The sequence below is a fragment of the Arthrobacter sp. TE12231 genome (assembly GCF_054062895.1).
In genome coordinates, this window is the sequence record NZ_JBSSFS010000001.1 from 399,656 (window position 1) to 848,395 (window position 448,740).

Genomic DNA, 448,740 nt, shown 5'->3' on the forward strand with positions numbered 1-448,740 from the left:
GTCTCGGCTGTGGACTGCGGGCGGGCCCGGGGCGCAGGGAGTTTGGCAGTCCAATCGCCTGCCAACCCTTTCGCCGCCGCCTTGCTGTTCCTCATACTGGAAAGGCAGATCCGCGATTCCGGCAGGCGAGGACGGTGGTGGCTGATGAGCAGCGGGGTGAGCGGTTCAAGCAGCGCGTTCCGGCGCCGGGTGGAGCGCGCGGCGGAACTTCGCGGCGTGCGGGCCTCGGGCAGCACTGCGCAGGAGAACGATGCGTTGAACGCCGCGGAGGAGGAACTCCGGCAGAAGCGGGCCAAGATTGACGACGCCGCCAAGGCCGAGTACCTGATCCGCGACGCCATGGCGCAGGGCAAGTTCGACAACCTCAAGTACGCCGGCAAACCCATCCCGGGCCTGGGGGAGGTGTACGACCCCGACTGGTGGGTTAAGGGCCTGATCCAGCGGGAGAATATCTCCGGCCTGGGCCCGAAGGCGATCCTGCTCCGCACCGAGGACGCCGAACTCGATGCCCGGCTCGATGCCCAGTTCGGCGAGAAGCAGGTGCGCGAGATGGTGGAGGACTTCAATGTGCGGGTCATCGATGCCCGGCGGCAGCTTCAGGGCGGCCCGCCGGTGATCACCAAGACGCGCGACGTCGACGTCGAACTGGACCGCTGGCGGGGGCGCCGGGCTGCCACGGCCGCCGCTGCTCCCACCGAGCCGGAACCGGCCCAGTCCTGGTGGCGGCGGCTCTGGAACGGCTGCGCTTAGGCGCTGTCCGGGGGATGCCCGGTGGAACCCCGCACCACCAGCTGCGTCGGAACGAGATGCAGGCGCTGCGGAAGATCCCGGGTTTCCCGCCGTTCAAGGATGTACCTGCCTGCCTGCAGGCCCACGGCGAAGTTGCCGTTGTCCACCGAGGTTAGGGACAGGTGGCGGATGCGGGCGAGGTACGTGTTGTCGTAGCCGACCAGCGAGAGGTCGCCCGGCACCGTGAGGCCCTGGTCGGCGGCGGCCGAGAGCGCGCCTATGCAGGCGAGGTCGTTGAACGCAAAAATCGCGGTGGGGCGCTGCGGTCCGGCCAGCAGGCGGCGCACGTCGGCCCACCTTGTTGTCGGTGTAGGCATCGACGAGCACGGGGGAGACCCCGTTATTCGGCGGGCGGCCGCCTTCGCTGCTGTTTCGTCGCGGCCCGTTGTCCCTTGGCGGCGAGGCGCCGACGGGTAGAGCCCCGGGTCGGTTTGGTCGCCCGGCGGCGGGCAGCATCGGGAGCAAGGCCCTCGGCCACGAGGGCGGCGAGCTTGGCCAAGGCGATCTCGCGGTTGCGGAGCTGGGAGCGCCGCTCGGAGGCAGTCACGGTGATCACCCCGGCGATGAGCCGCGGCCCGAGCCGCGTGACAAGCCTCAGCCGTTGGCCCTCCGAGAGCGCAGCCGAGGCGGCGATGTTCCACGAGAGTTCGACGCGGCTGTCCGAGGTATTGACGTGTTGGCCGCCCGGCCCGGACGACCGCGAGAATCTCCAGCCGAGTTCCGCCGAGGGAATCGTGAGCGCGGGCGATACCTCCAGATCCATGCACCTAGCGTTGCACGATCTGTGTGTAATCTGCCGCCGCCCCCGCGGGGGCTCAAGCGCAACTTTCCCAGGCGGGTGCCCGTCCGTGCGCTGACCTCGCGGAGAACGATGCCGTCATTCGATGTGGTCCGAGCATACGCCATATGGGCCATGCAATTTATGGTCGGCCTTCGAATCCGATCCGGACGCGATTCGCAGGGTTCAGGCACGGATGGAATACGTTAAGAGACATTCCGGCGAGGCGAAACGCCGGAGTAAGTGGAGCAATTGTGAAGCCGTCATGGGCCCATGGCGGTGCATTTTGTTAGTATCTCTAGGTGCTAGATGATGCGTGCGGCCGTCGTCCCGACGGGGCGGTCAGTGCCGCGCGTCGCGCACTGTACGGCCGGGCAGCTCGTTCAGATTTTCCACGGACTTTTGGCGACTGGCAGCCCCGCGCAGTGGTTTTCGACTGCGATGGGCTACTGATGGATACCGAATCCCTGTGGATTCAAACCCAGCGTCTTGTCAGCGAAAGCCATGGCGTCCTCTTCGACGCCGACTTGCAGCACCGTCTCGTTGGCCTCCCCGCCAGCCGAATAGGGCCGTTGATTGCCTCTCGTGCGGGACAGGACCCGGGATTACTTGTTGAACAATTACTCCAGGTCAATATGGCCATGGTGGCTCAATCTGCCGTGCCGATGCCGGGTGCGCGATCCTTCGTCGCGGCGGTCTCCTCGCGAGTCCCGGTGGCAGTGGCCAGTAATTCCGCCCGGCGCATCTTGGATCAGACGCTGCTTCGTGGCGCGTTCGACGGGGGGTTCAGCGTCACGATTTCCGCAGACGAAGTCGCCAATCCGAAACCGGAACCGGACGTGTATCTGGCCGCCGTGGACGCCCTGAACTTATGTCCGGAGGATTGCCTGGCTTTCGAAGACTCCGAGGCCGGGGCCTCCGCCGCGCGCTCCGCGGGGATGAAAGTCATCGCAATACCCGCTTCGCCGGACCAGAAACCAATGGCTGACCTGACGCGCGAATCTCTGGAAGCAACCGACCTTCTGAACTGGGTGGAGGGCTGGGCCTGAGAGAAGGTCCTGCCGGCTCTTCAAGATCCGGCCTGGTGCCGGCACCGCACCCGAGTCGCGAGACGCCGGCACTGCATGAGTGCAGATTCCCGTCTGCGATCCATTTCCGTCGTCCGAGGCGTCCAAAGGAACTAATGTGGAGATATCGGGGGGCTGCTTCGTGATTGGCGAATTGCGCCTTGGTACGTCTGCCTGAGGTGTTCGACGGTGGCATCATAATGCCGGCTCGCGTAGGCGGCGTACAGAATATCGATTACCAGCAGCTGGCCCCATTTGCTCGTTACGGATTCTCCGTAGAGTTCCCCGCCGCTGGGAACAGTGGCGGTGTATAAGAGAACATCCGCGTATTCGTGCAGCGGGGAACCCTCGGTGCCGGTGATGGCAATAGTCGCCGCCCCGCGTTTTTGGGCCAAGTGCATCGCGTCGATGATGGGGGTACTTTGGCCGGAGTCGCTGATTCCGATCAGCAAATCTCCGGGCTCGATGATGGCCGCCAACATGACCTGGATCGTCGTGTCCCGGTACAACATGCACTTCTTGCCGGCCCGGGTGAAGCGCATGACAGCTTCCTCAGCCGCGATGCTGGATGATCCCATGCAGCAGAAGATCACGGTGTTGGAGGCGTCGATGATGTCGACCGCGCGCTCGATGGACTTAATATCTTGTCGGTTCGCGGTCCGTCTGAGGGACTGTATGCTGCTTCGTTCGACCTTCCCGGCGATATCTTCTGTTGAGTCTCCGCGGTTGACGCCTTCGTAAACGACCTCCGAATTCGTTGACTGTGCGCCGCTTGCAGCTTTGGAGATGAAGGTAGCTTCGGCCAGGCCGAGCATCATGGATTTGTAACCATCGATGCCCAGTTCTTTCACGAACCTGGACACAGTCGATTCTCCGACGCCGGCAGCGAGGGCGAGTTCGGTGATGGTCATGGACTGGGCCTGCTCGGGGGACTTCAGCACTGCCTCGGCTACCAGACGAAGCGAGGGTGGCAGGTACGGCAACCGCCCCGATATTCGGTGCAGCAGTCCGCCTCCTGTAGAGGTCTCCGTCATTGTGCAATCTCCGGTCTAGGGCGATGTGGCCAGCGCGTTCAGCAGGTTTTCCACCGCGGCTTCGGTGGCTCGATCCACGCTTTCCCTAGTGTATCCACCGATGTGCGGGGTGGTGATGACCCTCGGATGCGAAATCAATTTGCTCGGTGCAGGCGGTTCCGCGCTAAATACGTCGGTGGCGAGAGTGTCCACCCGTCCGGAGTCCAGAGCTTGCAGCATTGCTGCGTCGTCTATGAGCGACGCCCTGGCAGTATTGATAACGATGGCGCCGTCCCGGAGCAGCCCTATCGCCTCGGCGCCAAGGACAGGGAGGCCTGCCGGCGGCATATGAAGCGATATGATCTGGCTTGCTGACAGGACAGTCTCCAATGGCGCCCAGGAGAAATCGGGAGACGGATTGAAGGATGCCAAGGGGTATTCATCGAACGCCAGCACTTTCATCCCCAGCCCCAAAGCCAGGGAGGCCACCCGGCGGCCTATCTGTCCGCACCCGATGACACCCAGAACCTGGCCGGAGATTTCGCGGCCCTGCCGGCGCTTCCAATCCCCTGATTTCAGTTGCGTGTCATGCCAAGGGATACTGCGGCAGCTGGCCAGCATGAGCGCGATCGTTAGTTCCGCGACTCCCTGGGAATTTGTTCCCGGCGCCGTGACGACACTTATGCCAAGACGAGCAGCTGCCTCCTGGTCGATGGAGTCAACGCCCACGCCGTTCCGGGAGATGGCCCGAAGGTTCGGAAGTTCTTCCAGCAACGCGCCGGAAAGGACTTCGGTCCCGGCTAGATAGCCGACACAGTCACTTAGGGAGGACCGGATTTGTTCCTCACTGGGTACGGCGCCGGGGGCCGGAAACACGAGATCGTATCCGGCGTCTTCCAGCAGCCTGAGGGCCGGGTGTCCCCCGCCCGAAAGTGAGCGGGGGGTCACTGCGATGCGGCCCTTACGGCCGGTGGTTGTCGTTCCAGTTGGCGGCATGGAGCTCAGGCCTGCCAACGGGGATTGTCAATGAACTCCGGCTTGCCGTCGCTTTCGACGCACAGCTTGCGGAATCCCTTGGTTTCGATGGTCCCGTAGTCGTGGCCGGCGTGTCCGGGGAAGGCGAAGAAAGTTACGAGCGGCTCGGTATCGGACACATTGATGCTGCGGTGGGCGTAGCGGCGCGGGACGTAGACCGCCTGGCCCGGGGTGAATTCGGCCGCCTGCCAGTCGCCTTCAGGGTTTTCCATAAGCATGTAACCGCGTCCGCTCAGGCAGTAGTAGATTTCGGCCGTGTCCAGGACTTCATGGAAGTGTCCCTTGGTCATGTGGTACTCATCGCCCACCTTTCCCGGATACGTGATGCTTGTTCCGTATGCCACGTCGCCGCTGGTGGATGGGACCCCCATGTCGAAGAACTCGTACACGAGCACGTCCTCCTTGGTGAGCTGAGCGGTGGCGGCCTCCTGGTCGGCGTACATCTCGGCCATGGCGGAGAGGCGGCGCTGCAGGGGGGCTTTGCTTTTTGACAGTCCGGTGACCACGTTGAAGTCGGTGACGACTGCTTCGACAGTCGTTGCGGGGGTGGTGTTCATGAGAGGTTCTCCTTCTGGGATACGGTGTGGGCAATATCGGAGAGGCGGTCAAAGTCCGCTCCCCGGGTGGGAATGTCGATGTTGAATACGTCGGCGATCACGCGGGTCCAGCCGTGGATGAAGTACACCCAGCCGTCCTCCACCCGGACCTGTTGCTCCGGTTGTTGCGCCCGGGCCTGGTCCAGGAAGACCAGATCGCCGCGGTAGTTGAAATCCCAGGCGATGGCTCCCTGGGGGAAGGTGACACTGTCGGTCAGCGGCGAACCAGGACGGTCTTTGCCCAGTCCGGTGGCGTTGATGATCACGGATCCGGGAGACGCGTTGGCAACGACGTCGTCGTTGGTCGATTCGTCCGTTGCCTGGACGTACGTGATCGGCAGCGTGCTGCTGATCCTGACGTGCATTTCCCGCATTTCCTCGAGCCGCAGACTCCGGCGGTTGGTGACAATGATTTTCTTGGGACCGGGGAGGCCAGCGGCGGCGCGCTGGTGCAGGTACAGGGTGAGTGCCAGGGAGGACCCGCCGGCGCCGAGCAATACCAGGTCTGCCGGCGAGTCTTTCCAGTAGTTTTCGGGAAGGATGGCTTCCAGAGACAGGCCGCTGGTGACGGCGTCCATGGCGTTGCCCCAGAGGTGCGGGGACCGTTTGCTGATGCTGCTGATCTCGTGCAAGAGCTGCGCATCGGGGCCAAAGTCGTCGAAGAGGTCGCGGGCAGCGCTGACAATGTCCAATTTGTGGGTCGTTACCAGTGCCCCGAGCGACATCGGGTCGGATTTCAGGAAACCGACGACGTCCCGGTAGGCCTCCCGTGGCGCGCCCAACGGCAGATCAATGCCTTTGAGGGTCGCATTCAGGCCGAGCTCTTTGGCCCAGGCAGGGAAGACTTTCATGATGGAGGATTTGTTCGTCGTGACACCGATGAAGTACATCGTCGGTTCGACGGCGGGCAGTAGCGTCACAGGGCGCTCCTAGAGTGTGGTGGTCGGTGGGGTGGTGGATTCGTGTTCTTCCCAGTCGCAGGCGCGGGCGACGGCCTTCTGCCAGCCGGCGTACAGGGCCGAGCGCTTTTCTTCTGACATGTCCGGAACAAAGGCCCGGTCGAGCGCAAACGTGTCCCGCAGTTCGTCCTGGCTGTTCCAGAATCCGCAGGCCAGGCCCGCGAGAAGCGCAGCACCTCGCGCGGTCGATTCCACCTGGCGTGGACGAAGGACCGGGACGTTCACCATGTCGGCCTGGAACTGCATGAGGAAGTTGTTGCGCACAGCCCCACCGTCGACCCGGATTTCCGAGACGGGGAGACCGGCGTCGGCTTCCATGCAATTAATCACGTCCTTGATCTGGAACGCGATGGATTCAAGGGTGGCCCGGATAATGTGGTTCCGGCTCGATCCCCTCGTCAGTCCGAGGATCGCCCCGCGGGCATACGGATCCCAGTAGGGTGCAGCCAGGCCGGTGAACGCGGGTACAACATACACCCCGCCGGAATCCTCGACCCGCATCGCAGCGTATTCGCTGTCGGCCGCGTCGTAGATGACCCGCAACTCATCCCGCAGCCATTGGATTGACGCCGCTGCCACGAAGATCAGTCCTTCGAGCGCATACTCGACCTTGCCGCCGATACCCCAGGCAATCGTGGTCAGCATGCCATTTGCCGAGCTGACGGGCTTGTCTCCGGTGTTCATGACCAGGCTGGCACCCGTGCCGTAGGTGGCCTTGACCATTCCGCGGTCGAAACACGCCTGGCCGAACAACGCTGCCTGTTGGTCGCCGATGGCCGCGGCGACCGGGATGTGGGCGCCGGCGAAGATTCCGTCGCAGGTGTATCCGTAGATCTCGCTGCTGGGACGCACTTCGGGAAGGATGAGCCGGGGTACGCCGATCTCGGTGAGCAGTTTGTCGTCCCAGTCCAGCGTGTTGATGTTGAACAGCATCGTCCGGGCAGCGTTGGAGTAGTCCGTGACGTGCGCTGCCCCGGCGGTCAGGTTCCAGATGAGCCAGCTATCGATGGTGCCGAAGCACAGTTCGCCGGCCTCTGCCCGGACTCGTGCACCAGGTACATGGTCCAGCATCCACGCAATCTTGGTACCGGAGAAGTAGGCGTCTATGACCAGGCCCGTTGTGGAGCGGACATGATCCTCCAGGCCCTTCTCCTTTAGACCGTCACACGCGCCTGCTGTTCGCCGGTCCTGCCAGACGATGGCGTTCATGATGGGTTTGCCGGTGCCCCGGTCCCAGATGACTGTTGTTTCGCGTTGGTTGGTCACGCCGATGGCACCGATGTCGTGCGGGTCGATGTTGGCCCCCAGTAGCGCGCGGCGGGCCACGGCGAGTTGGGTGTTCCAGATTTCCATGGGGTCGTGTTCCACCCACCCCGGCTTGGGGTATATCTGGGTGAATTCCTGGCTGGCTTCGCCTACGATCTCCACGTCTGAGTTGTAAATTATTGCCCGGATGCCGGTTGTCCCGGCATCCAGCGCCATGATGTACTTCGTCGTCATCGCCGATCCATTTCTGTGCGCGTTGCGGGTTGGTGCAACGCGTTAATTCGATTCGAAAAGGATCATGGCTTTCATCCCTTGGCCCGATCCTGCGTAGGCCATGGCCTTCTCGATGTCATCCAGTGTGAATGTCTGGCTGACCAGTGGCGAGAGGTCCAGGCGGCGCTCTCCGACGAGCCGAAGGGATTCGGCATAATCGGAGTTGCTTGACCCTGTCGTCCCCGTGAGTGTCAGGCCCTGGTAGTGGACCCTGTTGGTGTCCAGCGGCACGGTCTGTGCCTTACCGAGTCCTGCAAAGAAGTTCACGCGTCCGTGGGTGGCCAGCAGCTGGACCGCCTGCGCCTGCACTTCGGGTTTGGACACGCACGTCAGGGCAACGTCTATGCCACGGCCTCCGGTCTCTTCATCCACCACGGTGGCAAGGTCGCGTTCGGTGAGGTTGACCAGTACGTCTGCCCCGACGGATGCAGCGAAGTCCAGACGCGGCTGCCTGTTGTTTGAGACGATGATTTTCCGGGCACCGTAGAGTTTGCTCAGCATGACGTGGCAGGCGCCGATGGGTCCGGCGCCCATGATCAACACCGTGGTGCTGGGCCCCACGCCTAGCTTGCTGACAGCGTTGTAGCAGCACGAAAGTGGTTCCACTAGGGCCGCTTCTGCGTACGTCACGCTCCCGGGCAAGTGGAACACGTTGCCCCGGTTGATGGCGAAGCCGGGTATGCGCACGTATTCCTGGAAGCCGCCGTCCATGGTGATGCCGAAGGCTTCGTAGGAGGGACACATGTTATTCAAGCCCACGAGGCAGTTCGCGCATCGCCCGCAGCCGACGTTCGGCGTGACGCTGACCCGGTCACCCACGGCGTAGCCCACGACTTCACTGCCTGCCTCGGTGATTTCCCCGGCAAATTCGTGGCCGAGCACGCGTGGGGTGCCGTCCTGCAGTTTGAAGTGCCCGTTGGCGGCGATCCGCCGGTCAGTTCCGCAAATTGACGCTGCCTGGACTTTGATGACGATGTCGCTGGCTCCCGCAATTGGCGTCGGGATTTCGTCGACTGTGATCTTGCCCGGGGAATGGAGGCGTGCTGCTTTCACTGGGTCCGCACCTCCGCCTGCGCCTCGTCCGAAACAGCGAAGAGCATTTTGTTGTACCAGATTGCCCGGTCGGTGAGCTTCCTGAATGTTGCGGGCGCCGCCTCGAGGGGCAGGACATGGCTGATCAGTTCGTCCACGTGGAGATCGCGGCCCAGATGGGCGATGACCATGTCCCATTCGCTGCGGCCCTTGGGCACAACTTTGGCGTTCCACGTCCCGTAGAGCCGCAATTCCCGCCGCAGGAGCGAGGAGACGGCGGCCTTGGCCAGATGCAGGTCCCCGCTCAGGTCCCCGAGAAGGACCACCTGCCCCTGGACTGACGCTGCGTCGATCGCCTGGACCAGCGCGTTCGGATTTCCAGTCGCCTCGACGGCGATCTGCGGACCCCACCCGCCGGTGGCTGTCTTGGCAAGTTCGGCCGTGTCACCCGTTTTGGCATCGAGAGTCTCGAAGCCGAGGCCGGTCATGATCTCCAGCTTACGGTCGTCGATATCGGCCACCAGGACACGGGAACAGCCCAGAATCCGCAGCCACTGCGCGGCGAGGGCGCCGATGGGGCCGGCTCCAATCACCAGGGCCGTGGCATGGGTGGGGATCTGCACCTTCAGCATGGCGTGCAGGGCAACTCCGGCAGGTTCCACCATGGCCGCGTGGGTGAGGGGCATGTCGTTTGGAACGCGGAAGATGCTGCGCTCTGGCACCCACATCCTCTCGGACATGGCACCGTGCCTGCGGGAGCCGAAGTAGTCGTATCCGGTGCCCAGCGCATATTCGCCGATCTCGGACATCGGGTCATCGTGCCTGTGCAGCAGCGGAAAGACCGCCGCGCGGTCCCCCGGCGTAAGGCCGGGGCTGTGCGGGGCTTCCTCGACGATGGCCGAAAACTCATGTCCGAGCACCAGGGGGTAGTGATACGCCTTGCCGTGCCCGTAACGGAGCACATCGGATCCGCAGACTCCGACGGCGCCGACACGCACCAGCACGGGGTTGTCCCCGACCGGGTCTGGATCCGGGATGTCCGCGTATTCCAGATCGTTGAGTCCGTTAAGGATGGCAGCTTTCATGGTGTCTTAGACCTCCATGCCGTAGCGGTGGGCCTTATGCGTCGGGTAGAGCGCGATCTGCGGGATGGTGACGTCGGGGGTCCGCGTTGCCACGAACAGGGTGATTTCGGCGACGTTGTCCACCTCGATGCAGCTGGCGTGGATGCCTTCGTTGAGTTCCTTCTCGTCAAGCCAGCCGTCGATGTAGGCGGGGACGTCGCCGTCGTAGAGGCCCTTGTCGATGATTTCGGTCATCGGGGTCTTGACGTGGGACGGGTTGATGACGGTGACGCCGATCTTCTTGTCCTTGCCTTCGAGCAAGATGTTCTTGCTGAAGCCCATCAGGCCGTGCTTGGAGGCGCGGTACGGGCTGTGCCCGGGTCCCGACGCGACGCGCGCAGAGGACGAACCCATGTTGATGATGCGTCCGCCGTTTTCCTGCTTTTCCATGATCCTGAAGGCCTCCCGGCACATCAGGAACACGGCCGTCAGGTTCGGGGTCATCGTCTTGTTCCACTCGTCAAGGGTGACGTCCACTACCGGTGGGGCCAGGGAGTCGCGTCCGGCGCTGTTGACGATGAGGTCAACGCTGCCCCACGTGTTCTTGGCCCAGGCAAAGAGGTCGATGACGGACTGTTCGTCGGTGACGTCGGCGAGGATGGAGTGCACTTCTCCCCGGCCGTAGCCGCGGATGCTGGCGGTAACCTTTTCCAGTCGTTCTTCGTCGATGTCCACGAGCAGGACCTTGCTTTCGTTGGCGGCGAAGATCCGGGCAACGGCCTCGCCGATTCCGGATGCTGCTCCGCTGATGACGGCGACTTTGCCGGCCAAGGCAACTCCGGGCTGGGGGATGTATGTTTCGCTCATTTTGTTTTCTCCTCTTGGATGATGGAACTTGCAGAAAAGTGTTGGGGTAGGGCCGTGACCCGGCGGGACGCGGCGGCCGTTACGATGATGCCGCGTGGGATCGGATCGCGTCGGCGGCGAGTTCGGCAGCCTGCGCGGCGTTGGTGCGTATTTCTTCCCAGCGGCGGCCTGCGACGGCGTCGCGGGTCGCGATCCAGGAGCCGCCACACGCGACGACGGAAGGCTGTCCCAGCCAGGCTGTGACCGTCTCGGGCGTGATTCCTCCGGTCGGCATGAAGGACACGTCCGGGTACGGTGCGCTGAGCGCCCGGACCAGCCGGATGCCTCCTATGGCCTCGGCCGGGAAGAGTTTCAGCAGTCGCAGCCCAAGGGACCTGGCTGCCTCAATTTCCGTCGGCGATGTGACGCCGGGAATGATCGGCACGAAACGTTCCCGGGCGCGCCGGACGACGGCGGCGTTGAGGCCGGGAGAGACGATGAAGTGCGCGCCGGCGTCTGCGGCGGCGTCCACGTCCTCTTCGGACAGTACGGTGCCGGCTCCCACCAGAAGCCCGGGGACGTTCTCGACCATGCGGGCAATTGCTTCGGCGGCCGCATCCGTTCTGAAGGTGACTTCCGCGATGGGAAGACCGGCTTCGACCAGCGTCCGGCCGAGCGGGATAGCGTCGTCGGCATATTCGATCTCAATGACGGGAACAATGGCGAGCCGGCGAAGCGTATCTTCCAGATCCTCAGCGTTCATGACTGATGCTCTCTTCCTGCAGGACAGCGTCTGTCCTGGGTACGGTAACGCTGTAGGGTCGTCCGACGGTCGGGACCGTCCACTGAAGATCTCCCGCAGTGCGGGCAAATTCGGCGGCGGCATCGTCGGGGTTGATGGTGTTGAAGTCGAAGAGTCCGAAGTGGTGCCCCACCATGGCGGGTATGCGCGCTGCCAAACACAGCCCGATGGCTTCTTCAACCGTGAAGTTTCCGGGTACGCCGTTTGTCAGCCGGTGGCTGTCGCGGCCGTTGATGGGCAGCAATGCCAGATCCACTCCGTGCTGACGGAGCAGTTGGGACTGGCCTTCGTAGGGGACGCAGTCGCCTGAGTGGTAGATCCGGAATCCGGCGATGTCGATGACGTAGCCCAGGAACACCGAATCCCCGTGCTCGTCGGTTTCGAGTGTTTCGTGTGCGGCGGGAACTGCGGTGACCGTGATGTCCGGGGCCAGTTCGACCCGGTCACCGGCCGTGACCGGTGTGAATGAGCTGGCCGGGACGTGGCGGTCCAGGGCGATCTGGGCACGCGCCCTCGGGGCAATGAACCGGGGGCTGTTCCGCGTCTGGAGCGCCTGCACGGTAGCCGGGTCCAGGTGGTCGGTGTGGGCGTGGCTGTGAAGTACTGCGCTGACCCCTTGGATTTCTGAGGGGTCCACGGGCACTGGGTGGAGACGGGTGTGGGGGAATATGGTGCCGGCGTACTTGGTGGCGAGGCTGTCCGAGAGGTAGGGGTCCAGAAGTACCCTGCGTCCGACATGTTCGAGTGCAAATCCCGCCTGGCCCAGCCACCAGAATTTGATGTCCTCGGATGGTGTGGCTGCCTTGGTAAGGTAGCCCAGACCGGGCCCGTCTGCCAGGGTGCGAATGATGGGCTGGGAATTCATTGCCTCACCAGCCGCTCGGGGATGGTTTCGGGATCATGGTCTTCCGGGGGTGTCTGGGCTCCGGTCATGAGGGAGACGGCGTCGTTCATCGTGATCTCGGTCTTCTGCACGCAAGCGATCCGCCGGCCGAGCCTCTGAATGTGGATTCTGTCGGCTACTTCGAAGACGTGCGGCATGTCGTGGCTGATGAGGATGACTGGAATTCCCCGGTCTCTGATCTCGGCGATGAGGTTGAGGACTTTGGCTGATTCCTTCACGCCCAGCGCGGCTGTGGGTTCATCCATGATGATGACGCGGCTTCCGAACGCTGCTGCGCGAGCGACGGCGACGCCCTGGCGTTGACCGCCCGATAGTGTTTCCACGGCCTGGCCGATGTTCTGGATCGTCAACAGACCGAGGTCGCCGAGGATCTTCGCCGTTTCCTGGCGCATGGTCTTGCGGTCCAGCATCCGCAGTCCCCATCCAAGGGGTCCCGGCTTGCGGAGCTCCCGGCCCAGGAAGACATTGGCCGCTATGTCCCGGGCTGGGGCCAAAGCAAGGTGCTGGTAGACGGTTTCGATTCCTGCTGACCTGGCATCAAGCGGGGTGCGGAACCGTTCGGGTTTTCCTTTGACCCTGATTTCTCCTTCGTCGGGCACCACTGCGCCGGACAGGCATTTGATGAGGGATGATTTCCCGGCGCCGTTGTCTCCGATCACGGCGAGGACTTCTCCGGGGTACAGGGTCAGGTCCGCTCCGGCAAGTGCGGTGACGTGCCCGTAGCGTTTGACCAGGTTCCGGGCGGAGAGGATTGGCGTGATCTGCCGGGTCCGGGCTGGGTTGCTTGTCGTTGTCATCCTGCGACCTTTCGTGTCCACTGGTCCAGGCCGACGGCCACGATGACCAGGACGCCTGTGGTGAAGACCTGCCAGAGCACGTCCACGCCTGTGAGTGTCAGACCGTTGCTGAACACCCCGATGATCAGGGCGCCTAGCAGTGTGCCGGGCACGTGTCCGCGGCCGCCGAAGAGACTGGTGCCTCCGATGACGACGGCTGTGATGCTGGCAAGGTTTACGCCTTCTCCGGAGAACGGGCTGACGGAGCCGACGCGCCCGATGAGAAGCCATCCGGCAATGGCGCAGACGACGCCGGCGACGATGTAGACGCTTATGAGCACCGTGCTGGTGCGGATACCGCTCAGGCGTGCGCCTTCGGCGTTGTCTCCGACGGCGTAGATGTGTTCGCCCCAGGCGGTGCGCCGGAGGATGTAGCTGACGATGATGAAGGCTGCCAGGACGAGGACCGAGCCAAACGTTACCGGCGCCCCCAGAACACGAAACGTCTGGCCGGGCCACAGGAGCAGGTCAGGCAGTGCATTTGCCTTGACCGTCTGGCTGCCGGAGACATAGAGGTTAAGGGCGGTAAAGATGCTGAGGGTGCCGAGGGTCGCGATGAAGGGCGGTACCCGGAACCGGGTGACCAGGGCGCCGTTGAGGGATCCGCACACTGCACCGGTCAACAGAGCCAGGAGCAGCGCCAGCAGCGGGGGAGTGCCTGCTTCGGCGGCCAGCTTGCCGGCGATCACGGTGCTGAAGACCATGGCTGCCGCCACGGACAGGTCAATGCCTCCGGTCAGGATGATCAGGGTCTGTGCGATGCCGACCATGCCGATGATCTGGACCTGTTGCAGGATCAGGGAGATGTTCAGGGGCTCGATGAAGCGGGGTCCGACCGCGACGGTGAAGAAAATGCAGGCGAGGATGAGCACGGCAGTCGGCCCCAGCAATGGGTGGGCGTGCATGGCCCGCTGGATGCGGCCCAGGAGCGGGACTTGCGGCTGGTCGACGAGGCGTTCCCCGACCCGGCGCGGGGGTGCCGGCGCAGTTGGCGGTGGTGATACGGACTTCATGGTGTGTACCTTCGCTGTTCAAAGAGGTGGTGTCCTGGGGGGAATGGGGCTCATCCCCAGCAGTTCGCCAGACCCCAGGCCGTGTCCTTGGAGTCGACTCCGGCGGCGGGCTTGTCGCTGATGAGCGTCACGCCCGTGTTGGTGAAGTCCAGGCCCTGGCTGGTTGCAGGCCTGGTGCCATCCTTGATGTAGGCGCTGATGGCCTGAAGTGCGTCACCGGCCATCTTCAGGGGAAACTGCATTGACGTGGCTCCGATGGCTCCGGCTTTGACGTCCTTGACTCCGGGGCAGCCGCCGTCGATGGAGACCACTGTCACTTTGTTCTCGAGGCCCGCGGCCTTGATGGATTCGAACGCGCCAGCAGCGGCCGGCTCGTTGATGGTGTACACGAGGTTGATGCTCCGGTCACGCTGGAGGAGCTTCTCCATGGCGGTCCGGCCGCCAGCTTCGTTGGCGTTGGTGACTTCGTGGCCGACGATGCGGGAGTCTGACTCGTCGCCGATCTTGGACTTGTCGGCGACGTCGATGCCGAACCCCTGGAGGAATCCTTGGTCTCTTTGGACGTCGACGGCGACCTGGGCGGGGCTCAGATCCAGCATGGCGATGCGGGCCTGCTTGCCGCTGAACTGGGTGGCGGCCCACTTCCCGATGAGTACTCCGGCCTGGAAATTGTCCGTGGCGTAGGTTGCGTCGGCGGCCGAGGCCGGATTGGTGGGGGAATCCAGCACGGCGACAAAGACTCCGGCGTCGCGTGCCTTCTTGATGGCGGGAAGGATGGCTTCGGAGTCGGAAGGGGCGATCATGATGCCCTTCGCTCCCCGGGCGATCAGATTTTCTATCGCTTTGACCTGGGAGTCATTGTCACTCTGGCCCTGGCCGGACAGCGCCTGCAGCTCGAAGCCGAGTTCCGCTGCCTTCTGCTGGGCACCTTCGCGCATCTTGACGTAATACGGGTTGTCGTCGGTTTTGGTGATGAGCCCGACGAGAGGTTTGGAACTGCCTGAGGCTCCGGAACATCCTGAAGCTCCGATGGCGAGTCCGGCCGCGATCAGGATGGCCACCGCGGTTTTGATCTTCGGTGCACGCCTTTGTGTACGGGACAACATTCTTCAAGAGCCTTTCTCGCGTCCACGAGCGTCGCCGCTCTGAACTTTGGGGTGCTGTTGGTCACTACAGTAGCAGAAATTTTCAACCGTGCAATAACTTTTGGAAGAAAGTTCCAACCTCACGTAGGGTCGTTATCATGTGTGGAATTGTGGGATATGCGGGCAGGGTGGGATCGGCTGAGGCCGGGGTGACGAGCTTGGCGGTAAGTGTGGTCCTCGAGGGCCTTCGACGCCTGGAATACAGGGGGTACGACTCCGCAGGAGTCGCGGTCCTGGCCGGGGGGAGCGTTCATGTGCGCAAGAAGGCCGGAAAGCTGGCGAATCTCGCGGCACTCGTGGAAACCGAGCCCCTGCCGGCAGCAGCGGTAGGCATTGGGCACACCCGGTGGGCGACGCACGGGGCGCCGACCGATGTAAACGCCCACCCGCATCAGGCTGACGATGGCCGGCTCGCCGTCATACATAACGGGATCATCGAGAACGATTCACTTTTGCGGAGCCGGCTGGCAGCCCGGGGCCACGTGTTCCGTTCGGAGACCGATTCCGAGGTTGCGGCGGCCCTTCTGGCGGATAACTACCGCAGCCTGGATGGGGATCGGGCCGGCGACGGCCCTCTTGCCGCTGCGATGCGCCGGACATGCCAGGAGCTGGAGGGGTCCTTCACTATCCTTGCGGTGCATGCCGACCACCCAGGCCTCATCGTGGCTGCCCGCAGGGATTCCCCTCTCGTGGTGGGCCTTGGTGACGGTGAGAATTTCCTGGGATCGGACGTCTCTGGATTCATCGATTTCACGCGCCGCGCCGTCGAACTCGGACAGGACCAGGTTGTCACCCTCACGGCGGATGCGGTAGTCATCACCGACTTCAGCGGCCGACCCGCTGTGGGGAACGAATTCACCGTCGAATGGGAGGCCGCGGCAGCCACCAAAGATGGCCACTCTTCGTTCATGGCCAAGGAGATCCACGAGCAACCCGAAGCCGTCCGCCGCACCCTCAGTGGCCGGCTTGGCTCTGACGGAGCAGTTTCGCTGGGGGAGCTTGGAATCAGCGACAAAGCACTGGCGAGGATTCAAAAGATCGTCATCGTGGCCTGCGGCACGGCCTCCTACGGGGGCCAAATTGCCAAATACGCGCTCGAACGCTGGTGCCGCATACCCGTTGAAGTCGATCTAGCGCACGAGTTCCGCTACCGGAGCCCACTGGTTGACGACCGCACGCTCGTGATTGCCATCTCGCAATCCGGCGAAACGATGGACACCCTGATGGCCGTTCGATACGCGCGGGAACAGGGTGCGACGGTCCTCGCGATCTGCAACACCGTCGGCGCCACTATTCCCCGTGAAGCCGACGGGGTGCTCTACACGCACGCAGGACCCGAGGTGGCTGTAGCCTCGACAAAGGCGTTCCTGACCCAAGTGACAGCCACACTGCTGCTCGCTTTATATCTCGCCCAGATGCGGGGCTCCGGCGATCCGACGGAAATCTCAGCCGCAGCACGGGAACTGGCCGGCATACCAGGAAGGGTCCAGAGTGTGCTGGCGGGCGCAGGCCAAATCGAAGCTCTCGCCGCATCAATGGCCGACGTGACAGCAGTGCTCTTCATTGGTAGGCATGTCGGGCACCCGGTTGCCATGGAAGGGGCCCTAAAGCTCAAGGAGCTCGCCTACATCCACGCCGAAGGCTTCGCCGCCGGCGAGCTCAAGCATGGCCCGATTGCCCTCATCGAGCCGGGCCAGGCTGTCGTGGTCATCATGCCTTCGCCGGCCGCGAGCCCGGTCTTGCACGCGAAGATGATGTCCACAATCCAAGAAATCAAGGCGCGCGGGGGGCGGGTCATCGCCGTCGGGGAGGAGGGTGATGCCGCGACCACGGCGGATGCGTTGCTGACCGTGCCGGCGTCCAGCCCCCTGCTGGCGCCCCTGCTGACCGCCATCCCGCTGCAGCTCTTTGCAGCCAGCCTGGCCGGCGCCAAGGGGCTGGACATTGATCAGCCCCGAAATCTCGCGAAGTCCGTCACTGTGGAATGACACGCTCGGCCAAGGTGTAGAAATTCCTACCAAATATCTAGTTATGGTGGGAAATTCCTGCTACCTTGATGCTATTGCCAATGAGGGCAAGACCCATTGCGTCCCCAACTGGTCCCGGCCACCGAAATACTGCCGCCAGCCACTGCAATGGCATTCAGAGAGGCCCAACATGTTTCAACGGAGAAACCACAAACGGGGGAGCGCGGCCGTGGCCTTGCTTGCCTGTCTCATGCTGCTGACCACCGCCTGCGGGTCCGCGCAATCCAGTCAGACATCACAGACGAATTCCGCCGCTTCGGCAGCGTTTACAACCAAGGTCACCGCTGATGTCGCGGCAGTAACCGCGCCGCAGACCCCAACGACCAACCCCGTCCCGGCCAGCGCATCGCTCTCCACCGGGGCCAAGAAGATCGTGATCATCCCCTGTTCCATGGCCGTGGAAGGGTGCGCCCGACCGGCCCGTTCAACGCAGGAAGCCTCACGGCTCCTTGGCTGGGATGCGACCATTGACGACCCCGCAAGCGACAGCACCAAGATCTCTGCCGCTATTCAGCGGGCAGTTTCGCGGAAAGTCGATGCCATCGCACTGACGTCCATCGACGCCGCTGCAGTCCAAGGAGATATCAAGTCCGCGCGAGACGCAGGCATCGCAGTCACCTGCAACATGTGCGGTAACAAGGATGATCTGTACGAGTCATTGATTCCCGCCCTGGACGCTAACAACAAGGCGGGCTATCTGCTCGGTGAGTTCGCTTTCCTCGAAGCCCGTAAGCGCTTCAACTCGGCCCCCAAATTCATCGTCCTGACGGATCCGGAGTTCGACACCGTCAAGGCCCGGGTGAGTGGGCTTAAGCAGTTCATCGATGACTGCAAAGCCGCCGGAGCCGGCTGCGAGCAGGTCGCGGAAAGTTCCTTCCTGGCAGGTGAAATCAGCACCGTGGCCCCCGGACGGGTGGCCCAGCTCGCGCGCAGCAACCCCCGATACAACGTGCTGTTTGCAGGATTCGACGCGGCCATGCTGTTCTTCTCCCAGGGTCTGCAGCAGGCCGGACTGGCTGACTCCAAGAAGGCTTTCGGGATTTCCGTGGACGCGGACGTCGCCAACACAGAGATGATCCGCAAGGGCGGGTTCCAGGCGGCCTCCATCGGATTTGCCTTCGGCCGTGCCGGCTATGGCCAGGTGGACAATCTGAACAGGATCTTCAGCGGCCAGAAGCCCCAGGACCAGGGCGTCACTGGCAAACTCGTCACCGCCGAGAATGCCCCGGCCTCCGGCGGCTGGGATGGAGACTTCGACGCGGTGGGCCTTTACAAGGGACTGTGGAAGGTCAGCTGACATGACGACTTCCGATTCGCCCCGCACTGTGCTCACGGTGCGGGGGCTGTCCAAGACGTTCGTTGGGCAAAAGGCCCTCGACGCCGTGAACCTCGAGCTGCGCTCGGGTGAAGTGCACGCACTCCTCGGCCAGAACGGCTGCGGAAAGTCCACGCTCATCAAGTGCCTTGCCGGTTTCCATCACCCGGACGAAGGCGCCGAAATGACTCTGGACGGTGTGCCTGTCACCCTTCCGTTCGAACCCGCCCAGGCCGCGGCCATGGGTTTGGTGTTCGTTCACCAGGACCTGGGCCTTATTCCGAATCTTTCCATCACCGAGAATTTCGAAGCCTCAAGACGATACGGGACTGGGCTCTTCTCACGGATCCCGTGGTCCCGGATGCGAGAAAACACCACCGCAGAGCTGGCACTTCTCGGGCACCCGGATCTTGACCCCGACACGCCGGTCGGCCGTCTCCCGATCGCCCAACAGACCATTGTCGCCATAGCGCGAGCGCTGAGCTCGGCCGGCGAAGGGGCCAAGATCCTCGTCCTAGACGAACCTACGGCTGCTCTGCCCGACTCGGAAGCCGCGCTGCTGTTCAAAGCAGTCCGACGAGTCGTGGACAGGGGCGTGGCCGTCCTCTACGTCACCCACAAACTCGAAGAGTTGTCCGCATTTGCCGACAGGGCGACCATCCTGCGCGATGGCCGGAACGTGGAAACGGTCGACATAGCCGATACCGACCGGGACAGCCTCGTTCGGCTGATCGTTGGACGAGACGTGGAGGCCGTCACCCGCGCACATGGGCCACAGTTCACCGGACGAGAGCTCATGGACGTCCGCGGCATCTCCGGAAAACGGCTCCGGGACGTCTCGTTCACAATCGGGGCGGGAGAAATCATCGGGATCGCAGGAATGCTGGGATCAGGCCGGAGCGAACTCGCCCGGATTCTCTTTGGTGCGCAGGAACCCGTGAGCGGCACTATCAGTGTCCAGGGCAAAGAGTGTCGGTTCAGGACGCCCCGGGATGCGGTGGCGCGGAAGATTGCCCTAATCCCGGAGAACCGGCGTCGGGACGGCGGGGTGCTCGACATGAGCGTCGGTGAGAACCTCACGATGCCATCAATCGGCCGGTTCTGGCACGGCGTCAGGCTGTCCAAAGCCGCGGAACGGCAATGGATATCGCAACAGATCCGCGACTATGACGTCAGGCCGGCTTCGTCCGGCAGGCTGTTCCGGGTGCTCTCCGGGGGAAATCAGCAAAAAGTTGTCATCGCCAAATGGTTAGAGACCAATCCCGACATTGTCATCTTTGACGAACCTGTCCAAGGAGTGGACATTGGTGCGCGGGCGGAAATATTCGACCTCATTAGCAGTGCGGCGGAACGGGGGGCCGCAGTCCTGTTGATCTCCTCCGAGATCGAGCAGATGATTGCCCTCAGTCATCGGATCCTCACTCTCCGGCGCGGACGGATCGTCGCCGACGAATCAACCACAGGCCTGACCGCCGGCAAGGTCACACAGTCGATGTACTTCGACGGTGAAAGAACTAAGGAAACAACACAATGACTTCGACCCTAGACCCGACGTCCGCAACACCGCCGACCAGCGACCCCCGGAAAACCGGGAAGCGTTTGATGAACAGACGGCCCAACGAACCTCTGTCGTTGTTCTTTGCCCGGATAGCACTGCCGCTGCTCCTGGTGCTGTTGATTGTCGTTTTCTCCGTTGCGGCCCCCGAGACATTTGCGACTGTTGACAATCTCAAGACGGTGCTGAATCTTCAGGCGGTTCTGACGATTCTGGCAATTGGACTCCTCCTGCCGCTCATCGTCGGTGAACTTGATCTCTCCGTCGCCGCCAACCTGGGCCTTGGACTGATTCTCGTCACCGGCCTGACATCCCAGCAGGGCGTGCCGGCGGTCCCTGCCATCATCATCGCCGTTGCGGCTTGCACCGCCGTCGGCCTCATCAATGGACTGCTGGTCAGCAAGGCCGGGATCAATTCATTCATCGTGACCATTGGCATGAGTACAATCCTCACGGGGCTGATTGGCGCCTACACGCTCGGCAACGTCTTCTATGAGAACATCCCCAAGGAGCTCACAGAGCTGGGACAAGGCAACCTTCTTGGCATTCCGTTGCCCGTGCTCGCCGCGGCGGCCATTGGACTGATCCTCTGGTACATACTGTCGCAGACACCTGCAGGGCGGTTTCTTTACGCCATTGGGGGGTCACGGGACGCCGCACGGCTCTCGGGGATCGCGGTACCCCGGCTCACAATCGGCGCCTTCGCCGGCGCAGGCGCCCTGGCCGGCATCGCCGGCGTCATCCAGGCAGGAATCCTCGGGAGCGGCAGCCCTACAGTGGGGCCACCGATGTTGCTGCCGGCCTATGCCGCAGTCTTCCTCGGCGCCACCGCATTCCTCCCCGGAACGTTTAATGTCTGGGGGACCATTGTTGCCGTTATCACTCTCCAGGTGGGCACCACGGGACTGGCCCTCATTGGCGCGCCGTTCTGGATTGAACCGTTGTTCACCGGTACTGCCCTCATCGCCGCCGTCGCCGCCACCCGGCTTCTGCGCGGCGAGGCCACCTAAGCCGGGCATGAAAGCCCAAGAAACCACCACATCAACGAGAAGGCGAATCACATGAACATCAATCTTGCGGGCAAGAAAGCCCTGGTAACAGGGTCCAGCCAGGGGATAGGCCTGGCCATCGCCAAGGGTCTCGCTGCAGCGGGAGCCACCGTGACAATCACGGGTCGCAATCAGGAGCGGGTGGAGAAGGCTGCCCAGGCCGTAAACAACCTCAACCTGCCGGGACGACTCACACCGCTTGCGGTTGACCTCTGCACAGAGGAGGGAACTGCCAAACTCTTCAGTGCGCTCCCTGCCGTGGACATCCTGATCAACAATCTGGGCATCTTTGAGCCGAAGTCGTTCTTCGACATCGATGACGACGAATGGATCCGGTATTTCGAAGTCAACGTCCTCACCGGAATTCGGACGGCCCGCCAGTATCTCCCCGGAATGATGAAGGACGGCTGGGGTCGCGTTGTATTCATCTCGAGCGAATCAGCGTTGCAGATTCCGCCCGAGATGATGCACTACGGCGCAACAAAAACGATGCAGCTGGGCATTTCCCGTGGTCTGGCGGAACTGACTGCCGGGACCGGCGTCACCGTCAACTCTGTCCTGCCCGGACCGACATTCTCAGAAGGCGTCTCCGATTTTGTCGTGAAGATGGGGGGAGATTCCCAGCTCTCCGCCCAGGAGCAGACAGATGATTTCGTACGGGAACACAGGCCCACATCGTTGCTGCGACGCGCGGCCACGACAGACGAAGTCGCCAACCTGGTCGTTTATCTCAGCTCACCCCAGGCCTCGGCGACTGTGGGTGCCGCTGTGTCCGTTGATGGCGGCACCCGGCGCGCGATCTTCTAAGCCGCAGTGAACGCCCAACGCAACTGTGGAGGGCGACAGGTACAGAGGCGTGGAGAGGGAACCCATGGCACAGCGCCGGCCCTCTCCACGCCCGGTCCTGGCGTGACTTGCGGGCCGTATGATCTATGTTCCAAGAGGGCCATTTCACCAACTAATCGCGTGCAGGCAAGACCGTGAAGCGGGCATTGTGTTTGCTGGACGGGAAGGAATGGGACGCCCAGGATTTCGCGGCCAAACCTAAGGACTGGAGGATGCGCCACAGAAGCCACCTCGTATGCCTTGGCTGCGGCTCGCGCGCCTTCTTTCGAGACACCTCCAGGCACGGGAGCCGGGCATTTTTCGGCGCGAAACCTCACGGGTGGGCCTGTCCCGTCGTCTCGTATAGTTACGGCGTCTTCAGGTACCTGCAGTAACGAACCCGCATTGAGTCGGCCTGCCCATTGGTTCAATGCTTCGGTTGGAGGCTTAGACGGTCGACGCCGTGCATGGCGTCTGCGGCCCGCACCAGGGTCAGGTGGGAGAAGGCTTGGGGAAAGTTTCCCGCCATCCGATTGTCCTTCATTGAGTATTCTTCGCTGAGCAGGCCGAGGTCGTTGGAGAGTCCCACCAGCATGTCCATCAGGTTCCCGGCGTCGGTCCGGCGGCCCGAGCGAGCATACTGTTCCACCAGCCAGAAGGAACACGCGAGGAATGGATGCTCACCCGGTTCCAATCCGTCAACGCCCGTCTCAGTGCGGTAGCGCAGCAGCAGTCCCTCCGCGGTGAGCAGCTCCCTTTCGAGCTGGGCGACGGTGCTGAGCATGCGCTCATCGTCATAGGCCAGGAAGCCAACCTGCGGCAAGGCCAGCAGGGCGGCGTCGGTCTGCTGGCCGCCGTAGGTTTGCGTGAACGAGTTGAGGTCCCGGTTGAATCCGAGATCGACGACTTCCGCGGCCAAGTTCTCACGGAGTCTCTCCCACTGCTCCACAGGACCCGGCAGTCCGTGGTCCCGAACGGCCCTCACCCCGCTGTCAAAGGCAGCCCACATCATGACTCTGGAGTGGGTGAAATATTGGGCATCGCCACGCACTTCCCACAGGCCGAAGTCTTTATCCGCGAGGTGATTTTCCACGGATCCAAGCAGCGCCCGCTGAAGTGCCCAGGAGAAATGATCCTCTTTGCCCCCGGCGAGACGAAGTCTTTCAAGAGCCACCATCACTTCGCCGACCACATCGGCCTGGTACTGGGATACGGCAGCGTTACCGATTCGCACCGGTCTGGCATTCCGGTATCCGGGAAGGTGGGGCAGCTCCTTTTCCGTCAGATCCCGTTCGCCCCCCACACCGTACATTATTTGCAGGTCCTCGGGATCGCCGGCGAGGGCCCGCAAAAGCCAGTTACGCCACTTGAGGGCCTCGGTCTCATAGCCATGCGTCAACATGGCCTCCAACGTCAAGGACGCGTCGCGCAGCCAACAGTAGCGGTAGTCCCAATTGCGCGTACCCTCAAAATCTTCAGGCAGGGAAGTGGTGGGCGCCGCGACAATGCCGCCGGTCTCATAGTGGGTGAGCGCACGCAGCACCAGCAGTGACCGCTTCACTGCCCCGCCGTATTTGCCGTCATCGCGGCAATTGCCGGCCCAGGTGGTCCAGTAGTCCACTGCGAGTTCGAGGGCAGCATCGACATCGATGGCCGCCGGCACATCCTCGTGTGAGGGGAACCATGTCAGTTCGAAGTCCACGGTCTGCCCCTGTGCAACCGTAAACTCCCCGGCATGCCGGTGACCTTCGGCCATCGGAAGGTAGTCTCCCCGTAAGGCGAGCGCGTCCGGACCCGACATGGCCAGCAGTATCTCCGCACCCCGAACCGCCGCGCTATCAAGGACCCGGCTTACCCAGGGCAACACGGTGGCGTATTGGGGTCGGATTCTTATCTCCTGGCGCATGAGGACGGTCCCGCTCAGTCCTGTCACGCGACGGACAAGACGCGAACGTCGGTCACCAACGGGCATGAATTCCGTCACCAACACCCGTCCGGTGTCGGTCTGCCACGTTGTCTGGAGTACGAACGTCGAGTCCACATAGTGACGATCAATCACGACGGCCTCTGGCGGGCTCGGCGCCAACAGCCATCGGCCGTGTTCCTCGCTCCCGAGTAGGGCGGCAAACACCGACGGCGAGTCGAAACGAGGGAAACACAGCCAATCCACGCTGCCTTGCAGGGAAACAAGAGGTCCGGTGTGAAGATCGGATAGCAGCGCATAATCTTCTATCGGTGCGGCCATGCTTCACTCAATCACGACGGGACGGAATCCAGATAGGCCCTGTCGTTGCCCGCCTCTCGAATTCCACCGGGTTTGTTCCGTCTGTGCCGAGCATCGGGCCGTAGGGGCAGTAGGTCACGCAGTAGTTTGCTTCATTCCCGGGAGCATCTCAGGCGCGGGTGAGTCGAAGTCCTGGAGTGCAGTCGAAGAAGGCTGGCTGTACGACGCGCGCAAACGGAATGATGAGCCATTGGTTCCCGTAGAACTCCACATAGGAGTCAGAGGGGCAATGTGCGAAGGCTTCTTCGCGAGTCATGTCGTCGTTCCCTTCCATGGTGTTCGAGCGGGTAGGCTTTGCCCGGGCCGCATCATCCTGACGCCTTCAGCCCTGAGACTTCCTGACCGCCGAGCGTGATGTCGGTGTGGTGCTACTCATCATCATAGCAGGAATTTTCCACCTCGTTATCTTTTTGGGAAGAAATTTCCCGTTGAAGACCTGCCCGGCAGGAACCCGGGCAGGTCTTCAACGACTTGGTGCTTCCCGTGAGACCGTGCTTCCCGGAGTCAGCGTCCGCGGTTGTGCATCACGTGTTTGGTGCGGGAGTAGTCATCGAGGGCGTAGATCGAGAGATCACGCCTCGGGGTTCCTTGGATACTGCAGGCGATGACTCCCTGTGGCGGTATAAGCAGGGCTTGATCACGGCTGCGCGAGGCAACGACGCCGGCGCGGCCGCTTCCATCAACGAGGCATCACTTCTCGATGCCTCGGAGCGGATCAAAGCACGGCTTGCCGCGCAGAACGTTGGCTAGGCGCGCCCCGCGGAGGACGGCGGCGGGCCGCCCCGCCGTCGTCGGATTCGATCCGCACGGAATGGACGTGGGAGCCTTCGACTCCTGCAACGGGGACCGCAAGATCGATGAAGATCCCTGAGCACCGTGCCCGGTTGTGCCGTAGGGTAGCGGTCATGGAACTCCGCCTCGAGGTCGTCCAGATACCCGTCTCAGACGTGGACCGGGCCAAGGCCTTTTACACTGAGAAGCTCGGCTTCGTGCTGGATCACGACGTCGAACACATACCCGGAATGCGCGTCGTCCAGCTCACCCCGCCCGGCTCGGCAGCCTCCATTGTCATCGGAACCGGGATGACCAGCATGGTTCCCGGTAGCTTGGAAGGTCTCCAACTGGTCGTGACGGACATGGCTGCCACGCGGAGCGAGCTGCTCCAACGAGGCGCGCCCGTCAGTGAGGCCCAAGACATGGGCGGGTTTGCCTTCGCGTATTTCAGTGACCCCGACGGCAACCGCTGGGTGATTCAGGAAATCCCGCTGAAGGACACCCCCAGCCGTTAACAGGCCGGGCTTATCGAGTTTGCGAGTGCCAGAGTAACGACGGTGAGAAGTTCCGGGCCTGTGCGCTGGCAAAGTGCGCGGCAGCAACGAGCCGTGGCATCGCGGGCGTGACCGGCGTAGCCTGCGCTTAGGCGAATACAGCGCGCACCTGCGCGTCGGCACGAAGCGGGCGGTGCCCATGAAGAAGTTCGGAACAGAAGACAGCCACAGCCCTCCGGCGGCTCCGGCCGAACCGGGGCGCCTGTCACCGCACCGTGGCTCATTGCGCCTCGCCGCCACCTTGGCGTTTGCCGGTTTCGTGGTATCCGTGGTTGCCGGGCTGTTCCACGCCGATTCGGCCAGCGCGAACGACCACCCTGCGACGTTCGCGGAGTACGCCCGCAGCGGCATCTGGACGGCCGTCCATCTCGGCCAGTTCGTCGGCATGGCGCTTCTCATCTCGGGGCTGCTGGTCCTGCTGGTGGTCCTGAAAGCGCCGGACGGGGCCATGGCCTGGACGGCCCGGTTCGGCGCGGTGGCGGCGGTCGCGGCACTGGCACTGTATGCCGCGCTCCAAGCCGTCGACGGGGTCGCCCTCAAGCATGCCGTGGACGCGTGGGCTGCCGCGGCGGAACCGGAGAAGGCTGCCCGGTTCGCGACCGCCGAGGGCGTCCGGTGGCTGGAGTGGGGCGTGCGCAGCTACCAGAGCTTCATGCTGGGCGCGGTCCTGTTCCTGACCGGCGCCGTGGTTGTCAGAGCACGCCGCGTCTCGCGGCTGATCGGCTACCTCATGGCGCTCTCCGGCATCGCGTACCTCGCCCAGGGCTGGATCATCGGGGCCGAAGGCTTCTCCCCGGCCAACACCATTCCCACGCTGGCAGGCATTGTCCTGATGCTGGTGTGGACCGTGTGGTTGCTGCTCAGCGCGTGGTTTGGCAACGATGCGCCGTCGGGGGACATGTGACGCGGGTAACGGGCCACTCACGGCCGAAGTCGCCGGAAAGCTGCCCGTTCGCCGGAAAGTTCCGGCGAATTCGCAAGTTTCCGGCGAATTCGCGCGTGGGAGCCGGAAGCGCAGCCGACATCGGCTCCCTGGATCAGGGCTGCCGGTAGCGGATACCCCAGCTGAGGTCCCAGGTCTCGCCGGGGGCCAGCCAGCGCAACCCCTCGCCGCTGTTGAAGGCGTCGGCCGGAGCCGTCATCGGTTCCACGGCCACCGCAGTGACCGGGCCGTCTGCGCCCGGGAAGACGCCGGTGGTGAATGCCTGGATGTAGCCGAAGGACGCATCCATGAACAATTGCACCTGGCTGCCGTCGGGGGCCTCCAGATAGTGCAGCGAGCTGCCGTCGGGTTCCCTGCGGACGTTGCCCCACGCATCGTCGAGGGCGACGGCGCCCACTAATTGCCCCGCCCGGAAGTCGTGGCGGGTTCCGTGGACAGCCGTGGTGGCGCCGGTCGGATTTAGCCGGTGGTCGACTTCGATGTGGGTGTCGGCATTGATGACGAGCGTCAGGTCCTCGGTCGGCACGGCACCCAGCCGGAGGAAGGGATGTGCCCCGACGGCGACCGGGGCGGCCCCGCTGCCGGTGTTGGCTAGGCTGTGGGTGACAAGGAGTCCGTCCTCGGTGAGCTGGTAGCGGACCGACGTCGAAAGTTCAAAGGGGTAGCCCGGTTCAGCCGCGACGTCGGCGGTCAGGGTGATGCTGTCCGGCGTCCGGTGCGCGACCCTGTACGCGGCGGCGGATAGCAGGCCGTGCAGGGCGTTGCCGTTGCCCGGTTCCGTGATCTCCAGTTGCTGCGGGACGCCGTCGTAGGTCCACTTGCCGTCGGCCACCCGGTTGGGCCACGGCACCAGGACCCAGCCGGCGCACGACGGCGGAGCGGACTGGGCGGGATAGTCCTGCACAAGGGCGACGCCGTCGATTTCCAGGGCACGCAGGCTGGCGGCGATTTCCGTCACGACGGCTTTTTGGCTGCGGCCTCCCAGCGTGGCCTGCAGCTCGAAGTGCGCGCCCATCGGTGAACGTGTCTGGTGCGGCCCCGGCTGGTTCTGCACGCACTGGTGTTGCACTGCCTGATTCTGCACTGCCTGATTCTGCACGTTCAGCCTGTCTGTGACGTGGGTGAGGGCACGGTGCCGGCGGTTGTGCCGAGGCCGGCGGGATCTGCCAGGAACGGGGTGAAGGCCAGTTCCGCGGCTCCGATCATCATCAGATCAGAACCGAGGGCTGCGCGGTAGATTTTTGCCTGTCCGGCGGGGCCGTCCATTGCCTGGGACAGCAGCATTGCCTGCAGCGACCCCGGGGCGAGCGCGTGCAGGGTTCCCAGGAAGCCGTCAAGGACGATTGCGTCGGGGTTGAAAATGTTCACAGCGTTGCGCAGGGCTATGCCCAGATAGGTCAGCTGGCGTGCGACTTCGTCGCTGAGCCCGGCGCTGTTGCTGTTCCCGAGGGCTCTTTCGAGGTCGGCGGTGTCGCCGCTGCTCAAGCCGGCCAGTTCGAGGAGGCGGCCTTGGGAGACCTCGGTTTCCAGGCAGCCCGTGGCACCGCAGTGGCAGGTGGTGCCGCCCGAGCGGACAAAGGTGTGGCCGAGTTCCCCGGCATAGCCGGAGGCCCCCCGGAGCAGTTGCCCGTCCGCGATGATCCCGCCGCCGACGCCGCTGGCACCACCGTTGAGGTAGATCAGATTGCCCGGCCGGGTACCAACACCGGCACCAACAACGGCACCAACACCAGCGCCAGCGCCGAAAATCAGCTCGGCTTCCGCGCCCAGGGAAGCGTCGTTGGCGGCCTGGCAACGGTAGCCGGTGGCCTCGCTCAGCATCCGGGCGACCGGCTCATTGCGCCAGCCCAGGTGCGGCGCGTGCCGCACGACGCCGTCGTCGCGGTTAACCAGGCCGGGCACGGCCATGCCAATGCCGGTAATCCGGTAGGAGGCATCGAGCTCGGACCGCATCCCGGCGATGACGGCCGCTGCGATATTCACCGCCTCCCGGGCGCTCGGAATCCGTTCCGTTTCTAAGCGGATCTTCTTCTGGACCTTCCCTCCGAGGCTGACCAGGCCGATGGTCACGGCGTCGACTTCCGGATTGACGGCCAGCGCCGCAATCGACGGGCTGGGGTGGACCTCGGGACTCGGCCGGCCCACCTGCCCCTCGCCGGCGGGCGCCGTTTCATAGACCAGCCCCAGCGAGGTGAGCTGTCCGATCAGTGTCCCGACCGTGGAGCGGTTCAGCCCCGTGAGCCGGGTCAGCTGGGCGCGGCTGAGTACGCCGTGGTGATGGACGAGGGAGGTCAGCAGCGACAAATTGTTGCGGCGCGACGGATCCGGCTCGCCCGCCGGGGCCGAGGGATGGGTACGTGGAGGCATCATCGTGACACTATCAGCGGCCGAACACCGTGCGGTCCAGGAAGGCGTTGCGGAATTTTCCGGCCGGATCCAGCCGGCCGGCCAGCGCGGTGAAGTCGGCAAAGCGGGGATACAGCGGGGCGATGGCGGCGGCGTCGCCATCGAACAGTTTGCCCCAGTGGGGGCGGGCACCGAACGGGGCCAGCTCCGCTTCAAGAAGGGGCAGGATTGCCGTGATCGCGGGCTCGTCCTGACGCCAGGTGAAGTGCAGGCCGATCCCGTCTCGGCCGTGGTTGGGGCTGAGCCACAGCTGGTCGGCTGCGATCGTGCGGATTTCCCCGACCAGGAGCAGGGGAGTGACGATGCCCGAGAGGTTCCGCATCGCGCGGAGGGCGTCGGCGGCGTGCTCCCGCGGGATCAGGTACTCGCTTTGGAGCTCGTCGCCCTGGCTGGGGGTGAATTCCATCCGGAAGTGCGCGAGCCTGTCGGACCACGGCCCGGGTACGCCGAGTTGCTGCGTGCAGTTGCTGCCGGACACGCCGGGCAGCGGGTGCCGGGCCTGCGTGGCCGGCGTGCCGGCGAAGAATTCCTGCAATCCGGCGGGCAACGCCGTGTGGTCCGTGCGGTTCTTGAGCCAGGCCTGGCCCACCGTGGGCCCGCTCCAGTCGGTGAACAGGCTCACGCTGTAGGCCGCTGACGTCACGTCGTCGAAGCTCTCCAGGACTTGTTCCCAGTCAAGGCCCTCAAAGACACTCTGGGCAATCTCGAAGCTCGGTTCGATATCCAGGGTCAGGCGGCTGACGATGCCCAGTGCGCCCAGGCCCACCACCATGCCGTCAAAGTCCGGGTCGCCGCGCCGGGCCGTGACGACTGTGCCGTCGGCGGTGACCAGCTCAAGCTCCGCAACGGCGGTGGCGAGATTGCCGTTGCCGTCCCCGGAGCCATGCGTGGCGGTGGCGACGGCGCCCGCCACCGAGATGTGCGGCAGCGAGGCGAGGTTGTGAAGGGCAAAGCCTTGGCGATGGAGCTCCGCCGCGAGCGTCCCGTAGCGCGTGCCGCCGCTGACGGTGACGGTCATGTTCTGCGGATCGACGCTGATGCCGGCGTCGAGCCGGTCCAGCACCACCAGTGTCCCGGCCGTGTCCGCAATGTCGTTGAAGGAATGGCGGGACCCCAGCGCGCGGACCTTCCCGGTGCCGGCCACCAGATCCTGCAGTTCCGCCATGCTCGCCGGATGGGCGATCCGCGGTGCCTGGTAGCCGTAGTTCCCCGCCCAGTTGCGTTCGGTCACCATCTGATCAATCACGGTTGAATCCTTCACTCGGGGGCCTCGCTGCCCTGGTTCCTGTCTCGCCTGGCACTTATTTGCTGTTTTTCACAACATAACAGCCCCACGGGTAATCCGCCAGAGTGCGGCACAAGTACGGCGGCCATGCTTCGGTCAAGTGGTTGACATCACTAAAATCCATAATATGTTTGTCTCTAGAACAATTTCGTTTGAACCACCCCTTCTCAGTAACCGCACACACCTCTGGAGCATTCAATGGCGATTCAGCCCACCCGTGAAGACAAGTTTTCCTTCGGCCTCTGGACGGTCGGCTGGGAGGCCCAGGACCAGTTCGGCTCCGCCACCCGCCCGCCGCTGGACACGGTCGAAGCCGTCAACAGGCTCAGCGACCTCGGCGCCTACGGCATCACCTTCCACGACAACGACCTCTTTCCCTTCGGCTGCTCGGCCGCTGACCGCCAGCGCGAAATCGACCGGCTGACCGGCACGCTGAAGGCCACCGGGATGATCGTCCCGATGGTCACCACCAACCTCTTCAGCCACCCCGTCTTCAAGGACGGCGGGTTCACGAGCAACGACCGCGGCGTCCGGCGCTTCGCCCTGCGCAAGGTCCTGGACAACATTGACCTCGCTGCTGAGCTCGGTGCCGAAACCTTCGTCATGTGGGGCGGCCGCGAAGGCAGTGAATACGACGCCGCCAAGGACATCCGCGGCGCACTGGAACGCTACCGCGAAGCCGTGAACCTGCTCGGCGACTACGTCACGGACAAGGGCTACAACATCCGCTTCGCCATCGAACCCAAGCCGAATGAACCCCGCGGCGACATCCTCCTGCCCACGCTGGGCCACGCCCTGGCCTTTATCGAAACGCTCGAGCGCCCCGAACTCGTGGGCATCAACCCCGAAACCGGGCACGAGCAGATGGCCGGCCTGAACTTCACCCACGGCATCGCCCAGGCGCTCTACCAGGGCAAGCTCTTCCACATCGACCTCAACGGCCAGCGCAGCATCAAGTTCGACCAGGACCTGGTGTTCGGCCACGGCGACTTGCAGAACGCGTTCTCCCTGGTGGACCTGCTCGAAAACGGCGGCCCCGACGGCGGCCCCGCCTACGACGGCCCGCGCCACTTCGACTACAAGCCCAGCCGCACCGAGGACATCGACGGCGTGTGGGACTCCGCCGCCGCCAACATGCAGACTTACCTGCTGCTCAAGGAACGCGCCAAGGCCTTCCGCGCCGACCCCGAGGTCCAGGCCGCTCTGCAGGCCTCCCGCGTTGCCGAGATCAACGAACCCACGCTCAACCCGGGCGAAGGCTACGAGCAGCTCCGCGCGGACCGCGCTTCCTACGAGGACTTCGACGCCGACGCCTACTTCGGCGGCAAGGGCTTCGGCTTCGTCAAGCTGCAGCAGCTCTTCATCGAGCACCTGCTCGGCGCCCGCTAATACCGTGACGGCTGCTCCCATGACCCTTGTTGCCGGCGTCGACTCCTCCACCCAGAGCTGCAAGGTGGTGGTCCTGGACGCGGAAACCGGAAAGCTGGTCCGCGAGGGCCGGGCCGGCCACCCGGACGGAACGGAGGTCCACCCGGACCACTGGTGGCAGGCTTTGTCCGAAGCGTTCGACGACGCCGGCGGGCTGGCGGACGTCAGCGCGCTGTCGGTGGGGGGCCAGCAGCACGGCATGGTGCTGCTGGATCACGCCGGCAATGTGGTGCGGCCGGCGTTGCTGTGGAATGACACCCGTTCCGCCGCCGCCGCGGCCGCACTCACCGACGAAGTGGGGGCGGACGACTTTGCCCGCAGGACCGGCCTGGTCCCGGTGGCCTCCTTCACCATCACGAAGATCCGCTGGGTCCGGGACCACGAACCGGACCTGGCGGATCGGGTGGCGGCCGTTGCGCTGCCTCATGACTGGCTGACCTGGCGGCTCCGCGGCTACGGCCCGGCAGCATCCAGCCCGCTGGGCCCGGACCTGGACCAGCTCACGACGGACCGCTCGGATGCCAGCGGAACGGGCTATTGGAGCCCCTCTGCCGGCGACTACGATCTCGAGCTGTTCAAGCTGGCCTTCGGCCGGGATGCCGGGGAAGCTACCGGGAATGCCGGGCCGGGGGACTCCGGGACCGTGATTCTGCCCCGCGTTCTGGGTCCCGGCGAGGCTGCCGGGGAGATCCACCCCGGCTGCTTCGGATCCCCGGCTGAGCTGCCCGGCGCTGCTGGATCCGGCACATTAGCGTCCGGGCCCCGGATCCTGTTGGGTGCCGGTGCCGGGGACAACGCGGCCGCCGCACTGGGCCTGGGTGCCAAAGCCGGGGACGTGGTGGTGTCCGTGGGCACCAGCGGCACGGTGTTCTCCGTGGCGTCGCAGGCCGTTGCCGACCCCAGCGGCACGGTGGCAGGCTTCGCGGACGCCAGCGGCGAATACCTGCCCATCGCCGTCACACTGAATGCCGCGCGGGTGCTCAGCTCCGTGGCCGGCATCCTGGGTGTGGACTTCGATGAATTGTCGCGCCTTGCCCTTGAGGCCGAGCCCGGCGCTGGCGGCGTGGTGCTGGTGCCGTACTTCGAAGGCGAGCGCACGCCCAACCTGCCGCACGCCAAGGCCAGCTTCCATGGGCTCAGCATTGCCTCCAGCACCCGGAGCAACTTTGCCCGGGCCGCATTCGAAGGCATGCTCTGCGGGCTGTCCGGCGGCCTGGATTCCCTCCGCGCCCAGGGCAGCCCGGCAACCCGCCTGCTCCTGATCGGCGGTGCCGTGCAAAACCCCGCGGTGCAGGCTATCGCGGCCCAGGTCTTCGACCTGCCGGTGGTGGTCCCGAGCCCGGGGGAGTACGTGGCCCGGGGGGCGGCCGTGCAGGCAGCCTGGGCGCACGGCAACAACCGCCCGGCATGGCCCGTCGCGGTGGACGCTGCTCCGGCCCCGGACTTCCACCCGGAAATCCATCAGAACTACCTGAGGGCGAGCCGCCATATTGACCCCGGCGGCTGAGCCGCCGCGGCGGCTACGGCCGCGGCGCGTCCGGCGTCGGGATCCCGGCGGCGGGAGGGGCCGTCGACTCCCGGACCACCAAGTGGGTGGCGAGTTCGACCCGTCGCGAGTCGAGCTCCTCGTTGTTGGCCAGCCGCAGGACGGCGCGCAGTGCGGCGCGGCCCATCTCCTGCAGGGGCTGCGTCACGGTAGTCAGGGCGGGGATGGACTGCTCCGCCTGGTACGTGCCGTCGAAGCCCACCACGCTCAAGTCTTCGGGGATCCGCAGCCCGTGCCGCCGGGCTTCGGCCAGGACGCCGAGGCCAATGCTGTCACTCCCCGCGAAGATGGCGGTCGGGGGCTCTGGGAGGGCCATGAGCGCCTTGAGCGAGCGGATTCCGTGTTCGGGGCGGAATTTGTCCAGCATGACGTAATCGGGCCGGACCTGCACTCCTGCGGCCATGAGTGCCGCCATGTAGCCGTGCAGGCGGGCCTGGTTGCATTCCGCCGATTCCGGTCCGCCAACATAGGCGATCCGCCGGTGGCCGAGGCCGAGCAGGTGCTCCGTGGCTTCCTTGCCGCCCGCCCAGTTGGTGGCCCCCACGCTGACAACCTCCGACGGCGGTGGGTTCAGCGGATCGATCACCACCACCGGGATGTGCCGCCGGCGGAAGGCGCTCAGCTGGGCCGTACTGAAGCCGGACGTCACCACAATCAAACCGAGCCGGCCGTCATCCAGGATGCGCTGGGCCCGCCGCTCCGGGCTGAGCGTCATGGCGGCTGGGTGTCCGGTCACATCGATCAGTACCTGGACGTCCACCGAGGCGGCCTGCTCCAGTACTCCGTTGAGGACCTCGACGGAGTACGCGGAGTACAGCGAGTCGAAAACCACTTCCACGATCCCGGTCCGGCCCTCGGCATGTTTGCGCTGATGCGTGGACTGGTAGCCCAGCTGCTCAAGTGCCGCCAGAACCTTGGTGCGCGTGCTCTCTGCAACGTCCTCCCGCCCGTTGATGACCTTGGAGACCGTGGGGGAGGAGACGCCGGCCTCCCGGGCGACGGCGGCAAGCGTTGGTCTGCCGGAACCCTGGACTATTGACACGATGACTCCTGTACTTTCGAAATATTTCGACAGAAAGAAGTCTCGCCTTGTTTGTCTGGTGCGTCAAGCCTATCTGGTGCAGATGAACCAAGGTTTCCGAATCCGCCCTTGACTGTGATTGCAGTCACCATTAGTTTAGTTTCACAAGTCGCAGACTTTTACGAAACTTTTCGAAATTTAGCTTTACCCCATCAGCAGCGGCAGTGCAGCCTTCTTCGCGGAGGGTTGGGCTGCCGCCACTCACACCCGGGCCATCAGCGCAGACCCCGGAAGACGAATGGAATCCCAGATGAAAAATCGTACGTTTCGCAGTGCCGCGATGGCCGTCTCCGCCGCCGCAATCTCGATCAGTCTGGCCGCCTGCGGCTCCAGCGGCCCGGCAGGCACTGCCGCCGGAGCGGACTCGGCCACCATGTGGGGGCTGACAGGCGGCAACCAGCCAGTGCTGCAGAAGTCCGTCACGGACTGGAACTCCGCCCACCCGGATTCGTCCATCAAACTGGATTTCTTCGCGAACGACGCCTACAAGACAAAGGTGCGCACCGCCGTCGGCGCCGGTCAGGGCCCGACCTTCATCTACGGCTGGGGCGGCGGCGTGCTGAAATCCTACGTGGATGCCGGGCAGGTGGATGATCTCTCCGGGTTCCTCAAGGACAACCCCGACGTTCAGGACCGCTACCTTCCGGCGGTTCTCAAGAACGGCGTCATCGACGGCAAAACCTACGCCCTGCCGAACAACAACGTGCAGCCTGTGGTGCTGTACTTCAACAAGGACGTCTTCGCCAAGGTGGGTGCCGAGGCTCCCAAGACCTGGGACGAGCTCATGGCGCTGGTGCCGAAGTTCAAGGCCGCGGGTATTGCCCCGTTTTCGCTCGGCGGCCAGTCCCGATGGCCGGACCTGATGTGGCTCGAGTACCTCGTGGAACGCATCGGCGGCCCGGAGGTCTTCGCCAACATCGCTGCCAACAAGCCCAACGCGTGGTCCGACCCCGCGGTCACCGAGGCACTGACCAAAATCCAGCAGCTCGTCGACGCCGGCGGCTTCGTCAACGGGTTCTCATCCATCGCGGCGGACAGCAACGCCGACCAAGCACTGCTGTACACCGGCAAGTCGGCCATGATCCTGCAAGGCGGCTGGATCTACCAGAGCATGAAGAAGGACGCCGCCGACTTCGTCAAGAGCGGCAAGCTCGGCTACACCACTTTCCCGGCGGTCTCCGGCGGCAAGGGAGATCCGGCCAATGTCGTGGGCAACCCCTCGAACTTCTGGTCCGTCTCCTCGAAGGCCACCGACGGCCAGAAGAAAGCCGCCCTTGAGTACGTGAAGAGCGGGATGTTCTCGGACAGCAACATCCAGGGCCTCATCGACTCCGGAGCCGTGCCGGTGGTCAAGGGCATCGAAAGCAAGCTCGCCGCGTCCCCGGACAAGGACTTCCTGACCTACGTGTATGGCATGGCCAAGAACGCTCCGAGTTTCACCCTCTCCTGGGACCAGGCACTCAGCCCGGCCCAGGGGGACGCCATGCTGGCCAACCTCGACCAGATCTTCCTTAAGAAGATCACCCCGGAGCAGTTCACCGCCACGATGAACGCGACGATCGGAAAGTAATCCAGTGTCCACCACATCCGGTTCCTCCCGGCGGGCCCTCCAGCAGGGCCCGTCGGGGTGGCTGGCCGCACCGGCCCTTGCCTTCTTCCTGCTGTTCGCCATCATTCCGCTGATCGGCGTCCTGTTCCTGAGCTTCACCTCTTGGGACGGCCTGGGCGAGATCAAGCTGGACGGTCTGTCCAGCTGGACCACCGTCCTGACCGACCCCGTCACCGGGAACGCACTGCTGGTGACGGCGAAGATCATGTTCTTCTCGTTCATCGTCCAGGCGCCAATCAGTCTTCTGCTGGGCGTCTTCACCGCCGGGGGCCAGAAGTACCGCGCCGCCCTGGCCGTCCTCTACTTCGTGCCGCTGCTGCTGTCCTCGGCCGCGGTGGCCATCGCGTTCAAAGCCCTCCTGGACCCCAACTTCGGGCTGGGCGCCGGTCTCGGCCTGCCGTTCCTGGCCCAGGACTGGCTCGGCAACTCGGACCTGGTGCTGTTCGTCGTGGTCTTCGTGATCGCCTGGCAGTTTGTCCCGTTCCACACGCTCATCTACCAGGGCGGCGTGCGCCAGATCCCCGGGTCGCTGTACGAGGCCGCGCAAATCGACGGTGCCGGACGGATGCAGCAGTTCTTCAACATCACCCTGCCCCAGCTGAAGTACACCATCATCACGTCCTCCACGCTCATGGTGGTCGGGTCGCTTGCGTACTTTGACCTCGTCTTCGTCCTCACCGGCGGCGGCCCCGGCTACGCCACACGGCTGCTCCCGCTGCACATGTACCTCACCGGGTTCAAAGCCAATGACATGGGCGCTGCGAGTGCCCTCGGGGTCATCCTCGTGGTGATCGGCGTGGCACTCGCCCTGCTGCTGCAAAGACTGGGCGGAAAGAACCGCAATGCAAGCCAATTGGAAGGTGCCTGATGGCGTCCCTGACCCAGATTCCCGTCCCGTCCCCAACACCCGTCCGCCCCGCCGCCAGCCCCCGTCCGCGGACCAAGGCATCCGGACGGTCCCGCCCGAACGTCCTTGGCGGCCTCGGCGGCTGGCTCTGGCTGGCCATCATCATCGTCCCCGTTTACTACGTGGTGGTGACGAGCCTGAAGAACCAGGCAGGCTTCTTCACGTCCAACCCGATGATGCCGCCCGCCGAACCCACCCTGGACAACTACAAGCTGGTCCTGGAGAACGACTTCGCCAGATACTTTGCCAACAGTCTCATCGTCACAGTGGGCAGCGTCGTGCCGGCCCTCCTGGTCTCGTTCATGGCTGCGTACGCGATCGTCCGCGGCAAAAGCAGGTTCCTGGGCTGGACAAATAACCTCTTCCTGCTGGGCCTGGCCATCCCGTTGCACGCCACGATCATCCCCATCTACTGGATGATCACCCGTGCCCATCTGTACGACACCCTGCTGGCCCTGATCCTGCCGTCGGTCGCCTTCGCCATCCCGATCTCAGTGCTGATCCTGTCCAACTTCATGCGGGACGTCCCCAACGAGCTCTTCGAATCCATGCGGCTGGACGGCTGCTCGGACTGGGCCATGATGTGGCGCCTGGCGCTGCCGATGACCCGGCCCGCCGTGGTGACGGTCGGCATCTACAACGCGCTCGGGGTGTGGAACGGCTTCCTGTTCCCGCTGATCCTGACGCAGAGCCCGGACACCCGGGTGCTGCCGCTGTCGCTGTGGACGTTCCAGGGCGAGTTCAGCGTCAACATCCCGGCCGTGCTGGCCGCCGTCGTCCTCGCCACGCTGCCGCTGCTGGTGGTCTACGTCATGGCCCGGCGCCAGCTGCTCAGCGGCCTCACCGCGGGCTTCAGCAAATAGAGAGGACTTGTTGTGACTGAACTGAAACCCCTGCGTGTGGGGATGGTGGGCTACGCGTTCATGGGGGCCGCGCATTCCCAGGCCTGGCGGAGCGCGCCGCGGTTCTTCGACCTGCCCCTGCGCCCCGAACTGACCGCGATCGCGGGCCGGAACGGCTCCGGGGTGCGTGCCGCCGCGGACAAGATGGGTTGGGCGTCCGCCGAGACGGACTGGCGGGCGCTGATCGAACGGGACGACATCGACCTGATCGACATCTGCACCCCGGGCAACACCCATGCCGAGATCGCGATCGCCGCGCTCGAAGCCGGCAAGCATGTCCTGTGCGAGAAGCCGCTGGCGAACTCCGTCGCGGAAGCCGAACGGATGGCCAAGGCGGCCGACGCCGCGGCCGCCCGGGGCGTGTACTCGATGTGCGGCTTCAGCTACCGCCGCACCCCGGCCCTGGCCCTGGCCCGGCGGATGGTGCAGGAGGGCCGGCTGGGCCGGATCCGGCACGTCCGGGCGCAGTACCTGCAGGACTGGCTCTCCGACGCCGATGCTCCCCTGACCTGGCGGCTGGACAAGGCCAAGTCCGGCTCCGGCTCCCTCGGGGACATCGGAGCCCACAGCATCGACACCGCCCAGTGGATCACCGGACAAAGCATCACCGGGGTCTCGGCCCTGCTGCAGACCTTTGTCACCGAACGCCCCGTCGCCGGGGACCTCGTGGGCCTGGGCGGGCACGGCGCCACCGGTGCCGACACCGTCCGCGGGCCCGTGACCGTCGACGACGCCGCCATCTTCACCGCCCGCTTCGCCGGCGACGGCGACGGCACCGCCTCCAACAACGGAACCGGAACCGGGCCGATCGGCGTGTTCGAAGCCACCCGGTTCGCCCTCGGCCGGAAAAACGCGATGCGCATCGAACTCAACGGCACCCTGGGTTCCCTGGCCTTCGACTTCGAGGACATGAACGCCCTGACCTTCTACGACGCCGCCGACGGCCCGGACGCGGGCTTCCGCAAGATCCTCGTCACCGAACCCGAACACCCCTACACCGGGAACTGGTGGCCCACCGGCCACGGCCTGGGCTACGAACACCTCTTCACCCACCAGGTGGTCGACCTCATCCACGCCATCGCCGGCAACCGGCCCCCCGCACCGTCCTTCGCCGACGCCCTCCAAGTCCAAAAAGTCCTCGCCGCCGTCGAAGCCAGCGCCGGCGCCAACAGCCACTGGCACAACGTCTGAGCGGAAAGACCATGACACGACCCATCACTCTCTTCACCGGCCAGTGGGCCGACCTGCCCTTCGAAGAAGTGGCGCGGCTCGCTGGCGAGTGGGGCTTCGACGGCCTGGAGATCGCCTGCTGGGGCGACCACCTGGACCCGCAGCGCATCGTCGAGGACGACGCCTACCTCCAGAACCGGCTCGACATCCTGGACAAGCACCGCCTCACAGTCCATGCGATCGCCAACCACCTCACCGGTCAGGCCGTCTGCGACGACCCGATCGATGAACGCCACGAGGGCATTCTTCCCGCCCCGGTGTGGGGCGACGGCGACCCTGAAGGGGTCCGCACCCGCGCCGCCGAGGCCATGAAGACCACGGCTCGAGCGGCCGCCAGGCTTGGCGTGAAGACCGTCACCGGCTTCACCGGGTCCTCGATCTGGAAATGCGTCGCCATGTTCCCGCCGGCGTCGGCGGCCATGATTGAACGCGGGTACCAGGACTTCGCCGACCGCTGGAATCCAATCCTCGACGTCTTCGACGAGGAAGGGGTCCGCTTCGCCCTTGAGGTCCACCCGTCCGAAATCGCCTACGACTACTGGACCGCCAGGCGCACCCTCGAGGCCATCGGGCACCGGGAGAACTTCGGCCTGAATTTCGACCCCTCGCACTTCCTGTGGCAGGACCTGGACCCCGTGATGTTCCTTCAGGACTTCGCCGAGAAGATCTTCCACGTTCACGTCAAGGAATCTGTCCGGCAGCTCAACGGCCGCAACGGCCGGCTCGGTTCCCATCTTCCGTGGGCCGACCCGCGCCGCGGATGGGATTTCGTCACCGCCGGTCATGGCGACGTCAATTGGGAACCGATATTCCGGACCCTCAACGCCATCGGCTATCAGGGGCCCACCAGCATCGAGTGGGAGGACGCCGGCATGGACCGCCTGGTCGGTGCGCCGCAGGCCCTCGCACTGGTCAAGGATCTCGCCACGATCACACCGCCCGCGGCCGCGTTCGATGCGGCCTTCGCCGCCCGCTGAGCCGGCCACGACACACCAACAACAGAGGAACCCCATGACAAACGACCACAAAACCGCTCTCGTGGTGCGCGGCGGCTGGGACGGGCACCAGCCCGTTGCCGCGACGGAGGAATTCATCCCGTACCTGAAAGCTAACGGCTACGAGGTCCGGGTGGAGGAATCGCCCAAGATCTATGCCGACGCCGACTACATGGCCGGCGTCGACCTCATCCTGCAGTGCGTGACCATGTCCACCATCGAAAAGGACGAGTTCGAGGGCCTGCGTGCCGCCGTCGAAAACGGCACGGGTCTGGCCGGCTGGCACGGCGGCATCGCGGATTCCTACCGTGACACCTCGGACTACCTGCACCTGATCGGCGGCCAGTTTGCCTGCCACCCGGGCAAGCACCCGGATGAGCGGACCGGCGGCCAGCCCGACAACTACGTCCCGTATACGGTCAATATGCTCCCGGCGGCCGCGGACCATCCGATCACGGCAGGCGTCGGCGACTTCGACCTCGTCACCGAACAGTACTGGGTCCTCGCCGATGACTACATCGACGTCCTGGCCACCACCACCCAGAAAGTCCGGGAATGGGACCCGTGGCACCGGGAAGTCACGTCGCCGGCCATCTGGACGCGGCAATGGGGACAGGGCAGGATCTTCGTCTGCACCCCGGGACACCGCGTCGAAATCCTCCAGGACAGTAACGTCCGCACCATCATCGAAAGGGGCCTGCTGTGGGCAAGCCGTTAGACCCAAACCAGTCAATTGACCCAGACCAGTCAATTGACACAGACCAGCCAATAAACGTTGGAATCATCGGCTGCGGAGCCATCATCGCCCAGTATCTGGCGAACTTCCGCCGACTTGAGGACATCAATCTCGTCGCCGTCGCGGACCTGGACCCCGCGCGGGCGCAGGCCGTGGCCGACTCGTACGACGGCGTCCGGGCGCTCAGCGTCGATGCGCTCCTGGCGGACGACGACGTCGAACTTGTCCTGAACCTGACCATCCCCGCCGCCCACGCCGAGGTCGCCCTGCGCGCGATTGCCGCCGGCAAGTCCGTCTACGGTGAGAAGCCGCTCGCGGCAACGACGGCGGAGGCCCGGCAAGTGCTGGACGCCGCGCGGACAGCCGGCGTCGTGGTCGGCTGCGCCCCTGACACCGTGCTCGGCACCGGGATCCAGACCGCCCGGAAGGCGATCGACGACGGGCTCATCGGCAAGCCCATCTCCGCGACGGCCACCATGGTCACCCCCGGCCACGAGCGCTGGCACCCGAACCCGGACTTCTACTACCAGCCCGGCGGCGGACCGCTCCTGGACATGGGACCGTACTACGTCTCAGCCCTCGTGACTTTGCTGGGGCCGGTGGTCTCGGTGATCGGCGCAGCCAGCCACACCCGCGACGAGCGGACCATCGGCTCGGGCCCGCGCGAGGGCCAGACGGTGCCGGTAGCGATCGACACCCACGTCACCGGCGTCCTGGTCCACGCCTCGGGGGCCCTGTCCACACTGGTGATGAGCTTCGACGCCGTGAAGACCAAGAGCCCCAACATTGAGGTCCACGGCGAGCGCGGTTCCCTGGTGGTTCCGGATCCCAACCACTTCGACGGCGACGTGCAGCTCTTCGCCCTCGGTGCGGACCACTGGGAGACCCTGCCCGTCTCCGCCGGCTACACGGACTCGGGGCGGGGCTTCGGCATCGCAGACCTCATCCGCACCCCGGCCGGCCGGGAGCCCCGGGCGGGAGGTGCCTTGGCCTTCCACGCCCTGGAGGTGATGGAGTCCGTCCTGGCGTCCGCGCACACGGGTGCACCGGTCCGGATCGGCAGCACGGTCGCGCGCCCCGCACCGGTCGAGCTCGCCACCCTCGCCGCGACAGCCCTGGCGGCCGCCCCCTAGAGCCCGCCCAGCCGCTCTCTCCCCGCCGTGCCCGGCCGAAGTCGCCGGAAGCCTGCCCGTTCGCCGGAAAGTTCCGGCGAACTCGCAGGCTTCCGGCGACTTCGTGCGTTGGGGAGGAGGAGGCGTCAGTCCGTAGCGCCCCGGTCGGCGTCGAACCCGGCCAGGAGGCGCCGGGACGCTGTGTCCATGTGGGAGCGCATGGCTGCCGTCACGGCGGCCTCGTCCCGGGATTCCAGGGCGCCGAAGATTTCCCGGTGCTCGGCCAGTGCGGCCGCCGCGTGCCCTTCGTCCGTCAAGGCGCGGTCAACCCAGATGCGCAGCAGCGAACGGATGCTCTGCAGCAGTTCCTGCAGGACCTGATTTCCGGAGGCGACCGCGATTTCGCGGTGGAAGGCGGCGTCGGCCTCCACAAACGTCGCGAGGTCATCGAGGCTGACCTCCATCGTGGCCAGATTGCCGCGCATCCGCTCCAGGGCGTCGTCGGTAATCCGCTGCGCCGCCAACTGGCCGGCCTGGACTTCGAGTCCGCCGCGCAGTTCCACCAGTTCCCGCGTGCGGGGCGCGCCCAGCATGAGGCCCCAGCTCAGCGTGCGGGGCAGGAGCTCGGAAATGCCGTCGCGCAGGTAGGTTCCGGACCCCGGCCGGACTATGACGATCCCGAGGATCTCCAGGGCTGCGAGGGCTTCGCGGACCGCGGAGCGGCCGACCCCCAGCGAGGCGGCGAGCTGGCGCTCGGCCGGCAGGCGGGTCCCGACGGCGATTTCACCGCTCGTGAAGTAGCCCAAGAGGCGTTCCGCGACTTCGGAGACAACCGAACCTTGCTCCATGGAACCGAGCGCGGCACTGATTTTGGCCGTCGAAGCGGCGGAGTTAACGGACACCTTCAAAGCGTAACAACCCGGACCGGCCGAGCCACGCCCACGTCCGCCCGCGACATAAACATGTCAACCGGTTGACCAATTTGGGGTGGACGCCCTATGGTTTCTATCACACGCTTAGTTAGGGCCTGGCCAGTCCTCCGGAACTATGCGATGAGACCAATCCCCAAGCTTCCAGCGCAGGAGGCCACCGGGATCCCGACATCAAGGAGTCAATGTGGACACCACGCAATCAGTGGTCGAAAGATCTGCAATCAAGAAAGTGGCAGTGCGGCTGGTGCCGTTTGTCGCCTTCATGTTCTTCATCAACTATCTGGACCGCACGGCCATCTCCTTCGCCGGCCCCAATGGCATGAACACCGATCTCGCCCTCTCGGCGGCCCAGTTCGGCTTCGCCTCAGGCGTCTTCTTCATCGGCTACATCCTGCTGGAAGTCCCCAGCAACCTCGCCCTGCACAAGTTCGGCGCCCGCCGGTGGCTGGCCCGCATCATGGTCAGCTGGGGCATTGTCTCCCTGCTCTTCACCTGGGTAGCCAATGTTGAGCAGCTCTACATCCTGCGCTTCATCCTGGGTGTGGCCGAGGCCGGCTTCTTCCCCGGGGCCATCCTCTTCCTGAGCCTCTGGGTTCCATCGCGCCACCGCAGCAAGATCCTGGCCCTGTTCTACCTGGCCCAGCCGCTCACCACAGTCATCGGAGCGCCGCTCGCCGCACTCCTCATCCAGCAGCACGGCCTCTTCGGCCTTGAAGGCTGGCGCGTCATGTACTTCGGCGTCGCCATCCCCGCCATCCTGATCGGCATCGCCGCCTGGTTCTACCTCGCGGACTCCCCGGCCAAGGCCAAGTGGCTGACCGCGGACGAGAAGACCTGGCTGACCGGCGCACTGGAGAAGGAAAAGAACGAGACCGCCGCCGGCAACAAGCACGTCAGCGTCCGCACCGTCTTCGGCAACGGCCGGGTCTGGATGCTCGCCCTGATCTACTTCGGCTTCATCTACGGCCTGTACGCGCTCGGCTTCTTCCTGCCGACCATCATCGCCGGCTTCGAGGGCCTGTACGGGACCAAGTTCGACGTCTTCCAGAAGGGCCTGATCACGGCCATCCCGTACCTGCCGGCCGCCTTTGCCCTGTACTTCTGGTCCAAGGACGCCACCAAGCGCGGGGTCAAGACCTGGCACATCGCCGTCCCGGCCCTGGTCGGCGGCCTGAGCATCCCGCTGGCCCTCTTTGCGGGATCGCCGGCGGCGACGATTGCGATCATCACGATCACCGCGATGGCCATCTTCGCGGCGCTGCCGAACTTCTGGACTGTGCCCACCCAGTTCCTCACCGGGGCCGCGGCTGCAGCCGGGATCGCCCTGATCAACACCGTGGGCAACCTGGCCGGGTTCAGCGCCGGCTACATCACCGGCTGGCTCAAGGACTGGACCGGCAGCTACAACGTGCCCATGTTCGTGGTGGGCGGCTTCATGATCATGTCGGCCATCCTCATGGTGGTGCTGGCCCGCAAGGGCGCCGCCAACGGAACGGCCACAGAGATCGCCCCTCAAATCGGGGAGTCAGCGGCTGCGGAGTCCGCCGCAGCCCGGTAGCAGACACGCCCGATACCGGAAGACCCGTCACCGCTCCAGGCGACGGCTCCCCGCGGGACTCACACGCCCGCTCCGGGCGCGCTCCCAACAACCGGTGCCCGCCGCGTACCACACGGCCGCGGCGGGCACCCACCAAGCAGCTTTCCCTCTTCCAGGAGTACCCCCATGACCCGCCTGTTCAATGACCCCGCAGCCTTCGCTGACGAAATGATCGAAGGCTTCGTCGCCTCCCACAGCCGCTGGGTCAGGCGTGTCTCCGGCGGCGTCGTCCGCAACACCCAAAGCACTCCCGGCACCGTGGCCCTCGTAATCGGCGGAGGCTCCGGCCACTACCCCGCGTTTGCCGGGCTCGTGGGCCAGGGCCTGGCCCACGGTGCCGCCATGGGCAACCTGTTCGCGTCCCCGTCCGCCCAACAGATCTACACCGTGGCGAAGGCCGCGGACAACGGCGCCGGAGTGCTCCTGGGCTACGGCAACTACGCCGGCGACGTCCTGCACTTCAACCAGGCCCAGGCCCGGCTCCGCGCCGAAGGCCTCGACTGCCGCAGGATCGCCGTCACCGACGACGTCTCCTCCGCCCCGCCGGCCGAGCACGCCAAGCGCCGCGGCATTGCCGGCGACCTCACGGTCTTCAAGGTGGCCGCCGCCGCGGCCGAGGCCGGCTACACCATGGACGACGTCGTGGCCATCGCGGAGCGCGCCAATGACCGCACCCGTTCCTTCGGCGTCGCGTTTAGCGGCTGCACCCTCCCGGGCGCGGACCACCCGCTCTTCACGGTCCCCGAGGGCCGCATGGCGGTCGGCATGGGCATCCACGGCGAGCCCGGCATCGCCGAGACGGGCATCCCGACGGCGGATGAACTCGCAGAGCTCCTGGTCGCCAAACTCCTCACCGAAATCCCGGACGGCCTCGACGTGACAGGCGCCCGCGTGGTCCCCATCCTCAACGGCCTGGGCAGCGTCAAATACGAGGAACTGTTCGTCGTCTACCGCCGCGTCGCCCAACTCCTGGCCGAGGCCGGCCTGGAAGCGGTCGACCCGCAGGTCGGCGAACTCGTCACGAGCTTCGACATGGCCGGCACCTCCCTGACGCTCTTCTGGCTCGACGACGAACTCGAGACCCTCTGGAACGCGCCCGCCGACGCGCCGGCCTTCCGCCGCGGCGCCATCACCGCAGCAACCCTCGATCCTGCCGACTTCACGGACTTCACCGACCTTGCCGACGTCGAAGCGTCCATCCCGGCTGCCTCCGAGGCATCCCGTGCCGGGGCCGTCCGCGTCCTGGCCGCGCTGGGAGCCGCGAAGGACGTCGTGGACGCCAACGCCGAGGAACTGGGCCGGATCGATGCGATCGCCGGCGACGGGGACCACGGTATCGGCATGGAGCGCGGTGTCCGCGCCGCCGTCGACGCCGCGGCAGACGCCGTCGCCCGCGGGGCCGGCGCAGCCACCACCCTTCACCTCGCCGGAGACGCCTGGGCCGACAAAGCCGGCGGCACTTCGGGCGCCCTGTGGGGAATGGCCCTCCGGGCCGTCGGCGATGCGCTCGGCAACACCAACGCCCCCGACGCCGGCGCTGTCGCCACCGGAGTCTCGCGGGCCGCCGCCGCCATCATGGACTTCGGCAAGGCCGCGCCCGGCGACAAAACCCTCGTGGACGTCCTCGTCCCGTTCCGCGACGTCCTAAACGGCGGCGTGGAAGCCGGACTCGGCCTCGCGGAAGCCTGGGACGCGGCCGCGGCCACGGCCCAGCAAGCCGCCGAAGACACCGCCCAGCTGCTGCCCCTCATGGGCCGCGCCCGCCCCCACGCCGAAAAAAGCCTGGGCACCCCCGACGCGGGCGCCGTGTCCATGGCGCTGATCGTACGAGCCATTCACAACACTTTCGCGGAGTCGAAAGCTGCAGACATCAAAGTTATGGAGAAAGCATGAGCACCAAACTGCGCCTGGTCATCGGGTCCGACGATGCCGGATTCGAGTACAAAGAAGTCCTGAAGGCGGACCTGGCGGCCAACGGGCTCGTGGAGTCCGTCCGCGACGTCGGCGTCGACGCCACGAGCCACACCCCCTACCCGTCCGTGGCCATTGCCGCAGCGGAACTCGTCGCCTCCGGCGAAGCCGACCGCGCCCTGCTGGTCTGCGGGACGGGCCTCGGCGTGGCGATCGCCGCCAACAAGGTCCCGGGCGTCCGCGCCGTCACCGCGCACGACAGCTTCTCGGTGGAGCGGGCCATCCTGAGCAACAACGCCCAGGTGCTCACCTTCGGCCAGCGGGTCGTCGGCCTGGAACTCGCCCGCCGGCTGGCCCGGGAATGGCTCACCTACACGTTCGACGAAACCTCGGCCTCGGCCGAGAAAGTCACACTGATTAAGGACTACGAGGGTGTCACTTCCTGCTAACGCCGCCACGAACGGGACAAACGCAGGCGGAAAGGGCACAGGCGACGCCTTGGGCATCGCCGGAGCTGCCCGAGCTGCCCGGCCCAAGGCTGCCGTCATCGGCGTCAGCCTGAAAATGTACTTCGGCTACCGGCGCACGCTGGACTACTGCCGCGAGGTCGCCGCCGTCGCCCTGGCCCACCCCGCCGTGCAGAGCGGCGAGATCGAACTGTTCGTCCTGCCAGCCCTGCCCGCGCTGCCCGAGGCAGCCCGGATCCTCGGCCTGGCCGGGGCCGGCGCCGGCGCGCAGGACATCTTCTGGGAAGACGAGGGCGCCTACACCGGCGAGGTCTCCGGCCGGACTGTCGCCGAGCTCGGCGGACGCTACGCCGAGGTGGGCCACGCCGAACGGCGCCGGATCTTCGGCGAGGACGGCCGGACCATCGGTCTCAAGACCGCCGCCGCCTACCGCAACGGCCTCACCCCGGTGCTCTGCGTCGGTGAACTGCACCCCGGTTCCGTGGAGGAAGCCATCCGGCACTGCACCGCGGACGTCGACGCCGCCCTCAACCGGGCACGGTCCCTGGCCCCCGCCGGCCGGACCATCGTTGCCTACGAACCGCAATGGGCCATCGGCGCCCCCGAACCGGCTACCCCGGACTACATCAGCGCCGTCATCACCGGACTGGACGCGCACCTGCGCTCCTTGCCCGGCCAGGCCGACAGCCGGGTCATCTACGGCGGAAGCGCCGGCCCGGGCCTGATCAGCCAGCTGGACATGTCCGTTGCCGGGCTGTTCCTGGGCCGCTTCGCTCACGACCCGCAGGCGCTCAAGACCATCCTCGACGAAACCGCAGCCCGCCTCGGGCTCCTGCTGACGGCGGGAGGCCGGCCATGAGCTCCGGCACCGGGCAGAGTTCAAGAACCGGATTGGGTTCAAATAGTAGCCAGGGTTCAAGAATCGGGCTCAGCAGCTACGCCTTCTTCTGGCAGCTCTCGGACCGGGTCTCCGCTCCGCTGAACCTCCACGAGGCCCTGGCCGAGACCGCGGCGCTGGGCGTGGACCTCTTCCAGATCTGCGACTACGCACCGCTGGAGGCCATGACGGACGCGGACCTGGCGTCCGTCCGGGCCACGGCCGATGCCTTGGGGATCGCCCTGGAGCTCGGCACCAAGGGGATCCGGCCGGAGCATCTCCGGAAATTCCTGCGGATCGCCGGGATCCTGGGCGCGCCGCTGCTGCGGACCATGTTCAACGTCCCGGCCCACACCCCGGACGCGGACGAGGCCGTAGCCATCTTCACCGGGGTCCTGCCCGACTTCGAGGCCGCCGGGGTGCGGATCGCCGTGGAGACCTACGAACAGGTCCCTACCTCCCGTGTCCTGGACGTCATCGCCCGGGTGGACAGCCCCTACCTGGGGATCTGCAGCGACCCTGCCAACACCGTGGCGGCGCTGGAGTCCCCGCGCGAGGTGATCGACGCCGTCGCGCCGTATGTCCTGAACATGCACATCAAAGACTTTGCGTTCAGCCGCAAGGAGGGGTGGGTCGGGTTTACCTATTCCGGCGCTCCCCTCGGCGAAGGCCTCCTGGACTATGCCTACATGGCCCGGAAGCTGCAGCCCAAAGAAAGAAATATCAACCAGATCATCGAGCACTGGCTGCCGTGGCAGGCCTCCGAGGAGGAGACCATCCGCCTCGAAAAGCAGTGGACCCAGCAAAGCCTCGATTTCCTAAGGAGTAACTGAAATGTCAGCAGAACAATTGACCGTCGCCGTCATCGGAGCCGGAGGCAAAATGGGGCTGCGTGTTTCAGCCAACCTCCAGAAGAGCGCCCACACCGTCCACTACAGCGAAAACTCGCCGGCAGGCCAGGAGCGCGTCCGCGCCGAAGGCCGGGAAATCAGCACCACAGAGGACGCCATCAAGGACGCCGACGTCGTCATCCTCGCCGTCCCGGACACCGTGTTGGGCGTCGTGTCCCACGGCGTGGTCCCGCAGATGAAGTCCGGCTCCATCCTGCTCACCCTCGACCCGGCCGCCGCCTACGCGGGCCTGCTCGCCAAGCGCGACGACGTCGTCCAGGCCGTCGCCCACCCGTGCCACCCCTCCGTCTTCCTCGAACGCACCACCAAGGAAGAATGGGCCGACACCTTCGGCGGCCAGGGCGCCCCGCAGAACGTGGTCGCCGCAATCGACGAGGACGCCACCAAGGACGCCCGCGCCGCCGCCGAGGCCACCATCAAGGTCATCTACGCACCCGTGATCGACGTCCACTGGGTCACCGTCAAGCAGCTCGCCATCCTCGAACCCACCCTGGTCGAGACAGTGGCCTGCATGATCGGCACCCTGCTCAAGGAAGCCCTGCACGAGACCGTGCACACCGCCGGCGTACCCGAGGAAGCCGCCAAGGCCATGCTGTTCGGGCACGTCCAGATCGCCCTGACCAACGCACTGCGCGGCTCCAACCCGTTCTCCGAGGCCTGCGAAATCGCCATCCAGTACGGCAAGGACACCATCATCAAGGACGACTGGAAGAAGATCTTCGACGACTCCGAGCTCGACTACGTCATCGCCAAGATGCTCAAGCTCGAACCCGCCGTCCAGGGCTAGTCGGCCCGCAGCCGCCCTGGTCCGACCACAGCCGAATTCGCCGGAAAGCTGCCCGTTCGCCGGAAAGTTCCGGCGAACTCGCAGGCTTCCGGCGAATTCGCGCGCCGCGCCGGCGCCGGGGAGGTCAGATGGTGCGCGGCGCCCTGGCCAGGTTCTCGGTGAGCTCGGCGGCGTTCTGCCGGGCCACGTAGGCCGGGCGGTCCCGTTCCACGCGCCAGCTTTCGGCGAGCGGGCCGATGTTGACGGTGTCGAAGCCGAACTCGTCATAGAGCCTGGCCACGAGTTCGGCAGCGTCCGGGTAGTCGCTTGCCGTGGCCAGCGCCCGGCGGTCGGGCGTGCCGGCCGGGGTGCCGTCCGTGGTGATCTGGGAGAACAGGATGTGGTTGAAGGCCTTGGCGACCTTGGACTGCGGCAGATGCTCCTGCAGCAGGCCGGAGGTGGTGGCCTCGCCGGCATCCAGGGCGGGGAAGTGACCGTCGCGTTCCCAGTAGTAGTTATTGGTGTCGAGGACTATCTTGCCCGCCAGCGGTTCCACGGGCACGTCCGGGATCGCCTTTAGCGGCACGGTGACGATCGCGAAGTCGCCGGCCGCTGCCGCCTCGGCCGGGGTTGCGGCCCGGGCCTTTGGTCCCAGTTCCGCCGCAAGGTCCGCGAGGGTTTCGGGCCCGCGCGAGTTGCTGATCACGACGTCGTAGCCGAGCTCAACTGCTTTGCGGGCGAGCTGGCTGCCAATGTGTCCTGCACCGATGATTCCGATAGTTGTCATGTCCGGCCCAACACCAATGCGGGCGAAGATATTTCGCCGGATAACCGGCTAGGCGCCCGGTTCCTCGTCGATGTCCGGCCCTTCTGCCGCGTCCTGGGAATGGGCACGGTCGACAAAGGGTGAGGCTGTTGCGTCACCCTCGGCGGGGCTCTCGCTGTGGACGCGCTCCGTCGCTTGTGCATCTTTGGTCATGTCCGCTCCTCTGCTGCGAATCCTGTGGTGAACGGCCCGCTGCCGGCTACTTTTATCTAGCGCCCGGGCTTTCCGGGATGTCAAGATCCATCCCGGCCGGCATGTTCGGCAATGTTCGACGACGGCCCGTTCAGTTCCCTGTCCGGCCGCCGGCACGACTGGAATACCGTTTTGGTTCCTTGCGCGGGCGCAGGGCATAGTCCCGGGACCGCCTGCTGGACAGCGCCAGGAGCAGCAGGATGTCCAGGGCAAGGCCGGGAAGATTGGACTGCAGGGTGATGTCCGGACCGCCGTGGAAAACGTCGAACGCCTGCAGGCCAATGGCCGCCGTGCTAAGGGCCATGGCCACGGTCCGGGCCCAGTTCCGTCCGAGGAACACGAACCAGGCCAGCAGGACCTCGACCACGGCAAAGAGCAGGACCATCACCGTCGCGATGGTGACGGCCGCCTCGGCCTGGGCCTCCGTGACCCCCGGCCCGGCTCCGGGCTGCAGCAGCGAGCTCACGTGCGCGTCCCGGAAGAGCACCAGGGAGAGGGCCAGCAGGACGGCTGCGGCTGCGCGGGCCCCGACCAAGACAGCACCGACGATCGTGGGTGCCGGGCGCTTGTTCCGGCTGTCGGTGGCGGATCCGACGGATTCGGCCGGCGCCCCGCCAGTGTTCCGCAGATCAACGATCGGGAGATCGCCGTCGGTAATGATGGTGTCGCCTCCGCCGTTGCGGGCATGGTACCCGGTCGAAAAGTCGCGGATCACGCGGACCTCGGCACCAGGGTCGGCCCCGGTGATGGCTGCGACAACGTGGTCGCGTTCGACGTCGGTGTGCTCGTCGATCTTGTGGGTGATCTGCAGAGTAAACAGGGAGAGCCCGACGCTGCGGTCATACGTTCCGGCGGCCAGCCAGTCGACGGCCAGCCCGCCGGGGAGCAGCCAGCCGGGTGGGCACCGCCAGAAGCGGACGTGGTGGCGCTTGCCCGGCGTGCCGTCGACTTCCTCCTGATAGGCAAAATCCTGCTGGCGGCCGAACAGGAACAGGGGACTCACCGGGGCTTCGAGGTAGCTGCGGCGCAGGAGCGTGGAGGTGACGATGCGACGGCTGCTGGCCAGCGTCACGTCGTCGGCCAGGGTCCAGCCTGCTGTCTGCATCACCCGATGCACCTGCGGTTCCGATCCCAGCAAAGCCACATTCACGGGGTCGCCCAGCAGCCCGTCGCTGGTGCGCGCCCGGCCGATGAAGTAATCGGGAACATACAGGCGGGTCAGGATGCGGTGGAGCCGGGGGAGCACCAGATAGGCGAGCAGGCCCCAGAAGATGAAGAGGAACCAGACCTGCGCCCAGCCCCATTGGAAGCTCAGTTGCACCAGCAGGGAGGTCAGCCAGACGGCCGAGACGCCGCCCACCACGAAGAACATGGTGTCCAGCCGCGAGTACGGCACCGTGCCGGCAGGGGCTGTGACCTCAACCGCTTCCTTGGTCATGGCCGCCATATTACGCGCACCGGCGTGCAGGCGTCGTCTGCGGGCGCCGGTTTCCGGGCCGAGGCCGGCCGCCCCGCGGCAGCCGGCCTCGGCCCAGTCTCACAGCCGGATTGTCAGAAGCTCACCGTCTCGGTCAGGTAGCCGAAGTACTTCCCGCTGATCGGGTGGACGGGATCGCCGCCGAAGCCGTAGTCGTGGTGGCGCTTCGTGTACGACGCCGTGAGGTGCAGATACTGCTCCATGACGTCCTTGCCTGAGCCGGTGCACTCCTTCTGGCTGATGCACAGGGCCACAGACCCGGCCACAGCCGGGCTGGCAAAGCTGGTGCCATGGTTCACGGCGTAACCCCCCGGCGCAGTGGAGAGGATGCACACTCCGGGGGCGGCGACGGTGTGGGCCTTGTCATCGTTCGTGGTGGCGAAGTTGGAGAAGAACGCCGGCTGGTCATCTTTTTGCCCGTACTTGGCAAAGTCCACTGCGCCGCAGTCAGGAGCGGCCAAGCCGCCGGCCTTTCCGTCGAAGTCGCCCATGGCCGTGGCGGTCAGAACCTGGTCATAGGTGGCCGGCACGGTGTTGGCGAAGTCCTCCCCGGCGTTCCCGGCCGCGACGGCGTAGGTGACGCCGGCCCGGACCGAACGGCAGATGGCGTAATGCATCGGGTCCGTGCCCTTCCCGCAGTTGGGCGTGTCGGCGCCGCCGCCGGCGATGCTGATGTTGGCCACGGCGATGTCATTGCTCGGGTCGTCGTCCTTGTGCGTCGAGGTCACCCAGTCAATCGCGCAAATCAGGCTTTCCTCGGAGATCAGGCCGGCGTCGTCAACCACCCGGACGGACCACAGCGGGGTGCCCGGCGCGGTTCCCACGACGCCGAAACGGTTGTTCCGGGCGCCGATCACACCTGCGACAAACGTCCCGTGCCCCAAAACGTCAACGGGGGTCACATCCACGGGCGAGCCGGACTGGCAGTCAACGCCGCCTTTGACGTTCAGGTCCGGGTGGGTGGCATCGATGCCGCTGTCGATCACGGCGACGTTGACATTGATCCGGTCCGGCCCTTTGTCGAGGGCCTTCCGGACATCGGAGTCCGTCCCGGCGATCCGCTGCCGCCAAAACGGGGTCTGCTGGGTGCCCGCGGACGCCGGATCGCTCGGCTTGTGGAACGTTCGGCCCATCGTGACGAAGTCGACGCTTGGATCAGCCTGGACCCGTTGCGCCTGGGACGCCGTCATGGTGGCCGAGTAGCCGTTCACGGCGCTGCGATAGACCTTTGACGCCGTAAATCCGTAGGCGCTTTGCTGGGCGGTCGCCGCGGCTCCGGCGTCCACGACGCCGTCCTTGAGCACCACAATGTAGTTTTGCCCGGTCTCGGCTGCGGCCGAGGGGACTGCCGCCGCCAGACCGCCGGCGGTGACCAGCGCAAAGGCGGCAATAGCGGCGAGGGCGCGCCGGAACCTGAGTGTGTCCGGTCTGGAAAGGGGGCCCCGCCGGTGTTTGCGCGGGACCCGCGCCGCCGATGTTAGCTTCGATTTTGGTGCCTTGCGGCCGGCTTGGCTGAACATCGTGGCCTCCCATTAAGCGAGTTCGCTAATTCGAGTGCCCCCCGCCCAACATCTTAGGCCTCAGACCCTGCGAGACACAGGGACCTTTGGAAAAACTTGTGCCGCCGTCCGGCGCACTAGCAGCGGCCGCCTCAGACGAGGCTGTCTTCCTTCACAGGGGCCAGCCGATCTTCCGTCGTGCGGGCGGTGGCGTGGGCGGCCGTCGCGGCGTGCACAGCGTGGGCGGCACGGACATGGTGGCCGAACGGGTTGAACCGGCTGAAACCGAGTTCGGCAAAGGCGTAGGCGGTCTCGGCGTGCTCGGACCGGTCGACTCCGGCGAGTTCGTCCTCGTGGCTGACCCGGAATCCAAGCGTTTTGTGGATGGCGAGGCCGATTACCGCGGTCCCGAGTCCGGACACCGCCACTGTGATGAGGACCGCCACGACCTGCGCGATCACCTGGTGCAGGCCGCCGCCGTAGAACAGGCCGCCGCCCGCGCCGTTCACCGGGAGGGCGATGAAGCCCAGCGCGAGGGTGCCGATGAGGCCGCCGCCGAGGTGCACGCCGACGACGTCGAGCGAGTCATCGAAGCCGAACTTGACCTTCAGGTCCACGAACACCGCGCAGGCTGCACCGGCGACGAAGCCCAGGCCGAGCGCGGCGAGCGGGCTGATGTTGGCGCACGACGGCGTGATGGCCACCAGGCCGGCGACGGCGCCGGATGCGGAGCCCAGGGAAGTGGGGTGGCCATGCCGGATCTTTTCCGTGACCAACCAGCTGATCATGGCCGCGGCGGGGGCCGCCAGGGTGTTCACCCAGATCAGCCCGGCCTGCTGCACGGTGGTGGCAGCGCCGGCGTTGAAGCCGAACCAGCCGAACCAGAGGATGCCAGCGCCCAGCATGATGAAGGGGATGTTATGGGGGCGGTGGCCGGGGTCCTTGCCGAAGCCGTGCCGGTTGCCCAGGATCAGGACCAGCACCAGTGCCGCGGTTCCGGACGCGATTTCCACCACAGTGCCGCCGGCGAAGTCGATGACCTGGCCGAAGACGGCGCTGACGGCACCGCCGGCACTCATGAGGCCGCCGCCCCAGACCATGAAGGCCAGCGGGCAGTAGACGAGGGTGATCCAGATGGGAACGAAGAGCGCCCAGGAGGTGAACTTGGTGCGGTCCGCGATGGCGCCGCTGATGAGGGCCACGGTGATGATGGCGAAGGTGGCGCTGTATCCGGCCTTGATCAAGTCCGGCGAACCGATGATGTTGCTCAGGCCGAAGTTGGCGAACGGGTTGCCGAACACACCGAGGACGCCTTTGCCGGTGCTCATCGAGTAACCCCAGAGGACCCAGACGACGCCGACGATCCCGATGGAAATGAAGCTCATCATCATCATGTTGAGCGAGGCCTTGGCCCGGGTCATGCCGCCGTAGAAGAGGCCCAATGCCGGGGTCATCAGCAGAACGAGCGCTGCCGACACAATCATCCAGACGCTTCCAGCAGTGAGTTCCACCGGCGGGTCCCTCCTCGTAAGTCTGTCGTACCGGGACACGTTGCCGCCGGCCCCCCGATCCGGATTTAATCCTCGCGGAGGCATGTTTCGGGCAATGGGGCGAAAAGTTGCGGGCAGGTTACAGGAATGGCGGTGGCGTGAAGATCGCGTGACCGCCATGTTTCAGGAATGTAAACGCGGCCTCTTGCCCCGGCCGCTGCTGTCTGTTCCGCCAGCGCCGGCGGGGCGGAATGGCGGGGCTGTGGGGACACCCTGTGGCTGCGGGCTGTGAGATGCCGTCCGCGGCGGATTTTTGGCGGCGCCGGGCCTCAGCGGGAGGGCCTGGGAGACGCGCTGGGCGGCTTGGGCTTGGAGTCAGGCGGGGCAGGGAAAACGGCAGCCGGGTAGAGCCCGGCCGCGTCCATCATGTAGTTCGCCCACTGCGGACCGGCCAGCATGTAGCCGTCGATTGCCTTGTAGAACTTGCCGTTGATCGTGATGTTCCGGCCCGGCCGCTTCTGGCCTTCCAGCGTGTCGCCGAAGTAGGACGCGGTGGCGAGTCCGGTGGTGTAGCCGACAACCCAGGTTGAGCCGTTGGTGTTGGACGTGCCGGTTTTGGCCGCCACGGGGAACCGGCTCTGGACCTTGGGATTGATGTATACGCCGGAGCCGCGTTTCAGCACGTCCTGCAGCACGGCGTTGACACCCCGGGCGACCTCGGGCTTGATGGTGTTCCGGCAGTCGCTGGTCTGGGCCGGGAGCTTCTTTCCGGCGGCATCCCTCACCTCCAGGATGGCGATCGGCGCGCAGTATCTGCCGTCGTTGGCGAACGTGGCGAATCCGGTGATCAGGTTGAGGGGTGAAACGCCGATGGCGCCGAGCAGGTTGCCCAGTTGGTGCATGTTGATCGGAGCGTTGTCCAGGCCGCTGTGAAGTCCCGCCGCGTTGACCATCTTCTGGATTCCGCAGAAGTCCAACTGGGCGGCGGCGGCGAAGGTCGCTGTGTTGATGGAGTTGTATAGCCCGTAGTTGATGGGCATGGGGCGGTAGTAGCCGGGATCGTTGTTCTGGAGGTCGTCATCCGCGCCGAGCCCGGCGATCCTCTGCGGCGTGCTGTAGCCGCCGAGAACCCTGCCGCAGCTGTCCCTCCACCGGAAACCCACCGGGTATGACCTCCGGGACGCGTCGACGACCGCGGTGGGGGACTTGCCCTCATTGAGCCACTCGGCGAATGTGAACGGCTTCATCGTGGAACCCGGCTGGAAACCGCCGGCGCCGTTGAGGTCGTTGCCGTTGGCGTCCCTTGCATCGACGTTGAAGTTCAACTGGGTATCGAACTTTCCGTCCTCGGGAAGGAACACCGTATTTTGGGCCATGGCCAGGATCTTGCCGGTGCCGGGCTGGATGGAGACCAGCGAAGCGCCCCATTTGTCCGGATTGGCCCCGGCGGTCGCGTCCACTTGCGTCTGTGCGGCCGCCTGCAGCCGGCTGTCCAGTGTGGTCGTGATGGTCAGGCCGCCCCGGTAGAGCTTGGCCTGCCGGCTGGCGGCGTCCACGCCGTAGGCCGGATTGTTGAGGATCAGATGCGAAATATAGTCGCAGAAGTATGGGGCCATGTCCGCGGCCGCACAGCCCTGCTTCCCGGGGGTGACGGACAGTCCCACGCCGGTGGCGGCAGCGGCGTCGTGCTCCGCGGGGGTGATCTTTCCCAGGCGCAGCATGCTGTCGAGCACCTGGTTGCGCCGCCCGAGGGAGGCCTCCGGATGCGCAACGGGATCGTAGTAGCTGGGGCTGTTGACCAGCCCCGCGAGCAGCGCGGCCTGCGGCAGCGTCAGGTCCTTGGCCGAGGTGCTGTAAAAGTGCCGTGCCGCCGCTTCAATGCCGTAGGCGTCCCGGTTGAAGAAGACGATGTTGAGATAGCCCTCCAGGATCTGGTCCTTGGTGTATCTCTTCTCCAGCTCCACGGCGAGCTTCATTTCCCGCAGCTTGTCGCCCAGGTCCTTCTGTGCGCTCAGGAACATCGCATCGCCGTTGTCCTGGGACAACTTCGCTTCATTGAGCACGTTGGAGACGTACTGCTGGGTCAGGGTGGACGCACCCTGCCGGCCGTCGTTGCTGGTCAGGTTGTGTGCCAGCGCCCGCATGATCCCGCGGAGGTCCACCCCGGAGTGCTCGTAGAAGCGGTTGTCCTCGATGGAGACGATGGCGTCCCTGATGAACGGGGACATTTGATCGAGTGGGACCTTCACCCGGTTCTCCGTGTAGAACGTGGCGATGGGGCGCCCGTCCGAGGTCAGCACCTTGGTGGAGAGCGACGGCGTTTCAACCGCGAAGTCGGAAGGGAGGCTGTTGAAGAACGAGATCGAACCGCTGACGGAGGCTCCTGCTGCGGCAACGCCGGGAATCACCAGGCCGGCAGCCAGGACTCCGCAGAGTGCGCTCACTGCCAGGAAGCCGGCGAGCCAGCCCATGGTTGAGGCCAAACGGACGAGTAATCGGTTCTTCGGCGCCATTCTGGTCCAGCTATCAGGCTCAAGATTTTTGCCCAGAATACGCCGGATGGGGACCTTCAGCCAGAGCATAAGGGGGCGTACCTGAAGAGTTCGACGGCGCCTGCGCCCGCATGGTTGCCGGGCGGCGCCGGCAACGCCGCAGGGCAGCCGGGGAGCCGGAATGAAATGAATTGATTGAACGTTCAATAAATATGGACTTTGGTATCTTCACTTTTGGCGAGCTTTCCCGAAACACCCGCACCGGCACCGCGCTGTCCCCGCAGCAGCGGCTGAAGGAGATCATTGAACTCGCCAAGCTGGCCGATCAGGCGGGCCTCGCCTTCCTGGGGCTGGGGGAGCACCACCGGCGCGACTTCGCCCTTTCGGCCCCGGAAATCGTGCTGGCCGCGATTGCCCGGGAAACATCCAATCTCCGGCTGGGCACGGCCGTCACCGTGCTCTCGACCCAAGACCCGGTGCGGCTCTTTGAACAGTTCGCCACCCTGGACCTGATCTCGGACGGCCGGGCCGAGATCATTGCAGGCCGTGGCGCGTTCGTAGAGTCCTATCCGCTCTTCGGCCACAAGCTCGAGGACTACGACGCCCTGTTCGACGAGAAGCTGCGCCTGCTGCTGGAACTGCGGGACAACGCCCGGGACAACACCACAGTGCAGTGGTCCGGAACACTGACGCAGAGCATCCCGGGTATGGACATCGCCCCGCGCCCGATGCAGCAGAAACTGCCTGTCTGGGTAGGTGTCGGCGGCACGCCGGCGAGCTTTTCCCGGGCGGGACGCCTGGGGCTGCCCTTGTTCATCGCGCTGCTGTCCGGGCCGGCTCGCTTCCGCCACCTTGTTGAGCTGTACCGCGAGAGTGCTGCCGCCGCCGGGCACGACGCCGGCGCCCTGCCGGTGGGGGCCGGCGGCCACTTCTATACGGCTCCGACGTCACAGCAGGCGCGCGACACGTTCTACCCCTATTACCGGGCCTACTTCGAACAAAACATGCCACGCCCCGTGGACCACTTCCCCCGCTCCACTTTTGATGCGTGGACCGAGCCGGGCGGCGGACTGCTGGTCGGGAGTCCGCAGCAGGTCACCGAGAAGCTCCTGGAGATCCACCAGACGCTGGGAAACACCCGGTACTTGGCCCAGATCGGGCTGGGCGGACTGCCGTTTGCCGAGACGGCCCGGTCCATTGAGCTGCTCGCGACGGAGATCATGCCCGCCGTCAACCGGGAGGTCTCCGCCGGCCTTGTGGGCCACCGACCCGGCGAAACGCTGGCCTGAGGGCCGGCAGACGACGGCCGAACCCCGGCTTCGTCCGCTGCCGGCTCTGCTGATCTACAGCGTGTGGCCGGAATGGCCGCCGGTGCCGTTGCCGTTTCCGCTGTCAGGGTTTGCTGCGTCGCTCACGCGGTAGCGGACCAGCATCCCGGCGCTGATGTGATCGTTGACGTGGCAGTGGAACAGCCATGTGCCCGGGTTGTCGGGGACCATGTCGGCCGTCACCATGGTGGCCGGCAACAGGCTCACGACATCAGTGCGCATTCCCAGCGCCGTCGCGGTGTTGCCGTGCCAGTGCGGGGTGTGCAGGTCCACCTCCGTGCCCATACCCATCAGGTACCAGCGGACCCGATCCCCCTTAGCCATGGTCATGGCATCCAAGGGCAGGTTGCCGAAGACGTAGCCGTTGACGGAGTGCATCAGGTTGCTCTCGCCGAACTCTTCATTGTCCGGGTCCACTGACGCAGGGTCACCGGCGAAGCGGGCGATGTTGCGTTGCAGGTACGGGCTGGCGTTCTCGTCGCTGACCTTGAATTGGACAAAGAACTCGCGGTCCACATCGTTCGGCGTGCCGTCCGCGCGCGCGGCGCTGGCCTTCGTTATGACCATGGGGCCGACCAGGCCTGCGTAGTCATCGCCCACTTCATCCGTGTGCGAGTGGTACATCCACATCACAGAACTGCCGTCCATCGGGCCGGGGCCAGCACGGTCCGGGACCTTGTAGCTATATGTGTAGACAGTGCCCGGGGTGACTGCGTCGTCACCGTGATCTGCCGCGCTCGTTCCGTCGTTGTACGGGGCGCCCTCGCTGCCCTTGTCATAGAAGACGCCATGGGCATGGACAGCCGCGGGGCGGTCCAGATTGTTCTTGAATATCACCTTGATCGTGTCCCCGACGACCGCGCGGATGACAGGCCCCAGCATGCCCAAATGCTGGTCGGCCGCGATCCGGGGCTTGAGCGTCCTGAAGGAGGAGTCGGTGTACTCCCGGTACAAGGACTTGATGTAGGTGCTGCCGATCCGTTGCGGTCCCTGCTGAGTGAAGACGGCGGCAGCCGCGTCAAACGGCTCACCCGTGATCTGGTTGCTGCCGGTCGGCGCGTAGTTCCAGTCGACCTCATCCGCGCCGATGAAGTATGTGCGCGTTTGCGGAACATAGTGCCCCTTGGCCGGCGCCGTGGCGGTGGCCGACCCCGAGAGGATGAAGATCGGGGCCAAGGCCGCGACCAGCCCCATCACCATCAACAGCAAAATCCACCGCGGCCAGAACAACGGTCCCGTCCGGGCTTGCTGAGGCGTCATGGCGTGATTCCCCATGATGCTTTCTCACTTTCGCATCCGTGGCCGGCCGGGTGACACGGCCTTAACAAGCGGACAGTAGCAAGAGGGGGTTAGAAAATTCTTGGGTTTGCACCCCGGGACCTGGACGGTTAGGGCCGGAGTTGCTGACTGAGCGGGATTTCAAGGCAGCGGGCGGACGCGTTCCAGGTGCTTCGCGTGCCCAGATGCTGGTTCAGCCGCTGCATCCGGGCGGCAATATCGGCCGCCGACCCCCGGGCCAGGCGGGCCTGAAATCCGGCGATGACGGTGGGGTACAGCCGCAGCGTGCGGGGTTGGTTGTCCCCTGTGACGAGTACGAAGAGGAAGGACTGGTCATTGCGCTCGACGGGGTCCACGGCGTAATCGTCAACGAAATCCCCGGCGCTGTAGATGATCGGACGGTCCCGGTGGATCCCCACGCCCCGGAAGACATGCGGGGAGTGGCCGAACACGACGTCGGCGCCGGCATCGATGAGGTCGCGCGCGAGGTCCTGATGCCGCACCGGGGCGTCCGAGCCCCAATTGCCTCCCCAGTGGGCCGACACAATGAGGAGCTGGACGCGGGCCTTGGTCCGCTGGACCAGGTCCAGGAGCGCGGCTCCGCGCTCGCCGCCGTCGTCCAAGGGAACGAAGTAGACCCCGGGAACCGAGGGACCCGCCTCCCAATCGGGCTGGTTGTCCGTAAAGGCGATGAAGCCGACGGCGGTGCCGCCCACCCGCCGCACGGCCGGGCGCCGGGCTGCGTCCAGGTCCGGGCCGGCCCCGGCGTGCAGGATTCCGGCGCCGTCAAGCGCCGGGAGCATTTCCCGGAACGCGTCCGCGCCGAAATCCAAGACGTGGTTGTTGGCGAGGGAGACGACGTCGATCCCGGCGGCGAGCAGGCTGTCCACGTTTTTCAGGTCGGAGCGGAAGTGGAAGATTTTTCCGGGCTCCGGCTCGCCGCCGGACGCCAGGACGCATTCGAGGTTGGCGACGCGGACGTCGGCCTCCCGGAGGAGTTCCAGCGTGTCACCCCAGGGATAGGCAGGATTGGCCGTGGCCAGGTGGCGGTTGACCAGCCGGCCCAGCATGACGTCTCCCAGCAGCGCGATCTGCATGGCTATCCGGCCCGTCAGCTCATGCCCCGAGGGCTAGCTTTGGTAGCCCTCGACCTCGCTGGCCGGCCGCACCTCCGCCTCGTCCGGGTTCTCGCCGTAGTCCTTTTTTGCCCGCCGCTGGCGCAGCAGGTCCCAGCACTGGTCAAGCTGTTCCTCCAGCTGCTGCAGCCGGAGGACGTCCGGAGCCCCGGGCGGTGCTGCGTCTTCGCGGAGGCTGTGTTCTTCCTCCACCAGTGCCTTGATCCGTTCCAGGATGTCTTGGTTGTCCACAGTGTCCTCTTCTCGTCCGACGGCGGCAGGGCCCGGGACCTCCGCGGTCCCTGGCCAGATCCCTTTCCAGCCTACGGAGGCGGAGCGGCCGTGAACAGAGGCTCCCGCCGGCGCCGGCGCCGGCGCCGGCACCGCGCACCTGCGTCCGGTGCGCGCGCCAAGCCGGTGGCTTAGCCGAGGAGTTCGTCGGAGTAGCACCAACGCCAGTCCTCGTCCGGCTCAATGCTGCGCATCACGGGGTGGCCGGTGGCCTGGAAGTGCTTGTACGCATGGGTTCCCGGGGAGGAATCGCAGCAGGCCACGTTGCCGCAGTGCACGCACATCCGCAGGTGCACCGGCGTGGTGCCGTCCCGCTCGCATGCGGCGCAGGCGGGATCCGGCGGGACCACCGGGTCGGGGGCGGATTCCAGGTGGGAGCAGACCCCGCCGGGCCGGGCAATCCCTTCGCCGCCGCCTCCTCCGGTGCTGTCCGGTTCCTCCAGTGAGGCGTCCAGCATGGACTCCTCGACATCCAGGCGGTCAAGGACGTCGGCCAGGACCTCGTGGGCGTAGGCGCCGCCGCGCCGCAGTTCCAGGACCTTGGCGCGCTCGGCATCGAGCATCGCAAGCCGCAGCTGGGCGTAGCGCTGGCTGGGGGTGGCGGATTCCGCGGAGGGACGGCCCAGCCGCTCCCACGCGGCCAGTCCGCGCTCCTGCGTGCGCCGTTTCAGCATCGCGACGACTTCCGGGGGATCGGAGTCCGAGCGCAGTTCCTGCAGCCGCTGCACGCCCGCCGCCGTGGCCAGCTGCATGAGCGAGGCCTGGTTGAGCGCGTCTTCGCGCGGATCCGGTCCCTTCACGCGCAGGACCCGGACCAGGGCCGGGAGTGTGAAGCCCTGCAGGGTGAGGGTGCCCCCCACCACTACGAGGGCCATCAGGATCAGGACGGACCGGTGGTCCAGCTGTGCCGGCAGGACCAGGACGGCGGCAAGCGTCACCACGCCGCGCATGCCGGCCCAGGAGACGATCGCGGCAAATTGCCAGGGCGGCGCGGGATCATTGCGCCGGACGGCAGGAATGAGCCGGGGCAGGTACGTTGCGGGAAAAACCCAGATCGGGCGCAGGACCAGTACGGCCAGCAGCACCACGGCGCAGCCGAGCCAGATCCGGTTCGGCCCCAGCGAGTCATCCTGGACGCCTTCGATGATGGTCCGGACCTGCAGCCCGATCAGGAGGAACACGGAATTCTCCAGCAGGAACTGGACCGTGTGCCAGTTGCTGCGTTGGCTCAGCCGGGCCGCCCCGTTCGGCATGGACGGGGCCTTCGTCCCCATGATCAGCCCCGTGACGACGACGGCCAGGACGCCGGAGGCGTGGATCGCTTCGGCCGGAAGATAGGCCACAAGCGGCGCGACCAGGGACGTGGAGGTGTTGATGGCCACGTTGCGGATCCGTTTGCGGAGCGCGGTGAGCACGAAGGCCGCGGCAATGCCCACCACCAGGCCCCCGCCAGCTGCAAGGAGGAAGCCCCCGGCGATGGCCGCGGCCGAGACCGTTCCGGCGATGGCGGCGATGGCGGCGCGCAGGCAGACCAGCGCCGTGGCGTCGTTGACCAGGGATTCGCCCTCCAGGATGGTCACAATCCTGCGGGGCATGCCCACCTTGCGGGCAATGGCCGTCGCTGCCACGGCGTCCGGCGGTGCGACGACGGCGCCCAGGGCCATCGCCGCCGCCAGCGGGATCTCGGGAAACAGCCAGAAGACCACAAAACCGATGCAGACGGTGCCGAAGATGACGTAGCCCACCGAGAGCAGGCCGATGGCGCGGCGGTTGGACCCGAAGTCGAACAGCGAGGTCTGCAGGGCTGCCGCATAGAGCAGCGGCGGCAGCAGCCCGACCAGCACGAGCTCCGGATTCAGCTCGATCGTGGGGACGAACGGGAGGAAGGAGCACACGACGCCGGCCAGCACCAGCAGCAGCGGGACGGAGACGTTGATCTTGCGTCCCAGCGCGCTGCCGGCGCAGACAATGGCGACCAGGGCCAGCAGCCCGTAAGCGACTTCCATTGGCCCATTCTGTCAGCTTGCCGCCGCCTGCCGGAGGGTTCCCCCGCATTGCATGATCAGCTTGCTTATTACTTTGCCGGTTCCTAGAGTTGAAACCGCAAGCCCAATGATTCCCGTGCGGGCGCCGGTGCGGCCCAAGGCCGCCCGGACCCGCGCCCCGGTATGAGGAGGACACATGTCAGAGCACAACATTGCGGGCAAGAAGGTCGCGTTCCTGCTGACGGACGGGGTGGAGCAGGTGGAGCTGACCAGCCCGTGGAATGCCGTGAAGGAAGCCGGCGGAGTGCCCACCCTGGTCTCGCCCAAGACCGGAAAGCTGCAGGGCTATGACGGCACCGAGAAGGGCCAGACGTTTGCCGTGGACCTCGCCGCCGGGCAGGCCGATGCCGCCGACTTCGACGCCCTCGTGATCCCCGGCGGCGTGGTCAACGCGGATCACCTCCGCGTCGACAAGGACGCCCAGGCGTTCACCCGGGCGTTCTTCGAACAGCACAAGCCGGTGGCCTCCATCTGCCACGGCCCGCGGCTGCTGATCGATGCCGGCGTGGTCAGCGGCCGGAACGTGACCTCGTACCACACGCTGCAGACGGACCTGAAGAACGCCGGAGCGAACTGGAGCGACCAGGAAGTCGTGGTGGACCAGGGTCTCGTGACGAGCCGCAACCCGCACGACCTCCCGGCCTTCAACGCCAAACTCCTGGAAGAAATCGCCGAGGGCGAGCACGCCGGCCAAACGGCCTAGTGGACAACGGCTGGAACTGGGAGCTGTTCCGGCCCGCCATAGCGGCCGACGGCGGTGAGCACCGCCGTCGGCCGCTGTTCTTTTGTTGTCTGCCGGGAGCCTACCCAGCCCGCCGGTTTTGAGGCAGGATATGCCGTGTAACGTGCACCGCCGATTCGGCCGTCCCGGCCTGCGCCCCAGCAGCAAGGAGTCCCGCATGACCACGCTCAATCCCTACCTCGGCTTCCGCGACAACGCCAAGGACGCCATGACGTTCTACCAGTCGGTGTTCGGCGGGGAGCTGACGATGAGTACCTTCGCCGAGTACCACGCCAGCGAGGACCCGGCGGAGCAGGACAAAATCATGCACGGCCAGCTCCGGACCGACGGCGGCCTGGTGCTCATGGGGGCAGACACCCCCAACAGCATGGACTACACCCCGGGCAACAACTTCTCCGTGTCGCTGAGCGGATCCGACGAAGCCGAGCTCCGCGGCTACTTCGAGAAGCTGGCCGACGGGGGCACCATCGCCATGCCGCTGGAGAGGGCGCCCTGGGGTGACATCTTCGGCATGTGCAAGGACAAATTCGGGGTGGACTGGCTGGTGAACGTCGGTCCCGAGGTCGCCTGAGCCGGACCGGCACCCCGCGCCGGGGCCCAGGGAACGCACAGCCCCAAAAGACGGTGCCGGTTCACGGCGCAAGGCGCCTCCGCCCGGCCTGCAGTTAGAGCTATCCTGAAGGCGGCCAGGACAGTGCAGATTCGAGTCCATCCTCCTGGCCGAGAGAGGCATGCCATGACCGAGAAGCTGCACCTCAGCCCGGACGATGAATTCCCCGAGGACCTCAGCAAAGTCGAGGACAAGGACCTCCAGGTCCTCGACAGTCAGGTCCAGCGCCAGCTCGACTACGAGTACGTGGCGGAGGGAGAGCCGAATCCGGAGACTGAATTCCGTCATTATGACCTCGATGAGGAGTTCGAAGAGCGGGACAAACGGGAGACCTGAAGGGCCGGAACCGGCCGCGGCAGGTCCGGCCTTTCGCATGGCGTCCGCAATCTAGTCAGCATGCTTACTACACTGGAGTAACCATTCTGCAGAGAAACGAGCACCCATGACACCGGCAGCCGCCCCGCGTTCCCTCCCGTACCCCCTCGGGGTCACCCTGCGCCAAGACGGCGCCAACGTCGCCGTCTATTCCCGGACTGCGGACTCCGTGGAATTCTGCACCTTCGACGCCGACGGCCACGAGACCCGGACAACGCTTCCGGAGCGGACGGGGCACGTCTTCCACGGCGTCGTCCCCGGCGTCACCGTGGGTACCCGCTACGGCCTGCGGGTCGACGGCGCTTGGAACCCCGACGCGGGCCTGCGCCACAACGTCTACAAACTGCTGCTGGATCCGCACGCCACCGCAATTGAAGGCGGCTATGACTGGGGCCAAGCGGTTTTCGCCCATGACCTGAACAACCCGGCCGAGTTCGACTCCACAGACTCCGCCCCGGCTGTTCCGCGCTGCGTGGTGACAGACCCGTCCTTCGACTGGGACGAGGGCACCCCCGATGTCGCGCCGCGGATTCCGCTGGCCGACACGGTGGTCTATGAAGTCCATGTCAAGGGCTTCACCCGGCAGCACCCCGAGGTCCCGGAAGAAATCCGCGGCACTTATGCCGGCCTGGCGCACCCGGCCGCCATCAAGCACCTCACCGACCTCGGCGTCACCGCCGTCGAACTGCTGCCGGTGCACCAGTTTGTCCAGGACAGCCATCTGGAAGAAAAGGGCCTGCGGAACTACTGGGGCTACAACAGCATCGGCTTCTTCGCCCCGCACGGGGACTACAGCGCCGCCGGCGACGGCGGAGGGCAGGTCGCCGAGTTCAAGGCGATGGTCAAGGCCCTCCACGCCGCCGGCCTCGAGGTGATTCTGGACGTGGTCTACAACCACACCGCCGAGGGCAACCACATGGGCCCGATGCTGTCCTTCAAGGGCATCGACAACGAGGCCTATTACCGGCTGGTCGAGGGCGAGGAATCGGCCTACTTCGACACGACGGGCACCGGCAACAGCCTCAATGTGGGGCACCCGGCGGCGCTGGGCCTCATCATGGATTCGCTGCGCTATTGGGTGACGGAGATGCACGTGGACGGGTTCCGCTTCGACCTCGCCACTACGCTGACCCGCCAGGACGGCAGCGCCGAACTCCACAGCGCCTTCCTCACCCTGATCCAACAGGATCCGGTACTCGCCCCGGTGAAAATGATCGCCGAACCGTGGGACACCGCCGGCTACCAGGTGGGCGGTTTCCCTGCCGACTGGTCTGAATGGAACGGCAAGTTCCGCGATGACGCCCGTGAATTCTGGCATGGCGGCGACAACGTCCTGGGCGACTTCGCCCAGCGCTTCCTCGGCAGCCCCGACGTTTACGAGGGCAGCCGCCGGGCCCCGGTGTCCAGCGTCAACTTCATCACCGCCCACGACGGATTCACCCTGGCGGACCTGACGGCCTACGACGAGAAACACAACGAAGCCAACGGAGAAGACAATAACGACGGCGAGAGCGATAACCGTTCGGCCAACCACGGCGTCGAAGGACCCACCGACGACGCCGGGGTCAACGAACTGCGTGACCGGCAACGCCGGAACTTCCTCGCGACGCTGCTCCTGTCCACCGGCGTGCCGATGATTCTCGGCGGCGACGAGATGGGCCGGAGCCAGGGCGGCAACAACAACGCCTACTGCCAGGACGACGAGATCTCCTGGTTCGACTGGAACAAGGTCGACGACGGGCTGCTGCGGTTCACCACGGAGCTGATTGCCCTCCGCCGCGAGAACCCGGCGCTCCGCCCGGCCTGGTTCCGGCACGCGCCCGAGGCAGGCAGCGCCGACACCGTCCGGGTCCTCCGCGCCGACGCCGAGGGATTCACTGCTGAGGACTGGACAGCGGATCACCGCGCCATCGCCTTCGTGCTCGAGCACGACGGCGCCGATTCCTTCGCCGTGCTGCTCAACGCTGCCGAAAACGGCGTCGAATTCACCGTCCCGGCCGCTCCCGCACAGGAATGGGAACTCGTGCTGTCCACCGATCCGGAGCAGCAGGTCGAATCGCCCGTGAGCACGCTGATCGTCCGCGACCGGTCCGTCACCGTCCTGCGGTCACGCAGGGCATGACCGACCCGGTCCGCGTGGAAGTCCATGCGGCGGGCCATACCGGCCACGTTTTCGCGACGCGGGAAGCCGCGTCGCGGAGACGGGGCGGCCCGGCCGCGCCCGCCGTCGTGCTCCTCCACGGGATCGGCGCCTCACACCGCTACCTGCGCCGCCTGAATCGGCTTCTTGCCGGCTCTATGGACACCTATTCCATTGACCTGCCGGGGTTCGGCGCCACGCCCAGACCGGAACGTACGCTCTCCATTGCCGAGCACGCCCGCTACGTCCTGGGGGCCATGGAACAGCTGGGCGTGACCGAGTTTGTGCTGGTTGGGCACTCGATGGGAACACAGTTCGCCACCGAAGCAGCGCTCCAGGAGCCCGGGCGGGTCTCGCATTTGGTGCTGATGGGGCCGGTGGTGGATCCCGAGCGCCGCACCGTCGCGCAGCAGGCCCTGGCGCTGGGCCGGGACTGCCTGTTCTACGAAAGCCCCTCCTCCAACGCCCTCGTCTTCACCGATTACCTGCGGTGCGGGCCCTCCTGGTACTTCAAGACACTCCGGGTCATGATGGAGTACCCCATGGCTCAGAAAATCACCGGTGTCACCGCGCCGGTCCTCGTGGTGCGCGGAGCCAACGACCCCGTGGCGGACGCGGACTGGAGCCGCCGGCTGGCCGGACTCGCACGCCTTGGGCAGCTGCTGGAAGTCCAGGGCACGGGGCACGTGGTGCAGCACAACCGGGCGGTCGAAGTGCGGGACGCGATTCTGGCTTTCACGGGCATGCCCGCGGCGGCAGGGGAGACGCTGCCGGGCCCGGCGTGAACGGCCCGGGAACCCCGCCCCGGCGGTTAGACCTCAAAGTGCGTCCGGGTGGGTCCCTGGCCCAGTGACTCGACGACGCCGGCCGCGAGGGCGTGGAGCTTGATGTTCCGGGCGCTGGATGCCGACTTCAGGAGCTCGAACGCTTCGTCCTGGCTGCAGCGGTTCTGCGCCATGATGATGCCGACCGCGACGTCGATCCCGGTCCGTGTCTCCAGGGTGGCCTTGAGGTTGGCCGCGGTATCGCTGCTGTGAGCGAACCGCACCGCGAGGCGCAGTGCCATGGACGTCTGGTGGACGAAGTCGCGGGCCAGTTCCGTGGCGCGGTGATCGAACCGGCCCGGCCGGTGCGAATACAGGTTCAAGGCGGCGCGGGTCTCGCCTTCCAGCAGAAACGGCAGCGCCAGGATGGACCGGAAGCCGTGCCCGTGGACCGTCGCGGCGTAATGGGGCCAGCGGCCGTCCTGTTCAAGGTCTGAAATGTGGACGGTTTCCTGCTCCCGGGACGCCGTCATGCAGGGACCGTCGCCGTAGGCGTACTGGATTTCGTCCATGGCCTGCGCGGCGGGGCTGCTGCTGGCGACGGTTGCCGCTTTCCGGTGCCGCAGGAGCGTGATGCCGCAGAGGATCTCGTCCCCGGGCTCTGAGAGGCTGCGCGCGGACACACGGGCGAGTTCGCTGAGAAACTCCTCCACGTCCGAACTGCTGAGCACCAGTTCATGCAGGTGCTGGTTTATTGAATTTGCGGTTGACTCGCTGACCACTTCTCTGTTGTGCCGTTTCCCTCAGGTCAAGACAACCCGGCGGTGCTTCCCACCGCGGCAAGTGGCGGATACGGCAGCGGCCGGCCGGATCGAAGAACAATCCAACGGCTTGCTGCAAAACCGTACCGGGAGATTATATACATCCGGATACGCGGGGCTCCAGACGGCGCCCGCGGGGTCACAGACTGCTGAACCGTTTCGCTGGGGCACGTAGGCTTGCCTTAAGTGAATTGTCGTGAACGGATGCCGCATGCCAGAGCTCGACGTCAAGGAGTCGCACTCCCTTCCGCTGGCGATTTCCCGTGCCGCGGGCCAGCCCGTGGCTGCCGTGCTGGGAGAGCTGGGCTCGGATGAGACCGGGCTGACCGGCGCGGAGGCGGACAGGCGCCTCGCGGAGCTGGGGCCCAACGCGGTGCGGACCCACATGGCCAGCGGGTGGTCGGTGCTGTGCCGGCAGCTGGCCAGCCCCATCCTGATCCTGCTGCTCATCACCGCGGGGCTTTCGCTGTTCCTCGGGGACGCCACGAACGCGATCGTGATCGGCGTGATCCTGCTGGTTAGCGTCGGGCTCGGATTTAGTAACGAATTCCGGGCCGAACGCGCTGCGGAGGCCTTGCATTCGCGCGTCACGCACCGCGCCGTCGTCGTCCGCGACGGGACCGCCCGAGAGGTCGAGGTCACCGCCTTGGTGCCCGGCGACGTCGTCCATCTGGGGATCGGCGCGATCATTCCGGCTGACATGCGAGTGCTGACCGCGAAAGACCTGCTGTGCGATGAAAGCATCCTGACCGGCGAATCGCTGCCGGTCGGCAAGGACCCCGCCCCGGTCACCGGCGCAGTGGCGCTGGGTGACCTGACGTCGTGCCTGTTCATGGGGACCGTGATCCAGTCCGGCTCCTGCACCGGGGTGGTGGTCGCCACCGGGGGCCGGGCAGAGTTCGGCCGGATCGCACTGGGACTGGGCGAACGGCAGCCCCAGACCGAGTTCCAGCTGGGCCTCAAACGCTTTTCCTTCCTGCTGCTGCAGGTGGCCATCGGGCTGACCTCGCTGATCTTTGTCGCGAACCTGCTCCTGCACCGCCCGGTGATCGAATCGCTGCTGTTCTCGCTGGCGATCGCGGTCGGCATCACCCCGCAGCTGCTGCCGGCCGTGGTCAGCACCAGCCTGGCCACGGGTACCCGGCAACTGGCCCGGCGGAAGGTGCTGGTGAAGCGGCTGGTCTGCATCGAGGACCTCGGCGACATGGACATCCTGGTCACGGATAAGACCGGGACTCTGACAGAGGGCCGGATCAGCTTCACGGCCGCGCTGCCCGCCCGCCCGGACATCGCCCCCGCTGACCTGCTCACGCTGGGGCTGCTGGCGACCGAAGCCGACTACGCAGAATCCCAGACCTCCCCGGTGGGCCTGAACTCGCTGGACGCCGCCCTGTGGGCGTCACCGGAGGCCGCGGCGTTCCAGCCGGCCCGCTACAAGCGCCTGGACGTGATTGACTTCGACCACCTGAGGCGCCGGACCAGCGTGCTGGTCAGCGACGACGGCGGCCCCGCCCGCCTTATCACCAAAGGCTCGCCAGAGGACGTCCTCGCGTTATGCGCGGACACCCCGGCGGACGTACAGGCGTTGCTGAATGAGCAGTTCGACGCCGGATCCCGGGTGGTGGCCGTCGCGAGCCGCCCCGCGGACGGGCTGGAGGACCTGACCCCGGCCGATGAGAAGGACCTGGTCCTGGCCGGGTTCCTCATCTTCCTGGACCGGCCCAAAGCCAACGCCCGGGCTTCCCTCGACCAGCTCGAGGCGCTGGGCATAACGGTCAAGATCGCCACCGGTGACAACGCCAGGGTCGCCGAAAAGGTGTGCGATGAACTCGGCGTCCTCTCGGGCGGAACGCTCAGTGGTCCCGCGGTGGAGGCCATGACCGACGACGAGCTGGCCGCCGCCGCGCGCGAGGCGAGCATCTTCGCCCGGGTTTCGCCCGAACAGAAGGCCCGGATCATCCGGCTGCTGCGCAAGAGCGGCGGCGCCGTGGGGTTCATGGGCGACGGCGTCAACGACGCCCTGGCGCTGCACGCCGCGGACATCGGCATTTCCGTCGACAGCGCCACCGACGTCGCCAAGGATGCCGCCGACGTCGTGCTGCTCGACAAGGACCTGGGGGTCCTGGCCGAAGGCGTCATGGAAGGCCGGCGGATCTTCGCCAACACCATCAAGTACGTCCTGATGGGCACCTCCAGCAACTTCGGCAACATGTTCAGCGCGGCCACGGCCTCGGTGCTTCTGAGCTTCCTGCCCATGCTGCCCGGCCAGATCCTGCTGAACAACCTGCTCTACGACGCCGGCCAGCTGGCCATCCCAGGCGACCGGGTGGACAAGGAACAGCTGCTGGCCCCATCGCACTGGGACATCGGCTTCATCCGGCGCTTCATGTTCTTGTTCGGCCCCATCAGCTCCATCTTCGACTTCGCGACGTTCGCGCTGATGCTCTTCGTCTTCGACGCGGTTCCCGGCGAATTCCGCGCCGGATGGTTCATCGAATCCATCGTCACGCAGACGCTGATCATCTTCGTCATCCGGACCCGGCGCGTACCCTTCTTCCGGAGCCGGCCGTCGGTGGGCCTGGTGAGCGCGTCCCTGGGCGTGGTGGCCCTCGGGGTGTACCTCCCGTTCTCGCCGTTGGCCGGGGTACTGGGCTTCGATCCGCTGCCGACGCCGTTCTTCCTCGCCTTGCTTGGGATGGGCGCGGTGTACCTGGTGCTGGTTGAACTGGCCAAAGTCTGGTTCTACGCCCGGGCCGCGCAGCAGCCTCTCCCGCCCCGTCCCGTCCGGCTCCGCGGCCGGACCCACCGCATCGCCCGCCGGGCCGCACGCTTCAGCATCCCGGCGGCCCGCCCGCTGCTCGTCAACCGTGGCCCGGGCTGGCGCCGCCGGCGCAAAATCGGGCACAAAGGCCCTCACCGGGTGACAGCCCCGGGCGGATAGTTGGAGGGAGCGGCCACCTGGCCCATTTCCGGCTCGCCGGGCCCGCAGGGACACCAGTTTCAGCGGTCCAGGACTGATGGGGCCGATGGCCGACATTTCGACTGGAAAGCCATAACCCATGAGCATTTTTCAAGACAGGGTCGACGCCGGGAGGCAGCTCGGCCGGCGTCTGGCGGAACTGCGTGGCCAGGACATTGTGGTCCTGGGACTACCCCGCGGCGGCGTCCCCGTCGCCTTCGAGGTTGCCGCCGCATTGGACGCCCCCCTGGACGTGATCGTGGTGCGAAAGCTCGGACTTCCATACCAGCCGGAGCTCGCCATGGGCGCGATCGGTGAAGGCGGAGCCAAGGTCCTGGACGAGCAGGTCCTGGCCCATGCGAGGGTCAGCGCCCACGAACTCCAGGCAGTTGAAGACCGCGAGCGCGCCGTGCTGGAAAACCGGGTGGTCCTGTTCCGGAAGGGCCGGACCCGGCAGGACCTGACCGGACGCATCGCGGTGATCGTCGACGACGGGATCGCCACCGGCTCCACCGCCCGTGTGGCCTGCCGGATCGCCCGCAAACAGGGGGCAGCACGGGTGATCCTTGCCGTTCCGGTTGCCCCGGCGGATACCCTAGCCAGCCTCACCGAGCCCGATGAAGTGGTCTGCCTGGCAACGCCGCGCCAGTTCACCGCGGTCGGCTACCACTACCGGGACTTCTCTCCCACCGACGACGACGAGGTGGTGCGCCTGCTCGATCTTGCGGCCAAACGCCTGGAATCCGCGCCGCCGCCGTCCCGTGCTCCGTACTTCACCCACGCGGGCAGCGCCGCCGACGTCGAAGAGGAAGTGGAGATTCCGTCCCGCGGGGTGCGGCTTCAGGCCCAGCTCCACCTTCCGGTGCCGGCCCGGGCCGTGGTGCTGTTCGCCCATGGCAGCGGCAGCAGCCGCCACAGCCCCCGGAACCGTTACGTGGCCGGGGTCCTGCAGCAGGCCGGGCTCGGGACACTGCTGCTGGACCTGCTGACGCCCGCGGAAGAGCGCAACCGCGCCAACGTCTTTGACATCGAACTCCTGGCCCGCAGGCTCTCCTCGGCAACCGACTGGCTTGCCACCCGGGCGGACACGGCCTCCTGCGCCGTGGGTTACTTCGGTGCCAGCACGGGCGCCGGGGCCGCGCTGTGGGCGGCGTCGGAGCCCTCGGCACGGATCGCGGCTGTTGTGTCCCGCGGCGGCCGGCCCGACCTCGCCGGCCCGCGGCTCTCCGCCGTGACTGCGCCAACGCTCCTGATTGTGGGCAGCCTGGACCATGAGGTCCTGGAGCTCAACCGCAAGGCCAAGGCCATGATGCGGTGCCCCAACCAGCTCGCCGTCGTGCAGGGGGCGACGCACTTGTTTGAGGAACCGGGCACGCTGGCCGCGGCGGCCATCCTGGCCCGGGACTGGTTTGTCGACTACTTGCTGGCCCCGGACGGTACCGGACCGCGTGACGGCGCCGCGGGCGTTTGATGAACACGGGCGTTTGATGAACACAGACGTTTGATGAACACAGATGCCTGAAGAACACAGCCGCTTGGAGAATCAGGAGCCGCGCGCCTTGCCGTGACCCCCGCCGCGGGCCTTTGCCTGGCTCTTGGCCCGGCTTTCGGCCCTGGCACGGATGCCGAGGAGCATCCGCCGCTCCATGACGAACTGCACCGGCTCCAGCAACGGGCGGAGCACCAGTCCCGCGGCCAGGGGCGAATAGTCGTACCGGGTGCGGGACACGAGCCGGCTGGCATGGGGGCCCGCAGGACGCAGCACGAACGTCCACCCCGCCTCCAGCCAGGGCCCGTCGGGAGGAGGACCGCCCGGTGACACCCGCCCGGTCCGCAGATCGATGGTTCCGCCAAGGCCCAGCACTGCCCGGGACTGGAGAAGCCTGACCGGCAGGCCGCCGTCGCGGGAAAGCGGAACGATGTCACCGATCTCCAGATGCTGCAGTTCCGGCAGAATCCTGTCCGCGCTGTGGATGCCCAGGCCCGCGGCGTTCTCGAGCCAGTCGTAGGAGTACATGCCGCCGCGGCCGGCGCCCAACTGGACAAGCCACGGCCAGACGTCTGATACCGGGGCCGCGATGGTGACGGCCCGGGTGCTTTGCATGCGCGGCGCGGGCACAATCTCGTCCCCGGGCAGCGGCCCGGCGGCCTCCTGGGTGGTGGCTCCCCAGCGCAGGAGCCTCGGCCGGACGGCCAGGACGTACGCGGCACCCGCCGCCGCCGCCGCAAGCGCCGCGAGCGGTCCGCGGATCCGGGCCGGAAGGTGCGGGCCGCTCAGGCGAGGGACCTCAGCCGGCGCTGCGGCAGCACGGGCGGTCCTGCGGGGTGCCGGTGCGGGGCCGGCGCGGTTCATCCCGTGGTCCGGTCCCTCAGGTCGTCCGCGCTCTGGCCGACCACCAGCACCGGGCAATGGGCATGGGCCACGCAGGCCCCGCTCACCGAGCCCATGACCTGATGGAGGAAGCCGCCCTTCCCGCGCCTGCCCACCACGAGCAGCTGGGCGTTCTTGCTCTCGTCGATGAGGGCCTTGGCCGGCGCCCCGAACTTGACCGAGCGCGTGAGTCCTTCCGGGCGGGAGTCCCCGAAGGCCCGTTCCAGCGCCTGGTCCACGAGGCGTTTGGCGGTCTCTTCCAGCTGCGCGGTGGTGGGCGTGCTCTCCTCCGGCAGGTGGGACGCCAGGAAGAAGTCGGAGGTGCCCAGGCACGTGATGACCTCCAACGGGACGTTCAGACTCGTGGACATGCGCCCGGCGAGGCGGAGCGCCGTCGTCGAAAACTCGGATCCGTCCACGCCCACGACAATGCGCTGATCACCGTTCATGGCCCCCAGCCTGCCCCCTGCCTCCGGGACTGCCTAGGGCCGAAAGTCACGCGGGGCTGGGCAGAGCACCCGGCTCCCCTTAGGGTGGAACGGTGACTGCCGGCGCCGGACCTGGGGCCGGAGCCCGTGCCGGACCAAGACGGTCTGCAGATCCTGCCACCCGAGGAGTTCCTGATGAGAGTTGCTGTTACCGGAGGAAGCGGAAAGCTGGGACGGAGCGTCGTCCGGCGGCTGAGTGAGGACGGCCACGATGTGACCAACCTGGACCGGACGGGCGCGCGCAGCCCCGGGTTCACGGAGGTGGACCTGCGCAACTACGGCCAGGTGGTGGACGTGTTCCTGGGCCTGGAGGACCGCCACAACGGCTTTGACGCCGTGGTGCATCTGGCCGCGATTCCCGCCCCGGGGCATGCCCCCGATGCCGCCACGTTCGAGAACAACATGCAGTCCACCTACAACGTGTTCCAGGCCGCCCGCCGTGCCGGGATCAAGAAAATTGTCTACGCCTCCAGCGAGACGGTCCTGGGGCTGCCGTTCGACGTCGACCCTCCTTACATCCCGGTGGACGAGGACTACCCGGCCCGGCCGGAAAGCACCTACTCCCTGGTCAAGCACCTCGAGGAGCAGATGGCCATCCAGCTGACCCGCTGGGACCCGGAACTGAGCATCACGGGCCTGCGGTTCTCCAATGTGATGGACCCGGAGGACTACGAGGAGTTCCCCTCCTTTGACCACGACGCAACCCTGCGCAAATGGAACCTCTGGGGCTACATCGACGGCCGCGACGGCGCCCAGGCCGTGGCCCGCGCCCTGGCCCACGGCAAGCCCGGCTTCGAGGCCTTCATCATCGCCAACGAAGACACCGTGATGAGCCGTTCCAGCGCCAGCCTGGCCGCCGAGGTCTTCCCCGACGTCAAAGTGGTCAAGGAGCTTGGCGAGCACGAAACCATGCTCTCGATCGACAAAGCCAAACGCCTCCTCGGCTACGCGCCCGAGCACACCTGGCGGACCTACCACTCGAACCGGACCACCCCGACCGAAGACTGAAACACCCGCGGCTGACGAAACCGGGACCAATCCACCCACCACTGAGGAGTTCCATGCACTACCGCACCCTGGGCAACAGCGGCGCCGTTGTCTCCACCTATGCGCTGGGCACCATGACCTTTGGCGCCGAAGCCACCGAGGAGCAGTCCCGCGCCATCCTGGATGACTACTTCGCGGCGGGCGGCAACTTCATCGACACCGCGGACGTTTATAGCTCGGGGGTGTCGGAGGAAATCATCGGCCGCTGGCTGGCCGACCGGGCAGACGCCCGGGACAGGGCCGTCGTGGCCACGAAAGGCCGCTTCCCGATGGGCCAGGCCCCCAACGACGTCGGGACCTCCCGCCGCCACCTGGTCCGGGCGCTGGATGACTCGCTGCGCCGGCTGGGCGTGGAGCAGATCGACCTCTATCAGCTGCATGCGTGGGACCCGATCACTCCCCTGGAAGAGACACTCCGGTTCCTGCACGACGCCGTCACCAGCGGCAAGATCGCGTACTACGGATTCTCCAATTTCCTGGGCTGGCAGCTGACCAAGGCGGTCCACGTAGCGAAAGCCCAGGGCTGGAGTGCCCCCGTGACGCTGCAGCCGCAGTACAGCCTGTTGGTCCGCGAGATCGAATCGGAAATCGTTCCGGCCTCGCTCGACGCCGGGATCGGGCTGCTGCCGTGGTCGCCTTTAGGCGGCGGCTGGCTGTCCGGCAAATACAAGCGCGACCAGCCGCCCGCCGGGGCCACCCGCCTCGGCGAAAATCCGAAACGGGGGATGGAAGCGTGGGAGGCCCGCAACGCCGACCCGCGCACCTGGGACGTGATTGCCGAAGTCGAGGAAACCGCCGGCCGGCATGGCGTGAGCCCGTCCCAGGTGGCACTGGCCTGGCTGGCGGACCGGCCGGCCGTCACCTCGGTGATCCTGGGCGCCCGGACCGTCGAGCAGCTCGCGGACAACCTGGCGGCGGCGGACCTCCGGCTCACCGCGGGGGAAACTGAGCGGCTGACCGAGGTCAGCCGCCCGCGCGTCGGCGTCTATCCGTACGGGCCGATGGCCCAGGAGCAGCGCAGCCGGAAGCTCGAGGGCGGTCGCTAAAGAACAAACGCGGGGTCATTTCCCGCCCGTCCAGCAGTGGACAGGCGGGAAATGACCCCGCGTTGTGGTGTTCCGGTGAAATCCGGCTCAGTGAACGAGCTCGCGGGTCATGCCGAAGGGCACCTGGTCGGACAGAGCCGCCGTGTAGTGGCCCGGCCTGTGCCGCGTCAGCAGGATGCCGTGGGTTCCGGCGGTCATCGCGAGCCGCTGAAGGCCGAGGACGGCGTCGTTGAGGCGGTCATCGAGGACTTTGCGGCTGTCGACCTGGATCTCAATGGTCGGGGTAACTTGGGTCATAGCACAGTCTTTCTTGGAGTTCTTTTCTTGGCCCCAATTGAATGGACAATAACGTCATATTTATAGGGGCGTCAAGTCGCCGGACGGCCGCTTCCGGCCCTCAAAATGCGGTCCGGGCGAGTGTCGCGGCGTGGACCTGCGGATCCTTTTCAACCCGGGACCTTCGGCACTGGACAGATTCCGCGCGAGGCGAACGGGCCAGATGGCTGCCGGAGCGCCTGCCCGGGCCCCCGAGGGGACGGCCGTCAGGGCCCCGCCCGCGTACTCTGCGTATCGAATGCCGGACAACCGGGATAATCTTCTGCAGAGAATGTCCACAAACGGCGCAAAGGCGGCACGGCACCATGGCAGAAGCACAATCGGATAAGTCGCATGGCCGGTGGCGGACCTTCCACGAGAAGTTCGTCGTCGAGGAACGGTTCATGAGCGTGTCGGCGCGCCGGAATCTCTACCGCACGGCCGTCGGGCTGATGATCCTCGGCGTCGTCCTGTTCGTCGTGATCCTGACAGGTGTCCTGCAGCACGGCGGCATCTCGGCGGCCGACGAGCCCGTGCGGTCCTGGCTCGTGACCCTGCGCGGTGAACCCGCCACCACCATCATGATCATCCTGGCGATCGTGTTCGGCCCCATCGGCCTGCCGATCATCGTCCTGATCGTCACCGTGGCCTGGGGATTGGCCGCCACGCATGCATGGCGGCCCATGCTCCTGGCCGGCGCTATGCTGACTGGCGTGATCCTGGCGCAGGTCATTGGCCGGATCGTGGAGCGCCACCGCCCTCCCGTGGACCTGATGCTCTTCGGCGCCGACACCACCTTTTCCTTTCCGTCCGGCCATGTCCTGGGCGCGTGCGATTTTCTGCTGGTGACCACGTACCTGGTCTTTTCGCGCCGGAAGAACCCGCGGTCGGCCATCATCGCCTTCATCGTGGCGGGGATCGGGATCTTCTTCGCGGCGGTCAGCCGCCTCTACCTCGGCTACCACTGGATGACCGATGCCCTGGGCGCCTTCTCGATCTCGCTCGTGGTGCTGGGCGGGGTCATTGCGCTGGATACCTGGCGGACGGCCCGGATTCCGGGGGAGCGGATCACCGGAACGCTGTCCACCGCCGACGCCGGCACCGACTAAGCCCGGGCACGGACTAAGCCCGGGCACGGACTAAGCCCGGGCACGGACTAAGCCCGGGCACGGACTAAGCCCCGTCAGCGGCTGCGCGCCCGTTTGAGTTCGGCGCGCAGCCGCGCATTGGCGGCCTCGAGTTCCATCACCTTGGCCACCCCGGCCAGGTTCAGGCCTTCTTCCAGGAGTTCGCTGATCCGCCGCAGCACCGCGAGGTCAGCATCGCTGTACTGCCGTGTGCCGCCTGCGGTGCGGTCCGGGGTGAGCAGTCCCCGCCGCTCGTAGAGACGGATGTTCTGCTGTCCCGTGCCCACCAGGTGTGCCACCACGGAGATGGCGTAAAGACCTGCCTCCGACCCGCTCTCCGCCATGGTTTTCCTCCCTTTGCTGCGATTTCCCCCTTGCAGCAGTGTGTCACCGGTGCTATAAAAAATCTATACCCCTCACCATAGAAAAACGGTGACGGGTGATGGAGAAAATGGAGCCAATTCGCGCTGAAGGAGTGGGAAATGATGTTAATTCGGACGGACCCGTTCCGTGACTTTGACCGGTTCGCCCAGCAGGTCTTCGGAACGACGGCGCGCCCCGCCGCCATGCCCATGGACGCGTGGCAGGAGGACGGCGAATTCGTCGTCGCCTTTGACCTCCCGGGCGTCAACGTCGACTCGATCGGGCTCGATATTGAACGCAACGTCCTGACGGTCCGGGCGGAACGGCGGGACCCCGTGCAGCCCAATGTGGAACTGACGGTCTCCGAGCGCCCCCGCGGTGTTTTCAGCCGCCAACTGATCCTGGGCGAGACCCTGGACACCGAGAACGTCAAGGCCCATTACGCGGACGGTGTCCTGACCCTCCGCGTCCCCGTGAAGGAACAGGCCAAGCCGCGGAAGATTGAAATCACCCATTCGCAGGACAACCTGCAGGAGATCGGCAAGTAGTCCCGGGAGCCTGCGCCGGGCACCAGGCCCGGCGCAGGCTCCGGCTTCACACGGCGGAGCCCGATAATGCCCTCGAACAACCCCGACCCCCGCGGCTACTACGCACTCCTGCACGTGTCTCCGGACGCGAGCCGGGAGGAGATCGGCCGCGCCTTTCGGGCGCTGATGCGCCTGCACCATCCCGACGCCGGAAGCTCCGGGGCCGGTCGCGGTACCGGCGATTCCGGTGCCGGCGAGGTGAGCGCGATCCTGGACGCCTTCGCCGTGCTGCGGGACCCGAGGATGCGGGCGGACTACGACGCCGGCGGGCGCCGGGCGGCCGGCCCGGCCGGCACGTCGACGAGCGGGGCCGGACACGGCGGCCGTGACATCCCGGTGCGCATCATCCGGCGCCGGGAACCGCTTCTGCGGGTGTTCCCCGTCCGCTGGGAACCAGAGCACCGCCGGGAGCAGCCCCCACGCAGAGGTCACTGAGCAGGGGTTACTGGCCCTGGCCGCCGACCCCAATCACCAGCAACTCCCACGGAGGAGGAGAACGTCCATGAGCGCATGGCGCCGCTACGATTCACACCTGATGCCGGTGTTCCACGAACGCTTCGAGAAGCGCTGGGGCCAAGGCACGGCACCGTTCCTGGATCCGGAGGCGCACGAGGCCCCGCTGCCCCGGGCCCAATGGATCAACGTCGATACCGGCGCGGCGCTGGCCGTGGTTCCGGTCTGGACCGCTGAGGACAACCAGCACCGTTCCTTTGGCGTGTTCTACCTGCCGCCCGCGGGTGATATCTGGGTGCTGAGGCCCGGCTTCACCGAGTACCTGGAACCTTCGGCGGACGAGGCTGAGCAGCTCGTGGGCCTGCGGAACGACGCCTTCCGTAAGGCGGTGGCTCACGCCAAGGACTTCCTCTTCGGGCCGGAGACGTCGGTTTTCTGAGCCGCCAGGGGGCCGGGCTCAGTTGTTGGCGGCCGCGTAGACGTTGAGGCTGCAGGAGAACACGATCCACGAGACGTAGGGCAGCATGAGCAGGCCGGCCGCCCGGCTGGCGACGCCGAACAGGACGGTGGTTGCCGAAGCGGCCACGGCGTGCGCCACGATGACCAGAAGGGCAAACCAGAGGGCTGCCGTGCCGATCATCGGATACATGCCGAAGAACAGCGGCGCCCAGGCCACGTTCAGGAGCAGGAGGATGCCGTAGACCGTCATGGCGCCGTTGTGCTGCCCGGCGTCCGGCGCGGATTTCACCCCGGCGCCCCTTCCGGAGCGCTGCCGCCATACCAGCCATGCAGCCACGGCCATGGTCGTGTAAAGCATCATCCAGACCGATCCGAAGGCCCAGCCCGGCGGAGTCCACGGAGCCTTGTCCGCCGCCGCATACCAGCCGCCGGCGTTGCTGATGATGACCTGCGAGGCCAAGTAGGCCACCGCGTGTGAAACCGCGAGGAAACCGACGAGAACCGCTCCCTGCCGGCGCGGCCCGGGCCGTGCCGACGGCCGGCGGTCGACGGCGTGTTCAATTTTCACTTGCACGGATCAACACTGGCCAATGCCCCGGCGTCCGTCAAACCGGCGAGGTCGTGGCGCCCGCTCCGGGGTGAGGCCTAAGATCAGTCAACCACCACCGAAACTACATAGGGGTCCTGTCGATGAACGCTTCCGCCAAGGAGTTGGCCGCCCTTCTTCCGCCCGGCTTTACCTTGGGCGTGGCGACGTCCGCCTTCCAGATCGAGGGCGCGCTCGATGAGGACGGCCGCGGCCCGTCCGGGTGGGACGTCTTCGCCGCGAAGCCCGGAGCGATCGTGGAGGACCAGAGCCCCACGGTCTCCTGCGACCACTACCACCGGATGCCCGAGGACGTGGCCCTCATGAAGGACCTCGGGATCGATTCCTACCGGTTCTCGCTGTCCTGGCCGCGGATCCAGCCCGGCGGCAGCGGACCGGTGAACCCGGCCGGGCTGGGTTTCTATGACCGGCTGATCGACCTGTTGCTTGAGAACGGGATTTCCCCCATGGCCACCGTCTACCATTGGGACACCCCGCTGCCGCTGGAGGAAGCCGGCGGCTGGATGAACCGGGACACGGCGTACCGGCTGGGCGAGTTCGCCGCCATCGCCGCGGCTGCCTTCGGGGACCGCGTGGACCGCTGGGTGACGGTCAACGAGCCCGCGACCGTCACCACCAACGGCTACGCCCTGGGCATGCACGCGCCCGGCGAAGCTCTCATGCTGAAGGCGCTGCCCAGCGTGCATCACCAGCTGCTGGGCCACGGCCTGGCGCTCCAGGCGCTGCGTGCCGCCAACGTACGGGGCGAAATCGGCATGACCAACGTCTACTCGCCGATGGTCCCGGCCAGCGCCAACCCGCTGGACAAGCTCAGCGCCGGACTCATGGACGTGGCACAGAACCGGCTCTACGCGGATCCCGTGCTGCTTGGCAAGTACCCCGACGTCATCCGCGCAGCCACGTTCTTCTCCTCCTCCTTCAGCCCCTCCAGCGAGGACATGGAACTGATCTCCCAGCCCCTGGATTTCTACGGCCTGAACTACTACATGCCCACCCGCGTCGCGTCAGGTCCGGGAGAGGGGGCCGTGCCGCCGGGCATGGCGGAGGCGATGGGGGACGACCTCAGCGGGACGCCCGGGGCGCCGTTCCACATAGCGTCGTTCCCGGACACGGAGCACACGGCCTACGGCTGGCCGGTCAAGCCCGACTACATGGCCGTCGCCCTGGCCGAGATGGCCGAGCGCTACCCGGACCTGCCGCCGGTCTACATCACCGAGGGCGGGGCGAGCTTCGAGGACGTCGTGGTCCGGGACGCCGCGGCGGACCGGCGGATCATTCCGGATGAGCGCCGCTTACGGTATCTGGCCGACCATATCGGCACGGCTCTGGAAGCCACGCGCCCCGGCGGTGCCGCCGAGTCCGTGGACCTTCGCGGCTACTATGTCTGGTCCCTCATGGACAACTTCGAGTGGTCCGCCGGGTACAAGCAGCCATTCGGCCTGGTCCACGTCGATTTCGACACCCAGGTCCGCACGCCGAAGGCCTCGTACTACTGGCTGCAGGAGGTGATCGCGGCGCGCCGCGCGGCGTCCGCCGCGCACGTGCCCGGGGCCGCCGCCGTCGGACAGCAGGAGCCAGACGCCGACGCCGAACCGCCCCGCCCGGCGGGCTGAGGCCCTTACCCGGATCAACGTCAGCGCAGACCTAGCTCAGAGCAGGTCCAGGTCCTGCAGGCCCTTGGCGAGTCCGGCGCCATCGGGAGAGTAGATCCAGGGAACGGAGGATCCCGAGTGGTCGCCGGAATCGGAGTGGCCGCCGGCCAAGACGGCCTCGCTGGCCGAAAGCTGCCGGATCCCGATCGCGGCCACCCGGTCCGGGTGCTCCTGGGCGAAGCCGGAGTAGATTTCTTCATCGTGCTGGCCGTTGTCGCCGAACAGCAGCCAGCGCATGTTCGGGAACTCCTGGGCCAGGAGTTCAAGGTTCCGCCGCTTGTGTTCCTGGCCGCTGCGGAACCAGCGGTCGTGGGTCAGGCCCCAGTCCGTGAGCAGCAGGGCGCCCGAGGGATAGAGGTTCCGGGCGATGAAGCGGGCCAGGGTGGGCGCCGCGTTCCACGGCCCCGTGGACAGGTACAGCACCGGCGCCTCGGGGTGCTCGACCTTGAGCCGGTCCATCAGAACAGCCATGCCTGGCGTGGCCATCCGGGCGCGTTCGTTCAGGACGAAGGTATTCCACAGCGCCAGGAAAGGCCGTGGGAGCGCCGTGACCATGATCGTGTCGTCAATGTCCGAGACAATGCCCAGCCTGGTGTCGGCTGAGATCACGAAAATCCTGGCCTCGACCGGTTCCGTTCCCTCGGCCCGCAGCGTGGCCGTATGCCAGCCCGGGTTCAACGCCACGGGAACCACGGTGTCGACCAGGCCGCCGCGGTCCGCATGGACGCGGGTGGTGACGCCGCCGAGCCGGATCTCCACCTCGGTGAACTGGACGGGGACGCTTGTGAAGGCGCGCCAGCCGCGGAAGTTCTGGTTGCCGTTCTGGACAAGTCGCTCTGCCTTGCTGCCTGGCACGGGCTTGCTGGTGAGGACCACCCGGCCCAGGACCCGGACCCACTCGGTCGAGCCGTAGCCCTGATAGGCGACGGTCTGCGGGATGAACTTCCAGCGTCGGGCCGTCTTGAGGCGCAGCCCATTGACGGTGTCCGACACCCAGTGGGCGAGCCGAAAGGCCCTGGTGCCGGACACGGGCTGCTGATGCGCTGGTTGTGACGCCAATTCCATGCCCCCACTCTCCCACAGCGCCGGACTCCCGCCGTGCGTGTGACTAGCCCGAGGCCGCAGTGCCGCGACGGCGGTCCGGGAGCCGGACGCCCCGCGACGCACGGCCTACCAGGGAAGCGACTCGCCCAGCAGCCGGCGCAGTGCGGCGGCGTTGCGCACGGCGTTGCCGCCGCCGTCGTTGTTGAAATAGGCGAAGACGTCCTTGCCGTCCGCCCGCCATTCGCCAATGCGCGCAGCCCACCACTGCAGGTCCTCGTCCGGGTATGAACCGGCGTAGAGCGCGTCGCGGTCCGGGCCGTGCAGCCGGATGTAGACGAACGGGGCCGTCGCGCGCAGGACGCACGGGAGCCCGGCACCGCTCATGATGCAGTACGCCGCGCCGTGCCGCTCCAGCAGGGCATACACGCCGGGGTCGTCCCAGCTTGGGTGGCGGAACTCCACGCTGACGCGGATCCACTCGGGCAGCGCGGCGAGAAAATAGTCCAGCCGGGCGTCGTCCCGCCCGAAGTCCGGCGGCAGCTGGACGAGCAGGACGGCCCGCTTGTCGCCGAGCTCGTGCCAGCACCGGGTGATGCGCTCCACCCACGCCTCCGGGGCGTAGAGCTTCTTGCCGTGGGTCAGGCCGCGCGGAGCCTTGACGGACATGGCGAAGCCATCGGGCAGGCGGCGCCGCCAGCCGGCGAACGCGTCCTCCCTGGGCCAGCGGTAGAAGCTGGCGTTCAGTTCCACGGTGTCGAAGCGGGCCGCGTAGTGCGCCAGCCTGTCCCGGGCCGGCAGGCCCGGCGGGTAGAGGACCCCCTCCCAATGGTCATAGCTCCAGCCTGACGTCCCGATCCGCACAGTGCCCGTGCGGTCAGTATTCATGTGCTCTGCCATGCCGGTCCGTGCCCCTCCGCTTCCGTGCCCCGGCCCGCCTAGACCTCTCCGGCCCAGTCGCCGGCATGCGTGGCGAACGCCGCCTCCCAGCGCTGCCGCTCGGCGTCGGGCAGCGGCCCGCGCACCACGGCGGCTGCCGCCGCGTCCAGATTGGCCGGCTGCGAGGTTCCGACGATCGCCGTGGAGACGCCGGGGCTGAACGCCGAGAACCGCAGTGCCGTGCCCTGCCAGTCATCGGCCTCCGGCTTCAGGTCCATCTCACGAAGCCGGTGCCAGTACGTCTCGCCGTACACGCCGGTGGGGCGGTCCGTGTGCCGCCACGGCGCGTTGGCCAGGGGGCGTTTGGCAACCACTCCCAGTCCGCTCCGCGCCGCGCCGGGCAGCACCTCGCGGAGGGAACGTTGGTCTGCCAGGTTCACGGACGACTGTACGGCGCCGAAGACGCCGGCCGAGGCGGCCCAGGCGAGGGCCTCGTTCTCGCCGCTGTACCCCGGCACCCGGACCTTGCCCGCGTCCACGCAGGCAAGCAGCGCCTGCACGGCATCGCCCCGCTCCAGCACCTCGAGGGGGCAGGAATGCAGGAAGACGACGTCGATCGTGTCAGTGCCGAGCGTGGCCAGCGCCTCGTCGACGCCGCGGGTCACCGCGGTGGCGCTCCAGTCCGTTGCGCCCTCGACGCCGTAGCCCACCTTTGTAGACAGGACGACGTCGTTGCGGTGCGCCGGGAGCCAGGAGCCGATGCGTTCCTCGGACAACCCGTAGCCCCGGGCCGTGTCGATGAAGTTGATGCCCAGCTCCAGCGCCCGGTCCAGGAGCGCATGGGCCTGGCGTTCTGTCACGTCGTCGTAGCCGATGTGCCCGGCGCCGAAGCCCAGGGCGGAGACCTGCAGTGACGATGATCCGAAGTTCCGTTTCAGCATGGATGGATCCTAGCCCCGCGGGCCCGTCCTTCCGCAAACCGGGAAGGCCCTGCGCCGCGCGCCGTCAGCAGCGCATGCGGCGCCAGTGCGCACCGGTGCGCACCGCCGTCGTGCGCCGCCTGCGGACGCCGTCGTCGGGCGCCCTCATCGTGCCGCCTCCTCGAACCCGGAGAGCCGGTGTGGCACTGTAAGTGTCATGGCACGCATCGAGGATTACGCAATGGTCGGCGATCTGCACACCGCCGCCCTGATCAGTACAGAAGGTTCCATCGACTGGCTCTGCCTGCCGCGTTTCGACTCGCCTGCCTGTTTCAACGCGCTGCTCGACACGCCCGCGGCCGGACGGTGGCTGCTGGCGCCGGCAGGCGGCGGTGAATGCACCCGGCGCCGCTATCGCGCAGACACCCTGATCCTGGAGACCGAATGGGAGACGCCCGAGGGGGCGGTCAGGATCATTGACTTCATGCCGCCACGTGACGAGGTGGCGGACATCGTGCGGATCGTAGTGGGCGTCCGCGGCACCGTGCGGATGCGCGGCGAGCTGGCGCTGAGGTTCGACTACGGCCATATTGTGCCATGGGTCCGCCACGACGAGCACGGCATCCACGCCGTTGCAGGGCCTGACGCCGTCTACCTCGTGACTGAGGCGCCGCTGCGCGGCGAGCGGATGCACACGGTCAGCGACTTCACCGTCACGGCCGGGGAGCGCGTTCCCTTCGTGCTGACCTGGAGCCCCAGCCACCTCGCCCGGCCGCGCACCGTGGACCCGGAAGCGGTCCTGGTGTCCACTGAGGAGTTCTGGCACAGCTGGTCTGCCAAGTGCACGATCACCGGGCCGTACCGCGACGCGGTCCAGCGCTCGCTGATCACGCTCAAGGCCTTGACCTTTGCCCCCACCGGCGGCATCGTCGCCGCCGTCACGACGTCCCTGCCGGAGGAGATCGGCGGCACCCGGAACTGGGATTACCGCTTCTGCTGGCTCCGCGACGCCACCCTGACGCTGCAGGCGCTGCTGGCCGCAGGTTACACGCAGGAGGCCGGTGCATGGCGTGACTGGCTGCTCCGTGCCGTCGCCGGGGATCCCGCCGATCTGCAGATCATGTACGGACTCCACGGGGAGCGCCGCTTGCCGGAGACCGAACTTCCCTGGCTCAAGGGATACGAAAATTCCGCTCCCGTGCGCACCGGGAACGGCGCGGCAGGGCAGCTGCAGCTGGACGTCTGGGGCGAGGTGCTCGATTGCCTGTCCCTGACACGGAACTCCCTGCTGAAGCACACCGACGACGCCTGGGACGTCCAGGTGGCCCTCATGGAACACCTTGAGACGGCATGGCGCCAACCGGACAACGGGTTGTGGGAAATGCGCGGTCCGCAGCGCCACTTCACGCACTCCAAGGTCATGGCATGGGTGGCGGCGGACCGCATGGTCAAGGGCGTCCGGGACTTCGGCCTGACCGGCCCGGCCGACCGCTGGGAGGAGCTGCGTGACACTATCCACGCCGAGGTCATGGCCAACGGGTTCGACGCCGAACGCAACACGTTCGTGCAGTCCTACGGGCGGCCGGAACTGGACGCGAGCCTGCTGCTGCTGCCCCGGGTCGGCTTCCTTCCGCCGGATGATCCGCGCATCATCGGAACCATCGACGCCGTCCAGCGCGAGCTGACGCACGACGGCTTCCTGCGCCGCTACCTGCCAACGGAGAGCGGCGACGGGCTCCCCGGCGAGGAAGGGGTGTTCTTGGCGTGCTCCTTCTGGCTGGTGGAGGCCCTGATCGGGGCGGGCCGGCGCCATGAGGCCCGGGAACTGTTCGAACGCCTGCTGGCGCTGCGCAACGACGTCGGACTCCTCAGTGAGGAGTGGGGCGTCGAGGCCGGCCGGCAGCTGGGCAACACGCCGCAGGCCTTCAGCCACTTCGCCCTCATCATGAGTGCACTGGAGCTCCATGATGACGGTGTCCGCCGCAGCGACACCCCGCTGGACGCGGGCGGCGCCGCGCGCCACCCCGGACCAGCCGAACACGCCGGGCTGGCGGGACACCCGGCTCACGGCGGGACCCCGCGCCCTTGATCCGCCGCTGACACGCGCTTAATCGGCGTCGGTCAACCGCGCCCCTGAACTGTGCCCGACATTAATTGTGCCTCAAGGGAATTATGCCCACGGCGGGCGCCTGAGCATGCCAAGCGCCGGCCCGGCGGCGTTCCGGCGCCCGTCCGGGCGTGCAGCCGGCGAAGCCTTCGGGGCTTTCGCCCGGCCGTCAAGTAAGTATACTTACTAATATCCCGGCACGGGATATGGCGGGGGATACATGGAACGAGGAGTGTGCAATGGCGGGATATTTCGAGCTCGTGGACGCGCCCGAGGGCGGCTACCGCATTCGGATGTTGGACGGTGCGGGCGAACTGATGGCGGTCTCCATCACCTTTCCCAGCAAGAGGGCGGCGGTGGCCGGCGTCGCCCAGGCGCGGGAGATCGCCGGAACCGGCCTGATCCGGGACCGCAGTTCCGATGCCCCGGCCGCCCGGCACGGCTCGACGCCGCGGGTGATCCGGCGGGCCCTCGGCACGGCCGGGCGCTCAGCGCCCGCGACCGGCGGCTCGCTGGCGGCCGGGAAGAGGACGCGTGCCCGCCACTGATCGGCGCTGAACGGATGGGGCGCTGAACGGATGCGGCCACGCTGATCCGATTGTCGCGCAGCCCGGCTACCCGTCCCGTGGTCCGGGGAACTTCTTCCAGGCCTTAGCGAAGTCCGCCTCGGCCTGGGCGGCCAACTGGCCCTCGCGGGCGTGCAGCCGCCCGAAGGTGAACCCGGGTTCGCCGCTGCCCGCGGCACGCCGTCCGAGTTCACTCAGCAGGGTCTGTGCCACCACGCTGTCCTGGTGCAGGCCCAACGCGGTTTGAATGTGCCGCGCCGCCAGGGCCATCCGGGCAAGCCTTTTCGCGTCCCCTTTCCCGGCCACGGTAGCGGCGAACTCGGCGGCATAGCGCAGACGTTTGGCCGATTTGCGGACCTCGTGCAGACCTTCATCCCGGGACGCGGCTTCAGCGTGGGAAGGGATACCCGGTCCGCCGTCGGCCCGCGGAGCCAACCCGTCCACCGAGCGCCTGAGCCGTGCCTCATCCTTGGCCACGAGCTTCCGCACAGTCTTATGCGGAGGCCGGGAGGCCTTGGCGGTCAGCGGGACGGCGGTGACAAACTCCGCCAGCCGGCCGAGCAGGAGGGCATAGCGTTCGCCGTCGAGGGCCACGATCACATTTTCCATGCCCGCGGCGGCGGAGGCATCCAAAGTTTCGTCGATCCGTTCGGCCGCCGGGCCGATAACCAGCCCCGGGGGCTCTTCGGCGAGCAGTTCCCTGAGCCGGTCCTGAACCACCGTCGGGTCCCGGGCGGCGCCGAGCACCCCGGAGATCCACTGGAGCTCGGTGCGGATGTCATCAGCGGCGCCGGCGGCAAAGAGGGTTCGTCCCGTGGCCAGCAGCGAACGGAGCCGCCGGGCCGCGACGCGCATCTGGTGGATGGCTTCCGCCTGTCCGGCCCTGGCGCCGGGGCCGTGTCGGCGCAGCTCGCCCAGTTGTTGTCCCAGATAGGCCTGCAGAACATCCCCCGTGGTGGTCGCCATGCTTTACTGTACTGACTTCCCCGGTGCCCGGACAGAGCCCTTCGTACCGGTTACAGTAGGGCCATGGATCCGCGGGGGAATCGGGACGCCGGCCCTGCCGGAACGCGTCTGCTGGGCCGTCTGGCGGTGCCGCTCGTTGCCCTGGCGATGCTGCTCGCGGGCCTGGTCCTGCTGGCCCGGCCGGTGCCGCAGGAAGACTTCGGCTGGTTCGCCTATGCCCCGCTGGCCGCCCGGCCCGTCGTGCCGCAGGGGCTGGTCTTCATGGGCGCCGAGACCTGGACCGGCGTTGCCCTGATCGGCGCCGGCCTGCTGGTCCTGGCGTTCTGGTCCGGCTACCGTGCGGGGCGACAGGTCCGGGACGGGCGGATCGGCAACGGGCAGATCAGGGACCGCGACGACGACTCCCGTTAGGGCCGCGTCCGCCCGACCTCGTGAGGGGGCAGTTCGCGGCAGTCGGGGCGCGCAACACTGCCGTGACCGGCCCACTCGGCGGTAGGCTGGCCGGGCAACGGCGCACGCGCGCACCAGTCGAGGAGGACCCCCATGAGCCAGCACCACACCCCCGGACGGGTTGCCGTCGTCACCGGAGCAGGATCCGGCATCGGCCGGGCGGTGGCCCGGCTCATGCTGGCCGAGGGCTACCGGGTGGTCCTGGCAGGCCGGCGGGAAGAGCCACTGCTGGAGACAGCGGCCGGCCACCGCCAGGCGCTCGCGGTACCGTGCGATGTCACCGTCCCCGCCGACGTCGAACGGCTCTTCGCCGCGGCACTGGAGCAGTGGGAGCGGGTGGACGTGCTGTTCAACAACGCCGGCGTGTTCGGCCCCGCCGCCTCGGTGGACGAGATTACGGTGGCGGACTGGAACGCGACCGTAGCGGTAAACCTCACGGGATCCCTCCTCTGCGCCGCCGCCGCCGTCCGTGCCATGAAGGCCCAGTCGCCCCAGGGCGGCCGGATCATCAATAACGGCTCCATCGCGGCCCATTCGCCCCGCCCCAAGACCGTGGCCTACACGGTGACCAAGCACGCGATTACCGGGCTCACCAAGAGCATTGAGCTCGACGGGCGCGGGTTCGGCATCACCTGCGGACAAATCGATATAGGCAATGCGGCCACGGATCTCATGGACGAGATCGGCGTGGGCTCCGGGGCCGTGCAAGCCGACGGCAGCCGCAGGGCCGAACCCACATTTCCGGTGCAGGACGCCGCCCGGGCCGTGCTGCTCATGGCCGGGATGCCGGCGTCGGCCAATGTGGGGTCCCTCGTGGTCACGGCCGCCGGCATGCCGTTCATCGGCCGGGGCTAAGGGGCCGGATGCACAGCGGGACTCGTGTCGAGCCGTCGATACCTGTTGCTTCGCAGTGGGATCCTGTGACAGCCTCGAAGTGATCCCGTCGCCGGGGCGACGACGGGCGACAGAGAAGGAGCCCGGCATGGGACTCATCCATATCGACCTTTTCACCACACTCGACGGCGTCGCGCAGGCACCCGGCGGCCCGGACGAGGACGCCGACGGCGGTTTCGCGTTTGGCGGCTGGCAAGCGCCTCTCTTGGACGAGGTCGTGGGCGAGCAGGTCGAATCCGGGATGGCGGGGATGGACGCGCTGCTGCTGGGGCGCAGAACCTACGACATTTTCGCCGCGTACTGGCCGCACGCGGACGGGAGCATCGCGCGGCTGTTCAACCGCCTTCCGAAGTACGTGGCCTCGCGCCAGACGCCGACTCTCGAGTGGGCCGACTCCGCCCTGCTCGGTCCTGATGTCGTCGCCGCCGTCCGCGAACTGCGCGACCGGCACGCCAACATCCACGTCATCGGCAGTCTTGACTTCGTGCAGACCCTGTTCGCCGAGCGGCTCTTCGATCGGCTCACGCTCTGGGTGTATCCGATCCTCCTCGGCCGTGGAAAGAAGGTCTTCGCCGACGGGGTCGTTCCGACGAACCTCGCACTCATCGAGCCGGTCGTCGCCTCACCGAAGGGTGCGGTGCTGCAGCGCTACGCGCTCGCCGGTGGCACGCCTGGCGTCGGCGATATGGCGGCCCGCAACAAGGAAGGCTAGGGCGTGTTGTCCATGCCCTAGAGGGGCAGGAGCGCCGAGAGGTCCGCGCGCAGTCCCGAGGCGGCAACCTTGCCGGCCGCGACGGCATCCGCCCAGCTCAGCTGCCCGCTGACCATCGCCAGCCAGGTGGCGGCGTCGCACTCGATGACGTTCGGGGGAGTGCCGCGCGTGTGCCGCGGGCCCTCCACGCATTGTGTGACGCCGAACGGCGGGACGCGCACTTCCACGGAGTTGCCGGGTGCCCGGGCGGTGACCTCCTCCAGCGAGTAGCGCACCGCCGTCGCGATCGTGCTGCGCGGGACGGTGCCGGCGGCCCCGCTTCCCGGCACTGTGGCTCCCGGCAGTGTGGCTCCCGGCAGTGCCGGGGTGGCGTCCTGCCATGCGGCGAGCGCCGCGCGGCCCTCGTCCACGGCGATGCGTCGGCGCGATACGGCCACGTTCCTGCCTCCAGCCTGGCGATGTCACGGCCGCCGCTCGGCGGCCTCCCACCAGCCTATGCCACCGAAAGGGCCGGTCCGGAAGGGTCCGGAAGGTCCGTGATCGGCCGTGACCGGCCGTGACCGGCCGTGACCGGCCGTGACCGGCCGCCGGGCTGCCTCGGACCGGAGCGGACGTCCCAGTCCAGAAGTGTCAGTCCAGCAGTGTCAGTCCAGCAGCGTCAGTCCAGCAGTGTCAGTCCAGCAGTGCCGCGACGGCCCGGCCGAGCCGGATCTTGCCGACGGGGCGTCCGCCGCCCAGGACGGGGTCCACTACTTTGTCCAGCACGCTGGAAACTTCGGGGATTTCGACGGCGCCCGAGGCGGCCAGCAGGGTCAGCCCGACGAGGGTCGTGGCCCGGATGTTGCCGTCGAGCATCTTGATGGCGACGGAGACGCCCTGCCGGGTGGCCATGACCAGCACCCCTTCGGCGCCGATCTTGGCCAGGATGCCGAGTTCGTCCATGACGATCGTGTTGGTCTGTCCACGGCCCTGGACGGCCCAGGGGTAGTCCAGCATGGATGTGGCGATCGTGGCGGCGCGCGCGTTGGAGTTCTTGTCGCCCGGAGCCTTGGCCAGCTTCGAGTAGGCCCGGGCCAGACCGGTCAGGGAGACGGCGGCCACCGGCGCGCCGCAGCCGTCGATCCCGAGATGCGCAATGCGTTCGCCGCAGTACTCCTCGATCACGGAGCGGATGCGCTGCTGCAACGGGTGGTTGGGTTCGAGGTAGCTGTTCTTGTCCCACCCGTTCTCCGTGCACGCCCAGAGGAACGCCGCATGCTTGCCCGAGCAGTTGAAGGCAAGCCTGGACTTGCCGCGCTCGGTCTGGACGAGCCAGTTCCGGGCCGTCTCGTCCTGCGGCCAGTCGGCCGGGCACTGCAGCTGGTCCTCCTTGGCTCCGGCCGCCTTGAGCATGCCTTCCACCACATCCATGTGGTCAAGGGATCCGATGTGGCTGCCGCACGCAATGGCCACCTGGGCACCCCGCAGAGGCACGCCGGACTGCATCGAGGCCAAGGCCTGCAGCGGCTTGAGCGTGGACCGGGCAAAGATGGGGGCGGTGACATCGCCGAGCTCGATCACCACGGTTCCGTCCGCGGCCATCACTACAGCCGAACCGATGTGGCGGGACTCCACGAAGCCGCTGCGTTCGATGACTGCCAGTTCGACGGCGGAGTCGACTGTGAAAGTTGCATGCGGGTTCAAAGCCATGCAGCAAGTGTATGGTGCCGGGTGCGGATACCCCGGTTATTCCACGGTCACCATGACCGACTGCCAGCCGGAGGCGCCGTCCGGCACCGGATCCGCCCGCTTGTCCGTTTGCACCTGGCCGGTGCCGTCCGTGGCGCGGACCTTGATGTAGTGCGGGCCGGGCGTGGCATCCCAGTCCAAGGACCACTGCCGCCACGTGATGAGCGAGGCCTCATCCGAGAGCACAGCCTCGGTCCACGGACCGTTGTCGATCTGCACCTCGACCTTGGTGATGCCGCGGGTCTGGGCCCATGCGGTGCCCCCGAGCGCGACTTTTCCGGCCGGGACCTTGGCGAAGGACTTGGGCACTTCCACCCGGGCCATGGTCTTGATCGGGCCCCGTTCGGACCAGCCCCGCTGGGTCCAGTACGCCTTGTTGTCGGCGAACCGGGTCACTTCCAGGTCGACCACCCACTTGGTGGCCGAGACGAAGCCGTAGAGCCCGGGGACCACCATCCGGACCGGGTAGCCGTGTTCGAGCGGGAGGGGTTCGCCGTTCATGCCGATCGCCAGCATCGCGTCGCGGTCGTCCTGGAGGACCTCCAAAGGGGTAGAGGCGCTGAAGCCGTCAACCGACGTGGACAGCACCATGTCCGCGCCCTGCGTGGGCCGTGCCATCTTCAGGACGTCGCGGATGGGCATGCCCAGCCATTTGGCGTTGCCGGCGAGGTTGCCGCCGACCGGGTTGGACACGCAGGTCAAGGAAACATGGGATTCGATGAGCCGGGCGTCGAGGAGGTCCTGGAAGGTGAGCCTGACCTCCTGTTCCACGAGGCCGTGGATGCGCAGCTCCCAGTCCTGGGCGTTGATTTCCGGCACACTGAGGGCCGTGTCGATTCGGTAGAAATCCTTGTTCGGGGTCAGCCACGGAGTAACGCCGGGGGCTTTGGACTGCACACCGGCCGGGACCGCGGCGGCGGCCTTGGCAGGTGCAGGCAGTTGCAGCGACTCACGCGCCGCCGCCACGTTACTGCGGGCGGCGCTGAGCATCCGGCCGCCGGTGGCGGCAATGGCCGAGGCGGCCGCGGTGATGCCGGCGGCGGCGAAGAATCCGCGCCGGGTGGTCGCCGGGCGCTCGGGTTCCTTCGCTGCGCGGTCGGCCGCCTGGTCCGGCCATTCCTGCATCCGCCACAGCCGCGTGATCAGGAACCGGAGTACCACCAGCCCGGCCGCGGTGCCGATCAGGGACGGGACGGCGTCGACCGGTTTGACACTGGCCCGCGTCACCACGCTCCCGACGATCACGGCGCCCATCAGCAGCACTCCGGCCACGCCCAAGGCCCACTTCCGGTAGGCCACAATGCCGAGCACGCACGCCAGGAGCAGGATCGTGACACCCATGCCGACGAACAGCGCCGCCTTGTCGTTGGTGCCGAACGTTTCAACGGCAAAGTTCTTCATCCATAGCGGCGTAAAGTCGATGAACGTCGAGCCCAAGGCAATCAGGGGCGTTGCCCGCGTGGTGAAGAAGGCACCAATCAGTTCCGCGACGGACAGGACGACGGCGGCGGCGGCCACTCCGGCCACCGCGGCCAGGGCTGTGGCGCCGCGGGACCGCTTGCTGGGCTTCATGCTGGGCTTTGTCATATAGGCCATTCGTAGCCGCAGGGCCGCCGGATTTGTCTAGCGAGTGGACATGCTCCCCGGCGACCCGTCGAAAGGGACATGCTCCGCGGCCCCTCGGCAGCGAATGGACATGCTCCGTGGCCTCGTGCCGGGGACTGGACATGCTCCTTGGCCCGGGGGACATGTCCAGCCCTGGTATCCGGGAGAGGACATGGCGGCATTGTGTCCAGTGGCGGCGGCCGGGACCGGGCATGTCCGGGGGAGTCTCTGGGCAAGGGCGTAGGCCGAGGAGTGATGTCGTGCCTGACGGAAGGGCATGTACCGCGGCCACTCGGCAGCGAATGGACATGCTCCGCGGCCACTCGGCAGCGAATGGACATGCTCCGTGGCCGCGTCCCGGGGACTGGACATGCTCCTTGGCCCGGGGGACATGTCCAGCCCTGGTATCCGGGAGCGGACATGGTGGCATTGTGTCCAGTGGCTGCGGCCGGGACTGGGCATGTCCCACGGATTACGCGGTGCCGGGGCATGTCCGGGCATCTCCCGGGCGGAAGATTGAGCATGTCCAGCGGCCGACACAGCTTAGGAGCCTGCGGGGTGCACCACGTACCCTTGGAGACTGTGAAGGTACTTGTCATCGGCCCCGGCGGCCGCGAACACGCCATTGTCCGATCCTTGCTTGCAGACCCCAACGTGTCCGAGGTCCACGCGGCCCCGGGCAACGCCGGCATCAGCGCGCTCGTCCCCACCTACGCGATCGACGCGAACGATCCCGACGCCGTCGCCGCGCTCGCGGTCAAGCTCACCGTGGACCTGGTGGTGGTCGGTCCGGAGGCTCCGCTCGCCGCCGGAGTGTCCGACGCCGTCCGAGCCGCCGGCATCCCGGTCTTCGGGCCCAGCAAGGCCGCTGCCCAGCTGGAAGCGTCAAAAGCCTTCGCCAAGGAGGTCATGGCCGAGGCCGGCGTCCCCACGGCGATGGCCCGTGTGGCCTCCAACGCCGAGGAAGCCGCCGACGCCCTCGACACCTTCGGCGCCCCCTACGTCGTCAAGGATGACGGGCTCGCCGCCGGTAAGGGTGTTGTGGTCACCTCCAACCGCGACGAGGCCCTGGCGCACGCCCAGAGCTGCTTCGACGCCGGCGGCACCGTGGTCATCGAGGAGTTCCTGGACGGCCCCGAGGTCTCCGTGTTTGTCCTCTGCGATGGCCGGAACACCGTCGCCCTGTCCCCGGCACAGGATTTCAAGCGCATCTTCGACAACGACGAAGGCCCCAACACCGGCGGCATGGGAGCGTACACCCCTCTGGAATGGGCCCCCGACGGCCTGGTCCAGGAAGTCATCGACCGCGTCGCCCAGCCCACGGTCAACCAGATGGCCCACCGCGGCACGCCGTTCGTCGGCGTCCTGTTCGTCGGCCTGGCACTGACCTCGCGCGGCACGCGGGTCATCGAATTCAACGTCCGGTTCGGTGATCCCGAAACCCAGGCCGTCCTCGCCCGGCTCAAGACACCCCTCGGCGGGCTGCTCATGGCCGCCGCGAAGGGCGAACTGGACAAGGTGCAGCCGCTGCGCTGGTCCAAGGACACCGCCGTCGCCGTCGTCGTGGCCGCCGAGAACTACCCCGGCACCCCGCGGACGGGCGACCGCATCCGGGGCCTGAAGAAGGTTGACGCGCTGGACGGCGTCCACGTCATCCACGCCGGCACGAAGCTGGACGAGGAAGGCCGCGTGGTCTCCGCCGGCGGCCGCGTCCTGGCCGTCGTGGCGCTGGGCACCGACCTCGTGGAGGCCCGCGAGCGGGCGTACGACGGCGTCGAACTCGTCCAGCTGGATGGCAGCCAGTTCCGCACCGACATCGGCCGCAAGGCTGCCCGCGGTCAAATCCAGGTGACGACGCCGGGTGCCCCGGCCGCGTCGAAAGCGAAGGCATGACCGTGACGGATCCCGCAGCTTCGACCCCCGGCCCCGCACAGTCCGGCCCCGCACAGTCCGGCCCCGCACAGTCCGCCACCCCGCCCAAGGGCGGTCTGGACACCGCCACGCAGGACCTGCCGGGCTGGCAGCACGTCTACTCCGGCAAGGTCCGTGACCTCTATGTCCCCGCGGACGCGGCCATCACGGAGCGCGTCGGCCAGGACTGCGTCCTGGTGGTGGCCAGCGACCGCATCAGCGCCTACGACCACGTGCTGGCCAGCGAGATCCCGGACAAGGGACGCATCCTCACCCAGCTCAGCCTGTGGTGGTTCGAACAACTCGGCGTCGCGCACCATGTCCTCGCCTCCACGGTCGACGGCGGTGTTCCCGCCGCCGTCGAGGGCCGGGCGATGATCTGCAAAAAACTGGACATGTTCCCGGTCGAGTGCATCGCCCGCGGCTACCTCACCGGCTCCGGGCTCCTGGAGTACCGCGAGTCCGGCACCGTGTGCAGCATCCCGCTGCCCGCCGGCCTCGTGGACGGATCGCGGCTGGATGAAGCCCTCTTCACGCCGTCGGCGAAGGCCGAGGTAGGCGAGCACGACGAGAACATCACCTACGACGCCGTCGTTGGCCTCGTCGGTGCGGAGGTCGCGGCCAAGCTCCGCGAGCTCACCCTGGAGATCTACACCAAGGCCGAGGACATCGCGCGCGGCCGCGGCATCATCCTGGCCGACACCAAAGTGGAGTTCGGCGTCGACGCGGCGACCGGCGTGATCACCCTGGGCGACGAGGTGCTGACCCCGGATTCCTCACGTTTCTGGGATGCGGCCACGTACCGGCCCGGGCAGGCCCAGCCGTCCTACGACAAGCAGTACGTGCGCGACTGGCTGACCTCGCCGGCCTCCGGCTGGCACAAGGCCTCCGACACGCCCCCGCCGGCCCTTCCGGCCGACGTCGTGGCCCGCACGCGCAGCCGCTACGTGGAGGCCTACGAGAAGCTCACCGGCCGGACGTTCGCCTAATCCGGCGGTCCCGCCGCCACCGTTCGCCGGGCCCATCACGGGACCCGGCCGTACGGCCTGTGGGGCGGGGCTAGGCTTCGGCGGACGCTGCCTCCGCGCGCCGCTGGGCGAGCCGGATCTCGAGCACGGCATCCAGTGCCTGCTGGACCCGGTCCGAAGCTCCCGCCGCGCTGAATTCCTTCTGGGCTTCCTCGAGGTAAACCAGGGCCTCGGCGGATTCCCCGGCAGCCTTGAGGGCCTTGCCCAGCAGCAGGGACACTTCGCCGGCCGTGTGCCGGGCCAGCGACTCGCGCTCCGCGTGGATTTCGCGCAGCTTCTGGACGGCCGCCACGATGTCCCCGGTGAGGTAGAGCCAGCGGGCCCGGATAAAAGCGACTTCCAGCTGGTCGGTCTTGTTGCCGCCCACAATCGAGAGGGCCAGTTCGGCGCGTTCGATCGAGGACAGGGTTTCGGGTTCGACGATCCCCGAGGAGAGCCGGACCGCCGCCGAGGCCTTGTTGAACCGGGCCCACAAGTCGATGTCGTTCGCCGGGGAGAGCAGCCGGCCGGCACGCTCGTGGTATTTGATGCCCTCGGCGTAGTCGTGGCGCATGAATGCTACGTTGCCGATCACCCAGGCGACCTCGCCGGCGAGCTGGGACATGGAGTGGTCATCCATCTGGTCGTTCATGGCCTGGCAGTACTCCCAGGCCTCATCCAGCCGGCCGCTCTCGGCCAGGGCGCCGATGAGCGCCCGCAGCGCGCCGATAATCATCGTGGAGCCCTTGGGCAGCTGGGCGCAGAGGCGCACCGCTTCCTGCGCATGTTCGACGGCGGCCGTCAATTGGCCCTGCCCCTGCGAGGCGGCGGCGAGCATCTGTTGGGCGCGGACGCCGAGCCCGGCCGATTCCGCGGCCATCGGGTGCTCCAGGAGATTCCGGACGACGTCCTTGCACTCCTGCCAGAGGCCCTGCTTGATCAGGCACTCGGCCTGCATATAGGTCATGTTCCACCAGGCGCTGGTGTTCTTGGCTTCCAGGGCGATCTTGGCGGCGGCGGCGGCGTGGGTGGCGGCCACTGGGTAGTCGCGGAGGTCCCAGGCCTGCCGGGCGTACAGTCCCGCGAGCACATATTCGGCGTCGCTGACGGACACCGGCTGGCTCCAGGCTTCGAGCGCTTTGGGGGCAAGTTCGAGCCGGCGCGCAAGCTCTTCGATGACATCGGCAGTGGGCTCGCGGCGTCCGGTTTCCAGTAGCGAGATATAGCTGGGGGAGTACAGGTCACGGCCCAGTTCCGCTTGCGTCAGGCCCCGTTCGAGCCGTTCCGCGCGGAGCTTCTCCCCAAATCCGTTCCCCACGGACACCTCCTAATTCCGGACATTCTTTGTACTAAATGCTTGACAGTCTCTGTGGAAACCATTTTACAATGTGTGTCAACAAGGGTAGTGCTGACTTGGTTAAGGACCCCGACTCTTATTGAGGAACTCTATGTTGAAGAAGATTGCAGCCGGCGCCGTTCTGGCGGGCGCACTGGCATTCTCCGCCGCGGCTCCGGCCGTGCTGTCCGCTGCTTCACTTACCGATGTCTCACACGTTGCCGCGGTCGGCAACTGGCCGGATCCCATGCGCACGGCCCAGGCGGTCGGCAACTGGCCCGATCCCATGACCCACTCGCTCAACGTCGGCAACTGGCCCGACCCGATGTAACAGATTCGATGTGACAGATCCGGCGCAGCGCCTGCCGGCCCGCGTCACAAACATCCACCACGGCTATCCAGCGCAGCCCCGGGGACTGTTTCCCGGGGCTGTGCCGCGTCCGGCCCAAATCCCCGGCGGAAGGATTTTCCTATTTTCGCGGGGGACCAAAAGTGCGGGCAAAGAAAAAGAGGACCCCCCGCGTGGAGGGCCCTCTTTTATCTGTGGTCGGGATGACAGGATTTGAACCTGCGACCTCGTCGTCCCGAACGACGCGCGCTACCAAGCTGCGCCACATCCCGATCCGTTGCTTCAAAAGCAACTTCACAAGAGTATCCGATCATGGCCCCGGATGTGAAATCGGGCGTGAAACAGGGTGGAACACCGGTGCATGGGGACGGGTTCGTGGACGTGAAGACGGCGTACGACGCCGGGACCGGACGCCGGACGCCGCCGTGCGAACCGCGGGGGAGCGGATCAGACCAGGGAGTCTTTCCAGGCGCCGTGGAGCCGGGCGAAGGCGCCGCCGTCGCCGATCAGCTGCCCGGGCGTGCCGTCCTCGACGACGCGCCCGTCGTGCACCACCAGGACCCGGTCCGCGGTCTCCACGGTGGAGAGCCGGTGGGCGATGATGAGCGCGGTCCGTCCGGCGCCGTGCGCGCCGTCCGGGCCGGCTTCCCGCGGGCTGGTCTCCCGCGTGCCCTGCAGCAAGCCGGCGAGGCCCTGCTGGACCATGCGCTCCGACGGGATGTCCAGCGACGAGGTTGCCTCGTCCAGGATGAGGACGGCCGGGCGGGCCAGGAAGGCCCGGGCGAAGCTGATCAGCTGGCGCTGTCCGGCGGAGACGCGGCCGCCTCGCTTGTTGACGTCCGTGTCGTAGCCGTCCGGAAGTTCCGTGATGAAGGCGTGTGCCCCCACGGCCCGGGCGGCGTCCTCGATCTCCTCGCGGGACGCCTCGGGCCGGCCCAGGGCGATGTTGTCCGCGACGGAGCCGCTGAACAGGAAGGCCTCCTGGGTGACCATGACGACGTTGCGGCGCAGGTCTTCGGTGGTGAGCTGGCGCAGGTCCACGCCGTCGAGGGTGAGGGATCCGGCAGAGACGTCGTAGAAGCGGGCGATCAGCTTCGCCAGGGTGGACTTGCCGGCGCCGGTCTGCCCGACGAGCGCGACCGTCTGGCCGGCGGGGATGTGCAGGTCCAGCCTCGGGATGATCACCGGGCCGTCGCCGTAGCGGAATTCGACGCCGTTGAAGTCGATACTGCCGCGCGCGTAGGGCAGGGGCACGGGCGTCTGCGGCGGCCGGACGGTGGGGATTTCCTCAAGCAGGCCCGAGACCTTTTCCAGGGCCGCCTGGGCGCTTTGGAAGGAGTTGTAGAACATGGCCATCTGGTCCACCGGCTGGAAGAAGCGCTTGGTGGACAGGATCAGGGCCAGGAGCACGCCCACCGCCAGCTCGCCGCTGAGGACCCGGAACCCGCCCGTGAGTAGTACGACGGCGACGCAGACGTTGCCGATCAGCACCAGTCCGGGCTGGAAGATACCGTTGAGGTTGATGGAGCGGACGGTTGCGCGCCGGTAGTCCTCGGAGAGTTCGGCGTAGCGCGCGGCATTCTCGCGTTCCTTGCGGAATGCCTTCACCGCGCGGATGCCGGTCATGGTCTCCACGAAGTGCACGATCAGCCGGGCCGAGACCACCCGGGATTCGCGGAAGGCGATCTGGGAATGCTTCTGGTACCAGCGGGCCAGGAAGTACATGGGTACGCCCGCGGCCAGCACCAGCACACCGCTGCGCCAGTCCAGGGCGAACACCGTGATGGCCGTAAAGGCCATGAACAGCACTCCCGAGGCCAGCGAGCTCACGCCGGAATCCAGCAGTTCGCGCAGGGCCTCCAGATCCGAGGTCTGCCGGGCGATGATCCGGCCGGAGGTGTACTTCTCGTGGAATTCCAGGCTCAGCCGCTGCGTGTGGCGGAAGACCCGGACGCGAAGATCCAGCAGCATCGCCTGGCTGAGCCTGGCTGTCGACGTGACGTAGAGGGCGGTCAGGCCCGCCGTAGCCGCGGCAGCGGCCAGGTACGCGACGCCGGCAAACGCGAGGGGCAGGCTGTTGCCGGCCCGCAGGGCCGGGAGCGCGTGGTCGATTCCGAAGGCTATCAGCGCCGGCCCGGCCACGCGGGCTGCCTGGGACAGGACGACAGCGCCGATTGTCAGCCAGAAACGCGCCCGGACGGGGCGGATCAGGGAACCCAGCAGGGCCAGGGAGCGCCGCCGGACGGCCTTGCTCTCGGTCCTGGTGAGGTGCGCGTTGTCCTCGTTAGCGGTGCCGAATGTTGCGCTGCTCATCGGGAAATCTCCTCGGACCGGTCGTCGAAGGCGGACAGTTCTGAATCCAGGTCCCGCGGTTCCGTGTCCAGGCTGGCGATCACGTAGCGGTAGTGGCTGTTGGTGGCGAGCAGCTCCGTGTGGGTTCCGACGGCGGTGATCCGGCCGTCCTCGAGCAGAGCCACGCGGTCGGCCAGCGCCACCGTGGAGGGCCGGTGGGCCACGATCAGCGTGGTGGTGTCCGCGAGGACTTCGCGGAGCCTGGCCTCAACGAGGACCTCGGTGTTCACATCGAGTGCCGAGAGCGGGTCGTCCAGGACCAGCACGGCCGGTTTCGCTGCGATGGCACGGGCCAGGGCGATGCGCTGGCGCTGGCCGCCGGAGAGGCTCAGGCCTTCCTCGCCGATCAGGGTGTCCACCCCGTCCGGCAGCGAATAGGCGAAGTGGGCCTGGGCGACGTCGAGGGCTTCCTCCAGGGCCGCGTCGCGGCTGTCCGCCGGGCCGGCGTCGGGCGCTCCGAGCAGGACGTTGTCGCGGACGGAACTGGAGAACAACGTGGTGTCTTCGAACGCCACGGCAACGACGGTGCGCAGATCCTCCACGCTGAACTCGCGCAGATCCACGCCGTCGATCGTGATGGCGCCGCCGGTGACCTCGTAGAGGCGGGGGACCAGTTGGAGCAGGGCGCTCTTGCCGCTGCCTGTGATGCCGACCAAGGCCATGGTCTCCCCGGGCCGGAGGTCCAGGCTGATGTTCTTGAGGATCGGCTTGTCCGGGGCGTCCTCGAACGCGAATGAGGCATCGTGGAAGCTTAGGGCACCCTTCAGCTCAGCCGGCCGGCGCGGCTTGTCCGGGCTGGTGATCGTGTTCCGCGCGTCCATGACCTCGAAGTGCCGGTCCACCGCCGACTTCGCGGTGAGGGCCATGGCCAGCAGCATGCCGCAGAACTCGACCGGCGCTGCCACGACGGCGGCGGTGGCGAAGAAGGCCACGAGGGACCCGATGGAGAGCTGGTCCGTGGAGGCGAGCATGATGCCGACGACCAGCCCGGCGCCGAGGGCGAGCTCGGGCAGCAGCGTCACGACAAGGCTGAAGGTCGCCAGGTGTTTGGCCTTGGCAATCTCGGTCTGCCGGAGCTCCTGGGCCTGCTCGTTGAAGTTCTCCAGCGCCTCTTGGCTGCGGCCGAAGGCCTTCAGGACTCGGATGCCGTGCACGGATTCTTCGACCGTTGTGGCGAGGTCCCCGGCCTGGTCCTGGCTGCGGCGGGCCACCTTGCTGAACCGGGTGCGGAAACGGAATCCGTAGATCATGATCGGCACGGCGGCGGCCAGGAAGATCAGGGCCAGCTGCCAGCTCATTGAGAACATCACCGCGACGCCGATCACCACGGTGAGCGTGGTGACCACCAGCATGATGGCCCCGAAGGCCATCCAGCGGCGCAGGAAATTCAGGTCCGTCATGGCGCGGGAGAGCAGCTGCCCGGAGCCCCAGCGGTCGTGGAAGGACACCGTGAGGTCCTGCAGATGCCCGTACAGGGAGACCCGCATCCGGGTCTCCACGGTGGTGGCAGGGTTGATGACGAACTGGCGGCGCAGGGCTACGAGACCGGCCTCGGCGATGCCCAGGACCAGGATCACGAGCGAGGCGGTCCACACGGCTTCCGCGCTGCCGCCGGGCTTGAGGGATTCGTTGACCAGCACGCGCAGCACCTGGGGGATGGCCAGTGCCATCAGGCTCGCCAGCAGCGCCGAGAGCAGACCCATGACCAGCCGGGGCAGTATCGGCCTGACGTGCGGGTAGAGACGGCTGATGGAGGTGAAGAATGAAGTCTGCTTGGCCATGCCTGCTTCTTAAGACGCCCGTGCGTAGAGAGCACCGTTGAATGTAGTTTCCTGTAGCAACTACCCTAGGCCATCATGTGACCGCATTCACCCGGCACTGGGCGGGCCCGTGGTCTCGGACAGTCATTACGATCCGCAATGAAGTCAGGGTACCGCTCCCCGGACCCCACGGGACATGTCCAGTCCTGGCCCGGACCCCACGGGACATGTCCAGTCCTGGCCCGGGCCCCACGGGACATGTCCAGTCCTGGCCCGGGCCCCACGGGACATGTCCAGTCCTGGCCCGGGCCCCACGGGACATGTCCAGCCCTGGCTCCCTGGAGTGGACATGATGCCACCATGCTCATTGCTCGCGAGCAGGGGAGGGCATGTCCCACGGGAAGGAGAGCCACCGGAGGGCATGTCCCGCGGACGGCAGCGTCGGGGGAGGGCATGTCCATCCGTCGGGCCCGCGGGAGGTCAGGGTCAGGCGCGGGAGGTCAGCGTGAGCAGGACGGCTTCGGGGCGGCAGGCGATGCGGACCGGGGCGAACCGGGAGGTGCCGATGCCGCCGGAGACGTTGACCGGCGTCGCCCTGCCGTTGCTTTCCCACGTGTGCAGGCCGCGGGCCCGCCAGGTGGGAAGGTCGCAGTTGGTGACCAGCGCCCCGTAGCCCGGGATGCAGATCTGCCCGCCGTGGGTGTGGCCGGCCAGGATGAGGTCGGCGCCGTCGTCGGTGAAGTGGTCGAGGACGCGCTGGTAGGGCGCGTGGGCGACGGCGACGCGCAAGTGCGGATCGGAGTCCCGGCCCTTGGTACCGCGGGGCCAGCCGGCGTACCGTTCGAGGCGCAGGTGGGGATCGTCGACGCCGGAGAAGTCGAAGCGCATGCCCTGGAGCACCAGGGACTGGCAGCGGTTGGTCAGGTCCAACCAGCCGGACATGCCAAACTCGGACCGCAGCAGCGGCCAGTCGAGCTTCTGTGGGTCTTTGCTCTGGCCGGAGGGCCCGAATAGATATGAGGCGGGGTTCTTCAGGCGCGGGCCGAAGTAGTCGTTCGAGCCGGGAACGAACACGCCGGGGAAATCCAGGAGGGGACGTAGGGCCTCCACGAGGGGGGCCACGCCCTTGGGATGGCTGAGGTTGTCGCCGGTGTTCACCACGAGGTCCGGCCTCAGCTCGGCCAGGGAGGACAGCCACTGGGCCTTCCGGTGCTGGCCCGGCACGAAGTGGATGTCGGAGAGGTGCAGCACCCGGAACGGGCCGAAGCCGGCCGGCAGGATGGGGAGAGTTTCCTCCCGGAGCACGAACTGGTTCTTCTCCCAGATTCCGTAACCGGTGGCGGCCGCCCCTGCTGCGGTGCCGACTGCGGCGGTCACGGCAAAGCCGCGTCCGATGCTTCGAACGCGGCTTGCCAGATCATTCCCCCGGCTCATCGGCTACTTCTTACTGGACTTCGTCGGGGCCGGAGCCGGAGCTAGCGTCGGGGCCGTTGTCGGGTCGGCGGCGGGGGCCGTGGCCGGATCCGTGCTCTGGGTTGTCGGGATGGTCGCCCGCGGCGGCGCGACCGGGGCCGGCGCGTTCAGCAGGTTCGACGGCGGTGCCGGGAACGGATTGGTGCCGTAGGCCGGCGCCACCTGGGCCATGTAGTTCGAGAACTGCGGCCCGGCGATCATGTAGCCGTCGATGCCCCTGTAGAACTTGCCATTGATGGTGACGTTCTGGCCGGCCCGCTGCTGGTTGCCCAGGGGATCGCCAAACCACGTGGCCGTCGCCAGGCCGCTGGTGTAACCGGCCACCCAAGTGGAGCTGTTGGAGTCGTTGGTTCCCGTCTTGGCCGCGATCGGGAAGGTGGTCTTGGTCGAAATCCGGGGCACAATCAGCGCACCAGAACCGCGGTTGAGCACCTCCTGCATGGCATACGCGACGCCGTGGGCCACATCCGGATTGATCGCGTCCCGGCAGTTGGGCGTCTGGGCCGGCAGTTGGGCGCCGGTGGCGTCCGTCACCGAATCGATGGCGATCGGTTCGCAGTACTTGCCGTCGTTGGCGAACGTGGCGAACGCGCTGGCCATGGTCAGCGGCGCCGTCTGGGTGGAGCCGATGAGGTTGCCGAGGGTGGTCATCGGCACCTGCGGATTGGGGTTGTCCGTGCTCGGCAGGCCGCCGTGGATGCCGACGGCGTCGACGATCTTCTGGATCCCGCAGAGATCCACCTGGGCCGCCGTAGCGAAGGTGATCGTGTTGATGGAGTTGGCAAGCCCGTCGAGGACGGACATGTACTTGTAGTAGCCCTCTTCCGCGTTCTGCAGGTCATGGGTGCCGTTGGTCGCGTCATACCAGCCGACGGTCGGGGCGGGGCAGGTGTTCTTCCAGGGGAAATTCTGCGGATATCGGCGCACGGCGCCATTGAGCAGCGTGCTCATGGACTTGCCCTCATTGAGCCATTCCGCGAACGTGAAGGGCTTCATGGTGGAGCCGGGCTGGAAGCCGCCCAGACCGTTGAGGTCGTTGCCCTTGGCGTCCTGGCTGTCCACGTTGAAGTTCTGGGTCTGGTCGAATTTGCCGTCGGCCGGGAACCAGACGGTGTTCTGGGCCATGGAAATAATCTTGCCGGAGCCCGGCTGCACGGACACCAGCGAGGCGCCCCACTTGTCCGGGTTGGCGCCGGCCGAAGCATCAACCTGGGACTGGGCCACAGCCTGGGCGTGCGGGTCCAGCGTGGTCTTGATGGTCAGGCCGCCGCGGAAGATCTTCCGCTCGCGCTCGGCGGCGTCGGCCCCGTAGGCCGGGTTGTTCAGGAGCAGGTGCAACACGTAGTCGCAGAAGTACGGTGCGGTCTGTGAATAGGCGCAGCCCTGGCGGGGTTGGGTGACTTTGGTTTCCACCGGCGTCGCGACGGCGGCGTCATAGTCGGCCTGCTTGATTTTGCCCTGGGTCAGCATCGCCTTGAGCACGAGGTCGCGCCGGACCTTGGCGTTGTCCGGGTTCGCGATGGGGTCGTAGAAGGAGGGGCTGTTCACGACGCCGGCGAGCAGTGCCGCCTGCGGCAGGGTCAGGTCCTTGGCGGTGGTGCTGAAGAAGAACTTGGATGCGGCTTCGATGCCGTAGGCGTCCCGGTTGAAGAAGACGATGTTCAGGTAGCCCTCAAGGATCTGCTCCTTGGTGAACTTCTTCTCCAGCGCGATGGCCAGCTTCATTTCCCGGAGCTTGTCCCCGACGCCCTTGTTGACGCCGTTGAGGAGGACCTCGTCACCCTTGCCTTCGGCCTCCAGCGAGGAGTTGATGACGTTGTTCACGTACTGCTGCGTAATCGTGGACGCGCCCTGCTTCTGGCCGCGGGCGGTGCTGACGAGGGCGCGCAGGATGCCGGTGGTGTCCACGCCGCCGTGCTCGTAGAACCGGTTGTCCTCGATGGCGATTATCGCGTCCTTGATGTACGGGGACATCTGGTCCAGCGAGACGCGGGTGCGGTTCTCCGCGTAGAGATTGGCGATCACGCTGCCGTCGGAGGCCAGAATCGTCGTCGACTGGCTCGGCGGATCGACCTTCAGCTCTGCCGGAAGGGTGTCAAAGAACTGGATCGAACCGCTCGCCGCGCTGCCCGAAACGGCCGCCGCGGGGACCAGGAGCCCCGCCACCAGGACGCCACAAATGGCGCTCACGCCCAGGAAAAGAAGGATCTTTCCGAGGGTGGTGGCCGTGTCGAATAAAGGGTTCTTACCAGTCGCCATGTTTTCCACTTTACCGGCAACGACTAGGCTTTATGTCATGACCAAATGGGAGTACGCCACGATTCCGCTCATCATCCATGCCACAAAGCAGATCCTGGACCAGTGGGGCGAGGACGGCTGGGAGCTCGTCCAAGTTGTTCCGGGCCCTGACGGAAACGGCCTTGTTGCCTACCTGAAGCGGGAGAAGCAGTAGCCATGAGCACCCCCTCTGAAGCCACCCCGGCCACGCCGGCAAACCCGGAAAACGTCGCCGAAGGCACCGCTGCCTCGACGGCCGCCGCAGCGGGCCAGACCGGCGGCACGGGCGCGTCGTCCGCCGTCGAACAGCGCCTCGCGGAGCTGGGCCTGACCCTGCCCGACGTCGCGGCCCCCGTGGCGGCCTACGTTCCGGCCGTCATTTCCGGCAATCATGTCTACACCTCCGGGCAGTTGCCGTTCATCAACGGCAAACTCGAAGCCACCGGCAAGGTGTCCACGGGCTCGGAAGGCGCCTCCGACGAGTCCACGGTTTCCCCGGAAGCCGCGAAGGCATACGCCGCCGTCTGCGCCGTCAACGCCCTGGCGGCGGTCAAGAGTGTGATCGGGGACCTCGACCGCATTACGCGGATCGTCAAGGTGGTCGGATTTGTTTCCTCCGATCCTTCGTTCACCGGCCAGCCCGGTGTCATCAACGGCGCCTCGGAGCTGCTGGGCCAGGTCCTCGGCGATGCCGGCCAGCACGCCCGTTCCGCCGTCGGGGTGTCCGTCCTGCCGCTCGACTCTCCTGTTGAAGTCGAACTGATCGCCGAATTCGCTTAGAAGGCCGGTTAGTTCTTTGCCTCAGTTAGCACGTCGCCTGTTCGTTCTGCCCCCCGATCTTGAAGGAGCAGCACGCAGCTGGCTTGAACACGGTGAACGCACGCCCCGCGCCCCGCGCTTCGCCTCCTCGGTGATCCTCCTGCGGGACTCGCCCACGGGTCTGGAGACCTGGCTCGGGTACCGGACGGGGTCCTCCCCGCTCGGTGTCCTGGCCTTCCCCGGCGGATCGCTCGAAACGTCCGACGACGACGCCGTCGGCTGGCTTGGTCCCTCGCCCCAGCACTGGGCCGAGCAGATGGGGACCTCCGACGTCGGCTTAGCGCGCCGTCATGTGGTTGGCGCCATCCGTGAGCTGTTCGAGGAGACCGGCATCCTGCTGGCCGGCCCGGACCTGTCCACCACGGTGGAGTCGACCTCCAGCGCGGAATGGATGCGCGCCCGGGAAGCCGTGGCGGACCAGGAGAAATCCTTCACCGACGTGCTGGCCAAGCGCGGGCTCTCCCTGCGGACGGATCTACTCAAGCCCCTGGTCAACTGGCTCAGCCCCGATTTCGCCCACCGCCGGTTCAACACCCGCTACTTCGCTGCCACCCTGCCCGTGAACCAGCAGCCCTCCCTGCTCGCCAGCAAGGGCGTCTGGGGCCGCTGGGTCTGCGTCCGCAAAGTTGTCAGCGAACGGGACACCACGGTGCTCGGCGACGAGGTGGGGCAGGAGAACACCGTGGGCCGCACCCTGGGTGAACTCCTGGTTCCTGGCTCGGAGATCATGCTCGAGAAGATGGCCAAGGCCAACGGCTGCATCGCCTACCTCAGCTACAAGCGCAAGGCTCACGTCTACCAGCCCAAGCTCGTCGAGGAAGAAGGCCGGCTCATGCTCGAAGTCGAGGCCGCCAAGACGGTTGCCGGCGAACCCCAGCGGGAGCGTTAGGCCCACACCGCGTGGCCCCGCCTGGCTAGGGTTTGTGACTGCCTGAGGGGTGTGGCGGCCTGACGGGGCTGGCCCGTTGGGGGACATGCCCTCCGTTGGCGCTGGCCGTTGGACATGGTGGCAGTACGTCCATTCCTGGCTTCCGGGGCTGGGCATCTCCCGGCCATACGGCGGCTGCAAAAGGACATGCTCCTCTCTGCGCCGCGCCGTCCTAGGACATGCCCTCCGTTGGCGCTGGCCGTTGGACATGCTGGCAGTATGTCCATTCCTGGCTTCCGGTGCTGGGCATGTCCCGGCCATGGGTCTGTGAAGAATGGGCATGTCCCTCGGACAAGTGGGTACCAACGACAGAAGGCCGGTCCCGTTCATTCCGGGCCCGGCCTTCGTGGTTGCTGCTCAGGTTTCCTAGCGGGAACGCTGGCGCAGTCGCTGCATGTCGAGGATGACGACCGCGCGGGCTTCCAGGCGAAGCCAGCCGCGCTGGACGAATTCAGCGAGGGCCTTGTTGACCGTTTCGCGGGAGGCGCCGACCAGCTGGGCCAGCTCTTCCTGCGTCAGTTCGTGGGCGACCAGGACGCCGTCGGTAGCGGGGCGGCCGAAGCGGTCGGCCAGATCCAAGAGCGCCTTGGCCACGCGGCCCGGAACGTCGGAGAAGACGAGGTCGGAGAGGGAATCGTTGGTACGGCGCAGGCGGCGTGCCAAGGCCTGCAGCAGCTGGGCCGAAACCTCGGGACGGGTGCGCAGCAGCGCATTGAGGCTTTCGTTCTTGAGACCGGCCAGGCGGGTCTCGGAAACTGCCGTAGCCGTCGCCGTTCGCGGGCTGGGGTCAAAGAGCGCCATTTCGCCGAAGAGTTCGCCCGGGCCGAGGATGGCAAGCAGCGATTCGCGGCCGTCCGGCGACGTGCGGCCGAGCTTCACCTTGCCGGAGACGATGAAGTAGAGCTGGTCACCCTGATCGCCTTCCCGGAATACCGAGGCACCGCGTGAAAGGTCCACCTCGGTGAGTTCGTCCGTCAGCAGACGGAACGCCTCGTCGTCGAGCGTGGCGAAAAGGGGTGCGCGGCGCAATACCTCGATATCCATGAAATCTCCTGACTAGCTGTGTCGGCTGGGGCGCTTCAGCCATTCTTTCAGAATTTTGGCGCGTCTGTGACGTAGTTGGCACTGAAACGCCCGAAGGGCTCGAAAGCGGGGTCCCGGAAGTCCCCGCCGATCCCGGAAGACCCGGCAGACCGGCGGCCGATCGGCAAACGTTCAGCTTACACGGCTAGAATCGTGGCTGAACTGTCTGTGAGGAGCCCCGGTGTTTGGCTTGACCATTTTGGACCTGGTGTTGGTTGTGGCGCTTTTGTCCTACCTGATCCACGGCCTTCGCAACGGCTTCCTTGTGACGCTCGGAGGCATCGCGGGATTCGCTGCGGGCGCGGTCGCCGCATTCGTGTCCGTTCCCATCGTCAGCGGGCTCGTGGAAGACAGCGGCTGGCGTCTGACCGCCATCGTGGCCACGGCCATCCTGCTGATGATCGTGGGGAACGGGCTAGGCACCATGATCGGCCGGCGAATCCGCAGCGTTATGCCGTTCAGCCCCCTGCGTGCGGCGGACCGTCTCGTGGGCGGAGGCGTGAACGTCGTCGTGTCCGCCCTGGTGATGTCGATGCTGGCATTCAGCATCGGGGCCCTGGGCGTGCCCTTCGTGTCCCAGCAGATCGCCGAATCCAAAGTCATCGGCTTCATCGACGGCGTGACGCCCACCCCGGTCAAGGCGTCAATGGCCCAGTTGCGCTCCGCAGTGATCGGCGAGGGCATCCCCACCCTGCTGGACGGCATCGGCCAGGGCCAGCCGGTCGCCGTCCCGGACACGAGCACGGATACCCCGGCACTGAACAAAGCAGCCGCGTCGGTCCTCAAGATCGCCGGAACCGCCTACCAGTGCGGCCAGAACCAGACCGGCACCGGCTTTGTCGTCGCCCCCGGACGCGTGGTGACCAACGCCCACGTGGTCGCAGGCGTCGATCAGCCGGTGGTGGAAACGCCCGGCGGCGGCGCCCTGCCCGGGCGCGTTGTGTACTTTGACACCCAGCACGACCTCGCCGTCGTGGCGGTGGACGGCCTGCAGTCGGCACCCCTTCCCCTGACCTCTGACCTGCCGTCCGGCAGCGCCGCGGCCTTCGCCGGCTATCCACACGGCGGTCCGTTCCAGTCCAAGCCGGCCACGGTCCAGGACATCACCACCGTGCTGGTCCCCGACATCTACGGCAACAATGCCGCGCCCGAGAACGTGTACCGGCTCGCTGCCGACGTGCAGCCGGGTAACTCCGGAGGCCCGCTCCTGACCACGGACGGGCAAGTGGCAGGGGTGGTCTTTGCCAAGGCCACCGCCGAGTCCTCGCTCGGATTCGCTATCACCATGACCGACCTCGGCCCCGTCGCGGCCCAGGCGCCGGGTCTGGGCGGCGCCGTCTCGTCCGGACACTGCGTCAAGAAATAGCCCGACATTTACGCCACGAGCTGTTCCTTGCGGTTGCCGGCCACGAGCACTCGCGGGCGCTCCCGGGCGATCACGATCCCCGGGAGTAACCGTTCGACGTGGAAATCCTGCCCCGGCCGGACGAAGGCTTCCACCCGTCGACGTCGTCAGGGCTGCGCACATCCACAGGATTGAGGTCGAAGCAGGCCCGCCACAGTGGACATGCTCAGTCCTTGGCCGCGTGCAGTCCGGCGAGGTATTCCACCGCGAACCGGTAGCCCAGGATCCCGGCGCCGGCAATCACGGCCTTGCTGATGTCCGACAGATAGGAATGGTGACGGAACTGTTCGCGGGCGTGCACATTCGTGATGTGCACCTCGACCGTGGGCAGCGCGACGGCGGAAATGGCGTCCCGGATGGCGACGGACGTGTGCGTGTAGGCGCCGGCGTTGAGCACGATTCCCACCGCCTTCCCGCGTGCTGCGTGGATGGCGTCCACGAGGGCCCCTTCATGGTTGGACTGGAAGCATTCGACGTCCAGCCCGTGCGCCGCACCGGCATCTTTGGCGAGCTGTTCGACGTCGGCCAGGGTCGCCGTCCCGTACTTCTCGGGCTCGCGGGTGCCGAGCAGGTTCAAATTGGGTCCGTTGAGAACAAGGATGGTGCCGCGGCCGGCAGCCCTGGCGGGGGAGGCTTCAGTCATGTCAGCAAATCTATCGCGCCCCGGCCCGTGTGCGCTGTTCGTTACTGCAACACCCTTCGTTACTGCCGACTTTGCGCGCCGCGCCAAAATCCGCGGACAACATTAACGACGGCGGCGCATCCCACCGGGTGGGAGGCGCCGCCGTCGTCCATGCGCCGGTGTCGAAACACTCCGGCGCCCCGGCTGTTTCTGCCGGCTACTTCTTCAGCGAATGCGCGATCTGGGCCATGACGGTGTTGTCGGCGAGGGTGGTGGCGTCGCCGACCTCGCGGCCTTCCGCGACATCTTTGAGGAGCCGGCGCATGATCTTGCCGGAGCGCGTCTTGGGCAATTCCGGCACTACGAGGATGGTCTTGGGCTTGGCGATCGGTCCGATCTCCTTGCCGACGTGGTTCCGGAGTTCCTGAACGATCGCATCGCCGGTGTCCACGGCGTCCCCGCGCAGGATCACGAAGGCCACGACGGCCTGGCCGGTGGTCTCGTCCGCGGCGCCCACGACGGCGGCTTCGGCCACGGCCGGGTGGGACACAAGGGCGGATTCGATCTCCGCGGTGGACAGGCGGTGGCCGGAGACGTTCATGACGTCATCCACGCGGCCCAGGAGCCAGATGTCGCCGTCCTCGTCCTTCTTGGCACCGTCGCCGGCGAAGTACATGGTCTCGAAACGGGACCAGTACGTTTCCTTGAACCGTTCCGGGTCGCCCCAGATGCCGCGGAGCATGGCCGGCCAGGGTTCGCGGATGACGAGGTAGCCGCCGGAGCCGTTGGGCACGGATTCGCCGAGTTCGTCCACGACGTCCACCGCGATGCCGGGCAGCGGGACCTGGGCCGAGCCGGGCTTGGTGGCCGTGACGCCGGGCAGCGGGGCGATCATCTGCGCCCCGGTCTCGGTCTGCCACCAGGTGTCCACGATCGGTGCGGGGATCGCCTTCCGGCCGCTGTCGGCACCGATGACCTCGCGGTACCACATCCAGGCCTCGGGGTTAATGGGTTCGCCCACCGAGCCCAGGACCCGGACCGAGGAGAGGTCGGACTTGGCCGGGATCTCCTTGCCCCACTTCATGAAGGTCCGGATGGCGGTGGGGGCGGTGTAGAGGATGGAGACCTTGTATTTCTCCACGATCTCCCACCAGCGGCCCTGGTGCGGGGAGTCCGGCGTGCCTTCGTACATGACCTGGGTGGCGCCGTTGATGAGCGGGGCGTAGGCGACGTAGGAGTGCCCGGTGATCCAGCCGACGTCGGCGGTGCACCAGTAGACGTCCGTTTCCGGGTGGAGGTCGAAGACGGCCTTGTGCGTGTAGGCGCCCTGGGTGAGGTAGCCGCCGGTGGTGTGCAGGATGCCCTTGGGCTTGCCCGTGGTGCCGGAGGTGTAGAGGATGAAGAGCGGGTGTTCGGAGTCGTGCCCGACGGCGGTGTGTGTGGGGGACGCGGCGCCGACGGTGTCGGCCCACCAGTGGTCCCGGCCCTCGTGCCAGTCCACGTCCTGGCCGTTGCGTTTGACCACGACGACGTTCTGGACGGTGTGGCCGTCGTGGGCCAGGGCCTCATCGACGGCCGGCTTCAAGGCGCTGGGCTTGCCGCGGCGGTAGGTGCCGTCGGCCGTGACCACGAGCTTGGCCTCGGCGTCGTCGATCCGGGACCGCAGGGCCTCGGCGGAGAAGCCGCCGAAGACCACGGAGTGGATCGCGCCGATCCGGGCGCAGGCCAGCAGGGTGATGACGGCCTCGGGAATCATCGGCAGGTAGACGGCCACGCGGTCGCCCTTGGCCACGCCCAGTGACTCGAAGGCGTTCGCGGCCTTCTTCACTTCCTCGGTCAGCTGCGCGTAGGTGTAGGTGCGGGTGTCGCCGGGCTCGCCCTCGAAGTAGATGGCCACCCGGTCCCCGTTGCCGGCCTCGACGTGCCGGTCCAGGGCGTTATAGGCCGCATTGACCTCGCCGCCGACGAACCACTTCGCGAACGGCGGGTTGGACCAGTCCAGCGCCTGGGTGAAGTCCTTGGACCAGCTCAGCAGCTCGCGGGCCTGCTTCGCCCAGAAGGCGGGACGGTCGGCGTCGGCCTCGGCGTAGTCAGCGGCGGTAACCACGGCATTCGCCGCGAACTCGGCCGACGGCGCGAAACGGCGGTTCTCCTGGGACAGATTTTCGAAGGCATCGCCCTGGGGCGCCTGCGTGGCAGTGGTGCCGGGTGTCTGCTGGGACATGGTGAACCTCATCATTCATCGATCCGTGCTGAGCGGACGTTCGTGCCGCCTCCGCGCCGGGCCGCATGCGCGACGTCGGGCGGCGGCAGATCACGGCAGTGCCGCAAGAGCTGTTCTGCAATAAACACTAATACGCGGGTCCGACCAAACGTGCGCCCCGTCACAAAGAGCGCCGTGAGCGGTGTTTGTTAAGCGCCGAGTGGTCTCTTCGGCGATCGGACGTGCCCGTTCCCGCCTCCCCGGCGCAGGCGCCGGGGAACCGAAAATACAGAGAATTCTGCTGTGGGCGCCCTCGGCTTGTCAGCTAGTGATCGGCCATGCACTTGGCTAGGCTGAGATGAAGTTGTGACATCCGATGGAGGCGGCGGGACCCGTTAGCGGTCCTGTCCTTGCCTGCCGTTAGACGGCGCTGTCCAGGGCGCCGCCATGCTAAGGAGATACGGAATGAACGAGCAAGACAACGGGCAACTCCGGGCGCCCGCCCAGAACCAGGGCGGCGCGGCGCAGCCGGGGCCAGCCGGGTTCGGGGACGCGCCGCGCTTCACGGTGGACAAGAAGACCGCGAAGAAGAACGAAGCCATTCTAGGCCCCTTCACCATCCGGGATCTGACCGTGTTCGGCTCCACGCTGCTTCTCTTCATCGCCTCCCTCATTCCGATGTTTGCCTTCTCCTACAATCTGTGGAACCTGGGCAGCCTCTTCTTCCTGGGCCTGGGCATCGTGCTGCCGCTCATTGTCACCGTCTTGTTCGTGGCGCGCCGGCTCAGCCCGGGGACGAAAATCCGGGTCGGATCGCTGTCGATTGATCAGTTCGCGTCCGTCGTGGCGTCCTTTACGCTCGCTTTCTTTTTTCTCGCCGCGGCCGGGGCCTTCGTGCCGAGCATGCTGATAGCCCTCCTGGGAGCCGCGGGTCTCTTCGCGGCCACGGTCCTGGCCCGGTGGATCCCGTTCTTTGCCGGCGACTTCCTGGGCCGCGAGGAAGCGCCTGCCCACGTGGTGGCCCGTGAAGCCGTTGTGCCGGTGCAAAAGCCCCGTGCACCCAAGACGCCGAAGGCACCCAAACCGGCCAAGGCCGCCACAGGAACCGGCGAATCCAAGGCGGCCGCCTTCGGGGCGGCCGCAGGCCGGGACAATCGACCGGCCACCGCCAGCCAGACCGCCGTGCCGGCAGCACCTTCACCGGTTGTACTGTCGCCCGGGGTAGCTTCGGTGGGTGCAGCGTCCGTTGCAGCGACGAGCGCTGCGGCTTCCAGCGCGCCGGCAACCCAGATTTCCGGCGTTGTACCACCCGCTGGCGCGGGTGACACGGCTGGTGCTGCGCCGTCCGCTGCTTCCGCCACATCAGCGTCGGCTCCGTCAACGCCGTCGACGTCGGCTCCGTCAACGCCGTCGACGTCGGCTCCGTCCCCGGGGCCGGCTCCCTCCGCTGAGCCGGCGTCCGCCGCGGAACAAACCCAGGCCGCCGGCGTCGTGGCCGGTGCTGCTGCATCGACTCCTTCCGTTGCCCCGGCCGCTTCCACCGGCGCCGCCGCGGACCAGACCCAGGCCGCCAGCGTTCCGGCTGCCTCCGGAGGCAGCGCCCCCACCGCGGTCCACCCTCAGGTCCGGCCACAGGAACAGGTCCGGCCGCAGGAACCCATCGGAGCCACCGTCGATCCCGCCAGCCGCGCCGCCGAGGACGATGTCCACCCCGTGCACGAGGCCTTCTGGTTCGCCGTCGCACAGCCCCGCACCGCCGTCGACGAGCGCACCGGGGCCCCGGCGTTCGTCATCGAGCCCGGCGGCTGGGTCCTGGCCCTTGAAGACCGCGGCAACGAATTCCTGGTCCAGCACACGGACGGGCGCCTCGGCGTGCTGCGGGACCTCAGCAACATCGAACGCGGTTAGCCGTCCGTGACCACGGAATCCGGCAGAAGGGAATCCGGTACCAAGGAATCCGGCGGCAAGGCCCCCCGCAGCACCAAGCCCGGTGCGCCGCGGGCGTCGGAGTCCCTTCTGGCGCTCAAGCGCCGGGCTCGCCGGATCAACCGGGCCCTCGCGGAACAGTACCCCTATGCCCACGCGGAACTGGATTTTCGCAGCCCGTTTGAGCTCGTGGTGGCCACGGTGCTGTCCGCCCAGACCACGGATGTGCTGGTCAACCAGATCACGCCCCTTTTGTTCGCGCGCTACCCTAACGCGCGCCGGATGGCGGAGGCGGAGCCGGCCGAGCTCGAGGCCATCATCAAGCCCACCGGCTTCTTTCGCGCCAAGGCCAGGAACCTCCTGGCGCTGTGCAACCGGCTCGTGGATGAGTACGACGGCGAGGTGCCCGGCCGGCTGGAGGACCTGGTGACGCTGCCCGGCGTCGGGCGGAAAACCGCGAACGTGGTGCTGGGCAATGCCTTCGGCATTCCGGGCATCACCGTGGACACCCACTTCGGCCGCCTGGCCCGGCGCTTTGGCTGGACAGACTCCGATGATCCGGTCCGGATCGAGTCCGATGTCGCCGAACTGTTCGAGCCGAAGGACTGGACCATGCTCTCGCACCGCGTCGTCTTCCACGGCCGCCGCGTCTGTCACGCCCGCAAGCCGGCGTGCGGCGCCTGCGCGGTAGCGAACTGGTGCCCCAGCTACGGCGCCGGCGAGACCGACCCGGAGAAGGCCAGGAAGCTGTTGAAGTACGAGCTCGCCCCGGGGCAGGAGGCATTGCTGGCCCGGCTTCTGGCCGAGACGCACCGCGCTGCCGAAATCCGGATGGAATCGCAGAGGAAGCAGCCGTGACCGCGCGCCAGGACCTCGTCGACCTCGTTGCCGCCGTCGTGGCGGGCACGGCGCCCGCGCCGGATCCACGCTGGCGGGAACTCGCCGTCGAGCCCGGCGAACGGGTCCGCAAGGCCGCCGTGCTGATGCTCTTCGGGGCGCTGGACAACGTCCCGGCGGTGTCCGAGAAGCTGCTGGCTCCGGCCGATCTGGACGTTCTGCTGCTGCAGCGGGCGCAGACTCTGGATGACCATCCCGGACAAGTGGCCTTTCCGGGCGGGGGCATCGACCCGGGCGAGTCGGTGGTCGCCGCGGCCCTTCGAGAGGCCGAAGAGGAGACGGGGCTGAACCCAGCGGGTGTGGACGTCCTCGGGGCAATGCCCGAGCTGGCCCTGCCGCGGGGGAATTTCCTCGTCACCCCGGTCCTGGCCTGGTGGGCCGCCCAGTCGCCCGTCCGGGTGGTGGATTACGGCGAATCCGCGCAGGTGTTCCGGGTTCCGGTCCGGGATCTGCTGGATCCGGACAACCGGGTGATGGCCGCGGTCAGCCGGGCCGGCCAGACGTTCCAGAGCCCCGCGTTCACCGTCAACGGCGTGGTGGTGTGGGGGTTTACCGGGATGATTCTGAACCAGCTGTTCGAACAGCTGGGCTGGGCGGTTCCCTGGGACCGTGCACGGCTCTACGGGATCGATGTGTGAGCCACGCCCGGCGATGCGTGCGGCCGATTCTGCGCCGGCCTGTTCTACGCCGGCCTGTTCTACGCCGGCCTGCCGGCTGATCCGCTAGCTGGCCCCCACGCCGCTGCCCACCAGGGCAGCGGGTGCCACCGCCGCCGGCCGGCTGGCGGCTCGCCGCTGAGTGCCGGAACGATCCACAATCAGACCGGTCGCGGCGTTCTCACGCACAGCGGTAATGCCCGCCGCCGCGCTCTTAATGGAGCTGAACAGCGGCGAAACGGCGACGACCGTTCCATCCGGTGCCGTCAGCCGAAAAAAATACGCCTTGTCTCCAGCTTGTGCAATCTCAAACATGCCAGCCAAATCTGTGCCTCCCCAATTCCTTGCGTCATTGCAATAGCCAGCGGAAAGAACGGGAATCCGCCGGCCTTTTCGAGCCTAGCCGGGTGATGGAGCCCACACAATGCTACCGACGGGTACGTTACGGATGGTGTCCGAGGTCACTCATTTTGCGTTGTCGTACGAGTCCACGACCGCCACGCTGACCGGAAATTCCACCGGAATCCGGCCGAACAAGAGCTCTTTGGCGGCAGCCGCTGAGTCCTCGATCGCCCGGATGCAGTCTTCGACGGCGCCATCGGGGCAGTGCACCATCACTTCATCGTGCAGGAAGAAGACCAGTTCAGCCGCGGCGGTGCCGTCCGACCGCAGGTCGCGCAGCCGCCGTCGCAGTTCCGCCAGCCAGCAGGCCGCCCAGTCGGCGGCCGAGCCCTGCACCACGAAGTTCCGGGTGAAACGTCCGCGCGAGCGGGCGATCGAGTCCGCCCGGCGCTGTTCTTCCGCGGTAGTCGAGTGCTGGCTGCGCAGCCAGCGATCCGACGGCGGAGGGCTGCTGCGGCCCAGGCGGGAGGTGACGGTTCTCCCGGCTTCGCCGTCGCGGGCAGCTTGCTCGACGAAGCCCACGGCGCGGGGATAGGTGCGGGCAAGTTGGGGCATCAGGCGCCCGGACTCGCCCGTGGTTGCGCCGTAGATGGCCCCGAGGAGGGCTACCTTGGCTTTTGCCCGGTCGCCGCCGAAGCCTTGTGCCGCGATGCCGGCGTAGAGGTCCTTGTCCCGGGCGGCCTCGGCCATTTTGGAGTCCTGCGCGAGCGCGACGAGGACCCGCGGTTCCAGCTGCGAGGCGTCGGCAACGATCAGCTTGTGGCCGGGATCGGCGTGGACGGCGCCGCGAATCTGGCGCGGAATTTGCAGCGCCCCTCCGCCGCGCGACGCCCACCTCCCCGACACCACACCGCCCACCACGTACTCGGGCTGGAACCTGCCGTTCTTGACCCACGCGTCAAGCCACACCCAGCCGTTGGCCGCGTGGAGACGGGCCAGCTTCTTGTAGGCGAGCAGCGGCTCGATGGCGGGGTGGCTGGATTCCTTCAGCTCCCATTGGCGGGTGGTCTTCACCTCGATGCCGTTCCGGTGCAGGGCGCGCATGAGCTCCTGCGGTGAGTCCGGGTTCAGCGCGGGTGAGCGCAGCAGCTGCCTGAGTTCGGCGGTGAGCGCTTCGAGTTTGGCAGGGCGCTGGCCCGGAGCCGGGCGGGGTCCGAGGCAGTCCGCGAGGATCTGCTCGTGCAGTTCCTCACGCCAGGGCACGCCGGTGTGTTGCATTTCGGCGGCGATCATGGCGCCCGCGGATTCGGCCGCGAGCAGCAGCTGGAGCCGTTGGCGCCGGTTGGCGTCTGGGGCGTCGGCCGAGCCGCCGGTCGTGCCGGGGGCCGTTGCCGGCACGGCTCCCGCCTGGCGGAGCGCGTCCTGTTGGGCGGCATACTCGGCGCGGAGTTCCTCAAGGGACTGGCCGGGGCGCTGGTCCCGGGCCGGGGCATCGAAGAGTGCGCCCTGCTCCGGCGGCGGGGGAGGGGGCTGCAGGGCCCGCGGCGGCTGGTGCAGCTCGTCGTCCTGCGTGAGTTTCTCCGCCGCCCGGGCATAGCCGGTGTGGGCGGTGAACTCCGAGTGGGCCAGAATCGAACCGCACAAAGTCAGGTCGTAGCAGCGCTCGAGCTCCACGCCGGCCCGCAGCAGCGACGGATACCAGTCCTGCGTGCGGTGCCAGATCCAGCGCGGGCGCCGCTTTTCAAGCCCGCGGACGACGCCGGCGAGGTCACCGGCGCTCACCACCCGTGGCTGTGGATTGGACGGTGCGGGGAGGCCATCGGCCGTGAGTTCCTGGAGAGCCGCGCCGTCGGCGTGGGCGGCAAGCAGGAGGTACATAGGGTCAATTCTGCCCTGCTCCGGAGCGTGCTCGGTGCGCACTGCCTGGCGGGGCTGCAGAGGCCGGGCCCGGTTTGTCCACATAGCCGACGACGGCGGTTACGCTGCGCTTCCCGGACAGGCACAGTGGCAGCATGAACAGGCACCAGCCACCCGGCCCGGACTCGCCGCCCCCGCAGGACGGGGGGCCGTGGATTCCCGGGGAGTCCGCGGAGACTCTGCTCGTCACCGGCGCCGATGTTCTGCGCGGCGAGGTGGAGCGCATCGTCGCCGCTGCCGGGGGCCACCTGCGGACAGTCCGGGACGTGGCCGATGCCGCGCCCTTCTGGGACGCCGCGGGCGCCGTACTGGTTGGCAGCGACATCAGGGAGTTGCCACTTCGAAGGAGGGCGCCGGCGGTGCTCGTCGGAGTCAAGGATGACGGCGACGGACTGTGGCAACTGGCCGCCGCCATCGGGGCCGAACGCGTCGCCGTGCTGCCGGATGCCGCCGCCTGGCTGGCCGAATACCTGAGCCGGTCCCGCGCGCCGGAAGCCGGCGGACTCGTTGTAGGCGTGACGGGCGGCTGCGGCGGTGCAGGGGCCACGACCGCCGCCATCTGGGTCGCGCAGGCCGCCGCCGGGCTCGGGGCGCGCGTGGTGCTGATCGATGGCGACCCCTGGGGCGGCGGACTGGAACTGGCGTTGGCCGCCGAGGACGCTCCCGGGCTCCGCTGGCCGGACCTGGCCGGGGCGAGCGGCAGTATCGATCCCGCCCAGCTCGACGATGCGCTCCCGAAGGTCGGGGGATTCTCCTTCCTGTCGTGGCCGGGCACCCGGGACGGTGCAGCCGGCGTGGACGCGACCTCGGTGGCCGTGGTTCTCGACGCCGCCCGGCGGGGCAGCGAGCTGGTCGTGCTGGACATCGGCCGGGGACGGGAGGCTTTGCGATCCTTCGCCTGGGAATGCGACCGGATCGTGGTCGTGGCGCCGGCCCGGCTGCGGGCGGCCGTCGCCACGGCCCGGTTGGCGCAGGAGCTTCCACCGGTAGATACGACGCTAGTGGTCCGGGCCAGTCCGGGCGCTGCCTTGGATGCGCCACTGATTGCCGAGTCCGTGGGGCTTCCCCTCCACGGGGTCATGCCGGAAATCAAGGGTCTGGCGGCGGCCACGGAACTCGGCCGACTCCTCGAAGCCGGCCGTCAGCGCTCTGTCCGCCGTCTCACCGCAGGGCTCCTTGACCTGGACCGGGGTGACGTCTGATGAGCGCCCATTCGGCCGCGGACCCCGCCGAACCGGAACGGCTTACCCGGCGGGCGCCGGGCCGCCGCCGCTCGCAGGGATTTCTGGACCCGGCGTTGCTGGAATCCGTGCGCGAGTCAGTCATGACCGATTCCGCCCCGGTAACCCCCTCCCGGGTCGCAGCGGCCCTCCAGGCGAGCGGACGGCTGCTTGGCACGGCCGGCGCCCTTGCAGCTGTGGAAAGTATCAGCGCGGAGCTGAGCGGCTTGGGTCCCCTGCATCCGCTGACCCGGGATCCTGCTGTGACGGACATCTTCGTGAACGGACCGGACTCGGTCTGGCTGGACCGCGGCAACGGCCTGGAAAAGGCGCCCGTCCTTTTTTCCGGGGAACCGCAGGTCCGGGCGCTCGCGGCGAGGCTGGTGGCAGCCGGCGGCCGCCGCCTGGACGACGGTTCGCCGTGCGTCGATGTCAGGCTCGACGGCGGCTACCGGGTGCATGCGGTGTTGCCGCCGATTTCCCCGGCCGGGACCCTCTTGAGCGTGCGAATCCGCCGGACTTCGGTCTTTACGATGGCCGAGCTGGGTCGCAAGGGCATGTTCGGGAGCGGGGCATGCGGCGGGCTGGTCCAGTCCGTACTCGAACGCATGGTGGGGTGCAGGCTGAGCTTCCTCATTAGCGGCGCCACCGGCTCGGGGAAAACCACGCTGCTGGCGACGCTGCTGGGGTTGTGCGGCCCCGGAGAACGTCTCGTCCTCATTGAGGACGCCGCGGAACTTAATCCGGTGCACCCGCACGCCGTCACGCTGGAATCCCGGCACGGAAACCTGGAAGGCGGGGGTGCCGTGGACCTGGGCGAACTAGTTCGTCAGGCCCTGAGGATGCGGCCGGACCGGCTGGTGGTGGGTGAATGCCGCGGTGCGGAGGTCCGGGAGTTGCTGTCGGCCATGAATACCGGTCATACGGGAGGCGGCGGGACGATTCACGCGAACGCTGCGGCGGCCGTGCCTGCCCGGCTGGCGGCGCTCGGCGCGCTCGCCGGCATGGGCCAGGATGCCGTGCGCTTGCAGGTGGCGAGTGCCATCGACGCCGTCGTGCATGTCGAGCGGAGCGGGACCGGGCGCCAGGTCGCGAGCATCGGAATCATGGAAGCACAGGAATCCGGGCTGGCTGTCACCGCTGCACTGGAAGTACTGAGGGACCGGGCCCGGTTCGGCCCGGCCTGGCCGCGGCTGGCGGACCGGCTCGGCCTGGATCCAGCAGTAGCCGATGGAACCAACACCGGGGCCCGCCCGGCGCCCGAAGCACGCCCGCCGGGTTCAGGAGCCGAACACCCGCAGTCATGGACCCCGCGATGACGGCGCTCCTGATCATCGTCCTGATCTTGGCCCTGTGGCTGGCCTTTCCCTCCCCGCGTGTGGCAGGCCGCCGCACCCGCAATGCCCTGCACGGCGCCGGTCCGCGGAGTTTCCTGCCCCGCGAGCAGCCATCCAGCACTCGGAGCCCGGGCCGGTCAACAGGTGTGCGCAGTCGTGGCCGGAGGGCCGTCCCAGGTCTCGGCCGCGTGTTGGCTGAAGGGTCCGCGGGGGTGGGGGCCGTGCCTATGACAGTTGTGGTTCAGCAGCTGGCCGCGCTGCTGAAGGGCGGACGCACCCCCGCCCGGCTGTGGGATGAACTGTGGGTGCTGTACGGCGCGGAGGCTGCGGAGCAAGGGGCCGCGGTCAACAGAACTGTCGACGCTTCGGTCCGTGCTTGGGTCCGCGGCGCGGGCCGCGACGGTGCCCAAGTCACGTCCGGGCCGGTGCTTGACCCGGAGTCGCTCAGAGTCCTCGCGGCCGCACGTGCGGCCGCCCTGGGCGGGTCCTCCGTGGCCGTGGCGATCCGCCGCACGGTATCCGGCGGGCCGGCCGGCGGGGGTAGCGGCGCTGGAGCCGCCTTTGGCGGCGCCGTGAGCGTCCGTGCCGGGCGCGACGCCCGGGTGTGGGGCGAGCTCGCCGCATGCTTCGACACCGCGGAGGCCAGCGGTTGCCCGCTGGCAGACGTCCTGGCGCGCTTTGCCGCGCACCTTGAGGCGGAGGACGACGCCGAAGGTGCCCGGCAGACGGCTTTGGCGGGGCCCCGGGCAACCATCCGCTTGCTGACCTGGCTGCCGGTATCGGGTTTGGGGCTCGGCTTGCTGCTGGGAGTGGACCCGATGGCTACGCTCCTCGGAAATCCGTGGGGCCTCTTGGCGTTGGCCGCAGGCGTGGTCCTGACCGCCGCCGGCCGGGTGTGGTCTTCGAAGCTCGTGCGGGCCGCGGCGGGAGCGCACTCGTGACTCCACCGCCGCCGTGAGTCCCGGACTCGCCGGAGTTGTGGTGGCCGCCGGCCTTGCCGGTGCAGCCATTATGGTCCGCGGAGACTCCGGCCGCGTCCGCCGAAGACTCCACCGCCAAATCCTGGCCCCGGCGGACGGGTCCGGACTGCGTCGGGGGACCCCGGCCGGCCGCCAGCCCGGCTATCCGGGTCTGCGGGACACCGCCATGATGCTGGAACTCATCGGCGCCATGCTGGATGCGGGAGCCGGACTGGGCCGGTCCCTGGAACTCATCGCCGCCCTGGTGCCGCAGGAACTCGGGCGGCAGCTTCGGCCGGTGGTGTCAGCCCTTGCCATTGGCGCGGACTGGGACACGGCATGGCACAGTTCAGGTGGCCAGGCGTGCGAACTTCTTGCCCTGCGCGACACCCTCACGTTCGCCGCCCTCACGGGCGCCCCGTCCTCGGCCCTCCTCTATGCCCAAGCGGCCCGGCTTCGCCGCGAACGGAACCGGGCTGCCGAGCAGCGTGCCGCGGCGCTAGGCGTGAAGCTGGTCGTGCCTCTGGGCTTGTGCTCCCTGCCGGCATTTGTCTGCCTCGGCGTCGTGCCCGTGCTCCTGGGGCTGGTCCCGGCCTGATGCCGGCGGGCGGGCGGCGCCCCCGATGCCGCATCGCCGCTGGTCCAAGGTTTATTCAAGTTGCTGGGGGATACCTTGGGGGCAGGCACCGTCGGAGTATGAGCGGTCTCGTGCGTCGGCTACTCACAGCGCTTCTGTGGCGCCTCGAATCCTCAGGGTTTCTGGGATTTCGTATCGAGTGGAAGCCACGCAGGGGGGCAGATCAATGATTCGATTGCAGAGGGCGGGCGTGATTGCAGCGCTGAGCCTATTGGTGATGGCGGGTTCGGCGGTGGGGGCCGGTCCGGCGTCCGCCGCAACGCCGACTTGTCAGCCGGGGGCGCCTCAACCGACCAACCAATACCCGGGCACAACGGTGATTGCGACCAACTTCGAGTCGGGGAGCATCACGGCTTCGGGCTTCAACGCCCCCGTCACGGCCGGGACAGGCACGGCCGACGTCTCCTCGGCTGAACAACACTCGGGCCGCTGCTCAGCCCATGTTCACGTGACCACGGATGCTGGTTCCTTGGCCAATTTTTCCGCACCGCTTCCTGCGGGCACCAATGAGGTCTACGCCGACGGATGGTTCAACGTCACCAAGGAAGGCGTCGCGGGCAACAACGTCCCCATGTTCCGGTTCTTCAACGGAACCACCCGGTTCGTGGACGTCTACCGCTCCAACGGCGGCGCCGGCCCCCTGTGGCTGCGCGTAGCGGCGCCCGACGGCACGCTCGGCTACACCGCGATGAAAGTGAACGTCCCGCTCGGAACGTGGCACCACCTGGTCATGCACGTAATCCCCAACGGCGCCTCCTCCACCATCGAGGTGTGGTTTGACGGCCAGCTCCTCTATTCCAGCAAGCAGGTCGCCACGGCCTTCACCGCGGTCACCCAGATGCAGCTCGGCGCAGAGCACCGACGGCAGGCGGGCGACAGCTACATTGACGACGTCGTGATCAAAGCCGGCAAGGCCGGTGGCCAGCTTCCCGGAACCTTCAACCCCACCGCTCCCACGCGTGTCCTTGATACGCGGAACAGCTCACCGGTCCGGGCGAATTCCGCGGTGTCGTTCCAGGTCGCGGGGGTCAACGGGATCCCGGCGAAGGTTTCGGCGGTGGTGTTCAACCTGACGGTGACCCAGCCCCGGTCCGTCGGCTTCATCACGGCCTACGCCTCGGGCGCCGCCCGTCCGAACGCGTCCAACCTGAACTTCTCTGCCGGCCAGACGGTACCGAATCTGGTGACCGTCCCGGTCGGGGCCGACGGCAAGGTCGCCCTGTTCAACAGTTCCTCCGGGTCCTCCCAGCTGATCGCTGACGTGACGGGCTATTACGTCACCGGAACGCCGGCGACGGGCGGTTCCTTCAAGAGCCTCTCGCCGGCCCGGCTCCTGGACACCCGGAACTCCTCGGCAGTCGGCGCGAATTCCGCGGTGTCGTTCCAGGTCGCGGGAGCCAACGGAATCCCCGCCTCGGTCGCGGCCGTGGTGTTCAACCTGACGGTGACCCAGGCGAAGTCCCTGGGCTTCGTGACCGCGTACGCGTCCGGTGCGGCCCGGCCCAATGCGTCCAACCTGAACTTTTCCGCCGGTCAGACGGTCCCGAACCTGGTCACGGTCCCGGTCGGGTCCGACGGCAAGGTGACGCTGTTCAACAGTTCCTCGGGCACGTCCCAGCTGATCGCCGACGTCGCTGGCTACTACCTGCCCGGCACACCGACCGCGACCGGCGCCTTCAAGGCCGTCGGACCGACCCGGATCCTTGACACCCGCAATACCAAGCCGGTGGCCGCGGATTCCGCGGTGTCGGTTCAGGTCGCCGGCGCCAACGGGGTCCCCACCGGTGCCCTGGCAGCAGTGTTCAACCTCACCGTCACCTCGCCCAAGTCCTTCGGCTTCATCACCGCCTACCCGAACGGTTCAGCACGGCCCAACGCGTCCAACCTGAACTTCTCGACCGGACAGACGGTACCGAACCTGGTCTCGGTGGCGCTCGGCTCGGATGGAAAGGTGGCGCTGTTCAACCGGTCCTCCGGATCCTCCCAGCTCATCGCCGACCTCGCGGGGTACTTCCTCCCCTAGAAGCGCGTGATTGAGGTTCCAGCGCACCGAACTGAACCCGAGAAGCTGTAGTCGCAGTATGGACCGCAGCATCTCGGGTTCAGTTTTGCGCCCGGTCAGGAGTGGCCGTTAGTCGGGTCAGGCGGGTACCTCGTCGGGCCAAGGCATGAGCGGGGCGCTGTCGTGCCGTCCGTCCGGCGGCGTGGAACAGCCCGTGAGTTCTCCTCCACAGGCCGCCGCGGCGCCGGCTGCGGGCATGTTTTCCACTTAGCGGACTTCGTGGCTTACCGCGCCGTGCCCAAGCCGGGAGAGTCGAATCAGCCGGCGATCCTGCCGGTGTCCCGTGGAAGGAAAGCAGATGTCAGTCAATCAGGACACTCCCGCTGCGAAACGCATAGACAGCGGGGAAGATGGGGTTGCCGAGGTGTACGAAATCTATCCCGGCGCCAGCTTGGTTGTTCCCGTTCAGCCGAACGGACGCAGGAGGCCGCTCTCGGCGCAGGCAGGAATGGCAACAGCCGAATACGCCATCGCAACACTCGCCGCCGTAGGGTTTGCCGGCGTTCTCGTGTTCATCATGCGCAGTGATGAGGTCCGGGGGTTCCTCCTGAACCTCATCCGCACGGCGCTTACGCTGCCATGACGTGGGTCTGGCGCGCGGGCGGGAGCGGGCGGCGGGGGTCGCCGCGAACCCCGGACTGCCTCGGGGCGGTCACAGCGGAGTTCGCCGTGGCGCTGCCGTCGGTCGTCTTTCTGCTTGCCATGCTGCTCGCGGGTTCGGCAGCCGGGGTGATGCAACTTCGCGTCGAGGAAGCGGCCCGGGGTGGTGCCCGTGCGCTGGCCAGAGGAGCCGCAGCCGGCGAAGTCGGAGGGATTGTCCGCCAGCTTGCCGGCGAAACCGCAGCGTCGACCGTGGCCCTCGACGGCGAATGGCTCAGGGTCACGGTGTCCGGCCGTGTCCCCGGGGCTGTCGGTTCCCTCATTCCGTGGACCCTGAGCGCCAGTGCCTGGGCGCGTCCGGAAACCCCCGGCGCGGCACAACTGTCCCGGGTGGATGGGGCCTCCCGCTCGGGACGGGCACATGATGTCGCCGGTTAGTGCCGGGGCCAGCGGGCCATGGCGCCGGACTCCGTCCCCAGGCCATGACGTGTACCGCTGGCGGCCGCGGGAGCGGGGATCAGGGACGGTCCTGGCCTTGGGACTCGGGCTGGTCGTGATCATGGCGGCAGTCTTGCTGCTGCTTCTGGCTCAGTCAGCCGTCGCGGCGGCCAGGGCTGCGGCGGCTGCCGACCTCGCAGCCCTGGCGGCAGCGGACGCCGCCCGAGGAATCACATCCGGTGAGCCGTGCGCCGTCGCCCGGGAGGTCGCACGGAAGAACAATGCCATTGTGCTCGCCTGCTCGAAGGGCGCGGACACGTCAGTCCAGGTCAGCACCGAGATCAACGTCGGGCCGTTCCTCGGCGCTGCCAGAGGTCTGGCCAGGGCCGGTCCACCCCCGGCGCCCCGGAACGGGCCCTCACCGTGAGGGCTGCTTTGCCCGCGGCAGGACGCGCGGCGCTTCGAAACAACCGGGATTCACCCGCTGGCACGCCCTGCCAGGGCCGCGCCAAACGCGCTATCCGGCGCGGAGCGGTTGGGCGGAATCTTTTTCCGTACCGGCCGCTGTACCGGCCGCCGTACCGGCAGCGGCCGTGGCCGCACCCGCCGCGCCGGCGCCCGCAACGGCCGTGCCAGCAGCAGCCGTGCCAGCCGCCACCGTCCCAGTGCTGTCGGCGTTCATCAGCTCGCTGGCGTCTTTCAGCAGCACGTCAATCAGGGTGACGGCGGCGTCCTTGTCGAGAGGGTTGTTCTTGTTGCCGCACTTGGGTGACTGGACACAAGATGGGCAACCGGACTCGCATTCGCAGGCCTTGATGGCGTCCCGCGTGGCGGTCAGCCACACCCGGGCCTTGTCGTATCCGCGTTCGGCGAAGCCAGCCCCGCCGGGATGGCCGTCGTAGACGAAGATGGTAGGCACCCCGGTGTCGGCGTGGATGGCGGTGGACACCCCGCCGATGTCCCAGCGGTCGCTGGAGGCCACGAGCGGCAGGAGACCGATGGCTGCGTGCTCGGCGGCATGCAGTGCTCCGGGGAACTGCGCCTCGATCAGTCCCGCGCCGGTCAGCGAGCGGTTGTCCACAACGAACCAGACCGCCTTGGTAAACAGGTCTCTGGCCCCCAGTTCCAGTGGTTCTTCCCCGAGGATTTCATTTGAAATCAGTGCCTTGCGCTGGAAGGAGACCACCTGGGTCGTCACCTTGACCTCGCCGAAATGTACGGCCACGTCGCCCCACCGGGTGGTGCGTTCGGTTTCGAGGACCTCGATCTGGGTCACGTCGCGGGCGGTGGTGTAGTAGTCGGGGTTCGCCCGGCGCACCATCACGCAGTGATCGCCCTCATTGAGGTCCTCCACGACGTAGCTGTCGCCCTGGTGGACGTAGACGGCGCCGGTGTGGGCCTGGTAGTGGGTCTGGGGCGAATCCATGGTGCCGAGCAGGGACCCGGTGTCGGCATCCACGATGCTCACCGGACCCCCGCCGTCGGCGCGCAGGTTCACCATAGCCGCAGCACTCTGCGGGTGGGTCCAAAACCAGCCGGCCGGCCGTTTGCGCAGGTAGCCCTGCGCCACCAGGCGCTCCAGCAGCTTCTCCGAGGTGGCCCCGAAAAGGTCAAGTTCGGCGAACCCCAGCGGAAGTTCCGCGGCGGCGGCGCAGAGATGCGGGCCCAGCACATAGGGATTGGAGGGATCGAAGACCGTGGCTTCCACCGAGACGTCGAAAATCGCCTCGGGGTGGTTCACCAGATAGGTATCCAGCGGGTCGTCGCTGGCTACGAAGGCCGCGATCGCGTCCTGGCCGGCCCTGCCCGCCCGGCCGATCTGCTGGAACAAGGACGCGCGGGTGCCTGGCCATCCGGCCACCAGGACGGCGTCGAGACCGGAAATGTCGATGCCCAGCTCCAGCGCAGACGTGCTCGAGACGCCCAGCAGCTCACCCGAGCGCAACGACTTTTCCAGCGCCCGCCGCTCCTCCGGCAGGTAGCCCGAGCGGTAGGCGGCCACACGCTGCGGCAGGCTGGGGTCCACTTCATCGAGCAGGCGTTTGGCAATGGAGGAAATCGTCTCGGCTCCGCGCCTGGATTTGATGAAGGCAATGGTCCGGGTCCGGGAGGACACGAGATTGGCCAGCAGATCGGCGGTCTCGGCGACGGCGGTACGTCGCTCCTTGGCGCCGTTCTCGCCCCGCACTTCGGTCAGGGCAGGCTCCCAGAAAGCTACGGTCGTGGATCCGTGGGGCGAGCTGTCTTCGGAAACGGCACGGACCGGTGCGCCGATGAGCCTGCCGAAGGACGTTCCGGGCTCTGACGCCGTGGCCGACGCCGCGATGAACACGGGGCCCGGGTGTGAGCCGCCCGGGCTGTAGTAGGCACAGATCCGGCGCAGCCGGCGCATGAGGTTGGCGACATGGGAGCCGAACACTCCGCGGTAGCTGTGGGCCTCGTCCACGATCACATAGCGGAGGCGCCGGAAGAACCGGGCCCACCAGGCATGGTTCGGGAGGATGCCGAAGTGCAGCATGTCAGGATTGGCGAGGATGAAGTTCGCATGGTCCCGGATCCAGCGCCGGGACGCGGGATCGGTGTCGCCGTCGTAGGTTTCGGCCCGGACGGTGGGGAGTTTCAGCGCGCGGATCGCGGCCAGCTGGTCCGCTGCGAGGGCCTTGGTGGGGGACAGATAGAGGGTGACGGCGCCGTCGTCGTGGATCTTTCCGGGATCGGCCAGGACCCTGAGTTCGGAACGGTGGATGGCGTCCAAGGCCGGCAGCTGGTACGCCAGGGACTTGCCGGACGCCGTGCCGGTGGCAATGACCACGTGTTCTCCGGCGTGGGCCAACTCGGCGGCCTGCACCTGGTGGCGGTAGGGCTCGTGGATGCCCAGGGAACCGTAGGCTGTCACGAGATCCGGGTGGGCCCAGCCCGGCCACGGCGCATTGACGGCCTGGCGGGCGGGGATCGTTCGCACATGACGCAGCTGTTCCGGGTCCGGACCTCGGCCCAGCAGCGGAATCAGGGACTCATGCGGGTTCACTCACACATTCTTTCATCCGGCCTCAAATCGCCGGAGAAGGCAGCCCGGGTCGCGCAGCGCCCGGCACGCGCAGGGCCTCAGCCGACGGAGAGGTCAGCGCCTTCGTCCGAGGTCGACAGCATCAGAACGTGGCAGACCATGCGCCAGCCGAGGTGCGAATAGAGCTTCTGGCCGTCCAGAGACGCGAGCAGCAGCCCGGAGTCGACGTCGTGCTCGAAGGCCTGGGCCGCCAGGGCCTTCATGATGAAGCTGCCCAGTCCCCGCCGCTGGTACGCCGGCGCCGTCACGATCTTGTCGAAGATGGCGGTGTGTCCCACCACAAATACGCGCCCGCTCGCGGCGGTCTCTTCGCCTGCGCGGACCACAGCGTGGTGCACGCCGTCCGTCCGGGACGTCTCCAGCTTGAGGTCGTCGTCGGAAAGCCAGGGGTCCTCCGAGTCCTGAGTCTCCATGTCCACGATCATCATGGTCTGGGAAGCCGAGGTGACATGGAGGCCGTTTTCCTGGCCGAGGAACGTGTACCGGGCCACGTCATTGGTGAGGATCGTGAGGACTCGGGCCGGCACTTCAGCCGTCCTCGCCGCCAGCTCCGCAAACTCCGAATCGGACGGGTCGAAGGCAAAATATTCCCATTGACCGGTGGTGTCCGCGCGCAAGGCCGCAGGGAACCGTCCCTCCCTGCGCGTCTCATATCCGCGACAACCTGCCCATCCGGCAACCCAGATTTCAAGCAGATGAGTGGTGTCTTCAACCATGGCGTCAAGACTCATGTGATGAGCGTATTCCAGCCGTGCCACAAGCAACAGGGGCCGGGTCCGGGAAGTGTGCTCGCTTATGGAATTGTGACTGTCTCCCGGCCTCCCGTCCCAGCCAGTACCCTTAAAAGTGTGGCTTTGAACAGGATTGTGCTCTTTTACGGATTTACCCCCCTCGCTGACCCGGACGCCGTCCGGCTGTGGCAGCGCGCGCTATGCGAAAAACTCGGCCTCACCGGCCGCATCATCATCTCCAAGGACGGCATCAACGCCACGGTCGGCGGGGAGCTGAACGCCGTGAAGCAATACGTCAAGACCACGCGGGAGTACAAGGGATTCCACGGGATCGACGTGAAGTGGTCCGACGGAGGCGCGGCAGACTTCCCGCGCCTCAGCGTCAAGGTGCGGGATGAAATCGTCTCCTTCGGCGCCCCGGGCGAGCTGAAAGTCGACGCCGACGGCGTGGTGGGCGGCGGGACGCACCTCAAACCCGAGGAACTCCACGAACTCATTGAAGCCAAGAAGGAACAGGGCGACGAGGTCGTGTTCTTCGACGGACGCAACGGCTTCGAGGCCCAGATCGGAAAGTTCAAGGATGCGGTGGTCCCCGACGTCGCTACCACCCACGACTTCATCAAAGAACTCGACTCGGGCAAATACGATGCCCTCAAGGACAAGCCGGTTGTCACCTACTGCACGGGCGGCATCCGCTGCGAGGTGCTGTCGAGCCTCATGGTGAACCGCGGGTTCAAGGAGGTCTACCAGCTCGACGGCGGCATTGTCCGGTACGGAGAGACCTTCAAGGACCACGGCCTGTGGGAGGGATCCCTGTACGTGTTCGACAAGCGCATGCACCTGGAGTTCAGCGAGGACGCCAAGACAATCGGCCAGTGCGTCCGCTGCTCGGCGCCCACGAGCAAGTTCGAGAACTGCTCCAATCCGAGCTGCCGGACCCTCACGCTTTACTGTGCCGGGTGCGCAGCGAGCCCTGAAACCCTCCGATGCCCCGAGGGCTGCGCCGCCTGATCGGCTGAGGCTGAACTATCCCAGCCGGTCCGGGGCCCCGAAGCCCTCTGCAGGCGCGGCCCCGCCCACTAGGTGTTGCTCACGCAATAGGCGTTGCTCACGCAAGAGGCGCGGCCCCCATTGCGAGGGTTGTCTCAGATCCGGCTCACGCGGTAGGCGAAGTTTGCCGCGGCCCGCCCGGTCACCTGGACGGAGAGCACCGCGTCCACGGGCAGCGAGACGACGTTCACTCGTGATGTTCCGCAGCGCAGGCTCAGGTCTACCAGCGACTCATCCCCATTGCGGACGGTGAAAGACACCCGGGCCGTGCTGCGGCACGCCAGCGTCAGGGAATAGGTGCCGGCGGGCAGTTGCGTTGTTGTTTCTGTGTGCACCGCGCCGGCCGCCACGGAGCCGTAGCTGGTGTGAAACACCTGCCCCGCGGCGTCGGGAAGCGCGTCGTCGACCCACTGCTCCAGCTCTTCACCGGACACCGGCTCGTTGCGATGGGGATCCTGCGGCAGGGCGGCGTCGGTGGTCGGCGCGGCGGAAACAGTGGGCGAGCCATCGTCCCAATGGTCGGCGCTGTATTCGTACTCGCAGCCGGACAAGACCGCCCCGAGGAACACCGCAATTGACATCACCGCGGCGGCGGCCGGGGTGCGCCGTCGCGGCAGCCTGCGGGCCGGCACAGTTGGCATACCCTGAGATTAAGGTCGCCCCGATGCAAACACCAGAGGTCGAAGGTCCGCGGCGGGCGGTTTTCCCAGAAGGTGCCGAGCCGGCCGCCGTGACCGGGTTGCGGGCGGACCCTACTCGGACGCGGCCAGGTGGTAGGCGTAGATGATCGGGGCGTCCACGCTGGACGTGCTGAGCTTCACCTCGCCCGCGGCGGGCACCGTGATGCGGGCGGTTTCGCGGCTGCCGTTGCAGGCAGCTCCTGCCTCAGTCAGCGGCCGGCCGGCCAGGCTGACGGCGAAGAACGCCTTACCCCCGCCGTCGCAGGTCATGGTCAGGGTGTAGGTGCCGGCGGGCACACCGGACGCGGTCCGGACGATCGGATCGCGGTTCAGGATTTTGCCGGCGTCCTCCAGCACAGTCCCGGGGGCCGAGGGCAGAGCGGTCGCCTTCCAGGCCGGGACATCGACGCCCTGAATGGAACCGGGCGGGGTACATGCCGTTGCGGCCAGCACGACGGCGGCTGCGGCCGCGCCCGTAAGCGTCCGCCTTACCAGCAGGGTCGCCGGCGCGTGAGAGGAGGGAAAAACCATGCCTCCAACTTACCGCCTTGCAGCTTCACCCCCGGCCGCGCCGGCCGTCCAGCGGCGCCTCCCACGGGCTCTTGACGTTGACGTAACGTCAAAGTTTAGAGTCGTGGGGACGGCCCGGGACGGCCCGGCAGGCGACAAGCGCGGCACCGGCAGACGGCGCTCCGGGAGACGGCGAACCGGGATGACCGGCGCCGTCGGCAAGCTACTTCCGACGGGGCAGCCGGCCCTGCGCAAAGGAGGAGATATGGACTGGTCCGTCCAACAAATCGCGAAATTGGCGGGCACCAGCGGACGGACTCTGCGTCACTATGACGACATCGGCCTGCTCAAGCCCAGCCGTACCGGCAACAACGGCTACCGGTACTACGGCCCCGACTCGCTGGTCCGTCTGCAGCGGATCCTACTACTGCGTGACCTGGGGCTCGGGCTGCCGGCGATCGCGGACGTACTCGCCGGCCAGGCGGACGCGGAATACGCCCTGGGACGGCATCTGGAGTGGCTGCAGCAGGAACAGGACCGGCTGGGGCGGCAGATCGCTTCGGTCCGGCACACCATTGAGGCACTGCAAGCGGGAGGACAGATCATGGCAGAGGAAATGTTCGACGGCTTCGACCACACCCGGTACCGGGACGAAGTCCAGCAGCGGTGGGGCCAGGACGCCTATGCGACCTCAGATGCCTGGTGGCGCGGCATGCAGGCCGAGGAGAAGGCTGCCTGGCAGGAACAGTCCCGGCAGCTTGGCGCCGACTGGAGGGCCGCGGCAGAGTCGGGCGTCACGGCGGACAGCGTTCAGGCCCAAGACCTGGCCCGGCGCCACGTCGAATGGCTCAGGGGCATTCCCGGCACCCCGGCGGCGCCGCCCGCCGCAGGCGGTGGCAAGGGAGCAGGCGCTAGGGCAGCAGGCGGCACCGCAGTTGCCGTGCCGGACATCAAGGGGTACGTGACGGGACTCGGCGAGATGTACGTGGCGGATCCCCGGTTCGCCGCGAACTACGGCGGTGCCGAGGGCGCGGCCTTCGTCCGGGATGCCCTGCGGCTTTATGCGGAGACCCGGCTCTCGCCGGCCCCGCCCAGTCCCCGGGACTAAACTTGTGCGGTGACGTCCTCAGCCCAAAACCCCGCCCCGCAGGCTCCCGCAGCACCGCGTCCGGCCACGCCAACTCCCGCCATGGCAGTTCGTTCATCGCCGTTCACGGCCGGCAACACTCCGGAGGCGCCGCGGAGCGACCTCCCCGGCCTCCTCGAGGCCCTGGCCGGGGACCTGCGGGCCGTTGGCTACACCGTGGATGGCGTCGCCGGGCTGCTCGGTGAGGCTGCACACTCTGCCCTCAGCCGGGACCAGCTCATCCCCGCACTGATCGTCACCGGGCGCGCCTCCGGTGAGCCGTCGACGGCGGCGCTCGCCGCCGTCGTGCGTCTCTGTCTCCTGGCCGAGCCGCAGCGTGCGGAGACCCTCGACGCCGCGCTGCCCGGCATCCGCACGGAGGGGCTGACGGAACTCGGGCTCGTGGAGCGGTCCGACGAAGACCTGATCCGGGCGAAGGTGGATCTGAGGCCGTACGGCTGGGACCCCACTGTCGGGGACGATGGCGTGGCGAGCGGCGGGGCGGACCTCTGGGTGGCCAGCGACCTCGCGGCCCACCAGCGCGCAGGCGTCCTCCGTCACGACCACGTCCTGGGGATCGGGCAGGCCTCCACCACCCTGGTCCAGGTCACGGCCCGCCGGCATGTGGCCAGGGCCCTCGACCTCGGCACGGGCTGCGGCATCCAGACGTTCCATCTGCTCCACCACGCGGAGCACGTGACCGCCACGGACATTTCCGAACGCGCCCTCGCGTTCACCCGGTTCAATCTCTTGCTCAACGCCGCCGAACTGCACGTGGACCCGGCGGATCCTGAGGCCCGCGTGAGCCTGAGGCTCGGGTCCCTGCTGGAACCCGTCGCGGGGGAGGAGTTCGAGCTGGTGGTGTCCAACCCGCCGTTCGTCATTACGCCGCGCAGCCTGGGCGAGACCCCCGTGGACCAGTTCACCTATCGCGACGGCGGCCTGCCGGGAGACGAGATCGTTTCTTCGCTGGTCCGGGCCCTGCCCTCCGTTCTCGCGCCGGGTGGAACGGCCCAGCTCCTGGGCAATTGGGAGATCGAGGCGGGGGCGGCCTGGTCCGAACGGCCCCAAAGCTGGGCCGACCCGGCCGCCGACGTCTGGTTCATCCAGCGGGAGCAGGTGGGGCCGGAGCAGTATGCCGAGACCTGGCTGCAGGACGCCTCCGAAAACCGGGACCGCCAGCTCTACCAGGACTCGTATGCGGCGTACCTTGATGACTTTGCCTCGCGCAATGTGGCGGGAATCGGTTTCGGCATGATCTGGCTGCGCCGGCCGGCTGACGGCGCCGGGCGGGTGATTTCCCGTTTCGAGGAGATCACGTACCCCATCGAACAGCCCGTGGGGCCGCACCTGGGCGCGGCGGTCGAGCGTGCCGACTGGCTGGCCGCCCACGATCTGGCCGCCGCCCACCTGCTGGTCGCGGAGGACGTCACCGAGGAGCGGCACCAGCGCCCGGGGGCGGAACACCCCGGCGTCATCCTGCTGCGGCAGGGTGCCGGGCTGCGCCGCACCAACCTGCTGAGCACCGAGCTGGCCGGCTTTGTTTCAGCGTGCGACGGCGACCTGTCCGTCGGGCAGATCGTCGGCGCCCTCGAGGCCCTGCTGGGCGGCTATGAGGGGTTCGACGGCGCGCAGTTCCGCGCCGGCCTCCTGACCGAAGTCGGTAACCTGGTTCGCGACGGCTTCCTGCTGCCGGCCTGAGACGGCAGGCGCCGCCGCAACCGGGTCTGGCGCCCTCACGCCTGCCGTTCCAGCCCCGGCGGCCGTGACGGCAGGCGCTGCCGCGATACCGCGTGCGTCCTCCCGGCCGAACCTCGGCAGGACGTACGCGGTGAGGGCAAGAGTGACCAACACCGCGACGGCCCCGGTGAGCAGGAAGCTGACACGCACCGGCACCAGTGCGCCCAGCAGCCCGCCCAGGGCCAGGGCGGCGATCGAGACGGCGCGTGTCATCCCACCGACGATCGCCATGGCCTGGCCCCGGCCACGTTCGGGTATCCGGAGGATCGCGATCGCCCCGAAGCAGGCATTCAGGACGCCGCAGGCCATCCCCGTCCCCGTGTAGGCCACAAAGAGCATCTCCACGGTGGGGACCATCCCCGTGATGCCCAGGAACGCCGAGGCCAGGGCCATGGAGGCCAGCAGCGCGCGCAGTCGTAACGCCGGCGTGGTGATCCTGCCGGCCATCGCGGCCCCGCCCGCCATGCCGAGGCCGAACGCCGCGGCCAGGAGGCCATACTGCGTCTCGGTGGCGCCAAGTTCGCCGCGGGCCAGGAACACTTCAAGGACATTCGTGGCCTCGCCCACGACGATAAAGAACATCGCCCCCAGGACCAGGGCCCAGACCAAGCTGTCCCGGCGGATCAGGCGCAGCCCGTCGAGCAGTGCGGGCTTCGCCTGGCCGGCCCGTTCGGCCGCCGTGCCGCGGCGGGTTCTGATTAGCAGGGCGCCCAGCCCCATGGCGACATAGCAGCCGCTGGCCACGGCGAACACGAGTCCGGCGCCGCCCCAGCCGCTGAGCATGCCGCCCGCGGCCGGCCCGGCCATGCCGGCAATCATGACGGTCGCCTGCATGGTCCCCATCGCCCGCGGGGTGCGGTCCTCGCCGACGAGCCGGGGCAGCAGGGCCTGCCAGGTGGGGCCGGCCACGGCCTGGGCCGCGTCGAGCAGGAACGTCATGGCAAAAAGCACGGGCAGGTAGTTCTCCACATACTGCATGCCCAGGCCCATGCCGGCGACGGCGGCGGCACTGACCGCGGAGGCCGCCGTCGCCAGCGTGCGGGAGTCCCTGGTGTCGGCGAGCCGGCCGGCCCACGGGGCCAGCAGGACCAGCGGCAGCGCTGAGCAAAAGAGGTAGGCAGCCACGAGCCAGGGCCCGGCGACAGGGGTTCCCCCGGCAGCGGCCGCGTTCTGCAGGTGCAGCATGACGCTCACGACGACGGCGCCCATCCCCGCCGTCGCAACGAACCTGGCGGTGCTGGCGATCAGGAAATCGCGGTTGCGCCACAGGGGCTGCACCGCCGCTGAAGGGGCAGAGGATTTATGAAATATCTGTTTCATAAATAGGAAGCTAGTCCCGGCCGGGACTAGATGTCAAGCATTTCTTTCATATTTTGGAGCGGCTGGATACACTGGAGGGGTGAATGCAGAAACCCCGACGGCGGAGTCCACGGCTCCGCCGGCCGCCAAGCGCCGGCATCGTCCGGAAAAGCAAGTGGAAATCACCGACCCGAAGGCGATCCGGGCCCTCGCTCACGCCGCCCGGCTGGAGGTTATTTCCGAACTGTATTCCACCCAGGTGAGCCGGACGGCCACCGAACTCGCGGCGCAGACCGGCCTGACCCCCAGCGCCATGAGCTACCACCTGCGGGCGCTGCAGAAGTGGGGCATAGTGGTCCCCGCAGCCACGGCAGGGGACGCCCGGGAGCGGCGCTGGAAGGCTGCCGGCACCGATTTCACTATTCACTCGCTCGGCGGAGTGGCCAGCCCTGAGCTCGCCGTCCTTGATCTCGAGCTCGAAGCCTACCGCCGCCGGGTGCTTGCGTACGCCAAGACCCGCAATGAACGGCGCGAGCGCGGCGAGACCGGCGACGGCCCGTCGTCGGTGGTGCTGGCGAGTAACCTGCTGTACCTGACGCCGGAGCAGCGGTCCGAGTTGACGCGTCGCGTCTTCGACCTCCTGCGCGATTATGAACTCGAGGATCCGGACCATGTGCCCGACGGCGCCGAACGCATGGCCACCATGTGGTCCATGATTCCGGACGACCGCGGCCCGGCCGCCGCGAAACCCGAGGCCGGCAGCGCCTGAGCCGCCGCCCGGCGCGGCCTCCAGGACCACCGGGCGCCCTGCTCTTTTGCGGCCGAAACCCGCCTCCGCGGGGCCGTCATTTCCGGCCGGATGCGCGCGATTCTGCAAAATATGGTGAACTAGGCGGGTATGGGCGCATCTGCCCGAGCAACCTTTTTCTGTAGGAGCACCGTGCCAAGCAAGGCCAAAACCGGCAAGAAACTCGTGATCGTGGAGTCTCCCGCCAAGAGCAAGACCATCGCCAAGTACTTGGGCGAGGGCTTCATCGTTGAGGCCTCCATTGGTCACATCCGCGACCTTCCGCAGCCTTCCGAGCTCCCCGCGGAACTGAAGAAGACCCCGCTGGGCAAGTTCGCCGTCGACATTGAAAACGACTTTAAGCCGTACTACGTGGTGTCCGCGGACAAGAAGAAAAAGGTCGCCGAACTCAAGGCCCAGCTTAAAGACGCCGATGCGCTCTACCTCGCAACCGATGGGGACCGCGAGGGCGAGGCCATCGCGTGGCACCTGCTGGAAGTCCTGAAGCCAAAGGTGCCGGTCTACCGGATGACCTTCGGTGAAATCACGAAGGAAGCCATCCACCGCGCCATGGACAACCTGCGCGACGTGGACCAGGACCTGGTGGACGCACAGGAAACCCGGCGCGTCCTGGACCGCCTCTACGGCTACGAGATCTCACCGGTGCTGTGGCGCAAGGTGGCCCGCGGTCTGTCCGCCGGCCGGGTGCAGTCGGTCGTGACCCGCATGGTGGTGGACCGGGAGCGTGAGCGCATGGCGTTCAAGGCTGCCTCTTACTGGGACCTGACCGGCCAGTTCGGTGCCGACGCCGGAGCCTTCAAAGCGAAACTCGCTGCCGTGGACGGCTCCAAGGTGGCCAGCGGCCGCGACTTCAATGACAACGGCGAACTCACCTCCCGCAACGTCATCCACCTCAACGAGGAACTCGCCACCGCCTTGGCGGTCGGCCTGCAGACCGCTGATTTCCGCGTCCGTTCTGTCGACACCAAGCCTTATACCCGCCGCCCGGCGGCGCCGTTCACCACCTCGACGCTGCAGCAGGAGGCCGGCCGCAAGCTGCGATTCTCCTCCAAGAGCACCATGCAGGTGGCCCAGCGGCTCTACGAAAACGGCTACATCACCTATATGCGTACGGACTCGTCCGCACTGAGCGACGAGGCCGTCACCGCCGCCCGGCGCCAGGCAGCCGAGCTGTACGGCACGGAATACGTGCCCCAGTCCCCGAGGGTCTACACCAGCAAGGCCGCCAACGCCCAGGAGGCCCACGAGGCCATCCGCCCGGCGGGCGACTCTTTCCGCACCCCGGCCCAGGTCGCCAAGCAGCTCTCCGGCGACGAATTCCGGCTCTACGAGCTGATCTGGAAGCGCACCGTCGCCTCGCAGATGGCTGATGCCAAGGGCTCCACCGCCACCATCCGCCTGGGCGCCGTGACCGTGGGCGGAGCTGCCGCCGGTCGCGACGCGGAATTCTCCGCCTCCGGCACCGTCATCACCTTCCCCGGCTTCCTGGCCGCCTATGAAGAGGGCAAGGACGAAAGCCGCGGCGATGACGACTCCGAGGAAGCCCGCCGCCTGCCGAACGTGGCCAAGGACGACTCCCTGACCGCCTCGGACATCGTCGCCGTCGGCCACGAGACCTCGCCGCCCCCGCGCTACACGGAAGCATCGCTGACCGCTGAGCTGGAAAAGAAGGGCATCGGTCGTCCTTCCACCTACGCCTCCACCATCTCCACCATCCAGGACCGCGGCTACGTCCGGAAGCAGGGTTCCGCGCTGGTCCCGAGCTGGATCGCGTTCTCCGTGATCCGGCTGCTTGAACAGCACTTCCACGACTACGTGGACTACGAGTTCACGGCCGACATGGAAGCTGACCTGGACAAGATCGCCAACGGACAGGCGGCCGGACCCGCTTGGCTCAAGCACTTCTACTTCGGGGAAGACGCTGAGCCGGGCCTGCTGAGCATCGTCAACAACCTCGGCGAGATCGACGCCCGCGAAATCAACTCGATTCCGATCGCCGAGGGCATCACGCTGCGGGTCGGGAAATTCGGCCCGTACCTGGAAAGCTCCGTCCCGACGGTCGATCCCAAGACCGGCGAAGTGGTTGAAGCCGCCCGCGCCAACGTCCCCGAGGACCTGGCGCCGGACGAGCTCACCGCCGCCAAAGCCATTGAACTCATGGAGACCGCCGCCCCGGAAGAGCGCGTCCTCGGCACGGACCCGCACACCGGCCACACGGTGGTGGCCAAGAACGGCCGCTACGGCGCCTACGTCACCGAGATCATCCCGGAAATGACCGAGGAGCAGCTGGCCAGCCAGCCCGTGGAGTACTACAAGAACGGCAAGCCGAAGCCGCCGAAGAAGCCCGTCAAGGCCAAACCGCGTACGGGTTCCCTGTTCGCCTCGATGAGCGTGGAGACGGTCAGCCTGGACGAGGCCCTGCAGCTCATGAGCCTGCCCCGCGTGCTCGGCCAGGACGCCGAGGGCAACCCGATCACGGTGCAGAACGGCAGGTTCGGCCCGTACCTGAAGAAGGGCACGGACTCCCGCTCCATCGGCTCCGAGGAGGAAATCTTTACGATCACGCTGGAACAGGCGCTGGAGATCTACTCGCAGCCCAAGCAGCGCGGCGCCCGTGCCGCCGTGCCGCCGCTGGCCGAGTTCGGCCCGGACCCGGTCTCGGAGAAGAACATCGTGGTGAAGGAAGGCCGGTTCGGCCCGTACATCACCGACGGCATCACCAACATCACCGTGCCGCGCTCCACCTCGCTGGAGGAGCTCACCCGGGAACAGGCCGTCGAACTCCTCGCGGAGAAGCGCGCCAGGGGCCCGGTCAAGCGCACGACGACGGCCCGCAAGGCCCCGGCCCGGAAGACGCCGGCCAAGAAGTAGCAGAGCCACACCGGGTTCGCCGGAAAGCTGCGGAGTCGCCGGAATTTTCCGGCGACTCCGCAGCTTTCCGGCGATTCTGCGTTTGCGGAGCGGGCGCGGACGTGATCGAGTAGGACCATGACTGAACAGCCCGCACACCTGGACAACCAGCCGCTGAACGAGCTCGAAGAGCAGCTTGCCCGGGGGGAGCAGCCGGACGCCAACCCGGTGGACGTGATCCTGGCCTTCCTCAACAACGAGGTCTACGTGGTCAGCTCCGACGCCCTCGAGGGTCCCGACTCCCAGGTGGAGCCGCTGGTCCTCGCGAATTCCTCGGGTAAGCCGGTTCTGGCCGTCTTCTCGCACCCGAGCCGCGTCACCGAGCAGTATCTCGCGGCCGCTCCCAACGTGCTGGGCACACAGGGCGCCGCGATCATCGGCAACCTCGGCGACGAGCTCGGCATGGTGATCAACCCGGGGGCCGCCTACGGCTTTGAAATCGATCCGGAGGGAGTGGCCAACATCCGCCGCGACTTCAAGCCCTCCGACGAGTCCGCGGACGGTACTGCCGGGTCCGCGGACCGCCCGGCGCAGGATACGGACCTCGCCTGAGCCAGCGTCCCGGACGGCGGTATTCTTCGCGAATACCGCCGTCGCAGTTAGACCAGCCGCTTCAGTGGGGGCAATAATGGCAACATGCGTCTAGGCGTCCTCGATATCGGGTCCAATACCGTCCACCTCCTGCTGGTCGACGCACACCCCGGCGCCCGGCCGGTCCCTTTCGCTTCACACAAACGGCCGTTGTCCCTCGTGCAGTTCCTCGACGGCGACGGCAACATCAACGACGCCGGCCAGCATGAGCTTGTCGAATTCGTCCTTGAAGCGTGGGAATTCGCCGCCAAGCACAAAGCCGACGACCTCCTCGCGTTCTGCACCTCGGCCATCCGCGAGGCCACCAACGGAGCGGAGGTCCTGGCCCGCGTCAAGCATGAAACCACGGTCACCCTCCGGGAACTCACCGGCAGCGAAGAGGCGTCCATGACGTTCTTCGCCGTCCGCCGCTGGTACGGCTGGGGCGCCGGGCCCATCCTGAATTTGGACATCGGCGGCGGCTCCTTCGAGATGGCCCTCGGACAGGACGAACTCCCCGAGCTGGCGATGTCCGTGCCGCTCGGGGCCAGCCGGCTGACGCGCGATTGGCTCCCCGGAGACCCGCCCTCGGCCAAAAGCATCAAGGAGCTGCGCCGCTACATCCGCTCCACGCTCAAGCCCGCCGTGCGCAAATTCGAGAAACTGGGCAGGCCCAACCATGTGGCGGGCACGTCCAAGACCTTCCGGTCCCTCGCCAGGATCGCAGGGGCCGCCCCCAGCGCCGCCGGGCCGTACGTCAAGCGCGAGCTGCAGGCGCTGGACCTGGGGCTTTGGGCGCAGCGTGTCTCTGCCATGGAGATCGGGGACAGGTTCCACCTGCCCGGCGTTTCCGAGGCCCGGGCGCCGCAGGTCCTCGCCGGCGCGCTCGTCGCGGAGGCCGCCTTGGAAATGTTCGAGTTCGCCAGCATGGAGATCTGCCCGTGGGCGCTGCGCGAGGGACTCATCCTCCGCCGCCTGGACCAACTGGTGTTCGAGGGGCCGCTCGACCCCGCACCGCATGTGGCGCAGAGGCCGCCGGCGCAGCTCCAGTCCCCGGAGAAGGTTTCCTGACCCGGTCAGTGTCCGCTGCGAATCCTGCGGGTTCGATTGGAAGTGCCGATTGGAAGTGTCGATCTGCAGGGGTTCCGTTCGTGTAGTTGCTGAGAGGCCGGCACGCCGCCGGCGGATTCCACAAGGAGGCACCTGAAATGTCGCAGTACCTGCTCAGCATTTACCAGCCGGACGGCCCGGTCCCGGGACCTGAGGTCCTCGAACCGATCATGCGGGACCTGGCGGCCCTGAACCGTGAGATGCAGGCAGCCGGGGCCTGGGTGTTCGCCGCCGGACTGCACCCCGCGGAGTCCGCCACCGTCCTCCGGCCCCGTGACGGCGAGATTCTTATCACCGACGGGCCGTTCACCGAAGGCAAAGAGCACTTGGGCGGCTTCACCGTCATCGAAGCCCAGGACCTGGACGCGGCCCTCGGCTGGGCCCGGAAGCTGGCCGGCGTCACGACCCTTCCCGTTGAAGTCCGTCCCTTCCAGCACTAGCCCCCGGACGGGAACGCTGCCGTGAACGGTCATGGCCCCCGCGCCGGTGCCACCGAGGCGGACATTGCCCGGGTCTTCCGGAACGAATACGGCCGGGCAGTAGCCGTCCTGACGCGCACGTTCGGGAACATCGATATAGCCGAGGACGCCGTCCAGGATGCCTTCACGGCGGCGGTCCGGCACTGGCCCTCGGCAGGCGTCCCGCCCAGCCCGGCCGGCTGGATCATCACCACGGCACGGCGCCGGGCCATCGACCGGCTCCGGCGGGAGTCCTCGCGCGAGGACAAATACGCACAGGCCGCTTTCCTGTCTGCGGCGCCGGCGGGGAACGGATCAGCACCGGCCGCGGACGAGCAGCTCCTTGCGGACCAGGCAGGAATCGACGACGTGGACGACGACACTTTGCGGCTGATTTTCACCTGCTGCCATCCGGCCCTGGCCAGGCCCGCCCAGGTGGCGCTCACGCTGCGGCTTCTGGGCGGACTGACGACGCCGGAGATCGCCCGGGCCTTCCTCGTTCCGGAGAGCACCATGGCCCAGCGGCTGGTCCGGGCCAAGGCGAAAATCCGCGACGCCAAGATCCCCTACCGCGTCCCGCAGGGCGCCGACCTGCCAGAGCGGCTGCAATCGGTGCTCGCCGTCGTCTACCTCATCTTCAACGAAGGCTACAGCGCCGGCCCCGCGGACAGCCCCGGCCGTACGGAGCTCTGTTGGGAGGCCATCCGGCTTGGCAGGCTGTTGACGTCCCTCATGCCGGACGAACCGGAGGCGAGGGGACTGCTGGCACTGATGCTGCTCATCGAGTCCCGCCGCGCCGCGCGGTTTACTCCCGACGGCGGACTCGTGCTGCTGCCTGAACAGGACCGGCAGCGGTGGGACAGGGCGCTGGCCGCCGAGGGCCAGGAGCTGGTGCGTCAGTGCCTGCGCCGGAACCGGCCGGGGCCCTATCAGCTTCAGGCCGCGATCAACGCCGTCCACAGCGACGCCGCGACCGCCCGCGGCACCGACTGGGCACAGATCCTGCAGTTGTATGACTTGCTCCTGGCCGTCGCACCCGGACCGGTCGTGGCCCTCAACCGCGCCGTCGCCGTGGCGGAGCTGCACGGTCCCGCTGCCGGGTTGTCGGAGGTTGAGAGCCTGGGACTGGACAATTACTACCTCTTCCACGCCGTCCGCGCCGACTTCCTGGTGCGCCTGGACCGCGCTCCGGAGGCTGCCGGGGCCTACCGGCGGGCGCTGGAGCTTGCCGGGAGCGCGGCGGAACGCCGGTTTCTGGAAGAGAAGCTCCGGAGCTGCTGGCTCGCCGGGGCCAGAGACCGCGAGCGGCCGGACTCGCAGGTGCCTTGAAGCTCGCAGCTCGCTTAACGGAGTAGCGCCGGGCGCTTGGAGCAGGACTTGGGGGAAATCTGCTGCAAACACCCGGCGCACCGCCGGCTCCGGTGGAACCGGCTATCATCACTCGCACCTGTTGAGGCACGCTCCACGGTAGTGGCCGCAGATGGGCGCACGGCGGGAGTCACCTGTGAGTTCGCTGACAATCCGCCGTCGTTCCGCTGCGGTGGCGCGACGCCGCAGGAGTCAGCCGGAATGGGCGCCGGCTTAAACGGAAAAGGCACCGATGGTCCGCTGCGGGAAAATGGGAAAACCCGCTGCAGACCACCGGTGCCACGCAGGCATCCGCATGCCTGCTGCATCACTCGCACCCTCAATGAGGTAATGACAACGCTAGGCTCCGAAGTTGTGCGCTGACTGCGGCCAAGGTGTGAGCTGGCTGGGAATCGGGCCGGACTGCAATGATGGGAGCATGAGCAACCGAATCGCATTCCTGGGCTGTGGATCAATGAACGAGGCAATCATGGGCGGCCTGATCGACGGCGGCGTCGATCCCGCCGACATCGTCGCGACGGTGCGCCGGGCTGACCGCGCGGCCGGGCTCGCAGAGCGCCATCACGGGATCACGGCCATCGCCGGCGAAGAAGAGCCCGAAAACAACAAACAGGCGGCCACCGGCTCCGGCGTCGTGATCCTGGGCGTCAAGCCGGCGGGCATCGCGGACCTGGCACGGGAAATCAGCGGTTCCCTCTCTCCGGACACGATCGTCATCAGCGTCGCAGCCGCCGTTTCCCTGGCGCAGCTCGAAGCCGTGCTGCCGGCCGGCCAGCCCGTCATCCGCACGATGCCGAACACTCCGGCGAAGCTCGGCCGCGGCATGGTCTCCGTCACCCCCGGAAGCAGCTGCTCGGCCGGGCAGCTCCAGCACGCGAAAGACATCCTCGCAGCCGCCGGCACGGTGGTGGAGGTTCCCGAAGAGCAGGTGGACGCCGTCTCGGCGATCAGCGGCTCGGGGCCGGCCTACGCCTTCTACCTGGCGGAAGCCATGGCGGCGGCCGGCGTCGAACTGGGCCTGGACCCGGAACTGTCGCTGCTGCTCGCCCGCGGGACCGTCGCGGGGGCCGGCTTCATGCTGGCCGAGCCCGGGGCGGACCCCGCGTCGCTGCGCAAGGCGGTCACCAGCCCGAACGGCACCACGGAACGGGCCATCGCGACGTTTGATGAGCGCGGCCTGCCGGCCATCATCGCCGAGGGCGCCCGCGCGGCCGCCGCCCGCTCGGCGGAAATCACCCGCCAGCTCGGCTGAACTCAGGGGCGCGCGGCGAACCGTTCCAGCAGGTCCACGTGGCCCGAAACAATGAGCATGTCCCGTGAGGAAACCTTCGTCTCGGGCCGCGCATAGGTGAAGTCCTCGCCCGGAGACTTTACGCCCACAATCGTGACGCCGTACTTGGACCGGACCTTGGACTCGTCGAGCGTGAAGCCCACGGTTTCGCGCGGCGGGTACATCTTGACGATGGCGAAGTCGTCGTCGAACTCGATGAAGTCCAGCATGCGGCCCGAGACCAGGTGCGCGGCGCGGACGCCGGCGTCGGCTTCCGGGTAGATGACGTGGTTGGCGCCGATCCGGGTCAGGATCTTGCCGTGCGAGGGCGTGATCGCCTTGACCCAGAGGTGTTCGATCCCGAGGTCCACGAGGTTCACCGTGATCAGCACGGAGGATTCGATCGAGGTGCCCACGCCCACCACGGCGGAACTGAATTCCTGGGCTCCGAGCTGGCGGAGGGCGTCGATGTTGGTGGCGTCGGCTTCCACCACGTGCGTCAGGACGCCAGCCCACTTCTGGACCAGGGTGCGGTCGCGCTCGATGGCAAGCACCTCCCGGCCCTGCTTCACCAGCTGCTCTGCGGTGGATGCGCCAAAGCGGCCAAGCCCGATCACCAGCACGGGGGCATTGTGGGCGGGGCGGTTGACGGCGCCTGAGGAACTAGCCAATGATCGGTCTCTCTTCCGGGTAGTGGTACAGCTGGCTGCGCTGGCGCAGGGCCAGGGCGGCGGCGAGGGTGACCGTCCCGACGCGCCCGGCAAACATGAGCACAGTGAGGACGTAAACCCCCGACGGCGGTAATTCGGCACTGAGATTGGTGCTCAAGCCCACCGTGGCGAAGGCGGAAATGGTTTCAAACAGGACCCGGTCCAGGGAGGCGCCGCTGATGTGCAGGAGCAGCAGGGCCGAGACCGAGACGAGGGTGGCGCCGGCGACGATCACCGAGATGGCCACGCGCATGGTGCCCTCCGGGATGGTCCGGCCGTAGATCTTGACATCGGCGTCGCCGCGGGCCTCGGCGGCGATCGCCAGAAACATCACCGCAATGGTGGTGACCTTGATGCCGCCGGCCGTGGATGCCGAGCCGCCGCCGGCGAACATGAGGGCATCGGAGACCAGCATGGTGGTGGATTCCATGTTGTTCTGGTCCACAAGGTTGAAGCCGCCTGAACGCAGCATGACGGAGGCAAACAGCGAATGCGTGATCTTGTCGCCGAGGTCCATGCCCCCGATGGTGCGCAGGTTGTCCCATTCCAGGAGCCCCCAGAGGAGCGCCCCGGCGGCGAAGAGGATGAAGGACACCTGGATGGTCAGCTTGGTGTGCAGGTTCCATTTCTTCCACTGCAGCCCGTTCTGCTGCAGCACCATGACCACGGGGAAGCCCAGGCTGCCCAGGAACACACCGAGCATGAGCGGGATGAGGATCCAGAGATCGGTTTCGTAGGGGACGATTCCGTCCGAATGCGGGGTGAAGCCGGCGTTGTTGAACGACGAAATTGCGTAGAAGACGCCGTGCCAGAGGGCCTGTGGGAAACTCTCCCCGAGGATCAGGAAGCGGGGGACCAGGGCCAGCGCCAGTGCGCCCTCGATCACGACTGACGTCACGATCACGATCCGGAGCAGGGTGCCGACCTCGCCGAGCCGGCCGGCGTTGTTCATGGCCTCCTGGGCAATCAGCTTGCCGCGGACACCGAGTTTCTTGCTGACCATGAGCGCCAGCAGCGACGCGAGAGTCAGGGTGCCCAGGCCGCCCACGAAAATGCCGACCAGAATCACGAGCTGACCGAAGAAGGACCAATACGCGGCCGTGGAGACCACGGTCAGGCCTGTGACGCAGACGGCGGACACGGCCGTGAAGAGGGCCTCGTGCACGGGTGTGACCTGTCCGGTGGCGGAAGCGATAGGCAGCGAAAGCAGCGTGGTGAAAACCACGATGACGATGCCGAACACCGTGAGGGCCAGGCGGGCCGGCGAGCTGTTCGCGATGCTGTCAATGAAGTCGCGCAGGCGTGTGAAGATCCACAGGCCGTCCCGCTCCGGCATGCCTGGCTGCCAGCTGGCCGTGCGCGTAGACCTCGACTGGCTTTGCGTCATGTTTTTCCTTGGTTGAAACTGCTTCCCTCAGTAGTAAACCACTAAAGTCCGCGTCATGACCGGGGGAGCACGCCTGCGCACGCGGGAAGCAGGGGGACGCTCGGGTAGCCTGTGAGTGATGACATTCCTGCCCGGACTCTCTCAGGCCGCGCTGCCAACGACGGTGGTGTGGGCTCCTGCCATGACCGCCTACAACTTTGGCCACAGCCACCCGATGGCGCCCGAGCGCATGGAGCTCACAGCGAAGCTGGCCGGCAGCCTGGGACTGCTGGATCTGGAGCACGTAACAGTAGCTGCCCCGGAAGTCGCCGCCGACGAGGAACTGTGCGCGGTCCACACCCCCGAGTTCGTAGCCGCCGTGCGGCGCGTGAGCGAAGATCCGGACACCCCCGATGAAGCCAGGGGCCTCGGAACCGAGGACGACCCCGCCTTTGCCGGCATGCACGAGGCCAGCGCCCGGCTGGCCGGCGGCTCCCTGCTGGCGGCCGCCGCCGTCCTGGACGGCAGCGCGGTGCGGGCCGTGAACTTCGGCGGCGGAATGCACCACGCCTCCCGGGACCGCGCAAGCGGTTTTTGCATCTACAACGACGCCGCCCTCGCGATCCAGCGACTGCTTGACGGCGGCATCCGGCGCGTCGCCTACGTCGACGTCGACGCCCATCACGGCGACGGTACGCAGAGCATTTTCTGGGACGATCCGCGCGTCCTGACGATTTCGCTGCACGAGTCCGGGCTGACTCTCTTCCCGGGCACCGGGTTTGCCAATGAGATCGGCGGCCCGGGGTCGCAGGGCAGCGCCGCGAACGTGGCCCTCCCGGCGGGCACCGGCGACGCCGGCTGGCTGCGGGCCTTCCACGCCGTCGTGCCGCAACTCATCGGCGCGTTCGAACCGGAAGTCATCGTGAGCCAGCACGGGTGCGACTCGCACCGGCTTGACCCGCTCACCCATCTGAACATCAGCGTGGACGGCCAGCGTGAGGCCGCCACCGCGATCGGCAATCTCGCCGCGCGCTACTGCGACAACCGCTGGATTTCCACGGGCGGCGGCGGCTACAACGTCGTCAGCGTGGTGCCGCGCTCCTGGAGCCACCTCATCGCCATCGCCGCCGGCCGGCCTGTCCCCCTGCGCACCCCGGTTCCGGAGGACTGGCGCCGCTACGTCAGGGACAAGTACGGGGCCAAGTTCGGCGTCGAGCCCCCTGAACTGATGGGCGACGACGTCGACGTCTGGTGGCGGTCCTGGGAAGTGGGGTTCGACCCCAACGACGCGGTGGACCGCACCATCATGGCCACCCGCAAAGAAGTGTTTCCCCTGCATGGATTGGACCCCTGGTTCGACTAGCTCCGCGCCGCGGATCAGGCCAGGCGGCAGCCCGCCAATTTGTGGATGCCATCTGGCGTATATGTCGCTAGTGTGGAGGACATGGTGACAGACGACGTATTTGCCGTCATTGCTGAGGCAACCAGGCGTGACATTCTGGTGGCCCTCCGCAAGGGGGATAAGGCAGTGGGGGAATTGGTCCAGGAGCTTGATGCAAGCCAGCCCACCATTTCAAAACATCTCAAGGTCCTCCGGGAAGCGGACCTGGTGAGCATGCGCGCCCAGGGCCAGAAGCGCTACTACGCGCTCAACCCGAAGCCCCTTGCCGGCGTTGCCAACTGGCTGCAGACCTTCGACGTCGTCCCAGCAGCGGCCCCGGACACGGCACCGGCCCGCCACCCCGAATCCAGCCCCCAAACCAGCCCCGCAGCGCTGCCGGACAGCCTGGCAGCCGCGGCCGCCCCGCAGCCGTTACCTGCCGCAGCGCAGGCTGGCGCGCAGCCGGCTGCGGCACTGGCCGGCCGCCCTGCCGGCAGCCCGCTGAGCCCCGCCGTCGTTATCCCGGTGGGAACCGCCGGCGAGGATAAGATGCCCCAGCAGATCGGGCGGACCGTGGGCCGCGCCGCCACCAAGGCCGCGGACCTCCTCGCCAACCTGCCCAAGTTCGGCCGCAAGAAGTAGCCCTCCGGCCTCCCGTCTTGTGTTGGCGGTTCGCGCCAGTGCCCGGCGCCAACTCTGCCGCGAAATGCCATCTAGGCTGCGGACTTAGCCCCGGAGGATCCGCACGTGGTCCGGGGTGAGGTCCCCGATGCGGCTCACGCCCAGCAGGGCCATGGTGCGTTGCATGTCCTTCTCCAGGATCTGGAGGGCGCGGTCGACGCCGGCCCGGCCGCCTGCCATGAGTCCGTAGAGGTAGGCGCGGCCGATCAGCGTGAAGTCGGCGCCCAGGGCGAGCGCGGCGATGATGTCCGCGCCGCTCATGATGCCGGTGTCCAGGATGATCGCGGCGTCGCTTCGGTCCGCCTTCAGGGCGGCGGACACCTCGGGGAGCAGGTGGAAGGGGATCGGTGCCCGGTCCAGCTGGCGGCCGCCGTGGTTGGAGAGCACGATCCCGTCCGCGCCGTGGTCCACCACTTTGCGGGCGTCCTCTGCTGTCTGGATGCCCTTGACCACGAGTTTGCCCTTCCAGGTCTCGCGGAGCCAGTCGAGGTCGGCGAAGGTCAGGGTGGGGTCGAACATGGAGTTGATCAGGTCTGCGACGGTGCCCGTGTAGCGGGAGAGCGAGGCGAAGGTCAGGGGCTCGTGGGTGAGGAAGTTGAACCACCATGCGGGCCGGTAGGAGGCGTCCAGGACGGTCTTGAGCGTCAGTGCGGGCGGGATAGTCATGCCGTTGCGGACGTCCCGGAGGCGGGCGCCGGCGACGGCGGTGTCCACCGTGACCATGAGGGTGTCGTTGCCGGCCGTGGCGGCGCGCTGGATCAGTTCCAGGGACCGGTCCCGGTCCGTCCAGAGGTAGAGCTGGAACCAGTTGCGGCCGGCCGGTGCGGCGGTGGCGACGTCCTCGATGGACGCCGTGCCCATGGTGGAGAGGGTGTACGGGATGCCGGCGGCTTCGGCGGCCCGGGAGCCGGCGTATTCGCCTTCGGACTGCATCATCCGGGTGAATCCCGTGGGCGCGATGCCCACCGGCAGCCGGGACGGGCCGCCCAGGATCTCGGTGCTGAGGTCGATGCTGGAGACGTCGCGCAGGATGCCGGGACGGAATTCGATGTCCAGGAAGGCCTGGCGGGCGCGGCGGAGGGTGATTTCGGCTTCTGCGGCGCCGTCGGTGTAGTCGAACGGCGCCTGGGGTGTGCGGCGCTTGGCGATGTCGCGCAGGTCCCAGATGGTGCTCGCGCGGCGCAGCCGGGCGGCCCGGCTGAACTCCGGCTTCTTGAACTGCATCAGGGGCGCGAGGTCGGCGTACTTGGGCACGCGGCGCCTCAGCGCCGCCGGAACGGCCCCGGGGCCGGCCTGCCCGAATGCACGGGCGCCGGGCGCCTGGATGTCCGGCGCCGTCGCGCTCGGCGTTGTGGGGGCCTCTGGGTTCTCGGGCGGGAAGGTCTGCTTCATGGCTTCCTCCAAAGCGGTCGGATGCTCGTGTTGGGGTCCTTTCACACTCTAGGGGGTGGCCGGTGGTGACAAGGGACGCGGTTGGCGGCAGCGCCGGTAATGGGCACTGCCGCCAACTGCTCCTTCGCCAAGCCTCGGGCGGGCCGAAAGGCCTTAGCGCAGTTCGATGTCCAGGGTCTGGAAATCATCGGCCGAGTGGCGGCCTACCAGTAGCCGGAAGGTTCCGGGCTCAAACTGCCAGCCGCCGTCGTAGTGGCCGAACGCCTTGGCCGGGATCCGGACTTCAACGCTCTCCGTTCCGCCGGGCGCGAGGTGTGTTCCGGCGTAGCCGGCCAGCCAGCGGACCGGCCGCTCCACGGCGGAGTCGGCGCGGTCCAGATAGACCTGGACGATTTCCCGACCGATGCGCGTGCCCGTGTTCCGGACCGGCACGTGCACCACCACGTCCTGGTTGGCGGGAACGGATGCCGGAGCGTGCGGGCTGCCGACGTCGAACGTGGTGTACCCGAGGCCGAATCCGAACGGCAGGGCCGGCGCAGCTCCGCCGTTGGCCTGCTGCCGGAGCCACGCGCGGTAGCCGATGTGGATCCCCTCGGAATACACCACCTTGCCGTCGACGGGGCTGGTGGCGAGCACCGGAACGTCCGCCAAAGCCGCAGGCCAGGTGGTGGGCAGCCGGCCGCCGGGCTCCTCGGCGCCGAGCAGGATATCGGCGACTGCGGTGCCGAACTCCTGGCCGCCGAACCAGCCCAGCAGGACCGCATCAACCTTGTCCAGCCAGGGCATGAGTACCGGCGAACCGGAGTTGACCACAACTACCGTGCGCGGGTTGGCCGCGGCTACGGCTTCCACGAGCTGGTTCTGCCGGCCGGGCAGGTCAAGGTCCTTGCGGTCGAAACCCTCGGATTCGATCGCCGCGTTGGTTCCAACCACCACCACCGCGACGTCGGCGTCCCGTGCGGCGTCCACGGCAGCGTCGATCTCCGCCTGGGGATCCGTGACCACGGTTTCCTCGCCCAGCAGGATGGCCGTGAACGGGATGACCTGCTGCTTCGGCAGACTGTATTCGGCGTCGATCCGGACCCTCCGGCCGGCCGCGGCCTCAAGGGCGTGGACGGTCTTGGGCGGGTCGAACAAGGCGGCGCCAAGGACGTCGGTGTCGTCCTCGAGCTCACCGTTGAACACTTCATCCCCGTCGAGGGCGAGCCGGATCTGACCGACGGTCCCGACGCCGAGGTGGTGGATACCGGCCGTTTCCGCGGTCCAGTCGGCCTGCATCCGGATGGCTGCGGTGCCGTCGGGAATGCCCACGCCGAACCAGATCAGATGTGAGGCAAGGCGGTCTTCGCCCGAGATCTCTGTTCCGTCCGCTGTGAGGAACGTGACCCGGATTCCGGGCACACCTGATACCGGGTTGTGAAGCGAGGTGCGCGGGAACGCCTGAAGGCCTTCCGCCACCTTGGCGCCGCGGGCATAGGTGACGTCGACGCCGTCGGGCAGCGCCTTTCGCAGTCCCTCCAGCGGCGAGACGGTGTATTTGGGCATGACGGTGGCGCTGCCCCCGCCCTGCGTGCGCGCCTCCTCGGCGTTGTGGCCGATCACTGCCACGCTGCCCAGCTTCGCGGCGTCCAGCGGCAGGATTCCGCCCTCGTTACGGACCAGTACCGCGCCACGGACAGCCACTTCACGGGCGACGGCGGCGCCGTTCAACTGTGCAGGCAGGTCCGTCACGGCCGGCGTGAATCCCTCGAGGGAACCCACGCGGGCGGCAAGCCGCAAGATGCGGGTGACCTTTTCCAGGATGGCGTGCCGGCTGACCCGGCCGTCGTTCACGGCCGCCAGCAGCTTCGGGCCCCAGTGACCCACAGGTCCCGGCATTTCCAGGTCCTGGTGCGCATTGGCAGCCTCCACGGACCGGACCCCGGTCCAGTCAGACACGACGACGCCGTCGAAGCCCCATTCCGTGGCGAGCGGCGTCTCGAGGAGTTTGTTTTCGCTGGCCGTGGTGCCGTTGATGGAGTTGTACGAGCTCATCACGAGCCAGGCGCGGGCTTCGGTGATGGCGTCTTCGAAGGCGGCGAGGTAGAGCTCGCGGAGCGGGCGCTCGGCCACGACGGAATCCGATGTGAAACGCTCCGTCTCGGCCTCGTTGGCGAGGTAGTGCTTCGGGGTGGCGCCCACGCCCATGGACTGCACGCCGGAGACGTACCCGGCGGCCAGCGTCGCGGTGAGGCGGGGATCTTCGCTCATGCATTCGAAGTGCCGACCGCCCAGCGGCGAGCGGTGGAGGTTGATCGTGGGGCCGAGGACGGCGTGGACGCCCTTGCGCCGGGCCTCCTGCCCGAGTACCTGACCGTAGCGGCGGGCGGTTTCAACGCTCCACGTCGCGGACAGGGCGGAAGACGAGGGCAGCGAGACGGAGTCGTGGCGCTCATCGAGGTCCTCGCCGCGGACGCCGGCGGGGCCGTCGGACATCACGACGCGGCTGAGCCCGATTTCGGGGATGGCGTGCGTGGACCACACATCCGCTCCGGTCAGCAGCTGGATCTGCTGCTCCAGGCTCAGACCGGCAGCGAGCTCGCGGATCCGGGCCTCCGCATCCGGCGAATCCGGGGAGAGGGCCAGGACGGCAGGGGATAGCGAGGGGTTCATTTACTTGACTCCTTTGATGCGGGTGACGAGGATCGCCCCGATGATGCCGACGACGGCGCCGCCGAGGAACAGTGCGGGGTATCCGCCCAAGGCGATCACGGGGAAGGCGACGGCAGGCACCAGGGACTGGGGAAGCGCCTGGGCAATGTTGAACACGCCGAAGGTCTTGGCGTTTTCAGACTGGGTACCCGGCAGGAGGTCGGCGATGAGGGCGACGTCCACGGCGCCGAAGCAGCCCAGGCCCAGTCCGGCGATGGCCTGGCCCACCAGGACCTGGTCGGTGGTGCTGGACGTGGCGATGACGATAAGGCCGACCATGATGATGAGGGCCGAGGCGATCACCATGCCCTTTCGCTTGCCGATCCTGTCGCTGAGCCAACCGCCGGCCACGCTGGTGAGCACCGTGCCGGCGGAACTGATCAGCGTTGCCTGGAAGACCAGGGTGGTGACCTGGGTCGGGGCTACGTGGAGCTGGTCGGTGAAGAAGTACGGCAGATAGAGCAGGGCCGCGCAGTAGCCCACATAGACCATGAACTTGGTCAGCCAGGCCCAGCCCAGGCCAGGGTAGGTGCGGGGGTTGAAGTAGAACGAACCCAGGATCTCCTTGAGGTTCAGCGGAGCGGGCTTCTCGGTGAGGACGCGGTCCTTGAAAGTGAAAGCGAAGCCGATGGCCAGGGCGGTCCCCACGACGCCGGGAACAACGGCCATCTGCAGGGCATTGTCGAAGAGCTGCGCGAAGAACGCCGCGGCCACAAGCCCGACGGACAGGGTCATGCCGATGAGCCCGGACAGGCGGCCGCGTTCCGAGGGGGCGGCCTGGTCCGGAAGGGTGGCCACCAGCGCCGCGAGTGCCGCGTTGAAGCCTAGCTGGGCAAAGATCCACGCGACCAGGACCCCCGCGACAGTGGTGGCCGAACCCAAAAAGAAAAGCGCAACAAGCCCGGTCAGCGCCCCGCCGATGATCCACGGCTTGCGCATTCCGAAGCGGGACGTCGTGCGGTCACTCAGACGGCCGAAGAACGGATTGGCGAGAAGGGCGACGATGGCGCCGACGCCGGCGACAAGGCTCAGCGCACCGGCGCGCGTGTCCGGCGTGGTGATTTCGGAAACCTTGATGGCCAGAACAACGATGGCCGGCGCAAGCACCGCCATCCACAGACCGGCGCTCGCGATCGGCATCCCGATCACGTAGGCGCGGGAAGCCTTGCTGATTGACGGTTCCAGGCTGCTGGGAGCCTGATGGGCGGCCTGAGCCGCTGAATCCTGGTTGATGGTCCTGACGGCCACATTGCCTCCTGACGAAAAGTGGCCCTCCGTTGGGCCCTGGAAATGATCGTAACCATAAAAACCGAGTGCGACTAGGTTTTAAGACAAAAAGGTGAAATAAACTGTGTCAATGTCAATCTCGAAGCCGCGCGGGCCCTACGCCAAAGGAGCGGAACGCCGCGAGCAGATCGTTCGGACAGCGACCGATGTGTTCGCCACAGAAGGCTTTGAGGGCACTGCCCTGAAGCGCGTCGCCGAACTCGTCGGCGTGAAGGAGGCAACACTTTTCCACTACTTCACTGGCAAACAGGAACTCCTGACGGCCGTGCTGGCCGAACGGGACCGGCGCAGCCGGGAAGCCGGGGGGACGGGGGACGTGGGGCTGTCTTCCCTCGCCGTCGTTGCCGAGCGAAACCGCCGCGAACCGGGCCTCACTACTCTGTACGCCGTGGCGTCGGCGACCGCCAACGACCCCGGACATGATTCCCACGGCTATTTCCAGGACAGGTACGCGCAGCTGGTCGAGGAATTGCGGCAGGACATCGCGCACCGCCAGGGTGCGGGTTCGGTGCGGACGGACGTTGCGCCGGACATCCTGGCCAGGTTGGTGATCGCAGCGTTTGACGGCCTGCAGCTGCAGTGGCTCTACGACAAGGACGTGGACATGGCGGACGGCTTGACCCAGCTTGTCGACGTCCTGCTGGCCCCGCCGGCGGCCTGACCCCGTGCCCGCCCCGAGATGACACTTTGCGGCAGCATCGACCCGCCAGATAGCGCCGTGATCTGCCGTCTCGACGACGTGGGGCGGCCGGGGAGCTGGGGTGGCCCGCCGGCTGGGTGGCGGCGGTGCCGGCGAAATGTTACGCCCGGCGTTTGCCCCTTCCTCGGCTCCGGGGCTATGGTCGACGCTATGACTAACCGTTGGTATGCGTATTTTTCGTTGGCTCTGGAGGGGCCCGCGTCTAACTGACACGCATCCAACTTTCCTTCAGAGCCAACAGGGCAGAGATCATTCTCTGCCCTTCGCCATTTCTCCGGCGGGTTCTGATCAGGGCCCGCTCCGCACCCGGAACAGGACCCGAACATGAGCATCGAAGCAGCCGCCGACACCCAGCAATCCACCTCGAACCTGCGCGTCAGCGAGTTCACCCCGCTGCCCACCCCGCAGGACCTCAGGGCGGAACTGCCGCTGGAGGCCCGCATGGCCGAGGTGGTGGGACGAAGCCGCGACGAGGTCCGAGCCATCATGGACGGCGTCGATGACCGGCTGCTGGTGATCGTGGGTCCGTGCTCCATTCACGACCCCAAGGCCGGCCTCGAATACGCCCGCCGGCTGGTGAGCCAGGCAGAGAAGCACCGTGAAGACCTGCTGATCGTCATGCGCACTTACTTCGAAAAGCCGCGCACCACGGTCGGCTGGAAAGGCCTGATCAACGACCCCCGGCTGGACGGCAGCCACGACATCGCCGCAGGCCTGCGCGCGGCCCGGTCATTCCTGCGGCAGGTCACCGCGCTCGGACTGCCCACGGCCACCGAGTTCCTCGAGCCCATCAGCCCGCAGTACGTCGCGGACCTCGTCTCCTGGGGCGCAATCGGCGCCCGCACCACGGAGAGCCAGATCCACCGCCAGCTGGCCTCCGGGCTGTCCATGCCGATCGGGTTCAAGAACGGGACCGACGGCGACCTCCAGGTGGCGCTGGACGCCTGCAGCGCCGCCGCGGCCGCCCAGGCGTTCCTCGGGATCGACGACGACGGCAGGGCCGCGCTCGTGGCCACCGCCGGCAATCCGGACACCCACATCATTCTCCGCGGCGGACGCAAGGGACCCAACTACTCCGCCGCCGACGTTGAGGCCACTTCGGCCAAGCTGGCCGCGAAGCAATTGAACCCCCGGCTGATCGTCGACGCCAGCCACGCCAACAGCGGCAAGAACCACCACCGCCAGGCCGAGGTCGCCCTCGAAATCGGATCCCAGCTGGAAAGCGCCGGAGCCGCTGCCGGGGCCATCGCCGGCGTCATGCTGGAGAGCTTCCTGGTGGGCGGGGCACAGAACCTGGACGTCAACGCCTCGGCCAACGCCGCAGGCACAGCCGCAGAACCAGGCTCGGGGCGGGACGAACTGGTCTACGGCCAGAGCGTCACGGACGCCTGCATGGACTGGGACGTAACGGCGTCGGTGCTCGGCCAACTGGCGGCCTCGGCCCGCACGCGCCGGACCCGCGCCTGAGGCCGCAACCCGGACCAGGGAACGGGGTGCCGGCGCGGCCAGCATTTCGAGATTCCTGCGGAAAGTGCGTGGGTATTCCTGCGGAAGCCTTTCACATTGGCACCATGAGCAACTACAGTTGCTTTCACATGGTTGTTTGATGGCTCAGCATCGGCACACCGCCATGGCATCAGGTGGGGCTGCCGTTCGCTTGAGCAAAGGAATAAGGGAAATGTCTACGGAGGCCAACTTCTCCAAAGCCCGTTTTTTGACCGTGGCTGAGGTCGCGGAACTCATGCGGGTATCAAAGATGACTGTGTACCGTCTGGTGCATTCGGGGGAGATGCCGGCCGTTCGCTTCGGCCGCTCCTACCGCGTACCGGAGAACGCCGTCGAGCAGTACCTCAAGGGTGCTGTCGTCGACTCGAGCGACGGCCACGCCGGGACTGGTTAAACAGTCCGCAACATCTTTCTCAGCGTGAATTGACTGCTTTGGGGCCCGCATACGGCCCGCGGTCGTGGGGTGCCCCGGAGAGGCGGTACCCTGTTAAGGAACGTTTTACGTCATTGTAAGAACCTGTCAGTTGTTTCAGTCTGCTGCTTAGCCCGCGGACCCTTCCCAACAGGCAGGTACTGCATCTAGCCGGTAAGGAACTTTCGTGGGTTCAGTTATTAAGAAGCGTCGCAAGCGTATGGCCAAGAAGAAGCACCGCAAGCTGCTTCGCAAGACGCGCCACCAGCGTCGCAATAAGAAGTAGCAATACTTCGCACTGCATGAAATGCCCGTTGCCTTCCAGGTGGCGGGCATTTTCTTGCCCTTGTGCGGGCGGGCAGGGATTTTGCGCCGGAAACGGGCACGGGCTGCGGAACCGGGCGCAGGCTACCGGACCGGACGACGGCGGGCCGGATCCGCGCCGCGCGCGACCGGAACCGCGGCGGAAAGGTCCGGAGCTTAGCGGCCGGGGCCGCGGAAGCGGGAGAACCCCCGCCAGAGGCCGTAGATGGCCCCGCCCACCGTGGCGGCCTTGAACCCCAGAGTGGCAGCGCGCCGGCCGGAGCGGAAATCGTAGACCGGCCAGTTGTGCTCGCGGGCGTAACGGCGCAGCTTGGAGTCGGGATTGATGGCGACGGGGTGTCCCACCATGCTCAGGAGCGGGATGTCGTTGTGGGAATCGCTGTAGGCCCAGCAGTGGCCAAGGTCCAGGCCCTGGTCCTCGGCGATTTCGCGGACCGCCACCGCTTTGGCCGGGCCATGGAGGATTTCGCCCACGAGCTGTCCGGTGTAGGAGCCGTCCAGGATCTCGCCCACAGTGCCCAGCGCCCCGGTCAGGCCCAGCCGGCTGGCAATAACGTTCGCCACCTCGACCGGTGTCGCAGTGACGAGCCAAACCTTGCGCCCGACCCGGAGGTGCTGCTCGGCCAGGGCTTTGGCCCCCGGCCAGATCCGCGACTCGATCATCTCGTCATAGACCTCTTCGCCCAGGGCCTCGATATCCTTCGCCGTGATGCCGGCGGCGAGGGACAGGGCGGAATCCCGGACGGCATGGACATCGTCCATGTTTTCGCCGCGCAGGATGAACATGAACTGCTTCCAGGCGAAGCCGGCAGCCTGCCACAGGGTGAAAGCGCCGCGCTGGTGCAGTTTGCGTGCCACGTGGAAAAGGCTTGCGCCCTTCATGAGGGTGTTGTCGACGTCGAAGAACGCGGCCTCGCCGTGCTGCGGCGTTGCAGCGGGCTCGCTGGCCACAGCGACGTTTTTCTCCTCGGGCATGCCACGAGTCTAGTCAATGACCGGCCCCGGACCGCCCGCCGGGCGCGCGACGCGGCGGCAGGACTGCATGACGGCCCCCCAAGCGCCGCCGCCGGTGTTGTCCCCATGAGGGGAGTGCAGCGCGTCGACGCCGACGCGCCCGCCGGGCTACGGTGGATCCATGGCCACACCCGCGTCTTTCCCCGATGTAGTACTGATCACCAAAGCTAACTGTCACCTGTGCACGGAGGCGCGCGCCGCCGTCGGCCGCGTCACCGCTGCCCTCGGGATCGGTTGGACGGAGCAATCCGTGGACGACGACGCCGGGCTGCGCGACCGATTCGCCGAGGAGATCCCGGTGGTGCTGGTGGACGGCGTGCAGCGGGATTTCTGGAAGATCGACGAGGCCCGCCTGACACGGACCCTTCAGCGGGCCCTCGGACAACAGCCCTGACGCCTGGTGCTTTGTTGCGTGATGCGCGCGGGCTCTAGAGTGGGAAGCACAACGCGACGCAATGGAGCAGATAGTGACTTCGCTGGATTCATCTCCCGAGGCTGTTCCCGGGGGAGCCGGGACTGCCGCCAAACAGATTCCGCCCGCGGCCGTGGCGCGGCTGACCATTTATCTGCGCGCCCTGACCACTCTGCTGGCTGAAGGGGTGGACCGGGTCTCGTCCGAGTCCCTGGCCGAGGCCTCCGGGGTTAGTTCCTCGACGCTGCGCAAGGACCTTTCCTATGTTGGCTCCTACGGAACGCGGGGCGTGGGGTACGAGGTCCAGTACCTCAACCGGCACATCGCGGCCGCCCTCGGGCTGACGCATGACTGGAAGGTCGCAATCGTCGGTGCGGGCAACCTGGGCAAGGCCTTGGCCCGATACGGCGGATTCGAGTCGCGGGGCTTTGACATCGTGGCAATTTTCGACGCCGACCAGATGGTGGTGGGTAGCGAAGTCGGCTGGCTGCGCGTCAGCGACGCCGCGGACCTTGAGCCGGTATTGCAACGGACGGGCGCCAACATGGTGGTCCTTGCCCTGCCCGCCGCGGTGGCCCAGGATGTCTGCGACCGCGTGATTGCCGCCGGTGTGCGGAGCATCCTCAGCTTCGCCCCGGTGATGCTGCAGGTCCCGCCGGGAGTCAACCTCCGCAAGGTCGACATGGCAACTGAACTGCAGATCCTGGCCTATCACGCACAACGGGCGCAGGACCCGGAGGACGCCGACTAGGTTCGGCCAGGTCCTCCGGCTCCCGCGCCCGTTGGGCAGTTCCCTGTTGGGGAGTCCTTGGTTCAGCTACTTCCCGAAGGGCGCCCCGGGACGCCCGTAGGGGTTGGCAAAGGGTTGCCGCTTCTGGAAATAGGGCGACGCCGCGGGCAGGTACAGCAGCACGATGGCCGCAATGCCGAGCAGCGCGGCCAAGGTGGCGAGGCTGAACGGGAAGAGGTTTAGGATCGACAGCGCAGCAAACACCGTGCCCAAAATACGGGCCCAGTTCTTGCCCTTGCGGACATTGAACGCCACGAGGGCGTACAGCCCGGCGGTGATCACGGCGATCACCACGATGGTGCCGATCAGGACACCTTTGAGGGACTCGAAATCGACCTTCGTGCCGCTTGTTGCCATCTGCTGCTCGAACAGGTCCCGAACGGCGGGGCTGTCCAGGGTGCCCAAGGACAGCAGCATGGAAATCACCCACACCGCGCCTGCCGCGATGATCAGCCAGAACGAGGTGTTGACGAGCTGGGGAGCGGGGCCAGCAGCCTGAGGCTGCTCGGACGGGTACTGGGCGTAGGGGGCCTGGCCATACTGCGGGGCGTTCTGGCCATACTGCGGAGTCTGCGGGGCGTTTTGGCCGTAGGCCGGCGGGGTCTGCTGGCCGTACTGCGGTGCGTTCTGGCCGTACTGCGGAGCCTGCGGGGCGTTTTGGCCGTAGGCCGGGGGCGTCTGCTGGCCGTACTGCGGAGTCTGCGGGGCGTTTTGGCCGTAGGCCGGGGGCGTCTGCTGGCCGTACTGCGGAGTCTGCGGGGCGTTCTGACCGTTGGCCGGGGGCGTCTGCTGGCCGTACTGCGGAGTCTGCGGGGCGTTTTGGCCGTAGGCCGGGGGCGTCTGCTGGCCGTACTGCGGGGTCTGCGGCGCGTTCTGACCGTTGGCAGGGTTGGACTCCCCTCCCGGCTCGGAGCCGTTGGGAGGTGAAGGCTGGACTGGAGGGTTGCTCATGAAGCGGTCCTTTGCGAGTCGATCACGGAATCGGCCACCGGGACCAGCGATCCTGCCCTGCCCCCAGCATGGTTTAGCTCCACCGTACCGCGGGCCGGCCGCCGTGCGGATCATTCCGAAGGGGTATTCTCAACCCTCGTTCGACCCCCGGCTGTGCCGCGGCTGGACGGCAAGCGGGACGGGCGGTCGGGCCGCGCGCACGCCACTGCCATCAGAGGGAATCCCGGGGCGCGGCAGGCCTAGATTCGGCCCCGATGGGCGACAAACCAAGCCTGTGAATTTGGCAGCCACATGAGCACGGTTGCCGCCAGGCTGATGAAGAAGCCCGGCAGGCCTCCACCGCCCCGACCGGCAGCGAGACCGGCACTAACGATGGCCAGCACCAAGGAGATGCCAACAAGGACTGTCAGGGCGAAGCGGGCCCACTCCCGGCCCTCCTTCATCTTCATGGCCAGGATGATCTGGGCAGTCGCCAGCACGAGGGCCACCAACACCAGGACGAACACCAGGAGCCCGAGGGGCGGCGCAAAGGCGATGATGACAAAGGACCCGAACAAACCAATGATTCCGCCGAGGATGCCCAGAAGCCCGCCGATGAGCCAGATCCAATACGAGACCTTCAGCTCTGTGGGCATTGCGGTGACCTTGAACATGCCGGACAGGCCGCCCGCGGGCAATGCATCGCTAAAGCTTCTCGGGCGGTCCGCAGGCATCTCGAAGCGGAATCCGCCCGTAGGCGCCGGCTGCCCCTGGTAGCCCGGCGGCGGTGCCTGGTACCCGGGTGGAGGCGCCTCATAGCCCGGCGGCGGTGCCTGGTACCCGGGTGGAGGTGCCCCATAGCCCGGCGGCGGTGCCTGGTAGCCCGGCGGGGGCGCCTGATAACCCGGCGGCGGTGCCTGGTAGCCCGGCGGCTGCTCCGGGCCGGCCAGCGGGACACTGCCCGGCGGCGGGGGATGGGCGCCTGGCTGCTGCGGCGGTACATCACTCGGGTTGCTCATGGCTCTCACTGTAGACCGGCGATACCCTGTTATCTAGGGAATCCGAGGCCCACCGCGGCCCGCGAAGCAACTGCGGAAAAATGGCGGAAACAACGGCGCCCTGCTTCATCGCGAAGATGAAGCAGGGCGCCGGAACCGGCCACCCGGCGTCGGGCGGCCAGCGGGGAGAGTAGTGGCTATGCCGCGGGAGCGATGAAGGCCAGTTCCAGGTTGATGGCAACCTTGTCGCTGACCAGCACGCCGCCGGCTTCGAGGACCGCGTTCCAGGTCAGGCCGAAGTCCTTCCGGCTGATGGTGGTTTCGGCGGTGAGTCCGGCGCGGGTGTTGCCGAACGGATCGACGGCCACGCCGTTGAACTCGGTCTCGAGGGCCACCGGGCGGGTGATGCCCTTGATGGTGAGGTCGCCCTGGAGTTCGTAGGCGTCGCCCTTGGGGACGATGGTGTTGGAGACGAAGGAGATCTCCGGGAACTTCTCGACGTCGAAGAAGTCCTCGCCGCGGACGTGGCCGTCGCGGTTGGCATCGCCGGAGTCGAAGCTCGCGGTCTTGATCGAGGCGCTCACCTTGGAGTCGGTGACGTTCTCGGAGAGGTCCAGCGTGGCTGCGGCGTCGGTGAACTGGCCGCGGACCTTGCTGATGCCTGCGTGGCGGACGGTGAACCCGATCTCGCTGTGCGACGGGTCGAGGGTCCAGGTGCCGGTGGTGACGTTTGCGGGAAGTGCCATGGTGATGCTCCTTGAGTCGGGTGGGTCCTGCTGCGGTTCGTCTGATCGTTACTTGAAACCTCATTGGTTGAAATCTCAACTAACTGCTTCACCCAGTATAAACATGCATTTGCATCTTTTATTCCAACTCCAGGGAACATTTTTCAAAACTCGTCAGTTCTACCTTCCGTAGAAGATTTCAGATCGACCGTCATCTTTGAGAAACTGGTAGACATGCCCCAAGCCACTGTTCATTTGCTCCGCCACGGCGAGGTCCACAATCCCGATGGTGTCCTGTACGGCAGGCTGCCGGAATTCCACCTCTCCGAACTCGGCCGGGAGATGGCCCGCACGCTGGCCGAACACTTCAGCGAGCGGTCCGAGCAAGGGGCCCGGATCGTCCACCTGGCGGCGTCGCCGCTGGCCCGCGCGCAGGAGACGGCCCAGCCGATTGCCGCAGCCTTGGGTCTTGAGATCGCCACCGACGCCCGCATTATCGAAGCGGCCAACTACTTTGAGGGTCTCCACGTCTCTAAGGCGGAGCTGCTCCGGCCCAAGCACTGGACCAAGCTGTATAACCCGCTCCGGCCGTCGTGGGGTGAGCCCTACAAGGAGCAGGCTGCGCGGGTCATCGCGGCGGTCCAGGACGCACGGGTCCGGGCGATCGAGCTTGGCGGCGACGGGGCCGAAGCCATCCTGGTCAGCCACCAGCTGCCCATCTGGGCCACGCGGCTCAGCGCCGAGGGCCGCCCGCTGTGGCATGATCCGCGGAAGCGCGAGTGCACGCTGACCTCGCTGACGTCCCTGGTGTTCGACGACGCCGGCGTGCTCGTACGGGTTGACTACAGCGAGCCCGCTGCCGCCCTCTTGCCCGGTGCCGCCAGCACCCCGGGAGCCTGACCATGGCAGAGAACCGACGTGCCGGGGCTCCGCTGTCCCGCCGCAACGTCCTGACGGCCGGCGGGGCCGCCCTCGCCGCAGTATTCGGGCTGTCCGGCTGCGCCCAGGACGATGCCCTCGCCAAGCAGGCCAAGGCCGGGGACAACAAGAACTACGTGGCCGGCGACGGATCCGTGACCGAATTCGCCGTCGCGGACCGCAAGAGTCCCGTGGAGCTCAAGGGGACGCTGTTCGACGGCACCGCCGTCACCTCGGCAGACTTCACCGGCAAAGTCACCGTGCTGAACTTCTGGTTCGCCGCGTGCGCCCCCTGCCGGGTCGAAGCGCCCACCCTTGAGTCGCTGCACCAGGAATTCAAGAACCAGGGCGTGCAGTTCTTCGGCGTCAACCTGCGCGACGAGAAACCCACGGCCGACGCGTTCGACCAGACCTTCAAGCTGACGTACCCAAGCTTCAACGACAAAGACGGCGCCGTACTGCTTGCCGTCTCCGGTCTCGTGCCGCCCGGCGCTGTGCCCACCACCCTCGTGCTCGACAAGCAGGGCCGCGTCGCGTCCCGGGTGCTCGGCGAAATCCAGCAGGGCACCCTTAAATCCCTCATCGCCGCCGCCGTGGCCGAGTAGCGCGGTCCACACCGTGAACAGCCCCTTCGCCGAAGCCATCCTGAACGGATCGCTCCTGCTGGCCATTCCCGTTGCCCTCTTGGCGGGATTTGTCTCCTTCCTCTCTCCCTGCGTCCTTCCGCTCGTCCCCGGATACCTCGGCTACGTCACCGGGCTGACCGGCGTCGACCTGCAGAAGCAAAGGCGCGGCCGCATGCTGGCCGGGATCGGGCTCTTCGTCCTGGGCTTCTCCGTGATCTTCGTGCTGCTTGGCGGGGCGTTCGGGCAGCTGGGCAGCCTCATCACCGGCTCGCAGAACAGGTGGATCACCCAGTTGCTGGGTATCCTGGTGATCATCATGGGCGTGGTGTTCATGGGCGGCTTCGGCTGGCTGCAACGCGATGCCAAGATCCATGCCAAACCGCCGGCCGGCCTATGGGGTGCGCCCTTGCTCGGCATCACCTTCGGGCTGGGCTGGGCCCCGTGCATCGGTCCCACCTATTCCGCCGTCCAGCTGCTCAGCCTCTCCGGCGGCTCGTCCGCGGCGAAGGGGGCGTTCCTGGCCTTCGTGTATAGCCTTGGGCTGGGTATCCCGTTCCTGCTGATCGCGCTGGCTGTGCGCCGCGGCATTGGCGTGATGTCCTTCTTCCGCAAGCACCGGCTCGCCATCCAGCGCACCGGCGGCGGCATCCTGATCCTGCTCGGCGTCCTGATGGCCAGCGGCGTGTGGGGTACCTGGGTCTCCGGGTTGCAGTACTGGTTCCAAACCGATGTGAAATTGCCGATCTGATGAGCGAGCGCGTGAACGTAAAGAAGAAAAAGTCCCCCAAGTCCGAGGCCGTCATGCCCTCGCTGGGTCCGTTGGGCATGCTCCGCTGGGCGTGGACGCAGCTGACCAGCATGCGCACGGCCCTGTTCCTGCTCCTGCTGCTGGCCGTCGCCGCCGTGCCCGGCTCGCTGTTTCCGCAGCGGCCCGCCAACCCGTCAATTGTCACGCAGTACATCCAGGACCACCCTGACTACGGCAAGATCCTGGACTCGGTCCAGCTCTACGACGTCTACTCTTCGGCGTGGTTTTCCGCGATCTACCTCCTGCTGTTCATCTCGCTGATCGGCTGTGTGATCCCGCGTGCCATCGCGCACTACAAAGCGATGCGCTCCCAGCCTCCGCGCACCCCGGCACGGCTGTCCCGCCTCCCCGAATACGGCACCCTGGTGATTCCGGCCGACGCCGGGATCCCGGCGTCGGCGGCTATCTCCGACGCCGCGGAGCTGCTGAAAAAGCGCGGATACCGGGTGGATGTCCGGGACCGCGATGGCGAGCGGCCCTCCCTCGGGGCCGAGCGCGGCTTCCTGAAGGAAGTCGGCAACCTCGTCTTCCACACCGCGCTGATCGGGGTGCTGGTCTCGGTGGCGGCCGGCGGCCTCTTCGGCTACAGCGGGCAGCGGATCCTGGTGGAGGGCGACACCTTCGTCAACACCCTCGTCGGCTATGACCAGTTCACGCCCGGCACGAACTTCCAGAGCAGCCAGCTTCAGCCGTATTCCGTCCAGCTGGATAAGTTCGACATCACCTTCGACCGCGAATCCAAGGGCAAGTTCGGACAGCCCATCGATTTCACAGCCGAAGTGACCACGAAGGAAAACCCGGACGCGCCGGCCAAGAAGGAATTGCTCAAAGTCAACGACCCCCTGAGCCTCGGCGGCACCAGCGTGTACCTCACGGGCAACGGCTACGCCCCCGTGGTCACCGTCCGCGACGCCGCCGGGAACATCGCCATGCAGGGACCCGTGGTCGCCAAACTCCAGGGCGAGAACTACTACTCTTCCGTGGTCATCAAAGTCCCGGACGCCAAGCCGGAGCAGCTCGCGTTCGCCGGGTTCTTCCTGCCGACGGCCTTCATCACCGACAAGGGCGTATCCTTCAGCGGTGATCCGGAGCTCATCAACCCGCAGCTGACCCTGAACTCGTACTTCGGCGACCTCGGCCTGAACGCGGGGGCCCCGCAGAACGTGTTCGAACTCGACGTCAAGAAGCTGACGCCGCTCAATGCGCGGAACCTGCCCACCAAGGGCATCGTCCTGTCGCCCGGAAGCACCTACACGCTGCCGGACGGCAAGGGCTCCATCAGCTTCGACGGCGTGAAGCGCTACGTCGGCGTGGACATCCACCACAACCCCGGCCAGCTCTACGCCCTGATCTTCGCGCTTCTGGCCGTCGCCGGGCTGGTCACCTCGCTCTACGTGAACCGCCGCCGCGTCTGGGTCCGGACCGGCACCCACGAGGACGGCCGCACCATGGTGGAATACGGTCTCCTGGCCCGCGGCGAGGACCACCGCCTGGCCGGGGAAGCCGCGGCCATCCGCAAACTCCTGTCCAGCGAATGGCTGCTGGGCGAGGACGCCGCGCCCGGTTCCCAGCCCGCTCCCAGCAGGACGGCGGATAATGACCGGGCAGATACCGCCGAGAGCGGTGCCGGCGGCACGGACGCCTCCCCTGAACACCCCGCAGAAGACTTCATTCAGTCAACAGCCGGCTCCTCTGAGTCGAAGAAGGATCAGTAATGCTGTTCTCGATCAACGAAACCATGGGCCAGTACAGCGAGCTCTTCATGCTGCTGGCCGCCGGCACATACACAGTGGCCTTCATCGCCTTCGCCTGGGACCTGGCCAAGAGCAGCAAGATGCTGCGCGCGGTGGACCTCAAGGCGGCGGAACTCTCCGGCCAGACGGCCGAGGCCGCGCGCGTCCCCGTCGGCGTCGGTGCGGGGGCCGCCGGAGGCGACGCTGACCGCGCCGATTCGGATGTCAGCGGACCCGTGGGCCGCGCCGAACGTCCGACGTCGTCCTCCTCAGGCCGTAGCGGCGCGGCAGGGGCCGGCTACACCGCCGACGGCAGCATGCGCTACGGCGGCGAGCGGCGGGTCCCCGCGCGGGTGGCTGTCGCGCTGACCGTCCTGGGCGCCGCAATCCATGCTGCCGGTGTGATCACCCGTGCGCTCGGCGCGGGCCGGGTGCCGTGGGGCAACATGTACGAATTCCTCACCACCGGTGCCTTCGTGGCCGTTGCCGTCTTCCTGCTGGTCCTGATCCGCCGCGACCTGCGCTTCCTGGGCACGTTCGTGATCGGCCTGGCGATCATCATGCTCGTTGCGGCCTCCATCGCCTTCTGGACGCCCGTGGGGCACCTCGTGCCCGCTCTGCAGAGCTACTGGCTGATCATCCACGTCTCCATCGCGGTGATGTCCTCTGCCCTGTTCACCCTGACCTTCGCCATGTCCGCGCTGCAGCTCGTGCAGTCGCACCGGCAGAAGACCATCGCCGCGGGAGGTGCCGACAAGCTGGGATTCATGCGCCTCGTGCCAAACGCCCTGAGCCTGGAGAACCTGTCCTACCGCATCAACGCGATCGCGTTCGTCGGCTGGACGTTCACGCTCATGTTCGGCGCCATCTGGGCGGAGAAGGCCTGGGGCCGGTTCTGGGGCTGGGACACGAAGGAAGTCTGGACCTTCGTGATCTGGGTGGTTTACGCCGGCTACCTGCACGCCCGCGCCACCCGTGGCTGGACCGGAACCCGCGCCGCCTGGCTGTCGATCGTCGGCTACCTGTGCGTGGTCTTCAACTTCACGATCGTGAACCAGTTCTTCAACGGCCTGCACTCCTACTCGGGGCTGTAGACCGCACCCCAGAGCCGCAACGCCTCCGCGATCCGCCACGAATGGCCGCCAAGCTACCGCGTTTGGCGGCCATTCGTGCCAAGTGAGTGCGGTGTGGGTCGGCTGGGGCAGCGCGGCATGGCGCGGCGGCACTAGGCTGCGTCGGCCCCGCACTCCCTCGATTCGCCACAGATGGCCGCTACGCCACCAGGCTCAGCGGCCATTCGTGTCAAGTGAGTTCGGTGTGGGGCGAGCACGCTGGCGTCGCCCCTGCTGTGGAACCGGGGCGGGAGGAGTCCAGCCGCGCTCCGTCAACGCGGCACGCACTCGGGTAACCGCCGCCGGCTCCATCCCCGGGGCGAACGGGGCCAAGTGCCATTGGGTCAATACGACGACGCGCCACCCGGCATCCCTGGCGTTCTCATCCCGGAAGATGTCGCTGCGACGCTGGGCCGGAGCGGCATGATGGCCGCCGTCGAACTGAATCGCTACCTTTTCTTGCTCGTACGAGAGGTCCGGGTCCTGGATCCAACCCCCGGTCTCGTCGAACATGGGGACGTTGACTCCGGGTTCGGGCAGGCCGTGCCGAATCAGAAGTAGCCGGAGTTCCGTCTCTTTGGGGGAGTCCGTGTCGGCGCGTATCAGGGAGCGGGCACGCATAGCGCGCCGGTAGCCCGCCCTGCCTTGCTTCCCGGCGAGGTATGCGTCCAGCCTGTCGATCGTGGTCAATGGATTTCTCCGCCGCAATAGGAAGTCCCCGGCAATCACCAATTCATCGAGACTCAGTATGCCGGCGAGATCGAACCACGTTCGCAGCGGGGATGTGCAGCTCACCCTGACACCGGACACGATCTCCTCCGTTTCGAGTGACTGCTGATGGCCCACCACATTCTTACGCCGCACAGCGCGCCGGCCCGGTTGACTCGTCAGATGGACGACAGTCAGGTTCTCCAAGGCGCGCGGCAGCGGGAAGCCCCACAGCACGGCCGCAGACAGATGGCTCACGACTGCGCCCGTCACCGCCGTCAGGGCGTGCACACGCGCCAGCAAACTATTCGGGGCGGCGGCGGTGGCGCGCACTCCGTAACAGGGGCTGGCGAGATCCTGGGCCCGGGTCCGTCGTCGGCTCAGCCCGGCAGTGCGGGCCTCGGCCACGGTGAAGGGTCGATGTCGAAGGTGCGGGGGTAGCTCACTGGGCTCGCGCATATGAGCATTCTGCGCCCGCGTCGAGGAGGCTCGGGAGTTGTCCACAGAGCGGGCCGGGTGTGGGGGAGAAGTGGGCCGTGTGAGCAGCAGCCGCCGAGTGGATGAGTGGCGGCCATTTGCCGGAGATGGCCGCTTTGAGGCCGGGATTCCGGCCATCTGGGGCGAATGGCGGCAGTTAGTATGGCGCGGAGTCGTTGGACCGGGGGAATGAGGGCCGGAGTAGTGCTACTTGACCTCGTCGGTGCCTTGCGTGCCGGCGTCGCCTGGTTCGCGGGCATCGCCGGCGCTCTCCGGGCGGCTCGCATCCCCGTTGCCGGCGTCAAGCTTGCGCTCCTTGGCATCGAGTTGGTCCTTGAGCCTCTTGAGCCGGTCGGCCTCGGCCTGGTTGCGGCGGCGGATTTCAAGGTTGCGCAGAAAATCGGGGTCGTCGTCGGGCGCTACGGGGTGGCTGTAGGCGACGGGCGCGGTGTCCGTGGCACGGGGGCGTCCGATCAGGAACCACAGGATGGCGCCGACCACGGGGAGGAGGATCTGCACGAAGATCCAAGCCGTTTTGGAGATCCCCCTGGTCAACCGCTTGTCAGTCCGGATGAGGTCGACAAGTCCATAGACGAATACGACCAGTATGACGATCGGGACCACTACTCGGAGCATATCTTCAGTCTAGCCGTCAAGCGGCCCGACGGCGCCGATCACCGCCCCCGGTCCGTCCCCGGGTCCGGGCACCGGTACTGCTGCCGGGACACGTCAGGGGCGCCGGAGCCGCGGGGAGGTCGGCGGCCGAAGCCGGGCTGCCGTCCTGGCGGCTAAACTTGGGGTGTGGCTTTCCTCAAATACTCCCTGATTCGGTTGGCGCTGTTTGCGCCTCTCTTCGCACTTTTCCTCTACCTGCAGCTGGGGGTGCTCCTGGCCGCGCTGTGCGCCGGGATGATGTCTTTCGCCATCAGCTTCCTGTTCTTCCAGAGGCAGCGCGACGCGGCCACCGCGACGCTCCACCACCGGTTCTCGGGCAAGGCCAAGCCGCTGCGCAGTGCCGGTGAGGTGGCTGACGCCGAGGCCGAAGACCGAATGGTGGATGCGAACCCCGACATTGCCGTCCACACGGACGCCCGCCCCAAAGACTCCTAACAGCGCCGGGCCGGAACCCGCCGGGCCGGAGCGCCGGCCATGACTCGGAAGCAGCGCCGGGCCACGGACTCGAATCCGTTCTTGGAAACAGCGTGCTAGAAGCCGTGACTCAGGACGAGTCCCAGTGAAAACAGTGCCGCGAAGCCGAGGTTGATCAGTCCGGTCTGCTTCAGGACCGGGATGAGGCTCTTCCGGCGCCGCCCGGAGATCATGAGCCAGGACGGCATGAGGCTGGCAGGGATCAGCAGCAGCACAATCAGCATCCACGGCCTGGCCGGGGCCAGGACGATCACCAGCAGGATCGCGACGGCGAGCATCAGCACGTAGCTTTCGCGGGCATGCTTGTCGCCGAGCCGCACGGCCAGGGTTTTCTTTCCGGCCTTCCTGTCGGTCGGGATGTCGCGGACGTTGTTCGCCATCAGCAGGGCGCACGCGATCAGCCCCGTGCCGATCGCCCCGATGATGGCGGCGAGGCTGAGCTGGCCGGCCTGGGTGTAGGTGGTGCCCAGCGTTGCCACGAGGCCGAAGAACACGAACACAAAGACGTCGCCCAGGCCGAGGTAGCCGTACGGGTTCTTGCCGCCCGTGTAGCCCCAGGCGGCCAGCACGCAGCCGATGCCGACCAGGATGAGCCACCAGGCCTGCGTGATGATCACCAGGATCAGGCCAAACAGCATCGCCAGCCCGAACGCCGCGAACGCGGCCTGTTTGACGTGTTCGGGCTTGGCAGCGCCGGAGCCCACCAGCCGGAGCGGGCCCACCCGGTCTTCATCCGTACCGCGGATGCCGTCCGAGTAGTCGTTGGCGTAGTTGACACCGATCTGCAGGAGCAGGGCGACCAGTGCGGCCAGCACGGCGTTCAGCAGGATGAACGAATCCATCTCGTAGGCCGCCGCGCTGCCGATCAGCACCGGCGCAATCGCGGCGGGCAGGGTGCGCAGTCGGGCGCCTTGGATCCATTGTGCGGCTGTGGCCACGGTCAGTACCTCATTGGTTCGTTGAATGCTCGTTGGTTGGTTCGATACCCGGCCGGAAGCCGGAAGCCGCTTGTCTATTTTCCCTGATGCAGGGCATCGAGCAGGGCCGTCATGCCGAGGCGGTCCGGCTTGCCGTTGGGCAGCATGAGCAGTTCCGCGGCGGGCAGGACCGTTTTAGGCGCCAGCGCACCCAGCGCCGTCCGCCAAGTTTCGTTCGGGCCGTCGGCGAACGCGGCCAGGCCTTCCGGGGAACTGTCGGCCACCGCGACGTACGCGGCCAGGGCGTGGCCCCACTCCGCGGAGGGCACGCCGGCCACGAAGGCGGCGCGCACGCCGTCGAGCTTTTCCAGCTCGGCCTGGACGCGCGCGGCCGAAACCTTCAGGCCGCCGGTGATCACGACGTCGTCGGCCCGCCCGAGCACGGTGAGCCGGCCGTCGGCGTCCAGTTCGCCGAGGTCGTTGGTCCGGTACCAGCGGACGCCGTCCTCTTCGATGAAGGCGCCGGCCGAGAGCTCGGGGGCATCCAGATACCCGGCGGCGACGGTTGCCCCGCCCAGCAGGATGCGGCCGTCTTCCGCCACGCGGACCAGGACGTCTTCGAGCGGGAAGCCATCGTACACGCACCCGCCGCAGGTCTCGGCCGACCCGTAGGTGGTCACCACCTTGACTCCGGCGTCACGGGCCGCCGCGAGCAGCTCCGGGGCCGCGGGGCCGCCGCCGAGCAGGACGGCGTTAAAGCGCCGCAGCACGGCCAGCGTCTCGGCCGAGGGCGAGTCCAGCAGCCGCTGCAGCTGGGTGGGCACCAGCGAGGTGAAACGGATCTTGTCCGTGAGCTCCAAAGCCGCGGCCGTGAAGGCCTCCGGGGTGAAGCCGCCGGACATGTCCATGACCCACGGGCGGGTGCCCGCAAAGAGGGAGCGGACCAGCACCTGCAGGCCGGCCACATACTGCACGGGGAGGGCCAGCAGCCACTGGCCTTCGCCCTTCAGCGCAAAGGCGGTCGCCACCGACGACGCCGCCAGGGCGTCGACGGTGAGGACGGTTGCCTTCGGCGTGCCCGTGGACCCGGACGTCCGCACCACGACGGCTGCGTCCTCGATGCCGGGCGTTGCGGGGAACGCCAGCACCGGAGCGCCGTCCGGCCCGACGGAGAGTTCGACGGCGGGTCCCTCACCGTGGAGGGCAGCAGCCAGCGCCTTGAGCGCAGGTTCGATGTTGATAGCTCCGGAAGTCACACTGCGCCTTAGAAGTAGTACGGGAATTTGGACCAGTCGGGGTCGCGCTTTTCGAGGAAGGCTTCCTTGCCTTCCACGGCCTCGTCGGTCATGTAGGCCAGACGGGTCGCTTCGCCGGCGAAGACCTGCTGGCCGGCCAGGCCGTCGTCGGCCAGGTTGAATGCGAACTTGAGCATGCGGATGGCCTGCGGGGACTGCCGGGCGATGTCGGCGGCGTACTCCAGCGCGACTTCCTCGAGTCGTTCGTGGTCCACGGCCTCGTTGACCGCGCCCATCCGGACCATGTCTTCGGCGGAATATTCGCGGGCCAGGAAGAAGATTTCCCGGGCGGCCTTCTGGCCGATCTGACGGGCCAGGAGGGCCGAGCCGTAACCGGCGTCGAAGCTTCCCACAGTGGCGTCGGTCTGCTTGAACTTGCCGTGCTGGCGGGAGGCGATGGTGAGGTCCGAGACCACGTGGAGGGAATGCCCGCCGCCGGCTGCCCAGCCGTTGACGACGGCGATCACCACCTTGGGCATGGTGCGCATGAGCCGCTGGACCTCCAAGATGTGGAGCCGGCCCGCGCGGGCGGGGTCGATGGACTCCTTCGTCTCCCCATCGGCGTAGCGGTACCCGTCGCGGCCGCGGATCCGCTGGTCGCCGCCCGAACAGAACGAGTGGCCGCCGTCTTTGGAGGAGGGGCCGTTCCCGGTGAGCAGCACGGTCGCCACGTCCGGGGTCATCCGGGCGTGGTCCATGGCGCGGTAGAGCTCGTCCACGGTGCCGGGCCTGAAGGCGTTGCGGACCTCTGGGCGGTTGAAGGCGATGCGCACGGTGGGCAGGTCCCGGACCGCCTCTCCGTCGGCGGAGCGCTCCACCTGCCGGTGGTAGGTCATGTCCTGGAAGTCGTCGAAACCGGACACGGTGCGCCACCGCTGGGGGTCAAAGACGTCGGATACCTTGGCGGGGATTTCGTTGCTCACAGTCCGAGTCTAGTAATCGGCTCAGCTGATGCAGAACTCGTTGCCTTCCGGGTCCGCCATGGTGTGCCATTCGTGCGGTCCCTGGCGGCCCGTCCAGAGGAACGTGGCGCCGCGCGCTTCCAGGGCGGCGCGCGCCTCATCCTTGTCCGCGCCGGCCAGCCTCACATCCCAGTGAATCCTGTTCTTGACGGTCTTGTCCTCGGGGACCGCCTGGAACAGGATGCGGCGGAGGGGCGGCTTGGCGTCGAGTTCTTCGGGCGGGACGATGGCGGCGCCGGCATCCCAGACGAGCTTGCCGTGATGAGTCCGGGTTTCCGCCTCCGTCGCGAAACCCTGCCCGATCATGGAGCGGATGAAGCCCTCATCCTGCGGCTCCACGGCCCAGTCCAGGGTTTCGGCCCACCAGTCGGCGAGCCCGTGCGGGTCGATGCAGTCCACCACGATCTGAATGTTCAGTGTCATGGGAAGAACCTACGACGCCGGGGGCCGCGACGGAAGGTGCCCGGGCCGCACGGTAAGTGCCCGGTCTCCCCGCGTTGTTTCGCCTAGCCCTGGATCCGCTGCAGCTGTTCGAGGACCTCCGGCGGAATCGCGTAGACGAAGACCACCGCCAGAAGATTCTTGGAGGCGTGGACGAAGTAGGAGAACATCACGTTCTTGCCGGTCCAGACGTACACGAACACCAGGACGGCGCCCATGGCGAGGTACGGCATCAGCACCTGCAGGGTCATCTGCTCCTGGCCCACGATGTGCAGGGCCGCGAACAGGACCACGGACAGGCCGCAGCACAGCCAGAGGTTGACCCGGCGGCTCAGCTTGCCGATCAGCAGGTGGCGGAAGATGTACTCCTCGACGAACGGGCCCACGATCACCAGCAGGGGCACCATGAGCCACACCGGGACCTGCTGCATGAGCGCTTGAAGACCGGCCTGGTTGGCGGAGGTCTGCACCGGCCCGCTGACGGCCACGAACACGGCGGTGAGGATGAGCATCGCCACCACGGTCAGCGGCACCATGAGCGCGGTGAACCAGGGCCTCGTGGCCAGGACGCGGAGGTCCCGCGCGGCAACGCGTCGGGCGGCGGCCAGCGCCAGGATGCCGATGGTTGCGTAGAAGATCAGGTTCACCGTATAGGACGCCACGGCCGGATTGGGGGACAGCCTCAGCAGCAGCGGCGCCAGCAGTTCGCCCGCCACGGCGAAGAATGCGGCCACGGCCACATAGAGTCCGGCAGTGATGAAATCGAGCCGTGAGAACCGGTAAAGCTCCGGCTGCGGCGCCGGCGGTGTGCGGAGAGCTGTGCCCATGCCCCCAGCCTAGCGCCGGGGCGCACTGACGCGGTCAAGTACACCATGCGGCAGTCGCCGCGGTACCTCAGCAAGAGTTGACGGTGCGATACTTGAGGACGCAAGCTGCCGCCGGCAGGCTGGGCACATACTTGCGAGGACTCCTTGAGCGAACATCTCCGCCTTTCGGGCGTATCCCATGGTTATGGGGACCGCCAGCTCTTTGCCGGCGTCGAACTGGCCATCACAGCCGGTGAACATGTGGCGGTCGTCGGCGAAAACGGCGCGGGCAAATCAACGCTGCTCCGGGTTCTGGCCGGCCTTGAGGCCCCGGACGAGGGCACCGCCGTCAGCCAAGGCCGTGTCGGCTACCTTGCCCAGGCTCATGGCCTGCCCGATCAGTTCACCGTCAGCGACGCGATCGACGCCGCACTGGCATCGCTGCGCGCACTGGAGGCCGAGCTGGACCGGCTGGAGGACGGGCTTGCCGGCGCGGAAGCGGACGAACTGGAGCGCTACGGAAACCTGCAGACGAGGTACCAGCTCAGGGAAGGCTACGCCGCGGAATCCCGGGTGGAGGCGGCGCTGGACAGGCTGGGCCTGGGCGGACTGGATCGGATGCGGACGCTGGGCTCGCTCTCCGGCGGGGAACAGGAACGCGTGGCACTCGCCTGCGTACTGGCCGATCCCGCGGACATCCTCCTCCTGGACGAACCCACCAACCACCTTGACGCCAGCGGCACGGCCTGGCTGGAGGCGCGGCTGGCGGCGCACCGCGGAACCGTGGTGGTGGTCTCCCACGACCGCGTGCTCTTGCGCAAAGTGGCCTCAACCGTGATTGAGGTTGATGCCGAACGCCGGACGGTCAACCGCTATGGCAACGGATATGAAGGTTACTTGCGGGAGAAGGCTGCCGAACGCCAGCGCTGGGCGCAGCAATACCAGGGGTGGCTGGACGCGATGGCTGCCGAACGGCTCCAGGCGGACACGGTCGCGGGAAGGATGGGCTATGCCCGCCAACGCGACGGCGACAAAATGGGGTTCGACTTCAAGGCCGGCACGTGGCAAAAGGCGGTCACCAGCAAGGTCCGCAATGCCCAGGAACGTCTCCGCCGGCTGGAGGCCAACCCCATCGACCGTCCCCCGGTGCCCTTGAAGCTGGCAACGGATCTGCAGGCGGACGTTGCGGCGGGTCCCGCTCTTGAAGCAAGCGGGGTGGCCGTGCCCGGCCGCCTGGAACCCACGGACTTCCGGGTGGAGGCGGGCCAGAAAATCCTCATCACGGGCCCCAACGGTGCAGGCAAGTCCACACTGCTCTCCGTCCTCGCGGGCACGCTGGAACCGGCCAAGGGCACCGTGGTGAGGCATGGCCGGATCGGGTACCTGCAGCAGGAGTTGGAGCTCCCGCGGCGTCCGGCCTTGCGTCTCCTGCCTGCTTTTGCCGCGGGCCTGGGCGGCAACATCGATGAGCACGCCGAGGCACTGCTGCGCCTGGGACTCTTCCGGACCAGCGAATTCCACGTACCGGTGGGCAGCCTTTCCGCAGGGCAACAACGCAGGCTGGCGCTGGCCCGGCTCCTGCTCGGCGGGTTCGGGACGATGCTCGTGGATGAGCCCACCAACCATCTGGCGCCCGTCCTCGTGGAACAGCTTGAAGCGGCCCTCTCCGACTTCGCAGGGACGCTGGTCATAGTCAGCCATGACCGCGCGCTGGGGGAGTGGTTCAGCAAGTGCGCCCGTGCAAACAGCAGCGGGAACCGCACCGGGCACGGCGTTGAGGCCGGGAACTGGCGCCGGTACGCCATGCGGGACGGCGCCGTGACGCAAGGCAATGATGCGCCGGGATTTAAGGACTCCAAATAGAATATTATTCGGCCATTGAGAAGATCGAGCATCATTAATTAGGCATAGTGCCCGTCTGGTGTTGCCCGCGTCACGGTGCGGCCGGGAATTCTAGTACGATGGATGAGCCGCGCGAAGCTTTGACTTTGTGAGGTTCGGTACACGCTGCCGCCCCGCCGGGGCAAACCCGCATGTTGTGTAACCGAATCCCGGTCCCGTCCCGGCCCTAATCCGACCTGCAAGGAACTGTTGTGCCACAAAGTACTTCCACCGAACTTCAGAGCGCGCCGGCGCAACCCGCCGTCGTCGACTCGACTCTCAGCGCCGAGGGCTACAAGAAGACCCTGAGCGGCCGCCACGTGACGATGATCTCGATGGGCGGCGCAATCGGCGTCGGCCTGTTCATGGGAGCCGGCGGACGCCTGGCCTCCACCGGCCCGGCGCTGATCTTCTCCTACGCCATTGCCGGCGTGATCGCCTACCTGCTGATGCGGGCCCTCGGCGAGCTCATCATGTACCGGCAGACCTCGGGCTCCTTCGTCAGCTACGCCGGCGAAATGTTCGGCAAGAAGGGCGCCTTCATCTCCGGCTGGATGTACTTCATCAACTGGGGCATGACCGGGATCGCGGAACTGATCGCGATCGGCCTGTACTTCCAGTTCTTCTTCCCCAACGTGCCGGTGGAAGCCTCCGCGATTGCGGCGCTCGCGCTGCTGGTGGCCGTGAACCTGTTCAGCGTCAAGGCGTTCGGCGAGTTTGAATTCTGGGCGTCCTGCCTCAAAGTCGGCGCCATCCTGATCTTCCTGGCTGTGGGCACCTTCATGGTGGTCACCAACGCCAAGGTGGGCGCGGGCCACGCCTCGGTCGCCAACCTCTTTGCCGACGACGGCGGGATGTTCCCCAAGGGCGCCCTCGTCATGGTCCTGGTGCTGAACGCCGTGATCTTCGCGTACAACGGCATCGAACTCGTCGGCATCACCGCCGGCGAGATGGAAAACGCCAAGCGCGAAGTGCCCAAGGCGATCCGCGCCGTCGTACTGCGCATTGTGGTCTTCTACGTCGGTTCCGTACTGCTGCTTGCCATGCTGCTGCCCTCGGACCAGTACAAGGCCGGCGTGTCCCCGTTCGTCACCGTCTTCGGCCAGATGGGCCTTGGCTGGGTGGGCGACGTCATGAACATGATCGTCATCACCGCCGCTCTGTCCTCCTGCAACTCGGGCCTGTACTCGATCGGCCGAGTCTTCCGCACCATGGCCAACAACGGACATGCCCCGCAGTGGCTCACCAAGATGTCCAAGCGGCACGTGCCGTACGCGGCCATCCTCGCCATCGCCGCCTTCTACCTGGTGGGCATCCTGCTGAACATCTGGCTGGGCGGCTCGCACGCCTTCGACCTCGCACTGAACACCGCCTCGATCGGCGTGATCTTCACGTGGGGCGCCATCTTCGCCAGTCAGATCGCGCTGCGCCACCAGAAGGGCCGCGTCTCCAGCCTCCCGATGCCGGGCTCGCCGTGGACCAGCTGGGCCGGACTGCTCGCGCTCCTGGCGATCACCGTGCTGATCGGCTTCGATACCATGACCAGCAAGACCGGCGAGGTCTTCCACCTCGGCCTGTGGACCCTCGCCACCGTTCCGTTCTTCGCCCTCATGCTGTGGATGGGCTGGCAGAAGGTCAAGCACAACGCGCCCAAGAGCGAGCTCTACAGCTAGGAACCGCCGCAGATCTGCCCATCGATTGCTCCGTAACCGCCCTTCTGGAACGCCATGAGGGCAGTTACGGAGCAGCCGATGCGGAACACGCGGGCGCTCACGCCTTCAAATGCTCACGTCTTCAGATGCTCAGCGAAGTGGTCCTCGATCCGCTGCCAGGCTTCCGGAGCCGACTGCGGATCGGGACCGACGCCCATGACCCGGAAGAGCGGCCGCAGCGCCCTCGGTCCGGCCTCCGCGTCGTTGAGGAACGCGTGCCCGGCCGAGGGGAACTCCTTGACATCGTTCTCCACCCCCAGCCGGTCCAGCACGGACTCAAGCTTCGCCGCCCCGCCGGGAATGCTGCGGTCCTTGCCGCCAAAGTTGCCCACCACCGGGCAGGCGCCGGCCAGGGCCTTCTCGGGGTTCTTAGGGAGCCGGCCGTAGTTGACGGCCGCGGCGTCGAAGCGGTCATTGGCCAGGAGCAGGGCGAATCCGCCGCCCATGCAGAACCCGATCACGCCGATTTTGCCGGTGGTCCGGCCGGATTCCAGAAGCCAGTCCCGGGCTATCGCCAGGTCGGTGAAGGCCCGTCCCTCGCCCGCCGCCAGCGCCCGCATGGTGGCCACGAGGCAGCGGCGGGCGCCGCCGTCGCTGAACAGATCAACGGCCAGCGTCAGGTATCCCGCCGCCGCCAACCTGTCAGCGTGGCGGACCGTGATGTCATTGAGGCCGAACACTTCGTGGATCATCAGGACCGCCGGGAAAGGCCCCTCGCCCTCCGGTGTCGCCAGGTAAGCTCGCAGCACCCGCGAACCGCCGGCCGCGGCGCTGGCCTGACTCAGGTCGACGTTGCTGAGATCCCGGCTTGCGGGCTTGCCGTGGTCTGCCTCGGTGCGTGCCATGCTGTCCCCTCTGTGGCTGTTTGGGCCATTGTTGCAGGATGTTCGCCCGGAGGGCACAAAAAAGCGGCGCCGGACATCCCCCAAAGGAAAGTCCGGCGCCGCAATTCTTGAAAAGGACTAGTCCTTTTTGAAGGCGTCCTTGACGTTTTCGCCGACCTTCTTCGCGTCGGCTACAACCTGGTCGCGCTGCCCCTCGGCCCGCAGCTGGTCGTTGTCAGTCGCGTTTCCTGCGGCTTCCTTGGCCTTGCCGCCAAGGTGCTCCGCTTCGTTCTGAATCTTGTCTCCGATACCCATGGTGCAGGCCACCTTTCGTTTCCGGTAGAAATTCACTGTCCGAACACCATAACACAAAGCATGCTTACTACTTCAAGGGGCCCCGTCCAAAAGGGTGCCGCGAGCTGATCGGTGGATGTCGCCGCCGGGCCACGGCAGAGCGGCGCGAACCCTGGGGGCTTTTCCTGGCGGGCGCTCCCCGGGCTAGGCTCGGAGTCATGGACCATAAGACCACTCTCACGCAGCACATCAAGGCTCCGGCGGACTCGGTCTGGGCGGTGGTGTCGGACATTCCCGCATCTGCCGCAACCCTGTCCGGCGTTGACGCGATCCAGATGCTCACCGATGGACCCTATGCTGTGGGGACCCGCTGGAAGGAAACCCGCACCATGATGGGGCGCTCGGAAACGGTGGAGATGTGGGTCTCCCAGTGCGAGGCGCCGTCGAACGGCCGGGGCGGCGGCACCACCGTAAAGGCTCTCCAGGGCGGCGCGGACTACACCTCGCGCTTCTCCCTGGCGGAGCGCGACGGCGGCACTGACCTCACGCTGACATTCGGTGCCGAGCTCGCCAGCCCCACCCGTTTCAGCAAGATCATGCTCACCGTGTTCGGTCCGCTCGGCATGCGCATCACCCGCAAAGCTCTCGCGAAGGACCTGGCGGAAATCGCGGCCAAAGCCGAGTCGCTCTGATGGTCCGCCACGCTGCGGCGGCCAAGGCCCCCAAAGTCACCGCCCCTCGCCTCGCGCCGGTTCGGCCACCGGAACTGCGGGATGACCCTGCCCCGGACTTCCGGAGCGGTGCACGGTACGACGGCGTCCGCTACAGCCGCGTGTCGGCCGACGGCCTGGACCTTGGCGGCGCGGTCTTTGCCGAGTGCGAGTTCGCAGGGGTGTCGTTCAATGAGACCCAGTTGCGCGGCGCCACCTTCCGCGACTGCATCCTCACCGAGCTCTACGCCCCGGTGCTGACGGCCGCCCGGGCCAGCCTGCGCGACGTGGAGATCGGCAATCCCCGCTGGGGATCGGCGGAGCTCTACGAAAGCGGCTGGCAGTCGGTGCGGATTGACGGCGGCAAACTCGACTACGTGAACCTGCGCGGATCCAAGCTCACCGACGTGCAGATCAGCGACTGCATCATCAACGAGTTGGATCTGGGCTCCTGCACCGCCACCCGGGTCGCCTTGAAGAACTGCACGATCGGCACCCTCGATTTCACCGGGGCCCGGCTCAAGGACTTCGATCTCCGCGGCACCGACTTCCGCACGATCAGCGGCCTGGGCAGCCTGGCCGGCCTCGTGATCGACGACTACCAGCTCACCCTGCTGGCCCCGCTGCTCGCAACGCATCTGGGTGTCGTCGTCGCGTAATCCGGCGGCATCCGGTTGACCCGCTTGCCCTGCCGTGTAATCTTTATAGAACGAACGGTCGGTAAATTAGTCTGCTGCCGGCCCCGCTTTCTTGGTGAAGGATGTTCTCATGGTCGAGGCTTTTCTTGTAGGCGGTGCCCGCACCCCGGTCGGCCGCTACGGCGGCGCCCTCTCCGCGGTCCGCCCCGATGACCTGGCCGCACTGGTGGTCCGCGAAGCCGTGGTCCGCGCCGGCGTCGACCCGGACAGCATTGACGAGGTGATCCTCGGCAACGCCAACGGCGCCGGCGAAGAGAACCGCAACGTGGCCCGGATGGCCACGCTCCTGGCCGGGCTTCCCCTGCACATCCCCGGCATCACCGTGAACCGGCTGTGCGCCTCCGGCCTCAGCGCCATCATCATGGCCAGCCAGATGATCAAATCCGGCGCCGCCGACATCGTGATCGCAGGCGGCGTCGAATCCATGAGCCGGGCCCCGTGGGTCCAGGAAAAGCCCCGGACGGCCTTCGCCAAACCCGGCGAAATCTTCGATACCTCCATCGGGTGGCGTTTCGTCAACCCGCGGTTCGCCAAGGGCGAGCTCGCCCGGGACGGGAAGATGACCTACTCCATGCCGGAGACGGCCGAGGAAGTGGGACGGGTTGACGGCATCTCCCGCGAGGACGCCGACGCCTTCGCCGTCCGCTCCCACGAACGCGCCCTCGCGGCGATCGCCGCAGGCCGCTTCGCCGACGAGATTGTCCCCGTGACCGTCACGTCCCGCAAGGGCGAGACGATCGTAGATACCGACGAGGGCCCCCGGGCAGGCACCACCATGGACGTCCTCGCCGGGCTCCGTCCCGTCGTCAAGGGCGGCTCGATTGTCACGGCCGGCAACTCCTCCACCCTCAACGACGGCGCCTCCGCCATCATCGTGGCCTCTGAAGCCGCCATCCAGAAGCTTGGCCTCACGCCGCGCGCCCGCATCATCGACGGCGCCTCGGCCGGCTGTGAGCCCGAAATCATGGGCATCGGCCCCGTCCCGGCCACTCAGAAGGTCCTCAAGCGCAGCGGACTCAGCGTCGGTGACCTCGGCGCCGTCGAACTCAACGAAGCGTTCGCGACCCAGTCCCTGGCCAGCATGCGTCGGCTCGGCCTGGACCCGGAAATCGTCAACCGCGACGGCGGCGCGATCTCCCTCGGCCACCCGCTGGGTTCGTCCGGGTCGCGGATCGCCATCACGCTGCTGGGCCGGATGGAACGCGAAGACGCCAGGATCGGCCTCGCCACCATGTGCATCGGCGTCGGCCAGGGCACGGCCATGCTGCTGGAGCGCGTGTAGTGGCGGCCGAAACGCTCGACCCGGCCGGCTTCAGCACGCTCCTGGTCGACCAGCGTGAGGACCGCGTCGTTGTGGTCCTCAACCGCCCCGAGGTCCGCAACGCGATAGACCAGCAGATGGTCGACGAACTCCACGCCGTGTGCGCCTACCTCGAGCAGCGCCCCAAGATCCTCATCATCGCCGGCGCCGACGGAGTCTTCGCGTCCGGCGCCGACATCGCACAGCTGCGCGAACGCCGCCGGGACGACGCCCTGCAGGGCATCAACTCCTCCATCTTCGTCCGCATCGCCAAGCTGCCGATGCCCGTCATCGCGGCCCTGGACGGCTTCTGCCTCGGCGGCGGCGCCGAGTTGGCCTACGCCGCCGACTTCCGGATCGGCACCCCGTCGGTCCGGATCGGCAACCCGGAAACCGGCCTCGGCATCCTGGCCGCGGCAGGTGCCAGTTGGCGCCTCAAAGAACTTGTCGGGGAGCCCGTGGCCAAGGAGATGCTGCTCGCCGGCGCCGTGCTGCGCGCAGAACGCGCCCTGGCCGTCAACCTCATCACCGAAATCCATGAACCGTCCGAGCTCATGGCAGCGGCGCACAAGCTCGCCGACCGGATCGCCACGCAGGATCCGCTCGCCGTGCGGATCACCAAGTCCGTGTTCCATGCCCCGGCCGAGGCGCACCCCCTCATCGACCAGCTGGCGCAGGGGATCCTCTTCGAATCGCAGGCAAAATTCGACCGCATGCAGGCTTTCCTGGACAAAAAATCCGACAAGAAATCTGCCGCAAAGACGGCAGCCAACGAATCCGAGAAGAAGAACTAGCCATGGGCAACTCCGTACTCCCCGCCAACCTTCCCAACAGTGATCTTCCCCACTTCGTGGGAGTCCTCGGAGGCGGCCGCATGGGCGCCGGCATCGCCCACGCCTTCCTGATCAAGGGCGCCGATGTCCTGGTCGTGGAGCGCGACGAGGCTTCGGCCGAGGCCGCCCGCGAGCGGGTCGAGTCCGCCGCGGCCAAGAGCATCGAACGTGGCGCCGTAGACGGCAATCTGGACGAGATGGTCTCCCGGCTCGCGGTCACCGTCGACTACGACGACTTCGCCGGCCGGCACCTGGTGGTTGAGGCGGTGCCGGAAGACTGGGACCTGAAGGTCACCGCCCTGCGCGGCATCGAGGAACGGCTCGACGACGACGCCTACCTCGCCTCCAACACGTCATCACTGTCCGTCAACGGGCTGGCCCGCGAGCTGAAGCGGCCGCAGAACTTCCTGGGGCTGCACTTCTTCAACCCGGTTCCGGCGTCGACCCTGATCGAAGTGGTCCTCGGCGAACAGACCTCCCATGCCCTGGCCCAGGCCGCCCGCGGCTGGGTAGAAGCTCTCGGCAAGACGGCCGTCGTCGTCAACGACGCCCCCGGCTTCGCCTCCTCGAGGCTTGGCGTCGCGATCGCCCTCGAAGCGATGCGCATGGTGGAAGAGGGCGTGGCGTCCGCCGAGGACATCGACAACGCCATGGTCCTGGGCTACAAGCACCCCACCGGACCCTTGCGGACCACAGACATCGTCGGCCTCGACGTGCGCCTCGGCATCGCGGAATACCTGCAGTCCACCCTGGGGGAGCGCTTCGCCCCGCCGCAGATCCTCCGCGACAAGGTGGCCCGCGGCGAACTGGGCCGCAAGACCGGCAAGGGGTTCTTCGACTGGACCGACTGACGGCAGGGCGGGGACTACCTTGCTGCCCGGGCGTCCAGGGTCTTCTTCATGCCGTCCATGGCCGGAGCCGCAAGCGACTGGAAGGCCGGCTTGACGAACGGTTCGGCAAGCTTGAGCCAACCTTTGAGCCGGAATTCTGCGGTGTACCGGACTTCGGATCCGGAGCCTGAAGGCGTGACGTCGATGGTGTCCACGGAGATGACTGACTTGTTTTCGCCACGCAGTTTGATGACAGTCCCGGCGAGCTCCACGACCTCGTAGATCAGCGTCTGCCGCTTGCCGCGAAACTCCGCTTCGGCGTGATAGCGGTGGCCCACAGCCACCGGGCCGTCGGAGAGCTTCCTGACCACCGGCGTCCCGGGGTCCCATTCCGGCGTGTGTTCGAAAGCGGCGAGGTATGCGAAGGCGCTACTGGCATCCAGGGCTGAGCGGACCGTACCGGTGACTGTGATCATGGCCCCAGCCTACCCAGAAGGCCCGGCATGGGGACCGAACCTGCCTCCGGGCCGCCCGTGATCCGGCAAACAGCCGTCTCCCGCACCTAGGATGGTCGCGTGAACCGCATTCATCCCACAACGCTCACCGGAAAATATGTCGTGCTGGAACCGCTGAGCCAGGACCACCACGACGGCCTCGTGGACGCGGTGCGCGACGGCGAACTGTGGAAGCTCTGGTACACCGGCGTCCCCGAGCCGGAGGGGATGGCAGCGGAGATTGACCGCCGTCTCGCGCTCCAGGAGCAGGGATCCATGCTGCCGTTCGCCACGCGGCTGATCGATCCGGCCACCGGCACGCCCGGCGCGGTCATCGGCATGACCACCTACATGAACATCGATCCGGTCACGCCGCGCGTCGAGATTGGATCCACCTGGAACGCCGCCTCCGCGCACGGCAGCGGCACCAACCCGGACTCCAAGCTCCTGATGCTGCGGCACGCGTTCGAAACGCTCGGGTGCCCGGCGGTCGAATTCCGGACACACTGGCTCAACCACCAGTCCCGCGAGGCGATCGCCCGGCTGGGAGCCAAGCAGGACGGCGTCCTGCGCAGCCACTCCCGCACCGCCGACGGCGTCCTGCGGGACACGGTGGTCTTTTCCATCCTCGAGCACGAGTGGCCCATGGTCCGCAACGGCCTCGAGGCCCGGCTGGCCAGACGGCGTCAGCGGGTCGAGTAGGCCTTGGCCTCGCGAAGTGATGCGAAGTACGCCGTGTAGCCCTTGGCGTTCGGGTGGTAGTTTTCGGGACTGGCCGGGGCCAAAAGGTTGAGATTGATCCACGGGGCCGCGGAATTGACGCCATGACCGGCGAAAGCGGCCCGTACATCGACGTACTCCGCTCCGGCGGCCCCGGCCGCGGCGGCGATGGAGCCGTTCAGGCCGTCAGCCAGGTGTGTGGCTTTATAGATGAACAGGGACATCGGATCAGTCTGACCCGGGGCGACCGGATCATAGAGGTAGGGGTAGCCCGTCACCACAACCCTGGCGTTGGGGGCGGCAGCCTTCACGCTCTGAATCATCGCGGTCACGTCACCGTCCAGTTTATGGCTGGAGATCTCGCCCTCCGCGAAGTCCGTCGCCGCGGCGCACTGCCGCCCCGCGACGGGACTCACCATGGCGGCACTGCAGTACGCAAGGATTGCCCCAAACCGGAGATTGTTGCCGCCAGCTGTGATGGTGACGAGGTCGGTGGTCTTATTCAGCTGCCTCAGCTGGGTGTTCACGACGTCCTGGGTCGTCGTGCCGCTGCAGGCCGCGTTGGCGACCAGCTTGATGGTTGGCGCGTGGGCAGCGAGTTCGGAATAGGTGTTCTCGCTGCGGTAACAACTATCCAGATACGGACCGGCCCCCAGCCCGGCGGCGTAGGAGTCTCCCAGCGCGATGTACGTGGTCCTGCCCACCGCCTGCGCCGGCACCCCCGCCAAACCGGCCGCCATTGCCAGGGCGGCGAGACCGGCTGCCAGAGCCGTTCGCCGGCGTCGAAGTTTCAGACTTCCCATGGTGTTCTCCTCAGTAACACGCTGGCTTCAGCGCCCATGCTTTGAAATCGCATCGCGAAGGGGTGTCAGCCCCGGCGGCAGGCGAACTGAAAAGGAGTCCGGCGGCTACCGGGTGCTCCGCTACTCTGCGGAATCGGGAACCCGCACCATGCCAATATTCCCACTGTGTATGTCTTTTGGGAATCCTGCCGTGGATCGGCGCCGGGGCGTGTGATTAGCTTTCAGGATGACGATTCCTGCCGCCTCGGGTGGCTACGCCAATGGGATGGCGGTGCACAGAGCGATGCGCTGGGAGGGTGCGGTCAACGCCTGGCACGTGGCCGGGGACGTCTACCGCATGGGACGCCGCGAATGGCTGACCGAGGCCGGCTGGCGGCAGGCGTACGACCACGGCATCCGGACCGTCGTCGACCTCCGCAACGAGGCCGAAATCCGGCGCCGGGAGACCGACCCGCCGGTGGACGAGGCAGCCCTGGCGGCCTTCGAGGTCGTGCTGGCTCCCACCGAAGACCCGGCCAACAGCGAATTCCGTGAACTCTGCGTGCCGTACCTGAACGACCCCGCCTCCTATGCCGACAACGCCAGGCTCTTCCCGGACCTGCTGGCCGGCGTCTTCAAAGCGGTGGCCGCCGCGGAGGGCGGGGTGATCATCCATTGCTCCGCCGGGCGGGACCGGAGCGGCATGATCGCCGCCATGCTCCAGGACCTCGCCGGGCACAGCGACGAAGCCATTGTGCGTGCCTACCAGCGCTCCATGCGGGGCATCAACGAGCATCACCGGCGCTCCGCCGTCCCGCATCCGCACGAGCGCTTCCTGCCCGAGGACGCCCTGGTGCCCCTGCTGGAATCCCGCGGCGAAAGCCTGCTGCGGTTCGTTCGCCACGTGAAGACTGAAACTTTCTTACGCCACAATGGCATAACGGACCGGGAGTTGACGGCCATTCTGGCCAAATTGGGACGCTAGAGTAACCGGGTGAAGACTCCGAAGTTCCAGCTGATGGTGCGTGCTGCCGCCCTTGCGATCGCGCTCGCCGGCACCTTGTCCGCCGGAACCGTGTCCGCCATGCCGGCAGAGGCCGAAACCGGTACGGGAACGCCGACGCCGGTCCCGGCTGGGTCGTCACCCTCAACCTCGCCCTCGCCGGTCCCAGCGACGACGGCGGCGCCTGCCGCGTCTTCCCCGGCTGAGACTTCGGCTGGTTCTTCTGCAGCCGACTCTGCTCCGGCGCCTGCCACGGCGCCCATCAGCGGTACCGGTCTCGCCGAAGCCGTGCAGCGGGACCTTGGCATGACCCTCTCGGAATTCAACGCCGCCGGGGCCCTGGCCCGGCGGGCCGCCGACGCCGCGCCCTCCCTCCGTGCGCTCCCCGGCTATGTGGGGATCAGCCTCCACGCCGGCACGATCGTCGTCGAAGGCGAGGGCCCCGAGCTCCGGGCGCGCGTGGCGGAACTCAACCGCGTGGACCAAGTGAATGGCGTGGACCAACTAAATCAGGCCGGCCCTGCCGATTTCGTGCTGGCCGCCCCCGCATCCGCAGCCGTGGTCCCCTCGGCCGCCGAGCTCCTTGCCTCCAGCACGCAGCAACTGTTCGAGGCCTATGTCCGCGACGTCGGCGCCGCCGGGCTCCAGGCTGTCACCTACACCAACGGCCACTTCGTCATCCGAACCGGCGGCACAACGACGGCGCAAACCGGGCCTGCCTCCAGCGCCGGCCTGCTCACCGGCCCGGACACAACGCCGGCGACAGCGCCGGGCACTAAGCCGAAGATGTCCGCAGCGGACTTTGTGGCCCGCTACGCCAACGTAGCGCTGGAGCAAGGATCCCGGATCGCTACGGAGGAGGACTACTTTGGCGGCGAGGGCTACATCATTGACGGCCGGACCGTGTGCTCGGCCGGGTTCGGAGCCTTCGGCCCCGCGGGCGAGCCCCTGGTCCTGACGGCCGGGCACTGCGCCGCTGACGGCGCCGCGAAGCAGGCCGAGATTGAAAACCCGGCGGGTGCGCCGGCGGCCGGCGGGGCCGGTTCCGGCACAGCCGCCGGAACCCTGGGGTCCTTCGGATTCAGCCAGTTCGGCGGTCCGGGCAACACCAAGGTTGCCTCGGACGGGACCAATGTGGGCACGGACATCGCCGTCCTCCAAGGCATCAGAAGCAGCCTGGACCTCCAGCCCGCCGTCACCCGGTGGGACAACCCTGCCGATCCTGGGCCGACCTCCGTGAAGATCGTGGGAACCGTGGCTCCCTTCCAGGGCCAGCCCGTGTGCCGATCCGGCCGGAGCCTCGGCTGGTCATGCGGAACCGTGGACTCCGTGGGAACGTGGGTCATCGCCGGTCCGGACTCCCTGCCGCCGGACTACGACAACGATCTCCGGGCGCTGAACGGCTTTGACTCCACCACGGTCAAGTCCCGCCCCGGCGACTCGGGCGGCCCCTGGATCAGCGGGAACTTCGCGGTGGGCACGCACACCGGGGCGGAAAGCGACGGCGGCGTCCAGACCCGCGCCATCGCGACGACGCTCGAGGACGCCACCGGCCGGATCCCCGGAGGAGTCCAGCTGCAGCTGTTCCTGAATAAGCCGACGCTCGCCGCGGCCGCCAACGGAACCCTCACGGCCGGCGAGCCCATCACGGGCCACGTGGATGCCGGCCCGGCTTCCGTGGTGGCGCCGAATTCCAAGGTCCGCATCACGGTCCAAAGCTCAAACCCGGGCCAGAAGCCGGGCCAGCCGTTGGAAGTGCCGGTGGACGCGTCGGGAAACTGGCAGTTCCCCGCACCCGAGTGGGCCGGTTCCTTCACGTTTTCCGCGGAAACCGTGAACGGCTTCAGCCGCTCCGGGGCGGTCTCCCTGTCCGTGAAGGTCTCCGGCCTCGTGGCCCCGGTCATCACGGCTCCGGCAGACGCCCGGACGGACGGCCATGCGGACGGCCCTGGGCTGACCGCCGTCGAAACGATTGAGGGAACGGGGGAGCCCGGCCGCACGGTGCGGCTCTCCGGTGACTTCACCGGGACCGGACTGGTCGCCCCGGACGGCCGCTGGAGCATCAACGTGGCCGATCAGCCGGTCTTCGGAAAAGTCTCGGTGACCGCGGTGCTGACGGCTCCGGGCCAAACGGACAGCCCCTCCGCGACCAGCAGTTTCACCGTCATCCCGCCAGTCCCGGCGGTCTCGGGCATCCGCGATGGCAAGCATCTCCGTCAGGATGCCCTGCCCGCGAGCATCTCCGGGACCGCCGTCGATGGCGCCGAGGTCAGCGTGTCCATGGACGGTGCGGCCATCGGATCGGCACAGGCAAGTTCCGCCGGTACGGGGGCGAGGGCCTCGCTGCAGCCGCGGGTTCCGCAGGATCTGGCCGGCGGCGCCCGGTGGAGTGTCCCCTTCCCCGCAGGCCTGGCCGCCGGAGCGCATAGGCTTACGGTCACGCAGGCAATTGACGGGGTCGCTTCACTTCCGGCCGCCGTCGCGTTCACCATCGACGCCGCGCCTGCTTCCGCGGGCACCCCCGATGAGACGCCGGCGGCTCCCCAGCAGCCGGCCGTCCAGCAGCCCGCTCCCCGGCAGCCGGCCGTCCAGCAGCCCGCTCCCCGGCAGCCCGGAACTCCTGCGCAGTCGACAGTTCCGGCGCAGGTTCCCGTTGCGCAGGTTCCCGTTGCGCCGTCCACCGTCCCGCCCTCTACCGTCCCGCCGTCGGACGCCTCCGTCACGGTGGACGGCACGCCTCCGGGCAACGCAAACCAACTGGCCGGCACGGGCGCCGGAGGGCTGTTGTACGCCGCCGGTCTCGGCGCCGGTGCCCTGCTGCTGGGCGCGGCCGTCGTGATCTTCGCCCGGCGTCGGGCGGTGCGTTAGCTACCGCGGCTACTGGAAGTCAGCCAGCCAGAGATCCGGGCCGAAAACCTCGTATTGAATGTCCTTGGCAGGGACGCCGCCGGCAATCAGGGCGCTGCGCACCGACTTCAGGAACGGCAGGGGACCGCAGAGGTAGTACTCGGCGTCGTCGGGGAGCTCCACCGCGCTGACGTCCATGAACCCGGAGAACACGGATCCGGACGACTCTCCGGCCTCCGGGGGAGTCAGGAACCACGTCTTCAAGGTCCCGTCCGCCAGCGTCGCGAGATCCTCCCGGACCTGCGCCCGGAGCGGAAAGGACGCCTCGCTGTCATCGGCATGGAGGAGCATCACCTGGCGCTGGGAGCCGGACTTCACCAGGTGCGACAGCATCCCGGCCATCGGGGTGATCCCAATCCCCGCGCTGGCCATAACCAGCGGACGGTCCGTGTACTCCAGCACCACGTCGCCGAACGGTGCCGACAGCACCACCTCATCGCCCACCTGGACACCGTTGTGGAGCAGCGTGGACATCTCGCCGTCGGGAGTCGCGAGGCCGTGGACGCGCTTCACCGCGAACTGCCGGTGCTGCCCGTCGTCGGCCTTGGTGAGGCTGTATTGCCGGGGCTGCTGCACGCCGTCGGGCATGGCCATCTTGAGGGTCACGTACTGCCCCGGCAGGGACGGCTTGACGTCGCGCTCGTCGGTCCGTTCGACGACGAAGGAGACAACGTCCTCCGTCTCCTGGATCCGCCGCACCACCCGCCACGTCCGCCATATGGTCTCGGGGGAGAGGTGCACGGCGTTGTACAGTCCGCGTTCCTTGTTGATGAGCAGGTTCCCCATCAGCCAGTAGACCTCGTCCCAGGCGGCGGCGACCTCGGGAGTCACGGCGTCCCCGAGGACATCCACGATCGCCCACATGAGGTGGTCGTGGACAACCTGGTATTGGTCCGGGCTTAGTCCCAGCGAGACGTGTTTGTGGGCCACCCGGGAGAGCAGATGGTCCGGGACCTGATCCGGTTTGTCCACGAGCATGCCGGCGAACGCCGCGATAGATCCGGCGAGCGCCTGCTGCTGGCGGCCGTCCGCCTGGTTCCCCCGGTTGAAGAGGCCGTCCAGGAGGTCCGGCCGCGCCTCGAACATATGTTTGTAGAAGCGCTTGGCGATCTCCTCGATGTGCTCGCCGACTACGGGAAGCGTTGCCTTGATGACGGGAAGCGAGGTGTCTGAGAGCATGATGGGTCCCTTCCGGTGTGACCGGTTGCACCCAGCGTTGCCGGGCGACTCAGCACTTGCAAGCTAACAGTCCCGTCGTCGGGCCTTCCGGGTCGATCGGCCCTACATCACGCGGTGAGAGCGGTGTAGTCGGGCCTTGGCCCAGGACCCAGTTCGCCGGAAAGCTGCGGGCTCGCCGTACGGCTACGGCGAGCCCGCAAGTCTGGGGCGAACTCGGGGGTGCGGGACGGAACCCCGGGCCGCGAACTCGGCCGTCAGGACTTGCGGTCCAGCAACAGGTTGGTGATCCGCAGCGTGCAGAGCCGCTGGCCGACCTCGTTGGTGATCAGGACCTCGTGGGTGGTCAGGGTGCCGCCGAGGTGGATGGGGGTTGCCGTGATCGTGATGGTCCCCTCCCGGGCCGACTTGTGGTGCGTGGCCGAGACGTCGACGCCCACGGCCGTCTTGCCCAGCGTGCTGGCGTGGATCACGGCGGCCCAGGATCCTACGGCCTCGCCCACGGCCAGCGAGGCGCCGCCGTGCAGGAGCCCGAACGACTGCCGGTTGCCCTCCACCGGCATGGTCGCCACCACGCGGTCCACGGACTCCTCGACGATCTTCACGCCCATCTTCTCGTCGAGTTCCCCGAGGGTGATCTTCCACAACTCGGTGCTGCCGGTCTCGGGCGTCATAGCGTCTCCTTCGTTGCCGGCGGGCCATTGGCCTGGCCGGTCTGTGCTGCCGTAGCTAGTGTGCGGCAGGCCTCATTCATGTACTGTAGACATATTACCGAACGGACGGTCAGTAATGCTGGCCGTGTTGATCTTGCCCCGCGTTGGAAGGACCCGTCAACGATGACCACCACAGTCGTACCCACAGTAGACACCGTAGAGATCGTTCCCAGCTTCATCCGGGGTTCCTGGTGGACTCCCGACGCAGCCTCCGCCGCCGGCGCCGCGCCGGTCCTGGACGCCAGCACCGGCGAACTCCTGGCCAAGGTGAGCACCGAAGGACTCGACCTCGCCGCCGTCGTGGACTACGGCCGCACCACCGGGCAGGCGGAACTCGGCAAGCTGACCTTTCACCAGCGCGCCCTCAAGCTCAAGGAACTGGCGCAGTACCTCAACGGCCGGCGCGAGGAGTTCTACGCCCTTTCGGCACAGACCGGCGCCACCAAGATCGACTCCATGATCGACATCGACGGCGGCATCGGCGTGCTCTTCACGTTCGGTTCCAAGGGCCGCCGCGAGCTCCCGAACTCCCAGGTGGTGGTGGACGGCCCCATGGAGGTGCTGTCCAAGGACGGCTCCTTCGCCGGAGAACACATCTACACCCGCATCCCGGGCGTCGCCGTGCAGATCAACGCCTTCAACTTCCCGGTCTGGGGCATGCTGGAGAAGCTCGCCCCGGCCTTCATCGCCGGCGTCCCCACCATCGTCAAGCCCGCCACCCCCACCGGGTACGTGGCCGCGGCCGTCGTCAAGGCAATCGATGAATCCGGCATCCTCCCCAAGGGCTCGCTGCAGCTTATTTCCGGCTCCGTCCGCACCCTGCTGGACCACCTGGACTACCGCGACCTCGTGGCGTTCACGGGCTCGGCCTCGACCGCCAACACGCTGAAGTCCCACCCCAACGTGGTCAAGGGCGGCGTCCGCTTCACCTCCGAAACAGACTCCCTCAACGCCGCAATCCTCGGCCCGGACGCCGTCAAAGGCACGCCGGAATTCGACGCCTTCATCAAATCCCTCGTCACCGAGATGACGGCCAAAGCAGGCCAGAAATGCACCTCGATCCGCCGCGCGATCGTTCCGCAGGAGCAGGTTCAGGACGTCATCGCCGCAGTCGGGGAGCGCATCCGCGAACGCGTTGTGCTCGGTGACCCCCGCGCGGAGGGCGTCACGATGGGCGCCCTGGCCTCACGGGAGCAGCTCGCCGATGTGCGCGCGGCCGTCCAGTCCATGCTCGACGCCGGCGGCGAGCTTGCCTACGGCACGCTCGATTCGCCGAAGGTCACCAGCGCGGACGGGAGCATCGGCGTCGTCGACGGCGGCGCCTTCATGTCCCCGGTCCTGCTGAGCTGGGCCGACCCGGAAGCCGAGGAAGTCCACTCGCTGGAGGCCTTCGGCCCGGTGTCCTCGGTGATCGGTTACACGGATCTGGCCGACGCCGTCCGGCTCGCCGCCCGCGGCGGCGGCTCGCTCGTCGCCTCGGTCTGCACCAACGATCCCGCCGTGGCGCAGCAGCTGGTCACCGGGATCGCGGCCCACCACGGCCGTGTGCTCATGCTCAACCGCGAGGACGCCCGCAGCTCCACCGGCCACGGTTCCCCGGTCCCGCACCTGGTCCACGGCGGACCGGGCCGCGCCGGCGGCGGCGAAGAGCTCGGCGGCATCCGCTCCGTGATGCACCACATGCAGCGCACCGCCATCCAGGGCTCGCCCAACATGCTCACCGCGGTCACCGGCGTCTGGCACACGGGCGCGGACCGCAACTTCACGCTCGAGACTGAGGGCCAGCACCCGTTCCGGAAGTCCCTCGCCACGCTGCACATCGGCGACGCCATCCGCTCCGGGCTGCGCGAAGTCACGCTGGAGGAGATCACGAAGTTCGCGAACTCCACGGGCGACACGTTCTACGCCCACACCAACCCGGAAGCCGCGGCGGCCAACCCGTTCTTCCCGGGCATCGTGGCTCACGGCTACCTGCTCCTGGCCTGGGGCGCCGGCCTGTTCGTCGAGCCCGCACCGGGCCCGGTCCTGGCCAACTACGGGCTGGAGAACCTGCGCTTCATCACGCCCGTGGCGGCCGGGGACTCTATCCGGGTCACCCTGACCGCCAAGAAGATCACCCCGCGCGAGACCGACGAATACGGCGAGGTGGCCTGGGACGCCGTCCTGACCAACCAGAACGACGAAATCGTGGCCACCTACGACGTCCTGACCCTCGTCGAAAAGTAACCCCTTCCCGTTGCCCTATCACTTGTGGCTGCCTAAACCCCGGCAAAGTCATATGGTCGCTGCAACGCTCTGATTGATGGAGCGTTTGATGGTGAATGTGTTTTCCCTGGATGCGCGTACTGAGTTCTTTGATCTGGTGTGTGGCGGGATGTCGATTCTGGCTGCGGCCCGGCGTGTCGGCGCCACGCATGGGACCGGGAGGAACTGGTGGGCCCAGTCTGGCCACATGATGACTGTGGACACGGGGCCCGTTGGGGGTCTTTCGGATCCGGCGCCCACGGCCGAAGGGCCGGAGGGCCGGGCACTGAATCTGGCTGAGCGGGGGATGATCCAGATGGGCCTGCGCAGCGGACTCAGTTACGCCAGGATCGGTGAGGTGATCGGCCGGGACAGGTCCGTGGTCTGGCGGGAGGCGAAACGGAACACCGGCGCGGACGGGGTGTATTACGCCTCGGTCGCCCATACGAAGGCACATCAGGCCAGGCGCCGGCCGAAGGCGTTGAAGCTGGTCGGGGACGAGGCGCTCTGCCGGCTGATCGGGGTGTGGATGGATGACGGGTGGAGCCCGAAACTGATCTCGGCGATGTTGGCCTTCTACTTCCCCGACGATCAGACTATGCAGGTGAGCCACGAAACGATCTACCAGGCCTTATATGTTCAATCCCGCGGAAGTCTGCGGGCAGATCTGGCGGAGAAGCTCAGCCTGAAGCGGAAGCAGCGCGTTCCCCACGCCGGGGACCGGCACAAGAACAGCCCCTACAAGGAGGCGTTCAAGATCAGTGAGCGCCCGGCCGAGGTCCAGGACCGGGCGGTCCCGGGCCACTGGGAGGGTGACCTCATCATCGGCTGCGACGGGACCGCGATCGGCACTCTCGTGGAACGCTCGACGAGGTTCACGATCCTCCTCCACCTTCCCGGGGATCACACCGCTGACACCGTCGCTGCGGCGATGATCCGGGAGATGGGAAAGCTCCCGGATCACCTGCGCCGGTCGATCACCTGGGACCGCGGCACGGAACTCGCCGCGTACGCCCGGATCCAGACCGCACTGGACACCACGCTCTACTTCTGCGACCCGCACTCGCCCTGGCAGCGCGGGTCCAATGAGAACACCAATCGGCTCCTGAGATTCTGGTTCGAGAAAGGCTCAGACCTTTCCGTCCATACCCCGGAGGACCTCCGCCAGGTCGCCGCGAAACTCAACCGCCGCCCCCGACCCACCCTGAACCTGGAGACCCCAGCCAACCGGCTGAACCAGCTGCTGCACGCAGCCTAAACCCCGGCGTTGCTCCAACCAGTTGACTTTGCCCCCGGAATAGCAGCCATAAGTGATAGGGCAACAGTGGTGGAGGGTGCGATTGGCAAGTTCTTTCCACCCCGCTCCGGCGTAAAATCGTGCTCGTAGGAGGTGGCGAAATGTCCCTAGTACTCAGTAAAGCCACAACGGTCCTGCCAGTCGATGATGCAGAGCGTGCCCGGCATTTCTACGCGGACACCTTGGGACTCCCGCACCGCGGCGTGGCTGAGGACGGAAGCGAAATGTTCGGCTCAGAAGGCGGCCCCATGCTGCAGCTGATGCCAGTCAAGGATGGGATGCATTCAGAGCACACCACCCTGAGTTTCGAAGTCAGCGAGATCGAACGCACCGTCAGGGAGATGGAAGCCAAGGGCGTAACGTTCCAGGACTACGATCTCCCGGATCTCAAGACCGAGAACCACATTTGCACAACGGATTCCGAGAAGTGCGCCTGGTTCATGGACTCGGAGCACAATATTCTCTGCGTGCACGAGAACATCACCACGGTAGCTGATTACCAGCTCTAACCAAACAGCATTTCACCCAATACACCCGAGGGGAACAGCGTCCGGGCCTGCCGGGGCGCTGTTCTTTGGTCCGGGGAAGTTCGTCCGGGGAAGCTGCCGCCGTCGTCGGCCGGGCGGGGGCCCATTGACGAGGGCACGCGGGTTTTGCTCAGCGATACCGGTGCCGCCGCCGTGAAAGTGCCCCCGGACCGCTCGTGCGGGATCTGCGCCGGGCCACAGCCGGGGCAGGGGCGTGAGAAACGGCAACCGTTATGGGTCCCGGCGGTCTTCATTGGGGTCCTGGGCCGTTGCGTCCCCGTCCGTGGCCGGTCGTTTGTCATGTACCCGTTTTTCACCTCTGCGCCGGCCAAAAGACATCAGGGCGGACAGGACCGCCAGGACGACGACGATTCCGGCGATGATCAGGATGAGCTGAACCAGTTCCATTGTTGTGCCTCTTCCCTCTGCAATCCGTGCGGCCGGGTCTCTGCCGCCCTGCTGGCTATGAATACAAGGTGGCAGCCGGGTGGGGTCGGCGGTGTTGGCCCCCCTGGCTGCGCGGCCGGGTGGTGGAGCCGGCTAATGCCCCCCGGGCTACAGCATTTTTGCGCCGCGGTGGGGCTCTATGGCGAGGATGGTGACGTCGATCGTGCCGGGTATGAGGCCGGTGTGGCTTATGTTTTCACGCACGCGTCGTCGAACTGTTTCGGCGACGTCGAGGGCGGTGTAGGCGATGTCGGTGGCGATGTCGAGGTGGACGCGTGCGGTGCCTCCGCTGATTGTCGCCGTGACGCCGTTTTGCCGGTACGTGCCGTCCTGGCTGCCGGGATTGCGGAGGTTTTGCAAGGCGGCGGGACCGAGCCGCGCCAGGAAGCCTTGGATCGTGGGTTCAAGTCTGAGGACTCCGGGTGTTTCCAGTGTGGTGCGTGTGGCGATGGAGGCAATGAGCCGGCTGGTGATGATGGAGCCCTTGAGGGATTGGTCAGACATCGTAAAGGTCTTCAACAGTGATATTGACGGTTCCGGCGCCAATACCGACGCCGGCCGGAAGCGCGTTTCTGATCTCTTGTCGCAACGCCTCCATTGTTCGAGGGATGATGATCCCCCGGGCGGCGGCCACCCAAAGATTGACGATGAGGCGAGGACCATCATTGGTGGCGGTACCGGTGGTCCCGGAGGGGTGGTCTTCACCGGCGAGACTGGCGGTGCCGGAACGTATTTCGATCCGGCAGCGTCGTGAGTAGACGCCGGGGATCGCTGCCGCCGCGACGCGGATGAGGGAGCCCAAGGCCTGTTCGCTGATCTCCGTGGTGCCGTTGTCTGCGCTGCGCAGGAGGATACTGCTGCCGCGGCGGACTTCAGTGCGAGCCACATCCATGATGGCGTTTTCGATCCCGGGACGGGGTTTCAGTGCGGGATCGTGAAGGTCGCTTTCACGCAGTAAACGGGTTGCTTCGCCGAGTCTTTGCAGTCGGGTTCTGGCAGTTTGGCATTGTTCACAATGTTCTTCGTGTGCGGTGGGTGGCCGGTCGATGGTGGCCCAGATGCGGTCGATGCTTCGGCCGCAGCCGAGCCGGGGGATGTCTTCTAGCGCCATTCGCTCATCCCTTCTGCTATCTGGTGCCGTGCCCGGGCGAGTGTGCCGCGAACTGCTGTCGGGCTGATCTTCAGTGTGACACCAATCTCGGCGTAACTGCGTCCGTGCAGTTCCCGCAGCAGCCAGCAGGCCCTCTGTGCCGGGGGAAGCGTGTTTAGGACTGCGGTCAGGCCAGCCTGTTCGGCGGACCATTCAGCCTCATGGGACGGATCCGAACCGGCCGGCACCGCGCGGGCGCAGGCTTCGGGTATGGCGTCCATGTCCTCAGGTTGGATGCAGTTCACGGCATGGGCGGACCGCTTACGCAGCAGGTCCAGGCATTTGTTCGTCGCCAGCCGGTAGATCCAGCCACCGAATGCATCGACGTCAGCGAGCATGGGAAGACCGCGCCAGCCCGTTGTCAGAGTCTCTTGCACGATGTCTTCGGCTTCGCCATGGTCGTTGAGCATCCGATACGCCAGCCGAAAAATTCTGTACTGATAGGTGAGCACCAGGTGTTCGAATGCTGCCAGGTCGCCGTCCTGGGCGCGGGCGACGATGCTCCCTTCGTCCAGGTCCGGTTCGAAGCCGGGGCCATGATCACCCATGCGCTGTCCATCCCGTCCGGTGACTTACCGGTATCTGGCCAAATATGCCACAGCCGGGCGACGCCGGGAACCATGCCGAGGTTCCGGTGCCCAGGGAGGAAAATAATCCGCGCCATCACGTGACGATTCCTGTCGGGTTTCGTCTTTATCGGTGTAAGTACGATCACCAGTCCACGAGGAGATGTTTTCCATGACAGAGACACCCAGAACCCCCGGAACTGCCAGCGGCGTCATGGCCACACCCGACGATCAGATGCGCGGCGGCGCGCCGGAACTAGTGAAGGCGAGGGACGCACTGCACACCGATCGCGGCGACACCACGATCGAGGAAACCGTAGTGCAGAAGCTGGCCGGCATAGCGACCCGCGAGGTTCCCGGTGTGTACGCCATGGGCAGTGCTGGCCGGCGGGCGTTCAGTGCACTGACGGAACGCATTCCCGGTTCCCAGACCAATGTCAGCGGCGGCGTCAGCGTGGAAAAGGGAGAACGTCAGACTGCCATCGACGTCTCCATTGTCGTCGACTACGGGTTCTCCGTGGTGGAGGTCAGCCAGGCCATCCGCCGCAACATCATTCAGTCCGTTGAGCGCGCGACCGGGCTGGAAGTGCTCGAAGTGAACATCAATGTCACCGATGTCCACCTGCCCGACGAAGAACACGAAGACCAGCAGGTCCAGAAGACCCAACTGCAGTAACCACCCGTCACAGAATCCTCCGCCAAGGGGAACGGGACGATGAGGAAAAAGGATGGCTATGTCTACTACACGTTGGTGCGTGACGATAGGACTAGTACTGGGAATCGTTCTGGGCTTCGGCGGCTGGCTGGCGCTGCTGTCCGCGGTGATCCTCGGATTTATCGGACTGCTGGTCGGCCGGGTCGCGGAAGGAAAACTCGACTTGCAGGCCCTGTTCGGTAGAGCATCGAGCCGATGAACCCGCCAGGAGCCCACGCCCTGCCGTTGCCAGGGGACGGGGCCGGGGGCGGGTCCTTGCCCGGGGCCGGGGATGCCGGCCCGGACTTCGTCGAGACGGGCACGCGGGGGCAGACCGTCCTGGCGGCCAGGGTGATCGAGAAAATCGCCGCCCAGGTCGCCAGCGACGAGTCCTCCGCCGGGGGTTCCTCCGGCGGATTTCTGGGTATCGGGAACCGTGCTGACCTCTCTGCCCGGCCCAAGGCATCCGTGGAACTGGCCGGGAACATCGCGACTCTAAAGGTCGAGGTCGGGATGCTGTACCCGGTGCCGTTACGGCAGGCCACCGAGGCTCTGCGCGGCCGGATCAGGACCAGGGTGACGGAGTTGACCGGAGTTGACGTCCGAGAGGTTGACATCAGGATCTCGTGGCTGACCACCGACACCAACGGACGAAGGAGGTTGCTATGAGCCGGCACGGCCAACGGTCCTCGCGCCTGCGGCACCGGCCCAGCCGCGCCGTCCCGTCACTCATCGCCGGAACCCTGCTTCTGGCCGTCGGCGTTGCCTTGGTCTGGCTGGCCATCACCCGGCTGGTCAACGGCACTTGGCCCACCCTCCTGCAGGGACCGCGCGACTGGCTTACCGCGCTGGCGTGGAACGACCCCGCCGTCGGGCAGATCGGGATAGCCGCCATACTGGCAGGGGTGATCCTGTTGCTGTGCGCCATCATTCCCGGAGGGTTCAATGCCCTCGCAATCGATGATTCCCGCAGCGGCGCGGGGGCCGAGGCGCCGCCGGTGCAGGAGCGGGAAACAGTGATGACCCGCCGCGCCGTCGCCCGCCTGGCGAAAGCCCGGTGCCTGCAGATCGACGGCGTCGGCTCGGCGGCGGCAACAGCCACCACCCGGCGCGTACACCTGAGCGTGAAGACTTCCCTGCACGAGCCGGGGGACCTGCGCACCAGGGTCATCGAGGCTGTCCGGGCCCGTCTGGAAGAAACCGGGCTCTCCCCGGTTCCGCAGGTTACCGCCACGGTCCGGTCCAGAGACTAAGACTATTCGCGCACCCGCCCGCCGCGACTATTTGAAGGATGGTTTCCGATGAGACAGACTGCAGGGACCCTGAACCGGATCTGGCTGGCAGTTCTCGGCATCCTTGTCCTGGCCGTCGGTACTGCTCTGCTCCTGCAGTCCAACGGGACACTGCATGCTTTTTTGAACACCGCCCGCTTTTGGGAGTCCGTTGTCACCGGCGACCTGAACGCGTTCTTTGCGCAGCCGTGGGTGGCGGCCGCCCTACTGATCATTGGCGTCATCGTCGCGGTGCTCGGGCTGCTGTGGATCACCGCCCAGATCCCAAGGAAGAACACGGCCGGCGCCTACCGCCTCCATGGCGACGGCAGTCAGGGATTCACTCTCTGCGACCCGTCCGTCCTCGCCGCCGCCGTCGAAAACCGGATCAACACCCTCCCCGGTGTCATCAGTTCCGCGGTCCTGCTGAGAGGAACTGCCAGAGCCCCCGACCTGAGCCTGAGGGTGACGGCCAATGACAGGGCCGACGTCCAGGACCTCATCCACCGCATTCAAACATCCACCCTGCCGGAGCTCTCCTACGCACTGGAAGCGCCCCTGCAGCGCAGCCAGCTGCAGATCGACATCAGCGGGCGAACCCAAAGCACCGGAACCGTGGTGCATTCCACCGGCACTGTCGTCCAGTAGCCGCTGATCCTTTCATGCGACGAGGGCTCCTGTCGGATTCAGTAGTCGTCTGCGTCAGCCGGGCGAGGGCACATTGACCCGGACGCTCCGGTATTACTCGGCGAAACGGGTCACGCGGCCATCCGTGGATCTGTGCGGCGTCGAGGAACCGCTGGTCGTAGCTCCACGCGATGTTCCGGGGCGGGCTCGGCCGGCAGTTCCTGCTCCGGCACGGCAAAGATCGGGGTGATCCGCCGCGGTTCCCAAATCAGGCACGCCTGCAGCGTGTCGACGACGGCGATCCGGCCGCGCAGCCCGCAGGAAGCGGGGGGCCTACTGCGGGACGTGGAGGCCGTGGAAGGCCATGGTGATGACGTCGTCGGCCAGCTTCTCCGGGGACAGCGAGCCGCCGGGCTTGTACCACTCGACGATCGAGTTGATGGTGCCGAACAGCAGGCGGGTGACGGTGCGGGGATCGATGTCCTGGCGCAGCGAGCCTTCGTCGCGGGCGGCGGAAATGAGGGCCGCCACCTTGTGGTCGAAGGTGCGACGGCGTTCCAGCGCGTCCCGCTCAATCTCGGTGTTGCCGCGCAGCCGCAGCAGCAGCGTGACGAACGGCAGCCGTTCCACCAGGACCGAGATGGTCTGACGGACCACGAATTCCAGCCGGGCCTCGGCCGAGCCGGTCTGCGCCTCGGGCCGGTCCAGGATGGCTTCGAGGCCGCCGAGGGCGTGATCCAGCGCGAGCTTGAGCAGATCGCCCTTGGACGGCACGTGGTGATAGATCGCGGACTTCGAGATGCCCAGGTTTTCGGCGAGGATGCCCATGGAGGTGGCATCGTAGCCGTGGCGGTTGAAGACGTCGACGGCGATCAGCAGGACCGACTGCTGGTCATAGCCGGGGCGGCCGCGCTTGGTGGTGGTTGCTGTGCTGGGCATACTCGCTAGTTTCTCATGAACGGTCGGTCAGCCCGGCCAGCCCGGCCCCGAAGGTCTGGCGGGCCGGGCTGGCCTGGTGGCTGGACCGGCGGGCAGCGTCAGCCCTTGGGGCGCATGTCGTAGATCCGGCGCAGCTTGCCGTTGGACCGCTCCAGCGAGCCGGGGTCGACGACGTCGACGGTGCAGGAGGAGCCGACGTGGATTTTGATCTGCTGCTGCAGAACCTTGGCCGCGGCCGCGCCGCTCTCGATCGTGACGGTGTCGCGGCGTTCAATCTTGACGGTCATCTGGTCCATCCGATGGCCCTCGGGGCGGGTGAGCTCCAGTTGGAAGTGCGGGCTGAGCTCCGGGATGCGCAGGGCGATTTCCTCGATCTGCGAGGGGAACAGATTCACGCCGCGGAGGATGATCATGTCATCGCTGCGGCCGGTGATGCGGCCCATGCGGCGGTGTGCCGGCCGCGCGGTGCCCGGCAGGAGCCGGGTGAGGTCCTTGGTGCGGTACCGGATGATCGGCAGGGCTTCCTTGGTGAGCGAGGTGAAGACCAGCTCGCCGGGTTCGCCGTCGCCCAGCACCACGGAGGGGTCGAAGGCGTCGATGATCTCGGGACGGAAGTGGTCCTCCCAGATGTGGCTGCCGTCCTGCGTCTCCACGGCTTCGCCGGCCACGCCCGGGCCCATGACCTCGGAGAGGCCGTAAATGTCGCACGCCTTGAGGTTCATGGTCACCTCAAGCTCATGCCGCATTTCCTCGGTCCACGGCTCGGCGCCCAGCACGGCGTACTTCAGCGAGGTGGAGGCCGGGTCGATGCCCTGCTTGATCATGGCGTCGGCGATGGTCAGCAGGTAGGTGGGGGTGGCCAGGATGGCGTCGGGCTTGAAGTCCTGGATGAGCGTGATCTGGCGTTCGGTCTGGCCGCCGGAGATCGGGATGACGGTGCAGCCGAGGGCCTCGGCGCCGGCGTGGGCGCCCATGCCGCCGGTGAACAGGCCGTAGCCGTAGGCGTTGTGCACCTTCATGCCCGGCCGGACGCCGGAGGCGCGCAGCGAGCGGGCCACGAGCTTGGCCCAGTCGGCGAGGTCCTTCTTCGTGTAGCCCACCACGGTGGCGCGGCCCGTGGTTCCGGAGCTGGCGTGGATCCGGGCGACCTCGTGCTGCGGCACGGCGAACATGCCGAACGGGTACTCGAGGCGGAGGTCTTCCTTGGTGGTGAAGGGGAACTTGCCGAGGTCGGAGAGCTCGCGCAGGTCGGTCGGGTGGACGCCGGCGGCATCGAACTTGCGCTTGTACAGGGGAACGCGGTCGTAGGCGTAGGCCACGGTGTGCTGCAGGCGGCTGAGCTGGAGCGCCTCGAGTTCGTCGCGGGAAATGGTTTCCTCGCGGTCCAGGACAGCGTCGGTAGTGGCGGCGGCAGTTTCTTGGGTCATCTGTGGTTCCCTGTTTCTATTTCTTGGAGATGGTGCGGCTGCGGCCGCGGAACTCAGCGACGAGTTCGCCCGGGGCGATGTCGGTGGGGAGTTCGCCCGGAACCGTGGCGGCGGGAGCCGGGCCGGCGGGTGCCGCCGTCGGAGTGCCCTCGCCGGGATCGGCGGCGTAGATCTGGATGTCGTAGAGACCACTGCGTCCCGTGCTGGCGCGGCGGTTGGCGACGGCGGTCAGGACCTGGCCGCGGAACGCCGGCTTGAGGAAGTTGATGTCGACGCCGGAAGCCACGGTGATGGTGCCCGAGTCGATCCCGGCTTCGCCCGGTTTCGGGTTGGCCGGGTTGCAGGCCAGCGCGAAAGCTGTGTCGCCGAAGGCGAAGATCATCCCGCCATGGGCCATGCCGAATCCATTGAGCATTTCCTGCCGGAGCGTCATGCGGATCGTGGCATGTCCGTCGTCCAGTGCCACAACTTCGATGCCCATCCACTCCGATGCGTAGTCGTCTTTGAGGATGGGGTGCGTGTCACCGGAAATCGTCAGTTCAGCCATGCGTCGTTGCCTCCAGCTTTATTTACCGAATGTTCATTAGGTAATCCCATTTGGGTGCCCGCTGTCAAGAGCTGGCGGCCCATCCGCCCGAACATCAGGCATATTTCGGGACCTGCCCCGTGTGCTCCGGGCGCCGCATGGAGAAACTGCGGCAACTGGTGAAAGTATGGAGGGACGGAGCACCACCACGACACGACCTAAGGGCGGATCATGGCCAAGGGGATATACGTCAGCGCGACCACGCCGGGATCCGGGAAGTCGCTCATAGCGCTGGGGCTGGCGGACACGCTGCACCGCCATGCTGACCGCATCGGCTTTTTCAAGCCTGTGGTTCACGGCAACGACGCCGCGGCGGACCCTATGGTGGCCCTGATGAAGGCCCGGTTCGACCTTGACGACCAGCGCTGCCGCGGCGGCCTGACGTTTACCGAGGTCCGCGGGCTGCTGGCCGAGGGAAACCGGGCGGAGATCGACGCCCGGTGCGTGGAGATCTTCGCCGAAATGTCGCGCCACTGCGACGTGGTGATCGTGGAGGGAACGGACCTCACCGGCCAGGACGCCGCCGTCGAATTCGACCTCAACGCACGCCTCGCGAACAATCTGGGTGCCTCCATCGTGGCTGTGGTGGGCGCGAAGGGGCGGACTGTCGCGGAAGCGGCCGACGCCGTCGAGGTTGCCCGCAAGGAACTCCTCGCCGAACGCTGCACGCTCCTGGCGATCATGGTGAACCGGGCCGACCCGGAGGACCTGGACGGCATTGCCGCGGCCGTCCGCCCGGGCGCCTCGGGCCGGCCCGTGTACGTCCTGCCGGAGCTGGAGGCGATCGCCAGGCCGACCACCGGCGAGGTCGCCTCGGCCCTGGGTCTGGGCCAGGTCGCCGGGCTGCCGGACCTGGAACGTGACGTGCATTCGGTCAAAGTGGCGGCCATGAACGTCGCCAACTTCCTGCACGTGCTCGACGACGGCGCTCTGGTGATCGTTCCCGGTGACCGGGCCGACGTGCTGGTCGCCTGCCTGGCGTCGTCGTTCTCGCCCGAGTTCCCCGTCCCGTCCGCGCTGATCCTGACCGGCGGGCTGGCACCCGATCCCACCATCTACTCGCTGCTGGCGCAGGCCCCGTTCCCGATCTTCGCTGCCCCCGACGACACCTACGTGACCGCCAAGCGGGTCTCCGAGGTGCGCAGCGAGATCTGGTCCGGACACCGCCGCAAGGTGGCCTCCGCCCTGGGCCTGTGGGCCAGGCGGGTGGACGAGGCCGAGCTGCTGGAGCGGCTGCACCTGCCCCGGCCGGAACGGATGACGCCGCTGCGGTTCCTGCACGATCTCATTGAGCGGGCCAGGCTGCAGCGCCGGCACATCGTCCTGCCGGAGGGGAACGACGTGCGGATCCTGCGTGCGGCCGAGATTCTGCACCGGCGCGATGTCTGCGATCTCACGATCCTGGGCAACGAGTCGGCGGTCCGGGAGCTGGCGTCCACCCAGGGCATCGACCTCTCCGGCATGAGCATCGTGGACCCCGCGACGTCGGAGCTGCGCCAGCCGTTTGCGCAGAAGTACGCGGAGCTGCGGGCACACAAGGGCGTGGACCTCGCCCGGGCGCTGGAAGTCATGCTGGACGGCAGCTATTTCGGCACCATGATGGTGCAGCTGGGCGTGGTGGACGGCATGGTGTCCGGCGCCGCGCACACCACCGCCCACACCATCCGTCCCGCACTGGAGTTCGTCAAGACCCGCGACGGCGTGAAGATCGTCTCCTCCGTGTTCCTGATGCTGATGCCGGACCGCGTGCTGGTCTACGGCGACTGCGCGGTCAATCCGGACCCGAACGCGGAGCAGCTGGCGGACATCGCGCTGGCCTCGGCCGAGACCGCCGCCCAGTTCGGCGTGGAGCCCCGCGTGGCCATGTTGTCCTACTCCACGGGCGGATCCGGCAGCGGCGAGGCGGTGGACAAAGTCCGGCAGGCCACCGAAGTGGTGAAGGCCCGCCGCCCGGATCTCGCCGTCGAGGGCCCCATCCAGTACGACGCCGCCGTGGATGCCGCGATCGCGCAGTCCAAGATGCCCGGCTCAACCGTCGCCGGGCAGGCCACCGTGTTCATCTTCCCGGACCTCAACACCGGCAACAACACCTACAAGGCGGTGCAACAGTCCTCGGGTGCTGTCGCCGTCGGGCCCGTCCTGCAGGGGCTCCGTAAGCCGGTGAACGACCTCTCCCGCGGCTGCACCGTGGAGGACATCGTGAACACAGTGGCCATCACCGCCGTCCAGGCGCAGTCCGCGGAGATCCAGCCAGCAACCAAACTTCCCGTCGAAGCCAAGGCTTAGGAGGCCCCGTGCTCGTGCTCGTCATCAACTCCGGCTCATCGTCGCTCAAGTACCAGGTACGTGATGTCGAGGCCGGCAGCGTGCTCACCGAAGGTCTGGTCGAGAAGATCGGGATGGGCACCGGCGGTGAGGGGGACGGCCAGATCGAGGGCCCGCGCGACCACGCCGAAGCCCTGGAACAAGTGGACGCGGCCATCCACGCAGCCCTGGGGGACCGGGCCCTGGACGCCGTGGGCCACCGCGTGGTGCACGGCGGCGAACGCTTCGCCGAGCCGGTGCTGGTCAACAACGAGATCACCCGGGCCATCGAACGACTGAACCCGCTCGCGCCGCTGCACAACCCGGCGAACGTCCTGGGCATCCGCGCCATCTCGAAGAAGTGGCCGCAGCTGCCGCAGGTCGCCGTGTTCGACACCGCCTTCCACCGCACCCTGCCGGAGCACGCCTGGCGCTACGCGGTGCCGGACGAGCTTTACACGAACCACGGGATCCGCCGCTACGGGTTCCACGGCACCTCGCACGAGTACGTTGCGCACCGGGCGGCGGCGCTGCTGGACGTTCCGGTCGAAGAGTTCGACGCCGTCATCGCCCACCTGGGGAACGGCGCCTCGGTCACGGCCATCCGCGGCGGCCAGTCCATCGACACGTCCATGGGCTTCACGCCCCTCGAGGGACTCGTCATGGGCACCCGCTCCGGTGACCTCGATCCGTCCATCCTCGTCTTCCTGGGCCGGGCCGGCTGGTCCCCCGAGGACCTGGATTCGATGCTGAACCGGCAGTCCGGGCTCAAGGGCCTTGCCGGAAACAACGACATGCGCTCGGTCGTGGAGGCCGCGGAGGCCGGCGACGCCAAGGCGGCGATGGCCCTTGCGGTCGCGTCCTACCGGCTCGCGAAGTACATCGGCGGGTACCACGTGGCTGTCGGCGGCGCGAAGGCCCTCGTGTTCACGGCCGGGATCGGCGAGAACTCGCACCAGTTCCGGACCCTTGTGGCACAGCGGCTCGGTGCCTTGGGCGTGGAGCTCGACGCCGGGCTGAACCGGGAGCGGTCCAAAGAACCCCGCGTCATTTCCACCCCGACGTCGGCCCTGCCCGTTCTCGTCGTGCCGACCGACGAGGAACGCGCGATCGCCGAGGCGACGGCCGCCGTCGTCGCCCAGGCGTCCGTTGCTCCGTAGCCGCCCCAACTAGCTCGCAGCAGGGGTCGTTTTGAGCCCCCACAACGGCCTCAACTGCGAGTCAGTTGGGCGGAGGGTAGCGTTGGGGACATGAAGGAACCCACGCCCCTCCCTCCGCTGCCACTCCGGACCGAACGGCTGGTGCTGCGGCGCTTCGAAGCCGCCGACCTCGACGCCTTCCACGCGTACCACTGCCTGCCCGAGACCGCCCGGTTCCTGCCCCGCGAGGCTAAGAGCTATACCCAGTCGATGGAGACCGTGGGCAAGTACGCCAACTTCGAGTTCGAGAAGGAGGGCGACTGGGTTGCCCTGGCCATCGAGGCCCAGGATTCGCCCGGGCTGCTCGGTGAGGTGGTCCTGAAGTGGCTGGAGGGGCCTGGCCAGGCCGAGATCGGCTGGAGCCTGGCGCCGGAGGCCCGGGGACGGGGCATCGCGAGCGAGGCCGCCCGGGCGCTGCTCAAGCTGGGCTTCGAGGAGTTCGGCTTTCACCGGATAGACGCCAAGCTCGATGCCCTGAACACTGCCTCGGCGGCGCTCTGCGAACGGCTCGGCATGCGCCTGGAATCCACCCAGGTGGACAAGTGGCACTACAAAGGACAGTGGGCCACGGAAGTCGTGTACGCCCTCCTCGAGGAGGAATGGAAGGCCCGCAGGAGGTATACGGCGGTTGAGGGCTCCGGGACGCGCCGACCTTGCGGAACGCCGACGTGACGGAACGCCGATCTGACGCAGATGGCCGGAATGAAGTCCTCATTGCGGCCATCTGCGTCAGATGGGATGCCGTTAGGGTCCCCAGCTTAGGGTGCGGGCGGCGGGGTGGATGCGGGCGCTGGTGAGAGCGTGCCCGATGCCGGAGCCGGCGCAGTCGGCTGCTCCTCTGCAGGCACCGTGGCACCGGAGCCCGGGGCAGGACCGGACGACGCCGCACCGCCAGTCGGCGCAGCACCGCCGGTTGGCGCCGTGGTCCCCCTGGCGCCCGTTGACGCGGCCTGCGTGCTGCCCGGGGTGGCTCCCGTGGCGCCGGACGTCGCTCCAGGTGTCGCGGAGGGGCTGGCCCCCGGTGCGGCACCCTGTGTGGCCCCCGGCGTCCCGGCGGTGCCGGAGGACCCGGCCGGGCTGGCACTGGGATCGGCTTTGATGACCGCCATGATCTGTTCCTTGTACGCGCTGAGCCGGTCCTGGATCTCCGAGAGGGGCCGGTTGCGCAGGTCCCGGCCGTAAGCGGCGATCTCCTGCCACAGCGCGTTGAGCCTGGCCGTGCCGTCGCTGCTCAGGGGACCGTCGAGGGTGAGGACCAGTTGGCTCGCCAGGGCATAGGTCAGGCACCGTACGCAGTTGTAGTTGGCGGACGCCGAGAGGTTCTCCGGGACGATCACATCGGTCTGGCCCACAATCAGGACCACCTGGAAACCCACCGCCACGGCGGCGCAGTCTGCGCAGTTCGCGAAGGCGTAGGCCTCATTCTTGGTGTCCACCGTGTCGCCGTCATCGGCCCAGACCAGGGCGAAGGCGACGTCGTACACCACGGAACCGTCGGTGGTATTGACCGCGAGGGACTGGTTGCCGTCGTCCTGGGGAGCAGCCGGCTTGTCGAACGGGAAAACCCAGGAAGGGGCAGTCGGCGCCGCTGCGGCGCCCGCAGGACCTGCGGTGCCGGCCGCGCCGGCCTGCCGCGGCACCAGGACCATGCTGAGCTGGGGCTCGTCGCGCGTGGGTCTCCGGGCGCCCTCCGGCCACAGGGCAACGGTCCTTCCTGGCCGGCCCTCCGCCATCCGGCCCGTGGCCGCAACGGGGAAGACTGCCACAGTGGCGTCGGCCAGGGTGCCGCGCTCGTAGGGCTGGACGGGGCGGTAGGCGTCGCCGCCGGGCCACCAGGCCCACGCGAGGCCGGCGGCAACGGCCGCGATGGCAACGATGGCGGTAGCCCGCTGCAGCGACTTGCCGCGGGTTTTCTGCCACAGCCCAGTGATGAGCTGGCGGAGAAGGCGCAGCAGAATGTACAAGATGCCCAGCACCGGCAGTGCCAGGCAGGCGATCGCGATCACCCGGACCGCGGCGTCGGCGAAGTCGCCGGCGGAGATGCTGTGGGAGAGCATGGCCTGCTGCTTCAGTCCGTTGTCCCAGGCGGTCCCGAGGACTCGCGGCAGGGTCAGCACCATGGTGACCATGCTGAAGACCAGCAGGGGAACCGTGACCAGCACCCAAATGGTGACTACCGCCCGCGCCCAGGGCTTCAGGAGCCGGGCTTCGGGGTCGGTGCGGCGCCACGGTATCAAGGCGAGCAGGGTGGGTTTGATCCGCTGGAACAGGTCCGGGACGCCGGTGGCGTCGGCCAGAATGTGGTAGCCGTCAAAACGGACCATCGGCATCAGCTGCCGGACCATTTGCAGGATCTGGGTGACCACCACCAGCAGCAGCGCATCGAAGCCGGTGGCCCACCAGATGCCCATGATCGCGACGGCTACGATCGCGTTGAAGTACAGTCCGCCGAGGTCGGTGCGGAGGCGGCCGCCCCGCCCGAGCCGGTAGGAATCGGTGACATCCGTGTAGAAGGCCGGCCACATCAGGTACAGTCCCGTGCCCATGGCGCCGGGGGTTGCCCCGCCGCGGCGGGCAGCGGCGGCATGGCCGAATTCATGGAAACCGGCAGAGAACACGGTGACCACCAGAATCAGGAGCACCAGGCCGGGGTTGGCGAATGCTTCATGCGTGGCCGACGCCAGCCCCTTGACCATCAGCACCCACCAGCATGTGGCCAGGAAGGCAGCAGTCACGGCCACCACGATCAGGGGGTGGAACAGCGTGGCGAACGGTGCCGTGAGCTTCCGGGTGCGTTCCGGATCGGTCACCGAGTACCGGAAGCGCATGCCCAGCAGCGGGTTCGATTTCTTCACCTCGGGCTCGGAACCGTCAGCCAGCCGGAGGAGTCCGAGGGGTAGGAGCTGGGAGGTAATCAGCGTCCGGACGTTATCGGCACTGACCAGCCGGCCAAAGCCTTCACTGGCGTGCTCGGCGATTTCTTCCGTGTCCCGGCGGCCGTCGATCGCCTCGAGCACGAGGTACAGCAGGCGGGTGAGCTGGATGGTCTGGCCGTCGGAACGGCGCACGAGGGATGGGGCTTCCTTGTAGCCGGACCCCTTCGCCTCGCCGATCAGCTGGATGCCGGCGGCCCGCGCCGGAACCGGCTGCTGGCTGACCGCCACGGACGACGCCGGGCGGCCAGTCCCGGCGGCAGCTGCAGCAGGAGTTTCAGCGGACGTGCCGCCGGCAGTTCCAGCGCCGCCGCTGGCAGGCAGGACCGGAGGGCCGCCCTGTTCGGACGGCCCTCCGTGCACAGTGCTCATCGAGGTGCTACTGCTTCAGAGTGGACTGCTGATCGGCCGAGGACGTGGCATCGCCGTGGATGTCCTGGTTGATGATGGCGTCCTGGTGGGCAACTGCGTACGCGTTGCTGTCGATCGAGCCGATGTTGGCGCCGACGGCCGCGTCGATCGGCGCTGCCACGTTGGCGTTGGCGGCCACGGCCCCGTTGATGGGCGCTGCGATGCCCGCATTGGCGTCCAGGTTCACGTCGACATTGAGCAGGTTGCCGTTCAGGGCCCCAGCAGCACCGGCGGCACCGGCGACATCCGTCGGCAGCGCGCCGCCCAGGTCCGGGGCCGTGCCGCCCAAGTCTGTGCCGCCCAGGTCCGTGGTCGGATCCGTGACTGGATCCGGGGCCGGGGCCGGGGCCGAGTCGGTGGAGGCAGGCCCGGTGGCGGTGCCCGTGCCCTGGTCGATGCCGCTGTCCTGCACGGAATGCGCCGTGGCATCGCCCGTGATGCCCTGGTTGATCAGGGTGCCCTGATCGGCCAGCGCCTGCGATTCGGACCCGACGGAGAGAACGTTGGCCGAGGCGCCGGCGTCGATCGGGGCGGCAACGTTGGCGTTGGCTGCGACGCCGAGGTCGATCGGCGCCGCGGCGCTGATGCCCAGGTTCAGGTCGGCGTTCAGGTCCAGGACGGACGCGACTTCCTTGTCCGGAAGGGCCGTGCCGCCCTGCGCCATCAGCTCATCATCAGTCAACGGGGTCATTTCCTGCTCAACGCTCACAATAAACTCCATCTCCGGCACCCTGTGCCCGGTCAAAGCTCTGCGACGCCCCGCCCCCAGCGGCCGGGTTCCACGTCGAAGTGCCCATCATGCCAGTAAATAGTAAGCATGATGACCAATTAGGCAACAGGCAACCCGATCGGTTGCTCCGCAACTGCCCTAATGGGCCCCCAATAGGGCGCCTGCGGAGCAACCGATGGGGGTGGGGGATTTACTTTAGCCCGGCCCCCGGCAGCAGCTCGGTGGCGCCGAGGGAATCGGCCACGAACGCGTAGTCCCAGGCCCGCTCGCGCCACTGCACGTACCGGCCCGAGGCGCCCCCGTGGCCGCCTTCCATCTCGATCTTCATGACAATCGGCTCGCTGCCGGTGTTCACTTCGCGCAGCCGCTGCACCCATTTGGCGGGCTCCACGTAAAGTACCCGCGTGTCATTAAACGAGGTGACCGCGGCGATCTTCGGGTAGGCCACGGCCCTGACGTTCTCGTACGGCGTGTACGACTTCATGTACGCGTACACCTCCGGGTCGGTGATCGGGTTGCCCCATTCCTCCCACTCCAGCGCCGAGAGCGGCAGCTCGGGGTCCAGGATGGTGGTCAGCGCGTCCACGAACGGAACGGCCGCCACGATGGCGGCGTACTTTTCCGGTGCCAGGTTGGCGACGGCGCCCATCAGCAGGCCGCCCGCGGAGCCCCCCATCGCGGCGATCCGGGCCGGGTCCACCCAGCCGGATCCGGCGAGCCAGTCCGTCGCGGCGATGAAATCGGTGAACGTGTTCTTCTTGCGCAGCTTCTTGCCGTCGTCGTACCAGTGCCGGCCCAGCTCGCCGCCGCCGCGGATGTGCGCGATCACGAACACGATGCCCCGGTCCAGCAGGGACAGCCGGGGGATCCCGAAGCCCGGATCCATGCTCATCTCGTAGGAGCCGTAGCCGTACACGAGGCCGGGCGCCGTCGAATCCTGCCGGACCGAGGCGTGCCGGAGGACCGAGAGCGGGACGCGGGTCCCGTCGTCGGCCGTGGCCCATTCCCGGGTGGCGACGTAGTCGGACGGCGAGTAGCCGCCCAGTACCGGGCTCTCCTTGCGCAGCAGGAGTTCACCGCCCGGTTGCTCCGGGGTGGGCAGCACGAAGTCGTAGACCCGGGACGGGGTGAAGTACGAGGTATAGCCCATCCGGATCACGGGGGCCTCGTAGTCGGAGCCCGCGACGCCGGCAGTATACAGCTCCTCGTCGAAGGCCGGTTCCACCGCGGCGCCCTGCTCCGGGGTGCCCAGCCCGGTCAGGGGCAGGACCTGGACCCGTTCAATCGTGTCCTTACGGATCGAGACCACCACGTGGGTCGACGTCACGCCGGCGCCGTTGACCCGGACCTGCTCGGAATGCGCGACGACGGTGCTCCAGTGCTGCTCGGCGAGCGGCTTCGCGAGCTCGGCCGGGTCCACGAGCGACACCATGGAATTAATGGCGTCCTTGTTGTGGGTGAGCAGGATCCGTTCCTGGCCGCGGCCGGAGGTGTCGGCCAGCAGGAACGGCTCCGCCTCGTACAGGATGCGCTCGTCGCGGGAGATAACGGTGCGGAGTCCGGCGTCGACATCATCAAAGCGCAGCAGGCGGGTTTCGCTGAACTCGGAGCAACCGATGCTCAGCACCAGGTGGCGCCGGTCGGCGGAGAGCTCGAAGCCGAGCCACATGGCGACGTCGTCCTCCTGATAGATGACCTCGTCCTCGCTGACGGGGGTGCCGAGCACGTGGGACTTGACCTGGTACGGCCGCCAGGAATCGTCCACCACGGTGTAGAAGATCCGGCTGCCGTCGGGGGAGAAGGAGATGCCGTAAAAGACGTTCTCGATCACGTCCGGCAGCAGCTCGCCGGTGCGGAGGTCCTTGATGCGCAGCGTGAAACGCTCGTCGCCGGCGTTGTCCACGGCATAGGCGTAGAGGGTGCCGTCGATGGTCGTTGCGGCCCCGCCCACGGCGAAGAACGGCTTGCCCTCCGCCTCGATGTTGCCGTCGAGGAGGACCTCCTCGCCGGGAATCACGACGCCTGCCTCGACCGCCGGCGGAGTCCAGTCCGCGACGCGGTCCCCGGTGTCCTGGCCGCGCACGCGGCAGTGGATGCCGTACTCCTTGCCTTCGACCGATCGGGTGTAGTACCACCAGCCGTCCTTGCGGTTGGGGACGGAGAGGTCTGTTTCCTGGGTGCGGCCCTTGATTTCCTGGAAGATGGCCTCGCGGAGCGGCTCCTGGTGCGCGGTCACCGCCTCCTGGTAGGCGTTCTCCGCCTTGAGCAGGTCCACGACCTCTGCGGATTCCTTGTCCCGGAGCCACTCGTAGTTGTCCTCGAAGGAGTCGCCGTGGTGGGTGCGCACCGAGGGGACTTTCCGGGCGACAGGAGGCTGCGGGGACGGCTGGACGGGAGTCTGGGTCATGGACCCAATGTACCGAAGAGCGGCGCTTCAGTTGCCGTTCTGCAGATTGTTGGCCGCCACGTAGCGGGCGAGCGTTCCCGAGGCCAGCGCGGCGGAGAGCGCGGCGGTCGCGGCACGGTCCTGCAGGACAATCGACTGGCCGTCCCGGCTGGTCCCGGTGCCGGAGGTCGGCAGCGTGAAGAACACACCACGCCCGGGCGCCGTGTTGCGGAGGCTGAAGGCGAGCTCCTCCAGCGACGCCGGGGTGAAGCTCGCATCCAGGGTCACATGCGGCAGCACCGTCGTGACGAGTTTCCGGACGGTATCGCGGTCCGCCAGGCCGCCGTCGGAGGCCATCTTGGCCATCACGGCCTTCAGGAACGTCTGCTGGTTCCGCACCCGCTGGTAGTCGCCGTCAGGGAAGGCATGGCGCTCGCGGACAAAAGCCAGGGCCTGCAGTCCGTTGAGCCGGTTCACGCCCGCCGGAAAATGCACCTTGTCATCCACGGTGCCGGTGAACGGCTGCTTGATGTCGACGTCGACACCGCCGAGCGCGTCTGTCAGAGCCGCGAACCCCTGGAAATCGAGCATGATCGTGTGGTCGATGTGCGCACCAAGCAGCGCCTCCACCGTCCGGGTCATCAGGGGCAGCCCGCCCAGTTCAAGTGCGGCGTTCACCTTCGCCTCGCCGTGGCCGGGGATGTCGACCCAGAGATCGCGCATGATCGAGAAGCCGTAGATGCTCTGCCGGTCCGCCGGAAGGTGGATGAAAATGAGGGCATCCCCGCGCTGGTCGGAGGTGCTGCCGGCGGCCGCCGCCGCCCGCGCATTGACCCGGCTGTCGCTTCCGATCAGCAGGATGTTAAGGGCGACGGCGGGTGGTTCCGGTGTGGTCGTAGGACTGGGCGGTGTCGAAGGCACGGCAGCCGGGCTGGCGGCCGGCGCCGTGGCTCCCGACGGCCCCGGCCGGGAACGGGTGAGAACGAACACCGCGGCCGAGGCAGCGACGGCGAGCACGAGCAGCACGCCCAGAAGCAGGACAAGCCGACGTCGGCCGGTTCCGGCCTTGGGAGGCGGCGACGGCGGCGGGGACGCCGCGGAAGCCTCGGCTGCCGGCTCCTGAGCGCTCCCCATGAGCGGACGTTACCATTGCCGCCCGCCGCGGACCATGGGCCCAAGGGCCCCCCACCCCGGATCGGATGGCGGGAATCAGTTGCCGTTCTCGAACTTGTTCGCCGCGACGTAATCGCCCAAGGTGTCCGAGGCCATCGCGCCGGAGATGGCCTGGATCGCGTTCGGGTCGGTCACGACGATCGACTGGCCGTCGGAGGACGTTCCGATGCCGCCGGTCGGGAGCGTGAACATGACGGCATTCTGCGCCCGAATGTCCTTGAGCTCGAGGGCCAGACCCGCCACGGCTCCTGAATCCAGGGACTTGTCCACGGTGACGAACGGTGAGACGGCGCCCACCATGTTGTTGATCGTGATCGGGTTGCTCAGCGTCTGGCCCGCAATCGACTTCTTGATGATGGCCCGCAGGAACTCCTGCTGGTTGCGGACGCGCTGGTAGTCGCCGTCAGCGTAGGCGTGGCGTTCGCGCACGAACGCCAAAGCTTCGGTTCCGTTGAAGGTGTGCTGGCCCGGGGCGAAAGACTGGCCCGGAAGCGCGGTGGAGCTAAACGGCACCTTGATGTTCACGGTCACCCCGCCCAGCGCGTCGGTGAGGCCCTTGAAGCCCTCAAAGTCGATCATCGCGACGTGATCGATGCGCTGCTGGAAAATCGACTCGACGGTCTGCACCATCAGGGGCGTGCCGCCCAGGGCCAGCGCGGAGTTGATCTTCGCCTCGCCGTGCCCGGGGATGTTGACCCAGAGGTCGCGCATGATGGACATCGTGTAGATGTTCTTGCGGTCCGCCGGGATGTGCATGAGCATCAGCGTGTCCGCGCGCTGGTTCGTGGGCGTGCCGCCGCCGGCATCTGACTCGGTGGCGCCGCGGCTGTCGCTGCCCATCACCAGGATGTTCATCGCCGTGCCCGTCTTCTGCGGGCGCGTGGACTCGTCCGGGAAGGCCTGGTCAATCTTGCTGGTGCCGGAGTCGAAGGTGCGGGCGAGGTTGAAGAGGTAGCCGCCGGCCACGACCGCGACGAGCGCCACCACCACGGCGACGGCGATCAGCACCGTGCGGCCCCGGCGTTTCCGCACGGGGCGCCGCTCGCGGGTCCCAGGCCCGGGGATGTGGTCTGCGGTTTCGAAGGGGTCTGTCATGTGTTCCTCTACGTCGGCCGGGCTTCGTACCCGGTAGCCATCTGGACCAATGCCGGGTGCCGGACGGGCGCCGTGGCGGCCCCACTACAGTACACCGGGCCCGGTGATCAACACTTTCGGCCCAACAAAGCCGCAGATAACGCGGGGTTTCCCGGATATGAAGCGGACTGTTGCCTACGTCACACTCCCTGCCTAGGCTGGGGGCGGTCGCAGCGTCGCGGCCAAAGCGGTCGCAGCGTCGCGGCCAGGCAGTAAATGCACGAACAGGGGAATCGTTTGAACCACAAACTCCGGGTTCTTGTCAGGCTTGACCTCGATTGCGGTCAGGCAGAAGTAGCAGCGCAGGGACATGTGACGGCGAGGAGCCTCCAAGCCCTGTACGTAGTGGTTAAAAGGGCAAACCACCTCAAAGAAGGACTCCACCTGGTGCTGGATATCAGCCACGCCCGCGTGGAACCGGCGGCCCTCGAGCAGCTCCGGGAGTGCTCGGCCTCCCACCACCTCCCGCCCGCCATTGATCCGCTCCAGTCCGAATGCCAGCTCAGCATCCTGGCTCCGGCGGAAAATGCCCCGGCGCCCCGGCCCCGGAGGCTCGCGGCCTAAGCTTGCGCCGGCTTCCTCACCGCGCCGGTGGGGATTGGCGACGTCGTTCTCTGTGGCGGCGCCCATGAATGCCGGACGTCGCGCGGCAGTGCGATAGCCGGATCCCGCGCGGGCAGCGGCCCGGACAGCCCGGACGGGCCGTACGCGCGGTGCGCGCGTTGGGCGCCGTACGGGCGGTGCGCGCCGAGAGGCGGTTGCCGCCGTCATGCGTCACCCGTGGAACCCTCGTGGATCCCGCGCGCCCTGGCAAGGCGTCCAGGCCTTCCGTGCGCAGGCCTTCTGTGCGCTGGGCCTCTGCGCGCGATCCCTGTATCCGCGGACATCCTGCCTGCGCACGAACCCGCGGGCGGTGCCCTCTCCGGACGTGCGCTGATTTTCCGCGCCCGAGGGGAGCCGGAGTCGGGTCTGCGGTGCTTGACGCATCTCCGGCCTTCCGCATATCCTGAACGAACGGTCGGTAATTATTTATCGGAAATTCATAGGAGCAACCATGGCATCGCAGACCCTGCAGTCAGTGCCCGCCGAGCCATCGCCGGCACGGCATGAACAGAGCCTCGAGGACGCGGCCCGGCGCGACGCCGAGGGCCAGGCATACTTCGACAAAGTCATGGCGGAGGATTCCCGGATCGAGCCGCGCGACTGGATGCCGCCGGCCTACCGCAAGACGCTCCTGCGCCAGATCTCGCAGCACGCGCACTCGGAGATCATCGGCATGCAGCCCGAGGCCAACTGGATTTCACGCGCCCCGAGCCTCAAGCGCAAGGCCATCCTCATGGCCAAGGTCCAGGACGAGGCAGGCCACGGCCTCTATCTCTACTCCGCGGCCGAAACCCTCGGCCAGCCGCGTGATGCGATGATGCAGGACCTGATGGACGGCAAGGCCAAGTACTCCTCCATCTTCAACTACCCGGCCCGCACCTGGGCCGACATGGGCGCCATCGGCTGGATGGTCGACGGCGCCGCGATCGCCAATCAGGTGCCGCTGTGCCGCGCGTCCTTCGGCCCCTACGGCCGGGCCATGGTGCGCGTGTGCAAGGAAGAATCCTTCCACCAGCGCCAGGGCTTCGAGATCCTGCTGGAACTCTCTAACGGCACCCCCGAACAGAAGCAGATGGCCCAGGACGCGGTGAACCGCTGGTACGCCCCGGCCCTGATGATGTTCGGCCCGCCGGATGACGATTCGCCCAACTCCAAGCAGTCCATGGCCTGGAACATCAAGCGTTTCAGCAATGACGAGCTCCGCAACCGCTTTGTCGGCATGATGATGGAGCAGGTCAAGGTCCTCGGGCTCACGCTCCCGGACAAGGACATCCGTTTCAACGAGGAAACCAAGAAATGGGAGCACGGGCCGCTGGACTGGGATGAATTCCACGAAGTCCTCGCCGGCCGTGGCCCCTGCAACGCCCAGCGCCTCGAACGGCGCCGCGAAGCCCACCAGAACGGCGCCTGGGTGCGCGAAGCCGCAGCGGCGTATGCCGAAAAACAGAGCCGCAAGCAAGCAGAGAAGGAATCCGCAGCATGACCACCCCCGAACCTCACGCAGGCAACGTCTGGCCGATCTGGGAAGTGTTCGTCCGCTCCAGCCGCGGCCTGTCCCACGTCCACGCAGGATCCCTGCACGCACCCGACGCGGCCATGGCCCTGCGGAACGCCCGTGACCTCTACACCCGGCGGAACGAAGGGGTGTCCATCTGGGTGGTTCCCGCCGAGGCCATCGCGTCCAGCGATCCCGATTCCAAGGGGTCCTTCTTTGAGTCCCCGCAGGGCAAGGACTACCGCCACGCCACGTACTACACCAAGAGCGAGGGAGTGAAGCACCTGTGAGCACCGCCGAAACTGCCGCAGCTGCGGCACCCGCAGAGACAGATACCGTCGGCCACGGCGACATCTCCGTCGGCGTCTCCGGTGCCGGCGCCAGCGGCGACGGCGCCGCCAGCGCAACGCGCATCACCCCCGGCAACGCCCTCCGCCCGGAGGACATCGCCCTTGCCGTGAGCCGCGGCGCCGCGAAGCCGAGCGACGACGTCGCCGAGTTCGCCCTGCGCGTGGGCGACGACGCCCTGATCCTGGCCCAGCGCCTGGGCCACTGGATCTCCCGTGCGCCGGAGCTCGAAGAGGACATCGCGCTGGGCAACATCGCCCTGGACCAGCTCGGCCACGCCCGGTCCTTCCTGAGCTACGCCGGCGGCCTGGACGGTCGCAGCGAAGACGATCTCGCCTACTTCCGCCGCGAGCACGAGTTCCGCTCCGCGGAGCTCTTCGAGCAGCCCAACGGCGACTTCGCCGTCACGATCGCCCGGCAGTTCGTGGTCAGCTACTACCAATTCGAGCTTTATCGTCGGCTGACGTCCTCCACCGACGCCACCCTGGCCGGCATCGCCGCCAAGGCGGTCAAGGAAGTGGACTACCACCGGGACCACAGTGCCCAGTGGGTCCTGCGCCTGGCCCAGGGTACGGACGAATCCCGCGAGAAGATGATCCACGGATTCAAGGTCATCTGGCCCTACGTGGATGAGCTGTTCCGCGACGACGAGCTCACCGGACGGCTGAGCGAAGCCGGCGCCGCGCCGCAGCCGTCGAGCCTGCGCGAGGACTTCGACCGGCTCACCGGCGAGGTCCTGGCCGAAGCAGAGCTTGAGGTCCCCCACGTGCAGCCCGCCCCCGGCGGAGGCCGCCGCGGCCTGCACTCCGAACACCTCGGCTACCTCCTCGCCGAAATGCAGGTGCTCGCCCGCGAGTACCCCGGAGCCAGCTGGTAACCACGATGGACATGTTTGTCTCCCATCCGGACACCCCGGGGCGCCGCGATGCCGCCCAGGGCAACACCGCCCAGGCGAAAGCCTGGGCGGTGGCCGCCACCGTCTGCGACCCTGAAATCCCGGTCCTCACCATCGAGGACCTGGGTATCCTGCGCAACGTCCAGGTGACGAAGGAACCAAGCGCTGACGACGGCGGCATGGTTCCCGCCGTCCACGTCACCATCACCCCGACCTACTCCGGCTGCCCCGCCATGGACACCATCCGGGATGACCTCACCGCGGCGTTCCACCGCGCAGGGTACCCCAGCGTCCAGGTCGAACTCGTCCTGTCCCCGGCCTGGACCACGGACTGGATGAGCGAGGACGGCAAGGCCAAACTGGAGGAGTACGGCATCGCGCCGCCCTCCGGCCACTCCAACGCGGTGCGCCACGCCGGACCGGTGCGGCTGTCCCTCGCCGTCAAATGCCCCCAGTGCTCATCGCTGAACACCAAAGAACTCACCCGCTTCGGTTCCACGTCCTGCAAGGCCCTTTACGTGTGCCAGGACTGCAAGGAACCGTTCGACTACTTCAAAGTTTTGTAAGGAACAGGTGCCTCCATGACTGTTGTCCGCCAGACCGCCGCCGAGTCGGCCGCAGCCACCGGCCGCCGTCGTGCGTCCTTCCACACCCTGACGGTGGACGAAGTCCGCCGGCTCACCGATGACGCCATCGAGGTGACGTTCGGCGTTCCGACCGAGCTCGCGGGGCAGTTCGACTACCTGCCGGGCCAGTACGTCGCGCTCCGCACAACCCTGCCCGACGCCGACGGCCAGCCGCACGAGATCCGCCGCAGCTACTCGATCTGCGCCGAACCGCGCAGCTTCGAGGACGGCAGCAGCGAAATCCGGGTGGCCATCAAGAAGGACCTCGGCGGCCTGTTCTCCACGTGGGCCAACGCCGAGCTCAAGGCCGGCGACGTCCTGGACGTCATGAGCCCCATGGGCGCGTTTGTCTCCAAACACGGCCGTGACGGCAAGCCCGTCGAGCAGAACGTCATGAATTCCATGAACCACCCGGAAGAGCTAGCGGGGGAGCCGGGCTCGTTCGTGGCCATCGCCGCCGGCTCCGGCATCACTCCCGTGATCGCCATCGCCCGCACCTTGCTGGCGGCCCACCCGGAGACCCGCTTCGACCTCATCTACGCCAACAAGGCCGCCATGGACGTGATGTTCCTTGAGGAACTCGCGGACCTGAAGGACAAGTACCCGGCCCGGCTGGCGCTGCACCACGTGCTCTCGCGTGAACAGCGGATCGCGCCGCTGCTCAGCGGCAGGATCGACGCAGAGAAGCTCCAGGCGCTGCTGGGCACCGCCATCCACGCCGACGACGTCGACGAATGGTTCCTCTGCGGCCCGTTCGAACTCGTCCAGCTCTGCAGGGACACCCTCGCCGCCCGCGGCGTCGCCCCCGAACATGTCCGGTTCGAACTGTTCACCTCCGGCAAGCCGGACCGTCCCGAAGGCAACATCGGCCGGCCCGTCATCGCCGACGAGTCGCAGGATACCTACAAGATCACGTTCAAGCTGGACGGCCTGCAGGGCGAGGTCACAAGCCCCACTCACGCCCGGGAATCGATCCTCAACGCAGCCCTCCGGGTCCGCCCCGATGTGCCGTTCGCGTGCGCCGGCGGCGTCTGCGGCACCTGCCGCGCCAAGGTGGTGACCGGCAAGGTCACCATGGACGAGAACTACGCCCTGGAGCAGGACGAGCTCGACAAGGGCTACGTCCTGACCTGCCAGTCCCACCCCACCACCCCGGAAGTCACGGTCGACTTCGACGTCTAGGCCTTTCCCAATCCAAGGAGTCCCATGATTTCCCTGTCCATCGCCGACGGCGTCGCCGAAGTAGTGCTCGACGCGCCGTACAAGCTGAACTCCCTCGACGAACAGGCACTGGCGGACTTGTCCCGGGCCTACGACGACGCCGCTGACGCCGCCGCACGCGGCGAGGTCCGGGCACTGCTGCTCCGCGGCGAGGGACGCGCCTTCTGCGCCGGCCGCGACATTGCCGGCGTGACCCCGGAGAGCGACGACGCCCAGGCCTACCTGGGCGGCCTCGTCCAGCCGCTCCTCAAGAAGATGAGCGCCTTCCCCGCGCCCACGTTCGCCGCGGCCCAGGGCGCGTGCCTCGGCGTGGGACTCGGCCTGCTGCTGGCCACTGACGTGGTCTACGTGGCGGAGAACGCCAAATTCGGTTCACCGTTCGCAAAGCTCGGCGCGACACTGGATTCCGGCGGGCACTGGTACTTCACCGAGCGCCTCGGCATGCACCGGACCCTGGATCTGATCTATACCGCCGAGCTCATGAGCGGCGCCGACGCCGTGGCGCAGGGCCTGTTCAGCCGGGCGATGCCCGCCGCGGAACTGCTGGAGAACACCCGCGCCATCGTGGCCTCTGTGGCGACGGGCGCGACCGGGGCATTCAACGCCAGCAAGGAGCTCGTGGCGCACATCAGGGACCAGCGCCTTGGGCTGTGGGAGGCCATGGAAGAGGAGAACGCCGAGCAGGCGCGGCTGTGCAAGAGCGAGGACTACGCAGAGGGTTTCCGCGCCTTTCAGGAGAAGCGCTCCCCGGTTTTCAAAGGCTGACAGGCGCCCCGGCGCGGGACCCGGGACCGGGAATGTCCACTACTTGTCTTTGCTCCGAAGCATTCTCATTTCCGGAACCCGCTTGTAATGTTCGGTTATGACTCTGGGGAAATCTGTAACTAAAGCTGTCATACCCGCCGCGGGATTGGGAACGCGCTTCCTGCCTGCCACGAAGGCAATGCCCAAGGAAATGCTTCCGGTGGTCGACCAGCCGGCGATCCAATACGTTGTGGAGGAGGCCGTCCGGGCCGGGCTGACGGATCTGCTCATGGTTACCGGGCGCCAAAAGCGCGCGCTGGAGGACCACTTCGACCGCGAGCCCTCGCTCGAACACGCCCTCGAGCTCAAGGGCGACCTTGACCGGCTGGAGGCCGTCCGCCACGCCTCGCGACTGGGCCCGCTGCACTACGTGCGCCAAGGGGACCCCAAAGGGCTCGGCCACGCGGTCCTGTGCGCCCGCCAGCACGTGGGCGATGAACCGTTCGCCGTGCTGCTCGGCGACGATCTGATCGACGAGCGGGACGAGCTGCTGACCGCCATGATCGGGGTCCAGGCCAGGACCGGAGGTTCCGTCGTCGCCTTGATCGAGGTGGATCCGGCCGAAATCAGCGCCTATGGCTGTGCCGACATCTCGGCGATACCGGGCGAGGAGCATGTCCGGGTCAACCGCCTCGTGGAGAAGCCCGACGTCGCCGATGCCCCGTCCAATCTGGCCGTGATCGGCCGGTACGTCCTGCATCCGGAGATATTCGACGTCCTCGAGGAAACCTCTCCTGGCCGCGGCGGCGAAATCCAGCTCACCGATGCGCTCCAGACCCTCGCCGTGTCCGACTGCGAGGGCGGCGGCGTTTACGGCGTGGTGTTCAGGGGGCGCCGGTACGACACCGGAGACAAACTGAGCTACCTCAAGGCGGTCATCTCGATCGCCGCCGACCGGGTGGAGTTCGGCGAAGAGCTCCGGGCCTGGATGAAAGAGTTCGTCAGCTAGCGCGTATCCAGGTCTTCAAAAACCAGGAACGTCTGGGTGTCCAGGACCCCCGGCATGGACTGCAGCTGGTCGAAGATCACCCGGCGCAGGTCGATGTTGTCCACCGCGCGCACCAGCAGGATCACGTCGAAGTCCCCGCCCACCAGCGCAATGTGGTGCACCTCGGGGATGGCGCGCAGGAGTTCGCGCAGCTCGCGCCAGGAATGCTGGCGCACCTTCAGCGTGACGTAGGCGGACGACTTCAGGCCGGCCTTGATCGGATCCACCAGCGCCGTGAACTTGGTCAACACGCCTTCGCCGGTGAGCCGGGCAATCCGGGTGTAGGCGTGGGCGCGGGATATGTGGACGTTCTCCGCCACCTGTGTCACGGACATCCGGCCGTCCCGGGTCAGCTCCGCAATGATGTTCCGGTCCACATCGTCCAGCGGCACCGCCACCTGGTCCGGCTCGAGCTCTGCCATTCGTCTACAACCCCCGCCGGTAATCCAGCTCACACTTACGATTTGTCTTCCAGATTAGGGCAAATTTATGGACTTCTCCACGATTTGCGGCGGAGGTGGATACGAAACATCCGCTGGCAGCATACTGGGAAAGATTAGTGGCTACAGAAGGACGGACCAATGACGATCTCCGCAGACCAGACTGCGCAGCAACCCGCGCAGCAAGATGCTGCCAGCGAGGCTGTGCGCAAGTTCGGCATCACGGTTGAGGACTACATGCTCCCGGCCCGCCACCAGATCCAGATGGTCGGCCCGGACGGGACACTGAACCCCCACACCGAGCAGGGCACCCAGCCGGGGCACGAATACAGCCTGCCCGGCGACGCCGAACTGCTCGCCGCCTACGAACAGCTCGTCGTCGGCCGGCGCGTCAATGACCAGAACTCCGCCCTGGTCCGGCAGGGCCGGATGGCCGTGTACCCCTCGAGCCACGGCCAGGAGGCCTGCCAGGTCGCTGCGGCGCTGTGCCTGTCCGAGGGCGACTGGATGTTCCCCACGTACCGCGACTCCGTGGCCGTGATGGCCCGCGGCGTGGACCCCGTCCAGACCATGACGCTCTTCCGCGGCGACTGGCACGGCGGCTACGACCCCTCCCGGCACAAGGTCGGCATCCAGTGCACACCGCTGACCACCCAACTGCTGCACGGCGTCGGCGTCGCGCACGCGGCCAAGCTGCGCGGCGAGGACACCGTGGTCCTGGCCATGTGCGGCGACGGCGCCACAAGTGAAGGCGACTTCCATGAGGCCTTGAACTTCGCCGCCGTCTTCCATCTGCCGGTGGTCTTCTTCGTCCAGAACAACCAGTACGCGATCTCCGTGCCGCTCGCGCACCAGTCCGTCGCGCCGTCGCTCGCGCACAAAGCCGTCGGCTATGGCATGGCCGGCGAACGCGTGGACGGCAACGACGTCGTCGCACTGCTCGCGGTCCTGGGCCGGGCGGTCAAGCTCGCCCGGGAAGGCTCGGGCCCGCTGCTCGTGGAGGCCCACACCTACCGGATGCAGGCGCACACCAACGCCGATGACGCTACCCGCTATCGGCAGGACAGCGAAGTCGCCGAATGGGTGGCCAAGGACCCGCTGAGCCGGATGAGGACCTACCTGACGGACCGCGGCATCCTCGATGACGACGGTGCCGCCCGGATCGCCGACAAGGCCGAAGCGGTCGCCGCCCAGCTGCGCGAAGGCCTCAGCGAAGAGGTTCCGGTGGAGCCGCTGGACCTCTTCAAATACGTCTTCTCCACCCCCACGCCGCAACTGAAGGAGCAGTCCGCCATGCTCGCCGACGAACTGGCCCGCGACGCCGCATCCACCGCAACCGCATCCACTTCAAAGGGGGCAGCAAAATGAGCCCCACCGTCACCACGTCCTCCGAGGCAAACGGCAACGTCAGCGCCGCCACGGCCCGCGCGGCCGCCCGGGCTGCGGTTGAGGCCGAGAAGACCGGCCCACAGACCATCACCCTGGCCAAGGCCCTGAACACCGCTATGGCCGACGCCATGCACGCCGATGAGTCGGTCCTGGTCTTCGGCGAAGACGTCGGGATGCTCGGCGGCGTCTTCCGCATCACCGACGGCCTGACCAAGACCTTCGGGCAGAGCCGCTGCTTCGACACCCCACTGGCCGAATCCGGCATCGTCGGCATGGCCGTCGGCATGGCCATGAACGGGATGCGCCCGGTCATCGAGATGCAGTTCGACGCCTTCGCCTACCCGGCCTTCGAGCAAATCGTCAGCCACGTCGCCAAGATGCACAACCGCACCAAGGGCGCCGTGAAGCTGCCCATCGTCATCCGGGTCCCCTACGCCGGCGGCATCGGCGGAGTGGAACACCACTGCGACTCCTCCGAGGCCTACTACGCCCACACCGCAGGCCTGAAGGTGTTCACCCCGGCCACGGTGGCGGACGGTTACCGGATGCTCCGCGAAGCCATTGACTCCGACGACCCCGTCATGTTCATGGAGCCCAAGAAGCTGTACTGGTCCAAGGACCAGGTGGACCTGGACGCGCTGCGCGCCGAGCACGCAGCGAACACCGAACGGGGCACGTCCTCCGAGGGCCGCGCCGCCGTCGCCCGCCCCGGCACCGACGCCACCTTGATCGCCTACGGCCCGTCCGTCCCGACGGCGCTCGCCGCCGCGGCCGCGGCCGCGGAGGAAGGCCGCTCGCTGGAAGTGATCGACGTCCGCTCCATCGTGCCGTTCGACGACGAAACGGTCTGCGCCTCGGTCCGCAAGACCGGCCGCGCCGTGGTCATCGCCGAGGCCCACGGCTTCGCGTCCGTGGCCTCGGAAATCGTGGCCCGGGTCCAGGAACGCTGCTTCCACCACCTCGCCGCGCCGATCCGCCGCGTCACCGGCTTCGACGTGCCCTACCCGGCACCGAAGCTCGAGCACTACTATCTGCCCGGCGTGGACCGCATCCTTGACGCCGTTGACGACCTCCAGTGGGAAGACTGACCATGAGCGAACCAAAAGTATTCCTCCTGCCGGACCTCGGCGAAGGCCTCACCGAGGCCGAGCTCGTCAACTGGCTCGTGGCCGTGGGTGACGAGATCCGCGTGGACCAGCCGATCGCCGAGGTCGAGACCGCCAAGTCCATGGTGGAGGTGCCCTCGCCGTACGCCGGCACCGTGGCCGTGCTGCACGGCGAGCCCGGCCAGACGCTCGATGTCGGCAAGCCGCTGATCTCGGTAATGCCGGTCGGCGCCGTTGTCGCCGCTGGTAGCGCCGCCACAGGCGATGCCGCCCCCGCCCCTTCGCCGGACAGCATTCGTCCTGCGGACGATGCTGCCGGCTCCGGAAGGCCCGATGCCACTCTCGGGGCGGCATCGCCTGCGTCGGCGGGTTTCGCTGCTGGCTCACCTGCTGTCGCCCAGTCCGGCGCCGCTGCAGGTTCTTCTCCTGACGCTGCTGCCGACTCGCCTGCTGCAGCTGCCGCTGAGGCATACCGCGAGGAGGAGAAGGCCGGGTCGGGGAATGTCCTGATTGGGTACGGGACTCCTGGCGGGCATGGGGTTGCCCGGCGGACCCGGGCTCCTAAGGGGACTGTTGGGACTGCTCCGGCGGCGCCTCGGGTGTCGGAGGCCGAGACGGCTGCCGATGACCTGTTGCTCCTGCGCACCCGGGTTCCCGGGAAGCTGGGGGCCGTTATTTCTCCGCTGGTCCGCCGGATGGCGCGCGATCATGGGGTCGATTTGGGGGGACTCCAGGGGTCGGGTGCCAGCGGGCTCATCATGCGCCGGGACGTTGAGGCGGCCATCAAGCCAGCCCCGGCCGTTGAGCTCCCGGGGGTTGAGCCTGCCGAGCTGCCGGTTCCGGCAGAGCCGGCAGTCCCAGCCGCGGCATCCGGGGCTACGGATGCCCGCACCGGGCTGGGCATCGCCGGACGCACCGCCGTCCGCGGCGTGCGGAAGGCCGTCGCGGCGAACATGACCCGCAGCCGCTCCGAAATCCCGGAAGCCACGGTGTGGGTGGACGTGGACGCCACGGCGCTCGTGGAACTGCGTGCCGCGCTGAAGACGTCCGATCCGGAGAACACTCCGGGTTTGCTGGCGTTCATCGCCCGGTTCGTCGTCGCCGGGCTGAAGAAGTACCCCGCGCTCAACACCAGGATCGTCACCACCGAGGACACCACCGGCGGCGCCAGCCAGGAAATCGTGGAGTTCGACGGCGTCAATCTCGGTTTCGCGGCGCAGACCGACCGCGGGCTGATGGTGCCGTCAGTGCGCAACGCGGACAAGCTCAGCGCCCGCCAGCTGGACGCCGAGATCCGACGCCTCACCGCCGTCGTCCGCGACGGCAAGGCGACCCCGGCGGAACTGGGCAGCGGCACATTCACGCTGAACAACTACGGCGTGTTCGGTGTGGACGGCTCCGCCGCGATCATCAACCACCCGGAGGTGGGGATCCTCGGCGTCGGGCGGATCATCGACAAGCCCTGGGTGGTCAACGGGGAACTCGCAGTCCGCAAGGTCACCGAACTGACGCTCACTTTCGACCACCGCGTGTGCGACGGCGGCACGGCAGGGGGCTTCCTGCGCTATGTCGCCGACGCGATCGAGAACCCGGGGTCGGCGCTCGCGGACATGTGAGCATTGCCCGGGGACGCCGGGCGTTGGGGCGGGAGGGCAGCCGGGTCCTCCCGCCCAATGTGGCGCGGGACGGGCATGCCCTCCGGGATTTGCCAGCCTTCACAGGTAGAATTGAGGCCTGGACAGCGCACCAACAACGCCGGAATAGCGTCTGAATTACGGAGATTTAATGTCACGATGGCTCGAAGTCGGTCCGGACAACTACGTACTGACAACACAAGATTCTTGGCTCAACACGGGGCTGGTGGTCGGCACTGAGCGCGCCATGGTGATCGACACCGGCGGCGGGCCTCGGCAGGGCCGCGAGATCCTGGCCGCCGTGCGGGAAAAGACCGGGTTGCCGCTCGTCGTCGTCAACACCCACGCCCACTACGATCACTTCTTCGGGAACGCCGTTTTCGCCGCCGACGGCGTCACGGAATTCTGGGCGCACGAGAACTGCGCCGCGGAAATCGAGGAGAACGGCGACGAGCAGCGCCGGTTCGTGACCTTGGCCGAGCCGGAAATGGCGGCGGGGGAGGGCACCGACGTCGAGCTCGTGGTCCCGAACGCGATCGTCAAGGACCAGCCGGTCCTCGTGGACCTTGGCGGACAGGTCGCCACCTTGTTCTACCTGGGCCGCGGACACACCGACGGCGACCTCCTGGTCGGCACGTCGAGCACGGTCTTCGCCGGCGACCTCGTGGAACAGGGATCCCACCCCTCCTTTGAGGATTCGTTCCCGGAAGATTGGGCCGATGCCCTCCGGCACCTGTCCGCGCTGCGGCACCGCTACGAGTTCCTGGTCCCGGGTCACGGCGAGCCGTGCAGCGACCAGTTCGTCAAGACCATGGCCAACACCATGACCACCGCAGTACGGCAGGCAATCCAGGCCACGCGGGAAACACCGGATGACGCGACCAAAGCGATCCCGATCCTGCCGTACGGTCCTGAGCAGTCGCGCTGGTTCATCAAACGCCTGCAGGACACGCGCGCCCACCGCTAGGGCCCGGTTGCGGCATCCGATGGTAAGGGTGCTCACCACTGCCCCTAGACTTGTTCCTTGAACGATGTCAATCGAGCACTGCAGCGGTCTGCGCTGTGATCCCTGGGGGGAACGAACATGCCAGAACCGGTCGAAAACAAGACCGCCACCGGCCGCCCTGAAGCTGACGCAGCTGCAGAGCAGGCCCAACTCCCGCGCCGGAGAGACCGCCGCCGCGGTGACGACTCCGACGCCTGGACAGGAACCATGCCCATCATCTCCAGCAACCAGGCCGAACAGCGCCCCACGGCGCCGAGCAGTTCCTGGGCGGAGGCTGCCGCTGCAGCCGACGCGCCCGCGCGCACGCAGCCTGCAAAACCGTCCAAGGACCCCGTCCTGAAACCGCCTGCCCCCGAGGCTGCTCCTGCCGTGCCTGCCCAGCCGACCCGCGCCACCCGTTCGGCCAGCCGGGCCGCCGCCCTGGCAGACGCCCCCGTGCCTGACTTCATCAGTTCCCCGGGCCTTTTTGTCCGGGAGCAGAAGCCCCGGCCCATCGGCGGGTTCCGCGGCGCCCTTTACAAGCTGACCGGTGGCGGGCTGAACCTGGGGCCGAGCGCCCGGCAGCGTGAAGAGGACGAGCTCGCCCGGCGCATCTCCCGCCAGCTCCAGGGGAGCTACAACACGGCTGTCCTGAGCCTCAAGGGCGGTATCGGCAAGACCTCCACGACGGTGGGCGTCGGACTGACCCTGGCCGAGTTCCGCGGCGATCCGCCGTGCGCGATTGACGCCAACCCTGATTCCGGCGACCTTGTGGAGCGCGCCCTCGGCGAGGGGATCTACCAGCAGCAGAGCCCGCGCACCATCACGGACCTGCTCAAGAACATCGATTCCGTCGATTCGCTCACTGCCCTGGCCCGCTACATGCACCATGCCGGCAGGCTCCACCTCATCGCCGGTGAACAGGACCCCGAGGTGTCGGACTCACTGACGGCAGAGGAATACCTGCGGATCCGCAAGCTCATCTCCGCCTACTACTCGGTGGCGCTGATCGACTGCGGCACCGGCGTCACGCACAATGCCATGAGCGGCATCCTGCAATCTGCGGACAACCTGATCATCGCGGCCGGGTACGCCGTCAGCGGCGCCAAGCGCGCCCGCAGCACCCTCCACTGGCTGGCCAGCCACGGCTACGAGGACCTGGCGCGCAACGCCGTAGTTGTCATCACGGACAAGGACGAGGTGTCCACGCGGGTGGACAAGGACGCGATCGAGGAACACCTGTCCGGCATTTGCCGGCAGCTGATCGCGGTCCCGCACGACCGCGGCGTGGCCGACGGCGACCTCGTCACCCTGGACGTGCTCCGCCCCGAAACGCGGCGCGCCTACCGGGAGATTGCCGCGGCAATCGTGGACGGATACGTCTAGGCCCACGTGCCCGGACTGCCGCGGTAGATTAAGGCATGGCCAACAACTCAATCGGGGAAGACGCCGCCCTGCACCTCCAGGACCTTCTTCTGGGAACCGAAAATGTCGAGGACTTCCTGGGCCGGCTCGCCGCGTTCTCGGCCGCTGCGTTGAGCCGCACCGCCGACGCCGAGATTGACTGCGGCGTCACGCTGCAGCGCCGGAAACGGACCATGACGGTCGCGGGCAGCAGCCCGCGGGCGGTCACCTTGGACCGCATCGAGCAGAGCCTCGGCGACGGCCCCTGCATCGAGGCGCTGCGGACCAAGGCCCTGGTCCTGCTCGAGGATGTCGACACCGATCCCCGCTGGCCCGACTACCAGCGCCAGCTTGCAGCCCAGGGCTGCCGCAGCATGCTGGGTGTCCCGCTGGAAATCGGCGAGGACGCCGCCGCGGCCCTGAACTTCTTCGCGCCGGACACCGGGCTCTTCACCGAGGACATCATCGCCGAAGCGGCCGGATTCGCCGATCTCGCCGGCCGTGCCCTCCGGCTGGCCGTGCGGCTAGGGACCTTCCAGTCCCGGGCCGAGGACCTGCAGGCCGCCCTGGAAAACCGTACGTCTATCAACCTCGCGTGCGGCGTGATCATGGCCCAGAACCGCTGCTCCCAGGAGCAGGCCATGGCCATTCTCACCCGGGTGTCCAGCAACCGGAACCAGAAGCTGAGAGAAGTCGCCGCGGACGTGCTCCGGAACCTCACCAGCGAGGAAGTCCGCACCCACTTCGACGCCTAAACCTGGGAGCGCCCGCCGGTTGCCTAGGATGAAGGGGATGACCACCACACGCCTCGCCCCGTTCAGCCTCCGCAGTATCGCCGTACCCGCCTTCGGGCCGGCTCTCATGTTCAGCCTGGGCGAGGGCGCGATCCTGCCGGTGGTTGCCCTGTCCGCCCGCGATCTGGGCGCCTCCGTGGCCGGTGCTGCGCTGATCGTGACGCTGATCGGCCTCGGATCCTGGTTCTTCAACCTGCCGGCGTCCCTGATCACCCTGAAGTTCGGCGAACGCTGGGCGATCGTGGGGGCCGCGGCCGCCAGCGCGGCGGCCCTCGCCGCCGCCGCAGTCGCTCCGCTGTTTCCCGGCGGACTCTGGGTGCTGGCGGCGGCGATGGTGGTGGTCGGCATGGCCGCCAGCGTCTTCAGCCTGGCGCGGCAGAAGTACCTGACCGAGGCCGTGCCGGTCATGCTCCGGGCCCGGGCCCTGTCCACGCTCGGCGGCGTCAACAGGATCGGGATCTTCATCGGCCCGTTCATCGGCGCCGCCGTCATGCAGTTTGCCGGCATCACCGGCGCCTACTGGGTCGGCGTCGTGGCCATGGCCGCCGCGGCAGCCGTGTCCGTCACCATCCCCGACCTCGAGGCAGCCCCGGCGCCCGAGGACGGCGTTCCCCGGCAACAGCCCACCCTGCGCAGCATCGCCGTGTCCCACGCCGGCGTCTTCCTGACCGTTGGAGGCGGGGTCCTTCTGCTCAGCGCGATCCGGGCCTCCCGTCAGGCGGTCATCCCGCTGTGGGCCGACCATCTGGGCCTGGACCCCACCCAGGCCTCCCTCATCTACGGGATCTCCGGGGCCATCGACATGCTGGTGTTCTACCCCGCGGGACGGCTCATGGACCGCAAGGGCCGGCAATGGGTGGCCGTGCCGTCCACCCTCATCATGGGGACCGCCATGGTGCTGATCCCGCTCAGCACCGGCTTCGTCTCCCTGATGCTGGCGGCGCTCCTGATCGGCTTCGGCAACGGCATCAGCTCCGGCCTGAACATGACGCTTGGGGCCGATTTCTCGCCGGACGCCGGCCGCGGCCAGTTCCTCGGCATCTGGCGCTTCATGGCCGATGCCGGCTCTACCGGCGGACCCGTGCTGCTCTCCGGCGTGACGGCCGCAGTCTCGCTCGGGGCCGGGGTGGCCGCCACCGGCGTGCTGGGCTTCGCTGCTGCGGCGGTCTTCGCCGTCACCATTCCCCGGCTCAAATACCGGCGGAACTACTGACCTGCTCCCGCTGGCTGCAGGTTTCCGGGCGGCCGGCCCTTGGGTGCGACTCCACCAGGGGTGCGTTCCGTGCGGGGGCACTTTGAAGGGCTTTTCGGTGGCGACGCCGGGTATCCCCGGCGTGTCCGTGTCAAAGCGCCCCCGGACGGCGCCACCGGGTTAGCCAGGCGGCCTATGCACCCTCGCTGCTACGCGTCCCGCCGTCGTGCGGCAAGGCCGAACAGCCACACGGCCGCCACGGTGGCGAGGTAGCCCGCGATGACAATCAGGGACGTCCCTGCCCAGAAGTAGCTGGTGGTGCTGATCTCCTGCCCACCCGGACCGATGCTCAGCAAGGCGTAGGCTGCCACCCCGGCCGCGGCAAGTCCGGTGAGTACGGGGAGCGCCACCCATATCCTGGCTGAGGCCCAGTGCTCCCCGTAACCGTCCCAGACGTTCCAGCGCGGGCCGGTGCGGATGATCAGCCAGCCGGCCGGGAGCATGAACGCCCCCACCACGAGGAATGCCGCGACGACGTCGGCCGGGCGGTGCCATTGGTTGATCAGGGTGGAAACGCCGGTGGCGACGGCGAAGCTGCCGCCCAGATAGCCGGCAAGAGGCCGCCAGCGCGGCGAGACCATGAGGAAGACGGCGGCGGCGGCCGAGGCCGCCATGGTGGTGTGGCCGGAGGGCAGCGAGTTCAGTTCCAGTGTCTCGACGCCGCGGTACGGCCGGACCGGGAGCAGGTCCTTGAGGATCTGCGTGGCCAGGTTGGCGCCCACGCAGGCCGCAATCGCGATCCCGGCTGCAGCCCAGCGTCGCCTCAGAATGGTGACGAAGATGACCACGATTGACGCGATCACGACACAGAGCGCTGGCAGCCAGTCCAGCAACTTGGTGGCGGCTTTGCCCGCGGTTCCGCTGAGCGCCACCGCTTCCACAAGGGCGGACTCGTCAATGAACTGGCCCGTGGTGGTGCGGACAAAGAAGAAATACGTTGCGGCCAGCCCGGCGATGCAGGCGACAGTGGCCAGAACGAACAGGGCGGCCGTGCCCCTGCCCGGAGACCACCGCGCCCGCGGATCCGGAGTCGTGCCGGCCCGGGTCTTGGGGGCCTGAGTCTTCGTTGCCCGGGCCCTTGGCGCCCGGGCCGCTGGCGCGGAGGTCCTGGGCGCCTGGGCCTGAAGGACCTGCGTCTCCGGGATCTGCGTCTCAGGGATTGGTGTTCCAGAGACTGGGGCAGACGGGTCCCGTGGGGTGGGTTCCTGCCGAAAAGTCATGCCATCAAGGCTCCCACAGAACCCTCCACGCCACCTGATGGACCGGACGCGCGGCGCGAGGGTAGTGTCCGGACAAAAAACGAGTACACACTACTCGTGCCATGCCGGAACGCGATTCGTAGAGTCGACAGTGCCGGCGCGGCTTGTCCCCGGCAGTACGCTCCTTGAGCGGGGCCGGCGGAGACGAGTTTCCTGGTCCAGGAACTCACCCCCAGTCGACGCCGGCCCAATCAAGGGCCCCGCCCCAATCAGGGGCCCGCTTCCCGTGACAGCGTCTCAGCCCGGCATATGGGTTCACGGCGTCCCAGTCCGGAACGTTCCAGCCCAGAGCATCCCAGTACGGAGCATCCCAGTACAGAGTGTCCCAGTACAGTGGCATCATGCCCGCCCATTCCCTCGACCCACAGCCGTTGGACCCACATTCCCTGGACCCCCTTGCCGCCGGCACACCGCCACATTCCGATGCATCCCTGCCCGGCCTTGATGAGCTCCTTGCCGGTTCCCATGTGGTGAGCCTGCCGATGCGTGTGAAGTTCCGGGGCATCCTGCAGCGCGAGGCCCTCCTGCTCCGCGGCCCCCTGGGCTGGGGCGAATTCTGTCCCTTCCCGGAGTATGAGGATGCCGAGGCCTCCCGCTGGCTTGCGGCCGCGATCGAGGCCGGGTGGTCAGGGTTCCCTGCGCCGTTGCGGGACAGCATCCCGGTCAACGCCACAGTGCCTGCCGTGCCGGCACACCGGGTGCCCGAAGTCCTGGCCCGCTTTGGTCGGGTGGACGCGGTCAAGGTCAAAGTTGCCGAGCGCGGCCAGAGCCTCGACGACGACGCCGCCCGGGTGGCGGCCGTCCGGGAGGCGTTGCCGGATGCCGCGATCCGGGTGGACGCGAACGGCGGCTGGGACGTGCCCGAGGCCGTCACCGCACTGACGCGGCTTGCCGCCGTCGGACTCGAATACGCCGAACAGCCCGTTCCTGATATCGCGGGCCTCGCCGAAGTCCGCCGCCGGCTCCGGGCCGCCGGCGTCCCCGTCCTGATAGCCGCTGACGAGAGCGTGCGCAAGGAGGACGACCCCCTCAAGGTGGCACGCGCCGGCGCCGCGGACCTGATCGTGGTTAAAGTCGCACCGCTCGGGGGAGTGCGGCGCGCCCTTGAGATTGTGGCGCAGGCGGGGCTCCCCGCCGTCGTGAGTTCCGCGCTGGACACTTCCGTGGGAATCCGGGCCGGGCTGGCCCTCGCCGCCGTCTTGCCGGAGCTGCCCTATGCCTGCGGCCTGGGGACGGTGTCCCTGCTCGCCGCGGACGTCACGCACGACTCCCTCGTTGCCGACGACGGCGCGATCACCCTCCGCGACGTCCGCCCGGCGCCGGAGCTCCTGGCCGCTCATGCCGCCTCTCCGGAACGCCGGGACTGGTGGCTGGAGCGGCTGCGGCGCGTGCACGCGGTGCTGGCCGCCCCGCCCGTCCGGTAGGGCACAGCGTCGGGTAGGGCCACGGGGCCGGTAGGGACAGCGCCGTTCACCGCTTCTTCACCCGGGGGACGGCTTCGCGTAGCCCGTGGCTGGAAGGGTGGGTGCCACCGCACCGCACGCACCCCTTGGAAGGTCTCTCCATGCCCGCATCCTCCGGACGCACCTTTTCCCTGCTCCCCATGCTTGGCCACACGAAGGGCAAACGCAGCCCTGTCACGTGCGCGCTCAAATGCGACAACGCCTGTTCAGGCGAGGTCTGCAACACCAGCAGCAACAGCTACTTCCGGGACATCGCCTCCGCCACGATGTCCCGCCGCGCAGCACTCGGCTTCGGCGCCGCCGGCGCGCTCGCCGTCGTCCTCGGCAACACGGTGACGTCCGCCGGCACGGCAGTGGCCGACGGCGGCCCGGGCCTCGCGGCCGCCGCCAAAGACGGCCTCGGTGCATCCAAGCTGCAGTTCACGGCCATCGCGCCGGTGGACGCCGCCGTGGACAAGCTCACCGTCCCCGCCGGCTTCACCTGGCAGCCGGTCATCCGCTGGGGCGACCCGCTGTTCAACGACTCCCCGGCGTTCGACGTCGACCACCAGAGCGCAGCCGCACAGGCCCGCCAATTCGGCTACAACAACGACTACACGGACATCCTGCCGATCGACGGCTCCAAGGACCGCCGGGCAGTGCTCTTCACGAACCACGAATACACCAACGAAAACATCATGCTGCCGGCCGGGTTCGACGCCGCCGAGACCCGCGCGATCGGCCGGGCCGCCCACGGGCTCACCGTCGTGGAACTGGAGCGGAAGAACAAGAACAAGCCCTGGAGCTACGTCAAAGGCGCCGGACTGAACCGCCGCTTCCTGACCGACACCACCTACGAACTCGACGGCCCGGCTGCCGGATCCGCCCTCCTGAAGACCACCGCCGATCCCTCCGGCCGGGCCATCAAGGGCACCCTGGGCAACTGCTCCGGCGGAACCACGCCGTGGGGCACCATCCTCTCCGGCGAAGAAAACTTCAACGGCTACTTCGCCGCGCCCGGAACGTCCGACTCGGACAAGCGTTACGGACTGACCAGCAAGCCCACCGCGCGCCAGTGGGAACTGGATGACCCGCGCTTCGACACCCGCAACCCCGGCTACGAGAACGAGGCCAACCGCTTCGGCTGGATCGTGGAAGTTGACCCGTTCGACCCCGCGTCCACGCCCCGCAAGCACTCCGCGATGGGCCGCTTCAAACACGAGGGCGCCAACTTGATCGTCGCCAAGTCCGGTCACGTGGTGGCCTACATGGGCGACGACGAACGCTTCGACTACCTTTACAAGTTTGTCTCGGCCGGAACGTACCGCCCCGGCACGACGGCGGAGGACCGCAAGAACAACCTGACGCTGCTCTCGGAGGGCGACCTCTACGTTGCCAAGTTCACCGGCAACTCCGCGCCGGCAGAGTTCGACGGCTCGGGGAAACTCCCCGCCGACGGCACATTCGACGGCTCCGGCGAATGGCTGCCGCTCGTTGTGGGCGGGCAGTCAAAGGTGGCGGGGATGTCCGTGGAGGAAGTGCTGGTCTACACGCGTCTCGCCGCAGACAAGGTTGGCCCCACGAAGATGGACCGCTGCGAAGACGTCCAGCCCAGCCTGCACACCGGCAAGGTCTATGTGGTCTGCACCAACAACACGGACCGCGGCAAGACCGGCAAGGAGGGTGCCACCGAGGTTAACCCCCGCACCCTGAACCGGGACGGCCACATCGTCGAAATCACCGAGACCGGGGACCAGACGTCCACCACGTTCGGCTGGAACCTGCTCATGGTCTGCGGGGATCCGGCAAAGAACTCGGCCGCCTACTTCGCCGGATTCCCGCCCAGCCAGGTCTCGCCGATCTCCTGCCCGGACAACGTGGCCTTCGACTCCGTGGGCAACCTGTGGATCTCCACCGACGGTGCGCCGTCCAGCATCGGCTACGCCGACGGGCTCTTCAAGGTCACCCTGGACGGTGCCGACCGGGGCAAGGTGGAGCAGTTCCTCGCCGTCCCGCGCGACGCCGAGACCTGCGGCCCGGTGATCCACGACGACGAACGGACGGTCTTCGTTGCCGTTCAGCACCCGGGGGAGGAAGGCACCTTCGCCGACCAGCACTCCTACTTCCCGGACTACGTCGCTGCCGGAGCGACGCCGAAGCCAGGCCAGGCGCGCGCCCCGCGCCCGTCTGTGGTCCAGGTGCTCCGCGCCGACGCCTAACCACCTTTCGGGCCACAGCAACGCGGGGTCACTTCACGCCCATGTGACTTTGGCCGCCCTGCATGGGCGATATCTGACCCCGCGTTGCTTCTGAGTGCGTTGCTCCTGAGGGCGGCCGAGCATCGGGGGAGGGCTCCTACTGATAATTTGGGACTGTGAATAATCCGGCTGAATTGGTTGTCCCCAGAGTCCAGGCTGCAATTGCCACCGCGTTCGGCGAAGAGTTCCGGCAGACGGACCCGGTGGTCAGGCCCTCCCAATTCGCCGACATCCAGATCAACGCCGCCATGGCCCTGGCCAAGAAGGCCGGCCTGCCGCCGCGGGATGCCGCGGCAAAGATCGTGGATGCCCTGAACCTGGACGGCATCTGCACCGGCGTCGAAATTTCCGGGCCCGGCTTCATCAACCTGAGCTTTGACGGCACGTGGATCGAGGAACTGCTCAACGCTGAGGCGGCCGAAGCCGCGTCCAAGGCCACCGCCGTCACGCCCGCCGCAACACCGCAGCGCGTCGTCGTCGACTATTCCTCCCCGAACGTCGCCAAGGAAATGCACGTCGGCCACCTGCGCACCACCGTCGTGGGGGACAGCCTGGTCAAGGTGCTCGAGGCCCTCGGCGACACCGTGATCCGGCAGAACCACATCGGCGACTGGGGCACCCCCTTCGGCATGCTGATCGAGCACTGGCTGGAGATCGGCGAGGACTCCCCGGAAGCGGCGCTGCTGGTGGATGACCCCAGCGCGTTCTACCAGGCTGCCCGGGCCAAGTTCGATTCCTCCGCCGCCGACGCGGACGGCTTCGCCACCCGGGCCCGGCTCCGCGTCGTTGCCCTCCAGGGCGGCGACGAGGAGACCTTCGCGGTCTGGCAGCGGCTCGTTGCCCAGTCCAAGCGCTACTTCAACGCCATTTACTCCATGCTCGGCATCAGCCTCACCGATGACCACATCGCCGGCGAAAGCTCCTACGACGAGCATCTGGCACAACTGTGCCAGGAGCTTGAGGAGCGCGGCCTCGCCCGGATCAGCGACGGCGCCCTGTGCACCTTCCCCGACGGCTTTTCGGGCCGCGACGGGCAGCCGCTGCCGCTGATCATCCGCAAGTCCGACGGCGGCTACGGCTACGGCACCACGGACCTCGCCACCATCCGCTACCGGGTCCGTGAGCTGGAGGCAGACCGCGTCCTCTACGTCGTGGGTGCCCCGCAGAACGTGCACCTGCGGATGGTCATGGCCACCGCCCGGGACGCCGACTGGCTTCCGGACACGGTCGAGGCCGTCCACGTGCAGATCGGCAACGTGCTCGGCGAGGACGGCAAGATCCTCAAGTCCCGCTCCGGCGCCCCGGTGAAACTCATGGCCCTGCTCGAGGAGGCCGTGGACCGCGCCCGCGCCGTCATCGACGCCAGCCGGCCCGAGCTCAGCGACGAGGAACGCGCCGTGACCGCCCGCCAGGTGGGCATCGGTGCCGTCAAGTACGCCGACCTCTCCACCGGCCACGACACCGAGTACGTCTTCGACTTCGACCGCATGCTCGCCCTCAGCGGTAACACCGGACCCTACGTGCAGTATGCGGCCGCACGGATCCGGTCCATCCTGCGCAAGGCCGGGGTTCTGGAGCAGTTCACCGACGGCGGCGCTGGCGGCACTGTCGCCGACGGCACTTCCGCAGCCGGCGCCCGGGCCGGCGGTCCTGCCACGGCGATCGCCGTCGTCGAACCCGCGGAACGTGCGCTGGCCCTGCACCTGCTGGAGTTCGACACGACGCTGAACAAGGTCCGGGATGCGCTGGAGCCGCACCGGCTCTGCGGCTACCTCTTCGAGCTCGCCCAGCTGTTCACCTCCTTCTACGACCAGTGCCCGGTACTCAAGGCCGAGGAGTCCGTCCGGGAGTCCCGGCTGGCCCTGTGCGCCCTGGTGCTGCGCCGCTTGTCCGGCGGGCTGGAGCTGCTGGGCATCGAGACGCCGGAGAACATGTGACCTCCGCCGGCGCGTCCTCGACGTCCGGCCTGTCCGCGGTGGAGGCAGCGCGCATCGCCGTCAGCACCCTGCTCGACGCCGGGGTGCGCCAGGTCGTGGTGTCCCCGGGTTCCCGCTCGGCGCCCATGGCCTATGCCTTGGCCGAAGCCGAAAGCGCCGGCCGGCTGGAGCTGCTGGTCCGGATCGACGAGCGCTCGGCAGGCTTCACGGCCCTCGGCCTCGCCCTCTCCACGGGGGCCCCGGTCGCCGTCCTCACCACCTCCGGGACCGCCGTCGGCAATCTCCTGCCGGCAGTGATGGAGGCAAACCACGCCGCGGTGCCGCTCGTGGTCCTCTCCGCCGACCGGCCCGAGGAACTGCGCGGGACCGGGGCCAACCAGACCACCGTGCAGCTGGACCTGTTCGGCGAGCACGTTCGCTTCGCCGTCGACGTCCCTGCGGGCAGCGATCCGCAGCGCGCCGTGGAAACCGCACTCAGCGCAGCCACCGGAGCCTTCGAGGACACGCCTCCCGGGCCGGTCCAGCTCAACCTGGCCTTCCGCGACCCGCTGGTCCCGGCGGAGGGCGACGCCCTGCCCGTTGAAACCGGGCGCGGTGTCTACCGGGCCGCCCGGAACCCCCTGGTGCTGGACTTTCCGGCCGCGCCACCGGCCCTGCCGGAGCGCCGCACCGTCGTGCTGGCCGGGCACGACGCCGGCCCGGTCGCCGAGGCTTTCGCCCGCGCGCACAGCCTGCCGCTGCTGGCTGAACCCTCCTCCAATGCCCGGTTCGGCCCCAACGCCGTCGGGCCCTACCGGCTGCTGATTGACCACTTCGGCGCGGACTCCGCCCAGCCGATCGAACGCGTGGTCCTCTTCGGCCGGCCGACGCTCTCCCGGCCGGTCAGTGCGCTCCTGGCCAGGGCGGACGTGCCGTCGGCCCTGTACCAGCCCGTCCCCGTAGCCTGGTACGAACCCGGCCGGCGGACCGAACTGCCACTGGAAAGCCTCGCGGACCTGGCGGAGTTCGCCGGGCGCGGGTCTGCCGCGTGGCTCGATGCCTGGCTGATGGCAGGTGCCGCCGCGCAGCGCGCCGTGGACCTGGTCCTTGCCGCGTCCCCGGCTGCGACCGGGCCGTCCGTCGGCGCCGAGGTCTGGAAACACAGCCGCGGGCAGCTGGTGCTGGGCTCGTCGAACGGGATCCGCGACGTCGACCTCGCGGGGGCACCGCCCGCTGAACCGCAGGCCACCATGTTCGCCAACCGCGGCCTCGCCGGGATCGACGGCACCACGTCCACCGCCACGGGCATCGCGCTCGGCGGGCGCCAGGAAACGACAGTGCTCATGGGTGACGTCACGTTCCTGCACGACGCCGGCGGGCTCCTCCTCGGTGCCGGGGAGGCCGAACCCCTGCTGCGCATCGTGGTGCTCAACGACGCAGGCGGTGCCATCTTTGGTCTCCTGGAGCACGGCGCGGTGGCCGCGGCCGGGCGCTACGGCAACGCCGTCGAACGCCTCTTCGCGACCCCGCAGCGGGTGGATCTCGCCGCGCTGGCGGCCGCCTACGGCGTCGCGCACCGTCTGGTGGGCACGACGGCGGAACTCGCCGACGCGCTGTCCCGCCCGGTGGAAGGCCGCAGCATCATCGAAGTGCGCACGGACCGGCACAGCCTCGGGAAACTGCACCGCGCCATCCGGGCCGCCGTCGAGGCCGCCGTGGAAGGCGTCCCGCAGGCCTAACCCGGTTTTCGACGCGCAAAATACCCACCGACGCCGGAATACCCGCCGCGATGGGTAAGTTGCGCGTCGCAGAACGGAATGCGCGTCGGGTTGTCCACACCCGGGCGGTAGGTCATGGCGCCGCCGCCCCCGTGCTGCGATCTTCGTTCCATGAAGGAACTACCAAGGCTGATCCTGGCCCGTGAGCATGTCCAGCAGGGCCTCACACCGAAAGAGCTCGCCAAACGCTGCCGGTCAGGGGTGCTTGTTCGCGTGCGTCAAGGCGTCTACGTCGATGGGGAGGCGTGGCGGGCGCTCCAGCCTTGGGAACAATACCGGCTCCGGGTTAGCGCGGCGGCGGAGGCATTCACGGCACCGACAGTCTTTGCCAGGCACTCAGCCGCGTCCGTGTGGCGAGTTCCAACCATTGGACAGCGCCATCCGGTCCATGCCCTGACGCTTCAGAACGCTGGCGGACGCTCGCGTGCAGGAGTCCAGCGGCACTACGCGGCCCCGGACGGTCTCAAGGTGTTCCGGCGCGAAGGCCTTCTGGTCACGGGGCGGGTCCGCACGGTGTTGGATCTCGCTGCCTTTACACCGTTTGCCCAAGCTATTGTTCCCTTGGACCATGTACTCCGGCCGGACGCAGCCCAAGGGTTGCCCGCGCTCTCTAAGGAAATGCTGCTGGCGGGTGTCGACGGCAATTACACAGCGGCGGCTGCGCTGCGGATCAGGACTGCCGTGGAGTTCGCGGATCCGCGGTCCGGGTCCCCTGGCGAGTCGTACAGCCGCGGGCTCATGTGGGTGGCCGGCTTCCAACCGCCGGAACTTCAGCACGAAGTCCGGGACAGCGCCGGCCTCGCGGGCTACACCGACTACTACTGGGAAACTGCACGGCTGGCGGGCGAGTTCGACGGCGTCGAGAAATATCTGAAACCCGAATACCTTCGGGGCAGGACCGCATCGCAGGCCGTCGTGGACGAGAAAGAGCGCGAAAACCGGATCCGGGCGATGGGGCTCCGGGTGGTGCGGTGGGTCTGGGCGGACCTCACGGAGCCCGGCCGGCTGGAACAGAAGCTGGCCGCGTTCGGTGTGCCCCGCCGTCGAGCCCGTTCGGCCGTGTGGCCATGACGCGCAATCTGTCCCACGACGCGCAAATGCCCTGTCGCTACCCGAATAACGGTAGCGACAGGGCATTTGCGCATCGATAGGCGCCTTGCGCGTCGGGCTACAGCACCCGGCTCAAGAATTCCTTGGTGCGGGGGTGCTGCGGGTTGGCCAGGACCTCGCGTGGGTCGCCCGACTCCACGACCACGCCGCCGTCCATGAACGTCAGGCGGTCGCCGACTTCGCGGGCGAAGCCGATCTCGTGGGTCACCACGATCATGGTCATGCCGGACTTGGCGAGGTCCTTCATCACGTTCAGGACGTCGCCCACGAGCTCGGGGTCGAGCGCGGACGTGGGCTCGTCGAAGAGCATGAGCTCGGGGTCCATGGCCAGGGCCCGGGCAATAGCAACACGCTGCTGCTGGCCGCCGGAGAGCTGGTTCGGGTAATGGCCGGAGCGGTCCGCGAGACCCACCCGGTCCAGCAGCTCCAAGGCACGCTTCCGTGCCACTGTCTTGGACTGGCCTTTGACCTGGACCGGAGCTTCCATGATGTTCTGCAGCGCGGTCTTGTGCGGGAACAGGTTGAAGCGCTGGAACACCATGCCGATCTCGCGGCGCTGGGCGGCGATCTCCTTGGCCTTCAGGTCATGGAGCCTGCCCTTGACCTCGCGGTAGCCGATCAGCTCCCCGCCTACGGAAATGCGACCGGCGCTGATGGTCTCCAGCAGGTTCACGCAGCGAAGCATGGTCGACTTGCCCGAACCGGACGGGCCGATCACCACCGACACCTCGCCCTGGTTGACGTTCAGGTCGATCCCGCGCAGCACGTGGTGCTGGCCGTAGTACTTGTGAAGGCCCTCGATCTGTACCAGCGGTTTCTCAGTGGTGATCGTCATTTCGCCTCCTCCTCGGGGAAGTCCATCTTGAGTGCCGGCTCGGCGTCGGCGCTTGGGGCCACGGCCGCGGCAGCCTTGGCCGCTGCGGGGTTCACAGTGGCGGGGGCCCGGTTGTCCACGCCCTTGCCGTAGTAGGCCTCGATGAAGTGCTGGCCCACCATCAGGAGGCTGGTGATGACGAGGTACCAGATAGCCGCCACGATCAGCAGGGGAACCGGCAGGTACGTCCGGTTCGCCAGGGCGTTGGTGGCAAAGGTGAGGTCCAGGGTGAAGGGCACGGCCAGGACCAGCGAGGTGGTCTTGAGCATGCCGATGGTTTCGTTCCCGGTCGGCGGCACGATTACCCGCATCGCCTGCGGCAGGATGATCCGCCACATGATCTTGGTCTTGCCCATGCCCAGAGCCTCGGCGGCTTCCATCTGGCCCTGGTCCACGGACTTGAGCCCGGCCCGGAAGATTTCCGCGAGGTAGGCGGATTCATTGAGGCCAAGGCCCAGGATCGCCGCCACCGTTGCGGTGACCACCGTGCTGGTGTCCACGCTGAACATCTCCGGCCCGAACGGCACACCGGCGCTGATCTTGGGGTAGAGAACGGCGATCAGGCCCCAGAAAATCAACTGGGTGTAGACCGGGGTGCCGCGGAAGAACCAGACCCAGGTCCAGCTGGACCAGCGGAATACAGGGTTCTCCGACTGCCGCATGAAGGCCAGGAGGATGGCCAGAATGATGGCCAGGATCATGGAGGCAACCGTTAGGACCAAGGTCCAGACGACACCCTGGACCACTTTGGTGTCCAGGATGTAGGCGCCCACGACGTCCCAGCGGAAATTGGGGTTCGTGAACAGGCTCTGCAGGAAGAGAGCCAACGCGCCGATAATGATGACGGCGCTGATCCAGCGGCCGGGGTGCCGCACCGGCACCGCCTTATTTAGTACTGGTGCTGTGTGGCTGTCCTGATGGCTGTCCATCTGTACACCTGATTTGTGATTGGTTGTGGGGATGCTCATTAGCCGACCGCCGGGTTGACCTCGGACTTGGTGATGGCGCCGTCGCCGTTGCCCCAGCCCTCAAGGATCTTCTTGTAGGAACCGTCCTGCATCAGCTTGGTGAGAGTCTTCTGGACGACGTCGGCCAGAGCAGTATCGGACTTGGCGACGGCGATGCCCTGGGGAGCGGAGTCGTAGACATCGCCCAGCTTCTCGAGCTGGCCGTTGGTCTGGGTCAGCGCGTAGCCGATGATGGGGGAGTCGGCTGCCATCGCATCGATGCTGCCGTTGACCAGGCGGGTGGTGATATCCGTCTGGGTCTTCAGCGTGACGATGTTGATGGGCTGCTTGCCCGCGTCGACGCACTTCTTGTTGCGGCCCGAGAGGTCCGGATCTTCCTGGACGGTACCGGTCTGGACGCCGATGGACTTGCCGCACAGGTCATCCAGGGAAACCTTCTTCGGGTTGCCCTTCTGCACGGCCCAGGCGGTGCCCGCGTTGAAGTAGCTGACCATGTTCACCGCGGCGAGCCGCTCCGGGTTGATCGTGAACGAGGAGATGCCGAGGTCGTACTTCGGGCCGAGGGCCGGAAGGATGCCGGTGAATTCGGACGTCTGGACCTGGACCTTCAGACCCAGTGCCGCGCCGATCGCCTTGGCGATGTCGACGTCGTACCCCACCGGGGTCTGGCCGTCGGTGCCGAGGAATTCGGCCGGGGCGTAGGAGGTATCCGAGCCCACGGTCAGGGTGCCCTTGGACTTGATCGCGTCAGGCACCATGGCCGCCAGGGCGTCGTCCTTCTTGACCGTGCTGGGATCGAAGCTGGCGGCGGCACTGCCGGAAGCGGTAGCCGCCCCGGAGGTGCCGGTCTCTGAAGCGTTCGTGCAGGCCGTCAAGGCCAAGGCGCTCACAGCAAGGACCGTGGCGGCCTTCAGCGCGGGGTTGCTCAGGAGCGAACGGGAGATCTGCATTTTATTACCTTTTGTTGCCGAAGGGATGCGTTACGAGGCCGGTCTATAGTGTAGCGCCGAACATGAGATGTGCGTCACAGAAAACTAAGTTTCACTATTGGATAACAAAACCAGACCCAAAAGCAACGTCCAGAATGCTCGAACTGTCTGGAATCCCGGATTTCTTCCGAATGTGACGGCCCGACGGCGCCGCAGACCCGGCCCAGGCTAGCTGCTGATGCCGAGCGACTCGAGCATCGGGCGGAACTTCGCCCAGGTCTCGGCGAGCTCGGTCTCGGGCACCGAGCCATCCACCACGCCGCAGCCCGCGTACAGCCGGACCGTCTGCGGGGATTCGATGACCGCGCCCCGCAGCGCGATGCCCCATTCGCCGTTGCCGGCGGCGTCGAGCCAGCCGACCGGCCCGGCGTACGGGCCGCGGTCCAGGTGCTCCAGCTTGCGGATCAGTGCGCCGGCGACGGTGGTGGGAGTGCCGCAGACCGCCGCCGTGGGGTGCAGTGCGTTGATCAGGGCCAGGCACGTGGGGACGTGGCCTTCCACCTCGGTGAGCTCCGCCTTCACATCAGAGGCCAGGTGCCACACATTGGGCAGTTCCAGGATGAACGGCTCGCTGTGCGCGTTCATGGCCTCGGAAAACGGGGCCAGCTGTGTGGTCAGGGACTGGATCGCGATGTCGTGTTCGTGCCGCTGCTTCTCGGAGCCGGCCAGCACGCGTTCGGCGAACTCCAGCGGGGAGCCTGCCATGCCGTCGGCGTCGCGGCGGTCCAGGGTGCCGGCCAGGACGCGGGCCTGTGCGGTGCGGCCCTCCACCTGGATCAGCATCTCTGGTGTGGCCCCCACGAGACCGTCCACCCCGTACGTCCAGCATTCGCGGTACCGCCCGGAGAGTTCGCGCAGGACTTGCGCGGCGTTGACGCCGGTGGGGACGGTTGCCACGATGTCCCGGGCCAGTACCAGTTTCTCCAGGGCGCCGGTCCGGATCTCTTTGACCCCGGCGGCGACGGCGGCCATCCAGTCTTCCTCGCTGAGCGAGCCGGTGTGCAGCGTTGCGCCGGCGGCCAGGGGCAAAGGGCGTACGACGGCGGCGCCGGCCTGCGCGGCTCCCGGCGCCGGGTCGTCCACAGCGCCGTCCACCACAGCGCCGTCGGCGCTGCCATTGTCCTCTGCCGCCCGGCCGCTGCGAAGCCAGCGGTCCAGGGCGGCGCGGGCGCCGGCTTCGGTGAGTTCGCCGTCGTCGAACGTGAGCTGGGTGAGCCAGGCCTGGCCGTCGCGGAGCCCCACAACGATTTCGGGGACTAATAGGCGGGACTCGTGGGCGGAAGCCTTGGAGAAGGCGAACGAGCCGAAGGCGACCGGTCCGGTGCCGGGGCAGTCGACGGCGTCCTCGATGTCCGCCTCCAGGACCAGGTGCCGCCACCAGATGTCCGCTTCCAGGAACCGCTCGGGGCCGGTGGCGGTGAACCGGGCGATCTCGCCGAAGCCCACGAGCCCGGCCTCGCGGCGGGTCCAGCAGAGGACGTCGTCCCGGACCAGAAACGACGGCAGGCCCCCGGGGAAAGTTTCGGCATCGAGGGGGACTGTCAAGGTGCGGAACGTGCTCGTCATGATGGCATAACACTAGCCCGTGATCGTCCCGACCGTGGATATACGGGGTTTGGCGGGCCCTCGACGCGGCGGCCGCGGCCGTTGCCGCAGGTGAAAGCGGCGATGGTTGGCGGCCCGTTCGTGGGGGAGCCGATCATTTGAGACAATGTCATGGTGAACCGAGCATCCTTGGATAAGCGTCCGGACGAAGTAGCCACGATGTTTGACGACGTCGCCCCCAAATACGACGTCGTCAACGATGTCCTGTCGATGGGGCAGACGCGCCGCTGGCGCAAGGTAGTGGTGGAGGCAGTGGGTGTCTCGGGCGGCCAGCGCGTGCTGGACCTCGCCGCCGGCACGGGCACGTCCAGCGAGCCCTACGCTGACGCCGGCATCAACGTCATCGCCTGCGATTTCTCCCTTGGCATGCTCAAGGTCGGCAAGCGCCGCCGCCCGGACATCGACTTCATCGCCGGGGACGCCACCCGCCTGCCGTTCGCGGACAACACCTTTGACGCCAGCACGATCTCCTTCGGTCTGCGCAACGTCAATGAGCCCAAGAAGGCCCTGGCCGAGATGCTGCGGGTCACCAAGCCGGGCGGCCGGCTGGTCATCGCGGAGTTCTCCCAGCCCGTGGTGCCGCTCTGGCGCACCATGTACACCGAATACCTCATGCGGGCTCTGCCGGCCATCGCCGTCAAGGTTTCGTCCAACCCGGACGCCTACGTCTACCTGGCCGAGTCCATCCGTGCCTGGCCGGACCAGGACCACCTGGCCGCGTGGCTGCAGGAGGCCGGCTGGGAATCCGTCACCTACCGCAACCTCAGCGGCGGCATTGTCGCCGTGCACCGCGCCCAGAAGCCGGCCGGCCCCGAAGCCGGCCACGCCGCGGGTGCAACGGCGCTTGCCGCCCACACCGGACCGGTGGCCAAACTGCGCCGCAACATCACCCGGCCCGGACGTTAGCCGATACCTGCTGTGAATGTACTGATTGTCGGAGCAGGACCGGCTGGTTCCACCGCCGCCTACTACCTTGCCAAAGCCGGCATTGATGTCACGGTGCTGGAGAAAACCAGCTTTCCCCGCGAAAAGGTCTGCGGTGACGGCCTGACTCCGCGTGCCGTCCGCGAGATCCAGAAGCTGGGACTCCCGCATCCGGAAACCGAGGGCTGGCGCCGGAACAAGGGCCTGCGCCTGATCGCCGGCGGCCGCACGATCGAACTGCCCTGGCCGGAGGTCTCCGACTTCCCGCAGTACGGGCTGATCCGGACCCGCCTCGGCTTCGACGAGCAGCTGGCCCGGCACGCCCGGTCCGCGGGCGCCGTCGTGCTGGAGCGCCACAGCGTCACCGAGGCTCTGCGCTCCGAGGACGGCCGTGTCACGGGCGTCCGGGCCGCACTGCTGGACGACGCCGGGCGCAAGACGGGCGAAACGCGCGACTTCACGGCCGACGTCGTCCTTGCCGCGGATGGCAACTCGACGCGCACCGCCGTCTCGCTGGGCATCCGGAAGCGCGACGACCGGCCGCTTGGCGTGGCCGTGCGGACCTACTTCACCTCGCCCCGGCACGAGGACGACTGGATGGAAGGCTGGCTTGAGCTTCCCGGCCGCGACGGGAAGCTGCTGCCCGGTTACGGTTGGGTGTTCGGCGTCGGCGACGGCACTTCCAACGTGGGCCTCGGCATCCTGAACTCGTCCAAGGAATTCGGCAAGCTGGACTACAAGCAGGTCCTGCGCGAGTGGACCGCCGGCATGCCCGCGGACTGGGGCTTCACCCCCGAGAACCAGGTGGGGGAGATTCGCGGCGCAGCCCTGCCGATGGGATTCAACCGCACCCCGCACTATTCGCCGGGCCTGCTCCTGCTCGGCGACGCCGGCGGCATGGTGTCCCCGTTCAATGGAGAGGGCATCTCCTACGCCATGGAGTCCGCCCGCTTCGCCGCGGAGTTCATCATCGACGCCGCCGCCCGCTCCGCGTCAGCCGGCTGGGGGTCCGGGGCGGCGGCTTCCAGAGCCGCCGATGCGCACCTGGCGCGGTACGCCGACTATGTGCAGCAGCAGTGGGGCTCGCACTTCACGCTGGGGCGGGCCTTCGCCGCCCTGATCGGCAAGCCGGCGGTCATGAAACTGGCCCTCCGCACGGGCATGCCCATTCCTGTGCTCATGCGGTTCGTGGTCCGGATGCTGGCGAATCTGACCGATCCGGCCGCCAAGGGCTGCGAGGACAGGGTCATCCGGGTCCTGGAATCCCTGGTCCCCGCCACGTCCAACCAGGCCATGCCCACCACGGACAGCGATCCGCACTCCGGCACCAACTCCGCGGTTTCCGCAACTGAAGTTAGGGTTAACCCGTGACCAACTCTGCAGACCAAAGCTGGACGCACGCCGGACACGGCCTGCCGAGCTCTGAACCCAGCCTCAACACCACGGCGATCGCCACCGGCCTCCAACTGCCGGCAGGCTTCGCGGCCATCGCTGGCGACCCCGAACTGGGCCCCGCGATCACCACCAACCTGGCGCGGGTCGAGAAGAAGCTGCGCGAAGCCATTGCCAACTCCGATCCGCTGGCTGACGCAACGTCGCGTCACCTCGTGGAAGCCGGCGGCAAGCGCATCCGCCCGCTCCTGACCCTGCTGTGCGCCCACCTGGGCGACGCCTCCCGGCCCGCCGTGGTGCAGGCCGCCGTCGTCGTTGAACTGACGCACCTCGCCACCCTGTACCACGACGACGTCATGGACTCCGCGCCGTTCCGCCGCGGCGCACCCACGGCCCACGAGGTCTGGGGCAACTCCGTCGCCGTCCTGACCGGCGACCTCATCTTCGCGCGCGCCTCCATCCTGGTCTCTGAACTCGGCTCGCGTGCGCTGGGCATCCAGGCGCGGACCTTCGAGCGGCTCTGCCTGGGCCAGTTGCACGAGACCGTGGGGCCGCGTCCGGACGAGGACCCCGTGGCGCACTACCTCTCCGTCATCGCGGACAAGACGGGCTCGCTGGTGGCAGCCTCCGGCCAGCTCGGCGCAATCTTCTCCGGTGCAGACGAGGCCTACGAGGCCCTGCTGGTCGAATACGGCGAGAAAGTGGGCGTCGCCTTCCAGCTCGCCGACGACGTCATTGACGTCACCGGGATCAAGGTCAAGTCCGGCAAGTCGCCGGGAACCGACCTGCGCGAAGGCGTCCCGACGCTGCCCGTGCTGCTGCTGCGCAACGCCGCCCGCGACGGGGACCAGTCCGCCGTCGAACTGCTGAAGCTGATCGACGGCGACCTCAGCTCTGACGAGGCCCTGGCGGCCGCCGTGGCCGGACTCCGGGAGCACCCCGTCACCGCAGAATCGTGGGTGGTCGCGCGCGCCTGGGCCGAGGAGGCCATTGCCGCCCTTGCGCCGCTGCCTGAAGGCGTCGTCAAGGCCTCGCTGACGAGCTTCGCCCACGCGGTCGTGGACCGCAGCAGCTAGCCACCCCGCGACGTCGGCTGGCCGGAGTCGCCCGTTCTGCCGTTCTGCCGTTTGGGCGCTGCCGGCAATTCCGCTTGGGCGCTGTCCCGCCGCCGACTTGCACTGCCGCCTTGCACCGCCGCCTGGGCGCTTCAGGCTTGCCGCTTCATCAACGGAATGGCCCCGGTTCCTCACAACGTTCGAGTCTTCCGTTGTGCCGAACCGGGGCCATTTCTCCGTTCGCATCAGATCCACCGGAGGCATTTGGTGAACCCAAGAAAGAGACTATGACAAGTTTGTAATGCTGTCTAGGGGTATCTGTAAATAAGTTGTCACAGTTTTTCGGTGTTGGGATTCCGTTGTCAGGACGCCGGGATGCCGATGCCGGTTCGGAATCTCCCACTTCTCGAGCAGACAACGCCCGGAAGCCTTGGGGCACGCCGTCAGCTGGCCCCAAAGTTGGGGAGAATCGGCGTCGGGAGTTTCCACATACGCGTCCAAGCAGCTGTCGGTGGGCCCAGTTCCGGACTGTGCTGGGTTCATGGACCTCACCAGTTACCTCAGGTACGCCGGCTCGGTGGCCCGGACCGGGACGCTGTTGCAGGCAGGCTTCTCGGCGCGGAGCATCAGGAATGCGGTTGCGGCAGGGGAAGTCGCCCGCCTGCGCCACGGAATTGTGGCACAGGCGGGCGCGGCGCCTGACCTCGTGGCCGCGGTTCTGGCCAACGGCCTGCTGAGCTGCGTCTCGGCGACAACGCACCACGGGCTTTGGCGGCTCCACGCGCCCCAGCGGCTGCATCTCCTGTGCCAGCACGGCTCGGCAGCCGGTGCAGTCATCCACCGCGGTAGCGTGGTGCCGCCGGAGTTCCCACGCCCCGTGGCCGGACTGACAGACACCCTGCTGCATGCGCTGCGATGCCTACCCCCGGTTGAGGCCGCCGTCATGGTGGAAAGTGCCCTGCTGCAAGGCCGCACGACACTCGGTTACCTCCGGCAGCGGCTGCCGGGAAACCGTAACGGGGCCGCCCGCGGAATCCTGGACCTGGTCGACGCTACGGCGGACTCTGCAATAGAGGTCGTCGCCAGGCTGCTGTTCAGGAGCCAGGGAATCTATACCCAGACGCAGGTGCATCTGCCGGGAATCGGCATTGTGGACTTTCTCCTGGAGGGGTTCCTGATCGTGGAGATCGACGGAAGCACCCACCTTGAGCGCGCTCAGGTCAAGAAGGATCGGGGGCGGAACAACGCCAGCACCCTGGCGGGCTACGCCGTGCTCCGGTACGGGTATCAGGACGTGGTCTACAACCCGCAGAGGATCGTTGATGAGGTGTGGCAGGTGCTGCGCGGCCGCGTCATCCGCTGAACTCCCCCATGTATGAACTTCCGACGCCGCAGAACGCCGGCGGTTCGCCCCGATACTCCGGTGAAGGAGGCCAAACGTGGGGAGAACCGGCGGTCGATCTTCCGCAGGGCTCCGCCTAGTCTTCGTCCTCGTCGTTGAAGGCCCACTCGAACATGTCGAAGACGAATTCGGAGAAGGTCCCTTCCTCGCTCTTCCACTGGCCGCGGGCGTTGTTGCGGCGGTACACGATCGGATCCGGGACGCTGAGGTCCCCGACGCGGAAACCCCACGTGAACTGCTCTTCCTCGTCCTCGAGGAACATGAGGAAGCCCTCGTCATCGACTTCGAGCTCTTCCGGGTCCCAGAAATAGTGGTAGGCCTCCATGAGGTCCTCGCAGCCCCCGACGGCCAGGTAGAACTCGCGCAGGACCAGCGGGATCTGGAACTGGTGTTCGGCCAGTGCGGCGTCGAGTTCGTCGGCCGCGAGGCCATCCTCTTCCTGCCATTCGTCTTCGAGATACTTCGGTACAAGCGCGCGGAATTTCTCGAGGAACATGTCAGTCATGGTCTTATCCTAGCTAATCCCTAGCGGCCGTTTTCCGCCGTGCCCAGGCCGAGCCGGTGCCAGCCGCGCACGGCCAGCGGGGCGTGCCAGTGGCGGCGCCATGCCGTGACCCGGAAGGCGAAGACGACGGCGGTGACGGCGGTGGCGGAGACCGCGGTGAAGGTTCCGGTGAGGGACAGGATCGCGGTGGAGGCCGCCCCGGCAAACGCCGGCAAGGCATAGATGTCCTTGGGGTCAAAAAGCTGCGGAACCTCGTTGGCAGTGATGTCGCGCAGCAGGCCGCCGCCCACCGCCGTCGTGACTCCCAGCAGGACGGCAGCCACGGGATTCATCCCGGCGGCCAGGGCCTTGAGGGTGCCGGTGATGCAAAACAGTGCCAGCCCGCCGGCGTCGAACAGGACCAGCAGCGAGGTGAAGCGCTGGACGCTGGAAAACAGGAAGTACACCAGGACCGTGGCGAGCAGGGGAGGTGCGAGGTAGGCCGGGTTGGTGAACGCGACCGGCGGCCCGGCGTTGATGATGATGTCGCGGATGACGCCCCCGCCCAGGCTCACCACCGAGGCCAGGAGCAGCGAGCCGATGATGTCGAACTGCTTCCGGGCCGCAAGCAGCGATCCGGAGACTGCAAAGAAGAAGACGCCGGCGAGGTCAAGCCAGACCAGGACAAAGCTGAAGGAGAAGGTCATGAAGCGTCCCGGTCGATAATTAGGCGGCGGATGGGGCGGCTCCAAGGTTACGCTAACGGCTATGAATAGCCCCATCCTGATCGCCTGCGCCCACGGCACGTCCAGCAAGCTCGGAGCCGCGGAGGTCAACGCGCTCCGGGACGGCATCGCCGCGCTCCGGCCCGGACTGGACGTCCGCGAGGCCTACGTCGACGTGCAGGACCCGGACCTGCCGGCCGTCGTGGCGGGGCTCCCGGCGGGGGAGACCGCCGTCGTGGTTCCGCTGCTGCTGAGCGTCGGTTACCACGTCAAGGTGGACATCGCCCGGGCCGTGAAGAGCCGGCCGGACACTCTTGCCGCTTCGCCGCTGGGGCCGGACCCGCGGCTGGCGGCGCTGTTGGACCAGCGACTGCGCGAGGCAGGCGTAACGGACAACGACGCCGTGATCCTCGCCGCTGCCGGGTCCTCCGACCCCAGTGCCTCCGGCAACGTCGAGGAACTTGCCGGACAGCTGCGCTCCCTGCGGTCCAACCGGATCGTGGCCGCGTACGGCGCGTCCGCCAAGCCCTCGGTGCCGGAAGCCGTGGCCATGCTCCGCGAGGAGGCCGCCGGGGGTGCTGGCGCGGGGGACTCGGCCGGAGGAGTGGACCTGGGTGGCCGGGTTGTCATCGCCTCCTATCTCCTGGCGCCCGGCTTCTTCCATGACCAGCTGGCCAAGGCCGGCGCGGACCTTGTGACGGCGCCGCTCCTGCCCTCGCCGGTCCTCGCCAGCATCGCCTTGGAACGCTACGACGCCGCGCTGGCCGCGGCCGGCCAACCCTTGGCCTGACTGTTCCGCCAGATGCACAGGCGGGCGGCTGGATCAAGGCTTTTCGGCGGTTCGTGACGAAATGTTTCCCTAGGTGACCTCCCGTTTCTGACCCTTTGTGACGGCATTACGGCCACCCCTACAGTCGATGCATGACTGATACAGCTCTAGCCGGAGCGTCCACGGACGAGGCTGCCGCCGGCCGCACCAAGCGACCCTCCCGCCCCGCCGCAAAGCCGCACGGGCAGTGGAAAGTGGACGGCACCACGCCGCTGAACGCCAACGAGACCTGGAAACAGGAAGACAGCGGCCTCAACGTCCGCGAGCGTATCGAGTCCGTCTACTCCAAGCACGGCTTCGATTCCATCGACGGCACCGACCTGCACGGCCGCTTCCGCTGGTGGGGCCTCTACACCCAGCGCAAACCCGGGATCGACGGCGGCAAGACCGCCACGCTTGAGCCGCATGAGCTCGAAGACAAGTACTTCATGCTCCGCGTACGGATCGACGGCGGTGCGCTCACCACCGAGCAGCTGCGCGTCATCGGCCAGATCTCCGTGGACTTCGCCCGCGACTCGGCCGACCTCACGGACCGCCAGAACATCCAACTGCACTGGATCCGGGTCGAAGACGTGCCCGAGATCTGGCGCCGGCTCGAGGCCGTGGGGCTGTCCACCACGGAAGCCTGCGGCGACGTCCCCCGCGTCATCCTCGGCTCCCCGGTTGCGGGGATCGCCAAGGACGAGATCATCGACCCCACGCCGCTGATCCAGGAGCTCGCGGAACGCTTCATCGGCGACCCCGAGCTCGCTAACCTGCCGCGGAAATACAAGACCGCCATCACCGGCCACCCCAGCCAGGACGTGGTCCACGAAATCAACGACTTCGGCCTGGTGGGCATGGTCCACCCCGAGCTCGGCGCCGGCTACGACCTCTGGGTCGGCGGGGCCCTCTCCACCAACCCCATGCTGGCCAAGCGACTCGGCGCGTTCGTCAAGCCCGAGGAGGCCGCAGAGGTCTGGCTCGGCGTCACCAGCATCTTCCGCGACTACGGCTACCGCCGCATGCGCACCAAGGCGCGCCTGAAGTTCCTGATGGCCGACTGGGGCCCGGAGAAGTTCCGGCAGATCCTCGAAGACGAATACCTTGGCTTCAAGCTCTCCGACGGCCCCGCAGCGCCCAAGCCGTCCACACCCGGCGACCACATCGGCGTGCACGAACAGAAGGACGGCAAGTTCTTCATCGGTGCCACCCCGCTGGCCGGCCGGCTCTCCGGCAGCCAGCTCGTCAAGCTCGCGGACACCCTCGAAGCCCGCGGCTCGCAGCGTTTGCGCACCACCCCGCACCAGAAGCTCGTGGTCCTCGACGTGCCCAAGGACGAGGTCGAGCCCCTCGTGGCCGAGCTCGACGCCCTGGGCCTGTCCGCCCGGCCGTCCGTGTTCCGCCGCGGCACCATCGCCTGCACGGGCATCGAGTTCTGCAAGCTCGCCATCGTGGAAACCAAGGTCACGGCCGCCACCGCCGTCGCCGAGCTGGAACGCCGCCTGGCCGACCTCGCCGAGAGCAAGCAGCTGCCCCAGGCGCTGTCCCTGCACATCAACGGCTGCCCCAACTCCTGCGCCCGGATCCAGACGGCGGACATCGGCCTCAAGGGCATGATGCTGCCAACGCCCGACGGCGACCCGACGCCCGGCTTCCAGGTCCACCTCGGCGGCGGGCTGGCGTCCAACAGCCGCGAGGAGGCCGGCCTCGGCCGCACCGTCCGTGGCCTCAAGGTCTACGTTGAGGATCTCCCCGATTATGTGGAGCGCGTGGTCCGGAAGTTCGTCGCCGACCGTGCCGAGGGCCAGACCTTCGCAGAATGGGCCCATGCCGCGGAAGAGGGTGATCTCCAGTGACGAAGGCTCAGCCGCTGGCAGGCGGTGCCGCCCAGGGAGTGGCATCGGGCCTGTCGGAGCCGCGCGCTGAGCTGATCGAAGATCAGCAGCGCGGCGAAGGGGCGGGGGCGGCATCGCCTGCCAACGGCCCCGTTGCACTCCGCACTCACGAGGAGCTCAAGGCCCTCGCCGAAGCCGGCGCCGCCGAGCTCGGCTGGGACGCCCCGGCCCGCGACGTCATTGCTTGGGTGGCACGCAATTTCGAGCTGCCCGCGGTCGCCGTCGCCTGCTCCATGGCCGACGCCGTCCTGCCGGCGCTCGTCGCGGACCAGCTCCCCGGCGTCGACGTCCTCTTCCTCGAAACCGGCTACCACTTCCCGGAGACGTACGCGACCCGCGACGAGGTGGCAGCCAACCTCCGCGTCAACGTCGTGGACGTCCTGCCGGAGAACACCGTGGAGCAGCAGGACGGGCTCTTGGGCAAGGACCTCTTCGCCCGCGACGCCGCCCAGTGCTGTGCCCTGCGCAAGGTGGCGCCCCTGCGCCGCACCCTCGCCGGCTACGAGCTCTGGTTCACCGGAGTCCGCCGCGACGAGGCCCCCACCCGCACCAACACGCCGCTGATCACCTGGGACGAGGCCAACGGCCTGGTCAAGGTCAACCCGGTGGCGGCCTGGACGTTCGACCAGCTGGTGCAGTACTCCGACGACAACCTCCTTCCCGTCAACCCGCTGCTTTCACAGGGCTACCCGTCCATTGGCTGCCAGCCCTGCACCCGCAAGGTAGCGCCCGGCGACGACCCCCGCGCCGGCCGCTGGGCAGGAACCGACAAGACAGAATGCGGACTACACGTATGAGAACTCAAATCACCCACGAGGACCTGGAGCTGTCTGTGCTGGACAACGACGCTGCTGAGACGCCGATTGCCGCCCGGGGAGTGGCATCGGGCCTGTCGGAGCCGCGCGCCGGGCTGATCGGAGATCAGCCGCGCGGCGCAGGGGCGGGGGCGGCAATCGGCGTCGCAGCCGGCCGCCTCTCCAGCCTCGACACCCTCGAGTCCGAGGCCATCCACATCATCCGCGAGGTCGTCGCCGAGTTCGAGAAGCCGGCGCTGCTGTTTTCCGGCGGCAAGGACTCCGTGGTCATGCTCCACCTGGCCACCAAGGCGTTCTGGCCCGGCAAGGTGCCCTTCCCGGTCCTGCATGTGGACACCGGGCACAACTTCCCCGAGGTCATCGAGTTCCGCGACCGCACGGTGGAGCGTCTGGGCCTCAAGCTCGTGGTCGGCTCCGTCCAGGAGTTCATCGATTCCGGCGAGCTGGCCGAGCGGGCCGACGGCACCCGCAACCCGCTGCAGACAGTCCCGCTGCTGGATGCGATCCAGCGCAACAAGTTCGACGCCGTCTTCGGCGGCGGCCGCCGGGACGAGGACAAGGCCCGCGCCAAGGAACGGATCCTGAGCCTGCGCGACGAGTTCGGCCAGTGGGACCCCCGCAACCAGCGCCCCGAGCTGTGGAACCTGTACAACGGCCGGCACACCGTGGGTCAGCACGTCCGGGCCTTCCCGATCAGCAACTGGACCGAACTGGATGTGTGGCGCTACATCGAGCGCGAAAACATCGAGCTGCCGGGCCTCTACTACGCCCACGAGCGCGAGGTCTTCGCCCGCGACGGCATGTGGCGCGCGGTCGGCGAGGTCTCCCAGCCGCGCGACCACGAGGAAGTCATCACCAAGACAGTCCGGTACAGGACCGTCGGTGACATGTCCTGCACCGGCGCGGTGGAATCGGCCGCCGCCACCGTGCGCGACGTCGTCATTGAAGTTGCCGCCTCCACCATCACCGAACGTGGCGCCACCCGGGCCGATGACCGCATCTCCGAGGCCGCCATGGAAGACCGCAAGAAGGACGGCTATTTCTAATGAGCACGGAAACTTTCCTCGCGGGCCCGGACCTGGCGTCCGCGGCGCTGCCCACCACACTGTTCCGTTTCGCCACCGCTGGCTCCGTCGACGACGGCAAGTCCACCCTCGTGGGCCGGCTCCTGCACGACTCCAAGGCGATCCTAGCCGACCAGCTCGACGCCGTCGCCCGCACCTCCGCGGACCGCGGCTTTGGGGGTTCGGCTGGCGGGCTCGACCTCGCCCTGCTGACCGACGGCCTGCGCGCCGAGCGCGAGCAGGGCATCACCATCGACGTCGCCTACCGCTACTTCGCCACTGACCGCCGCAGCTTCATCCTCGCGGACTGCCCCGGGCACGTGCAGTACACCAAGAACACGGTGACCGGCGCGTCCACGGCGGACGCCGTCGTCGTGCTCATCGACGCCCGCAAGGGGGTCCTGGAGCAGACCCGCCGGCACCTGTCCGTGTTGCAGCTGCTGCGCGTTGCCCATGTCATTGTGGCCGTGAACAAGATCGACCTCGTGGAGTTCAGCGAGGACGTGTTCCGCGCGATCGAGGCGGACGTCCAGCAGGTCGGCCGCGAACTCGGGCTTGGTTCCGACGGGGTTGCCGACCTCCTGGTCATCCCCGTGTCCGCGCTCGACGGCGACAACGTCGTCGACCGCTCGGACCGCACCCCCTGGTACGACGGGCCTGCCCTGCTGGAAGTCCTGGAGACCCTGCCGGCCGCCGACGAACTCGAAAGCCACCTGGAGAGCTTCCGCTTCCCGGTCCAGCTGGTGGTCCGGCCACAGGGTGCGCTGGCCCCCGACGCCGTCGCCGGCGGCCTGGATCCGGAGGCGTACCGCGACTACCGTGCCTACGCCGGCCAGATCACCGAAGGCTCCGTGAAGCTCGGGGACCAGGTCAGCGTCCTGACGCCGGGCCAGGCACCGCGCACCACCACGGTCACCGGGATCGACTTCGCCGGCCGCGAGCTCGCCGAGGCGGCTGCCCCGCAGTCCGTGGCACTGCGCCTGGCGGATGAGTTCGACGTCGCCCGCGGTGACACGATCGCGGCAGCAGGGACGGTTCGCGAATCCTCGGCAGACCTGTATGCCGCCCTCTGCTGGCTCTCGCCCAAACCGCTCCGGGAAGGCGCCAAGGTGCTGGTCAAGCACGGCACCCGCACGGTCCAGGCCCTGGTCCGGAACGTGACGGGCAAGCTGGACCTCGCCAGCTTCCAGCTGGAACCGACCACCACGCTGGAGCTGAACGACATCGGGCACGCGCAGCTTCGGCTCGCCGCTCCGCTTCCCCTGGAGAACTACCTGCACCACCGCCGCACCGGGGCGTTCCTCGTGATTGACCCGCTCGACGGCAACACCCTTGCCGCCGGCCTGGTCAACGACCACCCCGGCGACCACGAAGACGAGCGCTACTCGATCTAGGTCTTCTGTTACACGGGCGCAGCCTGTTTCCCGGCCCGCCGCCATATGCCGCGGGCCCGGAAACAGGCTGCCGTCTTTTGAGGCCGAATATGACGCCGCATGAACCCGCGTGACCCCCGGTTTCCGGACCGTTGAACCGCGTTTATGACACTCCCTATGGTGAATGAATGAAGACAACGGAACGGATCCACGGCTCCCCCCGCAGGAACCTCCAGGGGCGATGTCGCCGGCGCTGACCACCACGCCCGGCAATTCCGCACGCACCCCAGAACAGGACTTCACCCATGTCACGCACCCCCGAAAACCCCGCGCCCGGTACGCAGCCCGGCACGACCCGGATCGTTGCCGGCGAAACCGGCAAACCCAAGCGCAAGCGGACTCTTGAGATCGCGCTGGCCGCAGGGCTTGTGCTTCTGATCGGCGCGGGTGCGGCCGTGGCTTCCACGCTGTCGCGCGGTCCGGAAACGGCCTGGGCGGCCGTGGCGGGCACGAGCCCGGCTGCGGAGCTGCGGTTGGGCTATTTCGGCAATATCACCCATGCCCCGGCCCTGGTCGGGGTGAATAAGGGGTTCATCGCCAAGGAACTCGGCCAGACGAAGCTGACCACGCAGGTCTTCAACGCGGGCCCGGCCGCGATCGAGGCCCTGAACGCCGGTGCGATCGACGCGACCTACATCGGCCCGAACCCGGCGATCAACTCCTATGTCAAGAGCGGCGGTGCGTCGGTCAGCATCATCGCCGGTGCCGCGTCCGGCGGGGCGCAGCTGGTGGTGAAGCCCGGGATCAACTTCGCGGCGGATCTGAGGGGCAAGACGCTGGCGTCTCCGCAGCTGGGCGGGACCCAGGATGTGGCGCTGCGGGCGTGGCTGGGCAAGCAGGGGTTCAAGACCTCCACGGACGGCGGCGGGGACGTCGCGATCAACCCGACCGAGAACGCCCAGACCCTGAAGTTGTTCCAGGACGGCAAGCTTGACGGGGCGTGGCTGCCGGAGCCCTGGGCCTCGCGCCTGGTGCTGCAGGCCGGTGCGAAGGTCCTGGTCGATGAGAAGGATCTGTGGGACAAAGGTGAGTTCGTCACCACGGTGCTGATCGTGAACAAGAAGTTCGCCGCGGAGCACCCGGCCACGGTGCAGGCGCTGCTGAAGGGCCATGTGGAATCCGTGGACTGGCTCAACGCGGCCCCGGCGGGCGAGAAGGCCACGGTCCTCAATGCCGCGCTCAAGGCCGCGGCCGGGTCGGCGCTGCCGGCGGACGTGATCGACCGGTCCCTGAAGAACATTGTCTTCACGATCGACCCGCTGGCCGGGACGTACAAGAAGCTGCTCCAGGACGGTGTCGACGCCGGCACCACCAAGCAGGCCGACATCAGCGGCATCTTCGACCTCACCGCCCTCAACGCCGTCGCCGGCAAGAAGATCTCCGCCCAAGGCCTCGGCAAGGACTAGCTCCTTGGCCTCCAGTAATCCGCCACAACAGTAAGGACCTGACCATGCCAGTCGTACTGGAAAACCTGGGCAAGCGCTTCGGCGACGGCGCCCCGGTGCTGGACGACGTCAACGCCACCATCGCGCAGGGCGAGTTCGTCGCCCTGCTCGGTGCCTCCGGCTGCGGCAAGTCCACCCTGCTCAACATCATGGCGGGACTGGAGGCCCCGACGTCGGGCGCCCTGGAGGTGCCCAGCGACGGCGCCGCCTTCATGTTCCAGGACGCGGCGCTTTTTCCCTGGCTGACGGCCCGGGAAAACATCGAGCTGGCCCTGAAACTGCGCGGCGTCGGGAAGGCCGACCGCCGCGTCCGCGCCGGGGAGCTGCTGGACCTGGTGCACCTGGGCGGCGCGGGGGACAAGCGTCCGCACGAACTCTCCGGCGGGATGCGCCAGCGCGTGGCCCTGGCCCGTTCCCTGGCCCAGGACCGGCAGCTGCTGCTCATGGACGAGCCGTTCGCGGCGCTGGATGCGATTACGCGCGACCTGCTCCACGACGAGCTGGAACGCATCTGGAAGGAAACCGGCCGCACCATCGTCTTCGTCACGCACAACGTCCGCGAGGCCGTCCGGCTGGGCCAGCGCGTGCTGCTGCTCTCCTCCCGGCCCGGCCGTGTGGTGGAGGAATGGCACGTCACCGAAGAACACCGAACCGACGCCGGTCTGGCCGGCCAGCTCACCGGCGTCATCACCGCCCGGCTACGCGAGGAGATCCGCCGCCATGCCAAGTAACCAACTCCCCGTAGTCGAAGCCATAGCGGAAGCCCCGGCCGAGACCCGCAAAGTGCACGCGGCCCTGACCCGCTCCTCCAGCGGCAAGGAAGACCTGCGCGAGCTCGAAGCGGGCCTGGATTCCCTCCAGTCCGACTCCATCCGTAAGTCCCGCATCGACTGGAGCAGGATTCTGCTGCCGGTCGCTGCCCTCGCGGTGCTCGTCATCCTCTGGCAGCTGTACGTGTCGCTCGGCTTCAAGCGTCGGGACATCGTGCCCGGCCCTATGGACGTCATTAGCCAGATTGGAACCCTGTGGAGCGAGGGCAAGCTGCAGGAGGCCGTCTGGACGTCGCTGCAGCGCGGCGTCGTGGGCTTCCTGATCAGCGTGGTCATCGCGACGCCGGTGGGGCTCCTACTGGCGCAGGTGGCACCGTTGCGGCGCGCATTCGGGCCACTGATCTCCGGGCTGCAGGTGCTGCCGTCCGTGGCCTGGGTGCCCGCGGCCATCCTCTGGTTCGGCCTCACCGACGCCACGGTGTATTTCGTGGTGTTCATGGGTGCCATCCCTTCGATCATCAATGGCCTGATCTCCGGCGTGGACCAGATTCCGCCGCAGTACCGCAGCGTCGGAAAGGTCCTGGGTGCGTCGCGGCTCCAACTTGCCCTGCAGATCATCCTGCCCGCCGCCCTGCCCGGATACCTCAGCGGCCTCAAACAGGGCTGGGCGTTTTCCTGGCGCTCGCTCATGGCGGCGGAAATCATCGCCGTCGGCGGCACCATCGGCTTCGGGTTGGGCTCCATGCTGGATCAGGGCCGCGTCCTGTCCGACATGACCATCGTGATGTCCGCCATCCTGCTGATCCTCGCCGTCGGCATCCTGATCGAACTGCTTGTCTTCGCCCCGATCGAAAAGCGGCTGCTCCGCCGCCGGGGCCTACTCGCCGGCAGCACCCGCTAGGCGCAGCACCCGGCAGCACGCCTGCCTCGACGTCACCCCTTGCACAGCAACGCGGGGTCACTTGCGGCCCATATTCCAGGAATTATGGGCCGCGAGTGACCCCGCGTTGCTTTTGCCGCGACTCCTTGCAGGGGCACGGGCACAGGCCTACACTCACGCCTAGAGGCCGGGTTCCGGCCCATTCCGAGACTGATTCCAAGACTGATTCCAAGTCTGAATCCTAGGAGGTCGCTGTGGCAGCAAAATTTGGCGTGCTGGCCCTGGTCGAAGCCAAGCCGGGGAAGGAACAGGATGTCTGGGACTTCCTCAACGGGGGCCGCGAGATCGTGCTCAACGAACCCGGAACCCGGACTTGGTACGCCTTCCGGGTCAACGAGAACACCTTCGGCATCTTCGACACCTTCGATTCCGAGGAGGACCGCCAGGCCCACCTCAACGGAGCCATTCCGGCCGCCCTCGGTGAACACGGCCCGTCGCTGCTCGCCAAGGACCCGGACATCAAGCTGATCGAACTCATCGCCGTGAAATAGGGCTCCACCGGGCTCCGCCGTCCTTCGTCGGGGAGTGCCACTATGTGACGCGGCGTTACCTTGCGTGAACTGGTGTTTCCGTACCGTTGTTCCGCAATGTGACGCCGCCCTATCGTCGATGCATGGCAATTCAGGACATTTACCCCACGGCGCTGCGCCTTCTTGGCCGTCCCGTGCTGGTGGTTGGCGGCGGACCCGTAGCCGCGCGGCGCGCCAAGGGACTGCTCGACGCCGGAGCCCGCGTCACGGTGGTGGCCCCCGTTGCCTCCGCGCCGCTCCAGGATCTTGTCGGCGCCGGCCTCCTGAGCTGGGAGCCCCGGGCGTACCGCTCGGCCGACGTCGACGGCGTCTGGTTCGTCCAGACCGCCACCGGTGACGCTGCCGTGGACGCGCAGGTCTCCGCCGACGCCGAGGCGCAGCGCATCTGGTGCGTCAATGCCTCCGACCACGAATCCTCCGCAGCCTGGACGCCCGCCGTCGCCGTCGTGGACGACGTCAAGATCGCCGTCAATGCCGGGGGAGACCCGCGCCGCGCCATGGCCCTGCGCGACGCCGTCGCCACCGCCCTGGAAACTGGAGACCTCCCGCTGCGCCGCCAGCGGGCGCGGGCCGGTTCAACAGACGGCGCCGTGGCCCTCGTGGGTGGCGGGCCTGGCGACACCGGACTCATCACCGTCCGCGGCCGCCGGCTCCTGGGCCAGGCCGATGTCGTGGTCGCGGACCGCCTCGGCCCCCGCGAGCTCCTGGCCGAACTCGCCCCCGACGTCCGCGTGATCGAGGTCGGCAAGACTCCGGGCCACCACCCGGTCCCGCAGGCCGAAATCAACCGGATCCTGGTTGACGAGGCCCGGCAGGGCCACCGCGTGGTCCGGCTCAAAGGCGGCGACCCGTACGTCCTGGGCCGCGGCGGCGAGGAAGCCGAGTTCTGCCGGCAGCACGGCGTGGACGTTGAAGTGGTCCCGGGCGTCACCTCCGCCATATCCGTCCCGGCCGCCGCCGGCATCCCCGTCACGCACCGCGGGCTGGCCAAGGGCTTCAGCGTGGTCACCGGCCACGAGGAGCTCTCCGAGGTCCCGGCCCGCGCCGACCACACCGTGATCCTGCTCATGGGCGTGGGCCAGCTCCGCGATTCCGCGGATTCCCTTGCCCGTGCCGGTTTGCCAGCAGGCACGCCGGTTGGCATCGTAGAGAATGGCTACCTGCCCGACCAGCGGGTGACCATCGGGACGCTCGGGACCATCGCGGACCAGGCCGAGGCGGCCGGCGTCGCGAACCCCGCCGTGATCGTGATCGGCGACGTCGTCCGCGTCAGCCCGTTCGCGCCGTCGCACTTCAAGACCGCGGACTACAGCACCACCACCCCGAACACCCCACGCACCGCCCGCACCGTCAAGACCCGAGTACTGACCCCCTAAACCCCGTCGATTGCTCCATAACCGCCGTTATCAAGCCTCAAAAGGGCAGCTATGGAGCAACGGATGCAGAAGAAAAAGGAACACAGCCGTGTCAACAAACACCCCTGTAGGAACTGCCGCCCGCCCGCTGCGCATCGCCGTCGTCGGCTCCGGACCCGCCGGGGTGTACGCCGCGGACATCCTGACCAAGAGCGAGGCCGTCAAGAGCGGCGAGCTCACGGTGAGCATCGACCTCTTCGACCGCTACCCGGCGCCGTACGGACTCATCCGCTACGGCGTCGCCCCGGACCACCCGCGGATCAAGGGCATCGTCAACGCCCTGCACAAAGTCCTGGACCGCGGCGACATCCGCTTCTTCGGCAACGTCGACTACGGCACCGACCTCTCCCTCGAGGACCTCCGCACCCACTACGACGCCGTCATCTTCGCCACCGGCGCCATCAAGGACGCAGACCTGAACATCCCCGGCATCGAGCTCGAGGGCTCGTACGGCGGCGCCGATTTCGTCTCCTGGTACGACGGCCACCCGGACGTGTCCCGCGAATGGCCGCTCGAGGCCAAGGAAGTCGCCGTGATCGGCAACGGCAACGTGGCCCTGGACGTGGCCCGCATGCTCTCCAAGCACGCCGACGACCTCCTGGTCTCCGAAATCCCGGACAACGTCTACGCCGGGCTGAAGTCCTCGCCCGTCACCGACGTGCACGTCTTCGGCCGCCGCGGCCCGGCCCAGGTGAAGTTCACCCCGCTGGAGCTGCGCGAGCTCTCGCACTCCAAGGACGTCGACATCATCCTCTACGCCGAGGACTTCGAGTTCGACGCCGAGTCCGACCGGCAGATCCAGAGCAACAACCAGACCAAGACCATGGTGGGCACGCTCACCAACTGGATCGCCGAACAGCCCGAGGACCTTTCCGAGCTCAAGGCGTCCCGCCGCCTGCACCTGCACTTCCTGCACAGTCCGGTGGAGGTCTACGACGACGCCGAGGCACCCGGCCGGGTCGCCGGCATCAAGTTTGAGCGCACCGAACTGGACGGCACGGGCAACGCCCGCGGCACCGGCGAGTTTGTCGACTACCCGGTCCAGGCCGTGTACCGCGCCATCGGCTACTTCGGCTCCGCGCTGCCCGACGTCGAGTTCGACCACAGCAAGGGCGTCGTGCCGAACGACGGCGGCCGCGTCCTGGATGCCGCCGGCACCCACGTGCCGGGGATTTACGCGACCGGCTGGATCAAGCGCGGGCCGGTGGGCCTCATCGGCCACACCAAGGGCGACGCGCTGGAAACCGTCACCTACCTGCTCGAAGACCGCGAAAACCTGCCGCTGGCCGCAGCACCGGCCCCGGAAGCCGTCGTCGAACTCCTGGAGCGCCGCGGCGTGGAGTACACCAGCTGGGAAGGCTGGCTGGCGCTCGACGCCCACGAGCGTGGCCTGGGCGACGCGGCGACGGCGGCCGGCGCATCGCACGGCGTAGAGGTCGCCCGCGAACGCATCAAGGTGGTCCCGCGCGAGGACATGGTGGAAATTTCCCGCGGCGCCGCCGTCGAGGTCTAGCCTCCACCCGCATGACACAAACGCGCAGACCAACGCAGGGTCACTTCTCGCCCATCCCGTAGGGAATTATGGGCGCGAAGTGACCCCGCGTTGTTTGATGTGTGGGAGATCCGGGGCGGTAGTCAGTAGGCTTACCGTCATGGACACCGCCAGGCACCCAGGATCCGGCCGATGAGGCTCCGTCACAGCAACGCGTCCGGCCGCGGATACCGCCGGGTCCCCGCCGGGACAGGTTTCAGCTACAAGGACCTGGACGGCTCCACGCTTCCGGCCGGCCCGGTGCGGGACCGGCTGGAACACATCGGCATTCCGCCGGCTTGGACCGACGTCTGGATTGCCCCGTACGACAACGGGCACATCCAGGCGACGGGACTCGACGCCGTCGGACGCCGGCAGTACATCTACCATCCAAGCTGGCGGGAGAAAAAGGACCGGCTCAAATTCGACCGCGCCCTCCAGCTCGCCGAAACGCTCCCGACAGCACGCCGCCGGGTCACGATGGACCTGCGCTCGGAGGGGCTCACCCGGGAACGCGTGCTGGCGGCCGCGTTCCGGATGCTGGACAGCGGCTCGCTCCGGGTGGGCTCGGAGCGGTACACCAACGAGAACGGCAGCCACGGTCTGGCCACCCTGCTGTGCGCCCACGTCCGCGTGCACCAGGACGAGCTGAGGCTCAGTTTCCCAGCCAAGAGCGGCAAGACGTGGGAATCGCGAATCGACGACGCCGACCTCGCCGCCGTCGTGCGCCAGCTCAAGCGGCGCGGCGGCAACGCCCGGCTGCTGGCCTACAAGGTCGGCAGCCGCTGGCACCCGGTGTCCAGCCCGGACATCAACGAGTACGTCAAGGAGCGCACGGGGGAGGATTTCACGGCCAAGGACTTCCGCACCCTGCGGGGAACTGTGGCGGCGGCCGTCAGCCTCGCGCGGAGCGGTCCTCAGGCGCAGGCCTCCGCCCGCAAACGTGCGGTGAGCCGGGCCATGGTCGATGCCTCCGAGGTCCTGGGCAACACGCCGTCGATCGCCCGCAAAAGCTACGTGGACCCCCGGCTGCTGGACCATTTCGCCTCCGGGGAGACCATCGACCCCAGACGGCTGGAATCCGCCGAATCCGAGCTCCGGGCACTGCTGTACCAGGAAGGTGACGTGGTCGCCTTGTCCGGCCGGGATGCCTGATAGCTGTCAGAACATCCCGTTGATGAACCCGATGATGATCGCCGTCCACCAGCAGGCCTGCGAGATGACCAGGCACAACATCATGTGGATCCGCTGCCCGACGGTCAGGTCCGCGAACGACGCATCGGTGGGCATCCGCGCCAGTCGCCGCATGAGCGGGATGAGCATGATCCCGTTCAGGCTGAGCACAAGGACGGCTGCGAGCTTGACGTCTGTCATCGGGTTGGTCAAGTGCGGGTTCAGGAACACCCCGGTGGCCAGCATGCCGGCGAGGCCACCCCAGATCAGCGGTGTGGCCGCCCCGTCGAGCCGAATGATCTCGGCCAGCTTGCGTCGGCCGATGAGCCACAGGAAGCCGTGCCAGTCCACCAGGATGATGGCGCCAAAGGCCACCACGAGGGACAGCACGTGCAGCACGACGGCGACGTTGTGGGCAAAGGTGTCCACGTGGACTGCCGTGGACAGCGTGACGGACAGTAGCCACGCCGCGGCGGCCGCTGCGCACAGGACGACGACGAGGCGCCTCGTGGACCGCTCGGATTCGCGGTGCCTTCTGATGGTGCGTCTGCTGACTGGGACATAGCTCATGGCTCACCTCGGAGAACCCGACCCCCGGACGAGCATGACGAACGGTTCCGGGGATAGCTCACACGATATCCCCAATGCTCGTCCGGCAACAAGGACGGGAGGCGGCATCAGCGCCGGGGTTGAGGAGGGGGACTATCAAGTTTTTGCTAAGTATGCTTACCATAGCCGAGATGTGGCCTTGGTTGGCCGCCGCGATTCCGGGTTCGAAATACAGACGATAGGAAGCTCACCATGGCAGGTAATCTTGTTGCCCGATCCATTCACGACCTCACGGCAGGCGCCTGGTTCGGCGGTTCGCTCATGGGCGCCATTGGGCTAAATGGTGCCACGGCGGAAGCCAAGGACCCCGCGGAACGTACCCGGCTGTCGAGCCTGGGCTGGAAGAAGTGGGCCCCGTTCCAGGCAGCCGCATTTGGCGCGCACTTCCTTTCCGGCCTCGCCATCATGTGGGAGAACAAGGGCCGGATGGCCAAGCAGGACGGCGTCACGCGGCTGACGGTCTACAAGTCCATCGTCACCCTCGCAGGCGCAGCCGTGACGCTGTACGCCGGGCTGCAGGGCGCCAAGGTGGAGAAACTGGCCTCGGAAGGCGCCAAGGGTGCCACCGAGCCGAAGCCGGAAGCCTCGGAGGAACTCCGTTCCGCGCAGCAGCAGCTGAAGATCCTGCAGTGGGCCATCCCGGTGTTCGCCGGCTGGGTGATTGTCCTCGGCGCCAAGCACGGCGAAATGCAGCGCCCGAAGAACGTGTTCAAGGGCCTCGCCCGCTAGCGGCACGTCCAAGACCACCGCACGCGCTGAGGGCCGGAACGTCGCGTTCCGGCCCTCAGCAGTTGCCGTATCAGTCGCCCTCAGCAGTCGCACGCCTACCCAGGAATAGGCCGTCTACGCAGGAACGGCCGGGGCCGCGCCCTTGGCGTGCGCGCCTGCATGCCTGACCCGCAGGACCAGTTTGAAGAGTTCACCGAGCAGCAACAGCACTGCCGCCGGAACCAGGCAGGCCACCCACTGCTGGCCGGTGAGCGGGACGGTGCCGAACAGGTCCTGCAGCACCCGCATCTGGGTAATCAGCATCGATCCGATGAAGGCCCACGCGAAGGCCCAAAGCAGTTTCGGGTTGGATATGGTGGACGGCCCGAAGGCACTCTCCGTGGGGTAGCGCAGGTTGAGAGCGACGGCGATATTCATCAACCCGAGACCCACAATGGCCATGCTCTGGCCGATCTCGAGCGAGCCGTAGGAGATCTTGCCGATCTGCACGAGGATCAGCGTCGCGGCCGCCATGAACAGCCCGACGACGAACAGCCGCACCATCATCGACCGGACGATGATCGGCTGATTGAAGGGCCGCGGCTTGCGGTTCATGATGCCCGGCGTCGCGAGGTCCAGTCCCATCACCGCGCCAATCGGGGCGACGATTGCCATGTGGATCCACAACACCTGGGCCGGGCTGAGCAGCGCTGTACCGGCAATCGCGAAGGCGGAGGATCCGATGAACGCCAGAATAAACATAAACAGGTTGGCGACCTGGATCCGGATGAACTTCTGCAGGTTGTCGTACACCAGCCGGCCCTCTTCGACCGCCGCCACGATGGTGGCAAAATTGTCGTCGGCCAGGATCATCTTGGCCGCGCCCTTGGCGACGTCGGTGCCCGTGATGCCCATCGCGATCCCGATGTCGGCCGCCGCGATCGCCGGGGCATCGTTGACGCCGTCGCCGGTCATGGCAACGACGTGGCCCTTGCGCTTGAGCACCTCGACCAGCCGGACTTTGTGTTCGGGAGCTACCCGGGCGATCACGCCGATCCCGTCCACCTGGTTGTCGGCCTCCGCATCACTCATAGCGGCGAACTCGGCACCTGTCACCGCACGGCCCCTGATGCCGAGTTCATCGGCGATCGCCGCCGCCGTTATGGCGTGGTCGCCGGTGATCATCCGGACCCGGATGCCGGCGTGCTTGGCCTTCGCGATGGCGGCCACCGCCTCGGCGCGCGGCGGGTCGACCTCGCCGATCAGCGCCGTAATCTCCAAGTCCTGCATGAGCGCCATGAGGTCGCCCGAGGGGTCGAACGCCGCCGGATCGAACTCCCGCTGCGCCAGGGCGAGCACCCGACGGCCCTGGCTGGCGATGCGCTCGTTCTCGGCGAGCACTTTCCCGCGCATCTCCTCGGTGAGCGACTCGGACCGCTCGCCGGGCATCCGCGCGAACGATGACCTGTTGAGCAGGACATCGGGTGCCCCCTTCACGTAGGCCCGGATCACGGCCCTGCCGTCGGCGCCGGTCATCCGGTGGAAGGTGGCCATGAACTTGTAGTCGGAGTCGAAGGGGACCGACGCGACGCGCGGGTTGTTGCGGCGGAACTCCCTGACGTCCACGCCGCCCTTCTGCGCGAGCACGTACAGCGCCGCCTCGGTGGGATCCCCGACAACCTCGCCGTCATTGATGTCGGAATCGTTGCACAGGGCGCACGAGAACATCACGTAGTCGAGGTTCCGTTCGGCGTCGCCGGTGGTCCGCTGGACCTGGCCGTCGAAGCTGTAGCCCTCGCCACTCACGGTGTAGTGGTGCTGCACTGTGGTGATCTCCCGCACCGTCATCTGGTTCAGGGTCAGGGTGCCCGTCTTGTCCGAATTGATCGCCGACGTCGAGCCCAGCGTCTCAACCGCGGGCAGGACCTTCATGATGGCGTTCTTCTTGGCCATGTTGACCGAACCGACAGACAGGATCGTCGTGACGACTGCGGGCAGCGCATCCGGGATCGAGCCGACGGCCAGCGCCACGCCGATCCCGAAGAGCACCGCAAAGGATTCGCCCGCGGCCAGGCCCATGATGACGATTGCGACGAAGGCGAAGAGGGCCGCGATGATGATGAAGATGGTGAGCCGGTCCACCTGCTTGGTGAGGGGGGTCTTTTCCACTTTCTGCCCGGACAGCATGTTGGCGATGTGGCCAACCTCTGAGCCCATCCCCGTGGTGGTAACGAGGATCTCGCCGTGGCCCCGGGTCACGTTCGTGTTCATGAACGCCATGTTGAGGCGGTCACCGATGCCGACATCGTGCCGGGTGATGGCCCCCGTGTCCTTCTCGACTGCGACGCTCTCGCCGGTCAGGGCGCCTTCCTCGATCTGCAAGGTCGCCGCCAGGATGATCCGGCCGTCGGCGGGGACGCGGTCCCCGGCATCGACCACCACGATGTCCCCGGGCACGATCTCCTCGGCGGGGAGCTCCACAACATCACCGTCGCGGCGCACCTTGGCCATCGCCTTCATCATCTGGCCAAGGGAGGCGGCCGCTTCCTCGGCTTTGCCTTCCTGGTGGTATCCCAGCCAGGCGTTGAACAACGTCAGCAGGGCGAGCCCAATTGCTGTTCCGTATTCCGCGATCAGCAGGCTGACCAGCGCGGCGACCACCAGCACAATTTGCATGTAGTCCCGGTAGTGCTTGAAGAACCGTTTCCACACCGGCTCCGGCTTCGCGGCGGCCAGGGCGTTCGGTCCGTACTCCTCCAGCCTCTCCTGCGCCTCGGCCGTGCTCAGGCCGCGGGCCGGGTCCACCCGCAGCTCGGTTGCAACGTCCGCGGGCGCCAGCGCGTACCACGTCGCCTCCGCCTCGGCGGGGGCCAAGCCCGCTGCGGCTCCGGAATTGTCATTCATGACTTTCTCCTCATCGCCGGGGCGCTGCTCAGAACGGGGTCGGGATGTGCCGCACCGCCAGGGTCGGCTCCCGGTAGTCGCCGGCCTTCTGACGCTTCGGGAGCTCGACGTCGAGCCCGGGGAACGGCTCATAGGGCACCTGGCTGAGCAGGTGGCTGATGATGTTGAGCCGCCCGCGCTTCTTGACCTCGTTATTCACGACGTACCACGGTGCCCAGGCGGTGTCTGTTGCCTCGAACATGGCGTCCCTGGCCCGGGAGTAGTCGTACCAGCGGCTGTAGGACAACATATCCATGGGGGACAGCTTCCATGTCTTGCGGGGATCGTCCATGCGGCTCTCAAGCCGCCGGGTCTGCTCGTCCGCACTGACCTCGAGCCAGTACTTGAGCAGGATCATTCCGGAGTCGACCATCGCCTTTTCCACCAGCGGGGTCATGTTCAGGAACCTCTCGGTCTGCTCCGGGGTGCAAAAGCCCATCACACGCTCCACGCCCGCCCGGTTGTACCAGCTGCGGTCGAAGATGACCACCTCGCCGGCCGCGGGAAAGTGCGACATATACCGCTGCAGGTACATCTGGGACTTTTCCCGCTCTGTCGGGGTGGGGAGCGCCACCACCCGGAACACCCGGGGGCTCACCCGCTCGACGATACGTTTGATGGTGCCGCCCTTGCCGGCCGTATCGCGGCCCTCAAACACGATGCAGATCTTGGCGCCGGTGGACTTCACCCACTCCTGCAGGGCCACCAACTCGCCTTGCAGGACGGCCATCTCCGCCTCATATTCCTTGCGGCGCATTTTTGTTGTGGTTTGCTCGTCCTGCCCCGATTTTCCGCCGGCGCTCTTCTTTTTCTTCTTCTTGCCCACCATCGACCTCCTCGCCGAGTCCTTGCTGGGGCGAATCAAGGTGCCGCACTGCGAGATCCGGTGAGTCCGGCATAGTAGTCCGGGTAGTGTGCGGAAGAGCACGTGCACCAATCGCGTGAACGCTCGCGCAGCGTCCTGCAACTTTCAGTGTTGACCCTGGCCAGGGCAGGGTCTACGGCACTAAGACCCTATTGAGCTGCACCTGAACACGGCATGACGGGACGGCCCGGCGTGGGCGGCGATGCACTCGGAGCAGCACAAAGGCCCCCGGGGGGGGGGGGGGAACGGAAGTTCCTGCCCGGAGGCCCTTGGCCTGCCGGGCCCCCGCTGCTGGGCGCGGGGGCACAGGCTGAGACAGAGCATTGTCCCGGCACCTTCGGAAAACCCTCGGGAACTATTCCTGCAGCCACTCCGCGCAGGAGTTCAGGTTCCGGGTGACGCTCTCGACGGCGGCCGCCTCATCACGTGCGGCAATAGCGTCCACCAGTTCGTCGTGGCCCTCATGCGGCAGTCCATTGAAACCGACCCGCCGCTGCTGCCGGAGCAGATCATTGTGGAAGACGACACCGAAACTGACATATAGCTCGTGCAGGAGGGGGGGGCGGGTTGGCGGAGGCCTGGGCCACCCGCACATGGAAGTCCCAATCGGCGCGGGCCCACGCCGGATAATCTTCGGCCAGCCAGGCTGCGCGGCGTTTGTCGAGAAATGCGCGCAGGGCGGCGACGTCGTCGGCCGTGGCGTGGCGTGCGGCAAGCCGGGCGGCCTGGGTGTCCAGCCCGACGCGGACCTCCAGGATGTGCCCCTGGGAGTGGTCCGCATACATCCGCTGCGTGGCCCCCGCGATCTCACTGGTGGCGCGCACGTAAGTGCCGTCCCCGCGGCGGACTTCAAGCATGCCGCTGTGGGCGAGCGCCTTGATGGCCTCGCGCAGGGTGCCGCGGGAGACGCCGAACGCGGCCATCAGTTCCGGTTCGGCCGGAATGCGCTGCTGCAGCGGCCACTCGCCCGAGTGGATCAGCGCCCGCAGCTTGGCAGTGATTTCCTCCGCCAACGGAGGCCGGTGCGAAGAAGTGAGTGTCATCGCCGGATTCCTTCCAGCGGGTGCGAAGCGGTGTGCGGGGCAGCAGGCGGGAGTTTCGCCGGCCGTTGCTCTGTGGGCCGGCCCGTCAGCAGGTGGCCCACGGCGATCTGGCCCAGGGCCACTGCCAGCAGGAGCGCCAACGGCAGAGTCCAGGAGTTGGTGGCACTGTGCAGCAGGCCCATGCCGAACGGTCCGAGGGTCGCCAGCAGGTACCCGGCGGACTGGGCCACGGTGGACAGCGCGGTGGTCTCGGCCGTGGTGCGGCCGCTGCGGCTGATCATCACCATGACCAGCGGGAAGATCCCGAGCCCGAAGCCCAGCAGCACCGCGGTCAGCGGAGCCCAGGAAGCGGGGAGGACCAGCATGGCCAGGACGCCGAACGCCATTGTCACCGTGGCCAGGTAGAACGAGGTCCGCAGCATCCGGGGGCGCGAGCCGATGGCGACCAGCACCATGCCGGCAGGGACGGAGACGAGCTGCATGAGCCCGAACATCAGCCCGCTGTCGGACGCGGAGAGCCCGGTCGTGGCCAGCATGTACGGGAACCAGCTGAGGACGGCATAGGCCAGGAGCGCCTGCACCGTGAAGCCGAGGGTGATCAGCGCGCCGGTGCGGGTCCGCAGCAGAGGCCACGGGGAAACCCGGGCGGCCTTGACAGGCGACGCGTTGCGGTGGGCGTGCACCGCGATCGGGAGGAAGCCGAGGCAGGCGCACAGGGCCAGGATTCCGATGGACCCGACGCCCGCGGATGGCGAGCCAAGGGCCTGCGCCACGGGCACGATCAGCACGGCGGTGACAGTGGCGCCGGTGGTCATGGTCAAGGTATACAGGGCGGTCATGAGCGACGTGCGGTCCGCGAAATGCACTCTGATGAAGGCGGGCATCGCCACATTGCAGACGGCCAGCCCGGACATTCCCGCCACGGTCCCGGCGAGCAGCATTCCGGTGGACGGGATGCCCCGGAGCAACAGTCCCGCGGCCAGCATCACGAGGGAAAGCAGGATGGCCTTTTCCAGCCCCAGCTGCCGGGTGAGCCAGGACGTGGCAGCCCCGGCCACCGCGAAACACAGGGTGGGGATCGAGGGGAGCAGGGCCGTGATCAGCGGGCCGTACCCGAGGACGGCCTGCAGGTCGTGGAACAGTGCCGCGGAGCCGGTAATGCCGGCGCGGAGGTTCAGGCCGATCAGTACGAGCGCCACGACGCCGGCCACGATCACGCCGCGGGGGCGCCGGGTGCCGGGTGGGGCTGTTTGGGGGAGAGCGGAGACCGCCGTGCTGCTAGCCATGCTTGCCATTGTTAAAGGTTAGACGTTTGATGTTTGATCGTCAGCCTTTAGCGGCGAATATCTCCGAAAGAGACAACCCCTAAGAAGCAACGGAGGGCGAGGGTCAGCGCGGGTGCCGGGCGCTGAGCCGCTGGACCGCCAGGGCGAGCCAGAGCTGCACCCGGTCCGGTGTCTGGGCGGGGTCGTAGCCGGTGAGCTCGGTGATCTGCGCCAGCCGGTAGCGGACCGTGTTGCGGTGCAGGGTGAGTTCCTCGGCGACGGCCGCCACCGAGCCGTTGTTGTTGAGGTAGCTTTCCAGTGTGGTCATGAGCTCGGCGCCGTGTGCTGCGTCAAAGGCCCGCAGGGGGTTCAGTGACTCGTTGGCCATGTCCGCCAGTGGAACGTCCTCACTGGCCAGCAGCAGCGAGGTCAGGCTCAGCCGCTCGGGCTCGTTGACCGGCAGGCCGTGGGTGGCCGCATCGCGGGCTTCAAAATAGCTCCACCGCAGGCCGTTCGGCTTGGTGTAGGCACCGCCGATGCCGATCGTGGCATGGATCCCGGCCTCCGCGAGGTGGTCGCTCAGGCGGCGGGCCAGCGCGCTGGCGCCGCTGCCGTCATCGGGCATCACCACCACGAGGTCCTTCCCGACAACGGCGCTGACCGCCGCTTCGAGCGGCTGGGGCAGGGATGAACTTCCGAGCTGCTTGTTGTGGGCCGCCGATTCGGCGAGTAGGACCACGTTCTTGCGGGTGCTGTTGATGCCGACGCCGGCGAGGCGCCGGGTGGCTTCGGAGGTCTCCAACGTCCCGTGGATGACGTCTTCGAGGACCTGGCCGGCCAGCGCCCGCTGGGCCTGGCGCTGCTTGACCATGTTATTGAGTTCGACGCTGATCAGGTTCTGGGCGTAGCCCACAATGCCCGAGTCCTCGAACGGCTGCTTCACCCACAGTGTGCAGGCATCGCGGCGGCCGGTCGGGATGGGGTACGACGCCCAGCCCTCGGCCGTGGGGGCGGGGTGGCCGGGCACGCTGTTGTACAGCTGCGCCGTGAACTGGGTCAGGACGATCTCGGTGCGCAGCATCGACCCCAGATGTTTCAGGAGTTCGGCGAGCCCGCCGCCGGTCAGCAAGGCCCGGGCCAGGATCTGGTGCCCGGCAATGAGTCGCTCGAGCTTGACCAGGTGGTCCGCCGACTGGGCGTCGGCCACGATCTTGCCGATGGCAATGAAGGGGGTCTCGTACGGTACTTCCACCACCGGCAGCCCCCAGCGGTTGGCCTCGGCGATCAGGGCCGGCGGCACGGCGTCGTGCGTCAGGCCGACCCCGAAGCCGATCCCGACGGCCCCGGCCCGCTGGACCTGGCGCACGAAGCGGCGCTGCTCCGCGGCGCTCTTGAGCCGCATGCCCGTGGTCAGGATCAGTTCGCCGCCGTTGAGGAACCGCTGCGGGTCCTCCTGTTCGGTGACGGCCACCCAGAGAATGTCCTGGTGCCAGGTGGTTTCGGCGAGGCCGGCCTTGGTGAGTTTGAGGGACGGCACACCCAGTAGTGCGGCGAGTGAAATGGCCATGGATTCAGGATAGCCGGGTGCTGGTCAAGCGCACTAAAGCATTGCGGGGATGGTGTGCAGGTGCCTATTCCCTGGCTTGCCCCGCTGGCATAGGCTCGTGACCAGCCCCACATCCGTCATTGGCAGTAAGAAAGAGGTTGTACACCGTGGTTCAAACCTTGCAGAACTTCATCAACGGCGAGTTTGTCACCCCCGCCGGCACAGGGATGATGCCCATCGTGAACCCCACCAACGGAGACGTCGTGGCGCAGTCGCCGATCTCGGTGCAGGCCGACGTCGACGCCGCCATGACGGCTGCCAAGAACGCCTTCAAGACCTGGAAGCACACCACGCCCGGGCAGCGCCAGCTTATGCTGCTCAAGCTCGCGGATGCCGTCGAGGCTAACAGCGACGAAATCGTTGAGGCCCAGCACCGCAACACCGGCCAGGTCCGCTCCCTGATCGCCTCGGAGGAAGTCGCCGCCGGTGCCGACCAGCTGCGCTTCTTCGCCGGTGCGGCCCGCATCATGGAAGGCAAGTCCGCCGGCGAGTACTTCGAAGGCCACACCTCCTACGTACGGCGGGAACCGATCGGCGTCGTGGCCCAGGTCGCCCCGTGGAACTACCCGTTCCTCATGGGCATCTGGAAGATCGGCCCCGCCCTGGCCGCCGGCAACACCGTGGTTCTCAAGCCCTCGGACACCACCCCGGAATCCACCCTGGTCCTGGCCCGGCTTGCCGGCGAGATCTTCCCGGCCGGCGTGCTGAACGTGGTCTTGGGCACCGGCGAGACCGGCGCTCTGATGGTGGAGCACAAGGTCCCCGGCCTGGTCTCCATCACCGGCTCCGTCCGCGCCGGCATCGCCGTCGCGTCGGGCGCCGCCAAGGGACTTAAGCGGGCCCACCTGGAACTCGGCGGGAAGGCCCCTGCGGTCGTTTTCGCCGACGCCGACATCAAGAAGAGCGCCGCCGCCATCGCCGAGTTCGCCTTCTTCAACGCCGGCCAGGACTGCACCGCCATCGCCCGCGTCCTGGTCCAGGACTCCGCCTACGACGACCTCGTGGCAGCCCTCGTGGAACACACCAAGACCCTGCGCACCGGCTCGCAGAACGACGAAGACAACTACTTCGGCCCGCTGAACAACGTCAACCACTTCAACACGGTCAAGGCCCTGGTGGAGTCCCTGCCGGAAAACTGCAAAATCGAGACCGGCGGCCATCAGGCGGGGGACAAGGGCTTCTTCTTCGAGCCCACCATCGTCACCGGCGCCAAGCAGAGCGACGACATCGTGCAGAAGGAAGCCTTTGGTCCCGTCATCACGGTGCAGAAGTTCAGCACCGAGGGCGAGGCCGTGGAACTGGCGAACGACGTCGACTACGCCCTGGCCTCCAGCGTCTGGACCTCGAACCACGGCACGGCCATGCGCCTGAGCCGCGACCTCGATTTCGGCGCCGTCTGGATCAACACCCACATCCTCCTCACCGCCGAAATGCCGCACGGCGGCTTCAAGCAGTCCGGCTACGGCAAGGACCTGTCCATGTACGGCGTCGAGGACTACACCCGCATCAAGCACGTCATGAGTGCGCTCGACGCATAACGCAGATGCATAACGCTGTCGCATAACGCAGCCGCAAAACGCAGTGGCATAACTCAACCTGACGCATAACTCGCGCGCTTCACCGCACGCTTAGAAAGGCTTTCCCATGACCACCACCGCACATGACATCACCTACCGGCTTGAGCAGAAGCGCCGCGTCCAGGCCGACTTCCCGGGCCCCAAGTCCGTTGCCCTGACCGAGCGCCGCAAGGCGGTCGTCGCCGCCGGCGTCGCGTCCAGCGTTCCGGTGTTCGTGGCCGACGCCGACGGCGGCATCATCCATGACGTCGACGGCAACTCCTTCATCGACCTCGGCTCCGGCATTGCCGTGACGAGCGTCGGCGCCTCGGACCCCGCCGTCGTCGGCGCCGTGAAGGAAGCCGTGGAGCACTTCACCCACACGTGCTTCATGGTCACGCCCTACGAAGGCTACGTGGCCGTTGCCGAGCAGCTGAACCGCCTCACCCCGGGCGACCACGAGAAGCGCACCGTGCTCTTCAATTCCGGTGCCGAGGCTGTCGAGAACGCCATCAAGGTGGCCCGCCTGGCAACCGGCCGGGACGCCGTCGTCGCCTTTGACCACGCCTACCACGGCCGCACCAACCTGACCATGGCGCTGACCGCCAAGGCCATGCCGTACAAGACCAACTTCGGCCCGTTTGCGCCCGAGGTCTACCGCATGCCGATGAGCTACCCGTTCCGCGAGGAAAACCCGGAGATCACCGGTGCCGAGGCCGCCAAGCGCGCCATCACCATGATCGAGAAGCAGATCGGCGGCGACCAGGTTGCCGCCATCATCATCGAACCCATCCAGGGCGAGGGCGGCTTCATTGTCCCCGCCGAGGGTTTCCTGCCGGCGCTGGCCGCGTGGGCCAAGGACAAGGGCATCGTCTTCATCGCCGACGAGGTCCAGTCCGGCTTCTGCCGCACCGGCGAATGGTTCGCCGTGAACCACGAAGGTGTTGTCCCGGACATCCTGACCATGGCCAAGGGCATCGCCGGCGGCATGCCGCTCTCCGCCATCACCGGCCGTGCCGACCTCCTCGACGCCGTCCACCCCGGCGGCCTCGGCGGCACCTACGGCGGCAACCCGGTCGCGTGCGCCGCCGCTCTGGCATCCATCGGCTCGATGGAGCAGTACAACCTCAACGCCCGCGCCAAGCACATCGAGGAGATCGCCCTCGGCAAGCTGCGTGAACTGGCGAGCGAGCAGCCCGTCATCGGCGATGTCCGCGGCCGCGGCGCCATGCTGGCGATCGAGCTCGTCCAGGCCGGTTCCAAGGAACCGAACCCGGAGCTGACCAAGGCCGTCGCCGCAGCCTGCCTCAAGGAGGGTGTCATCATCCTCACCTGCGGCACCTACGGCAACGTCATCCGGCTGCTGCCTCCGCTGGTGATCAGCGACGAACTGCTGCTGGACGGCCTCGAGGTCCTGGCCGCGGCCATCAAGGCCAACGCCTGAGCCACTAGCCAACAAACTGCCGGGAAGGCAATCCCTTCCCGGAGACCGGTCTAGCCGGAAAAACGGAAGAGCCGCGGACACATCATCCGCGGCTCTTCCGCTGTTTAAGCCCTGACTTCCCGTTCGCTACTTCCAGGCGGTCGCGTCCAGCTGGATCGCCACGACATACAGGTGCTGGCCCTGCTCGATTTTCTCCACCTCGTAAACGCGCACCTTCGTCTCCGGGACCGTGGACATGGGCCGGCCGACGCCGATCCCGTATGTCAGCACGCCCTCGAAGTCCCCGGCCGGCGCGTAGCTCGTGAGAGCCCTGTAACCGATCGACGGCGCCGGGGCGCTCGTCACCGTGCTGGCCTTGCCGTCCGCGGTGTGCGCCTGGGCGCCATGGAACGTCACCTCAAGGATCGTTCCCGTTCCCGGCATGTCGATCGGCTGACCGCTGCCGTCGGCGACGAGCTCGGGGACCACCTCGACGTCGTAGCTGGGGAAGCCGCCGTTGAACCGGAAGCTCAGCTGGTCATAGGGCGGGGTGTCGGAGGGGTGCTGGCCCGCGCCGATGGCGTACAGCGTGGGCAGCGGAGCCGCCGGCGGAGGCGCGATGGGCACGGGATTCTCGTGGTCCGTGTGGAACGGGGTGCCGGACTTTGGCACCGACCAGTCGTGGGTGATCGTGGACGAGATCACCTTGTCGCCGGGTTGCGGGGGTGCCGTTTCATCAGCATCGCCGGTCGCAGACGGCGACGGGCTCGCTGTCGCGGTCGGCGAAGGCGACGGCGGCTGGCTGCTGGCCGACGGCTGCGGCGCGGGCGGGGTGCAGGCGGTGAGGACCAGCAGGAGCGTCAAAGCTCCCATCCCGGCAGTCCGCGGCCGGCACCTGCGGTTGCTGATGGCGTTCATGATGGTCTCCCCTCGACCATCCCAGCGTAGACACAGAAGATTGTGCAGCTCAGGGCCATAAGTCACCACCGTTTCTGCGGTCCCTGGACTAGAGTCATTCCTACCACTGCAGGAACGCAGACCGGCCGACGACGCCCGGAACCCCCGGGGCGCTGCTGGCGTCTGCCACAGACCCATAAGGGGTTCATACATGCGATACGTAGTCGGTTATACGCCCACTGAACGCGGCGCGGACGCCGTTGCCCTGGCTGCGGCCATGGCCCGGGCCCAGGGAGCGCATCTTGACCTTGTCTATGTGGTGGACCGGCACACGCCCTATCCGGCCGTGAAACCGGAAGGAAGCCGCGCCCAGACCGCGGAACAGCATATCCACTCGGCGGAACGAGAGGGTATGGCCCTGGTTCCGGAAGGGCTGGAGGCGCACTTTCACGTCCGCCAGGCGGACTCGTTCGCGGCCGGCCTCATCGACGCGGCCCTCGAGTACCGGGCCGGCCTGATCGTCGTCGGCGCCGCCAGCAACGGCCTCTTCAAGCGGCACACCATAGGCAGCGTGGCCAACGCGCTCCTGCACGCCGCCCCGGTTCCGGTGGCACTTGCGCCGCGCGGTTACCGCCGGACCGAACCCATCACGCGCCTGACCCTCGCCGTGGGCCAGCGCCCCGGGGCAGAAGCGGCGATCGACGTTGCAATAGAATCCGCCGAGCGCCGGGGCGTCCCGCTCCGGCTGGTCTCCCTTGTGGAACTGGACGTCGACGAGGAGGGCGGGGAAAACGTCAACGCGGCCCACATCCATGCCAATACCGTGCTCGCCGCCGCCGCGCACCGCCTGCCTGAGGGCCACCACGTCAGTGTGGAGGTCGCCCACGGGCGCACGATCGAGGAAGCGATCGACGACCTGGAATGGGACGACGGCGAGGTCATGATCGTGGGATCCTCCCGTCTGGCGGAGAAATACAAACTCTTCATCGGCAGTACCGCCAACAAGGTGCTGCGGGCCCTCCCGGTGCCGATGGTGGTTGTGCCCCGCGACTACCAGCGGGTGGATACCTTCCCGGAGGTCTAATTCCCGGAGGTCTGATTCCCGGAGGTTTGGGGCCGCGGGGCCAGGACCGCCCAGTACGCCGGAATGCTGCCGGGCGGTCCGCCGGTCTCCATCGGCACCGTTGCCAGGACACCGGGACCTTCCGCGATGAGGGTCCAGTGCCGTTCGGGGAACGCCCGCGAGCGTTGCCTGGGGCCGAAATGGCCCGGTTTCGGCAAGGCAGAAATTGCCTGGCGGAGCGGTCCCGGGATCCGCTCGCCCGTGGCGCCCAGGCCCCGAAGATAGCTCAGCGCCCCGCCCGGGACATTTGTCTCCACGAGGTAAATCCGTCCCTGGGCTCCGAGGAGCGCTTTGATGGAGTCCGCAAGGCGTGCCTTGCGTCGCCGGCTAAGGACGTGGAAGACGCCGCGGACAAAGACATTGACGTCGCCGAGTTCGTGCGCGAGCGCGGCCGCGGCAGCCGGCCGGGTGGCATCCAGGCTCCGGAAGCTGAGGCCCGGGACGTGCGCATGGGCGGACTGCGCCGCGGCCACGGCCGCAGGCGAGACATCGACGCCCAGCACCGAGGGGAAGGCCTCGACGAGCCGGCACGAGAGGGCTCCGTTCCCGCAGCCCAGATCGACCACCGGAAGGCTGGTGTCCATCAGGGCCGCCATGGCCCGCAGATGCTGCCTCACTTCGTCGTCGCCGGCGGTCGAAGTATCCCAGATGATCGGTTCCGTGAGCACTCCCTGCGACACTCCGCGCCAGAACTCATCCCAGCGCCGGTCCGGGCGCTGGGGCCGGTGCAGGGACAGGGCCACCACCCGGGCCACCATCCGGAGCGTGTCCGCCGCCTTGTGCGTGCCTGTGTTTTTCGTGGCTGTCTTCGGCGTACCTGTGTTTCTCGTGTCCCCCGTACCGGCTCCGCTCATGCGGCTGCACCGTCCCTGTGTGCCAGCAGGTCCGTCATGTCCGCAACGGGCAGGGGCCGGCTGAAGAAATATCCCTGGCCGAATTCACAGTCCAGGTGCCGCAGCCGGTCCGCCTGCTCGCGGTCCTCGATACCCTCGGCCACGGCACCCAGGCCGGCGGAATGGATCAGCTGCAAGATGGCCGCGACGAAGGTCTCCTGCTGCCGGTCCGTGGTCAGCCCGTCCAGGAGGGACTTGTCGATCTTCGCCTGCGAGGCAGGGAGGGTGCGCAGGTAGCTGATGGAGGAATAGCCCGTACCGAAGTCGTCGATCTCGATCCGGACGCCAAGGTCATTGAGCGACTGCATGGTGGCTGCCACTTCCGGACCGCCGCGCATGATCGCGGTCTCGGTGATTTCAATCGAGATATGGCGCGGTTCGACGCCGTGCCGGACCAGCAGGTCTTCGACATACGGTGCCAGATCGACATGGTGCAGGTCCGCCGGTGAGAGATTGATGTGGGTGCTGAAGTCCGCCGGAAGCCCCGGATCGGACTTCCATCGTCCGGTTTGCGCGATGGCGTTCCGGAGCACCCAGTGGCCGATTTCCACCGTGAGCCCGGCCTCGTCAGCGGCGTCGAGGAACGTGTCCGGCGCCAGCAGCCCCAGGTCCGGGTGGCGCCACCGGATCAGGGCCTCCGTCCCGGCAATCGTCCCCGTGCGCAGATCCATGATGGGCTGGTATTCCAGCTCGAGCTCGTCCGTTGCCAGCGCCGTCCGGAGCTCGGCCACCAGGTGAACCCGCTGCTTGGCGGCCTCGTGCATGGCCGCGGAAAACACCAGGAGAGTGTCCCGGCCGCGCTTCTTGGCCTCATGCATGGCGATGTTGGCATCGCGGATGAGCTCCTCGCTGCTCAGCCCGGGTTCGCCCAGCCGCACCCCGGTTCCGGCCGTCAGGGCGACCGCGACGCCGCCGGCAACGATTCTGTCCTTCAGCGATTCGCTAAGGCGGGACGCGATCTCCAGCACGGCGTCCGGTTCCTGGTCCACCACGAGCACGGCGAACTCATCGCCGCTGAGGCGTGCGATCAAGTGACGGGCCCCGGCCGCGGCGCCCAGCCGCAGGGCTGCCTCCCGCAGGACGGCGTCCCCGGCCGCGTGGCCAAGGCTGTCATTGATGAGCCGGAAGGAGTCGAGGTCCAGCAGGATGAGCGCGGGCTGGGGGCCCCGGCCGGCTCCGGTGACGGCCTCGGCCACTTTTTCCTGCAGCAGCGAGCGGCTGGCCAGCCCCGTCAACTCGTCAGTGTTGATCACGCGCCGGAGTTCGGCTTTGGCCGCTTCCAGGAGCGCGGTCCGCTCGGCGACCCGGACTTCCATGTCTTCGTACATGCTTTGAAGCTCTTCAGCGAGCAGGTTGATGCCGGTCGTGACAGCGTCGATGCCGTCCCGTGCCGGTGAGACCTCCAGACGGTTTGAAAGATCGCCCGAGGACAGCACGACGATGCCGTCTACGAGTTCCTCGAGGCGGCGGTCGTCATCACGCCCCGTCATGGCCCTGCGATATCAGCCAGCGGACCGCCTCATCGCGGTCGGTGAAAAAGCGCGTGGGGACCGGTGCCGAATTGACGCCCAGGAAGAAGTTGGCGAGAACCCGGTCAACGGCGGACGCGCCCAGCAGCGCGATGGCCGACGCGTCACAGCGTTTGGCGAACACGGCCCGCGCGGCCCGGCTGACGGATTCCGTGGTGGCCATGTCGATCAGCAGCGGCGTGGGCCGGCCGTCGCACATGGCATTGACCCGATCCATGGCGAGTTGGGCATTCGGGGCGTCAATGACGATGCCCCGGGCCCACTCGAGGCGCAGGATACCGCTGCTGTCGAAGCCCAGGGACGAGATATCCCGGCCGCCCGGAGTCTCAAGATCGTTTTCTGGCACCAGCAATCCTTAATTCCGCCCCAACGTGTCCTTCATGATGACACTAACGCACGGCGGCCCTGGTTCGCAGACGGCTAACCCGCCGGAGCAGTCCTGCTAGGCGGCGGCGCGGGCCCGTTTCCGGATCATGGAGTTCTTCCCGGCCGCCAGCAGCATGTCCACCGTCAGCACGAGCAGTGCCAGCCACACGACGCCGAAGCCAATCCAGCGGTCCAAAGTCATGGGTTCCTTGAACACCACAAGCGCCACAATGAACTGCAGCACGGGTGCGAAGTACTGCAACAAGCCGATGGTGGTCATGGGCAGCCGGCGGGCAGAGGCCCCGAAGAACAGCAGCGGCACGGCGGTGATGACACCCGATGCGACCAGCAGCCAGAAGTGCCCGGCGCCGTTGGACGCCAGCGTGGCCGCACCGCTGACCGCGAGCACAATCATGGTGGCCGCAGCCGGCGGGGCCAGCACGATCGTCTCCACGGTGAGACTGGTGATCGCGTCCGCCCGCGGGCCGACACGCTTCTTGACGAAGCCGTACAGGCCAAAGCTCAGCGCGAGCGTCAGGGCGATCCAGGGGAGCTTGCCGTAGGAGACTGTCAGCACGCCCACCGCGATAAAACCGATGCCGACGGCGGCCCACTGCAGCGGCCTCAGCTTTTCCTTCAGGACAAAGACCCCCAGCAGCACCGAGACCAGCGGGTTGATGAAGTAGCCCAGGGAGGCCTCTACGGCCTGGCCGGTGGTCACGCCGTAGGTGTAGGTAAGCCAGTTCACCGCGATCAGAGCCGCGGCGATGGACAGCGGGCCGATCACCGCGCGGTTCCGGAACGCAGCAGCCAGCACCCGCCAGGAGCGCGTGACGGTGATCAGCAGGACGCAGAACACGAGGGACCAGACCACCCGGTTGGCGACGATTTCGATCGCGCCGGCAGGCTGGAGCGCATAGAAGTACAGGGGCAGCAGTCCCCACAGCCCGTACGCGCCGATCCCGAACAGGATCCCCGGCGTCGTTTCCTTATCTACCGGCGCGAGTCCGGCCGGCGGCTGCGGCGCCGGCCGGACCGCAGGGGCTGGGACGCGCGGGTCGGTCGGCGGGGCGGGGGAGAAGGATCGTTCGGGCTTAGGCACAAGACCAATAACACCACCTGCACGGCGCCTATTCCTACCAACCGGGCCACAGGCCGCCCGGCGACATTTAGAATAGGGGCCTGTGCGCTGTATGTACTGGCGCTGTCCCTAAGACTCAGAAGGGCTCCCGGTGTCCAACTCGGCCGAATCCACATCCACTCGTCCCCTCCGCGTCGCCATTGTCGGCGCGGGTCCGGCCGGCGTCTACGCCGCGGACATCCTGACGAAGTCCAATGAGGTCAAAGACGGCGACGTCGAGGTCAGCATCGATCTCTTCGAGGCATACCCGGCGCCGTACGGCCTGATCCGCTACGGGGTGGCTCCTGACCATCCCCGGATCAAAGGCATCGTCAACGCCCTGCACAAAGTCCTGGACCGCGGCGACATCCGGTTCCTTGGCAACGTCACCTACGGCCGGGACCTGACGCTGCATGACTTCCGCGCCTTCTACGATGCCGTCATCTTCTCCACGGGAGCCATCAAAGACGCCGAGCTGGACATTCCCGGGATCGGGCTCGAGGGTTCCTTTGGTGGGGCCGACTTCGTCTCCTGGTACGACGGCCACCCGGACGTGCCGCGGGACTGGCCGCTGGAGGCGAAGGAGATCGCCGTGATCGGCAACGGCAACGTGGCCCTGGACGTGGCCCGCATGCTGGTCAAGCACGCCGATGAACTCCTGGTCACCGAAATCCCGGACAACGTCTACCGGGCCCTCAAGGACTCGCCGGTCACCGACGTCCATGTCTTCGGCCGCCGCGGGCCGGCCCAAGTGAAGTTCACCCCGCTGGAGCTGCGCGAACTCAGCCACGCCAAGGACGTGGACATTGTGCTGTATCCGGAGGACTTCGAGTTCGACGAAGCCTCGGATGAGGCCATCCGCAACAACAACCAGATCCGGACCATGGTCAACACCCTGACCAACTGGCTCGTCGAGGACCACGCCGAAGCCGAGGAACCGTCCTCGCGACGGCTGCACCTGCACTTCCTGCACAGCCCGGTCGAGATCCATGACGACGCCGCGAATCCCGGCAAAGTCGCCGGCATCAAGTTCGAACGCATGCAGCTCGACGGCACCGGGAACGTCAAGGGCACCGGAGAATTCCTTGACTACCCGGTCCAGGCCGTCTACCGGGCAATCGGCTACCACGGTTCGCCGCTGGATGAGCTGGAGTACGATGCCCGCCGCGGCGTTGTCCCCAACGAGGGCGGCCGTGTCCTCGACGCCGAGGGGAAGCCGGTCCCCGGGATCTACGCCACCGGCTGGATCAAGCGCGGACCCGTCGGGCTGATCGGCCACACCAAGGGTGACGCGCTGGAGACCATCGGCTACCTGCTGGAGGACCGGCTCACCTTGCCGCCGGCGCAGAACCCGGACCCGCAGGCCATCATCGATCTGCTGCAGGAACGCGGCATCCAGTACACGACCTGGGAAGGGTGGATCAAGCTCGATGCCCACGAGCTCGCCCTCGGTGCGGAGTGGTCGGCTGCGGAGAACGCCAACGGGATTGAGCGGGAGCGCATCAAGGTAGTTCCGCGCGAGGAGATGATTGAGATTTCCCGCGACTAGCCTGTCCCGTCAGCGGCGCCCGGACGTAGAATTTCACGCACAAGGACTGCGCGGCGGACGCTATACCGCCGTGCTGCAAACCCCGTGCTGTAACCGTCGTGGTGTGACGTGTGACGTGACCCCGTGCTGTGTTTCCCTGCTGCGATTCCCCTTCGGGAGGTGCCGTGGACGAACAACTCCGGTGGATGGATGCCACGGAGCAGGCCGACCTGGTCCGCTCCGGCCAGGTCAGTGCCGCCGAACTCCTCGCCGAGGCACGGGCCCGCATCAGGGAACTCAACCCGGTGGTGAATGCCGTGATCGCCGGGCTGGACACCGACACCCCCGACGCCACCCCGGCAAACGGCAGCACCCCCACCGACGACCTTCCGTTTGCCGGGGTGCCGTTCCTGGTCAAGGACCTCGCGCTGGAAATCGCCGGGACGCCGTTCTCCGAAGGCTCACGCTGGCTCGCCGGAAACGTCTCCGGCCACAGCCAGGAACTCGCGCGGCGCTTCCGCCAGACGGGACTGGCCATCATCGGCAAAACCAATACGTGCGAGTTCGGACTGAGCCCGCACTGCGAACCGGTCCTGCACGGGGCAACCCGCAACCCCTGGGACCTGTCCCGCTCCACGAGCGGATCCAGCGGCGGGTCGGCGGCCGCCGTCGCCGCCGGGATCGTCCCGATGGCCCATGGCAACGACCTCGGCGGGTCGCTCCGGTATCCCGCGGCGTGGTGCGGGCTGGTCGGCCTGAAACCGACCCGGGGACGGGTGCCGCTAGGCCCGGAATACGGCGATGTCGTCGGCGGCCTCGCCGCCGAATTCGCCCTGACCCGCACAGTCCGCGACGCCGCGGCGCTGCTGGACGCCGTGGCCGGTCCGGCGCCCGGGGACCCCCACCTGGCGCCGCCACGGCCACGCCCCTATGCAGCCGAGGCCGTGACACCGCCGGGACAGCTCAGGATCGCGGCCACGGCCACTCCCAATCGCGGCCAGACTGTCCATCCTGACTACCTGCGGGCCTTCGACGCCGCCGTGCGCTTGCTGAGCGACCTGGGCCACGACGTCCAGGAAGCGCACCCCGAACCCCTGGACCGGGCGGGGCACCACGCCATCCGGGCCGTATACGCCGCCGCAACCGCCTGGATCGAGGGCTACTGGACTCGGCGGCTGGGCCGGGGGCCCGAACCGGGGGAGGTGGAACCGTATACCGAGGTCCTGTTCGGGCGCGGCCGGAAGGTCAGCGCCGGGGATTACCTGCAGGGCGTTGAGGAGTTGCAACGCTTCAGCCGCCGGGTTGCAGGCTTCTTCCAGACCTACGATCTGTGGCTGACGCCGACAGTCGGCTGGCCGCCGCTGCCGCTCGGCACGCTGACGGCGACGGCGGAGGACCCCGTCCGCGGGGAACGGGAGGCCGGCCGCTTCCTGATGTTCGACGGCGAATACGCCAACATCACAGGCAACCCGGCCATGTCCGTGCCGCTGGGCACCGATTCCGCCGGGCTTCCCGTCGGGATGTCCTTCCTCGCCGGCTTCGGCGCCGAAGCGACCCTCTTCCGGCTGGCCGCCCAGCTGGAGCAGGCCAGCCCCTGGGCCGGGCGACGGCCTGCACTCAAGCAATCCACGTGAAGGAGACCCGCCATGTATCTGGGCACCATGTATCTGGGAATGTACAGCTTCCGCGGCGACCCGGCGGACCTTCTCGCAGGCCACGACCGCTTGCTGGCCCTCCTGCCCGCCGGCCAGTTGGAGCTGCATCTGTGCGTGCAGACGGAGGACGGCATCGCCGTTCTGGACACGTGCCCGAGCCGGGAGGTCTTTGACCGTTTCAGCGGCGGCAGGGAATTCCAAGAGCTGATAGCGGCCGCCGGGCTGCCACGCCCCGAGATCCAGCACGTGGGCGAGATCAAGAGCTACGTCCTGCCGCCGGGAGCCGGCGCCTGAGCCCGCCCGGGCCCACAGGTGGTGCAAGGCGGTGCATTTCCAAACTCCCCGCACGGAACTAGACTGGGCCGGACGAGGCGGCCTCCGGCACGCCGTCGAGCCCGTCCGGTGGGAGTTCAATGAGGAATCTGGTCCATCCGGCAGCGCTGCTACCGCCAGCAGGCGGGGTCACCGCAGCGCTGCGGCAGAAGCATGCCAGTGCCGGGCACGAGGAACTGGATTCCCGGGGTCGCGTCTTTCCGGAGGACCTGCACCTGCCCGGGCTCAGTAGCCTGATCCAGGAGTCGTGGCGGCGTTCGGCGGAACTGCACGCCAACCCGGACAACCCCGAGGCCCCTCTGGCCATGGACCGCGAAGAACTTGAGGAATACCGCCGCCAGCACCCCTTGGCCGCCATCATGCCTGTGATCCATAAGCTTTTGGTCCTGCCAAGCCACGACAGCGGGATGCTGGTGGCCGTGGGGGACGAGGTCGGCCGGCTGCTGTGGGTCGAAGGCGACGCCGCCCTGCAGCGCCGGGCCGAAGGCATGATGTTCGTCCCCGGGGCTGACTGGTCCGAGGCGACGGTGGGCACCAGCGCCCCGGGCACCGCGCTGGCCCTGGGCCGGGGCATCCAGATCTCCGGCGCGGAGCACTATAAGCGTTCGGTGCATCCCTGGAGCTGCACGGCCGTGCCGTTCCACGACCCGGATTCCGGCGCACTGCTGGGGGTTGTGGACATCACCGGCACGGAGTCGGCCGTGGCCCCGCATACCCTGTCCCTTGTCGAGGCGACGGTCGCCGCTGCCCAGGCGCATCTGCGGGTGGAACGGCTCCAGCTGGCCGCCGCACGCCAGTCCTCGCCCTCCCGGAGGAGAAGCCCGGCCGCGCCGAAAACGGCCGGGGCATCGGCCGCTGGCAGCCTGTACCGGAACAGCCTCCAGCTGCTTGGCCGCGATCAGGCCCTGCTCAGCATTGACGGCCGCACCGTGTCCCTGTCCGCCCGGCACAGTGAGATCCTCGCCCTGCTCAGCACCCACCCCGAAGGGCTGAACGCCGAGGAGCTGTGCGCCCTCCTGTACCCCGGGGAGGCCTCCACCATGACGCTGCGCGCGGAGATGGTACGGCTGCGCAAAGTCTTGCAGCAGCTCAATCCCGAAGCCGTCCCGGCGTCACGCCCGTACCGCTTGCCGGTCGACCTCGTGCCGGACTCCGGACAGGTGCTGAGCTGCCTGCAACGCGGCGCTCACCGGATAGCGCTGGAAATCTACCGCGGCGCCGTACTGCCGCGCTCGGAGGCGCCCGGCATCGTGGAGCTGCGGGCCAGGGTTTCCGCGCTGATGCGCGAGGCCCTGCTGACGGACGGCAGTGCCGAGTCACTGCTGAAGTACGCCGAACTGCCCGAGGCAAAGGACGACGTCGACGTCCGGACCGCCGCGCTGAAGCTGCTGGCACCGCGCTCGCCCAAGCGTGCCGCCGTCGTCGCCGATCTGGAACGGCTGGACCGGGAACTGAGCGCCTGAAACGTCACGGCCCGGGGCACCGGACCGTGACCGGGCTCACATCGTTGCAACCTGACTGCAACCTTCGCGCCCCTAGGCTGAGGGCAACGGGGGCCGGCAGCGCCTTGCTGCCCCCTCTCTTGCACAGCAAAGGAGCTAGCAATGACTGTTTACGCCCAGCCCGGTACCGAGGGCTCGAAGGTCACCTTCAAGGACCGCTACGAGAACTGGATCGGCGGCGAGTGGGTTGCCCCGGTCAAGGGCCAGTACTTCGAGAACATTACCCCCGTGACAGGCAAGGCTTTCTGTGAGGTGGCCCGCGGCACCGCCGAGGACATTGAGCTGGCGCTGGACGCCGCGCACAAGGTTGCGCCGTCCTGGGGCAAGACCTCCGTGGCCGAGCGCGCCGCGATCCTGAACAAGATCGCGGACCGGATCGACGCGAACACCGAGATGCTCGCCGTCGCCGAATCCTGGGATAACGGCAAGCCGATCCGCGAAACCCTCAACGCGGACATTCCGCTCGCCGCCGACCACTTCCGCTACTTCGCCTCGGCCGTCCGCGCCCAGGAGGGCCGGCTGTCCCAGCTCGACGACGACACCACCGCCTACCACTATCACGAGCCCCTCGGCGTCGTCGGCCAGATCATTCCCTGGAACTTCCCGATCCTCATGGCCGTCTGGAAGCTCGCCCCGGCCCTCGCCGCCGGCAACGCCGTCGTCCTGAAGCCGGCCGAGCAGACCCCGTCCTCCATCCTGGTGCTGATGGAACTGATCAGCGACCTCCTGCCGGCCGGCGTCATCAACGTGGTCAACGGGTTCGGCGTCGAAGCCGGCAAGCCCCTGGCCTCCAGCCCCCGGATCCGCAAGATCGCCTTCACCGGCGAAACCACCACCGGCCGGCTGATCAGCCAGTACGCCTCCCAGAACCTGATCCCGGTCACGCTGGAACTCGGCGGCAAGAGCCCCAACATCTTCTTCAACGACGTCGCCGACACCAACGACGCCTTCTACGACAAGGCCCTTGAAGGCTTCACGCTCTTCGCCTTCAACCAGGGCGAGGTCTGCACCTGCCCGTCCCGCGCACTGGTCCAGGAAGGCATCTACGATTCCTTCATGGCCGATGCGCTGGCCCGCACGCAGAAGATCATCCAGGGCAACCCGCTGGATACCGAGACGCAGCTCGGCGCCCAGGCCTCCAATGACCAGCTCGAGAAGATCCTGTCCTACATCGACATCGGAAAACAGGAAGGCGCCAAGGCCCTCACCGGCGGCGCCCGCGCCGAGCTCACCGGGGACCTGGCCGGCGGCTACTACGTCCAGCCGACCATCTTCGAGGGCCACAACAAGATGCGGATCTTCCAGGAGGAGATCTTCGGCCCGGTGGTGTCCGTGACGCGCTTCAGCGATTACAACGACGCCATGGGGATCGCCAACGACACCCTCTACGGCCTCGGTGCCGGCGTCTGGTCCCGCAACGGCAACGTTGCCTACCGTGCAGGCCGCGAGATTCAGGCCGGCCGCGTGTGGGTCAACAACTACCACGCCTACCCGGCCGGTGCCGCGTTCGGCGGGTACAAGTCCTCCGGCATCGGACGCGAGAACCACTCCATGATGCTGGACCACTACCAGCAGACCAAGAACCTCCTGGTCAGCTACAACGAGAACAAGCTCGGCTTCTTCTAAGCCGCACTGACCCGGGCGGGGCGGATCGGACGTGATCCGCCCCGCCCGCACCATGTCTGGCCACCCCCGGGCGGGACGTACCACCCACCACCCCACGGAGTACACCAAACCCTGAATACGCCCTAAAGCTACGCCCCATATCTAGGCCCCAAAACTACGCAAGGATTTCGCCAATGACGACGACAATGCAAGCAGCTGTAGTAACTGAATTCGGCAAAGACCTCCAGATCCAGGACCTCCCCATTCCCTCCCCGGGCCGCGGTGAGGCGCTGGTCAAGGTCATCACCACCGGCGTCTGCCACACGGACCTTCATGCGGCCGAAGGCGACTGGCCGGTGAAGCCGACCCCGCCGTTCATTCCCGGCCACGAAGGCGTGGGCGAAGTCGTGGCCCTGGGCGAAGGCGTCACTGACCTGGCCGTCGGAGACCTGGTGGGCAACGCATGGCTCTGGTCCGCCTGCGGCGACTGCCAGTTCTGCCGGACGGGCTGGGAAACGCTCTGCGAGGCCCAGAAGAACGCCGGCTACAGCGTGGACGGCTCCTTCGGCGAGTACATGCTGGTGGACAGCCGCTTCGCTGCCCGAATCCCCGCCGGCTCAGATCCGGTGGAAGTGGCTCCGGTGCTCTGCGCGGGCGTCACCGTCTACAAGGGCCTGAAGATGACCGAGGCCAAGCCCGGCCAGTGGGTCACCATCTCCGGGATCGGCGGACTCGGCCACATCGCTGTCCAATACGCTGTGGCCATGGGGCTGCGGGTCGCGGCGGTGGACATCGCCGACGACAAGCTCGCCCTGGCCAAGAAGCACGGTGCAGAGCTGACGGTCAATGCCCTGCACGAGGATCCCGCCGAAGTTATCCAGCGCGAAACCGGAGGATGCCATGGAGTCCTGGTCACGGCAGTGCACCCGTCAGCCTTCGGGCAGGCCATTGGGATGGCCCGGCGCGGCGGAACGATCGTGTTCAACGGGCTGCCGCCGGGCGACTTCCCGGCGCCGATCTTTGAGATTGTGCTCAAGGGGCTGACGGTCCGGGGCTCCATCGTGGGCACGCGGCAGGACCTTGAGGAGGCCCTCGACTTCTACGCCCAGGGCAAGATCCACCCCACGGTGTCCACGAGGGCGCTTTCCGAAGTGAACGCCGTTCTTGATGAGATGAAGCACGCCAAGATCGACGGCCGTGTGGTGCTGAGGTTCTGATGAAAGAAGGACGCTGATGCCGGAGACCAAGCTCGACGCCGCCGTGACCCGCCCGGGGGAGGACTTCTCCCGCGTGGCGCTCACCCCGGAGGCTGTGGGCCTGTTGCGCAAGCTGTGGGTGCAGCACGGCCCGCTGATGTTCCATCAGTCCGGCGGCTGCTGCGACGGTTCCTCGCCTATGTGCTACCCGGCCGGGGAGTTCATCACAGGGGACTCGGACGTGTTGCTTGGCCTGTTCGATATTTCGGACGGAATCCAGCCCCAGCCGGTGGAATTCTGGATGTCGCGGGAGCAGTTCAACTACTGGAGCCACACGCACCTGACGGTCGACGTCGTCCCCGGCCGGGGGAGCGGTTTCTCGGTGGAGGCGCCGGAAGGCAAACGGTTCCTGATCCGCTCGGCGCTGATGGAAAAATGGCCGGTCTGAGCCGGAACGGCGGAGCGTAGAGCTCTCTGCGAGAGATGTGGGCCGTGCCGGCAACGTCGGCACGGCCCACATCTGCGTCTCACTATGTGGGACAAATCGGGCCGTCCAGTGGATGGACACTACACTAGATAGGTCTGTTTCCAAACCAGTTATCGAGATTGCGGACTTTCCTATGAACCTTTTCCGGACCAAATCCATCGAGCAGTCCATGTCCGACGCCGATGAGCCCGGACGCAAGTTGAAGCGCTCGCTCAGCACGTGGGACCTCATGATCATGGGGGTCGCGGTCGCCGTCGGCGCCGGGATCTTCTCGGTTGGCGCCAAGGCTGCCGCGAATTTCGCCGGCCCGGCCGTGACTATTTCCTTCGCGATCGCCGCGGTCACGTGCGCGCTCGCCATCATGTGCTACGCCGAGTTTGCCACGGCCATCCCGGTGGCGGGCTCCGCCTACGTCTTCACCTACGCGACCATGGGGGAAATCCTCGCGTGGATTATCGGCTGGAACCTGATCCTGGAACTCTTCACAGCCGGTGCCGTGATCGCGAAGTACTGGGGCATCTACCTCAGCAAGGTCTTTGCGCTCATGGGAGTCGACGTTCCGCCGTCGATCTCCCTGGGCGGCGTTGACCTCTACTGGGGTGCCTTCCTGATCGTTGCCATCTTCACTGTGCTGCTGGTCCTCGGGACCAAGCTCTCCGCCCGCGTCGGCAACATCTTCACGCTCATCAAGATCGCGGTGGTGCTCTTCGTGATCGTGGTCGGCTTCACCTACGTGAAGTTCGAGAACTACGCTCCGTTCGTGCCGGCCTCCGAGCCGACCGGCGGCACCGGAACCGCCGACGTCCTCAAACAGTCCTTCTTCGGCTTCCTCACCGGTGCGGCCCCTGCCCAGTACGGCACACTCGGCATCTTCGCCGGCGCCGCCCTGGTCTTCTTCGCCTTCATCGGCTTCGACGTCGTCGCCACCTCCGCCGAAGAGGTCAAGAACCCGCAGAAAACGCTGCCGCGCGGCATCTTCGGCGGCCTTGCGATCGTCACAGTGCTCTACATCCTGGTGTCCCTGGCCCTGACCGGCATGGTGTCCTACACCAAGCTCGCCGAGGCCAAGAACCCGACCCTTACCACCGCTTTCGAGGCCGTCGGCAACACCGACGCCGCCAAAGTCATCGCCTTCGGCTCCCTCGTGGGCCTCACCACCGTCATCATGGTGCTCCTCATGGGCCTGTCCCGCGTGGTCCTGGCCATGAGCCGCGACGGCCTGCTGCCGCGATCCCTGTCCAAAACCAGCACCATCCGGGCGACGCCGGCCCGCCTCCAGATCATCTGCGGCGCCGCCGTGGCTATCGTCGCCGGCTTGACCAACGTGGACCTGCTCGAGGAAATGATCAACATCGGCACGCTCTCCGCCTTCGTGATGGTGAGCCTGGGCATCCTGGTCCTGCGCAAGAAGCGCCCGGACCTGAAGCCGAGCTTCCGCGTCCCGTTCGGTAAGGTGCTCCCGGTTGTCTCGGCCGTGCTGTGCCTCTACCTCATGACGAACCTCGCCGTGGAAACCTGGATCTTCTTCGCGATCTGGCTCGTGATTGGCATCGCGATCTACTTCGCCTACGGCCAGCGCCACTCCCGCCTAAACGAAAAGTTCGCGGCGGCCCGGGCCTCCGTGAATGGCCCTGCCAAGGACGACGCCGTCACCGCCGCCCCGGCAAACGAGGAAGACGCGCTCACCCGCTCCTGATCGGGAAATGCCGGTCCCGACAAATCGAAGTCGCCGGAGACCTGCGAATTCGCCGACAACTTCCGGCGAATTGGCAAGGCTCCGGCGACTTCGGCGTTGGACCGTCCGGTTCGGGAGGGTACAGCCGGCGGGCGCGGAGGACCCCGCCTCCCTAAGATGGAGACATGGCCCGCCCAGCAAGACCGGAACGCAAATCAGAACTGTTGTCGGCGATTCTCGACTACCTCATGGACAAGACGCTGGCGGAGCTGACGTTTCGAAGCCTCGCCGACGGGCTGGGTGTCAGCAGCTACGTTCTGGTGTACCACTTCGGCCACCGTGAACAGCTGATCAACGAGATCATCCGCGGCATCGAATCCCGGCTGGACAGCATCCGTGCCACCGACGTCCGGGACATCGACAGGGATGCCTGGCGGGCCTTCCTCCTGGAGTCCTGGCAGTGGACCATGGCGCAGCGCAACCGGCACCTGGCCCGGCTGGAATTTGAGGCGACGGCGCAGGACGTGGTGGCGGCTGTGCCGCGCGGCACAGCCCAGGAGCACTTCCGCATGCTGCACGAGAAGTCCCGGGACTGGCTCGTCATCCAGGGGATCCGGCCAGAGTTCGCCGACACCGACGCACGTCTCTTCACCGCCGCGTTCTATGGGCTGCAGTTCGACTTTGTCGTCAACAACCAGCCCGAGGAAGCCACCGAGGCCTTCGAGCTGATGATGCTGGTCTTCTTCAACAACCTCGACCGGCGGCTCGCCACCGACGGCCAGCACATCTGACGCTGAAGACCGGGGTCCAGGTCAGGGAGCCGCGTAACGGCCGACCCACTCCACCAGGGGACGGAGCTCCTCCCAGCGCCGGGCCACTTCCGCCGCGGCCCCGGGCCCGGCAAGCCAAGCGGGCTGCCCCACGTTCTCGCCGGCCGTGAGGGACTTGTGTTTGAGCAGCTCGGCCCTGGGGTGGTCCTTGTCGAAGCCCCGCGGCACGGTCTTCAGGCTTTCGCCTTCCACGGCGAACCCTGCGGCCTCGACGTGGCGCACGATTTCCTGCAGAGTCTCTCCGCTGGCGGGGTCGTCCACGGCACCGCGATAGCGTGCCAGCTGGGCCGGGGTGTGGGTGTGGCAGCCGCCGCCGATGAGGAGGCCGTCGGCACTGAGCTGGACGTAGAAACCCACGCCTTCCGCCAGCGCTGCGAACGCTCCCTGCGCCGTCTTGTAGGGCGACTTGTCCGGCGAGAAGCGGACATCCCGGTTGGGTCGGAAGAGTTTCGCCGGGCCGAACCGGGGTTCCAGCTCGGCGAGCAGCTCGGTCAACGGCCCCTTCACCGCGGCATCGTAGACCGGCTTGTGCTCCAGCCACCAGTCCCGGTTGTTGTTCTGTTCAAGCTCGGAATAGAACCGGAAGGCGTCATCCGGAATGCCTGCAAATGCGGTCATGGCTAAATCCTAGGGATCTGCCGCGTCTCGTGGCGAGGGCCGCGAGCACCTATGTGGAAAACGGCAAAACGCCCCGCCACGGATCTCCGGAGGATTTCCGTGGCGGGGCGTTCATGGGCTCAGCCGGTCACAAACGGGCCTTGCTGATTAGACCTTGTTGGCGGCCTCGGCGTCGGACTCAACCTGGCCGGCACCCAGGTTGGCGCGCAGCTTGGCGCCGAACTCGGCGTCGACGTTGGTCCAGTACTGGATGGCGCGTTCCTTGATGTCGGCGTTCTTGACGCCGCCGACGGCACCCGTGACGGTGTCCAGCAGGCGGGCCTTCTCGCCGTCGTTGAACACCTCGCGGTACAGCGTGCCGGCCTGGCCGAAGTCGCTGTCCTCCGCATGCAGGGTGTGCGCGGAGAGGGTCAGTTCGCCGTCGTTCTCCCAGCCGCCGCCTGCAACCGCGGGCTCCACGGCAGCGGGGCCACCGACGGAGTTCGGTGCGTAGACCGGAACAGACGGGGCGTTGAAGTGGTAACGTCCCGCGCCGTCCTGGCTGTAGTTGTTGACCTGGTTCTTGGGCTGGTTCACCGGGATCTGGGCGTGGTTGGTGCCGACGCGGTAGCGGTGTGCGTCCGCGTAGGAGAAGATGCGGGCCTGCAGCATCTTGTCAGGGGAAGCGGCGATGCCCGGGACGAAGTTCGACGGCGCAAAGGTGGCCTGCTCGATCTGCGCGAAGTAGTTCTCCGGGTTCTTGTTCAGCTCCATGGTGCCGACCTTGATCAGCGGGTAGTCCGAGTGCGGCCACACCTTGGTGAGGTCGAACGGGTTGAAGCGGTACGTCTTGGCGTCCTCGTACGGCATGACCTGGACGTGCAGGTCCCAGGAGGGGAAGTTGCCGGCGGCAATGTTCTCCTGGAGGTCCCGGATGTAGAAGTCGCCATCAGCACCGGCCAAGGCCTCGGCTTCGTCGCCGGTCATGGACTTGACGCCCTGGTTGGACTTGAAGTGGTACTTGACCCAGAAGCGCTCGCCTTCGGCGTTGATCCACTGGTAGGTGTGCGAGCCGTAGCCCTGCATTTCACGCCAGGAAGCCGGGAGGCCGCGGTCGCCCATGAGCCACGTGACCTGGTGGGCGGACTCGGGGGAGAGGGTCCAGAAGTCCCACTGCATGTCGGCGTCGCGCAGGTGGGTGCCCGGGAGGCGCTTCTGCGAGTGGATGAAGTCCGGGAACTTGATGCCGTCGCGGATGAAGAACACCGGAGTGTTGTTGCCGACGAGGTCGTAGTTGCCCTCGGTGGTGTAGAACTTCACGGCGAACCCGCGGGGGTCGCGCCAGGTGTCGGGGGAGCCTGCCTCGCCGGCGACGGAGGAGAAACGGATGAGCATGTCCGTCTCGGTGCCGGGCTGGAACAGGGCGGCCTTGGTGTACTTCGAGACGTCTTCGGAGGTCTTGAAGGTACCGAAGGCGCCGCCGCCCTTGGCGTGGACAACACGCTCCGGGACGCGCTCGCGGTTGAACTGCGCGAGCTTCTCGATCAGGTAGTGATCGGTCAGGATGATCGCACCGTCGGCCCCGACGGACTTGGAGTGGGCGTCGGAAGTGACGGGAGCGCCGGACTGTGTCGTGGACACGGCGGGCACAGAGATGTTCTCAGTCATCATTCTCCTTTGGTTGGGTTTGTTAGTTTCGTTCGGAGGGAAGTTGTTGGGTGCGCTGGCAGTCCTGGCAGATGCCCTGGTACAGCACGTCCGCGATCTGGATGGTCATCGGCTTGGCGTTCGCGTCCCAGTGCGGGGTGAGGCAGGGCGCGTGGCCCACGGCGCATTCGACGTCCTCCACCCGGCCGCAACTGATGCAGACGGCGTGGTGGTGGTTGTCGCCCACCCTGGTTTCGTACAGCGCGGGGGAGTGCGGGGGTTCGAACCGGCGCAGCATGTGCAGATCGGTGAGGTCGCCCAGGACCACATAGACGGACTGGGCGGTCAGGTCCGGCAGTTCCTGCCGTGCGGCGGCAAGGATCGCCTCCGCCGGCGAATGCGGGTGATGTTCGACGGCGGCCAGCACGGCCAGGCGCTGCTTGGTCACCCGACGGCCGTGGGCACGCAGGGCGGCCGCCCATGCGTCGTGGCTGCCCGTGGAATCCGTCATGGTCCCATTCAAGCACTTATTATGACTGCCTCACAATAAGGCACGGCTAACTACGTCCGTCCGCGTCACAAGCCGCCCCGGGCCGCCGCTAGAGTTGCCCGGTGGGGAAATTTCTGGCGGACATGACGCCGTTGCGCGAAAGTCCGGCCTTCCGCCGCCTGTGGCTGGGGTCCTCCGTGTCGGCCCTGGGCAGCCAGCTGACCGTGGTGGCCGTCAGCCTGGAGGTGTACCGGCTGACCCAGGACAGCCTGTACGTGGGGCTGCTGAGCATCTTCGCCCTCGTTCCGCTGATGTTTGGGGGACTGCTGGGCGGCTCGGTCGCCGACGCCCACGACCGCCGCACGGTCGCCCTCCTGGCCTCCTCCGTCCTCTGGCTGACCACCCTCGCCCTGGCCCTGCAGGCGTGGCTGCAGCTGGGCAACGTGTGGCTGCTGTACGTCCTCGTGGCGGTGCAAAGCGGTGCTCAGGCCATCAACCAGCCGGCCCGCAGCGCCATCATCCCGGCCCTGGTCCGCAAGGAGCTGCTCCCGGCCGCCAACGCCCTGAGCATGATGAGCTTTGGCCTGACCATGACCGCCGGGCCGCTCCTGGCCGGCGTGCTCGTGGCCTGGATCGGTTTCGGCTGGACATACACAATCGACGTCGTCAGCTTCGCCTTTGCGTTCTGGGCGCTCCTGAATCTGCCGCCCATGCCGCCCGGGAAGCATGCCAGGCCGGCCGGGCTGCGTTCCGTGGTGGAGGGCTTCCGCTTCCTTGGCACCCGGCCCAACCTTCGCATGACGTTCGTGATCGACCTCGTGGCCATGATCTTTGCCCAGCCGCGAGCGCTGTTGCCTGCCATCGGCGCCCTGATGATCGGCGGCGGTGACGCAACGGTAGGGATCCTGCTGGCCGCCATGGCCGTGGGGGCGTTCCTGTCCGGCCTGTTCTCGGGGCCGCTGGGCCGGGTTCGCCGGCAGGGTGCCGCCGTCGTGTGGTCCGTGATGGGCTGGGGTGCTTCCATCGCGGCGTTCGGCCTGGTGGTTCTCCTCGCGGGGCATACCGGCAGCGGCGGCGTGACGGTGTGGCTGCTGCCCGCCGCCTTGTGCTGCGCGCTCGCCGGCATCGCGGATTCCGTCAGCGCCGTCTTCCGCACCACCATCCTGCAGGCCTCCACACCGGACCACCTGCGCGGACGGCTGCAGGGTGTGTTCGTGGTGGTGGTGGCCGGTGGACCCCGGATCGGGGACATGCTGGCCGGCGGCGCGACTAAACTGTGGAACGAGGGATGGGTCCTGCTGCTCGGCGGCGCGCTATGCATTGCCGTGGCCTGGACGGTGGCCCACCTGCAGTCGGGATTCCTGCGCTACGACGCGCGGAACCCGGTGCCGTAGCGGTTCGTTTTCCTTGGTAGGTCTGTGAACTGCAGGTCAGTGAAATACGGGTCATCAGGAGGACCAGTGCATCAGCATCACAACGGACTGAAGACCGCGGCCCTTTTCGGGGTCCTGTGGGCGGTGCTGTTGGGTCTGGGAGCTTTCATCGCGGCCGGGACGCGCAGTGCCGCGCCGATCTGGATCATGGCCCTGGTCGGCATCGGGACCACGGCCTATGGGTACTGGAACAGCGACAAGCTGGCCATTCGTGCCATGCAGGCGTATCCCGTCACGGAGGCCGAGGCGCCCCAGCTCTACCAGATCGTCCGGGAGCTGTCCGGCCGGGCCAACCAGCCGATGCCGCGCATCTACGTCTCGCCCACCATGGCGCCGAATGCCTTCGCCACCGGCCGGAACCCGCAGAACGCCGCCGTCTGCTGCACCGAGGGCATCATGAGGCTGCTGGACGCCCGCGAACTGCGCGGCGTCCTGGGCCATGAACTGATGCATGTCTACAACCGGGACATCCTGACGGCGTCGGTGGCCGCCGCCGTCGCCGGCGTCATCACGTCGGTGGCGCAGATGATGCTGCTGTTCGGCGGCGGGGACCGTCGCAACGCGAACCCGTTTGCCGCGATCGCCATGGCATTGCTCGCCCCGTTCGCTGCCTCCCTGATCCAGATGGCCATCTCCCGAACGCGTGAGTACGACGCCGACGAGGACGGATCGTCGCTGACCGGCGATCCGCTGGCGCTCGCCTCGGCCCTGCGTAAGATCGAACAGGGCGTGCAACTGGCGCCGTTGCCGCAGGACCAGAAGCTGGTGAACGCCTCGCACATGATGATCGCCAACCCGTTCCGCGGCGCAGGCGTGGCCAAGATGTTCTCCACCCACCCGCCGATGGCGGAGCGGATCGACCGGCTCGAACGGATGGCCGGCCGCCCGCTCAGCTGACGCTAGCTGCGGTCTGGCGACGCGCGGATACGTTCGCGACACGCAAAAGAGCTGGCGACACCGGAGTTCCGGCATCGCCAGCTCTTTTGCGCGTCCTGAGGAAAATTGCGCCGGGGAGGGACCGCTAGCTGCGGAAGTTCACAAACTGCAGGTCAGCCTCATCGAAGCCCTTCAACAGGTTCATGGTTTCCTGGAGATCGTCGCGGGACTTGGACGTCACCCGGAGCTCGTCGCCCTGGATCTGCGACTTGACGGACTTGGGGGCCTCGTCGCGGATCAGCTTGTTGATCTTCTTGGCGAGGTCCTGGGCAATGCCCTCCTTGATGGAGGCCTCGAGCCGGAATTCCTTGCCGGAGGCGTAGGGCTCGCCCGTGTCGAGGGACTTCAGCGAGATGCCGCGGCGGATGAGCTTTGACTGCAGCACGTCGAGCACTGCCAGCACCCGCTCCTCGGAGTTGGCCTTCATGAGGATCTTCTCGCCGCTGAAATCGACTTCGGCGCCGACGCCCTTGAAGTCGTAGCGCTGGGCGATTTCCTTCTGCGCCTGGTTCAGCGCGTTGGCGACTTCCTGCTTGTCTACCTTGCTGACGACGTCGAACGTGGATTCGCCTGCCATGACTGTCCTCCTGATGGTTGCCGGGTGCCTGGTGAAAGGCCGGGATGTCTGCATTCCAGCCTAATACGGATACCCCCGATCCGGAGGCCTGCTGCCCGGGGCTACGTTTCACAGTCCGCTCATAGCTAACTCATTGCGGGAACGAAGCCGGGCTGAGCAGAGTTGCAAGGGTTGGAACCGACGCTGAAAGGCAAAGAGCATGCACCACAAAGCCGTCCGCTACGTCACCCGCACCACCGCCGCCGCTGCCAGCACCCTGGCTGCGACGGCGACGTCCGTTGCCGCCGCCGCGCTGGCGGCCTCCATTATTCTGAGCCCGGCCGCGGATGCCTCGGCCCGCCTGGACGGCGTCCACGCCGATCTGGCCCGCGCCGTTCAGCTGAACCAGGTCACTGCGGAGCAGGCGGCGCGTTTCGAGGCCCGGCTGGCCGGACGCATTCTCGGAGACGCCTGAATTTCCGGGCTTTTTGGCTCGCCAAGTCGCCGATTCGATTCTTCGGCGGAAGTTCTGTAAAGTTGTCTTGCCCGCGGGTTCTGGAAGCGGAACGGACTGGAAACAGACGTTCCGGGACGAGGAACCGCGAGTGATCTTCTTTTGAAGTTCGGCAGATTACCCGAGCGGCCAAAGGGGGCTGACTGTAAATCAGCTGGCAACGCCTACGGGGGTTCGAATCCCTCATCTGCCACAGTCCCGGATTTCCGGGGAATTTAGACCCGTTTGGATCTCTTCGGAGGTCCGGACGGGTCTTCTTTTTGCCTATTTGTTGGGGAACTTGTGGGGGAAGCGTCCAGAATCAGGCGCTGAAGGCCCGCGCATAGGCCGCGGTAACGTCATCCTTCAGCCGCTGATCCTTGACCACGTCGAAATACAGGTCCGACGTGACGGTGATCGTGGAGTGCCCGAGAATGCGGGACACCACGGGCAGCGGCAGACCGTTCTGCAGCATGATCGTTGCGGCCAAGTGCCGGAGGCTGTGGAACACGACTTTGGGCAGTCCCGCGCGTTCGGCCATGCGCCCGAAGGTCTTTGACACGTTATTGGGGATCAGCGGGGCTCCCAGCGCGTCTGTGAAGACCAGTCCCCGGTCATTGGCCCACGCCTCCCCGGCGATCAGGCGTTCCCGTCCCTGCTGGACCTTCCACGCCTTCAGCACGTCCGGCACCCAGCCCGCGAGTGGTACCCAGCGGTCCTGCCCGGCCTTTGTCTTGACCGGTTGGAACAGCACTTCCTTGCCCTGCAGCTGTGCCTGCTGCCGGACGGTCAGGTCCCCGGCCGCGAGGTCCACGTCTGACCAGCGGAGCCCGCAGACTTCCCCAAGCCGCATGCCCGTGCCCACCGCAAACAGGATCAGCGGAGCGAGGCGTTCCGCGTGACCCGATTCCTGGGCTTCCATCCAGCCCCGGAACTGGCCGAACTCTTCCGGGCTCCACACGTCCCTCCGCTCCGCCGCTTCCTTGGAGACATGGGCACCGATTGTCGGGTCCCGGTGGATCTGGCCCGCCCTGAGGGCATCCCGAAGAGCTGACCGGAGCGTGGCAACGATCCGCCGCTCTGTGGACGCGCTGACCTGCTGATTCAGGGGCTTCCCTGTGTTGGCCTTCCGGACCTTGACCAGCATGGCGTCAATATGGGAAGCCTTCAGGTCCGACAGCCGGAGGCCGCCTAGGTTCGGGATCAGGTAGTTGTCCAAGTGCCCGCGGTAGGACCGGATGGTCGCGGCACGGATGGTCTTGGCAGATTCCTTCGCTGTCAGCCAACGCTCCAGATACTGGCCCACGGTTTCCTTCCGCCGGTCAGCCTCCAGCGTGCCTTCCTTGTGCGCCCGGATCGCCTTTGTACGGGCGTCCTTTGCCGTCTCCTGATCCGGGAACCCGGACTCGGCAATGCGGAGCCGCTTCCCATCCTGACCGGGAGGGAACTCAACACTGAAGGCCCATTTGTGCCGCTTGCACCGGGCCGGGCATTCCTTGGTGCACCTCTGGTAAACGCCTGCCGCCTTAGCCATTTTCGTTGTTCCTTTCGCCGTGAATGAGTCCGCGTTTCCGGGCTTCCCTGACCCATGCTTTTACGCGGTTGTCTTTGGTGAGTTGTGGGTCTTCCATGCTTGCAGCCAGCTGGTGCGCGACGGTCCGGACTGGGCGGGTATCTCCGGAACTGGCCGCGGCGTTGTAGAGTCCGGCCACGCGGGCAAAATGGGCGGCGTCATAAATGGACCGCCGTCCCCGCCTCGGGGTATCCGCCAGCGGGTCCGCGTAGACCTGAGCCGTCGTGGCCGCTTCCGGATTCCCCTCGGCCTCCAAGACCTGAGAGACGCGGCCGTAAATCCAATTGAGGCGGTTACGGGTTTCCCCGATAACCGCCGCGACCTTCACAGTGCGCCATGCCTCCGGGGTGACCGGCTGGCCGTTACGGGACCGAAGTTCAACGGCAATCGGTGTTGCCGTTTCGCCGTCGAGCGCCCAGGTCACTGTGGCCTCCCAAGGTGCCGTCTCATCGTGGGAGATCGACGCGAGGTCCAGCATGGCCGTTGCGGCGTCCGGTTCCATTCCCAGCCGGTCGACGGTGGTCTGCCATTCCTCGAAGGTGCTGGGGTTTTCTCCGCCTACCGGGACCTTGATCTTGTGCTCGTGCATGTCACCTTCCGGATTAAATTGCCGTCCGGATAACTGGTCCGGTTGGCTTGCCATATTTACAGTCTACTTCTGACAGAAGCGGGGCACAATTGAGAAGGTGAGCAAACCACTAAGCACAGATGAAGTCATGTCCCTGCCAGCGTCAATACAGCTGGAGACAGCGTGTAGCGCCCTCGGAATCTCCCAAGCCACGGGCTACCGGCTGGTGAAGGCGAACGCCTTCCCCTGCCCCGTGGTGAAGGCTGGCCGCGCTATCCGCGTACCAAAGACCGGACTCTTGCGAGTCCTGGGGCTCGAAGCCACAGCAGACCGCAGCGCTACCGGAGCCTGACGCCGTGCCCGGTATCGGCCGGGGTGGACCATGAGCGGGCAGGCGGTAACGCGGGTGATGCAGCACGTAACCGGGCTGCATCCCACGATGAAGCTAGTTCTGGTGTGCCTCGCTGACCACGCGGGAAAGGACGGGACTAACGCCTTCCCGTCCGTCCCGACGATCGCGGAACTGTGCGGGGTTGATGTACGAACAGTGCGCCGCACCATCTCCGCACTGGAAGGCCGTGGGCTGATACGCCGGGGCAATCAGGCGGCGGCCTCCGGCATTCCGCCCCAGTACCGGCCGATGGTCTGGGATCTGGTCATCTTCCCCGCAGACGTGTCACCCGTGACAGGTCCAGAGGTGTCATCGGTGACAGGTCCAGACCTGACATCAGGGGTGACATCAGGGGTGACATCAGGGGTGACATCAGACCTGACACCCGTGTCACCCAAACAGAGTAAACAGCTAAACCAAAGGAAAACAGGTCATAGCCGCACTGCTCCTGCGTCCCGGAACGATTGGCCTTCAGAAGCATTCTCCGGACTCAGCGGCTGGTAACCCCGTCGACTCCCGCCCGCCCGGGTGGGAATCATCCTCGAAAGGAATCATCATCATGACCACTCCCGAAACTGCCGTTGTGATGGCATTTGACGTTTTGCAAGACGTGATCGCCAGCGGAGCAGACCCGCGAGGCCCGCTCGGATCGGGCGCCGCCTGGACTATCGACACCTATGGGACACCTAGGCAGCGGGCGCAGCTGCAGCGGCTGGAAATGGCGGCCGCCAGCAAGCACGGCGCTATCCCGTCCCGGACGACAGCCAAGGAGGGCAAAGCCGCGGCGGCTGCTGACACCTTTGGCATGGACGCGCTGGACCGTGCCATTGCCAAGAGCTTTGACACGGAGGAGGACGCGTGAGCCCGAAAACGGCACCGCTGACCGCTGATCAGGTACGGGCAGACATTCTGGCCCCGGCGATCGAAGAGCAAGAGCGGATCGACGCGGGGGAGAGGGCAGCGCGGGCGGCAATCGACGCGGCGCGGGCCAAGCGTGAGGAGGAGCTGACGGCATGGCGGGCCGAAACAGCGGAATGCCTGCGGCTCTTCCTGCCGGGACCACCGCCGCCGGCACCCGTGGAGATGCCCCAGCATCATGCAGTGCTGCACCGGGCCATCACCGCCCGCCAAAAGGTTTCCGTATGGCAGGAGCGATTGCTGGCCGAACAGCGCGGAAAAGCGGAAACTGCGTACCGGACAGCGCTCCCTGACCTGATCGAGCGGACACACGCGACCACACTCGGCGCAACTGGCGCGATCCTCACGGAATGGAACGGCTGGCTGCAGCTGGTCAGGGACTGTCGGGCCGCTGCTGAACGCTCCGGAGGCCAGAGGCCATGGGAACCCGCAAGCGGCCGCATGCGGACCACGATCACTGCAGCGGACCTGCTGGAGGCTGTGACCGGGGCGGATCTCCTCGAACCGTTCCCGCCCGCAACGGAGTGGATCGACGGGGGACCCCGTGACGGATTCCACCAGCCGATGAAGGGCGGACCGGACGGACCGGACGGGATGACCCGGGAAGAGGCCGCACAGCAGCGGAGGCCCGGCGGTGCCCGGTGGCATCTGTGACCGTGCGGAGCTCGAATGAGCACGAATGAGCGTCTAAGCCGGGGACAGCGGGCAGCGCTCACGGCCCTGCTGGTCACGCCGAACCTCCGGACAGCTGCCCAGAGTGCCGGCGTAGGGCATTCCACGCTCCGGCGCTGGCTTGCTCAGCCGGAGTTTCAGGAGGAGTACCGGCGGCTGTCACGCGAGACGCACCAGCAAGCGGTAAGCGCGGTCCTCTCAGCCCAGCAGGAGGCTGTGGCGGTTCTTGTCCGTCTGATGGCCAGCAGGTCCGCAGACGTCCGCCTGCGGGCCGCGTCGAAATTGGTGGAACTTGGGCACCGGATCGCGGGGGATGACCTGGACCAGCGTCTGACCCGGCTGGAAGAGATCGCCAAACAACAGGAACAGGAGAAATGGGCATGGGACGCAAGGCACGGGTAGGCCAGCTGGAAGCCAAGATCAAAGGCCCCAAGCGCCGGGAGCCGTTCGACTGGGAGGCAGCTTATGGGGAAATCGGGGTGCTGACCCGGAACTGCATCCTCCTGTATCTGACCAGCAGCAAGACCCGGGAAGCGCTGGAAGGGCACGTCTACCAGCTGATGCGGGTGGGAACCTTCGCAATGGACATGCTCACGGAGCACCGGACGGTGAGCGAAGGGGAGCGGGCAGCGCTTCGGCAGCTGATGACGGATCCGGACTACCGCGGCTTCGGCTGGACCGAGGAGAAGCACCCTAGGGCGTTGCAGCTGTACCGCCTGTGTGCGGTGCGGGGGTGGCTGTAGTCCGCGCTGCCAAGGTCGGTTCTTACACCTGCATTTGCTGTCACACGCACCTTCTTATCTTAAGTGGCCTGTATTCTGTGTCAGTGTTCGAACTGAACACTGACACAGAATGACTCGGTGGGGGTCGAGCATGGCTGTACCCCTGGCGAGCTATAACACGTAGGGGGGGCACAGATGGCCAAAATCAGGGAAAAGATTCCCCGCACCATCCAGTGGTGGCGGCTGGTCGACGGTAGAAGTGGTGCGGCGGTCGAGGAAGTGGACTGGTTTAGCGTCCTGGGGAAGCTACACGGATCTCAGCATGTCTACTCTGTCGACGGACGCGAGCAGAGCGGTCTTATCCGCGCCCTTCCCGTGTCGAACGCGTGGCAGGAAAGTCTCGCGGTAAGTGATCTCGAAGACGGGATACTGGTACCAGACGACACCACCACTTACGGCATTGTCCTCGCGGGCGGCAAGGACTTCGTCCCCAACCAGCTGAACACCGAAAGCGGGGATCAGCAGCCGCTGGGTTTGGCTGGCGACGGATGGGAACCCGTAGACAACCTGTTTGTTTGGTTCGCGCCGTTTGGCAACATCTTCGGGGTTATGGCCGAGTCTGTGTCAGCAGCAAGGGCGAGGACATTCGCGGAGTGGCTGACCCTGACGATGGAAGGCGCGGGCATGCTGGATCCAGACGATCCGGAATTCTCGTGGGCCGTGCATCCAGTCATCGACAAGCAGCAGGCAAACAGGCTGAGGACAGCCACTGGCCTGCGTTCGATGGCCTTCGCGGGTCTGTTCGGCAACAACGTCCGCGACGCATCCGGTCTCGCCCGCATCTTTGGACGTCCGCAGGCTGCGGTCGGTGCACTTCGTATCGAAATCAAGGTCAGCCGTGTTGCAGGCCAGAGCGCACCGGGCGATGAAGAGGCAATTCTTGATTGGTTCTCACGGGAATTCGGGGATCTGGAGGGCTCAGTCCAGAAAGCCCAAGTTACGATCGCTCAAGATCAGGGTGCAGACGTCCCGGCCGACGAGATTGACCTCCTGCACCACCGGCTGACGAGAAAGGTGAAGGTCGCCCTCGCGCCGGGTGCAACAAGATCCTTCGAAGCCTCTACGGCAATCAGCGAGATTGTCAGTGCGTTCTGTAACGATAGAAAAGATCTAGTTCGACTGAGGTCCAAGATCGAATAGAAGCGAGAGGGGCAGAACTGATGACTAGCAATGAAGTTCCGGCAGCCGAGACCAAGAGCCTTGTCATCCTGCTCCTCGCCATCCTTGTCGCAGTCGGAGCAGGTGGTGCTCTGCTGGTTGTCTTCTTTCTGGAGGGCATAACTGTTGCCGGCATACAAACGGGCCTGACGAACGTGGCTCAGGTAAGTGGTGTGGCAAGTGGGCTCTCTCTGACTGGAACGGCCGTGCTTTCGCTGAAGGGCCAAATGCTGCAAGAGATCGTGGACGACTATGGCGGTTTTCTAAGGGCCGTTCTGTTTGGGGGATACGGCCTAATGGTCATCGGCGCGATCGCCTGTGCCCTGTTTTCTGCACGGCCCGAGCACCCTGCTGCAATGTGGGTGATGGCGTACACCGGAGCCGTTACTGCAGCGGGTCTACTCGTCACGGCCTTCATGATCAACGGACTGTTCTCCAAGCAGGGGCGTGAAAGCAAGGCGAAGGTGACGCGAAGCCCCGTGAAGCTCTGATGTTCTGTTGGGGATTTGTGGGGGAAGAGGCGTTTGCTGGGGACAAAAGGTGACTAAGAGAGCGGCTTGCATCCGGGGAAATCACTGGATGCAAGCCGCCCTAGGCCACTTCTGACAACTGGTGCCCACTCGGCTGTGACAACTGTAAATCAGCTGGCAACGCCTACGGGGGTTCGAATCCCTCATCTGCCACCCAAGCAAAGGGCTCTACTTCCTAGCAATAGCAAGGAAGTAGAGCCCTTTGTCATTTCCCGGGCATGGTGTGTGGGCGCCTTGTGAGCGCGACTGCTCGTGAAACAGGCCACAAGCCACCACATGCGGCTTGCTTCGTGAGGATGCGTTACGGCTGCTGGTCGGTGGCCTTGGGTACGTCCTCCAGCACGGATCGGTCAAAGAAGCGGACCTCGCCCGTTGCCTGGAAGAACACCGGAACTACAGAAGTGCTCGGGTCTTTGGACGTTTCGTATATCTCGGGCGCGCTCCCGTGTTTTCGCGCAATGGTTCCAACCATGTCGGTGCCGCGAACTCTGACGGTTCGATACTTGTAGCTGATGTGAACCCCTCCTAGTGAGTTGAGTCACACGTTACTCCACGATGGCAGGCCAGGGGCCCGTTGTCGGAATTTGCGCCCAGGCGACGGCGCCCGCCCTTCACCACAAGAACCCCTGAATTTCCAGGGGCGGCCTCTGACCTGCGACGCAATGAGGATTCATTCCCTCATCTGCGACCTTCCCGGTTCTCTCCACCGAGATTCGCGTGCCATTGAGTGGCCCGGGCCGGCGTGGCCCGGGTCAGTCCCAAGGAGAGGCAGAATAGGCAACACGAAGACTGGCTCACCACGAATCACGCAGAGGACTTCCATTGGGGACAGAGACAACACTGCCAGGCTCCAAAAGGCCTGACGATAACGAAGTACTCCGCCACGGCAGTGGCGTCATCTCCGCTAACGCCCAAAAAGCCCAGCAGGACAACTATCTCGTCCAACTCTTGGACCCGCTGCGACACAACCTGCTGTCACGCACCCGACCCATGCCCTCCGGTAAGTGCTTCCTCCGTCGCACATCAAAGTACAAGTACTGGATGGGCTACCAGCTGGATCCGCTGCGGTGGATGGTCCATACGTTCAGTAACTCCCCAAACGCTGACGGCGGCGCCGAGGCACGGCAACTCGTGCAGTTGAACAATTTCGCCGCCTACCGCGCGAGCCTGTATACGAACTGGGACGAGGCGGGCTGGACGTGGAACGGTGCGAGCTGGGAAGACTCCGCACCGTTGGCCGGGCGCCGGGCCGCGACCCGCAGCGAGTACGCCCGATTCACCTTGCCGTTGGGCAGCCGTGCCGCCCTTCTGCGCTTCACCGCGCACTCGTCGAACGGGATTGCCGAAGTCCGAATGGTGGATGATCTGGGCGCCACCCATACACCGTTTGATCTGCTGTCGGGAAGGGCGATGCTGGAGGCCAGGCTGGTCACGCAGGGCGATATCGACGCGGAGAACATCAGATCCAGCGCCTATTACGTAAACCAGCACACATACGGCGCAAGCTCCGTCACGGACGTGGTCCTGTCCACAAACCTCGACGCTCAGCGGACCTACACCGTAACCGTTCTGGGGACTGGCGTGCAGAGGGCCGGTTCCATCCCCATTAATCTGGTTGGCAGTTCGTCGGCCGAGGTGGAATTTTCGGGGTGCGCAGCAACCCGGGCAGCAGTGTCGAAGGGGGCAGGCGGTACCCCGGCCCAGGGCAACGCATACTTCCGACTGACTGTTACGGATAGTGCCGCCGGCATCCACAACCAGCGGGTGGATATTACGCCGCGCATAACAGTCATTCCCGGTGTGGCGTACACGATGTCTGCCTATCTTCGGGCGGCTGGAATTGTTGGGGTATCCCTGCAGATGGTTTTTTTCGACTCCGGCGGCGCGGTAGTCGGCAACAGCTCCTACTCGCCCACCATCACCGGATCCACCTTTGTCCGCACCTCGGTAACTGCAACACCCCCGGCCGGGACAGTCAGCATGCTTCTCCGTATCGGCAATACGAACGCTACTGACGTCGGTAGCACCATGGACTTTTACGGTGTGATGCTCGACCAGTCGGACACATTGCGCTCCTGCCCTGAAGGGGCGCCGGGGCCCCACATGACGGTAGCTGCCATCGGCCGCGACCACCCGACCCCGAACAGTCAGACGACGTGGGTCCTTGATGAGCAGCTGGGCGGCTCTGGAACTCGTGACCCGTCAGCTTGGGAATACGCCTTGGGCGTTGACATTGGCGGGACGGACTCCTACATCGGCAACCAACACGGTTACGACCGCCCAACGTCATGGACGGTCTACGCCGATGCCAAGACTCTCACGCCGCCCGTTGGCTCTATTTACACCTCGAACGGGTTCACGATCGAGCGGCTGTCGGATTTGTACCACCCTGGCAGCGCGAGCAAGGTCGGAACCGCGCGCGTCGTCTACAGCATGAGCGCAACGGGAGGATTGCACGTGGACCGAAAGATCACCTGGGTCACCGACGGCTGGTACTACAACCCGTACATGGTGATGTGGCCGACCACGCTCGAACGCGTGTCCTGGGTGGGGGCCAACCAGACCTGGACCGCAGACCAGAACATCGGCAAGGCGCCTGCCGGCCAACTCGGCAAGCTCCCGTACCAGTTGTGCTACGCCTGGAACGCGGCCGGGAACTATGTTGCTCTGTGCGACTCGGGGCTCGAGGGCTTCCGCTCGTTCGCCTGGGGGACAGCCTACGCGTACTACGAGGACCGCAGTGCAACCCTGAAGAAGCTCTACGTCGCGCCGATCACGGACGGTGTTCGTCGACGTTTCGTAGCGGGCGACACCATGCAGGCTGCCAGCACCTATGCAGCCGGCAGGGTATCCAGCCCGGAGGCCACGCTGAAACGTTAGCGTCCACGCTTTCTTGGCCTGCGGATCCGCGGACCTCCGAAACCCGTGGCTCAGTCGGTCGGCGCATTCGGGATCGTCACCGTTGTACCGGCGGGCGGAATCCATTCGCCGCCGGTGAGCAAGTCCAGATTGGCCATCCGCAGTGCATGGAGCGGGACGCCGTAGCGGCTCGCGATGCCCGAGGGGGTGTCCCCGGGGACCGTCCTGTACAGCAGGCGTCCCTGGCCGTCCTGCCCGGTGACGTGGCCGCCGGCCCCCAGCTGCGGGACGTCCACGCCTCGGAGATCGACCACCTGCCCAGCGGCAAGCGGCACCGGTTCATTGAAGCTCCTGAGGATCTCGGGCGTCATCCGGAAGTGGGCGGCGATGCCCTCCCAGGTGTCGCTGTCGGCGGCCGTATAGCGCATGGGCAGGAAGTAACCGTTCATCTCCGTTGTCCCCGGCAGGACCGCCGGAGACGGGGAGGCTGCCGGAGATGCAGGCACCGCGGCCGCCGGCCGCCCCGCCGCGGGTCCTCCGGACGCGTCCGCACCGGAACCGCACGCGGTCAGCAAACCGGCCAAGAATGCGGCAAGAATCGCAGCGGCGGGCACGAGACGACTGGCGCCGGGACCGTGACTCACGTTGGTGTCCTGTCATTCGGGGCCTCCCCCCGAGGCCCGCTGCCGCCGATTATTCCATACGTTTGATGAAACCTGTTTTCCGGTGGGCCCGTTGACCGGGTTAGGTATAGTGCCCGTCATGGACGATAAGGCGATCTTGCACCGTTACCTGAGCACTCGACGCGCCGACCTCCTCGGCAAGCTTGAGGGCCTGAGCGAGTACGACGTGCGCCGGCCGCTCACTCCGACCGGCACCAACCTGCTGGGCCTGGTCAAGCACGTGGCCAGCGTCGAATTCGGCTACTTTGGCGAGGTCTTCGGCCGGCCCGGCAGCCTGGAGCTGCCGTGGCTTGCCGACGATGCAGAGCCTGATGCCGACATGTGGGCTGCCCCCGGCGAGACACGGGAGCAGATCGTGGAGTTGCACCGGTTCGCTGCCGCGCACAGCGACGCCACGATCGATGACCTTGCCCTAGACGCGCCCGGCGTTGTGCCCTGGTGGCCGGACGAGCGCAAGCACGTGACCCTGCACCAGATCCTCGTCCACATGTGCGTCGAGACCGCCCACCACCTTGGCCACGCGGACATCCTTCGTGAGCTCATCGACGGGAGCGCCGGCCAACGCCCGGATGACCCGAACCTCTCGGCGCGCACCCCCGAAGGGTGGGCTGTTCACCGGGCCCGGATCGAAGCGGCCGCCGTGGCCGCCGAAGCCCTGGCGGCCAGCGATGGATTACCGGAAACACCCGGCTTTTCTGCAAGCCAAATCTCAGTTTTCCGGGCGGGGGCATCGTAGGGTTGTCGGGTTCGCTGTCGAAGAAGAAGGAGCTGACGTGAAGTCGTTTGCCTGTGGTGATGTGGTTCCCGGCTGTGAAGCCCGCTGGGTGTGCAGCACGGATGATGAAATTCTGGTCAATGTGGCAGCCCACGCTGCGACCGCCCACGGCCTGGAGGAGCTGCCGGCCGACGTCGTGCAGTCCGTCCACAGAGCCATCGTCCCAGTTAGTTGATTCACGCGGCAGGCGGCCTCCCGCCCGGCGCCGGGGCCGCCCCGGGCTGGAAAGAGCATCTGGCGGCCGCCTGCCGCGGCGAAGGCCTTTCCGCGGCTTACCAGCCCATTGTTGACACCGCCCGCGGCACAGTGGTGGGTTACGAAGCCCTGGCGCGATTTCCGGGTTTCGCGGAAAAGAACCCTGAAGCGTGGTTTGCCGCCGCACGCACCCACGGGCACGCGGCCGAGCTTGAGGCCGCAGCCTTGCGGGCAGCGCTCGCGGCGCGTCCCACGTTGCCGCCAAACTGCTTCCTGACGCTCAACGTCTCACCTGAACTGCTCCTGACGGAGAGCATCCGCGAGATCTGGCGCGATCAGGGAAACCTTGGCGGACTCGTGGTTGAGCTCACGGAGCAAACACCGATCGACTCCTATCTGGAGCTGGAACCTGACCTCAACCAGCTGCGCGCCGCAGGCGCCCTGATCGCCGTCGACGACGCCGGAGCCGGCTATGCGGGGCTCCGTCACCTCCTTGCCCTGCGGCCCTCGCTGATCAAGATTGACCGCGAGCTCATCCAGGACGTCGACCGCGACGAAGCCAAGCGCGCCCTGATCTCCATGCTCGGAACTTTTGCCAGCCGCGTCGATGCCTGGATCCTGGCCGAGGGCGTGGAACGGGTGGAAGAACTGGACGCCCTTGCCGCCCTCGGCGTTCCCCTGGTGCAGGGGTATTGCCTGGCCCGACCGGGGCCGGCGTGGGAAGCGCTGGACCTTGACATCGCCCACCGCCTGGCGTCAAGACCGCCCGTGACGCACCAAAGCATTATCCGCGACATCGTGGAACCGGCGACGACGGCCACGAGCGCGGCGACGGCGGCCGCCGCCTTTGACGGTAACCCTGCCCTGGAGTCGGTTGTGCTGATGGGGGAGTGCCGGCGGCCCGTCGCGGTGCTCGATCCCTCGGCGGCGGCGCTGGGGATGGTGAGCCCTGGCATGCGGGTCAACCTGGACACACCGCTCAGCGAGGCACTGGCGCGGTCCATGACGCGGACCCGGGACAGCCGCTTTGACCCCCTGCTCGTCACGGACAACGCAGGACGCTTTGCCGGCGTCGCCCGCATGGAACGGATGATCACGGCCCTCGCGGCGGCTGACACCTAGCCGTGCCCGGGGCAGGATGTGTCGGTAGCCCCGCCGTGCCCGCCGGCTCCCTATCCGTCCAGCAGCTGGTTCGTCGCGGGGTCCGGGGCACCGTCGTAGTAACGGTCCAGGACGTCGCGGAACACGGTCTCACCGGGGGCGGCCCGCAGGAACAAAGTCATGGACGAGTGCAGCTTCCGGGCATCGATGCCTCCAAAGATCTGCACCGCGGACCGTCCCTGTACGGCAGCCACAGCGGCGGCGACGTCCACGAGGCGCGGGCCCAGGACCGCGTGCCGGTAATAAGTCCGCGCCTCGTCCAGCGATGCGATCGCGTACCTGCGGGCGGTCTCGCTGTGGCCCAGCCCGGCGAGCTGGGGGAACACAAACCACATCCAGTGGCTCGCCTTCGTGCCGGACCTCAGCTCCGCCAGGGCATGCCCGTACGTTCCACCGGAGTCCTGGGCAGTTACGAACCGTTGAAGATCGTAGGGGTCTTCCATGCTCGCTAGGCTACGTCGCCGGGGTGCAACGCGACAGTCCGGCCGCTCGTGAAGGGGTCCTTCGGCCGGGGCGATAGGGTCCGGCCCCGGCGTATCGTGTCCGCTATGACGAGCGTCTTTGAGATGGCCGGGGTTGTGAAGCGGTTTGGGCCGGTGGTTGCCCTCAACGGGCTGGACTTTTCAGTCGAAGAGGGCGAGGTCCACGGTTTCCTGGGCCCCAACGGCTCAGGGAAGTCGACAACCATCCGTCTGCTGCTGGGCATGCTCCGCGCCAACGCGGGCTCCATCCGGGTCATGGGCTTTGACCCGTGGAGCGACGTCGCGCGCCTGCACCGGCGGCTGGCCTACGTCCCCGGGGATGTGGCGTTGTGGCCCAACCTGACCGGCGGTGAAGTGATCGATCTGCTCGGGCGGCTCCAGGGCGGTCAGGACGCGGCCCGGCGGGACCGGCTCCTGGAGGTATTCGACCTCGACCCGACGAAGAAGTCCCGGGCCTATTCCAAAGGCAACCGGCAGAAAGTGGCCCTGATCGCCGCGCTGGCCACCGACGCCGAGCTTTTCCTGCTGGACGAGCCCACCAGCGGCCTGGACCCGCTCATGGAGGACGCCTTCCGCCAATGTGTCCGGGAATTGCGGAATCAGGGCCGCACGGTCCTGCTCAGCAGCCACATCCTGAGTGAGGCCGAGGCGCTTTCGGACCGTGTCAGCATCATCCGTGAGGGCCGGGTGGTGGAGACCGGGCGGCTTGAGGAGCTCCGGCATCTCACCCGGACCTCCGTCACCGCCGACGTCGCGGCCGTACCGGCAGGTTTGGATGCCCTGCCGGGGGTCCACGACGTCGTCGTCACGAACCATCGGGTCAGCGCCCAGGTGGAACCGTCCGGCCTGGCCCCGCTGATGCGGGCCCTGACCGACGCCGGGCTCCTTGCGCTGACCAGCCAGCCGCCAACCCTCGAAGACCTTTTCCTGCGCCACTATGGCGCGGCGGTGCCCGCGGTTGCGGCCGGGGCGAGCAGCGGGCGGCCCGGTGATGCGTGAAACGTTGGCGGGCACGGGCGTCCTGATCCGGCTCGGACTCCGGCGCGACCGCTGGCTGCTGCCGGCATGGATCGCCGGATTCGCCGTCACGACCTATTCAACCGCCGCGGCCGGTGCCGAGCTGTACCCCGATGTAGGGAGCCGGGTCGAAGCCGCGACAGCCCTGAACGCCACGGCATCGCTAGTGGCACTATTCGGCAGGGTTTACGACCCCACGTCCCTGGGCGCGCTGTCCCTGATCAAGTACACGGCGTTCATGGCCGCCATCCTCGCCGTCCTCATGGTCTTCATCACCATCCGGCATACGCGCAGCGACGAAGAGTCCGGGCGGCTCGAGCTTCTCGGCGGCGGGCGTCTGGGACGCGACGCACCGCTCGCTGCCGCCCTCGCCATCAGCTTCGGTGCGAGCCTTGTCCTCGGGCTGGTCACGGCCGTGACGTTGGCCGCCGGCGGCCTTCCCGCCGCCGGCTCGCTCGCGTTCGGACTCGGCTGGGCCGCCACCGGCATGGCCTTCAGCGCCGTGGCCGGGGTGACCGCCCAGCTGACTGCCAGTGCGCGGGCCGCCACGGGACTGAGCCTCGGCGTCGTCGCGGTGACCTACGCGCTGCGCGCGGTGGGGGATCTCGCAGAGCCGGGGCCGTCAGCCTTGTCCTGGCTTTCGCCGATCGGCTGGAACCAGCAGATCCGGGCCTTTGCCGGAGACCGGTGGTGGGTGCTAGCCCTGCCGCTGGCACTCTGCGCAGCCCTCGTGCCGGTCGCGCTGGCCCTTCGTGCCCGCCGGGACCTCGGCTCGGGGCTGCGGGAGGAACGCCCCGGCCCGGCGCGCGGCTCACTCAACGGCGTCTGGGACCTCGCCGTGCGACTCCAGCTCCGTCTCCTTGCGGCGTGGGCCGTGGCATTCGTGGCGTTCGGTGTCGTGATCGGGTCGCTGGCCGGCAACGTCACGGACCTGCTGAGTTCCCCCAACGCCCAGGACCTGATCAGGATGCTGGGCGGAACCCAGGCCATGACGGACGCCTTCATCGCCGCAGAGATCAGCATCATGGGACTGCTTGCCGCTGCCTACGGGCTGTCCGCGGCCAACCGGCTCCGCGACGAGGAAACGGACGGCCACGTGGAGGCGCTGCTGGGCACGGCCACCACCCGGCCGCGGTGGGCCACAAGCCATTTCGCCTTCGCGCTCGCCGGCGTCGCCGTGCTCATGCTGCTGTCCGGATTGTCGGTCGGGGCCGGCGCCGCCATGGTCCTGTCCGACGGAAATCAGCTGGGGCGGATTGCGGTGGCCTCCGTCGCGCAGATCCCCGCGGCCTGGGTCATGACCTCAGTAGTCCTGGCCGTGTTCGGCTGGGCGCCCCGGCTCACCGGGACGGTCTGGGGACTGCTGCTGGTCTTCGTCGCCCTGGGCGAGTTTGGCGTCCTGTGGAACGCCCCGGAGTGGGTGATGGAGCTCTCCCCGTTCCGGCATTCACCACTGCTCCCCTTGGATTCCGACGCCGTCTGGCCCTTGCTGGGACTTACCGTGACCGCCGCGGCGCTCGCCGCGCTCGGCTACACCGGCTGGCGCCGCCGGGACCTGGCCCCATGAGCGGAACCGAACCGCCCCTGTTCCCCGCCCTGTTCCCCATACGGGGGCGGCGGTAGTATCAACTTCGAGAGCCGTTGGCGCACCTCAGAAACGACCGGGCGCCGCTCTCGGGCCGAGTCGGAGGGCGGATGCAGGACGCATACGGGCTATATACCCCGACCACATTGGTGGAAATCGGGCTCCTGCTGGCGACCTTTGTCCTCTGCTCCCTGATCGGCGTCGAGCGGCAGGTCCGGCAAAAGGTCGCGGGCTACCGCACCCACGTCCTGGTCGGCCTCGGATCGTGCACTTTCACTCTCATCTCTGCCTACGGGTTCTCCGCCGCTCTGGCCCCCGGGGCCACCATGGACCCGTCCCGCATTGCCGCCCAAATCGTCAGCGGCATCGGCTTCCTCGGCGCCGGCGTGATCTTCAAGGGACGGAACGTTGTCCGGGGCCTCACAACGGCCGCGAGCATCTGGGTCTCGGCGGCGGTCGGCATGGCGTGCGGTGCCGGGATGCTTTCCCTGGCCCTCTCACTGACCGCATTCCACCTCATCACCTTGTATGTGGTCTCTCCCGTGGTCAGGAAGATACCGACCACGGACGCCCACCGGGTCCTGCACCTTGGCTACGCCGACAACCAGGGCGTGCTCAGGCAGGTGCTGGAGATCGCCACCAACATGGGCTTCAGCTCGTCGATCCTGAGCACCAACAAATCGGGAACCGAACAAAATCCGATCGTCCTCATGGACATCCGCTTCCACGGGCACCTTCCGCTGCGGGAGCTCGTGCCCTATCTCCTGGACGTGCCCGGCGTGAAGAGCGTCACCGTCCGCGGCGCCGACGCGAACGAGGAGGACGATGATGCCAGCGCCTGAGAACCCGGCGCTACGAGACCCCCGGGTTGACGCGTTCATCGGGGCACTGCCGGACTGGCAGCAAGAGATCTGCCGCCAGGTGCGCGAACTTGTCCATGCCGCCGACCCGGCCGTCGCCGAGACCATCAAGCGCACCACTCAGCCCTACTTCGTCCTCGAGGGCAACATTTGCGCCCTCCTGGCGGCCAAGGACCACGTCAACGTCTTCCTCTACGACGGCGGAATCGTCCCGGACCCGGAGGGGATCATCACGGGCGGGCACGACAACAAGACCGCACGCACTATCGCTTTCCGCCAGGGTGAATCCATCCCCGGGCAGGCCCTCACCGCGATGTTCCGGCAGATCATCGCGGACAACCGGGCCGGCGGCTGGCGGAAACTCAAGCTCGGCGGGTGAAGCTGACCGTCGGGTCCGGCCAAGCCAACCGGGGCCGGAGCATGAAGACCATTCCCGCACTGCCGCTCCGTAGATTGAAGCCGTTCGGCATGACGGTTAGAGTCGCCGGATGACCGAGAACAGCATCGCTTTGACGGGCACAGTGCGGGTGCGGGTGCTGCACAGGTCCGACGCCGGTCGGATGGCCGAGGCCTACCTCCGGAACCGGGAGCACTTGGCGCCCTGGGAACCCGTGCGGGCCGAGGAATTTTTCACCGCCGACGGGCAGGCCGCCAGCATCGAGTCCAAACTCGGGTTGTTCATCGCCGGATCGGACGTCCCGTGGGTTCTCGTGGACGGTTCCCGCATCGTCGGGGTGATGAACCTCAGCGGGATTGTCCGCGGGCCGTTCCTCAGCGCCCACCTCGGCTACTGGGTGGACAAGGACATGACCGGTCAGGGGATTGGCTCGGCCGCCGTGGAATTCGCCGTCGGTGCCGCCCTTACCGAGCTCGGACTGCACCGGTTACAGGCCGCCACCCTCCCGCACAACGCCGCATCCCAGCGAATCCTGAAACGGGCCGGCTTCGAAGAAATCGGCCTGGCCCCCAGGTACCTCCGGATTGCCGGGGCCTGGCAGGACCACGTCCTCTTTCAGCGGATCCTGTTCTGATGACCGTCGTCCCGGGTGCACCCGCGTCCTTTGGTGCCCTGCACCATTGGCCTGGACCGAACTGTTTCCGGACAAATACCCGCACGCAGGCGGCCCCGGCCACTTCGCCGCCTACCTCGTGAACACGGACGGCTACGAAGTGGAGTTGATTGCGGCCGACTGATCGCGACGGTGCCCTACGGGTTGGTTGGCGGAGGCGCCTGCTCAGCCTTAAGTTCCTCGCCGTGGGCGATGATCGCGTAGATGATCAGCACGTCCATGGCGATGACGATGACGGACCACCACGGCTGCGCCGGAATGAGCATCAGTTGAACGACCGCGCTGAAGCCCGCAACGACAACACCAACGACTCGAGCCCACGTTGCACCGGAGAAGAGCGCGACGGCGGTGAGGATCAAGAGCACCCCGAGAGCTAGATTCCACCAGCCCCACCCCTTCGCGTCGAAGATGAACAGCGTGCCCGGGGTCGCCAAATAGTAGGTGTCAGGACCGGTGAGTGCGACGAGGCCTTGAAGGCCGCTGAAAACGCCGTTGATGATCAGAATGACTCCGGCGAAACGGACCCAACCGGTCCAGCCAGTCGAAGCAACAGGATGATGGGCAGTAGTCATAATGCCGACCGCTTTCCGTTGAATGCTCTGCCGTCGGCCTCATGGTCGGCGCAGTCGTGTCGTGAAACTAGTACCGATTCCGATTATGTTCCTCACCGTCCGTGCCGGTCAATCACTACAGAAACTTTGGAGCCGCCGCGGCGGTCGGCCCGGTTCTGTCCGCGCACCGACGGACTCCGGCGACCCCACCCGCCTCGCCCCGCCGCGTGGGCCGCGAGCAAGTTCGGCGGCGGCCAAAGCTGGTGCAGGCGCGCCGGGCCCATTGCGATTGCTTCGGATCCGGGTACTTTGAAGCCATGACCATCATCCTTGTCGGCGGAGGCCCGGACACCGTGACCATTCCTGCCGTCTTCGACCGGTTCGTCCGGGAACTCCGGCACCGGGCCCCCGGCAGGGTTCCTCGCGTCGCCGTCGTTCTCTTTGACCACGAGGGCAGCTCTGAGTATTTCCTGCCCGCCTATGTTGGGCCGCTGGAATCCCGGATCGACTGCACGGTGCTCCCGGTCCTGCTCCGCTTCAACAAAGAGGCGAATACGGCCGCGTTCGACGAGGTCGACGGCATCGTGGTCGGGGGCGGCCCGACGCCGGCCTATCTGGAAGGCCTCCTGCCGTCCGCGGGGGCCATCCGCCGTGCGGTCTCGGAGGGTGTGCCGTACATGGGGTTCTCCGCCGGGGCGATGGTGGCCCCGGCGCGGGCGATCGTGGGCGGATACCGGATCAGGGGCACCGAAGTCTGCGCGATGGACTGTTCCGAGGGGCTCGAGGAAGTGGAGATCCGCGGCGGGCTGGGCCTGGTGCCCTTCGCCGTCGACGTCCATGCCGCGCAGGCCGGAACACTCAGCCGGGCCGTCGGTGCCGTGGCGAAGGGACTCGTGGACCACGCGGCCGCCGTCGATGAAAACACCGCCCTGGTGCTGCACTACGCGGACCTGCAGCAACTCGACGTGATCGGCACCGGGAACTGCTGGACGATCCGCGGCGCCGGACCCAAGGCCACCGTCTCGGTGCTGTCCGCGCACAGCTAGCCTGCGGAGGCCGGGCACCTTGGGTCCTACCCCTTGGCACCGTTGTTACTCGCGGGTAACATTGCCCCATGCACCTTCTGCTCCGCACCCTCCTGCTGCTGTTCACGTCCTCGCGCCGCCCACCGCTGAGCATCTGGGACAGCTCGTCCCTGCCGCTGCGCGTGTTGCCCACGGATATCGACATCGCCATGCACGTCAACAACGGCATGTATTTCTCGCTCATGGACCTCGGGCGCTTCGACCTCATGGCCCGCAGTGGAACCTGGAAGAAGATGCGCCGCCGGGGCTGGACGCCCGTGGCCGCGGGCGAAACCATCGCCTTCCGCCGTTCGCTGCAGCTGTGGCAGCAGTACACCATCGAATCCAAGATCATCGGCCTTGACTCAAAAGCCATCTACTTCGAGCAGCGGATGGTGGTGGACGGCGAAGTCTATGCCCGCGCCTACATCGCGACCCGGCTGGTCAGCAAGGGCAAGCCCGTCAGCCAGGAGGAGATCGTCCGCGAATTCGGCGCCCCGCCGGCGGATCTGGAGCTGCCTGAGTGGATCCACGAATGGCGCGAAACCAACGCCCTGCCCGGCGCCAGGCGTCCTGCCCCGCATGCCTGGGCCTGACGGGTGCGCCCGCCGGCCAGGCAGGCGCACCCGCTTTGGCCCGGATGTGCCAACAGCGAAATGCCGGGGACAATCCCGGACTGCTCCCGTACCGTTGACTCATGGCTACCGTAGACATCACAGGTGAACAGTTCGCATCGACCGTCGAGGATAACGACATCGTCCTCGTCGATTTCTGGGCCGAATGGTGCGGCCCGTGCAAGCAGTTTGGCCCCACGTACTCAGCAGTCTCCGAGAAGCACCCGGACGTGGTCTTCTCCAAGGTGGACACCGAGGCCGAGCAGCAGCTCGCCGCTGAGGCCGGCATCACCTCGATCCCCACGCTGATGGCCTTCCGCGAAAAGGTCCTGGTGTTCTCGCAGCCCGGCGCCCTGAATGCCCAGCAGCTGGAGCAGGTGGTGGACGCCGTCAAGGCCCTGGACATGGAAGAAGTCCACGCGCATGTTGCCCGCTCCCAGGCCGAGGCCGCTGCCTCGGCGCCCAAGCAGGACGGCACCCAGATCCCGGACGCCTAAACCTCCACAAACGCAAGCAACGCGGGGTCACTCCGCGCCCATAAATCCTTCAAGGATGGGCGCGGAGTGACCCCGCGCTGTCGTTGGAGTGGTGGGTCAGAGCTTTTCGAGTATGACCGGCTCGGCCAGTAGCGCGCTGAGGGACTCATTCAGGTCCTGCACGGCCGTGCCCTTGGAGTGCTTGTCCAGGTCCTCCTGGCTTGCCCACCGTTCGGTCAGCACGAGTTTGTCCTCGTTGGCCTCGGTGAGCTCGTAGCGGATACAACCGGGCTCGTTGACCACCTCGTCAATCGCGATCTCCAGCGCGAGCTTCACGCGGAAGAATTCGCCGTCGTTGGGGATGAAGGTGGCCAGGAGGTCAATTGGTGCGCTCATGGCAATTACCCTACCGGGCGTCCGCGCCGGCGCCGGAAGATGACCGGAAAATTTCATAGGACTTCCAAGCTTTGCTCTTCTCTTGCCTCCGCGCACAAGGTAGCGTCACACCATGCTTGCTTACACAGGCGGGGACACTGACGTCCCGCTGCTCGAGGAAACCATTGGCGCGAACTTCGAACGGATCGCGGCGCGGTTCCCCTATCACGATGCCCTGATCGAGGCGGCCGCAGTGCCCGGCGAAGAGGCCCGGCGGTGGAGCTATACCAAGCTGAACGACGACGTCGACCGCCTGGCACGAGCGCTCCTGGCCCTGGGCGTCGCGAAGGGCGAGCGGATCGGCATCTGGAGTCCCAACTGTGCCGAGTGGACCATCCTGCAGTACGCGACAGCGAAGACCGGGGCGATCCTGGTCAACGTCAACCCCGCCTACCGCAGCCATGAGCTCGAGTTCGTGGTCAAACAGAGCGGCATGCGGATGCTGGTCATGGCGCCGTCAGATAGGAACAGCGACTACACCGGCATGGCACGCCAGGCGTTGGCAGCCTGCCCGGAGCTGCGCGAGCTCGTCTTCCTCCCGGACGCCGGCGCGGAAGGTCTCACCGCCGGCGAACCCGAGCACGAGGCGGAGCGGACATACGCCGAACTGCTCAAGCGGGCTGACGACGTCGCGCACTCCGCGCTGCAGGCGCGCATGGCGGCGCTGGACCCGCACGACCCCATCAACCTGCAGTACACCTCCGGCACCACGGGCTTCCCCAAGGGCGCCACGCTGACGCACCACAACATCCTCAACAACGGCTATTCCATCGGCGAACAACTCGGCTACACCGAACACGACCGCGTCGTGATCCCGGTGCCGTTCTATCACTGCTTCGGAATGGTGATCGGGAACCTGGCGGCGCTCAGCCATGGCGCCGCCACGATCATCCCCGGCCGGTCATTCTCACCGGCCGCGGCACTGGAAGCCGTGCAGGACTTCGGCGGAACGTCCCTCTACGGGGTGCCCACCATGTTCATCGCCGAGCTCGCCCTGCCGGACTTCACCTCCTACGACCTCTCGACCCTGCGCACGGGCGTCATGGCCGGATCACTGTGCCCGATCGAGGTGATGAACCGGGTCATCTCCGAAATGAACATGAAAGACGTCGCCATTTGCTACGGGATGACGGAGACCTCGCCGGTGTCCACGATGACCCGGAGCGTGGACACAATGGCCCAGCGGACCGAGACCGTGGGCCGGACCATGCCGAACCTGGAGAGCAGGATCGTGGACCCGGTCACGGGGGAGGTGCTGGAGCGCGGCGGGATCGGCGAACTCTGCACGCGCGGCTACGCCGTGATGCTGGGGTACTGGAACCAGCCGGACAAGACCGCCGAAGCGATCGACGCCGAGGGGTGGATGCACACCGGGGACCTCGCCCGGATGGACCAGGACGGGTATGTGGTGATCGAAGGCCGTATCAAGGACATGGTGATCCGCGGCGGTGAGAACGTCTATCCGCGCGAAATCGAGGAATTCCTCTACACCCATCCGGACATCCAGGACGTGCAGGTGATCGGCATCCCGGACGCCAAGTACGGCGAAGAACTGATGGCCTGCGTCATCATGAAGCCCGGGGCTGCGCCGCTGGATGCCGCCGGCCTGGCCGAGTTCTGCCGGGGCAAGCTGGCGCACTTCAAGATTCCGCGCTACGTCGACGTCCGGGAAAGCTTCCCCATGACCGTCTCCGGCAAGATCCGCAAGGTGGACATGCGCCAGGAGGCCGCGGCCCGCCTGGGACTCTAACCGCGTTGCTGGTGGTGGCCGGGTCGGGCGTGTTGTTTTATGGCGGGGTGATTCCGGAACGCGGCCAGCCCCGCTGGTGGGAGGACGGGACTAGTGCCCACGGTGGTCCTGGATGGTCATCCGCGGGCCAAAGGTCGGTTTGCGGAAGCCGCTGAGTCCGATCATCCGGACCACCCGCTGCCGGTGCCCTGCCCAGGGCGCCAGAAGCCTGAGCATGCCGGCGTCGTCCGTCCGGCGACCGGTCAGGGCAGCGCCGACGTAGGCCGCGAGGTGGTAGTCGCCCACCGCGATCGAGTCCGGGCAGCCGTGCGTGCGTTGCACCACCTCGGCGGCCGTCCACACTCCAATCCCCGGGATGGTTTGCAGTTTCGCCGCTGCTTCCGCGGCGGGGAGGTCGGCGAGCCGCTCCAGCGCGGCGGCGGAGCGCAGCGCACGCATGACGGTCGCCGAGCGCTGCGGACCCACCCCGGCCTTATGCCATTCCCAGGACGGAATGCGCAGCCACTGGCCGGGCGTGGGCTGGAGCATGAGGTTGGCCGGGGCCACCGTCCCGGCGCCCGGGGCAGCTGTCCCGAAGCGGTACGTCAGGTACCGGTATCCCCGGCGGGCCTCAATGACGGTGACCTTCTGCTCCAGGATGGTCGGCACGAGCGCGTCGACCATCCGTCCGGTGGCGGGCAGCCGGACGGTGAGGTTGCGGCGCCGGGCTTCGACGACCATGCGGGGGAGCGTGGCGTGGAAGGCCGGCTCATCAAAAGCCGTCCAGTCGTCGTCACGGCCCAGCATGCGCGGAACGGAGGCCGCGGCGTCGGCGGCGCCGGGGCCCCAGGACTGGACATCGACGGCGGGATCGGTCCGGGGCCCGGAGGACACGAGCCGAAGCGACGCCGGGCCGGCCGGCGTCGTGAACGCAAACCACACGGCGCCCGGTGATGTGCGGATGGAAGGGTCCCCCTGCCCCCTCAGCAGCGGCCCGACCGTCTGCATCAGGTCGAAGGGGCCGCCGGGCCGCCACCGCAAAGAGGCGTCCGCCGCGGCGGCATGGCCGGCGGGAACGTCTGCGAGGGTCATCCGAATATGTTCCCACGCCGGACGGAAAGCCCCCGCACCGGAGGTTCCGGCAGGTGAGCCAAACGGCCCTAAATCTGCGCGGTTTCCGGGGCTAGAATCCGGCTGGGACACCCATGCGGCGGTCCTGCCGTTGGCCCGGGCCCTGGGGCCGCCAGGAGCAGATCATGGCCGGTGGAGTGGTGCATTTCGAGATTCCCGCAGACGACGAGGATCGGGCGCGGGAGTTCTACAGTTCAATCTTCGGCTGGGGTTTCCAGGTCATGCCCGAAATGGAGTACAGCCTGGCCATGACGACGCCGATGGACGAGCACGGCCGGCCCGCCGTCACCGGGTCCATCAACGGCGGGTTGTTCCGGCGCGGGGACCTTACGGCGCCGGTTGTCACGATCGACGTCGACGACATCGATGCCGCACTGGCGAGCATCGCCGCCCGCGGCGGGTCCGTGGTCCGTGAAAAGCTGGAGGTCCCGGGGATGGGATGGAATGCCTATTTCAAGGACAGTGAAGGCAACGTGGTGGGGTTGTGGCAGAACGCGGTGCCGGCGGGCGGCGCGGACCCGGGGAATGACATCGGCGCCTGAGTGGCGTACTCATGTGCCGGGTTGTCCGATTCCGGCAGGCGGCCGCAGCAGGTCAGTGCATCCCTGTGCTGAGCCAGAGCGCCAGGACTGCCAGCGGGATTACCAGGACGACGGCGACGACGCCTGCCACGGCGAAGCCGCCCCAGCGGATGTCCACGTTGAGTGCGCGGAGCCGCTCGTGCCACAGCAGCGTGGCCAGCGAAGCCCAAGGGGTGACCAGCGGACCCAGGTTCACTCCGATCAGCAGCGCCGCCAGCCGGGCCGGGGAGCCGCCCACCGGTTCCAGGGCCAGGTAGGCAGGCAGGTTGTTGACGGCGTTGGCGGCCCCGGTGCCCAGCCCGGCGAGCTGCAGGAGCGCCGGCAGGCTGTCCCCGGTGCCGGCAATCCCGGTCAGGAAGCGGGTGAGCCCGTTCGCGTGCAGGGTCTCCACCACCATGAACAGGCCCGAGGTGAGCATGAGCGGCCGCCACGGAATCATGGACCAGCGCAGGGCGGAGCGGCGCCGCCAAAGGAACAGCAGGAGCAGGACGGCCGCCGCCGCGATCGCCGGGATCTGCACCGGAATCCCGGAAACCAGCGCCGGCAGCAGGACCACCATCACCCCGGACGCCGCGTACAGCAGCACCCGGTCCCGCACTTTGTGGATCGGCTGCGGCCCGTAGCGGCCGCGCAGATCCTTCCGGAACGCCAGCCACAGGAGCACCAGCGGCACGAGGATGCCCACCACGGCCGGCGCCCACACCAGCGAGGCGAACGCGGCGGGGCTCAGTTTGAGCCGGTCCTGCGCCAGCAGGTTGGTCAGGTTGGAGACCGGCAGCAGCAGCGACGCCGTGTTCGCCAGCCAGACCGTGGTCATGGCAAACGGCAGCGCCGGAATCCGGGCATGAACGGCCAGCAGCACGACGACGGGCGTCACCAGTACCGCCGTCGTATCCAGCGACAAGAACACCGTGGACACGGTGGCGAGGGCGATCACGAGCAGCCACAACAGAAACACCCGGCCACGGCCCAGAGCGGCCAGCCGCTCCGTCACCACGCGGAAGAGCCCGGCGTCATCCACCAGCTCCGTGACCAGGGACATTGCCACGACAAACGCCAGAACCGGCACAGTCCGCGCCGCCAGCTCGTCGAACGCCTGGACCGGCAGCAGCCCCGACGCCAGCGCCGCGCACCCTGCCAGCAGCATGCCCGCCGGCAGCGCATAGCTCTTGAACCTCTTCATCCGGGCGATCCACTTCACCGCCCAATCGTCGCACCTCAAGGGGACGGGACTGCGCCGACGTGCCCGTCCGCCGGAGACGGTAACTTGGTACCTATGAAGTACGCCCCGTCCGTTCTGGACCTCATCGGCCATACACCGCTCGTCAAGCTCAACCACGTGACCGACGGCATTGCAGCCACCGTCCTGGTGAAACTGGAATACCTGAACCCCGGCGGTTCGATCAAGGACCGCATCGCGGTCAAGATGATCGAGGAGGCCGAACGGACGGGCAAACTCCTGCCCGGCGGCACGATCGTGGAACCCACCTCGGGCAACACCGGCGTCGGCCTGGCGCTCGTGGCGCAGCAGAAGGGCTACCGCTGCATCTTCGTCGTGCCGGACAAGGTCGGCGAAGACAAGCGGGCCGTGCTCCAGGCGTACGGCGCCGAAGTGGTGGTCACCCCCACCGCCGTCCCGCCGGACAGCCCGCAAAGCTACTACGGCGTCTCCGACCGGCTCGTCACCGAAATCCCCGGAGCCTACAAGCCGGACCAGTTCTCCAACCCGGCCGCCCCGGCAAGCCACTACGAAACCACCGGACCCGAGATCTGGAACGACACCGATGGCCGGATCACGCACTGCGTGATCGGCGCCGGCACCGGCGGCACCATCACCGGCACCGGCCGGTACCTGAAGGAAGTCTCCGCCGGACGGCCTGAGGCCGAGGGCGGCGTCGTCAAGATCATCGGCGCCGATCCCGCCGGCTCGGTCTACTCCGGCGGCACGGGCCGCCCCTACTTTGTCGAGGGCGTCGGCGAGGACATGTGGCCGGCCAACTACGACAAGTCCATCCCGGACGACGTCATTGCCGTCAGCGACGCCGACTCCTTCGCGATGACGCGCCGGCTGGCCCGCGAAGAAGGCCTGCTGGTGGGCGGGTCCTCGGGCATGGCCGTCGTGGCCGCGCTGGAGGTCGCCAGGGACCTCCCGGCGGACGCCGTCGTGGTGGTCATCCTGCCGGACTCCGGACGCGGCTACCTCGCGAAGATCTTCAACGACCAGTGGATGCGCTCCTACGGCTTCCTGGCCGGCGGGGACGAGGCCTCGGTGGGCGAGATCCTCAAGGCCAAGACCGGGGAACTCCCGGACCTCGTCCACATCCACCCGAACGAGAGCGTCCGCGATGTCATCAACATCATGAACGAGTTCGGCGTCTCGCACATCCCCGTCCTGTCCCAGGAACCGCCCGTCGTGATGGGCGAGGTCCTTGGCGCCGTGGACGAACGCACGCTCACGGCCAAGCTCTTCCGGGGCGAGGCCAAGCTCTCGGACAAGATCTCCGAACACATGGAGGCCCGGCTGCCCGTGATCGGCTCCCTCGAATCGATCTCGACCGCCCGCGAACTCCTCTCCGACGCCGACACCCTCATGGTGACGTTCGTCGGCGCTCCGGTGGGAATCCTGACCCGCCACGACCTCCTCGCCTACCTCAGCAACTGACCAGTTCAAGGAGTCCCATGTCTCTGCCAGAAAGCTCTTCCGCGAAGAAGACCGGCTTCAACACCCGCGCCGTGCACGCCGGCCAGGCCTTCGAGCCGCGCACCGGCGCCGTGGTGCCTCCCGTGCACTTCTCCTCCACCTACGCGCAGGACGGGATCGGCGGACTGCGCGCCGGCTACGAATACGGCCGCGGCACCAACCCCACCCGCGATGCCCTGCAGGAGCAGCTGGCCGCGCTGGAGGGCGGGACCGCCGCATTCTCCTTCAGCTCGGGTCTGGCGGCCGAGGACTCCATGATCCGTGCCCTGACCCGGCCCGGTGACCACATCGTGCTCGGCAACGACGCCTACGGCGGCACCTACCGGCTCATCAGCCGGGTCCTGGGGGAGTGGGGCATCGGCAACACCCCGGTGGACATGTCCGACCTCGACGCCGTCGCCAAGGCCGTGGCCGCCGGCGGTGCTGCCGACGGCGGCGGCAAGACCCGCCTAGTGTGGGTGGAGACGCCGTCGAACCCGATGATGAAGATCACCGACATCGAGGCCCTCGCCAAGGTGGCGCACGACGCCGGTGCCCTCCTCGTCGTGGACAACACCTTCGCCTCGCCGTACCTGCAGAACCCGCTGGCCCTCGGCGCCGACGTCGTGGTGCACTCCACCACCAAATACATCGGCGGACACTCCGACGTCGTCGGCGGCGCGATCGTGGTCAACGACCCGGAGCTGGCCGAGAAGATCGGCTTCGTCCAGTTCGCCGTCGGCGCCGTGTCCGGTCCGATGGACGCCTTCCTCACCACCCGCGGCCTGAAGACCCTCGGCGTGCGGATGGACCGGCACAGCGACAACGCCCAGGCCGTCGCGGAATGGCTGCTCGAACGCCCCGAAGTGGAGGCCGTGCTGTACCCGGGACTGCCCTCCCACCCGGGCCACGAGCTCGCCAGGAAGCAGATGAAGAAATTCGGCGGCATGATCTCCGTGCAGTTCAAGGGCGGCGAAGCCGCGGCACGCAAGGTGGCCGAATCGACGTCCGTGTTCACCCTGGCCGAGTCCCTGGGCGGGATCGAATCGCTCATGAACTACCCCTCGGAAATGACGCATGCCTCGGTCAAGGGCACCGAACTGGCGGTCCCGGTCAACCTGATCCGGCTCTCGTGCGGCATCGAGGACGTCGAGGACCTCATCGCCGACCTCGACGCCGCGCTTTCCGCCCTGGACGGCGGCAGCTAGCCACCCGTTCCCGCAGTGCCGACCCTAGCTTTCTCTAAGAGAGTCAGCTAGGGTTGGCTGCATGGCACTCCGATCCGACTGGTCCCAGCGGACCTGCAGCATGGCCCGCGGCCTCGACATCCTCGGCGATCCCTGGAGCATGCTCGTCCTGCGCGAGGTCTTCTTCGGCAACGGCCGCTTCGAGGCCATGAAGCAGCGGCTCGGAGCAGCCGATTCCGTGCTCACCAAGCGGCTCGGCGGGCTCGTCGACGCCGGGCTGCTCACCCGGCGGCCCTACGACGACGGCGGCCGCACCCGCCAGGAATACGTCCTCACCACCAAGGGCGAGGACGCCCTGCCGGTGCTCAACGCCGTCGTCATCTGGGCCGAAAAGCACCTCCCGGCCCCTTCCGAGCAGGCGCACATGTTCGTCATTCACAACGGCTGCGGGGCGAGGACCTCCTCTGCGGACACCTGTACTGCCTGCGGGGAGCGGCTGACGGCCGGGAACACGAGCTGGCACAGCCTGACCCGCACCGCCGACCCCGTGCCGCTGGCCTCGGCCCGCGCGCAGACCCCGGTCCCCGGCCGGCCCAAGTCCCAGCCCCAGAACGGAACCGCCGCATGAGCGCCCCCCAAGACACTCTGACCCCCGCGCCCGTCCGCCGCCGGATCCACCCGGCGTGGGGCGTGGCCGCCGTGGCCTTCCTCGCGCTCGTCGGCGCGGCCGGGTTCCGTGCCGCCCCGGGCGTGCTGATGGTGCCGCTGCAGAACGAGTTCGGCTGGTCCACGACCGTGCTCTCTGCCGCGGTCAGCATCAACCTCGTACTGTTCGGGCTCACGGCACCGTTCGCTGCGGCCCTCATGGAACGCTTCGGCATCCGCGCCGTCACCGCCGTGGCCCTGATGCTGATCGGCGCCGGCAGCGCGCTGACGGTCCTCGTGAACCAGTCCTGGCAGATCCTGCTGACGTGGGGGCTGCTGATCGGACTCGGCACCGGGTCCATGGCACTGGTCTTCGCCACCACCGTCGCCAACACGTGGTTCGCCAAGAGCCGGGGCCTGGTGATCGGCATCCTCACCGCCGGCAGCGCCGCCGGGCAGCTCGTATTCCTGCCCTTCATTGCGCTCCTGGCCCAGGACCCGGGCTGGCGCCAGGCCTCGCTCCTCATCGGTGCCGGCGCGCTCGCGGTAGTGCCGCTCGTGCTGAAGTTCCTGAAGAACTCACCGGCCGACGTCGGCGTGCTGCCTTACGGGGCCACGCCGCCGGCCGCCGACGGGACCTCCGATGAGACTGCCGGGCCCGAGACCGCCGCGCCGGAAGCCGCCGAACCCAGCCGCAACGCGGCCGTCCGGGCCTTGCAGGTCCTCAAGCGGGCCAGCAAGGTCCGTACCTTCTGGGCCCTCGTGGCCGGCTTCGCGATCTGCGGCGCAACCACCAACGGGCTGATCGGCACCCACTTCATCCCCTCGGCCCACGACCACGGCATGCCGGAAACCACCGCGGCGGGCCTGCTCGCCGTCGTCGGGCTCTTCGACATCGTCGGAACCATCGCCTCCGGCTGGCTCACGGACCGCTTCAACCCCCGGATCCTGCTCGCGGTGTACTACCAGTTCCGCGGTATCGGGCTGCTGGTCCTGCCCTTGCTGCTCAGCGCCACGGTGCAGCCCAGCATGATCGTGTTCGTCGTCATCTACGGCCTGGACTGGGTGGCCACGGTGCCGCCCACCGCCGCGATCTGCCGCCAGGTGTTCGGCGCCGACGGCAGCGTCGTGTTCGGCTGGGTGTTCGCCGCCCACCAGCTTGGCGCGGCCGCTGCCGCCTTGGCGGCCGGAGCCGTCCGGGACGCCACCGGCCAGTACACCTACGCCTGGTTCGCCGCCGCCGCGATGTGCACGATCGCCGCCGTCATCAGCGCCACCATCCGCAAGGACGCCAGAAAGACGGACACGGTCCCGGCTGCGGCGTAGCTGTTCTGTAGACTGACCCGACAGCGAGGGCGCGTTTCGGCCGCCCGGACGGAACCGACCATTCGGCAAGCGTCTACACCAGCAGCCCGATTGGGGAATTCATGTCAGTGCTCGATTCCGAAGACCGCCCGGCGCAGCCGGACCCGAAACCGCCCCTCCCGATACGGCCCGTCCCGAAACCGCTGAGCGCGACACAACCGGTCCGGATACTGCTGTGGCTCTCCGTCATAGTGGCCATCGCTGCCGTCGGCTACTTCATCTGGGTGTCGCTCGGGGTCTGGGCCAAGCACGGACTGGACTTCAGCGTCTACTGGTACGGCGGGAAAATCCTCAACGACGCCGGCGCCGCGCCGTCGGACCTGTACGCGGGAAACGTGGACTGGGCCGGGGGCCCGGGGCTGAAGTTCACGTATCCGCCGTTCGCCGCCTTGCTCTTCAGCTTCTTGGCCCGGCTGCCGCAGGTGACCGCGCTGACACTGTTCAATACCGCCGGCGCCGTCGTCGGCATCCTGGCCGCCGTCCGCACGGTCCGTTACTGGAACGCCAAAACCAATTGGCGCGCCACCTTCCGGTCCCCGCGCAACTGCTGGGCCGCCGCCGTCGTGGTCCTGGCGTTGCTGAATCTCGGTCCGTGGCGCGAGACCCTGGTGTTCGGCCAGATCAACATCCTGCTGATGGGCCTGATGGCCGCGGACCTGCTGGCCCGGAACTCGCGCTGGACCCGCGGCGTCCCCGGCAGCGGCTTCCTGGTGGGGGTCGCCGCCGGCATCAAGCTGACGCCCTTGGTGTTCGGCCTGTACTACGTGGTCCGCAAGGACTGGCGCGGACTGTGCAACATGGCCGCCGGCTTCACTGTCACGGTGGTGATCGGCTGGCTGCTGCGTCCCGTCGAGTCCTTGCAGTTCTGGCTCCAGATGCTGCCGGACACCTCCCGGATGGGCGGAGCGGGCTATGTGGACAACCTGTCCCTCAAGGGCGCGCTGCTGCACTTCGGCGTTCCGGAACCGCTCGTCACCGTGCCGTGGCTCGTGCTGAGCCTGGCGGTCGTGGCCCTGGGCGCAGGAGTCATCAAGGCCGCCAGCGACCAGGGCGCCCGGGTCGTCGCTGTTGCGGCGACGGCGCTGACCATGCTGTTGATCAGCCCGGTCTCCTGGTCCCATCACTGGGTGTGGGTCGCGGCGGTCTTCCCGGCCTTCGCCTGGACCCTGCGCGAAACCCCCCGCCGCTACGCCCGGATGCGCTGGACCATGGGCGGGGTGCTGGGCGTTTCGATCCTGGTGTTCCTGTTCTCACCGAAGACCATCGGCACGGCGCTGGGCGCGCAGAACCTCGACCTCCAGACACCGGGCCTGTGGATCATGGCCTCCAGCGCCGGGGTGTTCTGCGCCGTGGCCCTCCTGGTCTGCTGGCTCGTCGCCCTGCGCCGGGACTCGGTGGCGCCGCAGCTTGACCTTGCTTCCATGCCTGCCGCCGAAGTGGACGTCCGGACCTCCGCGGTCTCCTCGTAGCTGCCGCCCCGCCGGGCGGCGCTAGGCTGTTCGCCATGAGCTCCCCGTCACCCCGTAAGACTGCCCTCGTCACCGGCGTCGGCCGGCTCGCCGGAATCGGCGCCGGCATCGCGCGCCGCCTCGCCGCGGACGGCTGGGACCTCGTCCTGAGCTACTGGCAGGACTACGACGCCCGGATGCCGTGGGGAGTCCAGCCCGACGACGTCGAACGCCTCACCGTCGAGCTGCAGGCGACCGGCGCCGCCGTCGTGGTCCTGCCGGCGGATTTGGAAGACCCGCAGGCCGTGGACGGGCTGATGGCCGCGGTGGCGGCCGAGGCCGGAACCCTGGAGGGCCTGGTGCTCAGCCACGCCGAATCCGTGGACTCCGGCATCCTGGATACGTCCCTGGCGAGCTTCGAACGGCACTTCGCGGTCAACACCCGCGCCAGCTGGCAGTTGATTGCCGCTTTCGCCCGGCAGGCGGGTCCCGACGGCGGGGCCATCGTGGCGCTGACCAGCGATCACACCGCCTTCAACCTGCCCTACGGAGCGTCAAAGGGTGCGCTGGACCGGATCGTGATCGCGGCGGCCCGGGAGCTCGGCCCGCTGGGGATCAGCGCCAACGTCCTCAACCCGGGACCCGTGGACACCGGCTGGATGGATGACGTGCTCCGCGGCGAACTGGCCGTCCGGCAGCCCGGCGGCCGGCTGGGCACTCCGGCGGACGTGGCCGGCACGGTCGCGTTTCTGCTCTCGCCCGAGGGCCGCTGGATGTCCGGGCAGCTGGTCAAGGCCGACGGCGGCTTCTCCGCCTGAGGTCCCCGGACCCCGCTTCCCTGCACGCCGACGTCGTTGATCCGGTGGTGGCCGGATCCGGTCAGTCGGCGGTCAGCAGGGCGAGGGCTGTTGCCAGTTCGGTGGCGGCGCCTTGGAGGAGGCAGGCCGTCTCGCGTGCCCGGGCGTTGCGTCCGGACTGGAGGTCGGCATCAATGAGGTCGGCCATGAGTTGGAGCTGGCACGCACCGGCAATGGATGCGGACCAGGACAGGCTTTGGGCGGCGAGGCGCGCGTCTTCCCAGTCCCCGACGGTCAAGGCCCGGTGAACCTTTTCGACCCGGTGGGGAAGCATGAGCTGGAATGTAGTGACGAAGTCGTGGAACCGCCAGGACTGGAGTGTGCCTGTGCTCTCCTGAAGGCGGTTGCGGTCCAGAACAGGTGCCGTGGCGATGCGGGCACGGTACCTGCGGGGTCCCTGGTCAGCCCCCAAAATGTCCTGATCGTTCACGCCCGCGCTGGTCGTGGCGTGACGTGCCGGAAAGAACCGGAGCGTCCACGCGGCTGACTTGGCATTGAGACCCATGATGTCCCCCTAACCCGGCATCCTGTTCCGATCCGTCGGACAGGCAGCGTGCCGCCCTCCGGAGCGATGGCACCACTCTACGAATGCGCCCCAGGGAGAACACGAGTGCTGGCTACCCGAAATCTCAGCAGTCACCACTTGTATCACTGGCCCCATACGTACCTCACGACCGGGATCGCCTTCGCGGGCTCGCGGGCTTAGCGGAAGGCCGGGATCCCCGTGATGTGCTGGCCCAGGACCAGGGTGTGGACCTCGTCGGTGCCCTCGTAGGTGCGGACGGATTCCAGGTTGGCGGCGTGCCGCAGGGGCGAATAGTCCAGTGTGATTCCGTTGCCGCCCAGGATGGTGCGGGCCTCCCGGGCAATGCTGAGCGCCTCCCGGACGTTGTTCAGCTTGCCGAGCGAGATCTGCTCCGGCCGCAGCCTGCCGGCGTCCTTGAGCCGGCCCAGATGCAGGGCCAGGAGGGTGCCTTTCTGGATTTCCAGGAGCATGTTCACGAGCTTCTCCTGCGTCAGTTGGTACCCGGCCAGCGGCTTGCCGAACTGCAGCCGCTCCTGGGCATAGGCCAGGGCCGCCTCGTAGGAATCCCGGGCGGCGCCCATCGCGCCCCAGGCGATCCCGTACCGGGCCTCGTTGAGGCAGGAGAACGGGCCCCGGAGCCCCCGCGCCGCCGGCAGCAGCGCCTCCGGACCCAGCCGGACGGCGTCGAATGTGATGTCGCACTGGATCGAAGCGCGCATCGAGAGCTTCTGCCCGATCGGCGTTGCGGTGACCCCCGGGGTGCCGGCGGGGACGAGGAAGCCGCGCACGCCGTCCTCCGTCATGGCCCACACCACCAGCACGTCCGCCACCGACGCGAGCCCGATCCAGCGTTTGGCGCCGTCCAGGACCCAGCCGGCGGTGTCCGCGGAGCCGTCGCGGCGGGCGAAGGTCTTCATCGAGGCGGGGTCCGAGCCGGCCGTGGGCTCGGTCAGGGCAAAGGCGCCGATCAGTTCGCCGGCGGCCATCCGGGGGAGCCACTCCTGTTTCTGGTCCTCGGAGCCCCACTTGTGGATGGCCGTCATGGCGAGGGAGCCCTGCACGGAGACAAAGGTGCGGATGCCGGAATCGCCGGCCTCAAGCTCCATTGCCGCGAGGCCGTACTCGACGGCGGAGCGGCCGGGGCAGCCGTAGCCCTCCAGGTGCATGCCGAGCACGCCGAGTTCGCCAAGCTCCGGGGCGAGGTCCAGGGGGAACACGGCGTCGTCGTACCAGCCGGCGATCCCGGGCCGGATGCGCTGGTTGGTGAAGTCGCGGACGCGCTCCCGCACGGCCAGCTCCCCGGCGCTCAGCAGGGAATCGATCGCCAGGACATCGGAAACATCGGAAAGGTTGGCCTCGTTGCTCATGCCAGCATCCTACGGCGGCTCCGCTCGTAGCGGTGGTGCTCAGCCCGGTGGTGCCCGCCCGGTGCACGGGGACCGGTGCGGGCGCTGAATCCGGTGCCCGGGCGGGCCTACACTGGTGCCATGGAAACCGCATCTGTGCTTGCTGTCTGCCGGGTTCACCAGCTGCTCGAAGATCCCGGCAGCGTCGGGGTCACCGCGATCGACAAGCGCCCCGTGGACGGCCCGGTACGGGTCCACAAACTCGGCCTGCGCGGTGATGTCCAGGCGAGCAGGATGGACCACGGCGGCGAGGACCAGGCTCTCTACGCGTACTCGCAGGACGACGCCGATTACTGGGCAGGGGAGCTCGGGCGGGAGATGCCGCCGGGCATCTTCGGCGAAAACCTGCGGATCTCAGGACTCAGCGCCTCCAATGCTGTGATCGGCGAACGCTGGAAGATTGGACTGGACGTCGAGGTGGAAGTCACCTCCCCGCGCGTCCCCTGCGCCACGTTTCAGCGGCGGATGGGCGAGCCGCACTGGGTCAAGCGGTTCACCGAGGCGGGCAAGGTCGGCACGTACCTGCGGGTGGTACGGACCGGCAGCATCGAGGCCGGAGACCACATCCACCGGATCTTTGTCCCGGTCCACGGCGTGACCGTTGCCAAGTGGTTCACCGATCCCACCTTGGAGGATATGGAAGCCCTGCGCGACGCCGACGCTGACGGCGAGATCCGCCTCCAGCCCGAATATCACGAGCGATTCGAGAGGCTGCAGCGACAGCTTGGCGTGTAGCCGTGCCGCGCCGGTGTGCGCAAGCTCACCCGCCGCCGTCGGCCCCTCAATTACCACTGTTCTGGTTCATGCCCTACACTGGAACTATCCCCCACTCCGGAAATCCCTTATTCCTGCCCAATTCTTGAGGCAGGACTGGTAAGTGTTGGGGCCCGCAAAATGTGATGCGGGCATTTTCATAGGGAGAGCCGGCAAAAGAAAACGCTGTACAGACTGCTGGGATAGCAGCCAAGAGATGCAGCGGGAAGTCCTGCCACGGGATTGCGAAAGCGCCGGACTTCTGTGACCCGCCGGTCAACGTACGCCCGGCAACTCGTGTCACGCGTACTGCGGCTCCGCTCACCTCGGGTTGTGCCGCTTGGCCCCTATGGATGAGGAAATTTCACCTATGCCCGAAAATCAGAACAACTCCGTCGACACCGAACTCGCCACCGAGAACAGCCAGGCCGACGTCGAGACTTCTGAAACGGCTGCCCCCGCAGCCGGCTCCGCCCCGGAATTCACCGAGGCTCCTGCGAACGTTGAGGCTCCGGTAGCCGAGGCCGCCCCGCAGGCTGACACCACGACCGAAGCCGGGACCGAGGCCAAGTCCGCCCCGTCCAAGGACGAGGACACCGAAGATGAGGGCGTCAAGTTCGTTGACCTCGGCATCGACGGCCGCGTCCTCGCTGCCCTGCAGGACGTCGGCTACGAGAAGCCGTCCCCGATCCAGGCAGCAACCATCCCGCTGCTGCTCGAAGGCCGCGACGTCGTGGGCCTGGCCCAGACCGGTACCGGTAAGACTGCAGCATTCGCAGTACCGGCGCTGTCCCGCCTGGCCGAGCTCCACGACCTCAACGGCCCGTCCCGCAAGACCCAAGCCCTGGTCCTGGCGCCGACCCGCGAGCTTGCGCTCCAGGTTGCCGAGGCCTTCACCTCCTACGCCAAGCACATCGACGACTTCACCGTCCTGCCGGTGTACGGCGGCTCCGCCTACGGCCCCCAGCTGGCCGGCCTGCGCCGCGGCGCCCAGGTTGTTGTCGGAACCCCCGGCCGCGTCATCGACCACATCTCCAAGGGTTCCCTGGACCTGTCCGAACTCCAGTACCTCGTGCTGGACGAGGCCGATGAGATGCTGCGCATGGGCTTCGCCGAGGACGTTGAACAGATCTTCCAGCAGACCCCCGCGGGCCGCCAGGTTGCGCTGTTCTCCGCCACGATGCCGAGCCAGATCCGCCGGCTCTCCAAGCAGTACCTGAACAACCCGGCCGAGGTCCAGGTCAAGTCCAAGACCACCACGGGCGCCAACACCCGCCAGCGCTACCTGCAGGTCATGGGCCCGCACAAGCTCGACGCGCTGACCCGCATCCTTGAGGTCGAAGAGTTCGAGGGCGTCATCGCCTTCGTGCGGACCAAGATGGCCACCGAGGATCTCGCCGACAAGCTGCGCTCCCGCGGCTTCCAGGCTGCCGCCATCAACGGCGACATCCCGCAGCAGCAGCGTGAGCGTACGGTCGAGGCCCTGCGCGACGGCAAGATCGACATCCTGGTCGCCACCGACGTCGCGGCCCGCGGCCTTGACGTCGAGCGCGTCAGCCACGTGGTCAACTACGACATCCCGCACGACACCGAGTCCTACGTCCACCGCATCGGCCGCACCGGCCGCGCGGGCCGTTCCGGCGACGCGATCTTGTTCATGACCCCGCGGGAGAAGTACCTGCTGCGTTCCATCGAGAAGGCCACACGCCAGCCGGTGGAGCAGATGCACCTGCCCACCGCCGAAACCGTCAACACCCTGCGCCTGGGCAAGTTTGCCGACAAGATCACGGAGACGCTCGAGTCCGAGGACGTTGCGGCATTCCGCGACCTCATCTCCTCGTACGAGGAAGAGCACAACGTGCCGGCCGCCGAGATTGCAGCCGCGCTGGCCGTCATGGCCCAGGGCGGACAGCCGCTGCTGGTCAAGGAACTCCCGGCCGCGCCGGAATTCCAGAAGCGCGAACGCTCCAAGGACGGCTTCGGCTCCCGCGGGCCGACCCGTACGCTGACCGAGGGCAACGCCACCTACCGGATCGCCGTCGGACGCCGCCAGCGCGTCATGCCGGGTTCCATCGTGGGCGCCATTGCCAACGAAGGCGGCATCTCCTCGGCCCAGATCGGCGGCATCGACATCCGCTCGGACCACTCCCTCGTGGAGCTCCCGGCAGACCTGAGCCCCGATCAGCTGAAGGCACTGTCCCGCACCCGGATCGGCGGCGAGCTGATCCACCTCGAGCTCGACAACGGCCGCAAGCCCTCCGGCGAGCGTGGCTCCTACCAGGGCAACCGCGGCGGCGACCGTGGGGGAGACCGCGGCGGCTACTCCGGTGGCAGCGGCAACTTCAAGGGCAACGGCGGCTTCAAGCGCGAATTCCGCAAGAGCGACGGCGAGCGGTCCTCCGCTGACCGTGGCGGCCGCTCCTTCAGCGAGCGTTCCGAGCGGAGCGTCGGCACCGACACCCGCAAGCCCCGCCACGAAGGCGGCTTCAAACCCCGCAACAAGTGGTAACCACTAGCACTATCTGAGAGAGGGCCGGCTCCTGAGCCGGCCCTTTCTTCTTTAAGCTTCCGCGCCTGTGTTCGCTTCGTCACACCGCGGGCGGACGGTCGGCCTGGGAGGCCGATTTTGCCGCCCCGTACTGCCTTGGAAGCCCTGATTTCCGCGACTTTCGGCAGTACCGCCGTCGTTCGGGCGCCGATTTGTTGGTGGGCGAATCTTCCGGTAGAGTATTTACTCGTTGCCCCCCTAGCTCAGTGGTAGAGCGCGTTCTTGGTAAGAACGAGGTCACCGGATCGATTCCGGTGGGGGGCTCTGAATGAGGGCCTGTGTCAAGGCGGTTTTTGACCGGCTTAGCGCAGGTTTTCCTCATTTATGGCGGTGTAGCTCAGTTGGTTAGAGCGCACGACTCATAATCGTGAGGTCGGGAGATCGAGCCTCCCCACCGCTACAGGCAAGACCCCCGGAATCCATTGAGATTGCGGGGGTCTTTCTGTCTTCCCGACAACTGCAGTCCCCGCCAAGTGCGTGACAAGTTCCTCCTTTCGCCGTAGCTTGGCAGCACCTGGCGGATGGGGGTTTCGGTGGACGTCCTGGGAGCAATCCTGGCCCCGTTTAAATGGCTGGTCTCAGCCATCATGGTGGGCTTCCATGACGGCCTCAGCGCCATCGGCATGTCGCCGGCCAACGGCTGGACGTGGACCCTGTCCATCATCGGGCTCGTGCTGGTCATTCGCGCGGCCCTGATTCCCGTCTTCGTCAAGCAGGTCGAGGCCCAACGCCGGATGCGGCACCTGCAGCCGGACCTGAAGAAGCTGCAGGACAAGTACCAGAGCAAGACCGACCAGCTCTCCCGCCAGGCCATGGCTCAGGAACAGATGGCGCTGTACAAGAAGCACGGCACTAACCCGTTCTCAGCCTGCCTGCCCATGCTGATCCAGATGCCGTTCTTCTTCGCGCTCTTCCAGGTGCTCTCGGGCATCAGCAGCGCCAAAGTCAGCGGCCAGGGCATCGGAGCGATGAGCGCCGAGCAGGTCAAGCAGTTCGATGAGTCCACCATTTTCGGCGCACCGCTGTCCGCGTCCCTGCTCCATGGCGGCGGCGGCAACCAGACGGCCGTGTGGATTCTCTCCATCGTGATGATCCTGGCCATGACGGCCTCGCAGTTCATCACGCAGAAGCAGATCATGGCCAAGAACATGTCCGAAGAGGCCCTGGCCAGCCCGTTCATGCGCCAGCAGAAGATGATGCTCTACATCCTGCCGGTCGTCTTCGGTGTGGGCGGCATCGTTTTCCCCATTGGAGTCCTCATCTACTGGACCACCACCAACCTCTGGACCATGGGACAGCAGTTTTTCGTCGCATGGGACAGAATGGGTCCATGACGCGAATCGCAATCATCGGCGGCCACGGCAAAGTGGCTTTGGAACTGTCCAGGATCCTCGCAGCGGACGGGCAGGAGGTCACGTCCTTCATCCGCAACCCGGACCACGCGGCCGACGTCGCAGCCACCGGCGCTACGCCCACCGTTCTGGATGTGGAGAACGCGACGACGGCGCAGATCGCCGATGCCCTGCGCAACCACGATGCCGTCGTGTGGTCCGCCGGGGCCGGGGGCGGCAGCCCCGAACGGACCTACGCCGTGGACCGGGACGCCGCGATCCGCTCCATGGACGCCGCCGCAGACGCCGGCGTCGGGCGGTACGTCATGGTCTCCTATTTCGGCGCCGGGCCGGACCACGGGGTCCCCGCCGACAACGGGTTCTTCGCCTACGCCGAGGCCAAGGCCGCCGCGGATGCCTACCTGCGCGGCTCGGGCCTTGAGTGGACCGTCCTGGGCCCCGGGACCCTGACGAACGGACCAGGCAACGGGATGATCGACGTCGATCCCGCCGACACGTCGGACGGCACCGGAACCGCCCGCGCCAATGTCGCCCTCGTGGCGGCCGCGGTGCTCGGGCTGCCCGCCACGATCGGACGCACCATCGAATTCCGGGACGGCACCCTGCCGCTCGCCGCAGCCCTGGGCCCACGGGCCTAGCACCAGGGCCCAGCCCCGCAGAGACCCGGGCCTTGGGAGGCCGCGTCCGGCCGATAGGGTGGTGGGGTCGGTCCGTGCATCCACCCGGGATGCGCGCGGCCGGATTTCGGGGAGAGCAGGCGCATGGACCAGTTGGCACTCATCGTTGGACTCCTGCTGGCCACCGTGGTGGCCGTTGGGCTGGGGGACCGGCTCAAGCTGCCCTACCCCGTGCTGATGCTGCTCCTGGCCGTGGCCCTGACGTTCATCCCGGGCTTTCCGGAAGTCCAGATCGCACCGGATCTGATCCTGCCGATCTTCCTTCCGCCGCTGCTCTTCGCCACAGCCCAGCGCAGCTCCTGGGCCGTCTTCCGGGTCCGCTGGCGCACGCTGCTCATGCTCGCCGTCGCGCTCGTGGTGGCCTCCACCGCGGTGGTGGCCGGCGCGGCGTGGCTCATGATCCCGGGCATCGGCATCCCGGCCGCCATCGCCTTGGGGGCCATGGTGGCGCCCCCGGATCCCGTGGCCGTGGACTCCATCGCAAGCCGGGTCCACATGCCGCGGCGGCTTATCAACGTGCTCCAGAGCGAGGGACTCTTCAACGACGCCGCCGCCATCGTCATCTTCCAGGCGGCCGTGGCCGCCGCGGTGGCCGGCACCAAGATCGCCTCCGACGTCGTCCTTCAGTTCATCCTCGGCGCCGCGATCGCAGTGCTGGTCGGGATCGGCATGGGCTGGCTCACGAGCCTGATTACCCGCCTCGTGGCCTCCATGGTGGCCCGCAGCGCCGTGACCCTCGTGGTGCCGTTCGCCGCGTACATCCTGGCCGAGGAAGTGCACGCCTCCGGGGTGATCGCCGTGGTCGTTACCGCGCTGGAAATACAGCGTCACTCCCGACCGCAGGACGCCGCCGAGCGGGTCACCCGCACCGCGTTCTGGGATGTGGTGGAGCTGCTGATCACGGGCCTGGCGTTCGGGCTGGTGGGGCTGGAAGTACGGCAGGTCATCCACGACGAAGGCACGTCCGTGCTGGGCATGGTGGGGAGCGCCGCGGTGGTCTGCGTGCTCGTGTTCGCCGTGCGGTTCGCCTGGCTGGCCATGATGTCCGGGTTGTCGCGGGCCAGGAAGGACGTCCTGCGCCCCACCTCGGCGAAGGACGTGCTGATCCTTACCTGGTGCGGCATGCGCGGCCTGGCCACGCTGGCGCTGGCATTGGCCCTTCCGTTGACCGTTGCGGACGGCACGCCGTTTCCGGCCCGGAGCGAGCTGCTGGTGATCGCCTGCGCGGTGCTGCTGGCCACCCTGGTGCTGCCCGGGCTGACGCTGCCGTGGCTCATGCGCGTCCTGAAGGCATCCGAGGACGGCTCGGAAGAACGGGACGCCGCCCGCGTGCTGGCCTACCGGGCCCAACAGGCAGCCATCGCGGCGCTCAAGGACAACGAGCTCATGAAGGAGCTGCCGGCGGAGAAGGTGGCGCTGGTGAAAGAGAAGATGACCCGGCTGCACGCCGAACTGCTCGACGGGAGCCTGAAGAATGAAAGCGCGGGAGAGAAGCGCAAGCGCGGCCGCGAACTGGCGATTGCCGTGCAGACGATAGCCCTCGACGCGGCCCGCCAGGAAGTCGTGGCGGCCCGGAACGAGCCGGGCATGGATCCGGAAGTGGCGGACCGGGTGCTGCGTCAGCTGGACCTTCGCACCATGATCATGCCGGACTAGGGCAACCGATCAGGGTCAGCCTCGCGCGGGCAGCGTCAGCTCCATCGCATTCGCCTCGACGTAGTCCAAAGCGTGCCGGACAGCGCCGACCGTGACGACTGCGTCGCCCAGTGGCGAGGCCGTTACGCGCGGGGGAGTCGCGGTGAAGAGGGGGAGCAACGCCGTGATCTCCGGAAGCAGGGCGCCGGCGGAATCGGCGACGGCGCCGCTGATCACCACCTGCTCGGGGTTGATCAGGCTCGCGATCGAGGCGATCACGCGGGCCATGCGCTCCGAAATCCGGCTCAGGATCGCCAATGCCGCAGGGTCTCCCGCCGCCGCGTCCTCGAACACCCGCGGTGCGCTGGCAGCACCGCCGTCGGACGGGCCGCCGCCTGCCGCGGACCACTGCCGTGCCAGGGCCGCGATGCCGTCGCTGGAGCCAACGCCCTCCACCATGTCCAGATAGCCCATCTCGCCGGCTGCCCCGCCGCGGCCGTGGAGCAGGCGCCCGGATTCCATGACCCCGGCGCCCAGGCGTTCGCCCGCGAGAAGCACCACCAGATCGTCCACCCCCGCACCGGAACCGCGCCAGCGCTCACCGAGGGCGGCCAGGTTGGCGTCGTTTTCCAGGAGCACTGTCCAGCCGTGCAGTTCCTTCAGCGCGGATCGGAGCCCGACGTCGAACAGGCTCCAGAACCGCTGGGTCACCAAGACGTTGCCGTCCCGGTCCACCGGTGCGGCGATCCCGGCGCCCACGGCGAGAACCATGCTCGGGTCCGTTCCCGCGGCCTCCAGGGCCCGGCGGCAGGCGCGGTCGATGACGCCGATCCGCTCCTGCGCGGGGATGTCCGCCGCGCGGAAGCTCTCACTGGACCGGCCGACGACGGTGCCGCGGAGGTCGGCCACGGCGGCGGTGGTGGTGGCCGCGCCGATGTCGAGGCCCAGGACGAAGCCGGCCTCCCGGTTGAAGGCAAACCGCCGGGCCGGGCGGCCCTTCCGGGGACCTTCAGAGTTAGTTCCGGGCTGATCCAGCTCCACGATCCAGCCCCGGCCGATCAGGTCCTCGCAGACGGCGATCACGGAGGCCCGGGTCAGCCCGGTGAGGGCCATCAGCTCTGTCCCGGTGGCAACCTCCGCGCCGCGGATGTGGCGGAGAACGGCCTGGGCGTTGACGCGGCGCAGCAGCTGCGGCGTGGCGGCGGCTGCGTGCGGCATCACTTCTTGACCTCTTCTGTTCCCGGACCCATAATTGTTCAGGCAATATATTTAGCTTGTATCTAAAATACCAGAAGCCGTCTCCCAGCCCCGAAGGATCATCCCTTGTCCAACACCGCCACGCTGGCAACCCTGTCCGGTTCCGACCTCGCCGCCGACCCCAACTGGTGGCGCCAGGCCTCGGTGTACCAGATCTACCCGCGGAGCTTCTCCGATTCCAACGGTGACGGCCTGGGCGACATCAAGGGCATCACCGCCAAGGTCCCGTACTTGAAGCAACTCGGAATTGACGCCGTCTGGCTCTCCCCGTTCTACCCCTCGGCGCTGGCCGACGGCGGCTACGACGTCGACGACTACCGCGATGTCGACCCCAAGCTGGGCACCCTGGCGGACTTCGACGAAATGTCCGCCGCGCTGCACGCGGCCGGCATCAAGCTGATCGCGGACATCGTCCCCAACCACTCCTCCAACCGGCACGTCTGGTTCCAGGAAGCCCTTGCCTCCCCGCGGGGTTCCGCCGCCCGCGAGCGCTACATCTTCCGGGACGGCCAGGGCGAAAACGGCGAGATCGCGCCCTCGGACTGGGAGTCCGTGTTCGGCGGCCCCGCCTGGGAGCGCATCACCGAGCCCGACGGCACTCCCGGCCAGTGGTACATGCACATCTTCGCCAAGGAACAGCCGGACCTGAACTGGTCCAACCGCGAAATCCGCGACGACTTCCTCAAGACGCTCCGCTTCTGGTCGGACCGGGGCGTGGACGGCTTCCGCGTCGACGTCGCCCACGCCCTGACCAAGGACCTCACCGAGCCCCTGATCTCCAAGGTCGAGCTCAGCGCCGCCAACACCGGAACCGACGGATTCGACGACGGATCGCACCCCTTCTGGGACCGCGACGAAGTCCATGAGGTCTACGCCGAGTGGCGCGAGGTCTTCAACGAGTACAACCCTCCGCGCACCGCCGTCGCGGAGGCCTGGGTGCACGCCAGCCGCCGCGCCCGCTACGCGAGCCCGCAGGGCCTGGGCCAGGCGTTCAACTTCGACCTCCTGCAGGCCGACTTCGACGCCGATGAGTTCCGCGAAATCATCACCCGAAACCTCGCCGAGGCCACCGAATCCGGCGCCTCCTCGACGTGGGTCTTCTCCAACCACGACGTCGTGCGCCACGCCACCCGCTACGGCCTTCCCAAGGGCGGCGGCAAGCACGCCCAGGGCCAGGACGGCAAGGGCTGGCTTCTGGCCGGAGCCCCCGCCGAAGAACTCGACGTCGAACTCGGCCTGCGCCGGGCCCGCGCCGCCACGCTCCTGATGCTGGCCCTTCCCGGATCCGCCTACCTGTACCAGGGCGAGGAACTGGGCCTGCAGGAAGTCGCGGAGATCCCCGACGCCGAGCGCCAGGACCCCACCTTCTTCCGGAACAAGGGCGTCGAGATCGGCCGTGACGGCTGCCGCGTGCCGCTGCCCTGGGCCCCGGAAGGCACCTCGTTCGGGTTCGGCGACGGCGGCGCGCACCTGCCGCAGCCGGCCTGGTTCGCCCGCTACGCCGTGGCAGCCCAGGACGGCGTGGAAGGCTCCACGCTGGAGCTCTACCGCACGGCCCTGAAGTTCCGCCGCGAACTGCAGACCTCGGAGGAAATGGAATGGCATGAATCCGGCAGCGCCGACGTCCTGCACTTCAGCCGCCCGGGCGGCTGGCAGACGGTGACCAACTTCGGTGACACGCCCGTGGAACTGCCCGCCGGCGAGGTGCTGGTCAGCAGCGGCCCGCTGGACGGCGGACTGCTGCCGGCCAACACCACCGTCTGGCTGCGGTGAGCATTCCGGCGAAGGACTCGACCGGCGCGCCCGCCCGAGACGGGAATCCCGGCCAGGAGCTCATCTATGGCTGCATGGGTCTGGGCGGCAGCTGGTCGGCGGAGCCGTACTCGTCCGCGGAGGTGGACGAGGCGGCGGCCGCCGTCGAGTCAGCCCTGAAGGCCGGCATCACGCTCTTTGACCACGCGGACATCTATACCAACGGCAAGGCCGAGGCCGTTTTCGGCGAGATCCTGGCCGGGACTCCGGGACTGCGCGAGAAGATCCGGCTCCAGACCAAATGCGGCATCCGGCTCAACGAGCAGGGCCTGGAGGCGTACTACGACCTCAGCCGGGACGGCATCCTGGAACGGGTCAACGAAAGCCTGGCCCGGCTCCGCACGGACTACGTCGACGTGCTCATGCTGCACCGCCCGGATCCCCTGATGGATCCGGCGGAAGTGGCATCCGCCGTCGGGCAGCTCATGGCCGAAGGCAAGGTGCGCGCCGTGGGCGTGTCCAACATGTCGGGTCCGCAGATCGAGATGCTGCAGGACCGGCTCGAGACGCCGGTGGTGGCCAACCAGCTGGAGATGAGCCTGCTCAAGCGGGCCTGGCTCGAAAGCACGGTGCTGGTCAACCATGCCGAGGGCACGGACTACAGCTTCCCGCACGGCACCGTCGAGCATTGCGTCCGGCACGGCATCCGGCTGCAGGCGTACGGCTCGCTGGCCCGCGGCCTGTACACCGGGGCGCCGGCCGCCGTGCCGACGCCGGCCGAGGAAGCCGCCACCGCCCTCGTCGCCGCCCTGGCCGCCGCGAAGGGGACCACGGGGGAGGCAATCGTGCTGGGCTGGCTCATGAAACACCCCGCCGGGATCGCGCCCGTGATCGGCACCGCCAACCCTGACCGGATCCTCGCCTGTGCCGGCGCCGCAGAGGCCGCCGCGTCCATGACCCGCGCCGAGTGGTACGGGCTCTGGGTGGCGGCTCGGGGCAGCAACATCCCCTAGTACGCCCACCATGCCCACCCAACTGGCTGGCAGTTAAGGCCGCTATTCGCGCTGAAAACGGCTTCAGCTGCCAGCTACTTGGGTGCGGATGTGATTTTGGTCGTAATGGTCACCCCGGAGGGCCGGATCGCTTAGCCGCAAACGCCTCCGGGCGGATAGCGTAGATGCATGACTTCTACCACCACCGCCGAATCCCTTCGGCCCCAGCGCAACATCCCGGCCGACATTGCCCGCTCCTGGCTGCTGGTCAACGCGATGAAGCCCGAACTCTTCGACCAGTCCGCCGTCTCCCGGGCCGATGCAATCATCCTCGACATCGAAGACGCGGTGGACCCCTCCCAGAAGGACGCCGCCCGCGACAACGTCGTGAACTGGCTGACCGCCGGCGGCAGTGCGTGGGTCAGGATCAACGACGCCACCAGCCGGTTCTGGGCCGACGACCTCGCCGGACTGCGCGGCACCCCCGGCCTGCTGGGCGTCATGCTGGCCAAGACCGAATCGGCCGACCAGGTCACAGAGAGCTTCCACCGGATGGACGGCAAGACCCCGGTCATCCCGCTCGTCGAGTCCGCCGTCGGCATAGAGGAAGCCAACAACATCGCTAAGGCCCAGGGTGCGTTCCGCCTGGCCTTCGGCTCTGGCGACTTCCGCCGCGACACCGGCATGGCCGCCACCCCGGAGGCCATGGCCTACCCGCGGGCCAAGCTGGTGGTGGCCAGCCGCGTCGGCAACCTGCCGGGCCCCATCGACGGCCCCACGGTCGGCACCAACCACCCGATCCTGCGCGAGCAGACCGGCATCACCGTGATGATGGGCATGACCGGGAAACTCTGCCTGGCGATCGACCAGACTCCGGTGATCAACGAAGTCATCAGCCCCACCCCGTCCGACGTCGCCTGGGCCACGGACTTCATGAACGACTTCGAAGCCAACGGCCGCGTCATCCGGGACGGCTCCGACCTGCCGCGCCTGGGCCGCGCCGAGAAGATCATGAAGCTCGCCGTAGCCTTTGGCGTGAAGCCGGCCCTGTAGCCGCCCCGCCACTGAAGGAGACCCCGTGACCGGTACCCGTTATCTGGTCCACGGGGTCTTTTGGGATGGTCCGGAGCCGGCAGCGGCCGGACGGAGCCAGCCCGGACCCGGACAGGCAGCCGCCGGGAGTGCCGTCCTGCGGCTGCAGGACCCTGCGGGCGCCTTCACCGAACTGGCGCTCGACGCCGGGACGCGGCTCGGGTTCCGGCTCGCCGCCCCAGGCAAGCGCTGCCTGGGCCACCACAAGGTGCACGGCCCCGCGGACCGGGACCACATTCCCTGCCCTGCCCGGGCAGAGGCCGCTCGGGGCAGCCAGTGCCAACGGTGCTTCGTTCTGGACGACTCGCGGCTGATCCACGACTTCCACCGCGGCGGCCGGGTCCCGCCGGGCCTGCGCGCCTACCTCATGCAGCCTCACTGGCTCTACATCGCCACCTTCGCCGGCGGTGCCAGCAAGGTCGGAACCGCCTCCCACCTGCGCAAATGGAACCGCCTCGCCGAGCAGGGCGCCGTCGTCGCCCGTTACGTCGCCCGCGCCGAGGACGGCCGCGTGGTACGGATCCTTGAGGACATGATCACGCGCGACGCCGGGCTGCCGCAGCAGGTCCGCTCCGCAGCGCTGGCCGGGCTCGTGGCCGCCGTCGAACTCGACGCCCTCAACCGGCGGCTGGCCGCGGAAGTCCGGGACCTGCTGTCCCGGGTCCCCGCCGACGGCTTCGGGATCGTGGACGAGCCGTGGTTGCGACCCGGCCTGGCGGAGGTCGCCTGCCTGCCGAACGGTGCTGGCGCGCGGACCGCACGGCACCCGTACCCGCACGGGTTCGATTCGGGGGACCACGGGTTCGGGATTGCCTCCCTGAGCGGCAGCTGCGCCGTCGCGGGTTTGGCCGGAACGGACCTGGAATTCATCGTGAACCTGGGCCTGCTGAAGGCGAGGACGGTTCTGCTGGGGGAGTACAAGTCCGACGTCCCGGCCGTGCAGGAATCCCTGTTCTGAGGCTGGATTTGCCCCTCGACGCGCAAAATGCCGGACGCGCCCGTATTCCGGCGTCGCCGGGCATTTTGAGCGTCGCCGGAAATTGTGCGGATCGCGGCGTGCGTCGCCGGCCCCGGTAGACTGGCACGGTGCTGAATGAATTCTGGGCCACCGCGTCAACCGCCTACAAGGTGCTCGTCTTCAGCGCCATGGGACTGATTGCCCTCGGCATCGTCCTCAACGTGGTGGGCAACAGCACCGGCAACCAGGCCCTGGCCCTCGCCTCACTGCCGGTGATCGGGCTGGGGCTGATCCTGCACCTTGCCGGGCTTGTGGTCCGCGGCCAGGCGATCCGGAAGAACCTCAAGCGCTAGCGGCCGCGTTCCGCAGCACATGGCTCCGGGCATGCTGCACGGCGTCCGGGAGGGACGTGAACAGGTGCTTGTGATGCCGCAGTGAGCGGATGACGCCCACGTTGGTGACGAGCTCCAGATGCTGTGGCTGGACCCCCTTCAGCAAGACCGTGACGCCGCGCAACTCCAGTGCGGAAATCACCTCCACGAGCGCGTGGGCGCCGGTGGCATCCAGCATCCGCAGCTGCGACAGCCGGATGATGGCCACCTGGATGTCTTTGACCTGGCCGATCTCCTGCAGGACCCGCTCCGCGGCGCCGAAGAACATCGCCCCGTCCAGCCGGAAAATCGCGATGTGCTCATCCCCGGGAAGCGTCGGTCCGGGAACCGCCTCGCGCCGGACCCCGCTCAGGGAAGCGAACGTCCGCAACGTGAACACGGCAGCCGCGGCGAATCCGATCTGGATGGCCACAATGAGGTCGAAGGCGACCGTAATGAAGGCCGTGATCACGAACACCGCGGCGTCGGCCCGGGTGGACCGCAGGATCGCCGTGACCGTGTGCCGCGAGACCATTCGGGTGGCCGTGACCATGAGGATGCCTGCCAGAGCCGCCAGCGGGATCCGCCCGACCAGCCCGGCCGCCAGGTAGATGATGGCGAGCAGCACGAGCGCGTGCACTATCGCGGCGAGCCGGGTCTTCGCACCGGAGCGGACATTCACGGCGGTCCGGGCGATCGCGCCCGTCGCCGGCATGCCGCCGAAGAAGCCCGCGGCGATCGAGGCCAGGCCCTGGCCCGTGAGCTCGCGGTCGGGGCTGTACGCGCCGGACGGACGGCCGTCCGGTCCCGCCATGCCGGAGGCCACCCGGGCCGAGAGCAGGGATTCGATGGCGGCCAGCGTGGCGATCGACACGGCAGGCATCAGGAGACCGCCCAGTGCGCCCGGATCCAGGGACGGCATGGACGGTGCCGGCAGGGAGTGCGGTAGCGCGCCGATCCGTGGGATGTCCAGCGCCAGCACCTCGGCCGCCACGGTGGCGAGCAACACCGCAATTAGGCTTGCGGGCAGTGCCTTGCTGAGCTTGGGGAGCAGATACATCACAGCGGCGACACTTGCCACCACAGCGAGCGTTTGCAGCACTGCCGGGACGGTAGCCTGCGACGCGCTCTCGACGGCGGCCAGGAAGGTGTTGTGGCCCGGCGTTGCCTCGGTGCCCGTGGCCAGGGGGACCTGCTGCAGGAAGATGATGGCGGCGATGCCGAGCGTGAAGCCCTCCACGACGGGCCACGGGATGAAGGCGACGGCGCGGCCCAGTCCGCTCACCCCCAGGATCATGACGATCAGTCCAGCCAGTACCGAAACCAAGGCGATGCTGCCGACACCGTGGGCGGCGACCACCGGGGCCAAAACCACCACCATGGCGCCGGTGGGGCCGGAGACCTGGACGTTGGATCCGCCCATGACGGCCGCCACCAGCCCGGCCACCACCGCCGTGATGAGTCCGGCCTCTGCGCCGACGCCGGAACTCACCCCGAAGGCCAGGGCCAGGGGGAGCGCCACAATGCCTACCGTGATGCCGGCGAACAGGTCCGTCTTCCAGGCGGACCGCAGAAGCCCATAGTCGCGGCGCGACGGCAGGAACCGCGCCATGAGTGCCCGGGCAGTGCCGGTTGCCCGGTCCGGGCGTGAGGTCTGGGCCGCGCTCATGGCGCTGTGCTCTCGAGCCCGTCGGTGCTCCCGAGGCGGTCGGGGATGCCTACGGGGCCTGTGCTGCCGAGGTGGCCGGCGGGCAGTTCCTGCGCCAGCCGAAGCTGTTCGCTGGATCCGGCCAGGCTGTCCAGCAGGAAGACCCGGGCGATCGCCAGCAGCTCCGAGATCTTGGGATGAGCCAGCCGGTAGGTCACGGCATTCGCCGTCCGGACCGACGTCACCACCCCGTGCCGGCGCAGCGTCGCCAGGTGCTGGGACAAATGCGAGGCCTCCAGGCCCGTCTCGGCGAGCAAGTAGCTCACTGGGGCTGCCGTGTCCGGCGCCGCGGCCAGAAGCTCCAGGATCCGGATCCTGGCCGGGTGGGCGAGGGCCTTGAACAGGTTGGCCTTGATTTCGTACAGCGGGGTCTGCGCGGGGGTGATCATGGGCGGAAGGGGATCATGACAGGAGAACGCTTTCTCGGATCCAGCGGCATCGGTGCCCGGCGGGCTTCGATCGCCAGTGGATTGATGGATTGATGTTTTCATCATATCGCATCGGTCAAGCCCCGCCCGGCCCGAGTCGGGCGCCACTGCCCGCTTGGCCCCGGTGCACGCCCGGGTCAAGCACTCTGCTGCCCGGCGCGCACCCTGTCATGAAGCCGGGGCGCCGCGGGCGTGGCGATAGGCTGGAACCATGACTATCAATCCGGATCTGCAGGGGCGCAGCTACCCTGCCGCAGAGGTGTACGACGTCGGCCGCGAGAAGATCCGCGAGTTCGCGCGCGCGGTCAAGGCCACTCATCCCGCCCACTTCGACGTCGCCGCGGCCAAGGCACTGGGCCACCTCGACCTCGTCGCGCCGCCGACCTTCGCCATTATCGTCGCCCAGCGCGCCGACGCGCAGCTGATCGAGGATCCGGAATCCGGCATCGACTTCTCCCGCGTGGTCCACGCCGACCAGCGGTTCACCCACCACCGCCCGATCATTGCCGGGGACCGGCTGGTCGCCGAGCTGCACGTCGACGGCGTCCGTGCCATGGGCGGCGGGGCCATGATCACCACCCGCTCAGAGATCTTCGCCCTGGGCAACAGCGATTCCGCCGATGTCCGCGAGCCGGTTGCCACCACCACCTCGTCCATCCTGGTCCGCGGAGAGGGACAGTAGCCATGAGCATCAACATCGCAGGACTTACGGTCGGCCAGGACATCGGCAGCCGCAGCATCGCCGTCACCCGCACCGACCTCGTCAAGTACGCCGGCGCATCCGGTGACTTCAACCCGATCCACTGGAACGAGGCCTTCGCCACGGGCGTGGGCCTGCCGGGCGTGATCGCCCACGGCATGTTCACGATGGGCGCGGCCGTCCAGCTCGTCACCGACTGGGCCGGCGACCCCGCCGCCGTCGTGGACTTCCAGACCCGCTTCACCAAGCCGGTGCCGGTGGCCGACACCACGGGGACGCCGGAAGCCGGCGCCGTGATCGAGGTCAGCGGCGCCATCGGAGCGCTCGACGCCGACGCCGGCACCGCCCGCGTCGACCTCACGGTCGTCTCGGCCGGTCAGAAAGTCTTGGTCAAGGCCCAGGCCGTCGTCAGGCTGGCGTAGCCTGTGGCGCTGCTGTGACCAAGGAGACTAAAGACGTCTTCGTCCCGGCTGCCGAGATCACGCACTGGCGGAATGCCGTGGTGGTGGCCTATGCGGCCAGCGGAATCGCGTTTTCCACGTGGGTATCCCGGCTGCCGGCCATCCGCGACGGTCTGGACCTGACTCCCGGCACCATCGGGCTGCTCCTGCTCTGCATGACGGCGGGGTCCTTCCTGTCCGTGTCCGCCTCTGGCCTGATTGTCCTTCGGCTGGGCTCGAAGCGCACCATCCGGATCGGCAGCATCATGGTCGGGTTCGGGCTGATGCTGGCAGGCTTCGGCACCTCCGTGCTCGCCAACCCGGTGGCGGTCGCCGCGGGACTGTCAATCATCGGGCTGGGTACCGCCAGCTGGAACACGGCGTCCAACGTCGAAGGCGCCGCGGTGGAACGCGCCGTCCGCCGCCACATCATGCCCCGGCTGCACGGCTCCTTTAGCCTGGGGACAGTGGCCGGAGCCGGGCTGGGTGCGTGGGCTGCCGGCGCCGGGATCCCGGTCTTCTGGCACCTCGCCGCGGCCGGCCTGTTGGTGGCCGGTTCCGTGACGACCGCTGCGGCGTGGTTCCGCGCCGACATCACGCCGCTGCAGGGGGAACAACCGTTCGCGGCCTCCGGGACAGATACCTTCGAAGATCCCTCCACCGGGCCCATCCCCATCGTCCGGCAGGCGGACGCGGTCCCCGAACAGCCGCTGGACAACAAACGCCAGATCGCCCAGGCCTGGCGGGACCGGCGCACCCTGCTGCTGGGCGTGCTGGTCCTGGGCCTTGCCCTCGCCGAAGGGGCGGCGGGGGACTGGGTGGCACTGGCGCTCGCGGACGGCCACGGCCAGTCTGACGCCGCCGGGGCCGCCGGATATGGACTGTTCGTCACCTTCATGACGGTGGGCCGCTTCGCCGGAACGCTCGTCCTGGACCGGTTCGGCCGCGTCCCGGTGATGCGGTGGTGCGCCGCATTGGCCGTAGCAGGCCTCGGATTGTTCGTCTTCGCCTCCGTGCCGTGGCTGGCCTACGTGGCCCTGGCCATTTGGGGGCTTGGCGCCTCCCTTGGTTTCCCGGTGGGCATGTCCGCCGCCGCCGACGATCCCGGCAAGGCTGCCGCACGCGTCTCCGTCGTCTCGACGATCGGCTACGGCGCGTTCCTGTGCGGTCCGCCGCTGCTGGGGCTCCTGGCCGAACACGTGGGCATCCTGCACTCGCTGCTGGCCGTCATGGTGATGCTGATCGGCAGCTTCCTGCTCTCCCCGGTGGCGCGCAAACTCCCCGCAGCCGTTCCCGCCGCCTAGCTAAGTACAAGCCACCACCGGCTTAGGCCGGCGCACGATCCCGGCTAGGCTGTTCAGGTGACCCCGATTCTGCTCTCCGCCCTGACCACCTCCGCTGTCGGGGGCCCCGCCGGCAGCTACATTGAAGCCCGCAGCGAGGCCGAGATCATCGATGCCGTGCGGTCGGCGGACGCCGCCGGCCAGCCCCTGCTGATCATCGGCGGCGGTTCCAACCTGCTGGTGTCCGACGCCGGGTTCCCCGGAACGGTACTTAAGATCGCTTCGGCGGGCTTTACCGTCAACGCCGAGGACTCCTGCGGCGGCGTGGCGGTGGTGGTGCAGGCCGGCCACAACTGGGATGCCTTCGTTGACCACGCCGTGAGGCATGCCTGGTCCGGCGTCGAAGCGCTCTCCGGAATTCCCGGAGCCACGGGAGCCACTCCCGTGCAGAACGTCGGCGCCTACGGCGCCGACGTCTCGCAGACGATCGCCGCAGTCCGTACGTGGGACCGGGAACGGAACGCGGTCAAGACTTTCACGAATTCCGAACTCAAGTTCGGCTACCGTGACTCCGTCCTGAAGCAGGCCACCGTCAACGGTTCGCCGCGCTATGTGGTCCTCACCGTGGAATTCCAGCTCCCGCTCGGCCGGATGAGCGCCCCGATCCGCTACGCCGAACTCGCCCGGGCGCTCGGCGTCGAGCAGGGCCAGCGGGCCTACTCCAACGACGTCCGCCGCGAAGTGCTGCGGCTGCGGGCCTCCAAGGGCATGGTGTGGAATGCGGCCGACCGGGACACTTACTCGACGGGGTCCTTTTTCACCAACCCGATCGTGTCCGAGGACGTCGCGGCACGGCTGCCGCAGGACGCCCCGCGCTACCCCGGCGGTGCCGACGGGCTGACCAAGCTCTCGGCGGCGTGGCTGATCGACCAGTCCGGCTTCGCCAAGGGCTTTGGGCTGGCCCCGGACAGCGTCTCGGGCGGCAGGGCATCGCTTTCCACCAAGCACACTCTCGCCATCACGAACCGGGGCGGGGCGAGCACGGCGGACATGCTGGCCGTTGCGCGCGAGGTGCGCCACGGCGTCGTCGAACGCTTCGGGATCGAACTGCACCCGGAACCGCTGCTGATCGGCGTCACCCTATAGTTCCTGCCCCGGCCCGGGCCCGCCCGTCGCCACGTAAGGCACGCATCGAGGTAGGGGCGATTTCCCTACAGCAACTCCTGAACGTGCAGACTGAGCCACAAGACCACTGTGTCTTCGGGGTTGTCCACATCAATTCCAAAAAGTTCCCGGAGACGCCGCAAGCGGTAGCGGAGCGTGTTCTGGTGCACTGAAAGTGCCGCCGAGGTTTTGGCGGAATCGCGGGAGAAATCGAGGTAGGTGCGCAAAGTTCTCGCGTATTCGGTTCCTGATTCGGCGTCGTACTTCCTCATGCTGGCAGCGGCCGGAGACACAAGATGAGGCGTGTTCCGGAAAAGCGCACTGAGTTCCAGCAAGGTCAGACGGCTGCGCACTTCCTGAGCGTTGGCGTAGTCGCCGGCGCTCCGCCCGGAGGCGAGCATCAGCAGGACGAGGTCCGCGTCGTGCCGGGAACGGCTGATGTCTGCGGCGGTGGTGACGGTCGAGCCCGTTGACACCCGCAGCTTGACCCGCAGCGACGCAGCTGAACGCTCGATCAGGCGGCGGGCCAGCGCCTCAATGGATCCGGGGCCCGAGGCGGGGGCCTCGGTGAACAACGCATAAATCGTGGTGCCGATGAGTACGCACTGCGCACCTTGCCCGTGCGCTTCGCACTGGGTCGTGACAAGGTCGACGAGCCGGATCAGGGACAGCTCGTCGGACTGGCCGAGGTCCAGTTGGAAAGCCGCGACGGCGAAGGGGCCCGAGTGCTTCAGTCCGAGCTGTTCTGCTACAAGCTGGACGTCGTCTCCCCCTTCGAGGAGCCGGCGGAGGAGCTCGGCCCGTTGTTGCCGCGCAAGGTCGATGGTGCTTCGCGCCCTCAGGATGTGGAGGACTGCGATATCCGCGGCGCGCTCGAGCGCCTGCTCCGCGTCGGAATCCAGGTCCCCGTTGGCGTCCACTACCCAGATAGACCCCAGCGGCTGGTTACCGGCACGAACGGCGATGGCCAGACGGTCCATTGCCGGACGGACACCTTCAATGCGCACGGCGCCGCGGGCCCGGAACACGCTGGCATATTGACCGGCATTCTCCGGCAGGTAGGGAACCTGGCGCCCCAGGATTCCGTTCCGCCGGTCGTCGTCGATCGGTTGGTGGGGGAGGGTGGAGTATGCCAGAACCTGTTCCTGGAGGTTTTCGATGGCCGTGGCCCCACCTACCAGTGCGGCAATGGCGTTGGCTAGGGCAAACAGGTCGCCCACTCCCAGCGGCGAGGCCGACCGGTTGGCTTCCGCGGAGGCGCTGAGGGCAGATTCCAGGAGCGCATCGAGTTGCCGCCACCCCACGGCGTCGTCGACGACCAAAAGTGCTATGCCGGCCTGGTCAGCTGTGTTCGCGAGTTCTTCGATGTCCTGAGACAGCTGCTTGAGCACGATCGCGCCGAAGCCAGCTTGCGCTGCTTCCCGGACGACGACGGTTGTTTCCGGTTCCGCGGGGTGGAGTCCGATCCCCAGCAAGATCCCTCCCCGGAGCCCTTCCAAAGGCGCGAGGGGATCGTAGAGGGACGGGCTCGTCAGGGAGAGCCCGGGCGTAGTTCCGTGTGAGCGGAGAACCAGTCCGGAGTTCGCAAGCACTTGCAGGAGGTCAGGCAAATCGATGCTGCCCGGGGTTTTCGGGATGGTTTCCACAAGGCGTAAATCTACGGCCCCTAGTGCTGGCCCACAAGTTGAAGGACTGACGTTGGTGTCTGGCACCGAAGCCAGCCGGCACCGGCAAAGCCAATAGTTGATGCATGTCACTTATTGTTGAAGCCAGTCCAACAGCACGCCAGGCCGGGGAAGCGGCAGCAGCCGCAGCATCCAGGGCCGGCGTCCGGGTCATCGACGAACATGACCGCGACAAGCTCAGGGACGTTGAAGGGCTGCTCATCGCGATCTGGGGTATGTCTCCCCACGGAGCGCCTGTTCCTTTCGATTTGCTGCGGAGCATTTCGCACGCAGGCTGCAATGTTTCCGCTGCATACAACGCGGACGGGGCCCTGCGCGGAGCCGCCGTCGGCATCGTGTCCCCCGGCGGAGCGGCTACCTATTCCCTGATCGCCGGTGTCCTGCCCGGCGCGGCGGACAAAGGCGTCGGTTTCGCGCTCAAACAGCATCAGCGGGCGTGGTCGCTTGCCCGCGGAATCGAGACCATGACGTGGACCTTTGACCCGCTGGTCAGCCGGAACGCCCGTTTCAACCTCACGAAACTCGGAGCCCATGCATTCGAGTACGCACGCGATTTTTACGGCGAAATGCAGGACGACATCAACGCCAACGATGAAAGCGACCGGCTCGTCGCCGTTTGGCCTTTGTCCTCCAGGCGGAGCATCAGTTGCAGCGAAGGGTCCGTCGAAGAACTGGAACTGCCCGAAACGGCCCTGAACAACATTCTGGAGTACGGCCCGGACTCCAGGCCGGTCCTCCTCGAAACGCCGGACACCCTATGGTGCCGTGCACCGCAAGACATCGTGGCGCTGAGGGCCGCGGACTCCGATGAAGCGGGACTGTGGCGGTTGCGGATCCGCGGAATCTTCGAACCGGCCTTCGCATCCGGCTACAACGCGTCCGGAGTCACCCGAACCGGCTGGTACCGGCTGACCAAAACCAACCAGGCATAACCCTTACCCAACACCAGGAGTACAGAATGCGACCCAGGAATCGTACGGTTTCCGCGCGTATCGCGCGCCAGGCCCTTGGCGCTGCCGGCCTGACCCTCACCTTCGGACTAGCGGCCTGTTCGGGAGGAGCAGTGCCCGCGGCGGATTCGAAGACTTTGTCCGCCGCCGACGTCGACCCCGCTGCAGCAGCGGCCCTGCCAGAGCGCTACAAGTCAGCCGGAGTCATCAAGGTGGCATCGGACATTCCGTACCCGCCGATGGAGATGTTCGATGAGAACCAAAAACTCACGGGTCTGGACTACGACCTTGCCCAGGCCCTGGGCGCGAAGCTCGGGGTCCGCCTGGAACTGCAGACCCAGGCTTTCGACAGCATCATTCCGTCGCTGCAGTCGGGCAAGAACGACATCATCATGTCAGGGATGAACGACACCGCCGAGCGCCAGGCGACCCTGAACTTCGTGGACTACTTTCATGCCGGGTTCTCCATCCTCGTGCCCAAGGGCAACCCGGACCGCATCACGACCGTGATGGACCTTTGCGGCAGGAACGTAGCCGTGCAGAAGGCGACTGTGCAGGCGGAGATTCTCCGCAGCTATGACCAGCAGTGCAGGGACAAGGGATCAGAACCGGTGAGCGTCTCCGAACTTCCGCTGGAAACGGATGTCCAGACGGCCGTCCGTTCAGGAAAAGCCGCAGCTGACGTCGTCGATTCCGCCGCGGCTGCCTACGCCGCCAAGACTGCCGGGAACGGCAAGATCTTCGACATCGTCAAAGACCCGGCAAACCCTGCCGGCTACAACCCGGTCTACACCGGGATCGGTGTCCTTAAGAAGGATGCGGAGCTCGGCAAGGCGTTGCTGGCAGCCCTTCAGGCGATCGTCGCCGACGGCAGTTATGGCACGATCCTTGAGAAGTACGACCTCTCCGACTACAGGGTCAAGGAAACCGGCCTCAACTTGGGTACGGCCAAACCATGAAACAGGCAAGCACGCTCCCATCCCGGAGAGTAACGGCTGAGACCGCAACCGAAACCGCAATCGTCGGCACCGCCGAGGACGATGTTGTAGCTGTTCCGTTGCGCCACCCGTGGCGCTGGGTAGTCGCGGCAGTGCTGGCTCTCGGGTTTGTGGCCCTTTTGTCATCGCTGTGGTCCAACCCGAACATCGACCACTCGACCATCAAGAACTACCTGTTCCATCCCCGGATCCTCGGCGGAATAGGCCTTACCCTGGCGCTGACGGTCATTTCCATGCTCGTGTCCACCCTGCTTGGCGTGCTGCTCGCGGTGATGCGCCTGTCCAGAAATCCGGTGATGAACGCCTTCGCCTGGCTCTACGTGTGGGTCTTCCGAGGCACCCCACTGCTGATCCAAGTCGTCTTTTGGGGCTACCTGGGGCTGCTCTATTCACAGATTTCCCTGGGCCTCCCGTTCACTGACTTCACGTTCTTCTCCATGGACACCAACGCACTGGTTCCAGCGTTCACGGCCGGGCTGCTGGCCATGACGTTGAACCAGGCCGCGTATTCAGCGGAAATAATCCGGGGAGGGATGCTTTCAGTGGATACCGGCCAGCACGAAGCCGCGTATTCGCTCGGGATGTCACCAGCCTTCGCCCTTTTCCGGGTGGTGCTGCCGCAAGCGATGCGCGTGATCATCCCGCCGATGGGCAACGAGACCATCTCGATGTTGAAAAACACCTCGCTGTTGTCAGTCATCGCGGTACTCGAGCTCTATACCGTGGCAACGCAAATCTCTTCGCAGAGCCTGCGCCAGGTGGAACTGCTCGTGGTGGTCAGCTGCTGGTACCTGTTCCTGACCACGGTGCTATCCGTTCCGCAGTACTACCTGGAGCGGCACTACGGCCGTGGAAACGTACGTCAGCAGACTCCCACACCCCTGGGCAGGATGATCTCCACACTCCGCAAACACGGCAAGCCCCACGCAGAATCGAAAGGACTTCAGCCATGACCGATGCCCTCGCCACCCATGAGCACGCGGTCGGCCCCGCCGCCTCGCCGCTCCTCGTTGCCAGAAACGTCCGCAAACGCTACGGCAGCGTGGAGGTGTTGAAGGGCATCTCGCTGAGCGTCAACCCCGGGGAGGTTATGTGCCTTCTAGGCCCATCCGGTTCCGGCAAGTCCACCTTCCTGCGTTGCATCAATCATTTGGAGCGGATCGACGGAGGACGGATATCCGTCGGCGGGGACCTGATCGGCTATACCCAGCGTCAGGACCGGATTTTTGAAATGAATCCCCGTCAAGTGGCCAGGCAGCGGCGCGGCATCGGCATGGTTTTTCAGCGCTTCAATCTCTTCCCGCATATGACTGCCCTGGAGAACATCTCGGTTGCGCCGGTGGGAGTCAAAAAAGTGCCCAAGCAGCAAGCGTCCAAGCGCGGAATGGACTTGCTGGAGCGGGTGGGCCTGGCACACCTGGCGAAGGCCTACCCGGCGCAGCTATCCGGGGGGCAGCAGCAGCGGGTCGCAATTGCCAGGGCACTGGCCATGGACCCCCAACTCCTGCTCTTTGATGAGCCGACGAGCGCCCTGGACCCGGAACTGGTCGGCGACGTCCTCGACGTTATGCGCACGCTGGCCTCCGATGGCATGACCATGATCGTTGTCACTCATGAAATTGGCTTCGCCCGTAGCGCTGCGGACAACGTCGTCTTTATGGACGGCGGCGTGGTGGTGGAATCAGGGGCGCCGGCATCCGTGCTGGACAACCCGCAAAACCCCCGGACCATCGCATTCCTCAACAGCGTTATGTAAGAAGCCCGGATGCACTGCCAAACCAGATGTCATGTTTGGCGGCCGGGCCCGGAACGCCCTGACTGCGCCTTCCCTCGTTCCTCGTTTCTTCCCGCCCTATGAACAGTGAGCCCTACATGAAGATCTCCCGCGCCACCGTCACCCTCATCGATGTTCCGTTGCTGGAACCCTTTGTGGTTTCCTATGCCACTTACGCCTCAATGCCGAGCGTTATCCTTACCCTCGAGACCGACGACGGTTTAACCGGGTACGGCGAGAGCGTTCCGGACGGCCACATCACCGGAGAAACCCCCACCGGGACCGTCGAAGCCCTCAAAACCGAGTTGATTCCCGCCGTGATGGGTTTGGATCCCCGCGACATCACTGCCATCCATCAGCGGCTCAACCAGGCGCTCAAGGGCTGTGGAGCGGCGAAAGCAGCCGTCGACATTGCCTGCTGGGACCTGGCGGGAAAGGCGGCCGGGCGACCCATCTACGCACTGCTCGGCGGCCGGCGGCCTGAACAGCCAACCATCGCCAAGGTATTGAGCATCCTGGAACCGGAAGTCCTGGTGGCGCAGGCAATCCAAGCGCGCGGGGAAGGCTACCGCCACCTCAAAATGAAGCTCGGCGGCGGTGACGGGCAGGACATCGAGCGCGTGCGGGCGGTCCGGGCAGCGATCGGCAGCGATATGGCCATTCGGGTGGACGCCAACCAGGGCTGGGGCGATACCGCCACCGCACGCACCATGATCCGAGCCCTTGAACCATTCGGGATTGACTGGGTAGAGCAGCCAATCCCCGCGGACGATATCGATGGCTTCCGACTCCTCCGCCAGGACACGAACGCCCGCCTCATGGCCGACGAGTCCGTGGTTGACGCCAGCGACCTCGCGCGGTTCGTCCGCGACCGCTCGGTGGACATGGTCAACCTTAAACTGATGAAGAGCGGCGGCATCACGCCGTGTCATCGTCTGGCCACTCAGGCTGAACTCGGCGGACTCAAAGTGCAGATCGGTTCCATGCTGGAAACAAGCGTTGCCTCCGCTGCCGGTTTCCACCTGGCCCTCAGCCACCCGAACATCGTGTCCACCGAACTCTCCGGTCCCATCAAGTTCGCCACGGAACCTGGCGACCTCCAGTACATTCTCCCCAACGTCCAGATCACTGAGCGGCCAGGGCTCGGAGTCGATATGGACACGGACATTCTTGCCGAACTCACGGTGAGTGAATGCGAAGTCAGCGCGTGAGTGGCGGCGCCATGAGGCGCCGCCGGCTGGCGGAGATTTGGACTCACCTGCACAACCATCCTGAACCCAGCATGCAGGAATTCGCCACTGCAGAGTATCTCGCGGGACTTCTGGAGCAGGCGGGCCTTGAGGTTCGCAGGTTCGACTCCCTCCCGGGTTTCACGGCCGACGTGGGGACGGGTCCTCCGGTGATTGGACTGCGGGCAGAAATGGACGCCCTTGTACAAGACACGGCAGGGGGACCGACGGCGGTCCACTCCTGCGGTCACGACGCCAACATGGCAATAGTCGCCACCGTGATGCTGGAACTGGGAGAACTCGGGGACCTGCTGGAAGGCTCCGTGCGGGCGATCTTCCAGCCGGCCGAGGAATTGGGCAACGGTGCCGAACACGTGGCTGCTTTGGGTGTCAGCGATGGGCTTAGTTATCTCTTCGGCGTGCACTTACGTCCGGAAGAAGAACTCCCGGCTCCATATTTCGCGCCATCCATTTCGCACGGATCATGCCTGTTTGCGGCGGGAACCATCACGGGGTCTGACCATCACGGGGCGCGTCCACACCTCGGGGCGAACGCCGTTGAGGTCGCGCTCGAAATCTCCGAGGGGTTGGGTCGCATACGGGTTGACCCGCAAGTTCCCAGTTCGGCCAAGATGACCATGCTCCACGCCGGTGGGGACAACCTCAACGTCATACCGGGCAGCGGACGCTTCGGAGTGGACCTGCGCGCCCAAACCAATGAAGTCATGTCCGCCCTCCGCGCAGGACTCGAATCGGTCTGTGCACGGGTAGCTGCGTCAACAGGGACAGTGATCGACCTCAACTTCCGGGATGCCGTACCCGCGGCCATGATCGGACCCCGCGCCGAAGCCGCCCTCGCAGCGGCAGTGGCCACGGAACTGGGCGACGACCACTTGCGGCCACGTATTGTCACATCGGGATCGGACGACTTCCATTTCTACACACTGCGAAACCCCGAAATTCAGGCATCCATGCTCGCCGTCGGAGCGAACGTCCAGCCAGGACTTCACGACCCGGCCATGACATTCGAAGCCGAATCCATGGAACGGGCGGTTGGCGTGCTCCTTGAAGCCTGCCTTCACCCGGAACCGCTGCTGATCGGCGTCGCCCCTGTAGGAATGGCCCTTCAGGAAAAGCCGGGCTAGCGGTCCATATGGCGGGGGGTCACCTTGCTGAAGAGCATGAAGGTGAAGCCGGAGGCAGCGGCCCCGAGCAGGAAGACCTGGCAGAAGGCCACGGACTGGACGCTGGGACCGCTTTGCAGCACGAGTCCGGCGCACGCAAATGCCACGGCGCCGGCGAGGAGGGCCAGCGAGCCGAGCAGGAAGGCCTGGACGGTGGCCGGAAACTCCCCGGCGTAGTCGAGCTGAAGGTCCCGGCCGCGCGGGGCCACGCTTCCGGGCTTCGCGCCTTCCCGGACCCGGGCGCGCGGCTGCAGGGCCGCGGCCGTGACGAAGCTGGCCACGGAAACAGCCATGCACAACCCGGCCACCAGTTGCAGGGTGCTCATCATGGGCGAAAGCCGCGTCCCGCTGGCAATTGCGACGGCGAGTCCGGCAGCCATGCCGGCGGCGCTGGAGGCCCAGCCCAGCAGGGCCAGCTTCCGGCACAGGGGCCGCAGTTGCGGCCACACGTCACTCATGGTCATGCATCAAGGGTAATGAGGTCCGCTGTACGGCGGCTGGGAGCAAGCGGGCAACAACCCGGGCAAGCAACCCGGCAGAATGCCCGGCAAACCGGGCAGCGAACGAAGCCGTCCAGGCATTGCCCGGCCTACCATTGACACGTGACAGCAGCGACAGGCACCCGGCTTAGCCCCGGCATCATCGGCAGGCTGCGGCTGGCTGCGCAGGGTCTGCTGGGGCCAGGGTTTCAGAGCGTCCCGGACGCCGCCCGCCGAATGACGGCCATGCAGGCGCAGGACCTGCCGTCCGGTCTCTGGGCTGTCGGCCAGCGGGTGCCGGGGTCGCGCGTTGACGATGTCCGCGCCGCCCTGGACCGGGGGGAGATAGTCCGCTCCTGGCCGATGCGCGGCACTTTGCACGTGCTGGCTCCCGAGGACCTGAAGTGGATGCTGGCCATTACCTCCGGCCGGCTGATCCGCGGCCTGGCCGGGCGCCACCGGGAGCTGGAGATCAGCGCCGCGGACCTAGACGCCGCCGCGGACACCGCGCTGCAGCTGGTCTCCGGAGGAGCAGCCGCCAGCCGGACGGAGCTGTTCCAGGCCTTGGAACGGGCGGGACAGTCCACGGCCGGCCAGCGCGGCATTCATCTGCTCGGCGCCCTGTGCCAGCGGGGATTGCTGGTGCAGGGTCCGCTGGCCGGCAACCAGCAGCTGATCGTGGCTTTCGACGACTGGATCACCGGGTCGCGGACCCTGGACCGGTCAGAAGGTATCGCCGAATGGCTGCTGCGTTACTTCCGCAGCCACGGCCCCGCCACGGAACGTGATTTTGCCTGGTGGTCCGGTCTTCCGCTGACGGAAACCCGGGCCGCCTTGGCACAGGTGAAGGACCAGCTCGTGGAGCTGCGGCACGAGGGGACCAGCTACTGGCTCTCGCCCGAAACGGCATCGCTGCTCGACGACGGCGTCCCCGGGCAGCGCACCGTGCTGGCCCTGCCGGGGTTCGACGAATTCCTGCTCGGCTACGCGGACCGGTCCCTCGTGCTGCCGGCCGAGCATGCGGACAGAATCGTCCCGGGCGGCAACGGCGTGTTCAAGAAGACCATTGTGGCGGGCGGCGGGGTGATCGGCACCTGGGCGGGACCGGCGGGGCGCCGGGGCGGCGCCGTCGTGGCCGAGCCCTTCGATGCCGTTAACGGGCTGCGGCCTGCCGCCCAAAAATCCTTTGAGCTGCAGGCCGCGAAGTACCGCAGATATCTTGGTGCCGGAACGGGTTCCTGACGAGCCCTAGAGGGTTCCGGTGGCGATGCGGAGCATGCGGCGCAGCGGCTCGGCGGCGCCCCACAACAGCTGGTCACCGACCGTGAACGCACTGATGTACTGCGGGCCCATCTCCATTTTCCGGATGCGTCCCACCGGAATGTTCAGGGTGCCGGACGCCGCCACGGGGGTGAGATCGGCCATCGAGGCTTCCTTGGTGTTCGGCACCACGTGGGCCCACTCGTTGTCCGCGTCCAGGAGCTTCTCGATCTCGGCGACCGAGAGGTCTTCGCGCAGCTTCAGGGTCAGGGCCTGGGAGTGGGAGCGCATGGCGCCGATCCGGATGCACAGCCCGTCCATGATGACGTGGTCTTCGGCCGAGGTGCCGAGGATTTTGTTGGTCTCCACCCCGGCCTTCCACTCCTCCTTGGACTGGCCGTTGCCGAGATCCGCGTCGATCCAGGGGATGAGGGAGCCAGCCAGCGGGACGCCGAACTGCGTGGCGTCGATGTCGGTGCGCTGGTGCGCCAGGACCTTCCGGTCGATTTCCAGGATGGCCGACGCCGGGTCGCTCAGTTCGCTGCTGACCTCCGCGTTGAGGGTGCCGAACTGGTTCAGCAGTTCACGCATGTGGCGTGCGCCGCCGCCGGAGGCGGCCTGATACGTCATGGAGGTGCCCCACTCGACGAGGCCGTTCTTGAACAGCCCGCCGAGGCCCATGAGCATGCAGGACACGGTGCAGTTGCCGCCGATGTAGTCCTTCACACCGCCGGACAGGCCGGCGTCGATGACATCCCGGTTGATGGGGTCCAGCACGATGATGGAGTCATCATTCATGCGCAGGGTGGACGCGGCGTCGATCCAGAGGCCGTCCCAGCCGCGGCTGCGCAGCTCGCCGTGGACCTGCTTGGTGTAGTCGCCGCCCTGTGCGGTGACAATAATGGGCAGCTTCGCCAGCGTCTCGACGTCGAACGCGTCCTCCAGCTTGCCGGCCGCGCCCGCGGCAGCACCGGCAATGGCCGGGGCGGCACCGCCCGCGTTCGAGGTGGAGAAGAAGACCGGGTTGATATTGGCGAAGTCGCCCTCGTCCTGCATGCGCTGCATCAGGACGGAACCGACCATGCCACGCCAACCGACCAGGCCGACGGACGGGGTAGCTGCTGTAGTCATGGGCCCAGTTTAGACTTCACCGGCCGCAGGACGCAGTCGGTTACGTCACGCGGGCGCGGACGACGCCGGGCCGGGAGGCGGCCGGCGCTAGTCGCCGTGCGGCTCTTCCAGCAGTGCCGCTTTGCGTCGGCGCAGCGCAAAGACCGCCCCGAACGCGAAGACCTGGGTCACCACCACCAGCACGATGGCACCGGGGATCTTGTTGCCGCCCAGGATCATGGTCAGTCCCACGATCGCCGAGAGCAGCGCCAGCAGGGGCAGGAGCATGTACCCCAGGACAAAGAGTGTCTCGGGCTTCCTCAGCACTATTTGGCCTCCGTCCGGCGCCATAGCGTGACCCTGTAGCGGGTGCCGCTGGCGGACGTCAGCCAGCCGTTGGCGGGAAGGCTGGCCGAGGCGGCCCATTCGTAGCCGAGTTCGGGCGCGAAGGTGTCCCCTTCCGCTGTGGTGTCGATCGTGGTCACAACCGCGACGTCGGCAAGGTCCAGCGCCTGCGCGTAGATGCTTCCGCCGCCGATGATCCAGACCATCTCATTGCCGGGGGCGAACTGCGATTCCAGGAGAGCATCGTCGAGGGACCTGACGGCGACGGCACCGGCCGCCGCGGGCGTTCCGCCCCAGGCTTCCTGGCGGGTGATGACGATGTTTGTCCGGCCGGGCAGCGGGCGGAACTTCTCCGGGAACGACTCCCAGGTCTTGCGGCCCATGATGACCGGGTGGCCGGCGGTGAGGCTGCTGAAGTGCTTGAGGTCCTCGGGCAGGTGCCACGGCATGGTGCCGCTTTTGCCGATGACGCCGGTGCTGGTCTGGGCCCAGACCAGCCCCAGGCCGGTGGTGGAGGCTCGGAGTTGCTCGGTGAAATCGCCGGGCCGCACGCCCGGGGTCTTTTCTGTGCTCATACGGCTATCGGGGCCTTAATCGTCGGGTGGTGCTGGTATCCGATCACCTCGAAGTCCTCGAGGGTGTAGTCGAAGATGGAGTCAGGCTTGCGGGTGATCTTCAGCTGCGGGTAGTCGTAGGGCTCGCGGGCGAGCTGCTTGAGGACCTGGTCCATGTGGTTGTCGTAGATGTGCACGTCTCCGCCGGTCCAGACGAATTCGCCCGGTTCCAGGCCGGTCTGCTGGGCCAGCATGCAGGTCAGCAGCGCGTAGGACGCGATGTTGAAAGGTACGCCCAGGAAGGTGTCCGCCGAGCGCTGGTACAGCTGGCAGGAGAGTTTGCCGTCGGCCACGTAGAACTGGAAGAACGCATGGCAGGGCGGCAGAGCCATGTCCTTGAGCTCGGCCACGTTCCACGCCGAGACGATGTGCCGGCGCGAGTCCGGGTTGGACTTGAGGTTCTCGACGAGTTCGGCGATCTGGTCGATGTGGCCGCCGTCGGGCGTGGGCCAGGAGCGCCACTGGACCCCGTAAACGGGGCCGAGCTCGCCGTCGGCGTCGGCCCATTCGTCCCAGATGGTCACGCCCTGGTCCTGCATCCATTTGACGTTCGTGTCGCCGCGCAAGAACCACAGCAACTCCACGGCCACGGACTTGAAGTGCACCCGTTTGGTGGTGATGAGCGGGAAGCTCTTGCTCAGGTCAAAGCGGAGTTGGCGACCAAACACGCTGAGGGTGCCGGTTCCGGTACGGTCCGATTTGTGCGTGCCGTGCTCGAGGACGTCACGCAGCAGGTCTTCATAGGGCGTAGGAATGCTCACGGTTCCAGTCTAGAGGTCCGGTCCAAGGCTTCGCAGTGTGAAGGTACCGGGCAGCAGGGCGCCACGTGTTGCGGGACGTCAGTCGTCGAAGGGCCTGAACCGCTCCACGGCAACCACCTTGTTCTTGTTGCCGTGGGCCACGTGGCAGACGATCATCTCGCCCGGGGCCAGGTACGGGTCCGAGGACGGCAGTTCGTCCCGAAGGCGGGAGTTCATGTGTTTTTCGAGTTGTTTCAAGACGGTCGGCAGCGCCGGGCGGTGCGTGCACAGGGCCACGGCCCGCTGCTTGTCGAACAGCGCCTCGACGGCGGCGGCCGTCTTGTGCGGGCTGCGGCCGTGCCGGTGCTCGGTGAGAGCCTCGTTGAGCTTCACCTTGGCGTCGGCCGCCTTCGCGTAGGGCGCGATAGTGGCCACGCACCGGAGCCACGGGCTGGAGACGATCCGCGCCGGCTTCCAGGCCTGCAGGAGCCGGCCCACCGCTTGCGCTTGCCGCATGCCGGTCGCGGCCAGCGGGCGATCACCCTCGGCCTTGCTCCAGGAGGAGCGCGGCTTGGCCTTCGCGTGGCGGACCACCAGCAGGGGCCAGGTCTTGAGTTCGCCGCGGGCATGGGCCGAAGCCAGATGCTCGAGCGGCTCGACATCGCTGGGGTTGCTCAGCAGCCGGGCCGCCTTTTCGGGTGAACACCACATGATGCTGTCCACTTCCTTGCCGTCCGGCACCAGCGCAGCGCCGTTGACGTCGACCGCCCAGTAGTGCACCACCTTCAGCCCGGCGGGCACGTGGTAGTGGATGGGCGGAAGCGGGATCCCGAGAGGCGCAACGAGCCCGATTTCTTCCCAGACCTCGCGGACGGCGCATTCCGGGATGGTCTCGCCGGGGTCGATCTTTCCCTTTGGCCAGGACCAGTCGTCATACCGCGGGCGGTGAATCAGCAGGACCTCAAGCTGGTCCTTGTTGACCGAATTGAGGCGCCACGGAATGGCGCCGGCCGCCGTGACGGCAACCGCCTCGCCGGGCTGGTCCGTCTGGTCCGCAACCAGTGCATCGCTGCTCACACTCACGGCCCCTACCGCAGGCTGGTCGAACGTTGACGCGAGCGGGAAGCAAGCAGCCAGGACTGGACATCCTCGAGGTTCCGGCCGTCTTCCGCGAGGTGGTGTCGGGTCCAGTCGCCCTGCTTGTCCAAGTGCCAGCTGGCGGTTTCCGGATCCATGTAGCGCTTGAGCAGGTCCAGGACATAGCTCGTGTCGTCGCCGCTAGTGAGCTGCACGAGGGCCTCCACCCGGCGGTCCAGGTTGCGGTGCATCATGTCGGCCGAGCCGATGTACACCACGGGGTCGCCGGCGTTGGCGAAGGCGAAGACGCGCGAGTGCTCCAGGAAACGGCCCAGCACGGAGCGGACCGTGATGTTCTCGCTCAGGCCCGGAACGCCGGGACGCAGGGAGCAGATGCCGCGGACGATGACGTCCACCGGCACCCCGGCCTGGGACGCGCGGTAGAGCGAATCGATGATGGCCTCGTCCACCATCGAATTGACCTTGATCTGGACCCGGGCGGCGATGCCGGCCTTGGCGTTCCTGATCTCGGTTTCGATCCTGTCGATCAGACCGGACCGGACTGAGCGCGGCGCCACGAGCAGCCGTTTGAATGTGGACTTCGGCGCGTAGCCGGAAAGCTGGTTGAACAGCTTCGAGAGGTCTTCGCCCACCTGCTCGTTGGACGTCAGCAGGCCCAGGTCCTCGTAGTACCGGGCTGTGCGCGGGTGGTAGTTGCCCGTGCCGATGTGGCAGTAGCGGCGCAGGCCGTCCACTTCCTGGCGGACCACAAGCGAGAGCTTGCAGTGGGTCTTCAGGCCCACGATGCCGTACACCACGTGGACGCCGGCCTGCTCGAGTTTCCGGGCCCAGGAGATGTTGGCCTGTTCGTCGAAGCGGGCCTTGATCTCCACGAGGGCAAGGACCTGCTTGCCGGATTCGGCGGCGTCGATCAGGGCGTCGACAATCGGCGAGTCCCCGGACGTGCGGTAGAGGGTCTGCTTGATGGCCTGGACCTTCGGGTCCGCGGCCGCCTGTTCCAGGAACGCCTGGACGGACGTGGAGAAAGAGTCATACGGGTGGTGCAGGAGGATGTCCCGGCGCCGCATGGCGGCAAAGACGTTGGCCGCCTTGGACGTCTCCGATTCGTTGAGGTGCCGCGAGGTGTGCGGGACGTGCTTCGGGTAATGCAGGTCCGCCCGGTCGATCCCGGCAATGACCGAGAGGCCGCGCAGGTCCAGCGGTGCCGGGACGGAGTAGACCTCGGATTCCTCGACGCCGAGCTCCCGGATCAGCAGGGCGCGGATGTTCGGGTTGATGTCGTTGGTGACCTCGAGCCGGACGGGAGGGCCGAACCGGCGGCGCAGGAGTTCCTTCTCCAGTGCCTGCAGGAGGTTTTCGGCGTCGTCCTCTTCAACCTCGACGTCCTCGTTGCGGGTCACGCGGAAGGTGTGGTGCTCCAGGACCTCCATGCCGGCGAACAGCTGGTCCAGGTGCACGGCAATGACCTCTTCGAGGGCGATGAACCGTGCCACGCGTCCCGGGACGGAGCCGGCACGGGGACCGTCGATGGAGATCAGGCGCGGCAGCTGGTCAGGCACCTTGACACGTGCGAAGAGCTCCTTGTCGCTGACCGGGTTGCGGACCACCACGGCCAGGTTCAGGGACAGCCCGGAAATGTAGGGGAAGGGGTGGGCCGGATCCACGGCCAGCGGGGTCAGGATCGGGAATACCTTTTCCGCGAACATGGCGCTGAGCTGGTCCTTGGCCTGGGAGTCGAGTTCCTCCCAGTGCATGAGGTGGATGTGCTCGTAGGCCAGAGCGGGCCTGATCTGTTCGGCGTAGACCCGGGCGTGGCGCTGCTGCAGCCGGTGGGCCGCGTCGCCGATCTGCTCCAGGACCTGCATGGGGCTCAGCCCGGCGGGGGAGGGGACGGCGAGTCCCGTGGCGATCCGCCGCTTCAGCCCGGCCACCCGGACCATGAAGAACTCGTCGAGGTTGGAGGCGAAGATGGACAGGAAGCTGACCCGCTCCAGAAGGTACAGATTGGGGTCCTCGGCCAGTTCCAGGACCCGGGCGTTGAACGCAAGCCAGCTCAGCTCCCGGTCCAGGAACCGGTCCGGGCTGATTTCGCCTTCCGGTTCCAGGTTCGGCGCGAACTCCGGAATGTCGATCCGGTCCTGGGTGGCGCGCGAGGCCGGCACTTCGGAGGAGCCAAAGCGGGCACGTACCGGGCGCGCCCCCTTTTCCGGCGTAGCGGGTTCAGACGTGGATGTCCGGGCAGTTTCCCGTGGCATGGTGTCTCCTCAATGCTGGCGCGATGTAGGTTCAACCTTACAAGCAATAACGGCCCGATGGCCCCAGATTTCGGCCCGGCCGGCCCGGTTGCCCTCCGACGTGACTAACGCCGGTCCGCGGGGGCTGATAAGGGTTGCGGGATTACTGCTGCGGGAGCGGCGCGTACATGACGTCCACATCCCAGCGGGTGAAGCCGAGCCGGCGGTAGAGCGCCACGGCGGGGGCGTTGTCAGCGTCGACGTAGAGCATGACGGCGCGGAGCCCGAGGCCCTGCAGGTGCTTGATGCCGGCAACAGTGAGGGCCTTGCCCAGTCCGGAACCCTGGGCCTCCGGGGTCACGCCCACCACATAGACCTCCCCGATCGCCGGGTGGTCCCCGTGGCGGGGGTGCACCTTGGTCCAGTGAAACCCGAGGATCCGGTCCGCCGGGTCTACGGCCAAGAGGAAGCCTGCCGGATCAAACCACGGCTCGGCCATGCGGGCGTCCAGATCGGCGCGCGTCATGTTGCCCTGCTCCGGGTGATGGGCGAAAGCGGCCTTGTTGGCGGTCAGCCATGCGTCCTCGTCCCGGCCGGGCACGAAGGCCCGGAGCCGGACGCCGTCCGGGAGCCCGGCCTCCGGCAGCTCCGCCGCCGCCGTCATGAGCCGCATTTTCCACAGTTCGCGGACGGCGCCGTAGCCGTAGCGGGCCGCCAGGTCCGCGGCGGCCTCGTGGTTTCCGTGCGACCAGGCGTTGAGGCCCGCGAAGCCGCGGACGTTCTTCAGTTCCCCCACCAGGCGGTCGCCGACGCCCTGGTTGCGGTAGCTGGGATGGACCGCGACCTCGAGGACCCCGGTTCCGTCGGGTTCTTCGATGACGACGGCGACGCCGGCCAGGTCCTGGGCCGTCGCGGGGTCGGACTCGTCGTCCGCGGCGTACAGCGCCAGGGCCAGCACCGAATGCTCGCCGGGGTCGGCGGCGCGCAGCGTTACGAGGGTCTGTTCGGAGAGTGGCGGATTGCCGTCGGACTCTTCCGCGGCGGCGACAAGGGCCGCGACGTCCCGCAGCAGGCCGCCGTCGACGGTTCCTTTGACAGTAAGTACAGGCCAGTTTTCCGGGTGCGCAGGGCTCATGGTGCAAGGCTATCGGGCGCAGGGCCGCCGGCGGCCGATTTTGTCGAACTCCGCACGGCAACGTATAGTCGATATCTCGTCCGGCGTTGAGCCGGATGCGAGGGGGATCCACCACTGGGGTGGCCTCGATACGTTCGACCCGTATGTCCTCCACTGACAGACCGAAGGCCCTGGACTCATTCGTCCGGGGCCTTCGGTCTTTGTGGCGGCGTTTGAGCGCCCCTATATTGTGCGCCTGTGGTTGCGGGGTGCCGGCCCGGTCAAGCCTGCTCAGGCCTCGGTGAGCTCGTCCTCGGGCTGCCGGACCAGGGTCAGGCGGTACCCGACGTTGCGGACGGTGCTGATCAGGTTCTCGTGGTCGGCGCCGAGTTTGGCCCGGAGCCGACGGACGTGGACGTCCACGGTGCGGGTGCCGCCGTAGTAGTCGTAGCCCCAGACTTCGGTCAGCAGCTGCTGGCGGGTGAAAACCCGGCCGGGGTGCTGGGCCAGGTATTTCAGGAGTTCGAATTCCTTGAAGGTCAGGTTGAGTGCGGCGCCGTTGACCCGAGCGGTGTAGCTGGCCTCGTCAATTACGACGCCGGCGGCCCGGATTTCGGTCGGGGCGTCGTCCTGCTCGGGGACGGCGCGGGCGACGCCGAGGCGGATCCGGGCTTCGACCTCGGCCGGGCCGGCGGATTCGAGGAGGATGTCGTCCACGGCCCACGCCGAGGAGACGGCGGCCATGCCGCCCTCGGTGAGGATCAGCATCAGGGGGGCGCTGAGGCCGGTTGCTTTGAGCAGCTGGGTGAGGGAACGCGCGCCGACCAGGTCTTTGCGGGCGTCCAGCAGGACGATGTCACAGGGGTCGGTCTCGAGCAGGGGCGGTCGGCTCGGCAGGAAGGATATGCACCCGGTGGTTCAATAGTTCCAGAGCAGGCAGGACGTCCACGGATGTTCCGGTGCTGTTCGTCAATAGCAGGATGTGCGACATTGTTCCTCCAAGGGGTGTCCGCGCATCATTGGGCGTCTGTGTTGCTGATCATGAGTATACCTAAAGGCCCCTTTCCGGCCATGGTCCCGTCACCTCCGGCCGGTCCGTTTGCGACACATAGCGTTCATATAGGGCAGGATTGAACCGTTAGGGCCCGCGGCCCGTGGAAATTGAGCCGAGTCGAATTGGGGTCCGCAGTGAGCGAAGGTACAGCCATGGCGGGTCTGCCGAGGGCGAGTAGACCAGTGAAGCTGTGGAGCGTCGGGATCATCGGCCTGGCCGGTCTCGCGGCCATAGTTGCCGGCGCCTACTCCTCGCCCGAGGTCCTCCTCGCCGTCGCTGCCGTCACCGCCGCTGGCATCGGCATCGGCTGGCCCTATTTTCTCGGCATCCCCGCCAAGAAAACCCTCGCAGCCCTGATCGGCCTGCCCGGTGTCGGGGCGGCAGTGGCCGCGACATACCTTCCGGCCCCCGGCTTCCTGGACTGGACGCCGTCGTTCATTGCGGTGGGGGTCATGGCCATCTTCGTCATGCAGCTGCTCCGGGGTACCGGCCAGGCCCAGCGACTCGAATCCACGCTGGGCTCGTGCGCGGGTGTCCTTTTGTCCTGCCTGGGCGCCGGCTGGATTGCGGATTCGCGCTTCAACGGGGTCCGGGAGATGCTCCTCGTGGCTGCCATCAGCGCTGCGGTCGCCTTGCTGGCAGGGCTGATCCGCTGGCCTGACCGGATCGTGGCACCGCTGGGCATCATCAGCGCCGGGCTCGCCGGGCCGCTGGCCGGCCTCGTGTTCTCCGATATCGCAGTGCTGCCGGCCGCCCTGGCCGGCGTCGTCGTGGGGGCGGTGCTGGTGAGTTTTCGCCGCCTCGTCATCCTCAGCGGTGAGGGCTTGACGATCCTGGCGGCCGTGGGAATGGGGCTTGGCCCGGTGTCGGCGGTCGGTTCCTTGGCCTACTTCATAGACAAACTACTCATCTTCTAAGCGTTAGGATGGCATCATGTCCGTACTTGCATATGAGATTTTCTTCCTTGTCCTGCTCGGCGTGGCCAGCCTGTCCATGGCGTGGTTTGCCGGCTTTGTCGTCTACCGCCTCTTCAAAGGCCAGAAGTAACCCGATACTTTCCAGTCACCGTAGTTTCCAGAGGTAGTTGCTGTGCCGATTGAAATTCCTACAGATCTGACGCCCGAAATCGTTCCGCTGTCCTGGCTCATTGGTGAGTGGGAGGGCCGTGGCCGGCTGGGGGCCGGGGACGAGGACTCAGAGCACTTCCTGCAGCATGTCTCATTCACGCACAACGGCCTGCCGTACCTGCAGTACCGCGCCGAAAGCTGGCTGACCGACGACGAGGGCACCACGTTGCGTCCCCTGACGGTCGAGACCGGCTTCTGGGCGCTGGAGCGCAAGCAGCGCGAGGAAGACGGCGGCCCCGGCCTGATCCCGGCGGATATCGTCCCCGTGCTCAAGAGCGCCGACGAGGTCGAGGCCCTGCGCAACAGCGACGGCGGCTTCGACATCTCGGTGTCCATCGCCCACCCCGGCGGGATCTCGGAGCTCTACTACGGCCAGATCAAGGGGCCCCAGATCCAGCTCAGCACCGATCTGGTGATGCGCGGCAGCCACTCCAAGGAGTACACGGCGGCCACCCGGATCTTCGGCCTCGTGGACGGGAATCTGCTGTGGCGCTGGGACGTGGCCACCGGCAAGGATTCCTCGTCCGGCAGTGGCGGCCTGGAAGCCCATGCATCGGCCATCCTGGCGAAAGTAAGCTGAATACACGGTCTCACTGATTTTTCCGTTGTCCGTATCGACCAGGGAGAAACACCGTGACTGACGATGTCACCAGCACCAGCAGCGACGCCGGTAGCACGAGCTACGCCGACCTCAGGGCCGTGTACTTCAACGGGACCCTCAAGAAATCCCCGGACGTGTCCAACACCCAGGGCCTGATCGAGGTGAGCCGCCGGATCATGGAGAAGCAGGGCGTCACCACCCGCGTGATCCGCACCGTGGACCACGACATCGCCAGCGGCGTCTATCCGGATATGCGCGAGCACGGCTGGGCCACCGACGAATGGCCGGACCTCTACCCGGCCGTCCTGGAGGCGGATATCGTCGTCGTTGCCGGGCCCATCTGGCTCGGGGACAACTCCTCGCAGACCAAGAAGCTCATCGAGCGCCTCTACGCCCACTCCGGGCAGCTGAACGCCAAGGGCCAGTGGGCCTACTATCCGAAAGTGGGCGGCTGCCTCATCACCGGCAATGAGGACGGCATCAAGCACTGCGCCATGAACGTCCTGTACAGCCTTCAGCACATCGGGTTCACCATCCCGCCGCAGGCCGACGCCGGCTGGATCGGTCCCGTCGGACCGGGGCCGAGCTATCTTGACGAGGGGTCCGGGGGCCCGGAGAGCGATTTCACCAACCGCAACACCACCTTCATGACCTGGAACATGCTGCACCTGGCCCGGATGCTCAAGGACGCCGGCGGCATCCCCGCTTACGGCAACCTCCCCGACGCCTGGAAGGCCGGCACCCGGTTCGACTTCGAAAATCCGGAATACCGCTAACCCCGCACTTAACTCCGCTCGGCGGACGTGGCGCCGGAAGCTGGGCCGGCAGTGCCGGCCTGCCGGTGACGGAATACGCACACACCAAAGGACGTTCCTTTCAATATGACTATCACAAGCCCTATGTTGTCGCGCCCGGCCGCTGTCGAGGCCGGCGGTGCCGACGCCGGCGTCGCCGCCCACTACGGTGAGCCGCTGCGGGAGCAGCGGGCGCTGGCTGCCGGCAGCGCCGTCGTCGATCTCTCACACCGCGGCGTGGTGACCGTCACGGGACCGGACCGGCTCAGCTGGCTCAACACCCTGTCCTCGCAGCAGCTCACCGGCCTGGCCCCGGGCCAGTCCACCGAACTGCTGCTGCTCAGCGTCCAGGGCCGGATCGAATTTGACGCCCGGGTGGTGGACGACGGCGCCACCACCTGGCTGATCGTCGAAGGAGCCGAGGCGGCACCGCTCGCCGAATGGCTCACCAAGATGAAGTTCATGCTCCGCGTCGAGGTCGCCGACGTCTCGGCGGACTGGGCCGTACTCGGGTCCACCCGCCGGATCGAAGAGTGGGCGCAGCTCCTGGTCTGGGAGGACCCGTGGCCGCACGTGGGCGCCGGCGGCTACTCCTACGCGGTGGTGGGTGAGGACGCCCATCCCGGCCTGGAACGGCCGTGGTTCGAGTACCTTGTCCCCGCGGCTGACCTTGCCGCCACGGTCGGAGACCGGCCCCTCGCCGGCACCCTTGCGGCCGAGGCGCTCCGGATCGCCGCGTGGCGTCCCCGCTGGGGTGCGGAAACCGACGACAAAACCATTCCGCACGAGCTTGACCTCCTCCGCACCGCCGTGCACCTGTCCAAGGGCTGCTACAAGGGCCAGGAGACAGTCGCCCGCGTCCACAACCTGGGCCACCCGCCGCGGCGGCTCGTGTTCCTCCAGCTCGACGGCTCCCAGCACACCCTGCCCGCCGTCGGCAGCGAAGTCCGCGCCGGCGACCGCAAGGTGGGCGCCGTGACCTCGGTGGCGCAGCACTACGAAATGGGCCCGGTGGCCCTTGCTGTCATCAAACGCTCCGTCGCCGCGGACGAGGTCCTGACCGTCGTCGACGGCGACGAGCCCTACGCCGCAGCCCAGGAACTCATTGTGGCGCCCGACGCAGGCCAGGTCGTGGGCCGTCAGACCGGCTTCCTGCGGGGCACCCGATGAGCGCCGAGTCTCCGTTGAACGGGTCAGCGCAGAACGGGTCGGCACCCAATGAGTCCGCGTCCGACGACGCGACGCTGGCGCTCGCCCACACGCTGTTCGATGCGGCCCGCGAAGGCAACTCCGGAGTGCTGGGTGCCTACCTGGCGGCCGGCGCCCCGGCCACGCTGACGAATGCCTCCGGTGACTCGCTGGTCATGCTGGCGGCCTACCACGGCCACGCCGCCACGGTCCGGCTGATCCTGGAGCGCGGCGGCGACGCCAACACGCCCAATGACCGCGGCCAGACACCGCTGGCCGGCGCCGTCTTCAAGGGCTACACCGACGTCGCCCGCGAGCTGCTGGAGGCCGGGGCCGACCCCGACGCCGGCACCCCCTCCGCGCGGGCCGCCGCGCAGATGTTTGCCCGGACTGACATCCTGGCCCTCCTCGGCTGAGGAAGGCCCGGCGGGCCGGCCTCCTGGCCGGCCCGCCGGGGACCGCGCGGGGTTCGGGGCGCGGCTGGTGCCGGGGCAGTGGGGCAAGGGACGATTGCGCCCGATTATTCCACGTGGAATAATCGTTGCGGAGTACAAGCACTGCAGAACGAAGAGGACACCGCATCATGGCCCGGGGAACCGCATTGACACCGTTGGGTCTCGCCGCGCTTTCCCTGCTCGTGGAAGAGCCGATGCATCCCTACGAGATGTACCAGCTTCTGATCGCCCGGCACGAGGACCGGCTGGTCAAGGTCCGGCCCGGAACGCTCTATCACGCGGTCGGGCGGCTGGAGGAGCAGGGCCTCGTCGCTGCCACGGGGACGGACCGGGAAGGCAACCGCCCGGAACGCACCACGTACACCATCTCGGCCGCCGGCCGTGAAGCGTTCACGGCGCGCATTCGGGACATGCTCGCCGCCCCGGTCAACGAGTACCCGTCCTTCCCGCTGGCCATTTCCGAGGCCTACAATCTGCCGGCCGACGTCGTCGTCGGACTCCTGGACCGGCGGCTCACGGCACTGCAGGAGCAGCTTGAGTACTTGGAGTCCGGCGAAGAGTTGCTCCGGACGAAGGGCGTGGAGCGCAAGTACTGGGTCGATATCCAGTACCAGCAGAGCATGCTGCAGGCCGAAATCGCCTGGATCCGCGGCTTTCAGGACCAGCTCCGCTCCGGCGAACTGCCGTGGTGAGGCCCGTGCAGTACATCACGCCGGACCCCGGCCACCCCCATCTTTGCCATCCAGCATTCACACCAGCCCCTAAGGAACCCCATGGAAAACGTAGCCCGGCCATGGCCGGCACTCTGGTCCCTGGTGATCGGCTTCTTCATGATCCTGATCGACACCACCATCGTCTCGGTGGCCAACCCGAGCATCATGGCGGGCCTGAACACTGACATCAACTCGGTCATTTGGGTCACCAGCGGCTATCTGCTGGCATACGCCGTGCCCCTGCTCATCACGGGCCGGCTTGGCGACCGCTTCGGACCGAAAAAGCTCTACCTCTCCGGACTTGTCGTCTTCACCCTGGCATCGCTGTGGTGCGGCCTCTCCGGGGATGTCCAGACCCTCATTGCAGCCCGTGTGGTCCAGGGCCTCGGCGCGGCCATGATGACGCCGCAGACCATGGCCGTCATCACCCGGATCTTCCCGCCAGACCGCCGCGGAGCGGCCATGGGCATCTGGGGTGCCACCGCAGGCGTCGCCACCCTGGTCGGCCCGATCCTCGGAGGCGTCCTGGTGGACGGCCTCGGCTGGGAGTGGATCTTCTTCATCAACGTCCCGGTCGGGATTGCCGGCTTCATCCTTGCCATGCGCTTCGTCCCCACGCTGAGCACCCACCCGCACAAGTTCGACATTCCCGGCGTCCTGCTCAGTGCCCTCGGACTCTTTCTCGTCGTCTTCGGCATCCAGGAGGGCGAGAAGTACGATTGGGGCACCATAGCCGGACCCATCACCGTCTGGGGCCTGATCATCAGCGGCATCGCCGTGCTGGTCGTCTTCGTCTTGTGGCAGAAATTCAACACCGGTGAACCGCTGCTGCCCCTGTCCCTCTTCAAGGACCGCAACTTCTCGCTCGCCAATATTGCGATCACCACGGTGGGCTTCACCGTCACGGCGTTCACCCTGCCCCTGATTTTCTACTACCAGATTGTCCGCGGCCTGACCCCCACCGAGTCGGCGCTCATGATGGTGCCGATGGCGTTGATCTCCGGCGGCCTCGCACCGGTTGTGGGCCGGATCATCGACAAGGTCAACCCGAAATTCATCACCGCGAGCGGCCTGGTCCTGATGTCCGTGGCGCTGTTCTGGAACGCCCTCCTCATGCACCCGGACACGCCCATCTGGCTGTTCCTGCTCCCGAGCGCCGTGCTGGGCTTCGCCAATGCAGGCATCTGGGCCCCGTTGAGCTCCACCGCCACGCGCAACCTGCCACCGCGGCAGGCCGGGGCCGGCTCGGGCGTCTACAACACCACCCGCCAGATCGGCGCCGTGCTTGGCAGCGCCGCCATCGCCGTCCTCATCCAGGCCCGGCTGGCCGCCGAGCTTCCCGCCCGTCCCGGAGCAAGCCCGGACGCCAGTCCCATGGGCTTCGGGGGCGCCTTGCCCGAGCCGCTCCATGAGGGGTTCTCGACGGCGATGGGCCAGTCCATCCTGCTCCCGGCGGCCGTAATCCTGCTCGGCGCAGCCGTGGTCCTCTTCTTCGCCAAACCCAAGCCGGTCCAGGGCTGGGGCGAGGCGGCTCCCGCCGCCGCAGGCACTGCTCCTGCTGTGCCGGACGCAGCACGCACAGCTGCGGAGTCAGACGCGGAACCGGCGGCCGGGGCCACGGACCAGGCGGCCGCAGAGCGCCGCTGACCCGGCCGGCATCCGGATCAGCCCAGCAGCACGCTGGTCTGGATGCCGCCCGCGGAAAAGCCCAGGCTCCGGGCCAGCGCCAGCGAGCCCTTGTTGCTGACCTCCGAGCGCCACTGCAACGTCAGTCCGGCGGCGAGGGCCTCGTGGGCGGCGATCGAAGCCGCCAGTTTTCCCAGCCCGCGGCGCCGCCACTCCGGTGCCACCAGCACGCCCATGTGCGCCAGGAGCCCCTCCCACTCGCCGTACGCGCCGCAGGCCACGGGTGTCCGGCGCCCGTCTTCGACATGCATCACCGTGAAGCGGTGTTCGAGGTCCGCCAGGCCCACCTCGTTGACGTCGTCGGGCGGGCAGAACGTCTCCAGCTCGATCGCCTCGGGGTTCCCGTGCGAGACCGTCAGTTCCTCGGACGGCTGCTGCAAGGGGAGGTCGTCGGCGAAGAAGAGTGCCGCGGCGCCAAGCCCGTGGCCGCCGTGGCCCCGGGTGATGGTCAGGAGCGTCACGTGCTGGGCCAGCTCCTCGTCGGCGAGACCGGCCGCGGCGTCCAGGGCCCATTGCGGGCCCACCAAAGCCGAGTTGCCGAACAGGCGGACGAACTGCACGGACCGGGCCGACTCATCGGCCCGGGTGAGGCGCTCACCCGCGGCGGCCGCGAAGGCGCCGTCGTCGAACCCCAAACGGCGCGCCCATGCCAGCTGGACGATTTCGGCGGAACCGGGCTCAAGAGTCATGCATCCACCCTACCCACCGCAGGCGGGCGCCCCGGCCGCATCGTGCCGTGCGCGCCTCCGGGCCGCTCGTCCGAAGTGGTTTATCCGAAGAGGACGGCGGCCTCGTCGTAGCGGCTCTGCGGGACGGACTTGAGGTTGCCGAGCGCGGCGTCGAAGCCGACGTGCACAATGTCGGTGCCGTGCAGGGAAACCATCGTGCCCCAGCGCTTTTCCACCACGGAGTCGATGGCAGCCATGCCCAGGCGGGTGGCCAGGACGCGGTCGAACGCGGTTGGGACGCCACCGCGCTGGATGTGGCCCAGGACAGTGGCGCGGGTTTCGATTCCGGTGCGGGCTTCGAGTTCCGGGGCCAGCATCTCGGCGATGCCGCCGAGGCGCGGGCGGCCAAAGGTGTCCAGGCCGCGCTCCGAATGCGGGGACTCCTGGCCTTCAGGGACGAATCCCTCGGCGACGACCACCAGCGGTGCGCGGCCGCGGTCGCGGGCGGAGACAACCCATTCGGCGATCTGTTCCATGGAGGCCTTCTGTTCCGGGATCAGGATGGCGTGGGCGCCCGAGGCCATGCCGGCGTGCAGGGCGATCCAGCCCACATGCCGGCCCATAACCTCCGCAATCATGCAGCGGTGGTGGGATTCCCCGGTGGTGCGCAGCCGGTCGATCGCCTCGGTGGCGATTTCCACGGCGGTGTCGAAGCCGAAGGTGTAGTCCGTGGCATCGAGGTCGTTGTCGACCGTCTTGGGCACGCCCACGATCTTCAGACCGGCGTCCGTGAGCCGCTTCGCCGCGGCCAGGGTGCCCTCGCCGCCGATGGCAATGATCGCGTCGATCCCGAGCCGGTCCATGTTGGCCTTGATGACCTCGGGACCGCCGCCGTTCTCGAACGGGTTGGTGCGGGACGTGCCGAGGATGGTGCCGCCCTGCTTGGCGATGCCGCGGACCATGGTGCGGGGAATCTCGACGATGTCCCCCTCGACAACGCCGCGCCAGCCATCCCGGAATCCCACGAACTGCTGGCCGTGGACGGCGATGCCCTTGAGGACGGCGCCACGGATGACGGCGTTCAGTCCGGGGCAGTCTCCGCCGCTGGTGAGGATTCCAATTTTCATATCTTGGCTCAAATCCTGGTTTGAAGGGGTACAGGCAGAGCGCCACGCTGAGCTCACCTAGAGTCTAGTAGCGCGTGTGGGGCAGGACACAAACGGTTACAAACGGGTGCCCCTGCCGTAAAGGCAGGGGCACCCGTTCGCGCTGATGCCGACGCCGCTAGCGGCGCGAGGAACGCTTCGCCAGGAAAGTTTCCAGGATGATGGCGTTGCGCTGGTCCGGAAGGAGCAGCCACGCCGCGAGGTACACCACGAAGGCCGGGCCGGGGAGCAGGCTTACCAGCAGGTAGGCGATCCGGACAAAGGCGACGTCCACATTGAGTTTGGCGGCAATTCCGCCGCAGACGCCGCCAAGCCAGCGCTGCGGACCACGTTTCAGGCCGAAGCCCCGGATGGTGCTGAAGAATTTATCCATGGTTCAAGACTTCCCTGTTGTCGGTTTATTGTCACGCCTGCGGGCCGAGAGAAGGCCGCCGATTATCAACGCGGCACCGGCGCCAATCATCAGGCCGATCAGGACATAGGTGCCGTTCAGGGCCACGATGCCCAGCCGGGAGATGATGAGCAGCGCGGCAAGGGCCACCACTGTGAGCCCCCACACCACTGTGCCCACCCGGGCCGGGGAATTCGCCTCTTCCGGCGCCAGTCCGGTGCCGTCCGGGGAGTCGTCATAGCTGCTCATGTCAGTTGCCTTCCTTGATGGTCACGTTGCTGACGGTGCCGGAGATCTGGACGACCAGCCGGGCGCCCGGCTTGGAGGTGTTGTAGTCGCTCTGTTGGTTCATCATGCCGCCGTGGTCCTGGCTGCCTTCGTGCAGGTTTCCCATGGTCATGTCCGCCTGGATCTGCACGGGGACTGTGTCCGGGATGACGACGGTCACGTTGCTTGCCGTCGCGTCGATCGGAACAACGACGTCGGCGCCCAGCGGGGGATTGAGCGCCAGCTTGGTCAGGTCCACGGTTCCGGCGCCGCCGGTGATTTCGAAGCCGCCGCGGGCCTGTTGAATGCTGGACGGCGTCCAGTCGGCATTCTGGAACCGGAACCGGTCGCCGTGCGGGACCACGCTGAAGATTACGCCGATCAGCAGGGCCACGACGGCGAAGAAGCTCAGGATCCCCGAGGTCCGGCCCCGCAAACCTGTAATCAGGATCCCGAGTCCCAGGATGGCCGCCCCGATGGCCCAGACCAGAGCGTTGCCGGAATCGCCAAGATTGATCACGTGGGCGGCATCGAGGGCCTTGATGCCGCCTCCCACCAGGAGGGCGGCGCCGACGGTGATGGCGACAGCCGGAGTGCCCGGGCCCGGGTTGCGTCGCCGGGCGGGAGGCATCGGCGGCACTCCTGCCCCCGGGCCGTAGCCGCCGGGCGGAACGGAATTGGGGGGAACAAGGCCGGGCCCGGCGGAGCCGGGCAGGGTGGTGCCCGACGGCGGCGGACCCCAGGCCGGGCCGGCCGCGGAGACTCCGGGGTCGCCGTCGTGCTGGCCATAGGCCGGTGCGGGACCCGCCCGGAAGCCCCCGGCTGATCGCTGCCCGGCGCCTGCGCTACCGGTGCCCGCCAACGTTGCGGCGCCGGCCGGGCTGCTGGATTCGTACCGGGAGGGCGTGGGAATGGCTCCGTTGCGGGTCTTGTTTCGCTGGGTCAGGTAGTAGACGAGGTAGATCGCGCCGCCCACCCAGAAGACGGTCCAGGCGAAGGCGCCAAAGCCGTAGCGGTTCCAGCCCCAGACGCCGGCGCCCAGGCTGGGGAAGCCGATAACTGCGGTGATAAGGGCGCCGGTCATCCCGGCAGTCCACCGGCCTGCGCCGGCCTCCTGGACGTGAATGCGGCCGTCGGGTTCTGGCAGCAGTGCCCACGCCAGGCCGTAGGCGAGCACGCCAACTCCGGCGAACACGGTCAGGACGATCAGGACGCCGCGAATAATCAGGGGGTCGACGCCGAGCCGTTGGGCTATGCCGCTGGCCACGCCGCCGATCCACCGGTCGCGTCCGCGGTAAATACCCTGGCTGCGGATCCAGTCGAAGAAGTTCTGCGGCTGGCGCCCCGGCAGCTGCCCGTCCAAGTCCGGCCCGTACTGCGACGGGCCCCTCTGCGGGGGAGTCGCGCCGGTGTACGGGGGCGGGCCAGAGTACGACGGCGGGCCGTAGGGTCCGTCCGGGTCGCCGGCCCGGTAGAGCCGTGGCGGCTCCGGCAGGGGCTCGGAACCGGCGGGCGCGGAACCGGCGGGCTCGGAACCTGCGGGCTCAGCGGAGGGCTGCCCGGGAACGGGTTGGCCGTCGGCGGGAAGGTCCGTGGCGGGCTCGGCTGCGGCGGGAAGGTCCGTGGCGGGCTCGGCTGGGACGGGAAGGTCCGTGGCGGGCTCGGCTGGGACGGGAAGGTCCGGGCCTGGTTGATCCGTAGGCTGCCGGTCTGCGGAGGACCGGCCTTCATCAGGGTGCGGGGTGTGCGGGTTCATACTTCGATCCTTCCCGCTTCCGGTGCCGCGCTCTACTGGGGAACACCCTGAATGGTCCCTGAGCTGCCCCCGGCTGGGCCCGCAAACACGTCCGGGGACCCCCGATCCGTGCTTGGATTGAAGCATGACAACCCCGCCCGTCCGCCCGCCGCTGGTCCGCAGCAGCGACCGCGTGATCGCCGGCGTTTGCGCGGGCCTCGCCAACCACCTGGGCTGGCCGGTCCGCATGGTCAGAATCGGTATGCTGGTGGCCGCGCTCGCAGGCGGCGCCGGGGTGGCCTTCTACGGCTGGCTCTGGATCATGGTTCCCACAGCGGATGAAAGCGCCAGGCGCAGTGCCCGCCGTCCGGCGTCGCCCATCGCTCCGGCAGTAAGTGCCCCGGATATGCCCGGCACCCCCGAGATCCCCGGCACCCCCGGGTTTCCCGGCTCCCCGGAAAGCGCCGGGAGTGCAGAAGCCGCCGGCCGCGCGGGGCAGGGGTCCTGGCGGTCCAAGGTGCCCGGCATGCCCTTCGGCAAGGAGATCCTGCTCGGCGCCGGCCTGCTGCTGGCCGCCGGAATCCTGATCGCCCGGCTCCTCGGTGTTGATGTACCTTTGGGCACCCTGATTCCGGTCGCGGCGATCCTGGGCGGCGCTGCAATCGCCTGGATGCAACTGGATGAGACCCGCCGGGCGGGGCTCGTGGACAAGACCAAGGCGGATCAGGCCGGCGGCTGGGCACGGCTCGCAGCCGGGCTCGCCCTCGTGGTGGCCGGCGTACTGGTGATGGTGTCCGGCTCGGGGTCGTGGGAAGCGACCTGGCTGGCGCTCCTGGCCTCGGTGGCGGTGCTCGGCGGCGTGGCCCTGGTGCTGCTGCCCTGGGGGTTGAAGTTCTGGCGCGACCTGGAAACCGAGCGTGCGGGGCGTGTCCGCGCCACCGAGCGCGCCGAGATCGCCGCCCACCTCCATGACTCCGTACTCCAGACCCTCGCCCTGATCCAGCGCCGTGCCGGCAATGAGCACGACGTCATCCGGCTCGCCCGTGCCCAGGAGCGGGAGCTGCGGGGCTGGCTGTACCGGGATGCCGACAAGGAATCCGGCCGGCTGTCCGAGGGCATCGAGGCCGCCGCCGCGGAGGTCGAAGACACCCTCGGACACGCTGTCGAAGTGGTCAGCGTGGGCGACTGCGTCATGACCCAACGCCACGAGGCCCTCGTCCAGGCGGCCCGTGAAGCCATGCTCAATGCCGCCCGTCACGGCGGCGGCACCGTCTCCGTCTACCTTGAAGTCACCGACGACGCCGCGGAAGTCTTCGTCAAGGACCGGGGGCCGGGCTTCGACCCGGAGTCGGTTCCCCCGGACCGGCTCGGCGTGCGCGAATCGATCATCGGGCGGATGAACCGCCACGGCGGCACCGCCGCCATCATCAGCAGCCCGGACGGCACCGAAGTGCGGCTGCGGCTGCCTGTCACCGCCGCCGCATCTGCCGGAACTGCCGCGGCTGCCGCCAACAACAGCAATGGAGAGGCCAAACCGTGACCATCCCAGCCCCGGGAGACCCCGTAACCGGTAACCCGGCACCAGTGAACCCCGCAGCCGGGAACCCATCCCCGATCCGCGTGGTGATCGTGGACGACCACGCCATCTTCCGCTCCGGGTTGAAGGCGGACCTGGACCCGGACATCGTCGTCGCGGGCGAGGCCGGCACCGTGGAAGAGGCAATTGCCGTCATCGCAGCCCGGCGTCCCGACGTCGTGCTGCTGGACGTCCACCTCCCAGGCGGCCGCGGTGGCGGCGGCCGTGAGGTTCTGGCCGGCTCGGCGCCGCTGCTGGCCACCACACGGTTCCTGGCGCTGAGTGTTTCCGATGCGGCGGAAGATGTGGTGTCCGTGATCCGGGCGGGCGCGCGCGGCTATGTCACCAAGACGATTTCCGGGCCGGAGATCAGCGGCGCCGTCCGCCGCGTGGCGGGCGGCGACGCCGTCTTCTCGCCACGGCTGGCAGGCTTCGTCCTGGACGCGTTCGGCACGGCCCCGGCGGACATTGCCGACGACGAACTGGACAGGCTTTCGGCGCGGGAGCTCGAGGTGATGCGCCTCATCGCCCGCGGCTACAGCTACAAGGAGGTGGCCAAGGAACTGTTCATCTCGATCAAGACAGTCGAAACCCACGTCTCGGCCGTGCTGCGCAAACTCCAGCTCTCCAGCCGCCACGAGCTGACCCGCTGGGCCGCCGAGCGCCGCCTCCTTTAACCCAAGGATGCGCTATCGCTTGTGGTTGCCTCGCCGGGGGCAAAGCAACCACAAGTGATAGCGCATCGGGGGATTGGGGCTGCTATTTCGCCTTGCCGAGGAAGTCCTGCAGGCGGCCGACGCCCGTGGCCAGGTCTTCGTCGCCCAGCGCATAGGACAGGCGCAGATAGCCGGACGGGCCGAAGGCTTCGCCGGGAACTACCGCCACCTCGACCTCGTCCAGGATCAGCGCCGCGAGTTCAGCAGAGGTGGCCGGCCGCACCGGACCGTTCGCCGACGGGAACTCCTTGCCCAGCAGCGCGCGGACGTCCGCGTACACGTAGAAGGCGCCCTTCGGCGTCGGGCATTCAACACCGTCAATCGCATTCAGGCCCGCGACGATCGCCTTGCGGCGGCGGTCAAAGGCCACCTTCATCTCATCGACGGCGGTCAGCGGCCCGGACACGGCGGCGAGGGCAGCAATCTGCATGATATTGGAGACGTTCGACGTCGCGTGGGACTGCAGGTTGGTGGCGGCCTTGATGACGTCGGCGGGGCCGATCATCCAGCCCACGCGCCAGCCCGTCATGGCGTAGGTCTTGGCGACGCCGTTGAGGATGACCACCTTGTCGCCCAGTTCGGGGACGGCCGTGGCGATCGAGGTGAACGGCACGCCGTCGTAGGTCAGGTGTTCGTAGATCTCGTCGGTGACAACCCACAGGCCCTTGGACGCCGCCCACTGACCGATCGCCTTGACCTGCTCCTCCGAGTACACGGCGCCGGTGGGGTTGGAGGGGGAGACGAAGAGGAGGATCTTCGTGCGGTCCGTGAGGGCGGCTTCCAACTGGTCCACCGTGACCAGGTATTCCTGCTCCGGGCCGGCGAAGACCTCCACCGGCACGCCGCCGGCCAGCCGGATCGCCTCCGGGTACGTGGTCCAGAACGGGGTGGGAACAATGACCTCGTCGCCCGGATCCAGGAGGGTGGCGAACGTGTTGTACACGGCCTGCTTGCCGCCGTTTGTCACCAGCACCTGTGATGCCTCGGCCTTGTAGCCGGAGTCCCGGAAGGTCTTCTCCGCAATGGCCTGCTTCAACTCCGGCAGCCCGCCCGCGGGGGAGTAGCGGTGGTACTTCGGCTGGCTCGCGGCCTCGATGGCGGCCTGCACGATGTAGCCGGGGGTCGGGAAGTCGGGTTCCCCGGCACCGAAGCCGATGACCGGCCGCCCGGCTGCCTTCAGCGCCTTCGCCTTGGCATCGACGGCCAGAGTGGCGGATTCGGCTATGGCGGAAATGCGCTGGGAAATGCGGGCAGCAGACATGGGCGGGTCCGTTCTTCGCTTGCAGCTGGAAGGCTGGATGTGGGATTCGACGGAATCTACTCTATGCTGTTCACCGGATCCCCCGCGGTGCCGGAACGGAAATGTGACTGACGGCTGTCAGTTGGTTTTCACGGTCACGCAGGGGTCCGGAAGAGGGCCGGTTCGACGTAGGCGCAGTTCTTGCGTAGACTGGTTCTCCGGTGTTGAAAACACGATGATGGCCTGCGCCTCAGGGAAGCCTGCGGAATGCATCGGCCGGAGCGGATTTTAGCCCCGAAGGGTAGTGGCGCAATTGGTAGCGCAGCGGTCTCCAAAACCGCAGGTTGCAGGTTCGAGTCCTGTCTGCCCTGCGCATGCTGTTCCGGATCATCCGGAACCAGCGCAGCAACCATGGTTCAGTTCAGAGCCGGGTATCCGATCATTGCGAGGATGAGTGAGGACCAGGTGACCGAAACGGCTGCCAGCAGCTCCAAAGGCCGCCCCGCCAAGAATGCCGCCAAGCCCGGCTTCTTCGCTCGCATCGCGATCTTCATCCGCCAGGTCATCGGCGAACTGAAGAAGGTCGTCGCACCGACCCGTAAAGAACTGATCAATTACACGCTCGTGGTGCTGGTGTTCGTGATCATCATGATGGTGATAGTCACCTTGCTGGACCTGGCCTTTGGGACCGCAGTCAGCTGGGTCTTCGGCGGCAGCGCCCCCACGGACCGCTAAGGCGACCGGTCCGCAGACTGCGTGGATGCCCCGGGAAACCGGAGATTCCGCGGGGTGTGCGGAATTGAGTCATTTAAATAGGCATGTTAGGCAATGAGGAAGCAGGAGACCAAGTGTCTGAGCAGGAGCTCGAGGTAACTGAGACTGGGCTGGATAAGAGCCAGGACGCCGCGGTGGAAGCCGCGGAAGAGTCCGAGGCTGTGTCTGCTGCACCCGAATCCGACGTCACTGACGAGGCCGTAGCCGCGGAAGAAGACGCAGAGGCAGCAGTTGCCGCCGACGTCGACGCTGAAGAAGACACCGATGCTGACGCCGAAACGGGCGAAGCTGAAGAAGATACCGACGCGCTGGCAGCAGCGGCCGCCAAGGCCGACGTCGACCCCGCCGAAGAGTTCAAGGCCAAGCTGCGCCGCCAGGAGGGTGACTGGTATGTCATCCACTCCTACGCAGGCTACGAGAACCGCGTCAAGGCCAACCTTGAGACCCGCATCCAGACCCTGGACATGGAAGATTACATCTTCGAAATCCAGGTTCCGATGGAGGAAGTCGTTGAGATCAAGAACGCTCAGCGCAAGGTCATCAACCGCGTCCGCATCCCCGGCTACGTCCTGGTCCGCATGGACCTGACGGACGCATCCTGGGGCGCCGTCCGCCACACCCCCGGCGTCACCGGCTTCGTGGGCAACGCCCACAACCCGGTCCCGCTGCGCCTCGATGAGGTCTTCTCCATGCTCGCCCCGGTCTTCGAAGAAGAGCAGGCCGAGAAGGGCAAGCCCGTCAAGCACGCTGCCGCCCAGGTGGACGTCGACTTCGAGGTTGGCGAATCCGTCATCGTCAAGGAGGGCCCGTTCGAGACCCTTCCGGCCACGATCTCCGAGATCAAGATCGACTCCCAGACCCTCGTGGTGCTGGTGTCCATCTTCGAACGCGAGACTCCGGTCACGCTGGCGTTCAACCAGGTCAGCAAGATCTAGCTGGACTACAAGAATTCGCCCCGGGCTGCCCGCTTAGCAGCCACGGAGCGGCCGGCCGCCTTGCCATGGCGGCCACCAACCTGAGGCACGCTCCTGTGTCCCAGGACGTATTTGAGAGAAGGACCTACATTGGCTCCCAAGAAGAAGGTCACCGGCCTCATCAAGCTGCAGATCCAGGCAGGTGCCGCTAACCCGGCCCCGCCGATCGGTCCTGCGCTTGGCCAGCACGGTGTCAACATCATGGAATTCTGCAAGGCGTACAACGCTGCGACGGAAGCCCAGCGCGGCAACGTGATCCCCGTGGAAATCACGGTCTACGAAGACCGTTCCTTCACGTTCATCACCAAGACCCCGCCGGCTGCAGAGCTCATCAAGAAGGCTGCAGGCGTTGCCAAGGGTTCACCGACCCCGCACACCGTCAAGGTTGCCAAGCTGACCCAGGCCCAGGTCAACGAGATCGCCACCACCAAGATGGAAGACCTCAACGCCACGAGCCTCGAAGGCGCAGCGAAGATCATCGCCGGCACCGCCCGCTCCATGGGTATCACCGTCGAGGGTTAGTTCCCCACCGCTGATGCGCCGGGTTCGCAAAACCGATCACGACGCCGGTCAGCACCGCCGGTCCGCCGGCAACACCTAAACATTGAAGAGCGGAATTCCGGGATGGACAAACCAGCCGGAATGCCGCCTGTGGCAGGGCCCAGCGCGGTCCGCAGACCACAACTGCACAAGGAGAAATAAGCAGCATGGCAAAGCGCAGCAAAGCATATGAGGCAGCCGCGGCCAAGATCGACGCGGAGAAGTTCTACGCGCCGTTCGAGGCAGTGACGCTCGCCAAGGACACCAACCCGTCCAAGTTCGACGCCACCGTTGAGGTCGCTTTCCGCCTGGGCGTTGACCCGCGTAAGGCCGACCAGATGGTCCGCGGCACCGTTAACCTGCCGCACGGCACCGGTAAGGTTGCCCGCGTCCTCGTCTTCGCAACGGGCGACAAGGCTGAGGCAGCAATCGCTGCCGGCGCCGACTTCGTTGGTTCCGATGACCTGATCGAAAAGATCGCAGCCGGCTGGACCGACTTCGACGCCGCCGTTGCCACCCCTGACCTCATGGGCAAGGTTGGCCGTCTCGGTAAGGTCCTGGGTCCGCGTAACCTGATGCCGAACCCGAAGACCGGCACCGTGACCGCTGACGTCGCCAAGGCCGTCAACGACATCAAGGGCGGCAAGATCGACTTCCGCGTCGACAAGCACTCGAACCTGCACTTCATCATCGGCAAGGTGTCCTTCGACGCCGTCAAGCTGGCCGAGAACTACGCAGCCGCTCTGGAAGAGGTCCTGCGCCTCAAGCCGTCCGCTTCCAAGGGCCGCTACATCCAGAAGGCCACCGTGGCCACCACGTTCGGCCCGGGCATCTCGGTTGACCCCAACGTCACCAAGGTCCTGACCGAGGTCTAATCCTCACCGGATCCACGGCGTCGCCAGCTTCAGGGCGTCACCAGTTTCCAGCAAAAGGCCGTCCCGCAACTGCGGGGCGGCCTTTTGCCGTATCCGGCGCGGGAATCCCCTCCTGCACCCGGAAACTAGGTGCCACTGCGGAAACCAGGTGCCCCTGCGGAAACGCTTGGAGGCGCCCGGGCCGCCGGTTAGGATTTCCCAGTGACTACGCCGCCGTACCTCATCGAGCAGCTTTCCCTGCCCGCGGACCTTGACGCCGCCGACGCGGCGGAGTTCCGTGAATTCGTAGATCTCTGTGACGAGCTCGCCCTGCAGACCTGGGGAAACCTGGACCGTTCAGCATCCGCGGCGGCCCGGCTCCAGTACTGGCGGGACAACCCCTACAGCCGGCTGCGGCTCTTCTTCGTCCGGGTCGACGGGCGCATGGTGGCCCGCTCGTGGGTCCGCTACGAACTGCAGGAAAACCTCAGCAGTGCGCTCCTGCACGTGAACGTTCTCGATTCCTTCGCCGGCCGCGGGATCGGCCGGGCACTGCTGCAGCACGCCGAAGCGCTGGCCGCCGGCGACGGCCGGACCATGCTGCAGACGTTCACGGAACACCCGGCCGATTTCGACGTCGACGGTCCGAACCTCATCAAGCCGGCCACCGGGACCGGGGCGCTTCCGGCCGGTGCGTCCGGCGTCCGGTTTGCCGGACGGGCCGGCTACCGCCTGGAGCAGGTGGAACGCTTCAGCGCGCTGGAGGTTCCGGCGGCCGCGGACCTCGATGCTCTGGCGAGGGACGCCCTGGCCCGCGCGGGGGACTACGAACTCCTGCACTGGAGCGATTCGTGCCCGGAGCAAGATGCCGCCCAGTTGGCCGTGCTGATGTCGCGCATGAGCACCGACGCTCCCACCGGCGCGCTCAGCTACGAGCCGGAAAGGTGGGACGTCGCGCGCGTGCGCCACGTCGAGGACACCTGGCGGCGGGCCGGCCTGTCCTCCCTCGTCGCGGCGGCGCGGCACCGGGACACCGGTGAGCTCGCCGCCTACACCGTCCTTCAGGTCGCCGCCGACAAACCCTGGCTGGCCAGCCAGGACGACACCCTGGTCGCGGCCGGCCACCGGGGCCACCGACTCGGCATCCTCGTCAAGATCCTCAACCTGCGCCGGCTGCATGACGACTATCCCGAGGTGCAGCGGGTCATCACCTTCAATGCCGCCGAGAACGACCACATGCTTGGTATCAACATCGCACTGGGCTTCAAGCCTGCGGGGTACGACGGCGAATGGCAGCGCTCTGTTGTAGGGGCCGGTGCGGGCACCCCGAACTGAGCTCCGCAGCGACCGTGCGCCCAAGCGGCCGGAAACTGGCCCGCGTCACCAATGGAACAGCAGCCCAAACCAGCATATGCTGGCGGTTGAAAGCCCGGTCAGAACCGGGCCGTACCGATGGCGGGTGGCAGAACGGCTGGGATGATGCCCTCTATGGCAGACGATGTACGGATTGAGCAGCTGTGGATCCCCGATTCCCTCGACGCGCCCGATGCCGCTGACTTTCTCGCCGCTATCGAAGTGGGGCGAAGGGTCAGGATGCAGACCTGGGGTACCGATGACCTCGCCTACGCGCCGCAGGAGAAGCTGCTGGAGATGGCGGACCCCTACGAACGCCAGGTGATCCTCGTGGCCAAGGTCGACGGCGTGATCGTCGGGACAGCGGACATCGCCCTGCCGCTTGTAGACAACCTGGACCTTGCCGAATTTACCCTCGACATCCTTCCGGAATACCGGCGCCGGGGTGTGGGGCGGCAACTGCTCGAAGCCGCAGAGCATTTCGCCCGGGACGAGGGCCGCCACACCATCCTGATCGACACCAACCACCCGGGATCGACGCTGACGGACCCGGAGGCCGAGCAGCTGGTGCCCGGAAGCGGTGTCGGGTTTGTCCCGCTGGGAAGCCGCGACGTCGAGTTCGCCCGCCACACCGGATACACGCTGCAGCACATTGAACAGTTCAGTTCCTGCGCCCTGCCCCTGGACAGCAAGCTCGTCGCCGAACTGGAGGCGGAAGCCGAGGAAGCCAACGCCGGCCGGTACCGCCTGCACCACTGGACCGACCGCTGCCCGGACCAGTGGCTCGAGGCAGTCGCCGCCCTGGAGAACCAGGCAGGCGAGGACGAAGTGCCGGGGCCGGATGCCGAAGAGATGGTGTTCGACGGCGGCATCCTCCGCGAAGCGGAGGAGGTGACCATTGCCCAGGGCCGCCGGACGGTGGTGACCGCCGTCGAGCACATCGCCAGCGGGACTCTCGTGGGACTGACCACCATCAGTGTCCTCGCGCTGCGCCCCGACGTCGTGTTCCAGGACGACACCGTCGTGCTGCAGGAACACCGCGGCAACAAGCTCGGCCTCCTGATCAAGGTCGCTAACATGGAGCGGCTCAGCGAACAGTTCCCGGACGCGCGGGTCCTCTACACCTGGAACGCCCCGGAGAACCGCTACCTGCTGAAGGTCAACCAGCAGCTGGGATTCACGACAGCCGGCGTGACCGGTCTCTGGCAGAAGGAACTTCCCAACTTCGGCCCGTCTGTCAGCTGAGGGCCGGCGGCCGGCTCGTGCGCGCTGATTCCCGGGCACGGGCTCCCGAGCGGGCCCGATTTGGAGCACGCGCACGGTGTCCCGTAAGCTGGGAGGACCAAAGACCGTCGGTTGTTGGAAATCCACTCTCCCAAGCAAGACTCACTTCTGCAGTCGCGCCGGGAGAACACAGTAGGTTTCCGGACGAAGGACCCTGAACATAGGGCGGCCGGCGCAGGTGAACGAAGCAAAGCTCCGCGGTCATGGACTGCGTCGAGACAAGCCCCGTGCATCTGCGCGGGGCGTTTTTAGTTTTTAGCTCTTTTGAGCGGGGACCCGGACACACCGGCACTATCCCCGGAAGGAGGGTTATGGCAACGCCTAGCAAGGTTTCAGCAGTAGCTGAGATCACTAACGATTTCAAGGAATCGACCGCCGCTGTCCTGACCGAATACCGTGGGCTCACCGTTGCACAGCTCAAGCAGCTGCGTGTTTCTCTCGGCCAGGAAACCAAGTTCTCGGTCGTCAAGAACACCCTGACCGCTATTGCAGCCAAGGAAGCTGGTGTCGAAGCATTCGACGGTCAGCTCGCCGGCCCCACTGCAATCGCGTTCATCAAGGGTGACGCAGTTGCCGCTGCCAAGAGCCTGACGGATTTTGCCAAGGCCAACAAGCAGCTGGTCATCAAGACCGGTTACTTCGAAGGCAAGGCACTGAACGCCAGCGAAGTTGCTGCCCTGGCAGCACTCGAGTCCCGTGAGCTGCAGCTCGCCAAGGTTGCAGGTGTCCTCAAGGCTCCTGCTGCCGCTGCTGCACGCATCATCGACGCACTGCGCCTCAAGCTTGAAGAAGAGAACGGTGCACCGGCAGCAGCCGAAGCACCCGCCGCTGAAGAAGCTCCCGCAGCAGATGCAGCAGCCGAGGCCGCACCGGCCGAAGCCGCAGCCCCCGAAGAGAACTAACTCTCTTCTCCATAAGACTCCGGTGCCACTGCGGGCCTCAGGCCCGCCGGGCACCACTATAGGAAGGACGCCACACCATGGCGAAGCTCACCAACGAAGAGCTCATTGAAGCTTTCAAGGAACTGACCATCATCGAGCTCTCCGAGTTCGTCAAGCTCTTCGAAGAGACCTTCGAAGTTACCGCTGCTGCTGTTGCCGTTGCCGGCCCCGCCGGTGGCGCTGCTGCTGAGGAAGCCGAAGAGAAGACCGACTTCGACGTCGTCCTCGAAGCTGCTGGCGACAAGAAGATCGCAGTGATCAAGGAAGTTCGCGCCATCACTTCCCTGGGCCTCAAGGAAGCCAAGGACCTGGTTGACAGCGCTCCCAAGGCTGTTCTCGAAGGTGCCACCAAGGAAGCTGCCGAGAAGGCAAAGGAGCAGCTCGAGGCTGCCGGCGCCACCGTTACCCTCAAGTAACTTTCGCCGTCCGGATCCTTCGCGGTCCGCACTGCTTCACGGGAACCCCGTCCACTCCGGTGGGCGGGGTTTCCTGCGTTCCCGGGCCGAACTCCATCATGGCTTGACGGGATCGATGGACAGAACCTGTACCTCCGGGCGCCGGGTGAACGGAGTGCAAGGATTAGGCAAGGATTTTCTGATACCACTGTCGCACTTGCTGGCACGCCCCTAGACTCTGGATTTGTGCCCACCGGCCCCCAACGCTCAGGAGTTCACCCACAATGACGGACCCTCACGATTCCTTCTCCCGCCGCGCCATGCTCACAGCAGCCCTCGTGGGCGGGGGCGCCGCCGCTGCCGCGCTGGCCGGGGCCCCGGCAGCACAGGCCGCCGGCAAACAATCAGAAGGGGGCCAGCCCGGCGGCAAGAAACAGTTCACGCTGACCGTGCTCGGCACCACCGATCTGCACAACAACGTCTTCAACTGGGATTACTTCAAGAACACCGCCTACGCCGACACCGCCGGGAACAAGATCGGGATCGCCCAGGCAGCCACCCTGATCCACGCCATGCGGGCCGAGCGCGGCGCCGCGAACACGCTGACCATCGACGCCGGGGACACCATCCAGGGCACGCCACTGGCCTACTACTTCGCCAAGATCAGCCCGATCTCCGCAACCGTGAAACACCCCATGGCGCTGGCCATGAACACGATCGGCTACGACGCCGTGGGGCTGGGCAACCACGAGTTCAACTACGGCATTCCGCTTCTGCGCACCTGGGAGAAGCAACTGAACTTCCCGCTCCTGGGCGCCAACGTCCACGACGCCGTCACAGGCGGCCGCGCCTTCACCCCCTACGTCCTCAAACGGGTCAAGACAGACAACGGCTGGCTGACGGTCGGACTGGTCGGCTTCGTGACGCCGGGGTGCGCGCTCTGGGACCGCGACAACGTCCAGGGAAAGCTCGACTTCAACGGCATCGTCGAGGAAGCCAAAACGGTCATCCCGCAGGTCAAAACCGCCGGCGCCGACATCGTGATCGTCACGAGCCACTCCGGCGCGACCCCCGGATCGTCCTACGGCGACGCCCTGCCCTTCCCGGAGAACGCTTCCACCCAGCTCGCCGAGGAAGTCCCCGGCATTGATGCCATCCTGGTCGGGCACGCCCATCTGGAAATCCCGGAGCGCTTTGTGACCAACAAAGCCACCGGCAAGCAGGTCCTCCTGACCGAGCCGCTCAAATGGGGCATGCGGGTGTCCGTCATGGACCTCGAACTCGCCAGGGAGAAGGGCCAGTGGACCGTCACCTCGGCGCATTCGCTCCTGCTGGACGCCAAGACCGTCGACGCCGATCCCGCCGTCGTCCGGGCCGTTCAGGCCGGGCACGAGGCCACGGTGAGATACGTCAACGAGGTGATCGGCACTTCCACGGCCCCGCTCAGCACCGCCACCGCCTGCTGGGAGGACTCCGCCGCGATCGACGCCATCAACTACGTCCAGGCCAGCACCATCAAGGCCGAGCTGGCCAACGGACCCGCGGCGGGGCTGCCCGTGCTGTCCATTGCGGCGGCATTCTCCCGCGCCGTCGACGTCAAGGCCGGACCGCTGACCATCCGCGACGTCGCAGGGCTGTACATCTTCGACAACACCCTGCTCTCCATCAAGGTCACCGGTGCCCAGGTCAAGGACTACCTGGAGTGGTCCGCGCAGTACTTCAAACCGGTGACCGGCACCACGGCCAGGTCCGCGGACGTCACCAACGCCGTGACCGCCGTGGCCCCGAACGGCACACCGGACTATAACTACGACGTCGTCTACGGACTCGACGCTCCGCTGAACTATGAGATCGACCTCGCCCGGCCGGCAGGGGACAGGATCGCCAATCTGAGTTACGGCGGCCAGACGCTGCGGCCCGAGCAGGAATTTGCCCTGGCCATCAACAACTACCGGCAAAGCGGCGGCGGGAACTTCCCGGCCGTCAAGACCGCTCCGGTGCTCTCGAACAGCCAGCAGGAGATCCGGCAGCGCATCATCGACTACGTGGTGGACCACGGCACCCTGGACGTCGCCGTCTTCAGCGAGGCCAACTGGCGGCTCACCGTCAACGGGGCACCGCTCACGGTCACGGCCTGACGCGGCCCAGCAGCGTCGACTGCTCCGTAACTGCCGTTTTCAGCACCCATAAGGGCAGTTACGGAGCAGTCGACGTATCTGGCACCGCCGGGCCCGGCGTTGCTTTTAACCCGGCTGGGCCAGTTGGGGTGGTTCGGCTAACCGGGTTCGGTGATGTCGGCGACGACGGCCCCCAGGGCCGCCGTCAGGGCGTCCGCGTCGACGAACGCGCTGTAGCCGTGTTCCCCGGCTCCCATGGAGATACGCCGGCCCGTAATGGTCTGGTCGGCGTAGACCGGCCACGGCCGGGTGCTGCCGAGCGGCGTAATGGTCCCGCGCTCGTAGCCGGTGGCCTCGAACGCCGTTTCCGCCGTCGGGAGCGAGAGCTTGTTGACGCCCAGCAGCGCCCGCAGCTTGGGCCAGGAGATCTGCCGGTCGCCGGGCACGAGCGCGAACAGGAAGCTGCCGTCCTTGTGCTTGACCACGAGGGATTTCACGATATCCGCCGGCCGGATCCCGAGGATATCGGCCGCTTCCTCGAGGCTGCGGGCGGCGAGGCGTTCCACGATCTCGACGTCCAGGCCGCGGGCCGCGGCATCGGCCAGGAACCGCTCGCGGCCGCCGCCGGTTGTTGTCTGCTCTGCCATGCCCGCCAAAATCCCTCCCTGGAACTCCTGAACCCGGCGGTTGCCGGGTCAGCCGCAGTTGAGCCCTACTCGCAGTTCAGCCCTGGTCGCAGTCCGGCCCTGGTCGCAGTCCGGCCCTAGTCGCGGTACAGCAGCAGCGCCTCGCCCTGGCCGCCCCCGCCGCACAGCGACACGGCGGCCTTGCCGGTGCCCCGGCGTTTGAGTTCGTGCGCCGCGTGCAGGGCCAACCGCGCGCCGGAGGCCCCGATCGGGTGGCCGAGGGCGATCGCCCCACCGTGGATGTTGCACCGCTCCAGCGGGTAGCCCAGGTCCTTCAGGGACTGCACCGCCACGGAGCCGAACGCCTCATTGATTTCGATGAAGTCGAGGTCGGCGACCGTCCACCCGGCCTTGTCCAGGGCGCTCTTGATGGCGTTGGACGGCTGGGAGTGCAGCGAGTTGTCCGGTCCAGCGACCTGGCCGGGCTTGCCGACCACGGCCAGGTACTCAAGGCCGTTGTCCTCGGCGAACTTCCGGCTGCACAGCACCAGGGCGGCAGCGCCGTCGGACAGGGGGGAGGAGTTGCCCGCGGTGATGGTGCCGTCCGTGACGAACGCCGCGCGCAGGCCGGCCAGCGACTCAACCGTGGTGTCCGGCCGGACGCCTTCGTCGGAGGTGACGGCGATGGGGTCGCCCTTGCGCTGCTTGACGCTCATCGCAGCGATCTCGCCATCGAAGACGCCGTCCTTGGCGGCCCGGGCGGCGCGCTGGTGCGACTGCGCCGCGACCTCGTCCTGGGAAGCCCGGTCGATGCCGAGGGTCAGGTTCTTGCTTTCCGTCGAGAGCCCCATGGACTGCCCGTCGAAGGCGTCGGTGAGGCCGTCGTGCGCCGCCACGTCCAGGGCCTGGACCGTGCCGTACGCCCAGCCCTGCCGTGAGCCGGGCAGCACGTGCGGGGCGCGGGTCATGGATTCCTGGCCGCCGGCCACCACCACGGTGGCGTCGCCGCTGCGGATCATCCGGGCGGCGTCGATCACGGCGGTGAGGCCCGAGAGGCAGACCTTGTTGATGGTCACCGTGGGGACGTTCCAGCCGATGCCGGCGCCGATGGCGCTCTGGCGGGCCGGGTTCTGGCCCGCCCCGGCCTGCAGGACCTGGCCCATGATCACGCTGTCCACCTGGTCCGCCTTGACGCCGCTGGCGGCCAAGGCGGCCTTGATGGCATGGGAGCCGAGTTCGACGGCGGTGAAGCTGGCCAGCTGCCCGTTCAGGCGCCCCTGGGGGGTGCGGGCGGCGGCAAGGATGACAACGTCGTTGTTGTCTGCAGGATTGCTCATGGTCTTCTCTTCCGATCTACGACGGCTCTATGACGGCTTAATGTCTACGTTATCGTGAGCCCCATCACGTATCCATTCGGCCCCGGGCCGCGCTACGGCATGACACAGGCCGGACGCCGGGGGAGCGGCCGCACAGCCTCTGCACAGCGTCCTCTGTGCAGCGTCCGAGCAACATCCGCCAAACTTCGTGCTTGCAATCCCGCCGGAAGTGGGGTAGACAAGTAGGTTGCTTTGCCGTATCGTAGATATTTGCGTCTTCCCTGTTTACCTTCAGCCTTCATATAGCGGTGGGCTTAGCCTGACAGCTGCTCCATCAATGTGCCGTCTACAACGTGCACCAGCGTGGGCAGCGCGGGTCCCGGGTCATATAGCGGAACCGGACTGGTAGCACTGTGGAGTCATTCTGCAGGGTGCATAACGGGGGAGATCTGACAACGCCTGAAGGTCTGTGGAAGGATCCCTCTTGGTCGCCTCGAGCACCTCTAATGTAAACAACGCTACCGCTATCAATGCCGACAGCACCGATGGTGCCACTCGCCGGCTCTCATTCGCAAAGATTCACGAACCTCTTGATGTTCCGAATCTGCTCGCCCTGCAAACGGACAGCTTTGACTGGCTGGTCGGAAACGAACGCTGGCAGGCGCGCGTGGCGAAGGCCGTCGAAGAAGGCGACCTCAGCGTCGCCACCACCTCGGGTCTGTCTGACATCTTCGAAGAGATCTCCCCGATCGAGGACTTCCAGGGCACCATGTCCCTGAGCTTCTCCGAGCCGGAGTTCGCTGACCCCAAATACACCATGGCCGAGTGCAAGGACCGGGACGCAACGTACTCGGCCCCGCTGTACGTCAAGGCCGAATTCATGAACAACAACACGGGCGAAATCAAGCAGCAGACCGTGTTCATGGGTGACTTCCCGCTGATGACCGAGAAGGGCACCTTCGTCGTCAACGGCACCGAGCGTGTCGTTGTCTCCCAGCTGGTCCGCTCCCCGGGCGCCTACTTCGAGCGCACCGCCGACAAGACCAGTGACAAGGACATCTTCACTGCGAAGATCATCCCCTCCCGCGGCGCCTGGTTCGAACTTGAAATCGACAAGCGCGACCAGGTCGGCGTCCGTCTTGACCGCAAGCGCAAGCAGTCCGTCACCGTGCTGCTGAAGGCCCTCGGCTGGACCGAAGGTCAGATCCTCGAGGAATTCGGCCAGTACGACTCCATGCGCGCGACGCTGGAGAAGGACGCCACCGAGACCCGCGAAGACGCGTTGCTGGACATCTACCGGAAGCTGCGCCCGGGCGAGCCGCCCACGGTTGAGGCTGCCCAGTCCCTGCTGGACAACCTGTACTTCAACTCCAAGCGCTACGATCTGGCCAAGGTCGGCCGTTACAAGATCAACCGCAAGCTTGGCATCGACCGCTCCCTTGGCGACAAGGAAGCTTCGGTCCTGCACGTTGAAGACATCGTGGCCATGATCAAGTTCCTGGTTGCCCTGCACGCCGGCGAGAAGACCCTCATGGGCAAGCGCGACGGCCAGGACCACGAGCTCCGCGTCGAGATCGATGACATCGACCACTTCGGCAACCGCCGCATCCGCGCCGTCGGCGAGCTCATCGAGAACCAGGTCCGCACCGGCCTGTCCCGCATGGAGCGCGTTGTCCGCGAACGCATGACGACCCAGGACGTCGAGGCCATCACGCCGCAGACCCTGATCAACATCCGTCCCGTTGTGGCAGCCATCAAGGAGTTCTTCGGAACTTCCCAGCTGTCCCAGTTCATGGACCAGAACAACCCGCTCTCGGGTCTGACCCACAAGCGCCGCCTGTCCGCGCTTGGCCCGGGTGGTCTGTCCCGTGACCGTGCCGGCATGGAAGTCCGTGACGTGCACCCGTCCCACTACGGACGTATGTGCCCCATCGAAACTCCTGAAGGCCCGAACATTGGTCTGATCGGTTCGCTGGCTTCCTACGGACGCATCAACCCGTTCGGTTTCATCGAAACCCCGTACCGCCTTGTCTCCGAGGGCGTCGTTTCCGATGAGGTCAAGTACCTCACCGCCGACGACGAAGCCGAGGTCCTGATCGCTCAGGCCAACGCCCCGCTCGACGAGAACAAGCGTTTCGCCGAAGAGACCGTCCTGGTCCGTGCCCGCGGTGGTGGAGGCGAGCCCGTGCTGGTCCCCGCCGCCGACGTCGAATTCATGGACGTTTCCCCGCGCCAGATGGTGTCCGTGGCAACCGCCCTGATCCCGTTCCTCGAGCATGACGATGCTAACCGTGCACTCATGGGTGCCAACATGCAGCGCCAGGCCGTGCCGCTGGTCCGCTCCGAGGCGCCGTTCGTCGGCACCGGCATGGAGCGCGCCGCCGCCGTCGACGCCGGTGACGTCACCATCGCGAAGAAGGCCGGTGTGGTCACCGAGGTTTCCGCCGAGCTCGTCATTATGCTCAACGACGACGGCACGGAAACCAACTACCGCATCAACAAGTTCGCCCGCTCCAACCAGGGCAACTGCTACAACAACCGTGTCCTGGTGAACGAAGGCCAGCGCCTGGAGGTCGGCGGCATCATCGCTGACGGCCCGGCAACGGACCAGGGCGAGCTCGCCCTCGGTAAGAACCTGCTCGTGGCATTCATGTCATGGGAAGGCCACAACTTCGAGGATGCGATCATCCTGTCCCAGCGCATCGTGGCCGAGGACGTCCTGTCCTCGATCCACATCGAGGAGCACGAGATCGATGCCCGCGACACCAAGCTTGGTGCCGAGGAAATCACCCGTGACATCCCCAACGTGTCTGAGGAAGTCCTGGCAGGCCTGGACGAGCGCGGCATCATCCACATCGGTGCCGAAGTTGAGGCCGGCGACATCCTGGTCGGTAAGGTCACCCCCAAGGGCGAGACCGAGCTGACCCCGGAAGAGCGCCTGCTGCGCGCCATCTTCGGTGAGAAGTCCCGCGAAGTGCGTGACACCTCCTTGAAGGTCCCGCACGGCGAGTCCGGCACCGTGATCGGTGTCCGCGTCTTCGACCGCGACAACGACGACGAGCTGCCCCCGGGCGTCAACCAGCTGGTCCGCGTGTACGTGGCCGCCAAGCGCAAGATCACCGACGGCGACAAGCTCGCCGGCCGTCACGGCAACAAGGGTGTTATCTCCAAGATCCTTCCGATCGAGGACATGCCCTTCCTTGCCGACGGTACCCCCGTTGATATCGTCCTGAACCCGCTGGGTGTTCCGGGCCGTATGAACGTCGGCCAGGTGCTCGAAACGCACCTCGGCTGGGTTGCCAAGACCGGCTGGAAGATCGAAGGCGAGCCCGAGTGGGTCAAGCAGCTGCCGAACCTGCCGCGCGAGAGTGGCCAGACCACTGTTGCAACGCCGGTCTTCGACGGTGCTCGTGAAGAGGAAATCACGGGCCTGCTCGATTCCACCAACGTCACCCGCGACGGCGACCGTCTGATCAACTCCTCAGGCAAGACCCGTCTGTTCGACGGCCGCTCCGGCGAGCCGTTCCCGGATCCGATCTCGGTCGGCTACATGTACATCCTGAAGCTCCACCACCTGGTGGACGACAAGATCCACGCACGCTCCACCGGCCCGTACTCCATGATCACGCAGCAGCCGCTGGGTGGTAAGGCACAGTTCGGTGGCCAGCGCTTCGGTGAAATGGAAGTGTGGGCGCTCGAAGCTTACGGCGCCGCCTACACGCTCCAGGAACTCCTCACGATCAAGTCGGATGATATCCACGGTCGCGTGAAGGTCTACGAAGCCATCGTCAAGGGCGAGAACATCCCCGAGCCGGGCGTTCCTGAGTCCTTCAAGGTCTTGATCAAGGAAATGCAGTCGCTGTGCCTGAACGTGGAAGTGCTTTCCACGGACGGAACCACAATTGAAATGCGTGACTCTGATGACGCAGTCTTCACGGCTGCGGAAGAACTGGGCATCGATCTGTCTCGTGCAGAGCCCAGTTCCGTAGAAGAGGTTTAGCAGGCTTCCGACGGCGGGCGGTTCCCGTCCGCCGTCGGAGTCCTCCCTCTTCCCGTAACCCAAGACTTCAGAATTTAGAGAACAAGAGAGAACAGGGACCATATGTCCAGCGAATCCTCCTTCGGCCTCATGCAGATCGGCCTCGCCACCGCGGAAGACATCCGTGGCTGGTCGTACGGCGAGGTTAAGAAGCCGGAAACCATCAACTACCGCACGCTCAAGCCCGAGAAGGACGGCCTCTTCTGCGAGAAGATCTTCGGCCCGTCCCGCGACTGGGAATGCTACTGCGGCAAGTACAAGCGCGTGCGCTTCAAGGGCATCATCTGCGAGCGGTGTGGCGTTGAAGTCACCCGCGCCAAGGTCCGCCGTGAGCGCATGGGCCACATCGAGCTGGCCGCCCCGGTCACGCACATCTGGTACTTCAAGGGCGTTCCCTCCCGTCTGGGCTACCTCCTTGACCTGGCACCGAAGGACCTCGAAAAGGTCATCTACTTCGCCGCCTACATGATCACGAGCGTCGACGCCGACAGCCGCCACGAAGAACTGCCCAACCTCCAGGTTGAGCACGACATCGAGAAGAAGCAGCTGATCGACAACCGCGACTCCGACATCGCCACGATCGCCCGCGACCTCGAGAACGAGCTCGCACGCCTCGAAGGCGAAGGCGCCAAGGCTGCCGACAAGAAGAAGGCCCGCGACTCCGCTGACCGCCAGATGGCGAACGTCCGCAAGCGTGCCGACGCCGAAATCGAGCGCCTCGAGCAGGTCTGGGACCGCTTCAAGAACCTTAAGGTCGCCGACCTCGAAGGTGACGAGGGTCTGTACCGCGAACTGCGCGACCGCTACGGCATGTACTTCGAAGGCTCCATGGGTGCCGAGGCCATCAAGAAGCGTCTTGAGAACTTCGACATGCAGGCCGAGTCCGACATGCTGCGCGACATCATCGCCAACGGCAAGGGCCAGCGCAAGACGCGTGCCCTGAAGCGGCTCAAGGTGGTCAACGCCTTCCTGACCACCAACAACAGCCCGCTCGGCATGGTGCTCGACGCCGTCCCGGTGATCCCGCCGGAACTGCGCCCGATGGTCCAGCTGGACGGTGGCCGCTTCGCGACCTCCGACCTCAACGACCTCTACCGCCGCGTGATCAACCGCAACAACCGTCTCAAGCGCCTGCTTGACCTCGGTGCCCCGGAGATCATCGTCAACAACGAGAAGCGCATGCTTCAGGAAGCTGTTGACAGCCTCTTCGACAACGGCCGCCGCGGCCGCCCGGTCACCGGACCGGGCAACCGTCCGCTGAAGTCCCTGAGCGACATGCTCAAGGGCAAGCAGGGCCGTTTCCGCCAGAACCTCCTCGGCAAGCGCGTCGACTACTCCGGCCGTTCGGTCATCGTCGTCGGCCCGCAGCTGAAGCTGCACCAGTGTGGTCTGCCCAAGCAGATGGCCCTGGAGCTCTTCAAGCCGTTCGTGATGAAGCGCCTGGTTGACCTCAACCACGCACAGAACATCAAGTCGGCCAAGCGGATGGTGGAGCGTTACCGCCCGCAGGTCTGGGACGTCCTCGAAGAGATCATCACCGAGCACCCCGTGCTGCTGAACCGTGCACCTACCCTGCACCGCCTCGGCATCCAGGCGTTCGAGCCGCAGCTCGTCGAAGGCAAGGCAATCCAGCTTCACCCGCTGGTTTGTGGCGCCTTCAACGCCGACTTCGACGGCGACCAGATGGCAGTCCACCTGCCGCTGAGCCCCGAAGCCCAGGCCGAGGCACGCATCCTGATGCTGTCCTCGAACAACATCCTGAAGCCGTCGGACGGCCGCCCGGTGACCCTGCCGTCGCAGGATATGATCATCGGTCTCTACCACTTGACCACCAAGCGTGTCGGTTCAGCTGGCGAAGGCCGGATCTTCTCCTCGGTTGCGGAAGCCATCATGGCCTACGACCTCCACGAGCTGCACCTGAACTCCAAGGTCAAGATCCGCCTCGAGGGCTTCGTGCCCTACGCCGGCTGGGAAGCCCCGGAGGGCTGGGAGCCCGGTCAGACCGCACTGGTGGAGACCTCCCTCGGGCAGGTCATCTTCAACCAGACGCTCCCCGCGGACTACCCGTGGGTTGAGGATGTTGCCGATAAGGGCGAGCTGTCCCGGATCGTCAACGACCTCGCCGAGCGCTACCCGAAGGTCGTCACGGCGGCAACGCTGGACAACCTGAAGGATGCCGGTTTCTACTGGGCCACCCGTTCAGGCGTCACCGTTGCCATCTCCGACATCGAGGTGCCCAAGTCCAAGCCGGCGATCCTTGCCGGTTACGAGACCATGGCTGCCAAGATCCAGGGCCAGTACGACAAGGGCCTGATCGACGACGACGAGCGTCGCCAGGAACTGATCGAGATCTGGAACAAGGCCACGAACGAGATCGCCCAGGCGATGCGTGACAGCCTGTCCCCGATGAACACCATCAACCGCATGGTGTCCTCCGGCGCACGTGGTAACTGGATGCAGGTCCGTCAGATCGCGGGTATCCGTGGCCTGGTGGCCAACCCGAAGGGTGAAATCATCCCGCGTCCGATCAAGTCCTCCTACCGTGAGGGCCTGTCGGTGCTGGAATACTTCATCGCCACGCACGGTGCCCGTAAGGGTCTGGCTGACACCGCCCTGCGTACCGCCAACTCGGGTTACCTGACCCGTCGTCTGGTGGACGTCTCGCAGGACGTCATTGTCCGCGAAGAGGACTGCGGCACGGAGCGCGGCCTGGTGACCGCCATCGCCGTCGCTGACGCCAACGGCGAGCTCGTCCTGGACGAGAACGTCGAGAACAGCGCCTACGCCCGTACCCTGGCCGTGGACGTCCTCGACGCCTCGGGCAAGGTCCTGGCGGCGGCCGGCACCGACTGCGGCGACGTCGTCATTGCCGAACTGTTCGCAGCCGGCATCACCGAGGTCAAGGTCCGCTCCGTACTCACCTGTGAGTCCAGCGTCGGCACCTGCGCCCTGTGCTACGGCCGTTCGCTGGCCACGGGCAAGACCGTCGACATCGGTGAGGCAGTGGGCATCATCGCCGCACAGTCCATCGGTGAGCCGGGCACCCAGCTGACCATGCGTACGTTCCACACCGGTGGTGCAGTTTCGGCCAGCGGCGGCGACGACATCACCCAGGGTCTGCCCCGTATCCAGGAGCTCTTCGAAGCCCGTACTCCGAAGGGTGTTGCACCGATTGCTGAAGCAGCCGGCCGCATCGCCATCGAAGAGTCCGAGCGCCAGATGCGCCTGGTCATCACCCCGGATGACGGTTCCGAAGAGATCGCCTACCCGGTGCTGCGCCGTTCACGGCTCCTCATCGAAGACGGCGACCACGTCAGCGTCGGCCAGAAGCTCATCAACGGCCCGGTCGATCCCAAGCAGGTGCTGCGCATCATGGGTCCCCGTGCCGCGCAAAAGTTCCTGGTGGACGAAGTCCAGGGCGTGTACCGCAGCCAGGGCATCGGTATCCACGACAAGCACGTCGAGGTTATCGTCCGCCAGATGCTGCGCCGCGTCACGGTCATCGAATCCGGTGAATCGGATCTGCTGCCCGGCGAGCTCGCCGAACGCAGCCGTTTCGAAGAGGCCAACCGCCGCGTTGTGTCCGAGGGCAAGACGCCGGCTTCCGGCCGTCCCGAGCTCATGGGCATCACCAAGGCGTCCCTGGCGACCGAGTCCTGGCTGTCCGCAGCTTCCTTCCAGGAAACCACCCGCGTCCTGACGCAGGCGGCCATGGAAGGCAAGAGCGATCCGCTGCTCGGCCTCAAGGAAAACGTCATCATCGGTAAGCTCATCCCGGCCGGCACGGGTCTCCCGCGCTACACCGAGGTCACCGTGGAACCCACTGAAGAAGCAAAGGCCAACCTGTTCACCGGCCCCAGCGCATTCAGTGACTTCTCCTACGACACCCTGGGCGGCGACGGAGCTCCCGAGTTCCACGCCATCCCGCTGGATGACTACGATCTCGGCAGCGACTTCCGCTAGCCGATAGCTGGCGTCGGGCCCCGTCACCACTCTGCTTTCAGCGGGGCGGGGGCGGGGCCCTTCCTGTCTGCCCAACTAGCTGGCAGCTGAGGTCGTTATGGGTCCCCAAAACGGCCTCAGCTGCGAGTCAGTTGGGCAGCGGGGGCGTGACTAAGGGCGCGATTAAGGGCTGGGAGCCGCCCGTGGTAGAATGGAGACTAATTGTTATTGTGGCAGTGGATGAGTGCGCCGGTTGCAGCTGAAAAGCTTAACCAGGACGACGTTTCCGGTTTGCAGGGTTCTTGTGCAACGTATGCCACATTTTCGCATGCCTAGGGGCAATTTGGGTCGAAAGTCCTTGGAACCCGGCGTGCGGTCCGACTATTAAGGCTTCGCCTCAGCTGCTCTGGAGAGAACTTCAAGGCTCGGGCGGCGAGGCGCAGCGACAAGAGAGCGTCCGCCAACGGCCGCTCCGGATAAAACGGAGAACACGAGAGTGCCTACGATTAACCAGCTGGTCCGCAAGGGCCGCACGCCTAAGGTCAAAAAGACCAAGGCCCCCGCGCTTAACGGCAGCCCGATGCGTCGCGGTGTTTGCACCCGCGTTTACACGACGACCCCGAAGAAGCCGAACTCGGCTCTGCGTAAGGTTGCACGTGTGCGCCTCAACGGTGGCATTGAAGTCACCGCTTACATCCCCGGTGTAGGCCACAACCTGCAGGAGCACTCCATTGTGCTCGTCCGCGGCGGCCGCGTGAAGGACCTTCCGGGTGTCCGCTACAAGATCGTCCGTGGCGCCCTCGATACCCAGGGTGTCAAGAACCGTAAGCAGGCCCGCAGCCGCTACGGCGCAAAGATGGAGAAGAAGTAATATGCCTCGCAAGGGTCCGGCCCCCAAGCGGCCGCTAGTTCTAGATCCCGTTTACGGCTCCCCGCTGGTTACCCAGCTCATCAACAAGGTGCTGGTTGACGGCAAGAAGTCCACCGCAGAGCGCATCGTTTACGGTGCCCTCGAAGGTGCTCGCGCCAAGTCCGGCGGCGACCCCGTTGCAGCCCTCAAGAAGGCCATGGAGAACGTCAAGCCTTCGCTTGAGGTCCGCTCCCGCCGTGTTGGTGGCGCCACCTACCAGGTTCCGGTCGAGGTCAAGCCGGGTCGCTCGACGGCCCTCGCCCTCCGCTGGCTGGTCGGCTACTCCAAGGCTCGCCGTGAAAAGACGATGACCGAGCGCCTCCAGAACGAGATCCTGGATGCCTCCAACGGTCTCGGTGCCGCTGTGAAGCGTCGCGAAGACACCCACAAGATGGCCGAGTCCAACAAGGCCTTCGCACACTACCGCTGGTAATACTTCCCGGACGCCGCCGGCTCGACTGAGCCGGCGGCGAACGTGCAGTCCATCCGAAAGGGAGACACCGTGGCACAGGACGTGCTTACCGACCTTAGCAAGGTCCGCAACATCGGCATCATGGCCCACATCGATGCCGGCAAGACCACTACTACCGAGCGCATCCTGTTCTACACAGGTGTGAACCACAAGATCGGCGAAACGCACGACGGCGCTTCGACGACTGACTGGATGGAACAGGAAAAGGAACGCGGCATCACCATCACGTCTGCCGCCGTGACCTGCTTCTGGGAAAACAACCAGATCAACATCATCGACACCCCCGGCCACGTGGACTTCACCGTTGAGGTTGAGCGCTCCCTGCGCGTCCTCGACGGCGCTGTCGCCGTGTTCGACGGCAAGGAAGGCGTGGAGCCGCAGTCTGAGACTGTTTGGCGCCAGGCTGACAAGTACAACGTCCCGCGCATCTGCTTCGTCAACAAGATGGACAAGCTCGGCGCTGACTTCTACTTCACCGTCGACACCATCATCAGCCGCCTCGGTGCCAAGCCGCTCGTCATGCAGCTGCCGATCGGCGCCGAGAACGACTTCATCGGCGTCGTCGACCTCCTTTACATGCGTGCGCTGGTATGGCCCGGCGACGCCAAGGGTGACGTCACCATGGGTGCCAAGTACGAGATCCGCGAGATCCCGGCTGACCTCCAGGCGAAGGCCGACGAGTACCGCGCGCAGCTCATTGAGACTGTTGCCGAGTCCTCCGAGGAACTCATGGAGAAGTACCTCGAAGGCGAAGAGATCAGCATCGACGAGCTCAAGGCCGGCATCCGCAAGATGACGATCAACTCCGAGATCTACCCGGTCTTCTGTGGTTCTGCGTTCAAGAACCGCGGCGTCCAGCCGATGCTCGACGCTGTGGTGGACTACCTGCCGAACCCGCTCGACGTCCCGCCGATGATCGGTCACGATCCCCGCGACGAAGAGAAGGAACTGACCCGCAAGCCTTCCTCCGAAGAGCCGTTCTCCGCGCTGGCCTTCAAGATCGCCGCGCACCCGTTCTTCGGCCAGCTCACCTTCATCCGCGTGTACTCCGGTCACGTGGAAGCAGGCTCCCAGGTGGTCAACTCCACCAAGGGCAAGAAGGAGCGCATCGGCAAGCTGTTCCAGATGCACGCCAACAAGGAAATGCCCGTCGAGGGCGCTACCGCCGGCCACATCTACGCAGCGATCGGCCTGAAGGACACCACCACGGGCGACACCCTGTGCGATCCGGCCAACCAGATTGTCCTCGAGTCCATGAGCTTCCCGGAGCCTGTGATCTCGGTTGCGATCGAGCCGAACACCAAGGGTGACCAGGAGAAGCTCTCCACGGCTATCCAGAAGCTCTCCGCTGAGGACCCGACCTTCCAGGTCTCCCTCAACGAAGACACCGGCCAGACCATCATCGCCGGCATGGGCGAGCTCCACCTGGACATCCTGGTGGACCGCATGCGCCGCGAATTCAAGGTCGAGGCGAACGTTGGCAAGCCGCAGGTTGCTTACCGCGAAACCATCAAGCGTGCTGTCGAGCGTCACGACTACACGCACAAGAAGCAGACCGGTGGTTCCGGCCAGTTCGCAAAGATCCAGATCGCGATCGAGCCGCTGGACACCTCAGGTGGCGAGCTGTACGAGTTCGAGAACAAGGTCACCGGTGGCCGCGTTCCGCGCGAGTACATCCCGTCGGTCGACGCCGGTATCCAGGATGCGCTGAACGACGGCGTCCTGGCCGGTTACCCGGTTGTCGGCATCAAGGCAACGCTGATTGACGGCGCTTACCACGATGTTGACTCCTCGGAAATGGCGTTCAAGATCGCCGGCCGTATGGCTTTCAAGGAAGCCGCACGCAAGGCGAACCCTGTTCTGCTCGAACCGCTGATGGATGTCGAGGTCCGCACCCCTGAGGAATACATGGGTGAAGTTATCGGTGACCTCAACTCCCGCCGTGGCCAGATGCAGTCCATGGAGGATGCCCAGGGCGTCAAGGTCATTCGCGCGCACGTCCCGCTGTCCGGCATGTTCGGCTACATCGGTGACCTGCGCTCGAAGACCCAGGGCCGCGCTGTGTACTCCATGACGTTCAACAGCTACGCCGAGGTCCCGAAGGCAGTTGCCGACGAGATCATCCAGAAGAACCGCGGCGAGTAGTCCCTAGGACGCATCGCAGCAGCAAAAACTCGGATGCGTCTCCGCCAGCGGGGATTCATCTGGTGCAAGTGGCCGGACTCCGGTCAGCTGTAGTCCGGCCAGGCCGGAGTTCGGCCGCCTGCACGAACAGGCTCTAGGCACTAGCATTAGTACCTGAATCTGCAATTTCACCAATCCAAAGCCCCCCAAGTAGACTTACTGGAGTTTCTGCCGCGACAAGCGCGGCCGAAGGGTAAGTCATTTGAAAACGTTCTAGGAGGAACCTGTGGCAAAGGCAAAGTTCGAGCGGACTAAGCCGCACGTTAACATCGGTACCATTGGTCACGTTGACCACGGTAAGACGACGCTGACGGCCGCCATTTCCAAGGTGCTGTACGACAAGTACCCGACTCTCAACGAGAAGCGTGACTTCGCGTCGATTGACTCTGCACCCGAAGAGCGTCAGCGCGGCATTACCATCAACATCTCCCACGTTGAGTACCAGACCGAGAAGCGCCACTACGCACACGTAGACGCTCCGGGTCACGCTGACTACATCAAGAACATGATCACCGGCGCTGCTCAGATGGACGGTGCAATCCTCGTGGTTGCCGCCACTGACGGCCCGATGGCTCAGACCCGCGAGCACGTTCTGCTTGCCCGCCAGGTTGGCGTTCCCTACCTGCTGGTCGCGCTGAACAAGGCAGACATGGTTGATGACGAGGAACTCCTCGATCTCGTCGAAATGGAAGTTCGTGAGCTGCTCAGCTCGCAGGGCTTCGATGGCGATGAGGCTCCGGTTGTCCGCGTTTCCGGCCTGAAGGCCCTCGAAGGCGACCCGGTTTGGGTCAAGTCCGTTGAGGACCTCATGGCAGCTGTCGACGAGTCCGTTCCGGACCCGATCCGTGACCGTGACAAGCCCTTCCTGATGCCGATCGAAGACGTCTTCACGATCACCGGCCGTGGCACCGTTGTTACGGGCCGCGCCGAGCGTGGAACCCTCGCCATCAACTCCGAGGTCGAGATCGTCGGCATCCGCCCGGTCCAGAAGACCACGGTTACCGGTATCGAGATGTTCCACAAGCAGCTCGACGAAGCATGGGCCGGCGAGAACTGTGGCCTCCTGCTCCGCGGTCTGAAGCGCGACGATGTCGAGCGTGGCCAGGTTGTCGTCAAGCCGGGTTCCATCACCCCGCACACCGACTTCGAGGCTAACGTCTACATCCTCTCCAAGGACGAAGGCGGACGTCACAACCCGTTCTACTCCAACTACCGCCCGCAGTTCTACTTCCGCACCACGGACGTAACCGGCGTTATCACCCTGCCGGAAGGCACAGAAATGGTTATGCCCGGCGACAACACTGAGATGACCGTTGCGCTCATCCAGCCGATCGCTATGGAAGAGGGCCTCGGCTTCGCTATCCGCGAAGGCGGCCGCACCGTTGGTTCGGGACGCGTCACCAAGATCCTCAAGTAGTATTTGCTGATCACGGTTGACCTGGCCGGCTGACGGCCACGGAAAACCAGGGAACAGCCCCGCTGCATCTGCAGCGGGGCTGTTCTTTTTAAGTTCCTGCTACCTTTGCAGGTAGGGGAAAGGAGCTCACCATGGGCTGGTTCATTTTTCTGCTGCTTGTCGTCGGGGCAGCGGTCGCTTACTTCTGGGTGAAGAAGCACTTCCGCCGGGAGATCGAGCGTGCCAAGCGCATCAACCGGGCAAACCGCGAGTAGTAGTCTCCGGCCGCGCCGGCCTGTTTAGATGCTTCTTGGCCCCCGGGCCCGTGCGAGGGCCTGGTACCAGTAGTAGGACTCCTTCGGCGTGCGCTGCTGGGTGTCGAAGTCCACGTGCACCAGGCCGAAGCGCTGGGAGTAGCCGGCCGCCCACTCGAAGTTGTCCATGAGGGTCCAGACGTAGTAGCCGAGCAGTTCGACGTCGTGGGCTATGCCGCCGGCGGAGGTGGCTTCCACCGCCTCGCGAAGGTGCGCGGCGAGGTAGCTGATCCGCCCGGCGTCGGGAATAGGTCCCGTGACGCGGTCCGGTTCGGGGAAGCTCGCCCCGCTCTCGGTGATGAACAGCGGCGGCAGCGCCGCGCCGTACCGGTCCTTCAGCTCCCGGAGCAGGACTCCCAGGTGGTCCGGGGCCACCGGCCAGCCGAATCCCGTGTGCTCGTACTCCGGGAACGCGGCGAGGTGGAAGGGCACCTTCAGCATCGCCTCCGCGTCTCCGGTGGGGCTGTCGACGCCGCGGCCCGTGGCCACCCGCACGGGGTAGTAGTAGTTCAGGCCGTAGAAATCCAGCGGCTGGTGGATGGTGGCCAGATCCGCGTCGGGGATGCTCCGCAGCGAACGGAACCACGGCCGGGCGATCAGCGGCGGCCCGGGAAAGCGGCCCAGCAGGATCGGGTCGGCGTAGAGCCGGTTCAGCAGGAGGTCGAACACCCGGGCGAGCAGCCGGTCGGAGACGGAGCCGGAAGCCGGCCGGACCGGCGAGTGCAGGTTCGAGACGCCGACGGCGCCGCTGACGCCTTCCGCGCGCAGCGCCTGCACCGCCAGGCCGTGGCCAAGGAGCTGATGGTGCACAGACGGCAAGGCATCGAAGAGCAGGCCGTGGCCGGGCGCATGGGTGCCCAGGGCGTACCCGTTGAGAGTGACCGAAGCGGGCTCGTTCAGCGTGACCCACTGCGCCACACGATCGCCGAACCGCTTGCCGGCAGCCGCGCTGTACTCGGCAAACCGTTCCGCCGTCGTGCGGTTCATCCAGCCGCCCCGGTGCTCGAGGGGGAGCGGCGTATCCCAGTGATACAGCGTGGCCATGGGAGAGATGCCGGCGGCGAGCAGCTGGTCGATGAGTCGGTCATAGAAGTCCAGGCCGGCCGCATTGAAGGGCCCTGTCCCCTCGGGCTGGACCCGCGGCCAGGAGATCGAGAAGCGGTAGGAGTCGATTCCGAGCTCGCGCATGAGCCCGATGTCTTCGGCGGCGCGGTTATAGTGATCGCACGCGACGGCGGGGGAGTGCCCGTGCAGGATGTTCCCCGGCTTCTCGGCAAACGCGTCCCAGCCGGAGGGCCCGCGGCCGCCGGCGTCGAGGCCGCCCTCGATCTGGAAGGCAGCGGAGGCGACTCCCAGAGTGAACCCGGGCCTCAGGCGAGCGGCGAGGGCCTGAACTGAAACAGAATCCTGCACAGTCATGCCCCTATCATCTATTCGATGGCGGAAGAGGACAATGTCCGAACTGCCCCTTCATGGGGACTGATTCGCTTCTGCCCGCAAATTCCGGCATACTAGTTGAGTTGTTCAAGCGCTCTTTCGCGTCCCGATCCGGATAATGCCGGGTGACAGGGTCCAAGTAAGAGACCAAACATAACCCACTCCCCATGGAATTGCGGACTCGTATGTGTGAAAACGTGCGACACGCCCGACCGCGGGGGTCGGTTACGCCGGCAGGTTGAGGAACCCGGATTCTTCCGGATTCAGCTTGTGCGGCGGGTGGTAGTCACGACTTCAAATGCTTCGGCAGCCACACAACACGTAAGTGAACAGGGCAGCCCCAATCAGGGGAAGCACAGACTGAAAGAGAGTCAGGCGACATGGCGGGACAAAAAATCCGCATCCGGCTGAAGTCATACGACCACGAGGTCATTGACGTTTCAGCTCGGAAGATCGTTGAGACGGTCACGCGCGCAGGCGCAACGGTAGTCGGCCCCGTGCCGCTGCCGACGGAGAAGAACGTGTACTGCGTTATCCGCTCTCCGCACAAGTACAAGGACAGCCGCGAGCACTTCGAAATGCGCACGCACAAGCGTCTGATCGACATCATCGACCCCACGCCCAAGGCTGTTGACTCGCTCATGCGTCTCGACCTGCCGGCCGACGTGAACATCGAAATCAAGCTGTAGGGAGGTGCTGAGAGACTATGACCGCAACCCGTAACGTAAAGGGCCTGCTGGGCACGAAGCTCGGCATGACCCAGGTCTGGGACGAGAACAACAAGCTCATCCCCGTCACTGTGGTCCAGGCTGACTCGAACGTCATCACGCAGCTGCGCAACGCAGAAACTGATGGCTATGTCGCCGTTCAGATCGGCTACGGCCAGATCGATCCCCGCAAGGTCACCAAGCCGCTGGCTGGTCACTTTGAAAAGGCAGGCGTCACGCCTCGCCGCCACGTCGTAGAACTGCGCACTGCAGATGCTGACTCTTACGAGCTGGGCCAGGAGCTCTCCGTAGAGCTCTTCGAAGCCGGCCAGAAGATCGACGTCGTTGGCACCACCAAGGGTAAGGGCTTCGCCGGTGTTATGAAGCGTCACGGCTTCCACGGCGTTGGAGCTTCCCACGGTGCCCACAAGAACCACCGTAAGCCCGGTTCAATCGGTGGCGCATCCACCCCGAGCCGCGTCTTCAAGGGCATGAAAATGGCCGGCCGCATGGGCGCCGTTCGTCACACCACGCTGAACCTCACGGTCCACGCGGTTGACGTCGAGAAGTCGCTGCTCCTGATCAAGGGCGCCGTTCCCGGTGCCCGCGGCCAGGTCGTACTCGTACGCACCGCCGTGAAGGGAGCCTAGTTCAATGACTAGCACTGTCAAGGTTGACCTGCCTGCAGAGATCTTCGACGTACAGACCAACGTGCCGCTGCTGCACCAGGTCGTCGTTGCCCAGCTCGCTGCTGCTCGCCAGGGTACCCACAAGACCAAGACCCGCGCCGAAGTTTCCGGTGCAGGTCGCAAGCCGTTCAAGCAGAAGGGCACCGGCCGCGCCCGTCAGGGTTCCATCCGTGCTCCTCACATGACCGGTGGTGGCGTTGTCCACGGCCCCACGCCGCGTGACTACAGCCAGCGCACTCCCAAGAAGATGATTGCTGCTGCACTGCGCGGCGCACTCTCGGACCGTGCCCGCAACGGCCGCGTCCACGTCATCGCTGACCTGGTTGCCGGCTCCAAGCCGTCCTCCAAGGAAGCACTGGCAACCCTGCGCGGAGTTTCCGAGCGCAAGAACCTGCTCGTTGTCATTGAGCGCGCCAACGATGTTGCTGCACTGTCCGTGCGCAACCTCGAGGAAGTTCACGTTCTGTACGCAGACCAGCTGAACACCTACGACGTTCTCGTTTCCGACGACGTAGTCTTCACCAAGGCTGCCTACGAAGCATTTGTTGCTGACAAGGTCGCAAAGAACGAGGAGGATGCCAAGTGAGTGCAGCCACCATCAAAGACCCGCGCGACGTCGTGCTTGCACCCGTCGTCTCGGAAAAGAGCTACGGCCTGATCGACGAGGGCAAGTACACCTTCCTGGTGGACCCCCGCTCGAACAAGACCGAGATCAAGCTGGCCGTGGAGAAGATTTTCTCCGTCAAGGTCGAATCGATCAACACCATCAACCGTGCCGGTAAGCGCAAGCGCACCAAATTCGGCTGGGGTACCCGCAAGAACACCAAGCGTGCCATTGTGAGCCTCAAAGAAGGCACTATCGACATCTTCGGCGGTCCGCTTTCATAGCGGAGACCACTTTAACGAGGAAATAAATTATGGGAATCCGTAAATACAAGCCGACTACCCCGGGCCGTCGTGGCTCGAGCGTAGCGGACTTCACTGAAATCACGCGGTCGACGCCGGAAAAGTCGTTGGTACGTCCCCTCCCGAAAAAGGGTGGCCGTAACAACACCGGTAAGATCACGACCCGTCACAAGGGTGGTGGACACAAGCGCCAGTACCGTCTGATCGACTTCCGTCGCCACGACAAGGACGGCGTCAACGCCCGCGTTGCCGAAATCGAGTACGACCCGAACCGTACGGCTCGCATCGCACTCCTGCACTATGTTGATGGCACCAAGCGTTACATCATCGCCCCGAACAAGCTGTCCCAGGGCGACTTCGTAGAGGCCGGCGCCGACGCTGACATCAAGCCGGGCAACAACCTGCCGCTGCGCAACATCCCCGTCGGTACCGTTATCCACGCAGTCGAACTGCGTCCGGGTGGCGGCGCCAAGATGGCCCGTTCCGCTGGCGCTTCTGTTCAGCTCGTCGCCAAGGAAGGCCGTTTCGCCCAGCTGCGTCTGCCTTCCGGCGAAATCCGCAACGTTGACGTGCGCTGCCGCGCAACCGTCGGCGAGGTCGGCAACGCTGAGCAGTCGAACATCAACTGGGGCAAGGCCGGCCGTATGCGGTGGAAGGGCGTTCGCCCGACCGTCCGTGGTGTCGCCATGAACCCGGTTGACCACCCGCACGGTGGTGGTGAAGGTAAGACCTCCGGTGGTCGTCACCCGGTCAACCCCAACGGTAAGCCTGAGGGCCGCACCCGCCGCCCCAACAAAGAGAGCGACAAGCTTATTGTTCGTCGCCGTCGTACTGGCAAGAACAAGCGATAGGAGCCTGGACACATGCCACGCAGCCTGAAAAAAGGTCCTTTCGTTGACCAGCACCTCTTTGTGAAGGTAGCCAGGGAAAACGAAAAGGGCACCAAGAACGTCATCAAGACCTGGTCCCGCCGTTCGATGATCGTCCCCGACATGCTCGGCCACACGATCGCCGTGCACGACGGACGCAAGCACATCCCCGTGTTTGTCACTGAGTCGATGGTCGGGCACAAGCTCGGCGAATTCGCTCCCACGCGGACATTCCGCGGCCATGTCAAGGACGACCGTAAGGGCAAGCGCCGCTAGGCGCCTGCACTTACGTCAAAGACGAGAGAAGGAAAGCAATGGAAGCCAAGGCAATTGCGCGTCACATCCGCGTAACGCCTATGAAGGCCCGGCGCGTCGTCAACCTTGTTCGTGGTAAGCAAGCGAATGAGGCTCTGGCAATTCTGAAGTTTGCCCCCCAGGCAGCTTCGGAGCCGGTATTCAAGGTAGTTCAGTCGGCAATCTCCAACGCCCGGGTCCTCGCGGACCGCGACGGCGTGGCGTTTGACGAAGGTGACCTCATCATCAGCGAAGCGTTTGTTGATGAAGGCCCGACCATGAAGCGGTTCCAGCCGCGAGCTCAGGGTCGTGCATTTCAGATCAAGAAGCGCACGAGCCACATCACCGTGGTAGTCGCTACCCCGGAGAAAGAGGAGGCTCGCTAAGTGGGACAGAAAGTTAACCCGCACGGGTTCCGACTCGGCATCACCACCGATCACGTATCGCACTGGTTTGCTGACAGCACCAAGGCTGGCCAGCGGTACAAGGACTTCGTTCGCGAAGACATCCGCATCCGCCAGCTCATGTCCACGGGCATGGAACGCGCCGGCATCGCCAAGGTCGAAATCGAGCGCACCCGCGACCGTGTCCGCGTGGACATCCACACGGCACGTCCGGGCATCGTCATCGGCCGCCGCGGCGCTGAAGCAGACCGCATCCGCGGCGAGCTCGAAAAGCTCACCGGCAAGCAGGTTCAGCTGAACATCCTCGAGGTCAAGAACCCCGAGATGGAAGCCCAGCTTGTTGCCCAGGGCGTTGCTGAGCAGCTGACTTCCCGCGTGGCGTTCCGCCGCGCGATGAAGAAGGCCATGCAGTCCGCACAGCGTGCCGGTGCCAAGGGCATCCGTATCGCTTGCTCCGGTCGTCTGGGCGGCGCTGAAATGTCCCGCTCGGAGTTCTACCGCGAAGGCCGTGTGCCCCTGCACACCCTGCGTGCGAACATCGACTACGGCTTCTACGAGGCCAAGACCACCTTCGGCCGCATTGGCGTGAAGGTCTGGATCTACAAGGGCGACGTCACCGCCAAGGAACTGGCTCAGCAGGCAGCTGCTGCTCCGTCCCGCGGCCGTGGTGCCAGCGACCGCCCGGGCCGCCCGGGTGGCGCTGACCGTGGTGACCGCCGTCGTCGTAACGACCGCCCGGCAGCTGAGGCAGCACCCGCTGCCGCCGAAGCTCCGGCAGTTGAGGCAGCTGCACCGGCAGTAGAAGGAGGACAGGCTTAAATGCTTATCCCACGTCGAGTAAAGCACCGTAAGCAGCACCACCCGGGTCGTTCCGGCGCTGCTACGGGCGGCACCCAGGTCTCCTTCGGTGAGTGGGGCATCCAGGCTCTGAGCCCTGCCTACGTCACGAACCGTCAGATCGAATCTGCCCGTATCGCGATGACCCGCCACATCAAGCGTGGCGGAAAGGTCTGGATCAACATTTACCCGGACCGTCCGCTGACGAAGAAGCCTGCCGAAACCCGCATGGGTTCCGGTAAGGGGTCTCCGGAATGGTGGGTCTCAAACGTCAAGCCGGGCCGGGTTCTCTTCGAACTCTCCGGTGTCAGTGAAGAGGTAGCTCGCGAGGCCCTGCGCCTGGCAATCCACAAGCTGCCGTTGAAGGCACGCATTGTGCGTCGCGAAGGTGGTGAGTAGAAATGGCAGTAGGATCCAAGGAACTTGCATCCGCACAGCTGGACGGTTTCGACAACGAGCGTCTCGTTGAAGAACTCCGCAAGGCCAAGGAAGAGCTGTTCAACCTGCGTTTCCAGTCCGCCACCGGTCAGCTGGAGAACCACGGTCGTCTGCGTGCGGTAAAGAAGGACATCGCCCGCATCTACACCGTTCTCCGCGAACGCGAGCTGGGCATTCGTGCCGAGGTTGCCGCACCGGTTGTGGAAGCCAAGGAAGAGAAGAAGTCCAAGAAGGCTGCAACCAAGAAGGCCGAGAAGGCTGAAACGGTTGAAACCGAGGAGGATGCCAAGTGAGTGAAAAGGACGAGAACGTGACGGAAACTGTTTCCGGCGCAGCCAAGGCTGACGAGCGCGGTTACCGTAAGACGAAGCGCGGCTACGTCGTCTCGGACAAGATGGAAAAGACCATCGTTGTCCAGGTCGAAGACCGCGTGAAGCACGCCCTCTACGGCAAGGTCATCCGCCGCAACGCCAAGATCAAGGCTCACGACGAAGAGAACAGCGCCGGCATCGGCGACCTCGTGCTCCTCGCCGAGACCCGCCCGCTGTCCGCTACCAAGCGGTGGCGCCTGGTCGAGATCCTCGAAAAGGCCAAGTAACACCTGCAGCTTTGCTGCCTGTGCTACAGCTGAAGCCCTCGTTCCCCTTTGGGGGAGCGGGGGCTTCCGCGTTGTCGGGGAAATCTTGGGGGCCGCGGCTCGCGGTGCCACGGGCAGCAGGCTTTCACGAAGCGTACGACGGCGGCGGCCGGGTTTCCGGGGGAGCGCGGCGGCCGGCGGGCCAAAAGCTTGTCCTGCGTGACGCCGTCGGGCGCTGCCGTGCTCTGCTGCCCGGGCGGCGCTGTGATGGGCTGTGTTTGAAGGGCGAAGCTGTGATATGGGGATTCGCCGAAAACGTGCTAAGATTTTGAGTTTGTATGGCGCCTTTTGCGCGCCGTCATCAACCTCGTAAACAATCGTGCCACGGCATAGTGCCCCCTTGCGCCCCGATCCGTCGGAACCGCCTGGGAAGCAAATGTTTTTGGCACGGGCGTTTAGGCCTGGTCTGGCAAAATCCAGGCAGGTCAAGAGACACCCCGATCAACCGTTCCGCAAGGCTCATTCCGTAGGAAGATTTTCGGTCTGAGAACCAGCGCGACGCAAGGAGTAAATAGTGATTCAGCAGGAGTCGCGACTCAAGGTCGCCGACAACACGGGTGCTAAGGAAATCCTTACCATTCGCGTTCTCGGTGGATCTGGCCGTCGCTACGCAGGCATTGGCGACGTAATCGTCGCTACCGTCAAGGACGCAATTCCGGGCGGCAACGTAAAGAAGGGCGACGTCGTCAAGGCTGTCATCGTCCGTACCAAGAAGGAACGCCGCCGTGCGGATGGTTCCTACATCAAGTTTGACGAGAACGCAGCCGTCATCCTGAAGAACGACGGTGACCCCCGCGGTACCCGTATCTTCGGACCGGTTGGTCGTGAACTTCGCGACAAGAAGTTCATGAAGATCGTTTCTCTGGCTCCGGAGGTGCTCTAGTCCATGGCTAAGATCAAAAAGGGTGACCTCGTTCAGGTCATCACTGGCGCCAAGGCTGAGCGCGGCGGCGACAAGGGCAAGCAGGGCAAGGTTCTGCGCGTATTCCCCGAGACCAACCGCGTGCTGGTCGAAGGCATTAACCGCGTAACCAAGCACACCAAGGTCGGTCAGTCGCAGCGCGGCACCAAGACCGGTGGCATCGAGGTCGTCGAGGCTTCGATCCACATCTCCAACGTGGCTCTGGTTGACCCGTCCACCAAGAAGCCCACCCGCGTCGGTTTCCGCACCGAGACCGTTGAACGCGATGGCGTGAAGCGTGAAGTGCGCGTCCGCGTGGCCAAGAGCTCAGGGAAGGACATCTAATGACTGAGACTCTCGAGACTCCGGCAAGCAAGATCGTTCCTCGTCTGAAGACCAAGTACGCCGATTCCATCAAGAACACGCTGACTGAGGAATTCAAGTACCAGAACGTCAACCAGGTTCCCCGCCTGGTCAAGGTCGTTGTGAACATGGGTGTTGGAGATGCCGCCAAGGACTCCAAGCTGATCGACGGCGCTGTCCGCGATCTCACCCTGATCACCGGCCAGAAGCCGCAGGTAACCAAGGCACGCAAGTCGATCGCACAGTTCAAGCTGCGCGAAGGCATGCCGATCGGTGCGCACGCGACTCTGCGTGGCGACCGTATGTGGGAATTCCTGGACCGTCTGGTCACGCTGGCACTGCCGCGTATCCGCGACTTCCGTGGCCTCAGTGGCAAGCAGTTCGACGGCAACGGCAACTACACCTTCGGTCTGACCGAGCAGGTTATGTTCCACGAAATCGACCAGGATTCCATCGACCGCGTACGCGGCATGGACATCACTGTCGTGACCACTGCCAAGACTGACGACGAAGGCCGCGCGCTGCTCAAGGCGCTTGGCTTCCCGTTCAAGACCGAAGACTAATCTAGCTACGTAAAAGGTCCGGCCTCGCTGTTTCCGGTTTATTTTCGGAAATGCAGCGTGGCGGAAACCGTTATGAGGAAGGGCAAGAGCCCACATGACAATGACAGATCCCGTCGCAGACATGCTTACGCGTCTGCGCAACGCTAACTCGGCATACCACGACTCCGTGTCCATGCCGTACAGCAAGCTCAAGGCACGCGTTGCCGACATCCTGAAGGCTGAAGGTTACATCGCCTCCTGGAAAGAAGAAGACGCTGAGGTTGGCAAGAAGCTGACCCTCGAGCTCAAGTTCGGTCCGAACCGCGAGCGTTCAATCGCTGGCGTTCGTCGTATTTCCAAGCCGGGACTGCGCGTTTACGCAAAGTCCACCAACCTGCCGCACGTGCTCGGTGGCCTGGGTGTCGCAATCCTGTCCACCTCTTCCGGCCTCTTGACTGACAAGCAGGCCGGCAAGAAGGGCGTGGGCGGCGAAGTCCTCGCTTACGTCTGGTAACGGGAAAGGAAGAGAATAATGTCACGTATTGGACGTCTCCCCATCACCGTTCCTGCCGGCGTTGAGGTCAAGGTTGACGGCTCTGTCGTCAGCGTCAAGGGTTCCAAAGGCGAGCTGAGCCACACTGTGCCCAGCCCGATCGAGGTTTCCCTGGAAGATGGCACCCTGACTGTCGCCCGCCCGAACGACGAGCGCGCCTCACGTTCGCTGCACGGCCTGACCCGCACCCTGATCGCCAACATGATCCAGGGTGTCACCGCAGGCTACGAGAAGAAGCTTGAGATTGTCGGTACCGGTTACCGCGTCCAGGCCAAGGGTTCTGACCTGGAGTTCGCTCTGGGCTTCAGCCACCCCGTCAACGTCTCGGCACCGAACGGCATCACCTTTGCAGTTGAGACCCCGACCAAGCTCTCTGTTTCAGGTATCTCCAAGCAGCAGGTCGGCGAGGTTGCTGCCAACATTCGCAAGCTGCGGAAGCCGGACCCCTACAAGGGCAAGGGCATCCGTTACGCAGGCGAAGTCATCCGCCGCAAGGTCGGAAAGGCTGGTAAGTAACCATGGCGATCGCAATTAACAAGAAGCGTACGAACAAGAGCAAGTCTGCCCAGCGCAGCCGCCGCCAGCTTCGTATCCGCAAGCGCATCTCCGGTACGGCTGTACGCCCGCGTCTGGTCGTCAACCGTTCCGCACGTCACGTATTCGTCCAGGTTGTCGATGACACCAAGGGCCTGACCGTGGCAAGCGCCTCCACGTTGGAAGCCGATCTTCGTGCATTCGACGGTGACAAGACCGCCAAGGCCAAGCGCGTTGGCGAGCTCGTCGCCGAGCGTGCCAAGGCTGCCGGTATCGAAGCAGTTGTCTTCGACCGCGGTGGTAACAAGTACCACGGCCGCATCGCCGCCGTCGCTGACGGTGCACGTGAAGGTGGGCTGTCACTGTGACCGAAAATAACGAAAAGGACATTCAGGTGACTGAAGCTGTAGCTGCTCCGGCAACTGAGACCGCTGCGCCTGCGACCGCCGATGACCGCCGTGGTGGCGCTCGTCGTGGCGAGCGTGGCGACCGCGGCCAGGGCCGTGGCGACCGTGGCGGCCGTGGTGGCCGCGACGGCGGCCGCGAGGCCGAGAAGAGCCAGTTCGTAGAGCGCGTCGTAACCATCAACCGCGTTTCCAAGGTCGTCAAGGGTGGTCGTCGCTTCAGCTTCACCGCCCTCGTCGTCGTCGGTGACGGCAACGGTATGGTCGGCGTCGGCTACGGCAAGGCTAAGGAAGTTCCTGCCGCAATCGCGAAGGGCGTTGAAGAAGCCAAGAAGTCCTTCTTCCGCGTTCCCCGCATCGGCAGCACCATCCCGCACCGCGTACAGGGTGAGGCCGCCGCAGGCGTCGTCATGCTGCGTCCGGCGTCCGCCGGTACCGGTGTTATCGCCGGCGGTCCGGTCCGTGCAGTACTGGAGTGCGTGGGCATCCACGACATCCTCTCCAAGTCGCTCGGATCTTCCAACGCCATCAACATCGTGCATGCGACTGTTGACGCGCTGAAGCGCCTTGAAGAGCCGGCAGCAGTGGCAGCACGCCGCGGCCTCCCGCTCGACGAGATCGCTCCGCCGGCAATGGTGAAGGCGCTTTTGAACCAGAAGGCAGGTGTCTGAGTTGGCTAAGAACCTGATTCCCTCCGACGCTCAGTTGGAGATCACTCAGATCAAGTCCGCCATTGGCGGCAAGCAGAACCAGCGCGACACCCTTCGGTCCCTCGGCCTGAAGCGGATCGGACACACCGTTGTCCGCACCGCCGACGCCGTGACCGTCGGAATGCTCAACACGGTTCCGCACCTGGTAAAGGTAGAGGAGGCGAAGTAAATGGCAGAGAAGAACACCGCCGAAAAGGCACAGGGCGCCGCTGAAAAGCAGAACGCACTGAAGGTTCACCACCTGCGTCCCGCCCCGGGTGCCAAGACCGCCAAGACCCGTGTTGGTCGTGGTGAAGGTTCCAAGGGTAAGACCGCCGGTCGCGGTACCAAGGGTACGAAGGCCCGCTACCAGATCAAGGCTGGCTTTGCCGGCGGCCAGCTGCCGCTGCACATGCGCCTGCCGAAGCTGCGCGGCTTCAAGAACCCGTTCCGGGTTGAGTACCAGGTTGTAAACCTGGACAAGCTCAACGAGCTGTTCCCGGAAGGTGGCGCAGTCACCGTGGAGAACCTGGTCGAAAAGGGTGCCGTTCGCAAGAACCAGCCCGTCAAGGTGCTGGGCACCGGCGACATCACCGTCAAGGTTGACGTCACCGCCCACGCATTCTCGGCCAGTGCCGCTGAAAAGATTGCCGCAGCAGGCGGAAGCACCACCGCCCTCTAAGGAGGCGGCGGGGCAGTTGCCCGTTGTTGAAACTCCCGGTACCAGGGGCTCAGGCCACCGGTGCCGGGAGTTTTTTCACTTTCCGGGCCCCGCCGATTGTTCGCCGGACGCATCCACCCGTTAGACTCGGTTGTTGGGTTTATTTGACCTGTCTCACACGACTTTACTTATTACTCAGGAGGACGCTTGCTTAGCGCATTTGGCCGGGCCTTTCGCACGCCTGATCTGCGACGCAAGTTGTTGTTCACGCTGGGAATCATCACAATCTTCCGCTTGGGTGCATTCATCCCCTCGCCTGGTGTGAGCTACCAGAATGTCCAGCAATGCTTGCAGAACGGTCAGACCTCGGGCGGGATCTACCAGCTCGTCAACCTGTTCAGCGGCGGTGCATTGCTGCAGGTGTCCATCTTTGCCCTCGGCATCATGCCCTACATCACGGCGAGCATCATCGTCCAGCTGCTCCGGGTGGTCATTCCCCGCTTCCAGCAGCTGTACGAGGAGGGTGCATCCGGCCAGTCCAAGCTGACCCAGTACACCCGCTATCTCACCATCGCCCTCGGCCTGCTCAACGCCACGACGCTGGTGTCGCTGGCCCGCTCCGGCCAGCTGCTGCCGAACTGCCAGCTGCCCATCATCCCGGACAGCTCCATCGTCACCACAGTGCTCATCATCATCACACTGACGGCCGGTACGGGCCTCATCATGTGGATGGGTGAGCTCGTGACGGAAAAGGGGGTCGGCAACGGCATGTCGCTGCTGATCTTCACCTCCATCGCAGCCGGCTTCCCGGGCTCGCTCGGTGCGATCTGGAAGGCCCAGGGCCCCGGCACCTTCTTCCTGGTCCTGATCATCGGCCTGCTCACCGTGGCCCTGGTGGTCTTCGTGGAGCAGTCCCAGCGCCGGATCCCGGTGCAGTACGCCAAGCGCATGATCGGACGCCGCACCGTCGGTGGAACCAGCACCTACATCCCCATCAAGGTGAACATGGCCGGCGTCGTGCCCGTCATCTTCGCCTCGTCCATGCTGTACCTGCCGGGGCTGATCGCACAGTTCAACCAGCCCAAGGCCGGCGAGCAGATGCAGCCCTGGGTTGAGTGGATCAACAACAACCTGACCAAGGGTGACCACCCGATCTATATGTTGCTGTATTTCGCCATGATTGTGTTTTTCACCTACTTCTATGTTGCGATTACATTCAACCCCGAAGAGGTCTCGGACAACATGAAGAAGTACGGTGGCTTCATTCCGGGCATCCGCGCCGGCAAGCCGACCGCGGATTATCTTCAGTACGTCCTATCCCGGATCACCCTGCCCGGAGCCTTCTACCTTGGCTTCGTGGCACTGATCCCGCTGGTTGCACTGGTTCTGATCAACGCTAACCAGAACTTCCCGTTCGGCGGCACCTCGATCCTGATCATGGTGGGCGTCGGTCTGGAGACCGTAAAGCAGATTGATGCGCAACTACAGCAACGTCACTACGAAGGGCTTTTGCGATGACGAGAATGTTGATTATCGGACCTCCCGGCTCCGGCAAGGGAACGCAGGCGGAACGCATTTCGGAGCGCCTCGGCGTCGTTGCGATCTCCACGGGAGACATCTTCCGCGCCAACGTCAAGGGTGAGACGCCGCTGGGCGTCGAAGCCAAGAAGTACATGGACGCCGGCGACTTCGTTCCGGACAGCGTCACCAACAAGATGGTGCGCGACCGCCTCAGCGAGGACGACGTCGAGCCCGGCTTCCTGCTGGACGGTTACCCGCGCACCACCGCGCAGGTGGACTACCTCGACGCGATCCTGGCCGACGGCGACCAGAAGCTCGACGTCGTCCTGCAGCTGACCGCGGACGATGAAGAACTGGTCAAGCGGCTTCTGGGCCGTGCCAAGGAAACCGGCCGCAGCGACGACAACGAAGGCGTTATCCGTCACCGGCTGGACCTGTACCACGGCCAGACCGAACCCGTTGTGCAGAAGTATGCCGAGTGCGGCATCCTGACCCAGGTGGACGGCATCGGCGGCATTGATGAAGTCACCGAGCGAGTCATGGAAGCGATCAAGTCGGCCCAGACCGCCTGATCCGCTCCTGCTGCTCCCGAAGGGCGCGTCCCGTACCACGTGTACAGGACGCGCCCTTCGGCGTTTGCTGGCGCCAGCAAGCCGGCAGGGGAGTCCGCGTGCGGGGGAGCCGGCGGCGGTGGCCGCCCTGCCGCCCGCGGCGCCTCCGTTCCAGACCGCCGCGGCCGTGCGGGAGAATAGAGCTTGAAGACTTGAACTGATGACCCGTAGTGGAGGCCCGGGCGGAAACCCGCCCGGGCCGCGAGATGAAGCACTGAGGTAGAGATGGCATTCGGCCAGCCCCGCATTGAATACAAGACCAACGCCCAGATGCGCACCATGCATGAGGCCGGGCTTGTCCTGAGCCGGGCACTGGATGCCGCGGTTGCCGCGGCCGCCCCGGGCGTCACCACCGCCCGGCTGGACGAGGTGTTCGCCGCCGTCCTCCAGGACGCCGGCGCCAAGTCCAACTTCCTCGGCTATCACGGCTTCCCGGCCACCATCTGCACCTCGGTAAATGAGGAAGTGGTCCACGGCATCCCCGGCAGCCGGGTCCTGGCCGACGGCGACATCATCTCGATCGACGGCGGCGCGATCGTGGACGGCTGGCACTCCGATTCCGCCCGGACCGTGATTGTCGGCACCCCCGATCCCGAAGACGTGCGCCTGTCCGAGGTCACAGAGGAAGCCATGTGGCGGGGCATCGCCGCGCTGGCGACCGGCAAGTTCGTCGGCGACATCGGCAACGCCGTCGACGACTACGTCTCCTCGGTGCCGGGCAAGCCGCTGGGCATTCTCGAGGACTACGTGGGCCACGGCATCGGCTCCGAGATGCACATGGCCCCGGACGTCCTGAACTACCGCACCGGCCACCGCGGGCCGAAGATCCGCCCCGGACTGTGCCTGGCAATCGAGCCCATGCTGGTCCGCGGCAGCATCGACACCGCCGTGCTCGACGACGACTGGACGGTGGTCACCACGGACGGCAAGCGCTCCTGCCAGTGGGAGCACTCCGTGGCCGTCCACGACAAGGGCATCTGGGTCCTCTCGGCGCCGGACGGCGGAGCGGCGAAACTGGCCCCGCTCGGCGTCGTACCCGTCCCGATTCCCTGACCCGCTTAACGCAACTAGCTCGCAGCAGGGGCCGTTATGAGTGCTCAAAACGGCCACAACTGCGAGCTAGTTGGGAGGGGCGCGCCGTTAGCTGGTGAGCTTCGGCTTCACGTCCTTGGTGTAGATCCCCTCGAGGGTCGTCTTGAGCCCGGCCATGGTGGCCTTGACGTCGCCCTGCTGGGTGAGGATCGCGGCGGCGGCCTTGGCCATCTCCTGGTCCGCGCCGGGCAGGAACACCCGGGCGTTGTCCTGGACCCGGGTCACGGCGAGCTGGTCCATGGCGGTCTTGATCTGCGGGGTCTTGGCCAGCACGGCCCCCATGTCGGCCGACAGGCGGGTGGGCATGTAGCCGGTGGCCGCGGAGAATGCCGCCGTGTTTTCCGGTTCGGTCATGAACTTCAGGAACGTGGCCGCCGCGAGCTGGACTTCCTTGCTGACACCGCTGGGAATGCCGAGCCCGGCCCCGCCCGTGGGGCAGACGCCGCTTTCGGCCTTCGGGCCGCCCGGTAGATAGCCGACCCCCACGTTGAACTTGGCGGACTTCAGGACGCCGAGGAGCGATCCGGTGGAGGAGATGGTGGTCGAGGTGATGCCGGCGGCAAAGTCGTCCGCGGCTTCCTTCGAAGAGACCCCGGCCCACTTGTCCTTGTAGATTGAGTCCTGGGCCCACTGCAGTGCGGCGACGGACTCGGCGGAATCGCAGGTGACGGTCCAGCCGTCAGACCAGCTGCCGCCCCAGCCCCACAGATTGTTCTGCAGGGTCCAGCCCGCGTAGCCGGCCAGCGCCGGGTAGATGTAGGCGTACTGCGCGCCGGAGCTGGCCTTGAGCTTGGGCGCCCAGTCGCCGAACTCCTGCCAGGTCTTGGGCGCGCGGTCCGGCAGTCCCGCGGCCTTGAAGTGGTCCTTGTTGTAGTAGAACAGCGGGGTGGAGCGTCCGTAGGGGAGCGCCCACTGCTTGCCGGCGTACTGGTAGTCCGCAACCAGTGACTTCTGGAAGTCATCCACCTTGATGTCGAGCTGCTTGACCAGGCCGTCGAGGGGAATGATGTTGCCGTTGGTGAAGTAGCGGAACCACCAGACGTCCGAGAGGACCACGAGGCCGGGCAGCGCTGACTTGGCGGCCTGGGAGGTCTGGAACTTCTGCGCGATTTCCTCGTAGTTGGCGCCTGCGGTCACGAGGTTTACCTTGATGTCCGGGAACTTCGCGTGGAACTTGTCGATCACGGACTGTTCCACGTCCTGGGACTTGCCCGGGTGGTTGGTCCAGAAATCGAACGATGCGGCCGGCTTGACGCCGCTGAAGTCGATCTCGGCTGCGCCGGTGGCGGCAGGAGTGCCGGCCGTCGACGGGCCGCCGCAGGCGGCCAGTGCTGCTGCTCCTGCGCTGGCGCCGGCCAGCCCCAGGAAATGCCGGCGGTGAAGGTTGATTGCCACGGTGGATCCTCTCAAAGGTACGGACTCGTTGGTTCTGATGACGGAGATAGTGGGCGCGCGTCGAGCGGGCGTGAGGGGGGATGGTGGTCGCGGGCCGGGTCAGCCCGTGACGCTGCCCTGCGTGAGGCCGGCGACGATATAGCGCTGCAGTGCGGCGAAGACCAGCAGGATCGGCACGATCACCAGGACGGCGCCGGCCATGAGGATGCCCCAGCCGGAGCCGTTGCCCTCGGAGTTCTGCAGCAGCGTCAGGCCGACGGGGAGGGTCATGGTTTCGGGCCGGTCCGTGATGATGAGCGGCCAGATGTAGTCGTTCCACTCGCTGACCACGGTTACCAGGGCAACTGTGGCGATCGAAGGAACGGAGACCGGCGCCACGACCTGCCACAGCCGGCGCCAGTGGCCGGCGCCGTCGATTTCCGCCGCCTCGAGGATGGACCCGGGCAGCGTCCGGAAATGCTGGCGCAGCAGGAACGTGCCGAAGGCCGTGCCGAGTCCCGGCAGGATGATGCCCCACAAGGTGTTCTTTCCGCCCATCCCGGCGATCAGGATGTAATTGGGCAGTATGGACACCTGCGGGGGGACCATGAGGGCCACGAGGATCAGCACGAAGATGGCGTTCTTGAACGGGAAGCGGACAAACACGAGGGCGTAGGCGGTCAGGATCGCCAGGATCACCTTGACGGTGGAGCCCACGGCGGTGACGATCAGGCTGTTCATGAAGAACTGCCCGAACGGAACCGTGGTCATGGCCGTCCTGTAGTTCTCCAGGTTCACGCTGTCCGGCAGGAGCTTCAGATCCATGGTGATGATCTCGCCCGGCTGCTTGAAGGAGCTCAGGAGCATCCACAGCAGGGGCAGGAACACCACCAGGGTGGCCAGGATCAGCGGGAGGTAGCCGCCGGCGATCGTCTGGACCAGGTTGGCGCGGGAGAACGGCGCCGGGCGCAGGGGCGGTGCTTCGGCGACGACGCCCTCGGGTGCCGCTGCCTCACCGGGTTCCGTGGCTCCTCCTGCACCGGGAGCGGGGGAGTCGCCGGTGGTGGCGGGATCGGGGCTGACAGGCGAGAGCGTGCTCACGAGTAGTGCACCTTCCGTTCGACGAACCGCAACTGGAGGACGGTGATGATGAGCAGGATTGCGAAGAGGACCACCGAGATGGCGGCCGAATAGCCGGCCCGGTTGAAGGCGCCGAAGGCCTGCAGATAGGCCTCATAGATCAGGGTGCTGGTGCCATTGCCCAGCGGCGTCATGATCCGGATCAGGTCAAAGGCCTGCAGCGAACTCAGCATGGTGGTGATGAGCAGGAAGAACGTGGTGGGCGAGAGCAGCGGCAGGGACATGTTCACAAACCGCCGGAAGCCGTTGGCACCGTCCAGGGCGGCCGCTTCCATGACGTCCTGCGGCAGCGACTGCAGGCCGGCCAGGAACACCACCGCGCAGTAGCCGAGGTTCTTCCAGACGTAGACCAGGATCACCATGACCAGCGACAGCTGGGGATCGTTGATCCACTGCGGGCTCTGCTGGCCGATGCCACGCAGCAGCCAGGCCAGGACCCCGTAGCCGGGGTCGAAGATGAAGAGCCACACGAGCCCGACGCCGACGCCGCTCAGCACGTAGGGCGCGAACACGGCGGAGCGGGCAAAGGTGGTCCCGCGGACTTTGGCGTTCAGCGCCAGGGCCACGAGGAGCCCCAGCGCCATGGACCCGCCGACCGTTACCAGGGTGAAGACGGCGGTGGTGCCCAGGACGTTTGCGGCATCGGGGCTCGTGAAGAACGTGATGTAGTTCCCGAGCCCCACTACGGTGGCGGACGCGGAACCGAGGGTCCAGTCCAACGTGGAGTAGTAGATGTTGTTGATCAGGGGCAGGTAGGTGAATACGGCGATCAGCGCGAGGTTCGGGAGCGCCAGGGCCAGGAAGACGAAGAAATCCCGGCGGGTTCGGCCGGACCAGCGGGGTCGCCGCGGGCTGGCCTTCCCGGCCTCCGCAACGGCGGGCGGCCGGTCAGTCAATAGTCTGGTCATTCGGGTCTCTAACGGATCCGGGCCGGCCGAAGGGCAGGCAGGTGGGCGGGGGACCTGACTCACTCCACCACATGCCTGACGGGCGAAATCCCGAATCCGGGCTGTCCCGGAGATTGTTGCTCGAGGCTTCCAAATCCGTTCACGCAGCGTTCGCCGAAGGATTGCATAACATTTGTTTTGGACGCCGGATCAACCCAACTGACTCGCACTTGCGGCCGTTATGAGCCCCCAAAACGGCCCCTGCTGCGAGTCAGTTGGGTGGGGGCGCACAATGGAGCCATGAAAGCAACGGGAGCGATTACCGACGTCGCCGGGATCCGGGTAGGCCATGTGCAGAAGTCCGCCGACGGCTGGCTGAGCGGGGTGACGGTGGTTCTCCCGCCGCCCGGCACAGTGGGCTCGGTGGATGTCCGCGGCGGCGGCCCCGGAACGCATGAGACGGACGCCCTGGATCCCACCACGCTGTCCTCCACCGTGGACGCCGTCGTCCTGACCGGGGGGAGCGCCTTTGGCCTCGCGGCGGCGCACGGCGCCCAGCGCTGGTGCGAGGAGAACGGCCGCGGCTTCGCCGTCCCCGGCGGGCTTGTCCCCATTGTTCCGGCCGCGGCGATCTTCGACCTCGGCCGCGGCGGTGATTTCACCGCACGCCCCGGCGACGCCATGGGCTACGCGGCCACGGCAGCTGCCGGGGCCCGGGCCAACGGCCACGACGTCGACCGAGGCAACGTCGGCGCCGGCACAGGAGCAGCAATCGGCCGTGGCACCTACAAAGGCGGAGTTGGAACAGCCTCCATCACCCTAGACAGTGGCGTTGTTGTAGCGGCGCTGGCGGTGGTCAACGCGCTGGGACTCCCATTCATCGCATCGCCCCAGCAGACGGAACCCGGCAGCGTGCGTCTAAGCTGGGGCCACGACGGCGGGGTTCCCTCGCCGAGCTTGCGAGGCGAGGGGGCCGGTGGGGACGAAGGAGCGAGCACGCAGAGGGTTTCGGCTGTTGGGGCGGAAGGTGAGGCCGAAGCCGCAGGCTACGGTCCTGGCGCTACAGCCCCGCCGCTCAACACGACGCTCGTCGTCGTCGCCACTGATGCCGTCCTGGACAAGTCCGAATGCAAGCGCACAGCCTCGGCGGCCCATGCAGGATTGGCCCGGGCGTTGAATCCAAGCCATACCCTTGCCGACGGTGACACCGTGTTCGCGCTGGCGACCGGCGCCGTCGCACTGGACCGCAGCACTGCGGCGGCCCGCCAGATCAGCCTCATTACGCTGCAGAGCGCGGCAGCCGACGTCGTGCGCCTGGCGATCCTCGACGGGATCGAACGGGCGGAGGCAGTGACGACGCCGGCCGGCACGCTAGGTGCGTACGGACGCTGAGTGCGCTACGATTGCTGGATTTAACTCTGGATTTAACAATCCCGCCGAAATGGCGTAGTGTTGACTGTTGGTTGTCTGCCCCGTTGTGCCCTTTTGTGGTCGGGTGGCACCAACCAATCAATCAAAAACGTCCGCGGTCATGGCCGGTGCAAACCGGGAGGCTGCGGCAACAACAGTTAGCGGAGGGTATGGCCAAGAAGGACGGGGTCATTGAGATCGAGGGCGTTGTGACCGAGGCGCTGCCTAACGCGATGTTTCGCGTTGAGCTCACCAACAAGCACATCGTTCTGGCACACATCTCTGGAAAGATGCGCCAGCACTACATCAGGATCCTCCCCGAGGACCGCGTAGTGGTGGAGCTGAGCCCTTACGACCTGACACGTGGTCGTATCGTCTACCGCTACAAGTAAACACTGGGCGGCCAGAGCAATAGCCGAAGGCCGGTCCAGCTGACCAACTGCAACACGCAAAGGAACGCCATGAAGGTCAAGCCGAGCGTCAAGCAGATCTGCGAAAAGTGCAAAGTGATCCGCCGTAATGGCCGGGTCATGGTGATCTGCGAGAACCCGCGCCACAAGCAGCGCCAGGGCTAATTTCCCTCTTCGGGAAAACCCTGGGTTGCTAACCCACGCAAGTAAATAGAAAAGGCAGCACAAGCTGAACTGGGACGTAATGGGCCCGGACAGCTAACCCCCGGTCGGAGGCTGGGGCCGCATTGAACGTGCGGGTGTACTGCCTACGACCTCCGGTTTATACAAGGAGCACTGCCACTATGGCTCGTCTCGCTGGCGTAGACATTCCCCGCGAAAAGCGGTTGGAAATTGCGCTTACTTACATCTACGGCGTGGGTAAGACCCGTGCACACGAAACCCTGGCTGCCACCGGCATCAGCGCTGACGTCCGGGTCAAGGACCTGACCGACGCACAGCTGGTCGAGCTGCGTGACTACATTGAAGGCAACTACAAGGTTGAGGGTGACCTTCGCCGCGAGGTAGCCGCTGACATCCGCCGCAAGGTTGAGATCGGCAGCTACGAAGGCCTGCGTCACCGCAAGGGCCTGCCCGTACGCGGACAGCGTACGAAGACCAACGCCCGTACCCGCAAGGGCCCGAAGCGTACCGTCGCCGGCAAGAAGAAGGCCCGCTAAACCCCATTTGCCCCTTTGTAACCGCTGACGCGGTTTCAAAGAACCCGGCAAATGAGGGAACAGCGAAGCTTTCCCCCAATAACTTTCTGTAGGAGAAAAAATGCCCCCGAAGACTCGTGGCGCGGTTCGCAAGCCGCGTAAGAAGGACAAGAAGAATATCGCGCTGGGCCAGGCGCACATCAAGAGCACCTTTAACAACACCATCGTGTCCATCACGGACCCGAACGGTGCTGTCATCTCCTGGGCCTCGTCCGGTGAGGTTGGCTTCAAGGGCTCGCGTAAGTCCACCCCGTTCGCTGCCCAGATGGCCGCCGAAGCCGCCGCAAAGCGTGCACAGGAGCACGGCATGCGCAAGGTTGACGTGTTCGTCAAGGGACCGGGTTCCGGACGCGAAACCGCCATCCGTTCGCTGCAGGCCGCTGGCCTCGAGGTTGGCTCCATCCAGGACGTCACCCCCAGCGCCCACAACGGCTGCCGTCCGCCGAAGCGCCGCCGCGTCTAAGGCTTTCCAACGCCCAGGAGCTTGCCCGGACCCTTACCGGTCCGGGCAAGCCCGGCCGCGTTAAGTCTTCAGACCGACTCTTTCCACCACCTGTGTTGCGTCATATAGCGGATGCTCGCCGAAAGGAAACCTAAGTGCTCATTGCACAGCGCCCCACCCTCTCCGAAGAGGTCGTCTCCGAAAACCGCTCCCGGTTCATCATCGAACCGCTTGAGCCGGGCTTTGGCTACACCCTCGGAAACTCCCTCCGTCGTACCCTGCTCTCCTCGATCCCTGGTGCCTCTGTCACGAGCATTCGGATCGATGGCGTGCTGCACGAGTTCACCACGGTTCCGGGTGTCAAGGAAGATGTCACTGAGATCATCCTGAACATCAAGAACCTGTCGGTTTCCTCCGAGCACGACGAGCCGGTTGTTGCTTACCTGCGCAAGCAGGGCCCGGGAGTCGTCACCGCCGCGGACATCGCTCCGCCGGCCGGCGTCGAATTCCACAACCCGGATCTGCACATTGCCACGCTGAACTCGAAGGGCAAGTTCGAGCTCGAACTGACCATCGAGCGCGGCCGCGGCTACGTTTCGGCAGCTCAGAACAAGTCCGGCGACTCCGAGATCGGCCGCATTCCGGTCGACTCGATCTACTCGCCGGTCCTGAAGGTTACTTTCCGCGTGGAAGCTACCCGTGTTGAGCAGCGCACCGACTTCGACAAGCTCATTGTCGACGTCGAGACCAAGCAGGCAATCGCTCCGCGCGACGCCGTTGCTTCGGCCGGCACCACCCTGGTGGAACTGTTCGGTCTGGCCCGCGAGCTGAACACCGCAGCTGAAGGTATCGAGATCGGCCCGTCGCCGACGGACGCTGCCCTGGCAGCCGACATGGCTCTGCCGATCGAGGATCTGGACCTGACGGTCCGTTCCTACAACTGCCTCAAGCGTGAGGGCATCCACACCGTGGGTGAACTCGTTGCCCGCTCCGAGGCTGACCTCATGGACATCCGCAACTTCGGTGCGAAGTCCATCGATGAGGTCAAGGCCAAGCTGGTCGAACTGGGTCTGTCCCTCAAGGACTCCCCTCCCGGTTTCGATCTGGCAGCACGTGCCGCAGCCATCGAAGAGGACGACGCCGCGTTCAGCGACGACGAGCTCTAACCAACAGATCTTGGCCGGCCGGCTGGATGCACCCTGGCGTGCGCAGCCCGACGGCTTCCATATGAGGAGAAACTATTATGCCTACCCCCGCTAAGGGTCCGCGCCTCGGAGGCGGAGCGGCTCACGAGCGTCTTATGCTCGCGAACCTGTCCGCCGCACTGTTCGAGCACAAGCGGATCACCACCACGGTGACCAAGGCCAAGCGCCTGAAGCCGTACGCTGAGCGCCTGGTGACTTTCGCCAAGCGTGGCGACCTCGCCTCCCGCCGTCGTGTACTCGGCCTGATCAGCAACAAGGGCGTCGTCCACGAGCTGTTCACCGACATTGCACAGGCAGTGGAGAACCGCGATGGCGGCTACACCCGTATCACCAAGATCGGCAACCGCAAGGGCGACAACGCTCCCATGGCTGTCATCGAACTGGTGCTCGAGCCGGTTTCCGCCAAGCAGGCCGTCGTAGCCGAGGCTACCTCCGCCGCCAAGCGCGATGCCGACAAGAAGGACGCCGAGAAGGCTGAAGCTGCTCCGGTTGCTGAGACCGAAGTTGCCGAGACCGAAGAGGCCCCCGCTGCCGAGGCTCCCGAAGCTGAAGCTACCGAAGAGGCTCCGGCCGCTGAGGAAGCTGCCGCTGACTCCGAGAAGGACGCGAAGTAATTCGCCAAGACCTTCTTATAGACTTAAGTCTATGAACGAGCTCAAACCCGCTGCCCCCGTTTTGGGGGGCGGCGGGTTTTTGCGTATCCGGCTGGATTTGGCGTACGACGGCGGCCCCTTCAGCGGATGGGCCGTGCAGCCGGGGCTGCGCACCGTCCAAGGCGTCCTGGAAGAGGCATTGGCGTTGCTGGTCCGCCGGCCCGTGCGGGTCACGGTGGCCGGCCGGACCGACGCCGGCGTGCACGCGCGGGGACAGGTGGTCCACCTGGACCTCAGTGAAGCCGAGTGGCAGGGACTGAACCGCGGCGTTGAACTTGATCCCGCCGTCGCCCTGGTCCGACGCCTCCGCGGCGCCCTGAGCCGGGGGCTGGGGGACCTCAGCGGAGCGATCGAGGTCCACCGGGCCACGGTCGCGCCCGAAGGCTTCGACGCCCGGTTCTCCGCCCTGTGGCGCCGGTATTCCTACCGGATCGCGGACGGCCCGGCCCTGTGGGACCCGCTGGGGCGTTATTCGACCCTCTGGCACAAGAGCCCGCTCGACGTCGGGCTGCTGAACGAGGGTGCCGTGCAGCTGCTCGGGCTGCAGGACTTCCGCTCCTACTGCAAGCCCCGCGAGGGCGCCACCACCATCCGCGAACTGCAGCGCTTTGAATTCGCGCGCGGCACCGACGGCGTCATTGTCGCCACCGTCCAGGCCGACGCGTTCTGCCACAACATGGTCCGCTCCCTGGTGGGCTCGGCCCTGTACGTGGGGGAAGGCGTGGAGGCTCCGGGGTGGCTTTACGAGCGGCTGCTTGCCCGGCAGCGCGACGCCCGCTCGGTGCTGGCTGCCCCGCATCCGCTGGTGCTGGAGGAAGTGGCCTACCCGTCGGACAGCGGGTTGCTGGCCCGGGCCGAACTGACCAGGGCGCTGCGCGCGTAGGGGCGCCGGACTCCGGGTTCCTGTAAATCCGTCGAAATCGCCGGATAGCTGCCGGATCGCCGGAAGGTACCGGCGACATGGCAGCTGTCCGACGACCTCGGGCTAGCACCGAACGATGCTGGGCCGCTAAGCCTAGAACGCCGCCGGGGGACCGTCTGCGGGGAGCTCCACGGTGAACGTGCTCCCGTGGCCTGGAAGCGTGCGGCAGGAGATGGATCCGCCGTGCCGTTCCACGATGGCCTTGGTGATGGACAGGCCGAGGCCGGCCCCTGGAATCGACCCCTCGCGGACGGCCGGGCTGCGGAAGAAACGGGTGAAGACCCGCCGGGCATCGGCGGCCGTCATGCCCATGCCGGTGTCCGCGACGTGGAGGCGCACCAAACCGTCGTCGGTGCTGGCGGAGACCCGCACCGATCCGCCGTCGGGGGAGTACTTGATCGCGTTGGAAACGAGGTTGTCCAGGGCTTGGCTGATCCGGAGCGGATCCACATGGGCCCAGATCGGGCCCCGGACGTCCATCGTGAGGTCAACACGGGACGCTTGAGCATGTGCCTGGGCCGAGCCGAGGCTGGCTTCCACGAGCCCGGCGAGGTCCGTGCGGCGGGGATGGACATGGACCGCGGAACTGGCGGACATCAGAAGGTCCGATACCAGGGCCAGCAGCCGCTCCGCGTTGCGCTGCGCGACTTCGATGCGGCGCACCACGGGACTGTCCAGGCCCTCCGTGTCGGCGAGCACGAGGTCGAGGTTGCCGATGATGGACGTCAGCGGCGTGCGGAATTCATGTGAGACGGTCGAAACGACCTCGTCCTTCGCGGCGAGGGCGTCCACGAGGCCGGTGACCTCGTTGAATACCACCACAGCCCCGCGGAAGTCGCCGTCGTCGTTTTTCAGGGGCCGGGCCCCCGTGGAGACCACCCGGCTGTCTGCCGCCTCGCCGAAGCAGACGAGGTAATCGGCAAAGGACTCGCCGCCCAGCGCCCGCCGGAGGGGACGGCGTTCCGGCGGCAGCGGCGTGCTTCTGTCCTGACCTGTCAGCACCAGCTGGCCTTCTTCCGCCGGAGACGCCGACGCCGCCGACTCTGCGGATTCCTCCAGCTGCGTCTGCCAACTGTTGGTCAGCAGACGGCGGCCGTCGGCGTCCACTGCCACGATCCCGACGTCGACAGTGTCAAGAATGGTGTTCAGGAGCCGCTCGCGTTCCCTGCTGTCCGAGAGCAGGGCCTGCAGTTCGGCTTCCTTGGATTTGATCCGCCACTGCTCGTGCCGCAGACGCGCCCGCGCGAACCGCATGGCCAGGGATACGGCGAGCATCATGAGCGGGACCAGCATGGCCTCAGCTGCGCGGGCGGCCACCGGTGCCGCGGGGTCTGCGAGGAGCCAAGGCAACGCTGCCAGCAGCGGCACGGTAAAACTGAGCGAAAGGCTTGCGGGCGCGGACAGGCTGGACGCCGAAATCCACACCACGGGCAGGACCGAGAGCACCCCGGGATCTGGCAGCCCCGCCGCGCCGCCATCCCGGAGAAGTCCGACGGCGACCAGATCCAGGACGGGGATGATCAGCGGCGCGAACGGCCCGAAGCGCTGCCAGGGAACCAGGACGCAGGCCGCCAGGAGTGCGCCCTGCAGGCCGAGCGCGAACCGGCACAAGGGGCTCTCCAGAAGACCGGGCCAGGCGGTGGGGGCGGCGAGGAGGACTCCGGCCATCATGACGGCCAACGGCAACTGGCAGATTAGGACCCGCGCACGGGGCCCCAATGCCTTGACATATCGATCCGCACCCCGGATCAGCCGTTGTCTAGCCAAAGACGCCGCGCCCCTTTCTCGTTGCTTCAGTTTTACACCTGGTGTCACGCAAACTTGACATAAATCGAAGTTTTGCTATTTCTGTTACTGAGCCGCCGAGGTTTTGCCCCCTACCGTGGGTATTCTGGCAATGCCGGTGGGGGCCGGCGGATCCAGTGTTGCCGCCGCATCCGCGGACGGCAGCGTAGCGTGCCACATGAGGGGGGCCATGACCGACCTGGGAGTCGCCGTCGTAGTTGAAGACGACGAAGATGTTCGGAACCTTGTCGAAGCGGTATTGAGCCAGGCCGGCTTCGAAGTTCATTCGGCGGCCGGCGGCAGGGAAGGCGTCGACGTCATCCGGCAGCAGGAGGCCAGCGTGGTCACCTTGGATGTCGGGCTTCCCGATATCGACGGCTTCGAGGTGCTGCGCCGGATTCGCGAGTTCAGCGACGCCTACGTGGTCATGTTGACGGCCCGTACCGACGAACTCGATACCTTGACGGCATTCCACACCGGTGCGGATGACTTCCTGGCGAAGCCTTTCCGTCCCCGTGAGTTGCGTGCCCGCGTCGGTGCGATGATGCGCCGGCCGCGGCAGGTTCTCCAGGCCGCACTCGTCCCGGCGACGGATCCGGGGGCCCAAGCCGTCCCGACGGCGTCCCAGGCTCCGGTGCTGCGGCACAACGGGCTGGAGCTGAACCCGGAGACCCGGTCTGTGAGCGTCGACGGCGAGCCCGTCGGCCTGACCCGCAGCGAGTTTGATCTTCTGCACGCCCTGCTCAAGGGTGCCGGCGCGGTGCGGTCCAAGACCGAACTGGTGCGGGTGGTGCGGGGGGACTACTACCGGGCGGACGCCTACATCAGCGAATCCGATGAACGCGCCGTCGAGGTGCACATCGGCAACCTCCGGCGGAAACTCGGCGAGGACCCGGTGCAGCCGCGCTGGCTGCAGACCGTCCGCGGCGTGGGCTACCGGCTGGCACCGGAGCGGTAGCCGCGCGCGGGGGCCGCGCTCAGCGCCGCGCCGGCGCTGAGTCTCCGCCCCGCCCCCGGCGCATCGCCGGGGTTGCGCGCGTGCCTTGAGTCGACGGGCCAGCTTTCCCGGCAGGCCTAGCTTTCCCACAGGACATAGCTGAACTGAAGCTCGTCAACAGTTTCGTCGCCCCGTTCGGCGACGTCGTGCAGGAGGGACAGGGCGTGGTCCATGTCCCCGGCCCTGAGCGCGACCTCCAGCTCGCCGGCGAGCTGGGCCAGGCGCAGGCCGCCCACCATCGCGGAGGACGTCTTCAGGCTCAGCACCGCGTCCATGGACCCTGCGAGGTCGCCGCGCTCCAGGGCTGAGGCGAGCGAGCGGTAGCGCTGGTCCCACATCTTGGTGTAATCCCTGGCGAATCCCTTCGCCACGGCCGGACTGTCGAGCTGGACACCAAGGTCTTGGAGCGCCGCAGGGTCCACGAGCGGGGCCGCCGCCGGGGGAGCCGCCACCAGGGCACTGGAGGCCGTGAGGGCGGGCGCCGGCAGTCCGGGGGAGGCTGTGGGGGCGAGGACCATGCTCGCATCTCCGTCATCGGGGCAGGCGCTGGGAAGGGACATGTGCCCACGCTACTTGCTGATTCGGCTGAAGCCGGGGACTCCGGTCTATCCTGCGGAAACCTTGAGGCTTTCCGCAGGGGTACCGTCCGAAGCGGGTATTGCCGCAGCCAGGCGGCCGCCGTGGCGCCTCACGGCGGATCCGCGGCCAACTGGCCGCTGCAAGCGGATGCGGGCCGCTACTGGCCGCTGAAGGTGTCTATGGCGTTGATGACGGCCGGGCCGAGGATGGCGATGAAGAGCACGGGGAAGATGAAGAACAGCAACGGGAACAGGATAGTGACGGGCAGCTTCATGGCCTTTTCCTCGGCCCGCTGCCGGCGTTTGACCCGCATGACCTTCGCCTGCACGCGCAGCACCCGGCTGATGGCGATGCCGTAAGTGTCTGCCTGGACGACGGCCTGGACGAAGCTGCGGAGCTCCGGCACATTGGTCCGCTCCGCCAGGGCCACGTAGGACTCGCGGCGGCTCCGCCCCACTTGCATGTCCTGCAGGGTCCGGATCAGTTCGTCCGCCAGCGGGCCCTTGCCGTTCTCACCCGCCCGGGCCATGGCGCCTTCGAAGCCGAGGCCCGCTTCGACGGAGATGAGCATCTGGTCCAGCGTGTTGGCCAGCTCCAGTTGCAGGATCTTCTGCCGTTCCTGCCCCTTGCTGTAGAGCAGGAGGTCGGGGATGAAGTAGCCCAGCAGGAACACAAAGATTCCCACGAGCTTGAGGATCGGCGTCGTGCCGTTGGCGCCGATCCAGAAGCCCAGCAGGGGACCCAGAAGGCCCAGCAGCGGCTTGGCCGCGAGAACGCGTCCCAGCGGCAGCGAGGCGGGGCGCCCGGCGAGGGACAGCAGCCTGTCCAGCTTGCGGACGTAGGCGGAGGGCGTGAGCCGGTAGCCGGCCCGCTCCAGCAGGCCGCTGCGCGCCCGCTGGGTGAGTTCGGCAGGGTCCGTGCCCAGCGCGAGAATCTCCCGCGTGGCGCGCTGCGATTTCCGGTCGACGGACAGCAACGACCACACCAGATAGCCCAACGGCACGGATACCAGCAGCATGGCAAGGAGGACGGAAGGCGCCATCGCTGCCTCAGAACTTCAGGTCGATGATTTTGCGCATCCACAGACCGCCAATGGTCATGAGGATCACGGAAGCGACGATCATGCCCCAGCCCAGCGGATGCGTGAACATGACGTTCATGTAGCCCGGGTTGACCAGCATCAGCATCACCACGATCCCGATCGGCATGGCCATGAGGATATAGGCGGAGAACTTGCCTTCGGCCGCGAGGGACTTGATGTGGCCCTTGATCTCGCTGCGCTCGCGAATGGTCTCGTTGACCTGGTCCAGGACTTCGGCGAGGTTGCCGCCCACCTCGCGGTTGATCTGGATGGCCTGGGCGATCCAGACAAAGTCCTCGTTCCGCATCCGGTCCGCGGTATCGCTGAGGGATGCCAGCAAGTCCCGGCCCAGGCTTGTCTCCGTGACCACGCGGCGCATCTCCTCCGACGTCGGGCTCTGCGATTCGGACGCGGCTGCGTCGATGGCGCGCAGGATGCTGTGGCCGGCGCGGAGGCCCCCGGAGAGCAACTGCAGGGTGTCGCCTAGCTGCTGATCGAACTTGGTGCGGCGCTTGCCGGTCAGGAAGCCGATCACGAGGTGTCCCGCCACCGGGGCCAGCATGACAAGCATGACCGCCAGTAGCGGCCCTGCGACGACGAGGCCGGCGATGGCCCCTGCCACGGCCCCGGCCAGCAGCAGGACGTAGAAGTCCGCCTGGCTCAGGCGGAGTCCGGCCTGTTCCAGGGTCTCGCGGTTGAAGAACCGGACCGTACGCCGGGAGAAGAACCCGTCAACCAGGTGGACTGCCGAGCCGGCGAACCGGGTCAGCTGCGAGTCGGGCTGGCCCTCGGCGGGCCTGCGCCGGTCCAGCGGGACGCTGGCCCCGCCTGGGGCCAGGAGCACGACGCCCAGGACCAGGACGGCGCAGAACAGCAGGCCGATGCCAAGGGGCAGCAGTGTCATGGACAGATCACGACCTTCCGGCCGGCGCCAGCGGCGCGGCGAACACGTTGGCGGAGACATGGATGCCCAGGTCTTCGAAGCGGTCGATGAAGCGCGGGCGGATGCCGGTGGGGACCGGCTTGCCGAGGAACCGGCCGTGGGCATCGACGCCGGCGGTGTAGTCGAACACAAAGGCGTCTTGGAGCGTGACGATGTCCCCTTCCATGCCCTGGACCTCGGTCACATGGGTGATGCGCCGGGTCCCGTCCCGCAGCCGGGAGATCTGGATGATGAGGTTGACGGCCGAGGCGATCTGCTCCCTGATAGCACGCAGCGGCAGGTCCATGCCGGCCATGAGGACCAGCGTCTCGAGGCGGGCCACAGCATCCCGGGGGGAGTTGGAGTGGACGGTGGAGAGCGAGCCGTCGTGGCCGGTGTTCATGGCCTGGAGCATGTCCAGCGATTCGCCGCCGCGGACCTCACCCACCACGATCCGGTCCGGGCGCATACGCAGGGAGTTCCGCAGCAGCTCACGGATGGTGACCTCGCCCTTGCCCTCCGTGTTCGGCGGCCGGCTTTCCAGCCGCACCACATGTTCTTGCTGGATCTGGAGCTCGACGGCGTCCTCGATGGTCACGATCCGCTCGTCGTGGGGGAGGAACGAGGACAGGACGTTGAGCAGCGTCGTCTTGCCCGTGCCGGTGCCGCCGGAGACGATGATGTTCAGCTTGGCCTTCACACAGGCATTGAGCAGTTCCGCCATCTCCGGCGTCAGCGTGCCGAATTCGATGAGGTTCCGGACCGTCAGCGGCACCTTGCTGAACTTTCGGATGGTCAATGACGAACCGCCGACGGCGAGCGGCGGGATGACGGCGTTGACGCGGGACCCGTCTTCGAGCCGTGCGTCCACGAGCGGCGAGGACTCGTCGATCCGCCGGCCCACCTTGGAGACGATGCGCTCGATCACCTTGCGCAGGTGATCCTCGGAGCTGAAGCGCGACTCGGTCAGGGTCAGTTTGCCCTGCCGTTCCACGTAGATCTGGTCCATCCGGTTGACCATGATTTCCGTGACGGCGGGATCGTCCAGGAGGCGTTGCAGCGGGCCGTAGCCCAGGACGTCGTCAGCCACGTCGCGGACCAGCCGGGCGCGCTCCTCGGCGGATAGGGGGACCTGTTCGGCGTCGATGATGCGTGTCAGCTCTTCCCGCGCCGAGGTGCGGAGGTCATCCTCTTTGGAGGCGGAATCGTTGAAGCGGGTTCCCATGCGCTCGAACAACGCCGTGGCAGCCCGCTGCTTGAGCGCCGCGAAGGCATCGACGGGCTGCTGGCCCTTGCTGCGGGTCGGGTCGGGAGTGCCGGCGTGAGTCCCGCCATGAGTCCCGCCGGTGTTGCCGGCGGTGTTGACGGTGTGTGCGGCCGGAAGCACGAGGCCGGGGAGCTCGACGACGACGGCGCTGTCCGCCGTCGTCTCCTGCCCGTGGGATGGGAGGGGAACAACGGGGGCGTCGGCGGTGCCTTCGACGGAGCGGAGCCGTTCGGAGAGCTTCATCAGACCACCACCCGCCGGTGCAGTTTCTTCTGGGCAGTGGCGCGCCAGGCGGGATCGAACCGGTCCACGAGCTGTTTCAGGCCCTTGACGGCAGGGTCCTTGCGGCCGTCCTGGAGCACCGGCACGCCGCGGTTGGTGGAGAACGCGACTGCCTTGGACCGGGGGATGCTGACGTCCACGGGTGCGCCGATGGTCGCCTCGACGTCCTGGACGCTCAGCCCGGACTTGGAGTCGGCCATGTTCAGGACCACGTGGCGGGTCTCGGGAAGCAGGTCCAGGCGCCGGAGGATTTCCAGACCGGAGCGCAGCCCGCGAATGCTGGGGACGTCCATGGCGGTCACCCAGACGGCATCGGTGCATTGTTCGAGTGCGGCGAGTCCCACCTCGGGGAGCCCCGGGGCGGTGTCGACCACGACGTACTGGAACTGTTCGGCCAGCTGTTCGAGCAGCCGGGTGACCTGTTGCGGTGTGATGTCGTCAGCCTCCTCCGGCGACCGGGGGGCGCAGAGCGCGTAGATGTTCCCGGGGTGGACCGTGAGGAAGGCCTTGAGGACGAGGGAATCCTGGCTGGCCGAGGACGAGACGGCATCGGTCACGGTGTGCTCCGGGTTCAGATACAGGCCCGAGGCCACGTCCCCGAACTGCAGGTCCAGGTCCACGATCACCACGCCCATGGGCGCGACCTTGCCCAGCCCGATCGCGATGTTGGTGGCAATCGTGGTCTTGCCGACTCCACCCTTGGGGGAGAAGACACCGATCACCAGCCCTCTGGCGCTGTCCGGTTGCTTGGCCACCGAGGTCCGGCTGCGGGTGGTGAATGACTGGCAGGCCCGCTCCAGCAGCACCCGGATCTGCGCGGGGTCCGCCGCCGGGCTGAGGATGTCCCGGATGCCGGCCCGCATGGCCAGCAGCACAAAGTTCGGATCTGCCTCGCCCACCAGGATGACGCTGAGCTCGGGCAGCTGGACGTCGAACACCGTCGCGAGGCGCAAGGCGTCCTCCACCGGCACGTCCGGCCCCAGGATCAGGACCTCGGGCCGTTCCTGGTTGAGGTTCGCGAAGAGCTCCGCCGGGTTGGCCGGATTGACGAACGCGAAGGTCTGCAGACCGCCCGGCAGACCGCCGGCGAGGGCCTGCCGGACTCGGGCATCAAAATCCGTATTGGGGGAGATCAGGACAAAGCGGCTCATTTGTACACCTCTGGTTTCGTCATGATTCCTGGCCGGCCGCTGTCCGTGGCGTTGAGCGGTTCCTTGCTCAGCCAGATCTTGGCGAATTCCGCCGCGTAGACAATCTTGGCGGCGTCCACATCGTTCACGGCGACCGTCAGCAACAGCGACCCTGTTGGCAGCGACGTGTCCTGTGCCGGGGCAGTAGAGCCGGGGGAGGGCTGAGGAGAGGGGGCTGCCGAGGGTGCCCGCTGCACCGAGGTCACGAGAACTTTGTGGACTGTGAGCTGAGTGGTTTGCTTGTCCGGCTTGGCTTCGAGGCCTCCGCCATCAAGATTGATAAAGATGCCGATATGGTCGCCAGCCTCGATCCGACCGCCGACAACGCGCTGGGGCTCGAGCTGGAAGGAAACCTCCTGCAGACCCTTCGGCACCTCAACTGCTCCGCTGGCCTTCAGGTTTTCGGGGGCGATCAGGCGTTCGGCGACAAGCTGCTCGCCCGGGAGCAGGTCGACGGCGGTGACTTTGCCCGCCAGGCCATCCAGGTTCCTGAGCGCCGATTTGGCGACGGCCGTGCCAGGGAGTTTTTCGGTGGTGAGGAACGGCTGCAAGGCCTCGACGGTAGTGCCGGCGGGGACGGTCTTCGCCACCACGAGGACGTCCTGAGGATCCAGACCCTGAACAGCCCGCGCGTCGGCTCCCTGCGCATAGCTGACCACCACGATGGCTCCGATGACGGCCAGCACCAGGGCCGCGATTCCTGCCAATAAGCGTGACTTCAAAAACTGCTCCTGAACTGGTGGGTGGACTGGGCGGCAACGGCTGGTGCTATTGCGTGAGTTTCACGACGGTGGCTCCATACGCGTCCACGGGCCCAAGGGTGAAGCCGTTCGCCAGCGACACGTACTGGATGAAGCTCCCGATGATGCCTCGGCAGTTGCCATCACATTTCACTGCCGACGGAATGTCGGGAGGCTTGTTGCGGAACGAGTCGGGGAGGCTGTTATTACCGCTGAAACTCCAGCCGGCGACCTTGAAGGCCGCAAATGAGATCAGCCCATATACGGCGCCGGCTCCAGTGCCGGTCACCTTATTGAAGACCGGCAGCAGGACAACGACGTCTCGGCCCGCGGTGATATCGGCAGCCCAGCGCTGAAGCGTTGCGTCGCAGGCACCAGGGGCGCTGTTGCCGGGATCGCTCCCTCCTTCGCTGACCGCAAGGTCTATCAGTCCCCCGCAAATGCCGGGATCGTTGGGGAGCCAGCCGAAGCCGCCCTCGACGGCAGCACCGGATGGCCCGTAATTGCAGCCCGGGTTGGCGCCGCTGCCGTGGCTCTGGAGCAATTGCAGAGTCCCGTCGACGTGCCCCTTGACCTGGCAGATGGAAAACGTCAAGGGAAAAGCCGTTGTCCCGGCAACCGGGCTGCCCCATTTGACCGTCGATGGGGCATTGACCTCGGTGCTGTTGAAGCCCAGGGCTCGGCCAAAGAACAGCGAGACGTTGTTGGCTGGCTTGCCCGCTTCCTGGGCGCCGGCAACCACTGTGACGGTTCGCGCGTTCTTGTCCAGCAGGAGGGACTTCACGTTGCTCAGCCCGTCCCCGGCATTGCTGTTCGCGAGACTGGCGGCAAGCGTGGAAGTGCTGGAGCAGTCCGGATCATTGATGTTTTTCGCGCACTTCTGGGCAACCGCAATGGCCGCGGCATCGGCACCGTTCCGCAACTGAGCCCGTTCTGCGTAGAGGACTCCGGTGTCGACAGCGAGGGCTGCAAAGCCCAGGAGCACCACCATGAGGATTGCGACAAGGACGCTGATGGCCCCGTGCTCGCTGTCTCCTGCCGGGGTCAGTCCGGCTAGCCGCCGCATACCATGACCCCTTTGCCTTGCAGCGGGAATGGCCCGGCGATGCCGGTCATGGTGGCGAGGGTGTAGCTGATGGTAAATGTGACCTGCGCGCCGGCGGTGCACACGGCGGGGCTGATGCTGATGTTGGCGTCTGCCAACGGGGGCTGGAGCGCCGTGGCCGCGTTCTTGGCCGCGGTGCGCGCGGCCGTGGTGTCGTTGCCTATTGCCATCACGCGCACGCCTTCGCGGGCGGCACTGGACAGTGAAATCTGGACATTGTAGGCGCGGCCGAATTCCATGATGCCCAGCAGCAGCATGATCAGTACCGGAGCCAGGAGCGCGAATTCCACCGCGGCTGCGCCCCGTTCGGATGTCTTGGACATGGGGGACCGCCTCTCTGGATCTCGCTGGCCGCTGGCGCCTGATGCGGACAGGGTTGGGAGGGCCGAAGCCTTCCGCAACCCTGTCCGGTGGGTCGTGCTGGGGTATTACTTCGAGCAGGTGCCGTCCGTGGTCACGCCGCCGGTAGTGGTGGCTGCCGTGTAGGCGCCGCCCTTGACGCTGCACTGGACGGAGTTGAAGGTTTCCTTCAAGGTGCCGCCAAGAAGCGTCACGGCGACGATGATGACGACGGCGATGAGGGAGACCATGATGCCGTATTCGACGGCGGTGGCCCCGCGCTGGTCGCGGCGAAAGCGGGATGCGAAATCGGAGAGAAAAGTGCGCATGGGGTGACTCCTGAGCGAGTTGGCATTGGCCCCGGCCAGCAGCTAGGGGCCCTGGCGAGAGTTACTTCGAGCAGCTGCCTGCCGTGGTCACGCCGCCCGTAGTCGTGGCTGCCGTGTAGGTGCCGCCCTTGACGCTGCACTGGACCGAGTTGAAAGTCTCTTTCAAAGTGCCGCCAAGAAGCGTCACGGCAACAATGATGACGACTGCGATGAGGGAGACCATGATGCCGTATTCGACGGCCGTGGCGCCGCGCTGATCTCGGCGAAGACGGGCTGCGAAGCTGGAGAGAAAGGAACGCATTGTTAACTCCTGAGCGAGTTGGGCGGCTGGTCCTGCACCAGCGCTGAGGGAAACGTAGCAAGCACCGACACGCCGGTGATTGGCCTTTGACGCATCCTGTGCTAAGGCTTCCCAAACTGCACGTTTCCTGTACATTCCCTGCGCTCATCTTGCGCCCACTGTCCGCCGGGCACGCCGAAGGACCCCCTCGGCTCTGGGTCCAAGGGGGTCCGGAATATGGGCTGTGCATCTGCTGGAATGCTCTAAGGGATGCCGAGAGCTACCTTGACTCCGGTCCCGAGTCCGGTGAAGTACGAGCCCAGGGCGGTTCCGAAAGCTCCGACTCCGGCCACGATGGCGATGGCGATGAAGCCCGCCAGAATGCTGTATTCGGTGGCCGTGGCGCCTTCTTCGTCTGTCGACAGGAGATGTGAGATTTCACTGTGCCGTAGCTGCAAGTTCGATTCGCTGGTGGTCATTTCAGCTCCTAGGAAGGGCGGTGCAGCTAGCGGCCCGCGAACATGTCCATGATGCTCAGCACTGTCGGGCCGAGAACGATGAGGAACATCGCGGGAAGGATTGAAAAGATTAGAGGGAAAAGGATCTTCACCGGCATCTTCATCGCGTGTTCTTCGGCCCGCTGGCGCCGTTTGACCCTCATGACCTGCGCTTGGGACTTCAGTACGTTGGCAATCGCAATGCCGTAGGTGTCTGCCTGCACGACGGCCCTGACGAAGGACCGCAGGTCCGGGACATCAACGCGCTGGGACATGGCCAGATACGCTTCCTTGCGGGAGCGCCCCACCTGAATGTCCTGCAGTGTCCTGATCAATTCGTCCGCCAGCGGACCTTTGCCAGTCTCGCCGGCGCGCGCCATGGCAGTCTCGAAGCCTAGGCCCGCCTGGACGGAAATCAGCATTTGATCCAGGGCGTTTGGCAGTTCCAATTTGATTTCGGCCCGGCGCTTTTCCGCGTAGTTTCGGATCAGGATGTCAGGCAGGAAGTAGAACAGGACAGGGAGTCCGAACAACAGGGCTAACTTCAGCGCCGAGGCATCAGAAGCGTAGGCAAGAATGCCGATCACCGCTCCGGCCAGCGCAAGCAATGGCTTTACCGTGACGATCCTGCCCAACGGCCAGGCCTTGGGACGACCTGCTCCGGCGAGCTGCTTGTCCAGCCAGCCGGTGTAGCCCTTGGGCGTCACTTTCAGACTCCACGCCGTGAGCTGTCCCTTGGAGCCCAGCTTCGGTCCGTTGGTCTGTGGGTGGTTACCAAGGTTGGATTGGATGTTTCTCAACCCTGCATGATCCCCGGTGACGACCCACCAGGTCATCACCGACAGCGGTGCGGTAACCGCCAGAATCGCGGCGTAGGCAATCATGTCCATGAGGTTCGCCTTCCTTTCAGAACTTCGGCTTGATGAGCCGGCTGAGCCAGAAGCCACCAATAGCCAGCAGGACCGCCGCTGCGGCGATCATGAGATATCCAGCCAATGTGCTCGTGAACACCCTGGCGTAAAAGGGATTGAGGAAAGTCAGCGCCGCGAACATGACCACTGGAAGCGCCATGAGGACGATGGCTGAGATACGTCCTTCAGCGCTCAGTGCCCGGACTTGCCCGCGGATCTGGGATCGGTCCCGAATGGTTTCCCCCACGTGGTCCAGGACTTCGGCAAGGTCGCCGCCGACTTCCCGGTGGATCTCCACTGACCGGGCGATCCAGCCAAAGTCTTCGTTGTCAGTCCGTCGTGCCACCTCGTCGAGTGACTCGCCTAGATCCCGACCAATCCTTGTCTCGTTGACCACCCGGTTCAGTTCCTCGGCCATAGGCGCCTCGTTTTCCTGCGCCGCGGCATCGATGGCCCGCAAGAGGCTATGCCCTGCCCGGAGGCCGCCGGTAAACATCTGCAGCGTGTCCGGAACCTGCTCGTCGAACTTCCTCCTCCGCCGGGAGACCACGACATTCAGGAATAACACCAGGGCTACCGGGGTGAGCACCAGCAGCAGGACCGCGAAGAACGCCCCGCCCATCAGGAACCCGGCCACCACTGCGGCGAAGGTCAAAGCGCCTGCCATCAGCAGGTAGTCGCCAGGGCCCTTCTTGAGACCGGCGGCGTCGAGTTTGTCCCTGTTCAGTATCCCGGTGCCTCCGCGGCGGACGCCCTTGTTCAGGGCGTGGACCGCTTGGTCGGTGAGCCTGGTGAGAGAAGAAGTCTGCGGTGCAGCGTCGGGACGCCGACGGGACAGCGGCACCGCGGACCGGGACTTGAAGACGAATGTGAAGACGATCGCCAGAGCAGCGTAGACCAGCAGGAGGCCTCCCACGAAAGTGAGGGGGGAAAGCTCAGGGAGCATGGCTACCGCCCCCTTGCCGGCTGCGCGCCGAAGACTGCCGGGGAGATGGCAATCCCGAGATCGGCGAACCGGTCAGTGAACCGTGGCCGGACGCCGGTGGGCACCGGCTTGCCGAGGAACCGCCCGCTGCTATCCACCCCTGCCGAGTAGTCGAAGACGAACGCATCCTGCAAGGTGACGATGTCTCCTTCCATGCCTTGGACTTCGGTGATGTGGGTGACGCGGCGGGAGCCGTCGCGGAGCCGCGAGATGTGCACGATCAGGTTGACGGCCGAGGCCACCTGCTCACGGACGGCCCGCAGCGGGAGGTCCATGCCTGCCATCAGGACCAGGGTTTCGAGCCTGGCGATGGCGTCCCGGGGGGAGTTGGCGTGGACGGTGGAGATGGAGCCGTCGTGGCCAGTATTCATGGCCTGGAGCATGTCCAGGCATTCCCCGCCGCGGACTTCGCCCACGACGATTCGGTCGGGGCGCATGCGCAGCGAGTTCCGGACGAGGTCGCGGATTGAGATCTCGCCCTTGCCCTCGATGTTCTGAGGCCGGCTTTCCAGCCGGACCACGTGGTCCTGTTGGAGTTGCAGTTCCACGGCATCCTCGATCGTGACGATCCGGTCCGACGCCGGGATGAACGAAGACAGCACATTCAGCAACGTCGTCTTGCCTGTGCCGGTGCCCCCGGAAACAATGATGTTCATCCTTGCCTGCACGCAGGCCTGCAGCAGTTCCGCCATCTCGGGGGACAGGCTGCCCATCGTGATGAGGTTGTTGACGGTCAGCGGGTCGCGGCCGAATTTCCGGATTGTGAGAGCCGGTCCATTTACCGCCAGCGGGGGAATGATGGCGTTAACTCGCGAACCGTCGGCGAGGCGAGCGTCCACCAATGGCGAAGACTCGTCGATCCGCCGGCCCACGTTTGTCACGAT

General features: G+C 66.8%; 428 protein-coding genes, 5 tRNA genes and 5 pseudogenes (1 of these 438 running past the window's edge). 269 read left to right on the top strand and 169 right to left on the bottom strand.

All coding sequences use genetic code 11. The features are described 5' to 3' along the window. Nucleotides 1–156 precede the first annotated feature (156 nt). On the top strand, nucleotides 157–750 hold the full coding sequence (locus tag ACVWYS_RS01755; protein WP_456509260.1) for a DnaJ family domain-containing protein: 594 nt from the start codon (nucleotides 157–159) through the stop codon (nucleotides 748–750). Here ACVWYS_RS01755 and ACVWYS_RS01760 read toward each other — a convergent pair. Further along, entirely contained in the window at nucleotides 747–1,133 is a 387-nt protein-coding gene (locus ACVWYS_RS01760; RefSeq protein ID WP_456510269.1) for a substrate-binding domain-containing protein, read from the bottom strand. The two genes, ACVWYS_RS01755 and ACVWYS_RS01760, sit on opposite strands and share 4 nt — an antisense overlap. Then, entirely contained in the window at nucleotides 1,130–1,552 is a 423-nt protein-coding gene (gene arfB / locus ACVWYS_RS01765; protein WP_456509261.1) for an alternative ribosome rescue aminoacyl-tRNA hydrolase ArfB, read from the bottom strand. Before arfB ends, ACVWYS_RS01760 begins: the two co-directional genes overlap by 4 nt. Nucleotides 1,553–1,929: 377 nt before the next feature. Between arfB and ACVWYS_RS01770 the strand changes: the two genes are divergently transcribed. Further along, a complete protein-coding gene (locus tag ACVWYS_RS01770) occupies nucleotides 1,930–2,616 on the top strand; it encodes an HAD family hydrolase (protein ID WP_344367150.1) in 687 nt (228 codons plus the stop codon). A gap of 131 nt (nucleotides 2,617–2,747) precedes the next feature. On the opposite strand, the gene ACVWYS_RS01775 is transcribed toward ACVWYS_RS01770, so the two are convergent. From ACVWYS_RS01775 to ACVWYS_RS01835, 13 genes are all read right to left on the bottom strand, one after another. Continuing rightward, nucleotides 2,748–3,668, bottom strand: a complete 921-nt coding sequence (locus ACVWYS_RS01775) for a MurR/RpiR family transcriptional regulator (protein ID WP_344366820.1) — start codon at nucleotides 3,666–3,668, stop codon at nucleotides 2,748–2,750. A 15-nt stretch (nucleotides 3,669–3,683) separates the two neighbouring features. Further along, entirely contained in the window at nucleotides 3,684–4,595 is a 912-nt protein-coding gene (locus ACVWYS_RS01780) for a phosphoglycerate dehydrogenase (RefSeq protein ID WP_456509262.1), read from the bottom strand. 53 nt (nucleotides 4,596–4,648) lie between these two features. After that, nucleotides 4,649–5,239 carry a glucose-6-phosphate isomerase gene (locus ACVWYS_RS01785; protein WP_344366816.1) on the bottom strand — a complete coding sequence of 197 codons (591 nt, stop codon included), beginning with the start codon at nucleotides 5,237–5,239 and terminating at the stop codon, nucleotides 4,649–4,651. After that, the gene (locus ACVWYS_RS01790; RefSeq protein WP_456509263.1) at nucleotides 5,236–6,198 is read right to left on the bottom strand and encodes a shikimate dehydrogenase family protein; all 963 of its coding nucleotides are present in this window, start codon (nucleotides 6,196–6,198) and stop codon (nucleotides 5,236–5,238) included. Before ACVWYS_RS01790 ends, ACVWYS_RS01785 begins: the two co-directional genes overlap by 4 nt. 9 nt (nucleotides 6,199–6,207) lie before the next feature. After that, a complete protein-coding gene (gene glpK / locus ACVWYS_RS01795; RefSeq protein ID WP_344366811.1) occupies nucleotides 6,208–7,737 on the bottom strand; it encodes a glycerol kinase GlpK in 1,530 nt (509 codons plus the stop codon). A gap of 42 nt (nucleotides 7,738–7,779) precedes the next feature. Then, a complete protein-coding gene (locus ACVWYS_RS01800) occupies nucleotides 7,780–8,829 on the bottom strand; it encodes a zinc-dependent dehydrogenase (protein WP_456509264.1) in 1,050 nt (349 codons plus the stop codon). Next, nucleotides 8,826–9,893, bottom strand: coding sequence for a galactitol-1-phosphate 5-dehydrogenase (locus tag ACVWYS_RS01805; RefSeq protein ID WP_456509265.1), 1,068 nt, complete (start codon nucleotides 9,891–9,893; stop codon nucleotides 8,826–8,828). Before ACVWYS_RS01805 ends, ACVWYS_RS01800 begins: the two co-directional genes overlap by 4 nt. Nucleotides 9,894–9,899: 6 nt before the next feature. After that, entirely contained in the window at nucleotides 9,900–10,739 is an 840-nt protein-coding gene (locus ACVWYS_RS01810; protein WP_344366806.1) for an SDR family oxidoreductase, read from the bottom strand. 79 nt (nucleotides 10,740–10,818) lie between these two features. Further along, on the bottom strand, nucleotides 10,819–11,481 hold the full coding sequence (eda, locus tag ACVWYS_RS01815; RefSeq protein ID WP_116766213.1) for a bifunctional 4-hydroxy-2-oxoglutarate aldolase/2-dehydro-3-deoxy-phosphogluconate aldolase: 663 nt from the start codon (nucleotides 11,479–11,481) through the stop codon (nucleotides 10,819–10,821). Next, nucleotides 11,471–12,385, bottom strand: a complete 915-nt coding sequence (locus ACVWYS_RS01820; protein ID WP_344366804.1) for an MBL fold metallo-hydrolase — start codon at nucleotides 12,383–12,385, stop codon at nucleotides 11,471–11,473. The genes eda and ACVWYS_RS01820 overlap by 11 nt, the downstream gene beginning before the upstream one ends. After that, entirely contained in the window at nucleotides 12,382–13,221 is an 840-nt protein-coding gene (locus ACVWYS_RS01825) for an ATP-binding cassette domain-containing protein (RefSeq protein ID WP_456509266.1), read from the bottom strand. Before ACVWYS_RS01825 ends, ACVWYS_RS01820 begins: the two co-directional genes overlap by 4 nt. Next, nucleotides 13,218–14,273, bottom strand: coding sequence for an ABC transporter permease (locus ACVWYS_RS01830; RefSeq protein WP_456509267.1), 1,056 nt, complete (start codon nucleotides 14,271–14,273; stop codon nucleotides 13,218–13,220). The genes ACVWYS_RS01825 and ACVWYS_RS01830 overlap by 4 nt, the downstream gene beginning before the upstream one ends. A 50-nt stretch (nucleotides 14,274–14,323) precedes the next feature. After that, on the bottom strand, nucleotides 14,324–15,379 hold the full coding sequence (locus tag ACVWYS_RS01835) for a substrate-binding domain-containing protein (RefSeq protein WP_344366797.1): 1,056 nt from the start codon (nucleotides 15,377–15,379) through the stop codon (nucleotides 14,324–14,326). Nucleotides 15,380–15,516: 137 nt separating this feature from the next. Between ACVWYS_RS01835 and glmS the strand changes: the two genes are divergently transcribed. Genes glmS through ACVWYS_RS01860 form a run of 5 tightly spaced genes read left to right on the top strand, consistent with a single transcriptional unit; the run spans nucleotide 15,517 to nucleotide 22,171 of the window. Then, nucleotides 15,517–17,406 carry a glutamine--fructose-6-phosphate transaminase (isomerizing) gene (glmS, locus tag ACVWYS_RS01840; protein WP_456509268.1) on the top strand — a complete coding sequence of 630 codons (1,890 nt, stop codon included), beginning with the start codon at nucleotides 15,517–15,519 and terminating at the stop codon, nucleotides 17,404–17,406. After that, nucleotides 17,363–18,742, top strand: coding sequence for a substrate-binding domain-containing protein (locus tag ACVWYS_RS01845; protein ID WP_456509269.1), 1,380 nt, complete (start codon nucleotides 17,363–17,365; stop codon nucleotides 18,740–18,742). The genes glmS and ACVWYS_RS01845 overlap by 44 nt, the downstream gene beginning before the upstream one ends. A 1-nt stretch (nucleotide 18,743) precedes the next feature. Then, entirely contained in the window at nucleotides 18,744–20,294 is a 1,551-nt protein-coding gene (locus ACVWYS_RS01850) for a sugar ABC transporter ATP-binding protein (RefSeq protein ID WP_456509270.1), read from the top strand. Beyond that, a complete protein-coding gene (locus ACVWYS_RS01855) occupies nucleotides 20,291–21,325 on the top strand; it encodes an ABC transporter permease (protein WP_456508251.1) in 1,035 nt (344 codons plus the stop codon). Before ACVWYS_RS01850 ends, ACVWYS_RS01855 begins: the two co-directional genes overlap by 4 nt. 51 nt (nucleotides 21,326–21,376) lie before the next feature. After that, entirely contained in the window at nucleotides 21,377–22,171 is a 795-nt protein-coding gene (locus ACVWYS_RS01860; RefSeq protein ID WP_456508252.1) for an SDR family NAD(P)-dependent oxidoreductase, read from the top strand. 445 nt (nucleotides 22,172–22,616) lie between these two features. Here ACVWYS_RS01860 and ACVWYS_RS01865 read toward each other — a convergent pair whose 3' ends face one another. Next, nucleotides 22,617–24,434 (bottom strand): glycoside hydrolase family 15 protein, encoded by a 1,818-nt coding sequence (locus ACVWYS_RS01865; RefSeq protein ID WP_456509271.1) that lies wholly within the window; start codon nucleotides 24,432–24,434, stop codon nucleotides 22,617–22,619. 148 nt (nucleotides 24,435–24,582) lie between these two features. Next, nucleotides 24,583–24,729: a hypothetical protein gene (locus ACVWYS_RS01870; RefSeq protein WP_161958203.1), complete on the bottom strand. Its 147-nt coding sequence runs from the start codon at nucleotides 24,727–24,729 to the stop codon at nucleotides 24,583–24,585. A 649-nt stretch (nucleotides 24,730–25,378) separates the two neighbouring features. Here ACVWYS_RS01870 and ACVWYS_RS01875 point away from each other — a divergent pair. After that, a complete protein-coding gene (locus tag ACVWYS_RS01875) occupies nucleotides 25,379–25,762 on the top strand; it encodes a VOC family protein (RefSeq protein WP_344366782.1) in 384 nt (127 codons plus the stop codon). Between the two features lie 178 nt (nucleotides 25,763–25,940). Further along, nucleotides 25,941–26,705, top strand: coding sequence for a DUF4386 family protein (locus ACVWYS_RS01880; RefSeq protein ID WP_456509272.1), 765 nt, complete (start codon nucleotides 25,941–25,943; stop codon nucleotides 26,703–26,705). Between the two features lie 133 nt (nucleotides 26,706–26,838). On the opposite strand, the gene ACVWYS_RS01885 is transcribed toward ACVWYS_RS01880, so the two are convergent. Genes ACVWYS_RS01885 through ACVWYS_RS01895 form a run of 3 tightly spaced genes read right to left on the bottom strand, consistent with a single transcriptional unit; the run spans nucleotide 26,839 to nucleotide 30,384 of the window. Next, nucleotides 26,839–27,828: an aldose 1-epimerase family protein gene (locus ACVWYS_RS01885; protein ID WP_456509273.1), complete on the bottom strand. Its 990-nt coding sequence runs from the start codon at nucleotides 27,826–27,828 to the stop codon at nucleotides 26,839–26,841. 17 nt (nucleotides 27,829–27,845) lie between these two features. Then, nucleotides 27,846–29,114, bottom strand: coding sequence for an ROK family protein (locus ACVWYS_RS01890; protein WP_456509274.1), 1,269 nt, complete (start codon nucleotides 29,112–29,114; stop codon nucleotides 27,846–27,848). 10 nt (nucleotides 29,115–29,124) lie between these two features. Then, a complete protein-coding gene (locus ACVWYS_RS01895) occupies nucleotides 29,125–30,384 on the bottom strand; it encodes an FAD-binding protein (protein WP_456510270.1) in 1,260 nt (419 codons plus the stop codon). Between the two features lie 249 nt (nucleotides 30,385–30,633). Here ACVWYS_RS01895 and xylA point away from each other — a divergent pair, with 249 nt between their 5' ends. Then, the gene (xylA, locus tag ACVWYS_RS01900; protein WP_456509275.1) at nucleotides 30,634–31,824 is read left to right on the top strand and encodes a xylose isomerase; all 1,191 of its coding nucleotides are present in this window, start codon (nucleotides 30,634–30,636) and stop codon (nucleotides 31,822–31,824) included. 19 nt (nucleotides 31,825–31,843) lie between these two features. Then, nucleotides 31,844–33,370: a xylulokinase gene (locus tag ACVWYS_RS01905; RefSeq protein ID WP_456509276.1), complete on the top strand. Its 1,527-nt coding sequence runs from the start codon at nucleotides 31,844–31,846 to the stop codon at nucleotides 33,368–33,370. Between the two features lie 13 nt (nucleotides 33,371–33,383). Here ACVWYS_RS01905 and ACVWYS_RS01910 read toward each other — a convergent pair whose 3' ends face one another. Beyond that, on the bottom strand, nucleotides 33,384–34,454 hold the full coding sequence (locus ACVWYS_RS01910; protein ID WP_425547212.1) for a LacI family DNA-binding transcriptional regulator: 1,071 nt from the start codon (nucleotides 34,452–34,454) through the stop codon (nucleotides 33,384–33,386). Nucleotides 34,455–34,740: 286 nt separating this feature from the next. On the opposite strand from ACVWYS_RS01910, the gene ACVWYS_RS01915 reads away from it, so the two are divergent. Genes ACVWYS_RS01915 through ACVWYS_RS01945 form a run of 7 tightly spaced genes read left to right on the top strand, consistent with a single transcriptional unit; the run spans nucleotide 34,741 to nucleotide 42,002 of the window. Then, complete coding sequence (locus ACVWYS_RS01915; protein ID WP_344366765.1) at nucleotides 34,741–36,060, top strand: extracellular solute-binding protein; 1,320 nt, start codon at nucleotides 34,741–34,743, stop codon at nucleotides 36,058–36,060. Nucleotides 36,061–36,064: 4 nt separating this feature from the next. Further along, nucleotides 36,065–36,967, top strand: a complete 903-nt coding sequence (locus ACVWYS_RS01920) for a carbohydrate ABC transporter permease (RefSeq protein ID WP_456509277.1) — start codon at nucleotides 36,065–36,067, stop codon at nucleotides 36,965–36,967. Further along, a complete protein-coding gene (locus ACVWYS_RS01925; RefSeq protein WP_344366760.1) occupies nucleotides 36,967–37,869 on the top strand; it encodes a carbohydrate ABC transporter permease in 903 nt (300 codons plus the stop codon). Before ACVWYS_RS01920 ends, ACVWYS_RS01925 begins: the two co-directional genes overlap by 1 nt. A 12-nt stretch (nucleotides 37,870–37,881) precedes the next feature. Next, nucleotides 37,882–39,099, top strand: coding sequence for a Gfo/Idh/MocA family protein (locus tag ACVWYS_RS01930; RefSeq protein ID WP_456509278.1), 1,218 nt, complete (start codon nucleotides 37,882–37,884; stop codon nucleotides 39,097–39,099). A gap of 11 nt (nucleotides 39,100–39,110) precedes the next feature. Then, nucleotides 39,111–40,115 (top strand): sugar phosphate isomerase/epimerase family protein, encoded by a 1,005-nt coding sequence (locus tag ACVWYS_RS01935; protein WP_456509279.1) that lies wholly within the window; start codon nucleotides 39,111–39,113, stop codon nucleotides 40,113–40,115. 34 nt (nucleotides 40,116–40,149) lie between these two features. After that, complete coding sequence (locus ACVWYS_RS01940) at nucleotides 40,150–40,851, top strand: ThuA domain-containing protein (protein WP_091253076.1); 702 nt, start codon at nucleotides 40,150–40,152, stop codon at nucleotides 40,849–40,851. Nucleotides 40,852–40,883: 32 nt separating this feature from the next. Further along, complete coding sequence (locus ACVWYS_RS01945; protein ID WP_456510271.1) at nucleotides 40,884–42,002, top strand: Gfo/Idh/MocA family protein; 1,119 nt, start codon at nucleotides 40,884–40,886, stop codon at nucleotides 42,000–42,002. Between the two features lie 125 nt (nucleotides 42,003–42,127). On the opposite strand, the gene ACVWYS_RS01950 is transcribed toward ACVWYS_RS01945, so the two are convergent. Then, nucleotides 42,128–42,883, bottom strand: coding sequence for a FadR/GntR family transcriptional regulator (locus ACVWYS_RS01950; protein ID WP_456508264.1), 756 nt, complete (start codon nucleotides 42,881–42,883; stop codon nucleotides 42,128–42,130). A 214-nt stretch (nucleotides 42,884–43,097) separates the two neighbouring features. On the opposite strand from ACVWYS_RS01950, the gene ACVWYS_RS01955 reads away from it, so the two are divergent. The 6 genes from ACVWYS_RS01955 (at nucleotide 43,098) to ACVWYS_RS01980 (ending at nucleotide 49,463) form a co-directional block, all read left to right on the top strand. Beyond that, a complete protein-coding gene (locus ACVWYS_RS01955) occupies nucleotides 43,098–44,471 on the top strand; it encodes an MFS transporter (protein WP_456508265.1) in 1,374 nt (457 codons plus the stop codon). 165 nt (nucleotides 44,472–44,636) lie between these two features. Then, the gene (locus ACVWYS_RS01960) at nucleotides 44,637–46,403 is read left to right on the top strand and encodes a dihydroxyacetone kinase family protein (protein WP_456509280.1); all 1,767 of its coding nucleotides are present in this window, start codon (nucleotides 44,637–44,639) and stop codon (nucleotides 46,401–46,403) included. After that, on the top strand, nucleotides 46,400–46,870 hold the full coding sequence (locus ACVWYS_RS01965) for a ribose-5-phosphate isomerase (RefSeq protein ID WP_456508267.1): 471 nt from the start codon (nucleotides 46,400–46,402) through the stop codon (nucleotides 46,868–46,870). The genes ACVWYS_RS01960 and ACVWYS_RS01965 overlap by 4 nt, the downstream gene beginning before the upstream one ends. Then, nucleotides 46,854–47,747 (top strand): triose-phosphate isomerase family protein, encoded by an 894-nt coding sequence (locus ACVWYS_RS01970; RefSeq protein WP_456509281.1) that lies wholly within the window; start codon nucleotides 46,854–46,856, stop codon nucleotides 47,745–47,747. Before ACVWYS_RS01965 ends, ACVWYS_RS01970 begins: the two co-directional genes overlap by 17 nt. Beyond that, on the top strand, nucleotides 47,744–48,598 hold the full coding sequence (locus ACVWYS_RS01975; RefSeq protein ID WP_456509282.1) for a sugar phosphate isomerase/epimerase family protein: 855 nt from the start codon (nucleotides 47,744–47,746) through the stop codon (nucleotides 48,596–48,598). Before ACVWYS_RS01970 ends, ACVWYS_RS01975 begins: the two co-directional genes overlap by 4 nt. Before the next feature lies 1 nt (nucleotide 48,599). Next, nucleotides 48,600–49,463, top strand: coding sequence for a phosphogluconate dehydrogenase C-terminal domain-containing protein (locus ACVWYS_RS01980; protein WP_456509283.1), 864 nt, complete (start codon nucleotides 48,600–48,602; stop codon nucleotides 49,461–49,463). A gap of 124 nt (nucleotides 49,464–49,587) precedes the next feature. Here the strand turns inward: ACVWYS_RS01980 and ACVWYS_RS01985 are convergent, their stop codons facing one another. The 6 genes from ACVWYS_RS01985 to ACVWYS_RS02010 all read right to left on the bottom strand — a co-directional run bounded on the left by ACVWYS_RS01985 (nucleotide 49,588) and on the right by ACVWYS_RS02010 (nucleotide 57,439). After that, nucleotides 49,588–50,229, bottom strand: coding sequence for an NADPH-dependent F420 reductase (locus ACVWYS_RS01985; RefSeq protein WP_344366749.1), 642 nt, complete (start codon nucleotides 50,227–50,229; stop codon nucleotides 49,588–49,590). 48 nt (nucleotides 50,230–50,277) lie between these two features. Further along, on the bottom strand, nucleotides 50,278–50,421 hold the full coding sequence (locus tag ACVWYS_RS01990) for a hypothetical protein (protein WP_456508272.1): 144 nt from the start codon (nucleotides 50,419–50,421) through the stop codon (nucleotides 50,278–50,280). A 130-nt stretch (nucleotides 50,422–50,551) separates the two neighbouring features. Continuing rightward, a complete protein-coding gene (locus tag ACVWYS_RS01995; RefSeq protein WP_456509284.1) occupies nucleotides 50,552–51,907 on the bottom strand; it encodes an LssY C-terminal domain-containing protein in 1,356 nt (451 codons plus the stop codon). Between the two features lie 104 nt (nucleotides 51,908–52,011). After that, nucleotides 52,012–53,457 (bottom strand): S8 family serine peptidase, encoded by a 1,446-nt coding sequence (locus ACVWYS_RS02000; protein WP_456509285.1) that lies wholly within the window; start codon nucleotides 53,455–53,457, stop codon nucleotides 52,012–52,014. 131 nt (nucleotides 53,458–53,588) lie between these two features. Continuing rightward, on the bottom strand, nucleotides 53,589–54,947 hold the full coding sequence (locus ACVWYS_RS02005) for an ammonium transporter (RefSeq protein ID WP_456509286.1): 1,359 nt from the start codon (nucleotides 54,945–54,947) through the stop codon (nucleotides 53,589–53,591). A 308-nt stretch (nucleotides 54,948–55,255) separates the two neighbouring features. Then, complete coding sequence (locus tag ACVWYS_RS02010) at nucleotides 55,256–57,439, bottom strand: transglycosylase domain-containing protein (RefSeq protein WP_344366738.1); 2,184 nt, start codon at nucleotides 57,437–57,439, stop codon at nucleotides 55,256–55,258. 191 nt (nucleotides 57,440–57,630) lie between these two features. Between ACVWYS_RS02010 and ACVWYS_RS02015 the strand changes: the two genes are divergently transcribed. Next, a complete protein-coding gene (locus ACVWYS_RS02015) occupies nucleotides 57,631–58,707 on the top strand; it encodes an LLM class flavin-dependent oxidoreductase (protein ID WP_456509287.1) in 1,077 nt (358 codons plus the stop codon). A 54-nt stretch (nucleotides 58,708–58,761) separates the two neighbouring features. Here the strand turns inward: ACVWYS_RS02015 and ACVWYS_RS02020 are convergent, their stop codons facing one another. The 4 genes from ACVWYS_RS02020 to ACVWYS_RS02035 all read right to left on the bottom strand — a co-directional run bounded on the left by ACVWYS_RS02020 (nucleotide 58,762) and on the right by ACVWYS_RS02035 (nucleotide 63,436). Beyond that, nucleotides 58,762–60,006 carry a multicopper oxidase domain-containing protein gene (locus tag ACVWYS_RS02020; RefSeq protein WP_456508276.1) on the bottom strand — a complete coding sequence of 415 codons (1,245 nt, stop codon included), beginning with the start codon at nucleotides 60,004–60,006 and terminating at the stop codon, nucleotides 58,762–58,764. A 128-nt stretch (nucleotides 60,007–60,134) separates the two neighbouring features. Further along, entirely contained in the window at nucleotides 60,135–61,121 is a 987-nt protein-coding gene (locus ACVWYS_RS02025) for a CapA family protein (RefSeq protein WP_456508277.1), read from the bottom strand. Nucleotides 61,122–61,154: 33 nt separating this feature from the next. Continuing rightward, the gene (locus tag ACVWYS_RS02030) at nucleotides 61,155–61,391 is read right to left on the bottom strand and encodes a DUF2630 family protein (protein ID WP_116766186.1); all 237 of its coding nucleotides are present in this window, start codon (nucleotides 61,389–61,391) and stop codon (nucleotides 61,155–61,157) included. A gap of 170 nt (nucleotides 61,392–61,561) precedes the next feature. Next, nucleotides 61,562–63,436: a Na+/H+ antiporter gene (locus ACVWYS_RS02035; protein ID WP_456509288.1), complete on the bottom strand. Its 1,875-nt coding sequence runs from the start codon at nucleotides 63,434–63,436 to the stop codon at nucleotides 61,562–61,564. 175 nt (nucleotides 63,437–63,611) lie between these two features. On the opposite strand from ACVWYS_RS02035, the gene ACVWYS_RS02040 reads away from it, so the two are divergent. From ACVWYS_RS02040 to ACVWYS_RS02060, 5 genes are all read left to right on the top strand, one after another. Then, nucleotides 63,612–64,178, top strand: a complete 567-nt coding sequence (locus ACVWYS_RS02040) for a type 1 glutamine amidotransferase domain-containing protein (RefSeq protein WP_456509289.1) — start codon at nucleotides 63,612–63,614, stop codon at nucleotides 64,176–64,178. Between the two features lie 196 nt (nucleotides 64,179–64,374). Further along, on the top strand, nucleotides 64,375–64,788 hold the full coding sequence (locus ACVWYS_RS02045; protein WP_116766183.1) for a VOC family protein: 414 nt from the start codon (nucleotides 64,375–64,377) through the stop codon (nucleotides 64,786–64,788). 165 nt (nucleotides 64,789–64,953) lie between these two features. After that, nucleotides 64,954–65,163, top strand: coding sequence for a hypothetical protein (locus ACVWYS_RS02050; RefSeq protein ID WP_091253059.1), 210 nt, complete (start codon nucleotides 64,954–64,956; stop codon nucleotides 65,161–65,163). A 106-nt stretch (nucleotides 65,164–65,269) separates the two neighbouring features. Further along, on the top strand, nucleotides 65,270–67,324 hold the full coding sequence (gene glgX, locus ACVWYS_RS02055) for a glycogen debranching protein GlgX (protein ID WP_456508280.1): 2,055 nt from the start codon (nucleotides 65,270–65,272) through the stop codon (nucleotides 67,322–67,324). Continuing rightward, nucleotides 67,321–68,127 carry an alpha/beta fold hydrolase gene (locus ACVWYS_RS02060; protein WP_456508281.1) on the top strand — a complete coding sequence of 269 codons (807 nt, stop codon included), beginning with the start codon at nucleotides 67,321–67,323 and terminating at the stop codon, nucleotides 68,125–68,127. Before glgX ends, ACVWYS_RS02060 begins: the two co-directional genes overlap by 4 nt. A 26-nt stretch (nucleotides 68,128–68,153) precedes the next feature. Here the strand turns inward: ACVWYS_RS02060 and ACVWYS_RS02065 are convergent, their stop codons facing one another. Continuing rightward, nucleotides 68,154–68,888, bottom strand: coding sequence for a GAF and ANTAR domain-containing protein (locus tag ACVWYS_RS02065; protein WP_456508282.1), 735 nt, complete (start codon nucleotides 68,886–68,888; stop codon nucleotides 68,154–68,156). Between the two features lie 250 nt (nucleotides 68,889–69,138). Between ACVWYS_RS02065 and mgtA the strand changes: the two genes are divergently transcribed. Both mgtA and ACVWYS_RS02075 read left to right on the top strand, forming a co-directional pair. Next, nucleotides 69,139–71,868, top strand: coding sequence for a magnesium-translocating P-type ATPase (gene mgtA, locus ACVWYS_RS02070; RefSeq protein ID WP_456509290.1), 2,730 nt, complete (start codon nucleotides 69,139–69,141; stop codon nucleotides 71,866–71,868). A 118-nt stretch (nucleotides 71,869–71,986) separates the two neighbouring features. Then, nucleotides 71,987–73,357: a phosphoribosyltransferase gene (locus ACVWYS_RS02075; RefSeq protein ID WP_116766178.1), complete on the top strand. Its 1,371-nt coding sequence runs from the start codon at nucleotides 71,987–71,989 to the stop codon at nucleotides 73,355–73,357. Nucleotides 73,358–73,429: 72 nt separating this feature from the next. Here the strand turns inward: ACVWYS_RS02075 and ACVWYS_RS02080 are convergent, their stop codons facing one another. Together ACVWYS_RS02080 and ACVWYS_RS02085 are read right to left on the bottom strand one after the other, a co-directional pair. After that, nucleotides 73,430–74,239 carry an SRPBCC family protein gene (locus ACVWYS_RS02080; RefSeq protein WP_456509291.1) on the bottom strand — a complete coding sequence of 270 codons (810 nt, stop codon included), beginning with the start codon at nucleotides 74,237–74,239 and terminating at the stop codon, nucleotides 73,430–73,432. After that, entirely contained in the window at nucleotides 74,236–74,706 is a 471-nt protein-coding gene (locus ACVWYS_RS02085) for a universal stress protein (RefSeq protein WP_344366707.1), read from the bottom strand. The genes ACVWYS_RS02080 and ACVWYS_RS02085 overlap by 4 nt, the downstream gene beginning before the upstream one ends. A 174-nt stretch (nucleotides 74,707–74,880) precedes the next feature. Between ACVWYS_RS02085 and ACVWYS_RS02090 the strand changes: the two genes are divergently transcribed. Both ACVWYS_RS02090 and ACVWYS_RS02095 read left to right on the top strand, forming a co-directional pair. Further along, on the top strand, nucleotides 74,881–75,753 hold the full coding sequence (locus ACVWYS_RS02090) for an NAD-dependent epimerase/dehydratase family protein (protein WP_344366704.1): 873 nt from the start codon (nucleotides 74,881–74,883) through the stop codon (nucleotides 75,751–75,753). A gap of 53 nt (nucleotides 75,754–75,806) precedes the next feature. After that, nucleotides 75,807–76,838 (top strand): aldo/keto reductase, encoded by a 1,032-nt coding sequence (locus ACVWYS_RS02095; protein WP_456508286.1) that lies wholly within the window; start codon nucleotides 75,807–75,809, stop codon nucleotides 76,836–76,838. Between the two features lie 87 nt (nucleotides 76,839–76,925). Here ACVWYS_RS02095 and ACVWYS_RS02100 read toward each other — a convergent pair whose 3' ends face one another. Then, nucleotides 76,926–77,135 (bottom strand): hypothetical protein, encoded by a 210-nt coding sequence (locus ACVWYS_RS02100; protein ID WP_091256002.1) that lies wholly within the window; start codon nucleotides 77,133–77,135, stop codon nucleotides 76,926–76,928. Nucleotides 77,136–77,479: 344 nt separating this feature from the next. Between ACVWYS_RS02100 and ACVWYS_RS02105 the strand changes: the two genes are divergently transcribed. Beyond that, nucleotides 77,480–78,262 (top strand): phosphatase PAP2 family protein, encoded by a 783-nt coding sequence (locus tag ACVWYS_RS02105; protein ID WP_456509292.1) that lies wholly within the window; start codon nucleotides 77,480–77,482, stop codon nucleotides 78,260–78,262. A 74-nt stretch (nucleotides 78,263–78,336) separates the two neighbouring features. On the opposite strand, the gene ACVWYS_RS02110 is transcribed toward ACVWYS_RS02105, so the two are convergent. Further along, entirely contained in the window at nucleotides 78,337–78,624 is a 288-nt protein-coding gene (locus tag ACVWYS_RS02110; RefSeq protein ID WP_456509293.1) for a MerR family transcriptional regulator, read from the bottom strand. Nucleotides 78,625–78,762: 138 nt separating this feature from the next. On the opposite strand from ACVWYS_RS02110, the gene ACVWYS_RS02115 reads away from it, so the two are divergent. The 3 genes from ACVWYS_RS02115 to ACVWYS_RS02125 all read left to right on the top strand — a co-directional run bounded on the left by ACVWYS_RS02115 (nucleotide 78,763) and on the right by ACVWYS_RS02125 (nucleotide 80,122). Next, on the top strand, nucleotides 78,763–79,191 hold the full coding sequence (locus ACVWYS_RS02115; protein ID WP_272914140.1) for an Hsp20/alpha crystallin family protein: 429 nt from the start codon (nucleotides 78,763–78,765) through the stop codon (nucleotides 79,189–79,191). A 66-nt stretch (nucleotides 79,192–79,257) separates the two neighbouring features. Further along, the gene (locus tag ACVWYS_RS02120; protein ID WP_456508287.1) at nucleotides 79,258–79,665 is read left to right on the top strand and encodes a J domain-containing protein; all 408 of its coding nucleotides are present in this window, start codon (nucleotides 79,258–79,260) and stop codon (nucleotides 79,663–79,665) included. A gap of 67 nt (nucleotides 79,666–79,732) precedes the next feature. After that, entirely contained in the window at nucleotides 79,733–80,122 is a 390-nt protein-coding gene (locus tag ACVWYS_RS02125; RefSeq protein WP_116766173.1) for a hypothetical protein, read from the top strand. An 18-nt stretch (nucleotides 80,123–80,140) separates the two neighbouring features. On the opposite strand, the gene ACVWYS_RS02130 is transcribed toward ACVWYS_RS02125, so the two are convergent. Beyond that, nucleotides 80,141–80,716 carry a TspO/MBR family protein gene (locus tag ACVWYS_RS02130; protein WP_456509294.1) on the bottom strand — a complete coding sequence of 192 codons (576 nt, stop codon included), beginning with the start codon at nucleotides 80,714–80,716 and terminating at the stop codon, nucleotides 80,141–80,143. Nucleotides 80,717–80,832: 116 nt separating this feature from the next. Between ACVWYS_RS02130 and ACVWYS_RS02135 the strand changes: the two genes are divergently transcribed. Continuing rightward, entirely contained in the window at nucleotides 80,833–82,362 is a 1,530-nt protein-coding gene (locus tag ACVWYS_RS02135; RefSeq protein WP_456509295.1) for a GH1 family beta-glucosidase, read from the top strand. A gap of 36 nt (nucleotides 82,363–82,398) precedes the next feature. Here ACVWYS_RS02135 and ACVWYS_RS02140 read toward each other — a convergent pair whose 3' ends face one another. From ACVWYS_RS02140 to ACVWYS_RS02150, 3 genes are all read right to left on the bottom strand, one after another. After that, on the bottom strand, nucleotides 82,399–83,466 hold the full coding sequence (locus ACVWYS_RS02140; RefSeq protein ID WP_456509296.1) for an App1 family protein: 1,068 nt from the start codon (nucleotides 83,464–83,466) through the stop codon (nucleotides 82,399–82,401). A gap of 105 nt (nucleotides 83,467–83,571) precedes the next feature. Further along, the gene (locus tag ACVWYS_RS02145; protein WP_116766295.1) at nucleotides 83,572–84,330 is read right to left on the bottom strand and encodes a DUF72 domain-containing protein; all 759 of its coding nucleotides are present in this window, start codon (nucleotides 84,328–84,330) and stop codon (nucleotides 83,572–83,574) included. Between the two features lie 50 nt (nucleotides 84,331–84,380). Further along, on the bottom strand, nucleotides 84,381–85,262 hold the full coding sequence (locus ACVWYS_RS02150; protein ID WP_456509297.1) for an aldo/keto reductase: 882 nt from the start codon (nucleotides 85,260–85,262) through the stop codon (nucleotides 84,381–84,383). Between the two features lie 196 nt (nucleotides 85,263–85,458). Between ACVWYS_RS02150 and ACVWYS_RS02155 the strand changes: the two genes are divergently transcribed. Next, a complete protein-coding gene (locus ACVWYS_RS02155; RefSeq protein WP_456509298.1) occupies nucleotides 85,459–87,330 on the top strand; it encodes a glycoside hydrolase family 15 protein in 1,872 nt (623 codons plus the stop codon). Nucleotides 87,331–87,587: 257 nt separating this feature from the next. After that, complete coding sequence (locus ACVWYS_RS02160; RefSeq protein WP_116766168.1) at nucleotides 87,588–87,896, top strand: hypothetical protein; 309 nt, start codon at nucleotides 87,588–87,590, stop codon at nucleotides 87,894–87,896. Nucleotides 87,897–87,962: 66 nt separating this feature from the next. Here ACVWYS_RS02160 and ACVWYS_RS02165 read toward each other — a convergent pair whose 3' ends face one another. Beyond that, nucleotides 87,963–88,880, bottom strand: a complete 918-nt coding sequence (locus ACVWYS_RS02165) for a CHAD domain-containing protein (RefSeq protein ID WP_456509299.1) — start codon at nucleotides 88,878–88,880, stop codon at nucleotides 87,963–87,965. Nucleotides 88,881–88,943: 63 nt separating this feature from the next. Between ACVWYS_RS02165 and ACVWYS_RS02170 the strand changes: the two genes are divergently transcribed. From ACVWYS_RS02170 to ACVWYS_RS02180, 3 genes are all read left to right on the top strand, one after another. Then, nucleotides 88,944–89,291 carry a hypothetical protein gene (locus ACVWYS_RS02170; RefSeq protein WP_456508295.1) on the top strand — a complete coding sequence of 116 codons (348 nt, stop codon included), beginning with the start codon at nucleotides 88,944–88,946 and terminating at the stop codon, nucleotides 89,289–89,291. 132 nt (nucleotides 89,292–89,423) lie between these two features. After that, a complete protein-coding gene (locus ACVWYS_RS02175) occupies nucleotides 89,424–90,185 on the top strand; it encodes an SDR family oxidoreductase (RefSeq protein ID WP_116766165.1) in 762 nt (253 codons plus the stop codon). 127 nt (nucleotides 90,186–90,312) lie between these two features. Next, on the top strand, nucleotides 90,313–90,936 hold the full coding sequence (locus ACVWYS_RS02180) for a dihydrofolate reductase family protein (protein ID WP_456509300.1): 624 nt from the start codon (nucleotides 90,313–90,315) through the stop codon (nucleotides 90,934–90,936). Nucleotides 90,937–90,953: 17 nt separating this feature from the next. Here the strand turns inward: ACVWYS_RS02180 and ACVWYS_RS02185 are convergent, their stop codons facing one another. The 3 genes from ACVWYS_RS02185 to ACVWYS_RS02195 form a co-directional block, all read right to left on the bottom strand. After that, entirely contained in the window at nucleotides 90,954–91,373 is a 420-nt protein-coding gene (locus ACVWYS_RS02185) for a sterol carrier family protein (RefSeq protein ID WP_116766163.1), read from the bottom strand. A 235-nt stretch (nucleotides 91,374–91,608) separates the two neighbouring features. Next, nucleotides 91,609–92,625 carry an asparaginase gene (locus tag ACVWYS_RS02190; RefSeq protein WP_344366663.1) on the bottom strand — a complete coding sequence of 339 codons (1,017 nt, stop codon included), beginning with the start codon at nucleotides 92,623–92,625 and terminating at the stop codon, nucleotides 91,609–91,611. 36 nt (nucleotides 92,626–92,661) lie between these two features. Continuing rightward, nucleotides 92,662–94,251 carry a molybdopterin-dependent oxidoreductase gene (locus tag ACVWYS_RS02195; RefSeq protein ID WP_456509301.1) on the bottom strand — a complete coding sequence of 530 codons (1,590 nt, stop codon included), beginning with the start codon at nucleotides 94,249–94,251 and terminating at the stop codon, nucleotides 92,662–92,664. Between the two features lie 600 nt (nucleotides 94,252–94,851). Here ACVWYS_RS02195 and purD point away from each other — a divergent pair. Continuing rightward, on the top strand, nucleotides 94,852–96,162 hold the full coding sequence (purD, locus tag ACVWYS_RS02200) for a phosphoribosylamine--glycine ligase (protein WP_456509302.1): 1,311 nt from the start codon (nucleotides 94,852–94,854) through the stop codon (nucleotides 96,160–96,162). Then, complete coding sequence (locus ACVWYS_RS02205) at nucleotides 96,159–97,169, top strand: phosphoribosylaminoimidazolesuccinocarboxamide synthase (RefSeq protein WP_456509303.1); 1,011 nt, start codon at nucleotides 96,159–96,161, stop codon at nucleotides 97,167–97,169. The genes purD and ACVWYS_RS02205 overlap by 4 nt, the downstream gene beginning before the upstream one ends. Before the next feature lie 70 nt (nucleotides 97,170–97,239). Here ACVWYS_RS02205 and ACVWYS_RS02210 read toward each other — a convergent pair whose 3' ends face one another. Continuing rightward, nucleotides 97,240–98,505, bottom strand: a complete 1,266-nt coding sequence (locus ACVWYS_RS02210; protein WP_116766294.1) for a helix-turn-helix domain-containing protein — start codon at nucleotides 98,503–98,505, stop codon at nucleotides 97,240–97,242. A 130-nt stretch (nucleotides 98,506–98,635) separates the two neighbouring features. Here ACVWYS_RS02210 and ACVWYS_RS02215 point away from each other — a divergent pair, with 130 nt between their 5' ends. Beyond that, entirely contained in the window at nucleotides 98,636–98,854 is a 219-nt protein-coding gene (locus ACVWYS_RS02215; protein ID WP_116766158.1) for a hypothetical protein, read from the top strand. A gap of 213 nt (nucleotides 98,855–99,067) precedes the next feature. Here the strand turns inward: ACVWYS_RS02215 and ACVWYS_RS02220 are convergent. From ACVWYS_RS02220 to ACVWYS_RS02240, 5 genes are all read right to left on the bottom strand, one after another. Then, nucleotides 99,068–99,144: transfer RNA gene (locus tag ACVWYS_RS02220), tRNA-Pro, on the bottom strand. A gap of 175 nt (nucleotides 99,145–99,319) precedes the next feature. Next, nucleotides 99,320–101,185, bottom strand: a complete 1,866-nt coding sequence (locus ACVWYS_RS02225) for an ABC transporter ATP-binding protein (RefSeq protein ID WP_456509304.1) — start codon at nucleotides 101,183–101,185, stop codon at nucleotides 99,320–99,322. Then, complete coding sequence (locus ACVWYS_RS02230) at nucleotides 101,182–103,005, bottom strand: ABC transporter ATP-binding protein (RefSeq protein ID WP_456509305.1); 1,824 nt, start codon at nucleotides 103,003–103,005, stop codon at nucleotides 101,182–101,184. The genes ACVWYS_RS02225 and ACVWYS_RS02230 overlap by 4 nt, the downstream gene beginning before the upstream one ends. Before the next feature lie 465 nt (nucleotides 103,006–103,470). Further along, nucleotides 103,471–104,418 (bottom strand): metallophosphoesterase, encoded by a 948-nt coding sequence (locus ACVWYS_RS02235; protein WP_456508303.1) that lies wholly within the window; start codon nucleotides 104,416–104,418, stop codon nucleotides 103,471–103,473. A gap of 3 nt (nucleotides 104,419–104,421) precedes the next feature. Beyond that, entirely contained in the window at nucleotides 104,422–106,716 is a 2,295-nt protein-coding gene (locus ACVWYS_RS02240; protein WP_116766154.1) for a transglycosylase domain-containing protein, read from the bottom strand. Between the two features lie 37 nt (nucleotides 106,717–106,753). Between ACVWYS_RS02240 and ACVWYS_RS02245 the strand changes: the two genes are divergently transcribed. From ACVWYS_RS02245 to ACVWYS_RS02255, 3 genes are read left to right on the top strand one after another with little or no spacing between them, the layout of a single operon-like run. Then, nucleotides 106,754–106,909 (top strand): DUF4177 domain-containing protein, encoded by a 156-nt coding sequence (locus tag ACVWYS_RS02245; protein WP_009359196.1) that lies wholly within the window; start codon nucleotides 106,754–106,756, stop codon nucleotides 106,907–106,909. A gap of 2 nt (nucleotides 106,910–106,911) precedes the next feature. Then, complete coding sequence (locus tag ACVWYS_RS02250; RefSeq protein ID WP_344366633.1) at nucleotides 106,912–107,514, top strand: RidA family protein; 603 nt, start codon at nucleotides 106,912–106,914, stop codon at nucleotides 107,512–107,514. Between the two features lie 16 nt (nucleotides 107,515–107,530). Then, complete coding sequence (locus ACVWYS_RS02255) at nucleotides 107,531–108,442, top strand: NUDIX hydrolase (RefSeq protein WP_116766152.1); 912 nt, start codon at nucleotides 107,531–107,533, stop codon at nucleotides 108,440–108,442. Between the two features lie 405 nt (nucleotides 108,443–108,847). Here ACVWYS_RS02255 and ACVWYS_RS02260 read toward each other — a convergent pair whose 3' ends face one another. Further along, nucleotides 108,848–109,525 (bottom strand): Crp/Fnr family transcriptional regulator, encoded by a 678-nt coding sequence (locus ACVWYS_RS02260; protein WP_011693220.1) that lies wholly within the window; start codon nucleotides 109,523–109,525, stop codon nucleotides 108,848–108,850. Between the two features lie 220 nt (nucleotides 109,526–109,745). Here ACVWYS_RS02260 and ACVWYS_RS02265 point away from each other — a divergent pair, with 220 nt between their 5' ends. Then, a complete protein-coding gene (locus ACVWYS_RS02265) occupies nucleotides 109,746–110,930 on the top strand; it encodes a MarP family serine protease (RefSeq protein ID WP_456508304.1) in 1,185 nt (394 codons plus the stop codon). An 8-nt stretch (nucleotides 110,931–110,938) separates the two neighbouring features. Here the strand turns inward: ACVWYS_RS02265 and ACVWYS_RS02270 are convergent, their stop codons facing one another. From ACVWYS_RS02270 to acs, 3 genes are all read right to left on the bottom strand, one after another. After that, nucleotides 110,939–111,064 carry a hypothetical protein gene (locus ACVWYS_RS02270; RefSeq protein ID WP_456508305.1) on the bottom strand — a complete coding sequence of 42 codons (126 nt, stop codon included), beginning with the start codon at nucleotides 111,062–111,064 and terminating at the stop codon, nucleotides 110,939–110,941. Between the two features lie 71 nt (nucleotides 111,065–111,135). Then, nucleotides 111,136–111,612 carry a type II 3-dehydroquinate dehydratase gene (aroQ, locus tag ACVWYS_RS02275; RefSeq protein ID WP_456508306.1) on the bottom strand — a complete coding sequence of 159 codons (477 nt, stop codon included), beginning with the start codon at nucleotides 111,610–111,612 and terminating at the stop codon, nucleotides 111,136–111,138. Between the two features lie 196 nt (nucleotides 111,613–111,808). Then, on the bottom strand, nucleotides 111,809–113,815 hold the full coding sequence (gene acs / locus ACVWYS_RS02280) for an acetate--CoA ligase (RefSeq protein ID WP_456508307.1): 2,007 nt from the start codon (nucleotides 113,813–113,815) through the stop codon (nucleotides 111,809–111,811). Between the two features lie 444 nt (nucleotides 113,816–114,259). On the opposite strand from acs, the gene ACVWYS_RS02285 reads away from it, so the two are divergent. The 3 genes from ACVWYS_RS02285 (at nucleotide 114,260) to ACVWYS_RS02295 (ending at nucleotide 117,255) form a co-directional block, all read left to right on the top strand. After that, a complete protein-coding gene (locus tag ACVWYS_RS02285) occupies nucleotides 114,260–115,702 on the top strand; it encodes a hypothetical protein (RefSeq protein ID WP_456509306.1) in 1,443 nt (480 codons plus the stop codon). Between the two features lie 108 nt (nucleotides 115,703–115,810). Then, nucleotides 115,811–116,578, top strand: coding sequence for an endonuclease III (nth, locus tag ACVWYS_RS02290; protein ID WP_456509119.1), 768 nt, complete (start codon nucleotides 115,811–115,813; stop codon nucleotides 116,576–116,578). Then, nucleotides 116,575–117,255: an NUDIX hydrolase gene (locus ACVWYS_RS02295; RefSeq protein WP_456508309.1), complete on the top strand. Its 681-nt coding sequence runs from the start codon at nucleotides 116,575–116,577 to the stop codon at nucleotides 117,253–117,255. The genes nth and ACVWYS_RS02295 overlap by 4 nt, the downstream gene beginning before the upstream one ends. Nucleotides 117,256–117,339: 84 nt before the next feature. On the opposite strand, the gene ACVWYS_RS02300 is transcribed toward ACVWYS_RS02295, so the two are convergent. Next, the gene (locus tag ACVWYS_RS02300; protein WP_116766147.1) at nucleotides 117,340–117,588 is read right to left on the bottom strand and encodes a YegP family protein; all 249 of its coding nucleotides are present in this window, start codon (nucleotides 117,586–117,588) and stop codon (nucleotides 117,340–117,342) included. Nucleotides 117,589–117,738: 150 nt separating this feature from the next. Beyond that, the gene (locus ACVWYS_RS02305; protein ID WP_456508310.1) at nucleotides 117,739–119,493 is read right to left on the bottom strand and encodes a bifunctional 3'-5' exonuclease/DNA polymerase; all 1,755 of its coding nucleotides are present in this window, start codon (nucleotides 119,491–119,493) and stop codon (nucleotides 117,739–117,741) included. A gap of 134 nt (nucleotides 119,494–119,627) precedes the next feature. On the opposite strand from ACVWYS_RS02305, the gene ssd reads away from it, so the two are divergent. The 8 genes from ssd (at nucleotide 119,628) to ACVWYS_RS02345 (ending at nucleotide 127,212) form a co-directional block, all read left to right on the top strand. Further along, entirely contained in the window at nucleotides 119,628–120,734 is a 1,107-nt protein-coding gene (gene ssd / locus ACVWYS_RS02310; RefSeq protein WP_344366608.1) for a septum site-determining protein Ssd, read from the top strand. Continuing rightward, entirely contained in the window at nucleotides 120,734–122,071 is a 1,338-nt protein-coding gene (locus tag ACVWYS_RS02315; RefSeq protein ID WP_456508311.1) for a TadA family conjugal transfer-associated ATPase, read from the top strand. The genes ssd and ACVWYS_RS02315 overlap by 1 nt, the downstream gene beginning before the upstream one ends. Before the next feature lie 245 nt (nucleotides 122,072–122,316). Then, the gene (locus ACVWYS_RS02320; protein ID WP_456508312.1) at nucleotides 122,317–123,030 is read left to right on the top strand and encodes a type II secretion system F family protein; all 714 of its coding nucleotides are present in this window, start codon (nucleotides 122,317–122,319) and stop codon (nucleotides 123,028–123,030) included. A 13-nt stretch (nucleotides 123,031–123,043) separates the two neighbouring features. Beyond that, the gene (locus ACVWYS_RS02325) at nucleotides 123,044–123,646 is read left to right on the top strand and encodes a type II secretion system F family protein (protein ID WP_344366601.1); all 603 of its coding nucleotides are present in this window, start codon (nucleotides 123,044–123,046) and stop codon (nucleotides 123,644–123,646) included. Between the two features lie 508 nt (nucleotides 123,647–124,154). After that, nucleotides 124,155–125,708, top strand: a complete 1,554-nt coding sequence (locus tag ACVWYS_RS02330) for a hypothetical protein (protein ID WP_456508313.1) — start codon at nucleotides 124,155–124,157, stop codon at nucleotides 125,706–125,708. Between the two features lie 337 nt (nucleotides 125,709–126,045). Next, nucleotides 126,046–126,330, top strand: a complete 285-nt coding sequence (locus ACVWYS_RS02335) for a DUF4244 domain-containing protein (protein ID WP_344366595.1) — start codon at nucleotides 126,046–126,048, stop codon at nucleotides 126,328–126,330. 86 nt (nucleotides 126,331–126,416) lie between these two features. After that, entirely contained in the window at nucleotides 126,417–126,785 is a 369-nt protein-coding gene (locus ACVWYS_RS02340; protein WP_456508314.1) for a TadE family type IV pilus minor pilin, read from the top strand. Between the two features lie 49 nt (nucleotides 126,786–126,834). Continuing rightward, nucleotides 126,835–127,212 carry an Rv3654c family TadE-like protein gene (locus ACVWYS_RS02345; RefSeq protein WP_456508315.1) on the top strand — a complete coding sequence of 126 codons (378 nt, stop codon included), beginning with the start codon at nucleotides 126,835–126,837 and terminating at the stop codon, nucleotides 127,210–127,212. A gap of 90 nt (nucleotides 127,213–127,302) precedes the next feature. Here ACVWYS_RS02345 and ACVWYS_RS02350 read toward each other — a convergent pair whose 3' ends face one another. Both ACVWYS_RS02350 and ACVWYS_RS02355 read right to left on the bottom strand, forming a co-directional pair. Further along, entirely contained in the window at nucleotides 127,303–129,813 is a 2,511-nt protein-coding gene (locus ACVWYS_RS02350; RefSeq protein WP_456509307.1) for a DEAD/DEAH box helicase, read from the bottom strand. A 77-nt stretch (nucleotides 129,814–129,890) separates the two neighbouring features. Continuing rightward, nucleotides 129,891–130,583 carry a GNAT family N-acetyltransferase gene (locus tag ACVWYS_RS02355; protein ID WP_456509308.1) on the bottom strand — a complete coding sequence of 231 codons (693 nt, stop codon included), beginning with the start codon at nucleotides 130,581–130,583 and terminating at the stop codon, nucleotides 129,891–129,893. Nucleotides 130,584–130,700: 117 nt separating this feature from the next. Here ACVWYS_RS02355 and trhO point away from each other — a divergent pair, with 117 nt between their 5' ends. Then, a complete protein-coding gene (gene trhO / locus ACVWYS_RS02360) occupies nucleotides 130,701–131,594 on the top strand; it encodes an oxygen-dependent tRNA uridine(34) hydroxylase TrhO (RefSeq protein WP_456508317.1) in 894 nt (297 codons plus the stop codon). Nucleotides 131,595–131,728: 134 nt separating this feature from the next. On the opposite strand, the gene ACVWYS_RS02365 is transcribed toward trhO, so the two are convergent. Further along, a complete protein-coding gene (locus tag ACVWYS_RS02365) occupies nucleotides 131,729–132,274 on the bottom strand; it encodes a hypothetical protein (protein WP_456509309.1) in 546 nt (181 codons plus the stop codon). 111 nt (nucleotides 132,275–132,385) lie between these two features. After that, nucleotides 132,386–132,844 carry a hypothetical protein gene (locus ACVWYS_RS02370; protein WP_116765298.1) on the bottom strand — a complete coding sequence of 153 codons (459 nt, stop codon included), beginning with the start codon at nucleotides 132,842–132,844 and terminating at the stop codon, nucleotides 132,386–132,388. Nucleotides 132,845–133,088: 244 nt separating this feature from the next. Between ACVWYS_RS02370 and ACVWYS_RS02375 the strand changes: the two genes are divergently transcribed. After that, complete coding sequence (locus tag ACVWYS_RS02375) at nucleotides 133,089–133,931, top strand: MerR family transcriptional regulator (protein ID WP_456509310.1); 843 nt, start codon at nucleotides 133,089–133,091, stop codon at nucleotides 133,929–133,931. A gap of 81 nt (nucleotides 133,932–134,012) precedes the next feature. Next, complete coding sequence (locus ACVWYS_RS02380; protein WP_344367145.1) at nucleotides 134,013–135,650, top strand: DUF7059 domain-containing protein; 1,638 nt, start codon at nucleotides 134,013–134,015, stop codon at nucleotides 135,648–135,650. Nucleotides 135,651–135,740: 90 nt separating this feature from the next. Here ACVWYS_RS02380 and ACVWYS_RS02385 read toward each other — a convergent pair. Further along, a pseudogene (locus ACVWYS_RS02385) lies at nucleotides 135,741–137,009 on the bottom strand (MFS transporter); the annotation flags it as partial. 79 nt (nucleotides 137,010–137,088) lie between these two features. Here ACVWYS_RS02385 and ACVWYS_RS02390 point away from each other — a divergent pair. From ACVWYS_RS02390 to proC, 7 genes are all read left to right on the top strand, one after another. Then, nucleotides 137,089–137,757: an ArsR/SmtB family transcription factor gene (locus tag ACVWYS_RS02390; RefSeq protein WP_116765295.1), complete on the top strand. Its 669-nt coding sequence runs from the start codon at nucleotides 137,089–137,091 to the stop codon at nucleotides 137,755–137,757. Between the two features lie 171 nt (nucleotides 137,758–137,928). Then, nucleotides 137,929–140,667, top strand: a complete 2,739-nt coding sequence (gene topA, locus ACVWYS_RS02395; RefSeq protein ID WP_456509311.1) for a type I DNA topoisomerase — start codon at nucleotides 137,929–137,931, stop codon at nucleotides 140,665–140,667. A 117-nt stretch (nucleotides 140,668–140,784) separates the two neighbouring features. After that, nucleotides 140,785–141,258 carry an SseB family protein gene (locus tag ACVWYS_RS02400; protein WP_456509312.1) on the top strand — a complete coding sequence of 158 codons (474 nt, stop codon included), beginning with the start codon at nucleotides 140,785–140,787 and terminating at the stop codon, nucleotides 141,256–141,258. Nucleotides 141,259–141,342: 84 nt separating this feature from the next. After that, a complete protein-coding gene (locus tag ACVWYS_RS02405; protein WP_116765292.1) occupies nucleotides 141,343–142,347 on the top strand; it encodes a Ppx/GppA phosphatase family protein in 1,005 nt (334 codons plus the stop codon). 137 nt (nucleotides 142,348–142,484) lie between these two features. Continuing rightward, nucleotides 142,485–142,826, top strand: coding sequence for a YciI family protein (locus tag ACVWYS_RS02410; protein WP_116765357.1), 342 nt, complete (start codon nucleotides 142,485–142,487; stop codon nucleotides 142,824–142,826). 21 nt (nucleotides 142,827–142,847) lie between these two features. Next, nucleotides 142,848–144,173 carry an RNA polymerase sigma factor gene (locus ACVWYS_RS02415; RefSeq protein ID WP_456509313.1) on the top strand — a complete coding sequence of 442 codons (1,326 nt, stop codon included), beginning with the start codon at nucleotides 142,848–142,850 and terminating at the stop codon, nucleotides 144,171–144,173. A 457-nt stretch (nucleotides 144,174–144,630) separates the two neighbouring features. After that, nucleotides 144,631–145,464 carry a pyrroline-5-carboxylate reductase gene (proC, locus tag ACVWYS_RS02420; protein ID WP_344366550.1) on the top strand — a complete coding sequence of 278 codons (834 nt, stop codon included), beginning with the start codon at nucleotides 144,631–144,633 and terminating at the stop codon, nucleotides 145,462–145,464. Nucleotides 145,465–145,466: 2 nt separating this feature from the next. On the opposite strand, the gene ACVWYS_RS02425 is transcribed toward proC, so the two are convergent. After that, nucleotides 145,467–146,105 (bottom strand): potassium channel family protein, encoded by a 639-nt coding sequence (locus ACVWYS_RS02425; RefSeq protein WP_202615744.1) that lies wholly within the window; start codon nucleotides 146,103–146,105, stop codon nucleotides 145,467–145,469. A gap of 40 nt (nucleotides 146,106–146,145) precedes the next feature. After that, nucleotides 146,146–147,579: a TrkH family potassium uptake protein gene (locus ACVWYS_RS02430; protein WP_456509314.1), complete on the bottom strand. Its 1,434-nt coding sequence runs from the start codon at nucleotides 147,577–147,579 to the stop codon at nucleotides 146,146–146,148. A gap of 118 nt (nucleotides 147,580–147,697) precedes the next feature. Here ACVWYS_RS02430 and ACVWYS_RS02435 point away from each other — a divergent pair, with 118 nt between their 5' ends. Further along, a complete protein-coding gene (locus ACVWYS_RS02435; RefSeq protein WP_456509315.1) occupies nucleotides 147,698–148,921 on the top strand; it encodes an acetoin utilization protein AcuC in 1,224 nt (407 codons plus the stop codon). 81 nt (nucleotides 148,922–149,002) lie between these two features. Further along, nucleotides 149,003–149,581 carry an ArsR/SmtB family transcription factor gene (locus ACVWYS_RS02440; RefSeq protein WP_456509316.1) on the top strand — a complete coding sequence of 193 codons (579 nt, stop codon included), beginning with the start codon at nucleotides 149,003–149,005 and terminating at the stop codon, nucleotides 149,579–149,581. 84 nt (nucleotides 149,582–149,665) lie between these two features. Here the strand turns inward: ACVWYS_RS02440 and ACVWYS_RS02445 are convergent, their stop codons facing one another. From ACVWYS_RS02445 to ACVWYS_RS02455, 3 genes are all read right to left on the bottom strand, one after another. Then, a complete protein-coding gene (locus ACVWYS_RS02445) occupies nucleotides 149,666–151,012 on the bottom strand; it encodes an alpha-hydroxy acid oxidase (RefSeq protein WP_456509317.1) in 1,347 nt (448 codons plus the stop codon). A 153-nt stretch (nucleotides 151,013–151,165) separates the two neighbouring features. Beyond that, a complete protein-coding gene (locus ACVWYS_RS02450) occupies nucleotides 151,166–153,664 on the bottom strand; it encodes a beta-glucosidase (protein ID WP_456509318.1) in 2,499 nt (832 codons plus the stop codon). Further along, complete coding sequence (locus ACVWYS_RS02455; protein ID WP_456508329.1) at nucleotides 153,665–154,951, bottom strand: MFS transporter; 1,287 nt, start codon at nucleotides 154,949–154,951, stop codon at nucleotides 153,665–153,667. A 109-nt stretch (nucleotides 154,952–155,060) separates the two neighbouring features. On the opposite strand from ACVWYS_RS02455, the gene ACVWYS_RS02460 reads away from it, so the two are divergent. The 4 genes from ACVWYS_RS02460 (at nucleotide 155,061) to ACVWYS_RS02475 (ending at nucleotide 157,894) form a co-directional block, all read left to right on the top strand. Continuing rightward, nucleotides 155,061–155,651 (top strand): TetR/AcrR family transcriptional regulator, encoded by a 591-nt coding sequence (locus ACVWYS_RS02460; protein ID WP_344366526.1) that lies wholly within the window; start codon nucleotides 155,061–155,063, stop codon nucleotides 155,649–155,651. Nucleotides 155,652–156,014: 363 nt separating this feature from the next. After that, nucleotides 156,015–157,157 carry a 3-deoxy-7-phosphoheptulonate synthase gene (locus ACVWYS_RS02465; RefSeq protein WP_456508330.1) on the top strand — a complete coding sequence of 381 codons (1,143 nt, stop codon included), beginning with the start codon at nucleotides 156,015–156,017 and terminating at the stop codon, nucleotides 157,155–157,157. Between the two features lie 211 nt (nucleotides 157,158–157,368). Further along, entirely contained in the window at nucleotides 157,369–157,590 is a 222-nt protein-coding gene (locus ACVWYS_RS02470) for a helix-turn-helix domain-containing protein (RefSeq protein WP_116765282.1), read from the top strand. A 205-nt stretch (nucleotides 157,591–157,795) separates the two neighbouring features. Then, complete coding sequence (locus ACVWYS_RS02475) at nucleotides 157,796–157,894, top strand: 30S ribosomal protein bS22 (protein ID WP_003792170.1); 99 nt, start codon at nucleotides 157,796–157,798, stop codon at nucleotides 157,892–157,894. Nucleotides 157,895–158,088: 194 nt separating this feature from the next. Here the strand turns inward: ACVWYS_RS02475 and ACVWYS_RS02480 are convergent, their stop codons facing one another. Next, nucleotides 158,089–158,907: an HAD family hydrolase gene (locus ACVWYS_RS02480; protein WP_456508331.1), complete on the bottom strand. Its 819-nt coding sequence runs from the start codon at nucleotides 158,905–158,907 to the stop codon at nucleotides 158,089–158,091. Nucleotides 158,908–159,067: 160 nt separating this feature from the next. Between ACVWYS_RS02480 and ACVWYS_RS02485 the strand changes: the two genes are divergently transcribed. Together ACVWYS_RS02485 and ACVWYS_RS02490 are read left to right on the top strand one after the other, a co-directional pair. After that, nucleotides 159,068–159,340, top strand: a complete 273-nt coding sequence (locus ACVWYS_RS02485) for a glutaredoxin family protein (protein WP_344366517.1) — start codon at nucleotides 159,068–159,070, stop codon at nucleotides 159,338–159,340. A gap of 73 nt (nucleotides 159,341–159,413) precedes the next feature. Continuing rightward, nucleotides 159,414–160,109: a redox-sensing transcriptional repressor Rex gene (locus ACVWYS_RS02490; protein WP_116765279.1), complete on the top strand. Its 696-nt coding sequence runs from the start codon at nucleotides 159,414–159,416 to the stop codon at nucleotides 160,107–160,109. Nucleotides 160,110–160,175: 66 nt separating this feature from the next. On the opposite strand, the gene ACVWYS_RS02495 is transcribed toward ACVWYS_RS02490, so the two are convergent. The 3 genes from ACVWYS_RS02495 to ACVWYS_RS02505 form a co-directional block, all read right to left on the bottom strand. Next, nucleotides 160,176–161,099, bottom strand: coding sequence for a hypothetical protein (locus tag ACVWYS_RS02495; RefSeq protein WP_456508332.1), 924 nt, complete (start codon nucleotides 161,097–161,099; stop codon nucleotides 160,176–160,178). Between the two features lie 239 nt (nucleotides 161,100–161,338). Then, nucleotides 161,339–161,734, bottom strand: coding sequence for a hypothetical protein (locus tag ACVWYS_RS02500; RefSeq protein WP_456508333.1), 396 nt, complete (start codon nucleotides 161,732–161,734; stop codon nucleotides 161,339–161,341). Nucleotides 161,735–162,273: 539 nt separating this feature from the next. After that, complete coding sequence (locus ACVWYS_RS02505) at nucleotides 162,274–162,822, bottom strand: YceI family protein (protein ID WP_091251071.1); 549 nt, start codon at nucleotides 162,820–162,822, stop codon at nucleotides 162,274–162,276. Nucleotides 162,823–163,035: 213 nt separating this feature from the next. Here ACVWYS_RS02505 and ACVWYS_RS02510 point away from each other — a divergent pair, with 213 nt between their 5' ends. Genes ACVWYS_RS02510 through ccsB form a run of 5 tightly spaced genes read left to right on the top strand, consistent with a single transcriptional unit; the run spans nucleotide 163,036 to nucleotide 167,980 of the window. After that, entirely contained in the window at nucleotides 163,036–163,701 is a 666-nt protein-coding gene (locus ACVWYS_RS02510; RefSeq protein WP_344366504.1) for a histidine phosphatase family protein, read from the top strand. Nucleotides 163,702–163,703: 2 nt separating this feature from the next. After that, complete coding sequence (locus ACVWYS_RS02515; RefSeq protein ID WP_116765274.1) at nucleotides 163,704–164,324, top strand: TlpA family protein disulfide reductase; 621 nt, start codon at nucleotides 163,704–163,706, stop codon at nucleotides 164,322–164,324. Nucleotides 164,325–164,337: 13 nt separating this feature from the next. After that, on the top strand, nucleotides 164,338–165,093 hold the full coding sequence (locus ACVWYS_RS02520; protein ID WP_344366500.1) for a cytochrome c biogenesis CcdA family protein: 756 nt from the start codon (nucleotides 164,338–164,340) through the stop codon (nucleotides 165,091–165,093). After that, entirely contained in the window at nucleotides 165,093–166,868 is a 1,776-nt protein-coding gene (gene resB / locus ACVWYS_RS02525) for a cytochrome c biogenesis protein ResB (protein WP_456508334.1), read from the top strand. The genes ACVWYS_RS02520 and resB overlap by 1 nt, the downstream gene beginning before the upstream one ends. Continuing rightward, nucleotides 166,868–167,980, top strand: coding sequence for a c-type cytochrome biogenesis protein CcsB (gene ccsB / locus ACVWYS_RS02530; RefSeq protein WP_344366494.1), 1,113 nt, complete (start codon nucleotides 166,868–166,870; stop codon nucleotides 167,978–167,980). Before resB ends, ccsB begins: the two co-directional genes overlap by 1 nt. Before the next feature lie 192 nt (nucleotides 167,981–168,172). Here the strand turns inward: ccsB and ACVWYS_RS02535 are convergent, their stop codons facing one another. Together ACVWYS_RS02535 and ACVWYS_RS02540 are read right to left on the bottom strand one after the other, a co-directional pair. After that, nucleotides 168,173–169,165: a hypothetical protein gene (locus tag ACVWYS_RS02535; protein ID WP_456508335.1), complete on the bottom strand. Its 993-nt coding sequence runs from the start codon at nucleotides 169,163–169,165 to the stop codon at nucleotides 168,173–168,175. A gap of 225 nt (nucleotides 169,166–169,390) precedes the next feature. Beyond that, entirely contained in the window at nucleotides 169,391–169,819 is a 429-nt protein-coding gene (locus ACVWYS_RS02540) for a PLD nuclease N-terminal domain-containing protein (RefSeq protein WP_091251080.1), read from the bottom strand. 165 nt (nucleotides 169,820–169,984) lie between these two features. On the opposite strand from ACVWYS_RS02540, the gene ACVWYS_RS02545 reads away from it, so the two are divergent. After that, on the top strand, nucleotides 169,985–170,293 hold the full coding sequence (locus tag ACVWYS_RS02545; RefSeq protein WP_344366485.1) for a DUF4229 domain-containing protein: 309 nt from the start codon (nucleotides 169,985–169,987) through the stop codon (nucleotides 170,291–170,293). A gap of 95 nt (nucleotides 170,294–170,388) precedes the next feature. Here ACVWYS_RS02545 and ACVWYS_RS02550 read toward each other — a convergent pair whose 3' ends face one another. From ACVWYS_RS02550 to ACVWYS_RS02570, 5 genes are all read right to left on the bottom strand, one after another. Beyond that, nucleotides 170,389–171,270, bottom strand: coding sequence for a 1,4-dihydroxy-2-naphthoate polyprenyltransferase (locus ACVWYS_RS02550; protein WP_456508336.1), 882 nt, complete (start codon nucleotides 171,268–171,270; stop codon nucleotides 170,389–170,391). Between the two features lie 74 nt (nucleotides 171,271–171,344). After that, nucleotides 171,345–172,505 carry an AMP-binding protein gene (locus ACVWYS_RS02555; RefSeq protein WP_456508337.1) on the bottom strand — a complete coding sequence of 387 codons (1,161 nt, stop codon included), beginning with the start codon at nucleotides 172,503–172,505 and terminating at the stop codon, nucleotides 171,345–171,347. A gap of 8 nt (nucleotides 172,506–172,513) precedes the next feature. Continuing rightward, nucleotides 172,514–173,467, bottom strand: a complete 954-nt coding sequence (locus ACVWYS_RS02560) for a 1,4-dihydroxy-2-naphthoyl-CoA synthase (protein WP_344366476.1) — start codon at nucleotides 173,465–173,467, stop codon at nucleotides 172,514–172,516. 21 nt (nucleotides 173,468–173,488) lie between these two features. Beyond that, on the bottom strand, nucleotides 173,489–173,929 hold the full coding sequence (locus ACVWYS_RS02565) for a VOC family protein (protein WP_456508338.1): 441 nt from the start codon (nucleotides 173,927–173,929) through the stop codon (nucleotides 173,489–173,491). 83 nt (nucleotides 173,930–174,012) lie between these two features. Further along, nucleotides 174,013–174,774, bottom strand: a complete 762-nt coding sequence (locus ACVWYS_RS02570) for a CPBP family intramembrane glutamic endopeptidase (protein ID WP_344366469.1) — start codon at nucleotides 174,772–174,774, stop codon at nucleotides 174,013–174,015. A 144-nt stretch (nucleotides 174,775–174,918) separates the two neighbouring features. Between ACVWYS_RS02570 and ACVWYS_RS02575 the strand changes: the two genes are divergently transcribed. Beyond that, the gene (locus ACVWYS_RS02575) at nucleotides 174,919–176,616 is read left to right on the top strand and encodes an ABC-F family ATP-binding cassette domain-containing protein (RefSeq protein ID WP_456508339.1); all 1,698 of its coding nucleotides are present in this window, start codon (nucleotides 174,919–174,921) and stop codon (nucleotides 176,614–176,616) included. Between the two features lie 230 nt (nucleotides 176,617–176,846). Then, entirely contained in the window at nucleotides 176,847–178,307 is a 1,461-nt protein-coding gene (locus ACVWYS_RS02580) for an amino acid permease (RefSeq protein WP_091251092.1), read from the top strand. Between the two features lie 113 nt (nucleotides 178,308–178,420). Here the strand turns inward: ACVWYS_RS02580 and ACVWYS_RS02585 are convergent, their stop codons facing one another. After that, a complete protein-coding gene (locus tag ACVWYS_RS02585) occupies nucleotides 178,421–179,191 on the bottom strand; it encodes a dienelactone hydrolase family protein (RefSeq protein ID WP_456508340.1) in 771 nt (256 codons plus the stop codon). A 117-nt stretch (nucleotides 179,192–179,308) separates the two neighbouring features. Beyond that, the gene (locus tag ACVWYS_RS02590; protein WP_116765351.1) at nucleotides 179,309–179,485 is read right to left on the bottom strand and encodes a CsbD family protein; all 177 of its coding nucleotides are present in this window, start codon (nucleotides 179,483–179,485) and stop codon (nucleotides 179,309–179,311) included. A gap of 197 nt (nucleotides 179,486–179,682) precedes the next feature. Between ACVWYS_RS02590 and ACVWYS_RS02595 the strand changes: the two genes are divergently transcribed. The 5 genes from ACVWYS_RS02595 (at nucleotide 179,683) to ACVWYS_RS02615 (ending at nucleotide 183,856) form a co-directional block, all read left to right on the top strand. Beyond that, nucleotides 179,683–180,156, top strand: coding sequence for an SRPBCC family protein (locus ACVWYS_RS02595; protein WP_116765263.1), 474 nt, complete (start codon nucleotides 179,683–179,685; stop codon nucleotides 180,154–180,156). Continuing rightward, nucleotides 180,156–180,833 carry a pentapeptide repeat-containing protein gene (locus tag ACVWYS_RS02600; protein WP_456508341.1) on the top strand — a complete coding sequence of 226 codons (678 nt, stop codon included), beginning with the start codon at nucleotides 180,156–180,158 and terminating at the stop codon, nucleotides 180,831–180,833. Before ACVWYS_RS02595 ends, ACVWYS_RS02600 begins: the two co-directional genes overlap by 1 nt. 109 nt (nucleotides 180,834–180,942) lie before the next feature. After that, the gene (locus ACVWYS_RS02605; protein WP_344366451.1) at nucleotides 180,943–182,154 is read left to right on the top strand and encodes a thiolase family protein; all 1,212 of its coding nucleotides are present in this window, start codon (nucleotides 180,943–180,945) and stop codon (nucleotides 182,152–182,154) included. Beyond that, a complete protein-coding gene (locus ACVWYS_RS02610) occupies nucleotides 182,154–182,966 on the top strand; it encodes an enoyl-CoA hydratase/isomerase family protein (protein WP_456508342.1) in 813 nt (270 codons plus the stop codon). The genes ACVWYS_RS02605 and ACVWYS_RS02610 overlap by 1 nt, the downstream gene beginning before the upstream one ends. Before the next feature lie 2 nt (nucleotides 182,967–182,968). After that, on the top strand, nucleotides 182,969–183,856 hold the full coding sequence (locus ACVWYS_RS02615) for a 3-hydroxyacyl-CoA dehydrogenase family protein (protein WP_456508343.1): 888 nt from the start codon (nucleotides 182,969–182,971) through the stop codon (nucleotides 183,854–183,856). Between the two features lie 14 nt (nucleotides 183,857–183,870). Here ACVWYS_RS02615 and ACVWYS_RS02620 read toward each other — a convergent pair whose 3' ends face one another. After that, nucleotides 183,871–184,311, bottom strand: a complete 441-nt coding sequence (locus tag ACVWYS_RS02620; RefSeq protein ID WP_456508344.1) for an SRPBCC family protein — start codon at nucleotides 184,309–184,311, stop codon at nucleotides 183,871–183,873. A 99-nt stretch (nucleotides 184,312–184,410) separates the two neighbouring features. Between ACVWYS_RS02620 and ACVWYS_RS02625 the strand changes: the two genes are divergently transcribed. After that, a complete protein-coding gene (locus tag ACVWYS_RS02625; RefSeq protein WP_344366440.1) occupies nucleotides 184,411–185,031 on the top strand; it encodes a GNAT family N-acetyltransferase in 621 nt (206 codons plus the stop codon). On the opposite strand, the gene ACVWYS_RS02630 is transcribed toward ACVWYS_RS02625, so the two are convergent. Continuing rightward, nucleotides 185,016–185,852, bottom strand: coding sequence for an SGNH/GDSL hydrolase family protein (locus ACVWYS_RS02630; RefSeq protein ID WP_344366437.1), 837 nt, complete (start codon nucleotides 185,850–185,852; stop codon nucleotides 185,016–185,018). The two genes, ACVWYS_RS02625 and ACVWYS_RS02630, sit on opposite strands and share 16 nt — an antisense overlap. A 283-nt stretch (nucleotides 185,853–186,135) precedes the next feature. Between ACVWYS_RS02630 and ACVWYS_RS02635 the strand changes: the two genes are divergently transcribed. Together ACVWYS_RS02635 and ACVWYS_RS02640 are read left to right on the top strand one after the other, a co-directional pair. Beyond that, nucleotides 186,136–186,816 carry a tyrosine-protein phosphatase gene (locus ACVWYS_RS02635; protein ID WP_344367143.1) on the top strand — a complete coding sequence of 227 codons (681 nt, stop codon included), beginning with the start codon at nucleotides 186,136–186,138 and terminating at the stop codon, nucleotides 186,814–186,816. A 9-nt stretch (nucleotides 186,817–186,825) separates the two neighbouring features. Then, nucleotides 186,826–189,702, top strand: coding sequence for a hypothetical protein (locus ACVWYS_RS02640; protein ID WP_456508345.1), 2,877 nt, complete (start codon nucleotides 186,826–186,828; stop codon nucleotides 189,700–189,702). A gap of 9 nt (nucleotides 189,703–189,711) precedes the next feature. Here ACVWYS_RS02640 and ACVWYS_RS02645 read toward each other — a convergent pair whose 3' ends face one another. Further along, a complete protein-coding gene (locus ACVWYS_RS02645; RefSeq protein ID WP_456508346.1) occupies nucleotides 189,712–190,920 on the bottom strand; it encodes a globin domain-containing protein in 1,209 nt (402 codons plus the stop codon). Between the two features lie 254 nt (nucleotides 190,921–191,174). After that, a complete protein-coding gene (locus ACVWYS_RS02650) occupies nucleotides 191,175–191,591 on the bottom strand; it encodes a PaaI family thioesterase (RefSeq protein ID WP_456508347.1) in 417 nt (138 codons plus the stop codon). A 162-nt stretch (nucleotides 191,592–191,753) separates the two neighbouring features. Here ACVWYS_RS02650 and paaZ point away from each other — a divergent pair, with 162 nt between their 5' ends. The 3 genes from paaZ to ACVWYS_RS02665 all read left to right on the top strand — a co-directional run bounded on the left by paaZ (nucleotide 191,754) and on the right by ACVWYS_RS02665 (nucleotide 195,680). Then, the gene (gene paaZ, locus ACVWYS_RS02655) at nucleotides 191,754–193,856 is read left to right on the top strand and encodes a phenylacetic acid degradation bifunctional protein PaaZ (protein WP_456508348.1); all 2,103 of its coding nucleotides are present in this window, start codon (nucleotides 191,754–191,756) and stop codon (nucleotides 193,854–193,856) included. 88 nt (nucleotides 193,857–193,944) lie between these two features. After that, nucleotides 193,945–195,132 carry an IS30 family transposase gene (locus ACVWYS_RS02660; protein ID WP_456509319.1) on the top strand — a complete coding sequence of 396 codons (1,188 nt, stop codon included), beginning with the start codon at nucleotides 193,945–193,947 and terminating at the stop codon, nucleotides 195,130–195,132. Nucleotides 195,133–195,272: 140 nt separating this feature from the next. Next, entirely contained in the window at nucleotides 195,273–195,680 is a 408-nt protein-coding gene (locus ACVWYS_RS02665; protein ID WP_116765250.1) for a VOC family protein, read from the top strand. 249 nt (nucleotides 195,681–195,929) lie between these two features. On the opposite strand, the gene ACVWYS_RS02670 is transcribed toward ACVWYS_RS02665, so the two are convergent. The 4 genes from ACVWYS_RS02670 to ACVWYS_RS02685 all read right to left on the bottom strand — a co-directional run bounded on the left by ACVWYS_RS02670 (nucleotide 195,930) and on the right by ACVWYS_RS02685 (nucleotide 197,843). Further along, entirely contained in the window at nucleotides 195,930–196,106 is a 177-nt protein-coding gene (locus ACVWYS_RS02670; RefSeq protein WP_456508349.1) for a hypothetical protein, read from the bottom strand. 147 nt (nucleotides 196,107–196,253) lie between these two features. Beyond that, entirely contained in the window at nucleotides 196,254–196,649 is a 396-nt protein-coding gene (locus ACVWYS_RS02675) for an Asp23/Gls24 family envelope stress response protein (RefSeq protein WP_456508350.1), read from the bottom strand. Next, nucleotides 196,642–197,256, bottom strand: a complete 615-nt coding sequence (locus ACVWYS_RS02680) for an Asp23/Gls24 family envelope stress response protein (RefSeq protein ID WP_456508351.1) — start codon at nucleotides 197,254–197,256, stop codon at nucleotides 196,642–196,644. The genes ACVWYS_RS02675 and ACVWYS_RS02680 overlap by 8 nt, the downstream gene beginning before the upstream one ends. Continuing rightward, on the bottom strand, nucleotides 197,247–197,843 hold the full coding sequence (locus ACVWYS_RS02685; protein ID WP_344361766.1) for an RNA polymerase sigma factor: 597 nt from the start codon (nucleotides 197,841–197,843) through the stop codon (nucleotides 197,247–197,249). Before ACVWYS_RS02685 ends, ACVWYS_RS02680 begins: the two co-directional genes overlap by 10 nt. A 253-nt stretch (nucleotides 197,844–198,096) precedes the next feature. Between ACVWYS_RS02685 and ACVWYS_RS02690 the strand changes: the two genes are divergently transcribed. From ACVWYS_RS02690 to ACVWYS_RS02710, 5 genes are read left to right on the top strand one after another with little or no spacing between them, the layout of a single operon-like run. Beyond that, on the top strand, nucleotides 198,097–198,537 hold the full coding sequence (locus ACVWYS_RS02690; RefSeq protein ID WP_344362097.1) for an Asp23/Gls24 family envelope stress response protein: 441 nt from the start codon (nucleotides 198,097–198,099) through the stop codon (nucleotides 198,535–198,537). Nucleotides 198,538–198,595: 58 nt separating this feature from the next. Continuing rightward, nucleotides 198,596–198,775: a hypothetical protein gene (locus tag ACVWYS_RS02695; protein ID WP_344361769.1), complete on the top strand. Its 180-nt coding sequence runs from the start codon at nucleotides 198,596–198,598 to the stop codon at nucleotides 198,773–198,775. Next, the gene (locus tag ACVWYS_RS02700; protein WP_456508352.1) at nucleotides 198,772–199,224 is read left to right on the top strand and encodes an Asp23/Gls24 family envelope stress response protein; all 453 of its coding nucleotides are present in this window, start codon (nucleotides 198,772–198,774) and stop codon (nucleotides 199,222–199,224) included. Before ACVWYS_RS02695 ends, ACVWYS_RS02700 begins: the two co-directional genes overlap by 4 nt. Next, nucleotides 199,221–199,808, top strand: a complete 588-nt coding sequence (locus ACVWYS_RS02705; protein ID WP_344361774.1) for a DUF6286 domain-containing protein — start codon at nucleotides 199,221–199,223, stop codon at nucleotides 199,806–199,808. The genes ACVWYS_RS02700 and ACVWYS_RS02705 overlap by 4 nt, the downstream gene beginning before the upstream one ends. A 48-nt stretch (nucleotides 199,809–199,856) precedes the next feature. Next, nucleotides 199,857–200,474 carry a hypothetical protein gene (locus tag ACVWYS_RS02710; RefSeq protein WP_456508353.1) on the top strand — a complete coding sequence of 206 codons (618 nt, stop codon included), beginning with the start codon at nucleotides 199,857–199,859 and terminating at the stop codon, nucleotides 200,472–200,474. A 312-nt stretch (nucleotides 200,475–200,786) separates the two neighbouring features. Here the strand turns inward: ACVWYS_RS02710 and ACVWYS_RS02715 are convergent, their stop codons facing one another. The 3 genes from ACVWYS_RS02715 to ACVWYS_RS02725 all read right to left on the bottom strand — a co-directional run bounded on the left by ACVWYS_RS02715 (nucleotide 200,787) and on the right by ACVWYS_RS02725 (nucleotide 203,366). Further along, entirely contained in the window at nucleotides 200,787–201,392 is a 606-nt protein-coding gene (locus tag ACVWYS_RS02715; protein ID WP_456508354.1) for a TetR/AcrR family transcriptional regulator, read from the bottom strand. Between the two features lie 98 nt (nucleotides 201,393–201,490). Further along, nucleotides 201,491–202,819, bottom strand: coding sequence for a phenylacetate--CoA ligase PaaK (gene paaK / locus ACVWYS_RS02720; protein ID WP_456508355.1), 1,329 nt, complete (start codon nucleotides 202,817–202,819; stop codon nucleotides 201,491–201,493). A gap of 16 nt (nucleotides 202,820–202,835) precedes the next feature. Beyond that, complete coding sequence (locus ACVWYS_RS02725) at nucleotides 202,836–203,366, bottom strand: hotdog fold thioesterase (RefSeq protein ID WP_456508356.1); 531 nt, start codon at nucleotides 203,364–203,366, stop codon at nucleotides 202,836–202,838. 210 nt (nucleotides 203,367–203,576) lie between these two features. Here ACVWYS_RS02725 and pta point away from each other — a divergent pair, with 210 nt between their 5' ends. The 3 genes from pta to ACVWYS_RS02740 all read left to right on the top strand — a co-directional run bounded on the left by pta (nucleotide 203,577) and on the right by ACVWYS_RS02740 (nucleotide 207,580). Continuing rightward, complete coding sequence (gene pta / locus ACVWYS_RS02730) at nucleotides 203,577–205,691, top strand: phosphate acetyltransferase (RefSeq protein ID WP_456508357.1); 2,115 nt, start codon at nucleotides 203,577–203,579, stop codon at nucleotides 205,689–205,691. A gap of 8 nt (nucleotides 205,692–205,699) precedes the next feature. After that, nucleotides 205,700–206,869: an acetate kinase gene (locus tag ACVWYS_RS02735; RefSeq protein WP_344361789.1), complete on the top strand. Its 1,170-nt coding sequence runs from the start codon at nucleotides 205,700–205,702 to the stop codon at nucleotides 206,867–206,869. Between the two features lie 90 nt (nucleotides 206,870–206,959). Next, nucleotides 206,960–207,580: a GNAT family N-acetyltransferase gene (locus ACVWYS_RS02740; protein WP_456508358.1), complete on the top strand. Its 621-nt coding sequence runs from the start codon at nucleotides 206,960–206,962 to the stop codon at nucleotides 207,578–207,580. Between the two features lie 86 nt (nucleotides 207,581–207,666). Here ACVWYS_RS02740 and ACVWYS_RS02745 read toward each other — a convergent pair whose 3' ends face one another. The 5 genes from ACVWYS_RS02745 to ACVWYS_RS02765 all read right to left on the bottom strand — a co-directional run bounded on the left by ACVWYS_RS02745 (nucleotide 207,667) and on the right by ACVWYS_RS02765 (nucleotide 215,636). Then, entirely contained in the window at nucleotides 207,667–210,213 is a 2,547-nt protein-coding gene (locus ACVWYS_RS02745; protein WP_456508359.1) for a hypothetical protein, read from the bottom strand. A gap of 7 nt (nucleotides 210,214–210,220) precedes the next feature. Further along, a complete protein-coding gene (locus tag ACVWYS_RS02750) occupies nucleotides 210,221–210,961 on the bottom strand; it encodes a peptidoglycan-binding protein (protein WP_456508360.1) in 741 nt (246 codons plus the stop codon). A 211-nt stretch (nucleotides 210,962–211,172) separates the two neighbouring features. Further along, nucleotides 211,173–213,389, bottom strand: a complete 2,217-nt coding sequence (locus tag ACVWYS_RS02755; protein WP_456508361.1) for a S9 family peptidase — start codon at nucleotides 213,387–213,389, stop codon at nucleotides 211,173–211,175. Between the two features lie 27 nt (nucleotides 213,390–213,416). Then, nucleotides 213,417–214,502 carry an LCP family protein gene (locus ACVWYS_RS02760; protein WP_344361802.1) on the bottom strand — a complete coding sequence of 362 codons (1,086 nt, stop codon included), beginning with the start codon at nucleotides 214,500–214,502 and terminating at the stop codon, nucleotides 213,417–213,419. Nucleotides 214,503–214,577: 75 nt separating this feature from the next. Further along, nucleotides 214,578–215,636 carry an LCP family protein gene (locus tag ACVWYS_RS02765; protein ID WP_344361805.1) on the bottom strand — a complete coding sequence of 353 codons (1,059 nt, stop codon included), beginning with the start codon at nucleotides 215,634–215,636 and terminating at the stop codon, nucleotides 214,578–214,580. 384 nt (nucleotides 215,637–216,020) lie between these two features. On the opposite strand from ACVWYS_RS02765, the gene ACVWYS_RS02770 reads away from it, so the two are divergent. The 8 genes from ACVWYS_RS02770 to galU all read left to right on the top strand — a co-directional run bounded on the left by ACVWYS_RS02770 (nucleotide 216,021) and on the right by galU (nucleotide 222,616). Next, nucleotides 216,021–216,239: a hypothetical protein gene (locus ACVWYS_RS02770; RefSeq protein ID WP_337189802.1), complete on the top strand. Its 219-nt coding sequence runs from the start codon at nucleotides 216,021–216,023 to the stop codon at nucleotides 216,237–216,239. Nucleotides 216,240–216,729: 490 nt separating this feature from the next. Next, the gene (paaA, locus tag ACVWYS_RS02775; RefSeq protein ID WP_116765237.1) at nucleotides 216,730–217,761 is read left to right on the top strand and encodes a 1,2-phenylacetyl-CoA epoxidase subunit PaaA; all 1,032 of its coding nucleotides are present in this window, start codon (nucleotides 216,730–216,732) and stop codon (nucleotides 217,759–217,761) included. After that, on the top strand, nucleotides 217,758–218,063 hold the full coding sequence (gene paaB / locus ACVWYS_RS02780) for a 1,2-phenylacetyl-CoA epoxidase subunit PaaB (RefSeq protein WP_116765236.1): 306 nt from the start codon (nucleotides 217,758–217,760) through the stop codon (nucleotides 218,061–218,063). Before paaA ends, paaB begins: the two co-directional genes overlap by 4 nt. After that, a complete protein-coding gene (paaC, locus tag ACVWYS_RS02785) occupies nucleotides 218,060–218,998 on the top strand; it encodes a 1,2-phenylacetyl-CoA epoxidase subunit PaaC (protein ID WP_116765235.1) in 939 nt (312 codons plus the stop codon). The genes paaB and paaC overlap by 4 nt, the downstream gene beginning before the upstream one ends. Before the next feature lie 11 nt (nucleotides 218,999–219,009). Beyond that, on the top strand, nucleotides 219,010–219,582 hold the full coding sequence (paaD, locus tag ACVWYS_RS02790) for a 1,2-phenylacetyl-CoA epoxidase subunit PaaD (protein WP_116765349.1): 573 nt from the start codon (nucleotides 219,010–219,012) through the stop codon (nucleotides 219,580–219,582). Between the two features lie 15 nt (nucleotides 219,583–219,597). Then, a complete protein-coding gene (gene paaE / locus ACVWYS_RS02795) occupies nucleotides 219,598–220,824 on the top strand; it encodes a 1,2-phenylacetyl-CoA epoxidase subunit PaaE (protein ID WP_344361818.1) in 1,227 nt (408 codons plus the stop codon). A 24-nt stretch (nucleotides 220,825–220,848) separates the two neighbouring features. Next, entirely contained in the window at nucleotides 220,849–221,628 is a 780-nt protein-coding gene (locus tag ACVWYS_RS02800; RefSeq protein WP_116765233.1) for an enoyl-CoA hydratase/isomerase family protein, read from the top strand. A gap of 97 nt (nucleotides 221,629–221,725) precedes the next feature. Then, on the top strand, nucleotides 221,726–222,616 hold the full coding sequence (gene galU, locus ACVWYS_RS02805; protein ID WP_344361822.1) for a UTP--glucose-1-phosphate uridylyltransferase GalU: 891 nt from the start codon (nucleotides 221,726–221,728) through the stop codon (nucleotides 222,614–222,616). Here the strand turns inward: galU and ACVWYS_RS02810 are convergent. Further along, nucleotides 222,613–223,077, bottom strand: a complete 465-nt coding sequence (locus ACVWYS_RS02810) for an Lrp/AsnC family transcriptional regulator (protein ID WP_091251190.1) — start codon at nucleotides 223,075–223,077, stop codon at nucleotides 222,613–222,615. The two genes, galU and ACVWYS_RS02810, sit on opposite strands and share 4 nt — an antisense overlap. Before the next feature lie 159 nt (nucleotides 223,078–223,236). Here ACVWYS_RS02810 and pdhA point away from each other — a divergent pair, with 159 nt between their 5' ends. The 7 genes from pdhA to ACVWYS_RS02845 all read left to right on the top strand — a co-directional run bounded on the left by pdhA (nucleotide 223,237) and on the right by ACVWYS_RS02845 (nucleotide 231,620). Beyond that, complete coding sequence (pdhA, locus tag ACVWYS_RS02815; RefSeq protein ID WP_344361827.1) at nucleotides 223,237–224,463, top strand: pyruvate dehydrogenase (acetyl-transferring) E1 component subunit alpha; 1,227 nt, start codon at nucleotides 223,237–223,239, stop codon at nucleotides 224,461–224,463. Further along, nucleotides 224,460–225,572: an alpha-ketoacid dehydrogenase subunit beta gene (locus tag ACVWYS_RS02820; protein WP_456508362.1), complete on the top strand. Its 1,113-nt coding sequence runs from the start codon at nucleotides 224,460–224,462 to the stop codon at nucleotides 225,570–225,572. Before pdhA ends, ACVWYS_RS02820 begins: the two co-directional genes overlap by 4 nt. A 2-nt stretch (nucleotides 225,573–225,574) precedes the next feature. Beyond that, complete coding sequence (locus tag ACVWYS_RS02825; protein ID WP_456508363.1) at nucleotides 225,575–227,206, top strand: dihydrolipoamide acetyltransferase family protein; 1,632 nt, start codon at nucleotides 225,575–225,577, stop codon at nucleotides 227,204–227,206. Nucleotides 227,207–227,375: 169 nt separating this feature from the next. Beyond that, nucleotides 227,376–228,191 (top strand): MBL fold metallo-hydrolase, encoded by an 816-nt coding sequence (locus tag ACVWYS_RS02830; protein WP_116765228.1) that lies wholly within the window; start codon nucleotides 227,376–227,378, stop codon nucleotides 228,189–228,191. 117 nt (nucleotides 228,192–228,308) lie between these two features. Then, nucleotides 228,309–229,595, top strand: coding sequence for a MinD/ParA family ATP-binding protein (locus ACVWYS_RS02835; RefSeq protein ID WP_456508364.1), 1,287 nt, complete (start codon nucleotides 228,309–228,311; stop codon nucleotides 229,593–229,595). A gap of 35 nt (nucleotides 229,596–229,630) precedes the next feature. Continuing rightward, the gene (locus ACVWYS_RS02840) at nucleotides 229,631–230,368 is read left to right on the top strand and encodes a GAF and ANTAR domain-containing protein (RefSeq protein WP_456508365.1); all 738 of its coding nucleotides are present in this window, start codon (nucleotides 229,631–229,633) and stop codon (nucleotides 230,366–230,368) included. A 37-nt stretch (nucleotides 230,369–230,405) separates the two neighbouring features. Next, entirely contained in the window at nucleotides 230,406–231,620 is a 1,215-nt protein-coding gene (locus tag ACVWYS_RS02845; protein ID WP_344361839.1) for an MFS transporter, read from the top strand. A gap of 188 nt (nucleotides 231,621–231,808) precedes the next feature. Here the strand turns inward: ACVWYS_RS02845 and ACVWYS_RS02850 are convergent, their stop codons facing one another. Next, complete coding sequence (locus tag ACVWYS_RS02850) at nucleotides 231,809–232,879, bottom strand: phosphatase PAP2 family protein (protein WP_344361841.1); 1,071 nt, start codon at nucleotides 232,877–232,879, stop codon at nucleotides 231,809–231,811. 380 nt (nucleotides 232,880–233,259) lie between these two features. Between ACVWYS_RS02850 and ACVWYS_RS02855 the strand changes: the two genes are divergently transcribed. From ACVWYS_RS02855 to ACVWYS_RS02875, 5 genes are all read left to right on the top strand, one after another. Next, on the top strand, nucleotides 233,260–234,342 hold the full coding sequence (locus tag ACVWYS_RS02855) for an o-succinylbenzoate synthase (protein WP_344361843.1): 1,083 nt from the start codon (nucleotides 233,260–233,262) through the stop codon (nucleotides 234,340–234,342). A 140-nt stretch (nucleotides 234,343–234,482) separates the two neighbouring features. After that, nucleotides 234,483–236,579 carry a PhoX family protein gene (locus tag ACVWYS_RS02860; protein WP_456509320.1) on the top strand — a complete coding sequence of 699 codons (2,097 nt, stop codon included), beginning with the start codon at nucleotides 234,483–234,485 and terminating at the stop codon, nucleotides 236,577–236,579. 155 nt (nucleotides 236,580–236,734) lie between these two features. After that, complete coding sequence (argS, locus tag ACVWYS_RS02865; protein WP_456508367.1) at nucleotides 236,735–238,555, top strand: arginine--tRNA ligase; 1,821 nt, start codon at nucleotides 236,735–236,737, stop codon at nucleotides 238,553–238,555. After that, complete coding sequence (gene menD, locus ACVWYS_RS02870; protein ID WP_456508368.1) at nucleotides 238,552–240,273, top strand: 2-succinyl-5-enolpyruvyl-6-hydroxy-3-cyclohexene-1-carboxylic-acid synthase; 1,722 nt, start codon at nucleotides 238,552–238,554, stop codon at nucleotides 240,271–240,273. The genes argS and menD overlap by 4 nt, the downstream gene beginning before the upstream one ends. Before the next feature lie 150 nt (nucleotides 240,274–240,423). After that, complete coding sequence (locus ACVWYS_RS02875) at nucleotides 240,424–241,383, top strand: hypothetical protein (RefSeq protein WP_456508369.1); 960 nt, start codon at nucleotides 240,424–240,426, stop codon at nucleotides 241,381–241,383. A gap of 97 nt (nucleotides 241,384–241,480) precedes the next feature. On the opposite strand, the gene ACVWYS_RS02880 is transcribed toward ACVWYS_RS02875, so the two are convergent. From ACVWYS_RS02880 to ACVWYS_RS02895, 4 genes are all read right to left on the bottom strand, one after another. Next, nucleotides 241,481–242,257, bottom strand: a complete 777-nt coding sequence (locus ACVWYS_RS02880) for an amino acid ABC transporter ATP-binding protein (protein ID WP_344361854.1) — start codon at nucleotides 242,255–242,257, stop codon at nucleotides 241,481–241,483. Then, complete coding sequence (locus tag ACVWYS_RS02885) at nucleotides 242,254–243,225, bottom strand: amino acid ABC transporter permease (RefSeq protein WP_344361856.1); 972 nt, start codon at nucleotides 243,223–243,225, stop codon at nucleotides 242,254–242,256. The genes ACVWYS_RS02880 and ACVWYS_RS02885 overlap by 4 nt, the downstream gene beginning before the upstream one ends. Nucleotides 243,226–243,263: 38 nt before the next feature. Continuing rightward, nucleotides 243,264–244,214, bottom strand: coding sequence for an ABC transporter substrate-binding protein (locus tag ACVWYS_RS02890; protein WP_344361858.1), 951 nt, complete (start codon nucleotides 244,212–244,214; stop codon nucleotides 243,264–243,266). Between the two features lie 207 nt (nucleotides 244,215–244,421). Next, the gene (locus ACVWYS_RS02895; RefSeq protein WP_456509321.1) at nucleotides 244,422–245,819 is read right to left on the bottom strand and encodes an isochorismate synthase; all 1,398 of its coding nucleotides are present in this window, start codon (nucleotides 245,817–245,819) and stop codon (nucleotides 244,422–244,424) included. Nucleotides 245,820–245,972: 153 nt separating this feature from the next. On the opposite strand from ACVWYS_RS02895, the gene ACVWYS_RS02900 reads away from it, so the two are divergent. The 4 genes from ACVWYS_RS02900 to ACVWYS_RS02915 all read left to right on the top strand — a co-directional run bounded on the left by ACVWYS_RS02900 (nucleotide 245,973) and on the right by ACVWYS_RS02915 (nucleotide 250,592). Further along, nucleotides 245,973–246,764, top strand: a complete 792-nt coding sequence (locus ACVWYS_RS02900) for a demethylmenaquinone methyltransferase (protein WP_456509120.1) — start codon at nucleotides 245,973–245,975, stop codon at nucleotides 246,762–246,764. A gap of 12 nt (nucleotides 246,765–246,776) precedes the next feature. Beyond that, nucleotides 246,777–248,153, top strand: coding sequence for a geranylgeranyl reductase family protein (locus ACVWYS_RS02905; RefSeq protein ID WP_456509322.1), 1,377 nt, complete (start codon nucleotides 246,777–246,779; stop codon nucleotides 248,151–248,153). Further along, nucleotides 248,150–249,250: a polyprenyl synthetase family protein gene (locus ACVWYS_RS02910; protein WP_091251256.1), complete on the top strand. Its 1,101-nt coding sequence runs from the start codon at nucleotides 248,150–248,152 to the stop codon at nucleotides 249,248–249,250. Before ACVWYS_RS02905 ends, ACVWYS_RS02910 begins: the two co-directional genes overlap by 4 nt. A gap of 520 nt (nucleotides 249,251–249,770) precedes the next feature. Continuing rightward, nucleotides 249,771–250,592, top strand: a complete 822-nt coding sequence (locus tag ACVWYS_RS02915; RefSeq protein ID WP_456509323.1) for a DUF559 domain-containing protein — start codon at nucleotides 249,771–249,773, stop codon at nucleotides 250,590–250,592. A gap of 115 nt (nucleotides 250,593–250,707) precedes the next feature. Here the strand turns inward: ACVWYS_RS02915 and ACVWYS_RS02920 are convergent, their stop codons facing one another. Beyond that, the gene (locus tag ACVWYS_RS02920; RefSeq protein ID WP_116765213.1) at nucleotides 250,708–251,136 is read right to left on the bottom strand and encodes a hypothetical protein; all 429 of its coding nucleotides are present in this window, start codon (nucleotides 251,134–251,136) and stop codon (nucleotides 250,708–250,710) included. Nucleotides 251,137–251,156: 20 nt separating this feature from the next. Beyond that, the gene (locus ACVWYS_RS02925; RefSeq protein WP_456509324.1) at nucleotides 251,157–251,822 is read right to left on the bottom strand and encodes a trimeric intracellular cation channel family protein; all 666 of its coding nucleotides are present in this window, start codon (nucleotides 251,820–251,822) and stop codon (nucleotides 251,157–251,159) included. A 61-nt stretch (nucleotides 251,823–251,883) separates the two neighbouring features. Here ACVWYS_RS02925 and ACVWYS_RS02930 point away from each other — a divergent pair, with 61 nt between their 5' ends. From ACVWYS_RS02930 to ACVWYS_RS02985, 12 genes are all read left to right on the top strand, one after another. Further along, the gene (locus ACVWYS_RS02930) at nucleotides 251,884–252,630 is read left to right on the top strand and encodes a sirohydrochlorin chelatase (RefSeq protein WP_456509325.1); all 747 of its coding nucleotides are present in this window, start codon (nucleotides 251,884–251,886) and stop codon (nucleotides 252,628–252,630) included. 131 nt (nucleotides 252,631–252,761) lie between these two features. Next, nucleotides 252,762–254,507, top strand: coding sequence for a nitrite/sulfite reductase (locus ACVWYS_RS02935; protein WP_116765210.1), 1,746 nt, complete (start codon nucleotides 252,762–252,764; stop codon nucleotides 254,505–254,507). A 71-nt stretch (nucleotides 254,508–254,578) separates the two neighbouring features. Next, a complete protein-coding gene (locus ACVWYS_RS02940) occupies nucleotides 254,579–255,343 on the top strand; it encodes a phosphoadenylyl-sulfate reductase (protein WP_456510272.1) in 765 nt (254 codons plus the stop codon). Next, entirely contained in the window at nucleotides 255,340–256,407 is a 1,068-nt protein-coding gene (gene cysD / locus ACVWYS_RS02945; protein ID WP_456509326.1) for a sulfate adenylyltransferase subunit CysD, read from the top strand. The genes ACVWYS_RS02940 and cysD overlap by 4 nt, the downstream gene beginning before the upstream one ends. Further along, nucleotides 256,407–257,819: a sulfate adenylyltransferase subunit 1 gene (locus ACVWYS_RS02950; protein ID WP_456509327.1), complete on the top strand. Its 1,413-nt coding sequence runs from the start codon at nucleotides 256,407–256,409 to the stop codon at nucleotides 257,817–257,819. Before cysD ends, ACVWYS_RS02950 begins: the two co-directional genes overlap by 1 nt. Nucleotides 257,820–258,103: 284 nt before the next feature. Then, complete coding sequence (locus ACVWYS_RS02955; RefSeq protein ID WP_456509328.1) at nucleotides 258,104–259,264, top strand: ABC transporter substrate-binding protein; 1,161 nt, start codon at nucleotides 258,104–258,106, stop codon at nucleotides 259,262–259,264. Nucleotides 259,265–259,308: 44 nt separating this feature from the next. Further along, nucleotides 259,309–260,034: an ABC transporter ATP-binding protein gene (locus tag ACVWYS_RS02960; RefSeq protein WP_091251276.1), complete on the top strand. Its 726-nt coding sequence runs from the start codon at nucleotides 259,309–259,311 to the stop codon at nucleotides 260,032–260,034. After that, nucleotides 260,024–260,974 (top strand): ABC transporter permease, encoded by a 951-nt coding sequence (locus ACVWYS_RS02965; protein WP_456509329.1) that lies wholly within the window; start codon nucleotides 260,024–260,026, stop codon nucleotides 260,972–260,974. The genes ACVWYS_RS02960 and ACVWYS_RS02965 overlap by 11 nt, the downstream gene beginning before the upstream one ends. Nucleotides 260,975–261,207: 233 nt before the next feature. Further along, nucleotides 261,208–261,504: a putative quinol monooxygenase gene (locus ACVWYS_RS02970; RefSeq protein ID WP_116765206.1), complete on the top strand. Its 297-nt coding sequence runs from the start codon at nucleotides 261,208–261,210 to the stop codon at nucleotides 261,502–261,504. Nucleotides 261,505–261,626: 122 nt separating this feature from the next. Further along, nucleotides 261,627–262,919 carry a uroporphyrinogen-III C-methyltransferase gene (cobA, locus tag ACVWYS_RS02975; protein WP_344361886.1) on the top strand — a complete coding sequence of 431 codons (1,293 nt, stop codon included), beginning with the start codon at nucleotides 261,627–261,629 and terminating at the stop codon, nucleotides 262,917–262,919. 88 nt (nucleotides 262,920–263,007) lie between these two features. Continuing rightward, entirely contained in the window at nucleotides 263,008–264,471 is a 1,464-nt protein-coding gene (locus ACVWYS_RS02980; RefSeq protein ID WP_456509330.1) for an FAD-dependent oxidoreductase, read from the top strand. Nucleotides 264,472–264,642: 171 nt separating this feature from the next. Further along, nucleotides 264,643–265,644 (top strand): DNA topoisomerase IB, encoded by a 1,002-nt coding sequence (locus ACVWYS_RS02985; RefSeq protein WP_456508378.1) that lies wholly within the window; start codon nucleotides 264,643–264,645, stop codon nucleotides 265,642–265,644. A 6-nt stretch (nucleotides 265,645–265,650) separates the two neighbouring features. Here the strand turns inward: ACVWYS_RS02985 and ACVWYS_RS02990 are convergent, their stop codons facing one another. Beyond that, nucleotides 265,651–266,232 carry a hypothetical protein gene (locus ACVWYS_RS02990; protein WP_456508379.1) on the bottom strand — a complete coding sequence of 194 codons (582 nt, stop codon included), beginning with the start codon at nucleotides 266,230–266,232 and terminating at the stop codon, nucleotides 265,651–265,653. A 231-nt stretch (nucleotides 266,233–266,463) separates the two neighbouring features. On the opposite strand from ACVWYS_RS02990, the gene ACVWYS_RS02995 reads away from it, so the two are divergent. Further along, on the top strand, nucleotides 266,464–267,000 hold the full coding sequence (locus ACVWYS_RS02995) for a hypothetical protein (protein ID WP_344361896.1): 537 nt from the start codon (nucleotides 266,464–266,466) through the stop codon (nucleotides 266,998–267,000). Between the two features lie 114 nt (nucleotides 267,001–267,114). Here ACVWYS_RS02995 and ACVWYS_RS03000 read toward each other — a convergent pair whose 3' ends face one another. From ACVWYS_RS03000 to ACVWYS_RS03020, 5 genes and pseudogenes are all read right to left on the bottom strand, one after another. Beyond that, nucleotides 267,115–269,883, bottom strand: a complete 2,769-nt coding sequence (locus tag ACVWYS_RS03000; protein ID WP_456508380.1) for a cation-translocating P-type ATPase — start codon at nucleotides 269,881–269,883, stop codon at nucleotides 267,115–267,117. Between the two features lie 28 nt (nucleotides 269,884–269,911). Next, a complete protein-coding gene (gene ppk2 / locus ACVWYS_RS03005) occupies nucleotides 269,912–270,751 on the bottom strand; it encodes a polyphosphate kinase 2 (RefSeq protein WP_456508381.1) in 840 nt (279 codons plus the stop codon). Nucleotides 270,752–271,142: 391 nt separating this feature from the next. Further along, a pseudogene (locus ACVWYS_RS03010) lies at nucleotides 271,143–271,830 on the bottom strand (FadR/GntR family transcriptional regulator). Then, the gene (locus tag ACVWYS_RS03015; RefSeq protein ID WP_456509331.1) at nucleotides 271,827–273,116 is read right to left on the bottom strand and encodes an MFS transporter; all 1,290 of its coding nucleotides are present in this window, start codon (nucleotides 273,114–273,116) and stop codon (nucleotides 271,827–271,829) included. Before ACVWYS_RS03015 ends, ACVWYS_RS03010 begins: the two are co-directional and overlap by 4 nt. A gap of 103 nt (nucleotides 273,117–273,219) precedes the next feature. Then, the gene (locus ACVWYS_RS03020) at nucleotides 273,220–274,662 is read right to left on the bottom strand and encodes a PucR family transcriptional regulator (protein ID WP_116765197.1); all 1,443 of its coding nucleotides are present in this window, start codon (nucleotides 274,660–274,662) and stop codon (nucleotides 273,220–273,222) included. A gap of 146 nt (nucleotides 274,663–274,808) precedes the next feature. Here ACVWYS_RS03020 and ACVWYS_RS03025 point away from each other — a divergent pair, with 146 nt between their 5' ends. Together ACVWYS_RS03025 and gabT are read left to right on the top strand one after the other, a co-directional pair. Continuing rightward, nucleotides 274,809–276,239 (top strand): gamma-aminobutyraldehyde dehydrogenase, encoded by a 1,431-nt coding sequence (locus tag ACVWYS_RS03025; RefSeq protein ID WP_456508384.1) that lies wholly within the window; start codon nucleotides 274,809–274,811, stop codon nucleotides 276,237–276,239. A 106-nt stretch (nucleotides 276,240–276,345) separates the two neighbouring features. Continuing rightward, on the top strand, nucleotides 276,346–277,701 hold the full coding sequence (gene gabT / locus ACVWYS_RS03030; RefSeq protein WP_091251295.1) for a 4-aminobutyrate--2-oxoglutarate transaminase: 1,356 nt from the start codon (nucleotides 276,346–276,348) through the stop codon (nucleotides 277,699–277,701). Nucleotides 277,702–277,827: 126 nt separating this feature from the next. Here gabT and ACVWYS_RS03035 read toward each other — a convergent pair whose 3' ends face one another. Further along, the gene (locus ACVWYS_RS03035; RefSeq protein WP_456509332.1) at nucleotides 277,828–278,598 is read right to left on the bottom strand and encodes an AMIN-like domain-containing (lipo)protein; all 771 of its coding nucleotides are present in this window, start codon (nucleotides 278,596–278,598) and stop codon (nucleotides 277,828–277,830) included. A gap of 190 nt (nucleotides 278,599–278,788) precedes the next feature. Here ACVWYS_RS03035 and ACVWYS_RS03040 point away from each other — a divergent pair, with 190 nt between their 5' ends. Next, nucleotides 278,789–279,661 carry a universal stress protein gene (locus ACVWYS_RS03040; RefSeq protein WP_344361911.1) on the top strand — a complete coding sequence of 291 codons (873 nt, stop codon included), beginning with the start codon at nucleotides 278,789–278,791 and terminating at the stop codon, nucleotides 279,659–279,661. Here the strand turns inward: ACVWYS_RS03040 and ACVWYS_RS03045 are convergent. The 4 genes from ACVWYS_RS03045 to rarD form a co-directional block, all read right to left on the bottom strand. After that, nucleotides 279,658–280,554 carry a methyltransferase gene (locus tag ACVWYS_RS03045; protein ID WP_456509333.1) on the bottom strand — a complete coding sequence of 299 codons (897 nt, stop codon included), beginning with the start codon at nucleotides 280,552–280,554 and terminating at the stop codon, nucleotides 279,658–279,660. The genes ACVWYS_RS03040 and ACVWYS_RS03045 overlap by 4 nt on opposite strands. Continuing rightward, the gene (locus tag ACVWYS_RS03050) at nucleotides 280,551–282,083 is read right to left on the bottom strand and encodes a putative bifunctional diguanylate cyclase/phosphodiesterase (protein ID WP_344361917.1); all 1,533 of its coding nucleotides are present in this window, start codon (nucleotides 282,081–282,083) and stop codon (nucleotides 280,551–280,553) included. Before ACVWYS_RS03050 ends, ACVWYS_RS03045 begins: the two co-directional genes overlap by 4 nt. Beyond that, nucleotides 282,070–282,474, bottom strand: a complete 405-nt coding sequence (locus tag ACVWYS_RS03055) for a DUF7793 family protein (RefSeq protein ID WP_425547115.1) — start codon at nucleotides 282,472–282,474, stop codon at nucleotides 282,070–282,072. The genes ACVWYS_RS03050 and ACVWYS_RS03055 overlap by 14 nt, the downstream gene beginning before the upstream one ends. A 90-nt stretch (nucleotides 282,475–282,564) precedes the next feature. After that, a complete protein-coding gene (gene rarD, locus ACVWYS_RS03060; protein ID WP_456509334.1) occupies nucleotides 282,565–283,590 on the bottom strand; it encodes an EamA family transporter RarD in 1,026 nt (341 codons plus the stop codon). 130 nt (nucleotides 283,591–283,720) lie between these two features. On the opposite strand from rarD, the gene ACVWYS_RS03065 reads away from it, so the two are divergent. From ACVWYS_RS03065 to ACVWYS_RS03105, 9 genes are all read left to right on the top strand, one after another. Continuing rightward, nucleotides 283,721–285,157 carry an FAD-dependent oxidoreductase gene (locus tag ACVWYS_RS03065; protein WP_344361922.1) on the top strand — a complete coding sequence of 479 codons (1,437 nt, stop codon included), beginning with the start codon at nucleotides 283,721–283,723 and terminating at the stop codon, nucleotides 285,155–285,157. 164 nt (nucleotides 285,158–285,321) lie between these two features. After that, a complete protein-coding gene (locus ACVWYS_RS03070) occupies nucleotides 285,322–286,770 on the top strand; it encodes an amidase (protein ID WP_456509335.1) in 1,449 nt (482 codons plus the stop codon). 12 nt (nucleotides 286,771–286,782) lie between these two features. Continuing rightward, on the top strand, nucleotides 286,783–287,085 hold the full coding sequence (locus tag ACVWYS_RS03075; protein WP_456509336.1) for a hypothetical protein: 303 nt from the start codon (nucleotides 286,783–286,785) through the stop codon (nucleotides 287,083–287,085). A 119-nt stretch (nucleotides 287,086–287,204) separates the two neighbouring features. Next, the gene (locus ACVWYS_RS03080) at nucleotides 287,205–288,587 is read left to right on the top strand and encodes a GAF domain-containing protein (RefSeq protein WP_456509337.1); all 1,383 of its coding nucleotides are present in this window, start codon (nucleotides 287,205–287,207) and stop codon (nucleotides 288,585–288,587) included. A 141-nt stretch (nucleotides 288,588–288,728) separates the two neighbouring features. After that, nucleotides 288,729–290,252 carry an acetaldehyde dehydrogenase ExaC gene (gene exaC, locus ACVWYS_RS03085; protein ID WP_116765187.1) on the top strand — a complete coding sequence of 508 codons (1,524 nt, stop codon included), beginning with the start codon at nucleotides 288,729–288,731 and terminating at the stop codon, nucleotides 290,250–290,252. Between the two features lie 173 nt (nucleotides 290,253–290,425). Continuing rightward, nucleotides 290,426–291,448 (top strand): alcohol dehydrogenase AdhP, encoded by a 1,023-nt coding sequence (gene adhP / locus ACVWYS_RS03090; RefSeq protein ID WP_175460442.1) that lies wholly within the window; start codon nucleotides 290,426–290,428, stop codon nucleotides 291,446–291,448. 16 nt (nucleotides 291,449–291,464) lie between these two features. Then, nucleotides 291,465–291,875 carry a DUF779 domain-containing protein gene (locus tag ACVWYS_RS03095; RefSeq protein WP_456509338.1) on the top strand — a complete coding sequence of 137 codons (411 nt, stop codon included), beginning with the start codon at nucleotides 291,465–291,467 and terminating at the stop codon, nucleotides 291,873–291,875. 172 nt (nucleotides 291,876–292,047) lie between these two features. Further along, nucleotides 292,048–293,610 carry an amino acid permease gene (locus tag ACVWYS_RS03100; RefSeq protein ID WP_456508390.1) on the top strand — a complete coding sequence of 521 codons (1,563 nt, stop codon included), beginning with the start codon at nucleotides 292,048–292,050 and terminating at the stop codon, nucleotides 293,608–293,610. Between the two features lie 164 nt (nucleotides 293,611–293,774). Continuing rightward, a complete protein-coding gene (locus tag ACVWYS_RS03105) occupies nucleotides 293,775–294,380 on the top strand; it encodes a TetR/AcrR family transcriptional regulator (protein ID WP_091251315.1) in 606 nt (201 codons plus the stop codon). Between the two features lie 21 nt (nucleotides 294,381–294,401). On the opposite strand, the gene ACVWYS_RS03110 is transcribed toward ACVWYS_RS03105, so the two are convergent. From ACVWYS_RS03110 to ACVWYS_RS03120, 3 genes are all read right to left on the bottom strand, one after another. Continuing rightward, nucleotides 294,402–295,037: a DUF2461 domain-containing protein gene (locus tag ACVWYS_RS03110; protein WP_456508391.1), complete on the bottom strand. Its 636-nt coding sequence runs from the start codon at nucleotides 295,035–295,037 to the stop codon at nucleotides 294,402–294,404. A gap of 147 nt (nucleotides 295,038–295,184) precedes the next feature. After that, nucleotides 295,185–296,666 carry a catalase gene (locus tag ACVWYS_RS03115; RefSeq protein ID WP_456509122.1) on the bottom strand — a complete coding sequence of 494 codons (1,482 nt, stop codon included), beginning with the start codon at nucleotides 296,664–296,666 and terminating at the stop codon, nucleotides 295,185–295,187. Nucleotides 296,667–296,706: 40 nt separating this feature from the next. Beyond that, nucleotides 296,707–297,174 carry a Fur family transcriptional regulator gene (locus ACVWYS_RS03120; RefSeq protein ID WP_344361937.1) on the bottom strand — a complete coding sequence of 156 codons (468 nt, stop codon included), beginning with the start codon at nucleotides 297,172–297,174 and terminating at the stop codon, nucleotides 296,707–296,709. A gap of 101 nt (nucleotides 297,175–297,275) precedes the next feature. Between ACVWYS_RS03120 and ACVWYS_RS03125 the strand changes: the two genes are divergently transcribed. Together ACVWYS_RS03125 and htpX are read left to right on the top strand one after the other, a co-directional pair. Further along, nucleotides 297,276–298,547, top strand: a complete 1,272-nt coding sequence (locus ACVWYS_RS03125) for an MFS transporter (protein WP_456508392.1) — start codon at nucleotides 297,276–297,278, stop codon at nucleotides 298,545–298,547. A 66-nt stretch (nucleotides 298,548–298,613) separates the two neighbouring features. Next, entirely contained in the window at nucleotides 298,614–299,483 is an 870-nt protein-coding gene (gene htpX, locus ACVWYS_RS03130) for a zinc metalloprotease HtpX (protein ID WP_091255984.1), read from the top strand. 124 nt (nucleotides 299,484–299,607) lie between these two features. Here htpX and ACVWYS_RS03135 read toward each other — a convergent pair whose 3' ends face one another. After that, the gene (locus ACVWYS_RS03135) at nucleotides 299,608–300,099 is read right to left on the bottom strand and encodes a YajQ family cyclic di-GMP-binding protein (RefSeq protein ID WP_018773569.1); all 492 of its coding nucleotides are present in this window, start codon (nucleotides 300,097–300,099) and stop codon (nucleotides 299,608–299,610) included. Nucleotides 300,100–300,298: 199 nt separating this feature from the next. Between ACVWYS_RS03135 and ACVWYS_RS03140 the strand changes: the two genes are divergently transcribed. Together ACVWYS_RS03140 and ACVWYS_RS03145 are read left to right on the top strand one after the other, a co-directional pair. Further along, nucleotides 300,299–300,553 carry a hypothetical protein gene (locus ACVWYS_RS03140; RefSeq protein WP_344361945.1) on the top strand — a complete coding sequence of 85 codons (255 nt, stop codon included), beginning with the start codon at nucleotides 300,299–300,301 and terminating at the stop codon, nucleotides 300,551–300,553. 150 nt (nucleotides 300,554–300,703) lie between these two features. Continuing rightward, a tRNA-Tyr gene (locus ACVWYS_RS03145) sits at nucleotides 300,704–300,785 on the top strand. A gap of 108 nt (nucleotides 300,786–300,893) precedes the next feature. Here the strand turns inward: ACVWYS_RS03145 and ACVWYS_RS03150 are convergent. Both ACVWYS_RS03150 and ACVWYS_RS03155 read right to left on the bottom strand, forming a co-directional pair. Then, the gene (locus ACVWYS_RS03150; protein WP_456508393.1) at nucleotides 300,894–302,105 is read right to left on the bottom strand and encodes a tyrosine-type recombinase/integrase; all 1,212 of its coding nucleotides are present in this window, start codon (nucleotides 302,103–302,105) and stop codon (nucleotides 300,894–300,896) included. Continuing rightward, nucleotides 302,098–302,733 (bottom strand): hypothetical protein, encoded by a 636-nt coding sequence (locus ACVWYS_RS03155; RefSeq protein ID WP_456509339.1) that lies wholly within the window; start codon nucleotides 302,731–302,733, stop codon nucleotides 302,098–302,100. The genes ACVWYS_RS03150 and ACVWYS_RS03155 overlap by 8 nt, the downstream gene beginning before the upstream one ends. A gap of 388 nt (nucleotides 302,734–303,121) precedes the next feature. Here ACVWYS_RS03155 and ACVWYS_RS03160 point away from each other — a divergent pair, with 388 nt between their 5' ends. From ACVWYS_RS03160 to ACVWYS_RS03195, 8 genes are all read left to right on the top strand, one after another. After that, nucleotides 303,122–303,607 carry a helix-turn-helix domain-containing protein gene (locus tag ACVWYS_RS03160; RefSeq protein ID WP_456509123.1) on the top strand — a complete coding sequence of 162 codons (486 nt, stop codon included), beginning with the start codon at nucleotides 303,122–303,124 and terminating at the stop codon, nucleotides 303,605–303,607. 55 nt (nucleotides 303,608–303,662) lie between these two features. Continuing rightward, nucleotides 303,663–303,965 (top strand): hypothetical protein, encoded by a 303-nt coding sequence (locus ACVWYS_RS03165; protein WP_456508395.1) that lies wholly within the window; start codon nucleotides 303,663–303,665, stop codon nucleotides 303,963–303,965. Next, nucleotides 303,962–304,675 carry a hypothetical protein gene (locus ACVWYS_RS03170; protein WP_456508396.1) on the top strand — a complete coding sequence of 238 codons (714 nt, stop codon included), beginning with the start codon at nucleotides 303,962–303,964 and terminating at the stop codon, nucleotides 304,673–304,675. Before ACVWYS_RS03165 ends, ACVWYS_RS03170 begins: the two co-directional genes overlap by 4 nt. 15 nt (nucleotides 304,676–304,690) lie before the next feature. Then, a complete protein-coding gene (locus ACVWYS_RS03175) occupies nucleotides 304,691–305,095 on the top strand; it encodes a hypothetical protein (RefSeq protein ID WP_456508397.1) in 405 nt (134 codons plus the stop codon). After that, nucleotides 305,074–305,436, top strand: a complete 363-nt coding sequence (locus tag ACVWYS_RS03180; protein ID WP_456508398.1) for a hypothetical protein — start codon at nucleotides 305,074–305,076, stop codon at nucleotides 305,434–305,436. Before ACVWYS_RS03175 ends, ACVWYS_RS03180 begins: the two co-directional genes overlap by 22 nt. A 174-nt stretch (nucleotides 305,437–305,610) precedes the next feature. Further along, complete coding sequence (locus ACVWYS_RS03185; protein ID WP_456508399.1) at nucleotides 305,611–306,615, top strand: hypothetical protein; 1,005 nt, start codon at nucleotides 305,611–305,613, stop codon at nucleotides 306,613–306,615. Nucleotides 306,616–306,635: 20 nt separating this feature from the next. Further along, entirely contained in the window at nucleotides 306,636–307,124 is a 489-nt protein-coding gene (locus ACVWYS_RS03190; protein WP_456508400.1) for a hypothetical protein, read from the top strand. Between the two features lie 1,080 nt (nucleotides 307,125–308,204). Next, nucleotides 308,205–310,043, top strand: coding sequence for a hypothetical protein (locus tag ACVWYS_RS03195; protein ID WP_456509340.1), 1,839 nt, complete (start codon nucleotides 308,205–308,207; stop codon nucleotides 310,041–310,043). Nucleotides 310,044–310,093: 50 nt separating this feature from the next. Here ACVWYS_RS03195 and ACVWYS_RS03200 read toward each other — a convergent pair whose 3' ends face one another. After that, nucleotides 310,094–310,471, bottom strand: coding sequence for a LysM peptidoglycan-binding domain-containing protein (locus ACVWYS_RS03200; protein WP_456508403.1), 378 nt, complete (start codon nucleotides 310,469–310,471; stop codon nucleotides 310,094–310,096). Between the two features lie 313 nt (nucleotides 310,472–310,784). On the opposite strand from ACVWYS_RS03200, the gene ACVWYS_RS03205 reads away from it, so the two are divergent. From ACVWYS_RS03205 to ACVWYS_RS03215, 3 genes are read left to right on the top strand one after another with little or no spacing between them, the layout of a single operon-like run. Next, nucleotides 310,785–311,441: a DinB family protein gene (locus ACVWYS_RS03205; RefSeq protein WP_456509341.1), complete on the top strand. Its 657-nt coding sequence runs from the start codon at nucleotides 310,785–310,787 to the stop codon at nucleotides 311,439–311,441. 37 nt (nucleotides 311,442–311,478) lie between these two features. Continuing rightward, nucleotides 311,479–311,655 carry a DUF1059 domain-containing protein gene (locus tag ACVWYS_RS03210; RefSeq protein WP_116765177.1) on the top strand — a complete coding sequence of 59 codons (177 nt, stop codon included), beginning with the start codon at nucleotides 311,479–311,481 and terminating at the stop codon, nucleotides 311,653–311,655. Next, entirely contained in the window at nucleotides 311,652–312,797 is a 1,146-nt protein-coding gene (locus ACVWYS_RS03215) for an EAL domain-containing protein (RefSeq protein ID WP_456508404.1), read from the top strand. Before ACVWYS_RS03210 ends, ACVWYS_RS03215 begins: the two co-directional genes overlap by 4 nt. A 50-nt stretch (nucleotides 312,798–312,847) precedes the next feature. Here the strand turns inward: ACVWYS_RS03215 and ACVWYS_RS03220 are convergent, their stop codons facing one another. Further along, complete coding sequence (locus ACVWYS_RS03220) at nucleotides 312,848–313,279, bottom strand: DUF1810 domain-containing protein (RefSeq protein ID WP_456509342.1); 432 nt, start codon at nucleotides 313,277–313,279, stop codon at nucleotides 312,848–312,850. 105 nt (nucleotides 313,280–313,384) lie between these two features. Here ACVWYS_RS03220 and ACVWYS_RS03225 point away from each other — a divergent pair, with 105 nt between their 5' ends. The 6 genes and pseudogenes from ACVWYS_RS03225 to ACVWYS_RS03250 form a co-directional block, all read left to right on the top strand. After that, entirely contained in the window at nucleotides 313,385–314,317 is a 933-nt protein-coding gene (locus tag ACVWYS_RS03225) for an ATP-binding cassette domain-containing protein (protein WP_456508406.1), read from the top strand. Then, complete coding sequence (locus ACVWYS_RS03230) at nucleotides 314,310–315,902, top strand: ABC transporter permease (RefSeq protein WP_456508407.1); 1,593 nt, start codon at nucleotides 314,310–314,312, stop codon at nucleotides 315,900–315,902. Before ACVWYS_RS03225 ends, ACVWYS_RS03230 begins: the two co-directional genes overlap by 8 nt. A 128-nt stretch (nucleotides 315,903–316,030) precedes the next feature. Further along, entirely contained in the window at nucleotides 316,031–316,762 is a 732-nt protein-coding gene (locus ACVWYS_RS03235; RefSeq protein ID WP_344361962.1) for an MgtC/SapB family protein, read from the top strand. Beyond that, the gene (locus ACVWYS_RS03240) at nucleotides 316,746–317,159 is read left to right on the top strand and encodes a DUF1801 domain-containing protein (protein WP_456508408.1); all 414 of its coding nucleotides are present in this window, start codon (nucleotides 316,746–316,748) and stop codon (nucleotides 317,157–317,159) included. Before ACVWYS_RS03235 ends, ACVWYS_RS03240 begins: the two co-directional genes overlap by 17 nt. A gap of 109 nt (nucleotides 317,160–317,268) precedes the next feature. Beyond that, nucleotides 317,269–317,811, top strand: coding sequence for a GNAT family N-acetyltransferase (locus ACVWYS_RS03245; protein ID WP_116765171.1), 543 nt, complete (start codon nucleotides 317,269–317,271; stop codon nucleotides 317,809–317,811). Nucleotides 317,812–317,863: 52 nt separating this feature from the next. Further along, nucleotides 317,864–317,974, top strand: a pseudogene (locus tag ACVWYS_RS03250) (VOC family protein); the annotation flags it as partial. A gap of 13 nt (nucleotides 317,975–317,987) precedes the next feature. Here the strand turns inward: ACVWYS_RS03250 and ACVWYS_RS03255 are convergent. Then, nucleotides 317,988–318,422 (bottom strand): DUF7144 family membrane protein, encoded by a 435-nt coding sequence (locus ACVWYS_RS03255; RefSeq protein ID WP_237563235.1) that lies wholly within the window; start codon nucleotides 318,420–318,422, stop codon nucleotides 317,988–317,990. A gap of 296 nt (nucleotides 318,423–318,718) precedes the next feature. On the opposite strand from ACVWYS_RS03255, the gene ACVWYS_RS03260 reads away from it, so the two are divergent. The 3 genes from ACVWYS_RS03260 (at nucleotide 318,719) to trxA (ending at nucleotide 320,576) form a co-directional block, all read left to right on the top strand. Next, on the top strand, nucleotides 318,719–319,447 hold the full coding sequence (locus ACVWYS_RS03260; protein WP_456508409.1) for a Type 1 glutamine amidotransferase-like domain-containing protein: 729 nt from the start codon (nucleotides 318,719–318,721) through the stop codon (nucleotides 319,445–319,447). A 68-nt stretch (nucleotides 319,448–319,515) separates the two neighbouring features. Continuing rightward, nucleotides 319,516–320,061 carry an acyl-CoA thioesterase gene (locus ACVWYS_RS03265; protein ID WP_116765168.1) on the top strand — a complete coding sequence of 182 codons (546 nt, stop codon included), beginning with the start codon at nucleotides 319,516–319,518 and terminating at the stop codon, nucleotides 320,059–320,061. Nucleotides 320,062–320,162: 101 nt separating this feature from the next. After that, nucleotides 320,163–320,576, top strand: coding sequence for a thioredoxin (gene trxA, locus ACVWYS_RS03270; RefSeq protein WP_344361978.1), 414 nt, complete (start codon nucleotides 320,163–320,165; stop codon nucleotides 320,574–320,576). A 96-nt stretch (nucleotides 320,577–320,672) separates the two neighbouring features. On the opposite strand, the gene ACVWYS_RS03275 is transcribed toward trxA, so the two are convergent. Then, nucleotides 320,673–320,951 carry a putative quinol monooxygenase gene (locus tag ACVWYS_RS03275; protein ID WP_344361980.1) on the bottom strand — a complete coding sequence of 93 codons (279 nt, stop codon included), beginning with the start codon at nucleotides 320,949–320,951 and terminating at the stop codon, nucleotides 320,673–320,675. Between the two features lie 112 nt (nucleotides 320,952–321,063). Between ACVWYS_RS03275 and ACVWYS_RS03280 the strand changes: the two genes are divergently transcribed. After that, nucleotides 321,064–322,740 (top strand): AMP-binding protein, encoded by a 1,677-nt coding sequence (locus ACVWYS_RS03280; RefSeq protein WP_456508410.1) that lies wholly within the window; start codon nucleotides 321,064–321,066, stop codon nucleotides 322,738–322,740. Nucleotides 322,741–322,830: 90 nt separating this feature from the next. Here the strand turns inward: ACVWYS_RS03280 and ACVWYS_RS03285 are convergent, their stop codons facing one another. After that, the gene (locus ACVWYS_RS03285) at nucleotides 322,831–323,811 is read right to left on the bottom strand and encodes a DNA-3-methyladenine glycosylase family protein (RefSeq protein WP_344361985.1); all 981 of its coding nucleotides are present in this window, start codon (nucleotides 323,809–323,811) and stop codon (nucleotides 322,831–322,833) included. A gap of 164 nt (nucleotides 323,812–323,975) precedes the next feature. On the opposite strand from ACVWYS_RS03285, the gene ACVWYS_RS03290 reads away from it, so the two are divergent. Beyond that, a complete protein-coding gene (locus ACVWYS_RS03290) occupies nucleotides 323,976–324,392 on the top strand; it encodes a VOC family protein (RefSeq protein WP_116765163.1) in 417 nt (138 codons plus the stop codon). A 52-nt stretch (nucleotides 324,393–324,444) separates the two neighbouring features. Here ACVWYS_RS03290 and ACVWYS_RS03295 read toward each other — a convergent pair whose 3' ends face one another. Then, the gene (locus ACVWYS_RS03295) at nucleotides 324,445–325,614 is read right to left on the bottom strand and encodes an SLC13 family permease (protein WP_344361991.1); all 1,170 of its coding nucleotides are present in this window, start codon (nucleotides 325,612–325,614) and stop codon (nucleotides 324,445–324,447) included. A 93-nt stretch (nucleotides 325,615–325,707) separates the two neighbouring features. Between ACVWYS_RS03295 and ACVWYS_RS03300 the strand changes: the two genes are divergently transcribed. The 6 genes from ACVWYS_RS03300 to ACVWYS_RS03325 all read left to right on the top strand — a co-directional run bounded on the left by ACVWYS_RS03300 (nucleotide 325,708) and on the right by ACVWYS_RS03325 (nucleotide 332,574). Beyond that, nucleotides 325,708–327,093 (top strand): cystathionine beta-synthase, encoded by a 1,386-nt coding sequence (locus ACVWYS_RS03300; RefSeq protein WP_116765161.1) that lies wholly within the window; start codon nucleotides 325,708–325,710, stop codon nucleotides 327,091–327,093. A gap of 17 nt (nucleotides 327,094–327,110) precedes the next feature. Next, nucleotides 327,111–328,319 carry a cystathionine gamma-synthase gene (locus ACVWYS_RS03305; RefSeq protein ID WP_456508412.1) on the top strand — a complete coding sequence of 403 codons (1,209 nt, stop codon included), beginning with the start codon at nucleotides 327,111–327,113 and terminating at the stop codon, nucleotides 328,317–328,319. Between the two features lie 61 nt (nucleotides 328,320–328,380). Then, the gene (locus ACVWYS_RS03310) at nucleotides 328,381–328,926 is read left to right on the top strand and encodes a winged helix-turn-helix transcriptional regulator (protein ID WP_456508413.1); all 546 of its coding nucleotides are present in this window, start codon (nucleotides 328,381–328,383) and stop codon (nucleotides 328,924–328,926) included. After that, the gene (locus tag ACVWYS_RS03315; RefSeq protein ID WP_116765158.1) at nucleotides 328,923–330,269 is read left to right on the top strand and encodes an MFS transporter; all 1,347 of its coding nucleotides are present in this window, start codon (nucleotides 328,923–328,925) and stop codon (nucleotides 330,267–330,269) included. The genes ACVWYS_RS03310 and ACVWYS_RS03315 overlap by 4 nt, the downstream gene beginning before the upstream one ends. 101 nt (nucleotides 330,270–330,370) lie before the next feature. Beyond that, on the top strand, nucleotides 330,371–331,777 hold the full coding sequence (locus tag ACVWYS_RS03320) for a glycosyltransferase 87 family protein (RefSeq protein ID WP_344362000.1): 1,407 nt from the start codon (nucleotides 330,371–330,373) through the stop codon (nucleotides 331,775–331,777). Nucleotides 331,778–331,812: 35 nt separating this feature from the next. Beyond that, the gene (locus tag ACVWYS_RS03325; RefSeq protein ID WP_456508414.1) at nucleotides 331,813–332,574 is read left to right on the top strand and encodes an SDR family oxidoreductase; all 762 of its coding nucleotides are present in this window, start codon (nucleotides 331,813–331,815) and stop codon (nucleotides 332,572–332,574) included. Nucleotides 332,575–332,635: 61 nt separating this feature from the next. Here the strand turns inward: ACVWYS_RS03325 and ACVWYS_RS03330 are convergent, their stop codons facing one another. Both ACVWYS_RS03330 and ACVWYS_RS03335 read right to left on the bottom strand, forming a co-directional pair. Beyond that, entirely contained in the window at nucleotides 332,636–333,118 is a 483-nt protein-coding gene (locus ACVWYS_RS03330; protein WP_456508415.1) for a hypothetical protein, read from the bottom strand. Nucleotides 333,119–333,315: 197 nt separating this feature from the next. Further along, nucleotides 333,316–334,506: an acyl-CoA dehydrogenase family protein gene (locus ACVWYS_RS03335; protein WP_456508416.1), complete on the bottom strand. Its 1,191-nt coding sequence runs from the start codon at nucleotides 334,504–334,506 to the stop codon at nucleotides 333,316–333,318. Nucleotides 334,507–334,626: 120 nt separating this feature from the next. Between ACVWYS_RS03335 and ACVWYS_RS03340 the strand changes: the two genes are divergently transcribed. The 7 genes and pseudogenes from ACVWYS_RS03340 to ACVWYS_RS03370 all read left to right on the top strand — a co-directional run bounded on the left by ACVWYS_RS03340 (nucleotide 334,627) and on the right by ACVWYS_RS03370 (nucleotide 341,531). Beyond that, the gene (locus ACVWYS_RS03340) at nucleotides 334,627–335,280 is read left to right on the top strand and encodes an MOSC domain-containing protein (RefSeq protein WP_116765153.1); all 654 of its coding nucleotides are present in this window, start codon (nucleotides 334,627–334,629) and stop codon (nucleotides 335,278–335,280) included. A gap of 388 nt (nucleotides 335,281–335,668) precedes the next feature. Then, complete coding sequence (locus ACVWYS_RS03345; protein ID WP_456508417.1) at nucleotides 335,669–337,807, top strand: DEAD/DEAH box helicase; 2,139 nt, start codon at nucleotides 335,669–335,671, stop codon at nucleotides 337,805–337,807. Nucleotides 337,808–338,038: 231 nt separating this feature from the next. Beyond that, a tRNA-Thr gene (locus ACVWYS_RS03350) sits at nucleotides 338,039–338,110 on the top strand. Nucleotides 338,111–338,172: 62 nt separating this feature from the next. Next, a tRNA-Met gene (locus ACVWYS_RS03355) sits at nucleotides 338,173–338,246 on the top strand. 121 nt (nucleotides 338,247–338,367) lie between these two features. Next, nucleotides 338,368–339,156: pseudogene (gene yidC, locus ACVWYS_RS03360) on the top strand (membrane protein insertase YidC); the annotation flags it as partial. 20 nt (nucleotides 339,157–339,176) lie between these two features. Continuing rightward, entirely contained in the window at nucleotides 339,177–339,836 is a 660-nt protein-coding gene (locus ACVWYS_RS03365) for an NAD(P)H-binding protein (RefSeq protein WP_456508418.1), read from the top strand. A 123-nt stretch (nucleotides 339,837–339,959) separates the two neighbouring features. Continuing rightward, nucleotides 339,960–341,531, top strand: a complete 1,572-nt coding sequence (locus tag ACVWYS_RS03370) for a Na+/H+ antiporter (RefSeq protein ID WP_456508419.1) — start codon at nucleotides 339,960–339,962, stop codon at nucleotides 341,529–341,531. A gap of 15 nt (nucleotides 341,532–341,546) precedes the next feature. Here the strand turns inward: ACVWYS_RS03370 and ACVWYS_RS03375 are convergent, their stop codons facing one another. Beyond that, nucleotides 341,547–342,728, bottom strand: coding sequence for an ROK family protein (locus ACVWYS_RS03375; RefSeq protein WP_456509343.1), 1,182 nt, complete (start codon nucleotides 342,726–342,728; stop codon nucleotides 341,547–341,549). A gap of 105 nt (nucleotides 342,729–342,833) precedes the next feature. Here ACVWYS_RS03375 and ACVWYS_RS03380 point away from each other — a divergent pair, with 105 nt between their 5' ends. The 5 genes from ACVWYS_RS03380 (at nucleotide 342,834) to ACVWYS_RS03400 (ending at nucleotide 347,914) form a co-directional block, all read left to right on the top strand. Beyond that, the gene (locus tag ACVWYS_RS03380) at nucleotides 342,834–344,540 is read left to right on the top strand and encodes a glycoside hydrolase family 13 protein (protein ID WP_456508421.1); all 1,707 of its coding nucleotides are present in this window, start codon (nucleotides 342,834–342,836) and stop codon (nucleotides 344,538–344,540) included. Next, nucleotides 344,537–345,532, top strand: coding sequence for an aldo/keto reductase (locus tag ACVWYS_RS03385; protein ID WP_425547118.1), 996 nt, complete (start codon nucleotides 344,537–344,539; stop codon nucleotides 345,530–345,532). Before ACVWYS_RS03380 ends, ACVWYS_RS03385 begins: the two co-directional genes overlap by 4 nt. A 168-nt stretch (nucleotides 345,533–345,700) precedes the next feature. Beyond that, nucleotides 345,701–346,564 (top strand): HpcH/HpaI aldolase/citrate lyase family protein, encoded by an 864-nt coding sequence (locus ACVWYS_RS03390; RefSeq protein WP_116765146.1) that lies wholly within the window; start codon nucleotides 345,701–345,703, stop codon nucleotides 346,562–346,564. A 25-nt stretch (nucleotides 346,565–346,589) separates the two neighbouring features. Continuing rightward, nucleotides 346,590–347,561: a DUF2797 domain-containing protein gene (locus ACVWYS_RS03395; RefSeq protein ID WP_456508422.1), complete on the top strand. Its 972-nt coding sequence runs from the start codon at nucleotides 346,590–346,592 to the stop codon at nucleotides 347,559–347,561. A gap of 128 nt (nucleotides 347,562–347,689) precedes the next feature. Further along, on the top strand, nucleotides 347,690–347,914 hold the full coding sequence (locus tag ACVWYS_RS03400; RefSeq protein ID WP_116765144.1) for a DUF3188 domain-containing protein: 225 nt from the start codon (nucleotides 347,690–347,692) through the stop codon (nucleotides 347,912–347,914). Here the strand turns inward: ACVWYS_RS03400 and ACVWYS_RS03405 are convergent. After that, complete coding sequence (locus tag ACVWYS_RS03405) at nucleotides 347,904–349,601, bottom strand: SulP family inorganic anion transporter (RefSeq protein ID WP_456508423.1); 1,698 nt, start codon at nucleotides 349,599–349,601, stop codon at nucleotides 347,904–347,906. The genes ACVWYS_RS03400 and ACVWYS_RS03405 overlap by 11 nt on opposite strands. Further along, nucleotides 349,598–350,029 carry an ArsR/SmtB family transcription factor gene (locus ACVWYS_RS03410; RefSeq protein WP_116765142.1) on the bottom strand — a complete coding sequence of 144 codons (432 nt, stop codon included), beginning with the start codon at nucleotides 350,027–350,029 and terminating at the stop codon, nucleotides 349,598–349,600. The genes ACVWYS_RS03405 and ACVWYS_RS03410 overlap by 4 nt, the downstream gene beginning before the upstream one ends. A gap of 250 nt (nucleotides 350,030–350,279) precedes the next feature. On the opposite strand from ACVWYS_RS03410, the gene ACVWYS_RS03415 reads away from it, so the two are divergent. Genes ACVWYS_RS03415 through ACVWYS_RS03430 form a run of 4 tightly spaced genes read left to right on the top strand, consistent with a single transcriptional unit; the run spans nucleotide 350,280 to nucleotide 353,637 of the window. Continuing rightward, a complete protein-coding gene (locus ACVWYS_RS03415) occupies nucleotides 350,280–350,750 on the top strand; it encodes an FAS1-like dehydratase domain-containing protein (protein WP_116765141.1) in 471 nt (156 codons plus the stop codon). Between the two features lie 2 nt (nucleotides 350,751–350,752). Then, nucleotides 350,753–351,190 carry a MaoC family dehydratase gene (locus ACVWYS_RS03420; RefSeq protein ID WP_116765140.1) on the top strand — a complete coding sequence of 146 codons (438 nt, stop codon included), beginning with the start codon at nucleotides 350,753–350,755 and terminating at the stop codon, nucleotides 351,188–351,190. Between the two features lie 14 nt (nucleotides 351,191–351,204). Then, nucleotides 351,205–352,512, top strand: coding sequence for an MFS transporter (locus ACVWYS_RS03425; protein ID WP_344362033.1), 1,308 nt, complete (start codon nucleotides 351,205–351,207; stop codon nucleotides 352,510–352,512). Between the two features lie 57 nt (nucleotides 352,513–352,569). Continuing rightward, nucleotides 352,570–353,637, top strand: a complete 1,068-nt coding sequence (locus tag ACVWYS_RS03430) for a UDP-N-acetylmuramate dehydrogenase (protein WP_116765138.1) — start codon at nucleotides 352,570–352,572, stop codon at nucleotides 353,635–353,637. A gap of 65 nt (nucleotides 353,638–353,702) precedes the next feature. Here the strand turns inward: ACVWYS_RS03430 and ACVWYS_RS03435 are convergent, their stop codons facing one another. After that, entirely contained in the window at nucleotides 353,703–355,301 is a 1,599-nt protein-coding gene (locus ACVWYS_RS03435) for a PucR family transcriptional regulator (RefSeq protein ID WP_456508424.1), read from the bottom strand. 104 nt (nucleotides 355,302–355,405) lie between these two features. Here ACVWYS_RS03435 and ACVWYS_RS03440 point away from each other — a divergent pair, with 104 nt between their 5' ends. The 6 genes from ACVWYS_RS03440 to ACVWYS_RS03465 all read left to right on the top strand — a co-directional run bounded on the left by ACVWYS_RS03440 (nucleotide 355,406) and on the right by ACVWYS_RS03465 (nucleotide 361,436). Beyond that, nucleotides 355,406–356,272 (top strand): GNAT family N-acetyltransferase, encoded by an 867-nt coding sequence (locus ACVWYS_RS03440; protein WP_456508425.1) that lies wholly within the window; start codon nucleotides 355,406–355,408, stop codon nucleotides 356,270–356,272. Nucleotides 356,273–356,298: 26 nt separating this feature from the next. Next, the gene (locus tag ACVWYS_RS03445) at nucleotides 356,299–357,249 is read left to right on the top strand and encodes an ABC transporter substrate-binding protein (protein ID WP_456509344.1); all 951 of its coding nucleotides are present in this window, start codon (nucleotides 356,299–356,301) and stop codon (nucleotides 357,247–357,249) included. Then, entirely contained in the window at nucleotides 357,246–358,241 is a 996-nt protein-coding gene (locus tag ACVWYS_RS03450) for an amino acid ABC transporter permease (RefSeq protein WP_456508427.1), read from the top strand. Before ACVWYS_RS03445 ends, ACVWYS_RS03450 begins: the two co-directional genes overlap by 4 nt. Beyond that, on the top strand, nucleotides 358,238–359,044 hold the full coding sequence (locus ACVWYS_RS03455; protein ID WP_456509345.1) for an amino acid ABC transporter ATP-binding protein: 807 nt from the start codon (nucleotides 358,238–358,240) through the stop codon (nucleotides 359,042–359,044). Before ACVWYS_RS03450 ends, ACVWYS_RS03455 begins: the two co-directional genes overlap by 4 nt. A 116-nt stretch (nucleotides 359,045–359,160) precedes the next feature. Further along, a complete protein-coding gene (locus ACVWYS_RS03460) occupies nucleotides 359,161–360,273 on the top strand; it encodes a mandelate racemase/muconate lactonizing enzyme family protein (RefSeq protein ID WP_456509346.1) in 1,113 nt (370 codons plus the stop codon). 11 nt (nucleotides 360,274–360,284) lie between these two features. Beyond that, a complete protein-coding gene (locus tag ACVWYS_RS03465; RefSeq protein WP_456510273.1) occupies nucleotides 360,285–361,436 on the top strand; it encodes an amidohydrolase in 1,152 nt (383 codons plus the stop codon). Here ACVWYS_RS03465 and ACVWYS_RS03470 read toward each other — a convergent pair. Beyond that, a complete protein-coding gene (locus ACVWYS_RS03470) occupies nucleotides 361,433–361,939 on the bottom strand; it encodes a hypothetical protein (protein WP_237563233.1) in 507 nt (168 codons plus the stop codon). The genes ACVWYS_RS03465 and ACVWYS_RS03470 overlap by 4 nt on opposite strands. Before the next feature lie 138 nt (nucleotides 361,940–362,077). On the opposite strand from ACVWYS_RS03470, the gene ACVWYS_RS03475 reads away from it, so the two are divergent. Further along, complete coding sequence (locus ACVWYS_RS03475; RefSeq protein ID WP_456508431.1) at nucleotides 362,078–363,196, top strand: winged helix DNA-binding domain-containing protein; 1,119 nt, start codon at nucleotides 362,078–362,080, stop codon at nucleotides 363,194–363,196. Nucleotides 363,197–363,202: 6 nt separating this feature from the next. Here the strand turns inward: ACVWYS_RS03475 and asd are convergent, their stop codons facing one another. From asd to ACVWYS_RS03515, 8 genes and pseudogenes are all read right to left on the bottom strand, one after another. Next, on the bottom strand, nucleotides 363,203–364,345 hold the full coding sequence (asd, locus tag ACVWYS_RS03480) for an aspartate-semialdehyde dehydrogenase (RefSeq protein WP_091251914.1): 1,143 nt from the start codon (nucleotides 364,343–364,345) through the stop codon (nucleotides 363,203–363,205). Between the two features lie 87 nt (nucleotides 364,346–364,432). Then, entirely contained in the window at nucleotides 364,433–364,651 is a 219-nt protein-coding gene (locus ACVWYS_RS03485; protein WP_116765128.1) for an NF038396 family protein, read from the bottom strand. After that, complete coding sequence (locus tag ACVWYS_RS03490) at nucleotides 364,651–365,244, bottom strand: dihydrofolate reductase (protein ID WP_456508432.1); 594 nt, start codon at nucleotides 365,242–365,244, stop codon at nucleotides 364,651–364,653. The genes ACVWYS_RS03485 and ACVWYS_RS03490 overlap by 1 nt, the downstream gene beginning before the upstream one ends. Then, entirely contained in the window at nucleotides 365,241–366,044 is an 804-nt protein-coding gene (locus ACVWYS_RS03495; RefSeq protein ID WP_116765126.1) for a thymidylate synthase, read from the bottom strand. Before ACVWYS_RS03495 ends, ACVWYS_RS03490 begins: the two co-directional genes overlap by 4 nt. A 78-nt stretch (nucleotides 366,045–366,122) precedes the next feature. Next, a complete protein-coding gene (locus ACVWYS_RS03500; protein WP_456508433.1) occupies nucleotides 366,123–367,100 on the bottom strand; it encodes an NUDIX hydrolase in 978 nt (325 codons plus the stop codon). Between the two features lie 11 nt (nucleotides 367,101–367,111). After that, a complete protein-coding gene (locus ACVWYS_RS03505; protein WP_116765124.1) occupies nucleotides 367,112–369,376 on the bottom strand; it encodes an RNA degradosome polyphosphate kinase in 2,265 nt (754 codons plus the stop codon). A 142-nt stretch (nucleotides 369,377–369,518) separates the two neighbouring features. Next, on the bottom strand, nucleotides 369,519–370,490 hold the full coding sequence (mshD, locus tag ACVWYS_RS03510; RefSeq protein ID WP_456508434.1) for a mycothiol synthase: 972 nt from the start codon (nucleotides 370,488–370,490) through the stop codon (nucleotides 369,519–369,521). A gap of 270 nt (nucleotides 370,491–370,760) precedes the next feature. Next, nucleotides 370,761–371,460 (bottom strand): annotated as a pseudogene (locus ACVWYS_RS03515) (winged helix-turn-helix transcriptional regulator). A 245-nt stretch (nucleotides 371,461–371,705) separates the two neighbouring features. Here ACVWYS_RS03515 and ACVWYS_RS03520 point away from each other — a divergent pair. The 7 genes from ACVWYS_RS03520 (at nucleotide 371,706) to ACVWYS_RS03550 (ending at nucleotide 378,048) form a co-directional block, all read left to right on the top strand. After that, on the top strand, nucleotides 371,706–372,440 hold the full coding sequence (locus tag ACVWYS_RS03520) for a permease (protein ID WP_202615728.1): 735 nt from the start codon (nucleotides 371,706–371,708) through the stop codon (nucleotides 372,438–372,440). A gap of 172 nt (nucleotides 372,441–372,612) precedes the next feature. Beyond that, a complete protein-coding gene (locus ACVWYS_RS03525; RefSeq protein ID WP_456508435.1) occupies nucleotides 372,613–373,230 on the top strand; it encodes an FABP family protein in 618 nt (205 codons plus the stop codon). A 53-nt stretch (nucleotides 373,231–373,283) separates the two neighbouring features. Then, nucleotides 373,284–374,027, top strand: a complete 744-nt coding sequence (locus ACVWYS_RS03530) for a flavodoxin family protein (RefSeq protein ID WP_456508436.1) — start codon at nucleotides 373,284–373,286, stop codon at nucleotides 374,025–374,027. Nucleotides 374,028–374,132: 105 nt separating this feature from the next. Further along, complete coding sequence (gene ygfZ, locus ACVWYS_RS03535) at nucleotides 374,133–375,215, top strand: CAF17-like 4Fe-4S cluster assembly/insertion protein YgfZ (RefSeq protein WP_456508437.1); 1,083 nt, start codon at nucleotides 374,133–374,135, stop codon at nucleotides 375,213–375,215. After that, the gene (locus ACVWYS_RS03540) at nucleotides 375,212–375,649 is read left to right on the top strand and encodes an ankyrin repeat domain-containing protein (RefSeq protein WP_456508438.1); all 438 of its coding nucleotides are present in this window, start codon (nucleotides 375,212–375,214) and stop codon (nucleotides 375,647–375,649) included. The genes ygfZ and ACVWYS_RS03540 overlap by 4 nt, the downstream gene beginning before the upstream one ends. A 167-nt stretch (nucleotides 375,650–375,816) precedes the next feature. Further along, entirely contained in the window at nucleotides 375,817–376,380 is a 564-nt protein-coding gene (locus tag ACVWYS_RS03545) for a PadR family transcriptional regulator (RefSeq protein ID WP_344362083.1), read from the top strand. Nucleotides 376,381–376,461: 81 nt separating this feature from the next. Beyond that, nucleotides 376,462–378,048, top strand: coding sequence for a DHA2 family efflux MFS transporter permease subunit (locus ACVWYS_RS03550; protein ID WP_456508439.1), 1,587 nt, complete (start codon nucleotides 376,462–376,464; stop codon nucleotides 378,046–378,048). A gap of 17 nt (nucleotides 378,049–378,065) precedes the next feature. Here the strand turns inward: ACVWYS_RS03550 and ACVWYS_RS03555 are convergent, their stop codons facing one another. From ACVWYS_RS03555 to ACVWYS_RS03575, 5 genes are all read right to left on the bottom strand, one after another. Continuing rightward, a complete protein-coding gene (locus ACVWYS_RS03555) occupies nucleotides 378,066–378,776 on the bottom strand; it encodes a GNAT family N-acetyltransferase (RefSeq protein ID WP_456508440.1) in 711 nt (236 codons plus the stop codon). Between the two features lie 80 nt (nucleotides 378,777–378,856). After that, nucleotides 378,857–379,882 (bottom strand): 6-phosphofructokinase, encoded by a 1,026-nt coding sequence (locus ACVWYS_RS03560; RefSeq protein WP_091251945.1) that lies wholly within the window; start codon nucleotides 379,880–379,882, stop codon nucleotides 378,857–378,859. Nucleotides 379,883–380,039: 157 nt separating this feature from the next. Next, nucleotides 380,040–380,294 carry a PspC domain-containing protein gene (locus ACVWYS_RS03565; RefSeq protein WP_116765114.1) on the bottom strand — a complete coding sequence of 85 codons (255 nt, stop codon included), beginning with the start codon at nucleotides 380,292–380,294 and terminating at the stop codon, nucleotides 380,040–380,042. Between the two features lie 3 nt (nucleotides 380,295–380,297). After that, on the bottom strand, nucleotides 380,298–380,561 hold the full coding sequence (locus tag ACVWYS_RS03570) for a hypothetical protein (RefSeq protein ID WP_456508441.1): 264 nt from the start codon (nucleotides 380,559–380,561) through the stop codon (nucleotides 380,298–380,300). Between the two features lies 1 nt (nucleotide 380,562). Continuing rightward, nucleotides 380,563–382,335: a PspC domain-containing protein gene (locus ACVWYS_RS03575; protein ID WP_456508442.1), complete on the bottom strand. Its 1,773-nt coding sequence runs from the start codon at nucleotides 382,333–382,335 to the stop codon at nucleotides 380,563–380,565. Between the two features lie 124 nt (nucleotides 382,336–382,459). Between ACVWYS_RS03575 and ACVWYS_RS03580 the strand changes: the two genes are divergently transcribed. Beyond that, nucleotides 382,460–383,854, top strand: a complete 1,395-nt coding sequence (locus ACVWYS_RS03580) for an ATP-binding protein (protein ID WP_456508443.1) — start codon at nucleotides 382,460–382,462, stop codon at nucleotides 383,852–383,854. Between the two features lie 80 nt (nucleotides 383,855–383,934). Next, nucleotides 383,935–384,567: a LuxR C-terminal-related transcriptional regulator gene (locus ACVWYS_RS03585; RefSeq protein ID WP_116765110.1), complete on the top strand. Its 633-nt coding sequence runs from the start codon at nucleotides 383,935–383,937 to the stop codon at nucleotides 384,565–384,567. Nucleotides 384,568–384,649: 82 nt separating this feature from the next. On the opposite strand, the gene ACVWYS_RS03590 is transcribed toward ACVWYS_RS03585, so the two are convergent. Continuing rightward, a complete protein-coding gene (locus ACVWYS_RS03590; protein WP_116765109.1) occupies nucleotides 384,650–385,867 on the bottom strand; it encodes a pyridoxal phosphate-dependent aminotransferase in 1,218 nt (405 codons plus the stop codon). A gap of 277 nt (nucleotides 385,868–386,144) precedes the next feature. Between ACVWYS_RS03590 and ACVWYS_RS03595 the strand changes: the two genes are divergently transcribed. The 10 genes from ACVWYS_RS03595 to ACVWYS_RS03640 all read left to right on the top strand — a co-directional run bounded on the left by ACVWYS_RS03595 (nucleotide 386,145) and on the right by ACVWYS_RS03640 (nucleotide 395,099). Further along, nucleotides 386,145–386,217 (top strand) — tRNA-Trp (locus ACVWYS_RS03595). Between the two features lie 79 nt (nucleotides 386,218–386,296). Then, a complete protein-coding gene (gene secE, locus ACVWYS_RS03600) occupies nucleotides 386,297–386,581 on the top strand; it encodes a preprotein translocase subunit SecE (RefSeq protein WP_116765337.1) in 285 nt (94 codons plus the stop codon). Nucleotides 386,582–386,694: 113 nt separating this feature from the next. Further along, nucleotides 386,695–387,555 (top strand): transcription termination/antitermination protein NusG, encoded by an 861-nt coding sequence (nusG, locus tag ACVWYS_RS03605; RefSeq protein WP_116765108.1) that lies wholly within the window; start codon nucleotides 386,695–386,697, stop codon nucleotides 387,553–387,555. Between the two features lie 129 nt (nucleotides 387,556–387,684). After that, on the top strand, nucleotides 387,685–388,116 hold the full coding sequence (gene rplK, locus ACVWYS_RS03610) for a 50S ribosomal protein L11 (RefSeq protein WP_024365990.1): 432 nt from the start codon (nucleotides 387,685–387,687) through the stop codon (nucleotides 388,114–388,116). A gap of 185 nt (nucleotides 388,117–388,301) precedes the next feature. Beyond that, entirely contained in the window at nucleotides 388,302–389,009 is a 708-nt protein-coding gene (rplA, locus tag ACVWYS_RS03615; protein ID WP_116765107.1) for a 50S ribosomal protein L1, read from the top strand. A 201-nt stretch (nucleotides 389,010–389,210) separates the two neighbouring features. Continuing rightward, complete coding sequence (locus ACVWYS_RS03620) at nucleotides 389,211–390,323, top strand: GNAT family N-acetyltransferase (protein WP_456508444.1); 1,113 nt, start codon at nucleotides 389,211–389,213, stop codon at nucleotides 390,321–390,323. A 153-nt stretch (nucleotides 390,324–390,476) separates the two neighbouring features. Continuing rightward, nucleotides 390,477–391,586, top strand: a complete 1,110-nt coding sequence (locus ACVWYS_RS03625; RefSeq protein WP_091251966.1) for a GNAT family N-acetyltransferase — start codon at nucleotides 390,477–390,479, stop codon at nucleotides 391,584–391,586. Between the two features lie 350 nt (nucleotides 391,587–391,936). Next, nucleotides 391,937–392,527 (top strand): 50S ribosomal protein L10, encoded by a 591-nt coding sequence (gene rplJ / locus ACVWYS_RS03630; protein ID WP_091251967.1) that lies wholly within the window; start codon nucleotides 391,937–391,939, stop codon nucleotides 392,525–392,527. Nucleotides 392,528–392,604: 77 nt separating this feature from the next. Further along, entirely contained in the window at nucleotides 392,605–392,982 is a 378-nt protein-coding gene (rplL, locus tag ACVWYS_RS03635; protein WP_091251969.1) for a 50S ribosomal protein L7/L12, read from the top strand. A 263-nt stretch (nucleotides 392,983–393,245) separates the two neighbouring features. After that, nucleotides 393,246–395,099 (top strand): bifunctional metallophosphatase/5'-nucleotidase, encoded by a 1,854-nt coding sequence (locus ACVWYS_RS03640; RefSeq protein WP_456508445.1) that lies wholly within the window; start codon nucleotides 393,246–393,248, stop codon nucleotides 395,097–395,099. A gap of 137 nt (nucleotides 395,100–395,236) precedes the next feature. Here ACVWYS_RS03640 and ACVWYS_RS03645 read toward each other — a convergent pair whose 3' ends face one another. Next, nucleotides 395,237–395,725, bottom strand: coding sequence for an aminoacyl-tRNA deacylase (locus ACVWYS_RS03645; RefSeq protein ID WP_456508446.1), 489 nt, complete (start codon nucleotides 395,723–395,725; stop codon nucleotides 395,237–395,239). A 116-nt stretch (nucleotides 395,726–395,841) separates the two neighbouring features. Further along, complete coding sequence (locus ACVWYS_RS03650; RefSeq protein WP_116765103.1) at nucleotides 395,842–397,041, bottom strand: acetyl-CoA C-acetyltransferase; 1,200 nt, start codon at nucleotides 397,039–397,041, stop codon at nucleotides 395,842–395,844. Between the two features lie 463 nt (nucleotides 397,042–397,504). Here ACVWYS_RS03650 and rpoB point away from each other — a divergent pair, with 463 nt between their 5' ends. The 7 genes from rpoB (at nucleotide 397,505) to ACVWYS_RS03685 (ending at nucleotide 410,238) form a co-directional block, all read left to right on the top strand. After that, the gene (gene rpoB, locus ACVWYS_RS03655) at nucleotides 397,505–401,020 is read left to right on the top strand and encodes a DNA-directed RNA polymerase subunit beta (RefSeq protein ID WP_116765102.1); all 3,516 of its coding nucleotides are present in this window, start codon (nucleotides 397,505–397,507) and stop codon (nucleotides 401,018–401,020) included. Between the two features lie 102 nt (nucleotides 401,021–401,122). Next, nucleotides 401,123–405,022, top strand: coding sequence for a DNA-directed RNA polymerase subunit beta' (locus ACVWYS_RS03660; RefSeq protein WP_344368214.1), 3,900 nt, complete (start codon nucleotides 401,123–401,125; stop codon nucleotides 405,020–405,022). A gap of 475 nt (nucleotides 405,023–405,497) precedes the next feature. Next, nucleotides 405,498–405,872: a 30S ribosomal protein S12 gene (rpsL, locus tag ACVWYS_RS03665; protein WP_018773658.1), complete on the top strand. Its 375-nt coding sequence runs from the start codon at nucleotides 405,498–405,500 to the stop codon at nucleotides 405,870–405,872. Between the two features lies 1 nt (nucleotide 405,873). Continuing rightward, nucleotides 405,874–406,344: a 30S ribosomal protein S7 gene (gene rpsG / locus ACVWYS_RS03670; protein ID WP_011692813.1), complete on the top strand. Its 471-nt coding sequence runs from the start codon at nucleotides 405,874–405,876 to the stop codon at nucleotides 406,342–406,344. 69 nt (nucleotides 406,345–406,413) lie between these two features. Then, complete coding sequence (gene fusA / locus ACVWYS_RS03675; RefSeq protein WP_091252105.1) at nucleotides 406,414–408,528, top strand: elongation factor G; 2,115 nt, start codon at nucleotides 406,414–406,416, stop codon at nucleotides 408,526–408,528. A 265-nt stretch (nucleotides 408,529–408,793) separates the two neighbouring features. Beyond that, entirely contained in the window at nucleotides 408,794–409,984 is a 1,191-nt protein-coding gene (tuf, locus tag ACVWYS_RS03680) for an elongation factor Tu (RefSeq protein WP_116765100.1), read from the top strand. A gap of 131 nt (nucleotides 409,985–410,115) precedes the next feature. After that, on the top strand, nucleotides 410,116–410,238 hold the full coding sequence (locus tag ACVWYS_RS03685; RefSeq protein WP_344368216.1) for a hypothetical protein: 123 nt from the start codon (nucleotides 410,116–410,118) through the stop codon (nucleotides 410,236–410,238). Nucleotides 410,239–410,262: 24 nt separating this feature from the next. Here ACVWYS_RS03685 and ACVWYS_RS03690 read toward each other — a convergent pair whose 3' ends face one another. Further along, nucleotides 410,263–411,696 carry a GH1 family beta-glucosidase gene (locus ACVWYS_RS03690; protein WP_456508447.1) on the bottom strand — a complete coding sequence of 478 codons (1,434 nt, stop codon included), beginning with the start codon at nucleotides 411,694–411,696 and terminating at the stop codon, nucleotides 410,263–410,265. A 398-nt stretch (nucleotides 411,697–412,094) separates the two neighbouring features. Here ACVWYS_RS03690 and rpsJ point away from each other — a divergent pair, with 398 nt between their 5' ends. The 23 genes from rpsJ (at nucleotide 412,095) to map (ending at nucleotide 425,327) form a co-directional block, all read left to right on the top strand. Continuing rightward, nucleotides 412,095–412,403 (top strand): 30S ribosomal protein S10, encoded by a 309-nt coding sequence (gene rpsJ, locus ACVWYS_RS03695; protein WP_003803825.1) that lies wholly within the window; start codon nucleotides 412,095–412,097, stop codon nucleotides 412,401–412,403. Between the two features lie 17 nt (nucleotides 412,404–412,420). Continuing rightward, entirely contained in the window at nucleotides 412,421–413,071 is a 651-nt protein-coding gene (rplC, locus tag ACVWYS_RS03700; protein WP_003803812.1) for a 50S ribosomal protein L3, read from the top strand. Nucleotides 413,072–413,075: 4 nt separating this feature from the next. After that, nucleotides 413,076–413,696, top strand: coding sequence for a 50S ribosomal protein L4 (gene rplD / locus ACVWYS_RS03705; RefSeq protein ID WP_090575302.1), 621 nt, complete (start codon nucleotides 413,076–413,078; stop codon nucleotides 413,694–413,696). Continuing rightward, nucleotides 413,693–413,998 (top strand): 50S ribosomal protein L23, encoded by a 306-nt coding sequence (rplW, locus tag ACVWYS_RS03710; protein ID WP_018773664.1) that lies wholly within the window; start codon nucleotides 413,693–413,695, stop codon nucleotides 413,996–413,998. The genes rplD and rplW overlap by 4 nt, the downstream gene beginning before the upstream one ends. Nucleotides 413,999–414,027: 29 nt before the next feature. Beyond that, the gene (gene rplB / locus ACVWYS_RS03715) at nucleotides 414,028–414,867 is read left to right on the top strand and encodes a 50S ribosomal protein L2 (RefSeq protein ID WP_091251982.1); all 840 of its coding nucleotides are present in this window, start codon (nucleotides 414,028–414,030) and stop codon (nucleotides 414,865–414,867) included. 12 nt (nucleotides 414,868–414,879) lie between these two features. Next, complete coding sequence (gene rpsS / locus ACVWYS_RS03720) at nucleotides 414,880–415,161, top strand: 30S ribosomal protein S19 (protein WP_018773666.1); 282 nt, start codon at nucleotides 414,880–414,882, stop codon at nucleotides 415,159–415,161. Nucleotides 415,162–415,199: 38 nt separating this feature from the next. Next, complete coding sequence (gene rplV / locus ACVWYS_RS03725) at nucleotides 415,200–415,565, top strand: 50S ribosomal protein L22 (protein ID WP_003803798.1); 366 nt, start codon at nucleotides 415,200–415,202, stop codon at nucleotides 415,563–415,565. Continuing rightward, a complete protein-coding gene (gene rpsC, locus ACVWYS_RS03730; protein ID WP_091251983.1) occupies nucleotides 415,566–416,402 on the top strand; it encodes a 30S ribosomal protein S3 in 837 nt (278 codons plus the stop codon). Beyond that, nucleotides 416,403–416,819, top strand: coding sequence for a 50S ribosomal protein L16 (gene rplP, locus ACVWYS_RS03735; protein WP_018773668.1), 417 nt, complete (start codon nucleotides 416,403–416,405; stop codon nucleotides 416,817–416,819). 2 nt (nucleotides 416,820–416,821) lie between these two features. Further along, entirely contained in the window at nucleotides 416,822–417,151 is a 330-nt protein-coding gene (rpmC, locus tag ACVWYS_RS03740) for a 50S ribosomal protein L29 (protein ID WP_066436863.1), read from the top strand. Next, nucleotides 417,148–417,456: a 30S ribosomal protein S17 gene (rpsQ, locus tag ACVWYS_RS03745; protein WP_091251984.1), complete on the top strand. Its 309-nt coding sequence runs from the start codon at nucleotides 417,148–417,150 to the stop codon at nucleotides 417,454–417,456. Before rpmC ends, rpsQ begins: the two co-directional genes overlap by 4 nt. Nucleotides 417,457–418,009: 553 nt before the next feature. After that, nucleotides 418,010–418,378, top strand: a complete 369-nt coding sequence (gene rplN / locus ACVWYS_RS03750; protein WP_003803789.1) for a 50S ribosomal protein L14 — start codon at nucleotides 418,010–418,012, stop codon at nucleotides 418,376–418,378. Nucleotides 418,379–418,381: 3 nt separating this feature from the next. Then, on the top strand, nucleotides 418,382–418,741 hold the full coding sequence (gene rplX / locus ACVWYS_RS03755) for a 50S ribosomal protein L24 (protein WP_024366125.1): 360 nt from the start codon (nucleotides 418,382–418,384) through the stop codon (nucleotides 418,739–418,741). After that, entirely contained in the window at nucleotides 418,741–419,322 is a 582-nt protein-coding gene (gene rplE, locus ACVWYS_RS03760; protein ID WP_018773672.1) for a 50S ribosomal protein L5, read from the top strand. The genes rplX and rplE overlap by 1 nt, the downstream gene beginning before the upstream one ends. A 94-nt stretch (nucleotides 419,323–419,416) precedes the next feature. Beyond that, nucleotides 419,417–419,815, top strand: a complete 399-nt coding sequence (rpsH, locus tag ACVWYS_RS03765; protein ID WP_056425243.1) for a 30S ribosomal protein S8 — start codon at nucleotides 419,417–419,419, stop codon at nucleotides 419,813–419,815. A gap of 18 nt (nucleotides 419,816–419,833) precedes the next feature. Beyond that, on the top strand, nucleotides 419,834–420,370 hold the full coding sequence (gene rplF, locus ACVWYS_RS03770; protein WP_116765096.1) for a 50S ribosomal protein L6: 537 nt from the start codon (nucleotides 419,834–419,836) through the stop codon (nucleotides 420,368–420,370). 2 nt (nucleotides 420,371–420,372) lie between these two features. Further along, nucleotides 420,373–420,756 carry a 50S ribosomal protein L18 gene (gene rplR / locus ACVWYS_RS03775; protein ID WP_091251989.1) on the top strand — a complete coding sequence of 128 codons (384 nt, stop codon included), beginning with the start codon at nucleotides 420,373–420,375 and terminating at the stop codon, nucleotides 420,754–420,756. A gap of 26 nt (nucleotides 420,757–420,782) precedes the next feature. Continuing rightward, on the top strand, nucleotides 420,783–421,463 hold the full coding sequence (gene rpsE, locus ACVWYS_RS03780) for a 30S ribosomal protein S5 (RefSeq protein WP_202615727.1): 681 nt from the start codon (nucleotides 420,783–420,785) through the stop codon (nucleotides 421,461–421,463). Nucleotide 421,464: 1 nt separating this feature from the next. Continuing rightward, nucleotides 421,465–421,671, top strand: coding sequence for a 50S ribosomal protein L30 (gene rpmD, locus ACVWYS_RS03785; protein WP_056626615.1), 207 nt, complete (start codon nucleotides 421,465–421,467; stop codon nucleotides 421,669–421,671). Beyond that, complete coding sequence (gene rplO / locus ACVWYS_RS03790) at nucleotides 421,672–422,163, top strand: 50S ribosomal protein L15 (RefSeq protein WP_091251994.1); 492 nt, start codon at nucleotides 421,672–421,674, stop codon at nucleotides 422,161–422,163. Between the two features lie 186 nt (nucleotides 422,164–422,349). After that, nucleotides 422,350–423,660 carry a preprotein translocase subunit SecY gene (secY, locus tag ACVWYS_RS03795; RefSeq protein ID WP_116765094.1) on the top strand — a complete coding sequence of 437 codons (1,311 nt, stop codon included), beginning with the start codon at nucleotides 422,350–422,352 and terminating at the stop codon, nucleotides 423,658–423,660. Nucleotides 423,661–423,665: 5 nt separating this feature from the next. Next, complete coding sequence (locus ACVWYS_RS03800; protein WP_456509124.1) at nucleotides 423,666–424,235, top strand: adenylate kinase; 570 nt, start codon at nucleotides 423,666–423,668, stop codon at nucleotides 424,233–424,235. A gap of 264 nt (nucleotides 424,236–424,499) precedes the next feature. Further along, complete coding sequence (gene map, locus ACVWYS_RS03805) at nucleotides 424,500–425,327, top strand: type I methionyl aminopeptidase (protein WP_116765092.1); 828 nt, start codon at nucleotides 424,500–424,502, stop codon at nucleotides 425,325–425,327. 87 nt (nucleotides 425,328–425,414) lie between these two features. Here the strand turns inward: map and ACVWYS_RS03810 are convergent, their stop codons facing one another. The 3 genes from ACVWYS_RS03810 to ACVWYS_RS03820 all read right to left on the bottom strand — a co-directional run bounded on the left by ACVWYS_RS03810 (nucleotide 425,415) and on the right by ACVWYS_RS03820 (nucleotide 428,788). Further along, the gene (locus ACVWYS_RS03810; RefSeq protein WP_456508448.1) at nucleotides 425,415–426,761 is read right to left on the bottom strand and encodes an ABC transporter substrate-binding protein; all 1,347 of its coding nucleotides are present in this window, start codon (nucleotides 426,759–426,761) and stop codon (nucleotides 425,415–425,417) included. A gap of 99 nt (nucleotides 426,762–426,860) precedes the next feature. Continuing rightward, complete coding sequence (locus ACVWYS_RS03815) at nucleotides 426,861–427,841, bottom strand: carbohydrate ABC transporter permease (protein ID WP_456509347.1); 981 nt, start codon at nucleotides 427,839–427,841, stop codon at nucleotides 426,861–426,863. Continuing rightward, nucleotides 427,838–428,788, bottom strand: a complete 951-nt coding sequence (locus ACVWYS_RS03820) for a carbohydrate ABC transporter permease (protein ID WP_456509348.1) — start codon at nucleotides 428,786–428,788, stop codon at nucleotides 427,838–427,840. The genes ACVWYS_RS03815 and ACVWYS_RS03820 overlap by 4 nt, the downstream gene beginning before the upstream one ends. A gap of 279 nt (nucleotides 428,789–429,067) precedes the next feature. Here ACVWYS_RS03820 and ACVWYS_RS03825 point away from each other — a divergent pair, with 279 nt between their 5' ends. From ACVWYS_RS03825 to ACVWYS_RS03860, 8 genes are all read left to right on the top strand, one after another. Beyond that, nucleotides 429,068–430,159, top strand: coding sequence for a P1 family peptidase (locus ACVWYS_RS03825; protein WP_456509349.1), 1,092 nt, complete (start codon nucleotides 429,068–429,070; stop codon nucleotides 430,157–430,159). A gap of 188 nt (nucleotides 430,160–430,347) precedes the next feature. Continuing rightward, on the top strand, nucleotides 430,348–430,569 hold the full coding sequence (infA, locus tag ACVWYS_RS03830; RefSeq protein WP_009358723.1) for a translation initiation factor IF-1: 222 nt from the start codon (nucleotides 430,348–430,350) through the stop codon (nucleotides 430,567–430,569). Between the two features lie 69 nt (nucleotides 430,570–430,638). Then, nucleotides 430,639–430,752 carry a 50S ribosomal protein L36 gene (gene rpmJ / locus ACVWYS_RS03835; RefSeq protein ID WP_009358722.1) on the top strand — a complete coding sequence of 38 codons (114 nt, stop codon included), beginning with the start codon at nucleotides 430,639–430,641 and terminating at the stop codon, nucleotides 430,750–430,752. A 179-nt stretch (nucleotides 430,753–430,931) separates the two neighbouring features. After that, on the top strand, nucleotides 430,932–431,306 hold the full coding sequence (gene rpsM, locus ACVWYS_RS03840) for a 30S ribosomal protein S13 (protein WP_003803743.1): 375 nt from the start codon (nucleotides 430,932–430,934) through the stop codon (nucleotides 431,304–431,306). 100 nt (nucleotides 431,307–431,406) lie between these two features. Next, nucleotides 431,407–431,808, top strand: coding sequence for a 30S ribosomal protein S11 (gene rpsK / locus ACVWYS_RS03845; RefSeq protein WP_018773682.1), 402 nt, complete (start codon nucleotides 431,407–431,409; stop codon nucleotides 431,806–431,808). A gap of 134 nt (nucleotides 431,809–431,942) precedes the next feature. Next, nucleotides 431,943–432,953: a DNA-directed RNA polymerase subunit alpha gene (locus ACVWYS_RS03850; protein WP_018773683.1), complete on the top strand. Its 1,011-nt coding sequence runs from the start codon at nucleotides 431,943–431,945 to the stop codon at nucleotides 432,951–432,953. A gap of 77 nt (nucleotides 432,954–433,030) precedes the next feature. Further along, nucleotides 433,031–433,606 carry a 50S ribosomal protein L17 gene (rplQ, locus tag ACVWYS_RS03855; RefSeq protein WP_116765089.1) on the top strand — a complete coding sequence of 192 codons (576 nt, stop codon included), beginning with the start codon at nucleotides 433,031–433,033 and terminating at the stop codon, nucleotides 433,604–433,606. 31 nt (nucleotides 433,607–433,637) lie between these two features. Then, nucleotides 433,638–434,528: a tRNA pseudouridine synthase A gene (locus tag ACVWYS_RS03860; RefSeq protein ID WP_175460481.1), complete on the top strand. Its 891-nt coding sequence runs from the start codon at nucleotides 433,638–433,640 to the stop codon at nucleotides 434,526–434,528. A 132-nt stretch (nucleotides 434,529–434,660) separates the two neighbouring features. On the opposite strand, the gene ACVWYS_RS03865 is transcribed toward ACVWYS_RS03860, so the two are convergent. After that, nucleotides 434,661–436,238, bottom strand: a complete 1,578-nt coding sequence (locus tag ACVWYS_RS03865; protein ID WP_456509350.1) for a sensor histidine kinase — start codon at nucleotides 436,236–436,238, stop codon at nucleotides 434,661–434,663. A gap of 304 nt (nucleotides 436,239–436,542) precedes the next feature. Here ACVWYS_RS03865 and ACVWYS_RS03870 point away from each other — a divergent pair, with 304 nt between their 5' ends. After that, the gene (locus ACVWYS_RS03870) at nucleotides 436,543–437,310 is read left to right on the top strand and encodes a response regulator transcription factor (protein ID WP_456508453.1); all 768 of its coding nucleotides are present in this window, start codon (nucleotides 436,543–436,545) and stop codon (nucleotides 437,308–437,310) included. 116 nt (nucleotides 437,311–437,426) lie between these two features. Here the strand turns inward: ACVWYS_RS03870 and ACVWYS_RS03875 are convergent, their stop codons facing one another. From ACVWYS_RS03875 to ACVWYS_RS03940, 14 genes are all read right to left on the bottom strand, one after another. Further along, nucleotides 437,427–437,909, bottom strand: a complete 483-nt coding sequence (locus ACVWYS_RS03875) for an Hpt domain-containing protein (RefSeq protein WP_456509351.1) — start codon at nucleotides 437,907–437,909, stop codon at nucleotides 437,427–437,429. Nucleotides 437,910–438,085: 176 nt separating this feature from the next. Next, nucleotides 438,086–438,970, bottom strand: a complete 885-nt coding sequence (locus ACVWYS_RS03880; protein ID WP_456509352.1) for a type II secretion system F family protein — start codon at nucleotides 438,968–438,970, stop codon at nucleotides 438,086–438,088. 7 nt (nucleotides 438,971–438,977) lie between these two features. After that, a complete protein-coding gene (locus ACVWYS_RS03885) occupies nucleotides 438,978–439,913 on the bottom strand; it encodes a type II secretion system F family protein (RefSeq protein WP_456509353.1) in 936 nt (311 codons plus the stop codon). A 7-nt stretch (nucleotides 439,914–439,920) separates the two neighbouring features. Further along, the gene (locus ACVWYS_RS03890; protein ID WP_456509354.1) at nucleotides 439,921–441,441 is read right to left on the bottom strand and encodes a CpaF family protein; all 1,521 of its coding nucleotides are present in this window, start codon (nucleotides 441,439–441,441) and stop codon (nucleotides 439,921–439,923) included. After that, complete coding sequence (locus tag ACVWYS_RS03895; RefSeq protein ID WP_456509355.1) at nucleotides 441,441–442,631, bottom strand: AAA family ATPase; 1,191 nt, start codon at nucleotides 442,629–442,631, stop codon at nucleotides 441,441–441,443. The genes ACVWYS_RS03890 and ACVWYS_RS03895 overlap by 1 nt, the downstream gene beginning before the upstream one ends. After that, nucleotides 442,628–443,392: a Flp pilus assembly protein CpaB gene (gene cpaB / locus ACVWYS_RS03900; RefSeq protein WP_456509356.1), complete on the bottom strand. Its 765-nt coding sequence runs from the start codon at nucleotides 443,390–443,392 to the stop codon at nucleotides 442,628–442,630. The genes ACVWYS_RS03895 and cpaB overlap by 4 nt, the downstream gene beginning before the upstream one ends. A gap of 46 nt (nucleotides 443,393–443,438) precedes the next feature. After that, nucleotides 443,439–444,476 (bottom strand): pilus assembly protein TadG-related protein, encoded by a 1,038-nt coding sequence (locus ACVWYS_RS03905; protein WP_456509357.1) that lies wholly within the window; start codon nucleotides 444,474–444,476, stop codon nucleotides 443,439–443,441. Next, a complete protein-coding gene (locus ACVWYS_RS03910) occupies nucleotides 444,464–444,838 on the bottom strand; it encodes a TadE/TadG family type IV pilus assembly protein (protein ID WP_344368243.1) in 375 nt (124 codons plus the stop codon). Before ACVWYS_RS03910 ends, ACVWYS_RS03905 begins: the two co-directional genes overlap by 13 nt. A 105-nt stretch (nucleotides 444,839–444,943) precedes the next feature. Beyond that, nucleotides 444,944–445,183, bottom strand: a complete 240-nt coding sequence (locus tag ACVWYS_RS03915; protein WP_344368244.1) for a Flp family type IVb pilin — start codon at nucleotides 445,181–445,183, stop codon at nucleotides 444,944–444,946. Between the two features lie 61 nt (nucleotides 445,184–445,244). After that, nucleotides 445,245–445,484, bottom strand: coding sequence for a Flp family type IVb pilin (locus ACVWYS_RS03920; RefSeq protein WP_456508462.1), 240 nt, complete (start codon nucleotides 445,482–445,484; stop codon nucleotides 445,245–445,247). A 242-nt stretch (nucleotides 445,485–445,726) separates the two neighbouring features. Beyond that, on the bottom strand, nucleotides 445,727–445,942 hold the full coding sequence (locus ACVWYS_RS03925) for a Flp family type IVb pilin (protein WP_456509358.1): 216 nt from the start codon (nucleotides 445,940–445,942) through the stop codon (nucleotides 445,727–445,729). A gap of 26 nt (nucleotides 445,943–445,968) precedes the next feature. After that, a complete protein-coding gene (locus ACVWYS_RS03930) occupies nucleotides 445,969–446,850 on the bottom strand; it encodes a type II secretion system F family protein (protein WP_456509359.1) in 882 nt (293 codons plus the stop codon). Nucleotides 446,851–446,866: 16 nt separating this feature from the next. Beyond that, a complete protein-coding gene (locus ACVWYS_RS03935; RefSeq protein WP_456509360.1) occupies nucleotides 446,867–447,817 on the bottom strand; it encodes a type II secretion system F family protein in 951 nt (316 codons plus the stop codon). Between the two features lie 2 nt (nucleotides 447,818–447,819). Continuing rightward, on the bottom strand, nucleotides 447,820–448,740 hold the 3' portion of the coding sequence (locus ACVWYS_RS03940; protein ID WP_456510274.1) for a CpaF family protein. It continues 393 nt past the right edge of the window; the window shows 921 of its 1,314 coding nt (coding positions 394–1,314); its start codon lies off the right edge, out of view — the gene reads right to left on this strand; it ends in the stop codon at nucleotides 447,820–447,822.

Excerpts from the sequence above, each read along its gene's own strand:
- arfB (WP_456509261.1), bottom strand. The coding sequence starts at position 1,552 with ATGGATCTGGAGGTATCGCCCGCGCTCACGATTCCCTCGGCGGAACTC.
- ACVWYS_RS01775 (WP_344366820.1), bottom strand. The coding sequence starts at position 3,668 with ATGACGGAGACCTCTACAGGAGGCGGACTGCTGCACCGAATATCGGGG.
- ACVWYS_RS01785 (WP_344366816.1), bottom strand. The coding sequence starts at position 5,239 with ATGAACACCACCCCCGCAACGACTGTCGAAGCAGTCGTCACCGACTTC.
- glpK (WP_344366811.1), bottom strand. The coding sequence starts at position 7,737 with ATGACGACGAAGTACATCATGGCGCTGGATGCCGGGACAACCGGCATC.
- ACVWYS_RS01805 (WP_456509265.1), bottom strand. The coding sequence starts at position 9,893 with ATGAAAGCTGCCATCCTTAACGGACTCAACGATCTGGAATACGCGGAC.
- ACVWYS_RS01810 (WP_344366806.1), bottom strand. The coding sequence starts at position 10,739 with ATGAGCGAAACATACATCCCCCAGCCCGGAGTTGCCTTGGCCGGCAAA.
- eda (WP_116766213.1), bottom strand. The coding sequence starts at position 11,481 with ATGAACGCTGAGGATCTGGAAGATACGCTTCGCCGGCTCGCCATTGTT.
- ACVWYS_RS01820 (WP_344366804.1), bottom strand. The coding sequence starts at position 12,385 with ATGAATTCCCAGCCCATCATTCGCACCCTGGCAGACGGGCCCGGTCTG.
- ACVWYS_RS01825 (WP_456509266.1), bottom strand. The coding sequence starts at position 13,221 with ATGACAACGACAAGCAACCCAGCCCGGACCCGGCAGATCACGCCAATC.
- ACVWYS_RS01830 (WP_456509267.1), bottom strand. The coding sequence starts at position 14,273 with ATGAAGTCCGTATCACCACCGCCAACTGCGCCGGCACCCCCGCGCCGG.
- ACVWYS_RS01835 (WP_344366797.1), bottom strand. The coding sequence starts at position 15,379 with ATGTTGTCCCGTACACAAAGGCGTGCACCGAAGATCAAAACCGCGGTG.
- glmS (WP_456509268.1), top strand. The coding sequence starts at position 15,517 with ATGTGTGGAATTGTGGGATATGCGGGCAGGGTGGGATCGGCTGAGGCC.
- ACVWYS_RS01850 (WP_456509270.1), top strand. The coding sequence starts at position 18,744 with ATGACGACTTCCGATTCGCCCCGCACTGTGCTCACGGTGCGGGGGCTG.
- ACVWYS_RS01855 (WP_456508251.1), top strand. The coding sequence starts at position 20,291 with ATGACTTCGACCCTAGACCCGACGTCCGCAACACCGCCGACCAGCGAC.
- ACVWYS_RS01860 (WP_456508252.1), top strand. The coding sequence starts at position 21,377 with ATGAACATCAATCTTGCGGGCAAGAAAGCCCTGGTAACAGGGTCCAGC.
- ACVWYS_RS01865 (WP_456509271.1), bottom strand. The coding sequence starts at position 24,434 with ATGGCCGCACCGATAGAAGATTATGCGCTGCTATCCGATCTTCACACC.
- ACVWYS_RS01870 (WP_161958203.1), bottom strand. The coding sequence starts at position 24,729 with ATGACTCGCGAAGAAGCCTTCGCACATTGCCCCTCTGACTCCTATGTG.
- ACVWYS_RS01875 (WP_344366782.1), top strand. The coding sequence starts at position 25,379 with ATGGAACTCCGCCTCGAGGTCGTCCAGATACCCGTCTCAGACGTGGAC.
- ACVWYS_RS01880 (WP_456509272.1), top strand. The coding sequence starts at position 25,941 with ATGAAGAAGTTCGGAACAGAAGACAGCCACAGCCCTCCGGCGGCTCCG.
- ACVWYS_RS01890 (WP_456509274.1), bottom strand. The coding sequence starts at position 29,114 with ATGATGCCTCCACGTACCCATCCCTCGGCCCCGGCGGGCGAGCCGGAT.
- ACVWYS_RS01895 (WP_456510270.1), bottom strand. The coding sequence starts at position 30,384 with ATGGTGACCGAACGCAACTGGGCGGGGAACTACGGCTACCAGGCACCG.
- xylA (WP_456509275.1), top strand. The coding sequence starts at position 30,634 with ATGGCGATTCAGCCCACCCGTGAAGACAAGTTTTCCTTCGGCCTCTGG.
- ACVWYS_RS01905 (WP_456509276.1), top strand. The coding sequence starts at position 31,844 with ATGACCCTTGTTGCCGGCGTCGACTCCTCCACCCAGAGCTGCAAGGTG.
- ACVWYS_RS01915 (WP_344366765.1), top strand. The coding sequence starts at position 34,741 with ATGAAAAATCGTACGTTTCGCAGTGCCGCGATGGCCGTCTCCGCCGCC.
- ACVWYS_RS01925 (WP_344366760.1), top strand. The coding sequence starts at position 36,967 with ATGGCGTCCCTGACCCAGATTCCCGTCCCGTCCCCAACACCCGTCCGC.
- ACVWYS_RS01935 (WP_456509279.1), top strand. The coding sequence starts at position 39,111 with ATGACACGACCCATCACTCTCTTCACCGGCCAGTGGGCCGACCTGCCC.
- ACVWYS_RS01940 (WP_091253076.1), top strand. The coding sequence starts at position 40,150 with ATGACAAACGACCACAAAACCGCTCTCGTGGTGCGCGGCGGCTGGGAC.
- ACVWYS_RS01960 (WP_456509280.1), top strand. The coding sequence starts at position 44,637 with ATGACCCGCCTGTTCAATGACCCCGCAGCCTTCGCTGACGAAATGATC.
- ACVWYS_RS01965 (WP_456508267.1), top strand. The coding sequence starts at position 46,400 with ATGAGCACCAAACTGCGCCTGGTCATCGGGTCCGACGATGCCGGATTC.
- ACVWYS_RS01975 (WP_456509282.1), top strand. The coding sequence starts at position 47,744 with ATGAGCTCCGGCACCGGGCAGAGTTCAAGAACCGGATTGGGTTCAAAT.
- ACVWYS_RS01980 (WP_456509283.1), top strand. The coding sequence starts at position 48,600 with ATGTCAGCAGAACAATTGACCGTCGCCGTCATCGGAGCCGGAGGCAAA.
- ACVWYS_RS01985 (WP_344366749.1), bottom strand. The coding sequence starts at position 50,229 with ATGACAACTATCGGAATCATCGGTGCAGGACACATTGGCAGCCAGCTC.
- ACVWYS_RS01990 (WP_456508272.1), bottom strand. The coding sequence starts at position 50,421 with ATGACCAAAGATGCACAAGCGACGGAGCGCGTCCACAGCGAGAGCCCC.
- ACVWYS_RS01995 (WP_456509284.1), bottom strand. The coding sequence starts at position 51,907 with ATGGCGGCCATGACCAAGGAAGCGGTTGAGGTCACAGCCCCTGCCGGC.
- ACVWYS_RS02000 (WP_456509285.1), bottom strand. The coding sequence starts at position 53,457 with ATGTTCAGCCAAGCCGGCCGCAAGGCACCAAAATCGAAGCTAACATCG.
- ACVWYS_RS02010 (WP_344366738.1), bottom strand. The coding sequence starts at position 57,439 with ATGGCGCCGAAGAACCGATTACTCGTCCGTTTGGCCTCAACCATGGGC.
- ACVWYS_RS02015 (WP_456509287.1), top strand. The coding sequence starts at position 57,631 with ATGGACTTTGGTATCTTCACTTTTGGCGAGCTTTCCCGAAACACCCGC.
- ACVWYS_RS02020 (WP_456508276.1), bottom strand. The coding sequence starts at position 60,006 with ATGACGCCTCAGCAAGCCCGGACGGGACCGTTGTTCTGGCCGCGGTGG.
- ACVWYS_RS02025 (WP_456508277.1), bottom strand. The coding sequence starts at position 61,121 with ATGCAGATCGCGCTGCTGGGAGACGTCATGCTGGGCCGGCTGGTCAAC.
- ACVWYS_RS02035 (WP_456509288.1), bottom strand. The coding sequence starts at position 63,436 with ATGGAAGTCGCTTACGGGCTGCTGGCCCTGGTCGCCATTGTCTGCGCC.
- ACVWYS_RS02040 (WP_456509289.1), top strand. The coding sequence starts at position 63,612 with ATGTCAGAGCACAACATTGCGGGCAAGAAGGTCGCGTTCCTGCTGACG.
- ACVWYS_RS02045 (WP_116766183.1), top strand. The coding sequence starts at position 64,375 with ATGACCACGCTCAATCCCTACCTCGGCTTCCGCGACAACGCCAAGGAC.
- ACVWYS_RS02050 (WP_091253059.1), top strand. The coding sequence starts at position 64,954 with ATGACCGAGAAGCTGCACCTCAGCCCGGACGATGAATTCCCCGAGGAC.
- glgX (WP_456508280.1), top strand. The coding sequence starts at position 65,270 with ATGACACCGGCAGCCGCCCCGCGTTCCCTCCCGTACCCCCTCGGGGTC.
- ACVWYS_RS02060 (WP_456508281.1), top strand. The coding sequence starts at position 67,321 with ATGACCGACCCGGTCCGCGTGGAAGTCCATGCGGCGGGCCATACCGGC.
- mgtA (WP_456509290.1), top strand. The coding sequence starts at position 69,139 with ATGCCAGAGCTCGACGTCAAGGAGTCGCACTCCCTTCCGCTGGCGATT.
- ACVWYS_RS02075 (WP_116766178.1), top strand. The coding sequence starts at position 71,987 with ATGAGCATTTTTCAAGACAGGGTCGACGCCGGGAGGCAGCTCGGCCGG.
- ACVWYS_RS02080 (WP_456509291.1), bottom strand. The coding sequence starts at position 74,239 with ATGAACCGCGCCGGCCCCGCACCGGCACCCCGCAGGACCGCCCGTGCT.
- ACVWYS_RS02085 (WP_344366707.1), bottom strand. The coding sequence starts at position 74,706 with ATGAACGGTGATCAGCGCATTGTCGTGGGCGTGGACGGATCCGAGTTT.
- ACVWYS_RS02090 (WP_344366704.1), top strand. The coding sequence starts at position 74,881 with ATGAGAGTTGCTGTTACCGGAGGAAGCGGAAAGCTGGGACGGAGCGTC.
- ACVWYS_RS02095 (WP_456508286.1), top strand. The coding sequence starts at position 75,807 with ATGCACTACCGCACCCTGGGCAACAGCGGCGCCGTTGTCTCCACCTAT.
- ACVWYS_RS02100 (WP_091256002.1), bottom strand. The coding sequence starts at position 77,135 with ATGACCCAAGTTACCCCGACCATTGAGATCCAGGTCGACAGCCGCAAA.
- ACVWYS_RS02105 (WP_456509292.1), top strand. The coding sequence starts at position 77,480 with ATGGCAGAAGCACAATCGGATAAGTCGCATGGCCGGTGGCGGACCTTC.
- ACVWYS_RS02110 (WP_456509293.1), bottom strand. The coding sequence starts at position 78,624 with ATGGCGGAGAGCGGGTCGGAGGCAGGTCTTTACGCCATCTCCGTGGTG.
- ACVWYS_RS02115 (WP_272914140.1), top strand. The coding sequence starts at position 78,763 with ATGATGTTAATTCGGACGGACCCGTTCCGTGACTTTGACCGGTTCGCC.
- ACVWYS_RS02120 (WP_456508287.1), top strand. The coding sequence starts at position 79,258 with ATGCCCTCGAACAACCCCGACCCCCGCGGCTACTACGCACTCCTGCAC.
- ACVWYS_RS02125 (WP_116766173.1), top strand. The coding sequence starts at position 79,733 with ATGAGCGCATGGCGCCGCTACGATTCACACCTGATGCCGGTGTTCCAC.
- ACVWYS_RS02135 (WP_456509295.1), top strand. The coding sequence starts at position 80,833 with ATGAACGCTTCCGCCAAGGAGTTGGCCGCCCTTCTTCCGCCCGGCTTT.
- ACVWYS_RS02140 (WP_456509296.1), bottom strand. The coding sequence starts at position 83,466 with ATGGAATTGGCGTCACAACCAGCGCATCAGCAGCCCGTGTCCGGCACC.
- ACVWYS_RS02145 (WP_116766295.1), bottom strand. The coding sequence starts at position 84,330 with ATGAATACTGACCGCACGGGCACTGTGCGGATCGGGACGTCAGGCTGG.
- ACVWYS_RS02150 (WP_456509297.1), bottom strand. The coding sequence starts at position 85,262 with ATGCTGAAACGGAACTTCGGATCATCGTCACTGCAGGTCTCCGCCCTG.
- ACVWYS_RS02155 (WP_456509298.1), top strand. The coding sequence starts at position 85,459 with ATGGCACGCATCGAGGATTACGCAATGGTCGGCGATCTGCACACCGCC.
- ACVWYS_RS02160 (WP_116766168.1), top strand. The coding sequence starts at position 87,588 with ATGGCGGGATATTTCGAGCTCGTGGACGCGCCCGAGGGCGGCTACCGC.
- ACVWYS_RS02165 (WP_456509299.1), bottom strand. The coding sequence starts at position 88,880 with ATGGCGACCACCACGGGGGATGTTCTGCAGGCCTATCTGGGACAACAA.
- ACVWYS_RS02170 (WP_456508295.1), top strand. The coding sequence starts at position 88,944 with ATGGATCCGCGGGGGAATCGGGACGCCGGCCCTGCCGGAACGCGTCTG.
- ACVWYS_RS02175 (WP_116766165.1), top strand. The coding sequence starts at position 89,424 with ATGAGCCAGCACCACACCCCCGGACGGGTTGCCGTCGTCACCGGAGCA.
- ACVWYS_RS02180 (WP_456509300.1), top strand. The coding sequence starts at position 90,313 with ATGGGACTCATCCATATCGACCTTTTCACCACACTCGACGGCGTCGCG.
- ACVWYS_RS02190 (WP_344366663.1), bottom strand. The coding sequence starts at position 92,625 with ATGGCTTTGAACCCGCATGCAACTTTCACAGTCGACTCCGCCGTCGAA.
- ACVWYS_RS02195 (WP_456509301.1), bottom strand. The coding sequence starts at position 94,251 with ATGACAAAGCCCAGCATGAAGCCCAGCAAGCGGTCCCGCGGCGCCACA.
- ACVWYS_RS02205 (WP_456509303.1), top strand. The coding sequence starts at position 96,159 with ATGACCGTGACGGATCCCGCAGCTTCGACCCCCGGCCCCGCACAGTCC.
- ACVWYS_RS02215 (WP_116766158.1), top strand. The coding sequence starts at position 98,636 with ATGTTGAAGAAGATTGCAGCCGGCGCCGTTCTGGCGGGCGCACTGGCA.
- ACVWYS_RS02225 (WP_456509304.1), bottom strand. The coding sequence starts at position 101,185 with ATGAGCAGCGCAACATTCGGCACCGCTAACGAGGACAACGCGCACCTC.
- ACVWYS_RS02230 (WP_456509305.1), bottom strand. The coding sequence starts at position 103,005 with ATGGCCAAGCAGACTTCATTCTTCACCTCCATCAGCCGTCTCTACCCG.
- ACVWYS_RS02235 (WP_456508303.1), bottom strand. The coding sequence starts at position 104,418 with ATGAGCCGGGGGAATGATCTGGCAAGCCGCGTTCGAAGCATCGGACGC.
- ACVWYS_RS02240 (WP_116766154.1), bottom strand. The coding sequence starts at position 106,716 with ATGGCGACTGGTAAGAACCCTTTATTCGACACGGCCACCACCCTCGGA.
- ACVWYS_RS02245 (WP_009359196.1), top strand. The coding sequence starts at position 106,754 with ATGACCAAATGGGAGTACGCCACGATTCCGCTCATCATCCATGCCACA.
- ACVWYS_RS02250 (WP_344366633.1), top strand. The coding sequence starts at position 106,912 with ATGAGCACCCCCTCTGAAGCCACCCCGGCCACGCCGGCAAACCCGGAA.
- ACVWYS_RS02260 (WP_011693220.1), bottom strand. The coding sequence starts at position 109,525 with ATGGATATCGAGGTATTGCGCCGCGCACCCCTTTTCGCCACGCTCGAC.
- aroQ (WP_456508306.1), bottom strand. The coding sequence starts at position 111,612 with ATGACTGAAGCCTCCCCCGCCAGGGCTGCCGGCCGCGGCACCATCCTT.
- acs (WP_456508307.1), bottom strand. The coding sequence starts at position 113,815 with ATGTCCCAGCAGACACCCGGCACCACTGCCACGCAGGCGCCCCAGGGC.
- ACVWYS_RS02285 (WP_456509306.1), top strand. The coding sequence starts at position 114,260 with ATGAACGAGCAAGACAACGGGCAACTCCGGGCGCCCGCCCAGAACCAG.
- ACVWYS_RS02300 (WP_116766147.1), bottom strand. The coding sequence starts at position 117,588 with ATGTTTGAGATTGCACAAGCTGGAGACAAGGCGTATTTTTTTCGGCTG.
- ACVWYS_RS02305 (WP_456508310.1), bottom strand. The coding sequence starts at position 119,493 with ATGTACCTCCTGCTTGCCGCCCACGCCGACGGCGCGGCTCTCCAGGAA.
- ssd (WP_344366608.1), top strand. The coding sequence starts at position 119,628 with ATGAACAGGCACCAGCCACCCGGCCCGGACTCGCCGCCCCCGCAGGAC.
- ACVWYS_RS02315 (WP_456508311.1), top strand. The coding sequence starts at position 120,734 with ATGAGCGCCCATTCGGCCGCGGACCCCGCCGAACCGGAACGGCTTACC.
- ACVWYS_RS02320 (WP_456508312.1), top strand. The coding sequence starts at position 122,317 with ATGACAGTTGTGGTTCAGCAGCTGGCCGCGCTGCTGAAGGGCGGACGC.
- ACVWYS_RS02335 (WP_344366595.1), top strand. The coding sequence starts at position 126,046 with ATGTCAGTCAATCAGGACACTCCCGCTGCGAAACGCATAGACAGCGGG.
- ACVWYS_RS02355 (WP_456509308.1), bottom strand. The coding sequence starts at position 130,583 with ATGAGTCTTGACGCCATGGTTGAAGACACCACTCATCTGCTTGAAATC.
- ACVWYS_RS02365 (WP_456509309.1), bottom strand. The coding sequence starts at position 132,274 with ATGCCAACTGTGCCGGCCCGCAGGCTGCCGCGACGGCGCACCCCGGCC.
- ACVWYS_RS02370 (WP_116765298.1), bottom strand. The coding sequence starts at position 132,844 with ATGGTTTTTCCCTCCTCTCACGCGCCGGCGACCCTGCTGGTAAGGCGG.
- ACVWYS_RS02375 (WP_456509310.1), top strand. The coding sequence starts at position 133,089 with ATGGACTGGTCCGTCCAACAAATCGCGAAATTGGCGGGCACCAGCGGA.
- ACVWYS_RS02380 (WP_344367145.1), top strand. The coding sequence starts at position 134,013 with ATGGCAGTTCGTTCATCGCCGTTCACGGCCGGCAACACTCCGGAGGCG.
- ACVWYS_RS02400 (WP_456509312.1), top strand. The coding sequence starts at position 140,785 with ATGACTGAACAGCCCGCACACCTGGACAACCAGCCGCTGAACGAGCTC.
- ACVWYS_RS02405 (WP_116765292.1), top strand. The coding sequence starts at position 141,343 with ATGCGTCTAGGCGTCCTCGATATCGGGTCCAATACCGTCCACCTCCTG.
- ACVWYS_RS02410 (WP_116765357.1), top strand. The coding sequence starts at position 142,485 with ATGTCGCAGTACCTGCTCAGCATTTACCAGCCGGACGGCCCGGTCCCG.
- proC (WP_344366550.1), top strand. The coding sequence starts at position 144,631 with ATGAGCAACCGAATCGCATTCCTGGGCTGTGGATCAATGAACGAGGCA.
- ACVWYS_RS02430 (WP_456509314.1), bottom strand. The coding sequence starts at position 147,579 with ATGACGCAAAGCCAGTCGAGGTCTACGCGCACGGCCAGCTGGCAGCCA.
- ACVWYS_RS02435 (WP_456509315.1), top strand. The coding sequence starts at position 147,698 with ATGACATTCCTGCCCGGACTCTCTCAGGCCGCGCTGCCAACGACGGTG.
- ACVWYS_RS02440 (WP_456509316.1), top strand. The coding sequence starts at position 149,003 with ATGGTGACAGACGACGTATTTGCCGTCATTGCTGAGGCAACCAGGCGT.
- ACVWYS_RS02445 (WP_456509317.1), bottom strand. The coding sequence starts at position 151,012 with ATGAAGCAGACCTTCCCGCCCGAGAACCCAGAGGCCCCCACAACGCCG.
- ACVWYS_RS02450 (WP_456509318.1), bottom strand. The coding sequence starts at position 153,664 with ATGAACCCCTCGCTATCCCCTGCCGTCCTGGCCCTCTCCCCGGATTCG.
- ACVWYS_RS02460 (WP_344366526.1), top strand. The coding sequence starts at position 155,061 with ATGTCAATCTCGAAGCCGCGCGGGCCCTACGCCAAAGGAGCGGAACGC.
- ACVWYS_RS02465 (WP_456508330.1), top strand. The coding sequence starts at position 156,015 with ATGAGCATCGAAGCAGCCGCCGACACCCAGCAATCCACCTCGAACCTG.
- ACVWYS_RS02470 (WP_116765282.1), top strand. The coding sequence starts at position 157,369 with ATGTCTACGGAGGCCAACTTCTCCAAAGCCCGTTTTTTGACCGTGGCT.
- ACVWYS_RS02480 (WP_456508331.1), bottom strand. The coding sequence starts at position 158,907 with ATGCCCGAGGAGAAAAACGTCGCTGTGGCCAGCGAGCCCGCTGCAACG.
- ACVWYS_RS02485 (WP_344366517.1), top strand. The coding sequence starts at position 159,068 with ATGGCCACACCCGCGTCTTTCCCCGATGTAGTACTGATCACCAAAGCT.
- ACVWYS_RS02495 (WP_456508332.1), bottom strand. The coding sequence starts at position 161,099 with ATGAGCAACCCTCCAGTCCAGCCTTCACCTCCCAACGGCTCCGAGCCG.
- ACVWYS_RS02500 (WP_456508333.1), bottom strand. The coding sequence starts at position 161,734 with ATGCCCACAGAGCTGAAGGTCTCGTATTGGATCTGGCTCATCGGCGGG.
- ACVWYS_RS02505 (WP_091251071.1), bottom strand. The coding sequence starts at position 162,822 with ATGGCACTTCCCGCAAACGTCACCACCGGCACCTGGACCCTCGACCCG.
- ACVWYS_RS02510 (WP_344366504.1), top strand. The coding sequence starts at position 163,036 with ATGCCCCAAGCCACTGTTCATTTGCTCCGCCACGGCGAGGTCCACAAT.
- ACVWYS_RS02515 (WP_116765274.1), top strand. The coding sequence starts at position 163,704 with ATGGCAGAGAACCGACGTGCCGGGGCTCCGCTGTCCCGCCGCAACGTC.
- resB (WP_456508334.1), top strand. The coding sequence starts at position 165,093 with ATGAGCGAGCGCGTGAACGTAAAGAAGAAAAAGTCCCCCAAGTCCGAG.
- ccsB (WP_344366494.1), top strand. The coding sequence starts at position 166,868 with ATGCTGTTCTCGATCAACGAAACCATGGGCCAGTACAGCGAGCTCTTC.
- ACVWYS_RS02535 (WP_456508335.1), bottom strand. The coding sequence starts at position 169,165 with ATGCGCGAGCCCAGTGAGCTACCCCCGCACCTTCGACATCGACCCTTC.
- ACVWYS_RS02540 (WP_091251080.1), bottom strand. The coding sequence starts at position 169,819 with ATGCTCCGAGTAGTGGTCCCGATCGTCATACTGGTCGTATTCGTCTAT.
- ACVWYS_RS02565 (WP_456508338.1), bottom strand. The coding sequence starts at position 173,929 with ATGACACTGAACATTCAGATCGTGGTGGACTGCATCGACCCGCACGGG.
- ACVWYS_RS02570 (WP_344366469.1), bottom strand. The coding sequence starts at position 174,774 with ATGGGCACAGCTCTCCGCACACCGCCGGCGCCGCAGCCGGAGCTTTAC.
- ACVWYS_RS02585 (WP_456508340.1), bottom strand. The coding sequence starts at position 179,191 with ATGGCACGCACCGAGGCAGACCACGGCAAGCCCGCAAGCCGGGATCTC.
- ACVWYS_RS02590 (WP_116765351.1), bottom strand. The coding sequence starts at position 179,485 with ATGGGTATCGGAGACAAGATTCAGAACGAAGCGGAGCACCTTGGCGGC.
- ACVWYS_RS02595 (WP_116765263.1), top strand. The coding sequence starts at position 179,683 with ATGGACCATAAGACCACTCTCACGCAGCACATCAAGGCTCCGGCGGAC.
- ACVWYS_RS02600 (WP_456508341.1), top strand. The coding sequence starts at position 180,156 with ATGGTCCGCCACGCTGCGGCGGCCAAGGCCCCCAAAGTCACCGCCCCT.
- ACVWYS_RS02605 (WP_344366451.1), top strand. The coding sequence starts at position 180,943 with ATGGTCGAGGCTTTTCTTGTAGGCGGTGCCCGCACCCCGGTCGGCCGC.
- ACVWYS_RS02615 (WP_456508343.1), top strand. The coding sequence starts at position 182,969 with ATGGGCAACTCCGTACTCCCCGCCAACCTTCCCAACAGTGATCTTCCC.
- ACVWYS_RS02620 (WP_456508344.1), bottom strand. The coding sequence starts at position 184,311 with ATGATCACAGTCACCGGTACGGTCCGCTCAGCCCTGGATGCCAGTAGC.
- ACVWYS_RS02630 (WP_344366437.1), bottom strand. The coding sequence starts at position 185,852 with ATGGGAAGTCTGAAACTTCGACGCCGGCGAACGGCTCTGGCAGCCGGT.
- ACVWYS_RS02635 (WP_344367143.1), top strand. The coding sequence starts at position 186,136 with ATGCGCTGGGAGGGTGCGGTCAACGCCTGGCACGTGGCCGGGGACGTC.
- ACVWYS_RS02645 (WP_456508346.1), bottom strand. The coding sequence starts at position 190,920 with ATGCTCTCAGACACCTCGCTTCCCGTCATCAAGGCAACGCTTCCCGTA.
- ACVWYS_RS02650 (WP_456508347.1), bottom strand. The coding sequence starts at position 191,591 with ATGACGCCCGAGACCGGCAGCACCGAGTTGTGGAAGATCACCCTCGGG.
- paaZ (WP_456508348.1), top strand. The coding sequence starts at position 191,754 with ATGACCACCACAGTCGTACCCACAGTAGACACCGTAGAGATCGTTCCC.
- ACVWYS_RS02660 (WP_456509319.1), top strand. The coding sequence starts at position 193,945 with ATGGTGAATGTGTTTTCCCTGGATGCGCGTACTGAGTTCTTTGATCTG.
- ACVWYS_RS02665 (WP_116765250.1), top strand. The coding sequence starts at position 195,273 with ATGTCCCTAGTACTCAGTAAAGCCACAACGGTCCTGCCAGTCGATGAT.
- ACVWYS_RS02670 (WP_456508349.1), bottom strand. The coding sequence starts at position 196,106 with ATGGAACTGGTTCAGCTCATCCTGATCATCGCCGGAATCGTCGTCGTC.
- ACVWYS_RS02675 (WP_456508350.1), bottom strand. The coding sequence starts at position 196,649 with ATGTCTGACCAATCCCTCAAGGGCTCCATCATCACCAGCCGGCTCATT.
- ACVWYS_RS02680 (WP_456508351.1), bottom strand. The coding sequence starts at position 197,256 with ATGGCGCTAGAAGACATCCCCCGGCTCGGCTGCGGCCGAAGCATCGAC.
- ACVWYS_RS02685 (WP_344361766.1), bottom strand. The coding sequence starts at position 197,843 with ATGGGTGATCATGGCCCCGGCTTCGAACCGGACCTGGACGAAGGGAGC.
- ACVWYS_RS02690 (WP_344362097.1), top strand. The coding sequence starts at position 198,097 with ATGCGCGGCGGCGCGCCGGAACTAGTGAAGGCGAGGGACGCACTGCAC.
- ACVWYS_RS02695 (WP_344361769.1), top strand. The coding sequence starts at position 198,596 with ATGTCTACTACACGTTGGTGCGTGACGATAGGACTAGTACTGGGAATC.
- ACVWYS_RS02700 (WP_456508352.1), top strand. The coding sequence starts at position 198,772 with ATGAACCCGCCAGGAGCCCACGCCCTGCCGTTGCCAGGGGACGGGGCC.
- ACVWYS_RS02705 (WP_344361774.1), top strand. The coding sequence starts at position 199,221 with ATGAGCCGGCACGGCCAACGGTCCTCGCGCCTGCGGCACCGGCCCAGC.
- ACVWYS_RS02710 (WP_456508353.1), top strand. The coding sequence starts at position 199,857 with ATGAGACAGACTGCAGGGACCCTGAACCGGATCTGGCTGGCAGTTCTC.
- ACVWYS_RS02715 (WP_456508354.1), bottom strand. The coding sequence starts at position 201,392 with ATGCCCAGCACAGCAACCACCACCAAGCGCGGCCGCCCCGGCTATGAC.
- paaK (WP_456508355.1), bottom strand. The coding sequence starts at position 202,819 with ATGACCCAAGAAACTGCCGCCGCCACTACCGACGCTGTCCTGGACCGC.
- ACVWYS_RS02725 (WP_456508356.1), bottom strand. The coding sequence starts at position 203,366 with ATGGCTGAACTGACGATTTCCGGTGACACGCACCCCATCCTCAAAGAC.
- pta (WP_456508357.1), top strand. The coding sequence starts at position 203,577 with ATGGCCAAGGGGATATACGTCAGCGCGACCACGCCGGGATCCGGGAAG.
- ACVWYS_RS02740 (WP_456508358.1), top strand. The coding sequence starts at position 206,960 with ATGAAGGAACCCACGCCCCTCCCTCCGCTGCCACTCCGGACCGAACGG.
- ACVWYS_RS02745 (WP_456508359.1), bottom strand. The coding sequence starts at position 210,213 with ATGAGCACTGTGCACGGAGGGCCGTCCGAACAGGGCGGCCCTCCGGTC.
- ACVWYS_RS02755 (WP_456508361.1), bottom strand. The coding sequence starts at position 213,389 with ATGACCCAGACTCCCGTCCAGCCGTCCCCGCAGCCTCCTGTCGCCCGG.
- ACVWYS_RS02760 (WP_344361802.1), bottom strand. The coding sequence starts at position 214,502 with ATGGGGAGCGCTCAGGAGCCGGCAGCCGAGGCTTCCGCGGCGTCCCCG.
- ACVWYS_RS02765 (WP_344361805.1), bottom strand. The coding sequence starts at position 215,636 with ATGACAGACCCCTTCGAAACCGCAGACCACATCCCCGGGCCTGGGACC.
- paaA (WP_116765237.1), top strand. The coding sequence starts at position 216,730 with ATGGCATCGCAGACCCTGCAGTCAGTGCCCGCCGAGCCATCGCCGGCA.
- paaB (WP_116765236.1), top strand. The coding sequence starts at position 217,758 with ATGACCACCCCCGAACCTCACGCAGGCAACGTCTGGCCGATCTGGGAA.
- paaD (WP_116765349.1), top strand. The coding sequence starts at position 219,010 with ATGTTTGTCTCCCATCCGGACACCCCGGGGCGCCGCGATGCCGCCCAG.
- paaE (WP_344361818.1), top strand. The coding sequence starts at position 219,598 with ATGACTGTTGTCCGCCAGACCGCCGCCGAGTCGGCCGCAGCCACCGGC.
- ACVWYS_RS02800 (WP_116765233.1), top strand. The coding sequence starts at position 220,849 with ATGATTTCCCTGTCCATCGCCGACGGCGTCGCCGAAGTAGTGCTCGAC.
- galU (WP_344361822.1), top strand. The coding sequence starts at position 221,726 with ATGACTCTGGGGAAATCTGTAACTAAAGCTGTCATACCCGCCGCGGGA.
- ACVWYS_RS02810 (WP_091251190.1), bottom strand. The coding sequence starts at position 223,077 with ATGGCAGAGCTCGAGCCGGACCAGGTGGCGGTGCCGCTGGACGATGTG.
- pdhA (WP_344361827.1), top strand. The coding sequence starts at position 223,237 with ATGACGATCTCCGCAGACCAGACTGCGCAGCAACCCGCGCAGCAAGAT.
- ACVWYS_RS02820 (WP_456508362.1), top strand. The coding sequence starts at position 224,460 with ATGAGCCCCACCGTCACCACGTCCTCCGAGGCAAACGGCAACGTCAGC.
- ACVWYS_RS02825 (WP_456508363.1), top strand. The coding sequence starts at position 225,575 with ATGAGCGAACCAAAAGTATTCCTCCTGCCGGACCTCGGCGAAGGCCTC.
- ACVWYS_RS02830 (WP_116765228.1), top strand. The coding sequence starts at position 227,376 with ATGTCACGATGGCTCGAAGTCGGTCCGGACAACTACGTACTGACAACA.
- ACVWYS_RS02835 (WP_456508364.1), top strand. The coding sequence starts at position 228,309 with ATGCCAGAACCGGTCGAAAACAAGACCGCCACCGGCCGCCCTGAAGCT.
- ACVWYS_RS02840 (WP_456508365.1), top strand. The coding sequence starts at position 229,631 with ATGGCCAACAACTCAATCGGGGAAGACGCCGCCCTGCACCTCCAGGAC.
- ACVWYS_RS02845 (WP_344361839.1), top strand. The coding sequence starts at position 230,406 with ATGACCACCACACGCCTCGCCCCGTTCAGCCTCCGCAGTATCGCCGTA.
- ACVWYS_RS02850 (WP_344361841.1), bottom strand. The coding sequence starts at position 232,879 with ATGACTTTTCGGCAGGAACCCACCCCACGGGACCCGTCTGCCCCAGTC.
- ACVWYS_RS02855 (WP_344361843.1), top strand. The coding sequence starts at position 233,260 with ATGCCCGCCCATTCCCTCGACCCACAGCCGTTGGACCCACATTCCCTG.
- ACVWYS_RS02860 (WP_456509320.1), top strand. The coding sequence starts at position 234,483 with ATGCCCGCATCCTCCGGACGCACCTTTTCCCTGCTCCCCATGCTTGGC.
- ACVWYS_RS02875 (WP_456508369.1), top strand. The coding sequence starts at position 240,424 with ATGAAGGAACTACCAAGGCTGATCCTGGCCCGTGAGCATGTCCAGCAG.
- ACVWYS_RS02880 (WP_344361854.1), bottom strand. The coding sequence starts at position 242,257 with ATGACGATCACCACTGAGAAACCGCTGGTACAGATCGAGGGCCTTCAC.
- ACVWYS_RS02885 (WP_344361856.1), bottom strand. The coding sequence starts at position 243,225 with ATGGACAGCCATCAGGACAGCCACACAGCACCAGTACTAAATAAGGCG.
- ACVWYS_RS02890 (WP_344361858.1), bottom strand. The coding sequence starts at position 244,214 with ATGCAGATCTCCCGTTCGCTCCTGAGCAACCCCGCGCTGAAGGCCGCC.
- ACVWYS_RS02895 (WP_456509321.1), bottom strand. The coding sequence starts at position 245,819 with ATGACGAGCACGTTCCGCACCTTGACAGTCCCCCTCGATGCCGAAACT.
- ACVWYS_RS02915 (WP_456509323.1), top strand. The coding sequence starts at position 249,771 with ATGGACCTCACCAGTTACCTCAGGTACGCCGGCTCGGTGGCCCGGACC.
- ACVWYS_RS02920 (WP_116765213.1), bottom strand. The coding sequence starts at position 251,136 with ATGACTGACATGTTCCTCGAGAAATTCCGCGCGCTTGTACCGAAGTAT.
- ACVWYS_RS02925 (WP_456509324.1), bottom strand. The coding sequence starts at position 251,822 with ATGACCTTCTCCTTCAGCTTTGTCCTGGTCTGGCTTGACCTCGCCGGC.
- ACVWYS_RS02930 (WP_456509325.1), top strand. The coding sequence starts at position 251,884 with ATGAATAGCCCCATCCTGATCGCCTGCGCCCACGGCACGTCCAGCAAG.
- ACVWYS_RS02935 (WP_116765210.1), top strand. The coding sequence starts at position 252,762 with ATGACTGATACAGCTCTAGCCGGAGCGTCCACGGACGAGGCTGCCGCC.
- cysD (WP_456509326.1), top strand. The coding sequence starts at position 255,340 with ATGAGAACTCAAATCACCCACGAGGACCTGGAGCTGTCTGTGCTGGAC.
- ACVWYS_RS02950 (WP_456509327.1), top strand. The coding sequence starts at position 256,407 with ATGAGCACGGAAACTTTCCTCGCGGGCCCGGACCTGGCGTCCGCGGCG.
- ACVWYS_RS02955 (WP_456509328.1), top strand. The coding sequence starts at position 258,104 with ATGTCACGCACCCCCGAAAACCCCGCGCCCGGTACGCAGCCCGGCACG.
- ACVWYS_RS02960 (WP_091251276.1), top strand. The coding sequence starts at position 259,309 with ATGCCAGTCGTACTGGAAAACCTGGGCAAGCGCTTCGGCGACGGCGCC.
- ACVWYS_RS02965 (WP_456509329.1), top strand. The coding sequence starts at position 260,024 with ATGCCAAGTAACCAACTCCCCGTAGTCGAAGCCATAGCGGAAGCCCCG.
- cobA (WP_344361886.1), top strand. The coding sequence starts at position 261,627 with ATGGCAATTCAGGACATTTACCCCACGGCGCTGCGCCTTCTTGGCCGT.
- ACVWYS_RS02985 (WP_456508378.1), top strand. The coding sequence starts at position 264,643 with ATGAGGCTCCGTCACAGCAACGCGTCCGGCCGCGGATACCGCCGGGTC.
- ACVWYS_RS02990 (WP_456508379.1), bottom strand. The coding sequence starts at position 266,232 with ATGAGCTATGTCCCAGTCAGCAGACGCACCATCAGAAGGCACCGCGAA.
- ACVWYS_RS02995 (WP_344361896.1), top strand. The coding sequence starts at position 266,464 with ATGGCAGGTAATCTTGTTGCCCGATCCATTCACGACCTCACGGCAGGC.
- ACVWYS_RS03000 (WP_456508380.1), bottom strand. The coding sequence starts at position 269,883 with ATGAATGACAATTCCGGAGCCGCAGCGGGCTTGGCCCCCGCCGAGGCG.
- ppk2 (WP_456508381.1), bottom strand. The coding sequence starts at position 270,751 with ATGGTGGGCAAGAAGAAGAAAAAGAAGAGCGCCGGCGGAAAATCGGGG.
- ACVWYS_RS03015 (WP_456509331.1), bottom strand. The coding sequence starts at position 273,116 with ATGGCTAGCAGCACGGCGGTCTCCGCTCTCCCCCAAACAGCCCCACCC.
- ACVWYS_RS03020 (WP_116765197.1), bottom strand. The coding sequence starts at position 274,662 with ATGGCCATTTCACTCGCCGCACTACTGGGTGTGCCGTCCCTCAAACTC.
- gabT (WP_091251295.1), top strand. The coding sequence starts at position 276,346 with ATGACCACCACCGCACATGACATCACCTACCGGCTTGAGCAGAAGCGC.
- ACVWYS_RS03035 (WP_456509332.1), bottom strand. The coding sequence starts at position 278,598 with ATGAACGCCATCAGCAACCGCAGGTGCCGGCCGCGGACTGCCGGGATG.
- ACVWYS_RS03040 (WP_344361911.1), top strand. The coding sequence starts at position 278,789 with ATGCGATACGTAGTCGGTTATACGCCCACTGAACGCGGCGCGGACGCC.
- ACVWYS_RS03045 (WP_456509333.1), bottom strand. The coding sequence starts at position 280,554 with ATGAGCGGAGCCGGTACGGGGGACACGAGAAACACAGGTACGCCGAAG.
- ACVWYS_RS03050 (WP_344361917.1), bottom strand. The coding sequence starts at position 282,083 with ATGACGGGGCGTGATGACGACCGCCGCCTCGAGGAACTCGTAGACGGC.
- ACVWYS_RS03075 (WP_456509336.1), top strand. The coding sequence starts at position 286,783 with ATGTATCTGGGCACCATGTATCTGGGAATGTACAGCTTCCGCGGCGAC.
- ACVWYS_RS03080 (WP_456509337.1), top strand. The coding sequence starts at position 287,205 with ATGAGGAATCTGGTCCATCCGGCAGCGCTGCTACCGCCAGCAGGCGGG.
- exaC (WP_116765187.1), top strand. The coding sequence starts at position 288,729 with ATGACTGTTTACGCCCAGCCCGGTACCGAGGGCTCGAAGGTCACCTTC.
- adhP (WP_175460442.1), top strand. The coding sequence starts at position 290,426 with ATGACGACGACAATGCAAGCAGCTGTAGTAACTGAATTCGGCAAAGAC.
- ACVWYS_RS03095 (WP_456509338.1), top strand. The coding sequence starts at position 291,465 with ATGCCGGAGACCAAGCTCGACGCCGCCGTGACCCGCCCGGGGGAGGAC.
- ACVWYS_RS03100 (WP_456508390.1), top strand. The coding sequence starts at position 292,048 with ATGAACCTTTTCCGGACCAAATCCATCGAGCAGTCCATGTCCGACGCC.
- ACVWYS_RS03105 (WP_091251315.1), top strand. The coding sequence starts at position 293,775 with ATGGCCCGCCCAGCAAGACCGGAACGCAAATCAGAACTGTTGTCGGCG.
- ACVWYS_RS03110 (WP_456508391.1), bottom strand. The coding sequence starts at position 295,037 with ATGACCGCATTTGCAGGCATTCCGGATGACGCCTTCCGGTTCTATTCC.
- ACVWYS_RS03120 (WP_344361937.1), bottom strand. The coding sequence starts at position 297,174 with ATGACGGATTCCACGGGCAGCCACGACGCATGGGCGGCCGCCCTGCGT.
- ACVWYS_RS03135 (WP_018773569.1), bottom strand. The coding sequence starts at position 300,099 with ATGGCAGGCGAATCCACGTTCGACGTCGTCAGCAAGGTAGACAAGCAG.
- ACVWYS_RS03140 (WP_344361945.1), top strand. The coding sequence starts at position 300,299 with ATGCACCACAAAGCCGTCCGCTACGTCACCCGCACCACCGCCGCCGCT.
- ACVWYS_RS03150 (WP_456508393.1), bottom strand. The coding sequence starts at position 302,105 with ATGGCTAAGGCGGCAGGCGTTTACCAGAGGTGCACCAAGGAATGCCCG.
- ACVWYS_RS03155 (WP_456509339.1), bottom strand. The coding sequence starts at position 302,733 with ATGCACGAGCACAAGATCAAGGTCCCGGTAGGCGGAGAAAACCCCAGC.
- ACVWYS_RS03160 (WP_456509123.1), top strand. The coding sequence starts at position 303,122 with ATGCAGCACGTAACCGGGCTGCATCCCACGATGAAGCTAGTTCTGGTG.
- ACVWYS_RS03165 (WP_456508395.1), top strand. The coding sequence starts at position 303,663 with ATGACCACTCCCGAAACTGCCGTTGTGATGGCATTTGACGTTTTGCAA.
- ACVWYS_RS03175 (WP_456508397.1), top strand. The coding sequence starts at position 304,691 with ATGAGCACGAATGAGCGTCTAAGCCGGGGACAGCGGGCAGCGCTCACG.
- ACVWYS_RS03180 (WP_456508398.1), top strand. The coding sequence starts at position 305,074 with ATGGGACGCAAGGCACGGGTAGGCCAGCTGGAAGCCAAGATCAAAGGC.
- ACVWYS_RS03185 (WP_456508399.1), top strand. The coding sequence starts at position 305,611 with ATGGCCAAAATCAGGGAAAAGATTCCCCGCACCATCCAGTGGTGGCGG.
- ACVWYS_RS03190 (WP_456508400.1), top strand. The coding sequence starts at position 306,636 with ATGACTAGCAATGAAGTTCCGGCAGCCGAGACCAAGAGCCTTGTCATC.
- ACVWYS_RS03195 (WP_456509340.1), top strand. The coding sequence starts at position 308,205 with ATGGGCTACCAGCTGGATCCGCTGCGGTGGATGGTCCATACGTTCAGT.
- ACVWYS_RS03200 (WP_456508403.1), bottom strand. The coding sequence starts at position 310,471 with ATGAACGGTTACTTCCTGCCCATGCGCTATACGGCCGCCGACAGCGAC.
- ACVWYS_RS03205 (WP_456509341.1), top strand. The coding sequence starts at position 310,785 with ATGGACGATAAGGCGATCTTGCACCGTTACCTGAGCACTCGACGCGCC.
- ACVWYS_RS03220 (WP_456509342.1), bottom strand. The coding sequence starts at position 313,279 with ATGGAAGACCCCTACGATCTTCAACGGTTCGTAACTGCCCAGGACTCC.
- ACVWYS_RS03225 (WP_456508406.1), top strand. The coding sequence starts at position 313,385 with ATGACGAGCGTCTTTGAGATGGCCGGGGTTGTGAAGCGGTTTGGGCCG.
- ACVWYS_RS03230 (WP_456508407.1), top strand. The coding sequence starts at position 314,310 with ATGCGTGAAACGTTGGCGGGCACGGGCGTCCTGATCCGGCTCGGACTC.
- ACVWYS_RS03235 (WP_344361962.1), top strand. The coding sequence starts at position 316,031 with ATGCAGGACGCATACGGGCTATATACCCCGACCACATTGGTGGAAATC.
- ACVWYS_RS03240 (WP_456508408.1), top strand. The coding sequence starts at position 316,746 with ATGATGCCAGCGCCTGAGAACCCGGCGCTACGAGACCCCCGGGTTGAC.
- ACVWYS_RS03245 (WP_116765171.1), top strand. The coding sequence starts at position 317,269 with ATGACCGAGAACAGCATCGCTTTGACGGGCACAGTGCGGGTGCGGGTG.
- ACVWYS_RS03255 (WP_237563235.1), bottom strand. The coding sequence starts at position 318,422 with ATGACTACTGCCCATCATCCTGTTGCTTCGACTGGCTGGACCGGTTGG.
- ACVWYS_RS03260 (WP_456508409.1), top strand. The coding sequence starts at position 318,719 with ATGACCATCATCCTTGTCGGCGGAGGCCCGGACACCGTGACCATTCCT.
- ACVWYS_RS03265 (WP_116765168.1), top strand. The coding sequence starts at position 319,516 with ATGCACCTTCTGCTCCGCACCCTCCTGCTGCTGTTCACGTCCTCGCGC.
- trxA (WP_344361978.1), top strand. The coding sequence starts at position 320,163 with ATGGCTACCGTAGACATCACAGGTGAACAGTTCGCATCGACCGTCGAG.
- ACVWYS_RS03275 (WP_344361980.1), bottom strand. The coding sequence starts at position 320,951 with ATGAGCGCACCAATTGACCTCCTGGCCACCTTCATCCCCAACGACGGC.
- ACVWYS_RS03280 (WP_456508410.1), top strand. The coding sequence starts at position 321,064 with ATGCTTGCTTACACAGGCGGGGACACTGACGTCCCGCTGCTCGAGGAA.
- ACVWYS_RS03285 (WP_344361985.1), bottom strand. The coding sequence starts at position 323,811 with ATGACCCTCGCAGACGTTCCCGCCGGCCATGCCGCCGCGGCGGACGCC.
- ACVWYS_RS03290 (WP_116765163.1), top strand. The coding sequence starts at position 323,976 with ATGGCCGGTGGAGTGGTGCATTTCGAGATTCCCGCAGACGACGAGGAT.
- ACVWYS_RS03295 (WP_344361991.1), bottom strand. The coding sequence starts at position 325,614 with ATGAAGAGGTTCAAGAGCTATGCGCTGCCGGCGGGCATGCTGCTGGCA.
- ACVWYS_RS03300 (WP_116765161.1), top strand. The coding sequence starts at position 325,708 with ATGAAGTACGCCCCGTCCGTTCTGGACCTCATCGGCCATACACCGCTC.
- ACVWYS_RS03305 (WP_456508412.1), top strand. The coding sequence starts at position 327,111 with ATGTCTCTGCCAGAAAGCTCTTCCGCGAAGAAGACCGGCTTCAACACC.
- ACVWYS_RS03310 (WP_456508413.1), top strand. The coding sequence starts at position 328,381 with ATGGCACTCCGATCCGACTGGTCCCAGCGGACCTGCAGCATGGCCCGC.
- ACVWYS_RS03315 (WP_116765158.1), top strand. The coding sequence starts at position 328,923 with ATGAGCGCCCCCCAAGACACTCTGACCCCCGCGCCCGTCCGCCGCCGG.
- ACVWYS_RS03320 (WP_344362000.1), top strand. The coding sequence starts at position 330,371 with ATGTCAGTGCTCGATTCCGAAGACCGCCCGGCGCAGCCGGACCCGAAA.
- ACVWYS_RS03325 (WP_456508414.1), top strand. The coding sequence starts at position 331,813 with ATGAGCTCCCCGTCACCCCGTAAGACTGCCCTCGTCACCGGCGTCGGC.
- ACVWYS_RS03330 (WP_456508415.1), bottom strand. The coding sequence starts at position 333,118 with ATGGGTCTCAATGCCAAGTCAGCCGCGTGGACGCTCCGGTTCTTTCCG.
- ACVWYS_RS03335 (WP_456508416.1), bottom strand. The coding sequence starts at position 334,506 with ATGAGCAACGAGGCCAACCTTTCCGATGTTTCCGATGTCCTGGCGATC.
- ACVWYS_RS03340 (WP_116765153.1), top strand. The coding sequence starts at position 334,627 with ATGGAAACCGCATCTGTGCTTGCTGTCTGCCGGGTTCACCAGCTGCTC.
- ACVWYS_RS03345 (WP_456508417.1), top strand. The coding sequence starts at position 335,669 with ATGCCCGAAAATCAGAACAACTCCGTCGACACCGAACTCGCCACCGAG.
- ACVWYS_RS03365 (WP_456508418.1), top strand. The coding sequence starts at position 339,177 with ATGACGCGAATCGCAATCATCGGCGGCCACGGCAAAGTGGCTTTGGAA.
- ACVWYS_RS03370 (WP_456508419.1), top strand. The coding sequence starts at position 339,960 with ATGGACCAGTTGGCACTCATCGTTGGACTCCTGCTGGCCACCGTGGTG.
- ACVWYS_RS03375 (WP_456509343.1), bottom strand. The coding sequence starts at position 342,728 with ATGCCGCACGCAGCCGCCGCCACGCCGCAGCTGCTGCGCCGCGTCAAC.
- ACVWYS_RS03390 (WP_116765146.1), top strand. The coding sequence starts at position 345,701 with ATGACTTCTACCACCACCGCCGAATCCCTTCGGCCCCAGCGCAACATC.
- ACVWYS_RS03405 (WP_456508423.1), bottom strand. The coding sequence starts at position 349,601 with ATGAGCGCGGCCCAGACCTCACGCCCGGACCGGGCAACCGGCACTGCC.
- ACVWYS_RS03410 (WP_116765142.1), bottom strand. The coding sequence starts at position 350,029 with ATGATCACCCCCGCGCAGACCCCGCTGTACGAAATCAAGGCCAACCTG.
- ACVWYS_RS03415 (WP_116765141.1), top strand. The coding sequence starts at position 350,280 with ATGACTATCAATCCGGATCTGCAGGGGCGCAGCTACCCTGCCGCAGAG.
- ACVWYS_RS03420 (WP_116765140.1), top strand. The coding sequence starts at position 350,753 with ATGAGCATCAACATCGCAGGACTTACGGTCGGCCAGGACATCGGCAGC.
- ACVWYS_RS03440 (WP_456508425.1), top strand. The coding sequence starts at position 355,406 with ATGTCACTTATTGTTGAAGCCAGTCCAACAGCACGCCAGGCCGGGGAA.
- ACVWYS_RS03445 (WP_456509344.1), top strand. The coding sequence starts at position 356,299 with ATGCGACCCAGGAATCGTACGGTTTCCGCGCGTATCGCGCGCCAGGCC.
- ACVWYS_RS03450 (WP_456508427.1), top strand. The coding sequence starts at position 357,246 with ATGAAACAGGCAAGCACGCTCCCATCCCGGAGAGTAACGGCTGAGACC.
- ACVWYS_RS03455 (WP_456509345.1), top strand. The coding sequence starts at position 358,238 with ATGACCGATGCCCTCGCCACCCATGAGCACGCGGTCGGCCCCGCCGCC.
- ACVWYS_RS03460 (WP_456509346.1), top strand. The coding sequence starts at position 359,161 with ATGAAGATCTCCCGCGCCACCGTCACCCTCATCGATGTTCCGTTGCTG.
- ACVWYS_RS03465 (WP_456510273.1), top strand. The coding sequence starts at position 360,285 with ATGAGGCGCCGCCGGCTGGCGGAGATTTGGACTCACCTGCACAACCAT.
- ACVWYS_RS03470 (WP_237563233.1), bottom strand. The coding sequence starts at position 361,939 with ATGACCATGAGTGACGTGTGGCCGCAACTGCGGCCCCTGTGCCGGAAG.
- asd (WP_091251914.1), bottom strand. The coding sequence starts at position 364,345 with ATGACTACAGCAGCTACCCCGTCCGTCGGCCTGGTCGGTTGGCGTGGC.
- ACVWYS_RS03490 (WP_456508432.1), bottom strand. The coding sequence starts at position 365,244 with ATGAGCACAGAAAAGACCCCGGGCGTGCGGCCCGGCGATTTCACCGAG.
- ACVWYS_RS03505 (WP_116765124.1), bottom strand. The coding sequence starts at position 369,376 with ATGCCACGGGAAACTGCCCGGACATCCACGTCTGAACCCGCTACGCCG.
- mshD (WP_456508434.1), bottom strand. The coding sequence starts at position 370,490 with ATGAGCCCTGCGCACCCGGAAAACTGGCCTGTACTTACTGTCAAAGGA.
- ygfZ (WP_456508437.1), top strand. The coding sequence starts at position 374,133 with ATGACTATCACAAGCCCTATGTTGTCGCGCCCGGCCGCTGTCGAGGCC.
- ACVWYS_RS03540 (WP_456508438.1), top strand. The coding sequence starts at position 375,212 with ATGAGCGCCGAGTCTCCGTTGAACGGGTCAGCGCAGAACGGGTCGGCA.
- ACVWYS_RS03545 (WP_344362083.1), top strand. The coding sequence starts at position 375,817 with ATGGCCCGGGGAACCGCATTGACACCGTTGGGTCTCGCCGCGCTTTCC.
- ACVWYS_RS03550 (WP_456508439.1), top strand. The coding sequence starts at position 376,462 with ATGGAAAACGTAGCCCGGCCATGGCCGGCACTCTGGTCCCTGGTGATC.
- ACVWYS_RS03555 (WP_456508440.1), bottom strand. The coding sequence starts at position 378,776 with ATGACTCTTGAGCCCGGTTCCGCCGAAATCGTCCAGCTGGCATGGGCG.
- ACVWYS_RS03560 (WP_091251945.1), bottom strand. The coding sequence starts at position 379,882 with ATGAAAATTGGAATCCTCACCAGCGGCGGAGACTGCCCCGGACTGAAC.
- ACVWYS_RS03565 (WP_116765114.1), bottom strand. The coding sequence starts at position 380,294 with ATGGATAAATTCTTCAGCACCATCCGGGGCTTCGGCCTGAAACGTGGT.
- ACVWYS_RS03570 (WP_456508441.1), bottom strand. The coding sequence starts at position 380,561 with ATGAGCAGCTATGACGACTCCCCGGACGGCACCGGACTGGCGCCGGAA.
- ACVWYS_RS03575 (WP_456508442.1), bottom strand. The coding sequence starts at position 382,335 with ATGAACCCGCACACCCCGCACCCTGATGAAGGCCGGTCCTCCGCAGAC.
- ACVWYS_RS03580 (WP_456508443.1), top strand. The coding sequence starts at position 382,460 with ATGACAACCCCGCCCGTCCGCCCGCCGCTGGTCCGCAGCAGCGACCGC.
- ACVWYS_RS03590 (WP_116765109.1), bottom strand. The coding sequence starts at position 385,867 with ATGTCTGCTGCCCGCATTTCCCAGCGCATTTCCGCCATAGCCGAATCC.
- secE (WP_116765337.1), top strand. The coding sequence starts at position 386,297 with ATGAGTGAGGACCAGGTGACCGAAACGGCTGCCAGCAGCTCCAAAGGC.
- rplA (WP_116765107.1), top strand. The coding sequence starts at position 388,302 with ATGGCAAAGCGCAGCAAAGCATATGAGGCAGCCGCGGCCAAGATCGAC.
- ACVWYS_RS03625 (WP_091251966.1), top strand. The coding sequence starts at position 390,477 with ATGGCAGACGATGTACGGATTGAGCAGCTGTGGATCCCCGATTCCCTC.
- rplJ (WP_091251967.1), top strand. The coding sequence starts at position 391,937 with ATGGCAACGCCTAGCAAGGTTTCAGCAGTAGCTGAGATCACTAACGAT.
- rplL (WP_091251969.1), top strand. The coding sequence starts at position 392,605 with ATGGCGAAGCTCACCAACGAAGAGCTCATTGAAGCTTTCAAGGAACTG.
- ACVWYS_RS03640 (WP_456508445.1), top strand. The coding sequence starts at position 393,246 with ATGACGGACCCTCACGATTCCTTCTCCCGCCGCGCCATGCTCACAGCA.
- ACVWYS_RS03645 (WP_456508446.1), bottom strand. The coding sequence starts at position 395,725 with ATGGCAGAGCAGACAACAACCGGCGGCGGCCGCGAGCGGTTCCTGGCC.
- ACVWYS_RS03650 (WP_116765103.1), bottom strand. The coding sequence starts at position 397,041 with ATGAGCAATCCTGCAGACAACAACGACGTTGTCATCCTTGCCGCCGCC.
- ACVWYS_RS03660 (WP_344368214.1), top strand. The coding sequence starts at position 401,123 with ATGTCCAGCGAATCCTCCTTCGGCCTCATGCAGATCGGCCTCGCCACC.
- rpsG (WP_011692813.1), top strand. The coding sequence starts at position 405,874 with ATGCCTCGCAAGGGTCCGGCCCCCAAGCGGCCGCTAGTTCTAGATCCC.
- ACVWYS_RS03685 (WP_344368216.1), top strand. The coding sequence starts at position 410,116 with ATGGGCTGGTTCATTTTTCTGCTGCTTGTCGTCGGGGCAGCGGTCGCT.
- ACVWYS_RS03690 (WP_456508447.1), bottom strand. The coding sequence starts at position 411,696 with ATGACTGTGCAGGATTCTGTTTCAGTTCAGGCCCTCGCCGCTCGCCTG.
- rpsJ (WP_003803825.1), top strand. The coding sequence starts at position 412,095 with ATGGCGGGACAAAAAATCCGCATCCGGCTGAAGTCATACGACCACGAG.
- rplC (WP_003803812.1), top strand. The coding sequence starts at position 412,421 with ATGACCGCAACCCGTAACGTAAAGGGCCTGCTGGGCACGAAGCTCGGC.
- rplD (WP_090575302.1), top strand. The coding sequence starts at position 413,076 with ATGACTAGCACTGTCAAGGTTGACCTGCCTGCAGAGATCTTCGACGTA.
- rplB (WP_091251982.1), top strand. The coding sequence starts at position 414,028 with ATGGGAATCCGTAAATACAAGCCGACTACCCCGGGCCGTCGTGGCTCG.
- rpsS (WP_018773666.1), top strand. The coding sequence starts at position 414,880 with ATGCCACGCAGCCTGAAAAAAGGTCCTTTCGTTGACCAGCACCTCTTT.
- rplV (WP_003803798.1), top strand. The coding sequence starts at position 415,200 with ATGGAAGCCAAGGCAATTGCGCGTCACATCCGCGTAACGCCTATGAAG.
- rplP (WP_018773668.1), top strand. The coding sequence starts at position 416,403 with ATGCTTATCCCACGTCGAGTAAAGCACCGTAAGCAGCACCACCCGGGT.
- rpmC (WP_066436863.1), top strand. The coding sequence starts at position 416,822 with ATGGCAGTAGGATCCAAGGAACTTGCATCCGCACAGCTGGACGGTTTC.
- rplX (WP_024366125.1), top strand. The coding sequence starts at position 418,382 with ATGGCTAAGATCAAAAAGGGTGACCTCGTTCAGGTCATCACTGGCGCC.
- rplE (WP_018773672.1), top strand. The coding sequence starts at position 418,741 with ATGACTGAGACTCTCGAGACTCCGGCAAGCAAGATCGTTCCTCGTCTG.
- rpsH (WP_056425243.1), top strand. The coding sequence starts at position 419,417 with ATGACAATGACAGATCCCGTCGCAGACATGCTTACGCGTCTGCGCAAC.
- rplF (WP_116765096.1), top strand. The coding sequence starts at position 419,834 with ATGTCACGTATTGGACGTCTCCCCATCACCGTTCCTGCCGGCGTTGAG.
- rplR (WP_091251989.1), top strand. The coding sequence starts at position 420,373 with ATGGCGATCGCAATTAACAAGAAGCGTACGAACAAGAGCAAGTCTGCC.
- rplO (WP_091251994.1), top strand. The coding sequence starts at position 421,672 with ATGGCAGAGAAGAACACCGCCGAAAAGGCACAGGGCGCCGCTGAAAAG.
- ACVWYS_RS03800 (WP_456509124.1), top strand. The coding sequence starts at position 423,666 with ATGTTGATTATCGGACCTCCCGGCTCCGGCAAGGGAACGCAGGCGGAA.
- map (WP_116765092.1), top strand. The coding sequence starts at position 424,500 with ATGGCATTCGGCCAGCCCCGCATTGAATACAAGACCAACGCCCAGATG.
- ACVWYS_RS03820 (WP_456509348.1), bottom strand. The coding sequence starts at position 428,788 with ATGACCAGACTATTGACTGACCGGCCGCCCGCCGTTGCGGAGGCCGGG.
- ACVWYS_RS03825 (WP_456509349.1), top strand. The coding sequence starts at position 429,068 with ATGAAAGCAACGGGAGCGATTACCGACGTCGCCGGGATCCGGGTAGGC.
- infA (WP_009358723.1), top strand. The coding sequence starts at position 430,348 with ATGGCCAAGAAGGACGGGGTCATTGAGATCGAGGGCGTTGTGACCGAG.
- rpmJ (WP_009358722.1), top strand. The coding sequence starts at position 430,639 with ATGAAGGTCAAGCCGAGCGTCAAGCAGATCTGCGAAAAGTGCAAAGTG.
- rpsM (WP_003803743.1), top strand. The coding sequence starts at position 430,932 with ATGGCTCGTCTCGCTGGCGTAGACATTCCCCGCGAAAAGCGGTTGGAA.
- rpsK (WP_018773682.1), top strand. The coding sequence starts at position 431,407 with ATGCCCCCGAAGACTCGTGGCGCGGTTCGCAAGCCGCGTAAGAAGGAC.
- rplQ (WP_116765089.1), top strand. The coding sequence starts at position 433,031 with ATGCCTACCCCCGCTAAGGGTCCGCGCCTCGGAGGCGGAGCGGCTCAC.
- ACVWYS_RS03860 (WP_175460481.1), top strand. The coding sequence starts at position 433,638 with ATGAACGAGCTCAAACCCGCTGCCCCCGTTTTGGGGGGCGGCGGGTTT.
- ACVWYS_RS03865 (WP_456509350.1), bottom strand. The coding sequence starts at position 436,238 with ATGATGGCCGGAGTCCTCCTCGCCGCCCCCACCGCCTGGCCCGGTCTT.
- ACVWYS_RS03870 (WP_456508453.1), top strand. The coding sequence starts at position 436,543 with ATGACCGACCTGGGAGTCGCCGTCGTAGTTGAAGACGACGAAGATGTT.
- ACVWYS_RS03875 (WP_456509351.1), bottom strand. The coding sequence starts at position 437,909 with ATGTCCCTTCCCAGCGCCTGCCCCGATGACGGAGATGCGAGCATGGTC.
- ACVWYS_RS03880 (WP_456509352.1), bottom strand. The coding sequence starts at position 438,970 with ATGGCGCCTTCCGTCCTCCTTGCCATGCTGCTGGTATCCGTGCCGTTG.
- ACVWYS_RS03885 (WP_456509353.1), bottom strand. The coding sequence starts at position 439,913 with ATGACACTGCTGCCCCTTGGCATCGGCCTGCTGTTCTGCGCCGTCCTG.
- ACVWYS_RS03890 (WP_456509354.1), bottom strand. The coding sequence starts at position 441,441 with ATGAAGCTCTCCGAACGGCTCCGCTCCGTCGAAGGCACCGCCGACGCC.
- ACVWYS_RS03895 (WP_456509355.1), bottom strand. The coding sequence starts at position 442,631 with ATGAGCCGCTTTGTCCTGATCTCCCCCAATACGGATTTTGATGCCCGA.
- ACVWYS_RS03905 (WP_456509357.1), bottom strand. The coding sequence starts at position 444,476 with ATGCGGCGGCTAGCCGGACTGACCCCGGCAGGAGACAGCGAGCACGGG.
- ACVWYS_RS03910 (WP_344368243.1), bottom strand. The coding sequence starts at position 444,838 with ATGTCCAAGACATCCGAACGGGGCGCAGCCGCGGTGGAATTCGCGCTC.
- ACVWYS_RS03915 (WP_344368244.1), bottom strand. The coding sequence starts at position 445,183 with ATGCGCACTTTTCTCTCCGATTTCGCATCCCGCTTTCGCCGCGACCAG.
- ACVWYS_RS03920 (WP_456508462.1), bottom strand. The coding sequence starts at position 445,484 with ATGCGTTCCTTTCTCTCCAGCTTCGCAGCCCGTCTTCGCCGAGATCAG.
- ACVWYS_RS03925 (WP_456509358.1), bottom strand. The coding sequence starts at position 445,942 with ATGACCACCAGCGAATCGAACTTGCAGCTACGGCACAGTGAAATCTCA.
- ACVWYS_RS03930 (WP_456509359.1), bottom strand. The coding sequence starts at position 446,850 with ATGGACATGATTGCCTACGCCGCGATTCTGGCGGTTACCGCACCGCTG.
- ACVWYS_RS03935 (WP_456509360.1), bottom strand. The coding sequence starts at position 447,817 with ATGCTCCCTGAGCTTTCCCCCCTCACTTTCGTGGGAGGCCTCCTGCTG.